The organism is Curtobacterium sp. Leaf261 (genome assembly GCF_001422205.1).
GTDB lineage: Bacteria > Actinomycetota > Actinomycetes > Actinomycetales > Microbacteriaceae > Curtobacterium.
In genome coordinates, this window is the sequence record NZ_LMMJ01000007.1 from 170,224 (window position 1) to 605,121 (window position 434,898).

Genomic DNA, 434,898 nt, shown 5'->3' on the forward strand with positions numbered 1-434,898 from the left:
CAGCCCGAGGGGTCCGGGTGGCGTCCGGACGACCATGGCGTCCGGGAAGGCGGGCGGCTCGGTGTCGTCGAGCCAGACCACGACACGCGCGGGCTCCTCGGGCCAACGCGAGAGCAGGCGCTGCTGCTCTCGCACGTGGTCGATCCGTGCGGCGGAGCAGAGGGTGATCACGACGGTGCCCGCTCCGGCAGGCCCGTGGCTGGTCACGATGCGACCTCGAGGATGACGTCCGCCGCACGACGCGCTGCACCCGCCGTGCCCCAGCGGTCCCACGCGGGCTCGAGCGCCCTGGCGCGCGCGAGGAGCTCCGGCCACGCCTCAGTCTCCGGCCACGCGTCGAGGACGACCGCGAGGCCGGCCGCGGCGAGTGCCCGCCCGGTCGCGACCTGCTCGTCGAACGGTCGTGCCTGCGGGATGACGACGGCGTGGGCACCCGCTGCCGCGAGGTCCGCGACACTGTTCTGCCCCGCGGCCGTCACCACGACCTCGGCGGTGCGGATGAGGTCCCACGGGTCCTCGCGCCAGGTGTCCGGGGTGCCGCCGATGGCCGCCCACGAGGTCTCGGGCGTCGCTGCGGCCGCATCGGCCAGGTGGTCCACGACGACCTGCGGTGCCCCGCCGTCCATCGGCGGCGGGACGACGGATCCGAGCACCACGATCCTCCCGGCCGTGTCGCCGAGGGTCGCGTCTGCGCGACCGTCGTGGCGGGAGATCCCGCCGACGTGGCGGACGCGGTCCGCGACCCGCTCGAGTGCGTCCGAGTCGTGCTGACCCGCCGGCCACGGCGCGATGATGCGGTCGGCCGCGTCGTACGCGAGCCGGTGCGGCAGGTCCGAGCGGTCGCCGGGCTGGGTCATCACGACCGTCGGCACGCCGAGCAGTCGGACGAAGAGCGTGACCTCGACCGAGACGTCGACGACGAACGCGGCGAGGTCACGGTCGGTGACGAGTGCGGCGATCGCGGCGAACCGCGCCCGGTGGCCCGGGTGCCCGAGCGGTGCCCAGTGGAGCAGGCCGTTCGCGGTCGGGGACGCGTCCTCGGGCAGGTGCACCGAGCCGTCGGCGTGCTCGACGGGCTCGTCGTCGCGCGGCAGGAGCGTCCAGGTCGTCCCGGGCGGGAGGACGCGCGGGGCCGGCATCGAGCTGACCACGGCGACGTCGGCGTCGAGGTGCTGCCGGATCGCGAGGAAGCGGGTCAGGTGTCCGGCCCCGTGGTGGTGGACGTACCAGCCGATCGTCGTCATGCCGTCGCCCGGGCACGGACGCCGGGGCGGATGCTCCTGGGGCGGTGCCGGTGGCCCGCGACGAGCCCGGCGTAGATCGCCTCGAGCCGCGCGCTCCGCTGGTCCAGGGAGAACCGGTCCACGGCGTCGCCTCGGATGTCCACACGCCGCCACGGTTCGGCCGCGACGGTGTCCGCGAGCGTGACGGCCGCGGTCGCCATCGCGCGGACGTCGCCCACCGGGACGAGCACCGCGCCGGTCGACGCACCGACGACCTCCGGGATGCCGCCGGTGTCGAAGCTCACGACGGGGGTCCCGGTCGCGAGCGCCTCGGCGATGACGAGTCCGAACGGCTCCTCCCACACTGGTGTGACGAGCGCGCAGGCGCTCCGGCCGACGAGCTCCTGCAGGGCGTGCTGCCCGAGGACGCCGACGTACTCCGCGTCGGGTCCGAGTCGGGGTTCCACGTGCTCGGCGAAGTACTCGGCATCGCCGATCCGCCCCGCGAGCACGATCCGCCGACCGGCTGCCGCAGCTGCCTCGAGCGCCAGGTGGGTGCCCTTCTCGGGGACGATCCGCCCGGTCCACACGAGGTCGGGGCCGCCGGACCCGAGCCGCCACGCGTCGGTGTCGATGCCGTTCGGCACGACCGTGGACTCGATCCCCTCGCGGCGCCACTCGGCCGCGGTGTGCTCCCCGACGGACAGGAACGCACTCCGCGGTTCGGCGGTGGCGGCGTGCGCCTCGAGCATGGACGGGAGGGCCGGCGTGTGCAGCGTCGACACCATGGGCACGCCGAGACGGTCGGCCCAGCCGAGTGGGAGCCCGTGGAGGCAGTGGTTGTCGACGATGTCGAACCGGTCCGCATGCTCGCGGACGTAGGCCAGCGCTCGGTCGAGCGCCGCGAACGCCACGTCCAGGTAGCCGGCCGGGTACGTGGTGTCCGTCGCCTCGGAGGGGTCGTCCCAGACGAGACCGGGGATCGTGAACTCGTCAGGGCCGCCGTCGAGGAAGTCGGACCCCTCGGTGGCGCAGAGCAGGACGTCGTGGCCGCGCGACCGGAGCGTCCGGACCTGGTTCCACACCGAGGACTCGAGGCCGCCGGCGTGCGGCTGGGCGATGGGGTAGCGGATGGGTGCGATGACCGCGATGCGGAGCGGGCGGACGGTCATGCGGTCGCCATCGCGGCGGCGTAGACGGCGCGGTGGGCGGCCTGGATCGCGCGGCGCTCGACCCGGCGCTCGGCGCGGCGGGCCGCGATCCGGTCGGCGCGGGCCGGGGAGCCGGGGCGGGTCGAGGAGCCGGCGCGGGCCGGGGAGCCGGGGCGGGCCGCGGTCTGCGCCTGTACCGTCGCCGTGGTCGCGCTCGTCGAGGCTCCCATGGCCGTGGCCTCGGTGATGGCGGCGGCGAGCGACTCGGCGTCTCCGCGGTCGAACGACCGGAAGGACCCCGGGTGCTGATCGGCAGCGTGCCCGACGCGCGGGCCGACGACCGGGACCCCGAGGTCGAAGCACAGCTCGACCCACCCGGAGTGCGTGCCGTGGCCGTAGGGCAGGAGCGCGACGTCGAGGTCGGCGATGGACCGGGCGAGGTCGGCGTCGGAGAGTCGGGGGCCCCGGACCAGCTCGAGGTCGGCGTCCTGGACATCGCTACTCGACCGTCCCACGAGGTCCGCCACGCGTGCCGCCGTCTCCGGGTCCCGGACGCGGTCGTTCAGGTGGATCCGACCCACCACGTCGGCGCCCCGCGCGCGCAGCAGTGCCACGGCGGCGAGCAGCGTCCGGGTGGCGACGACCGCGTCGATGTTCGGACGGAGGTCGCGGAGGTGCATCCCGACGACGATCCGCTCGGAGGGTGCGCCGACCGGGGCCGGACCGTCGAGCGGCAGGACGTTCGGGTGCGGGATCGTGGTCGGACGTCGACCCCAGCGGTCCTCGGTCTCGGCGGCTGCGGCGTCCGTCAGCGTGATGAGGGCATCGGCTGCCACGACGAGTCGTCGAACCTGCGCGAGGTGCGGCTCCTGGTCGGTCAGCTGGGGGTTCGTCAGGTCGTGCACGGTGTACACCAGCGGCTTCCGGAGCGCTGCGAGGGTCTCCACGACCCGCTCGACGTGCTCCGGCGGGAACGACTCGAGGCCGAAGTGCAGGTGCACGAGGTCGAAGTCGTCCGCGTGCGTCCGGAGCCACTCCGGATCGAACACGACCGGCGGCCACCACTGCCCGGGGGCGGCACCGACGGGCGGGACGTCGGCGAGACGCTCGACGGCGGGATCGCCCGCGTCGACCGACAGGTGCTGGACGTACGGGTGGCCGGACGGCACGGAGAGGACGCGGATCGGTGCGTGGATGGCCACGGGGTCGATGACGGGGGCCGGCTCGACCTCGATGCGGACGGTGTCTGCGGTCACTGGATGCACGGGGAGCCTCCTCGGCGGGATCGGGGGTGCCGGGCGACGGCGGGAACGGATGTGCCGGGCGACGGCTGTCCGGCGAGCCGGGCGACGGCGATCGGGTGAGCCGGGTGACTCGGCGGGCTCCGGTGACGGTCGGCGTCCTCGGGGAGCTGATGGCCGCACCGCGGCCACTCCGGACTGTAGACCTGCGGGATGCGGTCTCGCCCGTTCCATCCGCCTGGCGCATCCGGGGACCCCGCCCCGTCGCCGGTCGGGAACGCTCGGCCCCGGGCGTCCATGATGGGAGAGTCCAGGAGAGGAACCATGCACACCAGCGACGACGTCAGTCCCCGCACCCGTCACTACGGTCGGTTCTACGGCATCGACGAGCCCGCGAGCGACCTGGTCCCGGGGCTCGAGAGCGCCCGTGGCACGGAGAGCGCAGATGCCGACGTCGCGCTCGTCGTCGGCAACTGCCAGGCCGAGTCGCTGCGGATCGTCCTCGACGGAGCCGGCGTCCAGGGTGTCCGGATGCCCGCCGTGCACGAGCTCGTCGCCGCCGACCTCCCCCATCTCGACCGGTGGCTGGCGCAGGCGTCGATCCTCGTCACACAGCCGATCCATGACGACTACCACGGTCTGCCCATCGGCTCGCGGCAGCTCGCGGCCCGGACCCGTCCGGGGACCCGGGTGGTCACGGTGCCGGTCATCCGGTTCGCCGGCCTCTACCCGACGCACGCGATCGTCCGCCCACCGAGTGACCTGTCGCTCGTGCCACCGGTCGTCGAGTACCACGACCTCCGCACCCTCGCCGAGGCTGCGGACCGCGCGGCCGGACGTCCGGTGCGTCAGAGGTCGGAACCGAGCCCCGCTGCCGTCCGGGCCGTCGGAGCGCACTCCCTCCGCGAGCTCCGTCGCCGTGAGGAGGCACACGACGCCGTCGTCGTGTCCGACCTCTTCGAGCGCCCGTCGTTCGAGCAGATGCGGACCCTGAACCACCCCGGCAACCCGATCTGGTTCGCACTCGCCCGTCGGGTCCGCGAGCGGATCGGCCTCGATCCCAGCGTGACCGACCCCGGACGCCCCCTGCTCGACGCGGTGCACGCGCCCCGGACGGCCGCGGTGCTCGAGGCGTGGGGCATCGACGGCGAGCCGGACACCGCGTGGAGGGTCGGCGGGCACCCGATCCCCGACGAGGCGGTCCGGGAGGCGCACCTCGGCTGGTACGCGGACCACCCGGACGTGATCGCGGCCGGCCTGGCACGGCACCGGGACACGCTCGACCTGCTCGGGCTCTCGTGAGCGTCCCCGCACTCGTCGTCACGCCCGAGGACCACCACGGCGTGGCCGTCTACGCGCGGCAGGTCGCTGCGGAGGTCTCCCGCATCGCCGGCGTCGACGTCGCGACGCCGGTCGCCGTGCTCGACGGGCCGACCCCGCCGCCCAGGGCACACCTGCACTTCACGGACCGGCTCTGGGCCGCCAGTCCCGAGGAGGCCGCCGTCCGCATCGAGGCCATCGCCCGCCGCACCCGGCTCACCGTCACCCTGCACGACCTGCCGCAGCCCTCGGACGGTGCGCGGAACCTGGGCAGGCGGAGCGCCTGCTACGCCAGGGTCGTGACGGCGTCGCACGGCGTCGTGGTGAACAGCGAGCACGAGGCGGCGCTCCTCGCCGAACACACCCTGACGACGGCCGCGTCCGGGCCAGTGCCCGTCGTCGCGATCCCCCTGCCGGTCACACCGGGGGCGATGGTCGTGGCGCGTCCGGAGCCGGAGCCCGAGGTCGCGGTCCTCGGCTTCTTCTACCCGGGCAAGGGCCACGCCGAGGTCGTCGAGGCCGTCGAGCGGTTCCACCTCGACCCGGCGCGGTCGAGTACCCACGACGTCGGTGTCCTCGTGCTCGGCCGGTCCTCGCCCGGCCACGAGGACGAGCTCGCGGCCCTCGTCGCCGATGCCGGACGCCGCGGCGTCCGGGTCACCGTCACCGGGTGGCTCGACGACGCGGAGATGCTCGACCGGTGCCGACGCGTCGCCGTGCCGGTCGCAGCGCACCGTCACGTGTCCGCCTCCGGCTCGATCGCCACCTGGATCGCGGCCGGACGACGGCCTCTGGTGCCCACCACGCGGTACTCCGCCGAGATGGCGGCGCTCCGCCCGGGCACCGTCACGCTCATGCCCGCCGGCGACGCGCCCGAGGCTGACTCCGCCGGCCTCGCCGCCGCGATCGCCGCCGCCCTCGGGGACCCCGCGTCGACCTGGATCGCGGACGACGCCGTCACGGCACCGGACCTGCACGACACCGCGCTCGCGCACCTCCGCTGGTTCGCGACCCTCGAGGACGGGATCCCGACGCTCGAGGACGGGGGCGCACCGTGACCGCCCCGTTCGGCCGCGCCGTCCCGGGCAACCGCTGGGACCTCCTCGACGGCGAGCAACCCACCACCCTGCCGACGGTGTCGGTCATCGTGCCGTACTTCCGCCAGCAGCGCGAGCTCGACCGCACCCTGGCCGCCCTCGCCCGGCAGTCGTACCCCGCCGATCTGCTCGAGGTCGTGGTGGTCGACGACGGCTCCCCCAAGACGCCGACGGTCCCGGACGGTGTCGTCCTCGTCCGTCAGGAGGACCTCGGCTTCCGCCTCGCCGCGGCACGCAACCTCGGCATCCGGTCCTCGCACGGCGACGTGCTCTGCTTCCTCGACGCCGACACCGCCCCCGAACCGGAGTACGTCGCCCGGCTCACGCGGCTCGTCGCGCTCGTGCCGGAGGCCGTCACGGTCGGGCGCCGACGGCACGCGGACTTCACCGGGGCGTCGGTCACCGAGCCGGTGGAGGTCGCCGGTCCCGCGGGGCAGCTCCCGGAGCCGAGCTGGCTGCAGAACGCCTACGACCGCTCGCACGACCTGCTCGATTCCGACGACCGCTCCTACCGCTACGTCATCGGGGCGGTCATCGCGTGCAGCCGCTGGTTCGTCGAGCAGGTCGGCGGCTTCGACGAGCGCTTCCGCGAGTACGGCGGCGAGGACTGGGAGTGGGCGCACCGGGCATGGGTCGGCGGCGCGGTGTTCGCGCACGTGCCGGATGCCGTCGCGTGGCACGACGGCCCCGAGTGGTCGGGGCGGAGCGACGACGACCCCGGGCGTCGCGTCACCAAGAACGCCGAGACCCTCGCCCTGGCGGACGCGATCCCCGTCCGTGAGTCGCGCGGACGGGCGATCCGGAGCGTCGCGGACGACGTCGTGGTGCGACTGCTGTCCGCGGGCTCGGACGCGCGGGCCTACGTCTGCGTCGACACGGTGCTCCGCGCGCTGCCGACGGCCCGTGTCGTCGTGCCGGACGAGGTCGCCCCGGTGTTCGCCGCGGACCAGCGCGTCATCGGCTCGGCGGACCACGACCGGTCGGTGGAGAACGCCCGGCTCCCGCCACGGGTGACGGTCACGATCGAGCGGCCGGTCCGGATCGACGAACCCGGTGACCTCGTGGAAGCCGTCGACACCGTGGGGCTCGGCACGCTCGGCAGCGTGCACTTCGACGACGTCGAGGGCGCGGCGCTCGTCCGGGTGGTGTCGAACCGGGCCGGACGACGGCGAGCCCGCTGGACGGACGACGAGCTGTTCTCCACCCGTCGACAGCAGAGCGCCTGGCGCCCCCTCGACGAGGAGCCGGGGCTCGCGGCCTACCTCGGCGGCTGGGGCTGACGGGACCCGTCGCGACCATCTACCGGTCTGGAGGGACGGTGCCGGCCCGCACCGCGCCTCCCGTCCGACGTCCCGGTCTGGAGGGACGGTGCCAGCCCGCACCGCGCCTCCCCTCCGAGGTTCAGGACCGGGCGAGCGGCTCGGCCGCGACCGGCACGCCGACGAGCCGCACCGCGACCTCGTCGCCCGCGCTCAGCCGGTGCCCGACGTCGTGCTGCACCGCCACGATCGTGTCGTCGTCGAGGCGCACCGTGGTCCGGCGGACCGACCCCAGGAAGCTCGACGCGACGACGGTCCCCTGCAGGCCGCCGTCATCGCTGAACGCCATGTCCTCCGGACGGACGAACGCCACGACCGGTCCGCCCGCGAGCGTCCGGTCGAGGCACGCGAGCCGGAACCCGTAGGTGAACACGTCGCCGTCACGCAGGTCGCCGTTGAGCCGGTTCGAGTGCCCGACGAACCCGGCCGTGAACGGCGTCGACGGCGTCAGGTACAGCTCCTCGGGCGTCCCGATCTGCTCGATGCCACCCGCGTTCATCACGGCGACCCGGTCGGAGACGGCGAGTGCCTCCTCCTGGTCGTGCGTGACGAACACCGTCGTGATCCCGAGCTCGGTCTGGATGCGGCGGATCTCATCGCGGAGCGTGACGCGCACCTTGGCGTCGAGCGCGGAGAGCGGCTCGTCGAGGAGCAGCACACGGGGGCGGGTGACGAGCGCCCGCGCGAGTGCCACGCGCTGCTGCTGCCCGCCCGAGAGCTGGTGCGGGTAGCGGTCGGCGAACTCCCCGAGGTGCACCATGTCGAGCGCCTCGACGACCCGCGTCTTCCGGTCGGCTGCGGGGACCCGCCGCATCTCGAGGCCGAAGGCGACGTTCTGGCGGACGGTCATGTGCGGGAACAGCGAGTACTGCTGGAACACCATCCCCATGTCACGCTTGTCGACCGCGACGGACGAGACGTCCTCGCCGTCGATGCGGATCGCGCCGCCGTCGATCGGTTCGAGGCCGGCGAGCGCGCGGAGTGCCGTCGTCTTGCCGCACCCGGACGGGCCGAGCAGCGACACGAACTCTCCGGGCTCGATGCGGAGCGACAGGCCGGTGAGCGCGCGGGAGCCACCGTAGGACTTGACGACGCCCTCGAGCTCGACGAGCGCACCGCCGGAGGCGAGCGAGGACGGGGCGTGTGGTGCGGTGATGGTCATGCTGGGTCCTTCCGGGAGGAGCTGGTGGCACCGACGGCGCCGGGGCGTGCGGCGACGACGCGGGCTCGGCGGGAGCCCGGGCGTGCTCCACCCACCCGTCCGATGACGACGAGGAGCACGAACCCGAAGACGAGCGCCGCGACCGAGAAGATCGCCGCCACGTACGGATCGGTCTGCTGCACGAGCACGAGTGCGGTCTGGAACGTCGTCCGCGACAGGAAGGACGCGAGCGTGTACTCGCCGAGCACGACCGTCACGGTGAGGAAGCACGCCGAGAGGATGCCCCGGCGGAGGTTCGGCAGGAGCACCCGCCGGACGACGGAGCCCCACCCGGCGCCGAGCGACCTGGCCGCCTCGGTGAGGAGCACCATGTCGACGGCGGCGATGTTCGCGGCGATCGGACGGAACGCGAACGGCAGCGAGATGATCCCGACGGCGAACGCCAGGGTCCACGCGTCACTGCCGAACAGCCGGGCGACGACCCCGTAGACCGGCACGAAACCGACGACGAGCACGACGGTCGGGATCGTGATCGGCAGGATGCAGACGAACTCGACGACCCGGCGGAGACGCGGGTACCGGAGCGCCGTGAGGATCTGGGCCGGCAGCAGCACGAGCAGCACGATCGCGACGGTGATGGCCGCGATGACCAGCGAGTTCCGGAGACCCTCGAAGAGCGGTTCGTAGGTGGCCCGGTTGACCGGGTCCCCGAGCGCCGCGTAGTGCGTCAGCGAGAGACCGCCGGAGGTGCCGTTCCGGAAGGTGAACTGGACGAGCGCCAGGATCGGGACCGCGAACACGAGGCCGACGACGACGAGGATCACGGTGCTGGTGGTCCTCGAGGGTGCCGCGCCGAACCCGCTCATCGCTGCCACCGCGATGCGCGTCGCTGCAGGGCCGAGTACGCGACCATGACGACCGCCATCACGACGACCATGCCGAGTGCGAGGACCCCGGCGACGTTCTGCACGCCGACGACCGTCTCGCTCGTGAGCTGCTGTCGGATGGTCAGTGGGACGATGCCGCCCTGCGCGATGAGCGCCGCAGCCGTCGCGAAGGACGAGAACGCGTTCGCGAACAGCAGGAGGAGGGATCCCCAGAACGCCGGGGCGAGCACCGGGACGCCGACCCGCCGCCAGTAGGTCGTGCGCGAGGCGCCGAGCGTCGCGGCGGCCTCACCCCACTGCGGCTTCAGCCCCTCGACCGCCGGCATGAACGTCAGGACCATGAGCGGGACCTGGAAGTAGAGGTAGGGGATCACGAGGCCGGGGACCTGGTACAGGATCGGCCCGCCGCCGTTGATGTCCCAGCCGAACGTGTCGCGGAGCCAGACGCTGACGAGCCCCTGGATGCCGATCGTCGCGATGAACGCGAACGCGAGCATCACCCCGCCGAACTGGGCGAGGACGCTCGACGCGGCGTCGATCATCGAACGGACGAGGCCGTCGGGCCGGAGCGCGAGGAGCGCCACGCACACGACGGCACCGATCAGGGCACCGAGCACCGCCGAGACCGCCGACAGCCCGAACGACCCGGCGAACGCGCCGAGGATCTCCGGGTTGCCGAACGCGGCGAGGTTCGCGAGCGTCAGCGTCCCGGAGTCCGTGAAGAACCCGCTCGCGACGGCGAGCACCGCCGGGATCGCCAGGAAGAGGAGGACGTAGACCGCGAAGGGGGTCAGACCGACCCACGCGATGCCGCGGCGCCGGGGACGTGCCCCGGCGCCGCGGCCCGTGGTGGTCTGGCCCTCCGCGGCGCGACGCTGCCGGACCACGCCCTTGCGGGGCGGTGCGACGGTCACGGGTGCGGATGCCATGGTGCGATCAGCCGACCGTCGACGCCCACTTGCCCGACAGGACCGTGGCGGCGTCGGCCGCCTGCTCCGTCGAGAGCTGCACGAAGTCGCTCGGCGCCTTGCCGACCTTGGCGAGGACGCTCTTGTCGACGGTCCCGGCCTTCTCCATCGCCGCGAGGGTCGACGGGTACGCACCGGATGCCAGGTAGAGGTTCTGCACGTCGGGCGTGTAGAGGTACTCCTCCCACAGGCGGGCGGCCGCCGGGTGCGGCGCGTCCACGCTGATCGCCTGGTTGTAGTAGCTGCCGAGCGCGGTGCCCTTCGGGACGACCGTCTTCCAGTTCGCGTTGCCGGCCGAACCGCCCGCGGAGCCCCAGGCGAGGTTGTTGTAGGACCACTGCACGACGACGGGGGTCTCACCGGAGTTGACGGTCGCCTGCGTCGGCAGGACGTTCAGCATGTTGCCCGCGGACTTCAGCTTGCCGAAGTAGTCGACGCCGGGCTCGATGTCCTTCGCCGAACCGCCGTTCTCGAGGGCGGCGAGGTACACGGCACTCGCGGCCTCGTTCGCCTGTGTCGGGTCGCCCTTGATCGCGACCTTGCCCTTGTACTCGGAGCCGAGCAGGTCCTTGAGGCTCTTCGGCGCGGTCTTGATCACCGAGGAGTCGTAGCCGATCGACATGAGGCCGGAGTAGTCGTAGTACCACTTGCCGTCGGCGTCCTTGAAGTCCGTCGGGATGTCGTCCCAGTTCGCGACCTTGTACGGCGCGACGAGGTCGAGGTTGTCGCTCAGCACGGCGGTGCCCATGTCGAAGACGTCGGGAGCGGTGTCCTGCCCCTTCTGCGACTTGGCGGCGGACACCTCGTCCGCGCTCGACCCGTTCGGGTTCGCGGAGTTGATCGTGATGTCCGGGTACTTCTTCTCGAAGCCGGCGATGATCTTGCCGTAGTTGGCCCACGACGGCGGCAGCGTGATGACGTTCAACTGCCCCTCCTTGTTCGCGGCCTTCACGAGCGCGTCCATGCCACCGGCGGACTTCGCGCTGGTCGCGGTCCCCCAGTCGCCGGAGCCGGACGCGGAGTCGCTGGCGGAGGACGTGGCTGCGTTGCTCGTCGACGAGCAGCCGGCGAGGGCGGCGATCGCCGCGGCGGCCAGCGCGATGCCGGCGAGTGAGCGCTTGTGGAGCACGGGGTGGTGCCTTTCGTCAGGGTGGTGTCCGGGTCGGGTCCGGTGTCGTCAGGGCTCTGTCGTTCGGCCCTCGGGACATCGTGCGGTGGGCCGGTGTCCGCGCGGTGCCGCGATCGTGAATGGGAGGAGAACTCCCGGTGCGGCCAGCACTGTGGAGGACGAGGTCGGACCGCGCTACGGTGGCGGTCACTACGGGTGCGCCGCGAGCGGCTCCCGTCGACACGGCCTGGAGGCACGCATGCGGTTCACGACGACGGTCCTGCAGGCGCGGAAGACGGCGACCGGACTCCCGGTGCCGGAGTCCGTGCTCGACGAGCTCGGAGGCGGCCGCCGCCCGGCCGTCGTCGTCACGCTCGACGGCGGCTACACCTACCGCTCGACCGTCGGCGCGATGAACGGGCAGTTCCTCGTCCCGCTCTCCGCCGAGCACCGGGCGGCATCCGGCGTGGCCGCGGGCGATGAGGTGGAGGTCACCCTCGAGGTCGACACACTCCCGCGCGAACTCGCGGTGCCGGACGACCTCGCGACGGCCCTCGACGCCGCCGGGGTCCGGACCGCGTTCGACACGATGTCCCTCTCGCGACGGCGTGCGCTCGTCGACCCGGTCGCCCAGGCGAAGGCACCGGAGACCCGCCAGCGCCGGATCGACAAGGCCGTCGAGACCATGCGGGACGCGACCGCCTGAGGTCGGTCGGCGCGTACCGGACGGCAGCCGTGCCTCCCGTCCGAACCGTCTCAGACCGCGACGGCCGCGTCCAACCCGGCCCAGGTCCGGGCCGCGAGCCCGTGCGAGATGGTCATCCCGACACCGCTCGTCACACTGACGACCGTCAGCCCCGCCTCCGGGTGCGCCACGAGGAACGGCTCGGGCGCCGAGGCGTACACGCCCATCCACCGCTCACGGACCCGGAACCCGTCCGACCGGAGCGACGGCACACCGAGCACCCGGGCGACCGCGGCGAGCAGCACGTCGGACACCGCCTCGTCGAGGAACGGGTCGAGGGTCAGGTCGTACCGATGGCTGTCCCCGACGATGAGCGAGCCGTCCGGACGCTGGGTCAGCATCACGTTCGCGCCGATGTCGACGAGCTCCGGCGCATGCTCGCGGACCTCGATCCCGAGTGCCTCGGCCGCAGTGGTCTCGGCGAACGCCGGGTAGCGCAGCATGCTCGTCCCGGTGAGCACGGCCGGCGCGATCCGCAGCCCGGCCGGCGGCTCCACCAGCGCCATCTGCAGCCCACACCGCTGCACGCCGTGCAGCGCCGCCAGGTCCGGGAACAGCTGGTCGACGTCGTGACCGACACAGACGATGGTCCGCTCCGCCCGGACCGGGCCACGAGACGTCCGGACGATCCCGTCCTCCCACCCGAGGTACGCCGTGCCCCAGGCAAACCGCGCACCACGGTCGGCGAGCAGGGCCGCGAGTCCGGCCACGGCACCGCGGGGGTCCACCCGGACGTCGTCCCGGAGGAACGCGCCACCGACGATGCCGGGGTCGCCCGCTCCACCGATCCGCGCGACCGTCTCCGGTGCGGTCATCAGCGCGACCTGCCCCGGCTCGCGGCTCGCGGAGAGCTCCTCGAGCACGGCGAGCTCGGTGCCGCTCCTCGCCACGGCGACCGCCCCGGAAGCGACCGAGAAGAAGCCGCCGTCGCGGGCGTACCCGAGCCACCGGTCCCGCGCCACGAGTGCGAGGTCGAGCAGCTCGCCGGACTGCGCCGTGACGCACGCGTGTCCGAAGTTCCGGATCGAGGCACCGGTCGCGCGGTGGTCCCGCTCGACCACGAGGACACTGAGGCCTCGGTCGAGTGCCTCGGACGCGTGTGCGAGGCCGATGACACCCGCGCCGACGACGAGCACGTCGACGCCGTCCGGCAGGGTCGCGGTGGGCAGGGACGGGGAGCGCGTGTCGGTCACCGTCCGATCCTGTCGCGTCGCGCGGGCCGGAGGCACCCCGGCGTCCCGGGATTCACCTGCGGTTCACCCGACGGTCGTACCGTGGCGGGGTGATCAACCTCGCGGTGTTCGACATGGCCGGTACGACGATCGACGACGGCGGTGCGGTCTACCGCGCATTGCGGTCCGCAGTGGAGGAACGGGGCGCGTCCGTCGCGGACGCCGACCTGCAGACGTGGATGGGCACCGACAAGGTCGAGGCGATCACGCAGCTCCTGCGGCTCGGTGGCGTGGAGCCGGAGGGATCGGTCGTCTCCGAGGCGTTCACCCGCTTCCGCGAGATCCTCCGCGACACCTACCGCGAGGCTCCGCCGGTCGCGATCGACGGCGTGGTCGATGCGATCCGCATGCTCCGGGAACGCGGTGTCCGGGTCGCGTTGACGACCGGGTTCGACGACGCCGTCGCCCTGCCGCTGCTCGATGCGCTCGGGTGGACGATCGGGCCGGACACCACCGACACCGTCGACGCCGTCGTGACCACGTCGGACGTCCCGGCCGGTCGTCCCGCGCCGTACATGATCCACCGAGCGATGGAGCGGACCGGTGTGGTCGACGTCCGCGAGGTGCTGGCCGCGGGTGACACGCTGGTCGACATCCGGGCAGCGAGGAACGCGGGTGTCGTCGCGGTCGGGGTCTGCACGGGTGCGCTCTCCCGCGAGGACCTCGAGACCGAGCCGCACGACCACGTGCTCGACGGGGTCCGGGACGTACCGGCGCTCCTCGACACGATGGTCCCCGCCTGACCCTGCCGCCCATCCCGCACGGCCTGGCCCCAGGCCCGGTCCGGTCCGGCCGGGCTGGAGGCGCTTTTCGACGCAGGGGCGAGCTCGCGTCGCACCACTCCCCGCGCATCACACCACTGTTGACCGTCGGTGTGATGCGCCGGGAATGGTGCGATCCCGCAGGCATGGGGTCACGCACCGTGAGGGATCTCTCCACAGGACCTCGCAGGCGGGCCCCGTCGCGAGCTCCGAAGCGGCAAGGTTCTCGGATGGTCCACCCTCTGCCGATCCTCTCCGAACACGACGCCCGGTCGAACGACGTCAGCGTGTCGACGATGCATCGAGCGGCCGCGGCCGGGCAGCTGCACCGTGTCGCACCGGCCCGCTTCGTCACCGCGAGCAACTGGACCGCGGCCGGTCCACGCCAGCGTGCGGTCACGAACATCCACGCAGCACTCGACCGAGTCGACGCGGAGCTGGTCGTGTCGCACTGGTCGGCTGCGGCGATGCTCGGACTCCCGGCACTCCGGGGCTGGCCCGAGACCGTCGAGGTCTACGACTCTCGAGCCGCGAGGACCCGGCGCGTCGGCATGACCCTGCGACGACCGGGTGTCCCGCCGCGACGCGACCTACGGAGCATCGACGGCCTGATCGTCACGAGTCTCGCGCGCACGAGCATCGACCTCGCGCTGACTGCCCCGTTCGCGGACGCGGTCGCTGTCCTCGATGCGGCACTCGCGGCGGGCCTCGATGCCGAAGCGCTCGTGCACGTCCTGTCCGAGCGTCCCGCGGCCCGGCGCCGACGCACCGCGCGCGATGCCGTCGACTTCGCAGATCCGTTGGCGGGCTCCGCCGCTGAGTCCTTCACCCGCGTGGGACTCGCGGAGATGGGGGCGCCCCGGCCGACACTGCAGCACGAGTTCACGACACGGAGCGGGACTCGAACAGTGGACTTCTGGTTCCCGGACCAGGGCGTCGCGCTCGAGTTCGACGGACGCGCGAAGTACACGCAGGAGCGGTACCTCCAGGGGCGCTCGCCCGTCGACGTGTTCGTGGCCGAGAAACGCCGACACGAGGACCTCATGGCCTGCTCGGGGCTCCGCGAACTCGTCCGGATCGAGTGGCGCGACGTCGACGCTCCGGCCCGCCTGGTCGAACGGCTCCGAGCTGCCGGTGTCCCATGCTCCGGCGCACCCGTCCTCTGGCACCGCGGATGACGCATCGCACCACGAACGACGCATCGCACCATTGCGGCGCGGCACCGGTTGCGATGCATCGCACCACGAACGACGCACCGCACCACCGGAGACCAGTGGTGCGGTGCGTCAAGAGTGGTGCGGTGCGTCAAGAAGGGTGTGATCCCGGAAGGACCCCAGGCCCCGGGCCCAGGCCAGCCGGGCCAGCCCGGGCCAGCCCAGGCCAGGCCAGCCCGGGCCAGCCCAGGCCAGGCCAGCCCGGGCCAGGCCCCGCCCAGCCCTACGCGCGCACCACCCGGAGCGTGGCGATCTCGAAGGGGCGGAGCGTCAGGGACACCGGCTCCCCCGCGGCCCACGTCCCTGCCCCGGGCTCCCCCGCCGGCAGCGCACGCTCGAGCAGATCGGTCCTGACCACACCGGCGACCTCGAACCCGAAGTCGACCGACACCGCGGACGCCCGACCACCCCGCGCCTCGTACAGCCGCACGACGACGTCGCCCGAGCGGTCCTCGGCGAGCTTCACCGCCTCGACGAACACCGCCGGGTCGGACACCGTCACGATGGGCGCCACGGCCGTCGACCCGGACACGGCCCGTACCGGCAGGTTCGCCCGGTACCCGGAGTCCGCCGCGTCGAGCACGGTCGGCGCGATCCGGAGCACGGTGTGGAACACGTGCCGGCCCTGGTCGGCGTCGGGGTCCGGGAACTGCGGTCCCCGGACGAGCGACTCGCGGACGAGCGTCGTCGTGCCGCCGTCGGCCCTCGTCGACCGGGTGATGTCGTGCCCGTAGGTCGAGTCGTTCGCCACGGCGACCCCGAACCCGGGCTCGGCGACGTGCACCCAGCGATGGGCACTCGTCTCGAACCGGGCGTGGTCCCACGAGGTGTTCTGGTGCGTCGCCCGCTCGATGTGGCCGAACTGGATCTCGGACGACGCGGTGTTCGCGAGGACGTCGATCGGGAACCCGAGCTTCAGCAGCTTGCCGTGCTCGTGCCAGTCGACGTCGGTCTCGATGACGAGCTCCGACGCCCCCGAGACCGCCGAGTAGCGGGTCGTGATCGTCGAGTCGTGGAACGATCGCCGCACCTCGAGCACGCCGTCGTCGGAGGACGAGACCTCGACGGACGACGCAGTGTCGAGCTCGGTCGCGTGCCGTCGGTACGTCTGGTCGATGTCCCACGCGTCCCACTTGTTCGGCTTGTCGCGGAACACGGTGTAGAGCGCACCGCGGGCGTCCGGCGCGATCGCGTCGCGACCACTCGCCGCGTCGACGAAGCTCGCCACGAGGCCGTCCGCGTCGATCGTCGCGCGCACCGCGCCCGTGTCGAAGACCCATCCGTCTCCGGACCGGACGGGAGGCACGGCTGCAGCCGCGTCGACCACCGAACCGCCCAGGGCGGTCACCCCGTCGGAGGTCACCGGCGCGGCGTTGAACCGCACCACGGTGCCGGACCCGGAACCGGACCCGCCGGACCCGGCGAGCGCCGTCGTCGACGCCTGGATGAGCGACTCGAGCGTCTCGGCGACCGCGGCGTAGTTCTCCTCCGCCACCTCGTACACCCACGCGATCGAGGAACCGGGCAGGATGTCGTGGAACTGCTGCAGGAGGACGGTGTGCCAGACGTCCTCGAGCGCGTCGTACGGGTACTCGGTGCCGAGTCGGACGGCCGCGGTCGTCGTCCAGAGCTCGGCCTCACGGAGGAGGTGCTCCGAACGCCGGTTGCCCTGCTTCGTGCGGATCTGCGACGTGTACGTCCCGCGGTGGAACTCGAGGTACATCTCCCCCGACCACACGGACGGCGTCGTGAGCTCCTGCTCCAACGCCTCGAACACCCGCACCGGGCTGCCGAGCGACACCTGGGGAGCACCCTCGAGCGACTCGTTCCGGTGCGCTGCCCCGAGCATCTCCCGCGTGGGTCCACCGCCTCCGTCGCCGAACCCGAAGAGCAGCATCGACGTGTTCGCGACACCCTTCTCCTTGTTGTTCCGCTCACTCAGGGCGAGTTCCGCGGCGGAGACGGACGAGTTGTACGTGTCCGCCGGCGGGAAGTGCGTCAGGACCTGCGAGCCGTCGATGCCCTCCCACATGAACGACGTGTGCGGCATGACGTTCGTCTCGTTCCACGACGGCTTCTGCGTCAGGAACCACTTCGAGCCGGAGGCCTTGACGAGCTGCGGCATCGCTCCGGTGTAGCCGAAGGAGTCCGGGAGCCAGACCTCGGGGGTCTCGTAGCCGAACTCCTCGAGGAAGAACCGCTTGCCCGCGACGAGCTGTCGGGCGAGCGCCTCACCACCCGGCAGGTTCGTGTCGGACTCGACCCACATGCCGCCGACCGGGATCCAGCGTCCCTCGGCGACGCGCTGCCCGATGCGCGCGAACACGTCGGGGTAGAACTCCTTCATCCAGGCGTACTGCTGGGCGCTCGAGCACGCGAAGACGAACTCGGGGTCGTGGTCCATCAGCTCGAGCACGTTCGAGAACGTCCGAGCGCACTTCCGGATGGTCTCGCGGACCGGCCAGAGCCACGCGGAGTCGATGTGCGCGTGCCCGGAGGCGATGATGTGCTGCACGGAGGCGGCGGCCGGAGCGGCGAGGGCCGGGGCGAGCTGCTCGCGGGCGTCCGCTGCGGTCCCGGGGACGTCGTCGGGGTCGAGTGCGTCGGCGGCCCGCTCGAGGGCGCGGCGGATGTCCGCGACGCGGGTGCCGTCCACCGGGAGCTGGAGCGACAGACCGTGGAGAGTCCACATGTCCCGCTGGAGCGCCCAGACGGTGACGTCGCGCTCGGCGACCTCCAGGCGGCGGAGTCGGTAGATCGGGTCCTCGCCGGCAGTCTTCTTCGAGCCGACGTGCGTGGAGTCGTAGTTGTAGTGGCCGCCGACGTTCGGGTTGGACGCGGCCTCGACGTACAGGTCGATCACGCCGCCGGGAGCGACCTCGCCCGAGCCGCTCCCGCCGACGCCGACGCCGTCGCCGTCGCCGGCGCCGACGCCGTCGCCAGCGCCGACTCGGAGCGGGACGTACGAGTTGAACGGCTCGAGGCCCTTGACCGTGGTGCCGTCCGGCCGCCAGACGAGTCCCTCGGCCTGGAACCCCGGGTTCGCGTGCGAGAACCCGAGGTCGACGAGGAGCTCGACGTCGGTGTCGTCCTCGGACCCGAAGTCCGCGGGGACCGTCCCGGTGACGTGGAACCAGGTCGTGCCCCACGGCTTGCCACCCCAGTGCGACCCGATCTCGAACGGCGTGTACTCCTGCCCGACGGCCTCGCTGAAGGCGACCGGTTCGTCCGGCACCTGCCAGGCGGTGATCGTCAGCGGGGCGGTGCGCCGGTGGACGTACGGGTCGATGCGGTCGTGGACGAGTCGTTCGATGCGGTCTTCGAGCAGGCGGTCGTCGTTGTGCATGCGGGAGGTTCCTCCAGGGTGTTCGGACGGTGGTGCGGGGTGATCCGGGGAGATGCGGGGGTGGTGCGGGCATGGCTGCGCCCCGGCCCACCGCGCGAGCGGGCCGGGGACGGGATCAGCCCTTGATGCCTCCGGCGAGTGCGTTCGCGCCGCCGAGACCGCGCGAGACGACCACGTAGAGCACGATCACCGGGACGGAGTACAGCAGCGAGAAGGCGGCGAGCTGCCCGTACGCGACCGACCCGTACTGGCCGAAGAAGTTGAAGATGCTCACCGCGGCGGGGAGCTTGCCCGGCGAGAGCAGCAGGATGAACGGGACGAAGAAGTTCCCCCACGCCTGGATGAACACGAAGATGAACACGACGGCGATCCCCGGGCGCATGAGCGGCACGACGATGCTCCAGAGTGTCCGGAGCATCGAAGCGCCGTCGGTCCAGGCGGCTTCCTCGAGCTGGATCGGCACCGAGTCCATGAAGTTCTTCGCCATCCAGATCGCCATCGGCAGGCTCGTCGCGGCGAGGAAGAAGATCACGCCGGCCGGGTTGTCGATGAGGTTGAGCGACACGAACAGGCTGTAGACCGGCACCATCATCGCGGTGATCGGCAGGCCGGTCCCGAACAGGATCGCGTAGAGGAACGGCTTGTTGACGCGCATCTTGTAGCGGGACAGCGGGTACGCCGCCAGGATCGCCACGACGACCGTGACGATCGCGCAGCCCCCGGACAGCACCAGCGAGTTGAACAGCGGCACGAAGGCCAGGTCCGGCGTCAGCACCTTCTGGAAGTTGTCGAGGGTGAACTGCGACGGGATCTTGACGGACAGGGTCGCACTCGCGTCGAACGCCGCGAGGACGAGCCAGACGAGCGGCACCGCGAAGCAGATCGCGATGACGACGAGCACGACGTTCGAGACCCAGCGCATGGTGCGGTGGCCCGGGCTCGTCATGCCGAGTGCGCCGGCGCCCTCCTTCGCGCGGCCCCGACGAGCGGGGGTGGCGGCGGTGGGCTGGTCGATGGTGATCGCCATGGTCAGTCGACCTCCGGCTTGAGTGCGCGGATGTAGATGATGGAGAAGACGGCACCGACGACGAGCAGGATCGTCGCGATCGCCGTCCCGAAGCCGAGCTGGCTGAACTTGAACGCCTCCTGGTACGCCAGGATCGGCAGCGTCGAGGAGTTCGTGCCCGGCCCACCGCCTGTCATCACGTAGATGAGCGTGAACACCGACAGCGTCTGCAGCGTCGTCAGCATGAGGTTCGTCGAGATCGAGCGTCGGATGACCGGCAGCGTGATGTAGATGAGCCGCTGCCAGCCGGTCGCGCCGTCGACCTCGGCGGACTCGTTGATGTCGTCCGGGACCTCCTGCACGGCGGCCGAGTACACGAGCATCGAGAACGCGGTCCCTCGCCAGATGTTCGCGAGGATGATCGCGACCATCGGGAACGTGTACAGCCAGTTCGCCCCGGTGATGCCGATGCCGGCCAGGAACGTGTTGAGCGTGCCCTTGTCGTTGAAGAACGCGTACGCGGCGAACGCGGCGACGATCTCCGGCAGGACCCAGGCGGCGACCACGAAGGTGCCGACGATGGCCCGGACGACCCGGTTCGCCTGGCGCATGAGGAGCGCGAGCCCGAGGCCGAGCACGTTCTGCCCCACGACGGCGGACCCGAGCAGGAACACGAGGGTCAGGACGACCGACTTCGGGAAGTCCTTGTCCTGGAAGAGGTCGGTGTAGTTCTTCAGCCCGACGAACTGCTGGCTCTGCGCCGCGGCGCCGGTCAGCGCGGAGTTCGTGAACGACCCGTAGAACGAGGTCAGGATCGGGCCGACCAGGAAGATGATCAGCAGGATCATCGCCGGCACGAGCGGGGTCGCACGTGCGGTGGTGCGGAGCGCCTTGCCGCGGTTCCGCTTCAGGGCCGGAGGATCGGTCTTCGGGGGTCGCGCCGCGGGGAGCGGCGCAGCGAGTTGGGTCGTCATCGGGGACTGCCTCTGCGTTGAGGGGTGCGGGTACTGCGGCGGTGTGCCGCCGGTGCTGCTGCGGCTCGCGCCGCGTGCGGCTCGCGCCGCTGTCGGACGGGAGGCACGGTGCCAGCTGACACCGTCCCTCCCGTCCGTCAGGTGGTCGCTACTTGACGCTCACGGTGTGGTCCTTGCCGACCACGCCGATCACCGACTGGTCGTACGTGGCAGCCGCCTGTTTCGGCGTCTGCTGACCGGTCATCACCGACTCCATCGCGACCTGGATCGCGTTGGACACCTGGCTGTAGTCGCTCGTCGCCGGACGGAAGTTCGTGTGTTCCACGAGCCCGGAGAAGAACTTGAACGTCGGGTTGGACGCGTCGTACGTCGGGTCCTCCGCGACGTCGCTGCGCACCGCGATCTGGCTGTTCTGGATGTCGTACTTGAGCGAGCCCTCCTTGTTCAACGCCATCGTGATGAAGTTGAACGCGGCCTGCGGGTTCCCGCTCTTGGCGCCGACCGCGAGGGTCCAGCCACCGGACATGCTGTTGTAGCCGGGTGCCTGGCCGTTCTGGGTCGGCATCGGAGCCTGGCCCATGACGTTCGACCAGTCCGACCACGGTGCGGTGCCGGTCTTCAGCCACGTGCCGGACTGCCACGAGCCGTCGAGGTCGATCGCGAGCTGGCCCTTGGGGAGCCAGGTGTTCGCGACGGTCGTGCCGACGTTCGGGTCGAGCTCCTGCTGCGGTGTCGGGCCGAGGCCGCCCTGGTAGACGTCCTTGATGAACTGGAGCGCGTCGACGAACTGCTGCGAGCCCGTCACCCACTTCTTGTCCCTGTAGAGCGTGTCACCGGAGCCGTCCGCCCCGTACAGGAGCATCTCGAAGCCCTGCATGGTCGAGGCCTCACCCTGCGGCTTGCCCGAGTACATGTGGAACGGGATGATCCCCGGGTCCTTGTCCTTGATGGTCTTCGCCGCGTCGAGGACGTCCTGCCAGGTCTTCGGCTCCCACGGCACGGGGAGTCCGACCTTCTTGAAGATCTCCTTGTTGTACCAGAGGGCACGGGTGTCGGTCCCCATCGGGACGCCGTACGTCTTGCCGTCGACGCCCTGGCCGGCCTTCTTGGCGTTGTCGTAGAACTTGCTCCAGTCGTCCCACTTCGCCGTGTACTTGTCGAGCGGCAGGAGGTACCCGGCCTGCGCGTCCGCCTTGACGAGGAAGGTGTCCTCGTACATGACGTCGGGGGCCGTCGCGGGCGCCTTGTTCATGAGCGCGAGCTTGGTGTAGTAGTCGTTCTCCTGCGCCTGGATGGGCACGAGGTCGACCGTGATGTTCGGGTACTTCTTCTCGTAGGCCTTCTTGACGTCCTTCATGTGGGCGTCGAGCTGCTGGAACGAGCCGAACTTCTGGTAGGCGATCTTGATCGTGTTGCTCGACCCCGAACCAGAGCTGCTGCACCCGGACAGGGCGAGGGCGGCGACGGCTGCTGCGGCGGCGATGGTGATCAGGCGGGTGCGTTTCATGGTGCTCCTTTGCTCCACAGGACGCTCGGGCTCCCTTGCCCGGTGCTGCATTAGTCCACTGTATGGACTTAATCTTTGTCAAGACATCTTCGCGGCGATTCGGTAACGGATGCGGGTGCTGGCCAGCGGGTGCCGTGCGGGGTGCGGCGTGCGGCGTGCGGCGTGCGGCGCTGTCGGTTTCACGCCAAAGCGACGAGTCGGGCCCGAAGCGCGGCCGATCTCGTCGCTGTGCGGGCAAACCGACAGACGCCCGGGCGGCGAGAACCCCCCGGGCGGAGGCCGCTCAGCGGGCGGGCGCGGTGCGCAGCCGACGGAGGTCGAGCACGAAGGCGACGACGGCCACGGGCACGAAGACGATGAGGGCGCCCCACATCCCCCGGAAGTCGCCCGCCGCACCGGGTACGAAGAACGCGATCAGGGCGGCGGCGAGGAACACGACGGACAGCACCGCCGCCATCGTCATCCGCGCGAGGACGTCGAACCGCAGGGGCCGGGCTCCGACCACCGTCGGGGCGACGAAGATGCCCACCGCTCCCCCCAGCGACGCCACGCCCAGACCGCCGGCGATGCCCGCGGTGACGAGCACCGTCGGGATGCCGAACCCGACGACCACGCCGACGACATGCAGCCGCCAGGACGCGCCCACGTCCTGCCTGACGAACGCCCGGCGCGCGCCGACCCCGTACGCGATCGCGCCGAGTATCAGCGCCGAAGACGCCACGGCCCCGGCTGCGTGAGCCTGCGGGGTCGGGTCGTAGCGCAGCGAAAGGACACCGATCCCGACGCCCAGGAGCAGCAGGACGAGCGGGTTGAGCCACCACTCCCATGAGCGGACCGGAGTCCGGAGCACCCACGAGGGTGGCGGCTCCGGGTCTTCGACGGTCATGCCACCATCGTGGCCCGGTGTGCGGGTACGCGCTCGATGTCCGGCGCGCGGAGTGCCCGCGCGGTCGTCAGCGGCGGATGAGCATCGCGGAGGCCTTCGGCGCCAGCGCCGCGTCGAGAACCAGGCACGCCGCCCCCACCGCCGCGACGTCCTCCCCCAGCGCGCTCTCGGTGACCACGACGGGGTGCTTCGCCACGAGGATCGGAGACCCTTCGATCGCGGACGTCGCCGCCGGCAGTGCCCGCGGCGCGATCCGCGACCAGAACGGCCCGCCGAACACCACGCGGTCGACGTCGAGCAGGTTCACGACGACGACGGCTGCTCGCCCCATCGCGGCACCCGCCTCCGCCTGGATGTCCTGCGCGAGCGCATCGCCGTCGGCGGCGAGCGCGGCGAGCTCCGTGAACGCCCCGTCCACCGCGGCGATGTCCGCGACGTCCCCGGCGCCGTCGCCTCCGACACCCGTCGGCAGCGGGAGCCCAGCCGCGACGGCGAACGCGACCAGCCGGTCGGGCGCGACGGTCCTGCCCACCTCGCCACGACCCTCCCGGCTGTCGACGGTCCCGGCGAGCGTCCCCTGCTCGACCACGATGTGCCCGGCATCGCCGGCGTTCGCGCCGACCCCCCGCACCGGTTCGTGGTCGAGCACGAGCCCGATGCCGAAACCGGTGCCGTAGTAGACGAACGCGAAGTTCCGCGGTGACGACTCGCCCGCGAGCCACATCTCGCCGACCGCCGCCGCCGTGACGTCCTTCTCGAGGAGGACGGCGTACCCGGTGGCCTCGGCGAGCGCGTCGACGAGCGGGACGTCGCGCCAGCGCGGCAGGAACGGCGGGTCGACCACGACTCCGGCCACCCGGTCGATCGGACCGGGTGACGCGACGCCGACCCCGAGCACGAGCGCCACGTCGATGCCCGCTCCCGCGACGAGCTCAGCGACCGCGCCCGCCATGACGTCGACGACCTGCTCGGGGTTCGCGGCGGAGGGCGTCGAGGTCGTGGCGTCGGCGACGACCCGGCCCGCGAGGTCGAGCAGCACGTAGGTGACCACCGCGGGGTCGACGTGCACACCGACCGCGTACCGGCTCGTCGGGTCGAGCTGCAGGATGGTCCGGGGCTTGCCACGCCCGGCGACGACGGTCCCGGTCTCGACGATCATGCCGATCTCGAGCAGGTAGCGCGTCACGTTCGACACCGTCTGCGGGCTGAGCCCCGTGCGGTGGGCGAGCTCGACGCGGCTCAGCCCGTCGTCACTCCGACGGACGGCATCGAGCACGACGGTCCGGTTGAACCCCCCGATCGCCGGGAGGTTCGCGCCACGACGGTGTTCTGCCACGGCTCCTCCGATCGGTTCCGACCGACCCTACCGCCCCCGTGGACACCGACGGCAGCGTCATGCGCGCGCATTGTTCATTGGCTCCGGACGCCTGGCACCGATACCCTGACCGGCATGACGGACCTCCGCCTCGAACCACTCTCCGCCACGACGATCGTCGCGGCGAACTCACTGACGCTGAAGCCCGGCCAGGAGCAGTACGCCCAGCCGGTCTCACACTCCATGTGGGAGTCAGCGGTGAGCCAGACGACGACCTGGCCACGGGTCGTCATCGACGGCGACGAGGTGGTCGGGTTCATCGTCGGCAACTTCGACGCCGAGGCCGACCAGGAGGAACTCCGGAGCTGCATCTGGCGTCTCAACGTGTCCGGTGACGTGCAGGGCCGCGGCATCGGTCGGTTCGCCGTGCACGCCCTCGCGGCAGAGGCCCGGGACCGCGGGTTCGAGCGTCTCACGGTGATCTTCGAGCAGGGCGACGACGGACCGGAGCCGTTCTTCACGGCGATCGGGTTCGAGGTCGTCGGCGAGACGCCGTTCGGCGAGAGCTTCGCGTCCATCACCCTCTGACGGACCTCGTGTCCGAGCCGTTCGACTTCGGTGCCGCCGTCGCCGAGCTCGTCCGAGCGATCCCGCCCGGCCGCGTGATGACCTACGGCGGCGTCGCGGCCGCGCTCGGCTCCCGGGCCTCCCGCCAGGTCGGCAGGGTGATGGCGCACGAGGGCGGTGACCTGCCCTGGTGGCGTGTCGTCCGCGCCGGCGGTCTGCCGCCGGCGGACCACGAGACCCGCGCGCTCGAGATGTACCGGGTCGAGGGCACGCCCGTCGTGCAGGGGCCGACGGCCTGGAGGGTCGACATGCGTCGCGCAGGCTGGTCACCCGATGCGGACGGCTGGTCTGGCAACGCGGACGGGGACGCCGACGGCGACGTCGCGGACCCGACCCTCGATCCGGGGTTCCCGCGCGACCCGTTCTGAGCTGCGTGCGTTCGGGTGGTGCCGTGCGAGGCGGGGCCGAGCCGCGCCTCCCGTCCGGTGTTCCGTCACCACCTGCCGGACCGCCGCCGTCCCGCGCTCTCTTACGTCGCGTGACTCCGTCCGGCCGATCCACCGGGACGGCGTCGTACGCTCGCCGGACCGCCATCCGGGCCTCCCACCCGGTCAGGACCGCCACGAGGAGCGCACCATGCCCGAACAGACCATCGCCGCCCAGGTCGCGGACTTCAACACCGGCTTCACCGCCCAGATCGGCCCGACGCTCAGTGCCGTGTTCGCGGGCGAGCAGCAGGATCTCGTCGCGGCCGGGGCCCCCACCGGTGTGATCACCGTCGGCAGCCGGCTCCCCGCGGCCGTGCTCCTGACCCCGAGCGGTGAGCGGGTCGCGCTCGCCGACGTCCTCGCCGGCTCCCTGACCGTCGTGGTGCTGTACCGCGGCGCATGGTGCCCGTACTGCAACCTCTCGCTCAAGCACTACCAGGCGGCGCTCCTCCCCGAGCTCACCGCGGTCGGCGCGCAGCTCGTCGCGATCAGCCCGCAGACACCCGAGGCATCCGAGCAGTCCGTGGCGAACGGCGGCCTGGAGTACGCGGTCCTGTCCGACCCGTCGAACAGCCTGGCCGCGGAGCTCGGGCTCGTCACAGCGCCGAGTTCAGCGGCGCAGGCGGCCCACACCGAGCTCGGGTTCGCGGTCGCCGACAGCAACGCGGACAGCACGGCGGCGATCCCGTTCCCGACGGTGCTCGTCGTGGACGCGGACCGTGTGGTGCGGTTCGTCGACGTCCACGTCGACTACACGACGCGCACCGAGGTGCCGACGATCCTCGACGCCGTGGAGCCGCTGGTCCGCTGAGCCAGGCCTCGGCGCGCCAGCGGCCAGCGGTCAGCGGTCGAAGCGCGTGCCCTTCGGGTTCGCGGGCAGGAGCGCGAGGACGAACACGGCGAGGGACCCGAGCCCCGGCACGAGGTGCAGCAGCTGCCACCACCCGGACAGGTTGGCGTCGTGCAGGCGTCGAGCACCGAGCGACAGGTTGCCGATCAGGGTGACGAGCCCCCAGATGATGATGAGTGACGCCCCGAGCGCCGTCTCGCCGACCGGGGTGTCCCCGCGGAAGGCGTCGCCGATGAGCTCCATCACGATGAACACGGCGAACGAGGTCAGCCACCACCACCAGAACTCCGCGCGGCTCGCCCGCCCGGTGAAGTCGGTGTACTTCCGGACGTAGCGCCGCATCGCCTCGCCGATCGGGGCGCCGTACAACGGGCGGGCGAGGGGGACGCCGCCGGGCTGCGGGAGTTCGGTGTCGGGGGTGTGCTGTGTCACGGTGTGTTCCTCCAGGAGTTGCCCCCAGCCAACCAGGTGCGGCCGAGGGGCGGCCCGGAGGCGGCCGCGGGCGGACGCGGCCGCGGGCGGCCGGCTGGCGACCCGAACACGCACATCCGCCCCGAACACCGTGATGCGGGTGTTCGGGGCGGATGGTGGTGTTCGGAACACCTGGAAGGCCGGTCGGGCTCAGACCAGCGAGTCACGCCACGCCGCGTGCAGCTGCGCGAACCGCCCGGTCCCGGAGATGAGGTCCGCCGGAGTGCCGTCCTCGACGATCCGGCCGTGCTCCATCACGAGCACCCGATGGGCGATCGCGACGGTCGACAGCCGGTGCGCGATGATCACGGCCGTGCGGTCGGCGAGGAGGGTCTCGAGGCCCTCCTGCACCAGCCGCTCGGACGGGATGTCGAGCGACGCCGTCGCCTCGTCGAGGATGAGCACCCGCGGGTCCGCGAGGAACGCCCGCGCGAACGAGAGCAACTGCCGCTGCCCCGCGGAGACCCGGCCACCGCGCTTGTTGACGTCGGTGTCGTACCCGTCGGGCAGCGCCATGATGAACTCGTGCGCGCCGACCGCCTTCGACGCCCGCTCGATCTCCTCGTGCGTCGCACCCGGCTTGCCGAGCGCGATGTTGTCGGACACCGATCCGGAGAACAGGTACGCCTCCTGCGTGACCATGACGATCGCGCGGCGCATGTCCTTCGTGTCGAGGTCCCTGAGGTCGACGCCGTCGAGCTTGACGGAGCCGCGGGTCGGGTCGTAGAAGCGCGCCATGAGCTTGGCGAGCGTCGACTTGCCGGCACCGGTGGAACCGACGAGTGCGATCGTCTGCCCTGCCGGGACGTGCAGGTCGAACTCCGGGAGCACGACCGCGTTCCGGTTGTAGGCGAACTCGACGTCGTCGAAGTCGACCTTGCCTGCCGCCTGCTGGATGTGCACGGGCTTGGCGGGATCCGGCACGCTCGGCACCTCCTCGAGGACGCCGGAGATCTTCTCCATCGCCGCCGAGGCCGACTGGTACCCGTTGTAGAACATCGCGAGCTCCTGCGCGGGGTCGAAGAAGCGCTTGGAGTACAGGGCGACCGCGAGCAGTGCACCGATCTCGAGCGACCCGCCCGCGACACGGAAGCCACCGACGATGACGACCGCCGCGAGGGTCAGGTTGCCGATGAGCACCAGCGCCGGGTCGAAGGTCCCGAACAGGTTGAACACCTTCGTGTTCGCCACCCGGTAGTCCTCGACGTACCCGCCGTACTCGTCGCGATTGCGCTTCTCCTTGCGGAAGGCCTGCACCGCGCGGATGCCGGTCATGGTCTCGACGAAGTGCACGATCACGCGCGCACTCGCGACACGGGTCAGCCGGAACCGCTGCTGCGAGTTCTTCTGGAACCACCGGATCAGCACGTACAGCGGGATGAGCGCCACCGCGAGCACGATCCCGGAGGTCGGGTCGAGCGCGACGAGGGCCACCGCCGTGAACACCATGTACAGCACGCCCTGGATGAGCTGGTTCAACCCGGAGTCCAGCAGCTCGCGGATCGAGTCGAGGTCACTCGTCTGGCGGGAGATGATCCGGCCGGACGTGTAGGTCTCGTGGAACTCGAGGCTGAGGCGCTGCGTGTGCAGGAAGACCCGCTTGCGGAGGTCGAACAGGATCGCCTGGCTGATCCGCGCCGCGAGCACGGTGTACCAGGCGGTGAGCACCGCGCCGGCGATCGCGACGGCGATGTACCCGCCGACGGTCCAGAACGCTGCCGTCCAGTCGTCGTTCTGCATGACGGCCGGCAACGCGTTGTCGATGCCGTACGCGATGAGCGCAGGACCGGCGACCTGGCCGGCCGTGGAGACGACCACGACCACCGCGATGATCCACAGCCGGACCTTGAGCGGGCTCATCAGGGACCCGAGGAGCGCCAGCGAGCGTCGGCGGAGCCGGATGCTCTCCGCCTTCGTGAAGTCGTCGCGCTCCTCGCCGCGGACACCGTGCACCGTGATCGAGGCGGTCGGCGGGTTCGCCCCGTCACCGCCTGTATCGGTACCGAGCGTGGCGGCGTCCGGACGGGCCTCCTCTTCGAACTCGGTCTGGAACTCGTCCACGGGCTCGCCCGGGACGTCCGGCCGTGCCGTCGTCTTGTTGCGGTCGCTCATGCCAGTGCCTCCTCTCGCGCGTTCGCGTCGTCCTCGTCCAGGGACGAGATGACGTAGCGGTAGTGGTCGTTCGTGGCCATCAGGTCGTGGTGCGTCCCGACGGCGGTGATGCGTCCGTTCTCCATGAGCGCCACGCGGTCTGCGAGCGTCACGGTGGACGGACGGTGGGCGACGATGAGCGACGTCGTCTCGGCGAGGACCCGGCGGAGCCCCTCCTCGACACGCGCCTCGGTGTCGACGTCGAGCGCCGACAGGGGGTCGTCGAGCACGAGCACGGACGGCCGCGCCGCGATCGCCCGGGCGAGTGCGAGCCGCTGACGCTGCCCGCCCGAGAGCGACAGGCCCTCTTCCCCGACGCGGGTGTCGACGCCGTCGGGCAGGTCGGCCACGAACTCCGCCTGGGCGATGTCGAGCGCCTCGCGCATGAGGTCGTCGGCCTCCTGTCCGGTGACGTCGGGCCGCCCGAGCAGCACGTTGTCGCGGACGCTCGCGCTGAAGAGGGTCGCGTCCTCGAACGCGACACCCACCACGCGGCGCAGCTCTTCGCGCGTCATGTCGCGGACGTCCACGCCGTCGATGGTGATCGAACCACCGGTGACGTCGTAGAGCCGCGGCACGAGCGACAGGAGTGTCGTCTTGCCGGAGCCGGTGAGTCCGACCAACGCCATCGTCTCGCCCGGCTCGAGCTGCAGGTCGATGCCGTTGACGAGGTCGGGGTACTGCGCCCCCGCGTCCTGGTACCGGAAGTGCGCACCGTTGAACGACAGCGCACCGTGCGGCTCGCCGATGGTCTTCGGGGACGCCGGGTCCTCGATCGTGTTCTCGGAGTCCATCACCTCGAAGTACCGGTCGACCGCGGTCCGCGTGTCGTAGGTCATCGAGAGGAGGAAGCCGATCGACTCGATCGGGAAGCGGAGCACCGTGGCCGCCGCGAAGAACGCGAACAGCGCACCGACGGTGATCTGCCCGTCCGAGGCGAGCCAGATGCCGACGAGCAGACAGAGCGCGAATGCGACGTCCGGCACGAGCAGGAGCCAGAGCCAGAGCCCCGCGATCGCCTTGGCCTTCTGGATCTCGGTGCCGCGGAGCGCCTCCGCCTGCTCCGAGAACTCGTCGAGCTTCGTGCGGCCGCGGCCGAACGCCTTGAGCACGCGGATGCCGTGCACGGACTGCTCGACGCTCGTGGCGAGGTCGCCGACCTGGTCCTGGCTCCGCCTGGCGACGATCGAGTACTTCCGCTCGAACAGGATGGAGCAGATCCAGATCGGGATCGACGCGACGAGGAACAGCAGGCCGAGCTGCCACCCGAACGTGAACAGCACGCCGAAGCCGACGATGATCGTGACGATGTTGACGATGAGCAGCACGACGCCGAACGCCAACCAGCGGCGGATGAGGCTGAGGTCGCTCACCGAACGGGACAGCAGCTGCCCGGACTGCCAGCGGTCGTGGAACGCGACGGGCAGCTCCTGGAGCTTCGCGTAGAGGGCGTTCCGCATGCTCGCCTCGATCTTCGTCGACGGTCGCATGACCATCTGACGACGGGACAGCACGAAGCCGGCCTCGAGGACACCGAGCGCGAGCACGATGAGCCCGGCGGGCCAGATCTGGCTCTCGTCGCCGGACGACAGGGGTCCGTCGACGAGCCGCTGCAGGACGAGCGGGATTGCGAGCGCGACCAGGGAGGCACCCATCGCGACGAGCATGCCGCCGATGAGGCGCCCTCGGAAGGGCTTCACGTAGGGGTAGATCCGTGCGATGGCACGGAAGGTGGACGGGCGCGCCTGGGAAGGCGTCTTCGACATGGGAGCGTCCTCATGATCGAGCCGGACTGGAGGCCCGGTGTGCGGTGTTGAGAGAGCATCCCGCCCGCCTGTGCGGAGCCAGCTCTGGCGTCCGCCCTACGGGCCGGATGACGACGCGGACACAGGGGTCCGTCGTCGGGTGGGACGGTGCGGGGTCTGACGACCTACCGCGTCCGGGTGGGGACGGTTCGGAGTGCCGGGACGGAGCCACGACCTGCCCGCGCGTCCACTGCCGCGTTGTCAGTCGTCGAGTCCATCGTCACTCCAGTCGTCGTCTTCGTCACCGTCGTCCCGCCGCGGGGCCGCGCTGGCCGTACTGGTTGGTACGACGCCTGCGTGTCACCCATGCCTGGCGGAGCCTTACAGGATATTCAGAGGGAGTCCCAGCGCGCAACAAGGTGCGGCGTGTCGTGGTGGCATGGCCGGTCGTCGAGCCTCCCACCGCTGGTCGGGGGCACCGGCGGACCCGTCGGTTTCCGGGCAGAGCGACGAAACTCGGCGACAGAACGGCGAGATCTGTCGGTCAGCGGGGAAACCGACAGCCGCGGGGCCAGGGCAGGGCAGGGCAGGGCAGGGCAGGGCAGGGCCAGGCCGGCCAGCCCAGGCCCCCCGGCTCAGTGGAAGAAGTGCCGCTCGCCCGTCAGGTACATCGTCACGCCGGCGGCCTGCGCGGCCTCGACGACCTCAGCGTCCCGCATGCTCCCGCCGGGCTGCGCGACCGCGCGGACCCCGGCGTCGAGGAGCACCTGCAGGCCGTCGGCGAACGGGAAGAACGCGTCCGAGGCGGCGACCGACCCCGCGGCGCGCTCCCCCGCACGCGTCACGGCGAGGTGGCACGAGTCGACCCGGTTGACCTGCCCCATGCCGACACCGACGCTCGCACCCGCGTTCGCGAGCAGGATCGCGTTCGACTTGACCGCACGGCAGGCCTTCCACGCGAAGGAGAGGTCCGCGAGGGTGGCGTCGTCGGCGGGCTCCCCGGCGACGAGGGTCCAGGTGGTCTGGTCGAACGAGGTGAAGCGGTCGGAGTCCTGGACGAGGAACCCGCCGGAGATCTGCTTGACCTCGCGCGGTGCCAGGGCGAAGTCCGACGGCAGCGTCAGGAGCCGGATGTTCTTCTTGGCGGAGAGGATCTCGAGCGCCTCGGGGTCGAACGCCGGGGCGATGACGACCTCGGTGAAGATGTCCTTGACGGCCTCGGCCATCTCGCGGGTGACCGGACGGTTCGCGGCGATGACGCCCCCGAACGCGGAGAGCGGGTCGCACGCGTGGGCACGCGCGTGCGCGTCGGCGATCGGGTCGGCCGCGTCGGGTCCGGCGACCGCGATCCCGCAGGGGTTCGCGTGCTTGACGACCGCGACGGCCGGCTCGGTGAAGTCGAACGCCGCGCGGAGTGCCGCGTCGGCGTCGACGTAGTTGTTGTACGACATCTCCTTGCCGTGCAGCTGCGTCGCCTGGGCGATGCCGGTGCCGTCCGTGCTCGTGTACAGCGCCGCGGACTGGTGGGCGTTCTCGCCGTAGCGGAGCGTCGCGGCCAGGTCCCCGGACAGCGTGACGGTGGCGTCGAAGTCGCCGGCACCACGGGAGTCACCGGTGTCGTCGGGAGCGGAGGACTCGCCCGCCCCGGCGACGTGCGTCGCGAAGTACGCGGCGACCGCGGTGTCGTACGCGGCGGTGTGCGCGAACGCGGCGGAGGCGAGCCGCTGTCGGAGACCCAGCCCCGTGCCTCCAGACCGGATCGCGTCGACGACCTCGGCGTACGAGGCGGGCGAGACCACGATCGCGACGTTCGCGTGGTTCTTGGCGGACGCGCGCACCATCGCGGGGCCACCGATGTCGACGTTCTCGACGACGGTCGGTGTCGCGGCGCCGGACGCGACGGTCTCGACGAAGGGGTAGAGGTTCACGACGACGAGCTCGAACGGCCGGATGCCGAGGTCGGCGAGCTGTGCTTCGTGCGACTCGAGCCGCAGGTCGGCGAGGAGCCCCGCGTGCACGGCCGGGTGCAGCGTCTTGACCCGGCCGTCGAGGGACTCGGGGAAGCCCGTGATCGACGCGACCTCGGTCACGGGGATGCCGGACGCCGCGATCGTCGACGCGGTCGACCCCGTCGAGACGATCTCCACCCCGGCGGCGTCGAGGGCGCCGGCGAGCTCCAGCAGGCCGGACTTGTCGCTCACCGAGACGAGGGCTCGGCGGACCGGGACGACGTCCCGCTCGCGGTACAGGCTGGGGTCGGCGGCGTGCACGCTCATGCTCGGGAGGCTTCCTTCAGGTCGACGGTTCCGTTGGCGACGTCGAGGACGGTCTGGATGAGCAGCCGTCGTTCGACGTGTTTGATGCGGTCGTGCAGGGTGGACTCGGTGTCCGTCGGGAGCACGGGGATCCGCTCCTGGACCAGGATCGGGCCGCTGTCGACGCCGTCGTCGACGACGATGACACTCGCCCCGGTCTCGGGGACCCCGGCTGCGACGGCGTCCCGGACGGCGTGCGCTCCGGGGAACTCCGGCAGGAACGCGGGATGCGTGTTGATGACGTTCGGCCCGAACTCGGCGACGACGTCGTGCGGGAGCAGCCGCATGAACCCGGACAGCACGAGGAGGTCGGGACGCCACACCCGGATCTGGTCGGCGAGCGCCGCGCCCCAGGCCTGCCGGTCGGGGAAGTTGCCGTAGGACACCTCGAACGTCGGGATGCCGTACTCCTCGCCGAGCGCGAGCCCCTCGGCGTCGCGGTCGGCTCCGATGGCGACGACCCGCGCGGGGTACTCGGCGTCCTCGGCCGCGTCGAGCAGGGCCCGGAGGTTCGATCCGGTGCCGGAGATCAGGACCACCAGTTCGAGCACGCGCCCAAGCCTATCGGTGCGGCGGAGCCGGTCTCCCGGTCGAGCACGCCCCCAGTCGAGCACGCCCCCAGTCGAGCACGCCCCCGGTCGAGCATGCAGGAACGCGGAGTGGTCCGGGCCTCGGACTCCCGGTTCGAGCATCCTCGGCAGCGCGCCGCGATCAGCCGTCGCCCTTGGGCCGCCGCCACCACGGGAGTTCGTGCTCCGGGACGTCGTCGACCGCGCCGGTGTCCCAGTCGTCGGGTTCGTCCTCCGCCGCCGGTGCCGGACGCTGGATGGGCGTCGACGCCGTGAACCCTGCCGGACGGCGCGGCACGACACCGGCGGCGGGTTCGGTCTCGCCGAGCTCCGCGCCCGGCCATGCCGTGGGGACGTCGGCGGTCGCCTCCGGTCGGCTGGACGCGTTCGGGGTGTCGAGACGACCGCTCCGCGGCGGACGGGAGGCACGGCTCGCCTCCGCATCGTGCGTCGCCCCGGCCGGTTGGCCTGGTCCGTCGACCTGGTCGACGCCGGCAGCGCGTCCGGCGCGACGGGCGCGCATCGCGTTCGCGAGCAGTGCGGACACCCGGTTCTTGGCGTCACCCGCGAGTCCCGCGGCACCGGCCCCGGCGGCGGACGCCCGGTCGACGAGGGACGTGCGCTCCGGAACGGCGTCCCGGTCGGGCTGCTCGGTGCCGGGCTGCTGGGTACCGGGTTGCCGGGTACCGGGCTGCTGGGCGTCGGGCTCGATCTCGGGCTGCTCGCCGTCGGCCCGCTCGGGGACGTGTCCGGGGGCGTGCTCGGCAGCAGCAACCGTCGGCTTCGTCCCGGGCTCCTCGGTCCGGAAGCGCCGTCCGTGCGGGCGGGTGTCGGACGCACCCGCGCGTCCGAGCGCCCCGATGAACCCGCCGTCCGCCTCGTGCGTCATGGTGTCGCTGCCGGCGAGCACCACGGGCCGCGGCTCGTCGTCCGGGTGACCGTCGGTCTGCCAGCGCTCGCGGGAGGGCAGCCAGGTGTCCCGGTCGCGCAGCCGTACGAGGTCGCTCCCGACCGCCAGCGCCATCGCCGCGGGCACCCCGATCTCGAGTGCGGCGAACAGCCCGACGAGGAGCGGCTGGGCCCCGACCGTCGCGAGACGCCCGGGCCCGAACGAGCCCGACGACACCCACGCGACGAGCCCGACGAGGACCCCGCCGACGATCCCTGTGCCGGCTCCCGCGAGCGCCCGGTGGCCGGCGGTGTCGTTCGCAGTGCCGAGCGCCCGGACGAGCCTCGGGCGGAGGAACGCGGACACCAGGAAGGACCCGACGACGGGCACCAGGACCCAGAGCAGGCCGAAGCTGTGCCCGCTCGTCGGCAGGGCTCCGAACACCGGGATGCCCGGGATCGGTCCGAGGGTGGTGCCGATCGGCGACACGTTCGACCCGGTGCCGATGGCGAACCCGGGGCCGACGATCCACGACACGGCCCAGCCCAGGAAGTCCGGCAGGAACGCGAGCTGCCCGACGGTGATCGCGAGTCCACCGAGGACGCCGGCGTGGGACTGCTCGTAGAGGGTGATCACCTCGGCGTACGACCCGAGCACGAGGAACCCGACGAGGACCCCGGCGACGGCGACGACGATCGCGACGACCATGGTGCCTCCGCGGAGCGCGACGCCGGCGATCGCCCGCCAGACCGTGGGGATCCGGTCGACCAGGTCGAGGATCCGCGCGGTGACGGGGTCCGGCGAGGCACCGCGCCGTCGACGTGCGATCTCCGCGGCGGCGATGAGCGGAACGCCGTACCAGAGGGCCGGCAGCACGATCGACTGCCAGAGCGAGGGCCGGGTCGCGATGCTGATCGAGGAGGCCGCGATCGCGAACGACAGGGCGACGACCACCGCGATCCCCGTGACGGTGCCGGTCGCCCGGTGCTCCGTCTCCGCGAGGCGTCTGCCGGCCCGGGCCCCGAGCCACGCCGTGACGACCGCGAACCCGAGCGCCGCGATGGTCATCACGATCGGTGCACCGGCGCCCGGGAGTCCGGTCGCCGACGCGGTGGCCGCGTCGAGCACGAACGTGACGTCGACGCCGTGTCCGAGCAGCCAGATGCTGGCCGCCGCGCGCCAGAACACCACCCACGGGATCTGCAGGCCGTACTCGATGCCCCAGAGGAGCGTCAGCGGGACGAGCGCGACGCCGATGCCCACCGCCACCGCGATGACCGCCTCGACGGCGGCGAACAGGGCGGTGGCTGGGCGGTTCATCGTGGCGAGGATACGGGAGCCGGACGTCGTGACCGGTCCGCCCCTCCGTGGAACACCACCTTCGCGGCATGGCGCAGGGACATGTCTCTGCGCGTTGCGGTCAAGGTGGTGTTTTGCGGAACCGACCGCAGACGGACTGGAGGGACGGTGCCAGCTGGCACCGTCCCTCCAGTCCGTCCGTGCGCGCGTCTACAGCGCGGCGTAGGCCTCGCGGAGCAGGGCCGCCGTCTCCGACGGCGTCTTGCCGACGCGGACGCCGGCTGCCTCGAGCGCGGTCTTCTTGCCCTCGGCGGTGCCGGCCGAGCCGGACACGATCGCGCCGGCGTGGCCCATCGTCTTGCCCTCGGGGGCGGTGAAGCCCGCGACGTACCCGACGACCGGCTTCGTGACGTTCGCCTTGATGAAGTCCGCGGCACGCTCCTCGGCGTCGCCGCCGATCTCGCCGATCATCACGATGGCCTTCGTCTCGGGGTCGGCCTCGAAGGCCGCGAGGGCGTCGATGTGCGTCGTGCCGATCACCGGGTCGCCGCCGATGCCGATGGCGGTCGAGAACCCGAGGTCGCGGAGCTCGAACATCATCTGGTAGGTCAGGGTCCCGGACTTCGACACGAGACCGATCGGGCCTTTGCCGGTGATCGTCGCCGGGGTGATGCCGACCAGCGACTCCCCCGGGGTGATGATGCCGGGGCAGTTCGGGCCGATGATGCGCGTGGCCCCACCGAGCTCCTTGGCGTGCGCCCAGAACTCCGCGGCGTCCTGCACCGGGATGCCCTCGGTGATCACGACGACGAGCGGGATCGAGGCGTCGATGGCCTCCATCACGGCGTCCTTCGCGAACGCCGGCGGCACGAAGACGATCGAGACGTCCGCTCCGGTCTCGGTGATCGCCTCGGCGACGGTGCCGAACACCGGGAGCGTGACGTCGCCGTGCGTGACGGTCGTGCCGGCCTTGCGGGCGTTCACCCCGCCGACGACCTGCGTACCCGCCTTGAGCATGAGCGCGGTGTGCTTGGTGCCCTCGCCGCCGGTGATGCCCTGGACGATGACCTTCGAGTCCTTGTTGAGGAAGATCGACATTGGTTCGGTCCCTTTCCTACGCCGCGGCCGCAGCGAGCTCGGCGGCCTTCTCGGCCGCGTCGTCCATGGTCGCCACGACGGTGACGAGCGGGTGGTTCCTCTCGGCGAGGATGCGTCGACCCTCGTCGACGTTGTTGCCGTCGAGCCGGACGACGAGCGGCTTGGAGGCCGCGTCGCCGAGGATCTCGAGTGCGGCGACGATGCCGTTCGCCACGGCGTCGCAGGCGGTGATGCCACCGAAGACGTTGACGAACACGCTCTTGACCTGCTCGTCGCCGAGGATCACGTCGAGGCCGTTCGCCATGACCTCGGCGGACGCTCCACCACCGATGTCGAGGAAGTTCGCGGGCTTGACCCCGCCGTGACGCTCACCGGCGTAGGCGACGACGTCGAGCGTCGACATGACGAGCCCCGCGCCGTTGCCGATGATGCCGACCTGGCCGTCGAGCTTGACGTAGTTGAGGCCGTGCTCCTTGGCCTTCGCCTCGAGCGGGTCCGCGCTGGCCGTGTCCTCGAGCTCGGCGTGGGCGGCGTGGCGGAACTCGGCGTTGTCGTCGAGCGTGACCTTGCCGTCGAGGGCCAGGATCTGGCCGTCCTCGGTCCGGACGAGCGGGTTGACCTCGACGAGGGTGGCGTCCTCGCCCTTGTAGACGTCGTAGAGCTTGACGAACGCGGCCGCGACCTGGTCGACGAGCTCGGGGGCGAACCCGGCCTGCGTGGCGAGCTCGTGCGCCTTCGCGTCGTCGATGCCCACGGTGGGGTCGACCTCGACGCGGGCGAGTGCCTCGGGGCGTTCGACGGCGAGCTCCTCGATCTCCATGCCGCCCTCGACGCTGACGAGCGACAGGTAGGAGCGGTTCGCACGGTCGAGCAGCACGGAGAAGTAGAACTCCTCGGCGATCTGGGCACCCTGCGCGACCATCACGCGGTGCACGACGTGGCCCTTGATGTCAAGCCCGAGGATCGCCTTCGCGGCCTCGAACGCCTCATCCGCGGTCTTGGCGACCTTCACGCCGCCGGCCTTGCCACGACCGCCGACCTTGACCTGGGCCTTCACCACAACGACCCCGCCGATCTTCTCGGCGGCCGCCCTGGCGTCCTCCGGGGTGTCGGCGATGATTCCCTGCAGGACCGGGACGCCGTAGGACTCGAAGAGGTCCCTGGCCTGATACTCGAAAAGATCCACGCTGTTCTTCCTCACCGCGTCGTGTGTCGTGTGACTGTGTCGGCAGCGCCGGGTGCGATCTGTACGGCAGCCGTGCGCTCGGCACGACAGCCGTGCGGGTCGCGCGGCGGCGCTGGTTGCGGTCGGAGTTCTCGGCGTCGAGAGGTCGCTCGATGTCGAGACAACGGCCGTCGAGCAGCCTAGCGCCCGCGGCTGAGGCGTCGTCGCCGCGTCGCTTGTCCCCCGTCCGCTGTGTCCGGGATCGGCGTCCGATCGGGGATCGCACTGCGCGGACTGGGCGGGTGCTGGGGATCGGCGGAGCCACCTCGCCGGACGGGGTAGCCATGACAGTGGCGCCGACCCGCGGCGACCGAAGACTCTTCCCTGGAGGTCAGCATGACCAAGGACATCAACGTGCAGGCGCAGCAGCAGCTCGGCGGCATCATCGAGGCCCGTGACTTCGACCGCTTCGGCGAGGTCTGGGCGGACGACGTCGTGGACCACGACCCGGCTCCCGACCAGGCTCCCGGCATCGAGGGCATCGTGTCGTTCTGGAAGGGCTTCCTCGCGGCCTTCCCGGACCTGGCACTCGAGCCGCAGATCCTGACGGCTGACGACGAGGCGGTGTCCGTCGTGTTCCGCATCACCGGCACCCACTCCGGCGACTCGAGGGCCACCCCGCCACCGGTCGCACCTTCGACGTCCGCGGCATCCAGGTCGCCAAGTTCCGCGACGGCAAGATCGTCGAGCGCTGGGGATCGACGGACCAGAAGGGCATCGCCGAGCAGCTCGGGCTGGGCGGCGACGACGCCCACTTCGTCAGCGCCTGATCCGCACACGCAGCGCCTGATCCGGACACGCAGCGCCCACACGAACCGCAGCGAGCAGAGGAGCGAGCCATGACCGATCCGTACACACCCGAGGACGAGTCCCTCGAGACCGTCACGAACGACGCCGTCGCCGGCGAGACCGTCGACCCGCAGCCGGGTGACGGCACCGACGACGGCCCCACCGGCGGCGCACCCCGTGAGGGCGCGCCCGCCGAGTGGGAGCACGACGACGAGGCCGACGGTGTCGACTTCGGCAACGACCAGGTCAGCCCGCTCTGACGATCGGACCCACGGGGGCGGCAGACCGAGAGCGGTCTGCCGCCCCCTTCCGGACTGGAGGCCCACCCGTGCGCCCGCACCGCGCCTCCAGTCCGTCGCACCGTCCGTCCGGATCCGCGCTGCCGTCTCGGCCCGTCGGGCGCGACGTCCGACGCTTCGGCACGGATGCGTCCCTCGTCATGGCGGGCGGATGCGCGATCCTGCTGCAGATCGCGGACCCGGTGGTCGGCGCAGGTGTCGCCCGGCACAGCGACTTCGTGCACCGGCCCCAGCAGCGGCTCGTCCACACGCTGGCGTACGTCTACGCCGTCGTGTTCGGGACACCGACGGACGCTGCCGTCGCGAGTGCGTTCGTGGAGCGGGCGCACCGGCCGGTCGAGGGCGCGGACGACCCCGGTCGACAGCTCTGGGTCGCGGCGACCCTGTACGACTCGGCGATCCGGATGCACGAGCTGCTCCGCGGACCGATCGACCCCGCCCTCGCCCTCGGCGTGCTCCGCGCGTACGAACCCCTCGGGACCGCCCTGCGGGTCCCCGACGGCGTGTGGCCGACGACCGTCACCGCGTTCGAGGAGTACTGGGGTCGGACACTCCAAGGACTCCTGGTCACCGAGGACGCCCGTGCCGTGGTCCGCGACCTCCTGCATCCGCGGTTCGCACCGGCCTGGATCCGCATCGCGATGCCGCTCGCGCGGATCGTCACGGTCGGCATGCTCCCGACCTCGGTCCGGCAGGCCTACGGGTTCGCCTGGGGTCCCCGCGAGGAGCGCCGGTTCGCGCGGACGATCAGCGTCCTCCGGGTCGTGGTCCGGGCCGTCCCCGGGCCGATCCGCCGCCTGCCGCACCGGGTCCTGATCAGGGGGATGCGCCAGGCCGCAGTCCGGCACGAGCACTGACCTGACCGTCGGGACGAGCACGGACCTGACCGTCGTCCGGGGCGCGGTGGCAGGCTGGCGTGCGTGAGCACTTCCCTCTCCGGCGACGACGGCCTGCACCGACCCGAGTTCGACTCCCCACCGACCGACCCGATGCCGCTCGCGCGGGAGTGGCTCGACGCAGCGGAGCAGCAGGAGGTGTCCGAGCCGCTGTCGATGACCCTCGCGACCGCATCACCCGACGGCATCCCCCACGCACGGACCGTCGACGTCAAGTCGATCGACGACGACGGCCTGGTGTTCGGCACCTCGGAGGACTCGCCGAAGGGTCGCGACCTCACCGAGAACCCGTACGCCGCGCTGCAGGTGTACTGGCGCGAGACGAAGCAGCAGCTCCGGTTCGAGGGGCGCATCGTCCGGCTCGACGACGCGGCGTCCTACGCGCTGTTCGCGAGCCGCTCACCGAAGTCCCGTGCCGCCACCGCTGCCGCCGACCAGTCGGCACCGTTCCCCGTGGACGAGCTCGACAGCACGATCGGGGCCCTCATCGACACCGCGAACGGCATGCTCGGTGAGCACGGCGACGACGTACCCCGGCCGGACTCGTGGCGGGCGTGGCGTCTCGAGCCGACGAGCGTGGAGTTCTGGCAGTCGAGTCGCGACCGCATGCACCGCCGGCTCGAGTACCGCCGGGCGACCGGCGGCTGGACGGTCGTGCACCTGCAGCCGTGAGCTGAGCCCGCTCCGCCAAGGCCGGGCCGGGCCGGGCCCGTCCGCATCGCACCGCTCTCCGGACACCCCACCGCACGTGAGCGCGGTGTCATGTGCGGACGGCGGTGTCGTGCGGCGTCCTAGGCTCGGCGCATGGGGGAGTTCACGATCCGGACCGCAACCACCGACGACGCACCGGAGATCGCGCGGGTGCACGTGCAGGCTTGGCGGGAGACGTACGCCCACCTCGTGTCGGCCGAGTACCTCGCCGCCCTCGACGTCGAGGCGCGGGCTGCTCGCTGGCGGTCGATCATCGACGACGACTGCACCGACGTGTCGGTCGCTGTCGCCCGGGGCAGGTCGGCGGCTGGGCGTCCCTCGGCAGAGGTCGCGACCACGATGCGCCACGGCCGGTCGAGATCGAGGGCATCTACGTGCTCGCCGACCACCACGGGAGCGGCGTCGGTCAAGCGCTGCTGGACGCCGCCATCGGTGATGCGCCGGCGTACCTGTGGCGCGCTGCCGACAACGCCCGGGCGGCCGCCTTCTCTGCACGGAACGGATTCGTCCTCGACGGCACGCGGACGGTCCAGACGTTCGGGACCGAGCGGATCGACGCGGTGCGCATGGTGCGCTGACGCGCGTCTCGCCGGACTGGAGGCACGGTTCCAGACCGACCCGCGCCTCCCGTCCGGAGCGGCGCCGCCCGTCGGCACGCGTGCTGCTTCTGAACACGCGCGTCCAGGGGGAACACTCCGCTGGCGGTGTTCAGTGTGGACGACCGTGTTCAGAACACGGCCGCGAGCCGCGAGCCGCGGCCTGCGGGCCGCGGGTCGCGAGCTACAGCTTCTCGATGGGGGCGATCTTGATCAGGAGCTTCTTGCGGCCGGCGGCGTCGAACGCGATCTCGGCGATGCGCTTCGCACCGAGCCCGGTCACGCTCGTCACGCGGCCCTCGCCGAAGTCGACGTGCTTGATGCGGTCGCCCGCTTCGAGCTCCATGTCGCCGTTGTCGCGCACCTGCCCGGTGACGCGGTTCGCCCACTCGGTCTTCGGGCGGGTCTTGGACGCCGCCGTCGCCCGGTCGTACGACCCGCCCCCGAAGCCGCCACCGCCCCGGTAGCCGCTACCACCGCCACCGCCACCGCCTCCGAACCCGCCCTCGCGACGGGCGTTGAGCGCCCGGGGCTGCGTTCCGCCGCGGCTGTTCGCCATGCCCGGCGACTGCTTCCAGTCGATGAGGCCCTCGGGGATCTCCTGGAGGAAGCGCGACGGCATCGCCACGTTGACGTCGCCGAACTGCGCACGGGTCATCGCGAGCGAGAGGAACAGGTGCTTCCGAGCGCGGGTGATGCCGACGTAGAAGAGTCGGCGCTCCTCAGCGGGCCCGCCCGGTTCGGCGGCAGACATCCGGTGCGGCAGGAGGTCCTCCTCGATGCCGGTCAGGAACACCGCCTCGTACTCCAGGCCCTTCGCGGTGTGCAGCGTCATGAGGGACACGGTGCCGGACGAGTCGTCGAGTTCGTCCGCGGCGGCGACCAGCGAGACCTCGGTCAGGAAGTCCGACAGGGTGCCGTCGGGGTTGTTCTTCTGGAACTCCCGCGTGACCGCCACGAGCTCGTCGACGTTGTCCGCGCGAGCGGCGTCCTGGGCGTCCGGGGACGCCCGGAGCACCTCGAGCAGGTGCGAGCCCTCGAGCAGCTGCGTCAGGGTGTCCACGACGGGCTGCGTCGCCGCGCGGGAGGCGACGTCGTCGAGCAGCGCGGCGAACTCCGTGATCGCGGTGCGGACCTTGGGACCGAAGCCGAGTTCGCCCGCGTGGCGCAGTGCGTCACGGAGGGTCGTGTCGTGCTGGTCGGCGTAGCGCTGCAGGGTGGTCTCGGTCACGGCGCCGATGCCGCGCTTCGGGACGTTGAGCACGCGACGGAGCGAGAGCGGGTCCGCGGGGTTCGCGACGGTGATCAGATAGGACATGGCGTCCTTGATCTCGGCACGCTCGTAGAACTTCGTGCCCCCGAGCACCCGGTACGGGATCGCCGAGCGGATGAAGATCTCCTCGAGCGCACGCGTCTGCGAGTTCGTCCGGTAGAACACCGCCATGTCGCGGTAGTCCATCGACTCCTCATCGTGGAGCCGTTGGACCTCGTCCGCGACGAACTGTGCTTCGTCGTGGCCGGTGTACCCGGTGAACCCGGTGATCTTGCTCCCGGCACCGACGTCCGTGAACAGGTTCTTCGCCTGCCGGTCGAAGTTGTTCGCGATGACGGCGTTCGCGGCGTCGAGGATCGTCTGCGTCGACCGGTAGTTCTGCTCGAGCAGGATCACCTTGCTCCGCGGGTAGTCCCGCTCGAACTCGACGATGTTGCGGATGTCAGCGCCGCGGAACGCGTAGATGGACTGGTCGGAGTCACCGACGACCGTGAGCGACGCCGGCGCGATCGACCCGTCGGCCTCCCGCATCCGGGCGACGTGCTGCCCGCCGTCCTCGAGCCGGTCGACCTGCTCCGGCGCGACGGGGCGGGTGAGCTCGCGGATCAGGGAGTACTGCGCGTGGTTGGTGTCCTGGTACTCGTCGACGAGCACGTAGCGGAAGCGGCGTTGGTAGAGCGCAGCGACCTCGGGGAACGCGCGGAACATGAACACGGTCTGACCGATGAGGTCGTCGAAGTCGAACGCGTTCGCACGACGGAGGTCCTGGGAGTACCGGCGGAACACCTCGAGGAACATGACCTCCTGCGGGTCGCCGGCGTTCATGTCGCGCGCGTAGGACTCGACGTCCTGCAGCTCGTTCTTGGCCTTCGAGATCTTGTTCGCGACGGCGCCGACGGTCAGCCCGAGCGAATCGGCTTCGAGCTCCTTGAGGATCCGTTTGAGGAGCGCCTTGGAGTCGGCCGAGTCGTAGATGGTGAACGACGAGGTGAACCCGAACCGCTCGGACTCGCGGCGGAGGATCCGCACGCACGCCGAGTGGAACGTGGAGATCCACATGCCCTCCGCAGCGCCGCCGACCAGAGCCTCGACGCGCTCGCGCATCTCGGCGGCGGCCTTGTTCGTGAAGGTGATCGCGAGGATCTGGCTCGGCCAGGCCTCCCTGTTGGCCAGGAGCAGTGCGATGCGCCGCGTGAGGACGCTCGTCTTGCCGGATCCGGCTCCAGCCACGATGAGCAGGGACTCGCCGCGGTACTCGACGGCCTCCTGCTGCTGGGGGTTGAGGCCCGCGGTGAACGGGTCTTCGTAGGCAGCACCCGCCGTGCCCTGACCGTCTGGGCGGGAGGGTCCGCCTGCGCGGTCGGGCACCGGGTCGAATCCATCGAGCACGATCGTCATGTCCGAGACAGTGTAGGCGCGACCACCGACGCGCGACCCCGCCGCGGTCCCGGAGATCAGCTCCGCAGCGTGCTCCGCGCCGCGACAGCCAGGTCCGGGTGGTCCGCGAAGACACCGTCGATCCCGGTCCGCATCACCGAGGTGTACCAGCGCTGCCAGTCGCCGTGCGCGGCGACCTCTCCCCCGCGCTTGAGCGGTCCGGGGAGGAACCGGTTCTCGGGCCGCAGGGTCCATGCGTAGGCGACCAACCCGGCGTCGTGCGCCCGGTCCACGATGCTGCTGACGAGCCTCCCGGCCGTGTCCGGCGCGACCGTGTCGACGCCGGCCATGACGGTGCCGACCGCCATGCTGATGCCGTCGAACGAGCGCGCGAGCGCGGCGAGCGACGCGTCGGACCGCTCGGACTCGTACGTCGGGGCGGCGGATCCGTGGCGGTCGACCTCGTCGGCCGCGGCCCCTCTCGCCTCCATCAGGTACACCGAGCGTCCACCGGCCCCCCGCGCGGCGAGGTCCAGCAGCACCTGCTTCTCGAAGGACTCGAACGTCAGCCGGGCGTCGTCCCGCCAGCCGTGCGCGCCGAGGACGCCGTCCACGAGCTCGTCCATCGGGAACCCGGCGCGGTCGAAGAACGCGGCGTGCTTGACCTCGGCGACGAGCCCGATCGGCCGGGGTGCGGCGTCGATGATCGCGAGCAGGTCCTCGAGGCGCAGGATCGGCTCCTCCCCGTCGTGGGCGGCGCTCTCCGGGCGGAGCTCCGGCAGCCGTTCCCGGACCCGGAGGGTCGCGAGCTCGGCCCAGGTGAAGTCCTCGGTGAACCAACCGGTCAGGGTCTGGCCCTCGATGGTCTTCGTGGTCCGGAGGGGCCGGAACTCCGGGTGGGACGCCACGTCGGTCGTGCCGGAGATCTCGTTCTCGTGCCGGAGGACCAGCACGCCGTCCTTCGTGGGCACGATGTCGGGCTCGATGGCGTCGGCGCCGAGCTCGATCGCGAGCTCGTACGCGGCCCTGGAGTGCTCCGGCCGGTGGCCGCTGGCACCGCGGTGCGCGATGACGAGAGGGAGGTCGGTCATGGCTCCGACAGTACGGTCACGGCGCGCTCGGGGTCCGGGACTCGTCCAGCCCCGCCGGGTGTTCAGAACACGCCCATCCACGCCGAACACGAGGATGCGCGTGTTCACACCGGACGGCGGTGTTCAGAACACCCTCAGGCCCGGTCGCGCATCCCGCGTCAGTGGCACCCGCATGAGCGACGCAGCACGAGCTCGCCCCGGAAGAGCTCGTGGTGCGGCCGGCGGAGATCGCTCGACGTCGACCGACTGAGGACCCGCTCCACCGCGCTCTCGGCCATCCGCTCGATCGGCTGGCGGTACGAGGTCAGCCCCGGCCAGGCGTACTCCCCTTCCCAGGTCCCGTCGAACGCCACGATCGCCACGTCGCCCGGGACGTCGATCCCACGCTCATGGAACGCCCGCAGGACACCGACGGCCGTCCGGTCCGACGCGATGAAGAGCGCGGTCGGCCGATCGGGGTCCGCTGCGAGCCCAGTCCCGACCTCGTGGCCGCCGGGACGGGTGATCGCCGCGCCGAGGAACGGGCCGGCGGGCAGCCCTGCCGCGGCCATCGTCTCGCGCCAACCGACGTGCCGCGGTTCGTCGACGTTCGGCTCGCCGATGAACGCGATCCGCTCGTGGCCGTGGTCCAGCAGGTGCTGCGTCGCGACGACGGCACCGTGCCGCAGGTCGGCGCCGAGGCTCGCGACACCGCTCACCGGGTTGACCGCGTTCAGCTCGATCCACGGCAGTCCCACTCCGTCGAGTGCGACACGGTCGAGTGGGGTGTCGCCCGGGAGCACCAGGACTCCGTCGACCTGCCGGGACGCGAACTCGTGGAACCGACCGAGGACGTCGTCCGGGTCGAGTGACGATGCCGTGGTGTAGAGCGCGTAGCCCCGCGCGCGGGCGGCGGCCTCGATGACGCTGGCGTACTCGCTGAAGAACGGGTTCGCGAAGATCGGGTCGGCGCCGTCCGGAACCACGAGGACCAGGGTCCTGGCGGATCCGGACTTGAGCGCCCGCGCCGCCTGGTTCGGGCGGTACCCGAGCTCGGCGACCGCCTCCCGGACCCGTTGCGCCGTCGCTGCGGCCACCGGAGCGCCGCCGTTCAGCGTGTAGCTCACGACGGCATCGCTGACGCCCGCGAGCCGCGCGACGTCGCGCCGGGTCGCCTTGTGCGGCGGGGTGGGCATCGGCTGCGTCACGGGTTGCTCCTCCTCGACTGCGTCCACCCTACGGCGGGGCTGCGCAGCCCTACGGCGGGGCTGCGCAGCCCGGTCCCCACTGGCGCACCCGACCTGCCGGACTCGAGCCGTCCCTCCAGTCCGACCGTCGCCCCGTCGCCCCGCGCACCGGACCTGTCGGGCGCGGGGCGTGCCGTCCGGTCCGTCAGGCCTCGGCGCGCGATGCCTGCAGCGACTCGCCGACCGCCACCGGGGCGTCCCCGAAGTCGGGGATCGTCAGTCGGGCGCCGTCCTGCAGCGCGGACTCGTGCGCGACGAGGCCGGGCAGCGTGTACCGCGCGGCCTGCCAGGCGTTCACGGGCGGCAGCACGTGCCCCTCGACCGCACGGACGAAGTCGTCGACGAGGAACTGGTGGCTGCCCTCGTGGCCGTTCGGCGCGACAGCGAACTCCTCCGGCAGGCGACCGGACTCGGCGTCGTGGACCGGCGCGTGCCCGGAGACGAACGAGCTGCGGAGCGCCGGCGACACGTTCGCGAGCCGCGGGTCGTCCTCGTCCATGGTGTGCCGCGTCGCGATCTGGTTGGAGACGTCCTCGGCACCCTGCTTGTCCTGCCAGATGCTCGTCGTCGCGAGCTGCTCGAAGCTGCCCTGCGTGCCGAACCAGCGGAAGCGGCTCTCGCGGAGGTGCGACGGGTAGCCGACACGGCGGAACTCGTTGATGCGCATGGACCCGCCGCCGGCGAGCTCGAACAGTGCCGACGCGTTCGAGAAGTCGTTGTCGAACATGCTGACCTCGGTGTCGAACACCCCGTCCTGCTCCTGGTCGTGCACGCCGATGCAGCTGACGCTCACCGCGTGACCCGGGATCGCACCGAGCACGCCGCCGATCGCGTGGGTGGGGTACCACATGGGCGGGTAGCTGGCGGTGGACTTCCAGTCGTCGCCGCCGCTGTAGCGGTAGGCGTCGTAGAACCCGAGGTCCATGTCGTGCAGGTAGTCGCCCTCGGCGTAGATGATCCGGCCGAACGCGCCCTGCTCGAGCTTCTGGCGAGCGAACACCGTCGCGGGGTTGTACTGGCTCGTCTCGCCCATCATGTAGGTGAGCCCGGTCTCCTGCACCGCCTCGATGATCGCGCCGATCTGCTCGCGCTCGACCGCCATCGGGACCGCGGAGTAGACGTGCTTGCCGGCGCGGAGGGCCTTGAGCACCAGCGGGCCGTGCGTCCAGCGCTGGGTGAAGATCGCGACGGCGTCGATGCGGTCGTCGGCGAGCATCGCGTCGAGGTCCGGGAACGTGCCGGCGAGGTCGAGGTCCGTGACGAGCTGCTCGGCACGCCCCTCGATCACGTCCGTCGCGTAGACCGCGCTGATGCCGGGGTGGAGCTGGAACAGCGTTGCGAAGTGCGCGGAGAACTGGCCGGCGCCGACCATGCCGAGGGTGAAGCTCATGACGGGGATTCCTTCTGTGCGTCGTTGCGGTGGAGGGATGCGCCGTCGCGGTGAACGAGGCGCGCGCTGATGAGGTCCAGCTTGCCAGGTTTCGTTTACTCGGGTCAACCGCGGTGGCATGTCGTCGGAAGAAGCCATTGCGGGCATGGGTTTACTCGGGTAATGTCCGGCGGCAGCGAGCACAGTGGCTCGCCCCACCACGGAGGTCCGACAATGCCGTCACAGATCCGAACGACGCCGAACACCCGCTCCGCACGGCGCATCGTCGCCATCACCGCGGCGGCCATCGCCGTCGCCGCGACACTCACCTCGTGCAGCGCGTCGGGGTCGGCGTCCGGCACGACGACGCTCGAGTTCCAGACCGCGCAGTCGGCGGACTCCCCGCTGCTCGCGGCGCTCACCACCGCGACGAAGCAGTTCGAGAAGAAGAACCCGTCCATCAAGGTCGACCTGAAGACCGGCGGCAACGACTACGAGTCGCAGATCAAGGTCCGACTCGCGGCGAACAACCCGCCGGACCTCTGGGCGACCCACGGCTGGTCCCTCGACCGGTACAGCTCGTTCCTCGCGCCCCTCCAGGACGAGTCGTGGGCGAAGCACTTCAACAAGGTGCTCGACCCCGCGATGAAGAACGACGAGGGTCAGTTCTTCGCACTGCCCGTCGACACCGCGGTGTCCGGGCTCATCGTGAACGAGACGGTGCTCCAGAAGGCCGGTGTCACGGCGGACTCCATCACCGACTGGGACTCCTTCATGACCGCCTCGGACAAGGTGGCGAAGAGCGGCGCCACCCCGCTGACCCTCGCCGGCTCGAAGGACGGTTCCGCCGGGAACGTCGTGGACTGGCTCGCGCCGGGCGCGTTCTCGGACGCGCAGCTCGCGTCCTTCGGCAAGGGCGACTTCCAGAAGCCCGCCTACCAGAAGATCCTCGACGTGCTCGAGCAGTTCCGGACCAAGGGCTGGATCAACCCGGACTACTCGTCCGCGACCGGTGACGACATGGCCAAGGCCCTGGCCGAGAACCGCGCCGCGTTCGCGCTGAGCAGCAACTCGCTCATCGCGCAGGCGCAGGAGTACGCCCCGGACGCCGACCTCCAGTTCGTCCCTGTCCCGGCGCTGAACGGCTCGAAGCCGTACCTGATCGGCGGCGAGAACACCGCGTTCGGAGCTGCTGCGAAGGGTGCGCACCTCACCGAGGCGAAGAAGTACCTGGCGTTCCTCGCGACCCCGGCGGTCGACGCGAAGCTCGCCGAGTCCACCGGCAGCCTCCCCGGCCTGACGAACGTCACTGCCGACCTCGGGTCGCTCGCGCCGAGCTACGAGCAGTGGGTCACCCCGAACGACGTGCCGCTCCGCCCGTACTTCGACCGGGTGTCGCTGCCGAACGGCATGTGGAACACCGTCGTCACGACCGCGGACAGCGTCGTCGCGGGACAGTCGTCGCCGTCGGCGAGCACGAGCAAGGTCGCGAGCGACTTCTCGACCCTCTACAAGAAGACCAAGTGACGTCGCCGGGTCGGCCTGCGGTGAGCAGGTCGGCCCGGAACGTGGATCGGCCCGCGGTGAGCAGGTCGATCCGGAACACAGCCTGGAGGCCCGCATGAGCTCTGCAACGACCGTCGCGCAAGCAGGATCCAACGCGACCGAACCGCCCGCCGGGCACCCGCCACGGCGCACCGCCCCCCGCCGGTCGAGCCGCTTCCGCGGCGCGAGCGTCAACCTGCTCTACGTCCCGGCACTCGCGCTCTTCGCGGTGTTCACGATCTACCCGCTGATCAGTGGCGTCCGACTGTCCTTCACCGACTGGGACGGGTACACCCCGGTGTTCTCCTGGGTCGGCTGGGCCAACTACACGCGACTGTTCACCGACGACACGTTCCGCTCGGTGCTCGTCACGACGTTCGTCTACGGGATCGGGAGCACCCTGATCCAGCAGGTGCTCGGCCTCGGGCTCGCACTGGCCCTCGACAGCAAGCTCCGCGGACGGAGCGCCGCGAAGGCGATCATCTACCTGCCGGTGCTCGTCTCGCCGATCGTGATGGGTACGTTCTACTACCTGCTGTTCCAGTACGACAACGGGACGCTCAACGACATCGTGGTCGCGTTCGGCGGCCAGCGGCACGCGTGGCTCAGCAGTGCAGCGAGCGGCGTCACGATCATCGTCATCGTGAACTCGATCCAGTTCGTCGGGACCTCGATGATCATCTACCTCGCCGGACTCCAGTCGATCTCGCCGGAGTACACCGAGGCGGCGATGCTCGACGGCGCGAATGCGTGGCAGCGGTTCTGGGCGGTGACGCTCCCGCTCCTGCAGCCGGCCTTCGCGACGAGCATCATCCTCAACCTGATCGGCGGGCTCAAGCTCTTCGACGTCATCCAGGTCCTGACCGGCGGCGGCCCGGGGACTGCGACGAGCTCGGTGTCGACGCTCATCGGCACCACCTACTTCGCGAACCAGGCCGCCGGGTACTCCTCCGCGATGGGCGTGGCGCTCTTCGTGATCATCGCGATCCTCACCGTCGTGGCGAACGCCGCACTCAACCGCCGTCGTCTGGAGCAGTCATGAGCGCCGAAGCCCCCGTCCGCCGTCGTACCACGGCACCCACGCCGACCCGATCATCGCCGACCGGGTCCGCCGGAACCCCGCCCCGCTCCACGGCCTGGCTCCCGAACTCGCTCATCAGCGTGTTCGTGCTCGTCGTCGTGGTCCTGCAGCTCCTGCCGTTCTACGTCGCGCTCACCACGTCCCTCAAGCGCAAGACGGACCTCAGCCCGCAGTTCTCGTTCCCGATCTCGAACCTGACGCTCGACAACTTCCTGCAGGCCGTCTCGCAGGGCGGGATCTTCCGCGCCATGCTCAACAGCGTGCTCGTGGCGGGCGTCTCGACGCTGCTCGTGTGCTTGCTCGGGGCCCTCGCCGCCTACCCGCTGGCCCGACGCCGCACGAGCCTCAACAAGGCGGTGTTGAGCCTCAACGTCGGGCTGATGATGGTGCCGGCGCTGAGCATCCTCGTCCCGCTCTACTCGCTGCTGTCGAAGATGCACGCCCTGAACACGTACTGGGGCATCATCCTCGTGATGGTGACCACCGGGCTGCCGCTGGCGATCTTCCTGTACAGCTCGTTCATGCAGACCCTCCCCGCGTCGGTCGAGGAGGCTGCCCGCATCGACGGCGCGAACCTGTTCCAGTCGCTGTTCTACGTCGTCATCCCGATGCTCAAGCCGGTCACGGCGACGGTCGGGATCATCACCGGCGTCGGGGTCTGGAACGAGTACGCGCTGTCCGGGTACATCCTGACGACACCGGAGACCCGGACGATCGCCCCGGCCATCGCGTCGTTCTTCTCGATCCAGTCGAGCAACCTGCCGACCGCGGCAGCCGCTGCGCTCATCGCGGTGATCCCGATCGTGGTCGCGTACCTCTTCCTGCAGAAGTACTTCGTGAAGGGGCTGGTCGGCGCCGAGAAGGGCTGAGAGCGTCTCGACCCTCAGCACCTCCGCATCCGTCATCGAGAGGACCCCCGGCTCGGCGCAGTACGTTCTGACTACGCGCATCGCAGATGCACCCGTTCGGTCAGGACCCCTGCAGTGTGCTCAACGCGAATCCTCAGCCTGGGGGTCGAATCGGCCCGTAGTCTGAGAGAACGCGGATGTTCGCATCCGTCAGGTCCGCTCGGCAGCTGCCGACGCGGACTCCAAGCAGCAGAGGAATCCTGAGGACCCCATGGCCTTCAAGCCCGGTTTCGACCAGTCGCCCGCCTTCAACGACGCGGGACGCAACGCCTTCAACGGGTCGCTGAACGGCGCCCCGTACGGCCAGCAGCCCGCGGCAGGGCAGCAGTACGGCGGCCAGCAGTACGGCCAGCCCGCTGGTCAGCAGCAGTACGGCCAGCCGTACGGCTCGCAGCCGCTCTCGCCCGAGCAGCTCCAGAACATGTACGACCGTCCGGCAGCGGGTCCGGTCGAGACCGAGCGCATGACGTACGAGGACACGATCGTCAAGACGCTCGTCGCCTTCGGCGTGCTGCTCGTCGGTGCCGTCATCGCGTGGAACATCCCGATGCTCGCCATCGTCGGCGGCGTCGTCGGGTTCATCCTGGCGCTCGTCAACACCTTCAAGAAGAAGCCCTCGCCGGCGCTCGTGCTGCTCTACGCGGGCATGGAGGGGCTGTTCGTCGGTGGCATCTCGGCCATCTTCAACGCGATGCCGAACCTCGACGGCATCGTCGGCCAGGCCGTGTTCGGCACGCTCGGCGTCTTCGGTGTCACGCTCGTGCTGTTCCTGTCCGGCAAGGTCCGTGCCAGTGCTAAGGCGACCAAGATCTTCCTCATCGCGATGGTCGGCTACCTGGCCTTCTCCCTTGTCAACCTCGTCCTTTCGTGGACTGGTGTCACGCAGGGCGCGTACGGCCTTCGCAGCATCGAAATCATCCCGGGTGTTCCCCTCGGCGTGATCATCGGCATCCTCGTCGTGATCATGGCGGCGTACTCGCTGGTCCTCGACTTCGACCAGATCAAGACCGGCGTCCAGCGCGGTGCTCCTCGCATCTACGCCTGGACCGCAGCCTTCGGTCTCATCGTGACGCTCGTGTGGCTGTACCTCGAGATCCTCCGCCTCCTGGCGATCCTCCGCGGCAACGACTGACCAGTCGTCCCGCAGCATGAACCAGGCCCCGCCGACGCGTCCCCGTCGGCGGGGTCTCTTGCTGTGCAGCTATCCTGTGCGGCCAGCTCGCAAGGCACCGCCGTCCGCACAGAACACCGCCCCCGAGGACGGTGTCGCGTCCGCAGAGCGGTGTCCTGCAGTCCGGCCTGGAGGCACGCCCCACGTCCGCCAGTCCGGTCCCCTGCGCAAGACACCAGGAAGGCCGCATCTCGCAGGGGAATGTCCCTGCGAGATGCGGCCTTGTTGGTGTTCAGCGGGGTCAGCTTCCGGCGCCGTGCTCGCAAGCTCGCCCGGAGTGACTCCGCGCAACGCTTCGCGTTGCCCCTAGCGGAGAGTCACTCCCACTCGATCGTTCCCGGCGGCTTGCTCGTGACGTCGAGCACGACCCGGTTGACGTCCTTGACCTCGTTCGTGATCCGGTTCGAGATCTTCGCGAGCACGTCGTACGGCACCCGGGTCCAGTCGGCCGTCATGGCGTCCTCGGAGCTCACCGGGCGCAGCACGATCGGGTGCCCGTAGGTCCGCCCGTCACCCTGCACGCCCACGGAACGCACGTCCGCGAGGAGCACCACCGGGCACTGCCAGATCTCCTGGTCGAGCCCGGCCGCGGTGAGTTCCTGGCGCACGATGGCGTCGGCCGAGCGGAGCAGGTCGAGGCGGTCCTTCGTGACCTCGCCGACGATGCGGATGCCGAGTCCGGGCCCGGGGAACGGCTGGCGTCCGACGATGACCTCGGGCAGCCCGAGCTCACGGCCGACGGCGCGGACCTCGTCCTTGAACAGCGCCCGGAGCGGCTCGACGAGCTCGAACTGCATGTCCTCGGGGAGCCCGCCGACGTTGTGGTGGCTCTTGATGTTCGCGGTGCCGGCCCCGCCGCCGGACTCGACGACGTCCGGGTAGAGGGTGCCCTGCACGAGGAACTTCACAGCACCCTCGTCGGAGGACGCCTGGGCCTCGAGCACGAGCGCCTCGGCGGCGGCCTCGAACGTCCGGATGAACTCGCGCCCGATGATCTTGCGCTTCTGCTCGGGGTCGCTCACCCCGGCGAGGGCGTCGAGGAACTGCTGCTCGGCGTCGATCGTGATGAGGCGGACACCGGTCGAGGCGACGTAGTCTTCTTCCACCTGCTTGCGCTCATCCGCCCGGAGCAGCCCGTGGTCGACGAAGATGCACGTCAGCTGGTCGCCGACGGCCTTCTGCACGATGGCGGCGGCGACGGCGGAGTCGACCCCGCCGGACAGCCCGCAGATGACGCGCGACGAGCCGACCTGGGCCTGGATGCGGGCGACCTGCTCCGCGATGACGCTGTCGGAGTTCCAGTCACCGGGGAGACCCGCGGCCTTGTGCAGGAAGTTCTCGATGACCCGCTGGCCCTCAGCGGAGTGCTTGACCTCGGGGTGCCACTGCACGCCGTACAGCTTGCGCTCGTCGGACGAGAACGCGGCGACCGGTGTGGAGGAGCTCGATGCGAGGACGTCGAAGCCCTCCGGCGCACGGCTCACGGAGTCGCCATGCGACATCCACGTGGTCTGTGACGACGGCTGACCGCCGAGCAGTGTGCTGTCGGTGCCGGACACGGTCACGTCGGTGGCGCCGTACTCGCGGAGGCCGGTGTTCGCGACCTCGCCGCCGAGCGACTTCGCCATCACCTGGAACCCGTAGCAGATGCCGAGCACCGGGACGCCGAGCTCGAGGATGCCGCCGTCGAGCTCCGGCGAGCCGGTCTCGTAGACGCTGGACGGGCCTCCAGACAGGACGATCGCCGCCGGGTCCTTCTCCTGGATCTCGGCCGCGGTGATCGTGTGCGGCACGATCTCGCTGTACACGTTCGCCTCGCGCACGCGGCGCGCGATGAGCTGGGCGTACTGCGCGCCGAAGTCGACGACGAGGACGGGACGCTGGTCGGTCTCGCTCACCGAGCGGCCTCCTTCTCACGCTGCTGGGCAGCGGTCAGTTCACGGTGGGTGTCCAACGCGATCGCCGCCATGCGGTGCTCGACGACGAACGAGAGGAACGGGATGACACCGCCGAGTGCGATCCAGAGGAACCGGAGCGGCTTCCAGCGCATGATGCTCCAGAGGCGGAAGTCCGAGAACAGGTAAAGCACGTAGAGCCATCCGTGAGCGATCAGGATGCCGATCGACAGGTTGAACGTGCCCGGCTCCTTGCCCGCGGTGCCCTCCGGAACGAAGAACCCGCTGCCGCCGAGCTGCATCTCGGTGTGCAGCGGCGTGTACTTCAGGACCATCTCGAGCACCAGCAGCAGCAGCATCACACCGGTGATGTAGGCCGAGACGCGGTACAGACGGACGGCTCCCGGGATCTTCGGGATGTCACGGGTTCGGACGGTCAGGGCCATGGGTCGATCCTACCGTCGACCCGCACCGGCTCCGGCGAGTGGCCGGGGCTCCTGTGCACCTTCGGATGCGCCACCGGTGAGCACGACCTCAGGACCGTTCGACCCGAGGTGCGAACCGTCCACACGCGCTCCGCCGGACCCCGGCCGGTCGTCGTCGCCGTCCCCCGGACCGCCGCCACCGCCACCCCCGTCGCCGCCGGCCTCACCCGCCTCGTCCTGCTCACGCTCCCAGGCGTCACGCACGAAGCGGTACCAGAGGAACACCGCGAACCCGGCGAAGACGACCCACTCGACGGCGTAGAAGAGGTTGAGCCAGTCGAACTGGACATCGCGGGTCGGGGCGCGGTCCGCGATCGCACCGAGATCCGCCTGCGATGCGGTCGCAGCGGTCGCGACGACGTACCCGCCGTAGACCGTGCCGTCGAAGTGCTTCCACTCGTTCACGAGCGATGCGACGGCCACCGACGACTGCCGTCCCTTCGTGAAGTCGTCCTGGTCCGGCGACTCGGCGGGGTAGTAGCGGCCCTCGACCGTCACGGTCCGCCCGGTCACGGCACGCGAGCCGCCCGCGAGCGCGTCAGCCCGGGAGTCCGCGTACCCGATGACGACCGGCAGGCTCGCGCCGGACGCGTCGACGACGAAGTTCCCGACGGTCTGGAACGACCCGCCCCCGCTCCGACCGGTCAGGACGACGGTGTCGTCGGCCGCGAAGTGTCCCCGCACCCGGACCTGCTGGCCGGCGAGGTCCTCCGGCATCGCGGACTGCGGCTTCGCGACCGCGTCGAGTGTCCTGCGGGTCTCGGTCGCCGCCGGACCGGGCTTGCCGTTCTCGATGCTCCGCTGCAACTGCCACTTGCCGAGCCCCGCGAAGGTGCCGGCGAGCGCGAGTGCGAGCAGGAGCAGCGCGATCCACCGCGGTCGTCTGGCAACAGCCCACATGCGTTCAGTACTCCGGATCCCGCTGTCGGTTCGCGCGAGCGTCGGACTGCTGCCCGGCCTGCTCGGCATGGATGTCGATCGGCGATGTCGGTTCCCGCTCCCCGCTCGGCACGGGTTCCGCGATCGGCGTCTCGCGGACACCATTCTCGCGCGCTTCGCTCCCAGCGGCCTCCACGAGGGCGATCTCCTCGGCGAACCGTCGATCGCGCTCGGCCTTCCGCTCGGCAGCAGCAGCGTCGGCGACCCGTGCCCGTGCCGCGGTGCGTCGCCGGAACGGGTTCAGTGCCGGACGGAGCACGAGCCGTCCGATCCGGTCGGAGTTCACCGCCATGATCGGCCCGATGATCGCCATCACGAGCACGTAGAGCCCCGCGAACGCGGTCAGACGGTCCTCGAGCCCCGCCGCGGCCGCCAACGTCGCGAGGATGAGGGCGAACTCGCCCCGGTTGACGAGGATCACGGCGGTGTTGATGCCCGCCTGCGCGCCGAACCCGTTCATCCTGGCGACGATCTGGCCTGCGACGGCGTTCAGCACGATGGTCATCACGATCGCCCCGAGGACCGGCCAGAGGACCTCACCGAAGGTGGCGACGTTCAGGGCGAGCCCGAAGTTCACGAAGAAGAACGCCCCGAAGACGTCGCGCATCGGGAGCGCGAGCTGCTCGATGCGGTCCCGGTAGCGCGTGGCACCGCACAGCAGACCGATCACGAACGCGCCGATGGCATCGGTCACGCCGAGGACGTCGCCGAGCCCGCCGAACAGCACGGCCAGCCCGAAGAACAACACCGTGAAGAGCTCGTCGTCGCGGGTGTTGAACGCGCGTGAGACGACCTTGCCGCCCCATCGCGCGAGCGAGAACATCACGATGAGGAACCCGAACGCGAGCGCGAGCTTGCCGACCACCGCCCAGACGTTCGTGTCGCCGCTCAGCACGACCGACACGATGGCCAGGTAGATCGCGATGAAGACGTCCTCGATCACGGTCACACCGAGGATCATCGGGGTCTCGTCGTTCGCGAGCCGCCGGAGCTCGATGAGGAGCTTGGTGACGATCGCGCTCGACGAGGTCGCCGTCATGCCCGCCACCACGAGTGCCTCGCGCGTGCCCCAGCCGAGCGAGAACCCGAACGCGAACCCGACGCCCATGTTGATCGCGACGTAGGTCCCGCCGGAGACCAGGAGTTTCCCGGCGTTGCCGTAGAACTCCTCCTGGTCGAACTCCAGCCCGAGGTTGAACAGCAGGAGGATGAGCCCGAACGTCGCGATGAGCTCGATCGTGTGGGACTCGATGTTGAGCCCGATCCAGCTCGAGTTCGGACTCGCGATGAGCCCGACGAGCATGTAGATCGGGATCGCCGGGAGCCCGATCAGCTTGCCGAGCCGTCCCAGGACGTAGGCGATGAGGAACAGGCCGCCGATGGTCAGCAGCTCACCACCCAGATGCATCGCCTACCCTCCGGGCGAGGCCTCGACGGACGCCGCCGCCAGATCGCCACTGCGGTAGTAGGTGAACGCCTTCGCGACCTTCTCAGGGGAACCCGCGACGACGAGGGTGTCCCCGGGGAACACGACGAAGTCACCGGAGGGGGCAGGGTTCGCCGAGTCGCCACGGACGACGGCCACGACGGTCAGGCCGATGACACCGGACGCCCGGAGGTCGCCGAGCGGCTTGCCGGCGATGGCGTCGTCGTAGTCGACGGAGAACCAGTCGATGGAGAGTCCGGGGATCTCGTCGAGCTTCGACAGTCCCTCGGTGATGCGGGTGCCGCCGAGGAGCTCGGCGAGGGTGTGGGCCTCGTCCTCGGAGAGGCGGAGCGACACCTTCTCCGACTTGTCGGCACCGTCGGACACGTCGGCGAAGGAGATGAGGTCGGAGTGCCCCGACCGGTGCGTGATGACCCCGCACTTGCCACCGTCGTCGGTGTAGAAGCTGTGCAGTACGCCGACGCCGGGGAGTTTGACGCGATGGACGTCGACCATGAGATGGCTCCCTTTGTTGTCCATCATGCTAACGCTCGAGCGGATCGGCGCATTCCTCGCGCTCGGACCTGTGCGGGCCCGACGGCGTCTGCTGGTTCCCTCCCCGCTCCCCCGACGAATCGGCGCCATGGCAACGATTGCCAATCTTCACAGCGAGTGTTCTGGATGTGACATGTTGTTCGCGACAAAGGAGGCACCATGCCACAGAACAAGCTCGTCATCGCGACGATCGCCGCGCTCGTCGTACCCCTCACCGGAGTAGGAGTGCTCGGCCAGACGACGGATGCGCAGGCTGCGTCGACCACGACCGTCCAGGCGTCGACTCAGTCGATCAACCCGGCCTGCGCCGCCGTCCCGACGACGACGACGGAGTCGGACGGTGTTCCGGGACCGGTCTTCTACAAGCGGCTGCAATGCCTCGGCAGCCTGGCCGGCTACCAGGGGCCGATCGACGGGGTGATGGGACCGAACTCGTGGATCGGCGTCTCCGCGCAACTCGCCAAGGGCGGGTACTACCGGGCACCCGCCCTGTACGGATGGGAGAGCACGGAGGTCGTCCGTGCGCTGCAGCGGTGGGCGGCTGCGAACGGTCGGTACTCCGGACCGATCGACGGTGTGTGGGGTCCGAACAGTTACCGCGGTGCAGCGTGGGCGTTGAACCGGTCATTCTGACCTGAGTCGGACGACAGGCCGGGTCCCGACCTGTCGTCCGACCCCGTCGGATCTGCCGGCTCCGAGACGATGGCCTGCGCACGATGGCCTGCGCACGATGAGCACGCCGGTTCCGGCGCAGAGCACGTCGACGGGGTGGACACGGAGCGGGCCGGTCCCGGCACTGACGGTCAGGAACGACCGGGAGCGGTCAGTGCGCGTGGTACGGCGCCACGACCACTTCGACCCGCTGGAACTCCTTGACGTCGGAGTACCCGGTGGTCGCCATCGACCGTCGGAGCGCCCCGACCAGGTTCGCGCGGCCGTCACTCGTCGGCGTCGGACCGTTCAGCACGCTGTCGAGGGTGCCGATCGTCCCGACCTCCACCCGACGACCACGAGGCAGCTCCGGGTGGTGCGCCTCGGATCCCCAGTGGAACCCACGACCGGGGGCGTCGGTGGCCCGGGCGAGCGCGGTGCCGAGCATGACCGCGTCGGCCCCCGTCGCGATCGCCTTGACGATGTCACCCGAGGTGTTGAGTCCGCCGTCCGCGATGACGTGCACGTAGCGGCCGCCGGACTCGTCCATGTAGTCGCGGCGGGCACCGGCGATGTCCGCGACAGCGGTGGCCATCGGCGCGTGGATGCCGAGGGCTGCGCGCGTGGTGGACGCCGCTCCCCCACCGAACCCGACGAGGACACCGGCGGCACCGGTCCGCATCAGGTGCAGGGCCGCCGTGTAGGTCGACGCGCCACCGACGATCACGGGGACGTCGAGCTCGTAGATGAACTTCTTGAGGTTGAGCGGCTCCTGGTTCTGAGAGACGTGCTCGGCGGACACCGTGGTGCCGCGGATGACGAAGAGGTCGACACCGGCGTCGACGACGGTCGAGGAGAACTCCTGGGTGCGCTGCGGGCTGAGTGCACCGGCGACGGGGACCCCGGCCGCGCGGATCTCGGCGAGGCGCGCGGTGATCAGCTCGGGCTTGATCGGCTCCGAGTAGATCTCCTGCATGCGCGCCGTGACGGTGCCGTCGGTGAGCGCACGGATCTCGGTGAGGTACGGCTCCGGGTCCTCGTAGCGGGTCCACAGCCCCTCGAGGTCGAGGACCCCGAGCATGCCGAGCTCACCCATCCTGATCGCGGTGGCCGGGCTGACGACGGAGTCCATCGGTGCGGCGATGATCGGCGACTCGAACGTGAAGGCGTCGATCGACCACTGCACGGAGACGTCGCGCGGGTCCCTGGTGCGCCGCGAGGGCACCACCGCGATGTCGTCGAAGGCGTACGCCCGTCGTCCGCGCTTGCCGGCCCCGATCTCGACTTCATTGCTCACCCGGCAACCCTACCGGCCCAGGTCCGACGGTGCCCCGGCCGGACGGGCCAGCGACGGCGGGTCAGCGACGACGCGTGCGTCGGACGAGCCGGAGCGTCAGCCCGAGCAGGACCGCGAGGACGACCAGCACGACGACGAGCACCACGAACACCTTGACGAGGAGCGCCGCCCCGACGAACAGCACCCCGAACACGATCCACACCCCCGAGTCGAGGAAGCGTTCCGAGGTGCGCGGGCCGGCCATGCGACGACGCTAGCAGCGCGCGTCACGCGGGTCGCGCCTCCAGTCCGACACGGCCGGGAGGCACGACACGCGCCCGGCGGGCGGGCCCGGCCAAGCACACGGATGGCTCCGCACAGCGCGAGGGGCCGCCCGGCGATGCCGGACGGCCCCTCGGCGGATGCCACCCCCACGGTGACATCCGCGGTCGACGCGCTACTTGGCGGCGTCGACGTCCTTGGCGAGCGTGCCGAGGTAGAGCTCGATGACCTTCGGGTCGTCGGCCAGCTCGCGGCCGGTGCCCGAGTACGCGTTCTTGCCCTGGTCGAGCACGTACCCGCGGTCGCAGATCTGCAGGCACCGACGAGCGTTCTGCTCGACCATGACGATCGTCACGCCGGTCTTGTTGATCCGGCGGGTGCGGATGAACGTCTCGTCCTGGCGCACCGGCGACAGACCGGCGCTCGGCTCGTCGAGGAGCAGCACCTTCGGATCCATCATGAGCGCCCTGGCCATGGCGACCGACTGCCGCTCACCACCCGAGAGCGACCCCGCGCGCTGCCCTCGACGCTCCCCGAGGACCGGGAACAGGTCGTAGATGACCTCGAGCCGCTCGGCGAACTTCTTCGGGCGGAGGTACATGCCCATCTGCAGGTTCTCCTGGATGGAGAGCGACGGGAACACGTTGTTGGTCTGCGGGACGAACCCGACACCGGCCTGGACGAGCTTGTTGGCCTTGAGGTTGGTGATGTCGTCGCCGTCGAGCGTCACCGAGCCGCTCCGGATGTTCACCTGGCCGAACAGCGCCTTGAGGAGCGTCGACTTGCCGGCGCCGTTCGGACCGATGATGCCGATGAGCTCGCCCTTGTAGACGTCGAGGTCGCAGCCGTTCAGGATGTTGACCCCCGGGAGGTACCCGGCGACGACGTTGTCCGCGCGCATCACGAGCTCCCGGTCGTCGGTCGCGGTCGGTGCTCCGCCGGTGCTGACGTCGCTCATCGTGCGTCCCCTTCCTTGTCGGCCGCCGCGTCCTCGGCGGCGACCTCCTGCTCGAGCTGGACCATCGTGTCGTCGGACAGGAGCGCGTCGTCACCGAGGTCGGTGTCGTGGTGCGCCCCGAGGTACGCGTCGATGACCGCCTGGTCGTCCATCACCGTCTGCGCCGGCCCCTCGGCCACCACGCGGCCCTCGGCCATCACGACGACCCAGTCCGAGATGTGCCGGACCATGTGCATGTCGTGCTCGACGAACAGCACCGTCATGCCCTCGTCGCGGAGGGACTGGATGTGGCCGAGCAAGGACTGCGTCAGCGCCGGGTTCACCCCGGCCATCGGCTCGTCGAGCATGATCATCTTCGGGTCGGACATGAGCGCCCTGGCCATCTCGAGGAGCTTCCGCTGCCCGCCGGAGAGCGAGCCCGCGTAGTCGTCCTTCTTCTCGAGGAGCTTGAAGCGCGCGAGGAGCTCCTCGGCCTTCGCGGTGATCTCGGCCTCGCGCTTGCTCCACAGCGGCTTGATCAGCGCCGTGAAGAAGTTCTCGCCGGGCTGGTCCGTCGCCCCGAGGAGCATGTTCTGCATGACCGTCAGGCGGGAGAGCGCCTTGGTGAGCTGGAACGTGCGGACCATGCCGGCGCGGGCGACCTTCGCGGCACCGACGGACCCGAGCAGTCGACCGTCGAACGACCACTTCGCGGCGTCGGCACCGCCCTTGCTGAACATCCCGGGTGCGCTCGAAGGACGGTCGAACCCGGTGATCAGGTTGAAGAACGTCGTCTTGCCGGCACCGTTCGGGCCGATGAGCGCCGTGATGGTGCCGCGCTGGACCTCGAGGTGGTCGACGTCGACCGCCGTCATGCCGCCGAACCTCCTGGTGATGTTGTCCACCGTGAGGATCGAGTCCGGCTTCGGGGACCCGGGGGTGTGGTCGACGGTGGTGAGTGCGGCCGTGGGCGTCGTCGCGGCGCCGGTCGCGGCGCCGGTCGTGTTCGTTGCGTCAGACACTGAACGTCAACTCCTTCTTGTTCCCCAGGAGGCCCTGTGGACGGAACACGATCAGCAGCATGAGCGCGACCCCGACGAGGACGTAGGAGAACTGCTCGGCCTGCTGGCCGTTCATGATCGACGAGGGGATGAAGTCGCCGGCGAGCGTCCGGATGAACAGTCGCACGACGAAGAAGAGGATCGCGCCGAGCACGGGCCCGAACACCGTCGCGGCACCACCGAGGATGAGCGCCGTCCAGATGAAGAAGGTCATCGAGCGGCCCATGGCGTCCGGTTGCACGGATGACGGGAGCACGTAGATGATCCCGCCGATCGCGCCGAGGGCACCACCGAGGACGAGCGCCTGCATCTTGTAGGAGTAGACGTTCTTGCCGAGACTGCGGACGGCGTCCTCGTCCTCGCGGATCGCCTTGAGCACGCGACCCCACGGACTCCGCATGAGCGCCCAGAGCATCAGGGCGAACAGCGCGACGAGGGCCCAGCCGACGATCCGGATCCACCAGCCGCTGACCCCGTTGTTCGAGTACTCGAACCAGAGGACCTTCGTGGTGCCGTCCGGCAGGAAGGACAGCGCGTTGAACGGGTCGCGGTAGCTGTTGCCGACGAGGCCGTTCGAGCCGCCGGTGACGTCGGTCAGGAGGCTCGACCTGCCGACCATCCGGATGATCTCGGCACCCGAGATCGTCACGATCGCCAGGTAGTCCCCCCGGAGCCGGAGGGTCGGGATGCCGAGGATGATCGCGAACAGGATCGCGGTGATGAGCGCCACGATGACCGCGAGTCCGAGCGGCAGGCCGTTCTGGATCGAGATCGCGAACCCGTACGCACCGAGCAGCAGGAACGCCGCCTGGCCCATGTTGACGAGTCCGGTGAGACCGAAGTGCACGTTGAGGCCGATCGCCGCGATGGCGAAGGCCGCGGTCGTCGGCGCGAGCGCCTCGGCCGAGAGCGAGTAGAGCAGGTTGACGAAGTAGTCCATGGTCCGTTCCCTTAGCCGATCCGCTCGGCACGACCGAAGATGCCCTGCGGCCTGACGAGCAGGACGAGGATGAGGATGACGAGCGCGGTCGCGTACTTGAAGTCACCGGGGAGCACGAGGTTCGTGAGCTCGACGATGACACCGATGATGAGCGACCCGACGAGCGCGCCGTACGCCGTGCCGAGACCGCCAAGCGTCACCGCCGCGAACATCAGCAGCAGCAGCTGGAGTCCGGTCTGCCAGTTCACGCCGTTCAGCACGAGCCCGAGCATCACGCCGGACAGTCCCGCGAGTCCGGCGGCGAGGGTCCAGACGAAGCGGATCACCCGGTCGACGTCGATGCCGGAGGCCGCCGCGAGCGCCGGGTTGTCCGACACCGCCCGGGTCGCACGGCCGAGCCGGGTCTTCACGAGGAAGAGCCCGGTCCCGACGAGCACCAGGATCGCGATGCCCATCGCGACGTAGGACTGCACGGTCAGCGTGACACCCGCGAAGTCCACCGTCTTCGGGTTGCCCTGCTGGATGCGGACCGTCGAGGCGCCGAAGAAGTACTGGAACGCGTACTGCAGCGCGATCGAGAGACCGATCGTCACGATCATGAGCTGCGTGAGACTGATCCGCCGTCGCCGCAGGGGCTTCCAGATCGCCGCGTCCTGCAGGTAACCGGTCGCCGCGCAGAGGATCACCACGATCACCCCGGTGACCCAGATGTTCACCCCGAGCACGTTGGCGAACACGTAGGCGAGCAGCCCGCCGAGCGTCACCTGCTCACCGTGCGAGAAGCTCGAGAGGCCGGTCGTGCCGTAGATCAGGGAGAGCCCGACGGAGGCCAGTGCGATGAGCAGGCCGAGTCGGATGCCCGACACGAGCTGCTGCCACGACCGGTCCCACGTGACGCTCGAGGTCGCTCCGGTGTCGCTCGTCGCGCCCTGGACGTTCGACAGCTGGAAGATCGCGCCGGCGTTCGACCCGACGTTCGCCTGCACGGGGCGGGCGTTGTCCTTGGCGTCCGTCAGGTACTGGCCCTTCGGGAGCGAGGACTGCTGCAGGCTCAGCACGTACTTGCCGGACTTCGTGACGCTGACGAACCAGCGGCCGTCGGCGTTCGTGGTCGCGGTCTGCGCGAACGAGCCCGGGCCGGTGACCTTGATGTCCGCGTCGGCCACGGGCTTCTTGTCCGAGCTGAGGATCGTGCCCTGGATGCAGCCGTTGGTGGGACTGACCGTGCAGGACGTCGCGGAGCTCGTCGGGCTGGCCGAGGAGGACGGCGCCGCAGCCGCACTCGTCGACGTCGCGTGCGCCGGGGGCGTCATCGCCCACTCGACGACGAACGTGGCGGCGAGCGCGAGGAGCGCGGCGACGATGAAGATCAGTCGTCCGCGGCCGATCCGGCCGTGGAGGGACCGGCGTGACGCTGCCGGTCCTGTCGACGTCGTGGAACCCACAGAGCCTCCCTCTCGGATCGTCGGACGTCGACGATTCCGTGCGCGGCCCACCATCGGGTTGGTGTGGTCCGCACGTGCGGGCCGACTTTACGGAGGGTATGTGTCACGTGTGTTTCCATCAGGTTCCCTCCGCGCTTCGTGCGCAAACCGTGATGTTCCACAGAATCGGACTGAAACGGACATCGACCACCCAGGGAACGGGTCGAGATGGACACGGACGGGAGGGACGGGGCGGTCTGGCACCGTCCCTCCAGTCCGACGGTGGTCCGGGACCGCGTGCCGCGCACGCGGAATGGGTGCGTGCCGTGCGCGCGTTACCATGGTCTATCCGGTACCCGTCGCTGTGTCCGGACCACCTCACCGCACCTGGAAGGGGCCTCATGGACCAGCCGGATCCGTTCGGATTCATCGGACTCACGTACGACGACGTCATGCTCCTGCCGGGGCACACGGACGTCATCCCGAGTGAGGCGACGACCTCGTCGCGGCTGACGAGGCGCATCTCGGTCAACGTCCCGCTCCTCTCCGCGGCGATGGACACCGTGACCGAGTCGCGGATGGCGATCGCCATGGCGCGACAGGGCGGGATCGGCATCCTGCACCGCAACCTCTCGATCGCCGACCAGGCGGCCTACGTCGACAAGGTGAAGCGGAGCGAATCGGGCATGATCACCAACCCGGTGACCACGACGCCGGACGCCACGGTCGCCGAGGTCGATGCGCTCTGCGGCCAGTTCCGGATCTCGGGCCTCCCGGTCGTCGAGGGCGACGGCACCCTCGTCGGCATCATCACCAACCGCGACATGCGCTTCGTCGCCCCGTTCGAGGCCGCGTCGACCCTGGTGCGCGACGTCATGACGAAGGCCCCGCTCATCACGGCCGCCGAGGGGATCGACCCCGAGGAAGCCGTCGCGATCTTCGCGCAGCACAAGATCGAGAAGCTCCCCCTCGTCGATCCGGACGGCAAGCTCCGCGGGCTCATCACCGTCAAGGACTTCGACAAGAGCGAGCAGTACCCGGACGCCACCAAGGACGACGCCGGTCGACTCCGTGTCGGTGCCGCGATCGGCTTCTTCGGCGACGCCTGGGAGCGGGCGACCGCGCTCCGGGACGCCGGCGTGGACGTCCTCGTCGTCGACACGGCGAACGGTGAGAGCGAGGGCGTGCTCGACATGGTCCGGCGGCTGAAGGCCGACCCGTCGTTCGACGGCGTGGACGTCATCGGCGGCAACGTCGCGACACGCTCCGGGGCGCAGGCCCTCATCGACGCGGGTGTCGACGCGGTCAAGGTCGGGGTCGGCCCCGGCTCGATCTGCACCACACGCGTCGTCGCGGGCGTCGGCGTGCCGCAGGTGACCGCGGTGTACGAGGCCTCGCTCGCCGCGCGCGAAGCCGGTGTCCCCGTGATCGCCGACGGCGGGCTGCAGTACTCGGGCGACATCGCGAAGGCGCTCGTGGCCGGGGCGGACACCGTGATGCTCGGCTCCCTGCTCGCCGGCTGCGACGAGTCCCCGGGCGACCTGGTGTTCGTGAACGGCAAGCAGTTCAAGGCGTACCGCGGGATGGGGTCCCTCGGGGCGCTGCAGACCCGTGGCAAGAAGACCTCATACTCCAAGGACCGGTACTTCCAGGCGGACGTCCCGTCGGACGACAAGCTCATCCCCGAGGGCATCGAGGGCCAGGTGCCGTACCGCGGCTCGCTGTCGAACGTCGTGTACCAGCTCGTCGGAGGGCTCCGGCAGTCGATGTTCTACGTCGGTGGTCGGACGATCCCGGAGCTCAAGTCCCGCGGCAAGTTCGTGCGGATCACGGCGGCCGGGCTCAAGGAGTCCCACCCGCACGACGTCCAGATGGTCGTGGAGGCCCCGAACTACCAGCGGTAGCCCCCGCTCCGCAAAACACCGCCCTCCGAACAGCACACCGTCCCCCGCGGCGGTGCAGTGTTCAGAGGGCGGTGTTTTGCGGCGGGCGGCAGTTCTCCACAGATGTCCTGACCCCGATCCACGACGGCCGAGACTGCGGCAAGGTGTCGGGATGCGTTCGGCCGAGGTACCGCTCCACCGTTTCGATCCTGACCAGCCCAGGCCCGCCCGTTCGGCCGCGCGGCGGGTCCTTGCACGTGGAGTCGCGGTCGATCCCGCGCACTGGGAGTCACTCGACCGGCTCGGCCGCAGGCGGCTCGTCGTCCGGGCACGCCTGGCGACGCTCCGAGCCCCGGGGGTGATCTCGCACGCATCGGCAGCCGCGCTCTGGGGACTCCCCGACTTCGACCCGGACGACGGCCGTCTCCATCTGACCGACCCGTACCGGACCCGGACCCACTCCGGCCCGGGCGTCGTCCGTCATGCCGCTCCGCTCCACGACGACGAGGTCGTCCACGTCGGACCGGCCAGGGTCACGACTGCGGTGCGCACCCTCGTCGACGTCATCCGCTCCGCGTCGTTCACACACGCGGTGATGGTGCTCGATCACTCGCTGGCGACGGGGCTCGTCGACCGCTCCGAGCTCGAGGCTGCGCTCGTCAGGCAGGGCCCGCGGGGAACAGCACGTGCGCTGCGAGCACTTGACTTCGCCGACCCGCGGTCTGAGTCGCCGGGTGAGTCGTTCAGCCGGGTCCGGTTCCGCGAGTTCCGTCTGCCGCCACCGGAGCTCCAGCACGAGTTCCACACCGATGCCGGTCGCTTCCGAGTCGACTTCTGGTGGCCGCTCTCCGGGGTCATCGGTGAGTTCGACGGCCGCGTGATGTACGGGTCCGGGGACGCCGAGACACTCTGGCGGGAGAAGCAGCGCGAGGACGCACTCCGACGCATGCCCGAGGTGAACGGCTTCGTGCGGTGGGTGACGCGCGACCTGTACTCCCCGGGGCGGCTGGAGCGCCTCCTACTCGCCGTGACAGCAAAACACCGCCCTTCCGACAAGACGCCGTCTTGAGGGACGGCGCCTTGTGCGGAGAGCGGTGTTTTGCGGAACGGACGGGCTACTTCGTCGAGCCCTGGATCGCCGACTGGTAGACCGGCTTGTTGTCCTCGTCGTACTTGTAGATGCCGATGTAGGCGCTCGACGGGTCGTTGTCCGAGTTGAACGGACCGATGCCGGACTTGCCGGTGTACTCGATCTTCGTCCCGGCGTCGACGAGCTTCTTGCACGCTGCGAACGTCTCGCACTTCGTGCCGCCGTCCGCACCGGAGACCTTGGCCATGTTGGCCTGGATCGTCGGAGCGTCGGTGCCCTTGCCCGCCTCGGCTGCGAGCGCGGTGAGGACCATCGCGTCGTAGGACTCGGCTGCGTACGAGTAGTCAGCGAGGTCCTTGCCCTCGTTGGTCTTGTACCAGTCGTTGAGCTGCGACTTGAACTCGTCCTTCGGGGACGCACCGGGGATCGTGCCCTGGCCGCCCTTCAGCGTGTTCGGGTCGAAGTCGCTCGAGTAGTCCGCCGTGTTGCCGTCGGACATGTACGTCTTGGACATGTCCCAGCCCTGCGAGACGAGCTCCGGGACGATCGACTTGGTCTCGTCGAAGGCGAGGATGACGATCGCGTCGGGCTTGGAGGCGATGGCCGCGGTCACCTCGGACGAGAACGTCGTCTGCCCGGGCGGGAACTCCTGGCCCTTGCCCTTGCCGCCGTACACGACCGAGCCGCCGGCCGAGTCGACCGCCTTCTCGATGGTGTTGCGGAGACCGGTGCCGTACGCGTCGTTGAAGACGAGGAAGGCGACCTTCGCGTTGCCGTCACCGGTGACGAGCTGGCCGAGCGCGGAGCCCTGCACCGTGTCCGGCGGAGCGGTCCGGTAGTAGTACGACGAGTAGCCCGAGAGGTCGGTCGCCGTGTTGGCCGGCGAGATCTCGATGGTGCAGTTGGCCGTGAGCTGGTCGACGACGTTGAGCGTCACCGAGGACGACTCGGCGCCGAGCACGACGGGGACCTTCGCGTTGATGAGCTTCGACGCCGCGGACGACGAGACGGTCATGTCCGTGCTGTCGCCGGAGTCCGTCGCGGTGGAGATCTTGACGTCCTTGCCGATCACACCGCCGGCGGCGTTGATGTCGCTGACCGCGAGGCCGGCGCCGGCGATGGCGGGCGGGCCGAGGTAGGCGAGGCTCCCGGTGAGCGGCAGCATCGTGCCGTACTCGAGTGCGTCCTGGCTCGGGCTCGACGGAGCCTTGCAGCTCGACGCCGGGTCCTTCTTGCCGGAGGCGGAGGACGCCTTGTCCGAAGCGCCGCCGCTGCCGCTTCCCCCTGTTGAGCAACCGGCGAGCAGGATGGCTGCTGCTCCCGCGATCGCGAGTGCCTTGGCGGCACTGCTGGTACGAATCATCCGTGGAACCCTTTCTCTGAGCAGATCCGCCGTCGCCTCGGGTGTCGAGCGGCCGTGAATCCACTGGGATGCGAGTAAACGTAGGGTTCGAATGTTTCCGGCGCATGCCGAATTCGTGTGACACGTGTTTCGTTGCGGAACCGTGACCGAACCTGAACAGACGTCAAGGCATCCGGAGCACGGTCAGGCTCGGCCCCGGTGGGGCGGCGCGGTATCGGCCTGGAGGCACGGTGCGGGTCCGCCACACCGCCCGCGTCAGAGCACGGGTGCGACGACCCTCCGGCGCGCGGACCGACCGGCGACGAACGAGTCGACGGTGAGCAGCAGGAGCGCGATCCACACGATGCCGAAGCCGATCCAGCGCGACGCGGACATCGCTTCGTGCTGGACCAGGACCCCGACGACCAGCTGCAGGATCGGCGTCAGGTACTGCGTGAGCCCGAGGGTCGACAGGCTGAGGCGCCGGGCCGACGACGCGAAGAGCAGCAGCGGCACGGCGGTGGCCGGACCGGCGCCGATCATGATGAGCGTGTGCACCCAGCCCTCGGACGCGAAGGTGATGCCCCCGCCGACTCCCGTGAGTCCCATCACGACGAGTGCGCCGACCGCGACGGGTGTGAGCCAGAGCGTCTCGATCGTCAGCCCGCTCACGGCGTCGACCACTCCGCCGACGCGCTTCTTGACGAGCCCGTACAGGCCGAAGGAGAACGCCAGGGTCAGGGAGATCCACGGAATCTGCCCGTACCCGACCGCGATCACGACGACGGCCACGACGCTGATCCCCACGGCCACCCACTGCGCGACGCGGAGTCGCTCGTGCAGCAGGAACACGCCGAGCGCGATGGTGACGAGCGGGTTGATGAAGTAGCCGAGCGCTGCCTCGACGGTGTGGCCGGTGGTCGTCGCGAGGACGTACACCGTCCAGTTCACGACGATGAAGGCTGCGGCGAGCGCCATCACGGCCATCACGCGTCGCTGTCGGAGGAGCGCACCCGTCCGTCGCCAGGACCGGAGCACCGAGAGGAGCACGGTGCAGAACCCGAGCGCGAAGACGATCCGCCACGCGACGATCTCGTAGGCGCCGGCCGGAGCCATGGCGATGAACAGCAGCGGGAGGACACCCCACAGCCCGTAGGCACCGATGGCCTGCGCGACGCCGACGCTCGCCTCGCTGCGGGGTGCGCGTGCGTCGCTCGGGGATGCGCTCGCGGGGCGCTCGTCGATCACGTGACGATCCTAGGGACCGCCACCGACCTGCCGGAGCGGAGCCGTGCCTCCAGTCCGGACGCGCCGAAGGCCCGCAGGCTGAGCCTGCGGGCCTTCGGGAGGAAGCGTCCTAGCGGACGACGACCGCGAGAATGTCACGCGCGGAGAGGACCAGGTAGTCCTCGCCGCCGTACTTGACCTCGGTGCCGCCGTACTTGGAGTAGATCACCTTGTCGCCGACGGCGACGTCGAGCGGGACGCGGTTGCCGTTGTCATCGATCCGACCGGGACCGACGGCGACGACCTCGCCCTCCTGGGGCTTCTCCTTCGCGGTGTCCGGGATGACGAGCCCGGAAGCAGTCGTCTGCTCCGCCTCGACCTGCTGGATCACGATGCGATCTTCGAGCGGCTTGATGCTGACAGCCACGGCTGACCTCTTCTTTCTCGGTGCTGATGAAAACCGGGGTTGGCACTGCCCGGGGGCGAGTGCCAAGACCCAACTGTAGGGCGTCGCTGGCACTCGGTCAATCCGAGTGCCAGCGGTTTCACACGGTCGGCGCGGCGTGTTCGCGGACGGCGTCGAGTCCGCCGTCCCCGAGGTCGACGGCGCCGTCGGCGGCGAGCCACGCGAGGGCGTCGGCGATGGCGCCGAGGGAGTCGAACCGCGGTTCGTACCCGAGGTCCTGCCGGGCCCGGTCGATGCTCATCGTGTGGCTCCGACTCGCGTGCTCGACGGTGGCGTCAGCATGCTCGACGGTCGTTCCTGCGCGGAACTCCTCGAGCGACACGTCCTCGAGCACCGCCGACCGCCCGAACCACGACGCGACGCCCTCGGCGAGCCCGCGGAGCGTCATCGAGCGCGCGGCGACGATGTTGTAGACCCGCCCGCGGACCACCGTCGGTCGCTCGACGGCCGCGGCGAACGCCTGCGCGACGTCGTCGGCGTGCACGTGGTTGAGGGTCGGGACGCCGAGGAACGGCACGGCGACCCGTTCCCCGGTCGCGAGCGCGTGCCAGACATCGAGGTCGAGGTTGCCGACGGGGTTGATCATCGGCCAGCCCGGCCCGGTGATGTGCCCCGGGCGGAGGACCGTCGTCGCGAGCCCGTCCGGTCGGGCCGACTCGGCGAGGAGCAGGTCCTCGATGGCGGCCTTCTGCGTGCCGTAGTCCCCGACCGGGTTCCGCGGGTCGTCCTCGGTGGTCGGCACGACCGTCGAGGGCCCGTGCACCCAGATCGTGCCGCAGTGCGCGAGCAGCTCGACGCGACCGCGGAGTGCCTCGACGAGTGGAGCCGCCTGCTCCGGCGTGAAGCACGTCAGGTCCACGACGACGTCCGCCCCGAGGCCCGCGATCGCCGCGGGGAAGCCCTCCGGATCTGCCTCGCGGTCGAGCGACACCGGACGGACCTCCCGCCAGGCGGGGTCGTCGACGTACGGGGCGCGCAGCCCGCGGCTCACCCCGATGACGCTGTGCCCGGCGCGGACGAGCCGGGGCACGAGGAAGCTGCCGATGTGACCGGTCGATCCGATGACGACGATCGTGCTCATGCTGGACCCCTTCGTTGCGGTTCCGGGTCGATCGCCCGGCGGAGGTCACGGTAGACGCACCACGCCTGGGAGGATCGATCCATGGAAGCCGCCGACCTCGCCCAGCTGCTCACGCCGGAGGGCATGGCGCTCCTCGACGACACACCCGCCGTGATGAACGACGGTGACGTCCTCCGCACCGTGACGCGGCTCCGGGTGGCCGGGCACGACCCGCGGCTCGTCGCGACCGTGCTCACCCAGGCGAGGCTCCGGCAGCGTGCAGTGGCCAAGTTCGGCGACTTCGCGAGCCGGATGCTCTTCACCGAGGCCGGGCTCGAGCAGGCGACGCGACTGCAGGTCGCGGCGCAGCACGCCGGGCGCTTCCAACGCGCCGGGATCACCCGGGTCGCCGATCTCGGGTGCGGTATCGGCGGAGACGCGCTGGCGTTCGCGGCGCTCGACCTCGACGTCGTGGCCGTCGACCGCGACGAGGTGACCGCCGCGATCACGACGCACAACCTCGCGCCGTGGCCCAACGCCCTCGTCGAGCTCGGCGACGCCGGGGCGTTCGACCTGTCCCGCGTCGACGGTGTCTGGCTCGACCCCGCCCGTCGCACCGCCGGGCACTCGGACACCCGGCGCATGGCGGACCCGGACGACTGGTCGCCGTCACTCGACACGGTGTTCGCGACGGCGACGACCATGCCGACCGGGGTCAAGCTCGGCCCCGGCGTCGACCGCGACCTCATCCCGGACACCGCCGAGGCGCAGTGGACGAGCGTCGACCGCGAGGTCGTCGAGCTCGCCCTGTGGTTCGGCCCGCTCGCCCGGCCGGGGATCCGCCGGGCCGCGACGGTCATCGGAGCGCACGGGATCGCCGAGATGACCGGCGCGGAGGACGCGGAGGACGTCGAGGTCGGTCCGCTCGGCGACTACCTCCACGAGCCGGACGGTGCGGTGATCCGGGCGCGGCTCATCGGCGACCTCGCCAGGACGCTCGGCGGCCGGATGCTGTCCGACGGCATCGCGTACGTGACCGGCGACCGCGCCGTCTCGACGCCGTTCGCGCAGACGTTCCGGGTGCGGGAGGTCCTCCCGCTCGACCCGAAGCGGATCGGTGCGCGCCTCGCCGAGGACGGCGTCGGCCGGGTGGAGATCAAGAAGCGCGGCGTGGACGTCGACCCCGCGGAGTTCCGGAAGCGGTTGCGGCTGCGCGGCGGCAGCGCGTCCGCGACGCTGGTGCTGACCAGACTGGAGGGACGACACACCGCGATCCTGTGCGATCGCGTGACCGAGACGGTCGGCTGAGCGCAGGCCCCGGCGCTGGGCCGGGATGCGGCGGGCGGTCAGGCCCGGAGGGCACCGATCGACGCGAGGGCGCCGTCGTAGTCGGAGTAGTCGGAGCTCGACCCGAACACGATGACGGCGACGATGATGAACACGACGTAGGCCACCAGGAACGCCGTGAAGATGTACCCGAGGATGAGGCCGGCGAGCGCGAGGCCGTGACCCTGCTCGTGGGTGCGCTTGATCTGGCGGAGCGCGAGGTGGCCCAGCACGATCGCCACGGGTGCGAAGACGAACGCCGCGACGAAACCGATGATCGCCAGGACGTTCCAGCGCGGTGCCTGCTGGAGGTAGCCGTACCCGGGCTGGCCGTACTGCGGCTGGCCGTACTGGGCCTGGCCGTACTGCCCCTGCGGCTGCCCGTACTGACCCGGTGCTGATTGGCCGTACTGGCCCTGCGGCTGGCCGTACTGCCCCTGCGGCTGTCCGTACTGGCCCGGTGCTGACTGGTCGTACTGCCCCTGCGGCTGTCCGTACTGCGGCTGTCCGTACTGCGGCCGCTGGCCGTACTGGCCCTGCGGCTGCCCGTACTGCGGCTGCGCGTCCTGTGCGCGGTCGTCCGATGCCTGTCCGGCGTCGTCGTTGTGATCGGACACGGTGCTCCCTCCAGCGTGCGCCCGGGTCTGGGCACCCCTGAATCCTCCCACAGCGTCCGCGCATCGGGCGGCCCGCGACCAGGGGCCAGGGGCCAGGGGCCAGGGGCCAGGGGCAGTGCCCGATGCCCAGGCCGCAGGCGAGCGGGATCAGACCTGCACGGTCGTCACGGGCAGGGTCGAGTCCGCCGCGATCCCGAGGTCGCTCGGTGCGTGCCCCGCCGCGACGAGCTGCACGCCGATCGCCGCGATCATCGCGCCGTTGTCGGTGCAGAGGTCGAGCGGCGGGATCCGGAGTGCGATCCCCGCCTCCGCGCACCGCGACGTGGCGACCTCACGGAGCCGGGCATTCGCGACGACGCCCCCGCCGAGCAGCAGCCGGTCGACGCCGGTGTCCCGGCACGCGTTGATCGCCTTCGTGACGAGGACGTCGACCACAGCCTCGCGGAAACTCGCTGCGACGTCCGCCGTCGGCACGGGCTCGCCCTCGTCCTGCCGCCGTTCCACCCAGCGGGCGACGGCGGTCTTCAGCCCGGAGAACGAGAAGTCGTACCGGTGCGCAGCCATGTCCTTCGGGAGCGTCAGACCCCGCGGGAACCGGATGGCCTTCGGGTCGCCGGACGCCGCGGCTCGGTCGATCTGCGGCCCGCCCGGGTACGGCAGCCCGAGCAGCCGAGCCACCTTGTCGAAGGCCTCCCCCGCGGCGTCGTCGATGGTCTCCCCGAGGAGCTCGACGTCGTCGACGAGGTCGCGGACGAGCAGCAGCGACGTGTGCCCGCCGGACACGAGCAGCGCGACCGTTGGGAGCTCGATGTCGCTGCCGTCGGCGCGGAGGACATCGGCCCCGACGTGCCCCACGAGGTGGTTCACCCCGTAGAGCGGCTTGCCGGTCGCCACGGCGAGCGCCTTGGCGGCTCCGACGCCGACCATGAGCGCGCCCGCGAGTCCTGGCCCCGCGGTCACCGCGACGGCGTCGAGGTCGTCGAGCGTCACGCCCGCCTGCTCGAGCGCGGCGGTGAGGGTCGGCGTCATGGCCTCGAGGTGCGCACGGGCGGCGACCTCCGGGACCACACCGCCGTACCGGGCGTGCTCGTCCATGCTCGACGCGATGACGTTCGCCAGCAGGGTCCGACCGCGGACGATCCCCACGCCCGTCTCGTCACAGCTCGTCTCGATCCCGAGGACCAGGGGTTCAGCGGCGCTCATGCCAGGTCTCCGTCGGCCGGACCGACGGCCTCGGAACCGACCGCACCCGTCCCTCCCGGCCGATGCGCCGCAGGCGCCGCAGGCGCCACGAACTGGACCCGCATCACCAGCGCGTCCACGTCGTCCGGCTGGTAGTAGCGGGGCCGGGTCGCGATGTGCTCGAAGCCGAACGCGCGGTACATCGCCTGCGCGACCGGGTTGTCCTCGCGGACCTCGAGGAACACGTCCGTGACGCCCCGCCGCCGGGCCTCGTCGAGCAGCTCGGTGAACAGCGCACGCCCGAGACCGGTGCCGCGGGCTGTCTCCGCGACCGCGATCGTCTGGACGTCGCCGTCGGTGCCACCCGTCAGCGACATGAGCCCGGCGTACCCGATGACCCGCCCGCTGTCCTCGGCGACGACGTAGTACCCGTGCCGGGATCGCAGCTCGCCGGCCATCTGCGGCTCGCTCCAGGCGTCGGTCGGGAACGACGCCTGTTCCAGCGTCATGATCGCAGCGAGGTCGTCCAGCGTCGCGCGTCGGATCACCGGGCTCATGCGCGGACCCGTTTCGGCACACCGGGCATCGTGACGTCGGGGTCGCGGAGGTACAGCGGCTCATCGGACGCGAACGCTCCCCCGGTCGCGAGCAGTTCCGCCGCGACCAGTCCGAGCCGCCCGGCCGGGATCGTCGCCGCCGTGACACGGCGGTCGCCGGCCGCGCCGCCGAGCACGGCGTCCAGGTCGGCCGGTCTGGTGAGTCCGGGTCCGGCCGTGCGGACGGGGACGACGGACGGACGGGAGGAACGGCTGGCGTCCGCATCGACGCCCGCGGTCGCGTAGGCGCTCCAGTACACCTCGCGGCGACGGGCGTCCGTCACGACGACGACCGGTCCGGGCCCGTCCGTGGCGAAGGTCTCGGCGGCGACGGCGTCGTGGCTGACGAGGGGCAGGAACGGAACGCCCCGCGCGACGGCGAACGTCCGACCGGCGACGATCCCGACCCGGAGGCCGGTGAACGGACCGGGGCCCATGCCCGCGACCACCCCGGTCACACCCGCTGGGCCGATGCCGGCCTCGGCGAGGACCTCCGCGAGGAACGGGCCGATGACCTCGGCGTGCCGGCGGGAGTCGTCCGTGCTGCGCTCGGCGAGCACCGACCGGGTGTCGGGGTCCACGATCGCGACCGCGGTCCCGGCGGACGTGTCGATGGTCAGGAGCACCGGTCCATCGTAGGCCGCCCGGACACACGTCCCGGAGCGCGACCGCCCGATCCGGATCTCAGTTCTCCTCGAGCGGACCGGCGACGGCGGCCCAGATCTCGTCCGCACGCCAGCGCTCGCGACCACCCCTGCCGGAGCGCCCCAGACTCCGCAGCCACCCATGCCCCTCTGCGCGGCGGAGGAGCCCGGAAGCAGTGGGCTGTGACACACCGAGCTGGCGACGGACGGACGCGACGGTGAGCACCGGACTCCGGAACACCACGTCGACCAACGACGGCAACGCGGAGCGGTCTGCGTACGAATCGACCCGGTAGCGTTCACGGATCTCGACGAGCTTCTGTATCCGGGCGCTGCTGTCGAGCGCGCGCTCCGTGACGGCCTGCGCGAAGAACTGGATCCATTCGTCGATCTCGCCCCGCTCCCGGACCGCCTGGAGACGGGCGTAGTTTCGCTTCATTATAGGAAAAACGGGCTTGGGCTTATAACTAGCGATTGATTTGTCAAAGGTTGCCCATGACCTGTGCAGAGCCATGGCGCACTGCTTCGGCCCGGTCGGCGCAGGATCACAACCGCGGGTCGACCGGCTCCGACTCCATCGCGAGCACCCCGAACACCGCCTGGTGCACCCGCCACAGCGGCGCGCCCTCGACGAACCGCTCGAGCGCCTCGAGCCCGAGCGCGTACTCCCGCAGCGCCATCGACCGCTTGTGCCCGAGGTTCCGGTCCCGCAGTCGCTCGAGGTTGTGCGGCTCCGTGTACTCCGGACCGTAGATGATCCGCAGGTACTCCCGACCGCGCACCTTGATGCCCGGCTGCGACAGCCCCTTCGGACCGCGGTACAGGTTCTCGAACGGCTTCACGACCATGCCCTCGCCGCCCTCCACGGTGAGCGCCTCCCACCACGCCACACCCGCGTCGACGCTGTCCTGGTCGGCGAGGTCGACGACGACCGAGCGCGTCGGTCGGACGAGCTCGGGGTCGGCTGCGGCGAGCCGGTCGGCGATCCCGAGGTGCCAGCCGTGGTGGGTCGTCGCGAAGGTCCGGCCCGCGGCGGCGAGGACCTGGAACGGCGCGAACTGCACGCCGTCGAGACCGTCGGCCGGGGCGGCGTAGCGGCGGTAGGACTCCACGTACGCGGTGGCGTCCGCGGTGCGAGCCCGGGTGCGCCCGAGCAGGTCGCCGACGTCGATGCCGTTGGCCGCCGCGCGTTCGAGGACCTCGACCGCGTGCGGGAGCGCCCCGGTCGCGGCCGCGCCGATCGCTGCGTACTGGTCGCGGATCATCCCCTCGGCCTTGATCGACCACGGGAGGATCTCACCGTCGAGCAGGAGCCAGTCGGTGTCGAGCTCGTCCCACAGCCCGGCACGCTCCACGGCGGCGTGGAGCCGTGCAAGGAAGGCCGTCTGCAGCGGCTCGTCGAAGAACGCCCGGCCGGTGCGGGTGTAGGCAACGCCGCGCCAGCCGTCCGGTGCCCCGAACCGTGCGGGGTCCCGGCTGAGGAGCACGGTTGCCCGGGAGCCCATGTGCTTCTCCTCACCGATGACACGGTCGACGCCGGCGTCCCGGTAGGTGGCGAAGGCTTCGAGCGGGTGTTCGAGCAGTCCGTCGAGCGATGACGAGGCGGTGGGGCTCATCGTCGGCGGCAGGTACACGAGCTGCGCGGGGTCGACCGCGAACCGGCTCATCACCTCGAGCGCGCCCGCCGCGTTCTCCCCGCGGATCCCGATCCGACCGTGCAGACGGGTCTCGACGATCTGCTTGCCGAGGACGTCGCCGATCTCGAGCATGCCCGCGGGACGCGGCGACGCCGCAGTTCGGAGGGGAGGCACGGTGCCGGTCGCGGACGCGCCGTCCGCTCCCGAGATGGTCGCGCCCGACTGCCCGTCCGTCCGCTGGCTCGCCGCGACCCGGTCGGCGCGCAGGGGCTCGAGGGGCTTGGCCGGCTCGTACCAGACGCGCTCCGCGGGGACCTGCACCACCTCGCGCTCCGGGTACCGCAGCGCCGACAGCTTCCCGCCGAACACACACCCGGTGTCGAGGCACATCGTCCCGTTGATCCACTCTGCGTCGACGGTGGGCGTGTGCCCGTACAGGACCGTCGCCTCGCCGCGGTACGAGTCCGCCCACGGCAGACGCACGGGCAGCCCGTACTCGTCGCTCTCGCCCGTGGTCTCCCCGTAGAGCGCGAACGACCGGACCCGCCCGGATGCTCGCCCCTGGTACGCCTCGATCATCCCGGCGTGCGCGACGACCAGCCGGCCGTCGTCGAGGACGAGGTGGCCGACGAGCTCCTGGCAGAACGCCTGCACCTCGTCGCGGAACTCCTGCGGCTCGGCGGCGAGCTGCGCGAGGGTCTCCGCGAGGCCGTGCGAGGTCTGCACCTTCCGACCCTGGAGCGCACGCACCAGCTTGTCCTCGTGGTTCCCGGGGACGGCCAGAGCGTGACCGGCCCGGACCATGCCCATCACGAGCCGCAGCACGCCCGGCGTGTCCGGGCCACGGTCGACGAGGTCGCCGAGGAACACCGCACGCCGCCCGGGGTGCGCGGCGTCCACGGCCCGGCCGTCGGTGTCGCGGGTGATCGTGTACCCGAGCGTCTCGAGCAGCGTCTCGAGCTCGGACCGGCAGCCGTGCACGTCCCCGATGACGTCGAAGGGACCGTGCTCGTGCCGGGCGTCGTTGAGGAGCCGGTCGCGGACGATGCTGGCGGCGGCGACGTCCTCGACCCCGCGGAGCACGTGGACGCGCCGGAAGCCCTCCTTGCCGAGGCCGCGGATCGAGCGGCGGAGCTGGTCGTGCTGCCGCTTGACGACCCTGGCGCCGAAGTCCCGGTCCGCGCGGGCGGCGTTCCGAGCGACACAGACGGGCTCCGGGACGTCGAGCACGATCGCCACCGGCAGGACGTCGTGGTCGCGTGCGAGCTTCACCCAGTTCCGGCGGGCCTCCGGCTGCACGTTCGTGGCGTCGATCACGGTGAGGAGTCCCGCACGGAGCCGATGTGCGACGACGTACCGCAGGGCGTCGAACGCCGCCGGGGTCGCGGCCTGGTCGTTCTCGTCGTTGCTGACGAGCCCCCGGAAGAAGTCGCTCGACAGGGTCTCGAAGTGCCCGAAGTGCGTCGCGGCGAACGTGGACTTGCCGGAGCCGCTCGTGCCCACGAGCAGCACGAGCGCCATGTCCGGGAGGTGCAGCTCGAGCGGCTCGGTGGGGGTCGTGGTGACGTCGCTCACGCGGCGGCCTCCGTTCGGGTCGTCGGGGACGAGCGCCGGAAGAGCGCCATCTGGGTCGGCGGTCCGACCTCCGGGTCCGCGTCGCCGACCGGCCGGTACTCGACCGCGTACCCGTTCGCCGCGGCCACCCGCTCCGCCCAGGCGCGGAACTCGGACCTGGTCCACTCGAACCGGTGGTCGGTGTGCCGGAAGTGCCCGGCGTCGAGCGTCGGGAACCGGACGTTGTGGTCGGCGTTCGGGGTGGTGACGACGACGGCACCCGGCCGGGCGGCACCGAACACCGAGGCCTCGAGCGCGGGGAGCCTCGACTCGTCGACGTGCTCGATGACCTCCATGAGCACGGCGGCGTCGAGCCCGGCGAGGCGGTCGTCCACGTAGGTGACGGAGGACTGCACGAGCCTGATCCTCGCCCGCTCGGTGTCGCTCGCATCGTCGAGGTGCAGGCGTCGCTCGGCACGTGCGAGCTCGCGGGGCGACACGTCCGCGCCGATGATCGTCGTGAAGGTGCGGTCGGCCATGAGCGGCACGAGGAGCGCACCTTCACCGCAGCCGATGTCGGCGACGGTGTGCGCGCCGACGTCACGGAGCGCGGTGAGCACGGCGTCGGCGCGCCGGCGGTACAGCGGGACGGGTGCGTCCGCGACCGGCTCCGGGACCGCGGCCTGGGCTGCGGGGGCGACCCGTGCCTCCAGTCCGGCCGTGTCGGCGGCATCCGCGTCGAGGCCCAGCAGCCGGTCGGTGGCGTCCGCCACCATGCCCCGCTGGTGCGCGAGGTACCGCTCCGTGATGAGGTCACGGAGCGGGTGGTCCGCGAGCCAACCCTCACCGGCACGGAGGAGCTTGCGGACCTCGTCGTCACTCACCCAGTAGTGCTTGGCGTCGTCGAGCACCGGGAGGAGCACGTACAGCTGCCGGAGCGCCTGTCCGAGGCGGACGGACCCGGTCAGGGTGAGCCCGACCGTCGACGCCGGCCCCCACTCCGGACGGGTCGCGTCGAGGGGTGGACGGTCCTCGACCACCGTCCAGCCGAGCGGCGCGAAGAGCCGGGTGGCCAGCCCCTCACCGTCGGCGGACAGCGCACTCGGGACGCTCGTGAGCCGGATCTCGAGGTCCATCGGCGCCGCCGCACGCTCCGGCCGGGACTCGCTCCGACCACCCATCGCCGTCCGGAACACCTGGCCGATCGCGACCGCGAGCATCGACGACGACGCGTACGGGCGGTCGTTGACGTACTGCGACAGCGCCTCGGCGTCACCGCCGAACCGTTGGCTCCGTGCGAGTCCGACCGGGTCGACCTCGAGCAGCAGCGCAGCGGTGCACTCCTCGGAGGTCGCCGACGGGTAGAACACGTGCGCCTCCCCGACGCTCAGCGAGAACTGCTGTGCGCGGGCCGGGTGCTTGTGCAGGAGGTGACTGAGGTCGAGCGCGTCGACGTCGGCAGATGCTCCGACGGCGCCTCGGGTGGTGATGGTGACGAGCACTGCGGTGGTTCCCCTTGTCGGACGTCCCACGATCGTAGGGCAGCGCGTCAGATCGCGATGCCCTCCCAACGGGGGCCGATGCCGGTGACGACGACCCTGCGGGGCTCGTCGGGGACGTCGTCCGGGTCGAGGTCGGGATCGTCGACGTCGGAGTCGGCATCCGCGCCCGTCGCCCGCGAGATCTCCACGTCCAGCACGTTCTCCGACACCCCGTCCACCATCCCGCGCCCCCACTCCACGACCACGATCGCCCCGTCCCAGTCGAGGTCGAGGTCGTCGAGCTCGACGGGGTCGGACAGCCGGTAGGCATCGACGTGCACGAGGTCCGGCCCCGCCGCCGTGGGATGGGTCCGAGCGAGCACGAACGTCGGGCTCGACACCTGCCCGCGAGCACCGAGTGCCGCCCCGAGTCCGCGGGTCATCGTGGTCTTGCCGGCGCCGAGCGGCCCGGTCAGGACGACGAGGTCCCCGGCCCGGAGCACCGCTGCGAGCCGAGCCCCGAGCTCCCCCATCGCGGCGGTGCCGTCCACCCGTTCGTCGAGCAGCAGGGTCATGGTCGGTCGTCCGTGTGCCGTTCGCCGACGTGCACCCGTGGGACGCGACCACCGATACGGCAGACGATCTCCTCGCCGATCGTGTCGAGCGCGACACCCCACTCGAGGACCGTCATCTCGCCGCGGTCGCCGGTCCCGAAGAGCACGACGGTGTCGCCGACCCGCACGTCGTCGTCCCCGACGTCGACGAGGAACTGGTCCATCGCGATCCGACCCGCGACGGGGTACCTGACGCCGTTGATCGCCACCTCGATGCGATCCTGCGCGAGGCGGGGCAGACCGTCCGCGTACCCGAACGGCACGAGCGCGAGCGTCGTCTCCGTGTCGGTGCGGTACGTGTAGTCGTACGAGACCCCGGTCCCGACGGGCACACGCTTCGTCTTGGCCACCGACGCCTCGACCGTCATGACGGGGCGGAGCCCGAGGTCGGCGGCGCTCACCCCGTCCGCCCCGGGGATGCCGAACAGGTTCGCGCCCATCCGGACCATGTCGTACCGGAACTCCGGTCGTTCGAGCCCGGCGAGGCTCGCGGCGACGTGCCGCATCCGGATGTCGAGCCCGGCGTCCTCGGCTGCCTCCACCAGGTCGTCGAACGTCCGGACGGCGGCGCTGTCGTCGTCGTCCGAGGCCTCGGCGAGGTGCGTGTAGGCCGCGACCACCTCGATCGAGCCGTCGCGGACCGCGGCGAGCGCAGCCTGCACGAGCGTCGGCCAGTCCTCGGCGGTCGCACCGTCGCGGTGCAGCCCGGAGTCGACGCCGAGGTGCACGCGGGCCGGACGCTGGTCGACGGCCTCGACGATCCGCGCGAGTTCGTCCACGTTCGAGATCCCGAGGTCGACACCGGAGTCGACGGCGTCACGGAAGTCCAGGCCCGCGTCGTGCTGCCAGGTGAAGAGCCGGACGTCCTCGCCGATGCCGACGGACCGGAGCCGCAGCGCCGCCTCGACCGTGAGCACCCCGATCCAGCGGATGCCGGCGTCGACGGCGGCGCGCGCGACCTCCTCGATCCCGTGTCCGTACGCGTCGGCCTTCATGATCGCCATGACCTCGACGGGGTCCATCCAGTCGCGGACCCGGTCGATGTTCGACCGGTAGGCGTCGAGGTCGACGACGGCCTCGCGGAGCGGCGCGCTCACAGTGTCCTCCGCTCGAGCAGTCGGCCGAGTCGGGCGACCACCTCGTAGTTGATGGTGCCGATCGCGTCGGCCCACTCCTCCACCGCGGGGACACCGGTCGCCGGGTCGCCCCAGAGCACCACCTCGTCGCCCACCCGGACGTCGGCGTCCCCGATGTCAACGTGCATGGCGTTCATCGCGACGCGGCCGACCACCGGGAACCGCTGCCCCCCGATCGACACCGAGACACGGTTGCCGTACGCCCGGTCGAACCCGTCGGCGTACCCGAGTCCGATGATCGCGAGCGTGGTGTCGGTGGACGCGCGGTGCGTGTAACCGTAGCTGACACCCTCGCCCGCGCGCACCCGCACAGTCCGGAGCACCGACGCCGTCACGGTCATCGCGGGTCGGAGTCCGAGGTCGGCCGACGTCCGGCCCGCGAACGGACTGAGGCCGTACAGCGCGATGCCGACGCGTGCCAGGTCGCGACGTGTCTCCGGGACGGCGAGGCTGGCCGCGCTCGCGGCGAGGTGCACGATCTCGGGGACGATGCCGTGTGCGGCCAGACCGTCGAGGGCACGCCGGAGCGTGGCGTCCTGCTCGAGGTCGTCGTCGCGGGACGCGTTCGCGAGGTGCGACATGACCCCCTCGATCCGGGTGCGCTCACCGCGCCGCTGCAGGGACCCGGCGGCGTCGAAGAGCTCCGCCCACTCGGACTCCACGGCGCCGTTGCGGCTGAGGCCGGTGTCGATGACGAGGTGCACCGACGAGACCTCGGCGGCCACCGCGGCGTTCAGCTGGTCGACGCTCGACACGGCGGGAGTGATGTTCTCCGCGGCGGCCCGCTCGAAGTCCTCGTCCGGCGCGTGCAGCCAGGCCAGGATGCGGACGTCGATCCCGCCGTCGCGCAGCGCGAGTGCCTCGTCGATGTCCGCGACACCGAGCCACTCCGCGCCGGCGTCGACGAAGGCCTGTGCAGCATGGAGTGCGCCGTGGCCGTACGCGTCGGCCTTGACGACCGCGATCACGCCGGACGGTGCCACCTGGTCGGCGACCGTCGCGTAGTTGGCGATCAACGCCTCCCGGTCGACGCTGATCCCCGTGAACGCGACGTTCCTGTGGTCGCTCATGCGCGTCGGCCCACGTCGTGCGCGTGGTCGCGCGGATCGGACGGGAGGCACGGATGCAGCCGCGCGCATCGGCGCGGCTCCGGCAAGTGGCTGGTCACGAAACCCCTTCGGTTCCCTCGATCACGACGAACGCCGTCGCGATCGGTCCATCGTGCGACAACGACAGGTGCACCGCACGCACGCCACGCGCGTCGGCCACGGCCTGCGCGCCGGAGTGCAGCGTCAGCGACGGTTTGCGCTGGTCGTCGGCGACGACCTCGAGCTCCTGCCAGCTCAGTCCCGCGCTCGACCCGAAGGCCTTGATGAGCGCCTCCTTGGCGGCGAACCGGGCGGCCAGCGACGCGACCGGCCGGAGCTCGCCGTCGCGGACGAGCTCCGCGGGCGTGAACAGGCGGGTGCGGAGTGCCGGTGTGCGCTCGAGGACGCCGGCGAACCGCGCCAGGTCCACCACGTCGACACCGATGCCGAGGATCACGGGACTGCGCTACTCGACGGTGACCGACTTGGCGAGGTTCCGCGGCTGGTCCACGTCGAGGCCCTTCGCCGCCGCGAGCTCCATGCCGAACATGTGCAGTGGAGCCACCGCGAGGAGCGGCTCGAACAGGGGTGCCGCGACCGGGATCCGCAGGACCTCGTCGGCGTACGGCAGGACCGCTGCGTCGCCCTCCTCCGCGATCGCGATGACCCGGGCACCGCGAGCGCGGATCTCCTGGATGTTCGAGACGACCTTCGGGTGCAGCGACCGGGCGTCCCGCGGACTCGGCACGATCACGAAGACGATCTGCCCCGGTTCGATGAGCGCGATCGGACCGTGCTTCAGCTCACCGGCGGCGAATCCCTCGGCGTGGATGTAGGCGAGCTCCTTGAGCTTCAGCGCGCCCTCGAGGGCGATCGGGTACCCGACGTGCCTGCCGAGGAACAGTACCGAGCGGGTGTCCGCCATCCACTTCGCGAGTTCGCTGACCCGGCCGGCGTCCGCGATGACCTGCGAGAGCTTGTCCGGCAGCGCCTCGAGCTCGGCGACCTGCTCGGCGATCTGCTCGCCGGCCATGGTCCCGCGGATCGTCGCGAGGTGGAGCCCGAGCAGGTAGAGCGCGACGCCCTGCGCGAGGAACGCCTTGGTCGACGCGACCGCGACCTCGGGGCCGGCGTGCGTGTAGATCACGGCGTCGGACTCCCGGGGGATCGTCGCGCCCTGGGTGTTGCAGATCGAGAGCACCTGGGCGCCCTGCTCCCGGGCGTACTTGACGGCCATCAGCGTGTCCATCGTCTCGCCGGACTGGCTGATCGAGACGACGAGCGTGCGGGCGTCGAGCACCGGGTCGCGGTACCGGAACTCGTGCGCGAGCTCGACCTCGACGGGGATCCGGGCCCACTGCTCGATGGCGTACTTGCCGAGGATGCCCGCGTAGGCCGCCGTGCCGCAGGCGATCACGATGACACGGTCGACGGTCGCGAGCCGCTCCTGGATGGGCTCGAGGTCCGTGAGGGTCACCGCACCGTCGTGGACCCGGCCGAGCAGGGTGTTCCGCACGGCATCGGGCTCCTCGCTGATCTCCTTCGCCATGAAGCTCGACCAGCCGCCCTTGTCCGCCGCCGAGGCGTCCCAGGAGACTTCGAACTCGGTGGCCTCCGCGGGCGCGCCGTCGAAGTCGACCACCGTGACGGAGTCCGGGCGGATCGTGACGATCTGGTCCTGGCCGATCGCGAGCGCACGCTGCGTGTACGACACGAACGCGGCGACGTCGGAGCCGAAGAAGTTCTCCCCGTCGCCGAGGCCGACCACCAGCGGGGAGTTCCGGCGAGCGCCGACGACGACACCGGGCTGGTCGGCGTGGATCGCGAGCAACGTGAAGGCGCCGTCGAGCCGCGCGACGGTCCGCCGCATCGCCTCGGTGATGTCGTGCACCTGTCGGAACTCCCGCGCGACGAGGTGTGCGGCGACCTCGCTGTCGGTCTCGCTGAGGAACTCGACGCCCTCGGCGACCAGCTCGTCCCGGAGCGGGGCGAAGTTCTCGATGATGCCGTTGTGGATGAGCGCGAGACGGCCGCCGTCAGCGAGGTGCGGGTGCGCGTTGCCGTCGGTCGGGCCGCCGTGCGTCGCCCAGCGCGTGTGGCCGATCCCGGTGCCGCCGTCGGTCATCGGGTCCTCGGCGAGGTCGTCGGCGAGCACCCGGAGTTTGCCGGCGCGCTTCCGGGACTCCAGGCGTCCGTCGGGGTCGATCACCGCGACACCGGCCGAGTCGTACCCGCGGTACTCGAGTCGGCGGAGTCCACCGAGGAGGACCTCCACGCTGCTGTTCTTGCCGACGTACCCGACGATCCCACACATGCCGACGATCCTATGGTGCCCGTGACCGAGAACCCGCCCAGAGGGGTGCGCCATGGCAGTCCGGCGGGGTTAGCGTGCAGACATGACCCTCGCCGAGATCCCGATCACCACGCTCAAGGGCGGCACCACCACCTTCGGCGAGTACGCCGACAAGGTCGTGCTCGTCGTCAACGTCGCATCCCGCTGCGGGCTCGCGCCCCAGTACGAGCAGCTCGAGGAGCTCCAGAAGACCTACGGGGACCGCGGGTTCACCGTGCTCGGCTTCCCGAGCAACCAGTTCCTGCAGGAGCTCGGGTCGGCCGAGGCGATCGAGGAGTACTGCTCCACCACCTGGGGAGTCACCTTCCCGATGTCCGAGAAGGTCAAGGTGAACGGCCGCGGCGCGCACCCGCTGTACCAGGAGCTCAAGAAGACCCCGGATGCCTCGGGCAAGGCCGGTCGCGTGGCCTGGAACTTCGAGAAGTTCCTCGTGACGCCGTCCGGCGAGGTCAAGCGCTTCCGCCCGCAGACCAAGCCGGACGCACCGGAGATCGTCGAGGCAATCGAGGCGGCACTCCCCGCCTGAGCGGGTGACCGGGCGCGAGCGCGCACCGGACGGGAGGCACGGGTCGGGCCCGCACCGTGCCTCCCGGCCGTTCCCGCACCGACCCGGTTACGCTCGATCCCATGCCCAACGCGCACGCGGACACCGCTCGGCACGCCACCCCGTTCGTCGAGATCGACCGCGGCGAGTGGGCGGGCCTGGCGCCGTCGCAGCACCTCGCGCTCACCGAGACCGAGATCGTGCAGCTCCGCGGGCTCGGCGACCGGCTCGACATGCAGGAGGTCCAGGACGTCTACCTGCCCCTCTCCCGCCTGCTGAACCTCTACGCGGCCGGAGCGCGGGACCTGCACGCGCAGACGAGCCGGTTCCTCGGGGAGCGGGCGCAACCGACCCCGTTCGTGATCGGCGTCGCGGGGTCGGTGGCCGTCGGCAAGTCGACCGTCGCGCGGCTGCTCCGCGAGCTCACGAAGCGGTGGGAGGACACCCCGCGGGTCGAGCTCGTCACCACGGACGGGTTCCTGTACCCGAACGCCGAGCTCGAGCGGCGCGGCATCATGGACCGCAAGGGGTTCCCGGAGTCGTACGACCGCCGCGGTCTGCTGCGGTTCGTCAGCCAGGTGAAGAGCGGCGCCGCGGAGGTGCGCGCCCCGTACTACTCGCACCTGCGCTACGACATCGTCCCCGACGCCGAGATCGTCGTCCGTCAGCCGGACGTGCTGATCGTCGAGGGCCTCAACGTGCTCGCGCCGCCGGTGCACGGCCGTCTGGCGCTGAGCGACCTGTTCGACTTCACGATCTACGTCGACGCGAAGACCCGCGACATCGAGTCCTGGTACGTCGACCGGTTCCTCGCCCTGCAGGAGGAGGCGTTCGCGAACCCGGACTCGTTCTTCCACCGGTTCGCGGCGCTGTCCCGCGAGGACGCCGTGCGCACCGCGACCGACGTCTGGCGTGCGATCAACGAGCCGAACCTGGTCGAGAACGTGCTCCCCACGCGCTCCCGCGCCACCCTCGTGCTGAAGAAGGGCGCGAACCACAAGGTGCACAGCGTCCTGCTCCGCAAGATCTGACCCGTCCCTCGTTCCCCGGGGCTACAGCGCCAGACGGACGCGGACGACCTCGGCCAACTCTGCGGCGACCCGCTCGGCCGTCGCCTGGTCGGCGGCCTCGACCATGACCCGGACGACGGGCTCGGTGCCCGAGGGACGGAGCAGCACCCGGCCGGTGTCACCCAGGGCCTCGCTCGCAGCGGCGACGGCGTCCTGGACACCCTGGTCGGCGAGCCCGTGCCGGTCGACGCCCTTGACGTTGACGAGCACCTGGGGGAACACCGTCATCACGGACGCGAGTTCGCCCAGCGTCTTGCCGGTCCGGGCCATCTCGGCGACCAGGTGCAACCCCGTGAGGATGCCGTCACCCGTCGTGGCGAACTCGTTGAAGATGATGTGGCCGGACTGCTCGCCGCCGAGCGAGTAGTCCCCCTCGACCATCTTCTCGAGCACGTAGCGGTCGCCGACGCCGGCCTCGATCACGGAGATGCCGTTCTCGGCCATCGCACGCTTCAGCCCGAGGTTCGACATCACCGTCGCGACGAGCGTGTCGTCCTTCAGGTGCCCGCGCTCCTTGAGCGACAGCGCGAGGATCGCCATGATCTGGTCACCGTCGACGGCGTTCCCGGCGGCGTCCACCGCGAGACACCGGTCGGCGTCTCCGTCGTGCGCGATGCCGATGTCCGCGCCGGCCTCGAGCACGGCGCGGGCGAGGTTGTCGATGTGCGTGGAGCCGACACCGTCGTTGATGTTCATGCCGTCGGGGTCGGCCCCGATCAGCGTGATCGTGGCACCCGAGTTGACGAACACCTCGGGAGACACCCCCGCGGCAGCACCGTTCGCGCAGTCGAGGACGACGTGGATGCCGTCGAGCCGCGCCGGGAGCGTGCCGAGCAGGTGCACGACGTAGCGGTCCTCGGCATCGGCGAACCGTGTGATGCGGCCGACACCGGCACCGGTCGGGGTCGGGATCTCGGTCGTGCCGATCGCCGCCTCGATGCGGTCCTCGACCTCGTCGGGGAGCTTCCGGCCACCGGCGGCGAAGAACTTGATGCCGTTGTCGGGGGCGGGGTTGTGCGACGCGGACACCATCACGCCGAAGTCGGCGTCGATGTCGGCCACGAGGAACGCGGCGGCGGGCGTCGGGATCACACCGGCGTCGAGGACGTCGACCCCGGCACTCGCCAGACCGGCAGCGACCGCCGCGCCGAGGAACTCCCCGGAGACACGTGGGTCACGCGCCAGGACCGCGCGCGGGCGCGGTCGACCGGACGCGCGTCGCGCGTCCGCATGGTGTCCGTGTGTGAGCACGGCCGCGCTCGCCTGGGCAAGGCCCAGTGCGAGCGCGGCCGTCAACTCGCCGTTGGCGAGACCACGAACACCGTCGGTACCGAACAGACGCGGCACAGCAGCTCCCGCCGACGTCGGATCAGCGCTTCGAGAACTGCGACGCCTTACGGGCCTTCTTGAGACCGGCCTTCTTGCGCTCGATGACGCGGGCGTCACGAGTCAGGAAGCCGGCCTTCTTGAGGGCGGCGCGGTTGTTCTCGCGGTCGATCTCGTTGAGCGTGCGCGCGATGGCGAGGCGGACCGCACCGGCCTGGCCGGAGGGGCCACCACCGGTGACGCGGACCGTGACGTCGTAGGACCCGAGGAGCTCGAGCACCTTGAACGGGTCGTTGATGAGCTGCTGGTGCAGCTTGTTCGGGAAGTAGCCCTCGAGCGTACGGCCGTTCACCACGAAGGTGCCGGAACCCGGGACGAGGCGCACGCGGGCGATTGCCTCCTTGCGGCGCCCGACGGCACCGCCCGAGACGTTGAGGATCTGGCGAGGGGCTGCCTCCGCGGACGCCGGGGCGCTCTCGGTGGTGAAGCTCTCGGGGGTCTGCTCGATGCTGTCAGCGATCTGGGCCATGAGTTCTTATTCCTTCGAAGTCTTCGTGACCGACGCTTACTGCGCGACCTGGTCGAGGGTGTACGTCGTGGGCTGCTGGGCAGCGTGGGGGTGCTCGGAGCCCGCGTAGACCTTGAGCTTCTTCAGCTGAGCGCGACCGAGGGAGTTCTTCGGGAGCATGCCGCGGATGGCCTTCTCGACGGCACGCGTCGGGAACTTCTCGAGCATCTCGGGGTAGGTCGTGGCCGTGATGCCGCCCGGGTAGCCCGAGTGGCGGTAGTAGATCTTCTCGGCGAGCTTGGCGCCGGTGAGGGCCGCCTTCTCCGCGTTGATGATGATGACGAAGTCGCCCATGTCCATGTGGGGGGCGAAGGTCGCCTTGTGCTTGCCGCGCAGGAGCGCTGCGGCGTGCGATGCCAGGCGGCCGAGCACGACGTCGGTGGCGTCGATGATCAGCCATTCATGCTGGACGTCAGCCGGCTTCGGTGAGAACGTGCGAGTCACAGGTGTGCTGCTTTCGTGTCGAGGTGAGTTGTCCGTGAATCCCACTCCGGTGAGGGTTCCGTACCGGACAGACGTCCGGGGAACACTCCGTTGGAGGGCTCATCTTCGGGTCGTGCGCGCTGGTGGCGCAGACCAAGGGGCAACGATACGCGACGCGAGGTCGCGGGTCAAACGCGGTTGCGTGCGCAACAACGGACGGGAGGGACGGTGCGCGTCCGACTCGCACCGTCCCTCCCGTCAGTTCCAGGCTGGCGTCAGCCGTGCCAGAGGTGCGCGATGATCCAAGCGATCAGCGCGGCGATGATCTCGGCGGCGCTCTGGCCGGGGTGTCCGGGCTGACCCGGCTGACCCGGGTGACCCGGCTGCCCAGGGTTGCCACCGTGACCCGGGTTGCCGGGGTTGCCCGGCTGCCCGCCGTTGTCGACCCCCGGCAGGTCGATGCCGACGAGGATCGGGTCGTGGTCGCTCGCGCGGTACTGGTCGGGCGTGTACAGGTTCGACACGTTGTCGTTGTACCGGCTGTACTCCAGCCCGACCGACTCGACTGAGTTGATGTTCCAGATGTCCACGCCCTTGACCGTCGCGAGCGCGGCCTTCGACGCGAACACGTGGTCGAGCGAGCCGCTCAACCCGTCGAACACGTACGAGTGCTCGGACGCGTCGAGCGCCGGGCCGAGGTCCGTGTAGCCCGCCTGGTCGAGCGCGACCACCGGGTCCTCCTGGCTGTAGGCGTTGAAGTCGCCGAGCATGAAGACCTTGTCGGTGCCGTACTGCTGCTGCATCGCGGTGGAGAAGGTCACGAGGGCCTTCGCCTGGTTCACCCGCGACAGGTTCGAGGCACCCTGCCCGTCGCCCTGGTCGGCGTCGGCACCGGTCCCGCTGCCCTTGGACTTGAAGTGGTTCGCGATGACGAGGAACGTCGTGTCCTTGCCGCCGACCTTCGTCTTGCCGGACTTGCCGACCGGCACGAGCGGGCGGAACGCGTCGGCCACGGGCTGCCGTGCGTTCGTGAACGCCGGGGCGTCCGTCAGGATCGTCGACTCGCCCTGGGGCGCGACGCGGTCCTTCTTGTAGATGAGTGCGAGGCGGATGACGTCCTCGCTCGCGGGGACCTTCGCCGGCGACGGAACGTACGCCCAGACGGTCTTCCCCGCGGCGGCGTTCAGCGCGTCGACGAGGGTCGAGAGCGCGGCGTCCCGGTCCTTCCCGAAGCGTGCGGAGTTCTCGATCTCCTCGAGGGAGACGACGTCGGCGCCGAGGCCGTTGATCGCGGTGACGATCTTCTGCTGCTGGCGGGCGAGGTCGTCGGCGTTCGCGGCACCGCGGGCGTCGCAGCCGTCGCGGACGGTGAGCGGGTTGCCCTCGCGGTCGTCGTAGTACGTGCACCCGGTGAGCTGGTCCCCGGTCGTCGGGAAGTAGTTGAGCACGTTGAACCCGGCGAGCCGGATGTCACCGCCCACGTTCGCGGGGGCGGCCGGTCGGACGTTCCCGAAGGTCGCCGGGAGGTCGGCCTTCGCCGTGGCGCCGGTGACGGGTGTCGTCGGCTCGAACTTCCACGCCGAGTTCCGGAAGTCGAGGACGACCGGCTTCGAGAACTGCACCGGAGCGCCGACCGTGACGGGTCCGGCGTTCGTGAGCCACGGCACGGGGATGCTCGACCCGGCCGCCGTGAGGTAGTTCGTGCTGGCGCCGTCGTCGAGGGTGATCGCACGCGCAGCGTTGTCGGCGGCGACCGCTGCCGCGGCGGGGGTTCCCGGGCGGGCGACCTCGGTCGGCTGCAGGAGCGGGGTGGTCCCGCTCGCCAGGGCGACCTCGCCGTACTGGTTCGTCGTGTAGACGTCGGTCACGGTGTAGCTCCCGGCGGGCTGCACGAGCATGCTCTCCAGCGACTCGCGTGCGGCGTCCGTCCGCGGGAAGGCCACCTGCGCGGGTTTCGGGGCGACGACGCCCGCCGCGGGGAGCTGCTCGAGGCCCGACGTGCTCGTGACGTTGAGCTCCGTGAGGCCGTAGAACTCCGACACCGTGCCGGTGAGCCGGACGGCCTGGCCGATCGCCACGCTGCCGACGGTGGTCGGCGAGTAGACGAAGACACCGTCGGACGCGGTGTGGGTCGACGCGTCGATCGCACCGCCGGTCCCTGCGGTCTGGACGAAGTAGCCCTGGTAGCCGCCCGTCGGGTACACCGCGGTGACGACGCCCGTCGTGCGGACGGCCTTGTCGACGTACGGCGAGGTGTCCGTCGTGCCCTGGAGCTCGGCGATCGTGACGTCCGTGGCGGGTGCCGGGGTCGTGCCGCCGTCGCCGGGATCGGTCGGGTCGGTCGGGTCGGTGGGATCGGTCGGCGCGGTGGTGTCGCCCGCCGCGTTCGTCGGGGTGATCGTGCTCGTCAGCGCGAAGTCCGCCGCGTTGACGTCCGTGTCGGTCGTGCCCGTCCGCGTCAGCGCGTCCGGCACGGTGTTCGCGGTGCCGGCCTTCGCGACCGTCGTCTCGAACGTGTTGGACGTGCCGTACCCGACGAGGTCGACGACGCCGGCGGTCCCGGTGGCGATCGCCCCGGTCGGCAGCGTGAGCGCCGTGGCCTGGTCGGAGAGCACGAGCGTGCCCGTCGAGCCGCTCGGGTTCACGGTGGTGACGGCGTCCGGCGTCGGGAGGGCAGCGCCGTTCGACCCGTTCGAGGAGAGCTGGACGAGGAACGTGCCGTGCGCCGGGATCGACCCCGAGAGCGCACCGACCGATGCGGCCCCGGTGCCGGTGGCCGAGCGGTACTGGAGCGACCAGCCACTGAGGTCCACTGCGGCGGCGGTCGGGTTGCCGAGCTCGACGAACTTGTTCGTGAACGGTGCGTTGGCGCTGCCGCCCTTGAGGTAGGCCTCCTCGATGACGACGCCCGTTCCGGACGGGTTCGCGGAGGCGGTCGTGACGGCGACGAGCGGGGCGACGAGGACGGCGGCAGCGGCGGCGATGCCGAGCACGGTCCTGGAGGTGGAGCGAGGCATGGTTTCCTTCGAGAGACGAGAAGATCCCTCGAAGCCTATGGAGCTGGGCGAACCCACAGGTTTCGACAAGGTGAACTCTGCCCCTCGAACAGGGGCAGACCGGTTGTGCTCCGATCATCGGCCTCCGTCAAACCGTCACCATCCGGTAGACGGCGATGATCGCCGCGAGCACGAACCACCCGAGGAGGCTGTCCCGCCGCCGCGCAAGGAAGACAGCGATCGTCGCCGCGACGATCGCGCACGACATCGCTCCGACGCGGATCGAGAAGTCCTGCCCGGACACCCCGGCGACCCAGAACCCGAGCGTCCCGATCACGACGAGCATCCCAACAGCGACCCGACGCCATCGGGCACGACTTGCTCGACTGGGGGTGTGGCCCTGCTCGGCGGCTTGCTCGAGACCCATCAGCTCTCCTCCCGCTTCATCCGGATCACGGCGCCAGTTGCCGGCAGAAGGATCCAGAGGGTGAACGCGCACGTACCGGCACCGACACCGACACCGCCCTCTCCAAGCAGCGCATTCTGCAAGGACGAGAAGCGAAGGATCTGCGTCCACGCGGGCAATGCCAGGGTCGCGGTGTCAAGAACGAACGTGACCAACACCACGACGATGACCCCCGCAGCAACGGAGCGCAGGAGCGCTCCGAGAGCGAGCCCGAAGAGCGCAGAGGTGTACACGAGCACAACTGCCCCCCAGAACGCACCCGGGAGATCACCCGATCGGAACGGGAGACCCGAGATGACAGCTGTGGTTACGACGACGACGCTTGCGACGGTCACGGACCAGATGAGAACGGCCGTGCTCGCGAGCATGGAAGCGCTGAGCCTAGCGAGGAGGATCGATGTTCTGCTGGCACCTGCGAGGATCTGACTTCGATCTCCACGATGCGTTGCGTCTGCGGCGCCGGTGACGACGCTGATCATCGGGATGCTGATCGCTGACGGAAGGATCGAGATCGCGATGATCTCAGACAGCACAAGGCTGCCGCGGCCCGCGCCGATGGAACTCCCGAGAACCGCAGACGCAACGATGAGGGCGGTGAGTGCGGCCGTGCCGGATGCGGCTCCGATCGTGTCGATTCGACGGCGGAGTTCGAACTTCGTGAGCGTGTGGACGCGCATCGACTCAACCAGCCTTTGAGGAGAATTCGGCCACCGTCACGGAATCGAAGATCCGCTCCAACGCCGGTCGACGTCGAGGGCCGACCTCGTTCACGTCGAGCCCGAGCTCCACTGAGACGCGCACGAGGTCCGCGGCACTCAGTACCGTCTGGATCCGGCCTCCCAAGATTGACACCTCGTGCCCGAGTTCCTCGAGTCGGTCGACCAACACCTGGGCTTCGCTCACGACGATCTCCGAACCGGCGCCGAGTTCCTCATCGGATCGGCCGACCGAGGACACCATCCGCCCCTGGCTGAGTATGAAGACCTCATCCGCCACGGCGTCGATCTCCCGGAGGAGATGACTGGACACGACGACGATGCGGCCGCGAGCGCGGAGGTCAGCGGTGATCTGACGGACCCAACTCATCCCATCCGGATCCAATCCATTCATCGGTTCATCGAGGAGGACGACCTCTGGATCACCGAGCATGGCCATGGCGATGCCGAGGCGCGCCCGCATCCCCAGCGATAGCGCGCGCACTCGACGGCGCTGGACGGGCCCGAGACCACACTGCGTGATCAGACCGTCGACCGACGTCCGCTGGACTCCGCGCAGCATCGCTGAGAGGCGCATCGTCTCGATGACGGATCGGGCTGGGTGGAGGTCGTCGGTGCCGAGAGACGCCCCGACCCGCAGTGGGGCATCCACGCTGTGCCGCAGGTCGACGGCGCCCCGATCGGGAAGCGTCAGTCCAGCGAGGATGCTGAGGAGTGTCGATTTCCCTGCTCCGTTCGGACCGACCAAGCCGTAGACACGTCCTGGCATCAGCGTCATGGACACATCGGCGAGCCTCACGCGTCCACGAGTCGACTTCGAAACACCCCGCACATCGACGATGCCGATGTCCATGTTCGTCCCCTCCTTGTTGCAATTGGCAGGCCCGCCCGCTGTCGCGCGGACGGGCCCACCGGGTGATCAACCAAACAGGGTGATCATCCGAAGAAGTAGTGCCAAAGCTGATCGAACAACTCCGTCAGCGACAGCTGTGCGAGCTGGTTGATCGTGGTCCGGATCCAGCCTGCGAGGCCATTCCACCAATTCGTGAACGCCTTGATGCCAGAGCGCAACGCGTCCTTCAGGGCCGGGACGATGGACGGCGCATTCGATTTGATCCAGTTGACGATCGAGCCGATCGGCAGCCCGCGCGTCTCACCACCAGCCGGTGCTTGGCCGGCAGGTGCCTCCGTTCCGCCGATGCTCACGGGCGAGAGAGGACCGCGGAGGGCCCCGCTTGAACTCATGGCGGCCGTCGGCGCGGAGATCGGCTGAGCATTGGCCGCAGTCACACCAGCCCCACCGACGAGCGCACCGGTCACGACGCAGACGATCACGCCGACTTTGTGAATCTTGTTCATGAATACCCCTATCCTCTCCGGCGACAGTGCCGGGTGAGAACACCTTTGCAGACTGATGTATAAAATAACATTGTCATCTTATAAATTTTACACATCAAAAACGAAACATCCCGGCTGAGGTCGTCGTCACCCGGCTCCGAGCCTTCGGTTGTTCCCGTCGAGCGGCCAGCCGATTACGCGGTCCCGCCGGCGACCTCGGCGAGCGCGTCGCCGTCGAGCCGGCACGTCCGCCACTCGTCGAGGAACGACGCCCCCATCGACTCGTAGAACCCCACGGCGCCGCTGTTCGTGTCGAGCACGCTCCACTCGAGCCGCGACCACCCCTGCGCGACGCACTCGGACGCCAGCCGCGCGAGCAGCGCCTTGCCGTACCCGGCGCCCCGGTGCTCGGGCCGGACGTACAGGTCCTCGAGGTGGATGCCGTGGTCGCCCGTCCACGTCGAGTAGGTCAGGAACCAGATGGCGATCCCGGCGAGCCGGTGCGGCCCATCGGGACCACCGGCAGAGTCCGCCTCCACGACGTGGGCGAACGCCTTCGGCGCCTCGCCGAACAGGACGGACTGGAGGCGCGGGCCTGCGTTCCGGACGGCGTCCGGCTCCCCCTGGTGCGCGGCCAGGTCGCGGATGAGCGCCAGGATCTCGGGGACATCGGACGGTTCGGCGGCGCGGATGGTCACCGCACGAGCCTAGGGCGCAGCGGCCCCCCGTCGGCTACTCGGCGTCGCGGCGCGCTCTCGTCGTGAGCGCACGGGCGGCGAGGTCCTCGTCGGCGGGGTACCCGACCTCCACGAGCGTCAGGCCCTTCGCCGGTGCGACCTTGAACGCGCTCGTCCGGGCCTCGGCCACGCGGAGTTCCTCGAGCTGGGTCGGCGTGAGCTTGCCCTCGCCGACGCCGATCGCTCCGCCGACCATGGCCCGGACCATGCTGTGGCAGAACGCGTCGGCCTGGAGCGACGCCACGAGCACGCCGTCCGGCTCCCGGTGCCACCGGAACTCCTGGAGCGTGCGGATCGTCGTCGCACCCTCGCGGGGCTTGCAGAAGGATGCGAAGTCGTGCAGACCGAGGAGCGTCAGCGCACCGAGGGCCATGGCGCCGGCGTCGAGGTGCGCCGGGTACCAGAGCGTGTGTCCGCGGCGCAGGGGGTCCCGCGGTGCGTCGAGGTCGGCGACGCGGTACTCGTAGCGGCGCCACACCGGCGAGAAGCGGGCGTCGAAGCCCGGCGCGGCCTCGGTGATGCGCGTCACGACGACGTCGCTGTCGAGGCCGGCGATGCCGTTCAGCCGCGCGAGCAGCGCATCCGACGGCGTCCGTGCCGGCCGGTGCGACGGACCACGGTGCGGCTTCGCGAGGCCGCCGAACTGCTCACGGGTGAGATCGACGTGCGCGACCTGCCCGGTGGCGTGCACGCCCGCGTCGGTCCGCCCGGCGACCGTCAGTCGAGGTGGAGGTCCGGTGCGTCGGAACACGGTGGCGAGGGCTTCCTCGAGCTCCCCCTGCACGGTGCGGAGCGTCGGCTGCCTCGCCCACCCCGCGAACCCGGCACCGTCGTAGGCGATGTCCAGACGGAGCCGGACGGTGTCGGACCCAACCATCTCGCTCACGCGATCGAGCCTACCGATCTGACACGTGCCTCCCGTCCGTGTCAGTGGCACGTCAGTGCCGCGTGAGCGGCACCGGACACCATCGACATCGACGCCGCCATCCGGACGGTGTCGATGAGAGGACACCCATGAACGACGCACCGCTCGCGGTGGAGGCCACCGGCCTCGTCAAGACGTTCGGCCAGAACCGTGCGGTGGACGGCGTCGACCTCCGGGTCGAGGCCGGCACCGTGTACGGCGTGCTCGGACCGAACGGCGCCGGCAAGACCACCACCATCTCCATGCTCGCCACGCTCCTGAAGCCCGACGCCGGGGAGGCGCGGATCTTCGGGCACGACGTCCGACACGACGCGCAGGCCGTCCGCCGGCTCATCGGCGTGACCGGGCAGTACGCATCCGTCGACGAGACGCTCAGCGCGACCGAGAACCTCGTCATCTTCGCACGGCTCCTCGGACTCGGCCGGAAGGAGTCCAGGGCGAAAGCCACTGAGCTCCTCGAGCAGTTCGGCCTGACCGAGGCGGCGAAGCGCCCGCTCAAGGGCTTCTCGGGCGGCATGCGGCGACGCCTCGACCTCGCCGCGAGCCTCATCGCGCAGCCACCGTTGATCTTCCTCGACGAGCCCACCACGGGCCTCGACCCGCGGACCCGCGCGCAGATGTGGGACACGATCCGCGAGCTCGTGGCGACCGGGTCGACCGTGCTCCTCACGACGCAGTACCTCGACGAGGCGGACCAGCTCGCCGACCGGATCGCCGTCATCGACCGCGGCCGCGTGGTCGCCGAGGGCACCGGCGACGAGCTGAAGTCCTCGGTCGGCGTCTCGAGCCTGCAGCTCCGGATCACCGACCCGGCCGGGATGCCCGATGCCGTCGACGCCGTCCGCCGAGTGCTCGGGGTCGACCCGGTCGTCTCCCCCGAGGGCGGCCGGATCACCGCACCGATGGCCGATCCCGACCGCGTCACGGACCTGCTCGTGTCGTTCCGGCAGGCCGGCATCTCCCTGGCCGAGATGAGCGTGCAGAAGCCGACGCTCGACGAGGTCTTCCTCACCATCACCGGCAAGCCCGCGGCCGCGGACGACGCCTCCGCCGCAGAACGCGTCCTCGAAGGGGCCACCGCATGACCACGCTCATCGCACCCACAGCACCCCGCACCAGCGCCACCCCGCGCGCCGGGGTCGGTCGCACCGGCATCGGGGCGACCGTCCGGCAGTCGCTCACCATGGCGTACCGGGGCCTGATCAAGGTCCGCCGCACACCGGAACAGCTGTTCGACGTGACGCTCATGCCGATCATCTTCACCGTGATGTTCACCTACATCTTCGGTGGTGCGATCGCCGGCGGAGTGGCCGCCTACCTGCCGATCATCATCCCCGGCATCCTCGTCCAGACGAACATCACGTCGTCGATCGTCACGGGTGTACAGCTCCGCGAGGACATGGACAAGGGCGTGTTCGACCGCTTCAAGTCCCTGCCGATCGCGCGGATCGCCCCGCTCGCCGGCGCACTGCTCGCGGACACCGTGCGCTACGCGATCGCGACGACCATCACGTTCATCGTCGGCTTCTGCATGGGCCTCCGACCCGAGGGCGGCATCTGGTCGCTCGTGGCCGCGGGCGCCCTGGTGGTCGTGGTCGCGTGGGCGATCAGCTGGATCTTCGCGTTCTTCGGCGTCGTCGCACGCACGGCGTCGAGTGTCTCCGGCATCTCGAACATGGTGCTGTTCCCGCTGACGTTCCTGTCGAACGCGTTCGTCCCCGCGGACACCCTGCCGTCGTGGCTGCGGTGGTTCTCCGAGATCAACCCGATCTCGCACCTGATCACGGCGGTCCGTGAGCTCGTCAACCACGGTGCCGTCGGCGGTGACCTCGTGGTCTCGCTCATCGGCGCCGCGGTCGTGGTCGCGGTGTTCGCCCCGCTCACGGTGCGTGCGTACATGCGGAAGGCCTGACGGGTCGCGTTCGGCGCGACCACCTGACGGACTGGAGGGACGGTGCCAGCTGGCACCGTCCCTCCAGTCCGTCGCGTGGTCCGCTCAGCGCGGCTCAGCGCGGCTCAGCGCGCCGGTCGTCGCGCCTCATCGCGGGATGCGGACGGCACCGAGCACGGCGGTGGCGGTCCGGAGGACATCGTCACGGGTCCCGCCCGCGCTGACGCGTTCGGCGGTTGCGAGCAGCGCATCGGCTGCCGGTTCGTCACCGTCGACGGCGAGCGACAGCACCAGCCGACGACGGAGCCTCGTGTGCGCCAGCACCGCGAAGTCCTGTCGCGACCCGAAGCGGCTCGCGGTCGCCCAGAGCGTCGCGACCACGTCCGGCTCGAGGTGTCCGGTCCGGGCGCCCCACACCGCGACGCCGAGGAGGCCGGTCGCGATCACCGGCAGGTCGAGGAACCACGGTCGGAGCCGGAGCATCACGATCGCGGAGACCCGGAGGTCCCGCGCGGTCCTCCGCGCCTCGTCCGGGTCGAGCGCGACGTCGCCGGCTGCGTGGACCTCGTCATCAGCGGCGAGGAGTGCGGCGCGGAGGAGCACCAGCCACTGCCACGACTCCCGCCCGCGCTTCGGGATCGCGGCGACCGCCCGCCGGTACTCGGCGAGCCCGGAGACCTCGTCACCGTCCGCACGGAACGCCTCCGCGGTGATCGCGATCGACAGCACGCTGATCTCCGCACGGTCCCCGTCGGGACGTCCGCTGTCCGCGCCGGGCATCGCGAGCTCTGCGGCACTCGCGCGCGCCGCGACCACGTCCCCGGTCGCCGCCTCGGCCAGCCCGACGAGCCAGCGGAGCTCCCGCATGTCGTCCTCGGCGCCGAACTGCTCGAGGCGGTGGCGCGCGACGACCGCCGAACGGAGCGCGTCCGTCGGACGTCCGGTCTGGCCGAGCAGCTGCGTGATCGACACCGAGGCGGTCCCGGCCGTCCACGGGTCCACCAGCGCGTCCGCGAGGTCGTTCCCGCGCCGCGCGTACTCCAGGGCCGTGCCGACGTCGCCGTCGTTCTCAGCGAGGGGCGCGCTGATCGTGAGCGCCAGGCACGCCACCCGGGGGTCGCCGTCGGCGCGGAACCGCGCGAGGAGCACCGGGACGTCGTCCGGCCGCCCGAACGCGAGCATGAGCTGCAGCATCGCCTCGAGCAACGCGTCGTCCGCCGGTCCGTCCCGTCGGATCCGGCGGAGGGCGCTCACCGCGACGACCGTGGTCCTGACGCCGAGGAACGCGCTCGTCGCACCCGCGACGACGAGACCCATGATCGTGGCGGTCCTGGCCTCCGGCGCGGGCCGCCCCGCCGCGACGACCCGGATGATCTCGGGCGCGGCCGCGGTCACCTCGGCGTGCGCGCCGCGCACCGACCAGTACGAGCAGAGCGCAGCGAACACGACGGCGACGGTCGAGCGGTCCGCCGCGCGGATCGCCCAGCGGAGCAGCACCACGAGGGTCTCGGCCTCCCGGCGCACCTCGGCGAACGTCCGTAGCTGCGTCGAGGTCTGGAGCAGCAGGTTCCGGGGCGCCGCGAACGCCACGGCCCATCGGAGCATCGCGGCTCGGACCTCGTCGGTCCGGCCACGCTCGACGAGCTGGGTGGCACCGAACTCCCGGACGGTCTCGAGCAGCCGGTACCGGGGTGGTGCGCCGTCGAGCTCCTCGAGCTGGACGAGTGACTGCTCCACGAGGTCCGCGAGGTCGTCGAAGACGGTGTCGGCTCGTGCCGGGTCGCCGACCGCCTCCGCGGTGTCGATGTCGAACCCGTCCGGGAAGAGCGCGAGCCTCGTCAGCAGGTCCTGCGCACCCGGACCGAGCAGCCGCCAGCTCCACTCGATGACGGCGAGGAGGGAGCGGTGCCGCTCGGGCGCGCTCCGGTCCCCGCCACGGAGCAGGGCGAACCGGTCGTCGAGGCGCCGGGCGATCTCGTCGAGCCCCATCCCGCGGATCCGCGCCGCTGCCAGCTCGATCGCGAGCGGCGAGCCGTCGAGTCGCGCGCAGATGCTCCGGACGGTGTCGACCGGGAGGGCTGCGCCGGGCCGCGCCGCCCGGGCGCGCTCGGTGAAGAGCCGGACGGCCGCGCCGTCCTGGTCGACGGGGAGCGGTGCGAGCGGTGCGACGGCCTCCCCTGCGATCGCGAGCGGGGCACGGGAGGTCGCGAGCACGCGGAGGTCGGGCAGCTCGGCGAGGAAGCCGGCGGTGAACTCCGCGACGTCCGCGACGATGTGCTCACAGTTGTCGAGGACGAGCAGCATCGGCCGCTGCCCGATGATCCCGAGGACGCGTTCGCGGAGGTCCGCGGCCGCGCCCGGCCGGAGGGTGCGCCCGGCACGCGTGTCGATGCCGAGCAGTGCTCCGAGCGCCGGGATGATGTCGGCACCCTCGGAGAGCGGAGCGAGCTCGATGACGACCACGGCCGTCTCGTCCGCCACGTCCGCGGCCACCTGCTGCGCGATCCGCGTCTTGCCGAGCCCGCCGGCACCGAGGACGGTCACGAGACGGTGCTCGGCGAGGAGGTCGTGCAGGTCCGCGAGATCCGCGTCCCGGCCGATGAGCGGGGTCGCCGCGACGCGGATGCCCACCCGCCGTGCGCGCGTGCCGTCGGATCCACCGCGGCGGAGCAGGTCGGCGTTCATCCTGACCAGGTCGGCCGACGGGTCCGCGCCGAGCTCGTCGGCGAGTCGTGCCCGGTGCGCAGCGAACACCGCGAGCGCCTCGGCCGAACGCCCGGCAGCGTCGAGGGAGCGCATCCGCCCCGCGACGACCTCCTCGTCGATGGGGCGGCTGGTGGCCTCGACGGCCCACACCTGCGCGGCACCGTCCGCGTCGTCGCAGCCGAGCAGAGCGTCGGCACGGATGCGTCGGAGCGTCCGCCGTGCATCCTCGGCGCGCACGGACGCCTGCTCGGCGAGTTCGCCCTCGAGGTCGGCCCCCGGGTCGTCACGCCAGAGCCCCAGCGCGTCGTCGGTGAGCCCCATGGCCGTCCGCGGATCGCCGTGGTCGAGTGCGGTCCGGGCTCCGGGAACGGCGGCCTCCGCGCGGAGCAGGTCGATGCCGTCCGGTTCCACGGCGAGACGGTACCCGGTGTCCGTCGACACGACGAGTCCGTCCGCCAGGGTCCGACGGAGGCGCGACACGAGCGTCTGCAGGGCTGCTCTGGCAGCGCGCGGCGGCTCTTCGCCCCACAGCTCGTCGATGAGCGCAGTGGTCGTCATCGACCCGCCGCGCGCCAGCGCCAGCGCCACGAGGAACCCCCGGGACAGCGCTCCGGCGACCGGGACGAGCTCGCCCCGGCGGTCCTCGACGAGCACGGGCCCGAGCAGGGCGAGACGGAGCCCGACCGTCGGGGTCGGGATCCGTGTCGGTGTCGCGGTCCCGTCCGTCACAGCCCGAGTCTACGAGGGGCGGGGACTCCGGAACCGTGATCGCATCGATGCCCCGGGACGCTGAACGGACCCACAGCGACGGCTACGATCCCGCCATGGACATCTCGATGCGGGACCGGCGGGCGCGGACGGTCACGACGGGCGTGGTCGCGGCGATGCTCGTGGTCGGTCTCAGCGGATGCTCGTTGCTCGGCGTCGGTGGTCCGGCACCATCGTCGTCCCCGACGCCGACGTCGAGCCCCTCCACGACGGCAGCGACAGACGGGGTCCGGTTCACGGAGCGACCGGACCAGGCCGGGATGCCCGCATGCACGAGTGTCCTGCCCGCCGGGCTCACCGCGCGGCTCGTCCCGGCGGTCGCGGACGACGACCTCCTCACGGAGCAGGAGCACATGGACCCGTCGGCCATGGCCGCTCCGGCTTCCGGCGGCCTCACGTGCAGCATCGACAACGGTGTCGCGGCGATGGACAGCGTGTACCCGGGCACGCAGGGCGACCCGATGCGGAACGCCGTCACCGCGACCGTGCTGCCGGACGCGTCGGAGGCACTCGACACCTTCCTCGGTCAGGACTCGTCGGGGTCCGGCCCGGTCTGGTGCGCAGCGACCGACGCCGCGCGGCTGCTCTGCCAGGCCGACGTGCACGCGGGGTCCGCCTGGCTGAGCGTCGGCCTCGAACGGGTCCAGGACGCGACCGACGTCACACCCGAGGGCATGCGGGACCGCTTCCAAGCGCTCGTCGCCCACGCCACGACCGCCGTGCAGGACTCACCGCTCGGGTCGGCCGAGGTCCCGCACGAGACCGGTGACCCGGGCCCGAGCACCTGCATCGCGACGCGCGTGGACACGGTCACCTCCACACCCCTCGTCGACACGAACGCCGGGACCGACTGGCACGACGACATCTCGTGGGTCGCACTCGAACGAGCCGGCGCCGACGTGTGCGACTTCCGCCCGGCATCCGAGCAGGGGTACGCCACGGTCGCTGCGCGCTACGGCACGCTCCCGAAGGGGTCGTGGGCCGTCCGTGCCCGGATCGAGGCGGGTCTCGTCGATGCGGCCGACCGGATCCAGCTCGACGGCCTCGGTGCGCACGACGCGGCGTTCCGGACCTGCGACGACACGCTCTGCACCGTCGACGTCGTGCACGGCGGGGACTGGACGCGGTACCTGCTCGCCACGTCGGTGGCGCCGGACACGAGTGCTGCGATCGAGAGCTGGGCGACGTCCTCGTTCGACCGGTGACCGACGGCGTCGTCGTCAGCGCGCCGTCAGGCCGTCGCGCGTCGCTCCGACTCGACGATCCCGCGGAGCGCCACCGTCGCCGCCGAGGTCAGCGTGACCTCCGACGGACGGTTCCGGTCCCCGGCGTCCATCGCCGACTCCACGACGCCGATGGCCTGCACCGCCTCGTGGTCGAGCGCGTCGGCCCCGTCTCCACGGACCACCGCCGCCACCGCGCGCACCGCCGCCGCCAACCGGTCCGCGTACTGCGGCGAGACCTGCCCGAACTGCCCGGACACCGGACCTGACCGCCCGACGATCTCCGTGAGGTCCGTCGTGTACCAGGCGGCACGCTCGAGCGCCCGGAAGCGTGCGGCGTCCGCGACGAGTCGGCGTCGGTTCCGCCCACGGATGGCCCTCGGGTTCGCGCGCTTGCTCTCCTCGGCGGCACCCAGCCGCTCCCGGACGTCGGCCATCTCGCGATCGAGTCGCTGCTGCCGCGCCACCCACCGCTCGGGTTCCGGAGTGTCGGAGCGGAGCGCATCGGCGAGGTCCTCGAGGTGTTCCGCGAGCACGTCGTTCGTCTCGGAGATCCGACGCTCGGCATCCCAGAAGTGCAGCGGCGGGAACACGGCGAAGTTCACGACGAGACCGATCGCGACGCCGACGGCCATCTGGAGCACGTAGCCGAAGGAGAACCCCTCGGCGTGGGATCCACCCACGAGCAGCACGAGGACCGCGGCCGTCGGCGCCCAGCTCCCGCCCTCACCGAGGATGCGGAAGCCACCGATGAGCACGCCGATGCCCACGGCGATGCCGACCGCGACGAACCCCGGGTCTCCGAGCCACATGGTGATCCCGGCGATGACGATGCCGATCGCGATACCCGCGAGGGTCTGCACACCGCTGCGGATGCTCGACAGCAGGGTGGACTGCATCGCCACGACGGCACCGAGCGGCGCGTAGTAGGGGTAGTCCGCCGCGACACCCGGCATGTAGCGCGCTACGAGCCACGCGGCGACTGCAGCGACGGCGGCCTTCCCCGCGAGGAGGACCCGCGGCTGGGTGCCGGACGTCCGGCTCCAGCGCCAGATCTGCCGTCCGGCGGTGGTCACGGGTCCGAGTTGCACTGTGCTCCTGATCTGCGGCACGCCCGTGGTCGGAACGAGCGGCCATGCGGTCGCGCGGTCGCGCGGTCGTCACGCGATTGAACGCATCGCGGTTGAGATGTCTACGTCGGGAATGCCGAAGGCCCCCGCAGCGGACTGCGAGGGCCTTCGGTGGTGGTGCTGCGTGTTACTTGTCGTCGCCCTTGGCGGCGGAGTCGCTCTTCGTGGCGGCGTCGTCCTCGACCTCGGTGGCAGCCTCGGTGGGCTCCTCCGCGGCGACGGGGGCAGACGTCTCCGTCGTGTCGTTCTCGGCCGACTCGGCAGCGGTCTCGTCGGCGTCCGTGGTCGCGTCGACCTCGGCGTCCGACTCGTCCGTCGTCGTGGCGACCGGCGCGGCAGCCGGAGCAGCCGAGCGACGGTTCACCGGGGCGGGCGTGCTCGAGACGGGCTCGAGGACGAGCTCGATCGAGGCGAGCGGTGCGTTGTCACCCTTGCGGAAGCCGAGCTTCGTGATGCGCGTGTAGCCACCCTGACGCTCCTCCATCTGGGGAGCGATCTCGGTGAACAGCGTGTGCACGACCGACTTGTCGCGGAGGATCGCGATCACGCGGCGGCGCGAGTGCAGGTCGCCACGCTTGCCGAAGGTCACGAGACGCTCGGCGTAGGGACGGAGGCGCTTGGCCTTCGTCTCGGTCGTGGTGATGCGGCCGTGCGTGAAGAGCGCGTTCGCGAGGTTGCTCAGGAGCAGGCGCTCGTGGGCGGGCCCGCCTCCGAGGCGGGGGCCCTTGGTGGGCTTGGGCATGTCAGTTCTCCAGTGTTGGGAAGGTGGGTCACGCTACGTGCGCAGCGCAGCGGATGTCAGTTGTTGGACTCGTCCTCGTCGTACCCGCTGTAGAAGTGGGCGCCGTCGAATCCGGGGACGGTGTCCTTGAGGGAGAGGCCGAGCTCGGTGAGCTTGTCCTTCACCTCGTCCACCGACTTCTGACCGAAGTTACGGATGTTCATGAGCTGCGTCTCCGACAGGGCGACGAGCTCGGACACCGTGTTGATGCCCTCGCGCTTGAGGCAGTTGTAGCTGCGCACCGACAGGTCGAGGTCCTCGATCGGGGTCTGCAGCTCGTTCGAGAGCACCGCGTCGACCGGCGCGGGGCCGATCTCGATGCCCTCGGCCGCGGTGTTCAGCTCACGGGCGAGCCCGAAGAGCTCGACGAGCGTCCGACCGGCGGACGCGATGGCATCGCGCGGCGTGATGGCCGGCTTCGCCTCGACGTCCACGACCAGACGGTCGAAGTCCGTGCGCTCACCGGCACGCGTCGCTTCGACGCGGTAGGTGACCTTGAGGACGGGCGAGTAGATCGAGTCGATCGGGATCTGCCCGGCCTCGGAGAACTCCGAGCGGTTCTGCGTCGCTGAGACGTAGCCGCGGCCGCGCTCGATGGTGAGCTCGAGCTCGAACTTGGCGGACTCGTTGAGCGTCGCGATGACGAGTTCCGGGTTGTGGATCTCGACACCGGCCGGAGCCGAGATGTCCGCCGCCGTGACCTGGCCGGCACCCTGCTTGCGCAGGTACGCCGTGATCGGCTCGTCGTGCTCGGACGAGACGACCAGGTTCTTGATGTTGAGGATGATCTCGGTGACGTCCTCCTTGACACCCGGCACGGTGCTGAACTCGTGCAGCACGCCGTCGATGCGGATGCTGGTGACGGCGGCACCGGGGATCGAGGACAGGAGCGTGCGGCGCAGCGAGTTGCCGAGGGTGTAGCCGAAGCCGGGCTCGAGCGGCTCGATGACGAACCGCGAGCGGTGCTCGGAGATCGGCTCCTCAGTCAGAGTGGGGCGCTGTGCAATGAGCACTGTGGATTCCTTTCGGCGAAGTGTCCGCTATATGACACTTGGCGGTACGGCGGGGCGCGAGCCTCGCCGGGTCTGTTGAGTTGTGATCACGCGCACCGACGTGCGCGATCGAACGACCAGGAATGGCCACGACCCGCGGACACCTCGTGACGAGGGGCCGTGGGTCGCGGCCGGGGGCTCCTGCTTAGACGCGACGACGCTTCGGCGGGCGGCACCCGTTGTGCGCCTGCGGGGTGACGTCGTTGATCGAGCCGACCTCGAGGCCAGCGGCCTGGAGCGAACGGATCGCGGTCTCACGACCGGACCCGGGGCCCTTCACGAAGACGTCGACCTTCTTGACACCGTGCTCCTGCGCCTGACGGGCAGCGGACTCGGCGGCGAGCTGCGCCGCGAACGGCGTGGACTTGCGCGAGCCCTTGAAGCCGACGGCCCCGGAGGACGCCCAGCTGAGGACGGCACCCGACGGGTCGGTGATGCTGACGATCGTGTTGTTGAACGTCGACTTGATGTGGGCCTGGCCCACGGCGATGTTCTTCTTTTCCTTGCGCCGCGGCTTGCGCGCAGCAGTCTTGGGGGTAGCCATGATGATGTCCTATCGCGCCTTCTTCTTGCCTGCCACGGTGCGCTTCGGACCCTTGCGGGTACGAGCGTTGGTCTTGGTGCGCTGACCGCGCACCGGGAGACCACGACGATGGCGGATGCCCTCGTAGCTCCCGATCTCGACCTTGCGGCGGATGTCGGCGGCCACCTCGCGGCGGAGGTCACCCTCGACCTTGAAGTTGCCCTCGATGAAGTCGCGGAGGGCGACGAGCTGGTCGTCGGTGAGGTCCTTGACGCGGATGTCACCCGAGATGCCCGTCTCGGCGAGTGCCTGGAGGGATCGGGTACGGCCGACGCCGTAGATGTACGTGAGTGCGATCTCCACGCGCTTCTCGCGCGGGATGTCGACGCCTGCTAGACGTGCCATGTCTGGCTGCTCCTAGTGGTTTGTGGAGGTGTGGTGCAGCACCGGTGCCCGGGCCTCCACCCGGGGTGTCCCCCGTCCGATCGATGTCGGGCGGGATCTGGTGCTGCGTCGATGTTCAGTTGTGGATGTGCAAGCGGGACCGGGGTCCCGGTGGTTCAGCCCTGGCGCTGCTTGTGGCGCGGGTTGCTCTTGCAGATCACCATGACGCGGCCCTTCCGACGGATCACCTTGCAGTGCTCGCAGATGGGCTTGACGCTGGGGTTGACCTTCATGTTGATTCCTTGATCTCGCTGGCTTCGTGCCCGACGGGAGTGTCGGGCCGTTCCTTTCCAGCTCGGATCACTTGTAGCGGTAGACGATCCGGCCGCGTGTCAGGTCGTACGGGCTCAGCTCCACGATCACGCGGTCCTCCGGCAGGATGCGGATGTAGTGCTGGCGCATCTTCCCCGAGATGTGCGCGAGGACCTTGTGCCCGTTGGTCAGCTCAACGCGGAACATCGCGTTGGGCAGCGCTTCGAGCACCGAGCCTTCGATCTCGATGACACCGTCTTTCTTGGCCATGGCCTCACTGTCATTAGTTCTGGCGGCCGCCGTGCATGGCCGTCCTGGGATGGAGTGTCGCTTCAGTGGTCCGAACCAGTCATGCGGGTTCGGTGTCCGCGTCGACGGCGGGAGTGACCCGCCGGCGGACGGCCATCCGCCGGAGCGGACGCCTGCGCCACGCCACGAGGGCATGACACACCAAAGATCGATCGTATGTGATAACACGAAGATTGCCAAGTCGAGGTCGGCGCGCCGTCCCAGCGGTGCCCGATCCGCGTCGTCGGACGGAGGCCGGACGTCTCTTCAGCCCTTTGACGGCGATTTCCCGGAGCGTCGAGGGCAGGACATCGTACCGTTGCCCCGTCGACGTCCACCAGGGAGTCGACTCGAGCAGTCGCCGCGAACCCCGACGCAGGCGGACCGCCACCAGCCCCAGCGCCCAGAGCGCCCGTCGAACGGAGTCCAGCGTGCCCGACGCCCCCCAGCGCCGCGGCGGCCGCCCCGGCATCGCACGCCACGGTCGTCTCCCCCGGCGCCGTGCCTGGACCACGCTGCTCGTCGGGTTCGCGACCGTGATGGCCGTCGTCGCCGTGAGCGGGGTCTCCGTCGGCGCCGTCGCACTCCAGTCGATCACCGGCGGGATCAACACCGTCAAGCTGAGCACCGATGACACCTCGACCGCGAACAAGACCGACATCACGGCGATGAAGGGCGGCGCGAACATCCTGCTCGCGGGCAGCGACACGAGGATCGACCAGTTCGACGCGAACGAGGACGTCGAGGGCGCCCGGAACGACGTCACGATCCTCGTACACATCTCAGCGGACCACACCCAGCTCACCGCGGTCAGCTTCCCCCGCGACCTCATCGTCCCGATGCCCGCGTGCACGAACCCGGAGACCGGCACGTCCTACCCGTCCTCGACCGCCGCGCAGTTCAACACCGCGCTCGGCAACGGCGGACTCTCCTGCGTCGTCGACACCGTGGAGAACCTCACCGGCCTCTCGATCCCCTATGCCGGCATGATCACGTTCGACGGCGTGATCGAGATGTCGAACGCCGTCGGCGGCGTGGACGTCTGCGTCGCGAACCAGATCGACGACGCGTTCACCGGTCTCCACCTGACCGCGGGGAACCACTCCCTGCAGGGCGACGACGCCCTGAAGTTCCTCCGCACGCGGCACGGTGTCGGCGACGGCAGCGACCTCGCCCGGATCAGCTCGCAGCAGGTGTTCCTCTCCGCCCTCCTCCGCAAGGTCACCTCCGACGGCACGCTGTCGAACCCGCTGACCCTCTACAAGCTGGCGCGCGCGGCGATCTCGAACATGACCCTCTCGGACGGCCTCGCCTCGACGACGACCCTGGTCGGCCTCGCGACGACGCTCCGCGGGATGAGCACATCGAACATGCTCTTCGTGCAGTACCCGGTCGTCGACGATCCGGACGACCCCGCGAGGGTGATCGTCGCGCAGTCGGACGCCCACACGCTGAACGTCGCACTGCAGAACGACACGAAGACGTCCCTGAGCGACTCGAGCACCGGCCGCGCGTCCGAGAGTGACGGCACCGCGACCGGGGCGGCCTCGGCACCGACGTCGGACGCCACCACGGCCGCGCCGTCCGCGACACCGTCCGAGGCATCGACACCGCTGCCCTCGTCCATCAGCGGGCAGTCCGCCGCGGAGCAGACCTGCTCCGTCGGCAACTGACGGGTCGCGTCCGCCCCGCAGCACGCTGACACGGCCGGGAGGCACGACCCACCGCCGGTCCGTCGGCGACCGTCCGCCACGCACGGGCCGGGTGCATGTGCGCACGACCCGGCGATCGACCACTCCACCGGTCCGGCGCCCGCCACACCGGTTCGGTGCCCACACCGGTCCGGTGCCCACATCGGTCCGGTGCCTGCCACACCGTTCGAGCGCCGACAGGACGAGTCCGGCGCCTGCGGCACGCGCGGCCTCGGGGGTGCCGGGCCGGGCCAGCGCGACCGAGCGGAACCGTGCCTCCAGTCCGAGACCCGATGGCGGGCCGCTGGTCAGGCGACGGGGACCGGGCGGACGCCGAGCGGGGCGAGCGCGCTCGCGCCGCCGTCCGATGCGGTCAGGACCCAGATGCCGCCCTCGTGCACGGCGACGCTGTGCTCCCAGTGCGCTGCGTCCGAACCGTCCACGGTGCGGACCGTCCACTCGTCGGCGTCGGTGGAACCGTCGATCGAACCGGCGGTCACCATCGGCTCGATCGCGACGACCAGGCCGGGCTTCACCGCGGGACCGTTCCCGCGGACCCGGTAGTTGAACACCGGCGGGTCCTCGTGCATCGACCGGCCGATGCCGTGTCCGGTGAAGTCCTCGACGATGCCCCACTCGCCGTCCGCGTCGACGACGTCCTCGATGGCCGCACCCACCTCGTTGAGGTGCCGAACGCTCGCGAGTGCCGCGATGCCGTGCCACATGGACCGCTCCGTGACGTCGCGCAGTGCCGCACGCACGCGTGCCCGCTCAGGATCCGCATCCCCGGGAACCACCACGGTGATCGCGCTGTCCCCGTTCCAGCCGTCGACCTCGGCGCCCGCGTCGACCGACACGATGTCGCCTGGTTCGACCACCCGGTCACCAGGGATGCCGTGCACGATCTCGTCGTTCACCGAGACGCACAGCGTGTGGCGGTACCCGGGCACGAGCTGGAAGTTCGGGATCCCACCGCCTTCGCGGATGACACGCTCGGCGATCGCGTCGAGCTGCCCGGTGGTGGCCCCGGGCTGCAGTGCGGCTCGGACCGCGACGAGCGCCGCCTCGGTGAGGACGCCCGGCCGGACCATCGCGCGGAGTTCGTCCGGCGACTTGTAGATCGAGGGTCTGCTGAAGCGGATCATCCTCGGACGGTCAGGAGACCGTCGTGCCGTCGGCGACGAGCCCGCGGGAGGACAGCGCCTCCGCGATGCGGTCGCCGACCTCGTCCACGGAACCCAGTCCGTCGACGTCCACCACGAGACCGCGCTCGGCGTACGCCGCGACGATCGGTGCGGTCTCCGCCGTGTAGATCTCCTGGCGACGGCGGACGACGTCCTCGGTGTCATCGCTCCGGCCCTGCTCGGACGCACGCTTGAGCAGACGTCCGACGAGCGCCTCCCGGTCCGCCACGAGCCGGATGACGGCGTCGATGGACTGCGACTGGGCGGCGAGGAGGCGGTCGAGCGAGGACACCTGGGCCGTGGTGCGCGGGTACCCGTCGAGCAGGAAGCCGGCCTCGGCGTCCGGCTGCGCGAGCCGGTCGGCGATGAGCTCGTTCGTCAGCTCGTCCGGCACGTAGTCACCCGCGTCGAGGATCGCCGTGACCTTGACGCCGAGCGGTGTCGCGTCGCGGACGTTCTGTCGGAAGATGTCACCGGTCGAGATCGCGGGGACCCCGAACGTCTCGGCGATGCGTCCGGCCTGCGTGCCCTTGCCCGCTCCGGGGGGCCCGACGATCACGAGACGTGCGCTCAACGGAGGAGCCCTTCGTAGTGGCGCTGCTGCAGCTGGGAGTCGATCTGCTTCACCGTCTCGAGGCCGACACCGACGATGATCAGGATGCTGGCGCCACCGAACGGGAAGTTCTGGTTCGCACCGAACCACGCCAGGGCGGCGAGCGGGATGAGGGCGATGATGCCGAGGTACAGCGACCCTGGCAGCGTGACGCGGGTGAGCACGTAGTCGAGGTACTCCGCTGTCGGGCGACCGGCCCGGATGCCCGGGATGAAGCCGCCGTACTTCTTCATGTTGTCCGCGACCTCCTCCGGGTTGAAGGTGATCGCGACGTAGAAGTACGTGAACCCGACGATGAGCAGGAAGTACAGCACCATGTAGAACCAGTTGTCACCCGAGGTCAGGTTGTTCTGGATCCAGGTCACCCACGCCGCGGGCTCGGTGCCGTCGGCCTTCTGGTTGAACTGTGCGACGAGCGCCGGCAGGTACAGCAGCGACGAGGCGAAGATGACGGGCACGACGCCGGCCATGTTCACCTTGATCGGGATGTAGGTGTTGTTGCCGCCGTAGGTCCGCCTGCCGACCATCCGCTTGGCGTACTGCACGGGGATCCGTCGCTGCGACTGCTCGACGAACACGACGGCCATCATGATCACGAGGCCGACCAGGATGATGAACAGGAACAGCTCGAACGACTGCGACTGCTCGATGCTCCAGAGCGCGGAGGGGAACTGCGCTGCGATGGAGGTGAAGATGAGGAGCGACATGCCGTTGCCGATGCCGCGCTCGGTGACGAGCTCGCCCATCCACATGATGAGGCCGGTGCCGGCGGTCAGCGTGACCACCATGAGGAGGATCGCGTACCAGCTGTCGTTCGAGATGATCGACGAGCACGAGGTCGACGCCGACGAACCGAAGAGCGCGCCGGAGCGGGCCACGGTGATCAGGGTGGTCGACTGCAGGACGCCCAGCGCGATCGTGAGGTAACGCGTGTACTGCGTCAGCTTCGCCTGGCCCGACTGGCCCTCCTTGTAGAGGGCGTCGAAGTGCGGGATGACCACGCGCAACAGCTGCACGATGATCGACGACGTGATGTACGGCATGATGCCGAGCGCGAAGACGGAGAGCTTCAGCAGCGCGCCACCTGAGAACAGGTTGACGAGCTCGTAGAGGCCCTGCGACGACGACGCGCTGGCCAGACAGGCCTGGACGCTCGTGTAGTCGACGAACGGTGCGGGGATGTACGACCCCAGGCGGAACAGCGCGATGATCGCGAGGGTGAAACCGATCTTCTTGCGAAGGTCGGGGGTGCGCATGATGCGCGCAACCGCTCTGAACACGAGATCTCCGTACTTCGATGTGTGCGAGGACGACTGAGCCGTCCCCGTCTACGATCCTGCCCGAACAGGATCGCGTCAAGGAAACCGAACCGGCGGCCCGTGCTCAGCACGGGCCGCCGACGGTGGTTCTACTTGGTGACGGTGCCGCCCGCCGCCACGATCTTCTCCTCGGCCGAAGCCGAGACCTTGTCGACCGCGACCGTGAGCTTCACGCTGATGTCACCCTGACCGAGAACCTTGACCTTCTCGTTCTTCCGCACCGCGCCCTTGGCGACGAGGTCGCTGCTGGTGACCTCACCACCCGTCGGGTAGAGCTCGGCGAGCTTCTCCAGGTTCACGACCTGGTACTCGACGCGGAACGGGTTCTTGAACCCGCGGAGCTTCGGGGTGCGCATGTGCAGCGGCATCTGCCCACCCTCGAAGCCGACCTTGACCTGGTACCGGGCCTTCTGGCCCTTCGTACCGCGGCCGGCCGTCTTTCCCTTGGAACCCTCACCGCGACCGACGCGCATACGGTCCTTCTTGGAACCGGCTGCCGGGCGGAGGTGGTGGACCTTGAGGACCTGCACGCGGGCCTCGGGGGCCTTGGTGTCGGTCGACTTGGTCGACGAGGCCTTGGTGGCCTTGGGTGCGTCGGTCATGAGTCAATCTCCTCGACCTTGACGAGGTGCGCGACCGTTGCGACGTACCCGCGGTTCTGGGAGTTGTCCTCGCGCAGGACCGTACGGCCGATGCGCTTGAGGCCCAGGCTGCGGAGCGTGTCGCGCTGGTACTGCTTCTCGCTGATAACGGACTTGATCTGGGTCACCTTCAGCATGCGAGCCATCAGGCACCTGCCTTCTCGGTCGCTGCCGTACGAGCGGCGGCCTCTGCGCGCAGCAGACGCTCCGGGACGACCCGGTCGACGGGGAGACCACGACGCGCGGCGACCGCACGGGGCTCCTCGAGCTGCTGCAGCGCGGTGACCGTCGCGTGCACGATGTTGATGGTGTTCGACGAGCCGAGCGACTTGCTCAGGACGTCGTGGATGCCAGCGCACTCGAGCACGGCGCGGACCGGACCACCGGCGATGACACCGGTACCGGCAGCTGCCGGACGGAGGAGGACCACACCGGCGGCCGCCTCGCCCTGCACCGGGTGCGGGATCGTGTTGCCGACGCGGGGGACGCGGAAGAAGTTCTTCTTCGCCTCCTCGACGCCCTTGGAGATCGCGGTGGGGACCTCGCGGGCCTTGCCGTAGCCGACGCCCACGAGACCGTTGCCGTCACCGACGACGACAAGCGCGGTGAAGCTGAAGCGACGACCACCCTTGACGACCTTGGAGACGCGGTTGATGGTGACGACGCGCTCGAGGAACTGGCTCTCGCCACCCCGGCTGTTGCGGTCGCCGCCACGGCCACCCTGCTGACGGTCACGACCGCCACCGCCGCCACCACGACGACCGGCGTCGCGGCCGGACTCGCGGTTGGCCGAAGCGGAACCCGCTGCGGTCTCGACGGGCTTCTCGACGACTGCCTCCGCGGCGACGGGTGCCTTGGCGTCCGTGGTCGCAGCAGCGTCGGCCGCCGGAGCGTCCGTCGACGTGGCGTCGGTCGTCGCCGCAGCGTCGGCCGGCGTCGCGTCGGTGTTCGTGGTCTCGGTGTTCGTGGTCTCGGTGGACGTGGTGTCCTCCGTGCCCTTGGTGTCCTCTGCGTTGTTCGCGGTGTCGCTCACAGGTTCAGCCCTCCTTCACGGGCGCCTTCGGCGATCGCGGCGACGCGACCGGCGTACTTGCTGCCGCCACGGTCGAAGACGACCGCCTCGACTCCGGCGGACTTCGCACGCTCGGCGATGAGCTCGCCGACCTTGCGGGCCTTGGCCGTCTTGTCGCCGTCGTTGGTGCGGAGGTCCGCCTCCATCGTCGACGCGCTGGCGAGGGTGTGGCCCTTGGTGTCGTCGATGACCTGGACGAACACGTGACGTGCCGAACGGTTGACGACGAGACGGGGACGTGCCTCGGTTCCGGTGATCTTCTTGCGGAGACGGGTGTGACGGCGCGCCTTGGCGGCCGACTTGCTCGCTCCTCGAGTTCCGATAGCCATGATTACTTACCTGACTTTCCGGCCTTGCGGCGGACGACCTCGCCGGCGTAGCGGACACCCTTGCCCTTGTAGGGCTCCGGCTTCCGCAGCTTGCGGATGTTGGCGGCGACCTCACCGACGGCCTGCTTGTCGATGCCGTTCACCGTGAGCTTGTTGTTGCCCTCGACGGCGAAGCTGATGCCCGCGGGCGGCTCGACCGTGATCGGGTGGGAGTAGCCGAGGGCGAACTCGACGTTCGAGCCCTTCGCCTGGACGCGGTACCCGGTACCGACGACCTCGAGGCCCTTGGAGTAGCCCTGGGTGACGCCGATGATCTGGTTCGCGATGAGGGTGCGGGTCAGGCCGTGGAGCGACCGCGAGGTGCGCTCGTCGTCCGGGCGGGAGACGAGGACCTGGTTGTCCTCGACGGCTGCCTGGATGGGGCTGGCGACGGTGAGCGCGAGCTCGCCCTTCGGGCCCTTGACGGCGACGTTCGCGCCGTCGACGGTCACGGTGACGCCGGCGGGGATGTCAATGGGAAGACGTCCGATACGTGACATGGTCGATCACCACACGTAGGCGATGACTTCTCCGCCTACGCCCTTCTGCTCGGCCTCGCGGTCCGTGAGGAGTCCCGAGGAGGTCGACAGGATCGCCACGCCGAGGCCACCGAGGACCTGGGGGATCTCTGTCGACTTTGCGTACACCCGGAGGCCGGGCTTGGAGACGCGCTTGATGCCGACGATCGAGCGCTCGCGCTCGGGGCCGTACTTCAGGTCGATGGTGAGGGTCTGGCCGACGCGAGCGTCCGCGACCTTCCACTCGGTGATGAAACCCTCGCGCTTGAGGATCTCAGCGATGTGCGTCTTCAGCTTGGAGCTGGGAAGCGAGACGGCGTCGTGGTGCGCCGAGTTCGCGTTCCGCAATCTGGTCAGCATGTCTGCGACCGGATCGGTCATCGTCATGATGGTCATCCGTTCTCATCCGGTTTCGACACCCGTTCCACGAGTGCCGACCTTGATGATCGATTCGGTCCCTGCTGCGGTGCGCGACGCTGACGTCGTACGGTGCGCGGGACCTGGACGACACCGGGAGTGCCCGGTGTCGGGACGGATCAGGGCGTACACCCCGATCCGGAGGTCGGGCGGCAGACCGGGAGTGATCCCGGTCGTGCCGCCCGAACGATCTTAGACCGTCTGCTCGGTGGAGCGGAACGGGAACCCGAGCTGACGGAGCAGCGCGCGGCCCTCGTCGTCCGTCTTCGCGGTGGTGACGACGGTGATGTCGAAGCCGCGGACACGGTCGATGCGGTCCTGGTCGATCTCGTGGAACACGCTCTGCTCCGTGAGACCGAAGGTGTAGTTGCCGTTGCCGTCGAACTGGCGGTCGCTCAGGCCACGGAAGTCGCGGATGCGCGGGAGCGCGAGCGACAGGAGGCGGTCGAGGAACTCCCAGGCACGGTCGCCGCGCAGCGTGACGTGCGCACCGATCGGCTGACCCTCACGGAGCTTGAACTGCGCGATGGACTTGCGGGCCTTGGTGACCTGCGGCTTCTGACCCGTGATCGCGGTGAGGTCCTTGATGGCCCCGTCGATGATCTTGGAGTCGCGAGCTGCCTCGCCGACACCCGTGTTGACGACGACCTTGACCAGGCCGGGGACCTGGTGGACGTTCGTGTACGAGAACTGCTCGGTGAGAGCGGCCGTGATGTCGGTCTTGTACTTCTGCTTCAGGCGCGGTTGAACTTTCTCAACAGTCGCGGCAGACGTGGTGTCGCTCATTACAGGTCCTCACCAGACTTCTTGGCGTAACGGACGCGGACGGTCTTGGTGACGCCGCCCTTCTCGACCGTCTCGGTGCGGAATCCGACGCGGGTCGGCTTCTTGGTCTTCGGGTCGACGATGGCCACGTTCGACACGTGGATCGGCGCCTCGTGCGTCTCGATGCCACCCGTCTTGGAGCCGCGCTGCGTCTGACCGACGCGCACGTGCTTCTTGACGAAGTTGACACCCTCGACGACGACTCGGTTCTCGTCCTTCAGGACCTCGATGACCTTGCCCTGCTTGCCGCGGTCTCCGCCGCGGGCCTGGGTCGGTCCCGAGATGATCTGGACGAGGTCGCCCTTCTTGATGTTCGCCATGACTAAATGACCTCCGGCGCCAGCGAGATGATCTTCATGAACTTCTTGTCGCGGAGCTCACGACCGACCGGCCCGAAGATTCGGGTACCGCGGGGGTCGCCGTCCGCCTTGAGGATCACGGCTGCGTTCTCGTCGAACTTGATGTAGGAGCCGTCCGGACGACGGGTCTCCTTCTTGGTGCGAACGATGACGGCCTTGACGACGTCACCCTTCTTGACGTTGCCGCCGGGGATCGCGTCCTTGACCGTGGCGACGATGACGTCACCGAGTCCGGCGTAGCGACGACCTGAGCCACCGAGCACTCGGATGGCCAGGATCTCCTTGGCACCGGTGTTGTCGGCGACCTTGAGGCGGGATTCCTGCTGGATCACTGCTGTCTCCTTTTCCGCAAGAAGGCCGAGGCCTACTTGGCCTTCTCGAGGATCTCGACCAGGCGCCAGCGCTTGGAGGCGCTGAGGGGACGGGTCTCGCTGATGACGACGAGGTCGCCGATGCCTGCGGTACCGAGCTCGTCGTGCGCCTTGACCTTGGAGGTACGGCGGATGACCTTGCCGTACAGCGGGTGCTTCACGCGGTCCTCGACCTCGACGACGATGGTCTTGTCCATCTTGTCGCTCGTGACGTAGCCACGACGGGTCTTGCGGTAGCCGCGAGTGACGGCCGTGGAGTCGACCTCAGTCTTCTCGGTAGCCATTACTTCTCCTCAGTGCTGGTCGATGCGGGGGTCTCGGTGGCCTCGGCCGACGCGGAGGGCTTGTCAGCCTTCTTCGTCGACTTCTTCGCCGCGGCCTTGGGCGCCTCGACGGGGGCGGGGGTGGCACGGATGCCGAGCTCGCGCTCACGCAGGACCGTGTAGATGCGAGCGATGTCGCGCTTGACGGCACGGAGACGGCCGTGGCTCTCGAGCTGGCCGGTGGCCGACTGGAAGCGCAGGTTGAACAGCTCTTCCTTGGCCTTCTTGAGCTCGTCAGCGAGACGCTCGTCCTCGAAGGTGTCGAGCTCCGTCGGACGGAGCTCCTTGGAACCGATCGCCATTATGCGTCGCCCTCCTCGCGCTTGATGATGCGTGCCTTGAGGGGCAGCTTGTGGATTGCTCGGGTGAGCGCCTCGCGAGCGATCTCGTCGCTCACGCCGGAGAGCTCGAAGAGCACGCGACCCGGCTTGACGTTGGCGACCCACCACTCGGGGGAACCCTTACCGGAACCCATGCGGGTCTCGGCGGGCTTCTTCGTGAGCGGACGGTCGGGGTAGATGTTGATCCACACCTTGCCGCCACGCTTGATGTGACGCGTCATGGCGATACGAGCGGACTCGATCTGACGGTTGGTCACGTACGCAGGCGTGAGGGCCTGGATCCCGTAGTCACCGAACGACACCTTGGTGCCACCGGTGGCCTGACCCGACCGCTTCGGGTGGTGCTGCTTGCGGTGCTTGACTCGACGGGGAATAAGCATGATTACGCCTCAACTCCTGCGCCGGCCGGCGCGTCCTGCGGAGCCTGCTGCTCGCGACGGTCGCCACGGGGGGCGCTGTCGCGTCCACCGTCACGCCCGCCGTCGCGGCCGCCACCGCGGGGCCCACGGCCACCGCCATCGCGACGCTCCGGACGGGACGAACGCTGGTTCGCCTGCTCGCGAGCGAGCTCCTTGTTGGTGATGTCGCCCTTGTAGATCCACACCTTCACACCGATGCGACCGAACGTCGTCCGGGCCTCGTAGAAGCCGTAGTCGATGTTGGCGCGGAGCGTGTGCAGGGGCACGCGGCCCTCGCGGTAGAACTCCGAGCGGCTCATCTCGGCGCCGCCGAGACGACCGGACACCTGGATGCGGACACCCTTGGCGCCGGCGCGCTGAGCACCCTGGAGGCCCTTGCGCATCGCACGACGGAACGCGACGCGAGCACTGAGCTGCTCCGCGATCCCCTGTGCGACGAGCTGCGCCTCGGTCTCGGGGTTCTTCACCTCGAGGATGTTCAGCTGGATCTGCTTGCCGGTGAGCTTCTCGAGGTCGCCACGGATGCGCTCCGCCTCTGCACCACGGCGACCGATGACGATGCCGGGGCGAGCGGTGTGGATGTCCACGCGGACACGGTCACGGGTGCGCTCGAGCTCGATGCGGGCGACGCCCGCGCGGTCGAGGGACTTCGTCAGCATCTGACGGATCTTGATGTCCTCAGCCACGTAGTCGGCGTAGCGCTGACCCTTCTTCGTGCTGTCCGTGAACCAGTGGGAGATGTGGTCCGTGGTGATACCGAGACGGAAGCCGTACGGGTTGACCTTCTGGCCCATTACTTGCTCGCCTTCTTGCTCGTAGCGGCCGCCTCGACCTCATCCGGCGTCGCGAGGACGACCGTGATGTGGCTGGTGCGCTTGTTGATGCGGAAGGCGCGACCCTGTGCACGCGGCTGGAACCGCTTGAGGGTGGTGCCCTCGTCGACGAAGACGCTGCTCACGTAGAGGTCGCGCTCGTCGAGGAAGCTGTTGCTCTGGTCGGCCTTGACCCGTGCGTTCGCGATCGCCGAGGCGACGAGCTTGTACACGGGCTCCGAAGCGCCCTGGGGGGCGAACTTCAGGATGGCGAGTGCCTCATGGGCCTGCTTGCCCTTGATCAGTGCGATGACGCGACGGGCCTTCTGAGGCGTGACGCGGATGTGTCGCACGCGGGCGATCGACTCCACCATTTCTCTCCTCCTCCTGTCGCCTTAGCGGCGACGGCCCTTCTTGTCGTCCTTCACGTGGCCGCGGAAGGTGCGGGTCGGGGCGAACTCGCCCAGCTTGTGACCGACCATCGACTCGGTGACGAACACCGGGATGTGCTTGCGGCCGTCGTGCACGGCGATCGTGTGTCCGAGCATGTTCGGGACGATCATCGAGCGACGCGACCAGGTACGGATCACGTTCTTGGTGTTGGCCTCGTTCTGTGCAACGACCTTGCGGAGCAGGTGGTCGTCGACGAAGGGGCCCTTCTTCAGACTGCGTGGCATCTTCTACAACTCCTACTTGCGCTTCTTGCCGGCGTTGCGGCGACGAACGATGAGCTTGTCGCTGGGCTTGTTCCGCTTGCGGGTACGGCCCTCGGCCTGACCCCACGGGCTGACCGGGTGGCGACCACCGGAGGTCTTGCCCTCACCACCACCGTGCGGGTGGTCGACCGGGTTCATGGCGACACCACGCACGGTCGGGCGGACGCCCTTCCAGCGCATGCGGCCGGCCTTGCCCCAGTTGATGTTCGACTGCTCGGCGTTGCCGACCTCGCCGATCGTGGCGCGGCAGCGGGCGTCGACGTTCCGGACCTCGCCCGACGGCAGACGGAGCTGCGCGTAGGGGCCGTCCTTGGCGACGAGACGCACCGAGGCGCCGGCGGAGCGGGCCATCTTCGCACCGCCACCGGGGCGGAGCTCGATGGCGTGGATGACCGTACCGACCGGGATGTTCCGGAGGGGCAGGTTGTTGCCGGGCTTGATGTCGGCGCCGGCACCCGACTCGACGACGTCGCCCTGCTTCAGGCGGTTCGGCGCGAGGATGTAGCGCTTGGTGCCGTCCACGAAGTGGAGCAGCGCGATGCGCGCGGTGCGGTTGGGGTCGTACTCGATGTGCGCGACCTTGGCGTCGACGCCGTCCTTGTCGTTGCGACGGAAGTCGATGACGCGGTACTGGCGCTTGTGCCCACCACCGATGTGGCGGGTCGTGATGCGACCGGAGCTGTTGCGGCCACCCGTCTTGGGGAGCGGACGCAGGAGCGACTTCTCCGGGGTGGAACGCGTGATCTCAGCGAAGTCCGAGACGGACGAGCCGCGACGACCGGGGGTCGTCGGCTTGTAGTTGCGAATAGCCATGATTTATCCCTCTGGTCCTCAGCCGACAGCCGTGAAGATGTCGATCGAACCGGACTTGAGCGTGACGATGGCGCGCTTGGTGTCCTTGCGCTTGCCAGTGCCGAAACGCGTGCGGCGGGTCTTGCCCGGACGGTTCAGGGTGTTGATCCCGGCGACCTTGACGTCGAAGATCTTCTCGATCGCGAACTTGATCTCGGTCTTGTTCGCACGGGGGTCCACGATGAACGTGTACTTGCCCTGGTCGATCAGCGAGTAGCTCTTCTCCGAGACGACCGGCGAGATGATGATGTCGCGGGGGTCCTTGTTGTTGCCGCTCATGCGGTGATCTCCTTCGCGGTCTTCGATGCGACGAACGCGTCGAGGGCGCTCTTGCTGAAGACGATGTCATCGCTGACGAGGACGTCGTAGGCGTTGAGCTGGCCGTACGTGAGCGCGTGGACGTTCGGCAGGTTGCGGACGCTCTTGAGCGCGACCTCGTCGTTCGCCTCGAGCACCACGAGGACGTGCTTCACCGGGGCGATCTTGGCGAGGAGCGTGAGCACCGTCTTGGTCGAGGGGACCTCGGCCTCGATGAACGACTCCACCGCGTGGATGCGGCCACCGCGTGCGCGGTCGGACAGGGCACCGAGCGTCGCCTTGGCGATCATCTTCTTGGGGGTGCGCTGCGAGTAGTCGCGCGGCGTCGGTCCGTGGACGATGCCACCACCGGTCATCTGGGGCGCACGGATGGAGCCCTGACGGGCGCGACCGGTGCCCTTCTGCTTGAACGGCTTGCGGCCGGCGCCGGACACCTCGCCGCGACGCTTGGTCTTGTGCGTGCCCTGGCGCGCTGCGGCGAGCTGGGCGACGACGACCTGGTGGATCAGGGGGACGTTGGTCTCGACGTCGAAGACCTCGGCGGGGAGCTCGAACGTGCCCGACTTGGCGCCGGACGCGTCGAGGACGTCGATCGTGGTTGCAGTCGTGGTGGCCATGCTCACTTACCCTTCACGGCGGTGCGGACGAAGACGATGCGGCCACGAGCACCGGGGACGGCGCCCTTGACGAGCAGCACACCCTTCTCGGCGTCGACGGCGTGCACCGTGAGGTTGAGGACGGTGACGCGCTCCCCACCCATGCGACCGGCCATGCGCATGCCCTTGAAGACACGCGACGGGGTCGACGAAGCACCGATCGAGCCGGGCTTGCGGTGGTTGCGGTGCGCACCGTGCGAGGCGCCGACACCCTTGAAGTTGTGACGCTTCATGACACCGGCGAAGCCCTTGCCCTTGCTGGTGCCGACGACGTCGACCTTCTGGCCGACCTCGAACGTGTCGACGGTGAGCTCCTGGCCGAGCGCGTACTCCGCGGCGTCGGCGGTGCGGATCTCGGTGAGGTGGCGACGCGGGGTGACCCCGGCGGCCTCGAAGTGGCCGGCGTCCGGCTTGTTGACCTTGCGCGGGTCGATCTGGCCGGCGGCGATCTGGATCGCGACGTAGCCGTCCTTCTCGACGGTGCGGAGCTGGGTCACGACGTTCGGCGAGATCTCGACGACGGTGACGGGGATGAGCTTGTTGTTCTCGTCCCACACCTGGGTCATGCCGAGCTTCTTGCCGAGCAGGCCCTTGACGGTCTTGGTTGCAGTTGCCATCAGTGGTCGCCCCCTACAGCTTGATCTCGATGTTGACGTCGGCCGGGAGGTCGAGACGCATGAGCGAGTCGACGGCCTTGGGCGTCGGGTCGACGATGTCGATGACGCGCTTGTGCGTGCGCTTCTCGAAGTGCTCGCGCGAGTCCTTGTACTTGTGGGGAGAACGGATCACGACGACCACGTTCTTCTCGGTGGGGAGCGGCACCGGGCCGACAACGGTCGCACCGGCACGGGTCACCGTGTCGACGATCTTCCGAGCCGACGTGTCGATGACCTCGTGGTCGTACGACTTGAGCCGGATGCGGATCTTCTGTCCCGCCATGTTCTCTTCTCTCTCTTCTGCGCCGCGCACCACTCGGGCCGCCTGACGCCGCCGAGATGTGCTCGCGCACCCTCGGCTGTTTTCGGTGAATCACCGGCACCACCGCAGTGGCAGACCGCTGTTCTTCTGTGAACTGCTCGGCACGGTCCTGACTGACCCCGCGGCCGAGCGACATGTCGACTCCGCGGCGCGCAGACGAGCGGTGTTCCGCTCGCACTGCATTCCGTGATGGAGTCGAATCGTGTTCTTGCTGTCTGCGGCCCAGACGCTTCCACCCTGCGAACGAACGCACTGGTGGGGTCTGTGCACTGCCAAGACAGTGACCCGGCGGACGCGAACGTCCGAGGAATTTGGAACCGGACAAGTCTCCCATAGCCCGCGGCTCCGTGCAACCCGGGCGTGTCGCGCCGCGATCCGCAGTGTGTCGCGGAAGTGCGGTGCCGCCACGGGGCGGCGGTGAGGCGGTCTGGAGGCCCGGATCCGGCCCTCCAGACCGCCCTGCTCGAGCGCGTGGCCGGCCGCACCGATCGGCGTGTCAGCCGATCGTGACCGCCGCCCGCCCGACGACGCTGCCACCGACGTCCGCGGTCAGCAGGATGCGCGCCCCGCCGAGTCCCGTCGTCGAGATCGTGCGCTGCCACGTGCCGCGGCCGACGATCGCGGTGATCGCCGCGCCGTCACCGTCGCGGAGCGGTGCACCGTTCTCGTGGGTGAACCGCACCGTCGCACCCGGCTCGCCCCCACCGACGAGGACGGCGCGGCCCTCGCCCTGGGACTGGACCCTCGCGGTGAGCGGCTCGGGGATGGTCGCCGAGGTCGTCGTCCGACCGACCTCGGTCCCGCCGACCAGCGTGACGACGTCGATCGCGTGGAAGCGGACTCCAGCACCCGGGAGCGGGAGACTCGCCCGCCACACGCCATCGTCGCCCGGGACGGCGGAGACCGCGGCGCCGTCCGGACCCGTGATCGCCGCGCCGTCATGCAGGAACCCGAGCTCGGTGCCGCTCGGCGCACGGCCGGAGACCTGGATGAGTCCGCGGTCGTGGTCGACGTCGGCACGGACGTCGACGGCGCTCCCGTCGACGAGGAACACGTCATCGACGCCGCCGTTCTGCGCGCCGTCGAAATGCTGCGCAGCGCCGATGTGACGCTGCCCGAACGCGAGCCCGCGAACGGTGGAGGACCAGTCCCCGTTCGCGTCCGCCTTCGCCGTGCCGGCCCGCTCGCCGTCGACGGTGATGACGATGCGCGCATTCGGGTACCCGCTGCCCGAGAGCGCCACGCTGCGGCCGGAGTCGTCCACCACGCCGGTCATCTCCGGCGCGAGGAGACGGAGGATGGTGACGGGGACGTCGACGGGCTTCCACACGCCCGACTCCGCGACCTGGAGGACCCGGTCACCCGGTTGCGCCCTGATCCGGGCCGTCCAGGTGCCGTCCTCGCTCGCGACCCTGGCGGCGGACTCGACGACGTCGCCGCCGACGAACACGGCACGACCCGGTTCCGCGGTGCCGGACAGCGTCACACGCCCGAGCCCGTGCTTGATCGCCGTGACCCGAGCCGACAGGGCGACGGACGGAGCGACCGACGGAGCCGACCCGGCCTGGACCGCCGGAGGCGACGCCACGGCCGCCGCCGGGCCGGCAGGGGCGGCGGCGGTCGCCGCACCCGCGGGGGCGGCGGCCAGTCCGGCGGCGAGAGCGCCCACGAGGGCGGCGCCCGAGAGGGCGGCACGGGTGGTGCCGAGGGGACGAGGGATGTGCATGCTGACTCCGATCCGGACACGCAACGGCGCGTGTCCGAGATCAGCCTGTCATGTCAGTGTGACATCCGTATTTCGTGTCGGGGACGGACTCGCGTCATCCTTCGACCGGAGCCGGCCGGAACCACGGCGGGAAGATCGCGACGCGCGGCACGTGACCGCCGGCGTCCGCGAGGAGCGCCCGGACGTCATCACGCATCCGGTCGTTCGGGACCCCGATCACGGCGACCGACGAGAACGGCACGCTCGGTCCGGCGAGCAGTTCGAGGCCGAGCATCTCGGGGTCCGAGACGTCCGTCCGGCGGAGGAGCGCGGTTGCCGCGTCGGGTCCGACCGCGAACCGCGCGGACTTCTCGTCGGCCTGACGGTCGGCGAGGATCACGGATGCGCCGAAGGCGGTCGTCGGCACGACGAGCACGACGTAGTCCGTGCCCCGGGTGCGTCGGGCAGCGTCGGACCAGCGGTCGCCGTCGGCACCGGATCGGAGTTCGTCCCAGGCGCTGGCGTCCGCGGTCATCGTGAACGGCACGTGCTCGGCGACGGTGGTCCCGTCGGGCGCGGTCACCTCGGCCCGCCGCGCACGGGTCTCCGGGGCGCTGACGTCGATGTCGGGCGTCGCGGTGGTGCTCGCGTTGATCACGCCGTCCGTGACGATGCCGCCGAGGTTGTCGAGGTGCGTGAAGTGGTGCGCACGCAGGGCCGAGAAGACGCGCGGCGGCGCCTCCACCGTGACGCTGGCGCTGCGCTTGGCCGCCGCGGACGGAGCGACGGTGCGGAGCGAGGAGGAGATGCGCGTGCGCCGTGGAGCCGGGGCCTTCGGGGCGTCGTCCGACTCCGGACGCTGCCGTGGGGAGCAGATGTCGCAGAGCTCGGTGGGGAAACCGTGGATGCACTCGTCGGTCACGCGGGGTCCTCGTCCTTCCGTGCCGGGTCCAGGGTCGAACGGCACGGGTACCAACCGTACGTCACGAACGCCCTCGGCCGCGCCAATCCGGTCATGCCGGCTTCCTGTCACGGTAGAGCAACGCCCTGATCTCCGCCTCCGAGGACCCGAGCCGATCGGGATCGATCGTCTCGCCGTGTGCGTAGGCGTCGAGCAGCCTCGGGTCGACGTAGCTCTGCCTGGCGACCGTCGGGGTGTTGCCGAGCACCTCGGACGCGGCCCTGACGGCGTGCGAGACGGCCTTGGCGCGCCTGGCCTGGGAGGACTCCGGCCCGGTGCGTGCGAGGTCCTCAGCGGCCGCCACCGTGCCGTGCAGTGTCCGGAAGTCCTTCGCGGTGAACGCCTCGCCCGCACGCTCCTTGACGTACTCGTTGATGTCGTCCGCGGTCAACGGCACCCAGTCCGCACCCGCGCGCTCGCGGTAGGAGAGCAGCCGGGCGTTCCCCCCGCGCCGCTTCATGCCGACGAGGACCCGCGCGAGGTCGTGGTCGTGGATGCTCGACGACCACGCCTGACCGCTCTTGCCGGGGAACTCCAACTCGATGTCGTCCCCGGAGACGTGCGCATGGGTGCAGAGGAGCGTGGACAGTCCGTGGCTGCCGTGCTCGGCCGCGTACCGCTCGGACCCGACGCGGAGCGACCCCTGGTCGAGCATCCGGAACGCTGCCCCGAGCGCGCGCTGCCGGTCCGGCTCCGGACGACGGAGGTCCATGGTGACGTTCCGTCGTGCGACCGGGAGCGACTCGGCGAGGGCGAGGGCCCTGTCGTACTTGATCCGGTCCATCCGCTCGCGCCACGACGGGTGGTACATGTACTGCCGTCGCCCGGCCGCGTCGGTGCCCGTGGCGAGGATGTGCCCGTTCTCGTAGGGCGCGATCCAGACGTCGTCCCACGCTGGCGGGATCACCAGCTCCTCGAGGCGCCGTCGGGTGTCGGCGTCCGTCACGGTCGCGCCGTCCGGGTCGCGGTAGGTGAAGCCCGTGCCGGAGCGGAGACGGTGGTAGCCCCGTCCGGTGGTCGTGGAGCGGCGGAGGCGGGTCACCCTCCTGAGTCAACACGCGTTCCCGGGCTGCGGTCGCGACCCGGAGACGGACTGGAGGCCCGGTACCAGCTGGTACCGGGCCTCCAGTCCGTCACACCCGCAGGTGGTGCGTCCGGCTACCGCCGGGGTGCGCCGCCGGCCGGTCGGCGTCGGCGGAGGACGACGAGTCCGGTGCCACCGGCCACCGCGAGGAGCGCGAACAGCGCGAGCGCGAGCACGCTGCCCGACCCGGTGAACGCGAGCGCTGCCGGGTCGGCGGCCACCGTGGCGGGGTCGCTCGCACGGAGCGGGTCCGACCCGACGGGGCCGCCGTCGCTGCCGCCGTCTCCGGCACCGTCGCCCGCCTGCCCGACCTGCACGGTCGGCGTCGCGACGACCGCGCGGTTCGTGATCCGGTCCGGAGCGTTCCCGGCCACCTTGACGGTGAGCTGGAGCGCGACGGACGCGTCGACCGCGAGCGGGGCGTCCAGCGTGCACACGACGGTCGTGCCGGTGGTGCAGGTCGCCGCGTCACGCGTGTCGATGCTCACGAACGTGAGGCCGTCCGGGAGGGCGTCCGTCACGGTGACCGGACCCGGGTCCGACGTCGGTCCGGCGTTCGTCACGGTGATGGTGTACCCGACCGTGTGGTTCCGGACGAGCGCCTGCGTGTGCGTCTTCGTGACGCTGAGGCTCGACAGCGCACCGATCGTGATCGCCGTGTCGGAGGTGTTGTCCGCCGTGGTCGTCTCCGGAGTCGCGGTCGCGGTCGTCGCACCGATCGTCGCCGTCGGGTACGACCCCGGCGTCACGACGCTCGTGACCACGATCGGCGGTGCCGTCTGCCCTGGGGCGAGCGGCCCGGCAAGCGAGAACACGATGGTCGTCGTGCCGTCGGCGTTCACCACCGGGGACCCCGCCGTCCACGCGGGATCGGTGCCGTCCGTGTCCCGGAAGGTCAGACCAGCGGGCAGCGTGATCGTCGCCGTGACGTCCGTCGCGGTCGACGGCCCGGTGTTCACGACCGTCGCGGTGGCGGGGATCGGCTGCCCGATCACACCGTCGCCCGAGTGGGTGATCGTGATCGCGACGTTCGCGTCCGGAGCCACCGTGACCGAGCCCTCGGCGCCACCGTCGGTGCCGAACGGCGCCGGGGTGGGCGAGGAGACCGTGGCGGTGTTCGTCGTCGTCCCCGCGGCCTCGGCCGGGTCGATCGACGTCGCGATCACCAGGGGTGCCGCGTCGGTGTCGGCGAGCACACCGTCCTGCGTCGTGCACGTGACGACCTGCGGGTCGGTGGCGTCGACGGTGCACGTCCAGCCCTGGTTCGCCCCGTCGAGCATCGAGTCCGCGAGGCCGACGTAGGTCATCCCGGTCGGCAGGTGGTCCGCCACCGTGACCGGACCGTCCGCGTCGGACGGGCCGGCGTTGTGGATCTGCAGGCGCCAGGCGACCTGGTTGCCGGCCGCGACCGAGGAGACGGGCTTGCCGTCCGCCCCGACCGCGGTCTTCGTCATGGTGAGGGCCGCTCGGTCGATCACGTCGACGTCGGCGGTGTCCTCGGCGGACCTGCTGCGGTCGCTGTCCCCCCAGGTGACCGTCGCGGTGTTCGTCAGGGTCGACGCTCGGACCGAGGCTGCGATCGAGCCGGTCACCGTGAACACCGACGTCCCGGCGTCACCGGACGCGAGCTGGTCGACGGTGCAGGACGCGGCGGCGCAGGTCCAGGCGGGACCCGACGTCTGCGCGACCTTCGTGATCGTCATCCCGGCGGGGGCGAGGTCGGTCAGCGAGACCGTCCTGGCGTCCGACGGGCCGGTGTTCGCCACCGTCACGGTGAAGGTGGCGTCGGTGCCCGCGACCGTCGAGGAACCGGGTGCGAGCACCTTGTCGATCGTCAGGGCGGCCCTGGTGGCGACGTCGACCGAGTCGGTGTCGCTCGCCGAGTGCGCCGCGGCGCTGCTCGTGACGGTCGCCTCGTTGACGATCGGCCCTGCCACCCGGTCCGCGTCGACGACGACCGAGATCGTGATCGCCGGGAAGGCGCCCCCGACGCGGACGCCGCTCGTCGAGGTGAACGTCAGGGAGCGGCCGTCCTGCACGACCGTCCACCCGGTGCCCTCGGCGCTGACGAACGTCTCACCGACGGGCAGCTCGTCCGTCACCACGGTGGTGTCGCCCGTCACGATGTCGGACGGGCCCCGGTTGCCGACCGCGATCGTGTAGTCGAGACCCTGTCCAGCTGCGAGGTCGGCCGGGGCGTCGTCGGTCTTGTCGATCGTGAGCTCGGTGAGCGGCGTGGTGCTCGTCGTCGCGGAGCCGCTCGCGTCCGGGGCGTTGTCCGCCGACGCCGTCGCGGTGTTCACCACGTCGTCACGGATCCCGGCGGGGACGTCCACCGTGAGGGTGAGCGTCGCCGACTCCCCCGCGGTGAGCGTGCCGGCGAGGGTGCAGGAGACGTCGACCGCCGTCGCGTCCGCGGAGCAGGTCCAGCCGTCGTCGGACGCGACGGACGCGTACGTCAGCCCGTTCGGCAGCGGGTCGGCGAGCGTCACCGAGCGGGCGTCGGCCGTGCCGGTGTTCGTCACCGTCACCGCGTAGGTGCCCGTCGTGCCGGGGGTGAAGGACGTCAGCACCTTGTCGACGCTCAGGGTCGTCGCGCTGCCGATCGAGGTCGAGACGGTGCCGGAGGTGTTGTTCCCCGGCGTCGGGTCGGGCGTCGGCGAGGACACCGTCGCGGTGTTGGTGACCGTGCCGGTCGTGGCCGACCGGACGACACCGGTCACCGTGATCGCGGAGACGCTGCCGTTCGCGGCGAGGCCGTCCGGGAGCGTGCAGTGCACCGTGTTCGTCGCCGGGTCGCACGTCCAGTCGGCACCCCCGTCGACACCGGTCACCCGGATCCCCGCAGGCACCTGGTCGTCCACCGCGACCGGTCCGGCGGCCGTCGACGGACCGGCGTTCGTGACCGCGATCGTGTAGGTCACGGTGTCGCCGGTGTTCGCCGTCGTCGGGCCGGTCTTGGCGATCGCGAGGTCCGCGCGTGCCGCCGTCGTCACGTCAGCGTGGCTCGAGTCGTTGCCCGGGTTCGTGTCGGCGGTGTGCTGGTCGACGATCGACGCGGTGTTCCCGACGACGGTGCCGGCCGGGACGCTCTGGTCGAGCGCGACCCGCACGGTGATCGGCGGGAGCGACGCACCCGGCGCGAGGGTGACGCTCGAGGCCGTGTCGCAGGTGACGACGCCGCTCGCGAGGGCACAGGTCCACCCGGTCCCGGTGGCGCCCGTGACCGTCACGCCGGCGGGCAGCGTGTCCGGGGTGTCGCGGACGTGGAACGGTCCGACGGAGGTGTCCGTCGTGCCGGTGTTCTCGACGACGATCGTCCAGCCCGCGGCGGGACCGGCACCGGCGATGGGTGCGGTGGCGGCCGCCCTCTTCGTGATCGCGAGGTCGGCGGCGTCGATGTGCGCGGCGGCCGTGGCGTCCGGACCGGCGTAGTTGCCAGCCGCGGTCCTCGTGCCACCAGCGGCGTCGGTCACGACGGCGTGCACGGTGTTGGTGTGCGACACCGTCGACCCGACCCCGGGTGTCGTGGTCACCCCGGCCCGCGGGGTCGCCGTGTAGGTGAGCGTCATCGTGCCGTTCGCGGGCAGTGCGCCGAGCGTGTTCCAGGCGATGGCCTGGGGGGTGCCCGTCGCCGAGTCCGCCGCGACCGTCGTGGCCGTGCCGCCGTTCACGGAGACCTTGGCGGAGCCGGTGTCGAACGTCCAGTTGGCCGGCAGGGTGTCGGTCGCCGCGACGTTCGTCGCCGCGGCCCCCGTGTTCGTGAACGTGACGGTCCAGGTGTACGGCGCACCGATGTACGCAGGACCCGTCGCACCCGACTTCGCGATGGCGACGATCGGGAACGCCGGGGTCACTGAGCTGCTCGCCGCGACGCTCGGGTACGAGGCGCCGGCACCGGGCATCGACGTGTACGGGCCCGTCGCGACGCGGTTCGTCAGGAGCGCCCTCGGCGTCAGCGAGGCGGACGGTGCGAGCTTCGCCGCGTACGTGTAGGTCAGGGGCGTGCCGGCGTTGACGTCCGCCGTCGGCCAGGTGATCGTGCCGCCGCCGTTCGCCGCGTCGGCACCGGTGAGTGTGCCGCCGCCGGTGATCGTCGCCGGGTCGACGACGACGCCGGTCGGGACGGTGTCCGTCGGCGTGGCGCCGTAGGCCGGGTTCTGGCCGGAGTTCGTCACGGTGACCGTGTAGGTGAAGACGTCACCGGGCTTCGGCGCGGGGTTCGTGACCGTCTTCGTCGCTCCGAGGACCGGCGGTGCCGTGCGTGCCCGGACCGCGTTGGACGCCTGCGTGTGCGTGAAGGCCGCGTCAGGGTTCGTGGGCTGCGTGCCCGTCGCGTCGTTCCACCCGAGCTTCGCGGTGTTGTCGTAGTTCGTCGCGGTGGTCGTGCCCGTCGGGAACCGGACCGGCAGCGTCACCACGACGGTGCGTGCGGCGTCGGCCTTGATGACGTCGCCGAGCCGGAAGAGCACCTTCGTCGCGGGCGAACCCGTCTGGAGCTCGTCACAGGCCTGCGGGGTTCCGTCGATGGTGCACGTCGGGGCCCCTGTGGCGGTCATGCCACCTGGGAGTGTGTCCACGATGCTCGCCGCGTACAGGTTCACGTCGGCGGGGATCGTCGCGGTGATCGTGTAGGACGCGGTGGTCTCGCCGACGCGGACGTTCGACGCCGAGTTCGCGAGCGCGCCGCCGTTCACCGAGATCTGCTTGGTGAGCGATGGACCGGCCACCGTGACGGCGGCGTTCGACGCTGCCGAGGTCTCGACGCCCTCGGTCGCGGTGTTCCGCCCGCCGTCGCTGAGACTCGAGGTCACGAGTCGCGCCGTGTTCGTGTAGCTGCTGCTGCCGGCGGCACCGTTCGAGAGCGTCGCCGTGCGGGTGAACGCGACGGACCCGCCCGGCGCGATGGTGCCGACGGCGTAGGCGTGCGCGGTCGTCCCGGTGGCGCAGGTCGGGGTGGCCGGTGCGGCGACCTCGGTCACGCCGGTCGGGAGCGGCGTCGTCTGCGTCGCACCGAAGCTCAGGGCGTTCGGCAGGCAGTCGACCACGATGGCGTCGTACGCGTTCGCGGTGGTCGAGTCGTTGCGGGCCGTGATGACGAAGTCGACCGTGCGGCCGGCACCGACCGTGGTGCTCGAGGCCGTCTTCGTGACGCGGGGCACCGGGACGACGACCGTGATGTCCTTCGGCGCGGAGATCGTCTTCGTCGAACCGGCGACCGTGCTCGTGAAGGTCGCCGTGTTCCGGATCGTCCCGACGCCGGAGGTCGGCGTGACGATGAGCCCGGACACCGTCACCGAGACCGCCTGGGCCGCGTCCGTGGTGTTGTCGTAGTTCGCCGGGAAGTCGAGCGTGCCGTCGGCGTGCAGGGTGAACCCGCCGACCGCGGTGTCGCCCGTCGGCGCCGTGATCGTCGCGGGCGGGGTGCCGGGGACGGAGACGACGTAGCGGACGCCGGTGGTGGCGGTCACATCGGTGGGGAGTGTGTCGACGAGCGACCCGGCCACGACGCTCGTGTGGGCGGGGACGTTCGCAGTGTACGTGTACGACAGCGCTTCACCCGGCACGGCGGTGTTGCCGGAGACGTTCGTGACGGTGGTCGAGTTGTCCGCGGCGCCGGTCTTCGTCACCGTCGCGTCCGGGAGCGCGATCGTCGTCCGTGCGTTGGCAGCGGGGGCGGTGCCCTGCGACCCCGTCGGTCCGGTCGCGGAGGAGCTCGTGCCGGCGATGACCGCCGGGACGTACGTGGTCGACGCGCCGGTGTTGTTCGGTGTCGCGAACGAGGTCACCGACGCCTGGTTCACGAGCTGCGTCGACACACTCGTGCCGGCCGGCGGGACCACGACGTAGGTCAGGGTCTTCGTGCCGGATGCGGCGATGGTCCCGAGCGGGTCCGTCGTGCCGTCCGCACTCGGCGTCCATCGCACGTAGGAGCGACTGGGGAAGGCGGCGCCGGTCGGAGCCGTCGTGCACACGCCACCGTCGCTGATGTGGGCGGCGGGCACGTCAGCGCAGGTGATCCCCAGCGGGAGGGCGTCCCACACGGTGACGGCGTCCACGTCGCGCGCCGTCCCCGCTGCCGCGGTCCCGGTGTTCCGGACGGTCAGCTGGTACTGGAGCGCCTGACCCTCGGCCGTGTACTGCGGCTGCGGGGACACCGGCGTGAGGGCACCCGGGTTCGGTCCGACGGCCGTGATCGCCTTGTCGAGCGTGACGACCGGGGCCGCGGCGACCTCGTAGCCGACGCTGGTGCGGAGCGAGCTCACCTTGCCGGCGGTGTTCTCCTGCCGGAACTTCATGAGGTTGGCCCCGAGGTCCGGCGTCGTCTGCGACGTGCCCTGCTTCGTGATGTTCGCGAGGACGTAGAAGACGAGCTTCGTCCCACCGTCGACGTAGCGGCCGTTCGTGCCCTGGGTCGTCCCGAGGTTCCAGGTGGCGCGGGTCGTGTCCGAGACGTTGCCCGCACGGACGAAGGTCGACGCGTCGAAGGTGCTGTCAGCGGGCAGTGCAGCGTCCACGAACGTCGTCCCGACGGGAACGTAGTCGGTGACGGACGGGTTGCGGGTGTCGATGCCGGTCGGGAAGTCGACCTCGAGGCGGAAGCAGACGTCGTCCCCGAGCTGGAACGGGTTCGCGGTGTCGGTGCTCGAGGAGTACAGGCCCTGCGGCGCGGTGGTGCAGTCCGCCGCGGAGGAGATCGGTCCTGCCGTCCGCGAGAGCACCTGCTTGCTGATCTGCGTCGGTGCCGTCGAGATGCTCGTGCCCGACCCGTTCGTCACGGAACGCGTGACGGTGTCGGTGTCGTTGACGGGTGTCGAGGTCCCCGCAACGTCGACGGTGTTCGCGAACGAGTCACCGCTCGACGTCGGGCCGCTGTTCCCCGCCCCGGTGTAGGCGCCGCGCATGAGCGCCGTGTAGGTGATGTTCGTCTTCGACGCAGCCGAGTCGTAGCTCCGGCCCATCGTGGCGGAGGCCGAGCCACCGAGCGTCGGGGTCATCGTCAGCGTGAACTTGCCGGTCGAGGCGTCGTAGGCCACCGCGGTGATCGTCGCGTTCACGGCCTGCTCGTCGAGCGCGGATCCGGGGGTGTGCGCGCAGTCGGCGGGGACCGGGTCGCCGCTCACGGTGATCGACGACGGGTACGCGGGGCAGAGGCCGTTGTCGAGCACGTCGGTGATCGTCATCGCGGAGTCGGACTCGTACTCGCTCGCGCGGAGCCGCAGCGAGTAGGTCGCCGTGCCGCCGATCGTGAAGGCGGGGGCGCCGCCGTCGCCGGCCGGGTTCGTCGTGACCGACTTGATGATCGAGAGGTCGGTCGCGAGGACCTCGGTGGAGTCCTCCGCCGTGACCGTGGTGCTGGTGCCCGTGGCCACCGGGCCGGCGTAGTCCCCTGCGGCGACGGCGTGGTTGACGAGGGTCTGTCCGCCGCCGATCTGCCGGGTCGACGCGCCGGTGTTGTTGTCCAGGTTCGCCGCTTCGGTGTCGCCGCCCGGCTCCCCCGTCGGCCATGCGGCGTTCGCGCGCTGCGGGATGCCCGCGACGTACTCGATGGTACGGGTGCCGTTCGCCGCGAGGTCGCCGAGCGCCCAGACGACCTTCGTGTAGACCCCCGCGTCGTAGCCGGGCGGGTTCGTCACGGTGGTGACGGACTGGGGCGTGACGCAGTTGCCGTGCGTGTCCGCCGTCGTCGCGGTCAACGATCCGGATCCGGCGTACTCCGGCGCCTGGCCCGTGGTGTGGTCGATCCCACCGCACTCGAGGAACTCGAGCTGGGCGGGCAGGTAGTCCGTGACCGTGACGGTGTTCGTCGCGGCGATCGCAGTGTTCGTCACGACGAGCTTGTAGACCGTCGGGTGGTCGTGCACACCGCGCATGAGCTCGTGCTCCGGGCTCGGCTCGGACTTCTCGATGGTGAGGGCCGTGACCTTCGTCGGGTCGACGGCCTTCGTGGCACTGTCGTCGAACCCGCCGGTCGCGAGGCCGGTCGTCGGGTCGAAGACCGGGAGCGTCCTGGCGTCCTCGCTCGTGTAGACCGCAGCCGATCCGGTGATGTTCGAGCCCACCGGGAAGACCGCCGGGTCCGCCGTCACGCCGAACGAGATCGCGGAGGTGTCCCCCGCGACGAGGTCGGACACGTTCGCCCAGACGAGGACCTGGTGGGTCCCGTTGCCGTCCGTGATGGTGGAGATCGTCGGCTCACCGGCGCTCGACGGCGTCGTCGGTGCCGTGTAGGTCGCGCCCGCCGGCAGCGTGTACTGGAACCCGGCGTTGTACTCGTTCGTCGTCGAGGGGTTCGTCGCCGTCAGGGTCACCGTCGTCGGCTGCCCGGCGAGGACACTCGCGGTCGCGGTGGCGGCGAGGCTGACCGTGCTTTCCGCCGCCTGCGCTGGAGTCGCTGTGGCGGCGACGGCGGTGGCGACGAGGAGTCCACCGGCGATCGCGGCGACCAGGGTCATCGCGAGTGTCCGGGAACGAGGGATCAGGGAGAAGCGCAGCATGGACCGGTTTCGCTCGGGTGACGACGGTGCCGGCCGAACGGGAACTCACCGGAGGCACCACGACGGAACTGAGAATGTCCCGTGCGCGTGGGTCATCCTATTGACGTGACGAAATCTCGTCAGTCCCCCGGAGGGGGGACACGGGCTGCGACGCACTCCGACCTGCCGCCTGCGCGACGCTCGCCGAGACGCACTGGAGGCACGGTGCGAGCCCGCACCGCGCCTCCAGTCGGTCCCCCGTCAGCAGGCGACTCCTCTGCCGTGGACCTACTCGTCGCCGATCTTGCCGTCGACGTTGTCCCGCGCCGAGTCGATCTGCTCGTCGTACTTGCCGCCGGTGACCTTCTTGGCGGCGTCCGCGAGGCCGTCGAGGATCTTGTCGGAGATCTCCTCGGCCTTCTCGCTCTGCAGCGCGTCCTTCACCTTGTTGTCGTCGAGGAAGGCCTTTGCCTTCGCCGTCACGTCGTTCTTGATCTCGTCGAAGTTCGCCATGGTGCCCTCCCGTGCCGGCGGCCGGACCGTCCGACCGATGGCACTCATGGTCGCGCGCCCGCATCGTCCTGTCCAGAGCGGAGGAGTGAACTCCCGGGAACGACGAACGGGGCCGGACCCGAAGGCCCGACCCCGTTTCGTTGTGAACAGGTACTGCGTGGAGCTGGTGCTACTTGACGATCTTCTCGACCGTACCGGCGCCGACCGTACGACCACCCTCGCGGATGGCGAAGCGGAGGCCCTCCTCCATCGCGATGGGCTGGATCAGCTCAACGGTGATGGAGGTGGTGTCGCCGGGCATGACCATCTCGGTGCCCTCGGGCAGCGTGATGACACCGGTGACGTCCGTGGTACGGAAGTAGAACTGCGGGCGGTAGTTCGCGTAGAACGGGTTGTGACGCCCACCCTCGTCCTTGGAGAGGATGTAGACGTTCGCCGTGAACTCGGTGTGCGGGGTGACCGAACCGGGCTTGACGATGACCTGGCCGCGCTGGACGTCCTCGCGCTTGGTGCCACGGAGGAGCAGACCGGTGTTGTCACCAGCCTGGGCGGAGTCGAGCAGCTTGCGGAACATCTCGATGCCCGTGACCGTGGTCTTGACGGTCGGGACGATACCGACGATCTCGACCTCTTCGTTCACGTTGAGCGAACCGCGCTCGACACGACCGGTGACGACGGTTCCACGACCGGTGATCGTGAAGACGTCCTCGACGGGCATGAGGAACGGCTGGTCGGTCGCACGGACCGGCTCGGGGACGTTCTCGTCGACGGCGGTCATGAGGTCGGCAACCGACTGGCCCCACTTCTCGTCGCCCTCGAGCGCCTTGAGTGCGGAGACCTGCACGACGGGCGCGTTGTCGCCGTCGAACTCCTGGCTCGAGAGGAGCTCGCGGACCTCGAGCTCGACGAGCTCCATGATCTCCTCGTCGTCCACCATGTCGGCCTTGTTCAGGGCGACGACGATGTACGGCACACCGACCTGGCGAGCGAGCAGCACGTGCTCACGCGTCTGGGGCATCGGACCGTCGGTGGCGGCGACCACGAGGATCGCGCCGTCCATCTGGGCCGCGCCGGTGATCATGTTCTTCACGTAGTCGGCGTGGCCAGGAGCGTCGACGTGCGCGTAGTGGCGCTTGTCGGTCTGGTACTCGACGTGCGAGATGTTGATCGTGATGCCACGCGCCTTCTCTTCCGGCGCGTTGTCGATCTGGTCGAACGCCGAGGCGGTGTTGAGGTCCGGGAACTTGTCGTGCAGGACCTTGGTGATCGCCGCGGTGAGCGTGGTCTTGCCGTGGTCGACGTGACCGATCGTTCCGATGTTGACGTGCGGCTTGGTCCGCTCGAACTTGGCCTTGGCCACTGTGGGTCCTCCTCAGGACTCGGATGCGACGCCCCCGGTCGTGCCGGGCGCCTCGCGAGTTGGTGTGTTCTTACTTTACTTGGTGGCGAGGGGGCCGTCGCCGGCCGCCCTCGCCTGTGGAGAAGCGCCTCGCCTGTGGAGAGGTGCCTCGCCCGCAGGGACGCTACTCGCCCTTGGCCTTCTGCACGATCTCCTCGGCCACGGCCCGGGGGACCTCGGCGTAGGAGTCGAACGTCATCGAGTAGACCGCACGACCGGAGGTCTTCGACCGGAGGTCGCCGACGTAGCCGAACATCTCGGAGAGCGGCACGCTCGCACGGACCACCTTGACGCCGGAGGCGTCCTCCATCGACGAGATCTGCCCACGACGGGAGTTCAGGTCGCCGATGACGTCGCCCATGTACTCCTCGGGGGTCCGGACCTCGACCGCCATGAGCGGCTCGAGGAGGACCGGGTCGGCACGACGAGCGGCTTCCTTGTACGCCATCGAACCGGCGATCTTGAACGCCATCTCCGAGGAGTCGACGTCGTGCGACGCACCGTCGAGGAGCGACGCGCGGACGCCCACCGTCGGGAAGCCGGCGAGGATGCCGACCTGCATGGCGTCCTGGATGCCGTGGTCGACCGAGGGGATGTACTCGCGCGGGATCCGGCCACCGGTGACCTTGTTCTCGAACTCGTAGATCTTCTCGGCGGTGACCTCCATGGGGTGGAGGGCGATCTGCACCTTGGCGAACTGGCCGGAGCCACCCGTCTGCTTCTTGTGGGTGTAGTCGTAGCGCTCGACCGGCTTGCGCAGGGTCTCGCGATACGCGACCTGCGGCTTGCCGACGTTCGCCTCGACGTGGAACTCGCGCTTCATGCGGTCGACCAGGATGTCGAGGTGGAGCTCGCCCATCCCCTTGATGACCGTCTGCCCGGTCTCGGCGTTGAGCTCGACGCGGAACGTCGGGTCCTCTTCGGCGAGCTTCTGGATGGCCAGGGACAGCTTCTCCTGGTCCTGCTTGGTCTTCGGCTCGATCGCGACCTCGATGACCGGCTCCGGGAACGTCATGGACTCGAGGACGATCTGGTCCTGCGGGTCGCACAGCGTGTCACCGGTGGTCGTGTCCTTGAGACCGATCACGGCGTAGATGTGCCCGGCGGTGACGTTGTCGACCGGGTTCTCCTTGTTGGAGTGCATCTGGAAGATCTTGCCGATGCGCTCCTTCTTGCCCTTGGTCGAGTTGATGACCTGGGCACCGGACTCGATCGAGCCGGAGTAGACGCGCACGTAGGTGAGACGACCGAAGAACGGGTGCACCGCGACCTTGAACGCCAGGGCCGAGAACGGCTCCGTCGCGTCGGGCTTGCGGATGATGATCTTCTCTTCGTCCTTGACGTCGTGGCCCTCCATGGGCGGCACGTCGAGCGGGGACGGGAGGTAGTCGATCACGGCGTCGAGCATCGGCTGCACGCCACGGTTCTTGAACGCGGAGCCGCACAGGACCGGGTACAGCGTGCTGTTCACGGTCAGGGCACGGATCGCGCTCTTGATCTCGGCGACCGAGAAGTCGGTGTCGCCCTCCATGTAGCGCTCGAGCAGGGCGTCGTCAGCTTCGGCGACGCGCTCGATCAGCTTGAGGCGGTACTCGTCCGCCTTCTCCTTGAGGTCGGCCGGGATCTCTTCGATCTCGTACTTGGCGCCCATCTCGACGTCACCCTTGGCATCGCCGCGCCACGTGAGTGCACGCATCTCGACAAGGTCGACGACGCCCTCGAAGGACGACTCCGCACCGATCGGGAGCTGCAGCACGAGGGGCTCGGCACCGAGGCGGTTCACGATGGTGTCGACCGTGAAGTAGAAGTCCGCGCCGAGCTTGTCCATCTTGTTGACGAAGCAGATGCGGGGGACGTCGTACTTGTCGGCCTGACGCCAGACGGTCTCCGACTGGGGCTCGACGCCCTCTTTCCCGTCGAACACCGCGACGGCGCCGTCGAGGACGCGGAGCGAACGCTCCACCTCGACGGTGAAGTCGACGTGCCCGGGGGTGTCGATGATGTTGATCTGGTTCTTGTTCCAGAAGCAGGTCGTCGCGGCCGACGTGATCGTGATGCCGCGCTCCTGCTCCTGCGCCATCCAGTCCATCGTCGCAGCGCCGTCGTGGACCTCACCGATCTTGTGGGTGATCCCCGTGTAGAACAGGATGCGCTCGGTGGTGGTCGTCTTGCCAGCATCGATGTGGGCCATGATGCCGATGTTGCGGACCTTGTTCAGGTCGGTGAGCACGTCCTGTGCCACAGGGTTCCTCCGAGAGAGTTGTGGGAGTTGAGCGTTCCGTCCGGGACGCCGCGTGTGTTGTCGCCAGCGCCCCGGACGGAGCGGATGCTGCTGCCTGCAGCGCCGATCGACCAGTCGAGCCGGTCGATCAGCGGTGCCGACCTACCAGCGGTAGTGGGCGAAGGCCTTGTTCGACTCGGCCATCTTGTGGGTGTCCTCGCGGCGCTTGACCGCGGCACCGAGACCGTTCGACGCGTCGAGGATCTCGTTCATGAGACGCTCGGTCATCGTCTTCTCGCGACGGGCCTTGGCGTACGAGGTGAGCCAGCGGAGTGCGAGGGTGTTCGCACGGTGCGGCTTGACCTCGACGGGCACCTGGTAGGTCGATCCACCGACGCGGCGCGAACGCACCTCGAGGGTCGGACGGACGTTGTCGAGAGCCTTCTTCAGCGTGACGACGGCATCCTGCTGGTTCTTGGCGGTGACGCCTTCGAGTGCACCGTAGACGATGCGCTCCGCGAGGCCCTTCTTGCCGTCGAGCAGGATCTTGTTGACGAGCTGGCTGACGATCGGTGCGCCGTAGACCGGGTCTGCGACGACGGGGCGCTTGGGGGCTGGTCCCTTACGAGGCATGTTCTCAACCCTTCTTCGCGCCGTACAGGCTGCGGGCCTGCTTGCGGTTCTTGACGGCCTGGGTGTCGAGCGCACCACGGACGATCTTGTAACGGACACCGGGGAGGTCCTTCACACGACCACCGCGGACGAGCACCATCGAGTGCTCCTGGAGGTTGTGGCCCTCACCGGGGATGTAGGCCGTGACCTCGGTGCCGTTGCTCAGCTTGACGCGAGCGACCTTGCGCAGTGCCGAGTTCGGCTTCTTGGGGGTGGTGGTGTACACGCGAGTGCACACGCCACGCTGCTGGGGGTTCGACTTGAGCGCGGGTGCCTTGGTCTTGACGACCTTCGGCGTGCGGCCCTTGCGAACGAGTTGCTGGATTGTAGGCAACTGCTGCTCCTGGTTCCTGCTCGATTCCCTGGTCGACGTGGTTCGCCGACTTCCTCGTCCCACGGCGGACGGAGTTCGACTCGACTGGCGTGTCGATCTCCGGACGACCGTTCGACCGGACCGATGATTCCAATCACCGGGACCCGATCGGTGGGCGCTCTCGCGACACCACCTGGACGGATGAGTCCACCGGCCGTGACGACCGCGTGGATTTCAGGCGCGCCGTAAGGCGCACACCCGAGCAAGACTACCTGGGGCCCGATGCTTAATCAACCGGCGGCCACCCCGTGGGGCGGCGTCCGACGGTCGGACCGCTCGCCGCGGGCGAACGCGTGTCGATGGCGGACGGGAGGCACGGTGCGGCGCCGCCCCGTGCCTCCAGTCCGGTGCCACGCGCGGCGGCCTGCCGAGGCGACCGGGGGGGGTGGCGGAGCCGGGTCCGATGTGGTGGTCAGGAGGCGGCGCCGCCGCCGGCCGCGTTGGTGATCGCCGGCGCGTAGGTCGCCCCCGCCTCCGTGAAGGCCGTGATGTACCCGTCGGCGTAGAACGTGATCGGACCCGCGGTGCCGGTCCCCAGCCCGGACGGACCGGTGAAGCTCGAGGTGAACGTCGCTGCACCCGGCGTCGTCGTCCGCATCGTCCAGCCGCGGGACGTCCAGTCGCCGACCTCGACCACGGGCCGTGTGTCGAGCGTCCACTTCTGGTCGGAGTAGGTGTTGTCCGGGGACTCGCCGTACGCGTAGAAGCTGCAGTTCGCGGGCTGGATGTCCGTCGAGGCGATGCAGCCGTCGACCCAGCCGTTCACCGCGTCCGTGGCAGCCTGCTTGCCCGCATCGGTCAGCGTCGTGGTGATGTCGGCCGTGCCGTCCCCGGAGGCGAACCCCCAGACCGTCGCCGCCTGTGCGTTGCCGGTGTACCACTTGGTGTCGGCGATCGCGGTGTCGTAGGTGCCGGGGAGCGCGCTCAGGATCGTGGAGTCGTCGCTCGTGGGGTCGACCGACTTGCCCGCCACGGTCACCTTCGCCCCGGACGGCCCCTCGACGTGCACCTTCACCGAGCCGAGGGCGACGACGTCGAGCTGCCACTTCGTGAAGAACACGCCGGTCGACCCCTTGTCGACCAGGTGGAAGGTGGTCGGGATCGGCGAGCCGCCCTGGGTGAGGACGACCGCGACGTCGGCGGTGCCGTCGGACGTGCGCGTCGACACGATCCGGTGGGCGGTGATCGTGTCGGTGGCCTTGGCGTAGACGGCGTCCGTGAGGAGGGGCTGGCCGCTCGTCGGCACGTGCGCGATCTTCAGCGCGGCGGTGGCGTGACCGTGCTCCAGGGCGTCGAGGAACGCGTCGACCTGTCGCTCCGGAGCGTTCTGGCTCGACCCGGTCGCGTAGCCGACGGATCCCAGCACGATGACCAGGAGGAGTGCGACGGCGCCGCCGATGATCCCGACGAGGGCCTTGCGTCCGAGGCGTCGGCGCGGCTTCGGCTGGTACGACCACGGGCCGGGTGCCGCCGCGGGGTACTGGCCGTTCTGACCGTAGGCAGGGGCGGGGGCTGCGGCGAACGTCGGAGCGGGCGGCATTGCCGCGGGCGGCATGGGCGCAGGCGCGGTCGCGGTGTCGGGACCCGCGGAGATCGGCTCGGCGCGTGGTGCATGGCTGTCGTCTGGTGAGAAGCCATCGACACGGGTCCCGCCGGTCTCCGAGACCGACGGCACAGACCCCCAGCCGTCGTCATGGTGGGGCCGCTCGTCGCGCAGGCTCGCGGCCGCGTCGTGCTGGCCCTCGGCCGCGTCAGGCAGCCCCGCGGGCGCGTCGTGCTGCCCCTCGGCCGTGCCGAAGCGCTCGTCGTCGTTCATGATCCGCGGTCACTCCCCCATGCGCCGGGCGACGGAGTTCGCCCGGGCGACGATCCTACCGCGGAGGGGGTGACATGCCGGATGCGGGCTCCCCCGGTCCCGACGGCGGACTCGACCGGTCGCGACGCGAGATCGCGACGGCGCCGGCGATCACGAGGAACGCGATCACCACCGTTCCGACGACGAAGGGACCGAGCGCGTACGTCGCCGGGAACACGAACAGCTCGGCGACGTCGCCGTGGATCATCGCGTACCCGAACGCGCCGACCGCGAGCATCACGAGGTACGAGGTCGCGGCGCCGATCAGCCCACTGCTGAGCGGCGATCCCCGCCGGATGCCGGAGGCCGTCGCGAGCACCACGACGATCGCGACCGCGACGACCATCGCCGGACCCAGGTACGGGGTCGCGTCGGGCTGGCTGATCACCTCGAGACCGGTGAGCAGGCTCTCGAAGCCCGTCACACAGATCACGAGCGCGACGAAGAGCACTGTCGTCATCGTCGCCAACAGCCATCGGGACATGCGGTCATGGTACCGCCGGTCGTGCCACCGAGGACGGTTGTTCAGTGCTGGGATCGCTCCAGGACGTCCACGGAGCGTGATGGTCGGTCCACGACCGGCTCGTCGCGTGCTGCCTCGTCGCGTGCCACCTCGTCGCGGGCCACCTCGTCGCGGGCCACCTCGTCGCGTGCCGCCTCGTCGCGGGCCACCTCGTCGCGGGCTGCGGCGATGATCGCCACGGCGATCGCGGCGGTCACGACCGGGACGTCCGCCATGGTGAGCGACCCGGTCTGGAGGGACGGCTGCGGCCCGGCGGCGTCGGTCGCGGCAGCAGGGTGCTCGGCGGACACCGCTGGTCCGTCCGTCACGCGCGCGGTGGTCTCGTCGACGGCCCAGATCTCGGCCATCGTCTCCGGGTCGCGCACCGCGGGACCGATGACCGGCAGGACCATGGTCGTGGTCGGGAGCTCCGAGTGGGCCTCGGTCAGGACGGTCCCGTCGACCGCGAGGGCCGACGTCGCGGCACGCTTCCGGGCGACCGCCATGCGGACGAGCACGACGGCCGCGATGACGGCCCAGATGCTGTTCACGATCGTCGACGGCCAGGCATGGTGCGCGAGCACGTTGACGGTGATCGCGAGTGCTCCGACGAGGTTGATCACCTGGTAGGCGACCCCGTTCCGGAGCCTGCCAGCCGAGAACAGCAGGTAACCACCGAGGATGGTCACCGCCCCGAACCAACCGAGGGACTCGATGATCACGCCCATGCGCCTGTGCCTTCCGAACGACGAACAGCGCCCGGGATCGACCGGGCGCTTCGTGTGGGTGGGAGATGCCGCCCGCGAGCGCGGCGACGGCCAATCGTACGCACCCGACGAGGGCCGACGGAAGAGGACACGGCGTGGCGCGACCACCCCGTTCCGGGGGTGGTCGCGCGGGTGGTGGGTCGTGCCTCCTGGCTGGATCGGCGAGGGTCCGCTCAGCCGTTCGTGGCCGTCGCCGCGCTCGTCGACGGTGCGGCCGTCGCCTTGGTGTTGAGCACGTAGATGTACCCGGACAGGGTCCACGTCGTGGCCCCTGATGCTCCGGTGGATGACGACCCATCTACCCCCGAACCGTCATTCCCTGACCCGTCGCCTCCGGCTGTTGCCGTACTCGTCGACGACACGAGCTTGTCGATGAGGAAGAGCCGCTTGGCGGCCTGCGCGCCCTTCGTGAACGCGAGTGCCTGTTCGTACGAGCCTTGGACGCCGACCGAGACCGGGATGACGGTGAAGTTCGACGACGTGATCGCTGCGTTCGTCGTCGTCTTCGGTCCGGCCGGGGTCGCCACCGCGCTGGGGGTCGCGGACGCGGAGTCACTCGCCGTTGCCGACGGCGATGCGGACGCCGTCGCCGTGCCCGACGGTGCGACCGGAGCCACCGGCGACGTGTACGGCGCGGCATCACTCACGGCGATCGAGCTGATCGAGACTCCGGACTCCCCCGCGATGTCGTTCAACGATGTGATGAACGAGTTCGTGTCGGCCTCGGCGGGGATAGACGCCGAGAGCGCTGACAGGTCACCCTTCATGTCCGCGAGCTTCGTGAACTGGGTCTGCAGACGAGCGAGCTCGCTGCGGTTCGTCGCGTTCGTCGCCTCGATCGTCGCCTGCTGCGCGGAGTTCCTCGCTGCGGTCGCCAGCTGCGGCTGGACACCCAGGAACCACCCGCCCGCGAGCACGACGACGGCGGCGACCAGGGCGATCACGAGGGAGAGCTTGTTCCGGTTCATCTCACTTGCCCTCCGCGTACTTGCCGTCGTACGCCTTCTCGTTGATGTGCAGTGTGATCGATGCCGTGTAGTTGTCTGCGGTCCCCTCGCGGGAGATCGACGTGATGCTCGAGTCGACGTACCCGGTCAGGGTGGACAGGCCGCTCGTCCAGTCCGGCACGGACGGGATCGTGGGCGAGGAGACGGCGATCTGGAGCGTCGCGATCCGCTGACCCTGCAGCGGAGTCGTCGCCTGCACGTAGGTGGTCAGCGGTGTCGCCGAGTCGATGGACAGGCCGGTGATCGAGACCCCGGACGGCAGGGACGCGTTGAGCTCGGTCAGGTACTTCTGCCAGTCGATCTCCGTGGATCCACCGACCGCCTGCCCAGCCGTGATGAGCGTGGACTCGCGTTCGACGTCTCGGACCTCCGAGTACTTCTGCTGCTGCAGCAGGAGCGCCGACGTCTCGTTCTGCGCGCCAGCGAGGTCCGTCTGCGAGCGCAGGCCGTTCACGGTCACGCCGCCGATCGCCAACACGACCACCACGCCGACGACGATGACACCGAGCCATGCCCGACGCGCCGTCGCACGTTCCTTGCGGTCGACGTGGACCTCGGTGGGCAGGAGGTCGACACGCGGCTCGCGGCCCACGAGCACCACCGCCGCGGCGGCCTTGCCCTTCGGTGCAGGGGCGTCGGCCGCGCCCTGCCCGTCGAACGGTGGCCGGAGCGGCGGCATCCCTGAGCCGCCCTTGTCCGCCTTGGACGACTTCGCGTTCCTCGACCTCGGTGCAGCCGAGGTGCGCTGCTTCTGGTCCTTGCGGACGTCCGCCTCTGCCCGGCTCATGCTGCCCTGCTTCCCACCGCGAGCCCGTAGGCCACGGCGATCGAGGTGCCGCGCATCGCGACGTCCTGCTGGCTGATCGACTTCGCGAGCGAGACCCCGGCGAACGCGCTCCCGATGGACACCGGGAGTCTGGTGAACTCCGAGAGCGCGTCGCCGAGTCCGGGGAGGAGCGATCCGCCACCGGAGAGGACGACCTGCGCGACCGGAGCGCTCGGGTGCGTGTTGACGAAGTAGTTGATGGTGTTCCGGAGGCTGGAGAGGAGCTCGTTCACGGATTCGTAGGTGATCGCGATGGCACGGTTGTCGTCGAGCGTCTGGGCGTTCGAACCGATGCCGAGGTGTCGCTTGACCGCCTCGGCCTGTTCGAACGGGATGTCGAGCCGGCCGCCGAGCGTCTTCGTGATGTCGTCGCCCCCGGTCGGGATGATCCGCACGAACTGTGGGATGCCGTCGGTCGCGATGACGACGCAGGTGGTGTCCGCGCCGAGCTCGACGAGCGCGACGGTGCCCGGGATGTTCTGGCGGGTGACCATGACCCGACTCAGCGCGAACGGGATGAGGTCGACGCCTGCGGGGTTGAGGCCCGCGAGCTGCACCGCCTTGACGTTCTGCAGGACGGCGTCCTTGACGGCCGCGATGAGGAGTCCGTTCACGACGGGTCCGTTCTCGCCGATGCCCTCGGAGGTCGGGTAGAAGTCGAGGATCGCGTCGATGACCGGCACCGGGAGCATGTCCTGCACCTGGAACGGGAGGCTCTCGCGGATCTGCTTCATCGGCGCACGGGGCACCGTGAGGTCACGGGACAGCACCCGCTGGTTGCCCATGCCGAGGACGACGTCCTTCGACCGGAACTTGCCGATGGACCAGAGCTGCTTGAGTGCGCCGGCGACGGTGTTGGCCTCGAGGACCTCGCCGCGACTCACCGACCCCTCCGGCGTGGGGACCTCGGCGAAGCGCACGACGGTCGGTCGCCCCTTGTCGGCGTCCGCGACCTCGACGGCCCGGATCGATGTCCCGGCGATGTCGAGGCCGACGATGCTCTTGCCCATGTCAGTCCCTTTGTGATGGCGGTGGTCGGTCCTGGCCGTCAGGCCAGTCCGATGAGGCGGATGTAGGAGTCCATGACCGGAGTCCCGACGAGGACACCGACCCATGCGCCGGCGAGCATCCAGGGGCCGAAGGGGATCCCGGACTTCCTCCCGGCACGTCGCGTCACCATGAGGAACAGCGCGAACATACCTCCGAGGAAGAACGCACCGAAAGCACCCACTGCGAGGGGTCCCCATCCGAGGTACGCGAGCGCGAGACCGAGGATGCCGGCCAGTTTCACGTCCCCGAGGCCCATGCCGCCCGGCACCGCGACCGCGAGGACGAGGTAGACGACGCCGAGGACGGCAGCACCGATCGCGCCGCGGATGAACGGCTCCCAGTCGCCGTCGAGCGCGGACACGCCGGCGAGCAGGACCGCGAGCACGATGTACGACGGGTAGGTGATCGCGTTCGGCAGCGTGTGCGTGTCGAGGTCGATGAGCGCCAGCGCGACGCTGATCGCCATCAGGTACAGGAACGCGACCAGGAGCACGAGGCGAGCGGCGAGACCGGCGTCGGTCGTGCCTCCAGGCAGGGTGGTCGCGCCGGACGCGACCGGCCAGAACCGGAGTGCCACGACGACGAACAGGAGGCCCGTGGCGAGTTCCACGAGCGGGTACCGGACCGAGATGGGCTCGCGACAGTCGCGGCACTTCCCCCCGAGCACGAGCCACGACAGTACGGGCACGTTGTCGAAGCCCCGGATCGCCTTCCCGCACCTCGGGCAGGCGGACGCCGGAGCCACGACGCTCATGCCGGCGGGGACGCGGTACACGACCACGTTCAGGAAGGAGCCGATGAGCAGGCCGAACACGCCGCCGAGGACGGTCGCGATCCCCGCGAACTGGACGATCCCCATCAGACGCACACTCCGGACTTCTGGACGCAGCTGCCGTTGACGTTGTAGGCCGGGGAGACCTCGGCGATCGTGGTGATGCCGTACGTGGTGGTCACCGGGTTGAGGAACTTCGGCGGGGCCGTGTGCTTGAGACGTGAGTCGTAGACGTAGTTCTTGATGTACCCGTTCCCGTTCGTGCTCACGACGCCGCGGAACTTCTGCGCGATGGCACCGTAGAGGGTCAGGGTCCCGCGACCTCCCCCGTAGGCGCTGTTCTGCACCTGGAACGTGTGGGCTGCGGAGATGACTGCCGCATCGATCTCGCGGTCCGTGTCAGCGAGCAGCGAGGAGTAGCAGGTGCTCGTCCCGAAGAACCCGCAGCTGGAGGCCTTCATCGGGTTGTAGACCGAGATCGCGTTCGTCGCCGTCAGGCCGAGGATGTCCGAGCTCTTGTCCTGGTAGTCGATGTCGCCCGTGACGTAGAGGCTGTTCTCGGCGGCGACCGTGAGCTGGCCGCTGAAGTCGCCACGGACGAACGCGTCGCCGTTCCGGGACCCGTAGCTGCACGGGCTCGAGCTGAGGAGCGACGTCGTCTCGCCGGCTCGTGGGTACCCGACACCGTTGCCCTGGTTGCACGTGTCCCGCAGCGCCGTCGTCGAGGTGTAGTTCTTGTCGGTCGGCGACGACGGCACGTTCTGCACGTAGACGAGGTTGTTGGCAGGCACCGTGATCGTGGCGCCGGCCGGGGACTTCAGCTGTGCCGGTGTCCCACACGCGGCTGTGTTCTGACCGGCCGACGAGTCGTCGTTGGCGGTCTGCGTGTACAGCGTGTTCGGCGACTTCACCGTCATGGTGCCGTTGGCGTTGAAGACGATGTCCGTGGGTCCGGTGTAGAGACACCCGGGAGAGCGGTTCGTCGCGAGGTCGTAGCGCGTGGCCGCCTTCTGCTGCGCGTTGGTCGACGGCATCGGGATGGTCGAGGTGAACGCCGGCTGCGAGACACCGGCGGGGAAGACCTGCCCGGAGCACGCCGCGTTCTGCGAGGTGACCTTCGAGTACCGCAGACCGGTCGTCGGATCGGCGTTCGGGTTCGACGTCGTGATCTGGCTCGTGAACTGCGCGTCGCAGATGCGCATGGTGTCGTTCGAGTGCGCAGGCCCGTCGATCTTGTCCCCACCGCCGAAGGCGATCTCACCGCAGGGGTTCGGGTTCGCGGACGTCTGCCGCGTCCGGCCCGTGCCCTCCCACGCGTGTTTGACGCAGTTCGTGACGTTCGCGCCGGTGATCTGCGGATCCTGGATCTCGAAGTCGGTGAAGTAGAGGAAGTCGATGAATCCCTGCTGCCTGATGCTCGCCGTGACCGTCCGGACGGCGTTGTTCACCTTGCCGGTCGCCCGCACCCGGATGATGCCGGTGTCGTAGTACTTCGACGCGTCGACCTCGTACCGGTACTTCGCCGTGCCGTCGGTGTCCGGCACGGAGGCCCACGACCCGGACGCACCGGTGCCGAGCGCGTCGTTCGTCGTCGGCGGGAGCGTCAGGAGCCCGGCGCTGCTCGCGCTGAACGGCGCACTCGGGTTGCCGTACTGGGTGTAGCCGGTGTCGTTGGAGAGCCGGGCCTCGTAGTCCTGGATGCCTGCGTACGCGGCGCTCAGCGACCCGTTCCAGTCGGCGTCGGTGACCGACTTCCGGATGCCCGAGGTCGCGACCGTCACGGCGGTGGCGACCATGAACACGATGACGGTGCCGAAGATGATCGCGATGGCGAGCGCCATGCCCCGCTCGTCCTGCATCGCATCGAGACGCAGGAGGCGCCGGAGACGGATCATGTCGAGCTCCCGGTGGGTTCGAGGAGGTTGGGCAGGCCGATCGTGTTCTTCAGGACGACACCGTTGGTGAGCGTGCTCCTCGTGTTCGCGATGCGGAGCGTGACGGTGACGGACGCGATCTGGTTGCGCTGATCGAGCGTGAGCTGGTTCGTGGTGGTCGACGGGGTCAGGACGTTGCCGCCCCCGTCGCGGTACTGGAAGAGCGGGTCGCCGCCGCTCGGTGTCGCACCGACCGAGGCGGTCACGACGCGCGCCGCGCCCGGGGTACCGAAGGTGAAGTAGGTCCCGTTCGCGGAGGCCGCGGCGCTCGTCTCGGTGAGGTTCCGGGCACCGTCGAGGGCGAAGGTGATCTGCTGCGGCACGGCGTCGCGGCCCGATGACACCAGGGTCGAGAACGTCATCGTCTCGGGCCCGGCGACGGTGAACGCGGGCGTGTCCCCCGCGCCGACGACGGGGTTGTCCGCCGCGGACCGGATCATCTTCGTGAGCTCGTCCATGCCGTTGGTCGCGACGCGGGTGTTCGTGTCGCGTGCCGCGGCGAAGCTCGTTGCCTTCGTGATCGACACGAACGTCCCCACGACGATGGTCAGCAGCACCGCGAAGAGCCCCATGGCGACGAGGAGCTCGATCATCGTCAGACCGCCCTCACGGTTCGCGACGTCGCGCAGCCGGCGCATCACGGTGCGACTCGCGGATCGAGCGTGACCGACCCGGTGTTCAGCAGCACGCCCAGCAGCGTCTTCGGGGTCACGTTGACGGGGTTCGAGGCTGCGTTCTTCTGGCTCGTCACCGACCACGTCCCGTACGGCAGCGCAAGCGTCACGTCGACGGAGCCGCCGGAGCCGTTCGTCGCGGCGCGGGTGAAGTTCATCGTCTGACCGACCACGCACCCGGGGTCGCCGTTGGCCGCGGTGGCGGTGGTCGCCGTGAGGATGGTGTCGGACTTGCTGATGGTGACCGTCACGAGCCCCATCGGGACGTTCGCGGTCGTGTTGCCGATGCCGACCGACGGCGACGGCGTCTTGCCGACCCGCCCGTCGGCGGCGCGGGGCCACATCGTCGGGTCGGTCGACAGGCAGCTGTTCGTGTTGGTCGAGCCGTCGGCGTTCTTGACGTTCGAGTCGAACGACCCCGGGTACACGACGTACCCGGAGGAGATCGGCGTCACCCACTGGTCGGTGGGGGTCCCGGTCAGCTTGACCGCGCCGTAGGAGCTGACGAAGGACGTCGTCAGGTTCGTCGGCAGCATGGTCGTGCTCGTCGCGTTCGTGGCGTAGTTCATCTTGACGTCCACCGCCGGGTCGTAGTTGAACGAGGCGCCGCTCGACTGACCTGCACCGACGACGATCGTCTTGACCGGGCTCGCCACCAGGTTCTCGTCGCGGTACTGGCCACCCGGGGGCGTCAGCGTGACGAAGTACGTACCGGGCGTCACCTTCGTCGCGATCGAGCAGCCGTCGGCGTTCGTCACCGGAGGCTGCGCAGCGAGTGCGACCGCCGTGTTCGAGCTGTACCCGGCACCGGTCGCGGGCGCGATCGTCGCCGTGATGTTCCCGACTCCCCCGCTGCCGGTGATCGACTGCACCGAGACGAGGACCGTCCCGAGCGTCGGGTCGTTGATCTTGCTCGCGGGGGCGAAGATCGTGTTCTGCTTCACGGGTGCCGCGGACCCCATGCCGTTCCACGTCACGGTGATGTGGATGTGGAGGAAGAGGAGCTGCGCAGCCGTCCCGGTGGACGACGCCGAGCACTGGTTCGAGGTGCCGTTCGTGTACTGCCACGCGAGCGTCCGGACGACCTTGTAGGAACGGCCGTCGACCGGCGTGCTCGTGGTCGATCCGGACATCCCCGTGATGTTGCTCGCCGCCTCGACGCGGGCGGAGTCGATCGCGGACGAGGCCAGGTTCACGGCAGCGGAGCGGCCCGTGTTGTCGGAGGTGATGCGCATCACCGTGGCGATGCCCGCGAGGGCGCCGGCGACGATGAGGGCGAAGAGCGTCATCGCGATGATCACCTCGACGAGGGTGAACCCGCGCTCGTCGCGTGCCCGCTCGAGCCTGCGTGCGATCGTGCTGATCATCGTTGCCACCTCCTCCGGGGTGTCGATGTACCCGTCCGTACCTGCGCGGAAGGGGCCGGGGCGAACCCCGACCCCCTCCGGAACCGGCCGCTCCTCAGGAGCGGCCGGCGGCGCTCATCAAGCGCAGGTGCCGGACTTCACACCGGCGGTCTGGTTCGCGAAGAAGGTCTTGCCCGTGCTGCTCTTGCCCTGGACGCAGAACGCGGAACCGGTGCCGGGGACGAACTTGAGCTCGGTCTCGGAGTCGCTCCAGGTGGCGCCGGCGTCCGACCACGTCTGGCCACCGGTGACGGTCGCTGCGTTGATGCCCGTGGCGGCCGATGCGGTCAGGGCGCTCGGGAGGGCGTTGCTGTTCTGCGTCATCGCGCTGACCGCGGCGGTCTTCAGGTTGGAGACGTCGTTCTGCACGCCCGAGTCCTTGGCGTTGTTCTGCACACCCAGGTAGACCGGGATGGCGATCGCGGCGAGGATGCCGATGATGATGACGACGACCAGGAGCTCGATCAGGGTGAAGCCCTTCTCGTTCTGCTCGGTCAGGTTCTGGCGGCGAGCGTTGAGCTTGCCCATGAGACGGAAGTACATGAGGTGTCCATTCCTTCGGGAAATGTGATTGGGATGTTGGGGCTGGTGCTCTGCCGCCGGTGATCAGCGTATTCGGCGTCGATTCTGGGCATAATCCCGAGAACGGGGGCCAAGGGGGTATCGAAATGCCCCCAGTAACGGGGGCATCGCTCGGGCGATCTCCCCCTGTGCGGGGGGCACGCTGCCGGAATGCACATGGCCCGCCGGACCAACGAGGTCGGACGGGCCATGTGCGCGGAGCCTCAGTGGATGAGGCTCGTGATCTTGAAGATCGGCAGGTACAGCGCGACGATCATTCCACCGACCACGACACCGAGGAATGCGATCAGCAAAGGCTCGATCAGGCTCGTCAGCGATTCCGTGGTGGACTCGACTTCTGCATCGTAGAAGATCGCGATCTTCTCGAGCATCACCTCGAGAGATCCGGCATCCTCACCGACGGCGACCATTTGCGAGACCATAGTCGGGAACACTGATTCCCGTGCGAGCGGGCCGGCGATGGATTCGCCTTTCCGGACCGATTCCGCAACTCGCTCCAAAGCTCTCTGCACGACGAAGTTGTTCGACACTTCCCCAACGATCTTCAACGCCTGGAGAATAGGAACTCCTGCACCGATCATGTTCGAGAAGTTCCGAGCAAACCGCGCGATGACGATCTTCTTCGAGAGCGCGCCGAACACGGGCAGCCGCAGCCGGAGCGGGTCGAGGAACCCGCGGACACGGTCGGTGTTCTTGTTCGCCCGGTACCAGAGCCACCCGACGATGATCACGACGGCGAGCAACGGTCCCACCCAGCGCATCGCGTGCGACGCGTAGACGAGGATCAGCGTCGGCAGCGGGAGCTGGCCGCCGAGGCTGGCGAACATGTTCTGGAAGATCGGGACGATGAAGACGAGCATCACCACGACGGCGACGAGCGACATCACGAGCACCACGACGGGATAGGTCATCGCGGACTTGATCGTCGAGCGGAGCTTGTGCTCCTTCTCGAAGTTCGTCGCGATCGAGTCCATGGCCTTGTCGAGGAAGCCGCCGGTCTCGCCGGCCCTCAGCATGTTGATCATGATCGGCGGGAAGTCGACCGGGTACTTGGCCACCGCGTCGGAGAACGACACCCCGCGCTCGACCTCGTCGCGCACCTTGCCGATGATGTCCTTGAGCTTCTTCGACTCCGTCTGGTCGGCGAGGATCGACAGTGCACGCAACAGCGACAGGCCGGACGAGAGCATGGTGGACGCCTGCCGCGCCATGATTGCCAGGTCCTTCAGCCCGACGCCCTTCTCGAACCCCGGGATCTTGATCTCGGACTGGAGCCCGGTGCCGGCCTTCGCCTCGGCGAGGGAGATCGGCGAGACGCCCATGGTTCGGAGTCGGGCGACGGCAGCGCCCTCGGACGCCGCGTCGAGCTTGCCCTTGACGATCTTGCCGGCGGTGTCGCGCCCGCGGTAGTCGAATGCGAGTGACATCAGAAGTCTCCTCCGGAGTACTTGTCGCCGAAGTCGATCCCGCTCGCGGCGATCGCATCGGCCGAGGCGTCCGACGGACTCTCGACGCGCTGCACGAGCCGGTCGAAGCCCTCCTTGTCGTGCACCTTCTCCATGGCGGCCTTGCGGGTGATGGTCCCGACGTTGACCAGGTCGGCGAGGTCCTGGTCCATCGTGTGCATGCCGAGGTCCTTGCCGGCCTGCATCGCGGAGGTGATCTGGTACGTCTTGCCCTCGCGGATGAGGTTCCCGATGGCGGGGGTGGTGCGCATGATCTCGGTGGAGACGACTCGACCGGTGCCGGTCGCCTTCGGCACGAGCGTCTGGCAGACGACACCCTGGAGCGTCGTGGCGAGCTGCGTGCGGATCTGGCCCTGCTGGTGCGGCGGGAACACGTCGATGACACGGTCGATCGTGCCGGGTGCGTCCTGGGTGTGCAGGGTCGCGAACACCAGGTGGCCGGTCTCTGCGGCGGTCAGCGCCACCGAGATCGTCTCGAGGTCGCGGAGCTCGCCGATGAGGATCACGTCGGGGTCCTGCCGGAGCACGTGCTTGAGCGCGTTCGCGAACGAGTGCGTGTCGGCCCCGACCTCGCGCTGGTTGATGATCGCCCGCTTGTGCTCGTGCATGAACTCGATCGGGTCCTCGACCGTCACGATGTGGTCGGCACGGGTCTCGTTGACCAGGTCGATCAGGGCCGCGAGCGTCGTCGACTTGCCGGAACCGGTCGGGCCGGTCACGAGGACCAGTCCGCGCGGCAGCTTCGAGAAGTCCCCGACGTGGTCCGGGATGCCGAGGTCCTTCAGGGTCTTGATCTTGGTGGGGATCAGACGGAAGGCCGCACCCCAGTTGCCGCGCTGCTGGTAGAAGTTCACGCGGAACCGGGACTCCGTGGACAGCGAGTACGCGAAGTCGAGCTCCTGCTTCTCCTCGAACTGCGCGAGCTGGTCGGTGCTCGCCATCGTCGTCAGCGCGGCGATGACCTTGGCGCGCGACCACGGGCCTCCCGGCACTGCGGGGCGGAGCGAGCCGTCGACGCGGACGGTCGGCGCCGCGTTCGCGGTGACGTGGAGGTCGGAGGCGCCCTGGCGCACGACCTCGGAGAGGGCGGTGATGAGGTCGGGGTCGGCGACCTCGCGAGCGTGGTGCGTGTACTCGATCCGGACGTCCGAGCTGATCGCGGTGGACGGGGCGACGAGCGGAGCGGCGTGAGTCGGCGGTGCGGGGACGAACGCCGGCGCCGGGACGGACGCGGTGGGCGCATCGGCGAACGAGTACGCGGCGGTCGTCGGGGAGATGGGGACCGGCGTGGCCCACGTCGGAGTCGGCACGGCGGGAGCAACCGACGCGGACGCGACCGGCGCGGATGCGATCGGCGCCGGCGCCGCAGGCGCGAGATCCCACGTGCTCTCGTCGGACAGGTCGAACACGCGAGCCGCCGGAGCGGGCACGGTCATCGGCGCGACGGAGGTCTGCGGCACGTACGGCACCTCGCCACCAGCCGCGAGTCGGGCGGCACGGCGACCGCCGACCTCCGTGCCCGGCTGTCCCGGATGCCATCCGGCGGCGATCCCGTCGTCCGGCGACGTGATGTCGTACACGGAGTCGCTCATGCGTGTCCCTGTCTGTGAGCAGTGCTGTGCAACGAGCCCGTGATCGGGCTCGTCATCGATGTGGAGGGGGAGGAGTCCTACGCGACGACGCGGAGGATCTCCTCGACGCTGGTGAGGCCGAGCTTGACCTTCTCCCAGCCGTCCTGACGGAGGGTGAGCATGCCCTGGTCCTGCGCGACACGACTGATCTCCGCGCTCGAGGCACGCGAGACGGCGAGCCGCTCGATCTCCTCGGTGACCGTCATGACCTCGTGCAGGGCGATGCGGCCGCGGTAGCCCGTGTTCGAGCAGACGGCGCACCCCACGGGCATGAAGATCTCGGGGACGTCGGGGTTCCAGTCGTTCACGAATCGCAGGTCGCGGAGGTGCTCGAACGTGTGCTCCGCAGGTGCCTTGCAGCGGTCGCAGAGCCGGCGCGCGAGTCGTTGGGCCACCACCGAGTCGAGGGCCGACCCGACGAGGAACGGCTCGATGTCCATCTCGGTCAGACGGACGACGGCCGAGGGGGCGTCGTTCGTGTGGAGGGTGGAGAGGACGAGGTGGCCGGTGAGCGATGCCTCGATCGCGATCTGGGCCGTCTCGTGGTCACGGATCTCGCCGAGCAGGACGACGTCGGGGTCGGAGCGGAGGATGCTGCGGAGCGCCGAGGCGAACGTCAGCCCGGCCTTCGGGTTGACCTGCACCTGGTTGATGCCCGGCATCCGGTACTCGACCGGGTCCTCGACCGTGATGACGTTGATCTCGGGCTTCGCGACCGCGTTCAACGTCGTGTAGAGCGTGGTGGACTTGCCGGAACCCGTCGGGCCCGTGACGAGGATCATGCCGTACGGCTTGGAGTACGACGCCTGGTACGCCTCGAAGTTCCGGTCGAGCAGGTTGAGGTCCTTGAGCGTCATCGACGTGTTCGTGTTGTCGAGGATGCGCATGACGACCTTCTCGCCCCACACCGTCGGCAGGGTCGCGACGCGGAGGTCGATCTGGCGGCCACCGTGCCGGACCGACATACGGCCGTCCTGGGGCTTCCGTCGCTCGGCGATGTCGATGTCGCTCATGATCTTGAGGCGCGAGATGACACCGTTCTGGATGTTCTTCGGCGCCGGGGTCATCTCGTGGAGCACGCCGTCGATGCGGTAGCGGACCCGCACCTCGTGCTCGCCGGGTTCGATGTGGATGTCCGACGCGTGGTCCTGGATCGCCTGGGAGACGAGCAGGTTCACGAACCGGACGATCGGGACGTCGTCGAGTGCACCGTCGGAGAGGTCGGCCTGCGTCTCGGTGACGGAGGCCTCCTGCTCGAGCGAGGACGTCAGGTCGTTCAGCTCGTCGTCGGCGCGGAGGTAGCGGTCGAGCGCCGACGCGAGGTCACGCTCGTCGACCTGCAGCGGCTTGATGACGCGGCCGGACGAAGCCCGGGCGTCGTCGAGCGCGAGCACGTTCGCGGGGTTCACCATGGCGAGCACCAGCGCGTCGCCCTCGAACCCGATGCCGAGCACGCTGTGCCGACGGCAGAGTGCTGCGGGCAGCATCGACACCGCGGTGCCGTCCACCGGGTAGTCGGTGAGCGGGACGGTCTTGGAGTTGTTCGACGCGGCGCGCGCGGTGATGAACTGCGCCTCGCTCACGACGCCGCGGTCGACGAGGGACCGGATGTTCTTCTCGTCCACCATCTCGTCACCGGTCAGGGTGTCGAGGTGCTCGATGGGCAGAGCACCGTTGAGGATGAGGATCTCAGAGAGGGTTGCCATGGTGCTCCCTCACCTCCTTGGTGTCGCACGTCTGGGAGCCGTGTCGCGGTTCGGGTACCGATGACGGTCTGCGGCCGTGGCCCAACGCTAATTCGTCGGCGTGCTCTTCGAGCAGTCCCAGAAAGAGGGGTCCGGCAGACTCTCGACGGGGCGGTCCGGAGGGGCGGCGACTCCGGCAGTGCTCAGAAGTGCAGGGTGTGCGTGACCGCGACCGTCCCGCGCGTGAACCCGAGGCGTTCGTAGAGCCCGAGCGCACCGGTCGGGTTCTCGGCGTCGACGTCGAGCACCGCGGCGGCGAGGCCGTCGGCACGGATCGCGGCGAGCACGCTGCTGAGCACCACGCGCGCGAGACCGCGTCCGCGGTGTGCGCGGACCACGCCGACGTAGTCGACGTACCCGAAGCTCCCGCCCCGGGCTTCGAACGACTCCGGGTCCACGTCGACGAAGGCGAACGCCACGATGGTGCCCTGCGCGTCGGTGACGACCCGCGACAGGTCTCCGCGGAACGCCGGCGCCGATCGAGCACGAGCCCAGTCCTCGGCCGGCGTCGGCTGCGAGCCCCAGTGGTCGCGGAACGAGTCGTTCTTGGCCAGACGCATTCCCTCGAGGTCGTCGGAGACGTACTGCCGGAGCGTGTAGCCGTCGGGTGCCGGTGCGACGTCGACCGGGTCGGTGAGGTCCCTGGTGAGGTCGAACCAGTACCGCGTCGGCTCCATCCCGAAGCGCGCCGCGAGCGCCAGCGCCGGCGAACCCTGTCGATCGGTGAGCTCGAGCTGCGCGGGGAGGTCGACGCGGAGCCCGGCGAGCAACTGGCGTGCGCGACCGAGCTGCCACGCGAGCAGCCGCCGGCCGATTCCCCGCCCCCGGTGCGCGGGGTCGACCTCGCCGGGGAGCCAGACGCGGACGAGGGACTCGTGGGCCGGGTGGAGCATGACGATGACGTAGCCGATGACATGTCCATCAGCATCCAGGGCCACGAGGCTGTCCGTGGCCGGGACCAGTCCGGTTGTGGACAGTTCGTACTCGATGTCGTCCTGTGCAGGACGTTCGTCCGGCGAGTCCACCGCACACGCGGCGAGCAGCACACGGTGCATCGCCGGCACGTCGGACAACGCCCCCGGGCGGAACGTCACGCCGTCGAGCGGTGCGGGGGTCTCCAGGTGGGCGGGCGCGACGACGCGATCGGCGAGGGAGGACATGCCTCCATCCTGGCAGGAGTCCCGACGACCTCGCGGCGACCGGTCGGCACGGATGTCCCGACCGGTCGGCACGGATGTCTCGACGCGCCGGGCACCGGTGGACCAAGATGGACCATGGACATCACGAGCGTGACGGTCGGGCTGCCGGTCAGCGACATCGAGTCCGCGTGCCTCTGGTACGGCGCGGTGTTCGAGCGCGAGGAGCCGGACCTCGAGCCCGCCGAGGGCGTCGCCGAGTACGAGATCGGCGGCATCTGGATCCAGCTCGTCGTCGATGCCCATGCCGACGAGAACGAGGTCGCGGTGCGCTTCGGAGTCGACGACGTCGCCGCGCAGCACGCCCGCATCGCTGCGCTGGGGATCGACGTCGGCCCGGTCGAGCGCGTCCCCGGTGCCGTCGACTGGTTCGACTTCCGCGACCCGGACGGCAACCTGCTCAGCCTCTACTCGCTGATCGACGAGACCGCTGATCGCTGACGCGCCGGCGGACCACCTGTCGGACTGGAGGGACGGTGCCGGCCCGCACCGTCCCTCCAGTCCGACCCACGGTCGCCACCGGGACCCGGTTCCGCCACCGCGACCCGCCGACGCGACCCGCCGACGCAGAAGGGCCCCGCACCAATCGGTGCGGGGCCCTTCTGTGTCACTCAGTCACCATGTCGGCTGACCGATCAGTTGTACGTCCCGGGCGTGAAGTCGTCCGACGAGAAGCTGTCGAAGTCGACGAAGCTCAGGTCGGCGTCCGAGAACGACGAGTCGTCGGCGAAGATGCGGTTGGGGTACCGCTCCGCCTTCGCCTCTTCGGTGGCCTGGACGTCCACGTCGCGGTACCGGCTGAGACCCGTCCCCGCAGGGATGAGCTTCCCGATGATGACGTTCTCCTTGAGGCCGACGAGCGAGTCGCGCTTGCCCTCCATGGCCGCCTGCGTGAGGACGCGGGTGGTCTCCTGGAAGGACGCAGCGGACAGCCACGACTCGGTCGCGAGGGACGCCTTCGTGATGCCCATGACCTCCTGGCGGGCGGAAGCGGTCTTCTTGCCCTCCTGGAGTGCCGCACGGTTGATCTCGTTGTACCGCGAACGGTCGACGAGCTCACCCGGGAGCAGATCGGTGTCGGCGTGGTCGACGACGGTGACCTTGCGGAGCATCTGTCGGACGATGACCTCGATGTGCTTGTCGTGGATCGGCACACCCTGCGAGCGGTAGACGTCCTGGACGCCACCCACGAGGTGCTTCTGCACCTCACGGACACCCTTGACCCGGAGGACCTCCTTGGGGTCCACCGCACCGGCGATGAACTGCCCACCGAGCTCGATGTGCTGGCCGTCCTCGACGAGCAGGGTCGCACGCTTGAGCACCGGGTAGATGAACGGCTCGTCGCCGTTGTCCGGGGTCAGGATGATCCGACGCTGCTTGTCCGTGTCCTCGATGACGACGCGGCCTGCGGCCTCGGCGATCGGGGAAGCGCCCTTCGGGGTGCGGGCCTCGAAGAGCTCCGTCACGCGGGGGAGACCCTGCGTGATGTCGTCCGCCGATGCCGAACCACCCGTGTGGAAGGTACGCATGGTCAGCTGCGTGCCGGGCTCACCGATCGACTGGGCCGCGATGATGCCGACGGCCTCACCGATGTCGACGAGGTTGCCGGTGGCGAGCGAACGGCCGTAGCACCGCGCGCAGACACCCACGCTCGACTCGCAGGTCAGGACCGAGCGCACCTTGATGCTCTCGACGCCCTTCGCCACGAGTGCGTCGATGAGGACGTCACCCACGTCGTCGCCGGCCGTCGCGAGCACCTCGCCCTTGGCGTTCACGACGTCGGTCGCGAGCGTGCGGGAGTAGACGGTGTTCTCGACGGTCTCGTCACGGACCAGCTTGCCGTCCGCACCAGCTGTGGCGATCGGCAGCTCGAGCCCACGGCTCGTCCCACAGTCGTCCTCGCGGATGATGACGTCCTGCGACACGTCGACGAGACGACGGGTGAGGTACCCGGAGTCCGCCGTCCGGAGCGCGGTGTCGGCCAGGCCCTTCCGAGCACCGTGCGTGGCGATGAAGTACTCCGCCACGGTCAGGCCCTCGCGGTACGAGTTGATGATCGGGCGGGCGATGATCTCGCCCTTCGGGTTGTTCACCAGACCACGCATGCCGGCGATGTTCCGGACCTGCAGCCAGTTACCACGAGCACCGGAGGACACCATGCGGTTGATGGTGTTGTCCTTCGGGAAGTTCGCGCGCATCTCGGCGGCGACCTCGTTGGTGGCCTCGGTCCAGATCTTGATCAGGTCGGCGCGACGTTCCGCGTCGGTGATCAGACCCTTGTCGAACTCGCCCTGGACCTTGGCGGCCTGGATCTCGTAGCCCGCGATGATCTCGGCCTTGCGCGGCGGGGTCACGACGTCGGACAGCGCCACAGTGACGCCCGAGCGGGTGCCCCAGTAGAAGCCGGCGTCCTTGATCCGGTCGAGTGCTGCGGCGACCTCGACCTTGGGGTACCGCTCTGCGAGGTCGTTGACGATCGCGGAGAGCGTGCCCTTGTCGGCGACCTTCTGGACGAACGGGTAGTCCGTCGGGAGGGTCTCGTTGAAGAGCGCCTGGCCGAGCGTGGTGTCGAGGATGAACGGCTTGCCCTGCTCGAAGCCCTCGGGTGCGTCGCCCTCGGCGAAGTACAGGTCCGACATGCGGATCTTGACCTTCGCGTTCAGGTGCAGCGAGTTCTGGTCCTTCGCGAGGATCGCCTCGGCCACGGACGAGAACGCACGGCCCTCGCCGATCGCGCCCTCGGTGACCGTCGTCAGGTGGTGCAGACCGATGATCATGTCCTGTGCGGGCAGGGTCACCGGACGGCCGTCGGACGGCTTCAGGATGTTGTTCGAGGCGAGCATCAGGATGCGTGCCTCGGCCTGGGCCTCGACCGAGAGCGGCAGGTGGACGGCCATCTGGTCACCGTCGAAGTCCGCGTTGAACGCGGCGCAGACGAGCGGGTGCAGCTGGATCGCCTTGCCCTCGACGAGCTGGGGCTCGAAGGCCTGGATGCCGAGACGGTGCAGCGTGGGTGCTCGGTTGAGGAGCACCGGACGCTCGCGGATGATCTCCTCGAGCACGTCCCAGACCTGCGGACGCGAACGCTCGACCATGCGCTTGGCGGACTTGATGTTCTGCGCGTGCGACAGGTCGATGAGGCGCTTGATCACGAACGGCTTGAACAGCTCGAGCGCCATCTGCTTGGGCAGACCGCACTGGTGGAGCTTGAGCTGCGGGCCGACGATGATGACCGAACGACCCGAGTAGTCGACGCGCTTGCCGAGCAGGTTCTGGCGGAAACGACCCTGCTTCCCCTTGAGCATGTCGCTCAGGGACTTCAGGGCGCGGTTGCCGGTACCCGTGACGGGGCGACCACGACGACCGTTGTCGAACAGTGCGTCGACGGCCTCCTGGAGCATGCGCTTCTCGTTGTTCACGATGATCTCGGGGGCACCGAGGTCGAGCAGGCGGCGGAGACGGTTGTTGCGGTTGATCACACGACGGTAGAGGTCGTTGAGGTCGGAGGTCGCGAAGCGGCCACCGTCCAGCTGGACCATCGGGCGGAGCTCCGGCGGGATCACCGGGACCACGTCGAGGACCATCGCCGCCGGCGAGTTGCCGGTGATGAGGAAGGAGTTCACGACGCGGAGACGCTTGATCGCGCGGATCTTCTTCTGGCCCTTGCCCTCGGCGATCTGCAGGTGCAGCGCCTCGGCCTCGGCGGTCAGGTCGAACGACTCGAGGCGCAGCTTGATCGCCTCGGCGCCCATGTAGGCGTCGAAGTAGATCCCGAAGCGGTCCTGGAGCTCGTGGAAGACGGCGTCCTCGGGCTTGAGGTCACCGACCTTGAGGTTGCGGAAGTCCTCCCACACACGCTCGAGGCGGGTGATGTCCTCGTCGAAGGACTTGCGGACCTGGGACATCTCCTTCTCGGCGCCGTCCTTGGTCCGACGCTTCTGGTCGGACTTGGCGCCCTCTTCCTCGAGCGCTGCGAGGTCGTCCTCGAGCTTCTTGAGGCGGTCGGCGACGATCGAGTCGCGCTGACCCTCGAGGGTCTTGATCTCGAGGCGCAGCTCGTTCTCGAGCCCGGGCATGTCCGCGTGGCGGCCGTCCTGGTCGATGTCGATGATCATGTACGCCGCGAAGTAGATGACCTTCTCGAGGTCCTTCGGGGCCATGTCGAGCAGGTAGCCGAGTCGCGACGGGACGCCCTTGAAGTACCAGATGTGCGTGACCGGGGCGGCGAGCTCGATGTGGCCCATGCGCTCACGGCGCACCGACGACTTCGTGACCTCGACGCCGCAGCGCTCGCAGACGATGCCCTTGAACCGGACTCGCTTGTACTTGCCGCAGGCGCACTCCCAGTCGCGCGAAGGACCGAAGATCTGCTCACCGAACAGACCGTCCTTCTCGGGCTTCAGGGTGCGGTAGTTGATGGTCTCCGGCTTCTTGACCTCGCCGTACGACCACTTGCGGATGTCCTCGGCAGTTGCAAGGCCGATCCGCAGTTCGTCAAAGGAAGTTGCTTCGAGCAATGTTCTTCTCTCTTGGGTAGACAGACGATTGACGGGCGGGATCAGATGTCGTCGATGGACGACGACTCGAACCGCGAGGAGATGTTGATGCCGAGTTCCTCAGCGGCACGGAAGACCTCGTCGTCCGTGTCGCGCAGGCTCACCGTGGTGCCGTCGGCCGAGAGGACCTCGACGTTCAGGCACAGCGACTGCATCTCCTTCATGAGGACCTTGAAGCTCTCGGGGATACCGGGCTCCTGGATGTTCTCACCCTTGACGATCGCCTCGTAGACCTTCACGCGGCCGAGGATGTCGTCGGACTTGATGGTCAGGAGCTCCTGCAGCGCGTACGCCGCTCCGTAGGCCTCGAGGGCCCACACCTCCATCTCACCGAAGCGCTGACCGCCGAACTGCGCCTTCCCACCCAGCGGCTGCTGCGTGATCATCGAGTACGGGCCGGTCGAGCGTGCGTGGATCTTGTCGTCGACCAGGTGGTGCAGCTTCAGGATGTACATGTAGCCGACCGACACGGGCTCCGGGAACGGCTCGCCGGAGCGGCCGTCGAAGAGCTGCGCCTTACCGGACGAACCGATCAGACGCTCGCCGTCGCGGTTCGGGAGCGTCGAGTCGAGGAGGCCCTCGATCTCGCGCTCGTACGCACCGTCGAACACCGGGGTCGCGACCTTGGTCCCGGGGGCTGCGCTGTGCGCCGCCTCGGGGAGGCTCGATGCCCACTCCTGGATGCCCTCGACGTTCCAGCCCTGCTTCGCGAGCCACCCGAGGTGGATCTCGAGGACCTGGCCGAAGTTCATGCGGCCGGGGACGCCGAGCGGGTTGAGGACGATGTCGACCGGGGTGCCGTCCGCGAGGAACGGCATGTCCTCCACCGGGAGGATCGTCGAGATGACGCCCTTGTTCCCGTGGCGGCCGGCGAGCTTGTCACCCGCGGTGATCTTGCGCTTCTGGGCGATGTAGACGACCACGCGCTGGTTGACGCCCGAGCCGAGCTCGTCGTCGCCGTCCTGCGCGTCGAACACCTTGACGCCGATGATCGTGCCCTCTTCACCGTGGGGCACCTTGAGCGACGTGTCGCGGACCTCGCGGGACTTCTCGTTGAAGATCGCGCGGAGCAGGCGCTCCTCGGCGGAGAGCTCGGTCTCGCCCTTCGGCGTGACCTTGCCGACCAGGATGTCGCCGGGGCGGACCTCGGCACCGATCCGGATGATGCCGCGCTCGTCGAGGTCGGCCAGGAGGTCCGGGCTGACGTTCGGGAGGTCGCGGGTGATCTCTTCCTTGCCGAGCTTGGTGTCGCGGGCGTCGACCTCGTACTCCTCGATGTGGATCGAGGAGAGGACGTCGTCCTTCACGAGGTTCTGCGACAGGATCATCGCGTCCTCGTAGTTGTAGCCCTCCCACGGCATGAACGCGACGAGCAGGTTCTTGCCGAGCGCGAGCTCGCCGTTCTCGGTCGCGGGACCGTCTGCGACGACCTCGCCGACCTCGAGCCGCTCACCGGCGTTCACGACGACGCGGTGGTTGTAGCTCGTGCCCTGGTTCGAGCGGTCGAACTTGCGGAGGTAGTAGGTCTGCGTCCCACCCTCGTCGAGCTGCACGGTGACGGCGTCGGCGGAGACCGCCTGGACGACACCGGCCTTGTCGGCGGTGACGACGTCACCGGCGTCGATGGCGGTGTAGCCCTCCATGCCGGTGCCGACGAGCGGCGACTCGGAACGGAGGAGCGGCACGGCCTGGCGCTGCATGTTCGCACCCATGAGTGCGCGGTTCGCGTCGTCGTGCTCGAGGAACGGGATGAGCGAGGTCGCGACCGACACCATCTGGCGCGGCGAGACGTCCATGTAGTCGACCTCGTTCTTGTCGACGAGCTCCACGTCACCGCCCTTGCGGCGGACGAGCACCTTGTCGTCGACGAACTTGAAGTCGTCGGACAGCGGCGCGTTCGCCTGGGCCACGACGTACTCGTCCTCTTCCGAGGCGGTGAGGTAGTCGATGTCCGTGGTGACCTGGCCCTTCGTGACCCGGCGGTACGGGGTCTCGATGAAGCCGAAGGAGTTGATCCGCGCGAACGACGCGAGCGAACCGATCAGGCCGATGTTCGGGCCTTCCGGGGTCTCGATCGGGCACATGCGGCCGTAGTGCGACGGGTGGACGTCGCGGACCTCGACACCGGCGCGCTCACGGGACAGACCACCCGGGCCCAGCGCGGAGAGGCGACGCTTGTGCGTCAGACCCGCGAGGGGGTTGTTCTGGTCCATGAACTGCGACAGCTGGCTCGTCCCGAAGAACTCCTTGATCGCGGCGACGACGGGGCGCACGTTGATCAGGGTCTGCGGGGTGATCGCCTCGATGTCCTGCGTGGTCATGCGCTCGCGGACGACGCGCTCCATGCGGGACAGACCGGTGCGGACCTGGTTCTGGATGAGCTCGCCGACGGCGCGGATGCGACGGTTGCCGAAGTGGTCGATGTCGTCCACGTCGAGGCGGAGCTGCACGGGCTCGCCGTCGCGGGTGCCGTTGATCGTCTTCTGCTCGGCGTGGAGCGAGACGAGGTACTTGATCGTCGCGACGATGTCGTCGACCGTCAGCACGGAGTCCGACAGCGGTGCGTCGATGCCGAGCTTGCGGTTGATCTTGTAACGACCGACCTTGGCGAGGTCGTAGCGCTTGGAGTTGAAGTAGAAGTTGTCGAGGAGCGCGCGAGCGGCCTCTGCTGCCACCTGCTCGCCCGGACGGAGCTTGCGGTAGATGTCCTTGAGCGCCTCTTCCTTGGTGAGGATGGCGTCCTTCTCGAGGGTCGCCTCGATCGAGGCGAAGCCCTGGAACTGCTCGAGGATGTCCTCGCTCGTCAGGCCGAGGGCCTTGAGGAAGACGGTGACGCTCTGCTTGCGCTTGCGGTCGATGCGGACGCCGACCTGGTCGCGCTTGTCGATCTCGAACTCGAGCCATGCACCACGCGAGGGGATGACGCGCGCCGAGTAGATGTCCTTGTCGGACGTCTTCTCCTGCTGGCGCTCGAAGTACACACCGGGGGAACGGACGAGCTGCGAGACGACGACGCGCTCGGTGCCGTTGATGATGAACGTGCCGCGCTCGGTCATGAGCGGGAAGTCGCCCATGAACACCGTCTGGGTCTTGATCTCACCCGTCATGTGGTTCATGAACTCGGCGTTGACGTACAGCGGGGCGGCGTAGGTCTTGCCGCGCTCCTTGCAGTCGTCGATCGAGTACTTCGGGTCTTCGAGCTCCGGAGCGGTGAACGACAGCTGCATCGTCTCGCCGAGGTCCTCGATCGGGGAGATCTCCTCGAAGATCTCGTCGAGGCCGGAGTGCAGGGCGATGTCGGTGCGACCCTGGGACTGCGCCTCTGCGAGGCGGTCCTTCCAGATGTCGTTGCCGACCAGCCAGTCGAAGCTCTCCGTCTGGAGTGCGAGCAGATCAGGAACCGTGAGGGTGTCCTTGATCTTGGCGAACGAGAGCCGCGATGCGTTGCGGCCGTTCTTGGGTGTGTTGGTGGATGCGTTGGGCGCAGCAGCCAAGGAAGTAACCTCCGGATGGCCCCGTCGGGCCGATACTGACAGGCAGCATGTAGGTGGATGGACTGATCGCTCGCCGATCCCGTTCCCACGCCGATCCGCCCCTGTGCCCTCGAACCGCGTTTCGCAACGCTCGGTCGGGAGGCCCTGTGGGATGATCAGGTGAGAGGTTCCTGCCGGACGTTCCGCTCCCGCCGCAATATTCGGGAGGTGGTGGATGGCCTGCAGGAGACTGGTGATGGCGTGTCGACCGCAATATGACGACACCGATGCCAGGGAGCGCGAACCTCTATCATAGGTCGCCGGATTCGCGGATGTCCAGTCCGATGTTGACCAGAATCGCCGGTCCCGTGTATAAGCCCGTCGGCGACCGCTCCGCTCCCCGCCCGGACCTCAGTCCTCGCGACCTGTCCCACCAGCGCGCCCGGACCGGTGTGTGAGCGCGCGGAACGCCCGTTCCGGATGTGCCGTCCTGACGAACCACGTGCGACCTCGGACGTCCGTGACGGCGATGCCGAGGCCCGGCGTGAGCATCGCCGCACGCCAGCCGCGTCCGACACGGAGCCCGACACCGCCGTAGGTGCCGACGTCGGCGTCGACGAGTCGCACATCGGCGATGCGCTCGCGTGGGATCGTGATCGGCGGGAGCGGGCGGAACCGGAGGACGACCGCATCAGCGGTGATGTCGAAGCCGCTCCGCGCAGACCAGACGAGGGCTCCGATCGCCATCGCGAGCAGCGCGGGGAGGACGAGCGCCACCTCCGGCGCGGAGCCAGGCCATCCGAGCACGATCCCGGTGAAGACCGTCCCGAGCACGATCAGGACCGCTCCGGTGACGCGCATCCACACCGGGGCACGTTCGTGCTCGACGTGGAGCGGCTCCCCTGTCGCACACACCGATGTGGCACACACCGACATCGGCGGTCTCGTGGGCGTCCGGTGCTCCGGAGTCGGCCTGGAGGCGCGGGGCACGTCGATCACGCCGGTCGCGGTCATGCGGTCCTCCGTTCGTCGGCGACCTCCGGTCGCACATCGTGTTCTGCATGCATATTTTACATCGCGGATGCGATGCTGACAATGGGTGATGCACGTCATCCGGCCGCGGTGCCGGTGGGGCGACGAGGATGGTCCGATGTCCGAGATGCACGTGAAGACCTTCGCCGATGCCGCCGAGGCCGCCGGCGAGACCGCTGGCCTCCTGTGGATGGCGGAGGCGATGGCGACGGGTGGGGTGGACGTGGTCAGCGTCCACCCAGACAGCTCGTCCTCCCCGACCCAGGTCGCGATGGACCTCGTCCACGAGGGGAGGCCCACCCGACGAGCCGCCGCACGGTTCGGTCGAGCATTGGCCCACACGCATGCCGCAGGTGGCGGATGGTGGGGCTGTCCTCCTGACGGATGGCCCGCTGGGACCCCGCTCCGGATGGGCCGGTCCCGGACGCCCTTCGTCGCCAGTGCGGATGCACCGAGCACCTGGGGAGCGTTCTATGCCGAGCACCGCATCATGGACTTCGTCCGGCGGATCGTCGATCGTGGCGGCTTCAGCACGGGTCAGGGCGCGCCGTTCGAGCGCGTCGCGGCACGGCTGGTGGCCGGTGAGTTCGAGGAGCGACAGCCCGCACTCGTCGGAGCCGGGCCCGCCAGGCTCCACGGCGACCTGTGGAGCGGGAACGTGCTCTGGCCGGATGACGAACGGGCGCCGACCGGGGCCGTGCTCATCGACCCGATCGCGCACGGGGGACACGCCGAGACCGACCTCGCGCTCCTATCGCTGTTCGGGTTGCCGCACCTCGACACCGTCGTCGATGCGTACGACGCCGAGTCACGCCTCGCCCCGGGATGGCAGGAGCGGGTCGAGCTGCATCAGCTCGCCCCGCTCCTGCTCCACACGCTGCTGTTCGGCGGCTCCTACGCGGAAGCGGCGATCCGCGCCGCCAAGCGGTACGCCTGATCGTCGACCACGTCCGGCCGGCCTCGGGTCAGATGTGGACGCCGGTCATGTCGGGGTAGCGGTCACCGGCCGCGGGCTCGAGGCCGTCGAGCGTCGCGAGCTGGTCGGGGGTGAGCACCAGGTCGTCGGAGCCGAGGTTCTCCTCGAGTCGGCTGACGCGCTTCGTGCCGGGGATCGGTGCGAGGTCATCGCCCTTCGACAGGACCCAGGCGAGTGCGATCTGCGCCGGGGTGGCGTTCGCCTCGCGCGCGATGCGCTCCACCTCGTCGACGATCGCCAGGTTCCGCTCCAGGTTCTCGCCCTGGAAGCGCGGGTTGTTCCGGCGGAAGTCGTCCGCGTCGAGACTCGACAGGTCGCGGAGGGCCCCCGTCAGGAACCCGCGGCCGAGCGGCGAGTACGGGACGAAGCCGATGCCGAGCTCGCGGAGCAACGGGATGACGTCGGCCTCCGGGTCGCGTGTCCAGAGCGAGTACTCCGTCTGCACGGCCGTCACGGGGTGCACGGCGTGCGCGGCGCGGATGCGGTCGGGAGCTGCCTCGGACAGGCCGTAGTGCAGGATCTTCCCCTCGCCGATGAGCTCCGCGAAGGCGCCGGCGGTGTCCTCGATCGGCGTGCCCGGGTCCATCCGGTGCTGGTAGTAGAGGTCGATGTGGTCGGTCCCGAGGCGCTGCAGCGACCCCTCGACGGCGAGTCGGAGGTTGTCGCGGCTGCCGTCGAGCCCCCTGGTCCCGTCACCCGTGTGCTTGATCGTGCCGCCCTTCGTCGCGATCACGACGTCATCGCGGTGCGGTGCGAGCGCCTTCCCGACGAGCTCCTCGTTGATGTAGGGGCCGTACATCTCGGCGGTGTCGAAGAAGGTGACCCCGAGCTCGACCGCGCGGTGGATCGTGGCGGTCGACGCGGCATCGTCGGTGGCGACGCCGGAGTAGAAGGCGCTCATCCCCATGCAGCCGAGGCCGATGCGGGAGACGTCGAGGGTGCCGAGTGTGGCGTGACGCATGTGCTGTGCTCCTTCGCGCGGTCCAGACGGCCGCGACGGTCGGGGAGTCCTGGCCGGGTGGCCGGACGATCACGGACGTTACGCCCGATCCTCCTGCCGGTTCACACGCTGGGATTCCGGAGTGCCGGTGCCGGTCGGCGAACCCGGCCTGCCGAGCCGGAGGAGGGCCGCGTCGAGCGCGTCGACGAGCACCGCGAAGCTCCCGTCCACCGACCGCGGCATCCCGAAGCCGGAGGAGCGCTCGAGGTCGACGAACCCGTGCAGAGCTGCGCGGACGGTGCGGACGACGTCGACCATGTCCGTCCCGACGACGCCGTAGCCCGCGAGCGCCGCCGTGATGACCGCGACCGACTCCGATGCGGCCTCCGCCCTGTCGGGCTCGGCGTCCCCGGGGGCCGTCTGGGTGAGCGGGTAGAGCCCGGGGTGCCGCGTCGCGAACGCCCGGTAGGCATCGGCGACGGATCGGAGCGCCTCCGAGCCCGAACGTCCGAGGGCTGCCGTGGTGATCGCGGCCGTGAACTCGCGTGTGGCGAGGAGTGCGACGCGCTCGAGCAGATCGTCCAGGCCGCCGACGTGTTTGTACAGGCTCGGTGGTGCGACCCCGAGGCCGGCGGCGAGCTCGGCGAGTGTCAGGGCACGCGCGCCTCGCTCGTCGATGAACGCGGCGGCAGCACGGGTCACGCGCGCGGCATCAAGCCCGGCCCGAGGCATCCGGCACCTCCCCCAGGAACTCGATCGTCGCCCGTGCAACCTCGTCCGGACGCTCGAGCATCGGCGCATGCCCGGCCCCGTCGATCCGTACACGTCGGCCGTGGACCCGATCCGCGACCCACGATGCCTCGGCGACCGGGTCCTTCCAGTCCGGGTCCGCCGTGCCGGCCACGACGAGCGCTGGTGTGCCGAAGTCGCGGAGCCAGGGGCCGACGACCCGGTGGTCGGTGTGTGCGGTCCGGACGAACGGCCGCCAGCGCCCCGGACGGGTGATCGACGCGAGGTTCGTCGCGGCCCGTTCGCTCGCCCCGTCGGCACCGAGCCCCGGCCAGAGACGCTTCGAGTACCCGTGCCAGACGGTCCGGCCCCACGGGCGGAGGAGCATCGCGTGGAAGAGGAGGCGCATCATCGCTCCTCCCGAGCCGTTGCGGAGGAACGGGGCCACGAGGACGACGGCACGGACGAGGTCGGGTCGGCGGCCGGCGGCGATCACCGCGGCCGCGGCGCTCATCGACGCACCGATGACCACCGCCGGGACGCCGTCGCCGAGGCGGTCGAGCACCGCGATCAGGTCGTCCGCGGTCGCGTCGTCCCCGTATCGGTCGAAGCCGGTGCTGCTGTCGCCGTGTCCACGGAGGTCGACCTGCGCGGTCCGGTAGCCGGCATCGACCAGCCGAGCCGCGAGAGCGTCGAACGCATCGCACGTGTCGCCCATCGCGGGCGAGCAGAGGACGAGCGGGCCAGCCCCTCGGACCTCGACGGCGAGCGTTCCGCCGTCGGTCTCGATCCAGTTCATTGTCATAGCCGAAAAGCTATTGTAATTAGCCGACGGATGCAAGCTCCTTCCTCGCCCGACGTCAGGGCTCAGCGGAGGACGCGGGTGATGGCCTGTGCCCTCGACGCCACACCGAGCTTGGCGAAGATCTGGTTGACGTACGACTTCACCGTCGGGACCGAGAGGAACAGGTCCGCAGCGATCTCCGGGTTCGAGCCGCCGGCCGCCATGCGTCCGAGGACCTCGGTCTCGCGTGGGGTGAGCTCGGGGAAGCGCGTGCGGAGCGAGTCGACGTCGAGCGGACCGGCAGCGACATCGGCACCCGCGCCCGTGCCTGTGCCGGTGCCCGCGCCCGCGCCCGCGCCCGCAGGCATCGTCGGTCCCCCGGTCAGCCCCGCCACCAGGAGCGCGCCGACCGAGGCGTCGAACGTCGACTGTCCGGACGCCACCGCTCGGATGGCGGCCGCGATCTCGACACGACCGGCGTCCTTGGTGAGGTACCCGCGGGCGCCGGCACGGAGCGCCGAGACGATGGAGCGGTCGTCGGCGAAGGTGGTGAGGACGAGCACGGCCACGGCGGGGTGGTCCCGGAGGATCGCTTCGGTCGCCTCGGCACCGTCCATCCGCGGCATCCGGAGGTCCATGAGCACGACGTCCGGCTCCAGGGCGTCGACGATCGCCACGGCTGCCGCTCCGTCCTCGGCCTCGCCGACGACCTCGATGTCGGGGAGCAGCGAGAGCACCGTGACCAGGCCGTCGCGCACGATCGCCTGGTCGTCGACCACCACGACCCGGATCGCGCTCACGACCGAGACTCGCGGTCGTCGGGGGTGACGGGTACCCGCATGGACACCACGAAGGCATCGGCTGACGACGCGACCTCGACCGAGGACCCGTCGTCGAGTTCGGCGAAGCGCTCCCGGATGCCGAGCAGCCCGTGTCCGGGCAGGGCGACCGGGTTCGAGACCGACACCCCCACAGAGCGGCCGGAACCGTCGACACGGGCGATCACGAGCGTCACCGGCGCACCCGGAGCGTGCTTGCGGGCGTTGCTGAGCGCCTCACGGGTGGCCATGACGAGGGTCTCACGGTGACGCCCGTCGACCTCGGCCAGGCGCACGTCACCCTCCACGGAGACCACACCGCCGAACGACCGGTGCGCGTCGACCAGGTCCTCGAGACCGCCGGAGCCGACCGGCTCGGGACGCGAGCGCGCGATGCGGGCCGGGGGCGCGCCTCCAGTCCGGACGGTCGCGGGCTCCGCCGCTCCCACGGTGACCGGTGTCGCTTGCTCAGCGGGGTCCCGCAGGGTCGCGACGGCGCGACGCGCCTCGGCGAGGCCGTCGGCCGCCAGTGCCCGTGCAGCCCCGGCGCGGCCGGCCGCATCGTCGACCCGGCCGGCCTCGAGGAGCGCCTCGACCGCGTCGAGCTGCAGCACGAGACCTCCGAGACTGTGCGCCAGGACGTCGTGGACGTCCCGCGCCACGCGAGCCCGGTCCGCGAAGAGCGCCGCCCGCTCCTGCTCGCGCTCCGCCTCGCGCTGCCGCTCCGCGAGTTCGGTGCGCTGCAGTTCGGCCGCTCGTGCCTGTCGGCGGGAGTACCCGACCAGGAGCGCGATCCCGATCCCACCCAGTGCACCGAGCAGGTACCCGATGCTCGACGCGGCGAGCGCCGCTCCGACGCTGGCGATGACCGCAGCGGCGAACGCGCTCGCGCCGCCGAGCCACGGCGGCAGGTCGTGGTCCGCCTCGAGCGCGATCACCGCAGCGATCACGGGGGCGATCGTCAGCGCGTCGGTCGGCTCCATCGTGAGTGCTCCGAGCACGACCATGAGGAGCGCGCACACCAGCCGGAGCACCGGGGCCCGCAGGACCTGGCGGACGAGCCACGCCACGAGCGCCACCCCTCCGAGGACCAGCACCGTCGCTGACCGACCGGGCGCCAGCGTGACGAACCAGAAGACGACGACCGCGAGACCGATCAGGTTCAGCGCGAGACCGAGGGACGTCCGCTCCCGCCCGGTGACCGGGTCGAGGGCGGACGTCGCACGCGGGTCGTGGATCACGGCACCATCATGCCCCGGCACGGACGTGCGCCGGGATGCGACGGTCGAGGACGAGTGCCCTGGCGGCCCGGTTCACCGCGATCATGACGAGGATCATGCCCGTGGAGGACAGCAGGTGCACGCCGAGTCCCGCGCCGACGACGTCCATGCCCACACGGACGGCGATGAGCACGATCCAGAGGACCGCCCCGAGCCCGCCCGTCCTGGTCTGCAGCGACCGACCCTTGTCATCCGGCCGGGCTGCCACCCGGAAGTGCGCGATGTTCCCCATCAGGAGGCCGACGGCGACGGACAGCACGACCTCGGCACCGAGGAACGCGACGTCCATGCTCGTGATCGGACCACCGCTCGACTTCGCGATGGTGATCACGCCGATGGCGCCGAGGATGACCGGCATCCGCCAGATGCGCGCCGCGTCGAGGAACTGCCAGGTGGCCTGGCGGTACATCAGGAACCCGACGAGCGCGAGTCCGATGACGATGTCGGCGATGGTCTGGACGGTCATGGCGCTTCCGTTCTGTCAGCCGCTGCCCGGGTGGCGAGCGGTGGTACCAGCCTCGCGATCCGGGGTCGACCGGCCCACCACCCCAGGGTGGGAGTGCGGGTGGGGATCGCGGGTCGACGGCCACGGGGGTGGAGGATGGTGCCATGGACGACGGAATCCGCATCGGTGCCGGCATCGCGACGATCGAACCCGACCGGCACCGACCCGGGTCCTTCACGCTGATCGTGGACGGCACGCCGCAGTCGCACGTCGACCTCGAGGACCCGACCCACCTGGCGTTCGAGTACATCCGGCGGATCGGACACGCGATCGACCTGCTCCCTGACGGCCCGATCACGGCGCTGCACCTCGGCGCGGGGGCGCTGACCCTCCCCCGGTACGTCGCCGCGTCACGCCCGGGCTCGCGGCAGCAGGTCGTCGAGCTCGAGCGCGACCTGATCGACTTCGTCCGCTCCGAGCTCCCGTTCCCGAAGGGCGCCTCGATCCGCGTGCGGTACGGCGACGCCCGCGAGACCCTGGGCAAGCTGCCGGCCGGACTCACCGGAACGGTCGACCTGGCCGTGGTCGACGTGTTCAACGGCTCGCAGATCCCGGCGCACGTCACGAGCGTCGAGTTCTACCGGTCCGTCGCCGAGCTGCTCTCCCCCACCGGGATCGTCGCGGTGAACGTCGCGGACGGCGCCGGTCTCGCGTTCGCCCGCGGACAGGTCTCCACGCTGCAGGCCGTCCTGCCGTCGGTCGCCGCCGTCGCGGACACCGGGATGCTGAAGGGTCGGCGGTTCGGGAACGTCGTGCTGCTCGGATCGCGGGCTGATCTGCCGATCGAGTCGATGCCGCGGCTGTACGCCTCGGACCCGCTGCCGAGCAAGGTCGTGCACGGGGCCGAGCTCACGGCCTTCGCGGCCGGGGCGCCGATCGTGACGGACGCGACCGCGGTGGCGTCGCCCGAGCCGAACCGGTCGGTGTTCACCGGCGGTCGCTGAGTCGCGCCACCGCGTTCCCGGCACGTCCACACCCGACGCTCCGGCGTCCCTGCCAAGATGTCCTTGACACGCAACGACACCGCGACCAGTGGGGACCGCCATGAGCAACGACGATCGTGAACAACCTCGCTGGGGCGAGCGCCTGCCGGAGCCGAGCCAGCGGGCGGAGGCGAGTGGTGCCTCCAGTCCGGATGCGGTGCAGGACGCGCCCCGGTACGGTGAGCGCGTCGAGCAGCCGCCGGCGAGCTCCGCCGGGCCAGAGCAGCAGTACGGCGGGCAGCAGTACGGCGGGCAGCAGCACGGCGAGCAGCAGCACGGCGAGCAGTCGTACGGACAGCAGTCGTACGGACAGCAGTCGTACGGACAGCAGTCGTACGGGCAGCAGCAGCCGGGATCCGACCGGCAGGACTCGCAGCACGGCGGGCACCAGTACGGCCAGTCCGGGCAGTCGTCCGGCGGACAGGACCAGTACGGCCAGCAGACCCAGAACGGCCAGCAGACTCAGAACGGCCAGCACGACCAGCAGAACCGGTACGGCCAGCCCCAGCACGGCCAGCCCCAGCACTTCGGCGCGGCCCCCGGCTACGGCCAGCAGAACACCCAGCACTGGGACCAGCGGAACGGCAACCGCACCAAGCAGCGCGGGACCCTCGGGGTCGTCGCCGGCATCGCGGGCCTCATCGCCCTCGTGCTCGGCATCGTCGGCGGCATCGTCTTCGGCAACGCCCTCGCCGGCATCCCGGGCTTCGCCGACGCTGCGACGAGCGGCTCGCAGGACACCTCGCAGCTCGAGCAGTCCCTGCAGGACAACCCCTCCGCGCTCGGCTCGCTCCTCGTGGCGGTGCTCCTCGGCGGCATCGGCACGGCGTTCGGCATCTGGGCGATCATCCAGGGCATCATCGCCGCGGTGAAGAACAGGGGACGGCTCTGGGGCATCATCGCGATCGTCCTCGCGGTCCTCGGGCCGATCGTCTTCGGCATCATCTACGTGGCCGTCGCCGCGTCGAGTGTCTCCTAGCGAGCCGCGACCCACTCTCGAGCGTGCACGGATACCCTCGACCCTGATGTTCCCTCCACCGTCCGACCCCACCGACGACACCGCACCGCGCCCCGACGGCGGCCAGCCCCGCGCGGACCAGCAGGCGCGCACAGGCGCCCGCGCCGACGAGCAGGCGCGCGCAGGCGCCCGCGCGGACAGCCAGGCGCGCGCAGGCGGCCAGGCCAGACACGATCCGCGCGCCCGGCACGCCCAGCCCGGCACGCAGGTTCCTGCCGCCGGGGCTGCCGGCGCGACGTTCGCACCGATCAGTCTCCGGCCGGCGGTGGACGTGGCCGTCATCCAGGAGCGGCTCCAGCAGCTCGGACAGACCAGGAGCACCACGGCGCTCGCCGAACGCGCCGAGCTGCTCCGTCTGCTCGGACGTCTCGACGAGGCACTGGTGATCGCGGAGGAGACCTTCCGGCTCGCGCTCTTCACGGGTGACCGCGCCGACGGCGTCGCCGCGCGGATCCGCCGCGCACACGTGCTGCACGACCTCGGACGGTTCGAGCGCGCCGCGACCGAGTCGGCGACGGCCAGGGGCACGGCGTCCACCGAGGACTGGCACGAGCTCGAGGGTGCCGCCGCCGAACTCGAGGGCTGGTCGCTCTTCGAGCTCGGCCGCTACGAGGAGGCCAGGGCAGCCCTGAGCTCCGCACACGACGCGTTCCGCGCGGCGGGTGCGCCCGCCGAGCGGACCGCCGCACTGAAGTCCGCGATCGAGGAGTCGATGCGCGCGTTCCTCGGGCGGACCCGGAAGCAGCCCGTCGACCCGCAGGACGCGGTGCGTGCGGCCGCGGCACGGACCGAGCTGGATCGGTGAGCGACCTCGACCGCGTCCGGCTCTGGGCGGAGTCCCTCATCCGGCTCCACCTCGACGAGCGGACGTGGTCGTTCGGGTTCGACAACGCGAAGACGCGCGCCGGTCAGTGTGACTTCTCGCGACGGCGGATCACGGTGAGCCGGCACCTGGCGACCCGGTTCGAGGACGAGGACATCCACCAGGTGCTCCTGCACGAGGTCGCCCACGCGCTCGTCGGTGCGCGGGCGGGGCACGGGGCCGTGTGGCGCCGGACGGCCGGAGAGCTCGGGTACACCGGGTCCCGGTTGCACGACGGTCCGATCGCGAGCGAGCTCGCACCGTGGATCGGCACGTGTCCCGCGGGGCACGAGCACTTCCGGTACCGGACGCCGTCGCGCCCGATGGCATGCGCGCGCTGTGCCCGCAGGTACGACCCGAGCAACACCATCACCTGGCACCGGCGGGAGACGACGCAGGTCGTCGCCTGAACGCACCGGGCACCCCCGCAGCGGGCGTCACCGCACCGGGCACCTCCGCAGCGGGCGTCACCGCACCGGGCACTCCCGGGCCTGGCGCCGTGGCGGTAACCCGTTAGCCTGGTCCGATGCACACCGGCCAGGACATCCGCACCGACAGTGGATCCTCCTGGTTCTTCGACGCCGGGCGGATCGCCCTGGACTTCGCGCACACCGGCGGCTTCGCGGACGATCCGGCCGGTCGTCGGCCCCGGGCGCACCTCGGCGAGCTGCTCATGACACCGGCGGACCTCGACGAGTGGCTGTCCGGACACACCGAGCCGATCCACGTCGGTGCGGCGGACCGCGAACTCGTCGACGCGCGGGCGCTCCGTGCCGCCATCGCCCGTCTCGCGGTCGCAGCGGCACCGGCCCCGGCCCCGGCCCCGGCCCCGGAGACCACGGCAGCAGATCGGAACGCTGCCGCCGCCGGGCTCCGAGCCGGGACCGGGCGGACCCAACCGGCGCGTGACGACATCGACACCGTGAACCTGTTCGCCGCGCTCCCGGACGTCCCACCGACCCTCGACGGTGGGCGGCGGCGCGCGGGGGCGAACCGGGTCCGCCTGGCGCAGGCCCTGTCGAGCGTCGCCAGGGACGCGGTCGCGCTGTTCACCGAGGTCGGCTTCGACGACGTCGCCGCGGACGGCAGCCCGACCCGCCTGAGCCGCTGCTCGGCCCCGGACTGCGGGCTCGTCTTCTACGACTCGTCCCGCGGGGGCACCCGTCGCTGGTGCGCCATGCAGCGCTGCGGGAACCGCGCGAAGGTCCGCGCCCACCGCGCCCGGCAAGCGGCCGTCTGAGTCCGGACCACCTGTCGGACTGGAGGCGCGGCACCAGCCCGCACCGTTCCTCCCGTCCGGACACGACCACCAGGATTCGGTGCGCCGAATCTTTTCGTACGGCATGCCGCAACCTGTGGCACGCTGGGGTCTCGGACATCCAGGACCGACCAGGGGCATGCCGCATGACGAACGTCGCCACCGCACCACCGACCGACCAGCCTCCACGGTCGAGGGCTGCCGGTCTGACGCTCCTCGGCCCGGCGTTCGTGGCTGCCATCGCGTACGTGGACCCCGGCAACGTCGCCGCGAACCTCACCGCCGGCGCCCGGTACGGCTACCTGCTCCTCTGGGTCCTCGTCGCCGCGAACGCCAGCGCGGTCGTCGTCCAGTACCTGTCCGCCAAGCTCGGGATCGTCACCGGCCGGTCCCTCCCGGAGATGCTCGGGCTCCGACTCCGGAAGCCCGCGCGACTCGCGTTCTGGGGCCAGGCCGAGATCGTGGCCGCTGCGACCGACGTCGCCGAGGTGATCGGCGGCGCGCTCGCATTCCACCTGCTGTTCGGCCTGCCGCTGCTCGCCGGCGGGGTGCTCACCGGCGCGATCTCGATGATCGTCCTCGCGGTGCAGTCCCGACGTGGTGCCCGGCCGTTCGAGATCGTCGTGACGGGCATGCTGGCGATCCTGACCGTCGGGTTCTGCGCCGGCCTGTTCTTCACCGATCCGTCGCCGGCCGGCATGCTCGGCGGACTCGTCCCACGCTTCGAGGGGTCGGACTCCGTCGTGCTCGCCGCGTCGATGCTCGGTGCCACCGTGATGCCGCACGCCGTCTACCTGCACTCCGCGCTGAGCCGGGACCGGCACGGGTCGACACCCGCCGGACCGGAGCGCCGCCGGGTGCTGCACTTCACGCGGTGGGACGTGGCGCTCGCGCTCGTCGTGGCCGGCGGTGTGAACGTCGCGATGCTCGTGCTGGCCGCTGCGACGCTCCAGGGCGTGGGCGGCACCGACACCATCGTCGGCGCACAGCACGCGATCGAGTCGCGGCTCGGGGCCGGGGTCGGGGTGCTCTTCGCGGTCGGGCTGCTCGCCTCAGGGCTCGCGTCGACGTCGGTCGGGTGCATGGCGGGCGCGGAGATCATGCGGGGGTTGCTGCACGTGCGCATCCCGCTGCTCGCCCGGCGGCTCATCACCCTCGTCCCGGCGCTGGTCCTGCTCGGGATCGGACTCGACCCGACGATGCTCCTCGTCGGCAGCCAGGTCGTGCTGTCCTTCGGGATCGCGTTCGCGGTGGTCCCGCTCGTCGTGTACACCTCGCGGCGGAGCATCATGGGCGCCGACGCGAACGCGCTCGTGACGAGGATCGTCGCGAGCGCGGTGGCGGTCGTCATCGTGGTGCTGAACGTCGCGCTGGTCTGGTTGACGTTCGCCGGGTGAGCCGTTGCCCGGCCCGGCCCGGCCCGGTCGTTCTCGCGAAACACGAAGTCGGCCGCGTCGCGCACAGGTATTTCCCTGCGAGACGCGGCCGACCTGGTGTTCCGCGGAGGCGGGTCAGTCGGTGACCTGGCGGGTCAGTCGGTGACCTGGACGCCCTTCCAGAACGCGACGTAGCCGCTGAAGTCCTTGCCGACCCGGTCGAACGCGGTCTTGATCGGGTCCGGGTACGAGAACGCCGCGTCGGTGAACGTCTGGTCGCCAGCCTTGACCGTGAAGTACTGCGCGTCGCCCTTCCACGGGCAGTGGTACGGCGTGTCGGTCTTCGTCAGGAGCTCGGTGTTGAGGCTCGCCGGCGGGAAGTACCAGTTGCCCTCGATCTGGATGAGGTCCTCCTGCGGGGCCTCGGCGATGACGGTGTCGTTCGCAACTGCCTTCATGGTGCATCCTTCGCTTCGTCGCGGACCACGGGGTGGTGGCCCTGCCATGGAACGAACGCTACGCGCGCCGGGTCTGTTCCCGCGGTGCGCGACGACCGGCCCCTGCACGGAGGGTCCGCAGACCGGTCGTCGGTGCGAACGCGCGCGCGACGGACTCGCCCCGCCCCACCGACTCGAGCATCGTCGCGCTGACGGACGCCGAGACCAGGTGCCGCACCGCACGACGGAGGCCCGTGTACGCCGCGCATGCCGCCGCGGCCTCCGGTGAGCTCGCGTCGATCCCACGTGCGGCGAGCGCGTCCACCACGGCCCCCGCCGCGAGGAGGTCCTCGACCGCGAAGTCCGGCGACGTCGCCTGGTCGCTGGTCGACTCACCCGCGCCCTCGAGCGACGGGTCGACCGCGCCGCCGCCGACCGGCCCGTCGTCGATCCCCGCGGCGATCACGGCGACGATGCAGCGGTCACCACGGTCGGACTGGAGGCCCAGCACGCGGTCCGCCACGGCGCTCGCGTCACCGAGACCGGCGAGCACCACCTCCGGCCCGTCGGGCAGGAGCCCCGCGGCAGTGCGGGGGTCGACCGTCGGGAGGACGTCGACCCACACGACCAGATGGGCGTCGCGGGCGATCCTCGCGGCTCCGGCGGCACCCCACCCGAAGCGGACCTGATACCTCGTCTGACCTCGCTCGTGCACCCCGACACCATATCCACGGCCGGTACGATTCCGGGATGGACGTTGTTCAGATCCCCACCCTGACCGGCGACCGCGTCACCCTCGAGCCCCTCGGCCGTGAACACGCCGAGGACCTGCGGGCGGCCGTCGCCGACGGGGACCTCTGGCGCACCTGGTACACGAACGTGCCGCGCCCGACCGAGGTCGAGGCGCACGTGGACCGGTTCCTCGCCGAGCACGCGGCCGGGACGATGATGCCCTTCGCGATCCGGGACCGTTCCACCGGGCGCGTGGTGGGCATGACGACCTTCCTGAACATCGAGGTCCCGCACCGTCGGCTCGAGATCGGGGCGACGTTCCTCGGTGGGTCCGCACAGCGCACGGGCATCAACACCGAGGCCAAGCTGCTGCTGCTCTCGCACGCGTTCGACACCTGGGACGCCACCGCGGTGGAGTTCCGGACGCACTGGCACAACCACGGCTCGCGGGCGGCGGTCCTCGCCCTCGGCGCGAAGCAGGACGGGGTGCTCCGGAACCACCGCCTCGGCCCGGACGGCTCGCGGCGGGACACCGTCGTGTTCTCGATCATCGACGCCGAGTGGCCGACGGTCCGCCTCGCGCTGCAGGAGCGGCTCGCCGCGCGCGACCGGGTCGCCGGCAGTCGGGCCGAGGGTCGGCACACGGGCCGCCACGCCTGACCCGCACGTTCGGGAATTCCGGGTGGGTCAACCCGCACGCTCGTGCGGTTGCGGCCGGCGGGCGGACCTGAGTTCGCTGGGACGGGACCTGCGGGGCGGGGCCGGGCCGCGCCTCCAGGCCGACGCGCGTAGCGTCACCGGCATGCACGTCGGCCTCCGCATCGTCCTCAACGCGCCCGTGGACGTCGTCCGCGACGCCCTCCGCAACCCCCAGGTGATGGTGGCGGTGACCGAGCCGATACTCGTGTACCGATCGCTCTCCGCATCCGGGTTCCCCACGCGGTGGACCCCCGGGCAGGCGCATCCGGTCCGGGCCGACGCGTTCGGGGTCATCCCGAGTGGGAACACCCACGTCGACATCGACCTGTACGACATCGACGGCATCCCCGTGCAGCGCGACAACGGTGGCGGGACCTCGGGGCTGTTCGCCCGGATGGACATGCAGCACCGGATGGTCGCGACGGAGCTCCCCGACGGGCGGACGCTGTTCCGCGATCGCCTGAGCTACCGGATGCGCCCGTGGCCGCTCGGCCTCGCGCTGTGGCCGGGACTCTGGGTGGTCTGGCAGTGGCGGGCCGCACGGATGCGCGCCCTCGCCCCCTCGTGGCGCCGGGAGGACGTCACTCGCTGACCGCAGGCTGCGACGGCGCGGGCTGCGACGGCGACAGCGCGGGCTGCGACGGCGACGGCGACCTCCGGGCGGATGCGATGGTGATGACGACGGCGCCGAGCACGACCAACCCGATGACGAGCATCGTCCCGACGGTCCAGACGCCGCCGGGTGCCTGCCACCCGTCGCCGGAGAACATTGCCCCGCGCGAACCCATCGAGCCGACCGAGTAGCGACGGTAGACGGCGACGAAGCTCAGGACCTGGCCCACGGCAGCGGCACCGACGAGGACCGCGGCCGCCCTGCCCCCGGTCCGACCTCGGGACGAGGACCCCGCTGCGAACCCCGCGACGAGGACCATCGCGACCAGGACGGGCAGCCCGTACCGCCCCTGCCAGATGTACCCGAAGGTGTGCGCCGTGGGGGCCTGGAGCGCGACCGGGAACAGCACGACGGCCGCCATGAGGACGAGCGCTCCGAGCATCGCGCGGCGGCGCCCTGCGGCGAGCGCACCGAACACGACGATGCCGAGCCCGATCGTCCAGCCCGCGTACACAGCCTCCGGCGCGAAGGTGTCCTGCCAGCCGAAGATGCCGATCATCCCCTTGCCGAAGGTGCCGGTGTCGAGGAACGTGTGGGTCGCGGCGGCGAGCACCCCCGCGCGTTCCGGGTCGGAGGAGGGGATGAACCCGCCGTCGCGGGCGATGCTCATCGTCCACACCACCGCGGGGAGGATCGCCACCACGGTCGCGGCGATCGCGACGAGGACCGCCCGGGTGCGCAGAACGCTCACGAGCCGCGCGACCGGCACCGTCAGGCAGACGGCGACGAGCACGATGACGAGGATCACGGGCGACGTCGAGCGCATGCTCGCGGCGACGGCGATCGACACCGCGAGGAGCGCCATGCGACCGGCCGACGGCCGCTCGCGGCTGTCGTGCAGCACGAGCAGCCCGAGCGCCGTCGCAGCCGCGGTCGCACAGATCTCGGTGCCGTTCGGGTTGACGAGGCCGCCCAGGTAGAACACCATCGGCGTGCAGGCGACCGCGAACCACCCCGCGAGGGTCCGGAGGCGTGGCAGGGACGCCGCAGCGAACAGGACGAGCGCGAGGAAGAAGCTGTTGACGAGCGCCGAGACGAGCCGCATCCCGAGCATCGACCAGCTCCCGCCGACGATGAGCGACGGCCACCCGACGACCGCGTAGTACAGCGGGTAGTAGGAACCCACGCCGGTCTTGACCGTCTGGACCTCGTGCCCGAGGGACGCCGGCGCCGGCGCGCAGGACGCGGTGGTCATCGGCAGGGCGACGTAACAGGTCATCTCGCCGCCGACCTGGCCGATGTCCGCGGGGAGCCGGAACGTCGTGATGCCGGGGGTGTCGGTCGGGGCGCCGACGAACTGTCCACGAACCGTCGCTGCCGCCTTGGCGACGTGGCCCGACTCGTCCGGGCCGGAGGACAGCGGCGATGCCAGGGACCAGGCGGCCGACACCAGGAAGAGCCCGAGCAACGCGACGACGAAGACCAGCCGGGGCGTGACGACGACACGCGGGGCGCGAACCGCGCGCGGGGTGCGGTCCGGGCGCGGGGTGCGGCGTCCGCGCGCGGTGGTCATGCCGCGCGATGACCCGGACCGCGGCACAGGTGTTTCCCCCATGCGTCGATCCTACGAGCTCCGCCGAGTCGCCCCGGACGGCGTACCCTCCTGTGTGTGAGCGACACCAGCGCGACCGCAGATCCAGCACCCGCCGCCGACCGGGTGTCCTCGACCCTCGCGACGATCGACTGGCGCCGGACGACGTTCGACCTGTACCGCCGCATCCGCGAGACGCACGACCCGGAGACGGCCCACGCGCTCTGGCGAGAGTGCCGGGACGCCCTGTTCGCCGAGCACCCGGCGAGCCCACTGCTCCCCGGCGACCGAGCAGGCTTCGAGATGCTCCCGGTGCCGACCTACGACCCGCGGTGGCGCTTCACGGTGCCGATCGAGGACGCCGAGCCCGCCCACATGGACGTGCCGACGGGCACCGACGGCGTCGTCGCGTTCGACCGCATCGGCCTCGTCCGGATCCCCGCGGTGGGCACCCTCGACGTCTGGGCGCACGGCGGCTACGCGGGCGGCGTCTTCGTGCCGGTCAAGGACGCGAGTGCCGGCAAGGCCCGGGGGACCTACGGCGGTGGCCGCTACCTGCTCGACACGATCAAGGGCGCCGACCTCGGTGGTCAGGACGGCGAGCTCGTGATCGACCTGAACTTCGCCTACAACCCGTCCTGCGCGTACGACCCCGCCTGGGCGTGCCCGCTCGCCCCACCCGGCAACACCGTCGACGTCGCGATCCCCGTCGGCGAGCAGTACGACTTCTAGGTCCTGGAGGACTCCCGTGAGCAGCACCGCTCAGCTCGTCGCGATCGACGCCGGAGGTCGTGTCCCGCCCTTCGAGCAGGTCCGGTCGCAGATCGCCGCGCAGATCACCGCCGGGTACCTCGTCGACGGGGAGCGCCTGCCGAGTGTCCGAGGACTCGCGGCCGACCTCGGGCTCGCCGCGGGCACCGTCGCCCGCGCATACACGCTGCTCGAGGAGGCCGGGCTCGTGTCGACCGCGCGGGGCGGTGGCACGCGGGTGGTCCGGCCGGCGGCGGTGCCGTCGCACGTGGTGGACGCCGCCCGGGCGTTCCACGCCGAGGCGCACGCGGCCGGGCTGTCGCTCGACCAGGCGGTCGCCGCGCTCCGGGAGACCTGGCCCGCCTGAGTCCTGTGAGCGGGGCAGGCCCCGCTCAGCAGTGCTCGAAGCGGTACTGCGACGACGACGGCGTCACCAGGTCCCGGTCGCGGAGGATCGTCATCGCCGGCCGAGCCCCCGACGCGCAGACCGCCGACCACGACGTCCTGAGCGAGTCGGTGTACTCGACGTCGATGACGTGCCGTCCGTACACCTTCGTGTAGGCCCCGCACTCCCGGTACTGCATGCACTCCTCGGCGACCGCGAAGTCGAACCCGATCGCCTTCCCGCGGACCCCGAGCTGCGGCGTGTTCTTCTGCCCCACCGCCATGCCGAGCCGGTGCGCGTCGTCGACGAACACCGAGGCCATCGCGACCGCGTCAGCCCGGTCGAGCAACCCGCGCGAGCGCGTCCACGAGTCGAGGTTGTCGAACTCCACGGCCTCGAACCCGCGCTTCGCGCATCGCTCGAGCGTCGGCTGCAGCACGCGCGCGATCCCGGTCCGCCTCGCAGCGGTCGAGGTGTCGAGGATCGTCTCGTCGGGCCACCCCGGGTCGATGAACCGCGCGCCGGATGCCCGGTGCAGCAGGAGGTCGTCGTGGCCCGTCCACTCCGCAGACCCGGGCTGCGTCTGGAACCCGTTGACGTAACAGATGTCGTAGACGCCGGACGCTGGACGATCGGTGCTGTCGCGCGTCACGACCGTCACCCCGTCCGGCGGGGTGTACGCGCCGCCGAGCTGGTAGTCCGGGATCCCCGTCGTCGGGGGTGCGGCCCACGCCGGGTCGTTGATCGTCGTCGACGTGCACCCTGCGAGCGTCACCGCGAGCAGACAGCCGAGGAGCACGGACGGGAGGCCCGGGGAGACTCGCGTGGAACGGCGCACGCCCGTCATCCTGGCACGTCCGGCAGCCCGGACGAACGTGCCCGCCCGCGGCGCGCGAGGGGCGCGGCCTGGTGCCCACGGGCCTCCAGGCCGTATACTGGAGGCACTCGAGACGTTGACTTGTCTCGTGCGTCGTACGGACGCCCCGAAACTCTCCCGATCTCGGCACCGCGGTTCATCCCGAACTCCGGCTCCAGGGGATCGATGCGTATCAGCATGCTCGTTCCTCGAGGACGAGCACTGCCAGGCTCTCTGCGGCGACATCGCCCGCGCACCCGCGCCGGCGTCCCGCTCTGCGCAGGCCACAGATCTGCGCGCACCCGAAAGGCCACTCGTGACCTCGACCATCTCCGCCGCGCCCTCGCACGGCATCTCCTCCGACTCCGACACGACCGGCATCAGCTTCGCCGACCTCGGCGTCCCCGCAGCCATGGCCCGCGTCCTCGCCGACCAGGGCAAGACCTTCGCGTTCCCGATCCAGGTCGACACGCTCCCCGACACCCTGAACGGCAAGGACGTCCTGGGCCGCGGCCGTACCGGCTCCGGCAAGACCCTCGCCTTCGCGATCCCGCTCGTCGCACGCCTCGCAGCCGACGGTCGGAAGCGTCGCAGCGGACACCCGCGCGCGCTCGTCCTCGCACCGACCCGTGAGCTCGCGACGCAGATCGACGCGGTCCTCGCGCCGCTCGCGGCCGCGATGGGCCTCAACACGACCGTCATCTTCGGTGGTGTGTCGCAGGGCCGCCAGGTCGACGCCGTCTCTCGCGGCGTGGACATCGTCGTCGCGTGCCCCGGCCGCCTCGACGACCTCATGAAGCAGGGTCACGTCAAGCTCGACAGCATCCAGGCCACCGTCCTCGACGAGGCCGACCACATGGCCGACCTCGGCTTCCTGCCCGTCGTCACGCGCATCATGCGTGCGACGCCCGAGCAGGGGCAGCGCCTGCTGTTCTCCGCCACGCTCGACAACGGCGTGGACAAGGTCGTCAAGCAGTTCCTGCACACCCCGGTGATGCACTCGGTCGACGACGCCTCGAGCCACGTCGACCAGATGACGCACCACATCTTCGAGGTGTCCGGCGCGGACGACAAGAAGGACCTCGTCCAGAAGCTGGCGTCCGGCAGCGGCCGCCGCATCATGTTCATGCGCACGAAGCACCACGCCAAGCGCCTCGCGAAGTCCCTCTCCGCCGCGGGCATCCCCGCCGTGGACCTGCAGGGCAACCTCTCGCAGCCGCAGCGCGACCGGAACCTCGCACGCTTCTCCTCCGGTGACGCACTCGTCCTCGTCGCGACCGACGTCGCCGCCCGCGGCGTGCACGTCGACGGCGTCGAGCTCGTCGTGCACGTCGACCCGCCGACCGAGCACAAGGCGTACCTGCACCGCTCGGGCCGCACCGCGCGTGCCGGCTCGGCCGGTGACGTCGTGACGGTCGTGCTCCCCGAGCAGCGCCGTGACGTGGCGCAGATGCTCAAGAAGGCCTCGATCGGCGCACGCCCGCAGCAGGTCACCGCGAACTCCGCGCCGGTGAACTCGCTCGTCGGTGAGATCGCTCCGGTCCGCCACGTCGCCGAGGCGGCACCGCAGCAGCAGAACCAGCCGCGCCAGCGTGCCGAGGGCGAGTCGTCCGGGCGTCGTCGTGGCGGCCGTGGTGGCGCGTCGACCGCCGCTGCCCCGCAGCGCGAGTCGCAGGGTGGTCGCGGCGGTCGCTCCGGTGGAGCGGCTCGCGGTGGCGACACCGCCGGCCGACGGACTGGAGGCGCGGCACAGGGCGGCACCGCCCGTCGCGGTTCCGATGGTGGTCGCCGCGCACAGGCTCCGGCCACGCGGGGCGGCTCGGCACGGATCTACTCGTCGGAGACCGGCGTCGCGGCACAGCCGTGGAAGGAGTCGGACGACCGTCCGGCCCGTCGCACCGGTGGCTCGCGTCGGGCCTCGCGCCCCGCGGGCTCCGGGCGCTGACCCCGACCGGTCACGCTCCACGACGCCGCACGCCCGCGCGAGGGGGCGTGCGGCGTCGTCGTTGCGCGCCGCCGCGCGCCCTCGCGAGGGACCGGTGGGTCGTCGGCTACATCAGGGCGCCGACGGAGGCCAGGCCGGCCCGGAGCAGGGTGCCGCGGCCGCCCTCCATCTCGTCGGCCACGGCCTCGCTCGCTGTCTCGTGCGCGGCAGGGTACGGCAGCAGCGGTGTCCGACCCTCATACAAGAGGGGAACAGGGAAGTCGACGGCCAGTGATACTCTGGAGTATCTCATTCCTGGCGACCGGTCATCGTGGTCGCGACCGATGCCGTCCGTCCTGTCGAATCTCCGTCGGGGAGCCTCATGCAGCGCTACCGTGAGCAGATCCCGGCTCCTGCACCCAACCGCATTCTCGGGATCGGAGTCGGATCGATCGGTGTCGTCCTCCTGATCATCGCGATCGTCCGACAGGTCGGTGGAGGGTCGCGTGAGGACCTCACGTTCGTCGTAGTCGCAGCAATCATCGCGCTCGTGGTAGGAACTTCAGTCGCGGCCGGGTCGATGACGCTCGTGGTCGACGAGCGCGTCTGCACGATCCGAGTCCGGGGCCTCGTGACCCGTCGAATCGCTCTCTCGGACATCCGGCACGCAACAACGACGGTGGTCTCCATTGCTGCCTACGGGGGAAGTGGTGCGCGACGAGCACCTGGGCGGCCGCCCGCTTTCTTCCTCAGCTCGGGTCCGGCGGTGCTCATCGACCTCGAGCCGGGCGGGGCGGTGATCGTCCAGTCCACGACGCCCGAGCGCTTCATCGCCGCACTGGGCACGGCGCCGCCCGACGGTGTCGCGGGCTGACACCGTCGCGCCTGTGCATGAGAGAGGTGCGGGCTGAACCGGGGGATGCCTGTTGCACCACGGCATGCCTCGGTTCGACGGGCATCGGGCGGTTCGAGGCCCGGCCGCGCGGACGGTGTGCGCGAACGGGCTGCGCCAACGGGCTGCGCGGGCGGGCGTCGGCTACATCAGGGCGCCGACGGAGGCCAGGCCGGCCCGGAGCAGGGTGCCGCGGCCGCCCTCCATCTCGTCGGCCACGGCCTCGCTCGCTGCCTCCGACGGGCTCATCCACGTGAGCTCGAGCGCGTCCTGACGCGGCTCACACGTCCCGGTGACGGGGACGACGTAGGCGAGGGAGATCGCGTGCTGCCGCTCGTCCGTGAACACCGAGGCGCCGGGGAGCGGGAAGTACTCCGCCACCGTGAAGGGCGTCGGGCTCGGGGGCAGCTGGGGGAACGCCATCGGGCCGAGGTCCTTCTCGAGGTGCCGGAAGAGTGCACTCCGCAGCGACTCCCCGAACATCACGCGCCCGGACACGAGGGTCCGCGCGATCGACCCGCTCGGCGACACCCGGAGGAGCACCCCGACCTCGGTCACGACGCCAAGGCCGTCGGTGCGGACCGGGATCGCCTCGACGTACGCGATCGGGAGTCGTCGACGGATCGAGGCGAGCTCATCGTCGGACAGCCAGCCGGAATCGGGGTCGGGAGTTCGCGTCGAGGACATGGACCGTTCTTACCAGTCCGCCCCGGCCGCGCGGTGTGCGCCGCACCGCTTCCACCTGGTTGACGCGTCAACTATCGTCGGGGTGTGCTGACGATCGACGACTCCCTGGTCCAGTGGTCCCGCCCCGCCGACGCCCGCGCCGGCAGCCCGCTGCTGGTGCTGCTGCACGGCGTCGGATCGAACGAGCACGACCTCATGGGTCTCGCACCGGGACTTCCCGACACCTGGACACTGGCGTCGCTCCGCGCCCCACTGCAGCACGGGCCGGGATTCGGGTGGTACCCGCTCGGCGAGCCGGGGTCGCCGGATCTCGCCCCGGTCGACGACGCAGTGGAGGCGGTGCTCGCCTGGATCGACCGCGTCGCCGCCGCGCATGGTCGCGTGGCGCTGCTCGGATTCTCGCAGGGCGGCTCGATGGCGCTGCAGCTCCTGCGGGCGCGGCCCGGTGCGTTCGCTGCGGTGGTGAGCCTCTCGGGGTTCGTCGTCCCCGGCGTGACGGACGATCGCGACGAGGCCGTGTCCCGCGCTCGCCCTCGGGTGTTCCTCGGGCACGGCGACCGCGACCCGGTCATCCCGCCGTCCGCCACGGCGCGGACCTCGGTCTGGGCGGCCGCGCACACCGACGTCGTCGAGCGCACATACGCCGGACTCGGGCACGGGGTCGCCGGTGAGGAGCTGTCGGACGTGGCGGCGTTCCTGGGGAGCTGACCCAGCGCGCCCACCGCACCGGTTCGGGACACCCGGCGGCGGTCGCTCGTGGGCCCGATGTCCCGAACCGGGCTCCGGGCACCCGGCGTCCGCGCCCTGCATGCCCGCGCCCCCGCAACGACGGAACGCCGCCCGATCCGAGGATCGAGCGGCGTTCCTGTCGTGCGGCGGGGTCAGTCGGCCAGGATCTGCAGGAGGTCCCTGCGGAGCTGGTCGAGCTTCTCGGTGGCGGCGTTGCGCTGGGCGTCCGTCGCCGTCGTGCGGTACATGTGCAGCACTCCGAAGAGCTTCTGGAGGCTCTCCACGAAGCCCTGCTGGGCGTCCGTGGCACCGGGCGTGGAGTTCCACGCGGCGGCGATGTCGTCGGCTCGGGCCTCGACCTCGGCGCGACCGGCGTCCGTGAGGGCGTAGGTCGAGCGTCCGTCGTCACCCGAGGCGACGATGAGCCCCTCGTCCACGAGCTGCTGCAGCGTCGGGTAGACCGAGCCGGGGCTCGGCCGCCAGGCGCCACCGGTGCGCTCGGCGATGGACTTGATGAGGGCGTACCCGTTCATCGGCTCCGAGCCCTCGGCGGCACTGTCGCCGAGGAGGCTCAGGATCGCCAGGCGGACGTCGCCGCGACGTGCACGGCGACCCTCGCGGCCGAAGCCGAAGCCCGGGGCGAAACCCGGACCGCCGAATCCCGCACCGAACCCGGGACCGCCGAAGCCGCCGCCGAATCCGCCGCGTCCGCGACCGCTGGGGCCGCCGTGTCCACGACCGCGGCCGGGACGCTCGTCGTGCGAGTCGCTCCCCTGGCCGCCGGGGCCGTGATGCTCGCGACCGCCGCCGAAGCGCGGGCCACGAGGGCTGATGCGACCGTTGCGGCCGCGTTCGTTGTCGTCATACATGGGGCGCATGATGATCTCCGTTCGTTGTGAGACGTTGTGGGCTGCGGTGATGCACCACAGTGTCGCGATGCTCGTTGGTGTATCGCGATGTTCTAACGATAGATCTTTGACGACGAGGGTGTCAAGCAAGAAATCGTTGTCGCGTTGTGCGCGTCCTCCGCGACCTGTACACATGACGGAGGAGCTCGGCAACGTTCAGGGACGCCGAGGATCACACATGGGCAAACTCGTGTACGGCACGAACCTCGTCGAGATCGGTTTCGACGACCGGACGCTGGCGCACCTCAGCGTCGTCATCGTCGCCAAGCTGCGCCGGCGGGAGAGCCTGCTCTTCTCGTGGCGGGACGACTCGTCGGTCGGGGACGGGAGGAGCAGCGTCTGGCTCGATCCGTCCATCCCGCTGTACTTCAAGTACTTCGGGTCGAGGCCGCCGAAGATCAACCGCGCCTGGGTCGTCGCGCTGACCGTGACCGCCAACTCCAACCAGGGGCTGCACCTCGTGCCGGAGCCGCTCGACGGTGACGTGCCGCACGAGGACTGACCTCGCTGGCGATGGTGCGCCTTAGCCCGCCAAGCGTTGGGAGTCAAGGGGGTTTTCTTGCGTCGACTGCACGATTACAGTGCAGTACACGGTGACGATGAGAACCCTCGCCATCCGTGACCCGACGCGGGAACGTCGGTGGGGGCGGCGCGGAGTGCAAGGATCAGGGCACTCCGCACCGTCCCCTTTCGCGGACCCGGCGGCACACTGACCGTGCTGGTCGGCACCATCGAGCGCGCCACCTGCCGGTGTCAGGGGTCGCGGGCATAGTGGGACACCCATGCCGGACGTCCTCGATCGATTCGCACCCGCCACCGCGGACTGGTTCCGCGGTGCCTTCGATGCGCCGACACCGGCCCAGACCGGCGCCTGGGACGCGATCTCGACCGGACGGCACGCGCTCGTGATCGCCCCGACCGGCTCCGGCAAGACGCTGGCGTCGTTCCTCTGGTCGATCGACCGTCTCATCCGAGCGACCGAACGCCCGCCCACGAAGCAGCGCACGAGGGTCCTCTACATCTCACCGCTCAAGGCACTCGGCGTCGACGTCGAACGGAACCTCAGGAGTCCGCTCGTCGGGATCACCCAGACCGCCAGGCGGATGGGGCTCGAGCCACCCGACGTCACGGTCGGCGTCCGGAGCGGCGACACCCCCACGGCCGATCGACGGCTGCTCCAGCGCACACCGCCGGACATCCTCATCACGACGCCCGAGTCGCTGTACCTCATGCTCACGTCCTCGGCCCGCGAGACCCTGGCGAACGTCGACACCGTCATCATCGACGAGGTCCATGCGGTCGCCTCGTCGAAGCGGGGTGCGCACCTGGCGCTCTCGCTCGAACGCCTCGACGACCTGCTCGGCACCCCGGTGCAGCGCATCGGGCTCTCCGCGACGGTGCGTCCGGCGGAGGAGGTCGCCCGGTTCCTCGGCGGCCGCGCGCCCGTCGACATCATCGCCCCGCCGGCCCAGAAGACCTTCGATCTGCGGGTGGTCGTGCCCGTCGACGACATGTCCGAGCTCGGGCAGCCCGCGGCGGGCGACGACCCCGGCGCCAAGCCGACGAACGGCTCGATCTGGCCGCACGTCGAAGAAGCCGTTGTCGACCTGGTCGAGGCACACCGTTCCACCATCGTGTTCGCGAACTCCCGACGTCTCGCCGAGCGACTGACCGCGCGGCTCAACGAGATCCACGAGGAGCGCGTCGGCGCCACGGCCGAACAGGCCCTCATCGCGGTCGGCGCGCCCACGTCGGACCTCGACGAGGAGTCCACGGAGTCGGACAACGGCCGCGGCACGAACCGTCGCCCGCCGGCCCAGGTGATCGGGTCGTCCGGGCAGACTGCCGGTGGCGGTGGCCCCGACGTCGCGAACGTCCTCGCCAGGGCACACCACGGCTCGGTGTCCAAGGACCAGCGCGCGATCATCGAGGACGACCTGAAGTCCGGCCGGCTCCGCTGCGTCGTCGCCACGAGCTCCCTCGAACTCGGCATCGACATGGGTGAGGTCGACCTCGTCGTCCAGGTCGAGGCTCCCCCGTCCGTGGCGAGCGGCCTGCAGCGCGTCGGACGAGCGGGCCACCAGGTCGGCGAGATCTCCCGCGGCGTGCTCTTCCCGAAGCACCGCGCCGACCTCATCCACTCCGCCGTCGTCGTCGAGCGCATGGTCGAGGGAGCGATCGAGTCGATCAGCGTCCCCGCGAACCCGCTCGACGTCCTCGCCCAGCAGACGGTCGCCGCGGTGGCCCTCGACGTCATCGACGCCGACCACTGGTTCGAGGTGGTCCGCCGCAGCGCACCGTTCAGCGGCCTGCCCCGCTCGGCGTTCGACGCGACACTCGACCTCGTCGCCGGCCGCTACCCGAGCGACGAGTTCGCCGAGCTCCGCCCGCGCCTGGTCTGGGACCGCGTGCACGGCAGCCTGACCGGACGTCCGGGGGCGCAGCGCCTCGCGGTGACGAGCGGCGGGACGATCCCGGACCGCGGCATGTTCGGGGTCTTCATGGTCGGCGAGAAGGCATCGCGCGTCGGGGAGCTCGACGAGGAGATGGTCTACGAGTCCCGGGTCGGCGACGTCTTCGCGCTCGGGGCGACGAGCTGGCGCATCGAGGACATCACGCACGACCGGGTGCTCGTCAGCCCGGCGTTCGGGCAGCCCGGCCGGGTGCCGTTCTGGAAGGGAGACGGTCTCGGACGCCCGGCTGAACTCGGGCGGGCGATGGGTGCGTACGTGCGCGAGCTCGACACCGCCGCCCCCGCCGACGCCGCGGCACGCGTGTCCGGGAGCGGCCTCGACGAGCGCGCGACGACGAACCTGCTGCAGTTCATCCGCGAGCAGCGCGAGGCCACGGGACACGTCCCGACGGACACCACGCTCGTGGTCGAGCGGTTCCGCGACGAGCTCGGTGACTGGCGGATGATCCTGCACTCGCCGTTCGGCATGCCGGTGCACGCGCCGTGGGCCCTCGCGATCAGTGCCCGCCTCGCGGAGCGGTACGGGATCGACGGCGGCGCGATGGCGAGCGACGACGGGATCGTCGTCCGCATCCCGGAGACCGACGCCGAGCCGCCCGGGTCGGAGCTCTTCGTGTTCGAGCGCGACGACCTCGACGCCCTCGTGACCGAGCAGGTCGGCAACTCGGCGCTGTTCGCGGCGCGGTTCCGGGAGTGTGCCGCGCGGGCGCTGCTGCTCCCCCGTCGCGACCCCGGCCGTCGGTCCCCGCTCTGGCAACAGCGCCAGCGCGCGTCCCAGCTGCTCGACGTGGCCCGCAAGTACCCGACGTTCCCGATCATCCTCGAGACGGTGCGCGAGGTCCTGCAGGACGTGTACGACGTCCCTGCGCTCCTCGGCATCGCGGACGAGATCGCGCGTCGCCAGATCCGGATCGTCGAGGCGCAGACCGACCAGGCGTCACCGTTCGCCAGGTCGCTGCTCTTCGGGTACGTCGCCGCGTTCATGTACGAGGGCGACACCCCGCTCGCGGAACGGCGTGCCGCGGCACTGTCCCTCGACGCCACCCTGCTCGGCGAGCTGCTCGGGCGCGCGGAGCTCCGGGAGCTCCTCGACCCGCAGGTCATCACGGACGTCGAGAACGACCTCCAGCGCCTCTCACCAGACCGTCGAGCGCGCGACGCCGAGGGTCTCGTCGACGTGCTGCGACTCGTCGGTGCGCTCGACCTCGACGAAGCGGTGGCACGGAGCTGGCTCGCACCGGCCACGAGCACCGCACCCGCAGCCGTCGGACGCGACGAGGACGCCGACCCCGCTGACATCGCCGACGCCGACGCCGACGCCGACGCCGACCCCGCGGACGACGCGGGTGCTCCGGTCGCCGCAGCGGCTCCCGTCGAACACGCCGCAGCCCGGAACGCACTGGAGGCGGTGCTCACCGGGCTCGAGCGCGACCGGCGCGTCCTCGGGTTCACCTTCGGCGGCACGAGGCGGTGGGCCGTGATCGAGGACGCGTCGAGACTCCGCGACGCCCTCGGCGTCGCCCTGCCGATCGGCGTCCCGACGGTGTTCGTCGAGCCGGTCGCGGATCCGCTCGGTGACCTGGTCGGTCGGTACGCACGCTCACACGGACCGTTCGCCGCGATCGACGCCGCGAACCGTCTCGGGCTCGGGGTCGCCGTCGTCCAGGACACCCTCCGACGCCTCGTCGCGGACCGTCGGGTCGTCGAGGGCGAGTTCCGACCCGACCGCCAGGGTGCCGAGTGGTGCGACTCCGAGGTCCTGCGGCGGATCCGCACGAAGTCCCTCGCCGCGCTCCGGCACGAGGTCGAACCGGTGTCGTCGGACACCCTCGCACGCTTCCTGCCGTCCTGGCAGCACGTGCAGGCGCCCGGTGCTCGCGGCGGGCTCCGCGGAGTCGACGGCGTCCTCCAGGTGATCGAGCAGCTCGCGGGTGTGGCCGTGCCCGCGACGGCGTGGGAGTCGCTCGTGCTGCCGGCCCGTGTCAGCGACTACTCCCCCGCCATGCTCGACGAGCTCACCGCGACGGGCGAGGTCCTCTGGTCCGGTGGTGGCACCCTGCCCGGCAACGACGGCTGGGTCCGCCTGCACCTCGCCGAGACGGCGGCCACCACGCTCGCCGAACCCGCGGGGACCGAGACCACCGAGCTCCAGCGCGACGTGCTCGGGGCCCTCGCCGGCGGTGGTGCGTACTTCTTCCGACAGCTCGCGCAGTCCGTGGGGAGCACCGACGACGCCGCACTCTCGACGGCGCTCTGGGACCTCGTCTGGGCCGGCCAGATCACGAACGACACCTTCGCCCCGCTCCGGGCGACGATCGGCGGGCGGACGAAGACCGTCACACCACGGACGAGGGCGTACCGCGGCCGTCGACGCCCGACGCTGCCGACGCAGTCCGGTCCGCCCGCGGTCGGTGGCCGCTGGTCGATCCTGCCGCTCGCCGAGCCAGACCAGACCGTCCGGGCCGCGGCGACCGCCGAACAGCTCCTCGAGCGGTACGGCGTCGTCACCCGCGGGGCCGTGCAGGTCGAGGGCGTCCGCGGCGGGTTCGCGGGCGTCTACCGGGTGCTCGCACGCTTCGAGGAGACCGGGCGGGCGCGCCGCGGGTACTTCGTCGACGGGCTCGGGGCGGCGCAGTTCGCCACCGGTCCGACCGTCGACCGACTCCGGACCTTCGCCCGTGACGTCGACGGCGACGGCGCGGAGAGCAACCCGGACCGTCCGCGCTCGGCCATCACCCTCGCGGCGACCGACCCGGCGAACCCGTACGGGGCGTCACTGCCGTGGCCGGGTGCCGGTCCGTCAGCCGCTGACGACGGCCCGGCCGAGGGTCCCGACGCCGCCACGACCACCGCGCGCGGGCACCGGCCGGGGCGGAAGGCGGGTGCGCTCGTGACGATCGTCGACGGCGCGCTGACGGTGTACGTCGAGCGCGGCGGGAAGAGCGTCCTGACCTTCACCGACGACGAGCCGGCGCTCACCGCAGCGACGCTCTCGATCGCCGGGGTCGTCCGCTCGGGGCTCGGACGGCTCGCGATCGAGCGGGTGAACGGCACCTTCGTGCTCGAGACCCCGCTCGGCGACCTGCTCCGTGACGCAGGGTTCACCGCGACACCGCAGGGGTTGCGTCTCCGTGTGTAGGCGTCCGTTCGCGCACCGTCCGGCACGCGTGCAGGTGGAGGCTCCGGCACGCGTGCGGGCAGGGGCTCCGGCACGCGTGCAGGCGGGGGTGACCCGTGCCTGAAGGAGACACGGTCTACCGGGCTGCTGCGCGCCTCCAGTCCGCCCTCGGTGGGAAGGTCCTGACCCGCAGCGACTTCCGCGTCCCGGCGTTCGCGACCCTCGACCTCGTCGGGCGAACGGTCGACGAGGTCGTGCCCCGCGGCAAGCACATCCTGCACCGGATCGGCGACCTGACCGTGCACTCGCACCTCAAGATGGAGGGCCGCTGGGACGTCTACGCACCCGGTGACCGCTGGCGACGACCGGCACACCAGGCACGGTGCATCCTCGACGCCGAGGGGGTGTCGACCGTCGGGTTCGCGCTCGGGGTCCTCGAGGTCGTCCCCCGCGACCAGGAGGACGACATCGTCGGGTATCTCGGGCCGGACCTGCTCGGGCCGGACTGGGACGCGGACCTCGCGTTGGCGAACCTGCTCGCGGTGCCGGAGCGTCCGGTGGGTCTGGCGCTCCTCGACCAGCGGGTGCTCGCCGGCCTCGGGAACGTCTACCGGGCCGAGCTCTGCTACCTCCGCGGGGTCCTGCCGACGCGGCCGGTCGGCGAGGTGTCCGACCCGGTGCGGCTGATCGACCTCGCGAAGCGGCTCATCGTGGCGAACCGCGACCGCAGCGAGCGCATCACCACGGGCAACTCGCGGCCGGGCCAGCGCTTCTGGGTCTACAACCGCGCGGGCAAGCCGTGTCTCCGGTGTCGGACCCGGATCCAGCACGGGCAGCTGGGCGACACCGAGCTGACCCTCCGCGACACGTACTGGTGTCCGAACTGCCAGCACTGACGCCGGCAGTGACCGCCCAGACGTTCGGATGATTCCTCGGGGACCGGGGGCGTTCGTCCGGGCGCATGTGCCAGCCTTCGAGGATGCCGTTCACCGTGAGCCACACGATCGTCGCGCTGCCGTTCCGGCGGACGGCGATCCCCGCGGCTGCACTCGCCGTGGGGTCGATGGCGCCGGACGCGGTCCTGTTCGTGCCGGCGCTCCCGCCGTACGGTGTCACCCACTCGGCCCTCGGCGCGCTGTCGGTGTCGCTGCCGGTGGCCCTCGTCGTGCTCCTCGTGTGGACGTTCGGCCTGCGATGGGCGTGGACCGCGATCCAGCCGCGGCCGGTGCACGAGCGACTCCCGCCGTCGTGGGACGATCCGCTGTCGGCCTGGAGGACGTTCGTCGCGCGGACGCCCGGCCGCCGTGTCGGTGACCTCGCGCTGACGCTCGGGACCGTGATCGCGGGCATCTACAGCCACATCGCCTGGGACTCGTTCACGCACTCCCGGGGGTGGTCCGTCGCGCGGATCCCGGCGCTCCGGACCGACGTCGCCGGGCACCCCCTCTACGACTGGATCCAGAACGCGTGCTCCTTCGGCGGGATGGTCGTCCTCGCGATCGCGTTCGCACTGTGGTTCCGACGGACGGCGCCGACGCCCCGAGGCCGCGAGGTCTCACCACACTCGGCCCGCCGCATCCGTGTCACGCTGCTCGTCGTGCTGGTCGTCGTCACGGCCGTCGGCGCGAGTCCGCTGCTCCTCATCGGCGCCGGACCGACCGGGGTGCTCGGCTGGGCCGCGATCCTCGCGATCCGGGTGGCAGCAGTGCTGCTCGTCGGGACGGCGGTCGCCCTCGGGGTCCGCGAGGTGGTGCGGACCCGGCGCCGGTCCGGCTGAACCACCTGCCGGACTGGAGGGACGGGGCGGGCCGACACCGTGCCTCCAGTCCGGTGGGTGAGGACGCAGAGAACCGCAGTGCGGTCGGGTCTGCACTGTGGTTCTGCGCATCCTCGCGTGGGCCTACCGGCGGGCCTCGGCCATGATGAACGCCAGCGTGTACGACCTGGTGTTCGCGGTGTCGATCGCCACGTCCGGCAGGGTCCTCGCGGTGGTGAGCGCCCGACGGGCATCGGCGGCCGACGCCAGCGACCGGTACATGAGCAGGTAGTCGCCGAACTGCACGCCGTAGCCGTTCGGGGTCGCGGCCTCGACGACCGCTCGGATGTGGCTCGCACCACCGCCCGCCGGGCTCCCGAGGTACGCCGGCGCCGCGGGCGTCATCGGGATGAGCTGGATGCCGGCGATCGCCTCGGGCAGGGCGCTGAACCACGTGCCGTAGTCCCGCTTGCCGCCCCACGTCAGACTGACGATGTCGTGGTCGTACGACGCGACGTCGGCCTCGCCGAACGCGGACGCCGAGATGTCCGGCGCGACGGAGTCGTCGAGCGCCGCGGCCGACTCGTTGCTGAGGAGCCAGGTCGCCTCGCTCCGGAGCCCGTCGTCACCGGCCGCCGAGGCCCATGCCGCGAGTCCGTTCCAGGCGTTCACCGCCTCCGAGGTCGACTCCTGGTTGTTCCCGTCGACGAACGGCGAGTACCCCGATGCCCAGCTGTGCTGCGCGTACGGGTCGTAGACGCGCTGCTCGGGGAACGACGCCGTGGTGGTCGGCGCCGCGATGTCCGCCGCGACGAGGGTCATCGTCGCGTTCCAGCGGTCGACGAGGTCCTGGTGCCCGGCGGCCATCACACCCGCCGCGTACAGGATGTAGCCGTAGTGGAAGTGGTGGTCGTTGAACTCCTCGGACCCGAACGAGGCGGTCTGCCCGACGACGCCCTTGATGGTGTCGTCGTACCCGAAGCACTGCTCGGTCCTCGTGAGGCAGCCCTTGGCGTCCGCCCAGCGGTCGAGCACGGCGACGGTGGTCGTCCGCAGACGAGCGGCCACGCGGTCCATGCCGAGCTGGTCGGCGAGCGTGTACAGGTTCGCCGCCCGGGAGAGGTTCTTGCCCCCGGCGTAGGTGTCGGCCGCGAAGGACGACGCGTCGATCCCCGCAGCGTCGGCTGTGACCTGCTCCCGGAGCTCCGCGCGGTCGCCGTTGGTCAGCGCCGACAGATCGAGCTCGGTCGTCGGGGTGACGGTCGGGGCGGAGAACCGCAGTGCGGTGCCGGTGCAGAGCGGCACGCTGCCGTCGATGGTGTCGTAGCGGAGGCCTGTGCAGTGCAGGCCCGACGTGCCCTGCGAGCGCTGCGGCACGACGAGGGTGTCGCCCCGCGCCGCGGTCCGGTACGCGAGCACGGTGCGCTGCCGGTCGGACGACCCCGACCGGGACAGCTCGACGCCGGTCAGCGGAGACGCGGCCGCGCGCTGGAGTGTCCCGACCTCTGCATCGCGCGCCCCGGCTGGCACCGGGAACATCACGACGCTGCCGGACCGCTCGAGCGTGATCGAGCCGCCGTCGGCGGCGATGGAGCCGCCCTCGACGACGACCGCCCACTCCTGGCCGGCTCCAGTCGCGGTCCCGGTGGTCCTGCTCGAGCGGGTGATCGTCGCCGTCGGAGTGACGGTCTGACCGGTCGCGGCGGTGTAGCCGATGGACGGCGACCCCTCCGCGATCGTGGAGTGCCCGACGACGGACCCGGCTGCCGTGTGGGCGATCGTCACCGCGACCTGGTCGTAGGCGCTCACCCGCATGCCGGTCGCACCGACGTCGAGGCCGAACTGCGCGACGGCCGGGCCGGTGATCCCGTTCGCACTCGCGGTCACGGTCGGCAACCCGCCGGAGAACCCCGCGGCCGTCGGCGTGTACGAGATCGGCGACGGGAACACCGGCAGCAGGTCCGGCCCGAACACGAGCCCGGAGAACCACCGGTTCGTCGGCGGGACGAGCCCGTCGGCCAGGCGCATCTGCGGCGCGGGGACCACCGGGGCGGTGCCGAGCCGCTGCACCCCCGAGGCGAGGGCACTCGCGGAGAACCCCGCGTCGACGGTCGTGGTCGACGTGCGGTCCTCGCCGCCGTCGCTCCTCGTGCAGCCCGCGAGCACCGTGGTCGCGACCGCCGCCATGGCCACGAGCACGACGAGACGTCGTGACCGCGGGTGGCGGGAAGCGATGCTCACAGTCCGATCTGACGCATGAAGCCGTGGAAGCCGTCGCTCACCCCGGCGAGCGGACCGTCGTCGCGGAGGTGGAGCGTGGCGTCGACCGGGGTGCCCGGCATGGTGAGGCCGGAGTACTCGCCGTCCTTGAGGTCGGTGCTCGCCACCTCCACCGTGGTCTTCGCCTGCCCGGTCACGTCGGTCTCGACCGTGATCTGCCGGACCGTGCCCGCGAGGACCGTGGTGTTCGGCAGCTGGAGGTCGACGTTCGCACCCCGCGAGATGCGCTCGTAGTCCCGCGGCGTCAGGATGAAGTTCGACGAGACGAAGAGGCTGTTCGCCCGGTCGATCGTGCCGAGCTCGGTCCCGGACTGCACGTACCCGCCGGCCTTGACGTCGATCTTCGCCATGGTGCCGGCGACCGCGGCGGTGAACGTCATGAGTCCGTCCGGCCCGAGCGTGTAGGCACTCGTCGTGTCGTCGGGGCTGATCACGTCGTTGTCGATGTCCTGCTGCAGCTGGAGGCTCTGCACCTGGAAGAGCTCGTCGCCGACCTCGACGCGGTCGCCCTCCTGCACGAACTCCTTGGTGACGGTCCCGCCGTAGTCGGTGCCGACGGCGTACTCCTGCGCCTGGATCGACGCAGCGACGCTCGTCACCTCGGTCTGGCGCTGGTTGAACACGAGGGTGCAGGCGGCGACGAGCAGCAGGACGCCCACGAAGCCGAGGAAGAGGCGGAGGCGGTTGGTCCAGGTCATCGTCCGAGTTCCGTTCGTCGAGTGGTGCGGTGTTCTCGGCGGGTGACGGCCGATGCGGGGACCGGCGCGGGCACCGCGGCCGGGGCCGGCGCGGGCGCGGGGGTGGACGCGACCGTCTCGGAGCCGCGGGCGGCGCGGTCGGGCTGCACCGTGCCTCCCGTCCGGTTCGGGAACGGCCAGGTGTCCGCTCGCGCGGCGAGTGCCGGAACGGGCTCGCGCTCAGCTGGTGACGGTGCCGCTGCTGACGCGGGGGCCGACGCCGGGGCCGGGGTCGGGCTCGACGCCAGGGCCGGCGTCGGGGCGGACGTGGGGGCCGCAGTCGGCACCGCTCCCGACGCGCGCGCTGCGAGACGGTCCCGCAGCTTCTCCGCGAGACGCGTCGCGGACCCCTCGCGAGCGGCGGCGATGATGAACGCACCGAGGATGATCGTGTTCGTCACGTTCCACGCCGTCGCGAGCGTGAGGTGCCCGATCCCGATGTCCCGCCACGCCGCGACGAAACTCGTCAGCGCCAGGAAGACGAACGTCAGGACCTGCGGGATGATGAAGTTGAACGGCGACGGCGCCCGGCCGCGGTTCGCTCCCGTGACGTGCCAGCTCTGCTCCTTGCCGGTGATCACGTTCCAGAGCGCCTTCGCGTAGATCGGGAACGACACCGCGGCGAGCATGAGCGTCTCCCACCGGAACGACATCAGCGTGTAGAACGCGAGCACGATCTGCATGACGTAGAACCCGGCGTAGTAGAGCAGCCACTGGCCGAACGAGATCGACAGGTTCATCGGTCGCAGGTCGAAGTAGATCTCCAGCGGTGGCACGAGGAGCAGGAGTCCCGGGGCGATGCCGGTCAGGTAGAACGTGCTCGTGACGAGGTACTGCAACCGCTGGTCGATCGTCAGACGGCGGCGCGGACTCAGCGGGTTGTGCGTCAGGAGGATCTCGAACCCGCCGGTCGCCCAGCGGAGCTGCTGCTTGCTGTAGGCCTCGATCGTCTCCGGGGCGTCACCCGTGGCGAGCTCCTTCGGGATGTAGATCGACTTCCAGCCGCGCTCGTGGAGACGCATCGAGGTCCAGACGTCCTCGGACTTGGAGTCGGTGTAGATCCCGCCGATGTCGTCGACCGCGGTCCGTCGGAAGATCACGTTCGTGCCGACGCAGAACGCCGCGTTGAAACGGTTCCGCCCGGGCTGGATGTACCGGTAGAACACGGCCTGCATGTAGCCGGCGCCGCGCGAGACGAGGTTCACGAGGTTGCCGTACGTCTGCGGGGTCTGCACGAAGGAGACGCCCTCGTCGACGAAGAACGGCACCGTCTCGTGCAGGAACTCCGGCTTCGGGACGAAGTCCGCGTCGAACACCGCGAAGAACTCGCCCTTGGCCAGGGTGAGCGCGTGGTTGATGTTGCCCGCCTTCGCGCCGTGCCCGGTGAGCCGGCGGACGTACCGTGCGCCGAGGCGGCTCGCGAGTCGACGGACCTCGTCGTCGCGGCCGTCGTCGAGGACCCACGTGCGGTGTCGGCCCTTAATCGCGATCGCGGCCTCGACGGTCGCGGCGATCTTGTCGATCTCCTCGCCGTAGACGGTGATGAACACGTCGACGTCGATCTCGCGCCCGCGGACCATGAGCGGCCACTGGTTCGGGACCTGGTCGAGGCCGTCGTGCACGATCGCGGCCCGGTCGTAGAGGGCGTCCTGCGCCTGGTGGAAGGCGAAGTCCCGAGGGTCGACCCCGCCGGAGAGGATGGTCCAGGCCGAGATGAGCGCGTGGATCACGAGCACCGACTCGGCCACGATGACCATCGTGTACGGCAGGAAGTCGCCGCGGTGGGCCGGGTTCAGCAGGAACTGCGCGTAGAGCAGGATCCCGGCGGTCGCCACGAGCACCAGCAGCACCATCACCGGGTTGTGCAGGCGGCCCTCCGCGCGCGGCGCGATGAAGACGTTCTCGTGGTGGTCGATGCCCGCGCGACGCTTCCGACGGGCAGGCGCGGGGCCGACCGGGCCGAGGAGCGGGGCCGCGGACGGGCCGGGTGCCATCGGTCGGCGGGCCGGTGCGGTGCGATCGGCACGCTCGAGGGCGCTCCGGTGCGCCGCTGCGCGCTCGGCGGCGGCGCGGTCGACGGACGGGGTCCGGAAGTCGAACCCCGCTGCGTCCTCGCGGACGTGGCCGGGTTCGGGTTCGGGCGCGCGCGTACGGCGCGCATCGTCGATGGCAGACATCATGCTCCTGGTCGGGTCGTGGAGACGCCGCTGCAGCCGGGAAGCTGCGAGATGCGGCGGTGTGTCGACAACGTCGGCGACCAGTCGGATCGGGATCGATCCGATGAACCGACGGGGATCGGGATCCGTCGGGGTCGTGCCGGCGGGGACTGGGGACCCGCCCGATCGAGCTGCGAGAGCTCAGGTCACCCGTTCAGGGGACAACGGTGACTGGGTCCCGAGCGTAGGCGATGAGTGCCCGTCTGTCATTTCGGGCAGGTTAATGATCCGCGAACCGCTCGCGCGCGGTCGTCACGACCGCGTCCGAGATCCGGTCGAGCAGCGGTGAGGCGAGGTTCCACCGCTGCCAGTGCAGCGCCACGTCCGCGCTCCGGCCCGGGACGAGCTCGACGAGGGTCGCCTCCGCCAGGCGCTCCCACGAGGCGGCCGGGAGGATCGTGGCTGCGACCGGCGGATCGGCCACGGCTGGGCGGGGCGATCCGGAGGCGGGCTGCCTCTGCGTCTGGCCTGCGTCGGCCCCAGCCCCTAGCGTCGGAGGGTGCCCCTCTCGACGACCCTGCTCCCCGCGCTGCTCGGCCTCGGGACCGGCCTCGGGCTCATCGTCGCGATCGGCTCGCAGAACGCCTTCCTGCTCCGACTCGGGATCACCGGCCGGCCCCGGGTCGTCGGCGCGGCCGTGCTGGTGTGCGCAGCGTCGGACGCGGTGCTGATCGTGGCCGGCGTGCTCGGTGTCGGGGTGGTCGTCGAGCGGTTCCCGGTGGCGCTCGTGCTGGTGCGGATCGTCGGTGCGGGGTTCCTCGTGACGTACGGGGTGCTGGCCGCCCGGCGCGCGCTCCGGCCGTCCGGGGACGCGCTCGAACCCGGTCCCGGTGCGGGTCCGGCGACGCTCGGCATGCGGCGCGCCCTCGTGACGATGCTCGCCCTGACCTGGCTGAACCCGCACGTGTACCTCGACACGCTCGTGTTCCTCGGCTCCGTCGGGAACCAGCAGGGCGAGGCGGAGCGGTGGTGGTGGGTCGCCGGGGCGGTGCTCGCGAGCTGCGTGTGGTTCGCGGGGCTCGGGTTCGGCGCCCGGCTGCTCCGGCCCGTGTTCGCGAGACCGGTCGCCTGGCGGGTCCTCGACGGGTGCATCGCGGTGGTGATGGTCGCCCTTGGGGTCCGGATCGCGCTCGGGGCCTAGGACCTCCGGTCGAGAAGTGCCCAACTGTCGGGTCGGAGCCGCCACCCGACAGATGGGCACTTCTCAACGAGGATCACGGGCCCGGCGCGGGGTCAGGAGCGGGTCGCGGTCAGGTCCCGGCCGACGCGGCTGTGCCTCCGGCCGTACGACCAGTACACGACCATGCCGACCACGAGCCACACGACGAACCGCACCCACGTCAGGGTCGTCAGGTTGCACATCAGCCAGACGCAGAGCACCGCGGACAGGATCGGCAGCACGGGCGACCACGGCACGCGGAACGCCCGGGGCACGTCGGGCTGGCTGCGCCGGAGCACGACGATGCCGATGCTGACGAGCACGAACGCCGACAGCGTGCCGATGTTGATCATGCCCTCGAGTGCGTCGACCTGCGTGAACCCGGCGATCCCGGCGACGACGACGCCGGCGACGATCTGCACGCGCATCGGCGTCCCGCGCTTGCTCGTGACGCTGAACCACCGCGGGAGGAGGCCGTCGCGGCTCATCGAGAACACGATGCGCGACAGGCCGAGCAGCAGCACCATGACGACGGTGGTCAGCCCGACGAGGCTCCCGACGGCGATCACGCCCGCGGCCCACGGCTGTCCGACGAGGTCGAACGCCGTCGCGAGCGAGGGGGTGTCGGCCTTCGCGAGGTCCTTGTACGACACCATGCCGGTGAGCACGATGCTGACCCCGACGTACAGCAGGGTGACGACGCCGAGCCCCAGGAAGATGCCCTTCGGCAGGGTCTTCTGCGGGTTCTTCGTCTCCTCGGCGCTCGTCGCGACGACGTCGAACCCGATGAACGCGAAGAACACCAGGGACGCCGCGGCCAGCAGCCCGAAGCCGCCGTACTGCGCCGGTGCGCTGCCGGTGGCGAACGCGACGAGCGACTGCTCCCAGACGTCGGCCCCACCGCCCTTCGTCGGCTGCGCGGGCGGGATGAACGGGGCGAAGTTCGCGGCCTTGACGAACAGGGCGCCGACGACGATCACGAACAACACGATGAGGATCTTGATCGCGGTGATGACGGTGCTGACGCGGCTCGACAGCTGCGTGCCGATCGCCAGCAGCGCCGTGAACACCCCGACCACGAGCACCGGGCCCCAGGTGAACGGGATGCCGACATCGATCGTCGCGGGGACGTTGATCCCGAAGACGTCGAGCGCGGTGCTCAGGTAGATGCCCCAGTACTTCGCGATCACGGCCGCGGCGGTGAGGGTCTCGAGGATGAGGTCCCACCCGACGATCCACGCCAGCAGCTCCCCCATGCTCGCGTAGGTGAACGTGTAGGCGCTGCCCGCGACGGGGATGGTCGAGGCGAACTCGGCGTAGCACATGATGGCGAGTCCGCAGGTGACGGCGGCGAGCACGAACGACAGGATGACGCTCGGGCCGGCGAAGTTCGCGGCGGCCTGCGCGCCCACCGAGAAGATGCCCGCCCCGACCGCGACGGCGATGCCCATCGCCGCGATGTCGACCGTGCCGAGCGTCCGCTTCAGCGACCGGCCCTGCTCCTCCGAGTCGCGGAGGCTGGCCTCGATGCTCTTGATCCGGATCCGGTTCGGACGGTCGGTCGTCGTGCGGGACGGTGCGCTCATGGTGCGGTGGATCCAATGGCTCGGCGGCTGCCGCGCAGGCGGCGGTCGGACCCGCCGAGAGTAGTGGGCGCGCACCGGCGCCCGCAAACCGTGTGACGGACACCGTTCCGGACGGGAGGCACGGGTCGGCGCCGCACCGTCCCTCCCGTCCGATGCGGCGTCAGTCCGGCCGTACGCGCCGACCGGTGTCAGCGCTGGCGCGGCGTCAGTCCGCCTGGCCGCGCCACTCGGCGAGGAAGCGGGCACCGGCAGCGTCGTGGATGACGCCGTCGGGGGCCGTGAGCACCGGGTACGGCGTCTCGGGCACACCGTCGTCCGGTCGGACGTCGACGTGGCTGACCTCGTGGCCGTTCGCGTGCAGCCAGTCCGCCATCGCGTAGTCGCTCCGCGAGTCCCCGACCGTCCGCCACGCGCTCGGGAGCTCGCCGTCCTCGCGGAGCATCTCGAGGGCGCGTTCGGCACCCATGTCCTTGCCGGACCGCGTCGCCTCGATGTCGGTCGAGATGATCGTCGGGTCGATCCGCCACGGGACCTCGCCGTCCGCATCGGGACGGACGTCAGCGAGCCGACGGACGCCGAGACCCCGACGGACGAGCGCGTCCATCGCGAGCGCGTCGAACGCGGGCTGGCGCTCCAGGTACGTCGCGTTCGGCACGTCGACACGCTGCTCGATCGACACCATCGCGCGCTTCGTCTCGTCGAAGAACACCAGGTCGGCGAACCGGTCGCGGACGAGCTCGCGCATCTCGTCGGCGAAGTCCGTCGGCAGCGCGAGGTCCTCGGCGACGTGGATCTCACCCACCCCGCCGTCGAACTGCGGGCCGATCGTGAACCAGACCGCACCCTTCTCGCAGATCGCGTGCACCCGTCCCCCGGCGGCGAGCCCGCCGGCGAGGAGCGGCCCGACGACCTGCTCTCGGATGAACGCGTCGCTCCGCCCGGTGTTGAAGACGACGGGCACGCCCTCCGCCGCGAGGGCGACGAGGTCCTCGACGATGCTCGGGATCGCGATGGTGCGGGACACCGGGCTCGCGATCGGACCGTCGACGTCGAGGAGGAGGCCGAGGCGGGGTCTGGTGCTGGTCGTGGTCACCGCATCATCATCGCAGCGGATCGGGCCGAGTGGACGGATCCGCCCCGTCGCGCGGTCAGGCGCGGTGGTCGTCGGCCGCGATCAGGCGCGGTGGTCGTCGGCCGCGATCAGGCGCGGCGATCGTCGGCCGTGGTGAAGAAGCGCGACGCGGCGGCGGCGAGCGCGTCCGGGGCGACCTGGTGGCCCTGGGCGTTCAACACGGTGTGCTCGGAGCCCGGGATGACACCGACCACTTCCTGCGCGGCGATCTTCAGCAGGTCGGGGCTGTCACCGCCCGCGATCACGAGGACGGGACGGTCGATCCCGCGGAACCGCTCGGGGTCCAGGGCGAACCCGTCCATCACACGGGCGTCGTACGGCAGGGTGGCCGCATCGTCGATGAGTCGCCGCCACAGGCGAGGGCGCAGTCGGAGCAGGAGCGGGGACCAGCGCGGCATGCCGAGGACCCGAACGAGGAAGTACGCGACCGCGGCACCGCGGCGTCGCCGGTCGACGAGGTCCTGCAGGGCGGCGATGGCCTCGGCCCCGGCTCCGTCCGGCCGCGTCCCGGGACGGTAGGACGGCTCGTACAGGACGCTGCTGACGATCGGCGCACCGTCGGCGAGCGCGTGCAGGGTCAACCCTGCGCCGGCGCACAGTGCCACCATGCGGACGTCGGCCCCGACGCCGTCGATCACGGCGCGGAGGTCCTCCAGCTCTCGCTCGACGGCGTACGGGGCGGTGTCGCCGCTCGCACCCCGGCCGCGCCGGTCGTACCGCGTGACCGAGAACGATCCGTCGAGGGCCTCGGCGATCGCGGTCATCATCGCGGACGTACGGTTGTCGAAGGGACCGCCGACGAGGACGACCGCGGGGCCGGTACCGGTCGTCGTGAGCGCGATCGCGGTGCCGTCGGTGGAGACGACGGTACGGTCGATGGCGTTCATGGCGGTCCTCGGTCTGGCGTCTCGACCGCCCTGATCCGGCGGTCGTCCTGTCGAGTGTGACAGCGGGATCAGTCCGCGTCATCACCCACAACAAGGGGTGAACACCGGGTGCACGGCGGGTGTGAGCGGAGTAGGAGCGGGCTGCAGCCGCCCCGCCCTGCCCTGCCCGCTCCGGCCGCCCTGCCCGCTCCGCCCGCCCTGCCCGCTCCGCCCGCTCCGCCCGCTCCGCCCGCTCCGCCCGCTCCGCCGGGGCATGATGGGGCCGTGCCTCGCATCGTCCGCCTCGCAGCCGTCCTCGGCGCGGCCCTCGTCGTCGCCTCGACGGTCGTGGCGGCGAGCACCGCCACCCCCGCAGGCCTCCCGGTGGAGGCGTACGTGACCGCCGGGCACGGAGCTCCGGCCCTCATCACGCGGGCCGGCGGTGCCGTCCGGACGATCGGGATAGACGGCGTCACGCTGTCCGAGGACGGCGCCCGCGTCCGCGCGCTCGACCCGTCCGTGGCAGCGGCTGTCGCGAGTGCACACGCCGTCGGCGCGACCGCCGAGCTCCTCGTCAGCAACTACTCCGATGCCGTCGACGACTTCTCCCCCGGGGTCGGGACCGCGCTGCTCGGGGACGCCGGCCACCGGGCAGCAGTCGTGCGGGCGCTCGTCGACGACGTCGGGTCGAGCGGTGCCGACGGGGTCCAGGTCGACCTGGAGTCGCTCCGGGCACGTGACCGCCCCGGGCTCACCGCATTCGTCCGCGAACTCGGATCGGTGCTCCGGTCCCGGATCGGCGACCGGGCGACGGTGTCGATCGCCGTGATGGCATCGACCTCCCGGTCCGGGTACGCCGCGCGCGGGTACGACGTCGCAGCGCTCGCGGACACCGCCGACCGCCTGGTGCTCATGACCTACGACCAGCACGGGCCATCGTGGTCCGGCGCCGGGCCCGTCGGCGGACTGCCGTGGCAGCGCCGTGCCGTCCGGGCGTTCCTGGCGGCAGGGGCCCCGGTGGACCGGACCGATCTCGGCATCGGCGGGTACGGCTACACGTGGCCCGCGCACGGGACCGGGGCGCTGCTGACCGATGCCGCGGCACGCCGGAAGGCAGGAAAGCACGCGGAGTGGTCGGCGAAGCAGGGCGAGTGGCACGCGACGATGCCGTCAGGACTCACGATGTGGTGGTCGGACGCCAGGTCGTTCGACGCTCGGACCGCCCTCGCCCGGGAGCTCGGCCTGCACGGGGTCGCGCTGTGGCAGCTCCGCGGCTCCGACCCGCTGCGCTGACGCACGACGGCCCGAACGGAGAAGACCCTGGTCCCCGATCCACCCGAAGGATCGGAGGCCAGGGCCTCGTCGGTACCCCGTCCCACGGGGTTCCGCATCCGTCACCCCCGACCAAGAGGGTTCCGTTTCCGTCCGGGACGCTGCTCCCACAGGTCCCGTGCCCGTCCGACCCACCCGAGGGTCGTCCGTCTCCGTGAGCATCCCACGTCGTGTGAGTGTTTCGGAACTGCCGACGCGAATCGGCTGCCCGGCCCCGCGCCCCACTTCGGGGGTCGGAGTGGGGCGCCCTGGGTGGGACCGCCGACCCGCGGCGTCACGGAACTGGTCGAGCGACCGCCCACCGTGCCACGCTGGGACGTCCGGAGGGCATCCACCCGCGCCCCGCCACCAGAGGAGCAACCGTGCCGTTCGAGAACACCGACCACGTCCAGGCCACCACCGCCGGGTCACTCCCGCGCACGCCTGAACTCATCGCGGCGAACGGGGCACGACCACTCGCGGAGGACGGCTTCACCCTCGCGACGACCGACGAGGTCCGTGCCCTGACGAGCGCCGCCGTCGACGACGTGGTCGCCCGCCAGACCCGCCTCGGCATCACGCAGCCGGGGGACGGCGAGTTCGGCAAGGCGATGTCGAGCGCGGTCGACTACGGCGCCTGGTGGGGCTACTCGTTCCAGCGGGTCAGCGGTCTCTCGCTGACCGAGGAGAACATCTTCACGCAGGAGCCCGTGCGTTCGGCCCCGGGCGACGTCCGGCTCACGAGCTTCCCGGATCGGCGCGACTGGTCGATCTTCCGCGAGGCGTACACCGACCCGGCGAGCGGCATCTCGACCGGCAAGAACGCCACCGCCTTCCCGACCACGACCGGCCCGATCGTCTACACCGGCCACGACGCGGCCCGCACCGATGCCCGGAACCTGACGCACGCGATCGAGGCCTCCGGTGCCGACAACGGTTTCATCACGGCACTCTCGCCGGGGTCGGCGGCGCGTGTGGCGAACGAGTTCTACGCCACGGACGAGGAGCACATCTGGGCGTGGGCCGATGCCCTCCGCGAGGAGTACCAGATCATCCTCGACGCCGGGCTGGTCCTGCAGATCGACGACCCGTCGATCGCCGAGAACTGGGACCAGATCAACCCGGAGCCGTCGGTCGAGGACTACCAGGCCTTCACCCGCATCCGCGTCGAGGCCCTGAACCACGCGCTCCGGGGTCTCGACCAGACCCGGGTCCGGTTCCACCTGTGCTGGGGCTCCTGGCACGGACCGCACACCACCGACATCGAGCTCCGGAACATCGTCGACCTGATGCTCGAGATCGACGCGGGCGCGTACTCGTTCGAGGCGGCGAACGCCCGGCACGAGCACGAGTGGACCGTGTGGCAGGAGACGGCGCTCCCCGACGGCAAGGTCATCGTGCCCGGTGTCGTCGGTCATGCCACGAACGTCGTCGAGCACCCCGACCTCGTCGCGCAGCGCATCGAGCGGTTTGCATCGGTCGTCGGTCGCGAGCGGGTCATCGCCGGGACGGACTGCGGGCTCGGCGGGCGCATCCACCCGCAGATCGCCGCCGCCAAGCTCGAGGCCCTCGGCGAGGGTGCCCGTCGCGCCTCCGCGAAGCTCTTCTAGGCCCACGTCCGCCGTCAGACGGGCACCGGCTCACTCACCGCCTCGCGCTCCAACAGCGACCGCTTGACGTCGAGCCCCCAGGCGAACCCGCCGAGCGTGCCGTCGGTCCGGAGCACCCGGTGACAGGGCACGAACAGCGCCGGGGCGTTCCTGGCGCACACCGAGGCCGCGGCACGCACGGCGTCCGGTCGCGTCATGGCGGCCGCGAGCTGCGTGTAGGTGAGCACCTGCCCCGCCGCGATGTCCCTGAGCTGCCGCCACCCCTCGGTGAAGAGCTCCGTGCCGAACTGCCGCACCGGGACGGACATGATCGGCAGGACGTCGCCGTCGTAGTACGCCGCGACCGCCTCCGCCGCCGCGATCTCCCCCGGCACGACGACCTTCGGCCGGTACCGCTCCGCCAGGCGCCCGAGGATCCGCGCGGGGTCGTCGGTCCATCCGGAGGACAGCACCCGTCGTTCGTCGTCCTCGAGCACGGTGAACGGACCGTCGGGGGTGTCCAGGGTGCCGATCCTGCTCTCGATCATGGGGTGGTGCTCCGTTCGTTCGTGGATGTGGTCCGACGCGAGGTCTGCAGCGCGCTCGCCGCCCGCCAGAGGTGCATCGTCAGGTAGCTCCGCCAGGGAGCGACTCGGGACGACCATACGGAGAGGGCGCGCGGCTCGGACGGGATCCCGAGTGCCTGTGCACCGTTCCGCACGGCGACGTCGCTGGGGAGGACGAGGTCGGGGTGGTGGCGGATCCGCATCGCCGCGGAGTCGGCCGTCCACGGGCCGATCCCCCGCACCGCCAGGAGCCGCGCGCGCAGGTCGTCCACCGTGTCTGAAGCATCGACCACGAGCGACCCGTCGGCGAGTGCGGCGGCCACGCGCTGGACCGTCTCGATGCGCGACCGCGGGCCGCGCAGGACCCCGGGCGCCCGGTCGGCGAGCACCGCCATCGTCGGGAACACCCGCATCCCGGGTGCGATCGACGGGTCGACGGGCTCGCCGAGCTCCGCGACGATCCGGCCGAGTGCGGTCGTCGCCGCAGCCACCGTGACCTGCTGCCCGACGACGAGCCGGATGAGGAGTTCCTCGGGGTCGACGGTGCCCGGGAGGCGGATCCCCGGGGTCGCCGCCACCGACGCCGCGAGCTCCGGGACGCTGCCGAGCAGTGCGTCGACGGCGATCGGGTCCGCGTCGAGGTCGAAGAGCGACCGCACCCGCGCGACGAGGCTCGGCAGGTCGGCGAGGGTGCTCGCCCTGATCCGGAGGTCGAGCCCGACACCGCGCCCGCCCGTCCGTGGCATCGCCGGTGTGACGCCGAACCAGCCAGGGCCTCCCGGCAGTCGCAGGACACGTTCGTACCGGAGGTGCCCCGGCGTCCCGTCCGCGACCTCCATGCCCGGCACGGCGCGGGCGGCGAGCCAGGCGAACACGCCGGCGGCGTCGAACGGCGCCCTGGCCGGCAGGTGGACGCGGAGCACGCCGTCGTCGGACGCGGGCACACGGCGCCGGGCACGAAGCTCGGTCGGGGTGAGCCCGAACACCTCGCGCACCGTGTCGTTGAACTGTCGGACGCTGTGGAACCCGGCTGCGAACGCGACGTCGGCCACCGGGAGCGATGACGACGTCAGGAGCGTCCGTGCGTGCTGCGCCCGATGTGCACGGCTGAGGGCCTTCGGTCCGGCGCCGAGCTCCTCGACGAGGATCCGCGTGAGGTGCCTCGGTGAGTACCCGAGTCGCGCGGCGAGGCCGGGGACCCCGACCCGCTCGACCACACCGTCGGCGACGAGGCGCATCGCCCGTGCCGCGACGTCCTCGCGGACGTTCCACTCCGGGCTGCCCGGGGTCGCCTCGGGCAGGCAGCGCTTGCAGGCCCGGTACCCGGCGAGGTGCGCAGCGGCGCTCGTCACGAAGAACGTGACGCCGTCCCGCCGCGGCGTCCTGGCCGGGCAGCTCGGTCGGCAGTAGATGCCGGTCGAGTGCACGGCGGTGACGAACTGGCCGTCGAACCGCTGCTCGCGCGACGCGACGATCCCGTACCGCGCATCGTGCAGGGCACGTGCTCGCTGGTCGTCGCGCTCGTGGTCCATGCGTCGAGCATCGCACGGCCCGCGGACTCCGACTGGCGGGAATCGGCCATCGCGGTGGCGGCCCGCGAGCGCGGACGCAGACGCGGACGGGAGGCACGGCGCACGTCGGTCGGACCGGCCCGCCGCCGCGGGCGCGCACGTCCGGCACCGCACTCGGTACCGTGGTCGGCATGACCGACGGCGACCCGACGGACCCGGCCACGGGCCTCCCGGCTGTCCACCGGGTACGGATCGAACTGCTCCTCGTCTCCTCGCGACACCGGTACGAGGGGCGTCCTGCCGACGGCGCGCTCCCCGCGGACGAGGACGAGCGGCGCGACACGATCCGGCTCCGCGAGGGACTCGGGATCGTCGGCGACCGGTACTGCAATGCCCCGGCGCACCGACGGGCCTCGGTGACGGTGATCGGCGCGGATGCCCTCGACGCCGTGGCGGAGGAACTCGGTGTGCCGATCGACCCCGTGGCGACCCGGCGCAACGTCGTGCTCCGCGGGGTCGACGTCGACGCGCTCCGCGGTGTGCGGTTCTCGCTCGACAGCGGCTCGGGCCCGGTGCTGTTCCAGGGCAACCGGCCCGCGAACCCCTGCGCCTGGATGGACCACGAGCTCGCTCCAGGGGCGTTCCGGGCGATGCGGGGTCGTGGTGGGGTGCGCTGCGAGCCGCTCTCGGACGGGTCGCTGTCGCTCGGTGCGGCCGTGCTCCGGACCGCCGTCGCGCTGCTCTAGCTGTACGGACGAACGACATCCGCGCGGTCGGACGACCGCGCGGATGTCGTTCGGGGCGAGCAGCAGCCGCCGGTCAGGCGACGGGGACGAGCGCGCCCGAGACGGCGTCGACGAACGCGGGGAGGTCGTCGGGGTTCCGCGACGTGATGATCGTCGAGCCGGTGGAGTCGTCGACCTCGACCTCGCGGTCCACCCACTCCGCCCCCGCGTTCCGGACGTCCGTCTGCAGCGACGGGAACGACGTGATCGTCCGTCCGGGGAGCACCCCCGACTCGATGAGCAGCCACGGACCGTGGCAGATGGCCGCGATGGGCTTGCCGGCGTCGGCGAAGGCGGCGACCAGGGCGATCGCGCCGGGTTCGCGGCGGATCGAGTCGGCGTTGATGGTGCCGCCGGGGACGACGATCGCGTCGTAGTCGCCCGCATCGGCCTCGTCGAGCAGGATGTCCGGCGTGACCGTCTTGCCCGGGTCCTTGTCGCCGACGAGCGTCTGGATCGGGTCGGTCGTCGTCGCGGCGACCGTGATCGTCGCACCGCGATCGGCGAGGTCGTGCACGGGGACGACGATCTCGTCCTGCTCGACGCCGTAGTTCGTGGCGATGACGAGGATCTTCGAGCCGGTGAGGTCGGAGGTCATGGTGTTCCTTCCGTCGATGTCGCGCCGGATCCGGCGCACCTCCGATCATCGGCGGTGAGCCGGCACCTGTCCGGACGTCTGAGCGGGTGCGGAGGTTGGTGTTCCCCTGCTGCGCTCGACGGACAGATGCTGCGCTCGACGGACAGATGCTGCGCTCGACGGACAGACCGACGGGGTCAGCCCGTGACCCGCACCCGTCCGTCGGAGTCGCGCGTGACCTCGACGCCGACGTAGCCCGGGAGACGGTCGAGTCCCTCGGTGACCGGCGATGACAGGTCGCCGACCACGACGACCTGCGCACCGGACGCCACGGCGGACTCGACACCGGCGGGGGCGTCCTCGAACGCGATGCAGTCCGCGGGGTCGAGGCCGAGGAGCTCAGCGGCCTGCAGGTAGCAGTCCGGGGCGGGCTTGCCACGCGGGACGTCCTCGGCGGTGACCACGACGTCCGGCACGGGGACCCCTGCGGCCTGCATCCGGCTCACGGCGAGGTCCCGGGGGGCGCTCGTGACGAGGGCGACCGGGACGCCGAGGTCCTCGAGCGACCGGACGAACGCCGCAGCCCCGTCGATCTCGACGATCCCGCCGTCGCCGCCGCCGCCGCTGAGGTCGGCCGTCCGCTGTACCTCGTCGGCCACGAGCGCGTGCGCGACCGCGACCCGCTCGTCCCCGGTCAGGTGCGGCAGGAAGTGCGTGACGGTGTCGATCGTCTGGCGCCCGTGCGAGAACGCCAGGATCGTCACGGGGTCGATGTCGTGGTCGGCGCCGAAGCTGCCCCACGCGGCCTCCACGATCGCGGTCGAGTCGACGAGCGTCCCGTCCATGTCGAAGAGGAACCCGCGGGCGGTCCGGTCGATGCGATGCGTCACGCCGGCAACGCTACCCGAGCCCGGTCAACAGCCGAGATCGGGGGGGCGTGCGGGCCAGCCGTCCAGGCGGGGCAGCGGTCCGGGCGGGCCGGCGGTCCGGGCGGGCCGGCGGTCCGGGCGGGCCGGCGGTCCGGGCGGGCCGGGCGGGCAGACCCTCAGCGCGCCCGGACGTACCGCGACAGCAGCACGTCCCCGGACCGCAGCACGTGCGCGAGCCGCATCGTCCTGAGCTCCGGCGACCGGCCGGTCGTGATCCGCGGACCGACGCCACCCTCGAGCGCCGGGCTCGTCGTGAGGCAGAGCTCGTCGACCTGGTCCGCGGCGGTGAGCATGCCGAGGAGGCTGGGACCGCCCTCGCAGTGCACCCGTCCGAAGCCCCGATCGGCGAGCACGTGCCGGAGGACACCGGCATCGACGGTGTCGGGGTCATCGGGCGAACCGCAGTCCACGACGTCCGCCACCGCGGTGAGCGCCGCCCGTCGCGCGGGGTCCGCCCCCGCGGTCGTCAGCACGATCGGCCGCACCGGCGCCTCGGTGAACACGGTGCTCGCGGGGTCGAGTGCCAGGCTCCCGCTGAGGATCGCGAACACCGGGTGGTCGGGCATGTCGCGCGCACGACGCCATGCGACGTCGGCGTCGTTGAGCCGCATCGCCCCGTAGCCCTCGTCGCGGACGGTCCCCGCAGCGACGAGCACCACGTCCGCGAACCGTCGGAGCAGGTCGAACACGCGCAGGTCGGCGTCACCCCCGAGGGAGCCGGAGACCCCGTCCGCCGTGGCGGAGCCGTCGACCGTGGCGACGAAGTTCACCGCGAGCCACCCGTCGCGTCCGGGCTGGTCGTAGAGCGCGATGAGGGCGTCGTCGTCGAGCGGCCCGGGCACGGCCGGCGCCGGGAACAGCTGCTCGATCGCGGACGCGCTCACGATGCGGCCCCGACGTTGTGCACCGGGTCGATCGGCTGCCGCCATCCGAGGACCGCCTCGACCATCCGCATCGCGTCGACCGACGCGGCGACCTCGTGCATCCGGACGATCCGCGCTCCGAGCATCGCGCTGACGGTCGCGGCCGCCAGTGAACCGCTGAGCCGCTCCGCACGCGGACGACCGAGCGACTCCCCGACGAAGTCCTTGTTCGACACCGCGGCGAGCACCGGGTACCCGAGCGCCGCGACCTCACCGAGGCGCCGGGTGATCTCGAGCGTCTGGACCGTCGACTTGTTGAGGTCGTGGCCCGGGTCGACGACGATCCGGGCGTCCGGGATCCCGTGCGCGTGGGCGAGGTCGATGCGGCGTCGCAGGAAGTCGACGACCTCGGCGCCGATGTCGTCGTAGTGCGGCGCCGTGGCGAGCCTGGTCCGCGGCACGGCGAGGCTGTGGGTGATGACGATCGTGGCGGCGCTGTCCGCGACGACGTCGGCCATCCGGGCGTCCGACATCCCGGTGGTGTCGTTGATGACGCTCGCGCCGGCGTCGACCGCTGCCCGCGCGACCTCCGGCCGGAAGGTGTCGACCGAGATCACCACGTCCGAGCGGTCGGCGAGCGCGCGGATCACCGGGACGACGCGATCGATCTCCTCGTCGGCGGGGACCTCCGGCCCCGGCGCGAACTTGACGCCGCCGATGTCGACCCAGTCCGCGCCCTCGTCGGCCGCACGGACGGCGGCGTCCACGGCCCGGTCCAGGGCGAACGTGGCCCCGCGGTCGTAGAAGGAGTCCGGGGTCCGGTTCACGATCGCCATGACGGCGACCCGACGGTCGAAGTCGAACGTGCGGCGCCCGATCGTGCGGACGGGGTCCCGCAGGTCCGGCAGGCGGTACCAGGCATCGGCCGGGAGGCCCGGGGCCGCGTCCGCCACACCGGCCCGGCCCCGGCCCGTGGTCACGGGGGCGCCGGTGGTGGCGGGGGCGCCGGTGGTCGCCTCGGTCCCGGCACTCATGCGAGGTCCGACGGTCGGCCGGGGGCTGCATCGACGACGGCCGTCCGGGGTGCGCCGATGAGCGCGACGACCTCGGCCCGGCGGAGCGGTTCCTCGAGGAGTCCGGTCGCGGCCATCGTCACGGTGGAGCTCGACGACTGCCGCTCGCCGCGGGTCCGGACGCACCCGTGCTCGGCGTCGAGGACCACGAGGACCCCCCGGGCCCCGAGCCCGTCGGCGATGCTCGCGACGAGCTCCTCGCCGAGCCGCTCCTGCAGCTGCGGCCGCGAGGCGATCGCGTCGACGACCTTGCTGAGCGTGCCGAGTCCGATGATGCGCTCCCCCGGGACGTAGGCCAGGTGCGCGACCCCGAGGAACGGGAGCAGGTGGTGCTCGCAGACGGACCGGAAGCGGATGTCCCGCACGACGACGATCTCGCCGAGGTCGTCCGGACCGGCCGGGACCGCTCCGTCGCGGACGATCGCCGTCGCGTCGACCCCGAGCCCCGCGAAGAACTCCGCGTACGCCTCGGCGACCCTGGCCGGCGTGCGCTCGAGCCCCGGTCGCGAGACGTCCTCGCCGATGCCCGCGAGGAGCTCCCGGACGGCGGCTTCGAGGCGTGGACGGTCGATGTCGGGGTGCACCAGTTCATCATCCCCGTTCCGGACACGGATCGCGCGCCCGTATGGTCGATGCATGAGCATCCACATCGTGGGCTGCGGCGACCTCGGGACCGCGACCGGGCTGCGCTTCGCCGCCGACGGTCACCGCGTCGTGGGCTTCCGACGCCACCCGGACCGCATCCCCCTGCCGCTCGAAGGCCGCGGGGTGGACCTCCGCACCACCGTCCCGGTCATCGACCCCGACGTCGAGGTGGTCGTCGTCGCCCTCGCCGCCGGGAGTCGTGAACCGGCCGAGTACCGCGCCACGTACGTCGACGGGCTCCGCAACGTCCTCGACGGCGTCGACGCGTCCGGGGCCTCCCCGCGGATCATCGTGGTGTCGTCGACGGCGGTGTACGGCGTGGACGACGGCAGCACGGTGACCGAGGCGACCCCGGCCACCGGTCCGACCCCGACGGCCGCCGTGCTCGTCGAGGCGGAGACGCTCCTCCGCGACCGGGTCCCCGACGCGACCGTCCTCCGCCTCTCGGGGGTGTACGGCCCGGGCCGCGAGCGGTTGATCGACCAGGTCAGGAGCGGTGCCGCACGGCTCACGGCAGCGCCCGGGCGGTCCCCGGTGACGAACCGCATCCACCGGGACGACGCTGCGGCCGCGATCGTGCACATCACCGGGCTCGTCGACCCGGCGCCGCTGTACCTCGGCACGGACGACGAGCCCGTCCGCCTCGACGACGTCTCCCGGTTCATCGCGACGGAGCTCGGCCTCCCGGAGCCGCCGACGGCCGACAGATCGCCAGCGGCGGACGGGTCGACGTCGGCGACCAGCGACACGAGCGACCAGCGGAGCGACAAGTCCCTCTCGAACGCCCTGCTCCGCTCGACGGGGTTCGCGTTCCGGTACCCGACGTACCGCGAGGGCTACCGGGCCGTCATCGCCGGGACGGGAGTCCGCCACCCCTGACGCTCAGGCGTCGCGCGGCGGCACGTCCTCCCCGACGTCGGCCGGAGTGGCCTCGTGGTGGGCGAGTCCGTGCGTCCGCCGGTCCTCCTTCATGCCGGCCTCGAAGAGGTGGCGACGTCCCGCTGCCAACTGCTCACGGGCCTCCCGTTCGGCTGCGCGCAGCGTGTCGTAGTACCCGTCGTCGTAGTCCTCGACGATCTGGAACGACCACCGCCCGGCGATCGCGTTCCGCCCGACGACGTCGCGCTCGATGCGGTCCGCGACGTCGTCGCGACCGGCCTTCCGGAAGAGCTCGACCGACTCCCCGATCGTCAGGTCGGCCATCCCGGTCAGGCGGTGGAAGCCGTAGAGGAGACCGCGGGCGTGCTCGACCACCTCGAGTCCCTCAGAGAGCTTGCCGAGGGCCTCGACGGTGGCGTCGTCGACCCCCTCGGGAACGCGGTGGGCAGCATCGGGACCGTCGTGTGCGTCTGTCATGCATCCCGTCTACACGGACCGGGCTGCGGGGCCCGGGGTCAGAGCAGTTTGCGCAGTGTGGTGCTGTTCCGCGTCGTCGTGGAGGCCTTGAAGCGGGCCCTGCCGGCGGTCTTCGCGAACGCGGTGTCCGTGCTCGATCCCCTGGGGCAGGCCCAGTACACGACGCCCGCACCGGGGGCGGTCCGCTCGACGTCGCTGGTCGGGGCCGCCAGGAGCTCGTCCCGGGCTCCGGTGTCCGAGCAGAACACGACGTAGGCGTGTGTGTCCTCGTCGGGTGGGAACGGATACCCGTCGACGATGCCCGCGAGGTCGTCGTGCGCCACGAGGACGATCCAGGCGTCGTACCCGAACCGATCGCGGAGCCCCGTCTCGATGCGGGTGCGGAGCGTCCTGACGTCGGCGTCACCCGCCGTGAACACCACGTTCCCCGAGGCGAGCACCGTCCGGACGTCCGCGAACCCGAGTGTGCGGAACAGCTCGCCGAGGTCCGCGCTCCTGATGGTGATCCCGTTGACGTTGACGCCGCGGAGCAGGGCCACCCACCGCGCCGCGGTCGTCGGGACCGCCGTCATCGGGCCTGCTCCAGGTGCGCGTGCAGCTGCGTCCGGTCGAGTCCGGTCGAGGTGAGCCAGCGTTCGAACGACGAGCGGAGGAGCAGTGGCGGACGGCGGACCGTGACCCCCGAGGCAGCGAGGCGACGGACGAGTTCCCGGGCGATCTGGGCGAGCGAGAGCAGCAGGAACGACAGCGCCGACACCACGAGCAGCACGGCGACGATGACCAGAGCGACGGACAGGAACGCCCCGTCGCTGCCGAGCACCACACTCCCGGCGACGAGCACCACGGCGACGAACGTCAGCAGCGCCGACAGTCCCTTCGCCCGGGCCGTGCGGGCGCCGAGCTCCCGACCGAGGAGCGTCGTCCAGGTCTCGAGCATGTCGACACGCTACCCGCTGGCGCGGCGGAGCGGCCTGCCGGGCGCGAGCCGCAGCGGACTGGAGGGACGGTGCGGGCCCGAACCGTCCCTCCAGTCCGGAACGGGACCCGGCCGCTCAGGCCGTCTGTGCGTCCTGGTCGACGTCGCGGTCGAGCGTCACCGTCGGGACCGACGCCGTGATGACCGACCCGTCGGCGCGGAGCGTGCCCTGGATGTCACTCGTCGTCGGCGCGTGACCCTGCATCCGCGGCCCCTGGTGCATGAGCGGCACGACGACCGGCTCGTCCGCCGTGATCGCGAACTCCTCGTTGTGCACCCACACGGTGGCGCCGAACCCGGTCTCCACCGTGAACGTCATGCGCTCCTGCTCGAGGTCGACCCGCACCCGGGATCCCCGGATCGTCAGCCGGTAGGTGAGCTTCTCCCATTCCTTCGGGAGCCGCGGGTTGAACGTGATCCGGCCGCCGTGGTCCCGCATCCCGCCGAACCCGCTGACGAGTGCACTCCAGATGCCGCCGGTCGAGGCGACGTGCACGCCGTCGGCGGTGTTGCCGTGCAGGTCCGCCAGGTCGACGTAGAGCGCGGACATGAAGTACTGGTTCGCGAGGTCGTGGTACCCGACCTCGGCCGCGATGATCGACTGCACGACGGCGGACAGCGTCGAGTCCCCGGTGGTGAGCGCGTCGTAGTACTCGAAGTCACGCCGCTTCTCGGCCGGGGTGAACTCGTGGCCCTGCAGGAACAGCGCGAGCACGACGTCCGCCTGCTTCAGCACCTGGAACCGGTAGATCACGAGCGGGTGGTAGTGCAGAAGGAGCGGACGCTGCGACTCCGGGGTCTTCTCGAGGTCCCACAGCTCCTTGTCGAGGAACTGCGCGTCCTGCGGGTGGATGCCGCGGTGCGGGTCGAACGGGATCTCCATCGCCTCGGCGGCGTCCTGCCACCGGACGACCTCGGACTCCTCGAGGCCGGTGCGGCGGACCGTCCGGGCGTACTCGACCTGGTCGTCGGCCTGCAGCTCGCGGACGGCGTTCACCGCGGACCAGAGGTTCGCCCGCGCCATCACGTTCGTGTACAGGTTGTCGTCGACCACCGTCGTGTACTCGTCCGGTCCGGTCACGCCGTCGATGTGGAAGCGCTGGTCCCCGTTGCTCCGCCAGAACCCGAGGTCCTCCCAGAGCCTGGCCGTCTCGATGAGGACGTCGATCGCGCCGCGCTTCAGGAACTCGGTGTCACCGGAGGCGCGCACGTACTGCATGAGGGCGTGGGCGATGTCGGCGTCGATGTGGTACTGCGCGGTGCCGGCGGCGTAGTACGCGCTCGACTCCTGGCCGTTGATCGTGCGCCACGGGAAGAGCGCGCCCCGCTGGTTCAGCTCACGGGCCCGGTCACGAGCCGCGTCGAGCATGTTGTAGCGGAACCGCATGACGTTCCTGGCGACGAGCGGCGCCGTGTAGCTGAGGAACGGCATCACGTAGATCTCGGTGTCCCAGAAGTAGTGGCCGCCGTACCCGGACCCGCTGACGCCCTTCGCCGCGACACCGTGGCCGTCGGTCCGCGCGGTGGCCTGCGCGAGCTGGAACAGGTTCCACCGCACGGCCTGCTGCAGCTCGGGGGCACCCGCGATCTCGACGTCGCTCCGCTCCCAGAAGTCGTCCATCCACTCGCGCTGGTGCGCGAAGACCTGCTCGATCGGCATCTCGGCAGCGCGGTCGAGTGTCCGGTCGCAGCGGTCGCCGAGCTCGCGCGCCGGCACGCCACGGGAGGTGTGGTACGTCATCGTCTTGACGAGACGGATCGGCTTGCCCACCTTGGCGGCGACCCGGTACACGTGCTTGGCGAGGTCGTCGTCGATCTGGGACGTCACGTCCCAGTCGTTCTCGGTCTCCAGGTGGTGCTCGACGCCGACCGCGATCGTCATGCCGGACTCGGCGGTCTGGTAGCCGAGCAGCGAGCGGGAGCCGACGGTGCGCTTGAGCTTCGGCAGGAGTACCCGGTGCTGGAACGCCTCGGCCTGCCGCGGGTCGAAGCTCGCCGCCGCGGCCCGCATGCCGGCGTGGTACTCGTCCGAGACGTCCTGGCGGTTGAGGACCTGGCTCGAGAGCAGGACCGACGCGGCCTGGTCGAGCATCGTCACCTCGTACTCGATGACCGCGAGGTGCCGGTCCGAGAACGACACGAGCCGTCGTGACCGGATGAGCACGCGCTTGCCGGACGGCGTCGACCACTCGGTCTCGCGCAGCAGGTAGCCGTCGCGGAAGTCGAGGCGGCGGCTGTAGCGGAGCAGGTCCGCCTCGGCGAGCACGAGCGGCTCGTCGTCGACGTACAGCCGGATGACCTTGGCGTCGGGGACGTTGACGATCGTCTGCCCGACCTTGGCGAAGCCGAACGCCTCTTCCGCGTGGCGGATGGGCCAGGTCTCGTGGAAGCCGTTGACGTAGGTGCCGTAGGAGTGACCGCCGCGGCCCTCGTCCAGGTTGCCACGGAGCCCGAGGTAGCCGTTGCCGACGGCGAACACGGTCTCGTCGACACCCTGCGCCTCGGTGGCGAACTCCGCCTCGACGAAGGCCCACTCGTCGACGGGGTACCGGGTGCGGTCGAGCGGGTCGGAGGTGATGGGGTTCATGCGTCGTTCCGTGTGGGGGTTGGCAGGGAGGCGGTGAGGTCGTCGAGGTCGTCGACCACGACGTCCGCGCCGTTGTCGAGCAGGGCGGGGTGGCCGACGCCGCGGTCGACGCCGACCACGAGACCGAAGGCCCCGTTCCGGCCGGCCTGCACGCCGGAGATCGCGTCCTCGACCACGACGCACTCGAGCGGCGTCAGGCCGAGCTTGGCGGCGGCGTCGATGTACGTGTCCGGGGAGGGCTTGCCCGGCAGTCCCTCCGCCGCGGCGACGGCGCCGTCGACGATCACGTCGAAGCGGTCGATGATCCCGGCCGTGGTGAGCACGGCGCGGGCGTTCGCGGAGCTCGACACGACGGCGACCTCGACCCCGGCGGCGATCGCGGCGGTCAGGAAGGCCACCGACCCCGGGTAGGCCTCGACACCGTTCTCGACGAGCTCGGCGGTGAACGCGGCGTTCTTGCGGTTGCCGAGCCCGCACACGGTCTCGTCGTCGGGGGTGTCGCTCGGTGTGCCCTCGGGCAGGGTGATGCCGCGCGACTCCAGCAGCGAGCGGACCCCGTCGTAGCGGGGCTTGCCGTCGATGTACCGGAAGTAGTCGTCGTCCGTGTAGGCCGCGACACCCCTCGATGCCAGGTACGGCGTGAAGAGCCTCGACCAGGCCCGCTCGTGCACCAGGGCCGTCGGGGTCAGCACGCCGTCGAGGTCGAACAGGAGCGCGCGCTGGTCCGCGAGGCGCGCTGGGGACCGCCGATCCGGCGAGGTCATGTGGGGCCTTCCAGGGAGGCGGGTTCTGACAGGTCGGTGGTGCTCCTGGCAAGTGTAGAACCATCGCGTCCGTGGTGCGGCTCCGGCTCCGGCTCCGGCTCCGGCAGCGTCAGTTGATGCAGCTGCCGTCCGTGCCGTAGGCGTTCCCGGCCGGCGTGCTCGAGGGCGAGGACTCCGCGGACGCCTCCTTGGAGGGTGCGGCGGGATCCGGCGCCGCCGCGGAGCTGTCGCCGGCCGCCGGGGTGCCGGACGAGGGGACCTTGCCGTCCGTGCCGAGCAGGAGCGTCACCGAGCTGACCGACGACGTCAGCACCGCGGTCGACCCGGGGACGGCGTCCGCGACGGCCTTGGCCTGCGCCTCCATGCCGGCCGGGTACTCCACGAGCGTGCTCGCGGTCGAGGTGGACGACCCCGGCGTCCCGACGGCGAAGCCGAGCGCGGTGAGCTGGGTCGATGCGGCCGCTGCGGCCCCGGTGACACCGCTGCCGTTCAGGACGGTGACGTCCACCCCGGCCGGGCTCGACGCCGTGGCATCGGTGTAGGCCTCGGGCGGTCCGATGAGGCTCTGGATGTACGCGGGCATCCCGGCGGTGTCGACGACGTCGACGTCGTTCCCCGCGATGGTCGCGAACGTGACCGGGAGGGTGTCCGAGCGGATGTCGCCCGGACGGAGGTTCCGGAGCTGGGTGGCGAGCTGCAGGAAGTTCAGCCCGTCGTCGGTCGTCAGTGACTGCTTCACGGTGTCGAGGACCCGCGTGGTCTTCACCGGGTTGAGCAGGGTCCCCGCGGAGAGGACCTGCTTGGCCTCCTGCGCGAGGAAGTACTGCTGGCGGACGGTCCGGTCGATGTCCCCGCGCGGCAGTCCGTGTCGCTGGCGGACGAACTGGAGCGCCTGGTTCGGTGCGAGCTCCTGCACACCCGCCGGCAGGTTGATGCCGGTGTAGCTGTCCTTGACGGGGTTGTTCAGGCACACCTGGACCGGCCCGAGCACCTGCACGATCCGGTAGAACTTGATGAGCGACACCTGGACGTAGTGGTCCATCGTCAACCCTGTGAGGTTCTGCACCGTCTGGGTGAGGAGCTGCGCGCCGCCGCTCGCACCGCCGCTCGCCATGCCGAGCGGGTAGGCGCTGTTGATCCGGCCCATGCCGTGACCGGGGATGGCGACCCACGAGTCACGCGGCAGCGACAGCATCGTGGCGCTCTTCCCGTCCGCGGCGATGTGCAGGACGATGACGGTGTCGGTGTTGATGCTGCCGGGGTGGGCGTCGGTGCCGAGCTCGTGGAGCTCCTCGGGGGTGGCGTCCGCGGGCCGCTCGTCGTCCCCGACGAGCAGGATGTTCTGGGCCGTGCCGTCGAGGTCGTCCGTGGCGGCGCCCGACGGCTTCGACAGGGCGTCGACGTGGGACACGCCCGTCGAGAACCTGGTGTAGCTGTACGCGGAGTACCCGCCGACGAGCACGATCACTGCGGCGAGGACCCCGGAGACCACGGGGAGGACGATCCGGGTGTGCGCGCGCCGAGCGTGGCGTGGAGCGTACTTCATGCTGACACCGTAAGTGATCCCATCGCAGACATGCTGAATACACCCCCGTTCAGGGGGCGTGCGGCCGGGCGCCGCCGAACGAGAAGTGCCCATCTGTCGGGTGCCGTGGGCGACTCGACAGATGGGCACTTCTCACCGCAGGCCGGACCGGGCCAGGCCGGGCCAGGGCGGGTCAGGCCGGGAGCTGCAGGACCTGGCCCGTGTAGATCAGGTCCGGGTTCGCGATCGTGCTGAGGTTCGCGGCCTGGAGCTTCGTGTAGCCGCCGTCGATCCCGAGCGTCGTCGCGATCTTGTCGAGGGTGTCGCCCGCGACCACGGTGTAGGTCTGCCCGCTCGTCGGGACGGCCGCCGGGGTCGCCCGTGCCGCCGGAGCCGGGGTCGCGAGGTGACGCGGTGCGGCCTTCGTCGCCGGGGCGGCGGCGGGCGCCGGAGCGGCAGCCTGCGCCGGGGCAGCAGCCGGAGCCGCCGCGGTGGGCTGTGCCGCGCCGCTCGCGCCGACCTTCGCCGAGCAGGTGGGCCATGCGCCCCAGCCCTGCGCCGCGAGCACGCGCTCGGCGACGGCGATCTGGGTGGCCTTGCTCGCCGAGGACGCCGAGCCGGTGCCGCCGTAGGCCGCCCACGTCGACGGGGAGAACTGCAGGCCGCCGGAGTAACCGTTGCCGGTGTTGATGGCCCAGTTGCCACCGCTCTCGCACTGGGCGATGGCGTCCCAGGTCGATTCGGGTGCCGCGCTCGCGGGCGCTGCGGTGAGGCCGACACCTGCTGCGGCGATGCCGGCGAAGGCGAGTCCGCCGAGGAGCGTGCGGGTACGAGTCTGCTTCTTCATGGTGATGATCCCTGTTCCTTCGAGGCCGCTGACGTCGTCGATGCGACACGGACTGCCCGCCTCGTACCGGTAGCGGTCGAGGTACGGTCCCCGCCGCGGGGCAGTGTCGCGCGCGAGCGGGGCCGGTGGTGCCGAACCGCCAGAGGGGCGGCGCACCGTCCCCCCGAGCCCGGGAGAGGGGCTGCCGGGAGGAACGGGGATGACCATAGGAAATGCCCGGACCGACCGCAAACGCGACCGTGCGGTCTACCGGGCGGCCGGGGCTCGGTACCGAGCGATCCTGTACGGCCCGATCCCCGCGGCCGAGGCGATGCACCCCCCGTTCGAGGGGCAACATCACAGTCCCCTGTGAACCCGTCCCAGGGTGCCGGAGGACGGACTGGAGGGACGGGGCGGCGCCGCCCCGTCCCTCCAGTCCGTCCGTCGCCGGTCAGGCGAGCGTCACTTCCAGATCGACACCCAGTCGACGTCGACGTGCCCGCTGCTGCTCTGCGGAACGGACCCGAGGATCGCGGTCTCCGCCTGCAGCGCGACCCGCATCGGGCTCTGCGGCACGGCCTTCGTCGTCTGCGAGACGAGCGTGTCGTCCCAGTAGAACCGCACGATGCCGTGGTCCCACTCGGTGGTGGCGACGTGGTAGCTCGTGGTTCCCGTCGACGTGTGCTTCTCGACGGAGTGGTCGAACACGAGCTGGCCGTTCCGGAGGCTGCCCGGGATGCCCGACGCCGGACGGGGGGTCTCGCCGAGGTCGCCCTCCGGCCAGTCGATTTCGCCCTTGTTCCAGTCGTCGCGATCCGGCCAGAGCATGCCGACGAACTTGTAGCCCGCCGTGTCCGTGGTCTTGTACCGGACGGAGACCCGACCGGTCGTCATCGTCGACCAGCCGGCCGGCATCACGGTCGCGGCGAGCGGTTGCCCGTTCTCCGAGTGCACCCAGTAGTCGAGGTTGCCGTCCTTGACGCTGAGCACCCGGTTCGGTGCGTAGACGCCGCGGCCGCTGGTGTCGCGGCCCCCGTTGTACGTCGTGAGCGCCGGGTACTTCTGCAGGACCGAGCCGAGCGGAGCCGGCGTGTTGAAGTCCTCCCGGTAGGCCTGGTGCCAGGTGCGACCGTTCGAGCGGACGTCGCCGGTCGGGAGCGAGGTCGTCGCGGCGGATGCCGAGACGGGTTGTTGGGCGATGCCGAGGGCGAGTGCCCCGGCAGCGACGAGGGCGAGCGGTAGTGCGATGGTCTTGTTGAGGGTCATGCCTGTCGTTCCTCCCTGTTCAGCGTGGTCGCGGAGCAACCACGGACCGAGGAACCATAACCCGTCCGGTGCCCCCCGAACAGGGGCCATGCATGAACACCCGTCGCGCAACGCGAAGACCCCGGGGGACGGACCGATCGGTCCGTCCCCCGGGGTCTCGGAGCCGCTCAGGACGCGGTGTCCACCAGCCCGTCGAGGAACGCCAGGTCCTCGGCGGAGACCGTGAAGTCGACGTCGGCGTTCTCGGCGATCCGCGACGGCGTCGTGGTCTTCGGGAGCGGCAGGACGTCCTTCTCGAGCAGGTAGCGGATGCAGAGCTGCGCGACGGACTTGCCGTACTTGTCCGCGATGCCCTTGACGTCCGCGTTGTCGAGGATCGCGCCGGTGGCCAGCGGCGAGTAGCCCTCGACGAGGATGTCGTGCTCCTGGCAGAAGGCGGTCGTCTCGTCCTGGGTGAACCCGACGAACCAGCGGATCTGGTTGGCGTGCGGGGTCACGGTCGCGGTCTCCATGAGCGACTCGATGTCGGCGACGTCGAAGTTCGAGATGCCGATCGAGCGCGCACGACCGGAGGCGTGGATCTCCTCGAGGGCCTTCCACGCGGCCTGGTTGCCCTCGCGGTGGTCGGTGTGCGGGTCGGACCAGGGCCACGGTGCGTGGATGAGGTAGAGGTCGACGTACTCGAGGTCGAGTGCCGACATCGTCGTCTCGAAGCTCGCGAGCGCTTCGTCGTGGTCCTTGACCTCGGCCGGCAGCTTGGTCGTCAGGAAGATCTCGTCGCGCGGGATGCCGCTGTCACGGATCGCACGACCGACACTCGCCTCGTTGCCGTAGGCGCGTGCGGTGTCGATGTGGCGGTAGCCGACGCGCAGGGCCTCGGCGACGGAGTCGTACGCCTCGTCGCCGTCGGGGATCTGCCAGGTGCCGAAGCCGATCTTCGGGATCTCCACGCCGTTCGCGAGGCGGAAGGTGTCGGTGAGGGCGGGCATGGGTGTTCTCCTTCGAACTACGATGCGATGCGGTGGGTGGCGAGCCGATCGCGGACCGGCGGGCCGTGTGGAACGCTACCCGCGCCTCCCGTCGGGTGTGCCGCGCCTGCGCGGTGTCCGGACGATCGTCGGAGAACACGCCTAGGGTGGGCCCACCTCCACCGGATCAGGTTGGAGGTGCGGGGGGCGGCCGGAGCGCGTTCGGGTCGCAGTTCGGCCGCTTCCCCGTGTTCCCCGGCGCGGCGCGGCGCGGCGCGCTATCGTCGCGCCATGGAGCTCCACTTCAGCGGACCGCTCTGGTACTGGCGCGGCCCCGCGCCGTTCCACTTCGTCACCGTGCCCGCGGACGCCAGCGCGGAACTCGCCGAGATCGCTCCCCTGGTCAGCTACGGGTGGGGCATGGTCCCCGTCCGCGTCCGGATCGGTGCGACCACGACCACGACGGCGCTCTGGCCGAAGGACGGCGGGTACATCGTCCCGGTCAAGAAGGCGCTGCAGACGGCGGAGGGACTCGAGATCGACGACGTCGTCACGGTGACCCTCGAGGTGTGAGTCCTGAACCCCCGCTCCGCGCCGATGGGTACGGTCGGCGGCGACGAACCGGTCCGAGCAGACGGCCGGTCCCTGCAGAGGAGCACCACATGAGCACCATCGCCATCATTGGCGCCGGCAAGGGCCTCGGGCTCACCGTCGCCCGTCGCTTCGGCCGCGAGGGCTTCGCCGTCGCGCTGATCGCCCGGAACCAGGAGCGGGTGGACGCACTGGCCGAGACCCTCCGCGACGAGGGCATCAGCGCCGAGGGCTTCACCGCCGACGTCCGCGACACCGCCTCGCTGCAGCGGGCCCTGGTGCACGCTGCCGAACGCCTCGGCATCATCGAGGTGCTGCAGTACAGCCCGCTGCCCGCCAAGGAGTTCATGCGGCCGACGCTCGAGACGACCGCCGAGGACCTCGTCGGTCCGATCGAGTTCTCGGTCTACGGACCCGTCACCGCTGCGCGCCAGGTCATCCCCGGCATGCGGTCGCTCGGGAAGGGCTCGATCCTGTTCGTGAACGGTGCGAGTGCCGTCCGTGCGCGTGGAGCCGTGACCGGGACCTCGATCGCCTTCGCCGGCGAGAGCGCCTACGCCGAGCTCCTGCACGAGGCGCTCGAACCGGAGAACATCCACGTGGCGCAGCTCATCATCCCGCGGGGCATCGGTGGCGGCGAGGAGTCGCACGAGCCGTCCGTCCTGGCGGACACGCTGTGGCGCCTGCACAGCGAGCGCGGTGACTTCCGAACGTACGCGGCAGATCTCGACGCACCGTCCGACTGACGAACTGGAGGGACGGTGCCAGACCGCACCGTCCCTCCCGTCCGGTGCGGTGCGGTGTTCAGAGCACGTCCGTCCAGGCCGAACACGCGGATCCCGGTGTTCCCGGCGGACGCGCGTGTTCGGAACACCCCGCGGCACCGCCGCCTGCGGAAGCCCCCGACGCGGTCGACGGACATCCCTGGACACCCGACACGCGGCCATGAGGACAGTGGACGCATGAGCCAGTACGACAAGCAGGACCCGAACAGCCTCTACCCCGCACCGCCGTACCCGAAGCAGGAGCAGTCGCTGCCGGGTGCCGCGTACAAGATGGACCCGAAGCCGGACCACGGCGAGGAGAGCTACGTCGGCCTCGGTCGACTCAAGGGCTACCGCGGCATCGTCACCGGGGCCGACTCCGGCATCGGCCGCGCCGCCGCGATCGGCCTCGCCCGCGAGGGTGCCGACCTCGTCCTCTCCTACCTGCCCGACGAGCAGGAGGACGCGGAGCAGGTGCGCGACCTCCTCGTCGCCGAGGGCCGGACCATCGTCCTGTTCCCCGGGGACATCTCCGACGAGCAGTACTGCAAGGACCTCGTCCAGAAGGGTGTCGACGAGCTCGGCGGCCTCGACACGCTCGTCATGGTCGCCGGCCGGATGGACAGCAACGACGACATCCTGACCCTCGACACCTCGATGTTCGACTCGACGTTCAAGACGAACATCTATTCGCTGTTCTGGCTGACGAAGGCGGTCGTCCCGCACCTCGAGCCGGGTTCCACGATCGTCACGACCGGGTCGATCCAGGCGTCCACCCCGTCGGCGGACAAGATCGACTACGCCGTGTCCAAGGGCGCGATCAAGCTCTTCACCGAGGCGGTCGCGCAGCAGCTCGCCCCCAAGGGCATCCGGGTCAACTCGGTCGCCCCCGGCCCCGTGTGGACGCCGCTCCAGCCCGGGTCCGACGACGCCGAGACCGTCTCGACGTTCGGTCAGGACTCGCCGTTCGGTCGCCCCGGACAGCCCGCCGAACTCGCCGCGGCGTACGTCCACCTCGTCAGCCCGGAGTCGAGCTACAGCTCGGGTTCCACGATCACGATCGCGGGCGGCACGCCCGCCTTCTGACGGGCTGACGGGCGGTCGGACTGGAGGGACGGTGCCAGCTGGCACCGCCCCTCCAGTCCGTCATCAGGGCCGTCCACCGGACCGCAACCCGTCGAAGTCCGTGTCGCGCCACTCCTCGGCCTGCCGGGTCGACTCGTCGGTCGCGGCGAGCGCCTCGCGGTCCCGCAGTTCCACGCGGCGGATCTTGCCGGAGATCGTCTTCGGCAGTGCGCCGAACTCGACGCGGCGGACGCGCTCGTACGCGGGGAGTGCCGTGCGGGCGAACGCCAGGACCGCGCGGGCCGTCTCCGCGTCCGGCTCCCACCCGGCGTTGAGCGTCACGTACGCCTTGACGACGTTCAGCCGGGTGTCGTCGGGTGCCGGCACCACCGCCGACTCCGCGACCGCGGGGTGCTGCAGGAGTGCGCTCTCCACCTCGAACGGCGAGACCTTGTAGTCGGAGGACTTGAAGACGTCGTCGGTGCGGCCGATGAACGTGAGGACGCCCTCGTCGTCGACCGACGCCACGTCCCCGGTGTGGAACCATCCGTCGCGGAGGGCGCTCCTCGTCCGGTCCGGGTCGCCGAGGTAGCCCGCCATCAGGTTGACCGGGCGGGTCGTCAGGTCGAGGCAGACCTCGCCCTCGGCCACGGCGGGTTCGCCCGTCACGGGGTCGACGAGCGTGACGGTGACCCCGGGCAGCGGGTGCCCCATCGCGCCGGGTCGCACCGTTCCACCCGGGCTGTTGCCGACGATCGCCGTCGTCTCGGTCTGGCCGTAGCCGTCGCGGATGGTGCGGCCCCATGCGCGCTGGACGCGGCTGATCACCTCGGGGTTCAGGGGTTCGCCGGCGGACACGACCTCGCGGAGTGCACTCGGCCGGGTGCCGAGGTCCGCCTGGATGAGCAGGCGCCACACGGTCGGCGGCGCACAGAACGTGGTGACCCGCGCCCGCTCGAGCTGGTCGAGGAGCGCAGGGGCGTCGAAGCGCTCGTAGTTGTAGACGAACACGGTGGCCTCGGCGATCCACGGGGCGAAGAAGCAGCTCCACGCGTGCTTGCCCCACCCCGGCGAGCTGATCGCGAGGTGCACGTCGCCGGGGCGGAGTCCGAGCCAGTACATCGTGCTGAGGTGTCCGACGGGGTAGGACACCTGCGTGTGCACGACCATCTTCGGCTTCGACGTCGTGCCGGACGTGAAGTACACCAGGCAGGGGTCGTCGGCGCGCGTGACGACGTCGGGACGGGACTCGTCGGCGGGCGCCGGGTCGTCGAGCGTGGTCGGGTAGTCGTGCCAGCCCGCCGCGGCACCGCCGATGACGATGCGCGTGAAGCCACCTGTCACGTCCGTGAACTTCGGCGTCTCGCCCGCGTTCGTGACGACGTGCCGGACGAGTCCCCGGTCGATGCGGTCCTGCAGGTCGGCGGACTCGAGCATCGTCGAGGTCGGCAGGATCACGGCGCCGAGCTTCATCACCGCGAGCATCGTCTCCCACAGCTCGAGCTGGTTGCCGAGCATGAGGAGGACGTGGTCGCCCTTCCGGACACCGAGCCCGTGCAGGTGGACCGCGAGCCGCTCGGACCGGCGCGACATCTCGGCGTAGGTCGTACTCGACCCGGAGCCGTCCACCTCGACGAGCTGGAGGGCGACGCGGTCGTTGTCCCGGGCGACGGCGTCGAACCAGTCGGTCGCCCAGTTGAAGGTGTCGCCGACGTCGGGCCAGCGGAAGTCCGCGCGTGCAGCATCGCCGTCCTCGCGCACGGACAGCAGGTGGTCGCGGGCGGCTCGGTACCTGGCGGTGACCTCTTCGGATCGCATGCAGTGATCATGCCCGACGACCCGTGGAGTCTGCGGGTGCCGGTGCGGACGGCGGCGCGCGGACCGGGGTACCGGTGACCCCTCCCGCAGCACACCGCGCTGGGGTTCGATGGACGCGATGACCACGACACCCGCGGGAGACCACCGCATGACCCGCCGCCTCACCCTGCTCTTCGCGATCGCCGGGGGTGCCGCCGTCGGCAACCTGTACTGGGCGCAGCCGCTCCTCGACGTCATCGCCCGGGACCTCAGGACGGGCACCGCCTCGGCCGGCTGGCTCGTCACGGCCACGCAGATCGGGTACGCGGTCGGCATCCTGCTGTTCGTCCCGCTGGGGGACGTCGTCGACCGGCGTCGGCTCGTACCGCTGGCGCTCCTCGCGTCGGCGGTCGCGCTCGTCGCAGCCGCCCTCGCGCCGACGTTCCCGGTCTTGCTCGGTGCCCTTGCCCTGGTCGGCCTGACCACCGTCGCGGGGCAGGTCCTGGCGCCGCTCGCCGGGGACCTGGCGACCGATGCGGACCGCGGTCGGGTGGTCGGGACGGTCGTGTCCGGGATCCTCGTCGGCATCCTCGTGTCCCGGACGGTCAGCGGTCTCGTCGCCGGGGTCGCCGGGTGGCGCGCGGTGTACGTCCTCGCGGCGGTGTTCGCCGTCGTGCTCGCCGTGCTCCTGTACCGCGCGATCCCGACACTCGAACCGCGGACCCGCCTGCGCTACCCGGCGCTGATCGCGTCGGTGTTCGCCATCGTCCGACGGGAGCGGGCCGTCCGCTGGAGCCTCGTGCTCGGCGGCACCTCGTTCATGGCCTTCACGATGTTCTGGACGGCGCTGACGTTCCTGCTGAGCGCGCCGCCGTTCTCCTACCCGGTGCCGGTGATCGGGCTGTTCGGGCTCGTCGGACTCGCGGGTGCGATCGCGGCCCAGCGCGCGGGTCGGCTCCACGACCGCGGATGGGCGCTCCCCGCGGTCGGCATCGCGTGGGCGCTCGTGCTCGTCGCCTTCGTGATCGCGGGGTTCGGCGCGCGGTCGGTCGTCGTCATCGTCGTCGCGATCCTGGTGCTCGACGTGGCGATCCAGGGGCACAACATCATGGTGCAGTCACGGATGTTCCAGGTCGACCCGTCCGCCAGGAGCCGCATCAACACGGCCTTCGTGACGAACAACTTCATCTGGGGTGCGGTCGGTTCGGCACTCGCGTCGGTGCTCTGGGCCCATGCGGGCTGGTTCGGCGTCAGCCTGGCGGGTGCGGTGCTGAGCGGGTTCGCGCTGACCGTGTGGGCCGTCGGGCGTCGTGGTGGGCTCGTGGTCGCTGCCGCACGCTGAGCTCGGGCACCGGCGCTGGATGGCCCCGAGCCGCGGGGTGGGCCCTCCGGGCTGCATGACACCACTCCCGGCGCATCGCACCATCCGTCGGCAGGGGTGCGATGCGCCGCATGTGGTGCGACGCGCGGGGCGGGGTGCGACGCGCCGCATGTGGTGCGACGCGCGGGGCGGGGTGCGATGCGCCGCATGTGGTGCGACGCGCGGGGCGGGGTGCGATGCGCCGAAGGTGGTGCCACAGAGCCCCGTGGTGCGAGGATCGGCGGCATGAGCCCTGAGCAGCCGGCACCTGAGGTCCTGGTCGTGGCGGATGCGGCCGCGTGGCGTGCGTGGCTGGACGAGCACGAGTCGACCTCCGACGGGGTCTGGCTCGTCCTCGCCAAGAAGGGCACCACGTCGCCGACCTCGCTGACCTATGCGCAGGCCCTCGACGAGTCGCTCTGCAGCGGGTGGATCGACGGGCAGAAGCGGAGCCGCGACGAGAGCACCTTCGTGGAGCGGTTCACCCCGCGGCGGCGCGCGTCGCTCTGGTCGCAGCGGAACATCGGGCTCGTCGCGGCACTCGTCGCCGAGGGTCGGATGCGCCCACGCGGCCAGGCCGAGATCGACCGTGCGAAGGAGGACGGCCGCTGGGACCGCGCCTACGCCGGGCAGTCGTCGGCCGAGCCACCCGAGGACCTGCTCGCCGCCCTCGCGGCGACACCGGGGGCCGCTGCCACGTTCGCGACCCTCGACTCGGCGAACCGGTACGCGGTGATCCACCGGATCGTCACCGCGCCGAGCCCGACGGCCAGGACGAACCGACTGACGAAGCTCGTGGCGATGCTCGACCGTGGCGAGCGCCCGCACCCCTGACGCCGACGGCCGACCGCCGACGGCCGACGAGGCGCAGCACACGGTGCACGGGGCACGCCACACGGGAATGGGTAGCGACCGGGTCCGCTTGACGCCCCCATGACGTCATCGGCACCGACCACCCCCACAGGCTCGGTGCCGACCGCCGAACCGACGACGACGGACCGCCGCGGCTGGCTCAGCGTGCTGTCGGTCGCCCTCGGGTCCTTCGTCCTCGTGCTCTCCGAGTTCCTGCCCATCGGCCTGCTGCCGGCGATCGCGGACGGCCTGCGCGTCGACATCGGCACGGCGGGGCTGATGATCGTCGTCACCGCGCTCTTCGGGGCCGTCGCCGCCCCCGTCGTCACCGTCGCGTCGTCGAGCGTGGACCGGCGAACCGTGCTCGTCGGGCTCACCGTGCTGCTCGTCGTGGCCGACGGCCTCGCGGCGATCGCACCGACGTTCGCCGTGCTACTCGTCGCCCGGATGCTGCTCGGCATCGCGATCGGCGGGTTCTGGGCGATCGGCGCCGGGATCGCGACGCGACTCGTGCACGCGTCCGCGGCGATCCGGGCGACCTCGTTCATCACCGCCGGCATCTCCGTCGCGACCGTGGTGAGCCTGCCCCTCGGTGCGTTCGTGTCCTCGCTCGCGAGCTGGCGACTCGCGTTCGTCATCGGCGGGGCCCTCGCGGTCGTCGCACTGGTCCTGCAGCTCGCCCTGCTGCCGAGCATCCCATCACGACAGCGGGTCCGGTTCGCCACCCTCGGCGCGCTCCTCCGCGTCCCCCGTGCCCGGGTCGGTCTGATCGCGGCGGTGTTCATCTTCATCGCCCAGTTCGCGGCGTACACCTACGTCACGCCGTTCCTCGAACGCACCGTCGGCGTCGGGCCGGACACCGTCACGCTGGCGCTCCTCGTGTTCGGGATCGCCGGCATCGTCGGGAACTTCGTCGCGGGACTCACCCTCGGGCGCACCGTGATCGGGACGATCGGCACCGCGAAGTTCGTCCTCGCCGGCGCGGTGGTCCTGCTGCCGTTCCTCGCCCAGTCGACCGTCGGGGTGTTCGTGGCGCTCGTCGTCTGGGGACTGGTGTGGGGTGCGCTCCCGCTCGCCACCCAGACCTGGATGACGACCGCGACGCCCGGCACGTCCGAGAGCGGCCTCGCCCTGTTCGTCACGACGATCCAGCTGTCGATCTCCGCCGGGTCCGTGCTCGGTGGGCTCGCGGTGACCTCGTTCGGCATCGCGGCGGACTTCTGGTTCGCCGGTGCGGTGGCCGTCGTGGGCGCGGTGGTCCTGCTCACCATGGGCACTCGCCGGGCTGCCCCCGCTCCGGCCCCGGCCCCCGCCCCCGCCTCCGCCTCCTGAGCGACGCATGGCACCACTTCCGGCGCATCGCACCATCCGACATCGGGGGTGTGATGCGCCGACAGTGGTGCCACCCGAGCCGAGCCGTGCCACCCGAGCCGAGCCGAGCCCACCGGACCCGAGCCGAGCACGAGGGGTGCCCCGACAGAACCCCTGTCGCACACCACACCCCGCGTAGCGTGGGTCGTGCACAGCGCCGCCGGCCCTCGGGGCCAGGCCTGGTCGTGCATCCACCCACCCGACGAACCCAGCAGGAGAACCTTGCGCACCGTCAACGCCTACGCCGCCACCTCGGCCACCGAACCCCTCGTCAAGACCACCATCGAGCGCCGTGACGTCGGCCCGAAGGACGTCCAGATCGAGATCACCTACGCCGGCATCTGCCACTCCGACATCCACACCGTCCGCGGCGAGTGGGGCGACATCGCCTACCCGCAGGTCGTCGGCCACGAGATCGTCGGCCACGTCTCCGCCGTCGGCAGCGACGTCAGCAAGCACAGCGTCGGAGACCTCGTCGGCGTCGGCTGCATGGTGAACTCCTGCCGCGAGTGCGAGCAGTGCCTCGCCGGGCAGGAGCAGTACTGCCTCAAGGGCAACATCGGCACCTACACGGGCGTCGACCCGGCCGACGGCACCATCACCCAGGGCGGCTACTCCGAGGCCGTCGTCGTCGACGAGGACTTCGTCCTGAAGGTCCCGGAGTCCCTCGACCAGGCCGCCGTCGCCCCGCTCCTCTGCGCCGGCATCACGACGTACTCACCGCTCCACCACTGGAACGCGGGCCCCGGCACCAAGCTCGCCGTCGTCGGCATGGGCGGTCTCGGCCACATGGCCGTCAAGATCGCGCACGCCATGGGCGCCGAGGTCACCGTCCTGTCGCAGACGCTCTCCAAGCAGGAGGACGGGCTCCGTCTCGGCGCGGACCACTACTACGCCACGAGCGACGAGTCGACGTTCACGGACCTCGCCGGGTCATTCGACCTCATCATCAACACGGTGTCCGCGAAGGTCGACATGAGCGCCTACCTCGGCCTCCTCGCCGTCGACGGCACCATGGTCAACGTCGGCGCACCGTCCGAGCCGCTCGCCGTCCCCGCGTTCGCCCTGATCCCCGCTCGCCGCAGCTGGGCCGGCTCCGCGATCGGTGGCATCCGCGAGACCCAGGAGATGCTCGACTTCTGCGCCGAGCACGGCATCGTCCCGGAGACCGAGCTCATCTCGGCCGACCAGATCAACGAGGCCTACGAGCGCGTCCTCAAGTCGGACGTCCGGTACCGCTTCGTGATCGACGCGGCGACGCTCGCCTGAGCATGACGGACTGACGGACTGGAGGGACGGTGCAAGCTGGCACCGTCCCTCCAGTCCGTTGCATGGCCACGTCGAGGACGCGACCCGCGGTCTCAGGACCGGCCGCGGTCTCAGGACCGGCCGCGGTTCCGGCGGCGGATCTCGCGCGGCGCGCGACCGCCGAGGAACGACCCGGCCGGGTCGACGAGGAAGCCCTGACGGAGGGCCTCGCGGCCGACGAGCATCCGGAAGCCCATCTGGTCACGGTTGCTGAGGGTCGTCTCGGCGAGGACGGTCCGGCCGGCGAGGGCGATGGCGGTCCGGACGACGATCCGTTCCTCGGTGTGCCCGGACGAGCTGCGGACCACGCGGCGGTCGTGGATGTCGCACTCGACGGTCGTGGCGTCAGCGTCCGAGTCCTGCCACGGGTGCACCGAGAACCGCACGCGGTCCCCCGGGAGTTCGACGAGGTCGAACGCGTGCAGGGCGGAACTCCGCGCCCCGGTGTCGAGCTTCACCTTGATCCAGCCGATGCCGAGATCGGGCAGCCCGGCCCACTCGCGCCACCCGGCGACGAACGGATCGCGCCGCGCGGTCTTCGGTCGGTCGGCCATTGCACCATCCTGGCAGCACGACGACGTCCGGGAGTGTCAGGATGTGGTGTCGTCGTCGATCACCCGATCCTGCCGGAGTGCACCCCCATGAAGTTGGCCATCCTGTCGCGTGCGCCGCAGACGTACTCGACCCAGCGCCTCAAGGCCGCAGCACTCGATCGCGGCCACTCCGTCAAGGTGCTCGACACCCTGCGGTTCGCGATCGACCTGTCCGGGTCGGAGCCCGACCTGCAGTACCGCGGACGGCTGCTCTCCGACTACGACGCGATCCTGCCCCGCATCGGCAACTCGATCACGTACTTCGGGACCGCGGTCGTCCGGCAGTTCGAGACGATGGACGTCTACACGCCGAACACCGCGAACGGGATCGCGAACTCCCGCGACAAGCTCCGGGCGAACCAGATCCTCTCGCGGCACGACATCGCGATGCCGGCGACCGCGTTCGTGAACAGCCGTGCGGACGTCCGGATGGCGATCGAACGCGTCGGCGGGGCACCCGTCGTGATCAAGCTCCTCGAGGGGACCCAGGGCATCGGCGTCATCCTCGCGCCGGAGGCCGGGACCGCCGAGTCGATCGTCGAGACGCTGCAGTCGACCAAGCAGAACGTGCTCATCCAGAGCTTCATCGCCGAGAGCCGTGGCCGCGACATCCGGGCGCTCGTCGTCGGCGACCGTGTCGTCGCGGCGATGCGTCGGGTGGCCCGCGGCGACGAGTTCCGGTCGAACGTGCACCGCGGCGGCAGCGTCGAGAAGGTCGAGATCACCCCCGAGTACGAGGAGGCGGCGGTCCGCTCGGCGCAGATCATGGGCCTCCGGGTGGCCGGGGTCGACATGCTCGAGGGCGCCGACGGACCGCTCGTCATGGAGGTGAACTCGTCCCCGGGGCTCGAGGGCATCGAGCGCGCGACCGGGCTCGACGTCGCCGGGGCGGTCATCGACTTCATCGACAACCAGGTCGCGTTCCCGGAGATCGACGTCCGGCAGCGGTTGAGCGTGTCCACGGGGTACGGCGTGGCCGAGCTGCTCGTGCACACGAACGCGGAGCTCGTCGGCCGGACGATCGAGCAGTCCGGGCTCGGCGACCGCGACATCACGGTCCTCACCCTGCACCGCGGGAGCACCGTCATCCCGAACCCCAGGAGCGGTGTCGCGCTCGAGGCCGGCGACCGGCTCCTGTGCTTCGGCAAGCTCGAGGAGATGCGGTCGATGATCCCGGACCGCCGCAAGCGACGAGCGGCACTGCGGAAGCTGCCGAAGTCGCTCCGGGCGTCGGAGGGACCGACGGGCTGACGCCTCGGTGCACATCTGTTCAGGTCCACGAAGTTGGACATGTCCAGTGTTGCCGTCACCGACCCGGAGTGCGTAGCGTTGTCCCTGTTGGTCGTCCCCCCACGACCAGCCCCGCCCCCGGGTGTCTGCCGCTGTCCCCCCACAGTGTTCGGCATCGCGGGGGCACTCTCATGTCGAGGGTGCGCAGCGGCACTCCTGCTCTCGCTCGGATGAGCTCGCTCGGATGAACCCGCTCGGATGGACCCGCTCAGATGAGCTCGAGCCGACTCACGAGCCGCTCGCTCCGGTCGAGTACCGCGCGCTCGGCGTCCGTCGGCGCGAAGTCCGGGTTGAGGAACATCTCGTCGTGCACCTCGACCACCAGTCGGTGCAGCTCGTCGAGTGGCGTCGCAGTCCCGCCCGGTGCGCGGACCCCGACCGGGAGGCGCAGCCGTCGGTCCGGCGACGAGGCCCGGTCCCGCAGCGCCTCGAGCCCGGCGACGAGCCCGGGGAGTTCCCGCGCGATGCTCCGGCGGGTGGCGCCACCGGTCAGCCGCGGGAGTGCCAGCCCGGCGGCCACGAGGACCACCGAGAGCAGCAGCAGGGGTCCGTAACCGCGGTTGACCGTCACCGCGAGCGAGGTCCGCCCCGTGACGGCGATGACGTCCCGCACGACGAGGAGCAGCGCCGTGACGACCGACGACGCGCTCCCGGCGACGAGGAACCCGAGGCTCCACCGCACGATCCCCGGTGCCAGGCGGAAGCCCGAGCGGAGGCACGCGACACCGGCGGCCCCGAGCGTCACCCCGAAGTAGACGAAGTGCGCCATGGAGTAGACCATCGCCGGGACCTGGTCGCCGTAGGAGGTCATGAAGGACGTCGTCGTGCCGGCACCCATCGCGACCTGCGAGAACGCCACCGTCTGCACCACGACGACCACCGCGGGCACGATCCAGGCGATCCCCCGACCGATCGACGGGCCCCCGACGGCCTTCGCGATGCCCCGCGACAGGAAGTACACGGCACCGACGAAGAGCGTCTGCTTCAGCAGGTCGGTGAGGTTGCGGCCCCCGATGAGTGGGTCGAGCGCCAGGTACACCGGGGTCACGGTGACGGTGAACGCGAGGGCCATGAGCGTCGCCGCGACGAGCACCGAGGTGTCGCGGCCCCGGCGGAACGGGACGGCGCACGCCACGACGACCGCCCACATGACGATCGGCAGCACGACGGCGTTCACCCGATGGACCTGCTCACGAGAACACGCTGAGGAACCGGGAGAGCCTCGGGGGTCCCTGGCGGATCGCGCGCGCGAGGGCGTCGGCCAGGAGCTCGGCCGCGATCTCCGTCGCGTCGTGGAACTGCGCACGCGCGTCCGCCGCAGTGTCGGCGGCGCGCTCGGCCTCGGACCGACCTCCGGGTCCGGCGGCCCCGAGCGTCGCCGCGATGTTGTCCGACGCACGGGCGACCCCGGCGTGGTCGAGGACCAGGTGTCCGACCTCGTGCAGCACCAGCGCGTCCCGGTGCCGCTCCGACCGCGGCGGGGCGATGAGGATCTCGTCATCGTCCTCGCGGGCGTTCCACCACCCGCAGATCGACGTGCCCGCGAGGGTCGGCAGCTCGACGATCGTGATCGGACGCCGCCGCACGCCGGCCACGTGGTCGACGATCGACGACACCGTCAGGGTGTCCGGGAGCGACAACCGACCGAACGCGGTGGCCGCCATCTGCTCACCGGCACGCTGCGCCTCGAGCAGAGGATTCCTCGTGGACATGGGTCGATCGTACGCGGGGTGGGGGCGGAGGGTGGTCGGGCTCGGTCGTCCGCGTCAGTCGCGGCGTGACGCCTGCTGCTGCTCGAGGTACTGCGCGATGGCTCGGTACGCCGCGGGGTCGGTGTCCCCGAGGTTCCGGGCCGCGAAGTTCTGCACGCGCGAACGACGGAGCGCACGGACGAGGTGCATCTCGGCGTCCATGGCCGCCGGCAGCTCCTGCTCGCCGCGGAGGTACCCGACGTCGACGCCGAACAGCTCCGCGAGCCCGACGAGCAGGTCGGCGTCACGGACGCGCCAGGCGTCACCGCTCAGCATGTAGCCCCAGCGTGCACGCGAGAGCGGGATGCCCTTCGCCTCGACGAACGCACGGACCTCGGCGAACGTGTACGGCGTCCCGCGGACCACCTCGACGTGGTCGAGCAACAGCGCGAGCCGACGGGCGAGTTCGCGGGGCTCGGGACCCTCGGTCGTGCGCGGTTCTGCGGCAGGTTCGTTCGGACGGTCCATGCTCGACGGCTCCTCCCCAGCGGGTCTGTCCGGCCCTGACGCCGAACGGTTCGATCCGCTGCATGTCTACCATGAGTGGATGCGAACGCGAGCGGCGGCCACCGGACCTTCGCGCCTGGCGGAACCGGGCCTCCCGTCCGTGTCGGAGGCGGACGAGACCCTCTTCGGGTCGTACCGACGTGCGGTCCTGACCGACCTCGGCACGGACTTCCGGCTCGGTTTCAAGCTGGCCTACTTCGCCAACTTCGCGAGTCCGGCGATCGCCGCGCCGCTCGACGCGTCGTCCGAGATCGCCCGGCAGCCGATGCGCCGCGCGAAGGACACGTCGATCGTGGTCTACGAGATCCTGACGAACGGGTTCGACTCGGAGCGTGGCGCACGGATGGTGGACCTCCTCCGGCGCGTGCACCGGGGCGTTCCCGGCTCGGCGGACGACTACCGCTACGTCCTGTTGACACTCCTCGTCATCCCGGTGCGGATGGTCGACCGGAGCGGCCCACGGCGTCTGACCGATCGAGAGCGAGCCGACGCCGCCCGGTTCCACTCACGGCTCGGCGCGGAGATCGGGCTCGACGACGCCGAGGTCACCTACGCCGAGGCGGTCGCGTTCTGTCGTCGGTACGAGCGTGAGCACCTCCGCCGGAGTGCCGCCGGCGACCGCTTGACGGCGAGCACGCTCGGTGCGCTGCTCGCGTCGGTGCCGGCTGCGCTCCGCCCGCTCGCCGACGTGGTGGCGCGGTTCGGCCTGAGCGCGCTCCTCGGCGATCCGCGCATGGCGCGCGCGCTCGGGTTCCCGGTGGTGCCGGTGCCGGTCGCGCGGGTGGTCGCCGCCCTGCGCCGCGCGGGTCGACGACGCGGTCGTGACGGCCTGGAGGCGCGGATCGCCTTCACGAGCGGCGAACCGTCGCGCACGTACCCGGCCGGGTACCGCCTCGACGAGATCGGCCCCGGGGCGGATCGGTAGCGCGTGGCGCGTCGTGCGGCGCGCGTCGTGGGGCGCGCGTCGTGCGGCGCGGAGGCAGGCACCGCTCCGCACGGGAGCGGTGCCTCCCCCCAGGTGACCTCCGGCCGCCGCTGGTTCCCACGGCAACCCACCTGGACACGTCCAGGTGCTCGTTCAGCGTAGCCGTCCGGCCGAGTCTTGACGAGTCCTCATGCCGATTCGGGGTCGATGTGCTCCAGGTCCGCCAGGAGGCTCTCGTGCGTCGGCTCCCACCCGAGCGCCTGCCGGGTGCGCGTGCTCGTCGCCGGCTGGTCCATCGCGAAGATCGGCCCGAACGGCCCGAAGGTGTCGTCGGGCACCTGCTCGACCGGGAGTCCGAGGCGGCGCCCGATGACCTCGGCCATGTCGCGGACGGCGTCCCCCTCGTCGGCGACGGCGTGCCAGGCGGTCCCCGCGGGCGCGGACTCGAGCACCAGGCGGAAGAGCACCGCGGCGTCCCGCGCGTGCACGGCCGGCCAGCGCTGCGTGCCGTCACCCGGGTAGCCGGCCACCCCGGAACGGCGAGCGGCCTCGGTGAGGAGTCCGGCGAACCCGCCCCGGCCGTCGGCGTGCACCGTGCGCGGCAGCCGGACGGCGGCGGCACGGACTCCGCGGTCCGCGAGGGCGAGGGCAGCCATGACCGATCGCGCCCGACCGGCGACGGGACCTTCGAGCGGCAGCGGATCGGCCTCGGTGGCGGCGCGCCCCTCGACCCACGGCGTGCCGGACACCACGGCGAACGGCCGGTCACTGCCGATCAGTTCCTCGCCGAGCGCAGCCATCGCGGCGCCCTCGTCGGCGATGCCCTGGGCGAGGACCTCGGCGGACCCGTAGTCCCGGCCGAAGGCGAGGCTGATGACGCCGTCGGACTGCGCGGCACCCGCGCGGAGGACGTCGAGGTCGGTCAGCGCGCCGCGGATGGTGGTGGCACCCGCGCGCTCCAGGGCCTCGACGGATGCGTCGGACCGGGCGAGTGCGAGGACGGTGTGGCCGGTGGCGAGCAGCTCGGCGACGACGGGGGTGCCGATCGTGCCGGTGCCGCCGGTGACGAAGACGTGCATGGGATCTCCTCAGGTGATGGGACTCTTGTCCCATCACCATACCCCCGCGATGGGACAATTGTCTCATCACGTAGGATGAGGGCATGGCGCGATGGGAACCCGGGGCTCGTGAGCGGCTCGTCCACGCTGCGGTGGACCTGTTCTCCGAGCAGGGCTACGACGCCACGACCGTCACGGAGATCGCCGAGCGTGCGGGCGTCACCAAGAGCACGTTCTTCCGGCACTTCCCGGACAAGCGCGAACTCCTCGTCGCCGGGCAGGAGACCCTGAGCCGGCTGCTCGCCGAGGGGATCGCCGACGCGGACCCCGACGCCGGGCCGATGGACGCCGTCGCGGTCGGACTCGCACGCGCCTCGGACGAGATGGGGCCCGCCAACCGCGAACTCGGTCCACGCCTGGCCGCAGCCGTCGCCGCGAGTGCCGAGCTGCGGGAACGCGACGCCCTGAAGAGCGTCGGTCTCGCGCTCGCGATGACGGAGGCTCTCGTCGCCCGCGGGGTGCCGGACACCACGGCGCACCTGGCGAGCGAGATGGGCGTCCTCGCGTTCAAGCAGGGGTACGCGCGCTGGGCCGAGGGCGACCGCGCGGACGACGACGGCCTCGCCCCGCACGCGCTGGCCGCACTCGCGGACCTCAGGGCAGCGGCGGCCGCGCTCGGCTGACCGCGGTCGGCCGGCCGGCGTCGGCCGACGGTCCGGCCGGGCGGACGGGTCAGACCAGATCGAGGTCCATGAACACGTCGGCCCGGGCGTAGGGCGTCGGTGCGTGGGTCTCCGGGGAGACGTGCCGGAACCCGACCGACTCGTACATCCGCACCGCCGGGACCAGCGAGCTGTTGCTCTCGAGGACGAGCCGCCTCACGCCGGACTCCCGCGCCAGGTCGATCGCCGCCGTGATGAGCCGCCGACCAATCCCCCGCCCTCGGTGTTCCGGAGCCACCGCCATCTTCGCGAGTTCCGCGACACCCTCTCCGACCCGCAGGAGCGCCACGCACCCGATCCGCTCCTCGCCGTCTCGGGCGATGAGCACGGTGCCGCCGGCTGCCACGATCGACCGTTCGGCGTCCACGAGCACCGCGCGGTCGGCGTCTTCGACGACGAAGAGCTCCGAGATCCACGCGACGTTGAGGTCGTGGAACGCCTGCGCGTCGGCGGTGTCGCGAAGCGGGGCGATGGTGATCGTGCCGGTGTCCATGCGGCAAGTCTCACCGCCGCGATGGGTGCACGTCCAATACCGGATCACGTCCATCGATACGCTGCGTGCATGGATCTGGAACTGCGTGCGCTCCGGTCGTTCGTGGCCGTCGCCGATGCGTTGCACTTCGGGCGGGCGGCCACGGCCCTCCGCATCGCTCAGCCGGCACTGTCGCAGCAGATCCGGCGGCTGGAGCGCGACCTCGGCGTGGAGCTCTTCACCAGGACTTCGAGGAGCGTCGTGTTGACCCCCGCCGGTACCGTGCTCCACCGTCGTGCCCGCTCGCTGCTGGCACGCGCCGAGATGGACGTCGACGAGGTCGTCCGGGTCGCCCGCGGGGAGCAGGGCCGGCTCGACGTCGGCTTCGTCAGCTCGGCGCTCCCACTTGGTCCGGTGGAGCGCGTGCAGCAGTTCCGCGAACGGTTCCCGCTCGTGCAGGTCCACCTCACCGAGGGCTACACGGCATGGCTCACGGGGCGGGTCCTCCGCGGCGACCTCGACCTCGCCGTCCTCCGTGACCCCGAGCGCGTCGAGGGGATCCGCCTCTCGCCCTTCCATGAGGAGCGGTTCGTGGCGGTGGTCCCGACCTCACACCCGCTCGCAGGTCGTGAGCAAATCCGCGGTACCGAACTCGCCGCCGACCCGTTCGTGTTCTTCCCGGCGGTGGCCGGCTCGCTCGCGACCGAACGCAACCTCGCCCCGGTCGTCGCCGACGGCCGCGTCCCCGAGATCGTCCAGGAGGCCACGAACTGGACGACGCTCCTCCACCTCGTCGCCGCGGGGATCGGCGTCACGGTCGCGCCGGTGAGCGCGGTCCTCGCGGCGCCGCCGGGTGTCGTCGTGCTCGAGCTCGACGACACTGACGCGCACAGTGTCCTGGCGTGGGCATCGAGGACCGACGATGACCGCCCGGCCCTGCGGGCCTTCGTCGAGGGGGATTGACGCGGACGTCGCGCGCACCAGCCCGGTCCCGCACGACGCAGCCCGACAGACTGGAGGCACGGTGCCAGCCCGCCTCGCCGCCGCCGCCAGTCGACGACCACGATTGGCGGTCACCCGTTCCGTGGTGCATTCAGCCCGTCGCCCGGTCGAGCGCGATCAGGCCCGGCCTCTGTCTCAGGTCTGTACCTCAGGCAGGATCAGATGGCAGAGGCATCTCGTCGATCAGCTCGAGAAGGCGATGACGAGACGGGCCTTGCTCATGTCAGAAGCAAGATCAGCTCACGAAGACCTTCTGGCCCGGCCAGCCCGATTGCCTCCTTACCCATCTTCGCGACATCACGTTCGGGCCATGCTGTCAGGAGGGATGCTCGACACGTCTCGCTCCAAGCGCCGAGGTCCGGGGTGTGACCACCAACTTCAGCGATCACATGCTTCCCGCTTCGGGATATCCGCAAGCGCACCGGGAGGAAGTGACGGTCGAAAGCGGCCACGACCTCCTCTGCGAGGATGGTCTCGAAACGGTCTTCTTCCAGGTCTGATGCCTCGATCAAGTATGGATACAGATTGTCGTCGAAGGCAACGAGCGGCCACCGTATGGTCACAATCGCCTCCGCCACTGAAACCCTCCCTCAGTAATCATTGAAATGTGGTGGACCAAGCTCGGAGAAAATCTCTCGGTACAATGGACGAAGGCACCGGTGACGTTGGACCACGGGGAACTCGGTGCCGTTTTCGAGTTGGAGACAGTGCGCAACGCTGAAAGGTCCGATGAAAACTCTCTTCAAGAGCAACGCGCAAGAATCAAACTGTCTCAAGAACTGTTCTACATGTTCTCCTTGATCGACCTCGAACACATCACTTCCGTCGCCGACGTCCAGCAGTAGTATGCGATCTGAGGACATAGATATTTCCAGGCGAACCCCATACCGCTCACCCACCAGAATCCAGCGTTCACCGTCAAGGTGCTCTCGAACGGTCGCTCTCAGAAAACCGATCATTCTATCTCTTACGATATTGATCATAAACTTCATCTCCCCTCGAAGTAAGGTGAGCTCGACACGTGACTAGAGGGGTGTCGACACGTTCGAGACCGCCCCGTCCGTGGCCGTGTCCTGCAGGACATCACCGGACTGGGACCGCACCACCTGGTCGGTGACGTTCGACTGCCCCGGGAACGACCATCCCAGCCCCACCCCGGCCACCACAATCATGGAACGGGTCTAATAACCGCAGTCCCTTTCCCCCACGGGCGTGAGGAGCTTCGAGAGCACCTGCCTGGAGACGGGGGCTCCTTGATCCATGTCAACGGACACGCAACCAAAGTACTTCAAGGAGTCCTTGACTGCGAAGACAGCGCAGAGCTGATCCTTGCCAACTCCGAAAGTCAGCCTTGCATTGTGACCGGGAGGGGTTGCGGGAGCGTCGTCGGGACTGCACGCGAACTCGACCGTCGAAGAAGAATCGTTCGTGACAACCACGTGAATATAGGGCTGATTAGCATATCGAATGAAAGCCGGAACAGCCCACACCAAAGCAACACCCAAGGCCACAACGAAAACCAGCACTAGGATCGCTCGTCGAGTCATAGTCGACTCACTTCTGCAGAAAATATAAACCACACCCGTCTATAGACCTATCCGAACCGATGAAAGCATGACTGGAGAGCTCACGCGGCGATCAGAACGCACTGGATGCGTCGATACTATGTTCCCGGCCGCCGCCGACATGATCGTTGCGCCGGGGGCATTTAGGCCGTGTGACGGGCGTACACGCTTCATATTTTCACCCAAGAAAAGCTTTGTACTTTCCTGGCCGCATGTGGCCATCGCGTTTTTATGATTCAAGGTAACGACCCGCTTGCTCTGACATAGTAATCGCGGGCACCGAAAGCACGTGTAGGTTTGCCGAGGTATGTATTCAATTTGTTGTCCTCAGGATTACCAGGCTGGAAGTCGTATTTATCCTTAATGGCCCACGTGTTCTTCGAGGTGCGCTTGATCGTGAAGTGCCCCAGGGCGAGAAAGAGGTCTGGTGAACTCGCCTTCCAGACTCTGGAACTCCGGCGTCGAGTGGCCGACGCTCTGAGCGCCCGCCTCGTTTTGCCGTCACAGGTCTTCGAGCGTTTGACCCAGGACAAGATCAACCCCTGACTACCGCAATCTCGGGCGCCGTGACGACGAGATCGCCGTCCTCAAGCGCGGACCAAAGCTCTTCACGTTAGAGCACCGTGACGACAGTCGCATCGGTGTGCGTCTGGCGAGGGTAGTCGGCTGACCTACAGTGTTCGCTGCACACAGCACCGGGTGGGCAATTATTGGGACGCCTGGCCAAGCACCACGCCAGCCCAGCAGAGCGCCGATAATGTATCTTATGTCAGTTCGAGTCGCGAAGAGGCCTGACTGACACCCCTCGCCTCAGCTCCAGCCCCGCTGACGCATCAAGCGCAGCTGACTACTCCCGGTAGCGTTTCACGCCGCTTTGCCGGGCCGTTTGCGGGACAGGCGTAGTGCTGCGACGTACTGCCGCGCACCCATCTCGCTTGTGGAGATCGATCCGAGGTGTTCACTGAGCTTTCGATGCTGTCCGAGCCACACGAGAAGCGAAAAGAGCGCATCTGCGCCACATCACTTTCATGATCAATCGATGTTCGAAAAGTGCCGGAGCTGCACAGCATCCGCATACTGGCCGTCCTCGAATCGTTTGATCCCCCATCCGGAGATGAAGGAGACAGTCTCATCCCAGTCAAGACCCGACGGGGGCAGATCCTGCGGAAAATCAGATAATGAATCAGGATCCGCGACCGCGACCGCGAATTTCTCTGCGCCGGCATCGAGCCGGATGATGAGCGTATAACCGGGCGAGAAATTGCCCGTCGTGTTCACCGCCACAAGATATTCGTCCAGCAGTCGACTTCCAGCGCCGTCCAAGGTCGCAAGCTCAACGGAGCGCTCCCAAGTCACCCGTCGAGATACTGCGAGGAAGTACCGTCGTATGGCTGGCCACCCCACCCAAACGCTAGCCAAGACCAGTGCTAAGGGAAGGACCGCTAGCACTACACTCATAGCCACTCCCTCACTCAATGCTTACGCTTTTTTCTCTTGGGAAGATAGTCAATTCCACTCTTCGCGGTGGAGTAAATACCCCATTGCTTGTCAATTCTGCGAACCGGCCCCCCAATCCACTTGTTTCGCGACGCCGCCGTCGCTTTGACATTTCGACGCATCGCCAAATTCCCATAGCGCCCAAAGCGCGGAGCTGCCTTGAGCCCGGTCCTCAGTCCGCGGGAGATGAGTGTCGTCGCAATCCTCCCGGCGCCGAAGGTACCCGCCGAAACTAGATCAATGATGCCACCCGCCTTATCTCCATGTGTTATCTTCCACAAGCCTCTTCCCGCTGAAATTGCGGCTGAGACAATTGCAAAGCCGGGGATAAACATACCCAGGATTCCAGTCGCAAACGCGATTCCATCGAGTACCTCACCCCACTTGTAGCCAGACGACTTCTCGCCAGTGAGGTCGAAGCCGTTGGTGGGGTCGTTAGGATAGGCGTAGTCGCTGTCAGTTCCACCTTCGACAGGGTCGACCTGCAGGAACCGACCAAGTGCGGCGACGTACTGCCGGGCCCCCATCTCGATGGTGGCGATTGACCCGAGGTGTTCGCTGAGCTTCTGGTGCTGTCCGAGCCACCCGTGGTCAGCTGCACCGGGCTGTGTGTCGGGGCCGGCTTGGTTTGCGGTCACGGTCCCGAGGAGCCCGGTGGTGGGGTCTTCGACTTGCCCGAACGGGTCATAGACCGCGAGCCCTGCGGCGCGTGTTCCGGCGCCGTCGGCAGTGGTGATGATGTCGCCGTGGATGTTCGGGAACGACCACGAGCTCGACGATCCCCGCAGCTCCGCGGTCACACCACCGGGGAGAGATAGGTCCCATTCGGTCAGGGCACTGCTGCCGTCGAAGACGAAGTCCGGAGTGTCACCATCGCCCGTGAATCCGTACCGGGTCACCGTCACCTGACCACCGGGGGTGGTTTCGGTGCGCTGCACGATCCGGTCCGTCGTGTCACGAACGTAGGCGACCTTCGACCCGTCATCCAACACGGTCTTGGTGTGCCGGTCACCGCCGTCGTAGGTGAGCGCCTCATCTGCGAGCTTGACCGTGTTCCCGTGCGCGTCGTAGACGATCTGTGCCGCCGACAGTGACTGGTTCACCGGCGATGCACCCGCCACCGGGTTCGTCACCGTGGTCCCAATTAGCCGGTCCGCCGCGTCGTAGCAGGACGCCACCGTCGTCGCCGGCGAACCCGCTACCGCCGCGCCAGCGGTGTCGGTCAGCTGATCCGACGAACTCGTCCGGTTGCCGTTCTTGCCGGCCGCAGCGACCGCACCGGTCTGGGTGCACGCTGCCGGACCGAACCCGTACGCCAACTGGTGGCGTGGGATCGTCGCAGCCACGAGCCTCCCGGCCGTGTCGTAGGAGTACGTCGACACGTTCGAGACCGTCCCGTCCGTCGTGGTGTCCTGCAGGACATCCCCGGACTGGGACCGCACCACCGTGTCCGACACCGTCGACTGACCCGCCGGGAACGACCAGCCGACACTCGTCACCGCACCGGCAGCGTTCTTCACGATCTGCGACAGGGCGGTTCCGTTGCCGGCGTTCCCAGCACCCGACGGATAGGTCACCCCGGACAGCTCTCCCGCTGTGTACGACGGGTCCGCGATCACGTTCCCGTCAGCGCGGACGATCTCGACCTGCGAGTCCACGTTGTACTCATACGCCGTCGTGTGCGCCGCACCCGACGGCGGTGTGGCCGTGGACGACGTCACCCGACCCGCACCGTCGTAGGACGTGGTCGTCGTGGTCCCCCAGACGTCGACGTACTTCGTGCTCTGGCCGAGGAGGTTCGAGGTGGAGGTGACCTTCCCACCGTTCGCCGATCCGGCGACGGAGCCATCCGCGACGGAGGTCACCAGCGGGTCCCCGCCGACGGCGTAGTTCGTCGTCTCCGTCCGCGCATCCACGCTACCGAACGCGGCGGCGGTGGACGACGTCGCACGACCCCGGATGTCGTAACTGGTGCAGGACCAGTCGGCGTCCCCAGACCGCTTCGACCCGACCGCGCGTCCCCACACGTCGTAGATGAACGACGTCACGATCGCGGTGCCCGACGCCGGTGTGGCGCCGGTGCTGGTCTTCAGCTGCCCGTACTGGGGCGTGTTCACGTCGACACCGCAGAGCTGCCCGTCGGTGAAACCGAACGCGCTCTTGATCGTCTCCGTGTTGTCCAACGCTGCGGTAGGTATACTTCGATCATCGATCAGTGGCAGCCGGAAGGGCTGAAAATGAGCGGTTCAAAGCCCCCGAAGTCGCTCACCTGGTGGGTGGCGGTCATATCGGCAGCATTGGGCTTGGCGGGAGTGTTCCTCTCGTTTCGATTCTTGGTGCGGCAGACGCCAGGCTCGGGGCTGATCTTCGCTGTCTCGATCGCATTGCTCGTCATCGCTGCTGTGTTCGGCGCGATCATGTATTTGAAGCAGCGCCGAAGCCCCGACGGCGCTGCGTAATGAAGTCTTCCTTCAGCATGCACAATGCCGAGTCGATGCTGCGGTCTCTGGTCATTCGGCATGGATGCGCCACCTCCGCCGTGTCGGCGCCGGTCCGCGACGCGGCCGCGCTCCGGACGGGAGGCACGGTGCAAGCCCGCACCGTCCCTCCCGTCCGTCCGTCGCTCCGTCAGCGCGACCGACGCCGGCTCACGGCGTGAGCACGATGCGTCCGAAGACGGCTCCGCCGTCCATCCGACGGTGCGCCTCAGCCGCCTGGTTGAGCCGCCACGACCCGGTTCGGCACCGTCGTCGCGGGCACCCGATCCGTCGCTCAGCCCTGACGGCGCCGCAGGGAGTCCCGGTCACGACGCGGAGATCCACTCTCGTCATCGCTGCGAACTCCTTGCGCATTGGGGCACGCCCCAAAGACCGCGGCTTGCATTCGCCGAGCCGTACGGCGCGAGGAGATGGTTCCCTGATATTCTCGCTCTCTTTCATCGGTCGTCTCAATGACGATCATGCGCAAGAAGATGCGTAAGGGATCGAACCCGTTCTGTGTGAACCCATTGATCATGCCGGAATAACCGTCGATATCAACACGCTTCACCTCAGACGTGGGAATGCGGTACGTCACGTACCAGGACCTGATGATCACCTCGTTCTCGGTGACACTGAGACCCATCGCAGCTGCGCGTAAGAACCACATGACGATGACGAAAAACACTGCTAACTGACCCCACTGCAGGCCGCCCGGGGGAATGCTGATGATGGTTGCAGCGAGCGGCAGGACACTGAACGACGCCACCACCATCATCGGGCCCGTCCGCGTCCCTCGGATTCGTGTCGCCGAGCGTCGCGCTGCAGTCGTCATCTCGCTCGCCGCTCTCCAACAGCCCAGTGCTGCATCCAGCGGCCGAGCCTCGATCGATTCCGGGGGTGTCACGAACTTAGGTGACATTCGATCCGTCCTCCAACACGGTCTTGGTGTGCCCGTCGTCGCAGCCGTCGTAGGTGAGGGCCTTGTACGGGTCTCGACGATGTCCTTGTACCCGTCGTGGATGATTCGGCCCACCGACAACCAATGGTTCGCCGGCGACGCAGCCGCAACCGGCCTGGCGACCTCGTATCCGATCAGCCGGTCCGCGACGCGGCCGCGCTCCGGACGGGAGGCACGGTGCAAGCCCGCACCGTTCCTCCAGTCCGTCCATCGCACCGTCAGCGCGACCGCGGCGGGCTCACGGCGTGAGCACGATGCGTCCGAAGACGGCTCCGCCGTCCATCCGGCGGTGCGCCTCGGCCGCCTGGTCGAGCGGGAGGACGTCATCGACGACCGGGTGCAGGTCGCCGCGCGCGGCGGCTGCGAAATGCTCGGCGCGGACACGGTCCCTCGTCGCCGTGGGCACCGAGTCGAGACTGAAGGTGGCGAACGACCTCGACCGCTGGAAACCCTGCATGAGCCGCATGCCGAAGTCCGCGGGCGGGAACCCGGCGACGGCCCCGACCACCACCATGCGGCCGTTCGACGCGAGGCGGTCGATGAACTCCGGGACGGCTGCACCGCCGATGATGTCGAGCACGACGTCGAACTCGGCGGGAGCATCCGCACCGCTGCCGGAACGGTCGAGCACGTGGGTCGCACCGAGGTCGCGGAGTCGATGCCCGCGCTCGTCGGAGGACGTGGTGACGGCGACCACGGCAGCACCGGCGGCTGCCGCGAGCTCGACCGCAGCGATACCGATGCTCCCTGCAGCGCCGCGGACGAGCACGGACTCCCCCGCTCGCAGATGCGCGTGCGCCAGGGCGAAGTGCGCGACGGGGGCGGCGCTGCCGAGCGTCACCGCGTCGATCGAGGACAGGCCGTCGGGAAGCGCCACGACGTCCCCCGCTGCGGCGACCGCCTGCTCGGTGTAGCCACCGGAGGTGCCGGTGAACGCCCACACGCGACGGCCGAGCCACGACGGGTCGACGTCGGCGCCGACGCTCGTGACGGTGCCGGCGACCTCGCTCCCGGGGACCATGCCGACGGGGAACCCGGAGCCGAGGGTCCCTCGGCGGATGACCGCGTCGACACCTCCGACGCCGACGGCCTCCGTCCGGATGACCACCTGCTCGGGTGCCGGGGTCGGCTCGGGCATCTCGACCACCGCCATCCCGCTCGGGTCCCCGAACCGCTCGATCACCACTGCACGCATCGTCCCGCTCCGTCTGTCGTTCCCGAGCCGTCGTCTGCTCGACGGCCGTATGATCGGACGCTAACGGACGCCCCCGTCCGGTTGGCGGAAGTGATGGACATGACGAGCGAACTGCCTCGGTTGGCACGTGCGGAGCAGGTCGGCGTGGACGAGCTCCGCGCGGATGCGCGGGACAATCGCGACCGGATCCTCGAGGCAGCGCGCGAGCTCCTCGCCCGGCAGGGGCTCGGGGTCGGGATGCGCGAGGTCGCCCGACGTGCGGAGGTCGGGCCGGCGACCGTGTATCGGCGGTTCCCGACCAAGCAGGCGCTCGTCGAGGCCGCGTTCGCGGTGGAGTTGGCCTCGTGCCGGGCGATCGTGGAGGAGGGCTGCGCGGATCAGGACGCGTGGCACGGGTTCGTCGGGGTGGTCGAGCGGCTGACCGCGCTGAACGTCCGGAACCAGGGCTTCGTCGACGCGTTCATGTCGGCGGACCCGGCGGCGATCGTGTTCACCGAGCACCGCCGGGACCTCCTCGGACTGCTCGGCGGCCTGGCGGAGCGCGCGCGACGGCAGGGCGGCCTGCGGAGCGACTTCGTCATCGACGACCTCGTGCTCGTGCTGCTCGCCGGACGTGGTCTGTCGTCGGTGCCGCCCGCGCGACGGGCAGCGGCAGCGGACCGGTTCGCGGCGCTCGCCGTGGATGCCCTCAGGCGGTGAGCCAGGCGGCGATCCGCTCCACCGCGGGGGCTGCCTCCTCGTCGTCCGGTCGGTTCAGGAACCCGTGCCGCGCGGTCTCCACGAGGTCGAGTTCGTGCCCGACGCCCGCCGCCGCGAGCGCACGCACGAAGCCCTCCGCGGACGGCCGGAGTCCGTCGTTCCCCGCGGCCACCACGAGCGTCCGCGGGAGGCCGGTGGGATCGACCTCGCCGGGGGTGGCGAGGGGCGGGACGTCGTCGAGGGAGCCGACGTAGCGGCGGTACATGTCGAGGATCTGCGGGGGCGGGAAGTCGGTCGCGTCGCCGACCTCGCCCGGGGGCTGGTACGCGTGCAGGGTCGGGTAGACGAGCACGACGGACTCCGGCCCGGGCCGGTCGCCGGGTGCTCCGTCACCGTCCCGGAGTCGGAGTGCTGCGGCGAGCGCCAGGTTCGCACCGGCACTCGCGCCACCGATGCTCCACGGCAGCGCGTGATCGGGGCCCTCGGCGCTCGTGGCCCACACCCACGCGCCGACCACGTCGTCGACGGGGATCGGGAAGTGCACCGAGCCGCCCGCCAGTCGGTAGTCCACCGAGACCACTGCGATCCCGAGTCCGGCGAGGGTCCGCGCCACCCAGTCCGCCTCGGGCATGTCGAGGTCGCCGTGGACGAACCCGCCGCCGTGGGCCCAGACGAGTCCCGCGGTCGCGCTCGCACCGGGGACGTAGGTCCGGACGGCCACCCCCGATCCGAGGTCGTGGTCGGTGATGCTCACCGTCGAGGTCGATGTGGTCGGGTCCGCCGTCATGATGCTCCTGCCCGCGTGCTCCGTTGCACGCCTCCCCGCATCGTACGACGCCTCGTCGGGCCCGGGTGACGCTCGGTCAGCGCACGGCGGCCGCGGGCCCAAGGACGCCGAGGAGCGCGAGCGCCTCCGCGTCCCGCGAACCCCGCTGCGCCGTGTAGAGCACGAGGTGCTGGTCCCGGTCGGCGAGCGACATCGCGTCGCAGTCCACCGTGATCGGACCGACCGTCGGGTGCCGGAACGTCTTCGTGAGCATGGTCCCCGCCTGCACGTCGTGCCGCTCCCAGAGCCGGGCGAACTCGAGACTCCCCGCGCGGAGCTCCTCGACCAGCCCGACGACGACCGGGTCGGACGGGTAGCGCGCGAGGGTGACCCGGAGCTCCGCCACGACGTGGTGTCGGAACTCGGAGCCGTTCGTGATGCCGTACGGGGGACGGTCGGGCTCCAGGAAGGCGCGGCGTGCGAGGTTCCGCGCCCCGGGCTCCAGGGCGCCGAAGTCCTCCATCAGCGCGCTGGCGAGGTCGTTCCAGGCGAGCACCTCGAACGCCGCGCTCATCACGATGCCCGCGGTCTCGGGGAGGCGTTCGAGCAACGCGGTGATGCTCGGCCGGACGTCGCGACGATGCAGCCCGGTCCGGAGCTGCGCGGTCCCGGCGAGGACGTGCAGGTGGTCGGACTCCAGGTCGGTGAGGCGTAGCGCTCCCGCGATGCCGGCCAGGACCTCGCCGGACGGACGGGGCGCACGGCCCTGCTCGAGTCGCACGTAGTACTCGGTGGAGATGTGCGCGAGGACGGCCACCTCCTCGCGGCGGAGGCCCGGCGTGCGACGCCGAGGACCCGAGGGCAGCCCGACGTCCTCCGGCAGCAGACGCTCGCGCCGGGTCCGCAGGAAGTCACCGAGTTCCGTTCTGTCCATGTGCCGATCCTCCTCCGTCCGTCGCGGCGGATCCTGGTACGACCTGTGCCTGCCTCGGCGCGGTCGGGTGGCGTGATGCTGGCGGCATGACGAACGAACACAGCAACCACCACCCGATCGGCCTGCTCGACGGCAAGGTCGTCCTCATCACCGGAGCGAGCCGCGGCATCGGTGCCGCGGCCGCACGGCTCTTCGCCGACGAGGGTGCCGCCGTCGTGCTCGCCGCCAGGAGCACCGACGCCCTCGACACCGTCGTCGCGGAGATCCGCGCCGACGGCGGTGTCGCCGACGCGGTCACCATGGACCTCGCGGACCGCGCGAGCATCCGCGCTGCCGTCGACCGGGTCGGCACACTCCACGGACGACTCGACGGCGCCTTCAACAACGGGGCGGCGATACAGCAGCCCGGTCCGCTCGACGGCACGAGCGACGAGGACCTCGAGGAGCAGTTCGCGGTGAACTTCCGGGCGCACTGGACGGCGATGACGGCCGAGGCCGCACTCATGCGCCAGAGCAGGAACGGCAGCGGCAGCGGCAGCGGCGCGATCGTGAACACCTCGAGCATCGGGAGCCGACGCGCCAATCCAGCGCTCCCGGCCTACGGCGCGATGAAGCGCGCGCTCGACAGCATCACCGAGACCGCCGCGGTCACCTGGGCGCCGGAGGGCATCCGCGTGAACGGCATCACCCCCGGCGGGACCGCCACCGACATGATCGATGCGTGGGAGGCCGCCACGCCCGGCGTCGTCGAGCGGACGACGAAGGCGATCCCCCTGGGCCGGATGGCCGAGCCGCGGGAGATCGCCGAGGTCGCGGCGTGGTTGCTCAGCGACCGGGCGTCGTACGTGACGGGGGCGATGATCCCGGCGGACGGCGGTGCGGGCGCCTGACCCGTCGGAGCGGTCACCCCACGTTCGGCCACTCGCTGGTCAGGGAGGCCTCGACCGCACGGTGCCGGAACGTGTACGGCTTGCCGCGCTCGACGATCCCGCGCACCGTGTCGAGACGCTGCGCGGTCGGGCCGGCGTCGGTGACCTTCGCGTACCCCATGGCACCCGCGATGCGCGTCAGGGTGCGGTCTGCGGCCGGCAGTTCGGCCATCGCCTGGATGAACTCCCGCTCACGGGCCGGCAACCGGCCGAGGACGCGCTCGACGTGCGCCGCGGCTTCCGAGCGGGCGTCACGCCAGCCGTCCAGCACCTGCGCGTGCGTGATGGTCGTCCCGCTGCCGGCGTACCAGGCGCGCTCACCGGCGAGCTGGAAGAGGAACGGCTCGCCTCGACAGAGGTCGACGAGGGTCCGTGCCGCGTCCGGCGTCATGCGGATACGACCGGTCCCACCCGCGTCGTCCGGGACCTCCCACCCGTCGATGACGAACGGCTGCAGGGCGGTCACGAGGTCGTCGTCGTCGATGGCACTCAGGGTGGTCGTCCGGAACCGCCGCGCGAACGTCGCGCCCTTCCGCGCTCCCGCCATGTCCTCGAAGTCCGGGAGCCCGGTGAGGTACACGGCGATCGGCAGCGACCGCTGCACCAGGCCACCCCCGGGCACGACGACCGCCTCCTGGTGAGTGATCGAGTCGCCGAGTGCGATGAGCAGCTGAGACAGCGCGTGCTCGTCGGTGATGTTCTGGACCTCGTCGACGTGGATCATCGCGACCGTGCCGGCCCGGATGGCGGCGCGCCCCACCTCGATGAGGACCTCCGTCAGCGACCGGAACGGCTCGGGGCCGTCCGCACCGCGCATGGTCAGTGCGATGCCGGAGACCGCGACCGTCTGCACCCGCCCGAGGAGGTCCGTGATGCGCCGCTCGCGGGACGCGGCGAGACCGGCGTGGTCGGCGAGTTCGAGCACCGCGCCCGCGACGAGCTTCAGCGGGTCGGCTCCGGACGGGATGCGGAGCTGCGGCGTCACCCAGTCACCCGAGCGGTCGGCATCGCGGGCGATCCGGCGCACGAGGGACGACTTGCCGAGGCCGGGCTCGCCGAGGATCGTCCGCCCGCGCTCCGGGAGGCCCGCGAGCAGACGCGGCCGCAGGACGTCCCGCCAGTCACTGAGCTGCGCGGTGCGGCCGGCCCAGACCTCCGGAACGATGTCGGAGCCGGGGCTGAAGGGGTTGTCGACTGATGTGCGCACGACGATAACTTTATCAGGGTGGTGTCGCTTTGATAAGGTTATCGAGCTGGTTGTCGACGTCATGGATGCAGCCGGTGTCTCAGCAGCCGCCGACACCGCTCGCACTCCGGCGCATACTGGACCTGCGCCCGAAGAGCGACACGTGTCGGCCAACGGAGCCACCCACTCCCCGGACGCAGGAAGAGCACCCCATGAAGGCTCTGCGCTACGTCGAGGTCGGCAAGCCCCCGGTGGTCGTCGACATCCCCATCCCCGAGCCGGGCCCCGGCCAGGTGCTCCTGAAGGTCACGGCCGGTGGTGTCTGCCACTCAGACGACTACGTCATGGGCCTGTCCGCCGAGGAGTACGCCGCCGGCCACTACCCGCTGCCGATGACGCTCGGTCACGAGGGCGCCGGCATCGTCCACGAGCTCGGTGACGGCGTCGACACCGGTCTCGCCGTCGGGGACGCTGTCGCGGTCTACGGCCCGTGGGGGTGCGGGTACTGCCACAACTGCTCGATGGGTCACGAGAACTACTGCACGAACGCGGAGTCGCTCGGCATCCGCCCGCCCGGACTCGGCGCACAGGGGTCGATGGCCGAGTACATGATCGTCGACGACGCTCGCCACCTCGTGCCGCTCGGCGACCTCGACCCGGTGAAGAACGTGTCCCTGACGGACGCCGGCCTCACCCCGTACCACGCGATCAAACGGTCCCTCCCGAAGCTCGGCGCCGGCACGTACGCCGTCGTGATCGGTTCCGGTGGCCTCGGCCACGTCGGCATCCAGATCCTCAAGGCACTCTCCGGCGCGACGGTCATCGTCCTCGACGTGAGCGAGGAGAAGCTCGAGCTCGCGAAGCACGTCGGTGCCGACGTCACGCTCATCAGCGACGCCTCTGCAGCGGATCGCATCCGCGAGATCACGGGCGGCCTCGGTGCGGACGCCGTGTTCGACTTCGTCGGCGTGGACCCGACGATCGCCACCGCCGTCGCCGCAGCCGGCATCGAGGCCGATGTCACGATCGTCGGGATCGGCGGCGGGAACGCGACGGTCGGGTTCGGCAGGATCGCCTACGACGTCGCCGTGCGCGTGCCGTACTGGGGGTACCGGAACGAACTCATCGAGGTGCTCGACCTCGCCCGCGCCGGCAAGGTCGACGTCGAGGTGCAGACGTACTCGCTCGACGACGGTCCGAAGGCGTATGCAGATCTCGCCGCGAGCACGATCCGTGGTCGCGCGGTGATCGTCCCGTAGGTCGCCGACGCGACCAGGAGACACGGGAGGCACGGTGCGGCCTGGCACCGCGCCTCCCGACGACCACGACCTCCGATTGCGTGGACACGTCGAATATCACCGTTGACATCCATGATCGGCCTGGATAGGTTCGGACCGGGGGGGTGATCGATGACGGAACACATGCGGGTCCTGATCACGGTCAAGGCTGCTCCGGAACCGTCCAAGACGTACATCGACACGGTCTGCGTGGCGGGGGTCCGTGTCGATCAGCAGCCATTCGAATGGATCCGGTTGTACCCGGTGCCCTTCCGACACCTCGACTCCTCGGCGAAGTTCGCGAAGTTCCAGGTCATCGAGGTCGACGTCAACCGCTCGCCGAAGGATTCTCGCCCGGAGAGCCGCCGTCCCGTGTGGGCAACACTCGACACCGTCGGCGATGCCCTTCCCCTCGCAGCGCGAGCAGCCGTCCTCGAACCACTGCAGGACAAGTCCATGTGTCAGCTGCGGGAAGAGGTGCAGATCGATCCGAACGCACAGTCCCTCGGTCTCGTGGCCGTCCGATCCCTCGAACGTCTCGAGTTCGAACGCCACCCAGGATGGACCGAGCAGCAGCACGCCGCACTCGATGCATCGATGCAGCCGACGCTCTTCGACGAGCCCGGGGCGAAGCATCCACCGCGGCTCGAACCTCCCCGCCTCAGGGTGTTCTACCGCTACCGGTGTGTCGACGAAGCCTGTCGGGGGCATCGACAGAGCATCCTCGACTTCGAGATGTCAGCGCTCCAGTACCGGAACCGACATGCGTCGGACGAGACTTTGCGACGATCGGTCATCCAGAAATTCCAGGTCGAGAAGTTCGGCCCGGACAAGCGGACGTCGCTCTTCGTGGGGAACATCGCGGATCCTACGAAACGACGGAGCTTCTCCGCCCTGGGCGTGTTCGTCGTACCGGCGCATGCCGACTACGGCAGCACCCTCTTCTGAGCTAGGCGTACGACAGCGAACGCCGTCGGAGGGCATCGAGCACGACCGAACGGTGGCAGCGGGACTCGTCTGCCTCGAAGCACAGCAGCGCGACGGTCTTCGTTGCAGACACGTCCACCAGCTCCTGTAGGCAAGCATTCGCGCCGTCGGCTTCCAAGAGACTGGCGTACCGCCGTCGGCTCTCCAGTCCGTCGGCGCCCTCGGCCGCGAAACCGGCGCGGTTCTCCTTCGGGTTCCCGAGCGCGCGCAGGTGCCGGTACTCGATACCCTCGGCCGCGAGCCGCTCCGAGAGCGCCCGCTTCGCGAAGCCCCGCTTCCGAGAGATCGGGGTGAGTCGCACATCAGCGACGATGTCGACCTCGCGGAGTCGGAGCCGCATGACGAACTGGTCGAGGTCGAGTCCCTCGTAGCCGACGCCGATGAGTCGCCCAGAGGTTGTCGTCATGCCCTCAGTCAAGCACGGACCGACTCCTGGGTCGGACGTGACCAGGAGACAGACGGGAGGCACGGTGCGGCCTGGCACCGCGCCTCCCGTCCGTCTCGTGACCACCGATCGACGCGCGCCGACCGGCGTCGCCGGTCAGGCCAGCAACTGCTCGCTGACGCTCCAGAGCCGCCGCGCGTCGTCCGCGTCGAGCATGGCTGAGTTCGCCTCGGACGGGATGCTGTCCGCGGTGAGCGGCCGCACCTCGTCGTCCAGGCGGGCGACGTCGCTGTCCTTCAGGTACACCCCGCCGATCCCGTCGAGCACCGGACTCGCGGCACCGAACACCAGGTTCGCGGCGCCCTGCTCGATCGTCTTCTTGCCGGCCGTGGGGTCGATCACCGTGTCGCCGTGCTCGTCGACGAGTCCCTGCTCGCGGTAGGACGAGATGCGGTCAGGGTCGTGCGGCCCCGGCCCGATGATCACCCCGGGGTGTGCGGCGAACGCGCGGATCCCCTCGTCCGCGAACCGGCGGTCGAGCTCGACCGTGAACAGGACGTTCGCGCGCTTGGACTGCCCGTAGGCCGCGCCGGCGTCGTACCCCCGCGTGAACGCCAGGTCGTCCCAGCGGATCTGGCCGAACCTCGCCGCGCCGGACGTGACGCTCAGCACACGCGCACCGTCCGCGGCGCGGAGGGCCGGCAGGAGCGCCCGGGTGAGCTGGAAGTGCCCGAGGTGCGAGGTGGAGAAGGACAGCTCGTTGCCGCGGGCGTCGAGCTGGAGCTCCGGGGTGAAGAGCATGGCCGCGTTGGCGACCAGTGCGTGCAGCGGGCGGCTCGAGGCGTTCCAGCGCTCGGCGAAGGCGTCCACCGAGTCGGGGTCCGAGAGGTCGAGCTGCTCGACCCGGACGCCGGAGATGCCCTGGACGGCGGCGGTCGCGCGGTCGACGTCCCGCGAGGCGACCGTCACGGCGGCGCCAGCTGCGGCGAGGGCCCTGGTGACCTCGCGACCGAGTCGACCGTGGCCGCCCGTGACGATCATCGACCGGCCGGTCAGGTCGACACCGGCGAGGACGTCGTCCGCGGTGGAGGCTGCGGTGAACCCCGAGCCGATGGGGTGTTGGTGCTCGTACATGGTGGCGAGGCCTCTCAGAACGGACGACCCCGAAACGGATCGCTGTTCCACACCATACGGAACAGCGCTCCGCTTCGCACCCCCGCCCGATTCGGCACCCCGGACGGACCCGTCAGGCGGACGGGCCCGTCAGGCGGACGGACCCGTCAGGCGGACGCGTCCTCGGCCCGGAGCGATGTCACGAGACTCCGGAGCATCCGCCGCGCAGCACCCTGTTCCGACACGGTCAGCCCGGCGAGCATCCGGTCCTCGACGCCGCGCACCGCCCTGGTCGCCGCTGCGAGACGCCGGTGCCCCTGCTCCGTGAGCTCGGTCGGGAGCGCCTTGCCGACGGGTGCCGCCGCCGCACGGACGACGTCCCCGTCCCGCTCGAGCGTCTGGAGGAGCACGTTCATCGACTGCCGCGTGACGAACGCCCCGCGGGCGAGCTCGGAGTTCGACAGGCCCGGGCGCTGGGCGAGCAGTTCCAGGCACGAGTAGTGCGTGACGGTCATCCCGAGCGGACGGAGCACCGACTCCATCGCTCCGCGGAGTGCGCTCGCGGCTTCCTTGAGGAGGTAGCCGAGGGACGTCTCGAGGTCGATTCCCGCGTCGTCTTGACTCATGTCAGTAGTCTGACATAGATTCTCCTATGTCAACCAACTGACACACACGAGAGGATCCACCCATGCCCGTCACCGGCCCCGACTTCATCTCCCTGCAGGCCCGAGACCTCGACGCTTCCCGGGCGTTCTACGAGCGGTACCTCGGTCTCGTCCGCTCCCAGGCCGGACCCCCGCACGCCGTGGTGTTCGAGACGACCCCGATCGCCTTCGCGCTCCGCGACCTGGCACCCGGCACCGACCTCACCGACGTCGCACAGCCGGGCATCGGCGCCGCGATCTGGCTCCACGCCACGGACGTGCAGGCGATCCACGACGCACTCGTCGCCGACGGACACACGATCGTCGCCGCACCGATCGACGGCCCGTTCGGTCGGACGTTCACCTTCGCCGACCCGGACGGCTACCAGGTCACCCTGCACGACCGGGCCTGACCAGGCCTGACTGGGCCCGACCAGGATCCGGGGCGCTGTCATCGTTGGCACTACCATCGGTGCATGAGCCCCGAAGCGCCGAGGAGCAGGAACAGTGCGCCGAGGGGCAGCGACAATGCGCCGACGAGCAGCGCCGACCTCCGGCGCCGACCCCGGCTCCAGGACATCGCCGAGGTCACCGGCGTCAGCATCAAGACGGTGTCGCGGGCCATCCGGGGGGACGGCCCCGTGGCGGACGCCACCAGGACCCGGATCCTCGCGGAGGCCGACCGCCTCGGCTTCCAGCTCAACGACATCGCCGCCGGACTGCGCCGGAAGGACCAGTCGATGTCCACGGTCGGGGTGACCCTCGGCGACCTCACGAACCCGTTCTTCGCCCCGATGCTCCGCGGCATCCACGCCGTCGCCGCGGAGCACCGGCACCTCGTCCTGACCGGCGACGCCCAGAACGACACGGACCTCGAGCACCGGGTGATCCGGCAGTTCTTCGCACACCGGGTCGCGGGGCTCATCGTCACGCCGATCGGCACCGACCTCGGCTACCTCGCCGACGAGGCCTCCTACGGTGCCGCGATCGTGTTCGTCGACTCACCGCCTCCGGGGCTCGACGGGCTGCTCGATGCGGTGACGACCACGAACGAGCAGACGACCCGCGAGGGCATCGCGATGCTCGTCGCCCGGGGACACCGTCGCATCGGGTTCCTCGGGCATCCTCGTGCGGGCAGCGGAGCACTCGAGCGGTGGAACGGGTACCGCGCGGCGCTCGAGGCCGCGGGTCTGCCGCTCGACATGGGGATCGTCCGCGACGGCCTGGTCACCGACGCCGACGCGACCACCGCCGCCGAGTCGGTGCTGTCCGGGCCCGATGCCCCGACCGCGATGTTCACCGACAACAACCGCCTCTGCGTGGGCCTGCTGCTCTCCACCGCGTACTCGACCCGTCCGGTCGACGTGCTGAGCTTCGACGACTTCCCGCTCGCGCCCAAGTTCGGCGTCAGCGTCATCGACAGCGACCCGTACGAGGTCGGCCGGGTCGGTGCGCAGCTGCTGTTCGACCGACTCGCGGACCGTGCACGGCCCGCGCAGCGCGCGGTCGTACCGGCCCGCCTCGTGGTGCGACAGCGCGCCTGAGCGGGAGCGTTCGGATGCGGGACTGACGGACCGACGGACCGACGGACGGGAGGATCGGTGCGGGCTGGCACCGTCCCTCCAGTCCGTCGTGTGGTCGCGCCGGTCAGACCTGTGGTCGCGTCAGTCGACGAGACGCAACCACGCCGCGGCGAGCGCCGCGTGCCCGGCCGGCGTCGGGTGGACCCCGTCCGCCGCCCAGAACTCCGGCCCGGTCGTCGCGGCGAGCTCGGCGAACATGCCGTCGGCGGCGAGCAGGTGCGCACCGTACTTCCGGGCGAGTTCGCGGACGACCTGGATCTTCGGGTCGAGGTCCTCGCGCTGGACGCGCTGCGCGTCGTTCACGGGCAGCAGGAACGGCTCGATGAGGACCAGTTGCACATCGCGGGCGGCGAGTGGCGCGAGCAGACGGTCGATCCCGGCGCCGAAGTCGGCCGCGGGGATCTCGTAGCCGTCCTCGGCGTAGTCCTTCCACCCGACGTCGTTCGCGCCGATGAGCAGCGACACGAGGTCCGGGTCGGTGTCGAGCACGTCGCGCTGCCACCGCGGCTCGAGGTCCATCACCTTGTTGCCGGAGATGCCCGAGTTCCGCCAGGTCACACCCCGGTCCGGGTGCCGGAACCCGAAGTCACCGGCGATGCGGAGCGGGTACCCGAACCCGAGGCCCTGCTCGCTCTCGAGCCGCTGGCAGTCGGTGATCGAGTCGCCCGCGAACATCACGATGCTGTCCGGTCGGATGGTGATGGTCATGCGGTGTCCTCTCGGTCGTCCGGCGTGAAGGTGGCCACGCCGATGGTCGTGTCGCTCTGGCCGTAGTAGGCGAACCAGGTGCCGCGGTGGAACACCAGCCCCTCGACGAACGTGACGTCGTCCACGAGGCCGTGCCGGTCCTCGTCGGTGGTCGGTTCGAGCCACGGCTCGGTGAGCTTCGCGACGACGCGCTCCGGTCGTTGTGGGTCGACGAGCACCTGACCGCAGGCGTAGGACACCCTGCCGTCGTCGCGCACGATCGCGCTGTTGTGCATGAGCAGGACGTGGCCGGTCCGGGTCCGCACCGGCTGGGGGCCGGTCTCGACGAGGTCGCCCATGAACGTCCCCGGTTCCGGTCGGAGCACCGGCCGGGCGACGACGTCCCAGTGCAGCAGGTCGGTCGACGTCGCGAGGTGGATGTTCCCCTCGCCGAACCACATGAGGTACCGGCCGTCGACCGGCTCCGGCAGGATCACCCCACCCTTGCTCCAGTCCGGCCCCGGGGTGTCCCGGATCCCGGCGAACGTGTTGACGCCGGGGACGATCGGGCCGTGCTTGGTCCAGGTCCTGAGGTCGTCCGACGACGCGATGCAGAGCCGTGCGGTGTGCCGGTCCCAGCCCGTGTAGGTGCACCAGTACGTGCCGTCGATCCGGACGACCCGCGGGTCCTCGCAGCCGTGGCGCTCGTAGTCGTGCTCGGCCACCATGACGGGGTCGGGCTCGGTCGTGAACGTGAGGCCGTCGTCGCTCCAGGCGAGGCCGAACGACGACACGATGTCGGCGTCGTGCGCACGGTAGAGGAGCGCGACCCGGTCGTCCACGACGATCGCGGCGGGGTTGTAGACGTTCGTCGCCTCCCACGGGTGCCGGCCCGGTCGGAGCACGGGGTTGTGCTCCGACGGGGCGAACGGCCCGAAGGGGTAGTCGATGGGCGGATGCGGCTCGAGCTGCCCGCTCATCCCATCAACCTCCTGATGCCGTCGGCGGTGTCCTCGACGCCGCCCTTGACCGTCCCGTGCCCGGAGAGCATCGGGTTCCACTCGGTCGTGGTGATGTCGGTCGCGTTCGTGGCCCACGGGTCGAGGAACGCGGTGATGACCTTGTCCTTCGCGGCGAGCTCGTACTTGGCCGTCGCGGCGATGCTCAGCGATGCCGGGTCGCCCGCCGCGGTGAGGCCGGCGTAGTACCCCTTCGTGCCGGGCATGTAGGCGATCGGCGCGACGGGCACGGTGCGCATCGCGTCGTTGAAGCCGGTGGACTCCAGGTACGAGATCGCCTTCCACGTCGCGTCCGGGTCCGTGATCGTCGACGGCGAGCAGATCCCGTTCGTCTCGACCGGCTGCACGTTCGCGTCGGTGCCCGCAGGCCACGGCGCGTACCCCCAGTCGAACTTCGGCTTGTTCGGTGCGATGAACTGCTGCACGAACTGCCCGGCGAACATCAGCGGGACCGCGCCGTTCGAGAACGCGGCGGGCACGTTCGTCGCGTCGTAGTCGGGGTTCGTCATCTCGCCGGAGGTGATCGCGTCGCGGAACAGCTTCGCGCCCTTGGTGAACGTCGCGTCCGTCGACACCGAGGTCGCGTGCACGAAGTCGTCCACGAAGGGCTTGCCACCGTTCGCCACGGAGTACGCGGACACCCCCTGCGGACTGTCGAGGAGCGGCCACTGGTTCACGAGCGGTGTGGTCCCGGGGTCGGCGGCCTTGAGCTTCGCCATCGCGGAGAACAGGTCGTCCCAGGTCCATCCGGGCGCGGGCACGGGGATGCCGTCCTTCCGGAACGTGTCGGCGTTGTAGAAGAAGCCGTACGTGTTCGCGAGCGTCGGGATCCCGGCGATGCGCCCCTTGGGTGTCGTCCACGACGCGAGCGCTCCCGGTGAGAAGGCCGACGGGTCGAGGCCGTCCCCGGCGCGGAGCTTCGACGTCCAGTCGTGGAGCAGGCCCTCGGCGGCGAGGTTCTGCGCCTCGGCCGTCGTGCACCAGAAGAAGTCCGGAGCCTTCCGCGCGATCATCAGGCTCGCGAGCTTCTGGGCGTAGTCGGCGTTCGGCGAGTCGCTCCGCTCGACCCGGATGCCCGACTCCTTCGTGAACTTCGCCATCGCCGCGTCGAAGGCGGTGTTCGTCGGGATCGACTCCCAGGTCATGTAGGTGACCGCCGCCGGCTCGGACGCCGATCCGGCAGCGCTGCACCCGGTGAGCGCGAGCCCGGCCATGCCGACCGCTGCGAGCGCAGCGATCCATCGTGTGCGACGCACGGGGCGTCGTTCGGTTCGTCGTCCGGTCATTTCGAGATCGTCCCCAGCGAGCCGATGCCCTCCATGAAGTACCGCTGCGCCAGGAAGAACAGCGCGAGCGGCGGCAGCATGAACAGCAGGTTGGTCGCCATGTAGTAGTTGTACTGGGAGCCCGCGGTGTCACTGAGGAAGGACGCCATGCCGAGCGACAGGGTGAACTTCGACGACGTCGTCAGGTAGACGAGCGGGTTGAGGTAGTCGTTCCACGCGAGCTGGAAGGACATGATCGCGACCGTGATCCACACCGGCTTCGTGATCGGCAGCATGATCTTCGTGAAGATCGTCCAGTGCCCCGCGCCGTCGATGAGCGCGGACTCGTCGATGTACCGCGGGATCGACTGGTAGTACTGCCGGGCGAGGAACACGAAGATCGGGCTCCCGAAGAACGCCGGGAGCACGAGCGGCACCCACGTGTCGATGAGCCCGAGCGAGATGTACAGGTGCTGCAGCGGGATGAGTCCGACGATCCCGGGCACGAACAGGCTCCCGGAGATGAGCGCGAACCAGAGCTTCCGGCCGGGGAACTCGATCCGGGAGATCCCGTAGCCGACGATCATCGAGCTCGCCACCGCGCCGAACGTCGAGATCACCGTGACGATCACCGTGTTGAGCAGCAGCCGGTAGAAGTGGATCTGCGCCGGCCCCGCGACGAAGTTCCCGAAGTCGAACTCCTTCGGCAGGAACGTCGGCGGCAGCTGGTTGATGTCGCCGTTCGTCTTGAGCGCGATGCTGATCATCCAGACCAGCGGCACGAGCATCGTGACGCCGAGCAGTCCGCAGAGCACGTACCAGGCGATCCTCGACAGCAGCAGGGGCACCCGCTGGTTCAGCGGCACCCGTCGCTTCGCGGGGATGTCGGCCACGGACGACCTGGCGATCGTCGGGCGGTCCGTCACGGCGCTCAAGCCGCACCCCCGGCGGAGAAGCGCCCGCGGGTGACCCGGAGCATGACGAGCGTGACGATCATCACGATCACGAACAGCACCCAGACCTCGGCGGTCGCGTACCCGAGCTGCGGCGACGAGATGAAGTTCGCGAAGCCGTCCGTGTAGATCTTGTACATGAGGAGGTTCGTCGAGACACCCGGTCCGCCCTTGGTGAGGATCGCGACCTGGTTGAACGTCTGGAACGCGGCGTTCAGCTGCAGGACGAGCTGGAGCAGCAGGATCGGGCCGATCATCGGCAGCGTGATCGTGAAGAAGCGACGGATCGCTCCGGCACCGTCGACCTTGGCCGCCTCGATGAGCTCCGTCGGCACGGCCTGGAGCCCCGCGAGGAAGATGATCATCGTCCCGCCGACGCCCCAGACGCCGACGATGAGGATCGACGCGAGCGCGACCTTGGCGTCACCGAGCCACATGCTCGTGGGCAGGTGGAGGAAGCGCAGGACCTCGTTCGCGAGTCCGTACGTCGGGTCGTAGATGTACTTCCACAGCGTCAGGACCGCGACGGCCGGCAGCACCACCGGCAGGTAGAAGAGCGTGCGGAAGAGCCGGACGCCACGGAGCGCACGGTTCACGACGACCGCGAGCCCGAGTCCCGCGGCGATGGTCACCGGCACCGAGATGACGACCCAGAGGAGCGTCACCTCGATGGACGGCCAGAACTTGGTGTCCTGTGTGAACATCCGGACGTAGTTGTCGAGCCCGATCCACCGCGCGGGTGTCAGGCCGTTCCAGTCGGTGAACGAGTGGTAGAGCGATGTCACCATCGGGTAGGCCACGAACAGCACGAGGCCGATGATCGCGGGCAGGATGAACAGGTAGCCGGCGACGACGTCGTTCCGCCGCCTGCCGGTTCGACGTGGCGGCGGGTCGCTCCGCCGTCCGATGGACGTCGCGGCCGCCGCTGGTGGGGCGGCCGCTGTGGTGTCGGTCATCCGATCTCCTCCTCGAGCTCGGCGCCCCGGGAGATCCGGAGCGTGATGATCTGGAACGGGCGGAACTCCAGCGCGGTCGACCGGCCGGCGTCCGCGAGCCGCTCGAGCTCACGCTCGAGCAGGTCGACGACCGACGCGCCCGTGGCGTCGACGTCCCAGTGCACGGTCACCGCGGTCCGGCTGCCGAGCGACTCGTACAGCCGGACGACGAGGTCACCCGAGCGGTCCTCGGCGAGCTTCACGCTCTCGACCACGACGCCGACGCCGTCCACGCGGACGACCGGGTCGACGGGTCCGGCACCCGAGCGCTCGCGGAGCGGCAGGTTCAGCCGGTGCCCGGCCGTGACCGCGTCGCCGATCGTCGCGTCACTGACCAGTCGGTAGGCGAACCGGTGGCGGCCCTGGTCGGCCTCAGGGTCCGGGTAGCGCGGTGCGCGGAGCAGCGAGAGACGGACCTCGGTGCCCGGGAGTCCGCCGTCGTCGCCGTCCCGCCGTCGGACGTCGTGTCCGTAGGTCGAGTCGTTCGCGATCGCCACCCCGAAGCCGGGCTCGCCGACGTGCACCCAGCGGTGTGCGGCAATCTCGAACTTCGCGGCGTCCCACGTGGTGTTCTGGTGGGTGGGCCGCTGGATGTGGCCGAACTGGATCTCGGACGTCGAGACGTCGGTGCGGACGTCGAGCGGGAACGCGACCTTGAGGAACCGCTCGGCCTCGTGCCAGTCCACCTCCGTGACGTAGTCGATCTCCGCGGCCCCCGGCCGGAGCGTCGTCCGCTGCACCGACGAGGACCTGCCGAAGTGGCGCTCGACCACGATCGTCGCCGAGCCGTCCTCGGCCCGCTCGACCCGGAGGTCGTCGACGTCGTCGAGCACACGGCCGGTCGCGAGGTAGTGCTCATCGACGTCCCATGCGTCGAACGCGTTCGGGAGGTCCTGGTGCAGGACGAGGTCACCCACGCGGGCGCCGGGGGCGACCAGCTCGCGACCGCGACGGAGGTCGCGGACGCTGACCGCGCCTCCAGTCCGGTCGACGACCACCCGGAGTACGCCGTTGTCGAGCACGGTCGCGTCGTCCTCCTGGCGCACGTCGACCGAGCGGTCGGACGGGAGGGACGGGTCGGCCCCGGTGGGACCCGCACCGAGCGCGGGCACACCGTCGGTCTCCTGCGAACCCGCGTTGAACGCGAGTGCGGTGCCGCCCGTCCCGGCGAGGACGTCGAGTGCCGCGTCGACGACCGACTCGAGTTCGACACGGACGGCGGCGTACGCCTCGGCCGCCTGCCGGTGCACCCAGCCGATCGAGGACCCCGGCAGGATGTCGTGGAACTGGTGCAGCAGCACGGTCTTCCAGAGCCGGTCGAGCGCGTCGTAGGGGTACGGGGCCCCGTACCGGAGCGTCGCCGTGGTGCTCCAGAGTTCGGCCTCGCGGAGCAGGTGCTCGCTCCGGCGGTTGCCCTGCTTCATCGCGGCCTGCGACGTGTAGGTGCCGCGGTGTCCCTCGAGGTAGAGCTCCCCCACCCAGGTCGGGGCGTTCGGGTACTCGCGCTCGGCTGCCTCGAAGAACGACCTCGGCGTCGCGTGCTCCACGACCGGCGACCCCTCGAGGTCGGCCTGCCGGCGGGCGCGCTCCATCATCACGATCGTCGGGCCGCCACCACCGTCGCCGTGGCCGAAGGGCACGATCGAGGTCGTCGCGTCGCCGTGGTCGCGGAAGTTCGACGACGCGTGCTGCAGCTCCCGCGGGGTGAGCTCTGAGAGGTAGCTGTCCACCGGCGGCATGTGGCTGAAGAGCGTCGTGCCGTCGATGCCCTGCCAGCGGAACGTGTGGTGCGGGAACCGGTCCGTCGGGGTGCCCCAGGAGAGCTTCTGCGTCAGGAACCAGCGGTAGCCGGCGAGGGACGCGATCTGCGGGAGTGCCGCCGTGTACCCGAAGGAGTCCGGCAGCCACACCTCCTCGGGCTCGAACCCGAACCTGTCGGCGAAGTACCGCTTGCCGTGCACCATCTGCCGGACGAGGGCTTCGCCACCCGGCAGGTTCGTGTCCGACTCCACCCACATGCCGCCGGCCGGGATCCACTGCCCGCGCGCCACCGCCGCGGTGATCCGGGCGAAGAGGTCCGGGTGTGTCTGCTCGATCCACGCGTACTGCTGCGGCTGGGAGCAGGCGAACCGGAACTCCGGGTACCGGTCCATCAGGTCGAGCACGTTCGAGAAGGTCCGCGTGGCCTTGCGGACGGTCTCGCGGGTGGGCCAGAGCCAGGCGGAGTCGATGTGCGCGTGGCCGATCGCGGCGAGTCGGTGGGCGCTGGCGTCGGCGCGCTTGGCGAGCTCCGGGGCCAGGACGGCCCGCGCGGCGGTCGCGGTGCCGCGGACGTCGTCGAGGTCGAGTGCGTCGCAGGCCAGGTCGAGGGCGCGGAGCAGCCGGACCCGGCGGGGGCGGTCGGCCGGGAGCTCCTCCGCCCAGCCGAGCAGGACCTCGAGGTCGACCTCGAGCGCCTGGGTCTCCGGGTCGAGCACCGCGAGGTCGGCGCGGACGAGTTCGTAGAGCGGCGGGCCGTCCGGGGCGATCCCGTCCCCCAGGTGCGTCGGGCGGAACTGCGCCGCGGCGACGTCCGGGTTCGCGGCCGCCTCGACCCAGAGCTCCATCCCGGCGTCCTGCCCGACGGTCCCGTCGTCGGTGGACAGGGGCACCCACTGCGAGCGGGGGTGGATGCCCTTGACGATGCTGCCGTCGGCGCGGTGCACGAGGCCCTCGCACTGGAACCCGGGGCCGGAGTCCGGCTCGAAACCGATGTCCACGATGGCGACGAGCGTCGGTCCGACGGCACCGAGGCGGTCGCGGGCGGTGTCGGCGGCAGCGATCGCCCGGCGCCAGTCACCGGGGACGCTCCCGGTCAGGTGGAGCCAGCTCGTGGTCCACGCTGGGCCCCACGGGTCGCCGACGTACGCCGGACGGAACTCCTCGACGGAACCGGTCGCCGCGCCGAAGGGCTCCGGCTCCCCGGGGAGGTCGCGGATGGTGATCGAGAGCGGCGTCGTCACCACCTCGACGGCAGGTCGGATGCGCTCCCGGAGGATGCGTGCGGCGCGGTCGATGACGCGCTGGGGGTCGCTGTGCATCGGTGTCACAACTCCTCGCTGAGTCGGCTGCGGCCGTGAGCACGACCCCGAACAGCAGTGTGACAACGTTGACTACGAATGTCAACGTTGTCATGATGAGGTCATGCATGATGGAGCGATGGAACCGCACCTGTCGTCGACGACACGCCCCTGGCTCGGATCACTGTTCGCGACGGCGGTGCAGACCCTCGACCGGAACATCGTCGCGGACGACCGCGGCACGTACGTCCGTGCCGGCGACGGGTACGTCGATCCCTGGACGCGCGACGCCGCCCTGAACAGCTGGGGCGCGGCGGCGGTCATCCGCCCCGAGGCCGCCAGGGCGACGCTCCTCCGGGTGTGCGAGGAGCTGCCCGACGGCACGACGGTGATCGCCCAGGACGAGCAGTGGTGGGACCAGATCGTCTGGGTGGTCGCGGCTCGGGACCTCGCCGTCACCACGGGCGACCGGGCGTTCCTCCGGACGGCGCTCGAGGTCGGCCTGGCCTCGCACGCGATCCTGCACCGGGACCGGTTCCGGCCGCGGTGGGGGCTCTACGCGGGGCCGGCGCTCATGCAGGACGGGATCTCCGGACTCCCGACACCACCGGCGACCACGGACGAGCCGACGTCGTTCGTGCTCGACTACCCGGACGCGCACGAGGTGATGACCCTGTCGACGAACGTCCTGCACGTCGCGGCACTCCGGAGCCTCGCGACGACCGCGCGCGAGCTCGGGGAGGACCCCGGCGACCTCGACGACGGTGCCGATCGACTCGTCGAGGCCATCCGCGAGCACCTCGGCGACGCTGACACGTCCGGCACCACCTTCGGCTACCTCCTGCACGGCACCGGCGACGCGACCGGCGTGCTCGAGCACCACCGCGAGGCGGCCGGCCTGGCCCTCGCCACCCTGTTCGGCGTCGCGCAGGACGGCACCGCGCCCGAGGTGCTCGCCTCGGTCGGACGCGGTCCAGCCGGTGTCGTGAACGTCGCCCCGCACTTCGCGGACCGGTACTCCGACGAGCACCCGGGTCGGCACAACGCGATCTGCTGGCCGATGGTGATGGGGCTCGTCGGGCTCGCGGCGGCAGCCATCGGCGACATCGCCGGAGTCGACCGGACCATCGACGACCTCCGGGCGCTGGTCGCCAGGAGCGACGGGCGGTTCGACGAGGTGCACGACGCCGTGACGGGCGCGCCGTCCGGCGGATGGCAGTGCGGGTTCCTCTGGGACAGCGAGCCGAACCAGACCTGGTCGGCGACGTCGTTCCTCCGGCTCGTGCACCTCGGGGTCCTCGGTCTGCACGCCGAGCTCGGCGGCCTGCGACTCGAGCCGCTGCGTCCGGCGGACGGCGAGGTCGTCACCGCCACCGGGGTGCCGTTCCGCGGGGCGACGTTCGACCTGACGATCGAGCCGGGCGACCGGCACGCCGTCACCGTCGACGGCGTCGAGGTGCCGGAGGGCACCGTGCACCTGCCGGGCGACGCGACCGGACACCACGTCGTCCACGTCGTCGTCGCACGCTGAGCGCTGCCGGCGGTGACCGGAGGACGGCCTGGAGGCACGGGGCGGGCCCGCACCGTCCCTCCAGTCCGGCTCGGATCACCACCGGACCGTCGGCCGACTACAGCGCGACGGTGCGCGCGAACGTCCTCGTGACGGGCGGCGCGGCCAGGACCGTCCCGAGGACGGCGGCACCCTCGGGGGTGGCGCGCCACGCGACGTAGGCATCGTGGTCCGCCGTGGTCGCCCACGTCTCGCGGACCACCATGCGGGTCGGGTCGGCGTCGTCCACGAGGACCTCGAGCGACTCGTTGCCGGGGAACGCCCCGGTCTGCGCGAGCGTCTCGCGGATGGCCGACTCGGCCTCCTCGGTGGTTGCGTCCGCGCGCAGCTGGATCTCGAGGAACACCGTCGTCGTCATGTCTGACCACTCTCGTCCGGGGTCGCGGGCGCACCGGTCGGTACACCCTCCCCCGGGTGGCAACCCGCGGGCCGTCGCCGTTGTTCCGCCGCGGTCGTCCCCTCGCCGTGTCGTCCCGTGCGGGTTGCGCCGTACGGGTCGCGCCGTGGGCAGTCAGTGCGCGATGGAACCCCGGAACCGGTAGCGGTCGGCGCGGTAGACGGCACGCGTCATCTCGATCGGCTTGCGGTCGGCGTTCAGCGCGACCTGGTCCGCCACGAGCACGGGCGTCGCGTCGAGGATCTCGAGGAGTGACCGCTCCTCGGCGGTGGGGTGCCGGGCCTCGACCTCGTAGTTCGCGACGATCGGGATCTGCGGCGGGGACGCCGTGCGGAGCGTCGTGAAGAGCGACGCCGTCCGGAAGTCGACGTCGACGATCTCCGGGCAGATCGCCAGCGGGATCCGGTTGTGCTCGTGGACGACCACGTTCCCGTCGATCGCGCGCAGCCGCACCAGCGAGAACACCGGTGCGCCCGGTGCGATGCCGAGCCGGTCCGCCTCGTCGACGGTGCTCGCGCGGACCTCCGACTCCATCACCCGGGCGCTCGTCGGCAGTCCCTTCGCGGCGGCGAGCTCCGCGAACCCCTGGACGCCGGTCGTGGGCAGGACGGCGGGTGGGCTGACGAACCACCCGCGCGACGCCGCCGATGCGACGATGCCCCGCTCCGCGAGCTCTGCGAGCGCGGACCGGAGTGTCACGCGGGAGACGCCGTACCGCACGGCGAGGTCACGCTCGGGCGGCAGGCGATCGCCGGGAGCGGCACCGCCGGACTCCAGGTCCGCGGCGATCCGGTCCGCCGTGACCTCGAAGACGCGCTGCCCGGGCACGGTCATGCGCGAGGTCGTGAGTGGGTCGGCCGCCATGTCACCAGGGTACCGTTGTAGACCAAAGGCGTACCAATAAGGTGTGTTGACGGACCACAGCAATACCAATAGGCTCCAAACACAGACCAGGATTCCCCGGTCGGATGGACCGCAGTGCGAAGGAGGACGCGCGGATGACGCCGTTGCAGGAACTCGAGACGGATCGACCCCGGGGTGCGCGGATCGGCGTCACGTCGGTGTGCTCAGCGCACCCGATGGTGCTGATCGCCGCCGTCGAGCAGGCGATCGCGGACGGTGGCGTCCTGCTGGTCGAGGCGACCTCGAACCAGGTCGACCAGTTCGGCGGGTACACCGGGATGCGCCCGGCCGACTTCCGCGACCTCGTGCTCGGGCTCGTCGACGACCGCGGGCTGCCGCGCGACCGCGTCGTCCTCGGCGGTGACCACCTCGGGCCGAACCGCTGGCAGGACGGCCCCTCCGAGACCGCGATGGCGCACGCGGAGACGCTCGTCGAGGCCTACGTCGCCGCCGGGTACACGAAGATCCACCTCGACTGCAGCATGTCGTGCGCCGACGACCCGGTGCCGATGACGAACGACCTCGCGGCCGGTCGCGCCGCGCGGCTGCTCGCCGTCGCCGAGCGGACCGCCGACCGCGTCGGCACGCAGGCCGACATCCGCTACGTGATCGGCACGGAGGTCCCGGTGCCGGGTGGTGCGCACGAGGAACTCGGGGCACTCGTCCCCACCTCGCCCGATGCGGCCCGCGCGACGATCGACGCGCACCGTCGGGCGATCGAGTCCGTCGGGCACGCCGACGCCTGGAGCAGGATCATGGCGCTCGTCGTCCAGCCCGGTGTGGAGTTCGACCACCTCAAGGTCGTCGACTACCGTCCCGAGGCGACGCTCGAGCTCCAGCGGGTCGTCGAGTCCGAGCCGCACATGGTGTTCGAGGCGCACTCGACCGACTACCAGACCCCCGGGGCCCTGGCGACGCTCGTGCAGGACCACTGGGGCGTCCTCAAGGTCGGCCCCGGTCTGACCTTCGCCCTCCGCGAGGCACTGTTCGCCCTCGCCGCCATCGAGGACGAACTCATCCCCGCCGACCGTCGGTCCGACCTCGTCGCGACGATCGACCGCCGGATGCTCGCCGAACCGGCCCAGTGGGAGCGCTACTACCTCGGCGACCCGGACGAGCAGCGCATCGCCCGCCGCTACAGCTACAGCGACCGGATGCGCTACTACTGGCCGGACCCCGAGATCAGCGCCGCGGAGCAGCGGCTCCTCGACAACCTCGCCGCCGTGACGATCCCCGAACCGCTGGTCAGCCAGTGGCTGCCGGCGCAGTACGCCCGGGTTCGGGACGGCGTGCTCCCGGGCGACCCGGAGTCCCTCGTCGTCGACCGGGTCCGGGACGCGCTCCGTCCGTACTCCGCCGCATGCAATCCGCTCGCGGACACCACGTCGACTGCCGCGTCCACTGTCACCGCCACCGCCACCGCCACCACCGGGAGGACCCCCGCGCATGTCTGACACCACCACCATCCCCCGGACGACACTCACGTCGATCACCGGCCAGGCGGGCGGCACCACCGCCGCGGAGATCGAACGACAGCCCGAGGTGTGGCGCACCGTCGTGGCGAACAACACCCTCCGTCGCGACGAGATCGACGCCTTCCTGGCACCGTTCGCCGGCGGCTCGGGCCGGGTCGTCCTCGCCGGGGCCGGTACCTCGGCCTTCGTCGGATCGGTCCTCGCACCCGCGCTCACCCGGCGGCTCGGACGTCGCGTCGAGGCGCTCGCCATCACCGACATCGTCTCGAACCCCCGCGAGTGCTTCGGCGAGGACGTCCCGACGCTGCTCGTGTCCTTCGCCCGGAGCGGCGACAGCCCGGAGAGCCTCGCCGCGACCCGACTCGCCGACCAGGTCCTGACCGACGTGCGACACCTCGTGATCACCTGCTCCGAGCAGGGGGCGCTGTTCGCGGCACACGCGGACCGGGCCGACTCGCTGACCATCGCGATCCCGTCGGCGAACGACCAGGGCTTCGCGATGACCTCGAGCTTCTCCGGCATGCTCGTGGCCGCCTGGTCGGCCTTCGTCCCCGACGCCGTCGTCGCGATCGAGCGCGTCGCGGTGGCCGCGGAACGGATCCTCGCCGAGCGCGTCGACGACATCGTCGCGCTCGCCGCCCGGGGTCGCGACCGCATCGTCTACCTCGGCAGCGGTCCGCTCGCCGGCCTCGCCAGGGAGTCCGCGCTGAAGCTCCTCGAGCTCACGGCAGGCTCGGTCGTGACGTATTTCGACACGGCGCTCGGGTTCCGGCACGGACCGAAGGCGATCCTGGACGACGACACGCTCGCCGTGGTGTTCACCTCGGGCGACGCCTACACGCGCCAGTACGACGACGACATCGTCGCCGAGCTCCGTGGCGCGATCGGCGACGAGGACGTGCTGGTGCTGACGCCCGGCGGGCAGGCCGAGCGCACGACCGATGTCGAGCAGGAGTGGCCCGTCGGCGTCCAGGACGTCGACGATGCACTCCTCGCGCTGCCGTACGTCGTCGTGGCCCAGATCGTGGGCCTCGCCTACTCGCTGCGCCTCGGCCTCACCCCGGACAACCCGTTCCCGGGCAACGAGGTGAACCGCGTCGTCCAGGGCGTCACGGTGCACCCGCTCCCGGACGTCCCCGACACCGCGGACCGGTCGTGAGCCGGTTCCTCGGCGTCGACGGCGGCGGGACCAAGACGGCGTTCATCCTCATCGACGACAGCGGCACGGTGCTCGCCGAGACCCGCCAGCCGAGCTGCTACTACTTCAGCGAGGGGATCGGTCTCGTGCACCGGGTCCTCGAGGCCGGCATCCGCGAGGTCTGTGCGGCCGCCGGGATCGCACCCGGCGACGTCGATCGCTCGTTCTTCGGCATCCCGAGCTACGGCGAGGTGAGCGGCGACGTCGCCGAACTCGATGCGATCCCCGCCCGGGTCCTCGGGCATGACCGGTACTCCGTGGACAACGACATGGTCTGCGGGTTCGCCGGCTCCCTCGCGGGGTCGGACGGCGTCAACGTGATCAGCGGCACGGGCTCGATGACCTACGGCGAGCGCAACGGCCAGGGCATGCGCATCGGCGGATGGGGTGAGCTGTTCGGCGACGAGGGGTCGGCCTACTGGGTCGCGGTCCGCGGCCTGAACGCGTACAGCAGGATGAGCGACGGCCGAGCCCCGCGTGGCGCGCTCTACGACCTCGTGCGCGAACGGCTCGACATCACCACGGACCTCGATGCCGTGGACGTGGTGCTCGGCCGGTGGCAGAGCGACCGCAGCGCCGTGGCGGACCTCGCACGCGTCGTCGTCCGGGCAGCCGACGCCGGTGACCCCGTCGCGACCGGCATCCTGCACGACGCCGTCGACGAGCTCGTCCTCCTGGTGACCACGACCGTCGACACCCTCGGCTTCGCCGCGGACGAGACCGTCCCCGTCTCGTACTCCGGCGGTCTCTTCGCCGCGGACTCGGTGCGCGACGGGTTCCGGACCGCCCTCGGCCGGGCGGTGCCGAACGCGGAACTGCGGACGCCGCGGCTCGACCCGGTCGCCGGGGCCGCGATCTCCGCCGCCAAGCAGAACACCACTCCACTCCGCGACGCCGCCCTCACGCGGCTGGCACAGCAGCGCTGACACCCGTCGGCACACACCGAACCCGAACAACGAACTCAACGAGGAGATCACCCATGCGCACCCGAAGCTGGATCGTCTACGCCGCACTGCTCGTGCTCTTCTGGGGGGTGTGGGGCGCGTTCTCGTCCGCACCCACGACCCTCTACGGGTACCCGGACGACATGGTCTACGTCATCTGGGCGGTGATGATGCTCATCCCCGCGGCCTTCGTGCTCCGCGGCCAGAAGTTCGACCGGCGGCCCCGCGCGGCGGTCTACGGCCTCATCGTCGGGCTCACCGGTGCCGGCGGACAGCTCATCCTGTTCCACGCCCTGACCATCGGACCGGCGTACCTGATCTTCCCGATCGTCTCGATCTCGCCCGCGATCACCGTCCTCATGGCCGTGGCGTTCCTCCGCGAACGGATCACGAAGCTCGCCGTGGTCGGACTCGTGGCCGCCATGGTCGCCATCGTGCTGTTCAGCATCACCGGCTCGGGTGACGCGACGACGAAGGGTCCGTGGCTCATGCTCGCGATCCTCGTCTGCATCGCCTGGGGCGTGCAGGCGTTCTTCATGCGGAAGGCCGCCACCATCGGTGTGAACGACGCCACGACCTTCGGGTGGATGGCGATCAGCGGACTCGTGCTCGTGCCCTTCGCGATCTGGGGCATGGGCGGACTCCCGCTCGATGCTCCGTGGCAGGCGCCGACACTGACCGCGGGCACACAGCTGCTCAACGCCGTCGGTGCACTGTTCCTCGTGATGGCACTCAGCCGCGGCAAGGCGTCGATCGTCTCGCCGACCACGAACGCCCTCGCGCCCGTGCTGACGATCATCGTCTCGCTCATCGCCTACCAGACCCTGCCGACCGTGTGGGGCACGATCGGGATCGTCCTCGCGCTCGTCGGGTCGACGCTCATGGTCTACGCCGACGAACGACGCGGTGAGGCGCCGACGCCGGCGGTCGGCCTCGATGAACCCGATGCGCTCCGCGATCGCGCGAGCGCGACCCCCGCGCGGGGTCAGGACGTCGGCAGCCGCTGACGACACGGTCCGGATGCCGGACGGGAGGCACGGGGCGGGCTCGCACCGTGCCTCCCGTCCGGCAACGCACCGGTCCGCGCCCCGGTCTGTGCGTCTGTCCGTGCGTCTGTCCGCACCTACGCCGAGTCCACTCGGCTCAGGTGCACCATCGCCGAGTAGAGCTGCGCGTCCGTCATCGGCGGCTCCGCGATCGGGTGCGCCCGCTCGGCGCGGTAGGCGTCCAGCATGAGGTGGAGCTGGCGGCGCCAGGCGTCGGGTGCCGTGGTGCTCGTCGCGTCGATCATCCGGCCGTTCGACCAGATCAGGTTGACGATGTCCGCGCGGGCCAGGTCGCTGCGCACCCGTCCGGCGTCCTGCGCGCGGGTGAGCACCTCGTCGATCTGGTCGCACATCCGGTCGTGGACGCGTTCGGTCTCGGCGTTGCCGGGGAACCGCCTGGACAGGAAGTCGTTGAAGCCCCGGTCCCCCGCCTGGACGCGGAAGAGGTTCTCGAGGTAGGTGACGAAGCCCTCCCAGGGGTCCTCCACACGGAGCGCCGCGTCGGCTCCGTCGAGGAAGTCCTGCAGTCGTGGTTCGAACGCGGCGGACAGCAGGTCGAGCCGCGTCGGGAAGTGCCGGTACAGCGTGCCGATCGCGACCCCGGCGTCACGGGCGATGCGCTCGAGCGATGCGTCGACACCGTGGACCGCGAACTCCTGCTGCGCCGCCGCGACGAGCCGTGTTCGGCGTTCCCGGGCGTCGCGTCGGAGCGGCGTCCCGGTCTGCTGCACCACCTCGCTGCTCATCCCGAGAATCTACCGCGATGACCCGGGAATAACGTGAGGCACCCCTCCGGTTGTCGATGAACAACCGGAGGGGTGCCTCACCTTGACGCTCCACGGTCGACAGGAAGAGACCGTTATGACGACCATCAGCATCATCGGATCAGGCTCCATGGCCGAGGCCATCGGGACCCGTGCCGCAGCGCACGGCCACACCGTCGAGATCCTCGGCCGCACCCGCTCCAAGGCCGAGGCCCTCGCCGAACGGATCGGCCACGGCGCGACCGTCGGGGAGTACGGCGCACGGCCCGCCGGCGACATCGTGGTCGTCGCCGTCCTGTTCGCCGACGCCGTGGCCGTGGTCTCGCACTTCGGCGACGCGCTCGCGGGCAAGGTCCTCGTGGACATCACCAACCCGTTCACCGCCGACGCGTCGGGCGTCGTCACCGGGCCGGGCGACTCGGTGTCGCACCGGATCCTCGCCGCGGCACCCGAGGGGACCCACGTCGTCAAGGCCTTCAACACGGTCTTCGGCGGGGTCATCGCGCGCGACGAGCCCCTCGACGCGCTCTTCGCCGGGGACGACGATGCCGCCAAGGCACAGGTCGCGGAGTTCCTGTCGAGCATGGGCATGCGCCCGCGCGACGCCGGCGGGCTCGGGATGGCGTACGCCCTCGAGTGGGCCGGGATCCTGCTCGTCGGTGTGGCCGCGAACGGTGCGGGCTTCGACGCCGCGCTGTCCGTCGACGTCCCGTGACCGGGATGCGGTGACGCGGGTGTGGTGACGCGGGTGCCCTCCGGCACCGTTCCGGACGGGAGGCGCGGTGCGGGCTGGCACCGTGCCTCCCGTCCGGAACCGCACAGTCGGGAGGCACGGTGCGGGCTGGCACCGCGCCTCCCGTCCGGCTGCAGCAGGCTCGTCAGAGCCAGTGCGGTTGCGACAGCAGTCCGTCCGGGTCCGCGCCCTGCGCGATGCTCCGGAGTCGCGACGTGTTGTCGCCGAAGTACGCGGACACGTCGGTGATGCTCGCATCGCAGTAGTTCGCGTATGCCGACGTCCCCCAGACCGGCTGCATCGCCGCACGGAAGCCGCGGACGTACGTGTCGAACGGTGCCGGGTCGGCGCCGTTCGCGAAGGTCGCCGTGTACTGCACCGTCCAGAGCGCAGACCGCCACGGGAAGGCCGTGTCCGTCGTGCCGACCGTGCCGACCACGCCCCCGAGCGCATCGAGGGAGACGCCGCCCTCCACGAGGCCGTGCACCGACGAGGCCTGCTCGACCTGGGTGAGCACCGTCTGGATCTGCGCGGCGCTGAGCTGCTGCGAGCCGATCGCGGACGTGGCGGACTCGGACACCCGCTTGCCCGAGCCGGCCTCGGCGCGCATGGCGTCCGCGTAGCTCGACTCGGTCGCGACGTGCGAGGTCGGCTCGGTGCCGACGTCCGCGATGAACCCGTCGACCGAGGCGTCCGCGCCGCTCTTCGGCCCGGTCCAGGTGCCGGCCACCGTAACGACCGGACCGTCGGCGTGCCGGGAGCCGGCGAGGAGCTTCAGCGACGACCAGAGCCGGTCGTCCGCGGTCGGCGCCCACCGCTGCCACGCCGCGACCACGTCGGCCGCGGCGGACCACGGGAACGTCAGGGCGAACACCAGGACCTCGGGCGCCGCCTGCGTGCGGAACGTCATCGAGGTCACCACGCCCGCGCTGGCACCGCCCCCGCCCTGCGCCGCCCAGAACAGGTCCTGGTCCTGCTGCGCCGATGCCTCGTGCACTCGGCCGTCGGCGGTGACGACCGTGACGGCGGTCAGCTGGTCGCACGTCAGGCCGAACGACCGCACGAGGACCCCGACGCCGCCGCCGAGGGTCAGTCCCCCGATGCCGACGGTGGCGCACGACCCGGCTCCGATGGCCCTGCCCTTCTCGGCGAGGTGCTCGTACACGTCGAGGAGCTGGGCGCCGGGGCCGATGGTCACCGCGGTGCCGTCGTCGCTCAGCTCGACGGTGTCGAGGTCCGCGGTGCTGATCACGAGCGACCTCGGGACGCCGGTGCCCGGGGCGCCGCCCGCTGACCAGCCCGTGTAGGAGTGGCCTCCGGAGCGGAGGGCGACGTGGGTCTTCGTGTTCCGGGCGAACGCGAGGCCGGCCACGACGTCGTCCGCGTTCGCCGCACGGAGGATCGCCCGCGGGTCCGCGTCGTCGAAGCGCGGGTTCCGGAGCACCCTGGCGTCGTCCCAGCCCGTCGCGCCCGGACGGAGGAGCGCGCCCTTGGTCGCGGCGGCGAGCTCGGACCACGAGGTCGGGCCCGTCCCGGTGCTGGTGCCGGGGCTGATACTCGTGCTGGTACCGGTTCCTGTGCTGGTCGCTGTCGGTCGCCCGGCGGACGCATCGTCCGAGCAGGCGGCGAGCGCTCCGGCAACGGTTGCACCGACACCGCCGGCGATGAGGGAGCGGCGGGTCAGGGCGTGGTGGTTCGGCTGCACGGGTTCGTGTCTACTCCCGCTCGTGTGGCCGCTCCCGCGTGTGGCCGCTCCCGCTCGTGTGGCCGCTCCCGCGTGTGGATGTCGAGGTCCGGCGGGACCACCCCATATCGTGGTGGCGTGCAGACACGGCGACGACGATGAGCATGAACGGGCCCGGGCCCGTCGACGAGTCGTGGTCGTTCACCGTCGACGTCACACCGTTCGACTCCGAGGACGCCATGCGGCTCCGTGCGGCGGCACGCGTCGAGACCGACGGCATCGTCGGTCAGCGTTCCGACTTCGGCACGGAGCTCACCGCCCCGATGCTCGCGACGCACTTCGTCGCCCACGACCGGTTCGGCACGCCGCTCGGCTGCGGTGGTCTCGCGTCCGTCGGTGACGGCGTGTACGAGATCCGGCGGCTCTACGTGCGCTCTGACATGCGGACGCACGGGGTCGGCAGCGAGATCCTCCGACGGCTCGAGATCGTCGCGTCCGAGCTCGGTGCGCCGGCCGTCGTCTACGAGACCGCGCCGCAGATGCTCCGCGCGCTCGAGTTCTTCGAGCACCGGGGGTACCACCGCATCGCGCTGTGGGGGCCGTACGTGGCGAGTCCGTTCTCGGTGGCGCTCGCGAAGACATTCTGACCGTTCCGCGCCGATGGGCCTCAGCCCGTGCGTGTGCTGGAGGGTGACGACACCGCCACCGCGCGAGGCGACGGGCGGAGAACGCATGGCTGAACGAAGGCTGCGAACGACGCCCGGACGGTCGGTACCTTCGATTCACGCGCAAGAGGTGTGCGAAGGACGAAAGGAACGATCATGGGCCTCGACGACAAGATCAAGAACGCCGCGCAGGACATCGCCGGCAAGGCGAAGGAAGCCCTCGGCGACCACAAGGGCGACGACAACCTGAAGGCCGAAGGCCAGAAGGACCAGGCCGCTGCGTCGACCAAGAAGGTCGGCGAGGACGTCAAGGACGTCTTCAAGTAAGCACCTCTCATGTCAGATGGCCCGTCTCCGCGAGGAGGCGGGCCATCTGCATTGCCGGGCGTGATGCGCGCCGGATCGCGTCCCTGCATGGCGCACGACGCGTCGCGCGGTCGCCGCCGGATCGGACGGGAGGCGCGGTGCCAGCCCGCCCCGTCCCTCCCGGCCTGCACCGTCCTTCCCCGCTGCCCCGTCCCACCGCGCCGGCTCGATCGGACGCGGACGGCCGGACGCCGTCAGCCCGCCGCGAAGGTTGCCTTCGTGAGCCGCTCGGACAGCTCCCAGCTCCGTGCCGCACCGGCTGTGTCCTCCAGATTCCGGTACAGCTTCTGCTCGTCCGGCGCCCCGCTGAGGTGCATGAAGCCGGACGGCCCGTAGAACCGGCCGCTCTCCGACGCAGGCGAGGCAGCTGCATACACCGCAGGCAGCGCGGCGGTGGTGGGCGTCCCGACGATCAGCCGGTGCGCCGACAACCAGCGGATGAGGCGTACCGCCCCGGTGTCCGTCTGCCGACCGAGCTCGTCGCGTGCGGCGAGGAGGCTCGTCGGTGCGACCCCCGGGTGGGAGAGGGTGCTCGTGATCCCCCATCCGAGGTCACGGCTCCGACGATGCAGCTCGAGCCCGAAGAGGCCCATCGCGATCTTGGACTGGCTGTAGGCGCCCATCCCGTTGTACTTCTCCGCCCACTGGAGGTCGTCCCAGTTGATCGAGCCCGAGTTGGCGGAGACGCTGATCTGCGAGGTGACACGGGCATGCCCCGCTCGGAGCAGCGGCAGCAGGTGGGAGACGAGGGCGAAGTGACCGAGGTGGTTCGTCCCGAACTGGGACTCGAACCCGTCGACGGTGACCTGGCGCTCCGGAGGCGTCATCACACCCGCGTTGTTGACCAGGAGGTGGATCGGCTGCCCCTCTGCTGTCAGGGTGTCACCGAGCCGAGCCACGGACTCGAGGGACGAGAGGTCGAGCTCTTGGAGGGTGACCCGGGCCGTCGAGACCTCCGCGCGGATGGTCTCGATCGCCGTCTCCCCCTTCCGGACGTTCCGGACCGGCAGGACGACCTCGGCCCCCGCCGCCGCGAGCTTCGTGGCGATGCGCAGGCCGATGCCGTCGCTCCCGCCCGTGATGACCGCCCGCTTCCCGGTGAGATCGGAGACGGAGGTGTCGGTGTCGGTGTCGGTGTCGGTGTCGGTCTCGCTGGATGGTCGAGGCATGAGTGCTCCCTGGTCGGATCGTGATCTCGACTCTGGTCCACTCCCACACCGGCATCCAGGACCTGACAAGTCACGGCTGCGCGCTCCGCCGTCGTCGAGCCGGACGGTAGACATGACCCATGGACAGAACTGGCTTCGGAGCGTTCCTGATCCGCCGGCGGGCAGCCCTGCAGCCAGACGACGTCGGGCTGCCTCCCGGTCAGCGGCGGCGGACCAGTGGCCTGCGCCGCGAGGAGGTCGCGGCCCTCAGCCACATGTCACCCGACTACTACGCCCGCCTCGAGCGCGGCACCGGACCGCAGCCCTCGGAGCAGATGGTCGCGTCGATCGCACAGGGCCTCCACCTGTCCGTCGCGGAACGCGACCACCTGTTCCACCTGGCCGGCCACCACCCACCACGGCAGGGACCCTCGGGGGACCACATCAGCCCGGGCCTGCTCCGCATCCTCGATCGGCTGGAGGACACCCCGGCAGAGATCACGACCGAACTGGGCGAGACGCTCCGCCAGACCCGGCTCGGTGTCGCGCTCACGGGTGACACCACGCACTTCACCGGCCCGGACCGGAGCATCGGCTACCGATGGTTCGCCGATCCCGACAGCCGGAGGCTCTACGCCGAGGAGGACCATCCGTTCCTGTCGCGGCTCTGGGTGTCGGGGCTCCGCGAGGTCGCCGGTCGCCGCGGCCCCGACTCGCGAGCGGCACACCTCGCGGAGGACCTCCTCCACCGCAGCGCCGAGTTCGCCCGACTCTGGGACCTGCAGGAGGTCGGACTCCGCCCCGCAACGACCAAGCGCTTCGTCCACCCCGAGCTCGGCAGCCTCGACCTCGCGTGCCAGACACTGATCGATCCCGAGCAGACGCACTACCTCCTCGTCTACACGGCACCGCCGGAGACCGAGAGCTTCGACAAGCTGAAGCTCCTGTCGGTCATCGGGGCACCCGCCGGAGCGTGAGCACGGTCGCAGCCGTGTCTGACGACGGACCTGCTCGGCGGGGAGCCCGGGAATGCAGAAGACCCCCGCGTCAGCGGGGGTCTTCGAGTGCGGTACCGGTGGGATTTGAACCCGAATGCTCCTATACCGTTCATGCCCTCGAGACCCCGGATCGGCGCAGAATCAACCGTCTGTGATAACGAGGAGCGGCACTTGATGACGTCTGAACCGTCCGAATTGTGGGCGATTTGTGGGCGTGGCTCTCGTGGCGTCAGCGACCGGTTGGTGATCTGTGAGGAAGAGGCGTGGGGCCGACTGCCGGCAGGTGGTCTCCGCGAACGAAGGCGCGAACGAGCCACCCGCTCTCTCTCCTCGCGCGTTCCATCACCGGGCCGCGATTGGTGTGATCGGCCTGCTCGCGCGCTCTGTCGAACCGCTCTCCCACATCCACCACGAGCTGGAATCCGCCTAGCTGCAAGTGACTGTGCGAGACGTCCTCAAGTTCTTCGCGCGTGGTTCTGGCGCCGTTAATCGAGGCGGTCGGGCTCTGGACACCCAGGGCGTACATCTCTTCAATCCACACACGTACATCGTGTCCGAACTCGGCGCGCTCGCGCTTCGCGTCGGTCGTGAACTCCCGATCCGCTCTTTGCTGCTCGTTTGCGGCAGCTTGCTGCGCAAGCTTCGTCGCCTCTCCAGACAATGAGTTCGCTCGCGTCGCGACCCACACAGCGGCTCCGCCGACGATGACCCCACCGATTCCGCCGACGAGCGAACCGCCGATGTCCCGCCACCACTCGTAGGACCAGAAGGGATGCCAATCGACGTCAAGCAGCAGCATGCTCCGACCGTATCAACGCTTCTTCTCGCCCACGAGGTACCCGTCGGTGGCCGTCCACGCGAACGACAATGCACCGATGGTCGACATCGAGCACATCATTCGCACCATCGTTCGAGAGGAGCTCGAGCGGGCGCTGAACCCCACCAGCACGGATCCCATCACGCCGCCCTTGAGCCCAGAGCAGTCAGTGGTCGACGACACACGACTCGTTCTGGACGTCTCCGCGGTTGCGGCACTCACGGGCATGTCGAAGCAGTACATCCGCAACGACATCCGTGACGAGCACCTCGCCGCCGGCCGACTCCACGGCAAGAAGTTCGTGATCGAGCGTCTCGAAGCTCTGCGCTACGCCAAGTGGCTTGCAGCCGGTAGACCCTAGACGCCGATCACCTGCGCCTCGCCGCCGACGGTGTCGGACGTACCCGCAACCCTTATCATCGTGAGTGTGAACAGCCGCCGGGCCGACCGGCCACTCCCCGAGGAGCCCTACAGCCTCTCCCTCGAGGCGCACGGCGTCACCAGGGCGACGTACAGCCCGCCGCTGCCCGTCCGGGTGTTCGTGCAGCTCCCGACGCGGCAGGTGCGCCTCGACGCCGTCGCCGTGCAGGCGTCCGACGACGCCGTGCTCGTGCAGTGGGGGCGTGGGCCGACGGAGCGGCAGTGCTGGGTGTGGCGTGCCGCCGTAAAGCACCGCCGATGACCCCCATCCGAGGGGCTATCACCGAGCATGCGCTGTGCGTAGGCTCAGGCAGTCCGACCCGAACGTGAAAGATCATCACCACATGCGCAAGCTCCTCCCCGTCATCGCCGCCGCCGGCCTGATCATCGCCCTCGCCGGATGCTCCTCGAACCCGTCGGGTCCGGTCGCCGGCAAGTCGCCGTCGACCGCCAAGAGCACACCAACGCAGACGCAGACCCCCAAGCCCGAAGCGCAGCAAGGGACACGCGAGAACCCCTTCCCCGCGAACTCCGCCGCGAAGTACAGCACCGACTCGGTGTGGACGTTCACTCTGAAGAGCAGCACGACCGACGGTTCTGCTGCAGTAGCAGCCGCGAACGAGTTCAACGAGGCTCCGGCAGCGGGGATGAACTACGTGCTCGCCACTGTCGGCGTGAACGCCGACAGCACCATGCCCTCGTCCGGAGCAGACCCGGTTGCGAGCTTCGCGGTGGCGTACGTCGGCAGCGACGGCAACACGTACGCGAACGACGGCACCTGCGGCGTCCTGCCAGACAAGCCCCTCTACGAGATCGGCACGATGTATGCCAACGCGTCACAGGACGCGACGGCCTGCGCTGTCGTGCCGAGCTCCGCGGTTGCCGGCGGATCGTGGAGGGTGCAGTCGCTCGTCAAGAACGATTCCTCGGTGTTCTTCGCTGGCTCCTGAGCTCCCGCGCAACCTGTTGAACAACTGATCGACAACGGTCTGACGGCCGTTCGCATGTCACGCTCGGCCGCATGAGATATTTCGAGGAAGACAAGCACGGCGGGTGGTTCACCCTATCCTCCGACGGCGCACGGATCGGGCGAGTGTCCGTTCACGGCGATCGGTTCCATGCCACGAGCGGTGTCAGCGGTCCGCTAGGCGAATTCGACAGCCGAGATGATGCTCGGGACGCAATAGAAGACGACCAACGCTAGCGGACACGGAAACGTCGAAAGACCCCCTCGGGGCCACAGCGTGATGCTGTAGCCCCGAGGGGGTCTTGTGGTTCGTCAGACGGTGATCGTGTCGAGTCCCAGCTTCGTGAGGTTCAGCACGTCCCACGCCCCGATGCGGAACTTCGCGTGCTGCCCCGTCGGAAGCGTGCACGTGAAGAACTCGATCAGCGACGTCGTCCCGGAGGGGATCGTCACGAGCAGCGCGATGACACCGGGCGTGAGAGTCGGGAGCGTCGACAGCGCGGCGTTCCGGATCTGCACCGCGTTCTGGTTCAGCAGCAGCAAAGAACACCCCGCGGTGCCCGCTGCTGCCGCGGCGAGGTACCCGCCCGCCACGTCGATGATCTCCACCGTCGCGCAGAGCAGCACCACGTCACCGGCCGTGAGGCCAGTGGACGCAGGTGCCGTCGCGAAGGTGCGCGACCCGCCGGCGGTGGCGTTGAAGTCCATCTCGGACCACTGCCCCGCGGTGAGCTGCCCATCCGCCGGCTGGACGCTGTACGTCGGAGCGGTACCGGTCCCACCCGGCTGCTCGTAGTACCCGCTGGCGCTCGAGGTGCCGTTCATCAGCGGGTTGGTGTTGTACCCGCCGCCGGTGCCACTGATCGCAGAACCGCCGAGGCCGAATGCGGTCTTAGCTCACCATCCATGATCTGCGTCACACCGCAGCGAGCCTCGCGGTGTCCGCCGGCGCGAACGTCAAAGCCGTGCAGCGGATGCTCGGTCACGCATCAGCAGCGATGACCCTCGACGTCTACAGCGACCTGTTCGACGACGACCTCGACACGGTGGCCGTAGCTCTCGACGATGCTCGGTCACGAGCGATTGTGGGCGGTGTGTGGGCGGAACACCTGGTCGAGAACGAAGAAACCCCTCCCGATCCCTGAATTCTCGGGGATGGGAGGGGTTCTATCCTGGCGGTACCGGTGGGATTTGAACCCACGGTGGAGTTGCCCCCACACATGTTTTCGAGACATGATCCTTCGGCCGCTCGGACACGGTACCGCCGACAATCGTACTGCATGCCGGGAGGGACGGCGAACCACCGCCAAGACCCCCTCCTCCACAGGCGGCCCGGTCCGGCGCCCCGTCCACAGCCGAGCACGATGGTGACGGCGCACCGAGCCGCCGCGCGTATCGTGCGGCGAATGAAGGTCCGCACACTCGTCGCCCTGCTCGCCACCGCCGCCGGCGTCACCGCACTCGGCTCCGCCGGGGCGTTCGGCGCGCGAGCGGGCGTCAAGGGCCAGCGCGCGGCAGCCCAGCGCGTCGTCGACATGCTCCCCGTGCACGCCGACTGGTGGCGGGAGCGGATCCACCACGAGGGCCAGCTCACCTACCTGGCGATCGGGGACTCCGCCGCGCAGGGAGTCGGCGCGTCGATGCCGAGCCGCGGGTACGTGGGGCTCCTCGCGCGGCGGATCCGACACCGGTCGCGCAGCACCCTCCGCGTCGTGAACCTCAGCGTCAGCGGCGCGACGACCTGGGGCGCGAAGAAGGACCAGCTCCCGAAGCTCGCCGGGTTCCGACCGGACATCTGCACCGTGTCGATCGGCGCGAACGACATCGCGGACTTCCACCCCGACAAGTTCGAGCGCAACCTCCGGGCGATCTACGGTGCGGTGCCGTCCCACGCGATCGTCGCCGAGCTCCCCTGCATGTTCTTCCGCGAGCGCGAGCGCAAGGTGTCCGTGGCGAACGAGATCGTGCACCGCGTCGCCGACGAACTCGGGCTGACCGTCGCACCGCTGCACACGATCACCAAGCGGGTCGGTCTCCGCCGGACGTTCTTCAACTCCTACGGGGACCTCTTCCACCCGAACGACAACGGGTACCAGATCTGGGCGAGTGCGTTCGAACCGCTCGTCGACGCCCGGGTGGACACCGTCGCCGCGATCCGCGAACACCTCTCCGCGCGCGAGGCCGAGGACCTGGGGCGGGAGGCCGGACCGGAGGCGAACCGTCGCGCGGACCAGGCCGCCGAGGACGCCCCGGAGCAGCACCGTCCGGACAGCCGCCGGCACCCCCAGCACCACACCGGGACCCGACCGGACGACGTCCGTGCGCGGGATGCCGGCACACCGGATGCCGACGTGCACGATGTCGGCGGCGCCGCCTAACCTCGATCCATGGCACGCCCGCAATCCACCTTCCGCTGCACCGAGTGCGGCTGGACGAGCCTCAAGTGGGTCGGCCGCTGCGGTGAGTGCCAGTCCTGGGGAACGGTGGAGGACGCCACCGCCGCCCAGGTGAGCACGCGTGGCACGGCTGCGGTCGCCGTCACCGGATCGCGAGCGGCGAAGCCGATCACCCAGGTCGTCGGCGAGCGAGTCAGCCACTGGCAGACCGGGATCGGCGAGTTCGACCGGGTCCTCGGCGGGGGCATCGTCCCCGGTGCCGCGATCCTGCTGAGCGGTGAGCCCGGTGTCGGCAAGTCGACCCTGCTGCTCGAGGTCGCCTCACAAGCTGCGAGTCGGGGCAAGCGCGTGCTCTACGTCAGCGCCGAGGAGTCTGTCGACCAGGTCCGACTCCGCGCCGAGCGCACGGGCGCCATGCACGACGAGCTGTTCCTGGCGAGCGAGGTCGATCTCTCGGTGATCCTCGGCCAGATCGACCAGGTCAAGCCCGACCTCGTCATCGCCGACTCGGTGCAGACGATCTCGTCGTCGTCGGTGGACGGTATCGCGGGTGGGGTGTCCCAGGTGCGCGAAGTCGCGAGCACCCTCATCCGCGTCGCGAAGGACCGCGCTCTGCCGATCCTCATCGTCGGCCACGTCACCAAGGACGGCACGATCGCCGGTCCGCGGCTCCTTGAGCACCTGGTCGACGTGGTCTGCCACTTCGAGGGCGACCGCCAGACGGCGCTCCGCTTCGTCCGGGCGCTCAAGAACCGCTTCGGCCCGACGGACGAGGTCGGCTGCTTCGACATGGCGGGCGACGGCATCCACGAGGTCCCGGACCCCTCCGGGCTCTTCATGTCCCGCAGCGGCACGCCCGTCAGCGGCACCTGCATCACGATCGCGATGGAGGGACGGCGCGCGTTGCCGGTGGAGGTCCAGGCACTCGTCGTCCCCAGTTCGGCCCCGCAGCCACGTCGTGTGGTGAACGGAGTCGACTCGTCCCGGGTGGCCATGCTGCTGGCCGTGCTCGAGCGCCGTGCCGGCATCAAGCTCTCCGACAGCGACGTCTACGTCTCGACAGTCGGCGGGATGCGACTCGTGGAGCCGGGCGCCGACCTCGCGATCGCACTGGCGCTCGCGAGTGCGGCTCGGGATCGGCCCTATCCGCAGACGCTCGCGGCCATCGGGGAGATCAGCCTCGCCGGTGAGATCCGCCCCGCGACCGGTGCCAAGCAGCGCGCGAACGAGGGCGGCCGGCTCGGGTTCACGACGATCCTCGGAGCCGACGCCGAACACCTGCGCGAGGCCCTTCGTGTCGCCTTCGGGGCGAGCCGGTCCGTGCGTGAGCGCGAGCTCGACGCCGCGTTCTGACCGACGTCCGCTGCGCGGCGGACGTGCACCGTGCCTCCAGTCCGACCGCCCGTCGCACCGCGACCGCGTGCCGGGTGGCCGGGTGGCCGGGTGGCCGGGTGGCCGGGCATGCACCGAACCGCCGAGCCGCCCGCCACCAGCGCGCAGCGCGTCAGCGCCGGAGCGCGGCCAGCAGGTCCTCGGGTGCCGCCGCCATGGTGTGCGGCCCGGCGATGTCGAAGAACACCTGCTCGAGCACGTCGAGATGCTCCTCGATGAACGCCGTGAGCCGGGCGGCGTCGTAGATCATCACCTGGCGGACCTTCTCGTCCGGCACCATCGCGGTGTAGGCATCGGCCGACGAGAACAGGAGCAGGATGCGCTTGTCCGTGTCCTCGCGGCCGAACACCCGGACCTGCTCGTCCTTCTTCCCGGTGACGAGCCGCGGCACGATGACGATGTCGTTGCGCACCGCGAACGCCACCGCGGCGACGTCCTGGGCGGCGAGTGCCTGCTCGAGCTGCTCGCTCCGGAACCGAGCGTCACCGGAGTCCGCACCCCCGGCGCCGCCCCCGGCACCATCCGCGCCCCCGGCACCGCCCGCTCCCCCGGAGCTGCCACGCCCGCGCGTCGCAGGGTTCCCCGACGCCGCCATCAGCTCAGCACGAACTGCGCCGAGGTGGTCGACGCGATGTTCCCGACCGACACGTCCAGGTGGTAACTCGCACCGCCGGCCGTCACCGACGAGCGCGAGGTGTCACACGTGGTGGTCGACGAGCGCGTCCGGTCCCACGAGATCGCCGGGGTGGTCAGCGTCTGCCCGGCCTTGAGCGTCACGTCCTGGTTCGTCCCGCCGGTCTGGCAGTCCTTCGACGTCCAGTAGGTCTCCTCGCCACTCGTGATCGTCAGCACCTGCTGGCTCGATCCGAGGTCCATGTGGCACGCGTTCGAGCCGGTGTTGCTGATCGACATCGAGATCTTCGGCTGCTCCGTGGGCCCGTAGGTGGTCTTGTCGGTGATGGCCGTCAGCTGGATCTGCGACTTGGTGCAGGTCGCCCCGTCCTTCGAGGACTTCGACGCGGAGCCCGAACCCTTGCCCGCGCTCGTACCCGATGATCCGGTGCCGGTCGATGCGGAGTCCGACGGCGAGCCGGTCGCGCCACCCGAGGCGCCCGAACTCGGAGCGTCCGTCGCGGCAGCGGCAGCGGACGACGTGCTCGGCGAGGACTTCGCCCGCGCGGTCGCCGACGGCGAGGTGGTGGGAGCGGCCGAGGAGGCCCCGCCCCCGCGTCCGACGACGATCAGGACGATCACGACGACGACCAGGAGGATCGCTCCCCCGACGATGGCCCGTCGACGCCAGTACACACCGCTCGACTGCGGTCCGACGGGGTTGCGGAACGAGGACATGCGCACAGGGTAGATGCTCGTCGGGGCACCGAGCCGCATCGACACCGCGGGTCGGATGCGTCCCCGGGAGATCAGGAGGATCGGGAGATCAGGAGGATCGGGGACGACCGCTCCCGGACACACCGGAGGGCGGCCGGACCTGGGTCCGACCGCCCTCGCATGTCACCAGGACGCCGTGGCGCCCCGTTCGATCAGAGCTTCAGCTCGGTCGCGGCCGACTCGACGCCGTCCGTGGTCGTGGTGATCGAGACGGTCTTGTTCCCGAGCTTCGGGACGTTGACACCGCCGCTGACCTTGCCGGGGTTGACGCCGCCGCGAGCGATCTCGACACCGGCCGCGTTCCGGACGGTGATCGTGGAGCCCGCCGGACCGTAGACGCGGACGGACGCGTGGAGGGAGGTCCCGCCGAGGTACTCGACCTTCGGTCCCGAGCCCGCCGGCGGTGCTGTCCACTCGGGGACCGCCACCTCGGTGGCCTCGGACGTCTGGCCGTTCGCGACCATCGTCACACGCAGGGTCTCGGCGTTCTTCGACACCGGCACCACGAGGGACACGGTCTGGCCCTTGCCCACGGAGCGTTCGCCGATGACGGAGCCGTCAGTGCGGCTCACCTCGATCCGACCGGCCTCGGTCGCGGTCGCCGAGAGCTCGACGGTCGCGCTGGAACGCTCCCGGACCTGGACGGTCGGCGCGCCGGGCAGTGCCGGGGCCGGCTCGTCGACGGCGTCCAGCGAGACGCTCGTCGGCTCGGACTGCTGGCCGTTCACGGACGCGACGACGGAGAACGTCGCCGCAGCGGCGGTGACGGGGATGGAGATCGACGCCGGTCGGCCCGCCGACGCGGAACCCGTGCCGACGATGCGACCGTCGGCGTTCAGCACGCGGATCGCGGCCTGGACGTTGTACTTGGTCGAGACGGACAGCTGCGCGCGCGACGCGGTGCGGTCGACGACTCGGACCGCGGGGGCTTCCACCGGGGTCGACTCGAGCGCGGCGACGTCGACGCGGACGCGCTCGGACTCGACGCCGCTCCGCTGGAACGAGACCTCGAGGTGCGTGGCGTCCGCGCCGACGGGGACGAACATCTGACGGACCCCCGCCGCGGGAGCCAGGCTCCGGACGACGATGCGACCATCCGCGTCGCGGACGATGATCGTGCCGGACGACGAGGTCCGGACACGGAGGTCGACCGACGCCGGGAGGCGCGTCGACGACGAGATGGTCGGAGCGTCCGGCTTGGTGACGATGGGGTCGACCGGTGCCGGCGGATCGGTCGGGTCGACCGGCTCGCCGACGCTGTCCAACCGCACGAAGAACGGCTCGCCGACGACGCCGGAGATCGTCTGCACGATGCTGACGACGTCGTGGTTGACTTCCGCGTTCTTGACGGTGACGGTACTGGCACCGTCGGCGTCGGCGTCGGCCTGGTCGAGCACACGGTCCGACCCGATGGTGGTCGCGGTGAGGTGCGCACCGGGGAAGCCGGCGAGCGACAGCTTCGTGGTGGTGGGCGTGCTCGAGGCGACGGTGGCGCTGTCGATCGGGCCGACCTGGGTCGGCGCGACGGCATCGAGCGCGATGGTGTCGACCGTGCGGAAGTCCTGCGCGCCGACCTTGATGGTGACCTTCTGCGCGGCGAACCCGGTCCAGCCGAGGTTCGCGACGAGCGTCGACGACTCGCTCAGCGCGGTCGACCCGACTTCCTTGTCACCGACGAACGCCTTGGCGATGTACTCGTCCGGGTTCGACGACGTCACGGTGAAGACCGCGACCTGCGCCTGGCGGACGATCAGGCTGGCGGACGCCGAGGCGTCCCCGGCCTTGGTGGACTTCGCGGACACGGACGCGGTCGTCGCGGCGAGCGCGGGCGCGACGGACACCGCCGAGCACAGGAGGGAGGCACCGAGGACGGTGGTGCCGATGGCGAGGATTCGTTTGTTCACGATGATCTTTCTCGATGAGTTCACATACCACTGTATGTGTATGCAACATATCGACTGATACCGTGATGCTTCGGTGTGCGATGGGAACACCCCATGGCCAGATGATCAGAGGAGCTTGAGCATCCTCGTGTTGCCGAGGGTGTTCGGCTTGACGCGTGCGAGGTCGAGGAACTCCGCGACGCCTTCATCGGAGGAGCGCACGAGCTCGGCGTAGACCTCGGGCGGCACGACGGATTCGCCGATCTCGAGGTAGTGGTGCTTCGTGAAGAAGCTCACCTCGAACGTCAGGCAGAAGATCCGAGCGACCCCGAGTGCCCGCGCGTCGTGCTCGAGTCCCTCGAGGAGCCGGTGTCCGACCCGCTTGTGCAGCCAATCGGGGTCGAGGGCGAGGGTCCGGACCTCGGCGATGTCGTCCCAGAACACCGCGAGCGCGCCACAGCCGATCGGGACGCCGTCAGGCCCCTCGGCGATCCGGAACTGCTGGATCGAACCGTAGAGCGCGACGTTCTCCTTGCCGAGCAGGATCCGTCGGTCGACGTACGGCGCGATGAGTCGCTGGATGTGCGGCACGTCCGACGCGAGCGCCGGTCGAACGACGATGCCGTGCTCGTCGCGTTCGCCGACGTCCCAACCGCTCACCGTGTCCATCCTGACAACCCTACCCAGGCGGGTGGCGGCGCCGTCGGAGGACGCGGACCGTCCCGGATGGCGCGATCCGGTCGTGCGGTCCGGTTCCCGGGGTGCGGGACCGCACCACCACCGGACTGGAGGGACGGTGCAGCGCCGACCCGTCCCTCCCGTCCGCCATCCCGCACCCTGTGACCCGACCGGGCGGCCGTACCCCGGTCGGGCGTAGCGTCCGCGGCATGGACACCATCGACAACGGCGACGAAGCCGTCAACGGACAGCACCTCGCGAACACGGACCACGACCACACCGGTCACGACGACCACGCCGGTCACGAGCACCACGGCGACCACGTGGCAGCCACCACCCCCGACGTCGATGGCGCGGATCACGTCTCGGCCGATCACGGAACCGCGGAGCACGACGGCGCCGGCACCGACTCCCTCGCCGACCTGGACAGCCCCGGACACCTGTTCGACCAGACGAACGGTCTTGCCGACGGCCTGAGTGGCGACTCCGACGGCACGGCCGAGAGCGACGTCACGAGCGACGCCGAGCGCGGCGACACGGATGTCACCCCCGGTGCCGACGGCGCCGACTTCAACCCGAACGACCGCATCTGACCGGAGCGTCTGACACCTCAGGCACCCGATGCGGTACGGGACACCGCCCTTGCGACGAAACACCGCCCCGGAGCGCGGTGTCTTGCGCTCAGGGGCGGTGTTTCGCTGTCGTGAAGCCGGAGATCAGACTGCGGGCACCCGCGGGGTCTCCGGGACGTCGACGACCGTTGGGGCCGACTCGACACCCTTGACGCTGACGGTGACCGACAGGCGGGTCGCAGCGTACGGATCGCGGAGCCCGACGCTCACACGCGCGGACTTCGTCGCCTCGAAGGTGCGACGGATGACGGTGCCGTCTGCGTCACGCACGGTGATGGGACCCGCCTGGGCGTTCACGACCCGCAGCTCCACGGAACCACCGCTGTGGCGGAGGATGCTGACAGTGGGCTTGTCCGGAACGGTGACGCTCGCGGCGAGCGCGGGAACCTCGACCTGGGCCGGCGCGGACTCGACGCCGTCATGCACGACCGTGACGGTGTGGCTTGCGGCGTCGGAACCGATGGAGGCCGCCGCGGAGCCCTTGCCGCCGCGCACCTGGCCGGAACCGATCTGGTTCCCGGACGCGTCGCGGACGACGACGTCGCCGTCAGTGTCCGCGGTGACGGCGAAGAACACGGTGTTCTGAGTGCGGTTGGAGACGGACACGGACGGAGCTGCCGCCTGTGCGGCTGCCGGTGCCGGTGCCGGTGCCGGTGCCGGTGCAACCGTCTCGGGCAGCGACTCGATCGGGTCCGACGAGAGTCCGTAGTCCGTGTCCTCGTCAGTCCGGACGAAGCCTTCTTCGCCGGTCACTCCCTGGTACGTCTGCACGACTCGGACGACGTTGTACTCCACGTCCGCGTTCGCGACCACGACGCGGCTGATCCCCTGCGAGTTCGCGGTCGCCTCACCGAGCGGCTTGTTGCCGATCAGCGAGGTCAGCACCAGCTTCGCTCCCGGGAGGCTCCGCAGACGGAGCGTGGTCTCACTCGCCGTCGAGGCCACGACCGTGGCGCCGTCGATGGTCGGGACCTCGTTCGGGGTGACCGCTGGGAGCGAGAAGGTCTTGACCGTCCGGAAGTGCTGGGCGCCCACCTTCACGGTCACGTCCTGGGCGAGGAAGCCCTTCGAGCCGAGGTCTGCCGCGAGCGTGCTGCCCTCGCTCAACGCGATCGAACCGACTTCCTTGCCGCCCACGAACGCTTTCGCGATGTACTCGTCGGGCGCGGTGGACTTGACCGTGAAGAACGCCTGGTTGGCGTGCCGGAACAGCAGCGTCGCGGACGCGGTCGAGGTGGAGGACTTGGCTGCGGCCGTCACCGTCGAGGGGGTCGCGGCGAGGGCAGGGGCGACCGAGACGGCCGAGCAGAGGAGCGATGCACCGAGGACGGTGGTGCCGATCGCGAGGATGCGCTTGTTCACGAGATCCCTTTCAGAATAAGACATGCAAAATGCATGTGACCCCGAATATACGAGTCCCGTGTGTTAAGCCTTTGAGCGCGATGATGAGCGGCCTGCTGTGCACACCGCGCCTGAACGACAGAACACCGCCCCGCAACGCGGTGTCTCGCGTGCAGGGCGGTGTTCAGTGTGGCAGGAGTGCTCCGGGCTACGCCTCGATGTCCCCGGCGGGTGCCTCGGGCGTGACCGCCTCGATGGCCGGGACGCCGGCGAGCACTTCCTCACGACCCGGCTGACGCCCGGTCTCGAAGGTGAACGCACCGTCCACGAAGTCCACCTTGACGTGGTCCCCGGCGGTGAGCTCACCCTGCAGGATGTGCTCGGACAGCTGGTCCTCGACCTCGTGCTGCATCGCGCGGCGCAGGGGCCGGGCACCGAGGGCGGGATCGAACCCGACCTTGATGAGCTGCTCCTTGGCCGGGAGCGACAGCTCGACGGTCATGTCGCGGTCGAGCAGCCGGTCCGACAGACGCTTGACGAACAGGTCGACGATCTGCAGGAGCTCGGGGTTCGAGAGCTGCGGGAAGACGATCGTGTCGTCCACGCGGTTCAGGAACTCGGGCTTGAAGTGCTTCTTCAGCTCCTCGTTCACCTTGGCGCGCATCCGGTCGTAGCCGATGCCGGAGTCACCCTCGACCTGGAAGCCCACCGGGCCACCGGCGATGCCCTGCGAACCGAGGTTCGTGGTCATGATGATGACGGTGTTCTTGAAGTCGACCACACGGCCCTGGCCGTCGGTGAGACGACCCTCTTCCAGCACCTGCAGCAGCGAGTTGAAGATGTCCGGGTGGGCCTTCTCGATCTCGTCGAAGAGGACCACGGAGAACGGCTTGCGGCGCACCTTCTCGGTGAGCTGGCCGCCCTCCTCGAACCCGACGAACCCGGGAGGGGCACCGAAGAGGCGCGAGACGGTGTGCTTCTCGCCGAACTCCGACATGTCGAGGGAGATCAGCGCGCCCTCGTCGTCGAACAGGAACTCCGCGAGCGCCTTGGCCAGCTCCGTCTTGCCGACACCCGTGGGCCCGGCGAAGATGAACGAGCCGGAGGGACGGTTCGGGTCCTTGAGACCGGCACGGGTGCGGCGGATGGTCTTGGAGAGTGCCGAGATGGCCTCCTCCTGACCGATCACGCGCTGGTGCAGGGCCTTCTCCATGAAGACGAGACGCGAGGTCTCCTCTTCGGTGAGCTTGAACACCGGGATGCCCGTGGCCTGCGCCAGGACCTCCGCGATGATGCCCTCGTCGACCGTGCCTGAGGCTGCGACGTCGCCGGCACGCCACTGCTTCTCGAGGCGGAGCCGCTCACCGAGCAGCTTCTTCTCCTCGTCGCGCAGGGACGCGGCCTTCTCGAAGTCCTGGTCCTCGATCGCGGCTTCCTTCGACCCGCGGACCTCGGAGATCTTGTCGTCGAACTCGCGGAGCTCCGGGGGCGCCGACAGGATCGACAGGCGGAGACGCGCACCGGCCTCGTCGATCAGGTCGATGGCCTTGTCGGGCAGGAAGCGGTCCTGCACGTAGCGGTCCGCCAGGTTCGCCGCGGAGACGATCGCGCCATCCGTGATCGACACCTTGTGGAACGCCTCGTACTTGTCGCGGAGGCCCTTGAGGATGTTGATGGTGTGCGGCAGCGACGGCTCGTTGACCTGGACCGACTGGAAGCGACGCTCGAGTGCGGCGTCCTTCTCGAAGTGCTTGCGGTACTCGTCGAGCGTGGTCGCACCGATCGTCTGCAGCTCACCGCGGGCGAGGAGCGGCTTGAGGATCGAGGCCGCGTCGATCGCACCCTCGGCGGCACCGGCACCCACGAGGGTGTGGATCTCGTCGATGAAGACGATGATGTCGCCGCGGGTGCGGATCTCCTTGGTGACCTTCTTGAGGCGCTCCTCGAAGTCACCGCGGTAGCGGGAGCCGGCGATGAGCGATCCGAGGTCGAGCGAGTAGAGCTGCTTGTCCTTGAGCGTCTCGGGCACGTCGTTCTTGACGATCGCCTGCGCGAGGCCCTCGACGACGGCCGTCTTGCCGACACCGGGCTCACCGATGAGGACGGGGTTGTTCTTCGAGCGACGGGAGAGGATCTGCATGACCCGCTCCATCTCCTTCTCGCGTCCGATGACCGGGTCGAGCTTGCCGTCACGTGCGGCCTGGGTGAGGTTCCGACCGAACTGGTCGAGGACCTGCGAACCCTGCTGCGCACCCTGGGCGTTCTCGCCGCCGACGGCGACCGCTTCCTTGCCCTGGTAGCCGGACAGGAGCTGGATGACCTGCTGGCGGACGCGGTTGAGATCCGCGCCCAGCTTCACGAGGACCTGGGCTGCGACACCCTCGCCCTCGCGGATCAGCCCGAGCAGGATGTGCTCGGTCCCGATGTAGTTGTGGCCGAGCTGCAGCGCCTCGCGCAGGGACAGCTCGAGGACCTTCTTGGCGCGCGGCGTGAACGGGATGTGCCCGGTCGGCTGCTGCTGGCCCTGGCCGATGATGTCCTGGACCTGCTCGCGGACGGCATCGAGCGAGATGCCGAGCGACTCCAGCGCCTTCGCGGCGACACCTTCGCCCTCGTGGATGAGGCCGAGGAGGATGTGCTCGGTGCCGATGTAGTTGTGGTTGAGCATCTTCGCCTCTTCTTGGGCGAGGACGACGACACGACGGGCTCGGTCGGTGAATCTCTCGAACATGTGCTCTCCCTTGGCTCCGGAGGGTGGAGCCGACAGATGTACCGGTCTCCTCACGAGACCGGTGCGTTACGTCGAGACTAAACGGGGATCGGGGGGCGGTCTGCCCCTGTTCGCCGTGGGCGTGAACCCTGTCCGGGCGGCGCTGCCACGGCCGGGAGGCTCGGCTCGGGTCCGCCCCGCCGGTTCCGGACCGTCAGACGATCACGCGCGACGTGTGGCCCGTCGCAGGGCTCGACGGAGTCGCCGGACGTCCGCGCCGACGGACTCGAGGCGGAGGTGCGCGTCGCCGAGCGCGGGGTCGTCGACGCCGTCGAGGAGCGCCAGCAGGACGTGCTGCGGCTGCACGGCGACGACACTCGCCGTTGCCGCGTGCCGCATGGACCGCGCGAGGACGCGCATCGCCGCGGGGGTGCAGACGATCCCCGCATCGGTGTCGTACGTGGCGAACGATGCGCGGTAGGAGTTCGACGGCAGCGATGCCCGGAGCGCCGTGACGCTGACGAGATGCGCGTCGAGGACCGCACGGAAGCGCCGGTGGACGGCGCATTCGGACACCGCGGCCACGAGCAGGTGTCCGACGTCGACGAACGGCTGTCCGCGGTCGTGCGCATCGTGCTCCGCGAGCAGCAGTGTGCTCGGCGCCGAGCGGATCGGCGGCATGGGGGCGGGGAGCAGGAGGCTCTGCATGGTCGTCCGTTCGGGTCGGTCAACGAGATCTTATGCAAGATATCACATGCCGGTCCGGGGACGCAGGTTCGGCGGATACGCTCCCGGCCATGGAGGACCCCCTCGTCGGCATCGTCGTGCACCCGACCAAGAACGTGTCCGAGTCCGTCGCGACCCTGCAGCGCTGGAACCGTGACGGACGAGGACACCTCGTGGCGCGCCGTATCGACGCCGTCCGACTCGGCACCGGCGTGGAGGGATCCGGCATCGAGCTGCTCGAGGACGACGAGTTCCGCGACCGCGTGGACACCGTCGTGGCACTCGGCGGGGACGGCACGATGCTCGGGGCGATGCGTCTCGTCGCGAACCGTCCGGTGCCCGTGCTCGGCGTCAACTACGGCAACGTCGGCTTCCTCGTCGAGATCGAGCCGTTCGAGCTGGAGGTCGCACTCGGCCGCCTGTCCGCCGGGGACTACTCGCTGGAACCGCACCATGCGCTCGAAGCCGCCCTGTCCTGGTCCGGGTCGAACACCCACTACCTCGCCTTCAACGACCTCACCGTGGTCCGGCGTCCGGGCTCCGGGCAGGTGTCCGCTGACCTCACGATCAACGGCCTGACGTACGGGTACTACCGCGCGGACGCCATCGTCGCGTCGACGCCGGCCGGATCGACCGCCTACAACCATGCCGCCGGCGGCCCCGTGCTCTCTCCCGCACTGTCCGGATCGGTCGTGACGCCGGTCGCCCCGATGGCCGGCATCGACCGTTCGGTGGTGCTCGCGGCGAAGGAGCGCTACCGGTTCGCCATCGCCGAGGGCACCAGGAGCGCGGCGCTCGAGGTGGACGGGCTCGTCGTCGGCGAGGTCGCGACCGGTGCCCAGATCGATCTGCACCTCCGGAAGAACGCTGGCTCGGTCATCCGGCTCGACGCCGAGCGGCACGGACGGACCGGCCGGATGAAGCTGAGCCTGCTCGACCTGCCGATGCGGCCGGACCAGCTGCAGGAGCTCATCCCCGCAGAGGTCCGTCAGCGGCTCCGGGCCCAGGAGCGACCGGACCTCGCGCCACCGACGGGCGTCGCGCCGGACCCCGACGAGGAGCACGGGGACGACGACCCCGAGGGCGACGAGCACGAGGACGCCTGACCGTCGGCGACGCCGATCGTCAGTGACGCCGGATCGTCAGTGACGTCGGACCTCCACTCAGGTGGACGACGTACGGCCCGCGGGAGCTGGTGCTCCGGCGGGCCGTTCGTCGTGGTGCGGGACCGAGGTCAGTCGGTCAGGTACAGCTGCATGTCCTGGCTGACGGCCTTGGCGAAGAGGCGCAGCTTGGCGCGGGACTCGACACGGCTCACGGCCTGGCGCGTGGTGTGCACGACCTTCGAGATCTCGTCGAGGGTCATCGGGTGGTCGTCGTCGAGGCCATAGCGCATCCGGATGACGTTCGCCTCGTCGGTCGGGAGCTCGGCGACGATGGAACGGATGTCGCGGTGCAGGAGCGTCGACTCGGTCATCTCGTTCGGGCTCGCGGCGTCCTCGTCCTCGATGAAGTCGCCCAGCTCGCTGTCGTCGGAGTCGCCGACCACGGTGTGGATCGACACCGGCTCGTGCGAACGGCCCTTGAGGTCGGTCAGCTCCTCGACGCCCATGCTGAGCTCCTCGGCGACCTCCTCCGCCGTGGGGGCACGGCCGAGGTCGACGGTGAGGTCACGCTCGGTGCGGGAGATCTTGTTGATCAGCTCCACGGTGTGCACCGGGATGCGGATGGTGCGGGCCTTGTCGGCGAGACCGCGGGAGATCGCTTGGCGGATCCACCAGGTGGCGTACGTGGAGAACTTGTAGCCCTGCGTGAAGTCGAACTTCTCGACCGCACGGACGAGTCCGAGGTTGCCCTCCTGGATGACGTCCATGAACGGCAGACCGCGCTGCGAGTACCGCTTGGCGATGCTCACGACGAGGCGCAGGTTCGAGGTGATCATGCGCTCCTTGGCGCGCTGACCGTCGCGGCCGAGCCACCGGAGTTCACGCTCGAGCTGCTTCGTCAGGCCCTTGCCGTTCGCGAGCTTCTCCTCGGCGAACAGCCCGACCTCGATGCGTCGGGCGATCTCGGCCTCTTCCGCAGCGGTCAGGAGCGAGAGGCGCCCGATGTGGCGGAGGTAGTCGCCGACCTGGTCGACCGATGCCCCGCGGACACCGGCGAGGCGCTCGTCAGCCTCGATCGCGGTGTCGACGGCCTCGAGTTCGCGGGACTTCGGTGCTGCCGGGGCGCTGGTGGCGGCCGTGCGGCGGGACGTGGTCGGAGCTGCGGTTGCGATCGTCATGCGATGACTCTCCTTGCGGTGACGGGCCTTGCGGTGGAGGGGCAGTGCGGGTGCTGGGTGACACTCGGTGCGTATGACGAGTAAAGCGGCCGAGAGGTGTACCCCACAAATCGTTCCGAACGATTCTCAGCCTTCTCCGTGCTTGGTCATCAGATCGGTCGGAGTGGGGTACGTCGTATTGTGCGTACCGCCGCCTGGATGTGGGGCGCCAACCCCTGTATTCCCGGCGATTCCGGGCGATTCCGGGTGAACCCATTGCCTTCGCAGACGATGTACCCCGGCGGGTGTGCTCGTTCGGAGCGGCCGATGGGGTACGTCAACGGGTACACGCGTTCCGGCCAGGCTGTACCCCGACGCCAGAGCCGCCGGGGCTCACCAGGACGGTTCGAGCCACACCGAACGGCGGAGGAGGACCTCGTGGTCCTCGTCGAGGTCGAACTCGTCGTACTCGTTCTCGAAGTCACCGATGAGGGTGCTGCGGACCACGGCGCGGATGCTCGTCATGGCGTCGATGCTCACACCGACGGGCGACGGCACGGTGAACCGGGTGTGACCGTCAGACGTCGATGTCGTGGTCGTCCGGCTCGAGGTCATCGGCAGGGACAACCGTCGACACGGGGCCGGTGGTCGCGTGGTGGCCGAAGGCGTCCTCGGGCTCGAGCTCGTCCGGGACGTCGATGGGATCGTCGGCACGAGCAGCACGCATGGCCGCGAGGATGCCAGCCCGTGGTGAACGGCAGGTGACGGACGTGGCGGACGCGAACCGTGCCTCCAGGCCGACCGTCAGGTGACGGACGGAGGCCGTCAGTCGCCGGGCGTGACCGGCGAGACGGGCGATCCGGTGCTGCGCTCAGCGGCGAACTTCGCGCGCTCCTCCGCCTCGATCTTCGAGTAGGCGGCACGCTCGGTGCGGTCGGACCGGAGGATCGCGCGCATGACGAACCAGAAGATGAGGCCGACGATGATCGTCGGCGCCAACGCGAAGATGATCCCGGTCACGACTCCATGAGGCACGACTGCAGGATACGTCAGCGAACTGGGATCACTTGACGAGCGGGAACAGGATCGTCTCGCGGATCCCGAGGCCCGTGATCGCCATGAGCAACCGGTCGACACCCATCCCCATGCCGCCCGACGGTGGCATGCCGTGCTCGAGCGCGCGGAGGAACTCCTCGTCGACGCGCATCGCCTCGACGTCACCCCCGGCAGCTAGCTTCGCCTGCTCGACGAACCGTTCGCGCTGGACGACCGGGTCGACGAGCTCGGAGTACGCCGTCGCGAGCTCGAAGCCCCGGACGTAGAGGTCCCACTTCTCGACCACGCCGGGGCGCGACCGGTGCTCACGGGTCAGCGGCGAGGTGTCGAGCGGGAAGTTCATCACGAACGTCGGCCGGTCGAGGCCGCCCTTGACGTGGTGCTCCCACAGTTCCTCGACGTACTTGCCGTGCGTCGGGTGCGCGACCTCGACGCCGGCCTCGTCCGCCAGCGCGACGAGCTCGGCGAGCGGGGTCTCGGGGGTGATCTCCCGACTCACGGCCGTGGAGAGCGTGCCGTACATGTCGATGCGGGCCCAGTCGCCGCCGAGGTCGTACTCGGTGCCGTCGGCCAGCGTCACGACGTGTCCGCCGGTGACCGCGGCCGCGGCGTTCTGCACGAGCTCCTGCGTCAGGTCGGCCATCTGCTCGTAGTCGCCGTACGCCTGGTACGCCTCGACCATGGCGAACTCGGGCGAGTGCGTGGAGTCTGCGCCCTCGTTGCGGAAGTTCCGGTTCACCTCGAACACCCGGTCGATGCCGCCGACGACCGCGCGCTTCAGGAAGAGCTCCGGCGCGATCCGGAGGTACAGGTCGGTGTCGAACGCGTTCGAGTGCGTGACGAACGGCCGGGCCGACGCGCCACCGTGCTGCGTCTGGAGCATCGGGGTCTCGACCTCGAGGTACTCATGTCCGTCGAACGTCGCCCGGAGGGACTGCATGACCTTCGCGCGGGCCCGGACGGTCGCCCGCGCCTGATCGCGGACGATGAGGTCGAGGTAGCGGGCGCGGGCGCGGGTCTCCTCGGACAGTTCGGAGTGCAGGTTCGGCAGGGGCTGGATCGCCTTCGCCGCGATCGCCCAGTCGTCGACCATGACGCTCAGCTCGCCGCGGCGGCTCGAGATGACCCGGCCGTGCACGAACACGTGGTCACCGAGGTCGACGAACTCCTTCCAGCGGGCGAGGGACTCGTCGCCGACCTCGGCGAGGGAGACCATCGCCTGGATGCGGGAGCCGTCGCCGGACTGCAGGGTCGCGAAGCAGAGCTTGCCGGTGTTGCGCGAGAACACGATCCGGCCGGCGATCCCGACGACGTCCTGGGTCTCCTCGCCGGTCTCGAGCCGCTCGTACTCGGCGCGGACCGCCGGGATCGTCGTCGTGATGCCGACCCCGACCGGGTAAGCCTGGATGCCGTGCGCGAGGAGCTTCGCGCGCTTGTCGAGCCGGACCGCCTTCTGCTCCGAGGCCTCGCGCTCGGCGTCGTCCTGCTCGGTCGCCTGCTGCTCAGTTGCCTGCTCGGTCGCGGCGAGGTCGGCCGCGACGTCGGCGGCCGTGGTCTCGGGGGTGGTGTCGACGTGCTCGTCGGTCATGCTGGCGCGGCTCCAGAGTTCGTGGGGGACGGGTCGATCGTACCGGGGGTGCGGACGCGGCGCAGATCGGGAGATCGACGGGGGTGTTCAGAACACGCCCGTCCACGCTGAACACGCGGATCCGGGTGTTCCGGCTGGACGGGGGTGTTCAGAACACCGGGGTCCTACAGCCGCTGCTGACCGTCGACCCGCGTCAGGGCGTTGTCCACGGCGGACCGCACCAGGGCACCGAGCACGAGCCCCGGGTGCTCCACACCGATCCCGGACAGCGTGCCCGCGGCCTGGGTGACGATCGCCTCGGAGAACGTCGTCGCCGCCCGCACCGCATCCGCGTAGGCCGGCCGGTCCGCCTCGGCGATGACGACCGGCTCCGCGCCCATCTCGACCACGAGGGCCTGCCCGATCGGGAGCACCGGGGTCGGCGACGTCACCGCGCAGTACGCGTCCCGCAGCCGCGACAGGTCGACGCTCGTCCCGGTGAAGGCCATCGCGGGGTGGATCGCGAGCGGGATCACGCCCTTCGCGAGCGCGGGAGCGAGCACCCCGACGCCGCTGTCCGGCGAGGTGTGCACGACGAGCTGCCCGGGCTGCCACACCCCCGCGTCCGCGAGGCCCCGCACCAGCTCCGCGAGTGCGTCGTCCGGCACCGCGAGGAGTACGAGCTCGCTCCGTTCGACGAGTGACGGGATGTCGAGGATCGGGACGCCGGGGAGCAGCGCCTCGGCACGATCGCGGCTCGCGTCCGACACCGCGGTGATCCCGACGACGGCGTGCCCGGCGTTCGCGAGGGCGGCCCCGAGCACTGGCCCGACCCTTCCGGCGCCGATGATGCCGACGCCGAGGCGTCCGGCGCGGTCGCTCATCGGTCCGCCTCCGGACGCGGGGTCGCATCCCAGCCTGGAGGGACGGGTGCGGGAGATGACGTCGGGAACGGAAGTCGTGCCGCCAGTCCGGCGTCCGTGGTCGCAGGCTCCCCCGGCGCTGGCACCGCGTGCCGCTGGCGCGTCACCTCGAGCGGAGTGCGCGCCAGTCCGGCGTCCGTGGTCGCAGGCTCCCCCGGCGCTGGCACCGCGTGCCGCTGGCGCGTCACCTCGAGCGGAGTGCGCGCCAGTCCGGCGCGCTCCCGCCACCGGTGCGACGTGTCGGTGTCCGCCGCCGCGATCGCGTTCGTCTCGGCCTCGGCGAACAACCGCATCGCGTCGTCGGCCTCGATCGCGCCGATCCGCGCGACGACCGGTCCGTGCACCGTGTGCACGTGCACCTCGGCGAGCCGCAGCGTGCGCTCGATCGGACCCTGTGCGACCCGCACGCTCTGGATCCGCGGCAGCGGGACGAGCACGAGCGAACGCCAGATCGCACCGAGGCGGAAGAGCACGGCACCCGGCACGTGCCGGTACCCGTTCCGCCGCCACGAGAACGGCCGGAGCCAGGCTCCACGCCGCGGTGACCGGACGAACCTGCCGGCGTCGCCCGTCGTCGTGAGGCTCTCCTCGACCACGCCGACCGCGGCCGCCGACCCCTGTTGCAGGTCCTCGAGGCTCGCGGCCGGTCCGACCACCGCGGCGCCGACGAGCTCCGGCAGGATGATCTCGAGCACCTCGCGCACGTCGTGCGCATTGCCGACGGGGAGCACGACGCTCGAGGCCTGCTGGTTCTGGCGGGACCCCTGCGAGTGCGACGCCCGGTTGATCCGCACGTCCCACCAGCCGAACGGACGCCAGAGCAGCGGCTGGTTGACACTCACGGCGTGGATGCGCCCCGGCGGCAGCGTCTCGTTCGTCGTGGACACGAGCCCGTACCCGATGCGGATGCCGTCGGGTGTCGACGCGATCGTGTACTGCAGCGACTTGGCGAACTTCCTGGCGTAGAAGCCGACCGCCGCGATCAGCGCCGGGAACAGGGTCACGAGCAGGAACCAGCGCCCGGTCAGCGAGACGCTCACCACGATCGCCGCCGCGGCCAGCAGGATGAAGACCGTCGTCTCGGACAGCAGGAGCGATCCGATGAGCCGGCCCTGGTGCACCTTCACGACCCGGGTCGCATGCGTCGCCACGGGATCGAACTCCGGCGACAGGAACTCGTTCATCCGCTGCTCGATGACCCTGCCGGTCGCCGGGTCGATCCGCGGACCGGCACCCGGGGAGTCCCTGGCACCGCTCGCGAGCTGGAGGATCCGCTGGCGCAGGTCGTCGGCCGCCCGCGAGCCGAGGTACGCGAGCTGCACGTTCGCGTCGTTGCCGGCCTGCGAGATCTCGAGGCGCGCGGCACCGAACACCCGCGCGAGGAACGGCCTCGCGATGTTGATGCCCTGGATCCGGTCGAGCCTGGCCTTCCGGTGGTTCCGGAACACGACGCCCGAGCGGACCTCGACGACCTCGCCGGTGACCCGGAACGTGTGCATGCGCCAGGCAAGCCAGAACAGACCGACCAGGACGGCGATGAACACCAGGATCCCGAGCAGCACGAACCCGACGTAGTTGTGGCTGACGACGTAGTCGATCGGGTCGCCCTGCTCGCCGTCGTAGCCCGCCTGCGGGATGACCATGTTGACGAGGCGTTCCCGGAACTGCTGGAAGACGAAGAAGAAGATCGCCACGAACACGATGCCGCCCTTGAGGAGCGGTGTCGCGGGGTGCAGGCGGTGCCACTCGCCGTCGGTCAGCTGCGCGGCCGCGGCGGCGTCACCGCGGCGCACGGGCGGCGGTGACGACAGGTCCGGTGTCCGTCCGAGGCTCATGGCGGTCTACAGCCCGACGCGGCGCGACTCGGCCTTCGCGACGAGCTCGTCGCGGAGGCGGTCGGCCTCGCCGACCGGCAGCCCGGGGATGCGGACGTTCGTGGACGCGGCCGCCGTGACGAAGCGCAGGTCGCTCAGGCCGAGCACGCGTCCGAGCGGGCCACGGCTGACGTCGATGAGCTGCATGCGGCCGTACGGCACGGCGATGAACCGCTGCCACATGAGGCCGCGACGCACCACGAGGTCGTCGTCCCGCATGGCGTAGCCGATCGCGCGGATCCGGCGGGGTGTGAAGGCCGCGACGAGGATCGTGGTGATCGCAGCCGCGATGCCGATGCACGTCCACACGATGCCGCTGACGGAACCGGCGAGTGCGAGCAACCCGATCAGCAGGAACCCCGCGGTGATGACCGCACCGACGAGCAGCACCGTCACGAGCTCGGTCCACACCAGTTTCGGCGAGATGCGGGTCCAGTCGATCCCCGGCATGTCGAGTCGTTCCCTCGGCATCTCGCTCCTCTCGGCATCGGTGTCGCGAGTCAGTGGGTGTCGCGGGTCTGGCGGTGTCGCGGGTCTGGCGGTGTCGCGGGGCGCTGGGTCCGGCAGTCCGGACGGCGTCAGAGCACCGTCGTCCCGCCGTGTTCGCCCGGCGCGTCCTGGTCGTCCTGGTCGTCGTCCCGCGGAGGAACCGTGCACATGCGCTCCGCCACGAGCGCGCAGACCAGGAGGACGAGCCCCCCGACGACCGCGATGACGCTCGGCAGGACCGAGCCTAGCGCCGGAACGACGGAGCGGGACAGGAGGTAGACGAGCCCACCGAGCGTGAACCCGCCGAACAGCGCCCCGCAGAGACTCGACGCCTTGGCCAGGACGACCACCCGGGTCGCGTAGAACGCGTCGACCGGGCGGGTGGCGGTGCCCCGCGCATGCCGGCGGATCGGCATCGCCATGAGCACGAGGGCGACACCGATCCCGATGAGCGTCAGCCCGAGAGCCGGGGAGAGCACCACGACGGGGAGCGCCCGCGACGTCAGTGCGGCATCGAGGGCGAAGCCGGCGACGGCCGCGACGAGCGCGACGCTGATGAGCGTCGACGGACGCGTGCGCTTCACGAGGCGGCCCCACCGGTCGCGCCGCCCCGGCTGTCGGCGCCGTCGGCGCTGTCGGCGCTGTCGGCCTGGAGGGACGGCGCGGCCTCCGAGAACAGGCGCGGCTCGTCGACGCGCACGGTGTCGTCCCCGAGCTGGTCGAGGAGCGCACGGACACTCCCCGCTCCCGGGAGCACGGCGTCGGGATCGGCGTCCACCCACGGTGCGAGCACGAACGCGCGCTCACCGGCCCGCGGGTGCGGCAGCTCCAGGTCGGCCGTGTCGATCGACAGGTCGTCGACCGCGACGATGTCGAGGTCGAGCGTCCGGTCGCCCCACCGCTCGATCCGCACGCGCCCGTGGTCGTCCTCGATGCGGTGCAGGGCGTCGAGCAGCGCCGACGGCCCGAGATCCGTGTCGACGATCACGACACCGTTCCGGTAGCGCGGCTTCGTGTCGTCCGGCCCGTCGAGCGTCACGGCGATCGACTCGACCTCGTGCGAGGAGGCGACCGCACGGACGCCCTCGATGCCGAGGATCGCCGTCGCCGCGTCGCGGAGGGTCGTCCCGCGGTCGCCGAGGTTCGCCCCGAGTGCGATGACGGCGCGGCTCACGGAGTGCTCGTCGTGGATCGGGAACGGCGGATCGTGATCGACACGTCCTGGAACGGCACCGTGATCGGCGCCTCGGGCTTGTGCACCGTCACCTCGGTGGCGATCGTCGCGGGGAACCCCAGTGCGACGGCGGCGATCCGCTCCGCGAGCGTCTCGATGAGGTCGACGGGTTCCTGCTCGACCGCCGCGACGACCCGCTCGGCGAGGACGCCGTAGTGCACGGTCCGCTCGAGGTCGTCGGACCGGGCGGCGTCGAACGCGTCGACCTCCACCGCGACGTCGACGACGAACTCCTGTCCGTCGCGACGCTCGTGCTCGAAGACGCCGTGGTTGCCACGTGCGCGGACCCCGGTGAGTCGGATGACGTCGTTCACGATCGTGCTGCCCTCCATGTGTCCCAGACTGCCAACATCGTGCGGGTCGGTGCCGGATCGTGCACCCGCACACCCCACGCACCGCGCTCTGCGGCGAGCAGGCTGATCGCCGCACTCGCGAGGTCCCGGTCCCGTGCGGGTCCGTCGGGGTCGCTGCCGACGCCGCGCAGGAACTTCTTCCGCGAGGCCGCCACGAGGACCGGCAGTCCGAGCGATGCGAACCGCTCGTACCCCGCGAGGATCTCCCAGTTCTGCCGGCCGTCCTTCGCGAACCCGAGGCCGGGGTCGATGACGATCTGGTCCTGGTGCACGCCGAGGACGATGAGCTCGGCGACGCGCTGCTCGACCTCACGCCGGACGTCCTCGACCGCGTGCGCGTAGACGGCGTTCCGCTGCATCCGGTCGCTGTGTCCTCGCCAGTGCATGACGACGAACCCCGCTCCGCTCGCCGCCACGACCCGGGCCATGTCCGGGTCCGCGAGCCCGCCCGAGACGTCGTTGACGATCGCTGCGCCGGCCTCGACCGCGGCCTCGGCGGTGGCGGCGTTCATGGTGTCGACGCTCACGGCGATGCCCTCGGCGACGAGCGTCCTGATGACCGGCAGCACGCGACGCTGCTCGACCTCGACCGGCACCCGCTCCGCACCGGGTCGGGTGGACTCGCCACCGACGTCGACGAGGTCCGCGCCGTCGGCGACGAGCGCCCGGGCATGGCGCACGGCCGCGTCGTACGCGGCGTGCAGCCCGCCGTCGCTGAACGAGTCCGGCGTGACGTTGAGGATGCCCATGATGCGCGTCCGCCCGGCGGGACGGGCCGCGTCGACCGCAGCACGGGCCTCCCGGCGGAGCGCCGCGGTCGCCTGCTGACCCACCCGGTGTCCCACCTCGCGCAGGTCGATGGCGACGGTCGCCGGGGCGGCCGCATCGGCGCGGGTGCGGTCCACCTCGGCGAGCCGACGCGCACGCCGCGTGGGCTGGTCGGTCATCGCGATGGCCTAGGCCGGGGCGATACCCGGGTTGCTGCGCGGAGCCCGGGTGCGCTTGGGCTTCGCCGGCGGCTCGGAGTCGACCCCGCCGTCGACCGCACCCTCGTCGACGCCGGCCTTCTTGCCGAGCGTGATCGCGGGGAGGTCGCTGACCGGACGGTTCTCGCTGGAGAGCCACTGCGGGCGCTCCGGGAGCTTCCTGACGTCCTTGAAGATCTCGGCGAGCTCGTTGTGGTCGAGCGTCTCCTTCTCCATGAGCTCCGCGGCCAGGTGGTCGAGGATCTCGCGGTTGTCGTTGATGACCTGGTACGCCTCGTCGTGGGCCTGCTCGAGCAGCGCACGGGTCTCGGTGTCGACCGTCTCGGCGATGTTCTCCGAGTAGTCGCGGCCGGTGCTCATGTCGCGGCCCATGAACGGCTCGCCCGAGCCGTTGCCGAGCTTGATCGAACCGACCTTGCGGCTCATGCCGTACTCGGTCACCATCTTGCGGGCGGTGCCGGTGGCCTTCTCGATGTCGTTCGACGCCCCGGTGGTCGGGTCGTGGAAGACGATCTCCTCGGCCACGCGACCACCCATCGCGTAGGTGAGCTGGTCGAGCAGTTCGTTCCGCGTGACGGAGTACTTGTCCTCGAGCGGGAGCACCATCGTGTACCCGAGCGCACGGCCACGGGGCAGGATCGTGATCTTGGTCACCGGGTCCGTGTGGCGCATGGCCGACGCGGCGAGGGCGTGTCCACCCTCGTGGTACGCGGTGATCAGCCGCTCCTGCTCGTTCATCACGCGGGTCCGACGCTGCGGGCCGGCCATCACGCGGTCGACGGCCTCGTCGAGGGCACGGTTGTCGATGAGCTGCGCGTTCGAGCGTGCGGTCAGGAGCGCGGCCTCGTTGAGGACGTTCGCGAGGTCGGCACCGGTGAACCCCGGGGTCTTCCGGGCGAGGACGTCGAGGTCGACGCTCGCGGCCAGGGGCTTGCCCTTGCCGTGCACCTCGAGGATCTGCTTGCGACCGTCCATGCCGGGGGCGTCGACACCGATCTGGCGGTCGAAGCGGCCGGGGCGGAGGAGCGCGGGGTCGAGGACGTCCGGACGGTTGGTGGCCGCGATCAGGATGACGTTCGTCTTGACGTCGAACCCGTCCATCTCGACGAGGAGCTGGTTCAGGGTCTGCTCACGCTCGTCGTTGCCGCCGCCGATGCCGGCACCGCGGTGACGACCGACGGCGTCGATCTCGTCGACGAAGATGATCGCCGGGGAGTTCTGCTTGGCCTGTTCGAAGAGGTCGCGGACGCGGCTCGCACCGACACCCACGAACATCTCGACGAAGTCCGATCCGGAGATCGAGAAGAACGGGACGCCCGCCTCACCGGCCACGGCGCGCGCGAGCAGGGTCTTGCCGGTCCCGGGAGGGCCGTACAGCAGCACGCCCTTCGGGATCCGCGCACCGACGGCCTGGAACTTCGCCGGCTCCTTGAGGAACTCCTTGATCTCCTGGAGCTCCTCGATCGCCTCGTCCGCACCGGCGACGTCCGCGAAGGAGACCTGCGGGTTCTCCTTGTTGTTCATCTTGGCGCGGGACTTGCCGAACTGCATGACCTTCGAGCCGCCACCCTGGGCGCTCGAGAGGATGAACCAGAAGATCGCGCCGATGATGAGGAACGGCAGCATGATGCTGAGCAGCGACAGGAACCAGTTGGACTGCTGGACGGTGTCGTTGTAGCCCTTCGACAGGTTCGCCTTGTCGACGGCGTTCACGACGTCTTCACCACGCGGCGTCGAGTAGTAGAACTGCTCGGTCGCGCCGCCGTCCTTGAGGACCAGATCGACGCGCTGCGTGGTCGAGTTGATGGTGGCGGAGGAGACCTTGCCGTCCGAGAGGAGCTCGAGGCCCTTCTGGGTGGTGGTCTCGGACGTCGACGACGAGCTGATGACGCTCCAGCCGATCCAGATGCCGATGATCGCGATCAGCACGTAGAGGTACGGCCCGCGGAGGATGCGCTTGAAGTCCATGTGATCCGGGCGAGAAGCCCGACACCTTTCTCTGCCGACGTTCGGTGTCGATCAGCATACGGCCGCGATTCTGTGGGCCGGTTGCATGTCCTCCGAGAGCGAAACCGGAACGACCCCCGCGTTCACGGGGCAGTGCGGGACCGCGCAGCCGTGCTCCGCCCGACCACGACCGTGCTCCGCCCTCCTAGGAGTAGACGTGCGGGGCGAGGACGCCGACGCCCCGGAGGTTCCGGTAGCGCTCCGCGTAGTCGAGTCCGTACCCGATCACGAACGCGTCCGGGATGTCGTAGCCGACGTACTTGACGTCGACCTCGACCTTGGCGGCCTCGGGCTTCCGGAGCAACGCCACGATCTCGACGCTCGCCGCACCGCGGGAGCGGAGATTCTGCTGCAGCCAGGACAGGGTCAGCCCGGAGTCGATGATGTCCTCGACGATGATGACGTCGCGGCCGTGCAGATCGGTGTCGAGGTCCTTGAGGATGCGCACCACACCGCTCGACTTGGTGCCGGAGCCGTACGACGACACCGCCATCCAGTCCATCGTGACCGGCAGCTTGAGCTCGCGCGAGAAGTCCGCCATCACCATCACGGCGCCCTTCAGCACCCCGACGAGCAACGGGTCGCGCCCGGAGTAGTCGGCCTCGACGGCACGGGCCAGCTCGGCGAGACGCGTCTCGATCTGCTTGGCGGTGAACAGGACCTCGCTGAGGTCGTCCTGGACGTCGGAGAGTTCCACGGGGTGCCCTTCAGCGGTGGGGGGTGGGGGTGGCGGCGAACGCGATGCGACCGCCGACCCGCTCAACCCTAACGCCGGGCAGGTCGAGCGGTCCCTGCCCGGACCAGTCGGTGACGAGGCGGCAGACCTCGAGCGTCTGCACCCGCGAGAGCACGACGCCGAACTCGCTCTCCACCGCGAGCCGGACGAGTCGTTGCCGGAGTGCCGCCGGGTTCGCGGCGAGGCCGCTCACCGAGAGCGAGATGCCCGCCTCCGAGTGCTCGCTGAGCTCCTCGGCGAGCTCCTCGGCGAAGTGGTCGAGGGCCGCGGCGTCCTCCCGCAGTTGGTCGGCGGTGCGGGCGAGCGCCTCCGGCACCCCCGGACCGAGTTCGGCCTGGAGGCTCGGGATGAGTCGTTCCCGCACGCGGACCCGCGCGAAGGCCGGGTCCGCGTTCTGCGGGTCGGTCCACGGCGTCAGGTCGGCGTCCGCGCACGCCTGGTGGGTGACGGCCCGACGGACACCGAGCAGCGGCCGGGCGATCGACGGCCCCACCGTCAGGGCGTGGTGGTCGGTGCGCGGTCGTGCGAGCGGGGCCATGCCCGAGAGGCTGTCGGGACCGCTCCCCCGCGCGAGCCCGAGCAGGACGGTCTCGGCCTGGTCGTCGAGAGTGTGCCCCACGAGGATGAGTGGTGACCCCTCGGTGGTCGCGACGGCCGTGATCGACGCGTACCGGGCCTCCCGTGCGGCTCCCTCCGGACCACCCGCGGTCCCGACGCGCACGTGCTCGACGACCACCGGCGCCAACCCGAGGTGCTGCGCCTGGCGCGCAGCCGTCTCGGCGACCTCGCGACTGCCCGGCTGGAGGCCGTGGTCGACCACCACGGCTCCGGCGCGCAGCTGCTGCTTCGGTGCCTCGAAGGCCGTCGCACTCGCGAGTGCCAGGGAGTCCGGACCACCGCTCAGCGCGACGAGGACGAGGTCGTCGTCGCGGAGCACCCCCACGGCTCTGGCGTTCGCGAGTGCGTTCCGGACGGCGAGACGCACCTCGGCCACCGCCGGGGAGAGCCGAGGCCGGTGCATGTGCATTGTGTAACGTTATCGGCGCTTCGATCCCCCGATCTTTTTCTTACAGGAGAGCACCACATGGGCGCATACGACGTCGTCATCGAGATCCCCAAGGGCAGCCGCAACAAGTACGAGGTCGACCACGAGACCGGTCGCGTGTACCTCGACCGCGTGCTCTTCACCTCGTTCGTCTACCCGACGGACTACGGGTTCTTCGAGAACACCCTCGGCCTCGACGGCGACCCGGTGGACGCACTCGTGCTCCTGGAGTACCCGACGTTCCCCGGTGTCGGCGTCAAGGTCCGCCCGGTCGGCGTGTTCAAGATGAGCGACGAGGCCGGCTCCGACGCCAAGGTCCTCGTCGTCCCCGCGAAGGACCCGCGCTGGCAGCACATCCAGGACATCGGCGACGTCGACGAGCAGACGAAGGCCGAGATCGCGCACTTCTTCGAGCGCTACAAGGACCTCGAGCCGAACAAGTGGGTCAAGGCCGAGGGCTGGGGCGATGCCGCCGAGGCCGAGGAGATCGTCGCCGCGGGGTTCGCGGCCTACGAGCCCGCCGGACACTGACGCTCCCGCGCAGCACGCACTGACGCTCCCGCGCAGCACGACGCGATCCACTCCACTCAGCCGCATCGCGCGGCGTGGAGTGGGTCGCGTCGTCTCGTGCTGAGCCGGGCCCGGGCTAGAGCGAGCCGGTCGGGCGTGCGACGTACGGCAGGAGCTGACCCGGGGTCCACACCGCGATGTTCCGGACGAACGCACCGGGCTTCGGCGCCTCGACCATGCGACCGCCACCCGCGTAGAGCGAGTCGTGGTAGCCGCCCGAGACGGAGCCGTTCGAGGAGTAGAACAGGATGTCGCCGGGCTGCGCCTGGGACAGGGGCACGAGGCGGCCGAGCGACTTGAAGTAGTTGTACTGCTGCTGGACGCCGTACCCACCGGTCGCGACGCCCTGTGCCGCGTAGGACGCCCGGACGAGCCCGGAGCAGTCGTACGCGTTCGGTCCCTGCGAGCCGAGCCGGTAGGGCTTGCCGATCTGGGACGACGCGAACGCGAGTGCCGCTGCGCCCTTGGACGGGCTCGGGGCGGGGGCGGGGGCCGGCGCGGGGGCCGGGGCGGGCGCGGGCGCGGGGGCCGGGGCGGGGGCAGGCGCCGGAGCGGGAGCCGGGTTGGTCGTGCCGCTCCCGCCGCCACCGTTCGTCGGCTTCGTGGCAGTCGGCTTCGTGGTCGTCGGCTTCGTGGTCGTCGGCTTCGTGGTGGTGGTCGACGTGGTCGTGGTCGTCTTGGTCGTCGACGTCTTGGTCGAGCTCGCGGCCGGGGCCGCCGCCGTCGCGATCGCCGCCGCCGCCCGCTTGGCCTGCTGGTCCTCGAAGTAGGCCGCCTCCGTCGACGCGGTCGTGCCCTTGAGTGAGGCGAGCTGGTCGTAGAGCGTCGACTGCTGGGACTGTACGTCCGCGAGCTTCTTCGCCGAGGTCGCCGCGGCGTCGTTCGCGTCGGCGAGCGTCGACTTCGAGGCCGCCGTCGCCTCGTCGAGCGCGGTCTTCGCCGTGGCCGCCTGGTCCTGCAGCGCACTCACCTGACGCTGGTCGTTCTCCGCCTGGGCGAGGATCCCGGCGGATCGCTCGGACAGGTGGGACATCGCTCCGACCTTGTACAGCAGGTCCTTGGCGTCGGAACCGTCGGTGAGCATCGTGGTGGAGAGGTCCCCGCCACCCGTCCTGGAGAGTTCGACGACGAGCCCGGCGACCTGCCGCGAGGACGCCTCGGCCCTGGTCGTGGCCGCCGCCTTCTGCCGGCCGAGCGTGTCGACCTTCGTCTGCGCATCCTGCTGCACCGACACGGCCCGGGAGTAAGCCTCTCCCGCCGCCTGCTCCGCGACGGAGGTGCGCTGCACGGTGTCCTGGAGCGACTCGAGCGAGGACGTCAGCGAGTCGACGAGCGCCTGGGTCGCCGCCTGGGAGGCCTTGGCGGCCTGCACGTCGGACCAGCTCGGTGCGGACCCCCCGGTCGTGGACGTCGACGTCGACCCCGCCGGGGTCGCGATCGCCACGGTGGGGGCGAACGAGAGCGTCAGTCCGACGACGGCGACGGTCGCGGCACCTCCGATCAGTGAGCGTGCAGGCTTCATGTGGGGTCAGCGCATCCTGGGCGCGCTCGTGGTCATACCGAGATCCCCCGCGCGGCCATGAAGGGGACCGGGTCCGTGGCGGCGCCACCGACCCGGGTCTCGAAGTGGAGGTGGCAGCCCGTCGACCAGCCGGTGGACCCGACTCGCGCGATCTGCTGCCCTGCCTGGACGGTCTGGCCCGCTCGGACCAGGAACCCGCCGTTGACGATGTGTCCGTACGCGGTGGAGATCCCGCCGCCGTTGTCCAGGATGACCTCGTTGCCGTAGCCCCCGCCGTTCGCGGCGAACAGGACGGTCCCGGCGTGCGCGGCGAAGATCGGCGCGCCGCAGGACGGTGCGAGGTCGACGCCGGCGTGCAGCGCGGTCACGTGGTTGTACGGGTCGACACGGATGCCGAACCCGCTGGTCTGGGAGCCGCCGGACGGGCGGACCCAGCCGGAGGCGTTCGGGGTGGTCGTGGCGGCGGCCGCCGCGGCGCGAGCCCGTGCGGCAGCGGCCTCGGCGGCCTTGCGGGCTTCCTCGACGCCGGTGTTGTAGTTCGCCTCGACGTCGGTCGCGTTCGTGGTCAGCGCGGTCAGCTGCGCGTCGAGCCGCGTCTTGTTCGCACTCTGGTCGGCGAGCGCGTTCGATGCGCTCGCGGACGCGTTGTTCGCCGCCTCGAGCTTGTCCTGCGCGTCGTCGCGGAGTCCGCCGAGGGCCTTCTTCGCCACGTCGGCCTGGTCGGCGAGCGACTGCGCGGTCCCGCGGTCCTGGCTCGCCTGCTCGTAGATGCCGTCGGCCTGTTCGGTCAGCTTCGACATCGCGCCGAGCTGGTAGAGCAGGTCCTTCGCCCCGGTCGGGTGCGACAGCAGGTTCGACGTGACGTCGGAGTTGCTGGAGCGACCGAGCTGCGCGGCGAGCTGCCCCGCCTGGGTCTCGGACGCGGCCGCGGTCTTCTCGGCGCTGCCGGCCTGCTCGGTGAGCGTCTGCTCCCGGAGTGCCGCCTCGTCGAACTTGGTCTGCGCGGACTGGTAGACCTGACCGGCCTTCGCGGCGGCCGCCTGCGTGTCGGCGACCTTCTGCGTGAGCGAGGTGATGAGCCCGTTGATCTCGTCGACCTTCGCCTGCTGCGCGGACGCCGAGGCCTTCGCCGCCTGCACGTCGGCCCAGCTCGGGTAGGTCGTCGCCGAGGCGCTCACAGCAGGACCGGTCGCAGCGAGCACCCCACCCGCGAGCGCGACGATCACCGCGAGGGCGAGTGCTCGACGACGCGAGGGCGCTGCTCGGCGGGTGTTCTGAGGGAAGTGAGTCATGGTCTCGATTTCGTAACAGCGCGGCAAGGCTCACGCACGTAACACTGTTAACAGACGCAACAGTAACAACAGGGGTGCCGGGCATCCACCCCCCGTCACAGGGGGCACGGACGACCGACGACGGCACCCGGGGGTACCGACGGCACGGTTTCTCTTCCGGCGAGTGAACCTGGCGGACCCCCGGCCGACCGGGGCGACACGCCGAGCGATCACCCCACCGGCGGCTCGGTTTGGAATTCCCGCTGGGGTTCCGTATGCTTGTCCCTCGGTAGCGGGAAAGCATTGCCGACGGCCCCATCGTTTAGTGGCCTAGGACACCGCCCTTTCACGGCGGCAGCACGGGTTCGAATCCCGTTGGGGTCACCATGACGGGGACACGTCTGCAAGACGATCCGGCTACCACAACTCAAGATGGCCCTGTAGCGCAGTTGGTTAGCGTGCCGCCCTGTCACGGCGGAGGTCGCGGGTTCAAGTCCCGTCAGGGTCGCCACGGCGGCCGGTCTTCGGATCGGCGCCTCGGGTCCGGTGTGCGCATCGGATCCTCGGCTGGGTAGCTCAGTTGGTAGAGCGTTCGACTGAAAATCGAAAGGTCCGCGGATCGACGCCGCGTCCAGCCACAGTTCCGTGCGACAGCATCACGAAGGCCCCGGGTTCGCCCGGGGCCTTCGTCGTTCCCACGGCGGTGTTGCCGCCGCGCGGGGCGTCGACGTGTTCTGAACACGCCCGTCCAGCGCGAACACCCGGACACGAGTGTTCCGACTGGACCGACGTGTTCTGAACACGCGGGAACGACGCGAGCCGCGCCTCCCGGCCGTGTCGGACTGGAGGGACGGTGCGGGTGACGCGCGCCGGCTGCGGTCCGGCGCCACCCGCATCGCACCGCACGGTGCGTCCGCGACGCGTCAGCTCAGGTCGGCCAGCACGCCCGCCAGGGCGCCCATCGCGAAGTCGAGCTCCTCGTCGGTGACCACGAGTGGCGGCGCGAACCGGATCGTCGAACCGTGGGTGTCCTTGACGAGGACACCGCGCTCCATCATGCGCAGCGAGACCTCGCGGCCGGTGGCCAGCGCGGGGTCGATGTCGATGCCGGCCCAGAGTCCGGCGATCCGCGACCCGACGACGCCGTTCCCGACCATGCCGTCGAGTGCCGCACGCAGCACGGACTCGCCCGCGAGCGCCCGGGCCTGGAACGTCCCCTCGGAGAGCATTGTGACGACCTCGAGCCCGACCGCAGCCGCGAGCGGGTTGCCCCCGAACGTGGAGCCGTGCTCGCCGGGGTTCAGGACACCGAGCACGTCGGCCCGACCGACGACTGCGGAGACCGGGACGATCCCGCCGCCGAGCGCCTTGCCGAGCGTCATGAGGTCGGGCTTGACGCCGACGCGGTCGACCGCGAACGTGCGACCCGTCCGACCGAGGCCGGACTGGATCTCGTCCGCGATGAACAGGGCACCGTGCTCGTCGCAGATCCTCCGGACGGCGGGCAGGTAGTCCGCGGGCGGGATGATGACGCCGCCCTCGCCCTGGATCGGCTCCAGGAGCACGCCGACGACGGTCTCGTCCATGGCCGCCGCGAGTGCGTCCGCGTCGCCGTACGGCACGATCCGGAAGCCGGGCGTGTACGGACCGAAGCCCTCGCGCGCGACGGGGTCGTCGGAGAACGACACGATCGTCGTCGTCCGGCCGTGGAAGTTGCCCGCCGCGACGACGATGGTCGCCTGCCCGTCGGGCACGCCCTTGACGCGGTAGCCCCATGCACGGGCGACCTTGATCGCGGACTCGACGGCCTCGGCTCCGGTGTTCATCGGCAGGACCATGTCGGTGTCCGCGAGCCGTGCGAGGGCCTCGGCGAACGGGCCGAGCCGGTCGCTCGAGAACGCCCGGCTCGTCAGGGTGACGCGGTCGAGCTGCGCCTTGGCGACCCCGACGAGACGCTCGTTGCCGTGGCCGAAGTTCACGGCGGAGTACGCCGCGAGGCCGTCGAGGTAGCGGGTGCCCTCGACGTCCGTGAGCCACGCACCCTCACCGGACGCGATGACGACCGGGAGCGGCTTGTAGTTGTGGGCGAGCGATCGGTCCTCACGGGCGATGGCCTCCTGCGTCAGGGAGACGGTCTCCGTGGCACTCATGCGCCGACCGGGTGCAGGTCGAGCGTGCAGCACTTCACGCCGCCACCGCCGAGCAGGAGCTCGGACAGGTCGACACCGATCGGGTTGTAGCCCCGGTCGCGGAGCTGCTGCTCGAACGTCGTCGCACGCGAGGCGATGACGACGTTGTACCCGTCGCTGTACGAGTTCAGGCCGAGGATCGCCGCGTCCTCCTCGGTCGCGATGATCGCGTCCGGGAAGCGCTCGCGGAGGATCGCCAGGGACGGCTCGTCGAACGCGGACTCCAGGTAGGCGATGTTCTGGGCGCCGTCGGCCGTGGGCTCCGGGTCGAGCACCGCGATCGCCGTGTCGAGGTGGTAGAAGCTCGGGTTGATCAGCTTCAGGGTCACGACCTGTCGGCCGTAGACCTTCGCGATCTCCTCGTGCGAGGTGCTGTCCGACCGGAACCCCGTGCCGGCGAGGATGACGTCGCCGACGAGCAGGAAGTCGCCCTCGCCCTCGTTCGTCTCGACCGGCTCGGCGACCCGGAGCCCGGCGTCGCGGAACCAGTCCATGTACGCGGGACCCTCGGGCTGACGCTCGGGATACTGGAACTTCGCGCCGTACGCGACACCGTCGAGGACGAAGCCGCCGTTCGCCGCGTAGACCATGTCCGGCAGGCCGTCGATCGGCTCGATGAGCTCGATGTCGAAGCCGAGCTGCTCGTAGACGCCGTAGAGCGTCTGCCACTGTGCGACGGCCTTGTCGGTGTCGGTGGGGTCCTCCGGGTGCATCCAGGGGTTGATCCGGTAGCTGACCGTGTAGAAGGTCGGCTTGCACATGAGGATCGACCGCTTGGTGGCGGTCCGGGTGGGCGTCATGGGAGTTGCTGGGGCCGGGTTCGACATTCGATGTCTCCTGGAACCGGGGTCCCGAGCCTGTCAGGGAACCACCATCTCGGAATTCGCAGGCGAGAGACAGGCTCACTCACCCGGTGTCACGAGGCGGACCAGGTCGACGCCGGTGTCAGTCTGGCACGCGGGTGCATGCGAGCCGTAGACCCCAGGACCGGGGGTGTGCGGACGCGCAGGAATGCTGCGTCAGAACCGGCTCACGCGCAAGGACCGCGCGTACCATGGACGCAATGGATTCGCTCGACCATCGCATCCTGGACCAGCTCCGGGAGAACGCCCGTGCCGGCTACGGCGACATCGGGTCCGTCGTCGGGCTCTCGGCGTCCGCCGTGAAGCGCCGAGTCGACCGGCTCGTCGCCGACGGCGTCATCCAGGGGTTCACGATCAAGGTCGACCCGGCCGTCGAGGACCGCGGCACCGAGGCCTGGGTCGAGCTGTACTGCCGCGGCACGGTCTCCCCGGACGAGCTCCGGACGCTCCTCGAGGGTGTCCCCGAGGTCGTCGACGCGGGGACCGTCACCGGGAGCGCCGACGCCGTGGTGCACCTCCGCAGTCGGGACATCGCGTCCCTCGAGGAGGCCCTCGACCGCGTGCGGCTCGCACCCCACGTCGACCACACCCGGAGCGCCATCGTGCTCTCGAAGCTCGTGTCCCGCGAGACGGCATGACGGACCCGGCCCCGATCCTCCCGTCCGCGCCGGCGCTGTCCGGACGCGCCTTCATCCGTCAGGGTTGGGACGACGTGGTGTTCCTGCACTGGCGCGTCGACGTGTCGGCGGTGACGCCGCTGCTCCCGGCGGGTACCCGACCGGACACCATGGCGGAGGACGGCAGCGACGACGGCGCCACCACCTGGGTGGGACTGATCGGCTTCGTGTTCCGGGACACGCAGATCCCACCGCTCGCTCCGATGCGGCGGATCGGCACGTTCGTCGAGGTCAACGTCCGCGTGTACACGGTGGACGACGCCGGGCGGCGCGGCGTCGTGTTCCTGTCGCTCGACGCCGGCAAGTTCGCCCCGGCGGTCGCGGCTCGAGCGGCGCTCGGGCTGCCGTACCACTGGGCGCACGCGGCGACGCGACACCACGGGCAGACGGTGTCGTACGCGATGCGGCGGCACGGGTCGTCGCTCCGGTCGCGGTTCGACGTGACGATCGGCGACGCGATCGCGGAGCCGACACCGCTCGAGCACTTCCTGTCGGCACGGTGGGGCATGCACGTCCGCCGGTTCGGGGTCACGCGGTTCTGGCCGAACGAACACGGGGCGTGGCCGCTGCACCGGGCCGACGCGACGCTCGTCCAGGACGACCTGCTCGGTGCGGTGGGACTCCCGCGGGCACTCGCCGAGGTCCCACCCGACTCCGTGCTCTTCTCACTCGGCGTCGTGACGACCTTCGCCGCAGGGGTCCGCTGAGCGCAGCGCTCGTGCGCGAGCAGTCGGACTGGAGGCGCGGCTCAGGTGAGCGTCCCGCGCCAGGTGCGCAGGGCCTCCAGTTCGACGTCGGTGAGACCGGACCGGTCGACGAAACGCTCCACGTCGAACCCCGCGACCGTGGCGCGGAACGCGTCCGCGTTCGTCGTCCCCCGGGCCCGGCAGAGCTCCTCGATGCGCGGCTCCGGGTCCGGACGCCCCATCGCGGCGAACAGCGCAGCGGACGACGAGACCGTCGCGAGGTAGTCGTCGACGATCGTCTCCGGACGGACCCCGACCACGGACAGCAGCGCGAGGGCGACGATCCCCGTGCGGTCACGGCCACCGGCGCAGTGGAACAGCACCCCGCCCGGACCCGCGTTCGCGATCGCCGCGAGGACCGCCCCGGTGCGCTCGGGCATCGCGTCGAGGTGCGGCAGGTAGTAGAGCGCCGTGCCGACGAGCCCGGTCTCCCAGTAGTCCGCCCAGAACACGGTGTCCTCGAGGCCGTCGTGGTCGATCTCCACCGTCGTCAGCCACGTCGGTCGTGGCCCGCGCCCGGCGGCCTCGATCTCGGAGGGCTGCCGCAGGTCGATGACGGTGCGGATGCCCGCCGCTCGGAGCGAGGCCCATCCGGCGTCCGTGACCCGGTCAAGGTTCTCGGAGCGGAAGACGACCCCGCGCGGGGTTGTGCCGCCTCGGACGAGCGGGAGTCCGCCGAGGTCGCGGGCGTTCACCAGGCCGTCGACGAGGAGTTCGCGAGTCATGTCGGGACCCTAGCGGAGGTCCGGGCGACCGAGCGGGCGGCTCCGTGGGCCCGTCGAGAAGTACCCATCTGTCGGCTCCGTGTCCGCACCCGACAGTTCGGCACGTCTCACGGCACGCACGGCACGCCCTGCGCCCGGCCTCAGACGCGGAGCTCGGCGAAGTCCGGGTCGAGCGTGCCGAACCGGTGCGCCGTGATCGACACCGACTGCTCCCGGAGGAACGGCAGCATCTCCACGATCCCCGAGTCCACGACCGGCCCGTCGTGGATCGCGACGTCCGCCGAGGCGCCGAGGGCCTCCTCGAGGGCGATCGAGCCGCCCCCGACGAGCCGGACCCGGGCGCCGGGGCCGCCGAACGCCGTGTGCGGGATAGCGTCGTAGGTCGGCGTCAGCGCGCGGGTCAGGTCGTCCTGTTCCTCCTCCACCGCGCCGGAGGACCACTGCTCGCGGAAGATCGCTCCGCTCGCGGCCCGTGCGAGCCACTCCGCGTCGGACTCGACGACGTGGTCGACCACGTCGAGCGGCGACCGGGCACTCGCGAGCAGCTGGACGAGCTGCCCGGGGAGCGGCACCGCGGTGCTGAGGAGCACGTGCGCCCTCGCGGCGGTCGCGGCGGCCAGGACCCGGACGAGGTCACCGGTCGGTGCGCCCTCCGATCTCCGGACGATCACCGACTGCGGCCGGTAGCGGAGCACGTTGCGTTCGACGACGAGTCCGGACGGGTCGTGCGACGCTCCGTACTCCGACGCCCTGGCCTCGACGTCGCTCAGCGCCCCGGCCCGGACCTGGTCGAACTCGTCGAACGTGAGCCCCTGGCGCGACGCCTCGATGAGGTTCGCGACACGGGACGGCAGACCCTGCAGGCGGATGCTCCGGTGCGGGACCCGCTCGGTGCGCTCGAAGCGACCGAGCATCACCACGGAGAGCGGACCCCCGGCCTTCGTGCCCGTCCCGACGGCGGAACGCTTCCACCCGCCGAACGGCTGCCGACGGACGATCGCACCGGTGATCCCGCGGTTCACCGAGAGGTTGCCGGCCTCGACCCGGTCGATCCAGAACGCGACCTCGTCGACGTCGAGCGAGTGGATCCCGGCGGTGAGGCCGTAGTCCGTGCCGTTCTGGATCGCGATGGCGTCCCCGAGGGTCTCCGCCTGCATGATGCCGAGGACGGGCCCGAAGTACTCCGTCTGGTGGAACGCGCTGCCGGGGCGGACACCGTCGCGGACACCGGGGGACCACAGCCGGCCGGAGTCGTCGAGCGGCTGCGGCTGGACCAACCACGACTCCCCCGGCGCGAGCTCGGTGAGCCCGGTACGGAGGACGGCGCGGGGCTCCTCGATGAGCGGACCCATCTGCGCGGACGGGTCGTCCGGCCATGCGACCCGGATGGTCCGGACGGCGTCCACCAGCTGGCTGCGGAAGCGCTCACTCTGCCCCGCGGACCCGACGAGTACCACGAGCGACGCGGCCGAGGCCTTCTGCCCCGCGTGTCCGAACGCACTGGCGACGATGTCTTGCACCGCCAGGTCGAGGTCGGCCGACGGCGTCACGACGATCGCGTTCTTGCCGCTCGTCTCGGCGACCAGCGGCAGTCCGGCCCGCCACCACTTGAACGACCGCGCCGTGTCCGCGGACCCGGTGAGGATCACCCGGTCGACGGCCGGGTGCGCGACGAGGTGCCGTCCGAGCTGTTCCTCGTCGACGTCGACGAGCGCGAGCAGCGAGTGCGGGACGCCGGCGTCCCAGAGCACGTCGGCGAGGACCGCCCCCGACCGCCTGGCCTGCGGCGCCGGCTTCAGGACGACGCCGGACCCGGCGGCGAGTGCCGAGAGCACCCCGGCGGCGGGGATCGTGACCGGGAAGTTCCACGGCGGCACGACGACGGTCAGCCTCGGCGGGACGAGGACGGCCCCGGAGACGTCGCCGAGGTGCCTGGCGCGGTCGGCGGCGTCGTGGGCGTGGTCGATCGCCTCACTGACCTCGGTGTCCGCCTCGGCGAAGGTCTTGCCGGTCTCGGCCGCCATCACCTCGATGAGGTCCGCGCGCCGCTCCTCGAGCTCGTGCCCGATCAGGTCGAGGAGCTCCGCCCGGACCTCCGGGTCCTGGCGCCCCCAGTTCACCCCGGCCTGGGCGGTCTGCGCGATGATCCGTTCCAGGCGCCCGCGGTCGACGACCCTGGCGCCTCGGATCGTCTGGCGGCCGAGCGACGACGACGGCACGCGGCGCAGGACGTCGAGCGCCCAGGACCGGTTCGCGGCGACGGACGGGTCGGTGTCGGCGGCGTTCCGGAAGGCGTCGACGTGCGACGGTGCACCGACCGGAGCCGTGCGGTCCTGCGTGCGGTTCGAGGACGGTGCCGGGTCGCCGAGTGCCGCGACGGCAGCGAGGAGCCGGTTCCGCTCGCGCTCGAAGACGCTCGCGTCGACGCCGGCCTCCATCGGGGTCGCGACGAAGAGCTCGTGCCCGGCACTGTCCTGCAGGCGTCGGGCGAGGTACCCCACGGCGGTGTGGAACCCGTCGGACGGGGCGATCGGTGCGCTCAGCAGGATCCGGCCGACGGTCTCGCGGATGGCGGCGGTGGTGGTGGAGGCGGTGCCGAGCAGCATCTCGACGTCGACCGCGTCCGTCACACCCCGGCGTTCGGCGAGGACCCACGCGGTCGCGAGCTGGAAGAGGTCGTGTCCGGGGACCCCGATCCGGACGGCGGCGGTCCGCGCGGGGTCGAGGGCGGTGTCGAGCATCCGGAGGAGGGCCGTGTCCGTCTCGCGCCGGTCGGCCCAGGTCGCGAGGGGCCACTCGCGCAGGACCGACTCGACGCGTTCGGCCGGCGGGTTCGATCCCGTGACGATGCGGACCGTGATCGGCGCACCGCCTCGGGCCCGCCGACCCTGCGCCCACGCGGTCAGGTCGTCGAGGGCCTGCCGCGACTCCGGGAGGGACGCCGGCAGCACGATCCCGCCCTGGAGCCCGAGGAACTCCTGACGGTCGAGCAGCGTCCGGAACACCGAGACCGTCACGTCGAGATCGCGGTGCCGGTCCACGTCGAGGGTGACCAGCTTCGGCACCGGACTCGCCGCGGCCGTCCGGAACAGCGGGACGAGACGGTCCACAGCGCGCCGGACCGTCTCGTCGAACGCCCAGAGCTGCAGCTGCGGGACCACGGCACGCACCGAGATCGTCACGTGGTCGACGTCGTCACGGGCCAGCAGGTCGGCGGTGCCCCGGAGCCGCCGATCGGACTCGGCGGTGCCGAGGACGCCCTCGCCGAGCAGCGTGAGGTCGAGCGAGGTCCCCGGGCCACGGAGCTTCGCGAGCGCCGCGCCGAGCTTCGCCGGGGTCGCGTCGACGACCAGGTGTCCGGTCATCCGACGGAGGATGCGCCTCGCCGTCGGGACCACCGCCCACGGCATCATCTGGGCGAACCCGCCGCCGACGGACACCGCGCCGCGGAGGTACCACGCGAGGGGGTCCGGGACGTCCTGGCTCAGGCGTTCGAGGTTCGCGGCGGCGACCTTCGGGTCGTCCGGACGGATCACCCGGTCGATGAACCCGAGCGTGAAGTCGAGGCCCCGCTCGTCGCGGAGCACCCCGGCGAGCCGAGCCGCACCGGGATCGGGCTTGACGCCGGCGGACGCTGCGAGCCACCGACGGACGAGGGCGACGGCGTCGTCGGTGCAGTCCTCGAGGCGCGCGTCCGACATGCTCCGATCGTATGCCGCGACACCCACGCGACCTGGAGGCCCGCTGCGCGCGCCCCACGGATCGGCCGTGCCCGGAGCGATCTCCTCCCGACGGCGGGGACGGGTGTTCCCGCGCGGGACCGGCGCGCCGCGCGACAGTACGCTGGTGCGCATGCCGACCCGGGGTGACGAGCACGACTGGACGTCGTGGGACGCCTTCCACGACGTGTGGCGGCGGCTCGACCGCGCGCTCGACCACGCGGTGCAGGAGCACGCCGGGATCTCGATCCCGGAGTTCGAGATCCTGATCGGCCTGCACCGCGCCCCGGAGCACCGCCTCCGCGTGCGGGACATCGCAGCCGGGATCGGCTGGGAGAAGTCCCGTGTCAGCCATCAGGTGACGAGGATGGTGTCCCGCGGACTCGTGGACCGCGAGGACTGCCCGACCGACGGCCGCGGCAGCTGGATCACGATGACGACGGCGGGTCGCCGGGCGGTGCTCGGCGGCATCCGCGCGCACACCGCCGCGCTCGAGCGCCTGTTCTGGGAGCCGCTCGGCGACGACACCGACGCGGTCCGCGCCGCGTCGCAGCGCATCCTGACCCGGCTGGGCCCGGACCTCGACGACTGACCCGCACCGTTCCTCCCGTCCGTCCCGCCGGTCCCGTTCGGGTCGGGACCGGCTGTCGGACGGGAGGCGCGGCGCGGGTCACACGGGTCGCCTGCGACCCCGCATGGTCACGCCGGTCAGCGCACGGCGCCGCAGGGTCACGCCGGTCAGCGCGCTGCGCGGAGCCCGTCGTAGAGCGGCGTCGTCGGTCGGCCGGTGAGCGTCGACAGGTCGTGGGTGACCTCGGCCAGGGTGCCCTCGGCGATGTTGCCGTCGAGTGCCGTGACGAAGCCGACCGTGCCGGCGTCGAGACCGGCGGCCTCGAGGCGGCGAGCGTGCTCCGCGGTGTCGACGGACACGAGCGCGACGGGCTCGCCGAGGACGTCCGTGAACGTGGCGGCGAGGTCCTCGAACGTCCAGGCGACGTCGCCGCCGAGCTCGTACACCCGGCCGTCGTGACCGTCCGTGGTCAGCACCACGGCAGCAGCATCGGCGTAGTCGGCCCGGGATGCACTCGCGACCCGGCCGTCCCCGGCGCTTGTCAGGAGCTCGTGGGTCGCGGCGGCCTGCTCGAGCTGCCCGACGTAGTTCTCGGTGTACCAGTTGTTGCGGAGCAGCGCGGTGGGGATGCCCGAGGCGGCGAGGAGCTCCTCGGTGGCCTTGTGCTCGGGCGCGAGGACCAGCGTGGTGTCGTCCGCGCGCGGTGCCGACGTGTACGCGATGAACCCGACGCCCGCGGCCGCGGCTGCGTCGATCACCGAGCGGTGCTGGTCGACGCGCTGGCCGACCTCGCTGCCCGAGACGAGCAGGAGTCGCTCGACGCCCTGGAACGCGGCGGTGAGCGCGGGGACGTCGCCGTATGCCGCCTCGCGGACGGTCACGCCGAGGTCCGCGACCGGCTGGGCCTTCGTGGTGTCCCGGACGACCGCGACGATGTCGGACGGGGTGGTGCCGCGAGCGATGAGTGCGTCGACGACGAGACGGCCGAGGGCGCCCGTGGCGCCGGTGAGTGCGATGGTCATGCAGGCGGGAACCGTTGACGCGTCACCGACATTCCCGGTCGTCCGGCCCCGGTCGTCCGGCCCCGGTCGTCCGGCCCCGGAGGCCGAGCTCAGTGGAAGCGGTGGTCCTGGATGGTCATCCGCGGGCCGAACGACGGCTTCCGGAACCCGCTCCCGCCGATGAGCCGCATCACCCGCTCGCGGTGCCCACGCCACGGATCGAGCAGCTCGAGCATGCCGTCGTCGTCCACCGGCGCCCCGACGAGCGCCCATCCGACGACCGCCGGCAGGTGGTAGTCCCCGACGCTCGGCGAGTCCGGGTCGCCGTGCGATCGCTGCGCGGTCTCGGCGGCCGTCCACACGCCAATGCCGGGGACGGACATGAGGCGGCGCGCGACCTCCTCGCCGCCGCGCCCCAGCGACAGCGTCCGCTCGAGTGCCGGAGCCACCCGCATCGCGCGCATGACCGTCGCCGAGCGGCCCGGCTCGATGCCCGCACGGTGCCACTCCCAGCTCGGGATGCGCGCCCAGTCCTCGGCGTCGGGCGGGACGAACAGCCCCTCCGGCGCAGGGCCAGGAGCCGGGGTGCCGTACGCGCGGACGAGGTACCGCCACGCGCGCCAGGCCTGCCGCGAGGTCACCTTCTGCTCCATGATCGCCGGTACGAGCATCGCCACGACGGTGTTCGTGCGGCAGAGCCGTAACCCCGGTTGGCGATGTCGTGCCGCAGCGAGGAAGGCGTTCGTGGAGACGTCGAGCTCGGACCAGTCGTCCCCGCGGCCGAGCATGTCCGGCACGTGCACGACCGCCCAGTCGGCCCCGTCCCCCCACGCGCTGACGACGACCTCGCCCGAGGCCGCCCGGACGGCGACGGTCACCGGCCCCGTCGGCGTCCGCAGCGCGAGCCACGTGGTGCCGTCGACGTACCGGAACGCCGGGTCGCCGGTGCCGCGCATGAGCGGTCGGAGCGTCGCGACGACGTCCACGTGGTGGCCGGGCCGGTAGACCGTGTCGCGCCGGACCGGCGGTGCCGCTGGTGCCGGACTGGAGGCGCGGTGCCGGTGCGCAGACAGACTCGCGCGAGCCGCGCCTCCCGTCCGGTCCATGCTGTGGATCGTACGACGAGGCGGGGACATCGACCATGATGGGACCTGACGTTCTTCCTGACACGACGGAGTGCTCCATGCGCATCGGCATCCTCACGTCCGGCGGCGACTGCCCCGGACTCAACGCGGTCATCCGCGCCGCCGCCCTCAAGGGCATCGCGATCTACGGCCACGAGTTCGTCGGGTTCCGCGACGGCTGGCGCGGGGTCGTCGACGCGGACATCGTGCCGATCGGTCGCAAGGAGATCCAGGGCATCGCGAAGCAGGGCGGGACGATCCTCGGGACCAGCCGCACGAACCCCTTCGAGGGCGCGAACGGCGGCGTCGAGAACATCCAGCGGAACCTCGAGCGGCACGGCATCGACGCCATGATCGCGATCGGCGGCGAGGGCACGCTGGCCGCCGCCAAGCGGTTGACCGACGCCGGGCTCAAGATCGTCGGCGTCCCGAAGACCGTCGACAACGACCTCGGCGCCACCGACTACACGTTCGGGTTCGACACCGCCGTGCAGATCGCCACCGACGCGATGGACCGCCTCCGCACCACGGGCGAGTCGCACAGCCGATGCATGGTCGCCGAGGTGATGGGCCGGCACGTCGGGTGGATCGCCCTGCACTCGGGCATGGCGGCCGGTGCGCACGCGATCCTGATCCCCGAGCAGAAGACGTCGCTCGAGCAGATCGCCGCGTGGGTGCAGTCGGCGTACGACCGTGGACGTGCACCGCTCGTCGTCGTCGCCGAGGGGTTCGTCCCCGACCACGAGGACAACGCGCACACCGAGCGGGGCCTCGACGCGTTCGGGCGTCCTCGCCTCGGCGGGATCGGGGAGCGCCTCGCTCCGCTCATCGAGGAGATGACGGGCATCGAGACCAGGGCGACCACGCTCGGGCACATCCAGCGCGGCGGGACCCCGACGTCGTACGACCGGGTGCTCTCGACGCGGCTCGGACTCGCGGCGATCGACGCCGTGGTCGAGGAGCGGTGGGGGCGGATGGTGGCGCTGAACGGCACGGAGATCGTGCACGTGTCGTTCGAGGACGCCCTCGGCGCGCTGAAGACCGTGCCGCAGGACCGCTACGACGAGGCCGCGATCCTGTTCGGCTGAGCGCCGCGCGGGGGCATAGCGTGGCGTGATGACCCGCGCCATCGTCGTCTCGTCGTCCGCCGTCCCCGCAGTCCAGGAGATCGACCTCGCTCCTCCGGGCCCCGGCGAAGCACTCGTGGACGTGACGTTCTCGAGCATCAACTACAAGGACGGCATGGCGCTGGCCGGCGACCCGGGCGTCAAACGCATCGACCCGCTCGTCCCGGGGATCGACGTGGTCGGACGGATCGCGGCACTCGGATCGTCCACGGACCCGACTCGGCTGTCCGTCGGCGACCGCGTCGTGCTGAACGGGGCCGGTGCCGGTGAGCGTCGCCACGGCGGACTCGCCGCGCAGGCCGTCGTGCCGCTCGACGCCCTCGTCCGCCTGCCGGACGCGATCCCGGACGCCCGCGCCGCCGCCATCGGCACCGCGGGCTTCACCGCGATGCTCAGCGTCCTCGCCCTCGAGCGGTTCGTCGCACCGGAGGACGGCCCGGTCGTCGTCACCGGCTCGTCCGGCGGCGTCGGGTCCGTGGCCATCGCACTGCTCGCCGCCCGGGGGTACGCCGTGACCGCCGCGACCGGCCGACCCGAGCGCACCGATGCACTCCGAGCCCTCGGCGCCACCGACGTCGTCGACCGCGCCGAGCTCCGCGACACCGAGGGGGCGATGCAGCGCGCCAGGTGGGCCGGTGCGGTGGACTGCGTCGGGGGGCGCACGCTCGCGAACCTCCTGGCGCAGACACGCTGGGGCGGAGCGGTGACCTCGTGCGGCATGGCGGAGAGCACCGCGCTCGACACCACCGTCCTGCCGTTCATCCTGCGGGCCGTCGCGCTGCTCGGGATCAACTCGGTCGACGCCCCGCTGCCACTCCGCGAGCAGGCGTGGGCGCGCCTCGCATCGGACCTCGACCCCGCGCGCATCGACATGATCACGGAGACGATCGGGCTCGAGGACGCCGTGGATGCCGGTCGCCGCATCCTCGACGGTCGGACTTCGGGACGGATCATTGTCGAGATCAATTAATGCGCTATTTCATATCCTGGAATACTCCCCTGCATTCCCGGAGAAGCGAATCATGGTTTAGGATGTTGAATACCTGATTGCACAGTCCGGTGCTCGTCGCGCCGAATGTCATGCCGTCCCGAAAGGCTCCCGATGCCCGTCCCCAAGGCCACCACCGACACGTCACCCCGACGCCTCCTGCGCGACGTCGTGTTCGACAAGCTCCTCGCCGCGATCCAGGACGGCACGCTGCAGCCGGGAGAACGCCTCAACGACGACGACCTCGTGCAGTGGCTCGGTGTGTCACGGACGCCGATCCGCGAGGCGATCGCGCGGCTCGTCGAGTACGGACTCATCGAGATGGAGGCGAACCGCTACACCAGGATCGCCACGCCGACCTTCGACCAGTTCGACGACGCGCGCCAGGTCCTGTTCGGGTTCATGGAGATGTCCACGCGGTGGACCCTCCCGAAGCTCACGGACCAGTCGTTCGCCGCACTCGAGGAGATCCTCGACGCCGCGCAGCACAATGCACGGACCGAGGACCGCGGACTTTCCCGCGACATCACGCAACTCGCGCGGTTCCTCGTGCAGGAGAGCGACAACGAACTCCTCGTCCAGCTCGCCGAGTCCCTGATCCCCCGTGTGGAGTTCCTCTCGCTCATCGCGGCGGACCGCATGTTCTGGGACGTGACGACCCCGCTCGACACCTACCGACGCGCCGCCGAGAAGCGTGACGGCGACGCGGGGGCCGCGGTCGTCCGCGCGATGTCCGCCGCGGTCGACGGCATGGTCGCCGACCTCCGCAGCTCCGAGGCCTCCTGACGACCGTCCGAGCGGCCGAGCGGCCGAGCGGCCGAGCGGCCGATCGTTCAGTGTCCAGTTCTGACGTTTCGTACATCACGTTCCGGATAGGCTGCCTCCTCACCGACGAATGAGGGGCCATGGACATCGATCCGACTCAGCCAGGGAGATCCCGCCGAGGACACGCCGTGCTCGCGGGGTCTGCGTCAGAGATCGGCGCGGCATCGTGACGACGTGGTTCATCACGGGCGCCTCCTCCGGATTCGGTCGAGAACTCACCGAACAGCTCCTGCGACGCGGTGACCGTGTCGCCGCGACGGCTCGGCGGCCGGAGCTGCTCGAGGACCTCCGCGCTGACGCCGACGGGCGCCTGTGGACCTCGGCGCTCGATGTCGCCGTCACCGCGGACGTCGGTACGGTCGTGGACCGCGCGTTCGCGCACTTCGGCAGGATCGACGTCGTCGTCAACAACGCCGGGTACGGCCTGTTCGCCGCGGCGGAGGAGGCGACCGCGGAACAGATCCATCGCTCGATCGCCACGAACCTGATGGGACCGATCGACGTGGTCCGCGCCGCGCTCCCCCACCTCCGGCGGCAGAGCGGCGGCCGCATCGTGCAGGTGTCCTCGGCCGGCGGGCAGGTCGCCTTCCCCGGTCTCGGTTACTACCACGCGACGAAGTGGGGCATCGAGGGGTTCTGCGAGTCCGTTGCCGCAGAGGTCGAACCGTTCGGGATCGGCGTGACGATCGTCGAGCCCGGCATGACACCGACGGGCTTCCTGCGGGCGATGGACGTCGCCGAGCCGATGGAGGACTACGAACGCGGTGCCTTCGGCGCGCACCGACGGGCCATGCTGTCCGGCGACGTGCAGGGCCCCAACGACGCCGGAGCGATCGCGGCCGCGATGATCACGAGCGCCGACGATCCGCAGGCACCGCTGCGGCTGCCCCTCGGGGTCGACACGTTCGACGACCTGCACGCGGCCTACTCGACGAGGCTCAGGCAGCTCGAGGCGATGCGCGACGTCGCACGATCGGTCAGGGCTCGGTGAGCCCCTCGGCGTGACCGTCGACACCCCGCCCGGTCGACCAAGATGGACGCATGAGCGCACTTCTCGACGTCCGCGGTCTCCGGGTCACCCGGGGCGGCCGTGATCTGCTCCATGACATCGACCTGACCGTCCTGGCCGGGGAGCACTGGGCACTCCTCGGCCCGAACGGTGCGGGCAAGTCCACGATGCTCGCGGTCCTCGGTGCGACGTCGCACCCGACCGCCGGCACGGTCGACGTGCTCGGCGCACGACTCGGTCGGGTCGACGTCCGGATGCTCCGCGAGCACATCGGGCACGTCGACCCGCGACACCGGATGCTGTCGCCGCTCACGGTCGTCGAGGCGGTGCTCACCGGGCTCACCGGGACGACCGACCTGATGATGCGGTGGAGCCCGACGGCCGACGAGGTCGCTCGGGCCGAGCAGCACGTCATCGACGTCGGACTCGGCGCACGACGGGACGCGACGTGGCCGGTGCTCTCGCAGGGTGAGCGCGGGCGGACCCTCATCGCGCGGGCGCTGATGTCGTCCCCGAGGCTCCTGCTCCTCGACGAGCCCGCCACCGGGCTCGACGTGGCGGCGCGCGAGCACCTGCTCGACACCGTCGACACGCTGCGCACCGGCCACCCGGAGCTCGGCAGCGTGATGGTGACGCACCACCTGGAGGACCTGCCGGCGTCGACGTCGCACGCGATGCTGCTCCGCGACGGCGCCGCGATCGCGAGCGGGCCGGTGGACGAGGTCATCACGTCGGCGTCGGTCTCGGCGTGCTTCGACTTCCCGCTCGACATCACGAGGGCGGACGGCCGCTGGCAGGCCCGCCGGGCGTCGCAGCGCTGAGCCCACCCGCACACCGATCCGCGCATCACCCCACGATCGGCGCATGGCCACACAGGTCACCGCTGGTGCGATGCGCCGATGGTGGTGTGATCCGCAGAAGGGCCCGGCCAGCCCGGCACCTACTTCGCGCTGATGCCCCCGAGCATCCCCGAGATGAACCGCTTCTGCAGGAAGAAGTAGAGCACCACGATCGGCAGTGCCACGATGATCCCGGCCGCCGAGAGCAGCGAGTAGTCCGTCAGGTGCTCGCCCTTGAAGAACGCGAGCCCGAGCGGTGCCGTCCGCCGTTCCTCGCTGGTGATCAGGACGAGCGGCATCAGGAACTCGTTCCACGTCCACATCGAGATGAGCACGCACATCGTCAGGATCGGCGCGACCGAGGGCGGGACGACGACCTGCCAGAGCACCCGGAGGTCCCGCGCCCCGTCGATCCGGGCCGCCTCGATGATCTCGCCCGGGAACGTCCGGAACTGGTTCCGCATCCAGAAGATCCCGAACGCCAACGACTGCGCGGTCTGCGGCAGGATCAGGCTCGCGTAGGTGTCGGTGAGCCCGACCGTCCGCAGGTTGAAGTACAGCGGGATGATGAACGCCTCGGCGGGCAGCATGAGCCCCGCGAGCATCACGAAGAAGATCGCGTTTGAGCCGACGAACGACAGCCGGGCGAACGCGAACCCGGCGAACACCGCGAGGATCGTCGTGAGCACGACGGTCGCGATCGTCACCACGAAGCTCGACACCATGTAGGTCCCGAAGTGCCCCTGCGTCCACGCCGCCCCGAAGTTGCCGAGGTCGATCCGGCTCGGCAGGTGGAACGACCCCGAGTTCTCCGTCGACGGGGTGACCGCCGAGAACAGCACCCCGATGAGCGGCACGATCGCGAACAGCGCGAACAGCGACAGGACGACGTAGTCGACGCCCTTCTCGGTCCGGGAGATCCTCATTCGGCGTCCTTCGGCTGGAGGCGGTTGATGAGCGCCGTGACGATCATGATGACGACGGTCAGGGCGATCGCGACCGCGGCGGCCGAGCCGACCTGCCCGGTGTTGAACGCCCGGTTGTAGGCCTCGAACGCCGGCACCGTGGTGGAGTTCCCGGGGCCACCGCCCGTGGTGATGTACACGAGGTCGAACGTCTTCAGCGCGGACACGATCGTCAGGGTCAGCGCGACGGCGATCTGTCCGCGGAGCGAGGGCAGCGTGATGGAGGAGAACTCCCGTGCGGGTCCGGCACCGTCGAGTCGTGCGGCCTCGAACAGCGTCGGCTGGATGTTGCCGACGCCGGACAGGAACAGCACGAGACAGAGCCCGACGTTCAGCCAGGTCCCGACGAACCCGATCGCGACGAGTGCGGTCGAGTAGTCCCCGAGCCACACCCGTGCGAGGCTCCCGAGCCCGATCGCGCGCAGCACCTCGTTCACGAGTCCGTCGGTCGAGTACAGCGACACCCAGATCGTCGCGACGACGACCGACGCGATGACCTGCGGCAGGAACAGCACCGTCCGGAAGAACGACATGCCCTTCAGCGCGTTCGCCCGCGAGATCAGCGCCGTCAGGAACAGCGCGATCGCGACGGGGACGACCGAGTAGAAGACCATGAGCACGAGCGCGTGCCCGAACGCCCCGCGGAGCTCCGTGTCGGTGAACACCGATGCGTAGTTCGCGAGGCCCGCCCAGGTCGCCGGGGACAGGCCGTCCCAGTCGTAGAACGAGTACTGGACCGTCTGCAGGAACGGCCAGCCGAGGAACACCGCGAAGACGAGGAACGCCGGCAGCACGTACAGGTACGCGACGAGACTGCGGCGCCGCCTGCGCGGCGCGTTCCGGACCGGACTGGAGGGACGGGGCGGGGCCGACCCGTCCCTCCCGTCCGTCTGCGGTGCGGTCCCGGGACCGCCGGCCGCGCGACCAGAGCGGGCGCCACCCGCCGGGGCGCCCGTTCCGGTCCGTGTCACTGCGTCGGTCACCGTCAGCCGCGGCTCTTCGCGAAGGCGGAGTAGTCCGTCTGGAGCGTCTCGGTGTACTCCGCGGGCGTCGACTTGCCGGCCACGAGGTCCTGCATGGCGGCGGACAGGGTGTCGTAGAACGTCGGCGTCGCGTAGTCGAGGTACGGGGTGATGCCGTTCGACTGCGAGATCGTCTTGTACTCGCTCGTGATGTCGGCCGCGAGCGTGCCCGTGGTCGGGGTGTCGTCCGACGGGACCACGGTCGGCAGGTTGCCCGTCTTGACGAGGACCTCCGACGCGCTCTTGTCCGTCACGAAGTCCACGTAGGCCGCAGCGGCGTCGGCGTGCTTCGTCTTCGACGTCAGCGCCCAGGCGAGCCCTTCGCCGCCCATCGTCACGGCGGTGTCGGAGCCCTTCGGGGTGAGCGCCGTGAAGCGGATGTCCTTGGCTGCCGAGGCGGCCTCGAGCGTCGCCTGGTTCCAGGTGCCGGTGACGAGGAACGCGGACTCGCCCTTGCCGAAGGTCGCCACCGCATCGTCACGCGAGACACCGTTCGACCCGGGCGTGATGTACCCGTCGTCCTGCCAGCCCTGGATGGTCTTCGCGGCCTCGACGCCGTCGGAGTCGGTCCACGCGCCGCTCTTCGACGTGACCAGGTCGTTCACGGTGTCGTGCCCGGCGAGCGCCGACAGCACGAGGCCGTAGAGGTGGATGCCGGGGCTCTTCTCGACGTCGCCGTAGCTGAGCGGCAGGTCGCCCGCGGCCTTGACCTTGGCCATGTCGTCGGTGAGCTCGGCCACCGTGGTCGGCGCTTCGCTGATGCCCGCCTTCTCGAGGACGGCCGAGTTGTAGTACAGGCCGACGAGCTCACCGGTCTGCGAGACGCCGTAGAGCTTGTCGCCCTGCCAGGTCTGGCCGTCGGACGAGAACGAGTTGAGCTTCAGCAGGCTCGACGGGTAGTAGTCGTTCCAGCCGTACAGGTCGGAGTAGTCGTCGACCGGGCGGAGGAGCTTCGCCTTGACGAAGGCACCCATGTCCGGGTAGCCCTGGTTGGCCTGCACGACGTCCGGAGGGTTGTCCCCGGACAGCGCGAGCTTGAGCGTCGTCTTGAGGTCGGCGAACGAGCGAGAGACCCGCTTGACGGTGACGTTCGGGTACTTCTTCTCGAACGCGGCGTTCAGCTGCTGCTGGGCGTCGCTGATGCCGCCGTCGGTGTTCTGGTCCCAGACGGTGAGGGTGATCTTGTCCTTGCCGACGCTCTTCGAGACCGGGCCGAGGCTCTGTTCGCTCGTCGCAGCGGAGCCGCCCGGCGCACAACCGGCGAGGCCGAGCGCGAGGACCGCGGCCACGCCCACGAGGAGCGGTGCCTTCCTGAGGTGCTTCATGGTGTGTTCCGATCTGTCGGGAGTCCGGATGCTGCAGGGGTGGTGAGGAGGAGGTCGTCGAGGAACGACCAGTCGCCGTCGGGGCGGGTGCGCTCGACGAACCGGACGAGGTCGGCGGGGCGCGGTGCACTCGCTGCGCCGCCGAGGCCCGTGACCGACATCGATGCGCAGAGGCCCGCGAACCGGAGCTGGGTGGCGAGGTCCCAGCCGTGGCCGTCGGCAGCCATGAAGGTCGCGACGAAGACGTCGCCGGCACCGGTCGGGTCGAGCACCGGGACGCGGACCGTCGGGACCTCGACGAGCGTGCCGTTCGCGGAGTCGACCGCCACGGCGCCGTCGGGACCGCGGGTGACGACGGCGAGGGGCACACGCTCGGCGAGCGCCTTCGCGGCGGCGACCGCGTCGCCGGTCCGGGTGTACCGCATCGCCTCGACGTCGTTCGGCACGAAGACGTCGACCTCCGAGAGCCGGTCCAGGACCTCGGTCGACCAGGCGCCCGTGTGGTCCCAGCCGACGCCGCCGACGACCCGGGTCCCTGCCGACCGGAGGCGCGCGACCCACGCCGGCAGGTCGTGGGCGATCCCGACGTGCGTCGCACCGATCGGGCCGATGCCGTCGGGGAGGGTCAGGTCGCCGAGGCGCTCCTGGTAGGTGATGAAGCTCCGGTCGTGCGTGCCGGTCTCGGCGTGCGCACCTGTCAGGGACACCGTCACGGGACTCTGGTGGCCGGGGACGTGTTCGAGCAACGACGTGTCGAGGTCGGGCTCGGCGTCGAGCTCGGCGTGGATGTGCGTGCCGAGCGGGTCGTCGCCGAGGCGCGCGAGGAGCATCGTCGAGGCACCGGCCCTGGCCCCGGCGACCGCACGGTTCGCGACGCCGCCCGGGGTGATGCCGAACCCGTCCGCGAACACCTCGGCGCCCACTTCGGGGACGGCGACACCGGAGAAGACGACGTCGCAGAAGACCGTGCCGGCGAACAGGAGATCGGCGCCACGGGCATCCCCGGCAGCGGTGCTGCCGGGTGCTGGCTCGGGTCGGGTCACTTCGGTCTCCTCGTCGTCGCGGATCCGCCGGCGGATGTCGGCTGACCTGCGATGTCATGCAAGCCTGTGCATCCGTTGTTGCGAGCACATTACCGATGTGACGCACTTTTGTTAACTCTGCGCAGGTTGCGATTTGGTCATGCGCGAGTTTGCTCGACTTCGCGCATCTTGTGGGTACAGTGGCCACGTGATCCTCCGCGAGCGGCAGAACCGCATCATCAGCGCGCTGCGCGTCGACGGTGCCGCGTCCGTCCGTGAGCTCGCCGAGGCCCTCGAGGTGAGCGAGTCGACCATCCGCCGGGACCTCGAGATCCTGGACCGGAACGGCGAGCTGACGCGGACCTACGGCGGCGCGGTGTTGAAACCGGGCACGACCGTCGAGGAACACGGCCAGCAGGCGTCCGAGGGGGCGTTCGACAGCTCCACGGACGTGGACCTCAAGGCGCGGATGGCCGATGCCGCCGCGGCCATGGTGCACGACGGGAGCGTGGTCATCCTCGACATCGGGACGACCACCCCGCTCCTCGCCGAACGACTGCACGGCCGGGACATCACCGTCGTGACCTCGAACCTGGCGGTGTTCGACGAGCTGCGCGACGACGAGGCGGTCCGACTCGTCCTGCTCGGCGGTGTCGTCCGCCGGAACTACCGCACCCTCGTCGGTTCCCTCGCCGAGCTCGCCCTGAGCCAGCTCAGCGCCGACATCGTGTTCCTGTCCTGCACCGGCGTGCGGGCGAACGGCCACGTGGTCGACAACATGGCCGTCGAGGCCCCCATCAAGCAGGCCATGATCGCCGCGTCGGACAGGGTCGTCCTGCTCGCCTCGGAGGCCAAGTTCCCGGGGAGCGGGGCACTCCGCCTCTGCTCCCTCGCCGACGTCGACGTCCTCGTGACGACGACCGGCGCCCCTGACGAAACACTCGCACTGTGCCGGAACGCCGGCGGAGAGGTCACTGTCGCATGAAGCTCTGCATCCTCGGAGGCGGCGGATTCCGCACGCCCTACGTCTACCAGGCACTCCTCCGTGACACCGGGTCGCCCCGCGTCGAGGAGGTCGCCCTCTACGACGTGGACGAAGTCCGCCTGCACGCCATGATGGCGATCCTCACGGAGCTCGCCACCGAGTTCCCGGACGCGCCGAAGCTCGTCCCGACGACGAGCCTCGAGACCGCGGTCGAGGGGTCGGACTACGTCTTCGCCGCCCTGCGCGTCGGCGGGCTCGAGGGTCGCCGCTGCGACGAGCACGTCGCGCTCGACCTGAACGTGCTCGGCCAGGAGACGACCGGGCCGGGCGGCCTGGCCTACGCGATCCGCACCGTGCCGGTCATGGTCGAGGCGGCGGAGGTCATCAAGCGCCTCGCCCCGAACGCCTACGTGATGAACTTCACGAACCCGGCCGGGATCATCACCGAGGCGATGCAGACCGTGCTCGGCGACCGCGTCCTCGGCATCTGCGACACCCCGTCCGGCCTCGGGCGTCGGGTCGCCGGGCTCATGGGCCTCGACCACACCCGCGTGCAGATGGACTACGTCGGCCTCAACCACCTCGGGTGGATGCGCCGGGTGATGTACGACGGGCGCGACATCCTGCCCGAGCTGATGGGCTCCGACGACCTGCTCGGCGCGATGGAGGAGGGGCACGTCTTCGGGCTCGACTGGGTCAGGTCCCTCGGCGCGATCCCGAACGAGTACCTGTACTACTACTACTTCAGCCGCGACGCGGTCCGGTCGATCATCGACTCCGGCACCACCCGCGGGGACTTCCTCGCGCAGTCGCAGGGTGCGTTCTACGAGCGGGCGACCGCGGCGGGGAACGGGGTGGCCGAGCTCTGGCGCGAGACCGTCGAGCGTCGGAGCGCGTCGTACATGGCCGAGGCGAAGGGCGGCACCCAGGAGGAGCCGACCCACCAGAAGGAGCGCGAGGCGGACCCGGCGCACCAGGGCTACGCGGGTGTCGCACTCGGCGTGATGGCCGCGATCAGCCGGAACGAACGGCAGACGATGATCCTCAACGTCCGGAACGCCGGCACGATCACGGGTCTGCCGGACGATGCCGTGGTCGAGGTCCCGACGATGGTCGACGCGAACGGGGTGCACCCTCTGAGCACCGCGCAGCCGGACCTGCACCAGATCGGGCTCATGTCGCAGGTCAAGGACGTCGAGCGCCACACGATCGCCGCCGCGATGACCGGGTCGAAGGACGAGGCCCTCAAGGCGTTCGCGCTGCACCCGCTCGTCGACAGCGTCTCCGTCGCACGCCAGCTCGTGTCCGGGTACATCGACCGGATCCCCGAGGTCGCCGCGGTCCTGACGCGCTGACGCAACGCTGCCACGTCAGGACGGCGCGCTGACAGGCTGAGAGACGGACTGGAGGGACGGTGCGGTCCGGCACCGTCCCTCCAGTCCGTCAGCCGGTCGCGCGGGCGCAGGCGTCAGCGACGCGGTCGGTCGTACCGCGCCCCGTCCGGCCGCGACGCCGACGCGTACCAGACGATGAGGACGATGCCCCCGACGATCGGGACGAGCTGGAGCAGCTGCCACCAGCCGCTCCGTCCGGTGTCGTGCAGGCGTCGGGCGGCGAGTGCCCAGCCGGGGACCAGGATGACGAGCCCGAACACGTACGAGATGATGCTCGACGGCGATCGGAACGACTCCGTGACGGCCTGCAGGCTCGCCGGGTCGGTGTCCGCGCCGAACCCCGTGGCGACATCGATCACACTGCCCACGATCGAGAGCGGGACGAAGATGATCACCGCCCAGAGGACCCACCACCAGTACTCGGCGCGGCCGGCCCGACCCGTGAAGTCCGCGTACTTGCGGAAGAACCGCCCGAACGCCGCCGGGAACCCGATGCCGTACCAGGGAGCCCAGAGCGGGGGTCCTGCCGGTGGCGTCGCGGTCGATCTGTCAGTGGCATTCGTCATCCTGGAACACTAGATGTAGCGCATGAAATTCCGCAATGCGATGAGGTCCCCGAACCCGCCCTCAGCATCCCGGTCAGTACGTGGTTGTGCGGTGTGCGCAGTGCGCGGTCACCGGTGATCGGTGCTGGGCTGTGTGTGCACGGCTCTCGCCATGAGCGCTGCCCACCGCGCCTGCGTGGATCAGAGTGCCCGCTGATCCGCCGGGTCCGTACTCGCCCCGCGATGCCTACCGACTCACCGCCGTCATGCCTCAGTCGGCCAGGTCGACCTCCCAGTTCGTGCGCTGGATGACGACGTCGACCTCGCGGATGCTCCTGGCGAGGTCGTCGACGCGCTTCCGGAGGTCCGCCACGGGCAGGGCCGCCATCGTCCTGAGCTCGGAGCGGAGCTGCCGGTAGCCGTTCGAGCCGGCGGCCGCGTCGGCAGCACCGGACACGAGCGAGTGTCGGAGCCGCAGTGCGTCACGACGGGCCAGGAGCGCCGTGACGGTCGAGCCGTCCCGCAGGGTCGTCGCCGCGTTCGTCGTGTTGATCCGGAGCAGCAGCCGCTCGAGCGTCGCGACCATCCGCTCGGCCTCGGCGAGGAGTGCCGTGGCGTCCTCCTCGGGCTCGGCGCCCTCCTGGTACCTGGCGTTCGTCGCGATCCGTGATCGGACCTGCTCGATGCGTTTCTGGAGGTCGGCGCGCTCGATGAGCGCTTCGGCGAGCTTCATGCATCCATCCTGCACCAGGGTGCACCGAGACGGACTGGAGGCGCGGTGCCAGCCGGCACCGCGCCTCCAGTCCGTACCGGGCCGATGTCGAGGGTCAGCCGGCGATCGGGGTCGGGTTCACCGGATCGGCCGGGACCGGGAGCGACCCGTGGATCTGGTTCTGCGCCTGGCACTGGCTCGTGCAGTTCGTGGCGCCCTGCGAGAGCTCGACGGAGTCCTCCCCGAGCACGCCCCCGAGACGACCACCGGGCTGCACGATCCACTTCGTGACCGAGCCGCTCTGGAACGTCTTCGTCGCGACCTGGGGGCTGTCCTTGCCGAGGAGCATCTGGTGCGCGCCCGAGCCGCTCGTGACCGCGGAGGTGCCGTCGCCGAAGTTCACCTTGCCGGTGTTCGGGTTGACGAAGTAGAAGACACCGGCGCCGAGCGTGTGGGTGAACTCCACGGGGCCGGCGAACTCGGTCTCCATCTGGAAGATGCCGCCCTGGGCACCGTCCTTCGCCTGGATCTTGAACTTGCCGCCGTTCGTCGTGAACAGCGCGACGAGGGTGTCGTCCCGGATCTCGAGCTGCTTGATCCTCGCGCCGGCGAGCTGTGCCGCGGTGAGGGTCGGGACCTTCGAGGCGAACACCACGGTCGGCTTCGTCACCATCCGGAGCGGGTCAGGGGCCCCGGTGAGCGTGTAGTCGTAGACGCCGAGGGTGGACGGGTCGATCGTGAAGCGGTTGTTGACGCCACTGACGACGATCCGGCCGGACGACGCCGCGAGGTCCTCGACCTTCGCGGTCTTGCCGGGGGCCGGGTCGTACGTGGTGGACCCGATCGTGACGCGGTAGTCGCCGGTCGTGGTAGCGGTCTTGGCGGACGCCGGGGCTGCGAGGCCGACGGAGAGCGCGACCACGGCGGCCGTGGCCACGGTGACGCCGACGAGGGCGGTCCTGCTCGTACGGAGACTGGTGCGGAGCGTCATGGTGATCCTCCCGGATCGAGATGTCCGGGACCGTCCCGGTGGGGCAACTCTCGCGCGGCGACGGCAGCGGCGTCGATCGGACCTTGGTACTAGTACCCGCCGCGGTGGTCGCGTGCCCAGAGTGCTGCGCTCGTCCGGTCCTGCACGCCGATGCGTCGGAACACCGCCCCGACGTGGGCCTTCACGGTGCGCTCGCGGATCCCGAGCCGCACGCCGATCTGCTTGTTCGGCAGGCCCTCGGCGAGGAGCCCCAGGACCTCGCGCTCCCGCTCGGTCATCGCCGGGACCTCACCCCTGGGCTCGATCGCCGCCGTACGCGTGGGCTCGACGGTCGCCGTGTCCCCGGGCTCGACGGTCGCCGTGCCCGTGGGCTCGACCCGCATCGTGCTGGCGCGCCCACCCGGCTCGGGCAGGAGCGCCCGCGCCGCCCGGGGGTCGAGCGGCACACCCCCTGCCGCGGCCGCCCGGACCCCGTCGAGCACCGTCTGCGGGTCGGCGTCCTTCAGCAGGTACCCGACGGCACCGGCGTCGAGCGCGGCACGCACCCGTTCCGGATCGTGCAGCGAGGTCAGGACGACGACCGCCGACGCCGTGGCGTCCGCATGCACACGCCTGGTCGCCTCGACCCCGCTGATCCCCGGCATCGAGAGGTCCATGAGCACCACGTCCGGACGGAGCTCCCGGGCGAGCGCGACGGCCTCCTCGCCGGAGGACGCCTGCCCGACGACCGACACGTCCGCCGTCGCGCCGAGCAGTCCCGCGAGGCCCGTCCGGACGAGCGGGTGGTCGTCCGCCACGAGGACCGTGATCACCCGCGCGTCTCGATCCCCGTGCACGCCGGTCACGGCGCCCACCGCAGTCGCCACGCCGTGCCGCCGCCCGGCCGGCTCCTGACGTCGAGCACGGCACCGGATGCGCCGACGGTGTCCCGCAGGACGCGGAGACCGAAGTGCCCGGTCGGCGGGCTCGCGAGCATCGTCGGGACGTCGAACCCGACGCCGTCGTCGGACACCTCGGCGATCGCGGCACCGCCGTCGCGGACCACGCGGACGTCCACGCTGGTCGCGCGGGCATGTCGCGCGACGTTCCGGAGCGCCTCCTGGACGACGCGGAAGACGAGCTGCTGCTGGGCCTCGGTCCGGATCGTCGACTCGTCGACCGCGACACGGACGTCGACCCCGTGCGACCGGAGGAGCGCGGTCGCGTCGTCGAGTGCTGCGGTGAGGCCGGCGCGCGCGAGGCTCGACGGGTAGATGTCGACGAGCAGTGTGCGGAGCGCCGCGATCGATGCGCGCACCGTGCCGCCCGCCGCCCCGAGCTCGGTCCGGACCGGCTCGTCGACCCGCGACAGTGCCCCCGTGAGGACGAACGAGGTCCCCGCGAGGTCCTGCACGACGCCGTCGTGGAGCCCGGCGGCGATGCGTCGTCGCTCGGTGTCCGACGCCTCGAGCGCGTGTGTCAACAGCTCCGTCCGCTCGGCACGGCCGCGTCGGAGCAGCACCGCGAGGCGGATCACCAGCGGGGCGAGCAGGAGCGCGAGGAGCAGCACGCTGCCGATCGTGACGGCCCCGAAGCCCCGGCGGAGCGAGGCGGCGCGCTCCCCGACGACGTCGTAGCGGAAGTACTCCTCGAAGAGCACGGTCGTCCCACCGGGCGTGGTCACCGGCCGGTACGCCTCGAGCAGGCGCCCGAACGCCCGCTCGTGCACGTTCTCGGGCTCGTCCACATCGGTGGGTTCGGCCTGGACGACGGTGCCGGCGAGGGCCTCACGCTCGTCCTCGTCGAGCTCGAAGCGCTGCCCGATGAGTCGCTCCTCGTCGGAGAAGACGATCGTGCCGTCCGCGTCCCAGATCTTGACGCGGACCGCGCCGTTCCGGAGCACGGACTTCCGCACGACCTCCTCGAGCTCTGTCCGGGCGGCGGGGTCGCCGTCGAGGAGGGCGTCCGTCACGAGCGGCGCGACGACCCCGACCCCGGTGATGTCGGCGATGCGCGCGGCGTCCGAGACGGCGTCGCTCTCGGCCAGCCGTTCGGCCGCGGCGTTCCCGAGGAGCACCACGGCGACGATCGCGGCCACCGCCGCCAGTCCGACCCAGACGAACACCCGGCGTCGGACACCCGATCCTGCCGCGCGTCCGCCGACGTTCGTCCCCGTGGCGACGCGCACCCACCCGTCGCGGTCCATGCCCCCATTGTCCCGGGGTCGCGCCCGACGGTCATCCCCCAGTCCGAGATGCGTCGCGCCCCGGTGGGGAGGGAACCGGAACCGGAACCGGACGGGAGGCGCGGGTCGGGAACAGGACCGGACGCGGACGGGAGGCGCGGGTCGGCCTGGGACCGTCCCTCCAGTCCGTCGCCCGCTCCCGTGCGCACCGCGCGCCGCACCACTTCCGGCGCATGGCACCACTCTCGGCGCACCACACCACCGTTCGCGGGCGGTGCCATGCGCGGGAGGTGGTGCCATGCGCGGGAACTGGTGCCATGCGCGACGAGTGTTGGCACCGCTCTTGGCGCACCACACCACCGTTCGCGGGCGGTGCCATGCGCCGGAACTGGTGCGATGCGCCGGAAGTGGTGCGATGCGCGGGAACTGGTGCCATGCGCGTCGGGTGCGGCCACGCGCTCGGGGTACGGCTCCCGCTACGGGGTCGCGGCGGCCGCAGCCCGTGCGGCGGCGGGCAGGGCATCCAGCACCCTGGACACCGCGCGTTCGTCATGCGCCGCCGTGACGAACCACGCCTCGAACACGCTCGGCGGCAGGGTCACACCCGCGTCGAGCATGGCGTGGAAGAACGGCGGGTAGCGCCAGCTGTCCTGCGCACGCACGTCGTCGTAGTTCCGGGGCGCCGACGCGGTGAACGCGAACGAGAACAGGTTCCCGGCGCGCTGCACGGAATGGGCGACACCCTCCGCCGACAGGGCCTCGGAGACCGCGGTCGAGATGGTGTCCGCCGTGCGGTTCAGGTGTGCGTACACACCGGCGTCGGCGGCCCGGAGCGTCGCGATCCCCGCGGCGACGGCGAGCGGGTTCCCGGAGAGCGTGCCCGCCTGGTAGACCGGCCCGAGCGGAGCGAGGTAGTCCATCACCTCACGGCGACCACCGAGCGCGGCGAGCGGCATACCGCCCCCGATGACCTTGCCGTAGGTGATGATGTCGGGCTTCCACCCCCGGCCGTCGGGGACGATCTGCGACGCCTCGAGGCCCCACCAGCCGGCCGGCCCGACGCGGAACCCGGTGAGGACCTCGTCGACGATGAGCAGCGCGCCGTGCGACTGCGTGATCTGCGCGAGCGCCCGGTTGTAGCCGCGCGACGGCGGGACGACACCCATGTTCGCGGCGGCGGCCTCGACGATCACCGCGGCGATGCGCTCGGAGTGCTCGTCGAAGGCCTTCCGCACCGCGTCGAGGTCGTTGTAGGGCAGCACGAGGGTCTGGGCCGCGGTCTCCGCCGTGATCCCCGCGGATCCGGGCAGTGCCAGGGTGGCGACCCCGGACCCGGCCTCGGCGAGGAGCGAGTCGGAGTGGCCGTGGTAGTGCCCGGCGAACTTCACGAGGAGGTCCCGACCGGTGTACCCGCGGGCCAGGCGGATCGCGGTCATCGTCGCCTCGGTGCCGGTGGACACCATGCGGATCTTCTCGATCGGGCCGTCACCGTCGACACTCACCCGGTGTCGGACGAGCTCGGCGAGCTCGGTCTCCCCCGGGGTGGACGCGCCGAAGGAGAGCCCGCGGGCGGCGGCCTCCTGCACGGCCTGCACCGTCCCCGGGTGGGCGTGGCCGAGGATCGCCGGACCCCACGACGCGACGAGGTCGACGTACTCGCGACCCTCGGCGTCGATGACGTGCGGGCCCTTCGCCGACACCAGGAACCGCGGGGTGCCCCCGACGGACCCGTACGCGCGGACCGGGGAGTTCACGCCGCCGGGGATGGAGTTCTTGGACCTGCGGAACAGGTCGTCGTTGGTCGCCGTCACACCGCTCATCGTGCACCCCCGGCCTGACCGCCCGACGCGCCACTGGTGCTCGCCGCGGGCCCGCCGCCGAGCCTGCGGGCGATGTCCACCGCGAAGTAGGTCAGGATCGCGTCGGCGCCGGCACGCTTGATCCCGACGAGGCTCTCCATCGAGGCGGCCTCCAGGTCGATCCACCCGTTCTGGGCGGCCGCGTGGATCATCGAGTACTCGCCGGAGATCTGGTAGGCCCAGACCGGGACCGGGGAGATGTCCTTCGTCCGGGTGAGCACGTCGAGGTAGCTCATCGCGGGCTTCACCATGACGACGTCGGCACCCTCGTCGATGTCGAGCTCCACCTCGCGGAGCCCGTCGCGCCCGTTGCCCGAGTCGATCTGGTAGGTTCGACGATCCCCGACGAGCGAGGACGACACGGCCTCGCGGAAGGGGCCGTAGAACGCCGAGGCGTACTTCGCCGCGTAGGCGAGGAGAGCCGTCCCCGTGAACCCGGCCATGTCGAGCGCGTCACGGGCGGCCCTGATCTGGCCGTCCATCATGCCGCTCATGCAGATCAGCTCCGCACCGGCCTCGGCCTGCGCGACCGCCATGTCGCGGTACCGCACGAGGGTGGCGTCGTTGTCGACCGAGCCGTCGGCCGCGAGCACCCCGCAGTGCCCGTGGTCGGTGAACTCGTCGAGGCACAGGTCGCTCTGCACGACGAGGGCGTCGCCGACCTCCTCGCGGGCGACGCGGATCGCGACGTTGAGGATGCCGTCCGGGTCGGTCGCACCGGAGCCCTGCGCGTCCTTCTGCTCCGGGACGCCGAACAGGTTGACGCCGCCGATGCCGGCCTCGGCACCCTCGACGAGCGCTCGGCGGAACGAGTCGAGCGAGTGCTGGACGACCCCGGGCATCGACGCGATCGGCACGGCCTCGGGCGCGCCCTCGCGGATGAACATCGGGAGCACGAGCTCCGAGGGGTGGAGGCGCGTCTCGGCGACCAGACGGCGCATGGCCGGGGTGGCACGGAGACGGCGGGGACGGACCTGCGGGAAGCGTCCGACGGATGCTGGGGAGACGGGCACGGTCACCTTTCCGGTGTGGGGTGGTTCGGGGATGTCTGGAGGTCGGCGACGACGGCGTCGAGGAGTGCGGGGACGGACCGCGACGGGCTGGTGACGTGGACCGGCAGTCCGAGGGCACCGGCGGCACTCGCGGTGCCCGGGCCGATGCAGGCGACGCGGGTGCGAGGGTCGAGCGGCCGCATCCGGAGCGCGATCGCCGAGGCGACGCTCCCACTCGTGACGAGGATCGCGTCCGGCGGTGGATCGAGCACGATCGGCGCCGTGCCCGTCCCCACGGTACGGTACGCGGCCACGTCCCACAGGGCGATCCCGCGGTCCCGGAGTCCCGTCATCAGGTGCACCGTCGCGATCTCCGAACAGGGGAACAGCACCGTGCCGTCCGTCTCCGGGAACTCGGCGGCGAGACCGCGCGCCGACTCGTCGGTCGGGACGAAGTCCACCGGCCATCCGGCCGCGAGGCACGCTGCTGCCGTCTCGCGTCCGACGGCGGCCACCCTGACACCGGCCGGGAGGCTCGGCACGAGTCCGCCGATGACCCTCGCCGCCGTCGCACTGGTCACCGCGATCCAGGCGAACTCGCCCCGCGCGAGCGCGGCGAGCGCAGCCGTCAACGGCGCCGGGTCCGCGGGCGGTGCGGTGGTGATGAGCGGGATCGTGACCGGCTCGAGACCGCGAGCACGGGCCTCCCGTCCGATCCGTTCCGCCCACTCGCCGCCGCGCGGCAGGACCACGGTGGGGCGTCGGGCGGTGTCCGTCACGGCCCCTGGCGTGCAGAGCTCGCGATGTCGGCGAGGTCCGCCGCACCCTGGTCGAGCAGTTCCCGGGCGACGCGCTCGGCGACCTCGCGGGCCTCGGCGAGACGCGGTGCGGCCGGCCCGGGCTCGAGGTGTGCACCGTGCGACGCGGACCGGTACTCGGTGCCGTCCGGCCGGTAGACCGTCGCGGTGACGAGGAGCAGCTCGGCATCGATCACGGCGGTGGCCCCGATCGGCGCGGAGCACCCGGCCTCGAGTGTCGCGAGCACCTGCCGCTCCGCAGTGACCGTGAGTCGGGACTCGGCGTGCTCGATCCCCCGGAGCCCGCGGTCGAGCGCGGCGTCGCCGTGACCCTCGCGGACCTCGATCGCGAGCGCACCCTGACCCGGTGCCGTCGGCCAGAACCCGAGGCCGATGAGGTCGGTGGCGTCGGCGAGCCGGTCGAGCCGTCCGAGACCCGCCGCGGAGAGCATGACGGCGTCGAGGTCGATCCCGACGCGGCCGAGGCGCGTGTCGATGTTGCCGCGGATGTCCACGATCTCGAGGTCGGGGCGGCGGGCGTGGAGCTGGGCCGCGCGGCGCGGTGAGCCGGTGCCGACCCTGGCACCCTCCGGGAGGGTCTCGAGGGTCAGGCCGTCACGGGCGCAGAGGGCATCGCGGGCGTCCGCCCGCTTCGGGACCGCACCGATCGTGAGGCCCGGGTAGGCCGCCGTCGGCAGGTCCTTGAGCGAGTGCACCAGGACGTCGACCTCGCCGGCCACCAGCGCTTCACGCAGGGCCGACGCGAACACACCGGTACCGCCGATCGTCGCCAGGGACTCCTTCGAGCGATCGCCCTCGGTCTTGACCGTGACGAGCTCGACCGGACGCCCGGCGGCCTTGCCGATCCGCGCCGCCGCCTGCTGGGACTGTGCGAGCGCGAGCGCGCTGCCGCGTGTCCCGACGCGGATCGGGGCCGGACCGGTGCCGGGTGCTGCGCCCTCGGTGGGCTGGGTGCTCGTCGGGGTACCGCCGGTCACGGCTGCAGTCCGGCGACCGCCGGCTTGAAGCCCGCGCGGATGTTCTCGCAGCATCCGGGGCGGCAGACGTCGTACCAGGGTCCGAGGTCGGTGAGGTGCGGTCTCTCCTCGACCGGGGTGGCGTCCCGACGCTCGAGCACCAGGTCGACGAGACCGGTGACGTACGCGGGGTCGACTCCAGGGGTCGGGGTGCGGGTCGACCAGAAGCCGAGCTCGCCGGCGGTCTCGGTCGCCTCTTCGTCGAGGTCCCACATGACCTCCATGTGGTCGCTCACGAAGCCGAGCGGGACGATGACGACGGCGCGGGTCGGGCCGCCCTCGAGCTCGTGCAGGTAGTCGTTGATGTCGGGCTCGAGCCAGGGCTGCGTCGGCGGGCCGGAGCGGGACTGGTACACGAGCTTCCACGGCGGCAGCGCGGAACCGGCGAACGCGGCACCGAGGGGTGTGTCGAGGAACTCCGCCCACGCGGTGTCGAGCACGACCTGCCCGACCGCGGCGTGCTGCGCAGCGTACGCGCCGTGCTCGTCGAACCCACGCGCGGCCGGCCCGGAACGCTCCGCGTCGGTCGACGGGATCGAGTGCGTCGAGAAGAGGATGTGCAGCTCGGTCGCGACGTCGAGGCCCTCGTTCGCCACGACGGCCTCGGCGATGGCGTTGCGGACACCGTCGACGAACGGTCGGACGAAGCCCGGGTGGTCGAAGAACTGCCGCACCTTGTCGATGAAGACCGTGCCCTGGAGCCCGGTCGACTCGAGCACCCGCGCGAAGTCCTCGCGGTACTGCCGGCAACCGGAGAACGAGCTGTAGGCACTCGTGGCGATCGCGAGGAGCTTGGCGTACCCCTTGTCGGCGGCCTCCTGCACGGCTTCTTCGAGGTAGGGGTCCCAGTTCCGGTTGCCCCAGAGCACCGGGAGGTCGATCCCGCGCGAAGCCAGCTCAGCCTCGAGCGCTGCCTTGAGCGCGCGGTTCTGCGCGTTGATCGGGCTGACGCCGCCGAAGTGCCGGTAGTGGTGGGCGACCTCCTCGAGCCGCTCGTCCGGGATGCCGCGACCGCGGGTGACGTTGCGGAGGAACGGGATGACGTCGTCCTGGCCCTCCGGCCCGCCGAAGCCGGCGAGGAGGATCGCGTCGTACGCGGTCGGCTCGGTGACGTGCTCGGGACCGTCGGCCGCGGCGGGGGTGGCGGCCATGACGAGCTGGCCATTCGAGATGTGACTGGTGTCTGCGCTCATCAGGCGAGGACCTCCGGGAGTTCGGCGGTGGTGACACGGCGACCCGTGTAGAACGGCACTTCTTCACGGACGTGGAGCCGTGCTTCGGTGGCGCGGAGATCGCGCATGAGGTCGACCAGGTCGACGAGCTCCGGCGACTCGAGCGGCAGGATCCACTCGTAGTCGCTGAGCGCGAACGTCGCGATCGTGTTGGTGAGCACGCGGCGGTACTTGGCGCCGTTGATGCCGTGGTCGCGGAGCATCGTGCTCCGCTCGTCCTCTGGCAGCAGGTACCACTCGTACGACCGGACGAACGGGTAGACCGTGATCCAGGCCTCCGGGTCCTTGCCGCGGAGGAAGGCCGGCGTGTGCCGCTTGTTGAACTCTGCCTCGCGGTGCATCGCCATCACGTGCCAGACCGGCTCGGCGTCGGCGAACAGGACCGTCCGGCGGATCCGGCGGAGCACCGACTGGATCGTCTGCGCGTCGTCGCCGTGCAGCCAGATCATCACGTCGGCATCGGCACGGAAGCCGGAGACGTCGTAGAAGCCCCGGACCGTGACACCCTGCTCGGCACCGGCGGAGACCGCGGCGTCGAGCTCGGCGACGGCGTCAGGACCGGCCTCGGCGACCGACCCGACCGGCCGACGGAACACGGCCCACAGCGCGAACGCGGTCATCAGGTTCGGGTCGATGCCCGATGCCGGATCGATCGACGACGCGGCATCGGAGCCGTGACCAGCGGTGGTGGAGTGGTGCGTTGGGGTGTGCTCGCTGCTCGAGGGAGCAGGCACGGCGGTACTCATGGATCCATCGTCCTTCTGTCGGGAACTCGAACCGGCACCGTTGCCGTCAGCAGTGCCCGGACGACGCGCCTAGCGGCGCCGGATCACCATCACGACGATACCCCCGATGGCCAGGGCACCCCCTGCGAACGCTGCCAGGTAGGGCACCGGACGCTGTTCGACGCCCCGCTTGACGCGCGATGCGGCGATCCCGATCTGCTTGGGCAGGTTGAGCTTGTCCTCGATCGCGTCGAGGGTGTCGAAGAGCTGGGCCCTGGTGGCGGCGACGCGGTCGGTCAGCCCGTCGAAGTCCGGGGTGCCCTGCGCCGGGTCGTTCGCCATCAGAAGGTCCCACTCACGTCGGGGCGGTGATCAGAGTGCTGTGTCGGGGGCGTCGGCTTCTTGCCCATCCCGCGCACGGCGTTGACGTCGTTCTTGACGCTGGCGATGGTGCGCTCCGGCAGCGGCGGGAAGCCCTTCTTGAACCGCTTCCATCCGAGCAACCCGATGATGCCCGCGATGACGAGCAGCAGCACGGCGACGATGAGGGCAGCGAGCCAGCCGGGGAGGACGGTCGCGAGACCGAGGACCGCTGCGGTCAGGAAGACGCCGATCGCGTAGAACACGATGACGAGCGCGACGATCAGGAACGCGGCAGCGAACGCGAAGATCTTGACCTTGCCGAGCACCTCGGCCTTGAGCAGCGACAGTTCGCCCTTGACGAGGTCCTTGACGAGCCCGGGGACGTCGCCGACGAGGCCGAAGAGCGACCGCTTGCGGTCACCGGTGCGTCCGTCGGTCGTCGGTCGACCAGATGTCGGACGGTCGGTCGCCGGACGAGCGGTCGTCGGACGCTCGGTCGTCATCAGGCGTCCTTCTTGGGGCCTGCCTTGCGGACGACCTTCTTGGTGGTCTCGCCGATGAACTCGGCGACGTCGGGGGTACGGTCCGCGATGAAGTCGGACGCGGTGTGCACCTGCTTCTGGACGCCCTTGCTGTTCCAGACCCGGCTCGACGCCGACTTGATCTGCTCGTAGCGTGCGCGTCCGGCCCTGGCGCCCAGGACGTACCCGACTGCCGCACCGGCGACGAAGATCAGTCTTCCTGCCATGGAGGTCCTCCTGGAGATGTCATGCGCCGGACGGAATGTGTCGGCGATCGGGGAAAAGGTGACTCGGACAACAGTAGCCCTCGCTGCTCCGGCTCGACCGGTCACGCGCCCAGGATCGCCGCCGCGCGCGATCGGGCCGCCGCGACGATGCCGGCGATCCCCCGTCCGCTCGAGGCCTCGCCGACCCCGACGACCCCGTCGGCGAGCGCGGCGGGCTCGGAGTCCGGGCCGTGCCAGCGCACCCGGGCGGCGCCGACCACCTGCGACGCGGTCAGCGGCACCCCGAGCATGGCCGCGGCGTCGGCGGCAGCGGCCACGGCCGAGGGGCTGTCCGGACCGACGACGGCGCTCCGACCGACACCCGACGCGGCCGCACCGTCCTGCGGGCCGATGGCGTAGCTGAGGCGGATGACGTGCCTCCCGTCCGTCCGCTCGGCGAGCCACGGCCACTTGACGGTCGCGTGCGTGAGCGCCTTGGCGCCGACGCCCTGCGCGTCCGGGTGCACGAGCATGCCGGTCCCCCTGGGGGCCGCGTCGAGCTCGGGCTGGTCCACGACGAGCGTGACGAGCTCGATCCCCGTGCGCCTGGCCGGTGCGGTCCTCGTCGGGTCCGCGACCCCCGCGACCATGTGGTCCGCCTCGATGCGCTCCACCTCGCCGCCCCCGTGCCCGTCCTCGGCCCCGCCCCTGTCCCCGACCGGCTGGACGTCGACACCGTGCTGGTCGATCCGGACGGCGCGGGTCCGGAGCCGCACGTCGACACGGTAGGTGTCGAGGTCCGCGACGAGCTCGCGCACGAGCCGGGCGATCCCGCCCCGGATGCCCCCGACCGCCGACCCGGCCGGGACCGCTGCGCGCTGCGCGACGACGGCCGACGCCAGCGACCCGGTGCGGAGCAGGGCAGCACGGAGACCGGGCGCGACGCGGTCGAGCTCGAGGTCGTCCGGGTGCGTGGAGTGGACACCGGCGACGATCGGCAGCACCAGCTGCTCGAGGACCCCGGCCCCCATCCGCTTGCGGACGAGTTCGCCGAGCGTGACGGCGGCGGCTCCGACCGGTGCGGGGATGAGCGAGTCCATCTGTGCTCGGAGACCGGCCGCCGTGCCGATCACCGCGAGCACGTCCGCCGCCATCGGGGTGCTCGGGATGCCGAGGAGTCCGGCCGCCGGGAGCGGTGCCGTCCGACGGTCGCGCGTCATGAGCCACGCACCGCGGGGATCGGGGAGACACAGCTCGTTGCCGAGGCCGAGTTCGATGGCGAGCGCCGCGACGATGTCCCCGCGGGTCGCGAACGAGTCGGCGGCCAGGTCGAGGTCGAGTCCGGCGACGGAGTGCGTCCGGAGCATCCCGCCGAGTTCGTCCTCCGCTTCGACGAGCACGACGTCGGCGCCGCCCTTCGCGAGGTCCCTGGCGACGACGAGCCCGCCGAGCCCGCCCCCCACGACGACGACGCGACTCACTCCGCGGCCTCGGACGCCCCGCTCCCGAGCGAGTGCACGAGCTCCACGACACGGGTCAGCACGGTCGGGTCGGTCTCGGGCGGGACGCCGTGCCCGAGGTTCACCACGTGCGCCCGCGCCGCACCACCGCGGGCCACCACGTCGCGGACGTGCGCCTCGAGCACGGGCCACGGCGCCGAGAGCATGGCGGGGTCGATGTTGCCCTGCAGCGTGTGCTCGGTCCCGACACGGCGCACGGCGTCGTCGAGCGGGATCCGCCAGTCGACACCGACCGCGTCGACGTCGAGTGGGCTGTCCCCGTTGCCGGCCATGTCGGCGAGGACCTCGGCGCTCCCGACCCCGAAGTGGATGCGGGGGACGCCGGTCGCGCGGACGTGGTCGAGCGCCCGTGCCGAGTGCGGAGCCACGCGGGCCAGGTAGTCCGCGCGCGACAGCGACCCCACCCACGAGTCGAACAGCTGGACCGCGGAGGCCCCGGCGAGCACCTGGGCCCGCAGGAAGGCCCCCGAGACGTCGGCCGCCCACGTGAGGAGGCGGTCCCAGACCTCCGGCTCCGCGTGCATCAGCGTCCGTGCCCGGATGTGGTCCTTGCTCGGGCCACCCTCGACCAGGTACGCGGCGAGGGTGAACGGCGCACCGGCGAACCCGATGAGCGGCGTCGTGCCGAGTTCCGCGACGGTGCGTGCGACGGCGTCCTGGATCGGCGAGAGGGCCGACGGGTCGAGCGGCTCCAGACGGTCGACGTCGGCGGCGGAGCGGATCGGGCTGCCGAGCACCGGACCCCTGCCGGGCACGATGTCGACGTCGACGCCCGCGAGCTTGATGGGCACGACGATGTCACTGAAGAAGATGCCGGCGTCCACCCCGTGGCGGCGGACCGGCTGCAGGGTGATCTCGGACGCCATCGCCGGGTCGAGGCAGGCGTCGAGCATCGCCGTCCCGATCCGCAGCTCGCGGTACTCGGGGAGCGATCGACCGGCCTGGCGCATGAACCAGACGGGCAGCTGCTCCGGTCGGTCCCCGCGGAGCGCTCGGACGAGCGGTGAGTTCGCGGTGGCACCCGAGGCGAGCGGGTGCGCCGGGGGCAGGGCGAGGGTGGCGTCGGTCACGGCGTCGATTCTCGCATCCGCGCCCGTGCCGGACCTTGCGGAGTCCTCAGCTCCATCGGTCGGATGCTCGGAGGGGAACGTCGGCGGGCGGGTTTACCATGGATTACGTGCTCATCTGTCTCACGGCGTCGCATCAGAACGCCAGCTTCGATCTCCTGGAGCGACTGAGCATCGGTGCACCCGGCGCGGCCGGCGGCCTCGTCACCGGTTCCGACATCCTCGACGGTGCCGTGGTCCTCGCGACCTGCAACCGGTTCGAGGCGTACCTCGACGTGACCGGCGACACGGACCAGGCAGTCGCGGCGACGATCGACGCCGTGAGCACCGCCAGCGACGTCCCGCCGTCCGAGCTCTCCACCTCCGTGCGCGTCCTCGGTGGCGGGGACGTCGTCGAGCACCTGTTCGCCGTGTCGAGCGGGCTCGAGTCCGTCGTCGTCGGCGAGACCGAGATCTCCGGGCAGGTCCGTCGCGCCCTCGAGGACGCCAGGACCCGCGGCACCACAACCTCCGACCTGGAGCGCCTGTTCCAGGAGGCCGCGCACACCTCTCGCGGCGTCAAGACCCGGACCCAGATCGGGGCGGCCGGACGTTCCCTCGTCCGCCTGTCGCTCGAGCTCGCAGCGTCGCGGGTCACCGACTGGGCAGGCACCAGGGTCCTCCTCGTCGGCACCGGCCGCTACGCCGCGACGACCGTGGCGGCGCTCCGCGACCGAGGCGCCGTGGACATCACCGTCTTCTCCCCCTCCGGCCGGGCGGTCCCGTTCGCCGCCAAGCACGACCTCACTGCGACCACCGACCTCCGCACGACCATCGGCGCCTCGGACATCGTCATCACGTGCACGTCGAGTGAGGTGCCCGTGATCAGCGCCGACGACCTCGCGGACGGCTCGCGGCGTCTGGTGATCGACCTCGGGCTCCCGCGGAACGTGGACCCCGCGGCATCATCGGTCGACGGTGTCGAGCTCCTGGACCTCGAGACGATCAGCCTCCATGCGCCGCTCGCCGAGCTCAACGCCGAGACGGAGGCCCGCGCGATCGTCGACGACGCCGTGAGCCGGTTCCACGCCGCCGGGCTCGAGCAGTCGGTCACGCCGGCGCTCGTCGCCCTCCGTGGCCACGTGTTCGACCTGCTCGACGCCGAGATCGAGCGCGCTCGGGGCCGTGGTGACTCGTCCGAGCGCACCGAGCAGGCGCTCCGACACCTGGCCGGCGTGCTCCTGCACGGTCCGTCGGTCCGCGCCCGCGAGCTCGGCCGGAGCGGTCGGGCCGACGAGTTCGTCGCCGCGATCGACGCCATGTACGGCATCCGTCCGGAGACCGCCCCCGCGGCCGCACCGATCGTCCCGCTCGCCGACCGCGCGGTCCACGGTCGTCGCGACGGTGCCGCGGACGCCTCCTGACGCACGATCGGATGCCGAGCGACATCACGCCGCCGGCCGATGACGCGACGCCGGCCGATGATGCGGCGCTGGCCGATGATGCGGCGCGGACCATCCTGGTCAGCGGCCTCCTGCTCGTCCGGGACCGACGCGTCCTGATGGTCCGGAGCCGTGGCCGCGACGTCCTCTACCTGCCGGGCGGCAAGCGGGAGCGCGGCGAGACCGCGGTCGACGCGGTCGTCCGGGAGGCCCGTGAGGAGACCGCGATCCGACTGACGCCCGCCGACGTGGTCGCGTTCGGCACCGTGACGGAGCTCGCGCACGACCAGGCGCCCGGCACCGTGGTGCGGATGGACCTCTTCCTGGTCCGACCGGATGCGGACAGGGAGGGCGGCACCGTGCACGGTCAGGAGCCGGTCGCGTCCGCCGAGGTGGACTCGACCGCATGGGTCACGTCGGCGGATGCGAGCCGGTGTCCACCGGCCGGTGTGGAGACGCTCCGCCTGCTGGTCGCCGCGGGACTCGTGGACTGAGCAGGCCGGACCGGCGGGGCGGACGGCTGCGTGCCTCCAGTGCGTCGGTGATGCGCCCGCGGCGCGTCCGCGCCCTCTGTGCGTCAGGAAGTGTGGTCGTCAGGACCTTCGGTCGTCAGGACCTTCCGTCGTCCGGGATGTCGGAGTCGGTGAACGTGCCGACCGTCTCGTCCGGCCTCGGCTCGGCCTCGCCCGGGATGTCGGAGTCCTCGTAGGATCCCTCGCCCTCGCGAGGGGCGCTGTCCTCGGCCGTCTCGCCCGGGATGTCGCTGCCGGTGAACTCGCCGACGGGCTCGCGGGACTCCGCGCGCTCCTCGCCGGGGATGTCCGAGTCGACGAACTCGCCGCTCGACGACGTCATGCCGTCCATGCGCGCGCCGTCGCCGCGTGCCTGTTCGTGCTTGCCAGCCATGGGGTCCACCCTCCGGGTCGCGCGGGGTCGTCGTCGACACCGCATCGAGACCAGTGTGCCCCGGTGCGGTCGTCGACGCGCGAGCGGGGTCATCCCTCCGAGTGACTTCGGAGGGGACTCGGCTGCGATTCGGTAAAGATCATCCCCGATGCATCGCAGTCGTGATTGCCTGATGTCATGGCTCACAGCAAGCAACAGGTCCTCGCACTCGTCGTCGCCGGGGTGGCGATCCTCGGCACGCTCACCGCCTGCGCCGGTGGCGGGAGCAGCGACGATCCCACCGCGACGGTCACCGCGACCGCGACGAAGACGACCACCGCGACGGCGAGCCCGAGCACCGGCGGGGACTCGAGCGCCAGTCCGAGCGCCTCGTCGACCGATGCGGCCGGCGGGGACACCGGAGGGGGCACCCAGGCCGGGACGCGATGCGCCGTCGAGCAGCTGCGCGGCGGGACCGCGGCCGGCGGGGGCGGTGCTGCGGGGAGCGTCGAGATCACCCTGACGTTCACGAACACCGGCTCGACCGACTGCACGCTGCAGGGCTGGCCGGGAGTGTCGTTCGTCGGAGGCGGCAACGGGACCCAGATCGGCTCCCCGGCGACCCTCGACCGGTCCGCGGCGCACGACGCCCAGACGCTCGCACCAGGCGGGGTCGTCTCCGTGCCGCTCAAGATCGTCCAGGCCGGGAACTTCTCGAACGCGGAGTGCTCGCCGCGCGACGCGGACGGCTTCCGCGTCTACCCCCCGGGTTCGAAGACGGCGATGTTCATCGCTGCGACGGGGTACGTCGCGTGCAACGACACGTCGGTGTCGCTCCTGAGCGTGGGGGCGGTGACCGCGGGCTGAGGCCCGGCCGTCGTCAGGTGGCGGCGGCGACGAGCGCACTCGCGAGCGGGTGCCACGGACGCCCCGACGGCCCTGTGAGCACGAGGGTCCGCTCGAGATGGGTCGTCACGGGCATCATCACGAGCTGGTCCGACAGCATCACCCTGCCGAGGGTCGGCACGATCGCGACCCCCTCTCCGCGCTCGATCATCCCGAACACCGTGCCCATGTCACGCACCCGATGTGCGTAGGTGAACGGCATCCCGGCGAGCTCGTGCATCCGCTCGATCTGACGCTCGCAACCACCGCCGCCGGCGACGAGTCCGTCGTCGTGGAGGTCCTGGAGCGTGAGCGCCTCGGTCCCGGCGAGCGGATGGTCGGACCGGACCACGGCCGCCATCTCGTCCCGGGCCACCACGACGCCGCCGTCGGGTACCGCAACCGGGTCGACGAGGATCGCGACGTCCACCGTGCCGCTCTCGAGCCACTCGGGCATCTCGTCGTCGTCGCCCTCGTAGACCTGCACGTCGACGTCCGGCAACCGTGTCGCCCAGACCGACCGGAGTCTCGGGAGCAGGCCCTGGCACACCGTCGGTACGGCCGCGAGTCGCACGGTGCCGCGCGCCGAGGCGGGCCGCACCGATGCCTCCAGCGCGTCGACGGAGGCGAGCACGCTGCGGGCGTGACCGAGCAGGACGTCGCCGAGCGGTGTCGCGACCGCGAGGCCGCGACGTTCGATGACCGGGCCGCCAACCTCGCGTTCGAGTCCGGCGACCGCGTGCGACACCGCGGACTGTCCGACGCCGAGGTCCGCTGCGGCCAGCGTGAACGAGCCGCGGTCGACGGTCGCGACGAGGGCGCGGAGCTGGGCGATGGTGATGCTCACGAGACCCCTTCATGGCTGCATGCGTGTCGTTCATGTGGGGATGAGCGTGATGCGTTTGCCTCATGCCCGCGGACGGTCCGACACTAGCGTCATGAACGGCACCCGTCCACGGCCACACGACCTCGTCGCGTTCGTGTTGCTCGCGCTGACCTGGGGCTCGAGCTTCCTGTTCATGAAGGTCGCGCTCGTCGGGCTGTCCTCGCAGCAGGTCGCCACCACCCGCATCGTGCTCGGCGCGGTGACGCTCGTCACGATCCTGCTCGTCACCCGGCGACGGTGGCCGCGGGAACCACGACTCTGGGGGCACATGCTCGTGGTCGCGACGTTCATGAACGCGGTTCCGTTCAGCCTCGTGGCCTGGGCAGAGCAGACCGTGCCGAGTGGCCTCGCGAGCATCTACAACGCCACCACGCCGATCATGACGCTCCTGGCACTGCCGCTCATCGTGCCGTCCGACCGCATCCAGCGCCGACAGCTCGTCGGCATCGGCGTCGGGATCGCCGGCGTGCTCGTGCTCGTGGGACCGTGGGACGTGCTCGGCGACACCGGCGTGCTGACGACGCTGCCCGGGCAGCTCGCGCTCGTCGGGATGACCGCCTGCTACGGCTTCGCGACCGCGTACCTCCGCCGGTTCGTCGCCGGGAGCGGGCACGACGCACCGACCCTGTCGGCGGTGCAGCTGACGCTCGCTGCGGGACTGATGCTCGTGGTCGCCCCGTTCGCCGCCCGCGGTCCGGTGGATCTGGACTGGAGGATCGTGGCTGCGATGCTCGCGCTCGGTTGCGTCGGGACCGGGGTCGCGTTCATCTGGAACACGCGGCTCGTGCAGGCGTGGGGTGCTGCGCGGTCGTCCACCGTGACGTACCTGACGCCCGTCGTCGGGGTCGCGCTCGGCGTGGCGGTGCTCGGGGAGCACGTGCGATGGAACGAACCGGTCGGCGGGGCGGTGGTCCTCGTCGGGATCGCGCTGGCGTCGGGGGTGTTGCGTCGGCGGCGGGCTGTGCGGGCGAGCGCGGGAGTGGACGCGGGAGTGGGAGCGGGCGCGGGCGCGGGCGCGGGCGCGGGGGCGGACGCGGACGCGGACGCGGGCAGCGTCGTCGCGGGCGTGCACGGTGCCGCGTCAGGCGTGGACGGCGTCCAGGATGTCGGCGCCCATCGCGCGAAGCGCATCGATCACCGCGAGCCGCTGGTGCATGGTCGCGTCGTCGAAGGAGACCGACACCGCGTAGCTGACGGACCGTTCCGGCCCACGGAGCACCCCGGTCTCGCTCCGGACGCCGGGACCCGAACCCGTGACCGCGACGGACTGGAGCCCGTGGTCGAGGGCTCGATGCGCCAGCGGATCCAACCCGAAGGCTCCCGCGACGAGTGACATGTCCATGCCGAGCGACAGCCAGCCGAGGACCCGGTTGCTCGTGGCATCGTCGACGACGTCCCCGAGGGCGAGTCCCCGCATCAGCCAGCTGAGCTCCCGGACCGCAGCGACCGCGGAGTCGGGGGCGTCGTCCGGTCCTCGTCGATCGCGCACCCGGTCGATCACGGCGCTGCGGTCGATGCCGAGTCCCTCGGCGCGGACCCGCACGGCGTCGATGCCGACCGTCGAGAGGAGCGCGTTCGTCGCCCAGGCATCGGCCGTCGCACCGACGAGTGTGGCGAGGTCGGAGACCTGCAGCGTCGGCTCCTGCAGGAACTGCCAGAGCCCGGGACCGGTCGCGGTGTCGCGCGCCATGCGCTGGAGGCGGTCACCGTGCAGCGCACCCTCTTCGAGTTGCGCCGCGACCTCGATGAGCAGCAGCAGGCGCCCGACCCCGGCGACCGGCAGCACCACGCGGTCGTCGATCGCGAGCACGGCGTGCCCGGTCGACGTGTCCACCACCGACGCGCTGACCTTCGCCCCGTCGTACGCCAGCGCGCCGAGCGCCTCGACGGTGCCCGAGAAGGCATCGTCGAGACCGCCGCGATGACGACCGGCGGCACGCGAGACCGCTCGCTGTCGTCGTCGCGGAGATGCGTCGGGTTCGGTCATCACCAGATGGTGACTCGCTGCGCCGGGTCCAGCCAGAGGGCGTCCTTCTCGGTGACGTCGAACGTGGCGTAGAACTCGTCGATGTTGCGGACGATCTGGTTGCACCGGAACTCGTTCGGCGAGTGCGGGTCGATCGACAGGAGCCGCGAGGCCTCCTCCGGACGGATCGCCATCTGCCACGCCTGTGCCCAGCTCAGGAAGAACCGCTCGGCGCCGCTCAGCCCGTCGATCACCGGCGGCTCCTGGCCGTCGAGCGAGATCAGGTACGCCTTCCAGGCGATCGCGAGCCCACCGAGGTCACCGATGTTCTCGCCGATGGTGAGTGCACCGTTGACGTGGTCGTCCGGGGTCTCGGTCGGGACCAGCGCGTCGTACTGCGCGATGAGCGCCTTGGTCCGCTCCTCGAACGCCGCGCGGTCCGCCTCGGTCCACCAGTCCTGCAGGCGGCCGTCACCGTCGTACTGCGAGCCCTGGTCGTCGAACCCGTGGCCGATCTCGTGGCCGATGACCGCACCGATCGCGCCGTAGTTCGCGGCCGCGTCGCGCGTGGCGTCGAAGAACGGGGACTGCAGGATCGCCGCGGGGAACACGATCTCGTTGAACCCTGGGTTGTAGTACGCGTTGATCGTCTGCGGGGTCATGAACCATTCGTCGCGGTCGATCGGCGACCCGATCTTGCCGAGCTCGCGATCGACCTCGAACGACGCCACGGCCCGGACGTTCCCGAGGAGGTCGTCGGGTCGCAGCTGCAGCTTCGAGTAGTCACGCCAGACGTCCGGGTAGCCGATCTTCGGCGTGAACTTCGACAGCTTGTCGAGGGCGCGCTCGCGGGTCTCGTCGGTCATCCAGTCGAGCCCGGAGATGCTCTGACGGTAGGCCTCGACGAGGTTCGCGACCAGGTCGTCCATCGCCGCCTTCGATGACTCATCGAAGTGGTCCTGCACGTAGATGCGGCCGATCGCCTCGCCGAGGGCGCCCTGCGCGAGCGAGACACCGCGCTTCCAGCGGTCGCGCTGCTTCGGGGCGCCGGTGAGGGCCGTGCCGTAGAACGAGAAGTTCGTGGCCGAGAACGCGCTCGTCAGGTAGGCGGCCGACGACCGGATGACCTGCCAGCGCAGCCAGTCCTTCCAGGCGTCGAGCGGCTGGCTCGTGAGCTGCTCGGCGAGTCCGGTGAGGAAGTCCGGCTCGCGGACGACCACGGTGTCGAAGGCCCCGGCCGGAGCGTCGATGGCGGCGACCCAGGTCGCGAGGTCGACCCCAGGTGCGAGTGCAGCGGCATCCGCCCACGGCATGCGGTTGTAGGTCTTCTGGCTGTCCCGGGTCGTGACGTTGTCCCAGTGGGCCGCGGCGAGTGCCGTCTCGAGCGTGATCACGTGCTCGGTCCGGACGGCGTTCTCGGTGAACCCGGCGAGCGGGAACATCGCGGCGACGAACTCGCGGTACTTGTCGCGGATGTCCGCGAACCGTTCTTCGCGGTAGTACGACTCGTCGGGGAGCCCGAGCCCGGACTGCTCGAGGAACACGACGTAGGACTCCGGGTCACCCGGGTCGTTGTCGACGAAGAGCTGGATGAAGCCCGAGACGCCGAGCCGCTCGAACCGACCGGCCATCGTCAGCACCTGGCCGAGGTCGGTGATCGAGTCGATCTCGCCGAGGAGGGGGTCGATGGGCCCGCTGCCGACGTTCTCGAGCGTGGTCTCGTCCATGAAGCTCGCGTAGACGTCACCGATCTTCCGGGCCTCGGTGCCCTGGTCGGCCTCCTGCGAGCGCAGGATGATGTCGCGGACAGCCTCTTCCGCAGCCTCGGCCAGGATCGTGAACGACCCGTACCGCGCCTTGTCGTCCGGGATCTCCGTCGAGCGGATCCACGAGCCGTTGACGTGCCGGTACAGGTCGTCCTGCGGGCGCACCGTGGCGTCGAGTTCGTCGGTGTGGATGCCGGAGGTGAGGGTCGTTCCCGGGGTGGGGCCAGCGTCGGTCGTCATGCGGACAACGATAGCCACCGGGTGCGACGGAATGCCGGGAGGGCCGGGTCGCCTGTGCAGAACGCGTCCTGTCCACAGGTGGCCGGTCCGGGACACTGCGGAGCCGCGTCCGTCGATAGGGTTCCGGCATGGCACTCGGGTGGAAACTGCACGGCGACGGCAGGACGGTCTCGGCATCGGCGATCGTGCTGCCCGAGGAACGACTCAGCTGGGGGCGCACCGTCGGCCTCGGCATCCAGCACGTCGTCGCGATGTTCGGCGCGACGTTCCTGGTGCCGCTGATCACGGGCTTCCCGCCCTCGACGACCCTGCTCTTCAGCGGCGTCGGCACGCTGCTCTTCCTGCTCATCACGAAGAACCGCCTGCCGAGCTACCTCGGGTCCTCCTTCGCCTTCCTGGCACCGATCGCGGCGGCGACCAAGATCGGCGGGATCCCGCTCGCGCTCTCCGGGATCATCGTGGTCGGCGGGTTGCTCGCGATCGTCGGTCTGATCGTCGGGCTCGCGGGGTCCCGGTGGATCGACGTCCTCATGCCCCCGGTCGTCAGCGGGGCGATCGTCGCACTGATCGGCTTCAACCTCGCGCCGACCGCCAAGGACAACTTCCTGAAGCAGCCCGTCATCGCGCTCATCACCCTCGCGGCGATCGTGCTCACCACCGTGGTGTTCCGGGGCATGATCGGCCGGCTGTCGATCGTGGTCGGCGTCGTCGTCGGGTACCTCGCGGCGATCATCGGCGGCGGTGTCGACTTCTCCGCCGTCGGCAAGGCGGCCTGGGTCGGACTGCCGACGTTCACCCTCCCGGCCTTCGACGGCGGTCAGCTGGCCGTCTACCTCGGGTTCCTGCCGGTCGTGCTCGCGCTCATCGCGGAGAACGTCGGACACGTCAAGGGCGTCGGGCAGCTCACCGGGCGTGACCTGACACCGCTCACCGGTCGCGCCCTGTTCGCCGACGGCATCTCGACCGTGCTGGCCGGCATCGGTGGCGGATCCGCGACGACGACCTACGGCGAGAACATCGGGGTGATGGCGGCCACGCGCGTGTTCTCGACCGCGGCGTACTGGGTCGCGGGCATCGCGGCGATCCTCCTCGGGCTCTCCCCGAAGATCGGCGCCGTCATCTCGACGATCCCGGCTGGGGTCCTCGGCGGTGCCACGACGGCGCTCTACGGGCTGATCGGCGTGATCGGCATCCGGATCTGGGTCGAGAACCGCGTCGACTTCGCCAAGCCGAAGAACCAGCTCACGGCGGGCATCGCCCTCATCATGGGGATCGCCGACTTCACGTTCGGGTTCGGCGGCGCGACGTTCGGCGGCATCATCATCGGCACCGTGGCGGCCATCGTCGTCTACCACCTCATGGACCTCATCGGACGGGCACGCGGCACCGAGGGCGGCGTCGTGCCGCACGGGGTGCAGCACGGCTCGGACCCGGCCGGGGACGCACCCCGCGACCGCGTCGGGCCGGAGGGCGCCGGGCGCGACCGCGTCGCCGACTGAGGCGATGTCGGCCACCCCACCCGATCCTCCAGTCCGAAGCGGCGGGCGAACGCGCGGCGAGCGCGCACCCGTCGACGGAGCGCCATCACGACCACGGCGCTGGCTCGGCCTGTCGCCCGTCGACCGTGACATCGTGCGACTCGCGCTGCCGGCGCTCGGCGCGCTCGTCGTCGAACCGCTCTTCCTGCTCACCGACACCGCGCTCGTCGGACACCTCGGCGCGACGTCGCTCGCGGCCGTCGGGGTGGCGGCGGCGATCCTCCAGACCGTCACCGGGCTGCTCGTGTTCCTGGCGTACTCGACGACCCCGGCGGTCGCTCGGGCGCTCGGCGGAGGCGATCGACGCGGTGCGGTGCACGCCGGTCTCGACGGCATGTGGCTCGCACTCGGGCTCGGGATCGTCCTCGCGCTCGTCGGATGGCCGCTCACCCGCCCGCTCGTCGAGCTGTTCGGCGCTGCACCGGAGGTGTCCGACGCGGCGAGCGCCTACCTCCTCGTGTCGCTCCTCGGTCTGCCGGGCATCCTCGTCGTGATGGCGTCGACGGGACTCCTCCGCGGACTGCAGGACACCAGGACACCCCTCGTCGTCGCGAGCGTCGGCTTCGTGACGAACGGGCTCCTCAACGCACTGTTCATCTACGGACTCGGGATGGGCATCGAGGGTTCCGCGGCCGGCACCGTCGTCGTGCAGTGGGCCATGGCCGGGGTCTACGTCGTCATCGCCGTCCGCGCGGCACGGGCGACGGGCGCACCGCTCGCGCCGGGGCTCTCCGGGGTCGGACGGGCGCTCCGGAGCGGTGCGTGGCTGTTCCTCCGGACGGCGTCGCTCCGGATCGCGATGCTCGGCACCGTCGGGGTCGCGGCTGGCCTCGGCATCGCTCCGCTCGCGACGACGCAGGTCGCCCTGACGGTGTTCTCGACCCTCGCGTTCGCCCTCGACGCACTGGCGATCGCGGGGCAGGCGCTCATCGGGCACGCGCTCGGGGCACGGGATCCCGACCGTGTGCGGCTGGTGACGACGCGGCTCGTGGTGCTCGGGGTCGCCGGCGGCATCGGGCTCGGTCTGCTGACGCTCGCGGTGAGCGGGGTGCTCGGTCCGGTGTTCTCGAACGACGACCGCGTCCTGGACCTCCTGCCGACGGTGCTCGTGGTCATCGCGGCCGGGCTGCCGATCGCGGGGTACGTGTTCGTGCTCGACGGTGTGCTCATCGGAGCGGGTGACGCCCGGTACCTGGCGATCGCCGGCGGGATCAACCTCGTCGTGTACCTGCCGTTGCTGTGGCTCGTGAGCACCGGCTCGGACCGGACGAGCTCGCTCGTGATGCTGTGGGCCGTGTTCTCGTTCGGGTACATCGGGATCCGGGCGGTGACCCTCGGCCTCCGGGCGCACCGACGAGGGTGGATCGCGGCGGCGGTCGCCCGGGGCTGAGGCGGCGCGCTCCTCCGCAAGACACCACCTTGGCCGGATCGCGCAGGGAAATACCCCTGCGCGATCCGGTCAACCTGGTGTTTCGCGGGTGGACTGCGGCGGGGACTGCGGCGGGCCGGCCGTGTCGCCGATCTGGAGCTCGCTGTGGAAGGACGCGGCCTCGGGCTCGGCGCCCTCGAGCATCGCCAGCGCCGCACGTGCCGCCGCCCGGCCCTTCTGCACGGCGGGCTGCACGAGCGTGGTCAGCGTCCTGATCGGGGCGCGGTGGAGCAGGCTGTCGTCGATGCGGATGCCGTCGAACCCGACGACGCTGACGTCCTCGGGCACCCGGAGTCCCACCTCGAGGGCCGCGGAGATGACCCCGACGGCGAGCAGGTCGCTCTGCGCGACGACCGCGGTCGGCCGACGAGCAGCACCGGCACCGGGACCGGCACCGGCACCGGCACCGGCACCGGCACCGGCCGCATCATCGCGCCCCCCTCCGGCACCGAACAGGGCCGCACCCGCGAGCCGTCCCTCCTCCACCGTGCTGCCGCCCGTGGCGATGATGCCCGCGTCCGGGAACACCGCTCGCACCCCGCGGATCCGCTCGGTCGTCGTGAACGCGGTCGATGCGGCCTCCTGCGCAGGGGTCACCGGGCCGCGCGTCCGGTCGGCGTCGAGCGGGAGCGCCACGATCGTCGCCGTGTCGTGCCCGAGGTCCCGGAGGTACGCCGCCGCACGTCGGGAGGCATCGCAGTTGTCGAGCTGGATCGGCACCGCGCCGTCGATGCCGTCGGCCTCGATCGCCACGACCGGGATCCGTCGCCGCCGGAGGACCGCCACCGCGGCGTCGATCCGGACGTTGCACCCGATGAGGATCACGGCGTCCATGGGAGCGTCGACGAGGGGTCCGAAGCCCTCCGCACCGTCGAGCGGACTCCGCACGAGCAGCAGTGACGCCCCGGCCGCTCCGGCGACCTCGGCGATGCCGTCGAGCGTCGAGATGTTCACCGGGTCCCGGAAGGCGTCACTGAGGCGCTCGTCGAGCACGACCCCGAGGACCCCGGACCGCCCGCGTCGGAGGGACCGTGCCCGGGGATCGGGACCGTCGTAGCCGAGTTCCGCGGCGATGGCGAGGACCCGTTCCTTCGTCTCCTCCGCGACCGGACCCGCACCGCTGAAGGCGAGCGAGGCCGTCGAGGGTGCGACGCCGGCCGCACGCGCCACGGAGGCGAGGGTCGGTCGCCGGTCCCTCGTGTCGCTTGCCGCATCGTCCATGGGTCGTTAGCGTAGTCATCGCGCCCGATCGAATCGATTCGACAGTGCACACCAGCACCACCGCAGGCACCAGCACCGAGACCAGCACCAGACACCGACGTCCCAGGAGGCGCACCCCATGAGCACCGCACGGACCGCCCCCGCCGCGACCGCACCCACCACGAAGGCCTGGCGCAACGCCGTCTTCGTCGTCTTCACGCTCTCCGGGCTCGACATCGCGACCTGGCTCGGACGGGTGCCGAGCGTCCGGGACTCCCTGCACGCCTCCACACTCGAGATGGGCCTGCTCGTCGTCGGCATGTCCATCGGCTCGATCGCGGGACTCACGGTCGCCGGACACATCGTGGCCAGGCTCGGCGCGAAGCGCGGTGTCGAGATCGCCGCCGTGTGCCTGGTGGTCGGCATGATCACCGCGTCCCTCGCGGTCACGCTCGGCTGGGGCTTCTGGGTGATCTGGGTGTGCCTCATCGCCTTCGGGTTCGGCAACGGACTGTGCGACGTCTCGATGAACGTCTCCGGTGCCGCTGCCGAACGTGCCGGCGGCCGGGCGATCATGCCGCTGTTCCACGCCGCGTTCAGCCTCGGCACCCTCGGCGGCGCGGCACTCGGCTCCCTTGCCGAGCGCCTCGACATCCCGGTCGCCCTGCACCTCGGTGTGATCGGCGTGCTCGTGAGCATCGCGATGGTCGTCGCGATCCGTGCCTTCGGCGAGGAACGGATGACGGACCCCGTGGGGACCGACACGTCGCCCGTGCCCGTCGCGGTGTCGCGCTGGGCGGTGTGGACGTCTCCCGGGACGATCCTCATCGGGCTCATCGTCCTCGGCATGGCCCTCGCGGAGGGTTCCGCGAACGACTGGCTCGCCCTCGCGATGGTCGACGGGCACGGCCTCACGAACGCGGGCGGCAGCCTGACGCTGACGGTCTTCGTCGCGGCGATGACCATCGGACGCGTCGGCGGGGTGTTCGTCATCGACCGGTTCGGGCGGGTGCCGGTCCTCCGCGGCAGTGCGTTGCTCGCCGTGCTCGGCATGGGCCTGCTCATCTTCACCCCGTCGGTGCCGTGGGCGATCGTCGGGGTGGTCCTCTGGGGCGTCGGCGCGTCCCTCGGGTTCCCGGTCGGGATGTCCGCCGCGGCCGACGACCCGAGGACCGCCGCCGCGAGGGTCAGCGCGGTCGCGACGATCGGGTACGTGGCGTTCCTGGCGGGTCCCCCGCTCATCGGGTTCCTCGGCGAGGGGTTCGGCCTGCTGCGCGCGCTCCTCCTGGTCTTCGTGTTCATCATCGTCGCGGGGATCGTGTCCGGGGCGGCCCGCGAACCGGACCGGCGGGGCGGACGCCAGCCGGGCCTCCAGTCCGGATCCGGGACCGGCGCCGCGCCGGACGGAACGGACACGACCGCCGACCCGGCGACCGTGTCCCCGCAGACCGATGCGACAGCGGCCGCCGAGGCCCGGGCGTCGGCCGACCGCCGGTAGGCTCCAGGGCGTGCGTCTCGTCATCGCCCGCTGCTCCGTGGACTACGCGGGGCGTCTGTCGGCCCACCTCCCCCTCGCCACCAGGCTCCTCATGCTGAAGGCGGACGGCAGCCTGCTGGTGCACTCGGACGGCGGCAGCTACAAGCCGCTCAACTGGATGAGTCCGCCCTGCACGATCAGCATCGGCGAGCCGGACGACGACCAGACCGCGGCGGGGATCACCGAGGTCTGGACGGTCACGCAGAAGAAGACCCAGGACCGGCTCATCGTCTCCGTGCACGAGGTCTTCTCGGACACCTCGCACGACCTGGGCGTCGATCCCGGGCTCGTCAAGGACGGGGTCGAGGCGCACCTGCAGCAGCTCCTCGCCGAGCAGATCGCGCTCCTCGGGGACGGGCACACCCTCGTCCGGCGCGAGTACATGACGGCGATCGGTCCGGTCGACATCCTCGCGCGGGACGGCGGCGGCGCGAGCGTGGCAGTGGAGATGAAGCGGAACGCGAACATCGACGCGGTCGAGCAGCTGACGCGCTACCTCGAGCTGATGAACCGCGATCCGTTGCTCCGGCCCGTGCAGGGCGTCCTCGCCGCACAGACGTTCGCCCCGCAGGCGAGGACCCTCGCCGAGGACCGCGGCATCCGCGTCCTGGTGCTCGACTACGACGCGATGCGGGGCATCGAGGGCGGGCACACCCGCCTGTTCTGAGCGCTCGGCGCGTCCGCGCGCGCGAACGAGTTCGTCGCTCTCCCCCCAAAGCGACGGATCCGCCCGTGGTTCCCGCCCGATCGGTCGCTTTCCCGTGAAAGCGACAGTCGCACGTACGGCCTGGAGGCACGGCTGCGGCCCGCCCCGCCGGCGTGCGCCCGCCACCGCACCACCCCGGCACGCGCCCGCCGCCGCACCACCACCCCGGAACTGCGCCCACCGGACGAAGGATCAGCGCACCCAGCACCCCCCGAGCATGGTGAGCCGCGGCGGCATCCGCTGCCTGCAGCCCAGGAGGCTCACATGTACTTCCACGCACAGACCTGGATCAACGACATCGCCACCGGCGAGCCGGACCCCGCAGCCGCGAACGCGCTGCAGGAGGGACTCGGCGGTCAGTTCGGCGAGATGCGCACGATGATGCAGTACCTCTTCCAGTCGATGAACTTCCGCGGACCGGCCGCGAAGCCCTACCGTGACCTCATCCAGGGCGTCGGGACCGAGGAGATCAGCCACGTCGAGCTCATCGGCACGACCATCTCGCACCTCCTCGACGGTGCCCCGGAGTACTCCGGCAAGCTCACCGACCCGCTCGACACCCCGGGGGCGGGTGGGGCGACACCCCTGCACATCGCCCTCGACACCGGCAACATCCACCACTACCTCGTCGGGGCCCAGGGCGCCCTGCCCGTCGACTCGGCGGGCAACCCCTGGAGCGGTTCGTACGTCTACAACTCCGGGAACCTGCCCCTCGACCTGCTGTACGACCTGATGCTCGAGTCGACGGGCCGCCTGCAGAAGTGCCGGATCTACCAGATGACGGACAACCCGACGGCACGGGCGACACTCGCGTACCTGATCGTCCGCGACCAGGCCCACGAGAACGCCTACGCGAAGGCGCTCGAGACGCTCGGCGTCGACTGGAAGACACTCCTGCCGATCCCCAAGACGAACGCGGAGCAGTTCCCGGAGGTCAAGGCGCTCGTCGACCTGGGTCTGCAGAGCAAGCAGTACAGCTTCGACCTCGACGGCAAGTCCGAGGCGGGCAAGATCTTCCGCGGGGCCTCCCCGTCGAAGGACGGCACGGACCTGACCGCGACCGAGCAGGCACCGGCCGGCGTGCCGTCGTACATCTCCGACGAACGGCTCGAGGAGTTCGCGCCCGGACTCGACAAGGACCTGCTGGCACTCATCCAGCAGACGGCAGAGATGGAGCTCGACGAGGTCTCGTCGTTCTACGGACCGACGAAGGCCTGACACCTCCCGCCCGGTTCCGCAGGCGGACGGGAGGGACGGTGCGGGGCCGACCCGTCCCTCCCGTCCGGCGGGGCGCCGCCCGGTAGGCTGGCCCCGATGTCAACGAGCCCCTTCAGCGTGATCCTCTTCGACCTCGACGGCACGATCAGCGACTCCGCCCCGGGCATCACCGAGAGCCTGACGTACACGTTCCGCGAGCTCGGGGTCCCGGTCCCCCCGCCCGCGACGCTGCTCTCCTTCGTCGGACCCCCCATCCTCGACACGTTCCGGCAGGCGATGGGCATGGACGAGGCCCTCGCCGAACGGACCCTCACCGTCTACCGGGAGCACTACCTGGCGCACGGTGCGCTGGACTCCCGGCCCTTCCCGGGCATGGGCGAGGTCCTCCGCACCCTGCACGACGCCGGGGTCCCGCTGTCCACCGCGACGAGCAAGCCCGAGACGCCGGCGACCTACATCCTCGAGCACTACCGGTTCACGCAGTACCTCGACTTCATCACCGGCGCGAGCGACGACGAGGTCCGGAGCGCCAAGGCCGACGTCGTCGCGGAGGCACTCCGACGCCTCGCCGACGCCGGCCACGACGTGTCGCGACCGGTCCTCGTCGGTGATCGGCTGCACGACGTCGAGGGCGCGGCGGTGCACGGTGTCCCGACCGTGTTCGCCGAGTGGGGCTACGGCGCCCCGTCCGAGTCCGCCGGCACGATCGCCAGCGCCGCGACCCCGCTCGACCTGCTGCCGATCCTGCTGCCGATCCGGCTGCCGTGAGCGCGGTCCGCACGGTCGCGAGGAACGCCGGCTGGCTGCTGCCCGCCGCGATCGTCCTCATCGCGCTCAACTACCGCGGGCCCATCGTCGCGACGGCCCCGGTGATCGGCGACGTCCGAGCCGACCTCGGCATCTCGTCGACGGTCGCCGGGCTGCTGACCACCATCCCGGTCCTCTGCTTCGCGCTCGCCACCCCGTTCGCGTCGTGGCTCATCGGCCGGCTCGACCCGGAACGCGCGGTCACGGCGTCGCTCGTCGGGGTGCTCATCGGGACGGTCGTCCGGTCGACCGGCACCGCGACCGCACTCGTCGTCGGCACGATCGTCATCGGTGTCGCCATCACGATCGGGAACGTGGTGATCCCGGTCGTCATCCGGCGGGACTCACCACCCGAGCGGGTCGGCATCGTCACCGGCGTCTACACGTCGGCGCTCAACATCGGGTCGATGACCACGTCGCTCGCGACCGCTCCGATCGCCGCCGTCTGGGGGTGGCCGCTCGCGATCGCGATCTGGGGCGGGTTCGTGGTCATCGCCGCCGTGGCCTGGTCGCGCGCCGTCGGCCTGCGGGCAGCGTTCCTCGGACCGCTCGGCCACGCCGACAGCGGTGTGACCAGGGAACCGCTGCCGGTGACGGGACCGATCGACCAGGTGCTCGACCCCGCCGAGGTCCGCCGTCGGACGGACACCGGGCGACCGGCACCCAGGCCCGCGCGACGACTCGTCGCGTGGGGGCTGACGCTCGCGTTCGCCGGCCAGGCGTTCTCGTACTACGGGCTGACCGCGTGGATCCCGACCCTCCTGCACGACGAGATCGGCTTCGACACCGCGTCGGCCGGTGCGAGCTCGGCGGTGTTCCAGATCCTCGCGGTCGTCGGGGCACTCGGGGTGCCGATCCTCGCCGGGCGGTGGCGGCCGCGCCGGATCATCATGCTCATCAGCGTCTTCTGGCTCGCGATGCCCGTCGGACTGCTCGTCGCGCCGCACCTGTGGCTCCTCTGGTCGATCTTCGGAGGGGCGGCGCAGGGTGGCGGGATCACCATCGTGTTCATCGTGATCGTCCGACTCGTGACGAACGACGGCGACGCCCGGCGGATGTCGGCGTTCGTGCAGGGCGGCGGGTACCTGCTCGGGTCCGCCGGCCCGCTCGTCGTCGGCACCCTGCACGAGGCGACGGGGTCCTGGACGCTGCCGCTCGTGGCGGTCGTGGTGTCGGTGCTGGTGCTCGGGGTCGTCGGGTCGATCTCCGCACGCGACGTCGACTGACCCCGAGCTCGACGCGAGCGCCCGAGCCCGACGCAAGGGCCCGACGCTCACCCCGCGGCGAGCACCTCGCGCAGCGACATCGGTGGCCGGCCGATGACCCGCTCGACATCGCCGGACACCTCGGCGAGCGCCCCTTCCGCGATCGCGGTGTAGGTGCTCACCCACGCGTCCGCCTGCCACGGCTCGGGGTTCCACCGAGCCCGTGACGCGTACGCCTCGTCGAGGGTCTCGGGGCGGTAGGTGACCTGCCGACCCCGGACCTCGGACACGACCGCTGCCGCCTCCGTGAGGGTGATCGCCGCCGGGCCCGTCAGGTCGTACGTCACGTCGAGGTGCGCCGCGTGGTCCCGGAGCACCGTCGCCGCGACTGCCGCCACATCGGCGCGTGCGACCGCCGCCATGGCACCGTCCCCGGCCGGCCCGCGGATCACGCCGTCCTCGCCGACGAGGTCCTCGACGAAGTCCAGGTAGAACGAGTCGCGGAGGAAGGTGTGGTGCATCCCGGAGTCCCGGATCGCCTGCTCGGTCGCGAAGTGGTCGCGCCCGAGGGTGAACGTCGCGTCGGGGGCGGCCCCGGCGAACGACGTGTAGACCACGTGCGAGACCCCGGCCTCCGCGGCCGCGGACACGAACGTCCGGTGCTGGTCGAGCCGGTCCTCCGCCTCGGCCCCGGACACCATGAGGAGCAGGTCGACACCGCCGAGGGCCCGGCTCGCAGCCTCCCGATCGGCGAACGTCGCCTCGACGACCTCGGTGTCCGGCAGCACCGGAGCGCGGCTGGCGTCACGGACGATCATGCGGAACGGCAGACCCGACGCGGCGAGCGCCCGGGCGACGGCGCCGCCGATGTTGCCGGTCGCGCCGGTGATGGCGATGGTCATGGGAAACCTCCAGGTCGGGTTACAGGAATCGCGGGTTCAGGTCAGGACCACGACGGTGGCGCGGTCTGCGGTCGGCTCGACCCGGTCCGCGTTGCTGCCGTCGACGTCGACGGCCCACGCGCGCGCGGCCGCGAAGTCGCGGCCGTGCCGCATGTGCCGCCCCACGAGTCGGTCGACGCGGACGTCGGGTGCGGCCCGGCAGAACCAGGACTCGGCCAGGAGGCCCGGGAGCGCGTCCCACGGGTCCGTCGCGTCGAGCAGGTAGTTGCCCTCCGTCACCACGAGCCGGGTCCGCCGCGGAACGGCGATGCTGCCCGCGACCGGCTCGTCGACGCGGCGGTCGAAGTCCGGCGCCCACGTGACGGGCTCCGAGGCGGCGGCGAGCCTCCGGACGAGCGCGACGTACCCCTCGGCGTCGAAGGTGTCGATGGCTCCCTTGCGTCCTCTGCGGCCGAGCGCCTCGAGCGATCCGTTCGCGAGGTGGAACCCGTCCATCGGGACCTGCACCGCGACGGCGGGGCCGAGCTCCGCCGTGACCGCGGCGACCACGCGGCGCGCGAGTGTGGACTTGCCGGAGCCGGGGCTGCCGGTGATGCCGAGCACGACCCTCCCGGCCGCCCCGCGGGTCAGCGCGAGCGCCCGCTCGACCGCAGCGTCGACGCTGATCGGTGTAGGCACGAGGCCATCGTGCCAGTCCGACCCCGAGAAGTCGCGTTCGGGACCCCTGGCCACTCGAGGCGTCGCAGGTGCGCCCTCTCGGCGGGGGCGGGACGGGGACGGGGCTGGCGGCGGCGCCAGCCGAGGAGGACACTGTGGCGCATGGTCGATGCGACGAAGGCGTTCAGCGGGTTCTCGGTGCGGGACGTGCCGGAGGCGAAGGCGTTCTACACGGACGTGCTCGGACTCCCCGTGCGGGAGGACCACGGCATGCTGACGATCGACCTCGGCGGCGGGCACGGGGTGCTCGTCTACCCGAAGGGGCCGACGCACGAACCTGCGGGCTTCACCGTGCTGAACTTCCCCGTGCCGGACGTCGACGCCGCCGTGGACGAGCTCGCGGCGAAGGGCGTCACGTTCCTGCACTACGAGGGCATGACCGACGACAAGGGCGTGAACCGCAGGGGCGGGCCGCTCATCGCGTGGTTCACCGATCCGTCGGGGAACGTGCTGAGCGTCATCGCGGGGGACTGACCGCGGGTCCCGGACTCGCGCCGCCCCGGGCAGCAGCGGTGGCACCGGCGAGTTCGAGCACCTGTTCGACGTTCTGCGCGTGCCGGACGGAGGCGAGCTCCGCGACCGGGAACCACGCGGCGGCGTCGGTGCTCCCGCCGACCTCGTCCCGGAGCGTCCCCCCGAGGATCCGCGCCGTGTAGAACACCTGCACGGTGCGCATCGGCCGATCGGTGGCGACGAACCGCTGATCCGCCGTGATGGTGTTCGTCCGCACGGCCAGGAGTGCGCCGCACTCGACGTCGTAGCCGGTCTCCTCCTCGAACTCCCGGATCAGTCCCGCCTCGGGGCTCTCGCCGAACTCGACACCGCCGCCCGGCAGGATCCACATGTCACCGGAGGGTGCGTTCCAGCGGGCCAGGAGCACGCGGTCCTGCTCGTCGACGACCACGCCGTAGGCGCCGAGGCGGGTGTCGTAGTCGGTGAACTCCAACGGGGTGCTGTCGCTCGGGTTCGTCGTCATCCCCCGAGCCTGGCACGGGACGCCGTCGGCCGTGAGGCACGCTCAGCGGCGGTCGAGCACCCGCGGCACGACCGCGTTCCACACCCCGATGACGAGCAGCGCACCCGCGACCCCGGCGAGGAGCGCCCCGAGCACGTCCGTCGGCCAGTGCGCACCGACGTAGAGCCGGGCCCAGGCGACCACGAGCACGAAGACCGCCCCGACGACTCCGACCACCCAGCGCTGCCCGGCGCTCGTGGTCAGCGCGAGGACCGCGACGACGAGCGTCACCGCGAACACGGTGTGCCCGCTGGGGTAGCTCAGGGTGGCACGCCCGGCGTCGACGTGGTGCGCGAGGGTGTCCGCGGCGGGCCGGGTCTCGTGCACGAGTTGCTTCGGCACCAGGCAGAACAGCCAGCCGGCTCCGGACGCCACCCCCGCACCGATCGCACGGAGCCATCCGCGGAGGAGCCCGCCGACCACGACGAGCACGACGAGGCACGCACCGACGACGGGGATCCTGTCGAGGCTGTCGAGTGCGATCGCGACGGCGTCGGCCACCGGGGTGTGTGCGGCGTTGAGCAGACGGTCGAGGCCGAGCTGCGCGTCGAGGAGCCCCGTGGCGCCACGGACTGCGAACCCGAGCCCGAAGGTCAGCACCCAGAGGACGATGACGGGCACGACCCAGTGCCGCGGTGCTGCGAGCACCCCGCGCGCGCGGTCGGACCCGGCACGGGTCGAGGTGGCGCCCCCGGCGCGGGTCGAGGCGGCGCCCACGGCGCGGTTCGAGGCGCGGGTCCCGGTGCTGTGCGAAGCCATCCCGGCAGTCTGTCGGTCGCGTTCCGAGGATCCTCTGAGGAAGCCCGGCCCGGGCGTCGGCGGCGCCTTCGGGTTCGGACAGGTCGGTTCCCGGTCGTGCGCCGCGCCGCGCTTCCGGCAGCGTCGTGCGGGATCCTTGGCTCCATGCCCGACGCCACCCCGCACCGCCGATCGCGCCGCTACCGACTCCGGCTCGTCCTCACCCTCGTCGTCGGGGTCGTCGTCGCGGTGGCCGCGGTCCTCCTCGGGGAGCCGGTCTGGGCGGCGTCGGCGGGGTGGGCGGCCGCCTGCGCGGTGTACGTCGGGACCATGTGGCCCGTGATCCTCCGCGCGGACCCGGAGCGGACGGCCCGGATCGCCACCCGCGAGGACCCGCACCGCACGGTGAGCGACATCCTCCTGGTGCTCGCCGCGCTCGCCTCGGTCGTCGCCATCGCGGTGGTGCTCGTGCACGCGCAGTCCCTGCACGGGTGGCGGCAGGACGCTGCGGCGGCGTTCGGGGTCGTCAGCGTGGGGCTGTCCTGGTTCCTCGTGCAGACCCTCTTCACGCTGCGGTACGCCGAGCTGTACTACAGCGGGACCCCCGGTGGCATCGACTTCAACCAGGACGAGCGCCCGCGGTACTCGGACTTCGCCTACTTCGCGGTGACGGTCGGCATGACCTACCAGGTGTCGGACACGAACATCTCGACGAGCCGGATCCGGTCGACGACGCTGCGGCACGCACTCCTGTCGTTCCTGTTCGGGACGGGGATCATCGCGACGGTGATCAACCTCGTGGCGGGTCTCGGCTGACCCCGACCTGCCGGACGTGTCGACCCGCCGGCCTGGAGGGACGGTGCCAGTCCGACCCGTGCCTCCCGTCCGCTGCGCACCGCGCCGTGCGCCGTAGGATCGGCGCATGGCAGGAGACCGGGACGGCACGGGTGCGGTCGCGTTCGAGCCCGGCGACTGGCCGACCGGACGGCTCCTCAGCACCGCGGCCCGGATCATCGAGCGCCGGTGGGACGAGCGGCTGCGGGACATCGGGTTGACCCACGCGGCCGTCGTCGTGCTCCACCACCTGGCCACCGACGGACCGGCGAACCCCGACGCCCTCGCGAAGCAGGTGCGCGTCCAGCCGCAGACGATGTCGCGGACGCTCGACCGGATGGAGCGCGACGGGTTCGTCGAGCGACGCCAGGACGCCGACGACCGTCGACGGCGTGTGGTGACGATCACCGGGACCGGGCGCTCCGCCTGGGAGTCGGCGCACCGCCTCGAGCGCACCGTGGTGCCGGAGGACGACGCTCTCCGAGCCGCGCTGATCCGCATCGTCGACGCGCGATGACCCGACGCGCGATGACCTGGCGCGCGATGACCTGGCGCGCGATGACCCGGTACGTGGCGCCACCGGTCGCGCCGACCCCGCTCGTGGCGACGGCACGAGGGATGCTCGGTTCAGGCGGGGTGGAGTAGGCAGGCATGGTGTACGTGCAGCTCCGACGGATCGGCCTCGAGGACGCGGACGACGCGACCCTCGCGGAGCGTGCCGCAGACGGCGACGTCCGCGCGTTCGAGGTGTTGATCCGCCGGTACACCCCGCTGCTCCGTGCCGTCGCCCGACGGACCCTCGGATCCGGCAACGAGGTCGACGACGTCGTCCAGGACACCTTCATCACGGCGTGGGAACGGCTCGACTCGCTCGCGGACGCCACGAAGGTCAAGTCCTGGCTCACCCGGATCGCGAGTCACCGGGGCATCGACCGCATCCGCGCACGGCGCATCCACGACGACGTCGACGACGTCGACCCCGCGGCGGACGACGGGACCACACCGGAGCGGATCGTCGAGGCCAGGTCCCGCGAGCACGCGGCGGACCTCGCGCTCGCCGAACTCCCCGAACCCCAGCGGCGCTGTTGGATGCTCAAGGAGGTCGTCGGCTTGTCCTACGACGAGATCGCCGACGAGCTCGACCTGCCGGTGTCGACGGTGCGTGGGCTGCTCTCACGCGCCCGGAAGAACATGATCAGGCAGATGGAGGATTGGCGATGAACCCGATCTCGCCGAGCGACTCGGACCGCCCAGACGTCCAGCGGCCGGACGCCATGCGCCCGGACGGCCAGCGTGCGGACGGCCAGCGTGCGGACGCCGCCCGCGCGGTCGTCGTCGAGCCGGACGACGGTCTCCTGCTCGAGGACGACCTCGACCCGGCGCTCCTCGACGGGCACACGGTCGACGAGCTCACCGACTACCTGGACGCCGGGATGCTCCCGGCCGACCCGAGCATCGACGACTCCCCCGTCTGCCAGAACGCACTCGCCGCCATCGCACGCGTCCGGGCGGCCTCGCGCGGCTCGCTCGACGCCGCCGCGCTCGACGAGGCGCCGGCGGACGACAGCTGGGTGGGACGGATCCTCTCGAACATCTCGATGGAGGCCCGGGCCGGCCGGGACATCCCGTTCCGGTCGACGGCTCCGACCCAGCACGGCGTCATCACCGAGGGCACCGTCCGGTCGCTCCTGCGCCGGGCGGGCGACACGGTCGACGGTCTGCTCATCGGCAGGTGTGCCCTCGAGGGTGACGTGACCGTGGTCGGCGAACCCATCCGGGTGCGGATCACCGCGAGCGTCCTCTGGGGCAACCCGATCCACGAGGCCGTCGACCGCCTCCGGACCGCCGTGACGCACGAACTGCTCGAGCACACCGAACTCGTCGTCGAGGCGATCGACGTCGAGATCCGCGACGTGCTGCTCGATCGGGCGCCGGTCGCGCCGGAGATCAGCGCGACAGAGCAGGGCGGCACGGTCGAGCAGATCGAACCCCCGGACCAGACCGGACCGACGAACGCGGAGGACGCATGAGCGACCAGTCACTCGCATCGGAGCTCGAGAAGATCATCGCCGGTGTGCCCGGGGTCGGTCGCCTGTACGGCTCGGCCCCGGCGATCGGCGAGGCCGCGTCGATGGCCCGCGAACTTGTGACGACGGGCGGTGTCTCACTGCCGCCGAGGATCCGGGTGGCGGACGACGACGTCGTGTCGGTGTCCATCGCGACGGAACACGGTCGACCCGCGCCCGAGGTGGCCCGCGCCGTGCACGACGCCATCGAGGCGTTCATGACGGATCGAGGACTGCCCCTGACGCGGGTCGACGTCCGGATCGCGCACATCGGCTGAGCCGACAGCAGTGCTGGCTCCGCCGACCGCGGCACTGGCTGCGCCAACACCCACGTCGGCGCAGGACGCGCCGGGAGGTCAGTGTGTGCGCTTGGCGATCGCCTTCTGGGCCTTCTTCTTCAGCTTCGCGCGCTGCTTGCGGGCCTTCGGGTCCTTCCAGAGGCGCTCCGCCTGCTGACGAGCCGACTCCCCCTTGTGGTTCTTGATGACCGGGCGGTTCGAGCGGGTGCCGAGGACGAAGGCGATGAAGCCGACGATGGCGATGAGGACGACGCGGTTGCGCATGGATGCCTGCTTTCGTGTTGGTGTTCCCTCTGGAGACGGTATCCGTCGTTCGATCGTCACGTCCGGACTCTCCACAGGGGAGACTCGGGCGCGGTCCGCCATCATCGATGGCGCACCGACCATCGAGAGGACCCCGATGACCCCGCGCTCCCTGTTCCGCGCCGCCGCCGTGGCCGAGGCCGTCACCTGGACGCTCCTCATCGCCGGGATGATCCTGAAGTACGGACTCGATGCCGGAGACCTCGGCGTGCGGCTCGGCGGGGGTCTGCACGGCTTCGTGTTCCTCGCCTACCTGGTGCTGACGACGGTCGTCGGCGTCAACCAACGCTGGTCCTTCCGACAGGTCCTGCTCGGCTGGGTGAGCGCGATCGTGCCCTACGCGACGATCCCGTTCGAGGTCGTCGTCGCTCGCCGCGGTGACCTCGACGGGCCGTGGCGCCGTTCCGCTGGCGGCACCGGGCGCTCCGGACCCCTCGAGCGCCTGCTGTTCACCGTCGTCGCGCACCCGGTCGTGGCCGTCGTGGTCGGCGTCGTCCTCGTGGTCGTCGTCTTCGGAGCGCTGCTGCTGATCGGGCCGCCCGTCCCGCGGACCTGACGACCAGCGGCGGACGGGCTCAGGCGGTCGGTCCGATGTCCCACAGCGGCGGGATGTACGACTGTCGCCACCCCTCGCGCAGCCGCGACACGGCACGGTCGAACGACGCGACGAGGTCGAGCCCCGGCCGCACCATGTACTGCAGCTGCAACCCCTCGTAGATCGCCACGAGCTGCTCCGCTCCACTCGCCGGCACCATCGTCGACGGCTCGCGGCCGAGTGCGACGTCGTGGGCGAGGTTCGCCTCCACGAGCCGGTAGAAGTCGGTCCAGCGGCTCGTCAGCATCGGGGCGATGGGCTCGTCCGGTGTCGCCGCGATGTTCGACATCGCCATCAGGAACCGGGTGAGCGCCGGGTCCAGGGCGGTCGCCTCGGCGATCCCCCGCAGGAACCGGACGGTCCCGTGCGAGGCGAGCAGCGGGGTGATCGGGATCATCCGTGCGAGGTTCCACCGGTCGAGGGTGGCGAGCACGAGACCGTCCCAGTTCGGGAAGTGCGCGCGGACCTCGGCGACGGGCACCTCGGCGCGGGCGGCGACGTCGACGATCGTCACGCGGTGGAAGGGCATCTCGCGGAACGTCGTGATGGCCGCCGCGATCACGGCACCGCGGTCGATGACGGGAGCGTCGACGGCGATGACCGGAGCGCCGACGGCGATGACGGGAGCGTCGACGGCCGAGGCGGGTCCACGATGGGCGCGGTCGCCGATGGTCGGCACCGGCGAGGACTGCAGATCGGTCACCGCTCCATCCAACCGAGTCGCCCCGGATCCCACGACCGCCAGTCCGAGGGACATGCGCCTATCGGCCAGGCCCTCGCGCCGCCCCCGCGGAGGCCGACTCCTGCCCGCCGGCGAGCCGCTCCAGCAGCGCCGACGTCCGGTGCGGCATCGTCCGCTCGAGCGAGATCGCCGTGTCCGAGCGCACGACACCGGGGATCGCCACGATCGCCCGCGTCAGCCGGTGCAGGTCCTCGGTGTCCTTCGCGACGACCCGGACGAGCAGGTCGGCACGCCCGGTGGTCGAGTGCACCTCCACCACCTCGGGGATGGCGGTGAGGCCGGCGATCGACCCCGAGTCGGAGTCCTGGTCGATCTCGAGCGACACGAACGCCACCAGGTCGTAGCCCATCGCGGCGAGCGCCAGGCGGTCGCTGTGCCCGGACAGTGCTCCCTCGCGGGCGAGCCGCAGCAGCCGCGCGTGCACGGTGTTCCGCGAGACCCCGAGGGTCCTGGCGAGTGCCAGCGTCGTCGCGTCCGGCTCGTCGTCGAGCGCGAGGACGATCCGAGCATCCAGTGCATCGATCCGGTACATAGTTGTCATTCTGCCAAGTCGTGTCGATTCCGACGCCATGCTCTGCACACCCACGACCGACCCAGTTGTCCACATCGCTCGGATCCGCCACGCTGCCGCCATGACCATCGACTCCGGCACGCTCGATCGCGGCGGCGACACCCCGGCCACGGCCGCACCCACGACGGTGGTCCGGACGCACTCGTGGCTCGACGACGTGACCGGCCTCGCGACCGGCGTGTTCGTCGCCTCCTTCGGACTGCACCTCCTCGCGGCGGGCGGGGTCGTCACGGGCGGCACGGCCGGTCTGTCGCTGCTGCTCAGCTACGCGACGCACGTGCCGTTCGGGGTCGTGTTCCTGGTGGTCAACACACCCTTCTTCGTGCTGGCGGCGTTCCGGAAGGGCTGGTCGTTCACGATCCGCACGGCGATCTGCGTCGCCGCGGTCTCCGGCATGTCGACCCTGCAGGGCGTCTGGATGCCGGACCTCGCGCTCTCCCCGGTGTTCGCCGCCGGTGCCGGGAGTCTCCTCGCCGGGATCGGTCTGCTCATCCTCTTCCGTCACCGCGCGAGCCTCGGCGGGTTCAACATCGTGGCACTGCTCGTCCAGGAGCGCACCGGGATCCGGGCGGGTGCGGTGCAGATGGCCCTCGACGTCGTGGTCGTCGCGGCGTCGCTCGCCGTGGTGTCGCCGTTCGCGGTGCTCGTCTCCGCAGGCGGTGCCGTGCTCCTGAACCTCGTCCTGGTGATCAACCACCGCCCGGACCGGTACGTCGGCGCCTGACCGCAGGCGCGGCCGCGACACGGACGGACTGGAGGGACGGTGCCAGCTGGCACCGTCCCTCCAGTCCGTCACGGCGTCACCCGAGGAACGGGTGCCGCGCGCGCTCAGGCGTTGCTGAGCGCTCCTGCGGAGCGGTCCGCGCGGAGGACGTCCGCCGTGCGGCGTCCCTTCGCCGACTCGTAGGCGGCGAGGATGATGCCGAGGACCTCGATGCCGTCCTCGTGCGTGTTGATCGGCCGGGTCCCCGCCGCGATCGAGGTCGCGAAGTGCGCGATCTCCTCGGCGAACTGGTCCACCTCGTCGAACCGCTGCTCGACCGTGTCCTCCCCGCGCAGCCGGTGCCAGAGCGTCGTGCCGTCGCTCCACAGCGATCCGAGCTCGCCGACGACCGAGAACCGCTCGGTGTTCGCACTGGGCTCGTAGGCCCAGCTCGTCACGATGCTCCCGAGGACGCCGTTGTCGAACCGGACGAGCACCTGCGCGGAGTCCTCACCCTCCATGAACGACAGGCGGTGGTTCGCGAGCATCGCGGTGGCCTCGAGGGGTGACGCGCCCGCGAGGTGCATGAGCAGGTACGTCGGGTGGTACCCGGTGTCGATCAGCTCACCGCCGCCGCTCGTCTTGGCGTCCGCGCGCCAGCCCATGTTCTCCGGCGTGAAGTCGTTGTGGAAGCTGTCGGTGGTCCTGACCTCGTAGACGGTGCCGAGCACGCCGTCGTCGATGAGCGCCTTCGCGCGGGCGACGGCCGGCAGGAAGAGCTGGTTGTGTGCGCACATCACGGTGACACCGGTCTCCGCGACCACGGCGGCGATCTCGGCGGCCTCGACGGCGGACAGGCAGAGCGGCTTCTCGCAGAGCACGTGCTTGCCGGCACGCGCCGCGGCGACGATCGCATCCCGGTGCAGGTGGTGCGGGAGGCAGATGTCGACGGCGTCGATGTCCGCCTCGGCGAGCATGGTGCGGTAGTCGGCGTACACGGTCGCTCCGGTGGCCGAGGCGCGTGTCTCGGCGCTCTCGGCGACGGGGTCCGCGACGGCGGCGAGCGTGACGACGTCGGTGTTCGCGAGGTACCCCTCGACGTGGGCGCCCGCGATGCCGCCGGCGCCGATGAGCCCGACGCGGACGGGTCGGGTGGGCCTGGTGGCGCTGGAGCGGGTGGTGCTGGACATGGTGGTGGTCCTGTTCTGGTGCGGGTCGATCGAGGTGTGGGTCGCGCGGCCGGGTCAGCGACGCGCGACGAGGTCGCTCGCGGCGGCCTCGTTCGCGCGGACGACGAACCGGGTGAGGTCGATCGCCCTGCGGGTGTTCTCGTCGTCGCGGGTGCCAGCGCGGACGTGCTCGACCCAGGTGGCGAACGGCGTCGTGGCATCGTCGCCGAGCGGCACCGGCGTCCAGCGGTCCGGGTCGTGGTGCGGGCCCATCGCCATCAGGTCGTCCGTACCGAGGCCCCAGAGCAGTGCGCCCTCGGTGCCCCGGATCTCCCAGGCGGTCGCACCGGGGGTCGTCACGAAGCCGGCCTCCGCGACGCCGATCGCACCGTCCGGCCACGACGCGGTGACGACGGAGTTGTCCTCGACCGCCCGTCCCGTCACGTGCGTGTACGTCGCCGTGACGCGTTCCGGATCCGGGCCGAGGAACAGCTGGCAGAGGTAGGCCGGGTGGCAGCCGAGGTCGGTGAACGCGCCGCCGATCGCCGCCCCGGGGTCCGCGAACCGCTCGGGCAGCCAGTCGGCGAGCCAGCCGTCGTGCGCCATCCGGAACCGGGCGTACGTGATGCGGCCGAGCCGTCCCTCCCGGACCTCGCGGAGTGCTGCCAGGGTGACGGCCTCCGTGAGCCGCGGGAGCGAGACGACCAGTGCGACACCGCGCTCGCGGGCCCGACGGACGAGGTCCTCGCTCTCGTCGACGGTCGGGGCGAGGAGCTTCTCGCTGAAGACGTGCTTGCCCGCGGCGATGGCCCGGCCGATGACGTCGACGTGCTCGTTCGTGGCCGTGGTCACGACGACGGCGTCCAGGTCGTCCCTGGCGAGCAGTTCGTCGAGGTCCGGGGCGAACGGGACCCCGAGGTCGCGCGCGGCGTCCGAACCCCTGGCCTGGTCCGGATCCCACACGGCGGTGAGGGTGGTGTCCGGGTGGTCCTGCGCGTCCGAGGCGTACCCGCCGGCGTGGACGTGCCAGAACCCGAGGACCGCGATCGACAGTGGTCGGTGCATGTGTGGAGCCTTCGTTGCTCGGGTCGCCGGGATCGTCGTTGTCCCGGACGGCGTCAACGGTAGTCAGGTCGCAGGGGTCGTTGAAACGTTTTCATCGGATGCCGGTTGGTGCCCGATCGGGCGCGTTCCAGGCGTAGGATCCGCACAGCGGAGCCGCCGGACGGGAGGCACGGTCCGGCCCCGCCACGACTGCCCGGCCCGGTGGGTGGTCGCGTCTCGCGGTCGCGTGTCGACGCCCCGGGGTGGTGCGCCGACCCGCCGTCGCGTCGGTGTCAGTCCGATCCGGGCGGGATCACGGCCGCACCCCAGCCGTCGTACGCCCCGCCGTGACGGTCCACGACGCCGAACACCTCGGTGACGAACCGCTCCGGCTCGGTGCCGTCGAGTCGCTCCGGACGGGCAGCCTCGAGCGAGGTCCGGAAGAGACCCTTCTTCACGGTCGCCGTGTACCCGAGCGCACGGAGGTCGTCCGCCGCGGCCTCGGCGGCCGCCAGCGAGCGGAACGCCGCCACGTGGTCGACGAACCGCGGCCGGTCGAGCCGGTCACCGAGGGCGCGGCGCTGCGCCAGCTGGTCGGCGTCGAGCGCCAGGTGCTTCGCGAGCGTGGTCTTGGGCACGGGAGGACGGTACCCGAGGGGGATGCACGAAGGGCCCCGGCGAACCGGGGCCCTTCGTCATCTGCTGGTGTGTGCGCGAGGGGGGACTTGAACCCCCACGCCCTTACGGGCACACGGACCTGAACCGTGCGCGTCTACCAATTCCGCCACTCGCGCCAGCCGGAAAACACTACCACGCACAGGAACGACCGCACGCCACCTACTACCATGCATGAGTTGGCGACCGAGGCCACACGACGTTGGCGACCGAGGCCACGCGACCGCGACCACTGGAGACCCATGGGCCTACTGGACAAATTCGAGCGAGGGCTCGAACGCACCGTCAACGGTGCGTTCGCGAAGACCTTCCGTTCGGGCGTGCAGCCGCTCGAGATCACCAGCGCGCTCCGACGCGAACTCGACACCAAGGCCGCGGTGGTCTCGCGCGAGCGCATCCTCGTGCCGAACGAGTTCACGGTCCACCTCGCACCCCCGGACTACACCCGGATGAACGACATCGGCCGACCGCTCATCGACGAGCTGGCGACCCTCGTGCAGCAGCACGCCGTCGCACAGAACTACTCCTTCTCCGGCCCCGTCGCGATCACCCTGCGTCAGGACGGCACGCTCTCGACGGGCATCCTGCAGGTGGACTCCACCACCGTGCGGAAGGACCTCGTCTGGGTGGGTGTGCTCGACATCGGGTCGCAGCGGCACACGCTCAGGGTCGGACGGACGGTGATCGGCCGCGGGACCGACGCGGACATCACGATCGCGGACACCGGGACGAGCCGCAAGCACGTCGAACTCGTGTGGGACGGCAAGCACGCGCAGGTCACCGACCTCGGTTCGACGAACGGCTCGAAGCTCAACGGCCAGAAGGTCGACCGGGCGATCGTGGAGCCGGACTCCACCATCGAGATCGGTCGGACCCGTATGGTGTTCCGCGTGGTGCCCGAAGCGGACGGAGGAGCGCGATGACCAGTGGACTGACCCTGCTCGTGCTGCGCTTCGCGTTCCTGGCGGTGCTGTGGCTCTTCGTCTTCGCGATCGTGTTCGCGCTGCGGAGCGACCTCTTCGGGCAGCGGACCCGCGCGATCCCGACCGACTCCAAGAACCAGCCGTCGACCCCGACGACCCCGCCGGTCCCGGCGGGCGCGCCGTCGGCACCGGCTGCGGCACCCGGTGACTTCACCGAGGCGATCCTGTCTGGAGGCTCGCCAGGCTCCGCCTCGACCCGCACCGAGGTCGCGACCCGCCTGGTGATCACGGACGGATCCCGCGAGGGCATGGAGATGCCCCTCGGCCAGGGTCCGATCACGATCGGCCGTGCGAGCGAGAGCAACGTCGTCATCCGCGACGACTACACCTCCACCAACCACGCGCGCCTCGAACTCGGCCACGACGGCTGGATCATCACCGACCTGGACTCCACGAACGGCACCTTCCTCGACGGAGCGCGTGTGACGGCCTCGATGCGGGTGCCCGAGCGCACACCGATCACCATCGGGACCACGACGTTCGAGCTTCGGCGGTAGCGCGGCATGACGGCCCGCACCATGAGCGCAGCCGTGTCCCATGTGGGCCGGATCCGCGCGAACAACCAGGACTCCGGCTACTCCGGGGCCCACCTGTTCGTGGTGGCCGACGGCATGGGTGGCCACGCCGGCGGTGACGTCGCGTCGGCGATCGCGGTCCGACGCATCCGCGAGGTCGACCGGGACTTCCCGACCGCCCACGACGCTGAGTTCGCCCTGCAGACCGCGCTCATGGCCGCCAACCAGCTCATCACCGAGACGGTGTTCGAGCACCAGGAGCTCACCGGGATGGGCACCACCGTGAGCGCGATGATCCGCGTGGGCGACGAGCTCGCGATCGCCCACATCGGCGACTCCCGCATCTACCGGTTCCGCGACGGTGTGCTCACGCAGGTCACCGCGGACCACACCTTCGTCCAGCGCCTCGTCGACAGCGGCCGGATCACCCCGGAGGAGGCCGCCGTCCACCCGCGGCGCTCGGTCCTCATGCGCGTGCTCGGCGACGTCGACGCGGCACCGGAGGTCGACACCACCGTGGCCGAGATCCGGGCCGGCGACCGCTGGCTGATCTGCTCCGACGGACTCTCGAGCTACCTCGCCGAGGAGCGCATCCGGCACGCGCTCGCCTCGGACATGGACGCCAACCAGGTCACGCAGCGCCTCGTCAAGGAGACACTCGACCACGGGGCCCCCGACAACGTGACCGTCGTCGTGATGGACGTCCCCGACACGGTCCCCGAGGACCTCGACGACGCCGCGACCACCGTCGGGTCCGCCGCCGCACCGCTGACGTTCGAGGCGCCGACCGGCCGGAAGCCGATCCGCCTGCCGACGATCCTGCTGCACCCCCTCAAGGTCACGACGCTCCCCGAGGACTCGCACTTCGAGCCGGAGTCCGACCAGTACTTCGCCGAGCTCATCGCCGAGGACCGCCGTCGCCGGTTCCGCCGTCGGGTGTCCTGGACGATCGCGCTCGTCGCGGCCGTGCTCGTCGTGTTCGGCGGCATCCTCCTCGGCTACCGGTGGACCCAGATGCACTACTACGTCGGGTCCGACACCGGGAACGTCGCCATCTACCGGGGCGTCCAGCAGAGCATCGGGCCGATCCAGCTCTCGAGCGTCTACCAGGACTCCGACACGAAGGTGTCCGACCTGCCGACGTACACGCGGGAGAACGTCCGGCAGACGATCAACGCGGACTCGCTGTCCGACGCCAGGGCCATCCTCCGCCGCCTCGAGGCCGCTGCGATCAGCGGCAAGGAGGCCCACACTGGGTCCGGAACCGCCGGGTCGGGAACCGGGTCGACGGGCTCGCCGTCACCGTCGCCCAGCGCGACGCCGTCCGCCAGCGCGACCGCCGCGGCGGCCGCGACCACGGGCCTCCCGGCCGCCGGAGGCGTCGATGACTGACACCGCGACCCGCCAGTCCCTCACCCAGGCGATCACGATCAAGCTCCGTGAGCCCGCGCGTGCGCGGAACCTCGAGCTCGTGCTCCTGGTGCTCGCGTGCGGCATCTGCGCCGGGGCGATGCTCCTCGTGCAGCTCGGCGCCGAGAAGAAGATCATCGACACCAGCGTGTTCTTCGTGGGCGCGGGCATCCTGCTCCTGGCACTGGTGATGCACGTCGTGCTCCGCGTCATCGCCAAGAACGCGGACCCGTTCATCCTGCCGATCGCACTCGTGCTGAACGGCATCGGCATCGCGGAGATCTACCGGATCGACCTGCACGCGAAGCACACCGGCTGGGACGCGGTCGGTGTGAAGCAGATCGTCTGGACCATGCTCGCGATGGTCCTCGCGATCATCGTGCTGTTCCTCGTCCGGAACCACCGGTTCCTGCAGCGCTACCGCTACATCTTCATGTTCCTGACGATCGTGCTGCTGCTCCTGCCGATGCTCCCCGGCATCGGGCAGAACATCGGTGGCGCCCGCGTGTGGATCAGGTTCGGGCCGTTCTCGTTCCAGCCGGGCGAGCTCGCCAAGATCACCATGGCGCTGTTCTTCGCGGGGTACCTCGTCACGGCGCGCGACAGCCTGTCGATCGTCGGTCCGAAGATCCTCGGCATCCGCTTCCCCCGCCCGCGCGACCTCGGACCGATCCTCATCGTCTGGGGCGTCGCCATGAGCGTGCTCGTGTTCCAGCGCGACCTCGGCACCTCGCTGCTGTACTTCGGGCTGTTCCTCGTGATGCTCTACGTCGCGACCGGACGCCTCAGCTGGGTAGTCATCGGCCTCGTGCTGTTCGTCGGCGGCGCCAGCATCGCGGCGACCACGCTGTCCTACGTGCACGGCCGGTTCGAGCAGTGGCTCAACCCGTTCGACAACGACATCTACAACGCAACCAGCCAGGCCAGTTACCAGCTCGTCAACGGGCTGTTCGGGTTCGCGAACGGCGGGATCACGGGGACCGGACTCGGCCAGGGCCGCCCGTACCTGACCCCCGTCGCGCAGAGCGACTACATCGTCTCGGCGCTCGGCGAGGAGCTCGGGCTCATCGGTGTCTTCGCGATCCTCGGACTCTTCATCCTGCTCGTGTCCCGCGGCATCCGCGTCGGCTTCATGGCCCAGGACGACTTCGGCAAGCTGCTCGGCATCGGGTTCGGGTTCGTCACCGCGCTCCAGGTGTTCATCGTCATCGGTGGCATCACCCGGGTCATCCCGGTCACCGGACTCACGACGCCGTTCATGGCGGCCGGTGGGTCGTCCCTCGTGGCGAACTGGATCATCGCGGCGCTGCTGCTCCGACTCACGGACTCGATCCCCGCCGAACAGCGCATCCAGCAGGGCGCACCGGGGTCGGGGGGTCGCGCACCCCAGGGTGCAGCGACGGGCTCCGCGGCCGGCTCCCGCGCCACGACGAAGACGGGACGGTGACCGCATGAACCGACAGCTCCGATCGATCTCGACGGTGATCATCCTGATGTTCGTGGCGCTCTTCGTGTCCACGACGAGCATCCAGTTCTTCTCCGCGCAGCAGCTCCGCGCGGACCCGAGGAACTCGAGGACGATCCTCGACAGCTACTCGACCAAGCGCGGGGCGATCCTCGTCGACGGCACCCCGATCGCCGAGTCGAAGCCCGTCGACGACCAGTACAACTACCAGCGCTCGTACTCGAACGGCGACCTCTACTCGGCCGTCACGGGGTACTTCACCGTCGGGCAGGGCAACACCGGCGTGGAGAGCGCCGAGAACACCTACCTGTCCGGGAACAGCGACGACAACTTCTTCGGCAACATCAACTCGATCCTCACCGGCCAGGACGTCCAGGGCGACGACGTGAACCTGACGATCGACCCCGACGTCCAGAAGGCCGCGTACGACGCCCTCGGGTCGGACACGGGCGCCGTCGTGGCGATCCAGCCGAAGACCGGCAAGATCCTCGCGATGGTGTCCAAGCAGGGCTACGACCCGAACACGCTCGCGGTGCACGACACCAAGCAGGTCATCAGCACCTACCAGTCGCTCCTGTCCGCCGAGGCCAAGCCACTGCAGAACCGTGCGATCGGCGGCGACCTCTACGCACCGGGGTCGGTCTTCAAGCTCATCGTGGCCTCCGCCGCGTTCGAGTCCGGCGACTACGACCTCGACTCCACGCTCCCGAACCCGTCGACGCTGACGCTCCCGGGCACGAGCACGAAGATCAACAACGCCGAGGGTGGGTCCTGCGGCGACGGCGACACGGTGACGATCGCACTCGCGATCCAGGACTCGTGCAACATCCCGTTCGCGGAGCTCGGCCAGAAGCTCGGCTACGACGCGATCAAGGCCATGGCGGACAAGTACGGGTTCGGCGACAGCATCCACGTCCCGATGGCGTCGACGCCGAGCCAGTACCCGCAGACGGACAGCACGGCGCAGCTCATGCTGAGTGCGTTCGGCCAGGCGAGCGACCGGGTGTCGCCGCTGCAGATCGCCATGGTGTCCGCGGGGATCGCGAACGGCGGCACCGTGATGCAGCCGTCGCTCGTCGAGTCGGTGACCACGAGCGACCTGAAGTCCGTGCAGTCGTTCCAGGCGAAGCAGTACAGCTCGCCGATCAGCAGCTCGGTCGCGGACGACATCACGAAGGCGATGCAGACCGTCGTGTCGAGCGGCACCGGGACCAATGCGAGAATCGACGGGGTCGACGTCGCCGGCAAGACCGGGACCGCTGAGAACGGGACCGGCGACCCCTACACACTCTGGTTCACCGGCTTCGCCCCCGCGAAGAACCCCGAGGTCGCGGTCGCCGTGGTCGTCGGGAACGGCGGCGGGCTCGGACAGCGGGGCGTCGGCAACACGGTCGCGGCCCCGATCGCGAAGAAAGTCATGGAGGCGGTGCTGAACAAATGAGACCCACCAGCGGACTCACTTTCGGTGGGCGGTACCAGCTCTCCTCCCGCGTCGCGATCGGCGGCATGGGCGAGGTCTGGCAGGCGACGGACCTGGTCATCGGTCGTACCGTCGCGCTCAAGATCCTCAAGGACGAGTACCTCGGCGACCCGGGGTTCCTCGAGCGGTTCCGGGCCGAGGCCCGCCACGCGGCACTCGTGAACCACGAGGGCATCGCGAACGTCTTCGACTACGGCGAGGAGGACGGCAGCGCCTACCTCGTCATGGAGCTCGTGCCCGGCGAGGCCCTGTCGACGCTCCTCGAGCGCGAGCACATCCTTCCCGTCGACCGGGTCCTCGACTTCGTCGCGCAGACCGCGAACGCCCTGCAGGCGGCGCACGCCGTGGGGCTGGTGCACCGGGACATCAAGCCCGGGAACCTCCTCATCACGCCGGACGGCCGCGTCAAGATCACCGACTTCGGCATCGCGCGCATCGCGGACCAGGTGCCGCTGACCGCGACCGGTCAGGTCATGGGCACCGTGCAGTACCTCTCGCCGGAGCAGGCGAGCGGACACCCGGCGTCCCCGTCCACCGACATCTACTCGCTCGGCATCGTCGCGTACGAGATGCTCGCCGGTCGTCGGCCGTTCACGGGCGAGTCGCAGGTCGCGATCGCGATGGCGCACATCAACGAGCAGCCCCCCGCGCTGCCGTCGACGATCCCCGAACCCGTCCGCGACCTCGTGATCTCCTCCATCGCGAAGAAGCCCGCCGAGCGTCCCGCGACGGCGGCGAACCTCGCGCGCGCCGCCCAGGCGCTCCGCCGTGGCGACGTCGCGGCAGCCACCGTCGCGGTGCCGGCACTCGGCGCGGGCACCGTGGCCTTCAACGCTCCCGCGGGGAACGACGACGCGACGAGCCTCCTGCGGACCCAGGGCACCCAGGGTCTCGGCGGTGCCGGTGGAATCGGGGCCGGAGCCATCGGGCCGGGCGACCCCGACGACCTCGACCCCGCAGAGGACCGGAAGCGCCCGGGGTGGTTCTGGCCGGTCATCGTCCTCGCGATCCTCGTCGTCGCGGGACTCATCGTCGCGGTTGTGGTCTACGCCACGAACCGCAACGACGAACCGACGGCGCCGGTGAGCGACTCGCAGACCTCGAGCTCGACCCCGAGCGCGGCCCCCTCGAAGACACCGAGTCCGTCACAGACCCCGTCGCACCCGGCGCGGGTGACCGTGAACCAGAGCGACTACCTCGGCAAGAACGCGAACGAGGTGCAGGCGACCCTTCAGGGACAGGGCTTCACGGTGAACCCCGTCGACGGCGACGCCGCCTCGAGCCCGGACCAGGTCGGGACGGTCCAGTCGATCGGGCCGACCGGGAACCTCGCCTACGGGGCGACGATCACGCTGAAGGTCTACCAGGACGTCCCGAAGGTGTCGGCGACCCCGGCCGTCGCGACGGCGTCGAGCATCACGGCCGACGGCAGGTTCACGGCGACGTGGGCCACGTTCACCGGCTGCCCGTCGGGGTACACGCTCACCGGGTACGACTACACGATCTCGAACGGCGTGGACGCCCAGAACTCGGCCACCGGAACGGCCACGTCGACGTCCGTGCAGATCGCCGCGTCGGGAGCCGGGGACGTCTCTTTCACGTACATGGCCGACTGCGGCAGTCTGAAGTCGGCGACCTCCCCCGCGCTGACGGTGCCGTACCAGCCGACTCCGAGCGCCTCGCCGAGCGCCGGCGGTGGCGGCGGGCAGGACGGCTAGTCGAGCACGACGACCGGACGGCCGGGACCATCCGGTCCCGGCCGTTCGTCGTTCCCGCGGAGTGGCCGGGGCACCGGGGATGTCCGTCCGGTAACGGTTCCGACCGTCCCCCGCACCGCCAGCCCTCGGTCAGGATCGGCTGCCGTACACTGACTCGGACGACATTCGGAGGAGTACGTGGCTGAAGGCGTGACCGCGGGGATCACCCTCCTCGCCAACCGGTACGAGATCGGTGAGACGATCGGCCGGGGCGGTATGGCCACGGTGCACGTCGGCAACGACACCCGTCTCGGCCGCCGCGTCGCGGTGAAGCTCCTCAAACCGAGCCTCGCGAACGACCCGGCGTTCCGGACCCGCTTCCGGCAGGAGGCCCAGGCGGCCGCCCGGATGGCGCACCCGACGATCGTCCGTGTCTACGACGCCGGCGAAGAGACCGTCAAGGAGCCCTCCGGCGCCGAGGTGCAGGTCCCCTTCATCGTCATGGAGTACGTCGAGGGCCGGGCACTCAACGAGATCCTCCAGGACGGGCCGATCAGCCCCGACGAGGCGGTCCGCATCACCGAGGGCATCCTCACGGCGCTGGAGTACTCCCACCGCGCCGGAGTCGTGCACCGCGACATCAAGCCCGGCAACGTCATGATCACCCCGACCGGCCAGGTCAAGGTGATGGACTTCGGCATCGCGCGCGCGATCACGGACACCTCCGCGACCGTCGCCCAGACGACGTCGATCCTCGGCACGGCAGCGTACTTCTCGCCGGAGCAGGCGCGCGGGGAGACCGTCGACGCCCGCACCGACCTGTACTCCACCGGCATCGTCCTCTTCGAGCTGCTCACCGGGCGTCCGCCGTTCCGTGGCGACTCTCCGGTCGCGGTCGCCTACCAGCACGTCAGCGAGCAGGCCGTCGCACCGAGCACCGTCGTGCCCGCGGTGTCGCCCGCCCTCGACGCCGTCACCCTCCACGCCCTGGCGAAGGACCGTACGCAGCGGTTCCAGAACGCGGCGGAGTTCCGTCGCGACCTGCAGGAGGCCGCGGCGGGACACGTCCCGAGGACCCGCAAGCTCCCCGGTGCCGGCGACGCGTCCACCGTCCTCTTCGGCGTGAACCCGCGGACGTCCTCGAACGCCGCGGCAGCTTTCAACGAGCTCGACGACACGCAGGAGCACCGGCCGCAGCGCACGCAGTCCCGGCCACCGGTGGCTTGGATCTGGGTCGGAGTCCTCATCACGGCCGTGGTGATCGTCGCCGTCGTCCTGTGGGTGGTGAACCTCCAGCCGGGGCAGGCGCCCGTGGCGTCGTCGGTGTCCGTCCCGAACGTCGCCGGCACCACCTACGACAGCGGCAAGGCACTGCTCGCCAAGAAGGACCTCTCGGCCGTGCAGGTCGGCCAGAACTCCGGCACCGTGCCGAAGGACACCATCATCAAGACCGATCCCAAGGCGGGGACGAGCGTCGCGCGGAAGCAGAGCATCCGTGTCATCGTCTCGCTCGGGCCGGAGCAGGTCACGATCCCGGACGTCTCGAACCAGGCGACGGACGCTGCGACGACGACACTGCAGGACGCCGGGTTCATGATCGGCGGGACCAACACCGACTACTCGCCGAGCGTCCCCGAGGGCACCGTGCTGAGCACCGATCCCGCCCCGGGGACGACGACGAACAAGGGCACCGTGGTGAACCTCGTCGTCTCGAACGGCAAGGTGCAGCTCCCGAGCGTCACGAACCAGCCGTTCTCCACCGCGAACTCCACGCTGGTCGGACTCGGGCTCACCGTCGTGCCGAAACCGGACTACTCCTGCGTGGGCGGCACTGTGACGAGCCAGTCACTGCCCCCGGGAGACACCGCGCAGGCGTCCTCGATCGACATCGGGTACTGCTCGGGAACGCCGCAGACCCAGGCGCCGTCAGCGCCGCCGTCGAGCGGCGCGGGAGATGGCCAGGGCGACGGTCAGGGCGATGTCACCGGCAAGTAGCGGAACCGTTCCGGTCCGCGTCTGACGGACTGGAGGGACGGTGCCACGCCGACCCGTCCCTCCAGTCCGTCACCCGGTCCGGGTCCGACGGGCGGTGCCAGGCCGACCCGTCCCTCCATTCCGTCACCCGGTCCGGGTCCGGGTCCGACGGGCGCTACGGGGCGGTCGTGGTGATGAGCGGTCCGAGGCCGTCGGCACGGGCGGCCGCGCCCGCGAGGCCCGTGACCTCGAGCCAGTTGCCGACCATGCGGTACCCGCCCTCGGTGAGCACCGACTCCGGGTGGAACTGCACGCCGTAGACGGGAGCCGAGCGGTGCTGGACCCCCATGATCACGCCGCCGGAGGTCCGTGCGGTGACCTCGAGGACATCGGGGACGGTGCCGTCGACGACCGCGAGCGAGTGGTACCTGGTGGCCGTGAACGGCTGCGGGACCCCCTCGAAGAGCGCGCTGTCGTCATGGGTGACCTTCGACGTCTTGCCGTGCATGAGCTCCTCGGCGTGCGTCACGGTGGCCCCGAGCGCCTCGGCGATCGCCTGGTGACCGAGGCAGACGCCGAGGAGCGGCACGTCGGCCGCGATGGCGGCCCGCACGGCGGGGATCGACACTCCGGCGGCCGCGGGCGTTCCCGGGCCGGGAGAGAGCAGCACACCGTCGTAGTCGGCGATCCGGGCCGCGACGTCGGCCACGTCGAAGGAGTCGTTCCGCACGACGTCGGTCTCGGCGCCGAGCTGCTGGACGTACCCGTTCAGCGTGTAGACGAAGCTGTCGTAGTTGTCGACCACGAGGATTCTGGTCATTGCCGGTTCACCGTCACGTCGGGGGTCGGGATGAGTTCCTGGACCCAGGGGAAGACCCAGAGTACGAGCACCGCCAGGACGATGACTGCGAGGACGAGCAACTCCACGATCCGGAGCCACACCGGACCGGGGAGGATCCGCCAGAGAAGGCCGTACATGGTTACTTGTTCACCTCGTTCGCGATCGCGGCAGGGGGCCCGGCGGACCGGGGCTGCCAGGAGTCGTACACGCTGAAGGCAACGATGCGCTCCTTGGCGGAGTACAGCGGGTTGCAGCTCGTCATCGTCATCACCCGGTCCTTCGACGTCACGTCCGTCTGATCCGGCGCTGGGTCGAGCACGGACACCTGTGTCGGCGGGACGTACTGCAGGTTGCGGAACGTGTACGTGTACCAGCCGTCAGCGGTGGAGACGTAGATCTTGTCGCCGATCTGCAGGTTCGCGATCTGGTTGAACGGGGCACCGTGCGTCGTCCGGTGCCCGGCGACCGCGAAGTTCCCGACCTCGCCGGGCATCTGCGTGTCGTCGTAGTGTCCGACGCCAATCGTGTCCAGGGTCCCCGCGGTGGTCGTGCCGCCGGCGAGCGGCACGGCGTAGTCCGCTCCGAACCGCGGGACGTACATCGTGCCGAACACCTCGGTGTTCCCAGGCTGCGCGGACACCTTGGGGTCGCCCCACCCGGTGGTCGGCTTCGTGGCCGAGGCGTCCCCCTTGGCGAACGAGTCGTTGATGCGCTGGGCGGCCGACGCGTGCTCGCGGGCGACGACGATGTCGTTGAACCACTGCTGCCACCCGATGAACAGCAGGACGAGCACGCCCGCCGTGATGAGCACGTCGCCGAGCACACCGATGACGCTGAGGCGCTGGGGTGGTCGGCGGGGGCGCTGACGGCGTGATCCGTCTCGTTCGTGCTGGGCCCGCTCGTGCTCGGCCCGCTCGTGCTGGCGGCGTGCTGCGCGGGCGCCGCGGCGTCGTCCTGGCTGGTCGCCCTGCTCGCCGTCCTCGTCGCCGTGGAGCGCGAGTCCGTCCTGTCCTGCCTCCGTGGCGGTCATCGGCCTCCCCCTTCTGCCGCTGTCGGCGGGTCGCATCCATCGAGCTGGCGGTGTTCCCCCACGCGCAGCCGGCGAAGGATGTGTTGACGGTAGGATACCGGCCATGGCCAGAGACAAGGACCGAACCAAGCCCGCGCGGAAGACCCGAGCCGACTCGGTCGACACGGCGGGCGATCAGCCGAACCCCGTGTGGTTCAAGCCGGTCATGTTCGGCTTCATGCTCGTCGGGCTCGCATGGGTGATCGTCTTCTACGTGTCGCAGGGAACGCTCCCGGTTCCGTCGCTGAACTCGTGGAACATCCTGATCGGATTCGGCATCATGTTCATCGGGTTCCTCATGACGACCCGGTGGCGCTGAGTCGTCGCATGTCCGGCTGCTGAACGGCAGCCGACGCCCGGGTGGCCGGGGATCGGCCCCGAGTTACAGTCGTGTGATTATCCCCAGTGTTAATAGACCTGTGGATAACTTTCGTCGGTGCCACCCCGCCTTCGGGGGGCATGCGGGTGACGCGTTGCACATCGGAAGCCCCGAACCGGGTGGTCCGGGGCTTCCGATCTCATCAACGTGCGCCTGTGCGGTGTGCGAGCAGCACGACCACGACTGCGGCCATGAGGAGCGCCGCGGTCACGAGCCACACCGCAGCCACCCAACGTTCCAATCCGGGGAGGAGTCGCCCCACGAGCATCACCAGCGCCGCTGCCAGGCACAGACTGGCCACGGCGACCCGTTCCCTACGACGTCCCTTGCCAGTCGAGCTCATCCTCGATTCGCCGACCCGATGCAGTACCCGATCGTCCCGCCCGCGACCCCGGACGCCGCTGCGGCACACGCCAGGCATCCTGCTCCGAGAGTTACCGCGCATGCAGCTGTGCAGGCAAGACTGATCGCGGTGACGACCCACGACGCAATCCCAGCGTTGGCCAAGCACGTGTTGAACCGTCCCCACCAGGTGGATCGGGCCGAATTTGGCTGGTCCGCGTCCGAAACAGTCCGTGACAGGGTGAGCTGACCATTCGTCCAGACACGAAGTGTGCCTGACTGCGCATCGAGCGTTCGCAGTTCCATTGCACTCGAACCGATCATCCGTCCGCTCTCGTTGAAGATGATCGACACGTTCGATTCCCGGAGAAGTCCGGCAGACGCCGAGAACGGCACCTGGAGCAAGCGCTTCCCTGCACCGATGTCCCACCCGGTCGCTGCAGCAGGGTCCACCGAATCACCCGGCGCACCGGCAAAGTCCGACGCGACCCAAGTCGCGCCGAGCCGCTCTGTCTCCTCGCGACTCAGCGGTTTGCGCTTCGATTGAGCCTCATCAAGCTCGCCCAGTTTGGTTGCGACGGCGTCACCAGGCGCTCGCCCGCCGATTTGCACGAGCCCCGGCTGGCTCGACGCGGACGCTGTCGGCGGGGGTCCTATGAGGCTCAGAGTCGATGCCAGGACGAGGCCGGTCGACAGGGTGATCATCGAGATGCGCATCGGTGCGCTCCTTCCTTCGGAGGCCTCGATGATGGCGTTAAAGATGTGAAGTTTCGAGTGTCGACTCAAAACTTGTCGCGCAACTGCGGGCGACGTCGGACCCGGCCGTCGCAGCCCTTGGCTCAGAAGTAGTACACGTACGCGCCGACCGCGAGTGCGATCCCGAGCACCGCCTCGCCGATGAGCAGCCCGATCTGCAGTCCGCGCTGCCGGATGTTCCTGGTCTTCGTGAAGACGAACCCGGTCAGGAACCCGCCCACGATCCCACCGACGTGTGCCTGCCAGGCGATCCCCGGCACGATGAACCCGATGACCAGGTTCAGACCCATGATCACGAGGAGCTGGACCGCGTTCCCGCCCAGACTCCGCTGCAGGACGAAGAACGCGGCGAAGAGCCCGAAGATCGCACCGGAGGCGCCGATCACCGACGTTCCGGGTGCCAGCACCGCGACCGCGACCGAGCCGAACAGTCCACTCAGGAAGAACAGCGCGAGGAAGCGCCAGGCACCGACCATCTGCTCGAGCATCCGCCCGAAGATGAACAGCGTGTACATGTTGAACAGGATGTGCAGGACGCTGCCGTGCACGAACAACGACGTCAGGAGCCGCCATGGCTGCGTGCCGATGTACGCCGCGTTGAACTGCAGTGCGGCCGTGATCGGATCACCGAACGGTCGCGTGACGAGCTGAAGCACCCAGATGACCACACTGACGGCGATGAGCACCGCGGTGGCCTTCTGGTCCACCATCGAGAACCGTCGGCGGGCGACGGTGAACCCACTCGGGCCCACCGTCCGCCGGGTCTCCCGGAACTGAGCCCGCTGCTCACGGACACACTCGGGGCAGTGCACCCCGACGGCGGCCGGTGTCTGACACTCGGTGCAGATCGTCCGGCCGCAGCGCTGGCAGAGGATGAAGCTCTGCCGGTCCGGGTGCCGGTAGCAGTAGTTCGCCCGGTTCTGGGAGGGATCGCTCACCGAACGCTCTACGCCTGCTCTACGTCGACGGAGTTGATGACGACGTCGTCGAGCGGCTTGTCGCGCCCGTCGGTCGGCACTGCCTCGATCGCGTCGACGACCTTGCGGGACTCGTCGTCGGCGACCTCGCCGAAGATGGTGTGCTTGCCCTGCAGCCACGGCGTCGCGACGGTCGTGATGAAGAACTGCGAACCGTTCGTGCCCTTGCCGCCCTGGAGGCCGGCGTTCGCCATGGCGAGGACGTAGGGCTTCTGGAAGGTGAGCTCGGGGTTGATCTCGTCGTCGAAGCGGTAGCCGGGGCCGCCGATGCCCTGGCCGAGCGGGTCGCCGGCCTGGAGCATGAAGTCCTTGATGATGCGGTGGAAGATCACACCGTCGTAGAGGTTGTCCGTGGAGACCTTGCCCGTACCGGGGTGGGTCCATTCCTGCGTGCCCGTCGCGAGGCCGACGAAGTTCTCGACGGTCTTCGGGGCGTGGTTGCCGAACAGGTTGACGGTGATGTCGCCCTTGTTGGTGTGGATGGTGGCGACAGCGGTGTGCAGTGACATGTACCGATTCTCGCATGCACCGTCAGGTCATTCATGTGACTTCCAGGACAGGCACCGTGACCTGCCACGTGACCTGGTGGCAGGATGGGCTGATCAACGCCCGATCCGATGACGGATGGGCTGACAAGCCCCGATCCGATGGAGGTTGCTCATGGCGACGATCGAACTGTCCCGCAAGCGCAAGAAGCAGATCAAGAAGCTCAAGGGTCAGACCACCTCGCTCCTGGGGGAGCAGCGCAAGGTCCTCGAGCACGCGAACGCCGTCCTCGCCGAGGCTCGCTCGCACGCAGCCGACGCCGCCCGCAAGGACATCGCCCCGCGCGTCAAGGACGCCATCGACAACGGTGTCCGCCCCGCGGTCGCCACCGGGGTGCACGCGGCGAGCAGCGCGGCGAGCACCACGAAGGACAAGCTGACGTCCGAGGTCTTCCCCGCGCTGGTCTCGAGCCTCGGCTCGGCGCTGTCCGTCGTGGACCTGGCGAAGGACCCCCGCGTCAAGAAGATCGTCAAGGAGGCCCAGAAGAAGGCCGCCAAGGCGCAGAAGAAGGGTTCCAAGACCGTCAAGAACGTCTCGAAGAACCTGCCGTCGCACCAGAAGTCGGGCCTCGGCTTCGGCGGTGTCGCGCTCATCATCGTCGGTGTCGTCGCCGTCGCAGGTGCCGCGTACGCCGCGTACCAGACGCTGCGCGCCGATGACGACCTCTGGGTCGCCGACGACACGGACTCGGCGAGCAAGCCCGCCGCGTAGCAGTCACGACGAAGGGCCCGGCACACACGTGCCGGGCCCTTTGTCGTCCGCGCCGCGCCTCCAGGCCGGACGCACACGCGTCGAAACGTGCCCAACTGTCGGGTGCAGCCGCCCACCCGACAGTTACGCACCTCTCACCGAGGGGCGGGGCGGGACCGGGGCAGCTGGGGCGGGACCGGAGAGCGGGCCGAGACCGGGATCAGGGCCAAGGCCGGCCACTGACGACGCCCGCGCCGCAGGGGCGGCGGCGCGAATGGGCAGAGAACGAGCCGCTGCGAGATGCGGACGCAGTCCGCATCGAGCAGGCTCGATGCTCGTGGAGCCTAGGAGAATCGAACTCCTGACCTCCTGCTTGCAAAGCAGGCGCTCTACCAATTGAGCTAAGGCCCCGGGCCGGCGCCGCTCAGAGAACGGCCCACCGGGTGACGCATACTGCCGGGTGATGCATGACGGCGAACCGTCGGAGTGGGGCTACTAGGACTTGAACCTAGGACCTCTTCGTTATCAGCGAAGCGCTCTAACCGCCTGAGCTATAGCCCCGTGACCGGATGAGAGCCTACATGACCAGCGCTGTGCACGCCAATCGAGCAGACACCATCCGGCGCGTCGATGTGACCGGACCAGCGGGCCGTCAGTTGTTGGTGAACCCGACGAGCACGCCGCCGGTGATCCGCACGCTGAGGTTGTACAGCACGCTGACGATCGCACCGAGGACCGTCCCGACGACCACGTTCAGGATCCCGACGACGATCGAGAAGCCCATCACCTGCCCGAGCGAGAACTGGTCCATGATCGAGTAGCTGTTCTGCCCGGTGATGTCCCGGAGCAGGTTGTCGATCTGGGTGAACACCCCCGTCTGGTTCAGGATGATCCAGACGAGCATGGTCGCGACGACGATGACGATGCTGCCCGCGAGTGCGATCAGGAACGACAGCTTGACGCTCGACCAGAAGTCGACGTACACGAGCCGGAGCCGCACCTGCTTGGTGCCGACGGGGCGCTTCGTCTTCCGCTGGAGCTTCTCGGCGACACTACTCATTGGTTGCAGGGTCCTCTCCGGCCTCAGGGGCGGGGTCGGTGGGCTGATCGGCGGCTTCGGCGGGACTCACGGCCTCGACCGGGCCGGCGGCCTCGATCTCGGCGTCGACCTGGTCGACCAGGTTCCGCTCACTGTTGCGGGCCACGGCGATGATCCGGTCGTCGTCCGCGAACCGGGCGAACACGACGCCCATGGTGTCACGGCCCTTGGCGGGTACCTCGGCCACGGCAGACCTTACCACCTTGCCTGTCGCCAGAACCACGAGCACCTCGTCGTCCTCGCCCACGATGAGACCGCCGACGAGGTCACCGCGATCGACCGCGAGCTTGGCCACCTTGATGCCCAGACCGCCGCGGCCCTGCACCCGGTACTGGTCCGCGGAGGTCCGCTTGGCGTACCCGCCCTCGGTGATCACGAACACGTAGCCGTCGTCGCCGACGACCGCCGCGGTGAGCAGCGAGTCGTCGTCGCGGAAGGTCATGCCCTTCACGCCGGACGTCGAGCGGCCCATCGGCCGGAGCGCCTCGTTCGTCGCGGTGAAGCGGATCGACTGCCCGTGGCGGGAGATCAGCAGCAGGTCGTCGTGCTCGTCGACCAGGAGCGCCGAGACCATCGCGTCGCCCTCGCGGAGGTTGATCGCGATGATGCCACCGGTGCGGTTCGTGTCGTACTCGGTGAGCGCGGTCTTCTTGACGAGGCCGTCGCGGGTGGCGAGCACGAGGAACTGCGCCGCTTCGTAGTCGCGGATGTCGAGCACCTGGGAGATCTGTTCGTCCGGCTGCATGGCGAGCAGGTTCGCGACGTGCTGGCCCTTGGCGTCGCGCCCGGCCTCCTGCAGCTCGTACGTCTTCGCGCGGTAGACCCGGCCCTTGTCCGTCAGGAAGAGGAGCCAGTGGTGCGTCGTCGTCACGAAGAAGTGGTCGACGACGTCGTCGGCACGCAGCTGCGCACCCTTGACCCCGCGGCCACCGCGGTGCTGCGAGCGGTAGTTGTCGCTCCGCGTCCGCTTGACGTACCCGCCCCGGGTGATGGTGACGACCATCTCCTCTTCCGGGATCAGGTCCTCCATGCTCATGTCGCCGTCGTAGCCGAGCATGATCTCGGTCCGGCGGTCGTCGCCGAACTTCGCGACGATGTCGTCGAGCTCCTCGCCGATGATGAGGCGCTGGCGCTCCGGCTTGGCGAGGATGTCCTCGAAGTCGGCGATCATCCGCTCGAGCTCCTCGGCCTCGTCGTGGATCTTCTGGCGCTCGAGGGCGGCCAGACGACGGAGCTGCAGGTCGAGGATCGCGCGTGCCTGGACCTCGTCGACCGAGAGCAGCTCCATGAGGCCGTTCCGGGCTTCTTCGACGTCGGGCGACCGACGGATGAGCGCGATGACCTCGTCGAGGGCGTCGAGTGCGGCGAGGTACCCGCGCAGGATGTGTGCGCGCTCCTCGGCCTTGCGGAGGCGGTAGCGGGTGCGGCGCTGGATGACGTCGACCTGGTGGTCGACCCAGTTGCTGATGAACCCGTCGAGCGGCAGCGTGCGGGGCACCTGGTCGACGATCGCGAGCATGTTCGCGCCGAAGTTCTCCTGCAGCTGCGTGTGCTTGTACAGGTTGTTGAGGACGACCTTCGCCACGGCGTCGCGCTTCAGCACGATGACGAGGCGCTGCCCCGTCCGGCCGGAGGTCTCGTCGCGGATGTCCGCGATGCCGGCGAGCTTGCCGTCCTTGACGAGCTCGGCGATCTTGATCGCGAGGTTGTCCGGGTTCACCTGGTACGGCAGCTCCGTGACGACGAGACAGGTCCGACCCTGGATCTCCTCCACCGCGACGACGGCGCGCATGGTGACCGAGCCACGGCCGGTCCGGTACGCGTCCTGGATCCCCTTGGTGCCGAGGATCTGCGCACCCGTCGGGAAGTCCGGGCCCTTGATGCGGAGGAGCAGCGCGTCGAGGAGTTCCTCGCGCGTGGCGTCCGGGTGCTCGAGTGCCCACTTGGCACCCGACGCGACCTCGCGGAGGTTGTGCGGCGGGATGTTGGTGGCCATGCCGACCGCGATGCCCACGGAGCCGTTGACGAGCAGGTTCGGGAACCGCGCCGGCAGGATCGTCGGCTCCTGGGTGCGTCCGTCGTAGTTGTCCTGGAAGTCGACGGTGTCTTCCTCGATGTCCCGCACCATCTCGAGGGCGAGCGGGGCCATCTTCGTCTCCGTGTACCGCGGCGCGGCGGCACCGTCGTTGCCCGGGGACCCGAAGTTGCCCTGGCCGAGCGCGAGCGGGTACCGGAGCGACCACGGCTGCACGAGGCGGACGAGCGCGTCGTAGATGGCGCTGTCACCGTGCGGGTGGAACTGCCCCATGACCTCGCCGACGACGCGCGCGCATTTCGAGTAGGCGCGGTCGGGACGGTAGCCGCCGTCGTACATCGCGTAGATGACGCGACGGTGCACGGGCTTCAAGCCGTCGCGCACCTCGGGCAACGCACGCCCGACGATGACGCTCATCGCGTAGTCGAGGTAGGACCGCTGCATCTCGAGCTGCAGGTCGACCTGGGAGATGCGGTCACCGGAGACGACGATGTCCCCGCTGTCGCCGTGCACGATCTCGGGCTCGTCTGCCCCGGTGTCGTTGTCGTCAGCCATGTGGGTTGCTTCCCTTTCTGGAGACCGGAGGCCGGCCTGGAGGCGGTGGTTCCGTCAGTCGCGCCGGGCGCGACCGCAGGTGGTCGGGACGGGCAGGCACGGCTCGCACCGTGCCTCCCGTCCGATCAGATGTCCAGGAACCGGACGTCCTTCGCGTTCTGCTGGATGAACTGGCGCCGGGACTCGACGTCCTCGCCCATGAGCGTGGAGAACACGCCGTCGACCGCCGCCGCGTCCTCGAGGGTGACCTGGAGGAGCGTCCGGGTGTCCGGGTTCATCGTGGTGTCCCACAGCTCCTTGTAGTCCATCTCGCCGAGACCCTTGTAGCGCTGGATCCCGTTGTCCTTCGGGATGCGCTTGCCAGAGGCGAGACCCGCGGTCATCATCGCGTCGCGCTCACGGTCGCTGAACACGTACTCGTGGGCCGCGTTCGACCACTTGAGCCGGTAGAGCGGCGGCTGCGCGAGGTACACGTAGCCGCGCTCGATGAGCGGACGCATGTAGCGGAAGAGCAGTGTGAGCAGCAGCGTGGTGATGTGCTGGCCGTCGACGTCGGCGTCGGCCATCAGCACGATCTTGTGGTACCTCGCCTTGTCCGGGTCGAAGTCCTCGCCGATGCCCGCGCCGAACGCGGTGATCATCGACTGGATCTCCTGGTTGGCGAGCGCGCGGTCGAGCCGGGCCTTCTCGACGTTCAGGATCTTGCCGCGGAGCGGGAGGATCGCCTGGGTCATCGGGTTGCGGCCCTGGACGGCGGAACCACCGGCGGAGTCACCCTCCACCATGAAGATCTCGCTGAGCTGCGGGTCCTTCGACTGGCAGTCCTTGAGCTTGCCGGGCATGCCGCCGGACTCGAGGAGCCCCTTGCGGCGGGTGCTCTCGCGCGCCTTGCGGGCGGCCATGCGCGCCTGCGACGCCTGGATCGCCTTGCGGACGACGTCGCGCGCCTGCGTGGGGTTCCGCTCGAGCCAGTCGCCGAGCTCGGTGCCGACGACGCGCTGCACGAACGACTTCGCCTCGGTGTTGCCGAGCTTGGTCTTCGTCTGGCCCTCGAACTGCGGCTCGCCGAGCTTGATGGAGATGACCGCGGTCAGGCCTTCGCGGATGTCGTCGCCCGTGAGGTTGTCGTCCTTCTCCTTGAGGATCGACTTCTCGCGTGCGTACCGGTTGATCAGCGTGGTGAGCGCGGCGCGGAAGCCTTCTTCGTGGGTGCCGCCCTCGTGCGTGTTGATGGTGTTCGCGAAGGTGTGCACGCTCTCCTGGTACGACGTGTTCCACTGCATCGCGAGTTCGAGCGAGATCTTGCGCTCGGTGTCCTCGGACTCGAGCGAGATGACGTCGGGGTGGATGACGTCGACCTTCTTCGTCGCGACGAGGTACTCGACGTAGTCCACGAGTCCGCGCTCGTAGAGGAAGGTGTCCTTCCGGGCTTCCTCGCCCTCGGACGGCACGCGCTCGTCGTGCAGCGAGATCCGGAGCCCCTTGTTGAGGAAGGCCATCTGCTGGAACCGGCCGCGGAGCGTCTCGTAGTCGAAGTCGACGGTCTCGAAGATCTCGGCGTTCGGCCAGAAGGTGATCGTCGTGCCGGTCTCGTCGGTCGCCTCGTCCTCGGAGAGGGGGGACACCGGGACGCCGTCGGTGTAGCTCTGCCGCCAGACGCTGCCCTGCCGGCGGACCTCGACGTCGAGCTCCGAGCTGAGGGCGTTCACGACGGAGGAGCCGACGCCGTGCAGGCCGCCGGAGACCGCGTAGCCGCCGCCCCCGAACTTGCCACCGGCGTGCAGGACGGTCAGCACGAGCTGGACCGTCGAGATGCCCTCTTTCTCGTGGATGTCGACCGGGATGCCACGGCCGTTGTCCACGACGCGGACCCCGCCGTCCTCGCGGATCGTGATGTCGATCGTGTCGCAGAAGCCGGCGAGGGCCTCGTCGACCGAGTTGTCGACGATCTCCTGGACCAGGTGGTGAAGACCGCGCGGCCCGGTGGACCCGATGTACATGCCCGGGCGCTTGCGCACCGCCTCGAGGCCTTCGAGCACCTGGATCTGATCTGCGCCGTACGCGGAGTTGTCGTCGGCCTCGTTCGATCCGGATGTCATGGTGATGGTGGCTCCTGCCCGCATGCGATTCAGTGCTGCACGGCACCGCCACGAACCGCGCCCGGGGGTTCCCGGGCGCGCGCGGAGGGCCGCGTACAACCCTGCAATCCTATCGCAGGAGGGTCATCCTTGAGGGTGAATTCTGCGATCTGCGGGCCGTTTTCGCCACCAGAGGATGATTTTGTCCGCTCAACCGTAAGTATCGCGAGGACCACGCCCCTGGACCGATCTGAGCCCACGTTTCCAGGTCGGGGCATCCGGGGCGAGAACGCGCACGGACTCGACACCCGCTTCCGGGTAGCGGCTCGCGATGGTCGTGGTGATCTGTCCGCGCATCAGCCGGAGCTGCGTCGCCCACGCGGTGGAGTCGCAGCGGATGACGAGCGCGTGGTCCTCGATCTGCAGCGGTGTGGAGTGTGCGGCGAGCTCCTCGCCGACGACCTCGGGCCACGCGGTGATCACCTCGGACTGCGCGAGCGGCTCCGTCCATCCGAGTTCGTTCGTCAGTCCCCCGACGACGTCCCCGAGTCCCGCGGGTTCGCGGCCGCGACCGTACGGCACCGAGTCGGTGTTGCGTCCGCGGGTCTGGCGGCGCCTGGCGTCGACCCCGCGCTTCGCCGGGTCGCCGAAGACGGCCTTGAGGTGCAGGTAGAACCGGGTCGGTTCGGACGGGCGGACGGGCTTCGGTGCCATGGTCACGCCCCCGGACTGGAGGGACGGTGCACGCCCGTCTCGCCGGCCGCGGCCGGTCCGTGGGTCGCGTCCACGATCCTCCCGGCCTCGATGTGCACCGTGTGGGCCGCGAGCACCGCGGGGACGTCGCCCCCGACGGCGGCCGTGATGAGCACCTGCTCGTACTCCGCGACCGCTCCGGCCAATCGTCCGCGCCGCGACTCGTCGAGCTCGGCGAAGACGTCGTCGAGGATGATGATCGGATCACCGAGCGTCGACTCCGCCCGGAGGATGGACGCCGATGCGAGCTTGATCGCCAGCGCGAACGACCAGGATTCGCCGTGACTGGCATATCCACGAGCCGGTAACCCGTTCAGGCGGAAGAGCACGTCGTCGCGGTGGGGCCCGACGAGTGTGAGTCCTCGGTCGAGTTCGTCGCGGCGACGTCGCTCGAGCGCGGTCCGGAACGCCTCGGCGGCCGCGGCGACGCCGATCGGCTCGGACTCCGCGCCCGAGGTCGCCGCGTCCTCGTCGGTCTCCGGATCCGACCCCCTGATGCTGAGGACACCGGCGAGCGACGCGTCGTGGGTCTCGCCGGCGACGGTCGCGTACGCCTCCGTCACGAACGGCGCGAGCCGCCGGACGAGGTGGTCGCGCGCCGCCACGAGCTCGGCGCCGAGACCGATGAGCCGGTCGTCCCAGACGTCGAGCGTCGACATGGCGTTCGCACCGATGCCGGAGCCGCGCGCCGATTTGAGCAGGGTGTTCCGCTGTCGGAGCGTGCGGTCGTAGTCGGCGAGCACCCCCTGCATGCGCGGAGCGATGAGGACGAGCAGTTCGTCGATCATCCGCCGACGTCCCGCCGGCTCACCGCGCACGAGGGCGAGGTCCTCCGGTGCGAACAGCACGCTCGTGCAGTACCGGGGCAGCTCACGCGGCTTGATCGACGCGCGGTTCACCTGGGCACGGTTCGAGCCGGTGCGGTTGATCTGCACCTCGGCGAGGATGCTGCGGTCCTCGAAGGCGAGGCGTGCCCGGACGATCGCGGCGTCACACCCCTGGCGGACGAGCGCACCGTCGGTCGGCACCCGGTGCGACCCGAGCGTGGAGAGGTACCCGATCGCCTCGACCAGGTTGGTCTTGCCCTGTCCGTTCCGCCCGACGAACAGGTTCGGCCCGCGTGCGAAGTCGACCTCCGCCTCCCGGTAGTTCCGGAAGTCGGTGAGTTGCAGGTGGTCGACGTGCACGCGGGCCGAGGGAGTCGGACGGACCGACTACGCCTTCTTGACGGCGTGGCCGCCGAACTGGTTGCGGAGCGCCGCGACGGCCTTCATCGTCGGGGAGTCGTCACCCTGACGCGACACGAACCGCGCGAAGATCGATGCGCTGAGCGCGGGCATCGGCACCGCGTACTCGATGCCCTCCTCGAGGGTCCAACGACCCTCGCCGGAGTCCTCGACGTAGCCCTCGAGTGCGTCGAGCTTCGGGTCCTCTTTCAGGGCGAGGACCATGAGCTCGAGGAGCCAGGAGCGGATGACCGTGCCGCGCTGCCACGCGGTGAAGGCCCCGGGGACGTCCTTGACGAGCGGCTTCGCCTCGAGGAGCTCGAAGCCCTCGGCGTAGGCCTGCATGATCGCGTACTCGATGCCGTTGTGGACCATCTTGACGTAGTGGCCGGCGCCGACCTCGCCCGCGTGGACGAAGCCCTCTTCGCGGGGGCCCTCGGGGCGGAGCGCGTCGAACACGGGCATCGCGGTGGCGACGTCCTCGTCCGCACCGCCGACCATGAGGCCGTAGCCGTTGTCGAGGCCCCACACGCCACCGGAGACACCGGCGTCCATGTAGCGGATGCCCCTGGCGTCGAGCTGCTTGGCGTGGATCTCGTCCTCGGTCCACTTGGAGTTGCCGCCGTCGATGACCAGGTCACCGGGCTCGAGCACCTCGGCGAGGTCGGTGATGACGTCGTCGGTGATCTTGCCGTGCGGGACCATGACCCAGACGAGGCGGGGGCCGGTCAGGGCCTTCGCGAGCGCACCGAGGTCGGCGACGTCGGACACCGCGGGGTTGGCGTCGTAGCCCACCACGTCGATGCCGGCGTTGCGCAGGCGCGTGCGCATGTTGTTGCCCATCTTGCCGAGGCCGACGAGTCCGATCTGCATGATTTCCCTTTTCCGTGGAAGTGTCGCGGCGCGTGGTGACGCGTCGCTCGTGTGCTGCGGGTCAGCGCAGCTGGAGGCGCTGCATCACCGCAGCAGGCACTGCTTCACCGGAGCAGCAGGTTCGGCTGGAGCAGGTAGCGGTACCCGTCCGTGGCCGGTTCCTCGCGGGACGACTGGCCCGTGATGAGCACCGGGCCGGGCTTGTTCGGGTTCTCGGTCTTGGTGAAGGAGATCCGGACGAACTCGGAGTGCACGGCGTTCAGGCCGTCGAGGAGGAACTGGGGCTTCAGGGACACGACGGTGTCGTCGCCGCTCAGGATGGCGTCGATCGCCTCGGACGCCTGCGCCTGCTCGGACCCGATGGCCTCGAGCGTCAGACCGTCCGCGGTGAACGAGAACCGGAGCGCGGCTTCGCGCTCCAGGACGAGCGAAACGCGCCGGACCGCCTCGACGAGGTCGGCGGTGCTCATCACGGCGTGGTCCTGCACGGTGTCGGGGAAGAGTCGGCGGACCGGCGGGTAGTTGCCCTTGATGAGCAGCGAGGTGACGGTCTTGTCGTCCGCGCGGAACGCGATGAGCTCGCGGTCTTGGTTGCCGGTGAGCGACACCGAGACGGTGCTCGCCGACCCGAACGTCCGCCCGACCTCCTGCAGGGTGCGCGCCGGGACGAGTGCGTGCATCGGCGCAGCGGCGGTGTCGCCTCCGGTCCGGCCGGAGTCCCAGGCGATCGTGCGGACCGCGACGCGGTAGCGGTCGGTCGCGACGAGCGAGATGTCGGTCTCGCCGACCTCGAGCTGGACGCCCGTGATCACCGGGGTGACGTCGTCGCGGCTCGCGGCGACGGCGACCTGGGACACGGCCTCGGAGAACGCGTCCCCGGGGATGACGCCGGTCTGGGGTCCGACCTCGGGCAGGGTCGGGTACTCCTCGACCGGCATGCTCAGGAGGGTGAAGTGCGCCGACCCGCAGGTGACGGTGATCCGGGACTCGTCGGTGCTGAAGACCACCGGTGCCGAGGGGAGCCTGCTGGCGATGTCGGCGAGCAGACGTCCGGAGACCAGGACCGTTCCCGGCTCGTCGATCTGCGCCGCGATGCTCGTCTGGGCGCTGACCTCGTAGTCGAACGACGACAGCGTCAGATGATCGTCCTCGGCGTGGATCAGCACCCCGGACAGGATCGGGAGCGTCGTCCGCTGGGGCAGGAGCTTCACTGCAAAGGAGACGGCTTCGCTGAAGACGTCCCGGTTGACCTGAAACTTCACAGCTGGGACCCCTGTCGATCGGTGTTCTTGTCCGGCCGCCCCATTGTGGCACAGCGCGCCGTCGGCGGATTCTTGTCGTTCGCTCGGGCCGGACGCCGTCCACAGGGTTGGCCACGAGAGAGAGATTGGTTAAAGACAGTAATGGTGTTAACGCCTGTGCACACTGTGGACAACTCTGTGGATGCCGCTCAGCGAGCGGGAACTACACCGGTGTGAGTTGTGAGTGATCTGTGGCATCGCCCGGGACGAGAAAATCTCATCTCGGAACTACATCCCTGTAATTCCACAGGTCCGTCGATCGTCGCCAACAGGGTGGCGGCGTGTCCTCCACAGTTATCCACAGACTTTCCACACTGTGAGAACTCCGTCGGGCGACACCGGCTGGGACGGTCACGGCCGACGCACCGCGGCCGGTCTGGAGGCGCGGATCGCGTACTACGCAACGCGCTCGGTCCGACGCCGAACAGGGCCCACACCGGTGCGGGGACACGTGGTACGCGTCCCGTGGCGGACTCGCGGCGGCGTGGCGGACGCGAGCCGGGCCTCCAGGCAGATGCGGCGGAGCCCGCTACTTGTAGCGGTGGTCCTGCTTGATCCGGCTCGTGAGCTCGGTCACCTGGTTGTAGATCGACCGACGCTCCTTCATGAGCTCGGTGATCTTCTTGTTCGCGTACATCACGGTGGTGTGGTCGCGGTTGCCGAAGAGCTGACCGATCTTCGGCAGGGAGAGGCTCGTCATCTCGCGGCACAGGTACATCGCGATCTGCCTGGCCGTCGCGATCGCCTGCGACCTGGACGAGCCGTAGAGGTCGTCCACCGAGAGCTTGAAGTACTCCGCGGTGTGGTTGATGATGTCGACCGGCGCGATGACGTTGTCTTCGTCGAGGGTGATCAGGTCCTTGAGCACCGTCTGCACGAGCGCGAGGTCGACCGCACTCCGGTTGAGGCTCGCGAACGCCGTCACCCGGATGAGCGTGCCCTCGAGCTCGCGGATGTTGCTCGACACCTTCGACGCCATGTACTCGAGGATCTCGTCGCGCACCTGCAGGTGGTCGCTCTGCGCCTTCTTCCGGAGGATCGCGATGCGCGTCTCGAGGTCGGGCGCCTGCACGTCGGTGATGAGGCCCCACTCGAACCGGCTGCGCATCCGGTCCTCGAAGCCGGTGAGGTGCTTCGGCGGCAGGTCGGACGTGATCACGAGCTGCTTGTTGTGGTCGTGCAGGGTGTTGAAGGTGTGGAAGAACGCCTCTTGCGTCGAGTCCTTGCCCTGGAGGAACTGGATGTCGTCGATCAGCAGGATGTCGATGTCGCGGTAGCGCTGCTGGAACTGGTTCGACCGGTTGTTCGCGATCGAGTTGATGAAGTCGTTCGTGAACTCCTCGCTCGACACGTACCGGACGCGGATGCCCGGGTAGAGGCTCTCGGCGTAGTGGCCGATCGCGTGCAGGAGGTGGGTCTTGCCGAGCCCCGAGTCCCCGTAGATGAAGAGCGGGTTGTAGGCCTTGGCGGGAGCCTCCGCGACGGCGACGGCCGCGGCGTGTGCGAAGCGGTTCGATCCGCCGATGACGAAGTTGTCGAAGTTGTACTTGGGGTTGAGGCGTGAGTCGGGACGGCCGTTCGACCCCTGGTCCACGGAGCTCGGCACGAAGGGTGCCTCGATGTACTGCCGCGGGGCCGCACCCTGCTCGATCGGACCGCCGTACGACGGTGCTCCGCGCGACGGGTCGTCGTACGCGGGTGCGTCGCGGTCCCTGCCGGTGCTCGTGCCGGCGGCGGTGCTCGTCGTGTTCACGCTCGTGCTCACTGCTGCGGCGCTCGCATCGGGCCGTGGCTCCGGGGTCATGTCCGGGTTGACCGTGATCGCGAAGTTCGCCACCGTGTCGTCGCCGATGCGGCTCACGGCCTCGGTGATCGGGATGCGGATGCGCTGTTCGAGCATGCCGCGGGTCAGGTCGTTCGGGACCTCGAGGTAGAGCGTGCCGGCGAGGACGCCCTTGGGGACGACGAGGTTGAGGAACCCGTGCAGCTGCGGGGTGATGCGGTCGTCGTCCTGGAGGATCCCCAGCACGGAGGCCCAGAGCTCCTCGACGGGGTCGGCCGGCATCGTCATCGCGCGCTCGTCTCCTGAGGTCTCGGTGTGGTGTGCCCACGGGGAATCGGCGGGCGACCGCTCACAGGGTTCTCCACAACCTTGTCCACCGGCTGCTGCGGTGGTCGTCCGGGGGTTCTCCGAGACGATCACTGGCCACCAGCCGGTGGATGCACCCACTGTAAACGGTGTCGGCGCGTCGTACGCAACCAGAGTTTTCAACAGTGTGGACAATTGCGGTACGCCACCGAACGGCAGATCCGAGGAGGCGCGGCTTCCGCAGGGAGTTTGACCAGGAGGCCGTCCTCACGTACCGTTGAACGGTTGACTGCGGCCTCCTACGGCCGCGTGACCACGGCCCTCGTCGATGTCTTGTGGCATCGGGACGAGCTGACGTGGTGCAACTGTCCATCGGACACAGTCCAGACCGCGACCGGATCGCCACGTGCATCCGTGTGGAGACGAGATCATGAGCAAGCGTACTTTCCAGCCGAACAACCGCCGCCGCGCCAAGAAGCACGGCTTCCGCCTGCGGATGCGGACCCGTGCCGGCCGCAGCATCCTGGCCGCGCGTCGCGCCAAGGGCCGCACCGAGCTCTCGGCGTAGGTCGACCACTTGCCTTCGCGGCGGGGCCCGGCCCCGCTCCGGACACGGAACCGGACCACGTGCGGTCGGGGCTGAAGCATGTTGCCCAAGACCAACCGCATCGTTCGCGGTGACGACTACCGAACGGCCGTGCGCCGTGGCCGCAGGAGCGCCACGGCGCACGTCGTCGTCTCGGTGGTGCATCGAACCACGTCCGACCCGACGAGGTTCGGGTTCATCGTGTCGAAGGCGGTCGGGAACGCGGTGACCCGGAACCTCCTGCGTCGACGCTTCAAGGGGATCGCGCACGACATCGTGCTCGAGCATCCGACCGGATACGACGTCGCGATCCGAGCACTGCCAGCCGCTGCGCAGGCCGATTGGCTTACCCTCGTGGCAGATGTGAACCGTTCGTTCGACCGCAGTGTTGCCGCAGCGGGACCCGCCCGCGGCGTCGCTGCGGCGGTGTCCGACCGCAGTGTGAGACCCATCGACGGGGTGAGGGAGGCATGAAGAGGCTGCTCGCCACGATCGCGTTGCTCCCGCGCAACGCATGTGTCGTCGTGCTGCGCGCCTACCGTGCCGTCATCTCGCCGCTCTACGGCAACGTCTGCCGGTACCACCCGTCGTGTTCCCGGTACGCGCTCGAGGCGATCCAGCAGTACGGCGTCGTCCGCGGTTCTGCGCTGGGCGCCTGGCGCATCGCCCGCTGCAACCCGTGGGCTGCCGGCGGGATCGACGACGTCCCCGATCGCCGCCGCCCATACCGCGTGAACCGCTTCGGCTTCGTGCTCGCGCACCAGACGACGTCGTCTGGTGCTGCGCTGTCACCCGACCCGGTGGTGCCTGCACCCCCTGTGAGTGTCCTGGCGTCGGCCTCCTCCCCCCGTACTCCCGCGTTCGTCCCCGACGCGCAGCTTCCACGGCTGATCAACCAGCCCGCTCGAAAGGCGTGACCGTACCCATGGACCTTCTCGGAACCGTTCTCTGGCCGCTCAAGTGGGTGGTGTCAGCGATCCTCGTCGGCTTCCACTCGCTGTTCCAGGCGCTCGGCATGGACCCCGCGGCCGGCATCACGTGGGTGCTGTCGATCATCGGGCTGACGCTCGTGGTCCGCGCCGCCCTCATCCCGATCTTCGTCCGTCAGATCAAGAGCCAACGTCGGATGCTCGAGGTCGCGCCACAGCTCAAGAAGATCCAGGACAAGTACAAGGGCAAGAAGGACCAGTTCTCCCGCGAGGCGATGTCCCGCGAGACCATGGCGCTGTACAAGGAGACCGGGACGAACCCGCTGAGCTCCTGCCTGCCGCTCGTCCTGCAGATGCCGATCTTCTTCAGCCTGTACTCGGTGCTCCACACGGCGCAGATCGACAAGACGGGCATCGGCCTGCTCACCGAGCCGCTCGCCCGCAACTTCGGGAACGCCTCGCTCTTCGGGGCGCCCCTCCACGAGACGTTCACGAACGCCAGTGGCTGGGAGGTCCGGGTCATCGCGGGCATCATGATCGTCGTCATGACTGCGTCGCAGTTCATCACGCAGCTGCAGATCACCGCGAAGAACATGTCGCCGGAGACCAAGGCGAGCCCGATGTACCGCCAGCAGCGGATGATGCTCTACGTGCTCCCGCTCGTGTTCGTGTTCTCGGGCCTGAGCTTCCCCCTCGGCGTCATGTTCTACTGGCTCGCGTCCAACGTCTGGACCATGGGCCAGCAGTACGTCGTCATCCGCCGTTCGCCGACCCCTGGCTCCGAGGCCGCGCTCGCGCGTGAGGCACGCCTGGCACGCAAGGCACAGCGCCGCGAGTCCGGCGTCAGCACGACGGCTGCCGGTGCTCTGGCTGCGGTGAACGACATCCGGGTGACCGAGATCGAGGCACCCCGCATGAACACGCAGCGTCAGCAGCCGGTCGGCAAGAACCGCGCCAAGAAGAACGGGAAGATCATCAAGTGACCGACGACTCCACCACCGAGGCCGAGCCGCGCCCTGAGGACACCGAGCACGACCAGATCGCGTCGGCTCCCGAGGCGCTGACGGGCGGAGACGATGAGTCCGACGGCGCCGAGGGGTCGGCCATCGATGACGATGACGATGATGCCGGCCACGACGAGGCCGACATCGCTGCGGACTACATCGAGGATCTGCTCGACATCTGCGACCTCGACGGGGACATCGAGATCGAGGAGCGCGCTGGCCGCGTCTACCTGTCGGTGACGGACTCTGGTGACAGCCTCCGCGTGCTCTCGAAGCCCGACACCGTGACGGCGCTCCAGGAACTCACGCGCATCGCCGTGCAGAGCGAGACCGGGGAGTTCAGCCGCCTGATCCTCGACGTCGGTGGCTCGCGGGATGTCAGGGCCTCCGAGCTCAGCAGCCTCGTGGAGACGGCGATCGAGCGCATCGAGGCCGGCTCTCCGACCGCATCGCTTCCGCCGATGTCGTCGTACGAGCGCAAGCTCGTGCACGACCTCGTCTCGGAGCGCGGATTCCACTCCGAGTCCGAGGGTGAAGGGCGCGACCGCCACACGGTCGTCACCCGCTGACGTGACGGACGTCACTCCCCCACTCGAGACGAGCGAGCCGCCCGTCCTGGAGCAGGAACCGGATGCTGCGGCAGTGGTGTTCGGTACCACGATCGATCGGGCTCGCTCGTTCACGAACGAGCTGGCCGCACGGGGCGAGGAGCTCGGGCTGATCGGACCGCTCGAACTCCCTCGTCTCTGGACTCGACACATCCTCAACTCTGCTATCGTCGCTCCGCTTCTGCAGGACGGCGGTCGAGTCGGTGACGTGGGGTCAGGGGCGGGCTTGCCGGGTCTGGTGCTTGCGATCGCGCGGCCTGACGTCCGCATGGTCCTCATCGAGCCGATGGAGCGACGGGTCGACTGGCTGCGATCTGAGGCGTCGCGTCTCGCGCTGACGAACGTCGAGGTGGTCCGTGGTCGTGCCGAGGACGTCTCCGACTCGCTCGTCCTCGATCAGGTGACGGCCCGTGCGGTGAGTGCGCTCTCGAGGCTCATCCCGATCACTGTCCCGTTGGTCCGGGATGGCGGTCAGCTCATCCTCATGAAGGGTGCTCGCGTCGACGCCGAGGTCGAGTCTGCTCGCAAGGTGATCCTGCGTCACCACCTCTCCGACGTCGAGGTCCTCGAGCTCGGAGCGGGTGTGGTCGAGGAAATCACGCGCGTGTTCCGGGCTACAGTTGACTGACGCCACTCGCACTTGATCATCGCGATGTTCCACGTGGAACATCGCTCGTGGGGAGCCGAGTCGGTTCCACGTGGAACATCGAACCCGGGGAAGTGCCATCCGTGAGTCCATCGACTGACTACGACGCGACGACGCCGCTGGCGCGCGAGCTCGCCGACCTGAACCGCCGTCGTCGCGCCCTCGCTGCGCAGCAGTTCCCGCTCCCTCCGAAGACCCGTGTGATCACCGTGTCGAACCAGAAGGGCGGGGTCGGCAAGACGACGACGACGGTCAACCTGGCTGCGGCTCTGGCCCGGGGTGGCGCACGAGTGTTGGTCATCGATCTCGACCCGCAGGGCAACGCATCCACGGCACTCGGTGTCGATCATCGAGCCGAGGTGTCGAGCATCTACGACGTGATCGTCGACGAGGCCAAGATCGCCGACAGTGTGCAGCAGAGTCCCGAGTCTCCAAACCTGTGGTGCATCCCTGCGACCATCCACCTTGCGGGCGCGGAGATCGAGCTGGTGTCGCTGGTGGCTCGGGAACAGCGGCTCCGCACGGCGCTCGACGAGCATCTCGCAGCGATGGACGAGCCGTACCACTACGTGTTCATTGACTGTCCCCCATCCCTGGGCCTGCTCACGATCAACGCGTTCGTTGCTGCGAGGGAGGTGCTCATCCCGATCCAGTGCGAGTACTACGCACTCGAGGGGCTGAGCCAGCTGCTCCGGAACATCGAGCTCATTGAGCGCCATCTGAACCCGAACCTCCGGGTCTCGACGATCCTGCTGACGATGTACGACGGTCGGACCAATCTCGCGAACCAGGTGGCCACGGAGGTCCGTGAGCATTTCGGAGACCAGGTGCTCAAGACGCTGATCCCGCGGTCGGTCCGGATCAGCGAGGCCCCGAGCTACGGCCAGAGCGTCGTCAGCTACGACACCAATTCGACCGGGTCGCTCTCGTATCTCGAGGCGGCGTCCGAGATCGCAGCACGAGGAGCACAGGACTGATGGCACCCAAGCGCACCGGACTGGGCCGAGGAATCGGCGCACTCATCCCCACCAGTGATGCTCACGAACGACCCGTGGATGTGTTCTTCCCCGCCAGTGGTGCAAGTTCGGGCTCTTCCGCTGCGTCCGCGGGTACTGCCGAGGACCTCCTGGCCGTCCCCGGGGCGCGACTCGCGAATCTCAACCCGCTGGACATCGTCCCGAACGCTCAGCAACCGCGACTCGAGTTCCGCGAAGAGGAGCTGCAGGAGCTCGTCCACTCGATCAGGGATGTCGGACTCCTCCAGCCGATCGTCGTCCGGCCGATCGCGGGGGCGACCGGGACCGCACCGCAGTATGAACTCATCATGGGTGAGCGTCGGCTCCGCGCCACGAAGGAACTCGGACTCGCAACGATCCCGGCGATCGTCAAGGACACTCCTGATGATGCGATGCTCCGCGACGCGCTGCTGGAGAACCTGCACCGTGCGCAGCTCAACCCGCTCGAGGAGGCCTCGGCCTACCAGCAGTTGCTCGCTGACTTCGGGATCACGCAAGAGCAGCTGGCCGAGCGCATCGGACGGTCCCGCCCGCAGATCACCAACACCATTCGGCTGCTCCGTCTCCCGTCCCCCGTGCAGCGGCGCGTCGCGGCTGGCGTGTTGAGCGCCGGGCACGCTCGGGCCATCCTCGCGGCACCGGACGCTGAGTCGATGGAGTACCTCGCGGAGAAGATCGTCAACGAGGACCTGTCCGTCCGGGCAGCCGAGGCGGCGGCACAGGCGCTGTCGATGAAGCCAGCGAAGGCGAAGCCGGCCCCCGGGAAGCGTCAGGCCCACCTCGACGACCTCGGCGAGCGGCTTGGAGACCGACTGAACACGCGGGTGCGGATCTCGCTCGGAGCGCGTAAGGGGACTGTCAGCATCGACTTCGCAAACGTCTCCGACCTCAACCGGATCCTGCAGGAGCTCGGTCAGCAGCAGGTCGAGGGCTAGCGCCGACCGCCGTGGAGTCCTCTTGGGTCTACCGCTCCCGGACGAATACGCTTGATACGTCGCAAATCGCAGGGGCGGCGCCGGGCTGTGTCGTGCACATGATGAAGCGGGATCTTGGTCGTCGACGCGGCTCATGGTCCTCTCGGTCTCAACGGCCTCATCGGCTATGGTCTGTCGAGGTACTTGCTTCGATGTTTCACGTGGAACCTGCGCGGCTTTCAGCCGCGACCGGTGTTCCACGTGAAACCAAGCACTCGGGCCGCTCGACTCGCCCGTTTCTCTGATAGTCCGTGGTGTCGGCGCAGGATGCCAGGTACGCGAGGCTTGCGGTGGCTCGACCTCGACCCGTTCCTCACTGGCCCTGAGATTGCTGTCGGTGGGCTTCGCTGCCGCGTCGAGGGTGTTTCAGGAGTGCGCCCGTTTTCGGCGTGTTCGTTGCCACCGCGATCGGGCTGCTGTTCGCTACCGCTACTGCGGTGCTCTTCGCTAGCGTGCTCGTATGGGCAGACGGAACTTCCTCGTGGACGGGATCTCCGGAACCGGCAAGACGTCGGTGTGTCAGGAGCTGCGGCGGCGCGGGATCGCCGCCGTCAACGGTGATCGTGAACTGGCCTACCAGGGCGATCCCGAGACGGGGGAACCCGTGGCTGACATCGCGGGCCTCGAGGTGCACGGTCACCACCTCTGGGACGCTCGTCGAGTCCGCGCGATCGCTGGGAACACCTCGGATCCGGTGACGTTCTTCTGCGGAGGATCCCGCAACACCGGTTCGATCCTGGACGTGTTCGACGGGGTGTTCATCCTGACGGTCGACCTCGACACACTCGAACGACGACTCGATGGTCGGGGTGCGGACGAATGGGCGGGAGCCGGACGGCTCGAGGAGCGTGCGCTCGTGCGCCGTCTTCATGCAAATGGTTCGGACGTGCCGGACGGCGTTCTCGTCGACGGGACTCAGCCCATCGGGGCCGTCGTCGATGAACTGCTTCGCCGATGTGGGGCTCAGCTGGGCTGAGAAGCTGAGTGGACCGGTCAGAGGCGAACGGCAGTGCTCAGCTGGAGTATCCGCGATGGATGGTCAGCACGGTCGCGAAGAGAGCGGTGCAACGTACGCAGCCGTCTTCCATGGCCTGGCGGAGGCGAGGTTCGGCTGTTGCGGGTGGTCGTGCTTCCCGACGACGTCGGGATCAGTCCGCGAGACGCAGAAGGGCAAGGCGGGTCGAGGCGAGGTGGGTCGTTCCAGGGCGAGGCAAGGCGCGTGAGTCGTCATGGGTCGAGGCGAGGTACCGCGATCAGGGGCGGGTCGATGCACGGGCGACGTGGAGCGCGGGAACGGCGTGGAGGGCAGAAACGGAGCGCGCACGGGGATGGGCGGCGTACCGAACAGCCGGCACTGATGCGTATCGGAACGAACCGCAGCGTCGCATCGTCCTCGACGCGTGCCCGGGCTGGTCGAGGACGGTCGCGCAATTGATGCTGTTGTGATGGAGAGGACGCTGCACCCTCCGGGCTCGCTGATGGGGCTGGCAGAGATCCGATGACTGAGGTCTGCGCTCCCGGTCACCTGGGCCCGCGGCCGAGAGGTCGAGGTTTCACGTGGAACATCGGGCTGTACGGACTGGACCCCACCCCGTACTGGGCGGGGCTGCGGGCCTGCAGGGCTGCAGGGCTGCAGGACTTGCCATGGCCGCGGGGCCGGTCGGACCCCGGGAGTGCGCCGGATCAGCTGCGCCACCGAATCGATCGAACTGAGCGACCTGTCCACGTCTGCGGGCCCGGCGTACCAGCCAGGAGCGGGAGGCGGTACGCGGGAGAACTGAACGTCAGCCTCGGTGGTCGCGGATCGCCTGCTCGGCGAGCTCGGCGTAGACCCACCCGAGATCGTGCCCCGAAGCGAGGAGCGCCTGCGGCACGAGCGACGTCTCAGTGAGCCCGGGCAACACGTTCGCCTCGAGGAACCAGGGCGTTCCGGCCCTGTCCACGATCATGTCCACGCGCGAGATGTGCCGGAGCCCCAGCGCCGCATGGGCCGCAACAGCCGCTGAGGCGGCCTCTGCCGCGATTTCCGGGCTGAGACGGGCGGGAGAGTAGAACGTGGTCTCCCCGGCGTTGTAGCGGGCTTCGAAGCCATACACGCCGGAGCGGGGCACGATCTCGACCGCCGGGAGTGCGACCGGCCCGTCGCCGGTGTCGACGATGCCCACGGCGATCTCGGTCCCCCGGATCAACTGCTCGATGATGACGTCGTCGCAGTAGGTGTAGGCCGTGACCATCGCACGCGGCAGGTCGTCGACGTCGGTCACGAGGGTGACCCCCTGCGCACTCCCCCCACGCGCCGGCTTCACGACGAGCGGGACCGGGTGCTCGTCGGCGATGCTCGCCAGCACGCTCACGGCGCCGAGCTCACGGAAGACGTCGTGCGAGAGCGTGACGGACCTCGGCACGCGCATGGACGCCCGACGCACGAGCGCCGATGCGGTGGGCTTGTCCCAGGCGAGTCGCGCCGAGGTCGAGAGCGATCCGACGAACGGTACGTCGAGCGCCTCGAGGACGCCGCGGAGCGCACCGTCCTCACCGCTCGCACCATGGAGCACCGGCCAGACGACGTCCGGCTTCCGCGCGGTGATGGCTGGCAGGAGCGCCGCATCGGCGTCACGGAGGTCGACGTCCCAGCCGTAGCCGCTCAGTGAGTCGGCGACACGACGACCCGAGCGGAGCGAGACGTCACGCTCGTGCGAGATCCCTCCGGCGACGACGATGACATGCCGGCGTGCGAAGTCCGCCATGGTGATGCACACCCTTTCGAGGAGCGTCTCCGCCGGATCGCTCCGACGAACGGTGAAAATACCTGATCAGGAGATGTTCGGCGGCGGTGCGGAGACCGCGCCGTCCCGCTGGGAGACCGAGAGGGGCCTGGTCGACGTCCCGAAGGTCTCCAGGAGCTCGATCTCGTCGTTCACGACGGTCGCCAGGCGTTTGACCCCGACCCGGATCTGCTCGGGTGTCGGGTAGCAGAACGACAGCCGGATGTTGGCACCGCCCCGACCGTCGGCGAAGAACGCGGTGCCGGGCGTGTACGCCACGAGCTCCTTCACCGCGCGCGGGAGCATCGCCTTCGAGTCGAGGCTCTCCGGCAGGGTGACCCAGACGAAGAACCCACCGTTCGGCTCTGTCCAGGTGAGGTCCGGCAGGAACTCCCCCAGCGCCCCGAGCATCGCGTCCCGGCGCTCGGCGTAGATGCCGCGGAAGGTGTCGACCTGCCCCTGCCAGTCCGCCGCGTCGAGGTAGGCGTTGACGACGTACTGCCCGAACGAGTTCGGGGCGAGCACCGCCGACTCGTTGAGCAGCACGAGCTTCTCGCGGATGGCGTGCGGGGCGAGGGCCCAACCGACCCGAAACCCTGGCGCGAGCGTCTTCGAGAAGGACCCGAGGTACACGACCCCGTCCTCGTCGATCGACCTGATGGCCTGCGGAGCGGGCTCGTCGAACCAGAGCAATCCGTACGGGTTGTCCTCGAGCACGAGGATGTCGTTCGAGCGGCAGATGTCGAGGACCTCGATGCGGCGCTCGCGGCTCATCGTCACGCCGGCCGGGTTGTGGAAGTTCGGGATCGTGTAGAGGAACTTCATCCGCTTGCCGGCGGCCTTGAGGGACGCGATGGTCTCCCGCAGCGCCTCGGGGACGAGTCCGAGGGAGTCCGTCGCCACGTGCACCGTCTCGGCCTGGTACGACCGGAACACGCCGATCGCGCCGACGTACGAGGGCGACTCCGCCAGGACGACGTCTCCGGGATCGATGAAGAGCCGGGTGACGAGGTCGAGTGCGTGCTGCGAGCCGGTGGTCACGACGACGTCCTCGGCACTCGCACGGATGCCCTCGAGCGCCATGATCTCGACGATGTGCTCACGCAGGGAGCGGAGTCCCTGTCCCCCGCCGTACTGCAGGGCCATCGCGGAGTCCTCGGCCATGACCCGGTCGATCGACCCCGTGACGAGCTCGCGCGGCAGGGCCGACACGAACGGCATGCCACCGGCGAGGGACACCACCTCGGGCCGGGAGGCGACGGCGAACAGGGCACGGACCTCCGAGGCACTCAGCCCCGCGGTCCGTTCGGCGTAGGAGTCGTACCACGGGTCGAGACTCGTTCCCCGGTTCGTCATTCGCGTCCCTCTTCCGGTCGATGGCGTTCCGGCCACGATACGGCATGCACCCCGGAGGACCGGGGCAGTCGACCGGGAACGACGAACCCCCGCCGTCCAGCGGACGACGGGGGTTCGGGAGTGTGTGACCTACGCGAGGAACTCCGCGAGGTCGGCCTCGAGGGCCGGCTTCGGCTTGGCGCCGATGACGGTCTTGACGACCTCGCCACCGCGGAAGACCTTCATCGCCGGGATCGACGTGATCTGGTAGTTCATGGCCGACTGCGGGTTGTCGTCGACGTTGAGCTTGACGATCTCGATCTTGTCGGCGTGCTCGGACGCGATCTGGTCGAGGATCGGGGAGACGGCGCGACACGGGCCACACCACTCGGCCCAGAAGTCGACGAGGATCGTCTTGTCGGACTTCAGGACGTCGTCGGAGAAGCTGGCGTCGGTGACGGACTTGGCGTTGGACATCATTCCTGCCTTTCGTGGCACTGTGATCGAGACTGCTGTGCGGATCGCGCTGCGGTCGCGATCGTCGTCTGGAGGTGTAACGGGCCGGGGACACGCGGCATTCCGCGGCCCGGTGGTCCGTGGGGAGGACCTAGGCGCTGACCCGCTCGGAGGCGGTGACGGGCTCGGACGGGGTGTTGCCGTCGGCACGGGCGAGGAGCTCCGGGTCGAGGTCGGCCAGGTACTTCTCGGCGTCGAGCGCGGCGACCGTTCCGGAGCCGGCCGCGGTGATCGCCTGGCGGTAGGTCGGGTCGAGCACGTCGCCGGCCGCGAAGACGCCGGGGAGGTTGGTGCGCGAGGAGCGCCCCTCCACCGCGATCGTGCCCTCGGGGGCGATGTCGATCTGGCCGTGCACCAGGTGCGTCCGCGGGTCGTTGCCGATCGCGATGAACAGGCCGTCGAGTGCGAGCTCGGACTCGGTGCCGTCGACGGTGTCGCGGAGGGTCACACCGGTCACGGCGGACTCGCCCTGGATGCCGATGACCTCCTTGTTCCACGCGAACTCGATCTTGGGGTCCGCGTTCGCGCGGTCCTGCATGATCTTCGAGGCACGGAGGGTGTCCTTGCGGTGGATGACGGTGACCTTGTCCGCGAAGCGGGTGAGGAACGTCGCCTCCTCCATTGCGGAGTCGCCACCGCCGACCACGGCGATGTTCTTCTGGCGGAAGAAGAAGCCGTCGCACGTCGCGCACCAGCTGACGCCGTGCCCGGACAGCGTCTGCTCCTCCGGGAGGCCCAGGTGGCGGTACGCACTGCCCGTGGCGTAGATGACCGTCAGGGCCTCGTACGTCGTGCCGTTGCCGACCGTGACGCGCTTGACCTCGCCGGTCAGGTCGACCTCGACCGCGTCGTCGTACAGGACCTCGGCGCCGAACTTCTCGGCCTGGTCCTGCATCTTGATCATCAGGTCAGGGCCCTGGATGCCGTCGGGGAAGCCCGGGAAGTTCTCGACCTCGGTCGTCTTGGTGAGCTCACCGCCGGTCTCCACGCTCGAGGCGATGATGAGGGGCTTGAGCTCGGCACGCGCGGCGTAGATGCCCGCGGTGAACCCGGCGGGGCCGGAACCGATGATGATGAGCTGGCGCATGCCTGGCCTTCCAGTAGGACGTCGACGTCGATCGGACGTCGTGCGGTGTCGCTGATCGGGTCAACACATGCTACCCAGCCGACATTCCACGCGGGCTGGTAGCCGCGGGAGTGCGCCGAGCGGACCGGGCGGCGAGCGGACTAGCGACCGAGCTTGCCCCGCAGCAGCGCCACGGCACTGCCGATCTCGGCGTTCTTCGCGACGACGAGTGCCCCGAAGTACACGACCGCCATCACGCCGGCACCGAGCACCAGGGTGATCCCCGCGCTCGTGACGTCGGTCATCGCGAACCCGCCGCGTTCGAACGCTCCGAAGAAGTTCACGACGAGGAGCCCGGCGACACCGGCGATCACGGCGGCGAACACGAACTGCACGTGCGAGCGGGTGACGAGAGCGCCGTCGATGCCCCCGAGCCGACGGCGGACGATCACGAGCGCCACGATCGTCTGCGCGGTGCCGGCGAAGGTGGTCACCGCGGCGACACCGACACCGATGAGGGACCCGGGGAGGGCGGCGATCGACAGCGCGCCGATCACGAACAGCGCCGACTGCACGCACTGCATGAGGAACGGCGTCCGGTGGTCGTGCAGGGCCCAGAACGCCCGCTGGATGATGAACAGCATGCTGAAGAGCACGAGGCCCGGCAGGTAGGCCAGCAGCACCTCGGCCATCGCCCGGACGTCGCCGAACGAGTGCTCGTAGAGGCGGGCGAACGGGAACGCGACCACCATGAGCGCGATGCTGGCGAACACCGTGAACAGGCCGACGATCCGGAGCGACAGGGAGAGGTTCCGTCGGACCGCGGCCAGGTCCCCGCGCTCGGCGTCGTGGCTCATCCGCGTGAAGTACGCGGTCGCGATCGACACCGTGATGATCGAGTGCGGGAGCATGAACAGCAGCCACGAGTTCTGCAGCGTCGCGTTCCCGGCGCCCGTGCCGAGGGAGCTGACGCGCGACTGCACGATCCCGGCGAGCTGGGTCACCAGGATCATCGCGAACAGCCAGAGCGCCGCGGTGCCCGTGTTGCGGAGGCCGACCCCGCGCCACTTGAAGTCCGGGCGGTAGGTCAGGCCGGCACGGCGCCAGAAGAACAGCAGGAACGCCGCCTGGGCCGCGACGCCGAGGGTGGCGGTCCCCGCGAGCACCATGATCTTGGTGGGGGTCCAGTCCCCAGGGTCGGAGTTCCCGTCGCGCCCACCGAACAGCGCGATGAACACGACGAGCCCGGTGATCGCGATGACGTTGTTGAGGAGCGGCGCCCACGTGAACGGTCCGAACACCTGGCGGGCGTTGAGGACCTCGCCGAGGAGCGAGTACAGCGCGTAGAAGAGGATCTGCGGCAGGCACCAGAACGCGAACGCGACCGCGAGTGCCGTGGTCTCGCTCGAGAAGCCCTTGCCGCCCTCGCCCGCGGACTGGCTGTACAGGCCGACGAGGATCGGTGCGGCGATCGTGGCGACGACGGTGACGACGAGGAACACCGACGCACCGATCGTGACGATCTTGTCGATGTACTTCTGGCCGCCGTCCGGGTGCTTGGTGGCGCGGACGATCTGCGGGATGAGGGCCGCGCTGAGGAGTCCTCCGGCGATCAGTGTGTAGACGCTGTTCGGGAGCTGGTTCGACACCGCGAAGGCGTTCGCGGCGGCGCTCCCGGACTGGCCGATGGCGGCGGCGAGCACGAACGTCTTGACGAACCCGAGGATGCGCGAGACGAGTGTGCCCGCGGCGAGCAGCGCACTGGCGCGACCGAGTCCGCGTTCCGCGGCCGGTGCGGCGTCGATCGCGGGCTGTGGCCCGGCGGCGCTCATCGGCATGACCGCATCGGCTGCGGTCGCGGCGGTCGAGCCGCCTGCGGAACCGAGCGCTGACGCCGGCGCGTCGGACGGGAGGGACGGGTCGCCTCCCGTCGACGCACTCGCGGCTCCGAGCGTGGTCACCGATGCGCCGGTGGCGAGTGCGGCGTCGGACCCGGCCGTGTCGAGGACGCGGGCCGACCCGGGTGCGGCGGCCGGGCCTCCAGGCTGGTGCCGGTCCGTCCCGGTGTCGCGCGCGTCCTGCTCCGCCCGGTCGTCGTCGAGCTCGTCGAGCGGTCGGTTCGGGTCGTCGTCGTCGTCCATGTCGTCGTCCTCGTCGCCGTTCTTCCGGCGGAGACGCCGACGGATGTTGCGGAGGATCCCCAGTCCGAAGATCAGGACCACCGCCGCTGCCGCGAGCGCGGTGATGATGGTCTCCCACTGCGCCTGCACGTTGATCTCGACGGTGCTCGGGTTCGCGATCCGGACGCCGGTCGCACTCGTCAGGGCGAGGTCGAGCTGCACCTTGCCGTTCGCGACGGACTGCACGGGGAACGTGATCCTCGTCTGCGAGTCCGGCTGCACCGTCACGGCGACGCGGTTCTTCTCGACCCGCAGGAAGGAGTTCGACGGCGTCACCGTCAGGTACACCGTGACGGGGTACGACGACTTGTTCCGGACCGAGATCGGCAGCGACGAGCGGTCCGCGAACAGGTTCAGGTTGCTCGAGTCGACGATGCCGACACTCGCCACGACACCGGCGGCGCGCTTGGTCGCGCTCGCGATGGCCGTGTCGAACACCGGGTCGTCGCGGAGAGCGTTCGACGCGGCTGCCAGCACCCGGAGCCGGTAGGGAGCGGTCAGGTCGGCGGGCGTCGTGAGCGCGGTCGAGAAGTCCGCGACGTCCTGCTCGGACGACACCAGGTTCCGCAGCTGGGCGAGGCGCTCCTCGCTCTCGGGCTTGCTGGCCAGTGAGACCCCGCCCGGGGTGGACGCGACCACCGTGGTGAGGTCGGTCGGCGACACCCACGGCATGGTCTCGAGGGCGTCCAGGGTGTCCGCGAGTCGCGTGGAGTCCGTCGGCCACGCGCGTCCGAGGGTCAGGAGGACCGGCCCGGTGCCCCCGACGTGCGCGGTCGTCGCGAGCTCCGCAGTGAGCCGGGACATCGCCGCCTGCCAGGCGTCCTGTCCGTCGGCGGTGACGGCGGCACGGAGCAGTCCGGAGATCGTCGAGTCCGCCACGAGGACGTCGTCGTCGCCGATCTTCTCGGACGCGCCGATGGTCGTGGTCGCGTCGGCCGTGGTGTTGGCACTCGAGACGATCGTCTGCCGGTACCCGCCCGCGGTGAGCGCCGGGAGGTCGTCGGTCGCGACGGAGTCCTCGACGGGCCAGGCCACGGCGGGCAGTGTGTAGGGGAACTCGAGGAGCGACTGCGTGGTCGGGATCGTCGGTGCGGGGGTCTGGGTGTCGCCGGGGGTGCCGCCCTGGTTCGGGTTCTGGTTGTCGTTCTGGCCCTGGCCCGTGCCCGTGCCCGTGCCGTGCGTCGCCGCGGAGGCAGCGGCAGACGCAGACGCAGATGCCGACGCGTCGCCCGCGGCAGCCGTCCGGGTGTCGGACGGGGTCGCGGTGTCCGATGGGGTCGCGGTACCGGACGGGTCCGCGGTGGCCGTGTCGGTCGGGCTGGGGGTCGCCCCCGGGAAGTCGGTCGTGTCGACGTCCTGGTCGAGCGAGATGGGTGCGAGGACCCCGGACGCACCCGCCTGCCGGAGCCCGGTGAGGTCGGAGTCGGCGTAGCTCAGGGCGAAGGTCTCGTTCGTCGCGGTCGACAGGCGTTCCAGCCAGGCGACCGCGGAGTCCGGGGCGTTCACGCCGAGGATCCGGATCGAGGCGATGATCCGCGGGTCGACCCCGATCGCGACGTTGTGCCCGAGCGCCGCGGCGAGCTGTGCCGTGAGGGTGCCGTCGACCGCCGTGTACGCCGACAGGTCCGACGCCGAGATGAGTCCGGACGCCGACGTCGACGGCACCGTGATCGGCATCGCGACACTCACCCCGACCGGGGACTCGGTGAGCGACGGGTACCAGGTGATCGCGGTGCGCTCGACGACCGACGCGGCCCCGGAGTCGTAGCTGAACGCGATCCGGCGAGCACCGAAGGAGTACCCCGTGAGTGCGACCGACGCCGACGGCACCGTGACGTCGTCGATGGTGACCGCGTGGTGTGCCGGGATGTCCGGAACCTCCACCTTCGCCATCCTGGTGCCGACGTAACCATCGCTGCTGGTGTCGCCGACCCAGTCGTCGAGGTCGTCTCGTGTGCTCGTCAGGCTCCGGATGATCGAGAGGTCCGCGGTCGCCGCGGGCAGGTCGGCGTCCGTGCCGTTCGTCACCGTGACGCTCAGCGTCAGGTCCTGGTCCGGCTGCAGCACACCGCGGTTCGCCGGGGCGATCGTGACGGTCGTGTCCGCGGCCGCCGACGTCGCGACGGTGTGGACGGCGGTGGCCGCCGTCGCGGGCACCGCCTCGGCCATCGCGGGCGCGCCGAGGACACCGATGGCGACCAGCGCGGTCACGACGGTGCGGAACGGAGTGCGGAGAAGGTGCATGCGGAGGGGGCCCGCGAACGGACTCGGGCCTCGGAGAAGTGTAGGAGGCAAGACCATGGACGGACCCGAGCACGCGCGGGATGCCCGACGTCTGGGATGATCGTCCTGTCATGCAGTCCGTCGAACCCGCCCTCGCACGACTCGCCGCGCTCGCCGAGTCCGAGCCCGTCGCGACCCTCGCCAGGGTGTTCGCCGACGCCGGCCACGAACTCGCGCTCGTCGGCGGTCCGGTCCGCGATGCCTTCCTCGGCCGCCCGGTGACCGACCTCGACTTCACCACCGACGCCACCCCGGACCGGATCCTCGCGCTCGTGGAGCCGGTGGCGAGCGCCACCTGGGACGTCGGCCGTCAGTTCGGCACGATCGCGGCCAGGGTGCACGGCGAGCAGGTCGAGATCACGACCTACCGGAGCGACGTCTACGACGGCGAGACCCGGAAGCCCGAGGTCGCCTTCGGGTCGTCGCTCGCCGACGACCTCGTCCGCCGCGACTTCACCGTGAACGCGATGGCGTTCCGACTCCCCTCCCGCGAGCTCGTGGACGACGGCGGCGGCGTCGAGGACCTGCTCGCCGAGCGGCTGGCCACCCCGCAGGCGGCCACCACGTCGTTCCGCGACGACCCGCTCCGGATGATGCGGGGCGCCCGGTTCTCCGCGCAGCTCGGCTTCACGGTGTCCGACGAGGTCCGCGAGGCGATGACCGCGCTCGCCGGGTCGATCGAGAACATCTCCGCCGAGCGCGTCCGCGAGGAGCTCGTCAAGACGCTGTCCACCGACGACCCGGTCCCGGGGATCCGGCTGCTCGTGGACACCGGGATCGCCGAGCTGGTCCTGCCCGAGCTGCCCGCGATGCGACTCGAGATCGACGAGCACCACCACCACAAGGACGTCTACGAGCACTCCCTGACGGTGCTGACGCAGGCGATCCAGTACGAGCACGAGCGACACCCCGGCGACTCCCCCGACGTCGTGCTGCGCATCGCGGCGCTCCTGCACGACATCGGCAAGCCGGCCACCCGGAAGCTCGAACCGGGCGGGGTCGTGAGCTTCCACCACCACGACCTCGTCGGGGCGAAGCTCGCCAAGAAGCGGTTGCGGGCCCTGCGGTTCGACAACGACACGATCGCCGCGGTGACCAAGCTGATCGAACTGCACCTCCGCTTCTTCGGGTACACCGACGGCGCATGGACCGACTCCGCGGTGCGCCGGTACGTCCGTGACGCCGGTGACCAGCTCGAGCGGCTGCACGAGCTCACCCGGTCGGACGTCACCACCAGGAACCGACGGAAGGCCGACCGCCTGGCGTTCGCGTACGACGACCTCGAGGACCGGGTCGCGGCGCTCTCGGAGCAGGAGCAGCTCGACGCGATCCGTCCGGACCTGACCGGGGACGACATCATGCGGATCCTCGACATCCGCCCGGGGCGCGAGGTCGGCGAGGCATACCGATTCCTCCTCGAAGCCCGGATGGACGAGGGCCCGCTCGACCCCGACGACGCCGAGGCGCGGCTCCGCGCCTGGTGGGCGGCGCGCTAGACACGTCCGTCCCGCTGGTCCTGCGGGACCGCCACCGGTCGGGAGGGCCGGTGCCGTTCCTCCCGTCCGGTCACGACCCAGCCCGGTTGCCGTCCGGTACGGGCGTCGGCTAGTCTTGTCAGGTTGTGCCTGCCGCATCTGCGGCGTGGCGCACACGCATCAGCCCTCCTGCTCCGGACAGTCCGGAGCCACAAGACCAAAGGAGGTGGGTTCCGCATGCACCAGTACGAACTGATGGTCATCCTCGATCCCGAGATCGACGAGCGCACGGTCGCTCCGTCCCTCGATCGATTCCTCGCAGTCATCCGCAACGACGGTGGAACCGTCGACAACGTGGACGTCTGGGGTCGTCGTCGTCTCGCCTACGAGATCAAGAAGAAGACCGAGGGCATCTACGCCGTCGTCAACCTGACGGCCAACCCGGACGCCACCAAGGAGCTCGACCGCCAGCTCGGTCTCTCCGAGGCCGTCCTCCGCACCAAGGTCCTCCGCGCCGAAGAGGGCATCGCCCAGGTCGCCGCCGCCAAGAAGCTCGCTGATGAGAAGGCTGCCCGCAAGGCCGCCAACGCATCCGCTGCCGCTGCGGCTGCACCGAAGGCCGCAGAGTAACGATGGCTGGCGAAACCGTCATCACGGTGGTGGGCAACCTCACCAGCGACCCGGAGCTGCGGTACACGCAGAACGGTCTCGCGGTGGCCAACTTCACCATCGCGTCCACCCCGCGCACGTTCGACCGTCAGGCGAACGAGTGGAAGGACGGCGACGCGCTGTTCCTCCGTGCGTCGGTGTGGCGTGAGTTCGCCGAGCATGTCGCCGGATCGCTGACCAAGGGCTCGCGCGTCATCGTGCAGGGTCGTCTGCGTCAGCGCTCCTACCAGGACCGCGAGGGCCAGCAGCGCACGAGCATCGAGCTCGAGGTCGACGAGATCGGCCCCTCGCTCCGGTACGCGACCGCGCAGGTCACCCGAGCAGCAGGCGGCAGTGGTGGCGGCGGAGGCCGTGGCCAGGTCGGCGGCGGCAACGGTAGTGGCGCAGGCGCCGGAGCTGGCTACAACGGCAATGGCGGCGGCAACGGCAACGGCGGCAACGCCGGTGGCCAGTCCGACGAGCCGTGGTCCCCGCAGGGCGGTCAGGGTGGCAACAACACGTCCTCCTCGGACGTGTGGAACTCCCCCGGCGGCAACACGTCCTACGACGACGAAACCCCTTTCTGATCTCCACGGCCCCACCGCGTGTGATCAACGAAGACAACTAAGGAATCCCCAATGGCTGGAAAGAGCAGCGGCGACCGCCGCAAGCCTCGCGGCAAGGGCGGCAAGAACGCCGCCCCCGCGAAGGCGATCAAGGTCGGTGTCATCGACTACAAGGACGTTGCGACCCTTCGCAAGTTCATCTCCGAGCGTGGAAAGATCCGCGCCCGCCGCATCACCGGCGTCTCCGTCCAGGAGCAGCGCCTCATCGCCACCGCCGTGAAGAACGCCCGCGAGATGGCGCTCCTCCCCTACGCCGGCTCCGGCCGCTGATCAGGAGGATCACCATGTCGAAGCTCATCCTCACGCACGAGGTCTCCGGCCTCGGTTCCGCCGGTGACGTCGTCGACGTCAAGAACGGCTACGCCCGCAACTACCTGATCCCTCAGGGCTTCGCGGTCACGTGGTCCAAGGGCGGCGAGAAGCAGGTCGAGTCCATCCGCGCGGCCCGTACGGCACGCGAACTGGCCACGATCGAAGAGGCCCAGGACATCAAGCTGAAGCTCGAGAACGCCGTCGTCACGCTGACCGTCAAGGCCGGCAAGGACGGTCGTCTCTTCGGCTCCGTGCGTCCGACCGACGTCGCGGCAGCTGTCCAGACGCAGGGCATCGCCACGCTCGACAAGCGCAAGGTGGAGGTCCCGGCGTCCATCAAGACGACCGGTGACCACGAGGCCACCGTGCGTCTCCGCGAGGACATCGTCGCGACGATCTCGCTGAACGTCGTCGCTGCCAAGTAGCACCACCGCACCACCGTCGAACGGCGGGTCTCCCTTGTGGGAGGCCCGCCGTTCGTCGTTCCGCGAAGGTTCGTCGACGGTTCCGCAACGGCCCGTGGACAGGTTCGTGAACAACGCTCGAACTCCCCCGTTCCGGGGGTGCCCGGTCGCTAGCGTCCTTCTCGGCTCGTCATCACGGCGGGCCCGCCCGTCCGGACGGCGGGCACCGAGCACGAACGACAGGAGCACGACATGCCCAACTTGAACGTCACCTATGGCGACATGCAGGACGCGGCCTCGCGGCTGGTCAACGGTGAGCAGGACATCGAGTCGAAGCTGCGGGAGTTGAAGTCGCTGGTGGACAGCCTGATCTCGGGTGGGTACGTGACGGATCAGTCGTCGGTGGCGTTCGGGACGTCGTCAGGAGCACGACATGCCCAACTTGAACGTCACCTATGGCGACATGCAGGACGCGGCCTCGCGGCTGGTCAACGGTGAGCAGGACATCGAGTCGAAGCTGCGGGAGTTGAAGTCGCTGGTGGACAGCCTGATCTCGGGTGGGTACGTGACGGATCAGTCGTCGGTGGCGTTCGGGACGTCGTACCAGGAGTTCAACGACGGTGCGACGAAGACCATCGAGGGTCTGAACGGGATGAGCGATTACCTGAACAAGGCGTCCGAGGCGCTGCAGCAGACGGACTCCGAGCTGGCCAAGGCCCTCAAGTAACACCCCCCGNGAGGGTCTGAACGGGATGAGCGATTACCTGAACAAGGCGTCCGAGGCGCTGCAGCAGACGGACTCCGAGCTGGCCAAGGCCCTCAAGTAACACCCCCCGGCCCCGATGCCGACGACGGCATCGGGGCCGGCGTGTGCCCGCTTTATCGACCCCGACGCCCATCGCGACCTCCGGAGCAGCAGACATGGCAGACCTCATCATCACCAAGGCGGTCCTCGAGGACTCGGCCGCCGCGTTGCAGCACATCCACGACGAACTCGACCACCAGAAGTCCGACGACGGGTCCCTCGCCGAGATCTACGGCGAGCACGACCTGCAGAAGGCGATGCACGACTTCTCCGGGGACTGGAAGATCCACCGCGGCAAGATCCGCGACGCGGTCGGCAAGCTGAACGAGTCGATGCAGAAGTCCCTGGAGTCCTGGACCGGGCTCGAGAAGGGCCTGACCGATGCGCTCACGACCGAGAACACCCCGACGGGCCCGAACGGCGGGCAGGCCTGATGGCGGCCCGCGCCGGAGACTGGACGCTCGTCGGCGAGGCGTCGGACCCGATCGTCGCCGACGTGCCGGCCCTCGAGGAGCTGGTCCGGTACTACCAGACGCTCGCCGACCAGATCACGACCGAGGCCGACACCCTCGGCAGGATCGGTGACGGCGACGAGTCGCAGTTCAAGGGTGAGGCCGCCGACAAGGTGCGGTCCAAGAGCAAGGAGGTCGCCGCGAGCCTCCGCACGATGTCCGGTCGGTACGACGCCGTCCGCGACGCGCTCACCACCTACCGCCCGGAGCTCGAGCACGCACTCGACGAGTCCGCCGCCGCACTCCGCGACGCCGGCGATGCATCCGCCGCCGGGAGTCGTGGGTCCGCGATGCCGGACCCGAGTGTCAACCGGGCCAGCGACGCACCACCGCTCACCGCCGACGAGACCGGCCAGGTGGACGCCAGGAACCGGGCCATCGCGAACGCGCACTCCGCGTCCGATGCGGCCACCGCACGACTCCGGAGCGCGGTCGACGGGCTCACGGCCGCCGGACGCCAGGCGTCCTCGACGATCAGGGAGGCGTGGCACGACGGGCTGCACGACACCCTCGGCGACAAGATCAAGGCGTTCTTCGCCAAGCTCCTGAAGATCATCGTCAAGATCTTCACCTACATCGGGATCGCCCTGGCGGCACTCGCGATCCTGATCCCCGGCCTCGGGTTCATCGCCCTGGCCGCCGCGGTCGCGACGACGATCACCTTCGTGGCGAACATCGCACTCGCGGCGATGGGTGAGGGTTCGTGGCTCGACGTGATCATGTCCGCCGTGAGCGTCGCGTTCGTCGGGGCAGGTGCGCTCGTCACGAAGGCCGCGTCGATCGCGAAGGCCGGCATGCTCACGAAGGGCATGCCGGGCGTCGAGAAGCTCGCCGGGACGAAGATCGTGACGCTGCAGGCCGAGCGGATGGCAGCGATCCGGTCCGCGCTCTCGCCGTCGACGAAGATCGGAGACTCGGTCCGTCAGGTGCAGCGGATCTCGCAGGAGGTCGCGACGGTGCAGAAGGAGCTCTCGATCGCGAAGTCCACGAACGTGATCGGGAAGTTCAGGGAGAAGGCGGACTGGTTCGACCCTCGCTCGTTCCGACAGCTGGCGTCCGAGGACCGCGCGAAGATCGCCGAGGGCTACTCCAAGGGGTACCGCTGGGATCGCCTCTTCGGCGTGGACCGGCAGCAGGAACTCGCCGAGATGCGCACGTTCCTCAAGTCGGAGTACGGCGTGGCGGTGTCGACGGTCCCGAAGTGGCACGCGGCGTTCCAGGCGACCCGGGTGACCTACGGCTGGGGGAACATCGTGTTCGGCCAGTCGATCAAGCCGACCGGGTGGGGGAGCGACCAGGGTCGCGTCCCGGCGTACGACGACGCGTCGGCCGCCCTGCGGACCTGACCCGCTGTCGGTGGTCGGATGTCGGTCCGGTGTTCGGGGGACACCGGGCCGACGGCGTGTCCACGACACGCCGACAGGGCCGAACTTTTTTTGCAGCGGGGTGATGCACAAACCCCCGTTTCTGTGGGGTTCGTGTCCGAGTCGATCCGTCGGGTGGAGCGGTCCACGCCGTCAATGTTGCACTGACGTGTGCAGACGGGATGTCCGTTTCGGTCCGGAAACGTACCCCACCAGATCGTTCCGGACTGAAATAACCTCGGCATCGGCCCTCGAACGAGGGGCGCCGAGGAACCCGTCGGACCGGGGCCTCGGAACGAATGACACCGCATCCACTGATCGAAGGAGCACGACATGCCCAACTTGAACGTCACCTATGGCGACATGCAGGACGCGGCCTCGCGGCTGGTCAACGGTGAGCAGGACATCGAGTCGAAGCTGC

At 70.4% G+C, this 434,898-nt stretch carries 418 protein-coding genes, 7 tRNA genes and 2 pseudogenes (1 of these 427 only partly in view); 148 read left to right on the plus strand and 279 right to left on the minus strand.

Features of this window, described 5'->3' with window-relative positions; all coding sequences use genetic code 11:
* The 4 genes in view from ASF23_RS06135 to ASF23_RS06150 are tightly spaced (each overlapping or abutting the next) and all read right to left on the minus strand, a layout consistent with a single transcriptional unit that may run on beyond the window.
* On the minus strand, positions 1-207 hold the beginning of the coding sequence (locus ASF23_RS06135; protein WP_055950657.1) for a glycosyltransferase family 2 protein. It extends 651 nt beyond the left edge of the window; only the first 207 of its 858 coding nucleotides appear in the window; it begins with the start codon at positions 205-207; its stop codon lies off the left edge, out of view.
* Positions 204-1,244 (minus strand): glycosyltransferase, encoded by a 1,041-nt coding sequence (locus ASF23_RS06140; RefSeq protein WP_055950660.1) that lies wholly within the window; start codon positions 1,242-1,244, stop codon positions 204-206. The genes ASF23_RS06135 and ASF23_RS06140 overlap by 4 nt, the downstream gene beginning before the upstream one ends.
* Positions 1,241-2,395: a glycosyltransferase gene (locus tag ASF23_RS06145; protein WP_082473876.1), complete on the minus strand. Its 1,155-nt coding sequence runs from the start codon at positions 2,393-2,395 to the stop codon at positions 1,241-1,243. The genes ASF23_RS06140 and ASF23_RS06145 overlap by 4 nt, the downstream gene beginning before the upstream one ends.
* Positions 2,392-3,639, minus strand: coding sequence for a glycosyltransferase (locus ASF23_RS06150; RefSeq protein WP_156364285.1), 1,248 nt, complete (start codon positions 3,637-3,639; stop codon positions 2,392-2,394). Before ASF23_RS06150 ends, ASF23_RS06145 begins: the two co-directional genes overlap by 4 nt.
* Positions 3,640-3,939: 300 nt before the next feature.
* Between ASF23_RS06150 and ASF23_RS06155 the strand changes: the two genes are divergently transcribed.
* The 3 genes from ASF23_RS06155 to ASF23_RS06165 are packed head-to-tail and all read left to right on the plus strand — an operon-like array spanning position 3,940 to position 7,312.
* Complete coding sequence (locus tag ASF23_RS06155) at positions 3,940-4,917, plus strand: WcbI family polysaccharide biosynthesis putative acetyltransferase (protein WP_055950666.1); 978 nt, start codon at positions 3,940-3,942, stop codon at positions 4,915-4,917.
* A complete protein-coding gene (locus ASF23_RS06160; RefSeq protein WP_055950669.1) occupies positions 4,914-5,993 on the plus strand; it encodes a hypothetical protein in 1,080 nt (359 codons plus the stop codon). The genes ASF23_RS06155 and ASF23_RS06160 overlap by 4 nt, the downstream gene beginning before the upstream one ends.
* Positions 5,990-7,312, plus strand: a complete 1,323-nt coding sequence (locus ASF23_RS06165) for a glycosyltransferase family 2 protein (protein WP_055950672.1) — start codon at positions 5,990-5,992, stop codon at positions 7,310-7,312. The genes ASF23_RS06160 and ASF23_RS06165 overlap by 4 nt, the downstream gene beginning before the upstream one ends.
* 121 nt (positions 7,313-7,433) lie before the next feature.
* Here the strand turns inward: ASF23_RS06165 and ASF23_RS06170 are convergent, their stop codons facing one another.
* The 4 genes from ASF23_RS06170 to ASF23_RS06185 are packed head-to-tail and all read right to left on the minus strand — an operon-like array spanning position 7,434 to position 11,497.
* The gene (locus ASF23_RS06170) at positions 7,434-8,513 is read right to left on the minus strand and encodes an ABC transporter ATP-binding protein (RefSeq protein WP_055950675.1); all 1,080 of its coding nucleotides are present in this window, start codon (positions 8,511-8,513) and stop codon (positions 7,434-7,436) included.
* The gene (locus ASF23_RS06175) at positions 8,510-9,379 is read right to left on the minus strand and encodes an ABC transporter permease (RefSeq protein WP_082473936.1); all 870 of its coding nucleotides are present in this window, start codon (positions 9,377-9,379) and stop codon (positions 8,510-8,512) included. The genes ASF23_RS06170 and ASF23_RS06175 overlap by 4 nt, the downstream gene beginning before the upstream one ends.
* A complete protein-coding gene (locus tag ASF23_RS06180) occupies positions 9,376-10,329 on the minus strand; it encodes an ABC transporter permease (protein WP_235510798.1) in 954 nt (317 codons plus the stop codon). Before ASF23_RS06180 ends, ASF23_RS06175 begins: the two co-directional genes overlap by 4 nt.
* Positions 10,330-10,336: 7 nt before the next feature.
* Positions 10,337-11,497: an ABC transporter substrate-binding protein gene (locus tag ASF23_RS06185; RefSeq protein ID WP_055950678.1), complete on the minus strand. Its 1,161-nt coding sequence runs from the start codon at positions 11,495-11,497 to the stop codon at positions 10,337-10,339.
* 238 nt (positions 11,498-11,735) lie between these two features.
* Between ASF23_RS06185 and ASF23_RS06190 the strand changes: the two genes are divergently transcribed.
* A complete protein-coding gene (locus tag ASF23_RS06190; protein ID WP_055951551.1) occupies positions 11,736-12,182 on the plus strand; it encodes a YdeI/OmpD-associated family protein in 447 nt (148 codons plus the stop codon).
* A 50-nt stretch (positions 12,183-12,232) separates the two neighbouring features.
* On the opposite strand, the gene ASF23_RS06195 is transcribed toward ASF23_RS06190, so the two are convergent.
* Positions 12,233-13,414, minus strand: a complete 1,182-nt coding sequence (locus tag ASF23_RS06195) for a TIGR03364 family FAD-dependent oxidoreductase (protein ID WP_235510799.1) — start codon at positions 13,412-13,414, stop codon at positions 12,233-12,235.
* Positions 13,415-13,503: 89 nt separating this feature from the next.
* Between ASF23_RS06195 and ASF23_RS06200 the strand changes: the two genes are divergently transcribed.
* Positions 13,504-14,196, plus strand: a complete 693-nt coding sequence (locus ASF23_RS06200; protein WP_055950682.1) for a phosphonatase-like hydrolase — start codon at positions 13,504-13,506, stop codon at positions 14,194-14,196.
* A gap of 248 nt (positions 14,197-14,444) precedes the next feature.
* Positions 14,445-15,392 carry a hypothetical protein gene (locus ASF23_RS06205; RefSeq protein WP_055950685.1) on the plus strand — a complete coding sequence of 316 codons (948 nt, stop codon included), beginning with the start codon at positions 14,445-14,447 and terminating at the stop codon, positions 15,390-15,392.
* Between the two features lie 259 nt (positions 15,393-15,651).
* Here ASF23_RS06205 and ASF23_RS06210 read toward each other — a convergent pair whose 3' ends face one another.
* The 6 genes from ASF23_RS06210 to ASF23_RS06235 form a co-directional block, all read right to left on the minus strand.
* On the minus strand, positions 15,652-18,774 hold the full coding sequence (locus ASF23_RS06210; RefSeq protein ID WP_055950688.1) for an alpha-mannosidase: 3,123 nt from the start codon (positions 18,772-18,774) through the stop codon (positions 15,652-15,654).
* 115 nt (positions 18,775-18,889) lie between these two features.
* Positions 18,890-19,801, minus strand: coding sequence for a carbohydrate ABC transporter permease (locus tag ASF23_RS06215; RefSeq protein ID WP_055950690.1), 912 nt, complete (start codon positions 19,799-19,801; stop codon positions 18,890-18,892).
* 2 nt (positions 19,802-19,803) lie between these two features.
* Positions 19,804-20,754, minus strand: coding sequence for a carbohydrate ABC transporter permease (locus ASF23_RS06220; protein WP_055950693.1), 951 nt, complete (start codon positions 20,752-20,754; stop codon positions 19,804-19,806).
* Between the two features lie 148 nt (positions 20,755-20,902).
* Entirely contained in the window at positions 20,903-22,261 is a 1,359-nt protein-coding gene (locus ASF23_RS06225) for an extracellular solute-binding protein (protein WP_055950696.1), read from the minus strand.
* A 283-nt stretch (positions 22,262-22,544) separates the two neighbouring features.
* Complete coding sequence (locus ASF23_RS06230) at positions 22,545-23,147, minus strand: hypothetical protein (RefSeq protein ID WP_055950699.1); 603 nt, start codon at positions 23,145-23,147, stop codon at positions 22,545-22,547.
* Positions 23,148-23,214: 67 nt separating this feature from the next.
* Positions 23,215-24,483, minus strand: a complete 1,269-nt coding sequence (locus tag ASF23_RS06235) for an ROK family transcriptional regulator (RefSeq protein ID WP_055950702.1) — start codon at positions 24,481-24,483, stop codon at positions 23,215-23,217.
* A gap of 114 nt (positions 24,484-24,597) precedes the next feature.
* Between ASF23_RS06235 and ASF23_RS06240 the strand changes: the two genes are divergently transcribed.
* The 3 genes from ASF23_RS06240 to ASF23_RS06250 all read left to right on the plus strand — a co-directional run bounded on the left by ASF23_RS06240 (position 24,598) and on the right by ASF23_RS06250 (position 26,328).
* A complete protein-coding gene (locus ASF23_RS06240; RefSeq protein ID WP_055950705.1) occupies positions 24,598-25,050 on the plus strand; it encodes a GNAT family N-acetyltransferase in 453 nt (150 codons plus the stop codon).
* A gap of 8 nt (positions 25,051-25,058) precedes the next feature.
* Positions 25,059-25,457 carry an MGMT family protein gene (locus ASF23_RS06245; protein WP_200919316.1) on the plus strand — a complete coding sequence of 133 codons (399 nt, stop codon included), beginning with the start codon at positions 25,059-25,061 and terminating at the stop codon, positions 25,455-25,457.
* 208 nt (positions 25,458-25,665) lie between these two features.
* A complete protein-coding gene (locus tag ASF23_RS06250) occupies positions 25,666-26,328 on the plus strand; it encodes a peroxiredoxin-like family protein (protein ID WP_055950708.1) in 663 nt (220 codons plus the stop codon).
* 30 nt (positions 26,329-26,358) lie between these two features.
* Here the strand turns inward: ASF23_RS06250 and ASF23_RS06255 are convergent, their stop codons facing one another.
* From ASF23_RS06255 to sucC, 8 genes are all read right to left on the minus strand, one after another.
* The gene (locus ASF23_RS06255; RefSeq protein WP_055950711.1) at positions 26,359-26,799 is read right to left on the minus strand and encodes a DUF805 domain-containing protein; all 441 of its coding nucleotides are present in this window, start codon (positions 26,797-26,799) and stop codon (positions 26,359-26,361) included.
* Between the two features lie 189 nt (positions 26,800-26,988).
* Positions 26,989-28,797, minus strand: coding sequence for an ABC transporter ATP-binding protein (locus ASF23_RS06260; RefSeq protein WP_055951556.1), 1,809 nt, complete (start codon positions 28,795-28,797; stop codon positions 26,989-26,991).
* 149 nt (positions 28,798-28,946) lie between these two features.
* Entirely contained in the window at positions 28,947-30,755 is a 1,809-nt protein-coding gene (locus tag ASF23_RS06265) for an ABC transporter ATP-binding protein (protein WP_055950714.1), read from the minus strand.
* A gap of 614 nt (positions 30,756-31,369) precedes the next feature.
* Positions 31,370-33,010, minus strand: coding sequence for a bifunctional phosphoribosylaminoimidazolecarboxamide formyltransferase/IMP cyclohydrolase (gene purH, locus ASF23_RS06270; RefSeq protein ID WP_055950717.1), 1,641 nt, complete (start codon positions 33,008-33,010; stop codon positions 31,370-31,372).
* Complete coding sequence (gene purN / locus ASF23_RS06275) at positions 33,007-33,600, minus strand: phosphoribosylglycinamide formyltransferase (RefSeq protein WP_055950720.1); 594 nt, start codon at positions 33,598-33,600, stop codon at positions 33,007-33,009. The genes purH and purN overlap by 4 nt, the downstream gene beginning before the upstream one ends.
* Positions 33,601-33,760: 160 nt before the next feature.
* Positions 33,761-35,827, minus strand: coding sequence for a cell division protein PerM (locus tag ASF23_RS06280; protein WP_055950723.1), 2,067 nt, complete (start codon positions 35,825-35,827; stop codon positions 33,761-33,763).
* Positions 35,828-36,016: 189 nt separating this feature from the next.
* A complete protein-coding gene (sucD, locus tag ASF23_RS06285) occupies positions 36,017-36,904 on the minus strand; it encodes a succinate--CoA ligase subunit alpha (protein WP_055950724.1) in 888 nt (295 codons plus the stop codon).
* Between the two features lie 16 nt (positions 36,905-36,920).
* Positions 36,921-38,105 (minus strand): ADP-forming succinate--CoA ligase subunit beta, encoded by a 1,185-nt coding sequence (gene sucC, locus ASF23_RS06290; protein ID WP_268750843.1) that lies wholly within the window; start codon positions 38,103-38,105, stop codon positions 36,921-36,923.
* 360 nt (positions 38,106-38,465) lie between these two features.
* On the opposite strand from sucC, the gene ASF23_RS06295 reads away from it, so the two are divergent.
* The 5 genes from ASF23_RS06295 (at position 38,466) to ASF23_RS06315 (ending at position 41,402) form a co-directional block, all read left to right on the plus strand.
* Positions 38,466-38,972, plus strand: a complete 507-nt coding sequence (locus ASF23_RS06295; RefSeq protein WP_055950729.1) for an ester cyclase — start codon at positions 38,466-38,468, stop codon at positions 38,970-38,972.
* Positions 38,969-39,178 carry a hypothetical protein gene (locus ASF23_RS06300; RefSeq protein WP_055950732.1) on the plus strand — a complete coding sequence of 70 codons (210 nt, stop codon included), beginning with the start codon at positions 38,969-38,971 and terminating at the stop codon, positions 39,176-39,178. Before ASF23_RS06295 ends, ASF23_RS06300 begins: the two co-directional genes overlap by 4 nt.
* A 68-nt stretch (positions 39,179-39,246) precedes the next feature.
* Positions 39,247-40,074, plus strand: a complete 828-nt coding sequence (locus ASF23_RS06305) for an oxygenase MpaB family protein (RefSeq protein ID WP_055950735.1) — start codon at positions 39,247-39,249, stop codon at positions 40,072-40,074.
* A gap of 63 nt (positions 40,075-40,137) precedes the next feature.
* On the plus strand, positions 40,138-40,785 hold the full coding sequence (locus ASF23_RS06310) for a pyridoxal 5'-phosphate synthase (RefSeq protein ID WP_055950737.1): 648 nt from the start codon (positions 40,138-40,140) through the stop codon (positions 40,783-40,785).
* Between the two features lie 104 nt (positions 40,786-40,889).
* Positions 40,890-41,402 carry a GNAT family N-acetyltransferase gene (locus ASF23_RS06315; protein WP_235510800.1) on the plus strand — a complete coding sequence of 171 codons (513 nt, stop codon included), beginning with the start codon at positions 40,890-40,892 and terminating at the stop codon, positions 41,400-41,402.
* 202 nt (positions 41,403-41,604) lie between these two features.
* Here ASF23_RS06315 and ASF23_RS06320 read toward each other — a convergent pair whose 3' ends face one another.
* The 4 genes from ASF23_RS06320 to ASF23_RS06335 all read right to left on the minus strand — a co-directional run bounded on the left by ASF23_RS06320 (position 41,605) and on the right by ASF23_RS06335 (position 47,777).
* The gene (locus ASF23_RS06320) at positions 41,605-44,091 is read right to left on the minus strand and encodes an ATP-dependent helicase (RefSeq protein WP_082473878.1); all 2,487 of its coding nucleotides are present in this window, start codon (positions 44,089-44,091) and stop codon (positions 41,605-41,607) included.
* 56 nt (positions 44,092-44,147) lie between these two features.
* A complete protein-coding gene (locus ASF23_RS06325; RefSeq protein ID WP_055950740.1) occupies positions 44,148-45,161 on the minus strand; it encodes a glycerophosphodiester phosphodiesterase family protein in 1,014 nt (337 codons plus the stop codon).
* 158 nt (positions 45,162-45,319) lie between these two features.
* Positions 45,320-46,348 carry a LacI family DNA-binding transcriptional regulator gene (locus ASF23_RS06330; protein WP_156364287.1) on the minus strand — a complete coding sequence of 343 codons (1,029 nt, stop codon included), beginning with the start codon at positions 46,346-46,348 and terminating at the stop codon, positions 45,320-45,322.
* Between the two features lie 184 nt (positions 46,349-46,532).
* Positions 46,533-47,777: a Gfo/Idh/MocA family protein gene (locus tag ASF23_RS06335; RefSeq protein WP_055950745.1), complete on the minus strand. Its 1,245-nt coding sequence runs from the start codon at positions 47,775-47,777 to the stop codon at positions 46,533-46,535.
* A 213-nt stretch (positions 47,778-47,990) separates the two neighbouring features.
* On the opposite strand from ASF23_RS06335, the gene ASF23_RS06340 reads away from it, so the two are divergent.
* From ASF23_RS06340 to ASF23_RS06355, 4 genes are all read left to right on the plus strand, one after another.
* Positions 47,991-49,283, plus strand: coding sequence for an ABC transporter substrate-binding protein (locus tag ASF23_RS06340; protein WP_055950748.1), 1,293 nt, complete (start codon positions 47,991-47,993; stop codon positions 49,281-49,283).
* Between the two features lie 94 nt (positions 49,284-49,377).
* Positions 49,378-50,343 carry a carbohydrate ABC transporter permease gene (locus ASF23_RS06345; RefSeq protein WP_082473880.1) on the plus strand — a complete coding sequence of 322 codons (966 nt, stop codon included), beginning with the start codon at positions 49,378-49,380 and terminating at the stop codon, positions 50,341-50,343.
* The gene (locus tag ASF23_RS06350; protein WP_082473881.1) at positions 50,340-51,251 is read left to right on the plus strand and encodes a carbohydrate ABC transporter permease; all 912 of its coding nucleotides are present in this window, start codon (positions 50,340-50,342) and stop codon (positions 51,249-51,251) included. The genes ASF23_RS06345 and ASF23_RS06350 overlap by 4 nt, the downstream gene beginning before the upstream one ends.
* A gap of 250 nt (positions 51,252-51,501) precedes the next feature.
* Positions 51,502-52,422, plus strand: a complete 921-nt coding sequence (locus ASF23_RS06355; protein WP_055950750.1) for a Bax inhibitor-1/YccA family protein — start codon at positions 51,502-51,504, stop codon at positions 52,420-52,422.
* Positions 52,423-52,778: 356 nt separating this feature from the next.
* On the opposite strand, the gene guaA is transcribed toward ASF23_RS06355, so the two are convergent.
* The 5 genes from guaA to ASF23_RS06380 are packed head-to-tail and all read right to left on the minus strand — an operon-like array spanning position 52,779 to position 57,746.
* Positions 52,779-54,359 carry a glutamine-hydrolyzing GMP synthase gene (gene guaA, locus ASF23_RS06360; protein WP_055950753.1) on the minus strand — a complete coding sequence of 527 codons (1,581 nt, stop codon included), beginning with the start codon at positions 54,357-54,359 and terminating at the stop codon, positions 52,779-52,781.
* Entirely contained in the window at positions 54,356-54,802 is a 447-nt protein-coding gene (locus ASF23_RS06365) for a DUF3817 domain-containing protein (RefSeq protein ID WP_055950755.1), read from the minus strand. The genes guaA and ASF23_RS06365 overlap by 4 nt, the downstream gene beginning before the upstream one ends.
* Before the next feature lie 9 nt (positions 54,803-54,811).
* The gene (locus ASF23_RS06370; protein WP_055950757.1) at positions 54,812-55,741 is read right to left on the minus strand and encodes an SURF1 family protein; all 930 of its coding nucleotides are present in this window, start codon (positions 55,739-55,741) and stop codon (positions 54,812-54,814) included.
* Between the two features lie 4 nt (positions 55,742-55,745).
* Positions 55,746-57,188, minus strand: coding sequence for a cation:proton antiporter (locus ASF23_RS06375; RefSeq protein ID WP_055950760.1), 1,443 nt, complete (start codon positions 57,186-57,188; stop codon positions 55,746-55,748).
* A gap of 3 nt (positions 57,189-57,191) precedes the next feature.
* Complete coding sequence (locus ASF23_RS06380) at positions 57,192-57,746, minus strand: cation:proton antiporter regulatory subunit (RefSeq protein WP_235510801.1); 555 nt, start codon at positions 57,744-57,746, stop codon at positions 57,192-57,194.
* Positions 57,747-57,920: 174 nt separating this feature from the next.
* Between ASF23_RS06380 and ASF23_RS06385 the strand changes: the two genes are divergently transcribed.
* The gene (locus tag ASF23_RS06385; protein WP_055950766.1) at positions 57,921-58,394 is read left to right on the plus strand and encodes a hypothetical protein; all 474 of its coding nucleotides are present in this window, start codon (positions 57,921-57,923) and stop codon (positions 58,392-58,394) included.
* Between the two features lie 190 nt (positions 58,395-58,584).
* On the opposite strand, the gene ASF23_RS06390 is transcribed toward ASF23_RS06385, so the two are convergent.
* From ASF23_RS06390 to ASF23_RS06415, 6 genes are all read right to left on the minus strand, one after another.
* Positions 58,585-59,709 carry a GuaB3 family IMP dehydrogenase-related protein gene (locus ASF23_RS06390; protein WP_055950768.1) on the minus strand — a complete coding sequence of 375 codons (1,125 nt, stop codon included), beginning with the start codon at positions 59,707-59,709 and terminating at the stop codon, positions 58,585-58,587.
* Positions 59,710-59,770: 61 nt separating this feature from the next.
* The gene (locus tag ASF23_RS06395) at positions 59,771-59,953 is read right to left on the minus strand and encodes a hypothetical protein (RefSeq protein ID WP_055950771.1); all 183 of its coding nucleotides are present in this window, start codon (positions 59,951-59,953) and stop codon (positions 59,771-59,773) included.
* Between the two features lie 192 nt (positions 59,954-60,145).
* Entirely contained in the window at positions 60,146-60,928 is a 783-nt protein-coding gene (locus ASF23_RS06400) for an ABC transporter ATP-binding protein (RefSeq protein ID WP_055950774.1), read from the minus strand.
* Positions 60,925-61,929: an ABC transporter ATP-binding protein gene (locus tag ASF23_RS06405; RefSeq protein WP_055950777.1), complete on the minus strand. Its 1,005-nt coding sequence runs from the start codon at positions 61,927-61,929 to the stop codon at positions 60,925-60,927. The genes ASF23_RS06400 and ASF23_RS06405 overlap by 4 nt, the downstream gene beginning before the upstream one ends.
* Positions 61,922-62,908, minus strand: a complete 987-nt coding sequence (locus tag ASF23_RS06410; protein ID WP_055950780.1) for a branched-chain amino acid ABC transporter permease — start codon at positions 62,906-62,908, stop codon at positions 61,922-61,924. The genes ASF23_RS06405 and ASF23_RS06410 overlap by 8 nt, the downstream gene beginning before the upstream one ends.
* 11 nt (positions 62,909-62,919) lie before the next feature.
* Positions 62,920-64,353, minus strand: a complete 1,434-nt coding sequence (locus ASF23_RS06415) for a branched-chain amino acid ABC transporter permease (protein WP_235510802.1) — start codon at positions 64,351-64,353, stop codon at positions 62,920-62,922.
* A 380-nt stretch (positions 64,354-64,733) separates the two neighbouring features.
* Here ASF23_RS06415 and guaB point away from each other — a divergent pair, with 380 nt between their 5' ends.
* Positions 64,734-66,236 (plus strand): IMP dehydrogenase, encoded by a 1,503-nt coding sequence (guaB, locus tag ASF23_RS06420; RefSeq protein WP_055950783.1) that lies wholly within the window; start codon positions 64,734-64,736, stop codon positions 66,234-66,236.
* A 151-nt stretch (positions 66,237-66,387) separates the two neighbouring features.
* Positions 66,388-67,284: a hypothetical protein gene (locus ASF23_RS06425; RefSeq protein WP_156364289.1), complete on the plus strand. Its 897-nt coding sequence runs from the start codon at positions 66,388-66,390 to the stop codon at positions 67,282-67,284.
* A 46-nt stretch (positions 67,285-67,330) separates the two neighbouring features.
* On the opposite strand, the gene ASF23_RS06430 is transcribed toward ASF23_RS06425, so the two are convergent.
* From ASF23_RS06430 to ASF23_RS06445, 4 genes are all read right to left on the minus strand, one after another.
* Positions 67,331-68,668: an ABC transporter substrate-binding protein gene (locus ASF23_RS06430; protein ID WP_055950789.1), complete on the minus strand. Its 1,338-nt coding sequence runs from the start codon at positions 68,666-68,668 to the stop codon at positions 67,331-67,333.
* Positions 68,669-68,923: 255 nt separating this feature from the next.
* The gene (rarD, locus tag ASF23_RS06435) at positions 68,924-69,895 is read right to left on the minus strand and encodes an EamA family transporter RarD (protein WP_235510803.1); all 972 of its coding nucleotides are present in this window, start codon (positions 69,893-69,895) and stop codon (positions 68,924-68,926) included.
* Between the two features lie 109 nt (positions 69,896-70,004).
* Positions 70,005-70,301, minus strand: coding sequence for a co-chaperone GroES (gene groES / locus ASF23_RS06440; RefSeq protein ID WP_055950793.1), 297 nt, complete (start codon positions 70,299-70,301; stop codon positions 70,005-70,007).
* A 118-nt stretch (positions 70,302-70,419) separates the two neighbouring features.
* Positions 70,420-71,421, minus strand: coding sequence for an NAD-dependent epimerase/dehydratase family protein (locus ASF23_RS06445; RefSeq protein ID WP_055950796.1), 1,002 nt, complete (start codon positions 71,419-71,421; stop codon positions 70,420-70,422).
* 81 nt (positions 71,422-71,502) lie between these two features.
* On the opposite strand from ASF23_RS06445, the gene ASF23_RS06450 reads away from it, so the two are divergent.
* Entirely contained in the window at positions 71,503-72,708 is a 1,206-nt protein-coding gene (locus ASF23_RS06450) for a class I SAM-dependent methyltransferase (protein WP_055950799.1), read from the plus strand.
* 38 nt (positions 72,709-72,746) lie between these two features.
* Here ASF23_RS06450 and ASF23_RS17785 read toward each other — a convergent pair whose 3' ends face one another.
* The 12 genes from ASF23_RS17785 to glmS all read right to left on the minus strand — a co-directional run bounded on the left by ASF23_RS17785 (position 72,747) and on the right by glmS (position 85,589).
* On the minus strand, positions 72,747-73,343 hold the full coding sequence (locus ASF23_RS17785; protein ID WP_200919318.1) for a DUF4190 domain-containing protein: 597 nt from the start codon (positions 73,341-73,343) through the stop codon (positions 72,747-72,749).
* Between the two features lie 147 nt (positions 73,344-73,490).
* Positions 73,491-74,546, minus strand: a complete 1,056-nt coding sequence (tsaD, locus tag ASF23_RS06460; RefSeq protein ID WP_055950802.1) for a tRNA (adenosine(37)-N6)-threonylcarbamoyltransferase complex transferase subunit TsaD — start codon at positions 74,544-74,546, stop codon at positions 73,491-73,493.
* Positions 74,543-75,082 carry a ribosomal protein S18-alanine N-acetyltransferase gene (rimI, locus tag ASF23_RS06465; RefSeq protein WP_055950804.1) on the minus strand — a complete coding sequence of 180 codons (540 nt, stop codon included), beginning with the start codon at positions 75,080-75,082 and terminating at the stop codon, positions 74,543-74,545. The genes tsaD and rimI overlap by 4 nt, the downstream gene beginning before the upstream one ends.
* A complete protein-coding gene (gene tsaB, locus ASF23_RS06470; RefSeq protein ID WP_055950807.1) occupies positions 75,079-75,747 on the minus strand; it encodes a tRNA (adenosine(37)-N6)-threonylcarbamoyltransferase complex dimerization subunit type 1 TsaB in 669 nt (222 codons plus the stop codon). Before tsaB ends, rimI begins: the two co-directional genes overlap by 4 nt.
* A 58-nt stretch (positions 75,748-75,805) precedes the next feature.
* Positions 75,806-76,204 (minus strand): hypothetical protein, encoded by a 399-nt coding sequence (locus ASF23_RS06475; protein ID WP_055950809.1) that lies wholly within the window; start codon positions 76,202-76,204, stop codon positions 75,806-75,808.
* 106 nt (positions 76,205-76,310) lie between these two features.
* Positions 76,311-78,923 carry a polynucleotide kinase-phosphatase gene (locus tag ASF23_RS06480; RefSeq protein WP_055951570.1) on the minus strand — a complete coding sequence of 871 codons (2,613 nt, stop codon included), beginning with the start codon at positions 78,921-78,923 and terminating at the stop codon, positions 76,311-76,313.
* A gap of 50 nt (positions 78,924-78,973) precedes the next feature.
* Positions 78,974-80,458: a 3' terminal RNA ribose 2'-O-methyltransferase Hen1 gene (locus ASF23_RS06485; protein ID WP_055950812.1), complete on the minus strand. Its 1,485-nt coding sequence runs from the start codon at positions 80,456-80,458 to the stop codon at positions 78,974-78,976.
* Positions 80,459-80,505: 47 nt separating this feature from the next.
* Positions 80,506-81,012 carry a tRNA (adenosine(37)-N6)-threonylcarbamoyltransferase complex ATPase subunit type 1 TsaE gene (gene tsaE / locus ASF23_RS06490; RefSeq protein ID WP_055950815.1) on the minus strand — a complete coding sequence of 169 codons (507 nt, stop codon included), beginning with the start codon at positions 81,010-81,012 and terminating at the stop codon, positions 80,506-80,508.
* Positions 81,009-82,148 carry an alanine racemase gene (gene alr, locus ASF23_RS06495; RefSeq protein ID WP_055950816.1) on the minus strand — a complete coding sequence of 380 codons (1,140 nt, stop codon included), beginning with the start codon at positions 82,146-82,148 and terminating at the stop codon, positions 81,009-81,011. The genes tsaE and alr (ASF23_RS06495) overlap by 4 nt, the downstream gene beginning before the upstream one ends.
* Complete coding sequence (gene alr, locus ASF23_RS06500; RefSeq protein WP_055950819.1) at positions 82,145-83,257, minus strand: alanine racemase; 1,113 nt, start codon at positions 83,255-83,257, stop codon at positions 82,145-82,147. Before alr (ASF23_RS06500) ends, alr (ASF23_RS06495) begins: the two co-directional genes overlap by 4 nt.
* Before the next feature lie 94 nt (positions 83,258-83,351).
* Positions 83,352-83,732, minus strand: a complete 381-nt coding sequence (locus ASF23_RS06505) for a holo-ACP synthase (protein ID WP_055950820.1) — start codon at positions 83,730-83,732, stop codon at positions 83,352-83,354.
* Between the two features lie 9 nt (positions 83,733-83,741).
* Positions 83,742-85,589 (minus strand): glutamine--fructose-6-phosphate transaminase (isomerizing), encoded by a 1,848-nt coding sequence (gene glmS / locus ASF23_RS06510; RefSeq protein ID WP_055950823.1) that lies wholly within the window; start codon positions 85,587-85,589, stop codon positions 83,742-83,744.
* Positions 85,590-85,671: 82 nt separating this feature from the next.
* Here glmS and ASF23_RS06515 point away from each other — a divergent pair, with 82 nt between their 5' ends.
* Both ASF23_RS06515 and coaA read left to right on the plus strand, forming a co-directional pair.
* A complete protein-coding gene (locus ASF23_RS06515) occupies positions 85,672-86,154 on the plus strand; it encodes a glutathione peroxidase (protein ID WP_055950826.1) in 483 nt (160 codons plus the stop codon).
* Between the two features lie 101 nt (positions 86,155-86,255).
* A complete protein-coding gene (gene coaA, locus ASF23_RS06520) occupies positions 86,256-87,203 on the plus strand; it encodes a type I pantothenate kinase (protein WP_055950829.1) in 948 nt (315 codons plus the stop codon).
* A gap of 21 nt (positions 87,204-87,224) precedes the next feature.
* On the opposite strand, the gene glmM is transcribed toward coaA, so the two are convergent.
* The 10 genes from glmM to truA all read right to left on the minus strand — a co-directional run bounded on the left by glmM (position 87,225) and on the right by truA (position 96,689).
* Entirely contained in the window at positions 87,225-88,589 is a 1,365-nt protein-coding gene (glmM, locus tag ASF23_RS06525) for a phosphoglucosamine mutase (protein ID WP_055950832.1), read from the minus strand.
* Positions 88,590-88,611: 22 nt separating this feature from the next.
* Positions 88,612-89,097, minus strand: coding sequence for a 30S ribosomal protein S9 (gene rpsI / locus ASF23_RS06530; protein WP_055950835.1), 486 nt, complete (start codon positions 89,095-89,097; stop codon positions 88,612-88,614).
* A gap of 36 nt (positions 89,098-89,133) precedes the next feature.
* The gene (gene rplM, locus ASF23_RS06535) at positions 89,134-89,580 is read right to left on the minus strand and encodes a 50S ribosomal protein L13 (protein WP_055950838.1); all 447 of its coding nucleotides are present in this window, start codon (positions 89,578-89,580) and stop codon (positions 89,134-89,136) included.
* A 254-nt stretch (positions 89,581-89,834) separates the two neighbouring features.
* The gene (locus ASF23_RS06540; RefSeq protein ID WP_082473885.1) at positions 89,835-92,576 is read right to left on the minus strand and encodes an ExeM/NucH family extracellular endonuclease; all 2,742 of its coding nucleotides are present in this window, start codon (positions 92,574-92,576) and stop codon (positions 89,835-89,837) included.
* A gap of 127 nt (positions 92,577-92,703) precedes the next feature.
* Positions 92,704-92,982, minus strand: a complete 279-nt coding sequence (locus tag ASF23_RS06545; RefSeq protein WP_156364295.1) for a hypothetical protein — start codon at positions 92,980-92,982, stop codon at positions 92,704-92,706.
* Entirely contained in the window at positions 92,982-93,698 is a 717-nt protein-coding gene (locus tag ASF23_RS06550; protein ID WP_055950845.1) for a hypothetical protein, read from the minus strand. Before ASF23_RS06550 ends, ASF23_RS06545 begins: the two co-directional genes overlap by 1 nt.
* 4 nt (positions 93,699-93,702) lie before the next feature.
* Positions 93,703-94,590, minus strand: coding sequence for an ABC transporter ATP-binding protein (locus ASF23_RS06555; protein WP_055950848.1), 888 nt, complete (start codon positions 94,588-94,590; stop codon positions 93,703-93,705).
* Between the two features lie 83 nt (positions 94,591-94,673).
* Positions 94,674-95,096 (minus strand): hypothetical protein, encoded by a 423-nt coding sequence (locus ASF23_RS06560; RefSeq protein WP_156364297.1) that lies wholly within the window; start codon positions 95,094-95,096, stop codon positions 94,674-94,676.
* A 173-nt stretch (positions 95,097-95,269) separates the two neighbouring features.
* Positions 95,270-95,773: a GNAT family N-acetyltransferase gene (locus ASF23_RS06565; RefSeq protein ID WP_200919319.1), complete on the minus strand. Its 504-nt coding sequence runs from the start codon at positions 95,771-95,773 to the stop codon at positions 95,270-95,272.
* A 34-nt stretch (positions 95,774-95,807) separates the two neighbouring features.
* Positions 95,808-96,689 (minus strand): tRNA pseudouridine(38-40) synthase TruA, encoded by an 882-nt coding sequence (gene truA / locus ASF23_RS06570; protein ID WP_055950853.1) that lies wholly within the window; start codon positions 96,687-96,689, stop codon positions 95,808-95,810.
* Positions 96,690-96,826: 137 nt separating this feature from the next.
* On the opposite strand from truA, the gene ASF23_RS06575 reads away from it, so the two are divergent.
* A complete protein-coding gene (locus ASF23_RS06575) occupies positions 96,827-97,822 on the plus strand; it encodes an ATP-binding cassette domain-containing protein (RefSeq protein ID WP_055950855.1) in 996 nt (331 codons plus the stop codon).
* Positions 97,819-98,649 (plus strand): ABC transporter permease, encoded by an 831-nt coding sequence (locus ASF23_RS06580; RefSeq protein ID WP_082473886.1) that lies wholly within the window; start codon positions 97,819-97,821, stop codon positions 98,647-98,649. Before ASF23_RS06575 ends, ASF23_RS06580 begins: the two co-directional genes overlap by 4 nt.
* A 126-nt stretch (positions 98,650-98,775) precedes the next feature.
* Here ASF23_RS06580 and ASF23_RS06585 read toward each other — a convergent pair whose 3' ends face one another.
* Positions 98,776-102,063 (minus strand): BTAD domain-containing putative transcriptional regulator, encoded by a 3,288-nt coding sequence (locus ASF23_RS06585; protein WP_055950857.1) that lies wholly within the window; start codon positions 102,061-102,063, stop codon positions 98,776-98,778.
* 95 nt (positions 102,064-102,158) lie between these two features.
* Here ASF23_RS06585 and ASF23_RS06590 point away from each other — a divergent pair, with 95 nt between their 5' ends.
* Positions 102,159-103,307, plus strand: coding sequence for a hypothetical protein (locus ASF23_RS06590; RefSeq protein ID WP_055950859.1), 1,149 nt, complete (start codon positions 102,159-102,161; stop codon positions 103,305-103,307).
* Between the two features lie 26 nt (positions 103,308-103,333).
* Here the strand turns inward: ASF23_RS06590 and ASF23_RS06595 are convergent, their stop codons facing one another.
* The 7 genes from ASF23_RS06595 to infA all read right to left on the minus strand — a co-directional run bounded on the left by ASF23_RS06595 (position 103,334) and on the right by infA (position 107,777).
* Positions 103,334-104,401 (minus strand): FUSC family protein, encoded by a 1,068-nt coding sequence (locus ASF23_RS06595; RefSeq protein ID WP_156364299.1) that lies wholly within the window; start codon positions 104,399-104,401, stop codon positions 103,334-103,336.
* A 181-nt stretch (positions 104,402-104,582) separates the two neighbouring features.
* Positions 104,583-105,197 carry a 50S ribosomal protein L17 gene (gene rplQ / locus ASF23_RS06600; protein ID WP_055950863.1) on the minus strand — a complete coding sequence of 205 codons (615 nt, stop codon included), beginning with the start codon at positions 105,195-105,197 and terminating at the stop codon, positions 104,583-104,585.
* Positions 105,198-105,253: 56 nt separating this feature from the next.
* A complete protein-coding gene (locus ASF23_RS06605) occupies positions 105,254-106,249 on the minus strand; it encodes a DNA-directed RNA polymerase subunit alpha (RefSeq protein ID WP_055950865.1) in 996 nt (331 codons plus the stop codon).
* Between the two features lie 184 nt (positions 106,250-106,433).
* Complete coding sequence (gene rpsK / locus ASF23_RS06610) at positions 106,434-106,832, minus strand: 30S ribosomal protein S11 (protein WP_055950867.1); 399 nt, start codon at positions 106,830-106,832, stop codon at positions 106,434-106,436.
* 9 nt (positions 106,833-106,841) lie between these two features.
* Positions 106,842-107,216, minus strand: coding sequence for a 30S ribosomal protein S13 (rpsM, locus tag ASF23_RS06615; RefSeq protein WP_055950869.1), 375 nt, complete (start codon positions 107,214-107,216; stop codon positions 106,842-106,844).
* A 155-nt stretch (positions 107,217-107,371) separates the two neighbouring features.
* The gene (gene rpmJ / locus ASF23_RS17790; protein WP_066517823.1) at positions 107,372-107,488 is read right to left on the minus strand and encodes a 50S ribosomal protein L36; all 117 of its coding nucleotides are present in this window, start codon (positions 107,486-107,488) and stop codon (positions 107,372-107,374) included.
* Positions 107,489-107,555: 67 nt separating this feature from the next.
* Entirely contained in the window at positions 107,556-107,777 is a 222-nt protein-coding gene (gene infA, locus ASF23_RS06620; protein ID WP_017885509.1) for a translation initiation factor IF-1, read from the minus strand.
* A 449-nt stretch (positions 107,778-108,226) separates the two neighbouring features.
* On the opposite strand from infA, the gene ASF23_RS06625 reads away from it, so the two are divergent.
* Positions 108,227-109,468 carry an LCP family protein gene (locus ASF23_RS06625; protein ID WP_055950871.1) on the plus strand — a complete coding sequence of 414 codons (1,242 nt, stop codon included), beginning with the start codon at positions 108,227-108,229 and terminating at the stop codon, positions 109,466-109,468.
* A gap of 326 nt (positions 109,469-109,794) precedes the next feature.
* Here the strand turns inward: ASF23_RS06625 and map are convergent, their stop codons facing one another.
* From map to ASF23_RS06860, 47 genes are all read right to left on the minus strand, one after another.
* A complete protein-coding gene (gene map, locus ASF23_RS06630; RefSeq protein WP_055950873.1) occupies positions 109,795-110,631 on the minus strand; it encodes a type I methionyl aminopeptidase in 837 nt (278 codons plus the stop codon).
* A gap of 10 nt (positions 110,632-110,641) precedes the next feature.
* A complete protein-coding gene (locus ASF23_RS06635) occupies positions 110,642-111,244 on the minus strand; it encodes an adenylate kinase (protein ID WP_055950875.1) in 603 nt (200 codons plus the stop codon).
* Entirely contained in the window at positions 111,241-112,563 is a 1,323-nt protein-coding gene (secY, locus tag ASF23_RS06640; RefSeq protein WP_055950878.1) for a preprotein translocase subunit SecY, read from the minus strand. Before secY ends, ASF23_RS06635 begins: the two co-directional genes overlap by 4 nt.
* Before the next feature lie 128 nt (positions 112,564-112,691).
* Positions 112,692-113,204 carry a 50S ribosomal protein L15 gene (gene rplO, locus ASF23_RS06645; protein ID WP_082473887.1) on the minus strand — a complete coding sequence of 171 codons (513 nt, stop codon included), beginning with the start codon at positions 113,202-113,204 and terminating at the stop codon, positions 112,692-112,694.
* Positions 113,201-113,389, minus strand: coding sequence for a 50S ribosomal protein L30 (gene rpmD, locus ASF23_RS06650; protein ID WP_055950880.1), 189 nt, complete (start codon positions 113,387-113,389; stop codon positions 113,201-113,203). The genes rplO and rpmD overlap by 4 nt, the downstream gene beginning before the upstream one ends.
* Entirely contained in the window at positions 113,389-114,276 is an 888-nt protein-coding gene (gene rpsE / locus ASF23_RS06655) for a 30S ribosomal protein S5 (protein WP_055950882.1), read from the minus strand. The genes rpmD and rpsE overlap by 1 nt, the downstream gene beginning before the upstream one ends.
* On the minus strand, positions 114,273-114,644 hold the full coding sequence (gene rplR, locus ASF23_RS06660) for a 50S ribosomal protein L18 (protein WP_055950884.1): 372 nt from the start codon (positions 114,642-114,644) through the stop codon (positions 114,273-114,275). The genes rpsE and rplR overlap by 4 nt, the downstream gene beginning before the upstream one ends.
* Before the next feature lie 2 nt (positions 114,645-114,646).
* Positions 114,647-115,183, minus strand: coding sequence for a 50S ribosomal protein L6 (gene rplF / locus ASF23_RS06665; RefSeq protein ID WP_055950886.1), 537 nt, complete (start codon positions 115,181-115,183; stop codon positions 114,647-114,649).
* Positions 115,184-115,189: 6 nt separating this feature from the next.
* Positions 115,190-115,588: a 30S ribosomal protein S8 gene (gene rpsH / locus ASF23_RS06670; RefSeq protein WP_055951581.1), complete on the minus strand. Its 399-nt coding sequence runs from the start codon at positions 115,586-115,588 to the stop codon at positions 115,190-115,192.
* Between the two features lie 222 nt (positions 115,589-115,810).
* Positions 115,811-116,404, minus strand: a complete 594-nt coding sequence (gene rplE / locus ASF23_RS06675; protein WP_055950888.1) for a 50S ribosomal protein L5 — start codon at positions 116,402-116,404, stop codon at positions 115,811-115,813.
* The gene (gene rplX, locus ASF23_RS06680; protein ID WP_055950890.1) at positions 116,404-116,763 is read right to left on the minus strand and encodes a 50S ribosomal protein L24; all 360 of its coding nucleotides are present in this window, start codon (positions 116,761-116,763) and stop codon (positions 116,404-116,406) included. Before rplX ends, rplE begins: the two co-directional genes overlap by 1 nt.
* A gap of 2 nt (positions 116,764-116,765) precedes the next feature.
* On the minus strand, positions 116,766-117,134 hold the full coding sequence (gene rplN, locus ASF23_RS06685; RefSeq protein ID WP_055950891.1) for a 50S ribosomal protein L14: 369 nt from the start codon (positions 117,132-117,134) through the stop codon (positions 116,766-116,768).
* A gap of 32 nt (positions 117,135-117,166) precedes the next feature.
* On the minus strand, positions 117,167-117,457 hold the full coding sequence (rpsQ, locus tag ASF23_RS06690) for a 30S ribosomal protein S17 (protein WP_055950893.1): 291 nt from the start codon (positions 117,455-117,457) through the stop codon (positions 117,167-117,169).
* The gene (rpmC, locus tag ASF23_RS06695) at positions 117,457-117,798 is read right to left on the minus strand and encodes a 50S ribosomal protein L29 (protein WP_055950895.1); all 342 of its coding nucleotides are present in this window, start codon (positions 117,796-117,798) and stop codon (positions 117,457-117,459) included. Before rpmC ends, rpsQ begins: the two co-directional genes overlap by 1 nt.
* Positions 117,798-118,217 carry a 50S ribosomal protein L16 gene (gene rplP, locus ASF23_RS06700; RefSeq protein ID WP_055950897.1) on the minus strand — a complete coding sequence of 140 codons (420 nt, stop codon included), beginning with the start codon at positions 118,215-118,217 and terminating at the stop codon, positions 117,798-117,800. Before rplP ends, rpmC begins: the two co-directional genes overlap by 1 nt.
* 2 nt (positions 118,218-118,219) lie before the next feature.
* Positions 118,220-119,050, minus strand: a complete 831-nt coding sequence (gene rpsC, locus ASF23_RS06705; RefSeq protein WP_055950899.1) for a 30S ribosomal protein S3 — start codon at positions 119,048-119,050, stop codon at positions 118,220-118,222.
* The gene (gene rplV / locus ASF23_RS06710) at positions 119,050-119,442 is read right to left on the minus strand and encodes a 50S ribosomal protein L22 (RefSeq protein ID WP_055950901.1); all 393 of its coding nucleotides are present in this window, start codon (positions 119,440-119,442) and stop codon (positions 119,050-119,052) included. The genes rpsC and rplV overlap by 1 nt, the downstream gene beginning before the upstream one ends.
* A gap of 21 nt (positions 119,443-119,463) precedes the next feature.
* Positions 119,464-119,745 (minus strand): 30S ribosomal protein S19, encoded by a 282-nt coding sequence (gene rpsS, locus ASF23_RS06715; RefSeq protein ID WP_055950903.1) that lies wholly within the window; start codon positions 119,743-119,745, stop codon positions 119,464-119,466.
* Between the two features lie 12 nt (positions 119,746-119,757).
* Positions 119,758-120,597: a 50S ribosomal protein L2 gene (rplB, locus tag ASF23_RS06720; RefSeq protein ID WP_055950904.1), complete on the minus strand. Its 840-nt coding sequence runs from the start codon at positions 120,595-120,597 to the stop codon at positions 119,758-119,760.
* 18 nt (positions 120,598-120,615) lie between these two features.
* On the minus strand, positions 120,616-120,915 hold the full coding sequence (rplW, locus tag ASF23_RS06725; RefSeq protein WP_055950906.1) for a 50S ribosomal protein L23: 300 nt from the start codon (positions 120,913-120,915) through the stop codon (positions 120,616-120,618).
* Positions 120,912-121,571, minus strand: coding sequence for a 50S ribosomal protein L4 (rplD, locus tag ASF23_RS06730; protein WP_055950909.1), 660 nt, complete (start codon positions 121,569-121,571; stop codon positions 120,912-120,914). Before rplD ends, rplW begins: the two co-directional genes overlap by 4 nt.
* Before the next feature lie 2 nt (positions 121,572-121,573).
* Positions 121,574-122,227 (minus strand): 50S ribosomal protein L3, encoded by a 654-nt coding sequence (gene rplC / locus ASF23_RS06735; RefSeq protein WP_055950910.1) that lies wholly within the window; start codon positions 122,225-122,227, stop codon positions 121,574-121,576.
* 13 nt (positions 122,228-122,240) lie between these two features.
* Entirely contained in the window at positions 122,241-122,549 is a 309-nt protein-coding gene (gene rpsJ, locus ASF23_RS06740; protein ID WP_055950912.1) for a 30S ribosomal protein S10, read from the minus strand.
* A gap of 535 nt (positions 122,550-123,084) precedes the next feature.
* Positions 123,085-124,314: a hypothetical protein gene (locus ASF23_RS06745; protein ID WP_055950914.1), complete on the minus strand. Its 1,230-nt coding sequence runs from the start codon at positions 124,312-124,314 to the stop codon at positions 123,085-123,087.
* A gap of 94 nt (positions 124,315-124,408) precedes the next feature.
* Positions 124,409-125,215 (minus strand): DarT ssDNA thymidine ADP-ribosyltransferase family protein, encoded by an 807-nt coding sequence (locus tag ASF23_RS06750; RefSeq protein WP_055950918.1) that lies wholly within the window; start codon positions 125,213-125,215, stop codon positions 124,409-124,411.
* A 91-nt stretch (positions 125,216-125,306) separates the two neighbouring features.
* Positions 125,307-126,296 (minus strand): DNA topoisomerase IB, encoded by a 990-nt coding sequence (locus tag ASF23_RS06755; RefSeq protein ID WP_055950920.1) that lies wholly within the window; start codon positions 126,294-126,296, stop codon positions 125,307-125,309.
* Positions 126,297-126,412: 116 nt separating this feature from the next.
* On the minus strand, positions 126,413-134,794 hold the full coding sequence (locus ASF23_RS06760; protein ID WP_156364301.1) for an isopeptide-forming domain-containing fimbrial protein: 8,382 nt from the start codon (positions 134,792-134,794) through the stop codon (positions 126,413-126,415).
* Positions 134,795-135,103: 309 nt separating this feature from the next.
* Positions 135,104-135,376 carry an antitoxin gene (locus tag ASF23_RS06765; RefSeq protein WP_235510804.1) on the minus strand — a complete coding sequence of 91 codons (273 nt, stop codon included), beginning with the start codon at positions 135,374-135,376 and terminating at the stop codon, positions 135,104-135,106.
* 121 nt (positions 135,377-135,497) lie between these two features.
* Positions 135,498-136,688 carry an elongation factor Tu gene (gene tuf / locus ASF23_RS06770; RefSeq protein ID WP_055950924.1) on the minus strand — a complete coding sequence of 397 codons (1,191 nt, stop codon included), beginning with the start codon at positions 136,686-136,688 and terminating at the stop codon, positions 135,498-135,500.
* 163 nt (positions 136,689-136,851) lie between these two features.
* Positions 136,852-138,969 (minus strand): elongation factor G, encoded by a 2,118-nt coding sequence (fusA, locus tag ASF23_RS06775; protein WP_055950926.1) that lies wholly within the window; start codon positions 138,967-138,969, stop codon positions 136,852-136,854.
* A 141-nt stretch (positions 138,970-139,110) separates the two neighbouring features.
* Positions 139,111-139,581: a 30S ribosomal protein S7 gene (rpsG, locus tag ASF23_RS06780; protein ID WP_055950927.1), complete on the minus strand. Its 471-nt coding sequence runs from the start codon at positions 139,579-139,581 to the stop codon at positions 139,111-139,113.
* A 4-nt stretch (positions 139,582-139,585) separates the two neighbouring features.
* On the minus strand, positions 139,586-139,954 hold the full coding sequence (gene rpsL, locus ASF23_RS06785; protein ID WP_055950929.1) for a 30S ribosomal protein S12: 369 nt from the start codon (positions 139,952-139,954) through the stop codon (positions 139,586-139,588).
* A gap of 451 nt (positions 139,955-140,405) precedes the next feature.
* Entirely contained in the window at positions 140,406-141,809 is a 1,404-nt protein-coding gene (locus ASF23_RS06790; RefSeq protein WP_055950932.1) for a hypothetical protein, read from the minus strand.
* Positions 141,810-141,864: 55 nt separating this feature from the next.
* Positions 141,865-142,332, minus strand: a complete 468-nt coding sequence (locus ASF23_RS06795; protein WP_055950934.1) for a DUF6121 family protein — start codon at positions 142,330-142,332, stop codon at positions 141,865-141,867.
* 41 nt (positions 142,333-142,373) lie between these two features.
* Positions 142,374-143,078 (minus strand): CBU_0592 family membrane protein, encoded by a 705-nt coding sequence (locus ASF23_RS06800; RefSeq protein ID WP_055950936.1) that lies wholly within the window; start codon positions 143,076-143,078, stop codon positions 142,374-142,376.
* Between the two features lie 212 nt (positions 143,079-143,290).
* The gene (locus ASF23_RS06805) at positions 143,291-144,085 is read right to left on the minus strand and encodes a type 4a pilus biogenesis protein PilO (protein ID WP_055950938.1); all 795 of its coding nucleotides are present in this window, start codon (positions 144,083-144,085) and stop codon (positions 143,291-143,293) included.
* Between the two features lies 1 nt (position 144,086).
* On the minus strand, positions 144,087-144,911 hold the full coding sequence (locus tag ASF23_RS06810; RefSeq protein WP_055950940.1) for a hypothetical protein: 825 nt from the start codon (positions 144,909-144,911) through the stop codon (positions 144,087-144,089).
* Positions 144,908-145,960: a type IV pilus assembly protein PilM gene (gene pilM / locus ASF23_RS06815; RefSeq protein ID WP_055950942.1), complete on the minus strand. Its 1,053-nt coding sequence runs from the start codon at positions 145,958-145,960 to the stop codon at positions 144,908-144,910. Before pilM ends, ASF23_RS06810 begins: the two co-directional genes overlap by 4 nt.
* A 38-nt stretch (positions 145,961-145,998) precedes the next feature.
* Positions 145,999-146,859, minus strand: a complete 861-nt coding sequence (locus tag ASF23_RS06820; protein WP_055950945.1) for a prepilin peptidase — start codon at positions 146,857-146,859, stop codon at positions 145,999-146,001.
* Positions 146,859-148,667, minus strand: a complete 1,809-nt coding sequence (locus ASF23_RS06825; protein WP_055950947.1) for a hypothetical protein — start codon at positions 148,665-148,667, stop codon at positions 146,859-146,861. The genes ASF23_RS06820 and ASF23_RS06825 overlap by 1 nt, the downstream gene beginning before the upstream one ends.
* Entirely contained in the window at positions 148,664-149,344 is a 681-nt protein-coding gene (locus ASF23_RS06830) for a PulJ/GspJ family protein (protein WP_055950949.1), read from the minus strand. The genes ASF23_RS06825 and ASF23_RS06830 overlap by 4 nt, the downstream gene beginning before the upstream one ends.
* A complete protein-coding gene (locus tag ASF23_RS06835) occupies positions 149,344-150,747 on the minus strand; it encodes a type IV pilus modification PilV family protein (protein WP_055950951.1) in 1,404 nt (467 codons plus the stop codon). Before ASF23_RS06835 ends, ASF23_RS06830 begins: the two co-directional genes overlap by 1 nt.
* A gap of 117 nt (positions 150,748-150,864) precedes the next feature.
* A complete protein-coding gene (locus ASF23_RS19005; RefSeq protein ID WP_055950953.1) occupies positions 150,865-151,329 on the minus strand; it encodes a type II secretion system protein in 465 nt (154 codons plus the stop codon).
* A 242-nt stretch (positions 151,330-151,571) separates the two neighbouring features.
* Complete coding sequence (locus tag ASF23_RS06845) at positions 151,572-152,795, minus strand: type II secretion system F family protein (protein WP_082473889.1); 1,224 nt, start codon at positions 152,793-152,795, stop codon at positions 151,572-151,574.
* Positions 152,795-154,426, minus strand: coding sequence for a type IV pilus twitching motility protein PilT (locus tag ASF23_RS06850; RefSeq protein WP_326998996.1), 1,632 nt, complete (start codon positions 154,424-154,426; stop codon positions 152,795-152,797). The genes ASF23_RS06845 and ASF23_RS06850 overlap by 1 nt, the downstream gene beginning before the upstream one ends.
* Before the next feature lie 77 nt (positions 154,427-154,503).
* The gene (locus ASF23_RS06855) at positions 154,504-156,171 is read right to left on the minus strand and encodes a GspE/PulE family protein (protein ID WP_055950955.1); all 1,668 of its coding nucleotides are present in this window, start codon (positions 156,169-156,171) and stop codon (positions 154,504-154,506) included.
* A gap of 182 nt (positions 156,172-156,353) precedes the next feature.
* Positions 156,354-157,370, minus strand: coding sequence for a GNAT family N-acetyltransferase (locus ASF23_RS06860; protein WP_055950957.1), 1,017 nt, complete (start codon positions 157,368-157,370; stop codon positions 156,354-156,356).
* Between the two features lie 114 nt (positions 157,371-157,484).
* Here ASF23_RS06860 and ASF23_RS18555 point away from each other — a divergent pair, with 114 nt between their 5' ends.
* Positions 157,485-157,847, plus strand: coding sequence for a VOC family protein (locus ASF23_RS18555; RefSeq protein WP_055950959.1), 363 nt, complete (start codon positions 157,485-157,487; stop codon positions 157,845-157,847).
* A gap of 194 nt (positions 157,848-158,041) precedes the next feature.
* Here ASF23_RS18555 and rpoC read toward each other — a convergent pair whose 3' ends face one another.
* The 3 genes from rpoC to ASF23_RS06880 form a co-directional block, all read right to left on the minus strand.
* Complete coding sequence (gene rpoC / locus ASF23_RS06870; RefSeq protein WP_055950960.1) at positions 158,042-161,923, minus strand: DNA-directed RNA polymerase subunit beta'; 3,882 nt, start codon at positions 161,921-161,923, stop codon at positions 158,042-158,044.
* 41 nt (positions 161,924-161,964) lie between these two features.
* On the minus strand, positions 161,965-165,456 hold the full coding sequence (gene rpoB, locus ASF23_RS06875) for a DNA-directed RNA polymerase subunit beta (RefSeq protein WP_055950962.1): 3,492 nt from the start codon (positions 165,454-165,456) through the stop codon (positions 161,965-161,967).
* A 390-nt stretch (positions 165,457-165,846) separates the two neighbouring features.
* Positions 165,847-166,296 (minus strand): hypothetical protein, encoded by a 450-nt coding sequence (locus tag ASF23_RS06880; protein WP_156364307.1) that lies wholly within the window; start codon positions 166,294-166,296, stop codon positions 165,847-165,849.
* A 289-nt stretch (positions 166,297-166,585) separates the two neighbouring features.
* Between ASF23_RS06880 and ASF23_RS06885 the strand changes: the two genes are divergently transcribed.
* The gene (locus ASF23_RS06885; protein ID WP_055951594.1) at positions 166,586-167,404 is read left to right on the plus strand and encodes a fructosamine kinase family protein; all 819 of its coding nucleotides are present in this window, start codon (positions 166,586-166,588) and stop codon (positions 167,402-167,404) included.
* Between the two features lie 28 nt (positions 167,405-167,432).
* Here ASF23_RS06885 and ASF23_RS06890 read toward each other — a convergent pair whose 3' ends face one another.
* From ASF23_RS06890 to ASF23_RS06915, 6 genes are all read right to left on the minus strand, one after another.
* On the minus strand, positions 167,433-168,404 hold the full coding sequence (locus ASF23_RS06890) for an aldo/keto reductase (RefSeq protein WP_055950966.1): 972 nt from the start codon (positions 168,402-168,404) through the stop codon (positions 167,433-167,435).
* A 78-nt stretch (positions 168,405-168,482) separates the two neighbouring features.
* The gene (locus ASF23_RS06895) at positions 168,483-169,085 is read right to left on the minus strand and encodes a TetR/AcrR family transcriptional regulator (protein ID WP_235510805.1); all 603 of its coding nucleotides are present in this window, start codon (positions 169,083-169,085) and stop codon (positions 168,483-168,485) included.
* 10 nt (positions 169,086-169,095) lie between these two features.
* Positions 169,096-169,917, minus strand: coding sequence for an alpha/beta fold hydrolase (locus tag ASF23_RS06900; RefSeq protein ID WP_055950968.1), 822 nt, complete (start codon positions 169,915-169,917; stop codon positions 169,096-169,098).
* A gap of 62 nt (positions 169,918-169,979) precedes the next feature.
* Positions 169,980-170,696 (minus strand): response regulator transcription factor, encoded by a 717-nt coding sequence (locus ASF23_RS06905; RefSeq protein ID WP_055950970.1) that lies wholly within the window; start codon positions 170,694-170,696, stop codon positions 169,980-169,982.
* A complete protein-coding gene (locus ASF23_RS06910) occupies positions 170,693-171,955 on the minus strand; it encodes a sensor histidine kinase (RefSeq protein ID WP_055950972.1) in 1,263 nt (420 codons plus the stop codon). Before ASF23_RS06910 ends, ASF23_RS06905 begins: the two co-directional genes overlap by 4 nt.
* 7 nt (positions 171,956-171,962) lie before the next feature.
* Complete coding sequence (locus tag ASF23_RS06915) at positions 171,963-172,460, minus strand: hypothetical protein (RefSeq protein WP_055950974.1); 498 nt, start codon at positions 172,458-172,460, stop codon at positions 171,963-171,965.
* A 143-nt stretch (positions 172,461-172,603) separates the two neighbouring features.
* Between ASF23_RS06915 and ASF23_RS06920 the strand changes: the two genes are divergently transcribed.
* From ASF23_RS06920 to ASF23_RS06945, 6 genes are all read left to right on the plus strand, one after another.
* On the plus strand, positions 172,604-173,443 hold the full coding sequence (locus ASF23_RS06920) for a spermidine synthase (RefSeq protein WP_055950975.1): 840 nt from the start codon (positions 172,604-172,606) through the stop codon (positions 173,441-173,443).
* 100 nt (positions 173,444-173,543) lie between these two features.
* Complete coding sequence (locus ASF23_RS06925) at positions 173,544-174,461, plus strand: DUF4064 domain-containing protein (RefSeq protein ID WP_055950977.1); 918 nt, start codon at positions 173,544-173,546, stop codon at positions 174,459-174,461.
* 46 nt (positions 174,462-174,507) lie between these two features.
* Entirely contained in the window at positions 174,508-175,305 is a 798-nt protein-coding gene (locus ASF23_RS06930; protein WP_055950979.1) for a hypothetical protein, read from the plus strand.
* A complete protein-coding gene (locus ASF23_RS06935) occupies positions 175,302-175,772 on the plus strand; it encodes a SprT-like domain-containing protein (protein ID WP_055950981.1) in 471 nt (156 codons plus the stop codon). The genes ASF23_RS06930 and ASF23_RS06935 overlap by 4 nt, the downstream gene beginning before the upstream one ends.
* A 116-nt stretch (positions 175,773-175,888) precedes the next feature.
* Positions 175,889-176,602: a CGNR zinc finger domain-containing protein gene (locus tag ASF23_RS06940; protein WP_055950983.1), complete on the plus strand. Its 714-nt coding sequence runs from the start codon at positions 175,889-175,891 to the stop codon at positions 176,600-176,602.
* A 164-nt stretch (positions 176,603-176,766) separates the two neighbouring features.
* The gene (locus ASF23_RS06945; RefSeq protein ID WP_055950985.1) at positions 176,767-178,017 is read left to right on the plus strand and encodes an Nramp family divalent metal transporter; all 1,251 of its coding nucleotides are present in this window, start codon (positions 176,767-176,769) and stop codon (positions 178,015-178,017) included.
* A gap of 134 nt (positions 178,018-178,151) precedes the next feature.
* Here ASF23_RS06945 and ASF23_RS06950 read toward each other — a convergent pair whose 3' ends face one another.
* Together ASF23_RS06950 and ASF23_RS06955 are read right to left on the minus strand one after the other, a co-directional pair.
* The gene (locus ASF23_RS06950; protein ID WP_055950987.1) at positions 178,152-178,454 is read right to left on the minus strand and encodes a DUF427 domain-containing protein; all 303 of its coding nucleotides are present in this window, start codon (positions 178,452-178,454) and stop codon (positions 178,152-178,154) included.
* A gap of 58 nt (positions 178,455-178,512) precedes the next feature.
* Complete coding sequence (locus ASF23_RS06955; RefSeq protein ID WP_156364309.1) at positions 178,513-179,148, minus strand: hypothetical protein; 636 nt, start codon at positions 179,146-179,148, stop codon at positions 178,513-178,515.
* A gap of 35 nt (positions 179,149-179,183) precedes the next feature.
* Here ASF23_RS06955 and ASF23_RS06960 point away from each other — a divergent pair, with 35 nt between their 5' ends.
* A complete protein-coding gene (locus tag ASF23_RS06960) occupies positions 179,184-179,825 on the plus strand; it encodes a GNAT family N-acetyltransferase (protein WP_055950989.1) in 642 nt (213 codons plus the stop codon).
* 142 nt (positions 179,826-179,967) lie between these two features.
* Positions 179,968-180,456 carry a hypothetical protein gene (locus ASF23_RS06965; protein WP_055950991.1) on the plus strand — a complete coding sequence of 163 codons (489 nt, stop codon included), beginning with the start codon at positions 179,968-179,970 and terminating at the stop codon, positions 180,454-180,456.
* Here the strand turns inward: ASF23_RS06965 and ASF23_RS06970 are convergent.
* The gene (locus ASF23_RS06970) at positions 180,446-182,092 is read right to left on the minus strand and encodes a DUF2142 domain-containing protein (RefSeq protein ID WP_082473892.1); all 1,647 of its coding nucleotides are present in this window, start codon (positions 182,090-182,092) and stop codon (positions 180,446-180,448) included. The genes ASF23_RS06965 and ASF23_RS06970 overlap by 11 nt on opposite strands.
* A gap of 54 nt (positions 182,093-182,146) precedes the next feature.
* On the opposite strand from ASF23_RS06970, the gene ASF23_RS06975 reads away from it, so the two are divergent.
* On the plus strand, positions 182,147-182,800 hold the full coding sequence (locus tag ASF23_RS06975) for a DUF1684 domain-containing protein (protein WP_055950994.1): 654 nt from the start codon (positions 182,147-182,149) through the stop codon (positions 182,798-182,800).
* A 16-nt stretch (positions 182,801-182,816) separates the two neighbouring features.
* Entirely contained in the window at positions 182,817-183,185 is a 369-nt protein-coding gene (locus ASF23_RS06980) for a GntR family transcriptional regulator (RefSeq protein ID WP_055950996.1), read from the plus strand.
* Positions 183,186-183,210: 25 nt separating this feature from the next.
* Here ASF23_RS06980 and ASF23_RS06985 read toward each other — a convergent pair whose 3' ends face one another.
* Positions 183,211-184,050 (minus strand): endo alpha-1,4 polygalactosaminidase, encoded by an 840-nt coding sequence (locus ASF23_RS06985; RefSeq protein WP_082473893.1) that lies wholly within the window; start codon positions 184,048-184,050, stop codon positions 183,211-183,213.
* 421 nt (positions 184,051-184,471) lie between these two features.
* Here ASF23_RS06985 and ASF23_RS06990 point away from each other — a divergent pair, with 421 nt between their 5' ends.
* Both ASF23_RS06990 and ASF23_RS07000 read left to right on the plus strand, forming a co-directional pair.
* Positions 184,472-186,004, plus strand: coding sequence for a DEAD/DEAH box helicase (locus ASF23_RS06990; RefSeq protein WP_082473942.1), 1,533 nt, complete (start codon positions 184,472-184,474; stop codon positions 186,002-186,004).
* A gap of 361 nt (positions 186,005-186,365) precedes the next feature.
* Positions 186,366-186,857, plus strand: a complete 492-nt coding sequence (locus ASF23_RS07000; protein WP_055951002.1) for a hypothetical protein — start codon at positions 186,366-186,368, stop codon at positions 186,855-186,857.
* A gap of 162 nt (positions 186,858-187,019) precedes the next feature.
* Here the strand turns inward: ASF23_RS07000 and ASF23_RS07005 are convergent, their stop codons facing one another.
* On the minus strand, positions 187,020-187,562 hold the full coding sequence (locus tag ASF23_RS07005; RefSeq protein WP_055951005.1) for an NUDIX hydrolase family protein: 543 nt from the start codon (positions 187,560-187,562) through the stop codon (positions 187,020-187,022).
* Between the two features lie 84 nt (positions 187,563-187,646).
* Between ASF23_RS07005 and ASF23_RS07010 the strand changes: the two genes are divergently transcribed.
* Positions 187,647-188,270, plus strand: coding sequence for an alpha/beta hydrolase (locus ASF23_RS07010; protein WP_055951007.1), 624 nt, complete (start codon positions 187,647-187,649; stop codon positions 188,268-188,270).
* Positions 188,271-188,443: 173 nt separating this feature from the next.
* Here the strand turns inward: ASF23_RS07010 and ASF23_RS07015 are convergent, their stop codons facing one another.
* Entirely contained in the window at positions 188,444-189,169 is a 726-nt protein-coding gene (locus ASF23_RS07015; protein WP_442855014.1) for a PadR family transcriptional regulator, read from the minus strand.
* Between the two features lie 208 nt (positions 189,170-189,377).
* On the opposite strand from ASF23_RS07015, the gene ASF23_RS07020 reads away from it, so the two are divergent.
* From ASF23_RS07020 to ASF23_RS07035, 4 genes are all read left to right on the plus strand, one after another.
* Entirely contained in the window at positions 189,378-189,701 is a 324-nt protein-coding gene (locus ASF23_RS07020) for a DUF7882 family protein (protein WP_055951009.1), read from the plus strand.
* Positions 189,702-189,981: 280 nt separating this feature from the next.
* Entirely contained in the window at positions 189,982-194,811 is a 4,830-nt protein-coding gene (locus tag ASF23_RS07025; RefSeq protein WP_055951011.1) for an Lhr family ATP-dependent helicase, read from the plus strand.
* Between the two features lie 95 nt (positions 194,812-194,906).
* Positions 194,907-195,686 carry a DNA-formamidopyrimidine glycosylase family protein gene (locus ASF23_RS07030; protein ID WP_055951012.1) on the plus strand — a complete coding sequence of 260 codons (780 nt, stop codon included), beginning with the start codon at positions 194,907-194,909 and terminating at the stop codon, positions 195,684-195,686.
* 95 nt (positions 195,687-195,781) lie between these two features.
* Positions 195,782-196,567 (plus strand): DUF4184 family protein, encoded by a 786-nt coding sequence (locus tag ASF23_RS07035; protein ID WP_162236728.1) that lies wholly within the window; start codon positions 195,782-195,784, stop codon positions 196,565-196,567.
* 123 nt (positions 196,568-196,690) lie between these two features.
* Here the strand turns inward: ASF23_RS07035 and ASF23_RS07040 are convergent, their stop codons facing one another.
* The 4 genes from ASF23_RS07040 to ASF23_RS07055 form a co-directional block, all read right to left on the minus strand.
* Positions 196,691-198,787 carry a glycosyl hydrolase gene (locus ASF23_RS07040; RefSeq protein ID WP_156364311.1) on the minus strand — a complete coding sequence of 699 codons (2,097 nt, stop codon included), beginning with the start codon at positions 198,785-198,787 and terminating at the stop codon, positions 196,691-196,693.
* Complete coding sequence (locus tag ASF23_RS07045; RefSeq protein ID WP_055951018.1) at positions 198,784-199,524, minus strand: HlyD family efflux transporter periplasmic adaptor subunit; 741 nt, start codon at positions 199,522-199,524, stop codon at positions 198,784-198,786. Before ASF23_RS07045 ends, ASF23_RS07040 begins: the two co-directional genes overlap by 4 nt.
* Entirely contained in the window at positions 199,521-201,740 is a 2,220-nt protein-coding gene (locus ASF23_RS07050) for a glycosyltransferase family 2 protein (protein ID WP_235510807.1), read from the minus strand. Before ASF23_RS07050 ends, ASF23_RS07045 begins: the two co-directional genes overlap by 4 nt.
* 259 nt (positions 201,741-201,999) lie before the next feature.
* On the minus strand, positions 202,000-202,203 hold the full coding sequence (locus ASF23_RS07055) for a hypothetical protein (RefSeq protein WP_055951021.1): 204 nt from the start codon (positions 202,201-202,203) through the stop codon (positions 202,000-202,002).
* Between the two features lie 75 nt (positions 202,204-202,278).
* Here ASF23_RS07055 and ASF23_RS07060 point away from each other — a divergent pair, with 75 nt between their 5' ends.
* Positions 202,279-202,920 (plus strand): LysE/ArgO family amino acid transporter, encoded by a 642-nt coding sequence (locus ASF23_RS07060; protein ID WP_235510808.1) that lies wholly within the window; start codon positions 202,279-202,281, stop codon positions 202,918-202,920.
* A gap of 92 nt (positions 202,921-203,012) precedes the next feature.
* Here the strand turns inward: ASF23_RS07060 and ASF23_RS07065 are convergent, their stop codons facing one another.
* The 3 genes from ASF23_RS07065 to ASF23_RS07075 form a co-directional block, all read right to left on the minus strand.
* Complete coding sequence (locus tag ASF23_RS07065; RefSeq protein WP_055951023.1) at positions 203,013-204,524, minus strand: APC family permease; 1,512 nt, start codon at positions 204,522-204,524, stop codon at positions 203,013-203,015.
* A 205-nt stretch (positions 204,525-204,729) separates the two neighbouring features.
* Positions 204,730-205,617 (minus strand): hypothetical protein, encoded by an 888-nt coding sequence (locus ASF23_RS07070; RefSeq protein ID WP_235510809.1) that lies wholly within the window; start codon positions 205,615-205,617, stop codon positions 204,730-204,732.
* Between the two features lie 107 nt (positions 205,618-205,724).
* Positions 205,725-206,543, minus strand: a complete 819-nt coding sequence (locus ASF23_RS07075; RefSeq protein ID WP_055951027.1) for an alpha/beta fold hydrolase — start codon at positions 206,541-206,543, stop codon at positions 205,725-205,727.
* A 264-nt stretch (positions 206,544-206,807) separates the two neighbouring features.
* Between ASF23_RS07075 and ASF23_RS07080 the strand changes: the two genes are divergently transcribed.
* Positions 206,808-207,815 (plus strand): glycosyl hydrolase family 18 protein, encoded by a 1,008-nt coding sequence (locus ASF23_RS07080; protein WP_055951029.1) that lies wholly within the window; start codon positions 206,808-206,810, stop codon positions 207,813-207,815.
* Positions 207,816-208,216: 401 nt separating this feature from the next.
* Positions 208,217-209,443, plus strand: coding sequence for a cobalamin-independent methionine synthase II family protein (locus ASF23_RS07085; protein ID WP_055951031.1), 1,227 nt, complete (start codon positions 208,217-208,219; stop codon positions 209,441-209,443).
* A 14-nt stretch (positions 209,444-209,457) separates the two neighbouring features.
* On the opposite strand, the gene ASF23_RS07090 is transcribed toward ASF23_RS07085, so the two are convergent.
* Together ASF23_RS07090 and ASF23_RS07095 are read right to left on the minus strand one after the other, a co-directional pair.
* Complete coding sequence (locus ASF23_RS07090) at positions 209,458-209,970, minus strand: methylated-DNA--[protein]-cysteine S-methyltransferase (RefSeq protein WP_200919320.1); 513 nt, start codon at positions 209,968-209,970, stop codon at positions 209,458-209,460.
* The gene (locus tag ASF23_RS07095; protein WP_055951033.1) at positions 209,967-211,520 is read right to left on the minus strand and encodes a DNA-3-methyladenine glycosylase 2 family protein; all 1,554 of its coding nucleotides are present in this window, start codon (positions 211,518-211,520) and stop codon (positions 209,967-209,969) included. The genes ASF23_RS07090 and ASF23_RS07095 overlap by 4 nt, the downstream gene beginning before the upstream one ends.
* Before the next feature lie 170 nt (positions 211,521-211,690).
* Between ASF23_RS07095 and ASF23_RS07100 the strand changes: the two genes are divergently transcribed.
* A complete protein-coding gene (locus ASF23_RS07100) occupies positions 211,691-212,245 on the plus strand; it encodes an MOSC domain-containing protein (RefSeq protein WP_055951605.1) in 555 nt (184 codons plus the stop codon).
* Between the two features lie 73 nt (positions 212,246-212,318).
* On the opposite strand, the gene ASF23_RS07105 is transcribed toward ASF23_RS07100, so the two are convergent.
* From ASF23_RS07105 to folE, 5 genes are all read right to left on the minus strand, one after another.
* Positions 212,319-212,882, minus strand: coding sequence for a type 1 glutamine amidotransferase domain-containing protein (locus tag ASF23_RS07105; protein ID WP_055951608.1), 564 nt, complete (start codon positions 212,880-212,882; stop codon positions 212,319-212,321).
* 176 nt (positions 212,883-213,058) lie between these two features.
* Positions 213,059-213,751 carry an HAD-IA family hydrolase gene (locus ASF23_RS07110; RefSeq protein WP_235510810.1) on the minus strand — a complete coding sequence of 231 codons (693 nt, stop codon included), beginning with the start codon at positions 213,749-213,751 and terminating at the stop codon, positions 213,059-213,061.
* Positions 213,752-213,906: 155 nt separating this feature from the next.
* On the minus strand, positions 213,907-214,674 hold the full coding sequence (locus ASF23_RS07115; RefSeq protein WP_055951035.1) for a pyrimidine reductase family protein: 768 nt from the start codon (positions 214,672-214,674) through the stop codon (positions 213,907-213,909).
* Positions 214,671-215,687 carry a dihydropteroate synthase gene (gene folP, locus ASF23_RS07120; protein ID WP_082473897.1) on the minus strand — a complete coding sequence of 339 codons (1,017 nt, stop codon included), beginning with the start codon at positions 215,685-215,687 and terminating at the stop codon, positions 214,671-214,673. The genes ASF23_RS07115 and folP (ASF23_RS07120) overlap by 4 nt, the downstream gene beginning before the upstream one ends.
* Positions 215,684-216,310: a GTP cyclohydrolase I gene (gene folE, locus ASF23_RS07125; RefSeq protein ID WP_235510811.1), complete on the minus strand. Its 627-nt coding sequence runs from the start codon at positions 216,308-216,310 to the stop codon at positions 215,684-215,686. The genes folP (ASF23_RS07120) and folE overlap by 4 nt, the downstream gene beginning before the upstream one ends.
* A gap of 52 nt (positions 216,311-216,362) precedes the next feature.
* Here folE and ASF23_RS07130 point away from each other — a divergent pair, with 52 nt between their 5' ends.
* A complete protein-coding gene (locus tag ASF23_RS07130) occupies positions 216,363-217,250 on the plus strand; it encodes an NAD-dependent epimerase/dehydratase family protein (protein ID WP_055951037.1) in 888 nt (295 codons plus the stop codon).
* 3 nt (positions 217,251-217,253) lie between these two features.
* Here the strand turns inward: ASF23_RS07130 and ASF23_RS07135 are convergent, their stop codons facing one another.
* The 9 genes from ASF23_RS07135 to ASF23_RS07175 all read right to left on the minus strand — a co-directional run bounded on the left by ASF23_RS07135 (position 217,254) and on the right by ASF23_RS07175 (position 226,660).
* Positions 217,254-217,727 carry a hypothetical protein gene (locus tag ASF23_RS07135; RefSeq protein WP_055951039.1) on the minus strand — a complete coding sequence of 158 codons (474 nt, stop codon included), beginning with the start codon at positions 217,725-217,727 and terminating at the stop codon, positions 217,254-217,256.
* A gap of 38 nt (positions 217,728-217,765) precedes the next feature.
* A complete protein-coding gene (locus ASF23_RS07140; RefSeq protein WP_082473899.1) occupies positions 217,766-218,299 on the minus strand; it encodes a DUF1697 domain-containing protein in 534 nt (177 codons plus the stop codon).
* Positions 218,296-218,664, minus strand: a complete 369-nt coding sequence (locus ASF23_RS07145) for a hypothetical protein (RefSeq protein WP_055951042.1) — start codon at positions 218,662-218,664, stop codon at positions 218,296-218,298. The genes ASF23_RS07140 and ASF23_RS07145 overlap by 4 nt, the downstream gene beginning before the upstream one ends.
* 115 nt (positions 218,665-218,779) lie before the next feature.
* Positions 218,780-221,290 (minus strand): glycoside hydrolase family 65 protein, encoded by a 2,511-nt coding sequence (locus tag ASF23_RS07150; protein ID WP_055951044.1) that lies wholly within the window; start codon positions 221,288-221,290, stop codon positions 218,780-218,782.
* A complete protein-coding gene (locus ASF23_RS07155; RefSeq protein ID WP_055951046.1) occupies positions 221,287-222,054 on the minus strand; it encodes an HAD family hydrolase in 768 nt (255 codons plus the stop codon). The genes ASF23_RS07150 and ASF23_RS07155 overlap by 4 nt, the downstream gene beginning before the upstream one ends.
* Before the next feature lie 109 nt (positions 222,055-222,163).
* Positions 222,164-223,600, minus strand: coding sequence for an LCP family protein (locus tag ASF23_RS07160; protein ID WP_055951048.1), 1,437 nt, complete (start codon positions 223,598-223,600; stop codon positions 222,164-222,166).
* A 172-nt stretch (positions 223,601-223,772) separates the two neighbouring features.
* Positions 223,773-224,426 carry a LysM peptidoglycan-binding domain-containing protein gene (locus tag ASF23_RS07165; protein WP_055951050.1) on the minus strand — a complete coding sequence of 218 codons (654 nt, stop codon included), beginning with the start codon at positions 224,424-224,426 and terminating at the stop codon, positions 223,773-223,775.
* Between the two features lie 441 nt (positions 224,427-224,867).
* The gene (locus ASF23_RS07170; protein ID WP_055951052.1) at positions 224,868-225,671 is read right to left on the minus strand and encodes a glycoside hydrolase family 16 protein; all 804 of its coding nucleotides are present in this window, start codon (positions 225,669-225,671) and stop codon (positions 224,868-224,870) included.
* A gap of 167 nt (positions 225,672-225,838) precedes the next feature.
* Complete coding sequence (locus ASF23_RS07175) at positions 225,839-226,660, minus strand: aldo/keto reductase (protein ID WP_055951054.1); 822 nt, start codon at positions 226,658-226,660, stop codon at positions 225,839-225,841.
* Between the two features lie 270 nt (positions 226,661-226,930).
* Between ASF23_RS07175 and ASF23_RS07180 the strand changes: the two genes are divergently transcribed.
* From ASF23_RS07180 to ASF23_RS07190, 3 genes are all read left to right on the plus strand, one after another.
* Positions 226,931-227,212: a DUF1905 domain-containing protein gene (locus ASF23_RS07180; RefSeq protein WP_055951056.1), complete on the plus strand. Its 282-nt coding sequence runs from the start codon at positions 226,931-226,933 to the stop codon at positions 227,210-227,212.
* Between the two features lie 89 nt (positions 227,213-227,301).
* Complete coding sequence (locus tag ASF23_RS07185; protein WP_055951058.1) at positions 227,302-227,976, plus strand: SDR family NAD(P)-dependent oxidoreductase; 675 nt, start codon at positions 227,302-227,304, stop codon at positions 227,974-227,976.
* 216 nt (positions 227,977-228,192) lie between these two features.
* Entirely contained in the window at positions 228,193-229,080 is an 888-nt protein-coding gene (locus ASF23_RS07190; RefSeq protein WP_055951060.1) for an SDR family oxidoreductase, read from the plus strand.
* A gap of 63 nt (positions 229,081-229,143) precedes the next feature.
* Here ASF23_RS07190 and ASF23_RS07195 read toward each other — a convergent pair whose 3' ends face one another.
* Complete coding sequence (locus ASF23_RS07195) at positions 229,144-230,877, minus strand: AMP-binding protein (RefSeq protein WP_055951062.1); 1,734 nt, start codon at positions 230,875-230,877, stop codon at positions 229,144-229,146.
* A gap of 118 nt (positions 230,878-230,995) precedes the next feature.
* Here ASF23_RS07195 and ASF23_RS07200 point away from each other — a divergent pair, with 118 nt between their 5' ends.
* The 4 genes from ASF23_RS07200 (at position 230,996) to ASF23_RS07215 (ending at position 235,708) form a co-directional block, all read left to right on the plus strand.
* Positions 230,996-232,198: an MFS transporter gene (locus tag ASF23_RS07200; RefSeq protein WP_055951064.1), complete on the plus strand. Its 1,203-nt coding sequence runs from the start codon at positions 230,996-230,998 to the stop codon at positions 232,196-232,198.
* A 264-nt stretch (positions 232,199-232,462) separates the two neighbouring features.
* Positions 232,463-233,050, plus strand: a complete 588-nt coding sequence (locus tag ASF23_RS07205; protein ID WP_055951066.1) for a YdeI/OmpD-associated family protein — start codon at positions 232,463-232,465, stop codon at positions 233,048-233,050.
* 99 nt (positions 233,051-233,149) lie between these two features.
* A complete protein-coding gene (locus ASF23_RS07210; protein ID WP_055951068.1) occupies positions 233,150-234,400 on the plus strand; it encodes an MFS transporter in 1,251 nt (416 codons plus the stop codon).
* A gap of 261 nt (positions 234,401-234,661) precedes the next feature.
* Positions 234,662-235,708 carry an NAD(P)-dependent alcohol dehydrogenase gene (locus ASF23_RS07215; protein ID WP_055951070.1) on the plus strand — a complete coding sequence of 349 codons (1,047 nt, stop codon included), beginning with the start codon at positions 234,662-234,664 and terminating at the stop codon, positions 235,706-235,708.
* A 110-nt stretch (positions 235,709-235,818) separates the two neighbouring features.
* On the opposite strand, the gene ASF23_RS07220 is transcribed toward ASF23_RS07215, so the two are convergent.
* Positions 235,819-236,301, minus strand: a complete 483-nt coding sequence (locus tag ASF23_RS07220) for an ATP-dependent zinc protease family protein (RefSeq protein ID WP_055951072.1) — start codon at positions 236,299-236,301, stop codon at positions 235,819-235,821.
* Between the two features lie 87 nt (positions 236,302-236,388).
* Here ASF23_RS07220 and rimK point away from each other — a divergent pair, with 87 nt between their 5' ends.
* Positions 236,389-237,591 (plus strand): 30S ribosomal protein S6--L-glutamate ligase, encoded by a 1,203-nt coding sequence (rimK, locus tag ASF23_RS07225; RefSeq protein WP_055951075.1) that lies wholly within the window; start codon positions 236,389-236,391, stop codon positions 237,589-237,591.
* A gap of 247 nt (positions 237,592-237,838) precedes the next feature.
* On the opposite strand, the gene ASF23_RS07230 is transcribed toward rimK, so the two are convergent.
* From ASF23_RS07230 to ASF23_RS07240, 3 genes are read right to left on the minus strand one after another with little or no spacing between them, the layout of a single operon-like run.
* Complete coding sequence (locus tag ASF23_RS07230) at positions 237,839-238,807, minus strand: hypothetical protein (protein WP_055951077.1); 969 nt, start codon at positions 238,805-238,807, stop codon at positions 237,839-237,841.
* A 13-nt stretch (positions 238,808-238,820) separates the two neighbouring features.
* Complete coding sequence (locus tag ASF23_RS07235; RefSeq protein WP_055951080.1) at positions 238,821-239,342, minus strand: hypothetical protein; 522 nt, start codon at positions 239,340-239,342, stop codon at positions 238,821-238,823.
* A gap of 54 nt (positions 239,343-239,396) precedes the next feature.
* The gene (locus ASF23_RS07240; RefSeq protein WP_082473901.1) at positions 239,397-239,849 is read right to left on the minus strand and encodes a hypothetical protein; all 453 of its coding nucleotides are present in this window, start codon (positions 239,847-239,849) and stop codon (positions 239,397-239,399) included.
* A 79-nt stretch (positions 239,850-239,928) separates the two neighbouring features.
* On the opposite strand from ASF23_RS07240, the gene ASF23_RS07245 reads away from it, so the two are divergent.
* Positions 239,929-240,813: an oxygenase MpaB family protein gene (locus tag ASF23_RS07245; protein ID WP_156364317.1), complete on the plus strand. Its 885-nt coding sequence runs from the start codon at positions 239,929-239,931 to the stop codon at positions 240,811-240,813.
* Positions 240,814-241,001: 188 nt separating this feature from the next.
* Here ASF23_RS07245 and ASF23_RS07250 read toward each other — a convergent pair whose 3' ends face one another.
* Positions 241,002-241,892: an NAD-dependent epimerase/dehydratase family protein gene (locus tag ASF23_RS07250; protein WP_055951083.1), complete on the minus strand. Its 891-nt coding sequence runs from the start codon at positions 241,890-241,892 to the stop codon at positions 241,002-241,004.
* 83 nt (positions 241,893-241,975) lie between these two features.
* Here ASF23_RS07250 and ASF23_RS07255 point away from each other — a divergent pair, with 83 nt between their 5' ends.
* Complete coding sequence (locus tag ASF23_RS07255) at positions 241,976-242,554, plus strand: TetR/AcrR family transcriptional regulator (protein ID WP_055951084.1); 579 nt, start codon at positions 241,976-241,978, stop codon at positions 242,552-242,554.
* 49 nt (positions 242,555-242,603) lie between these two features.
* Here the strand turns inward: ASF23_RS07255 and ASF23_RS07260 are convergent, their stop codons facing one another.
* The gene (locus tag ASF23_RS07260) at positions 242,604-243,086 is read right to left on the minus strand and encodes a GNAT family N-acetyltransferase (RefSeq protein ID WP_055951086.1); all 483 of its coding nucleotides are present in this window, start codon (positions 243,084-243,086) and stop codon (positions 242,604-242,606) included.
* 69 nt (positions 243,087-243,155) lie between these two features.
* On the opposite strand from ASF23_RS07260, the gene ASF23_RS07265 reads away from it, so the two are divergent.
* On the plus strand, positions 243,156-244,028 hold the full coding sequence (locus tag ASF23_RS07265) for a LysR substrate-binding domain-containing protein (RefSeq protein ID WP_055951088.1): 873 nt from the start codon (positions 243,156-243,158) through the stop codon (positions 244,026-244,028).
* Between the two features lie 257 nt (positions 244,029-244,285).
* Here the strand turns inward: ASF23_RS07265 and ASF23_RS18240 are convergent, their stop codons facing one another.
* Together ASF23_RS18240 and ASF23_RS18245 are read right to left on the minus strand one after the other, a co-directional pair.
* A complete protein-coding gene (locus tag ASF23_RS18240) occupies positions 244,286-244,645 on the minus strand; it encodes a hypothetical protein (RefSeq protein ID WP_156364319.1) in 360 nt (119 codons plus the stop codon).
* A gap of 447 nt (positions 244,646-245,092) precedes the next feature.
* The gene (locus ASF23_RS18245) at positions 245,093-245,239 is read right to left on the minus strand and encodes a hypothetical protein (RefSeq protein ID WP_156364321.1); all 147 of its coding nucleotides are present in this window, start codon (positions 245,237-245,239) and stop codon (positions 245,093-245,095) included.
* Between the two features lie 756 nt (positions 245,240-245,995).
* Here ASF23_RS18245 and ASF23_RS07275 point away from each other — a divergent pair.
* The gene (locus tag ASF23_RS07275) at positions 245,996-246,178 is read left to right on the plus strand and encodes a hypothetical protein (protein ID WP_055951091.1); all 183 of its coding nucleotides are present in this window, start codon (positions 245,996-245,998) and stop codon (positions 246,176-246,178) included.
* A 486-nt stretch (positions 246,179-246,664) separates the two neighbouring features.
* On the opposite strand, the gene ASF23_RS07280 is transcribed toward ASF23_RS07275, so the two are convergent.
* The 5 genes from ASF23_RS07280 to ASF23_RS07300 form a co-directional block, all read right to left on the minus strand.
* Positions 246,665-246,988 carry a hypothetical protein gene (locus ASF23_RS07280; protein ID WP_162236730.1) on the minus strand — a complete coding sequence of 108 codons (324 nt, stop codon included), beginning with the start codon at positions 246,986-246,988 and terminating at the stop codon, positions 246,665-246,667.
* A gap of 116 nt (positions 246,989-247,104) precedes the next feature.
* Complete coding sequence (locus ASF23_RS07285; RefSeq protein ID WP_055951095.1) at positions 247,105-249,312, minus strand: RHS repeat protein; 2,208 nt, start codon at positions 249,310-249,312, stop codon at positions 247,105-247,107.
* Between the two features lie 29 nt (positions 249,313-249,341).
* Complete coding sequence (locus tag ASF23_RS18250) at positions 249,342-249,650, minus strand: hypothetical protein (RefSeq protein WP_156364324.1); 309 nt, start codon at positions 249,648-249,650, stop codon at positions 249,342-249,344.
* Positions 249,651-249,901: 251 nt separating this feature from the next.
* Positions 249,902-250,528 (minus strand): hypothetical protein, encoded by a 627-nt coding sequence (locus ASF23_RS07295; protein ID WP_156364326.1) that lies wholly within the window; start codon positions 250,526-250,528, stop codon positions 249,902-249,904.
* A gap of 277 nt (positions 250,529-250,805) precedes the next feature.
* Positions 250,806-251,762, minus strand: a complete 957-nt coding sequence (locus ASF23_RS07300; RefSeq protein WP_055951102.1) for a zinc-binding dehydrogenase — start codon at positions 251,760-251,762, stop codon at positions 250,806-250,808.
* A 99-nt stretch (positions 251,763-251,861) separates the two neighbouring features.
* On the opposite strand from ASF23_RS07300, the gene ASF23_RS07305 reads away from it, so the two are divergent.
* A complete protein-coding gene (locus tag ASF23_RS07305; protein ID WP_055951623.1) occupies positions 251,862-252,461 on the plus strand; it encodes a TetR/AcrR family transcriptional regulator in 600 nt (199 codons plus the stop codon).
* Here the strand turns inward: ASF23_RS07305 and ASF23_RS07310 are convergent.
* Positions 252,451-253,248, minus strand: coding sequence for an alpha/beta hydrolase (locus tag ASF23_RS07310; RefSeq protein WP_055951104.1), 798 nt, complete (start codon positions 253,246-253,248; stop codon positions 252,451-252,453). The two genes, ASF23_RS07305 and ASF23_RS07310, sit on opposite strands and share 11 nt — an antisense overlap.
* A 76-nt stretch (positions 253,249-253,324) precedes the next feature.
* Entirely contained in the window at positions 253,325-254,161 is an 837-nt protein-coding gene (locus ASF23_RS07315; RefSeq protein ID WP_055951106.1) for a helix-turn-helix transcriptional regulator, read from the minus strand.
* An 86-nt stretch (positions 254,162-254,247) separates the two neighbouring features.
* On the opposite strand from ASF23_RS07315, the gene ASF23_RS07320 reads away from it, so the two are divergent.
* On the plus strand, positions 254,248-255,051 hold the full coding sequence (locus ASF23_RS07320; protein WP_055951108.1) for an SDR family NAD(P)-dependent oxidoreductase: 804 nt from the start codon (positions 254,248-254,250) through the stop codon (positions 255,049-255,051).
* 13 nt (positions 255,052-255,064) lie between these two features.
* Here the strand turns inward: ASF23_RS07320 and ASF23_RS07325 are convergent, their stop codons facing one another.
* Entirely contained in the window at positions 255,065-256,297 is a 1,233-nt protein-coding gene (locus ASF23_RS07325; RefSeq protein WP_055951110.1) for an ATP-binding protein, read from the minus strand.
* 191 nt (positions 256,298-256,488) lie between these two features.
* Between ASF23_RS07325 and ASF23_RS07330 the strand changes: the two genes are divergently transcribed.
* Together ASF23_RS07330 and ASF23_RS07335 are read left to right on the plus strand one after the other, a co-directional pair.
* Positions 256,489-257,535: an NAD(P)-dependent alcohol dehydrogenase gene (locus ASF23_RS07330; RefSeq protein WP_055951112.1), complete on the plus strand. Its 1,047-nt coding sequence runs from the start codon at positions 256,489-256,491 to the stop codon at positions 257,533-257,535.
* Between the two features lie 150 nt (positions 257,536-257,685).
* Entirely contained in the window at positions 257,686-258,501 is an 816-nt protein-coding gene (locus tag ASF23_RS07335) for a hypothetical protein (protein ID WP_156364328.1), read from the plus strand.
* A 1-nt stretch (position 258,502) separates the two neighbouring features.
* Here ASF23_RS07335 and ASF23_RS07340 read toward each other — a convergent pair whose 3' ends face one another.
* From ASF23_RS07340 to ASF23_RS07350, 3 genes are all read right to left on the minus strand, one after another.
* A complete protein-coding gene (locus tag ASF23_RS07340) occupies positions 258,503-258,946 on the minus strand; it encodes a DUF488 domain-containing protein (protein WP_055951114.1) in 444 nt (147 codons plus the stop codon).
* Between the two features lie 135 nt (positions 258,947-259,081).
* Positions 259,082-260,059 (minus strand): SDR family NAD(P)-dependent oxidoreductase, encoded by a 978-nt coding sequence (locus tag ASF23_RS07345; protein ID WP_055951115.1) that lies wholly within the window; start codon positions 260,057-260,059, stop codon positions 259,082-259,084.
* A 146-nt stretch (positions 260,060-260,205) separates the two neighbouring features.
* Complete coding sequence (locus ASF23_RS07350) at positions 260,206-260,664, minus strand: MarR family winged helix-turn-helix transcriptional regulator (RefSeq protein ID WP_055951116.1); 459 nt, start codon at positions 260,662-260,664, stop codon at positions 260,206-260,208.
* A 62-nt stretch (positions 260,665-260,726) separates the two neighbouring features.
* Here ASF23_RS07350 and ASF23_RS07355 point away from each other — a divergent pair, with 62 nt between their 5' ends.
* A complete protein-coding gene (locus tag ASF23_RS07355; RefSeq protein WP_055951117.1) occupies positions 260,727-261,095 on the plus strand; it encodes a VOC family protein in 369 nt (122 codons plus the stop codon).
* A gap of 63 nt (positions 261,096-261,158) precedes the next feature.
* Complete coding sequence (locus tag ASF23_RS07360; RefSeq protein WP_055951119.1) at positions 261,159-262,226, plus strand: LacI family DNA-binding transcriptional regulator; 1,068 nt, start codon at positions 261,159-261,161, stop codon at positions 262,224-262,226.
* Positions 262,227-262,346: 120 nt separating this feature from the next.
* Here the strand turns inward: ASF23_RS07360 and ASF23_RS07365 are convergent, their stop codons facing one another.
* The 6 genes from ASF23_RS07365 to ASF23_RS07390 are packed head-to-tail and all read right to left on the minus strand — an operon-like array spanning position 262,347 to position 270,264.
* Entirely contained in the window at positions 262,347-262,973 is a 627-nt protein-coding gene (locus ASF23_RS07365; RefSeq protein ID WP_055951121.1) for a GDSL-type esterase/lipase family protein, read from the minus strand.
* Entirely contained in the window at positions 262,970-263,932 is a 963-nt protein-coding gene (locus ASF23_RS07370) for a glycoside hydrolase family 130 protein (RefSeq protein ID WP_055951123.1), read from the minus strand. The genes ASF23_RS07365 and ASF23_RS07370 overlap by 4 nt, the downstream gene beginning before the upstream one ends.
* Positions 263,929-265,227 carry an ABC transporter substrate-binding protein gene (locus ASF23_RS07375; protein ID WP_055951125.1) on the minus strand — a complete coding sequence of 433 codons (1,299 nt, stop codon included), beginning with the start codon at positions 265,225-265,227 and terminating at the stop codon, positions 263,929-263,931. The genes ASF23_RS07370 and ASF23_RS07375 overlap by 4 nt, the downstream gene beginning before the upstream one ends.
* A 26-nt stretch (positions 265,228-265,253) precedes the next feature.
* Positions 265,254-266,162: a carbohydrate ABC transporter permease gene (locus ASF23_RS07380; protein ID WP_235510828.1), complete on the minus strand. Its 909-nt coding sequence runs from the start codon at positions 266,160-266,162 to the stop codon at positions 265,254-265,256.
* A 5-nt stretch (positions 266,163-266,167) separates the two neighbouring features.
* The gene (locus ASF23_RS07385; protein WP_200919322.1) at positions 266,168-267,145 is read right to left on the minus strand and encodes a carbohydrate ABC transporter permease; all 978 of its coding nucleotides are present in this window, start codon (positions 267,143-267,145) and stop codon (positions 266,168-266,170) included.
* Complete coding sequence (locus ASF23_RS07390; RefSeq protein WP_055951127.1) at positions 267,142-270,264, minus strand: glycoside hydrolase family 38 C-terminal domain-containing protein; 3,123 nt, start codon at positions 270,262-270,264, stop codon at positions 267,142-267,144. The genes ASF23_RS07385 and ASF23_RS07390 overlap by 4 nt, the downstream gene beginning before the upstream one ends.
* A 118-nt stretch (positions 270,265-270,382) precedes the next feature.
* Between ASF23_RS07390 and ASF23_RS07395 the strand changes: the two genes are divergently transcribed.
* Positions 270,383-271,774, plus strand: a complete 1,392-nt coding sequence (locus ASF23_RS07395; protein ID WP_055951129.1) for an MGH1-like glycoside hydrolase domain-containing protein — start codon at positions 270,383-270,385, stop codon at positions 271,772-271,774.
* A 97-nt stretch (positions 271,775-271,871) separates the two neighbouring features.
* Here ASF23_RS07395 and ASF23_RS07400 read toward each other — a convergent pair whose 3' ends face one another.
* Positions 271,872-272,171, minus strand: a complete 300-nt coding sequence (locus ASF23_RS07400; RefSeq protein ID WP_055951131.1) for a putative quinol monooxygenase — start codon at positions 272,169-272,171, stop codon at positions 271,872-271,874.
* A gap of 153 nt (positions 272,172-272,324) precedes the next feature.
* Positions 272,325-273,074: a GntR family transcriptional regulator gene (locus tag ASF23_RS07405; protein WP_082473903.1), complete on the minus strand. Its 750-nt coding sequence runs from the start codon at positions 273,072-273,074 to the stop codon at positions 272,325-272,327.
* 104 nt (positions 273,075-273,178) lie between these two features.
* On the opposite strand from ASF23_RS07405, the gene ASF23_RS07410 reads away from it, so the two are divergent.
* Genes ASF23_RS07410 through ASF23_RS07425 form a run of 4 tightly spaced genes read left to right on the plus strand, consistent with a single transcriptional unit; the run spans position 273,179 to position 277,737 of the window.
* Entirely contained in the window at positions 273,179-274,567 is a 1,389-nt protein-coding gene (locus ASF23_RS07410) for a D-tagatose-bisphosphate aldolase, class II, non-catalytic subunit (protein WP_235510812.1), read from the plus strand.
* Positions 274,560-275,747: an SIS domain-containing protein gene (locus ASF23_RS07415; RefSeq protein WP_055951133.1), complete on the plus strand. Its 1,188-nt coding sequence runs from the start codon at positions 274,560-274,562 to the stop codon at positions 275,745-275,747. Before ASF23_RS07410 ends, ASF23_RS07415 begins: the two co-directional genes overlap by 8 nt.
* The gene (locus tag ASF23_RS07420) at positions 275,744-276,712 is read left to right on the plus strand and encodes an N-acetylglucosamine kinase (RefSeq protein WP_055951135.1); all 969 of its coding nucleotides are present in this window, start codon (positions 275,744-275,746) and stop codon (positions 276,710-276,712) included. The genes ASF23_RS07415 and ASF23_RS07420 overlap by 4 nt, the downstream gene beginning before the upstream one ends.
* A 53-nt stretch (positions 276,713-276,765) precedes the next feature.
* On the plus strand, positions 276,766-277,737 hold the full coding sequence (locus tag ASF23_RS07425; protein WP_055951137.1) for a DMT family transporter: 972 nt from the start codon (positions 276,766-276,768) through the stop codon (positions 277,735-277,737).
* Between the two features lie 116 nt (positions 277,738-277,853).
* Here ASF23_RS07425 and ASF23_RS07430 read toward each other — a convergent pair whose 3' ends face one another.
* Positions 277,854-278,522, minus strand: coding sequence for a TetR/AcrR family transcriptional regulator (locus tag ASF23_RS07430; RefSeq protein ID WP_055951139.1), 669 nt, complete (start codon positions 278,520-278,522; stop codon positions 277,854-277,856).
* Positions 278,523-278,637: 115 nt separating this feature from the next.
* On the opposite strand from ASF23_RS07430, the gene ASF23_RS07435 reads away from it, so the two are divergent.
* Positions 278,638-279,255: an NADPH-dependent F420 reductase gene (locus tag ASF23_RS07435; protein ID WP_055951141.1), complete on the plus strand. Its 618-nt coding sequence runs from the start codon at positions 278,638-278,640 to the stop codon at positions 279,253-279,255.
* A gap of 163 nt (positions 279,256-279,418) precedes the next feature.
* Here the strand turns inward: ASF23_RS07435 and ASF23_RS07440 are convergent, their stop codons facing one another.
* Positions 279,419-280,978 (minus strand): FAD-binding oxidoreductase, encoded by a 1,560-nt coding sequence (locus tag ASF23_RS07440; protein WP_055951143.1) that lies wholly within the window; start codon positions 280,976-280,978, stop codon positions 279,419-279,421.
* A gap of 137 nt (positions 280,979-281,115) precedes the next feature.
* On the opposite strand from ASF23_RS07440, the gene ASF23_RS07445 reads away from it, so the two are divergent.
* Positions 281,116-281,604 carry a GNAT family N-acetyltransferase gene (locus ASF23_RS07445; protein ID WP_156364330.1) on the plus strand — a complete coding sequence of 163 codons (489 nt, stop codon included), beginning with the start codon at positions 281,116-281,118 and terminating at the stop codon, positions 281,602-281,604.
* A 174-nt stretch (positions 281,605-281,778) separates the two neighbouring features.
* Entirely contained in the window at positions 281,779-281,949 is a 171-nt protein-coding gene (locus ASF23_RS07450) for a CsbD family protein (protein ID WP_055951147.1), read from the plus strand.
* Between the two features lie 233 nt (positions 281,950-282,182).
* Here ASF23_RS07450 and ASF23_RS07455 read toward each other — a convergent pair whose 3' ends face one another.
* The gene (locus ASF23_RS07455) at positions 282,183-283,157 is read right to left on the minus strand and encodes an SDR family oxidoreductase (RefSeq protein ID WP_055951150.1); all 975 of its coding nucleotides are present in this window, start codon (positions 283,155-283,157) and stop codon (positions 282,183-282,185) included.
* Between the two features lie 119 nt (positions 283,158-283,276).
* Here ASF23_RS07455 and ASF23_RS07460 point away from each other — a divergent pair, with 119 nt between their 5' ends.
* On the plus strand, positions 283,277-284,113 hold the full coding sequence (locus tag ASF23_RS07460) for a helix-turn-helix transcriptional regulator (protein WP_055951151.1): 837 nt from the start codon (positions 283,277-283,279) through the stop codon (positions 284,111-284,113).
* 250 nt (positions 284,114-284,363) lie between these two features.
* Here ASF23_RS07460 and ASF23_RS07465 read toward each other — a convergent pair whose 3' ends face one another.
* Entirely contained in the window at positions 284,364-284,933 is a 570-nt protein-coding gene (locus ASF23_RS07465) for a hypothetical protein (RefSeq protein ID WP_055951154.1), read from the minus strand.
* 76 nt (positions 284,934-285,009) lie between these two features.
* Between ASF23_RS07465 and ASF23_RS18255 the strand changes: the two genes are divergently transcribed.
* The 3 genes from ASF23_RS18255 to ASF23_RS07480 all read left to right on the plus strand — a co-directional run bounded on the left by ASF23_RS18255 (position 285,010) and on the right by ASF23_RS07480 (position 286,321).
* Positions 285,010-285,312 carry a hypothetical protein gene (locus ASF23_RS18255; protein ID WP_156364335.1) on the plus strand — a complete coding sequence of 101 codons (303 nt, stop codon included), beginning with the start codon at positions 285,010-285,012 and terminating at the stop codon, positions 285,310-285,312.
* A gap of 60 nt (positions 285,313-285,372) precedes the next feature.
* Complete coding sequence (locus ASF23_RS07475) at positions 285,373-285,633, plus strand: hypothetical protein (protein WP_156364337.1); 261 nt, start codon at positions 285,373-285,375, stop codon at positions 285,631-285,633.
* Positions 285,634-285,715: 82 nt separating this feature from the next.
* On the plus strand, positions 285,716-286,321 hold the full coding sequence (locus ASF23_RS07480; RefSeq protein WP_055951160.1) for a hypothetical protein: 606 nt from the start codon (positions 285,716-285,718) through the stop codon (positions 286,319-286,321).
* 329 nt (positions 286,322-286,650) lie between these two features.
* Here the strand turns inward: ASF23_RS07480 and ASF23_RS07485 are convergent, their stop codons facing one another.
* Positions 286,651-287,163, minus strand: coding sequence for a hypothetical protein (locus ASF23_RS07485; protein WP_055951162.1), 513 nt, complete (start codon positions 287,161-287,163; stop codon positions 286,651-286,653).
* A 71-nt stretch (positions 287,164-287,234) separates the two neighbouring features.
* On the opposite strand from ASF23_RS07485, the pseudogene ASF23_RS07490 reads away from it, so the two are divergent.
* Positions 287,235-287,483, plus strand: a pseudogene (locus tag ASF23_RS07490) (tyrosine-type recombinase/integrase); the annotation flags it as partial.
* A 28-nt stretch (positions 287,484-287,511) separates the two neighbouring features.
* Here the strand turns inward: ASF23_RS07490 and ASF23_RS07495 are convergent.
* A tRNA-Ser gene (locus ASF23_RS07495) sits at positions 287,512-287,601 on the minus strand.
* 143 nt (positions 287,602-287,744) lie between these two features.
* On the opposite strand from ASF23_RS07495, the gene ASF23_RS07500 reads away from it, so the two are divergent.
* On the plus strand, positions 287,745-288,716 hold the full coding sequence (locus tag ASF23_RS07500) for an SGNH/GDSL hydrolase family protein (protein ID WP_082473905.1): 972 nt from the start codon (positions 287,745-287,747) through the stop codon (positions 288,714-288,716).
* A gap of 9 nt (positions 288,717-288,725) precedes the next feature.
* The gene (radA, locus tag ASF23_RS07505) at positions 288,726-290,087 is read left to right on the plus strand and encodes a DNA repair protein RadA (protein ID WP_055951166.1); all 1,362 of its coding nucleotides are present in this window, start codon (positions 288,726-288,728) and stop codon (positions 290,085-290,087) included.
* A 151-nt stretch (positions 290,088-290,238) separates the two neighbouring features.
* On the opposite strand, the gene ASF23_RS07510 is transcribed toward radA, so the two are convergent.
* The 4 genes from ASF23_RS07510 to ASF23_RS07525 form a co-directional block, all read right to left on the minus strand.
* Positions 290,239-290,721 (minus strand): SseB family protein, encoded by a 483-nt coding sequence (locus ASF23_RS07510; protein ID WP_156364339.1) that lies wholly within the window; start codon positions 290,719-290,721, stop codon positions 290,239-290,241.
* Complete coding sequence (locus tag ASF23_RS07515; RefSeq protein WP_082473945.1) at positions 290,721-291,476, minus strand: hypothetical protein; 756 nt, start codon at positions 291,474-291,476, stop codon at positions 290,721-290,723. The genes ASF23_RS07510 and ASF23_RS07515 overlap by 1 nt, the downstream gene beginning before the upstream one ends.
* 191 nt (positions 291,477-291,667) lie before the next feature.
* Positions 291,668-293,419: a hypothetical protein gene (locus tag ASF23_RS07520; RefSeq protein ID WP_156364341.1), complete on the minus strand. Its 1,752-nt coding sequence runs from the start codon at positions 293,417-293,419 to the stop codon at positions 291,668-291,670.
* 105 nt (positions 293,420-293,524) lie between these two features.
* The gene (locus tag ASF23_RS07525) at positions 293,525-294,067 is read right to left on the minus strand and encodes an amino-acid N-acetyltransferase (RefSeq protein ID WP_055951174.1); all 543 of its coding nucleotides are present in this window, start codon (positions 294,065-294,067) and stop codon (positions 293,525-293,527) included.
* A gap of 218 nt (positions 294,068-294,285) precedes the next feature.
* Between ASF23_RS07525 and ASF23_RS07530 the strand changes: the two genes are divergently transcribed.
* Positions 294,286-294,669, plus strand: coding sequence for a hypothetical protein (locus ASF23_RS07530; RefSeq protein WP_055951177.1), 384 nt, complete (start codon positions 294,286-294,288; stop codon positions 294,667-294,669).
* 123 nt (positions 294,670-294,792) lie between these two features.
* On the opposite strand, the gene ASF23_RS07535 is transcribed toward ASF23_RS07530, so the two are convergent.
* From ASF23_RS07535 to ASF23_RS07545, 3 genes are all read right to left on the minus strand, one after another.
* Positions 294,793-296,070 carry a hypothetical protein gene (locus ASF23_RS07535; protein WP_055951180.1) on the minus strand — a complete coding sequence of 426 codons (1,278 nt, stop codon included), beginning with the start codon at positions 296,068-296,070 and terminating at the stop codon, positions 294,793-294,795.
* Between the two features lie 187 nt (positions 296,071-296,257).
* On the minus strand, positions 296,258-298,780 hold the full coding sequence (locus ASF23_RS07540; protein WP_055951183.1) for an ATP-dependent Clp protease ATP-binding subunit: 2,523 nt from the start codon (positions 298,778-298,780) through the stop codon (positions 296,258-296,260).
* A 201-nt stretch (positions 298,781-298,981) separates the two neighbouring features.
* Positions 298,982-299,467: a hypothetical protein gene (locus tag ASF23_RS07545; protein ID WP_055951186.1), complete on the minus strand. Its 486-nt coding sequence runs from the start codon at positions 299,465-299,467 to the stop codon at positions 298,982-298,984.
* 89 nt (positions 299,468-299,556) lie between these two features.
* On the opposite strand from ASF23_RS07545, the gene ASF23_RS07550 reads away from it, so the two are divergent.
* Complete coding sequence (locus ASF23_RS07550; RefSeq protein ID WP_082473906.1) at positions 299,557-300,591, plus strand: NAD(+)/NADH kinase; 1,035 nt, start codon at positions 299,557-299,559, stop codon at positions 300,589-300,591.
* 128 nt (positions 300,592-300,719) lie between these two features.
* On the opposite strand, the gene ASF23_RS07555 is transcribed toward ASF23_RS07550, so the two are convergent.
* From ASF23_RS07555 to tilS, 15 genes are all read right to left on the minus strand, one after another.
* Positions 300,720-301,769, minus strand: a complete 1,050-nt coding sequence (locus tag ASF23_RS07555) for a sigma-70 family RNA polymerase sigma factor (RefSeq protein ID WP_055951189.1) — start codon at positions 301,767-301,769, stop codon at positions 300,720-300,722.
* 372 nt (positions 301,770-302,141) lie between these two features.
* Positions 302,142-302,273 carry a hypothetical protein gene (locus tag ASF23_RS18945; RefSeq protein ID WP_268750846.1) on the minus strand — a complete coding sequence of 44 codons (132 nt, stop codon included), beginning with the start codon at positions 302,271-302,273 and terminating at the stop codon, positions 302,142-302,144.
* Positions 302,274-302,325: 52 nt separating this feature from the next.
* The gene (locus ASF23_RS18260; protein WP_156364343.1) at positions 302,326-302,475 is read right to left on the minus strand and encodes a hypothetical protein; all 150 of its coding nucleotides are present in this window, start codon (positions 302,473-302,475) and stop codon (positions 302,326-302,328) included.
* A 98-nt stretch (positions 302,476-302,573) separates the two neighbouring features.
* Positions 302,574-302,783 (minus strand): hypothetical protein, encoded by a 210-nt coding sequence (locus tag ASF23_RS07560; protein ID WP_055951192.1) that lies wholly within the window; start codon positions 302,781-302,783, stop codon positions 302,574-302,576.
* 28 nt (positions 302,784-302,811) lie between these two features.
* The gene (lysS, locus tag ASF23_RS07565; protein ID WP_055951195.1) at positions 302,812-304,392 is read right to left on the minus strand and encodes a lysine--tRNA ligase; all 1,581 of its coding nucleotides are present in this window, start codon (positions 304,390-304,392) and stop codon (positions 302,812-302,814) included.
* 164 nt (positions 304,393-304,556) lie between these two features.
* The gene (locus tag ASF23_RS07570; RefSeq protein WP_055951198.1) at positions 304,557-305,255 is read right to left on the minus strand and encodes a Rossmann-like and DUF2520 domain-containing protein; all 699 of its coding nucleotides are present in this window, start codon (positions 305,253-305,255) and stop codon (positions 304,557-304,559) included.
* Positions 305,252-307,129, minus strand: coding sequence for a PH domain-containing protein (locus tag ASF23_RS07575; RefSeq protein ID WP_055951200.1), 1,878 nt, complete (start codon positions 307,127-307,129; stop codon positions 305,252-305,254). The genes ASF23_RS07570 and ASF23_RS07575 overlap by 4 nt, the downstream gene beginning before the upstream one ends.
* Before the next feature lie 6 nt (positions 307,130-307,135).
* Entirely contained in the window at positions 307,136-307,639 is a 504-nt protein-coding gene (locus ASF23_RS07580; RefSeq protein WP_055951203.1) for a PH domain-containing protein, read from the minus strand.
* Positions 307,640-307,746: 107 nt separating this feature from the next.
* On the minus strand, positions 307,747-308,241 hold the full coding sequence (locus tag ASF23_RS07585; RefSeq protein WP_055951206.1) for a DUF3180 domain-containing protein: 495 nt from the start codon (positions 308,239-308,241) through the stop codon (positions 307,747-307,749).
* On the minus strand, positions 308,238-308,831 hold the full coding sequence (gene folK / locus ASF23_RS07590; RefSeq protein WP_235510813.1) for a 2-amino-4-hydroxy-6-hydroxymethyldihydropteridine diphosphokinase: 594 nt from the start codon (positions 308,829-308,831) through the stop codon (positions 308,238-308,240). The genes ASF23_RS07585 and folK overlap by 4 nt, the downstream gene beginning before the upstream one ends.
* Positions 308,828-309,223, minus strand: a complete 396-nt coding sequence (folB, locus tag ASF23_RS07595) for a dihydroneopterin aldolase (protein WP_055951209.1) — start codon at positions 309,221-309,223, stop codon at positions 308,828-308,830. The genes folK and folB overlap by 4 nt, the downstream gene beginning before the upstream one ends.
* Entirely contained in the window at positions 309,202-309,993 is a 792-nt protein-coding gene (gene folP, locus ASF23_RS07600; protein WP_055951640.1) for a dihydropteroate synthase, read from the minus strand. Before folP (ASF23_RS07600) ends, folB begins: the two co-directional genes overlap by 22 nt.
* Before the next feature lie 207 nt (positions 309,994-310,200).
* Positions 310,201-312,198, minus strand: a complete 1,998-nt coding sequence (gene ftsH / locus ASF23_RS07605) for an ATP-dependent zinc metalloprotease FtsH (RefSeq protein WP_055951212.1) — start codon at positions 312,196-312,198, stop codon at positions 310,201-310,203.
* Between the two features lie 184 nt (positions 312,199-312,382).
* Positions 312,383-312,934 (minus strand): hypoxanthine phosphoribosyltransferase, encoded by a 552-nt coding sequence (hpt, locus tag ASF23_RS07610; RefSeq protein ID WP_055951214.1) that lies wholly within the window; start codon positions 312,932-312,934, stop codon positions 312,383-312,385.
* Positions 312,935-312,944: 10 nt separating this feature from the next.
* Positions 312,945-314,000 carry a tRNA lysidine(34) synthetase TilS gene (gene tilS / locus ASF23_RS07615; protein ID WP_055951217.1) on the minus strand — a complete coding sequence of 352 codons (1,056 nt, stop codon included), beginning with the start codon at positions 313,998-314,000 and terminating at the stop codon, positions 312,945-312,947.
* Between the two features lie 57 nt (positions 314,001-314,057).
* Here tilS and ASF23_RS07620 point away from each other — a divergent pair, with 57 nt between their 5' ends.
* Positions 314,058-314,549: an inorganic diphosphatase gene (locus tag ASF23_RS07620; protein ID WP_055951221.1), complete on the plus strand. Its 492-nt coding sequence runs from the start codon at positions 314,058-314,060 to the stop codon at positions 314,547-314,549.
* Between the two features lie 115 nt (positions 314,550-314,664).
* Here ASF23_RS07620 and ASF23_RS07625 read toward each other — a convergent pair whose 3' ends face one another.
* On the minus strand, positions 314,665-316,110 hold the full coding sequence (locus tag ASF23_RS07625) for a C40 family peptidase (RefSeq protein WP_055951224.1): 1,446 nt from the start codon (positions 316,108-316,110) through the stop codon (positions 314,665-314,667).
* 32 nt (positions 316,111-316,142) lie between these two features.
* A complete protein-coding gene (locus ASF23_RS07630; protein WP_156364345.1) occupies positions 316,143-317,402 on the minus strand; it encodes a M23 family metallopeptidase in 1,260 nt (419 codons plus the stop codon).
* Positions 317,403-317,692: 290 nt separating this feature from the next.
* Here ASF23_RS07630 and ASF23_RS07635 point away from each other — a divergent pair.
* The 3 genes from ASF23_RS07635 (at position 317,693) to ASF23_RS07645 (ending at position 318,019) form a co-directional block, all read left to right on the plus strand.
* Positions 317,693-317,768 (plus strand) — tRNA-Glu (locus tag ASF23_RS07635).
* A gap of 47 nt (positions 317,769-317,815) precedes the next feature.
* A tRNA-Asp gene (locus ASF23_RS07640) sits at positions 317,816-317,892 on the plus strand.
* Between the two features lie 54 nt (positions 317,893-317,946).
* Positions 317,947-318,019, plus strand: a tRNA-Phe gene (locus ASF23_RS07645).
* A 285-nt stretch (positions 318,020-318,304) separates the two neighbouring features.
* Here ASF23_RS07645 and rocD read toward each other — a convergent pair.
* Positions 318,305-319,531, minus strand: coding sequence for an ornithine--oxo-acid transaminase (gene rocD / locus ASF23_RS07650; RefSeq protein ID WP_055951231.1), 1,227 nt, complete (start codon positions 319,529-319,531; stop codon positions 318,305-318,307).
* On the minus strand, positions 319,528-320,397 hold the full coding sequence (gene ddaH / locus ASF23_RS07655) for a dimethylargininase (protein ID WP_055951234.1): 870 nt from the start codon (positions 320,395-320,397) through the stop codon (positions 319,528-319,530). The genes rocD and ddaH overlap by 4 nt, the downstream gene beginning before the upstream one ends.
* Before the next feature lie 236 nt (positions 320,398-320,633).
* On the opposite strand from ddaH, the gene ASF23_RS07660 reads away from it, so the two are divergent.
* Both ASF23_RS07660 and ASF23_RS07665 read left to right on the plus strand, forming a co-directional pair.
* Complete coding sequence (locus ASF23_RS07660; protein WP_055951238.1) at positions 320,634-321,071, plus strand: Lrp/AsnC family transcriptional regulator; 438 nt, start codon at positions 320,634-320,636, stop codon at positions 321,069-321,071.
* Entirely contained in the window at positions 321,068-321,817 is a 750-nt protein-coding gene (locus ASF23_RS07665; RefSeq protein WP_055951241.1) for a YqjF family protein, read from the plus strand. Before ASF23_RS07660 ends, ASF23_RS07665 begins: the two co-directional genes overlap by 4 nt.
* Before the next feature lie 41 nt (positions 321,818-321,858).
* Here the strand turns inward: ASF23_RS07665 and ASF23_RS07670 are convergent, their stop codons facing one another.
* Complete coding sequence (locus ASF23_RS07670; RefSeq protein ID WP_055951244.1) at positions 321,859-322,581, minus strand: tyrosine-protein phosphatase; 723 nt, start codon at positions 322,579-322,581, stop codon at positions 321,859-321,861.
* Positions 322,582-322,721: 140 nt separating this feature from the next.
* On the minus strand, positions 322,722-326,282 hold the full coding sequence (locus ASF23_RS07675; RefSeq protein ID WP_055951247.1) for a proline dehydrogenase family protein: 3,561 nt from the start codon (positions 326,280-326,282) through the stop codon (positions 322,722-322,724).
* Positions 326,283-326,433: 151 nt separating this feature from the next.
* Here ASF23_RS07675 and ASF23_RS07680 point away from each other — a divergent pair, with 151 nt between their 5' ends.
* The gene (locus tag ASF23_RS07680; protein ID WP_162236734.1) at positions 326,434-326,892 is read left to right on the plus strand and encodes a MarR family winged helix-turn-helix transcriptional regulator; all 459 of its coding nucleotides are present in this window, start codon (positions 326,434-326,436) and stop codon (positions 326,890-326,892) included.
* 146 nt (positions 326,893-327,038) lie between these two features.
* Here ASF23_RS07680 and ASF23_RS07685 read toward each other — a convergent pair whose 3' ends face one another.
* Both ASF23_RS07685 and ASF23_RS07690 read right to left on the minus strand, forming a co-directional pair.
* Positions 327,039-327,893, minus strand: coding sequence for an SDR family oxidoreductase (locus ASF23_RS07685; protein WP_055951253.1), 855 nt, complete (start codon positions 327,891-327,893; stop codon positions 327,039-327,041).
* 89 nt (positions 327,894-327,982) lie between these two features.
* The gene (locus ASF23_RS07690) at positions 327,983-328,978 is read right to left on the minus strand and encodes a DNA-3-methyladenine glycosylase family protein (RefSeq protein WP_235510815.1); all 996 of its coding nucleotides are present in this window, start codon (positions 328,976-328,978) and stop codon (positions 327,983-327,985) included.
* Positions 328,979-329,055: 77 nt separating this feature from the next.
* On the opposite strand from ASF23_RS07690, the gene ASF23_RS07695 reads away from it, so the two are divergent.
* From ASF23_RS07695 to ASF23_RS07715, 5 genes are all read left to right on the plus strand, one after another.
* Positions 329,056-330,084: a 6-phosphofructokinase gene (locus tag ASF23_RS07695; protein WP_055951255.1), complete on the plus strand. Its 1,029-nt coding sequence runs from the start codon at positions 329,056-329,058 to the stop codon at positions 330,082-330,084.
* 28 nt (positions 330,085-330,112) lie between these two features.
* Entirely contained in the window at positions 330,113-331,093 is a 981-nt protein-coding gene (locus tag ASF23_RS07700) for an MDR family oxidoreductase (protein ID WP_055951258.1), read from the plus strand.
* Between the two features lie 132 nt (positions 331,094-331,225).
* Positions 331,226-331,897, plus strand: coding sequence for a GntR family transcriptional regulator (locus ASF23_RS07705; RefSeq protein WP_055951261.1), 672 nt, complete (start codon positions 331,226-331,228; stop codon positions 331,895-331,897).
* A gap of 205 nt (positions 331,898-332,102) precedes the next feature.
* On the plus strand, positions 332,103-332,927 hold the full coding sequence (locus tag ASF23_RS07710) for an SDR family oxidoreductase (protein WP_200919323.1): 825 nt from the start codon (positions 332,103-332,105) through the stop codon (positions 332,925-332,927).
* Between the two features lie 50 nt (positions 332,928-332,977).
* Entirely contained in the window at positions 332,978-333,766 is a 789-nt protein-coding gene (locus ASF23_RS07715; protein ID WP_055951264.1) for an ABC transporter ATP-binding protein, read from the plus strand.
* A gap of 119 nt (positions 333,767-333,885) precedes the next feature.
* Here the strand turns inward: ASF23_RS07715 and ASF23_RS07720 are convergent, their stop codons facing one another.
* The 4 genes from ASF23_RS07720 to ASF23_RS07735 are packed head-to-tail and all read right to left on the minus strand — an operon-like array spanning position 333,886 to position 338,139.
* Positions 333,886-334,710, minus strand: a complete 825-nt coding sequence (locus ASF23_RS07720; protein WP_055951267.1) for a carbohydrate ABC transporter permease — start codon at positions 334,708-334,710, stop codon at positions 333,886-333,888.
* Positions 334,707-335,732 carry a carbohydrate ABC transporter permease gene (locus tag ASF23_RS07725; protein ID WP_235510816.1) on the minus strand — a complete coding sequence of 342 codons (1,026 nt, stop codon included), beginning with the start codon at positions 335,730-335,732 and terminating at the stop codon, positions 334,707-334,709. The genes ASF23_RS07720 and ASF23_RS07725 overlap by 4 nt, the downstream gene beginning before the upstream one ends.
* 2 nt (positions 335,733-335,734) lie before the next feature.
* Positions 335,735-337,096, minus strand: coding sequence for an ABC transporter substrate-binding protein (locus ASF23_RS07730; protein WP_055951270.1), 1,362 nt, complete (start codon positions 337,094-337,096; stop codon positions 335,735-335,737).
* Positions 337,093-338,139, minus strand: coding sequence for a carbohydrate kinase family protein (locus ASF23_RS07735; protein WP_055951273.1), 1,047 nt, complete (start codon positions 338,137-338,139; stop codon positions 337,093-337,095). Before ASF23_RS07735 ends, ASF23_RS07730 begins: the two co-directional genes overlap by 4 nt.
* Before the next feature lie 187 nt (positions 338,140-338,326).
* Between ASF23_RS07735 and ASF23_RS07740 the strand changes: the two genes are divergently transcribed.
* A complete protein-coding gene (locus ASF23_RS07740) occupies positions 338,327-339,103 on the plus strand; it encodes a DeoR/GlpR family DNA-binding transcription regulator (RefSeq protein WP_055951276.1) in 777 nt (258 codons plus the stop codon).
* A complete protein-coding gene (locus ASF23_RS07745; protein WP_055951279.1) occupies positions 339,100-340,458 on the plus strand; it encodes a 6-phospho-beta-glucosidase in 1,359 nt (452 codons plus the stop codon). The genes ASF23_RS07740 and ASF23_RS07745 overlap by 4 nt, the downstream gene beginning before the upstream one ends.
* A 113-nt stretch (positions 340,459-340,571) precedes the next feature.
* Here ASF23_RS07745 and ASF23_RS07750 read toward each other — a convergent pair whose 3' ends face one another.
* The 16 genes from ASF23_RS07750 to hemE form a co-directional block, all read right to left on the minus strand.
* Positions 340,572-341,063, minus strand: a complete 492-nt coding sequence (locus ASF23_RS07750) for a DUF805 domain-containing protein (protein WP_055951283.1) — start codon at positions 341,061-341,063, stop codon at positions 340,572-340,574.
* 250 nt (positions 341,064-341,313) lie between these two features.
* Positions 341,314-341,775 carry a DIP1984 family protein gene (locus ASF23_RS07755; RefSeq protein ID WP_055951286.1) on the minus strand — a complete coding sequence of 154 codons (462 nt, stop codon included), beginning with the start codon at positions 341,773-341,775 and terminating at the stop codon, positions 341,314-341,316.
* A 94-nt stretch (positions 341,776-341,869) separates the two neighbouring features.
* Positions 341,870-342,745: a hypothetical protein gene (locus ASF23_RS07760; RefSeq protein ID WP_055951289.1), complete on the minus strand. Its 876-nt coding sequence runs from the start codon at positions 342,743-342,745 to the stop codon at positions 341,870-341,872.
* 89 nt (positions 342,746-342,834) lie between these two features.
* The gene (locus tag ASF23_RS07765) at positions 342,835-343,590 is read right to left on the minus strand and encodes a response regulator (protein ID WP_235510817.1); all 756 of its coding nucleotides are present in this window, start codon (positions 343,588-343,590) and stop codon (positions 342,835-342,837) included.
* Positions 343,587-344,930, minus strand: a complete 1,344-nt coding sequence (locus tag ASF23_RS07770) for a sensor histidine kinase (protein ID WP_055951292.1) — start codon at positions 344,928-344,930, stop codon at positions 343,587-343,589. Before ASF23_RS07770 ends, ASF23_RS07765 begins: the two co-directional genes overlap by 4 nt.
* Positions 344,931-345,385: 455 nt before the next feature.
* Positions 345,386-346,729 (minus strand): glutamate-1-semialdehyde 2,1-aminomutase, encoded by a 1,344-nt coding sequence (gene hemL, locus ASF23_RS07775; protein WP_055951295.1) that lies wholly within the window; start codon positions 346,727-346,729, stop codon positions 345,386-345,388.
* Positions 346,726-347,781, minus strand: a complete 1,056-nt coding sequence (hemB, locus tag ASF23_RS07780) for a porphobilinogen synthase (RefSeq protein ID WP_156364349.1) — start codon at positions 347,779-347,781, stop codon at positions 346,726-346,728. The genes hemL and hemB overlap by 4 nt, the downstream gene beginning before the upstream one ends.
* Positions 347,782-347,783: 2 nt before the next feature.
* Complete coding sequence (locus ASF23_RS07785) at positions 347,784-348,539, minus strand: uroporphyrinogen-III synthase (RefSeq protein ID WP_055951299.1); 756 nt, start codon at positions 348,537-348,539, stop codon at positions 347,784-347,786.
* The gene (gene hemC, locus ASF23_RS07790) at positions 348,536-349,555 is read right to left on the minus strand and encodes a hydroxymethylbilane synthase (protein ID WP_442855015.1); all 1,020 of its coding nucleotides are present in this window, start codon (positions 349,553-349,555) and stop codon (positions 348,536-348,538) included. The genes ASF23_RS07785 and hemC overlap by 4 nt, the downstream gene beginning before the upstream one ends.
* Positions 349,552-350,787 carry a ferrochelatase gene (locus ASF23_RS07795; protein WP_055951303.1) on the minus strand — a complete coding sequence of 412 codons (1,236 nt, stop codon included), beginning with the start codon at positions 350,785-350,787 and terminating at the stop codon, positions 349,552-349,554. Before ASF23_RS07795 ends, hemC begins: the two co-directional genes overlap by 4 nt.
* Positions 350,787-351,572 (minus strand): hydrogen peroxide-dependent heme synthase, encoded by a 786-nt coding sequence (hemQ, locus tag ASF23_RS07800; RefSeq protein ID WP_055951306.1) that lies wholly within the window; start codon positions 351,570-351,572, stop codon positions 350,787-350,789. The genes ASF23_RS07795 and hemQ overlap by 1 nt, the downstream gene beginning before the upstream one ends.
* Positions 351,573-351,641: 69 nt before the next feature.
* On the minus strand, positions 351,642-351,893 hold the full coding sequence (locus ASF23_RS07805) for a hypothetical protein (protein WP_055951309.1): 252 nt from the start codon (positions 351,891-351,893) through the stop codon (positions 351,642-351,644).
* The gene (locus tag ASF23_RS07810) at positions 351,893-352,417 is read right to left on the minus strand and encodes a phage holin family protein (protein ID WP_082473912.1); all 525 of its coding nucleotides are present in this window, start codon (positions 352,415-352,417) and stop codon (positions 351,893-351,895) included. Before ASF23_RS07810 ends, ASF23_RS07805 begins: the two co-directional genes overlap by 1 nt.
* Complete coding sequence (locus ASF23_RS07815; RefSeq protein WP_055951312.1) at positions 352,417-352,662, minus strand: hypothetical protein; 246 nt, start codon at positions 352,660-352,662, stop codon at positions 352,417-352,419. The genes ASF23_RS07810 and ASF23_RS07815 overlap by 1 nt, the downstream gene beginning before the upstream one ends.
* Positions 352,663-352,763: 101 nt before the next feature.
* Positions 352,764-354,122, minus strand: coding sequence for a protoporphyrinogen/coproporphyrinogen oxidase (locus ASF23_RS07820; RefSeq protein WP_055951315.1), 1,359 nt, complete (start codon positions 354,120-354,122; stop codon positions 352,764-352,766).
* A complete protein-coding gene (gene hemE / locus ASF23_RS07825; protein ID WP_055951318.1) occupies positions 354,119-355,240 on the minus strand; it encodes a uroporphyrinogen decarboxylase in 1,122 nt (373 codons plus the stop codon). The genes ASF23_RS07820 and hemE overlap by 4 nt, the downstream gene beginning before the upstream one ends.
* A gap of 98 nt (positions 355,241-355,338) precedes the next feature.
* Between hemE and ASF23_RS07830 the strand changes: the two genes are divergently transcribed.
* Both ASF23_RS07830 and ASF23_RS07835 read left to right on the plus strand, forming a co-directional pair.
* Entirely contained in the window at positions 355,339-356,631 is a 1,293-nt protein-coding gene (locus ASF23_RS07830; RefSeq protein ID WP_055951321.1) for a glutamyl-tRNA reductase, read from the plus strand.
* A gap of 11 nt (positions 356,632-356,642) precedes the next feature.
* Positions 356,643-357,143, plus strand: a complete 501-nt coding sequence (locus ASF23_RS07835; RefSeq protein ID WP_082473913.1) for an NUDIX hydrolase — start codon at positions 356,643-356,645, stop codon at positions 357,141-357,143.
* 115 nt (positions 357,144-357,258) lie between these two features.
* Here ASF23_RS07835 and ASF23_RS07840 read toward each other — a convergent pair whose 3' ends face one another.
* Positions 357,259-357,555: a hypothetical protein gene (locus tag ASF23_RS07840; RefSeq protein WP_055951324.1), complete on the minus strand. Its 297-nt coding sequence runs from the start codon at positions 357,553-357,555 to the stop codon at positions 357,259-357,261.
* 177 nt (positions 357,556-357,732) lie between these two features.
* Between ASF23_RS07840 and ASF23_RS07845 the strand changes: the two genes are divergently transcribed.
* The gene (locus ASF23_RS07845) at positions 357,733-358,401 is read left to right on the plus strand and encodes a DUF4232 domain-containing protein (protein WP_055951327.1); all 669 of its coding nucleotides are present in this window, start codon (positions 357,733-357,735) and stop codon (positions 358,399-358,401) included.
* Positions 358,402-358,414: 13 nt separating this feature from the next.
* Here the strand turns inward: ASF23_RS07845 and ASF23_RS07850 are convergent, their stop codons facing one another.
* Complete coding sequence (locus ASF23_RS07850; RefSeq protein WP_055951330.1) at positions 358,415-359,266, minus strand: LysR family transcriptional regulator; 852 nt, start codon at positions 359,264-359,266, stop codon at positions 358,415-358,417.
* 91 nt (positions 359,267-359,357) lie between these two features.
* Between ASF23_RS07850 and ASF23_RS07855 the strand changes: the two are divergent.
* Positions 359,358-360,230: pseudogene (locus tag ASF23_RS07855) on the plus strand (DMT family transporter); the annotation flags it as partial.
* Positions 360,231-360,386: 156 nt separating this feature from the next.
* On the opposite strand, the gene ASF23_RS17800 reads toward ASF23_RS07855, so the two are convergent.
* Together ASF23_RS17800 and ASF23_RS07865 are read right to left on the minus strand one after the other, a co-directional pair.
* A complete protein-coding gene (locus ASF23_RS17800) occupies positions 360,387-361,292 on the minus strand; it encodes a serine hydrolase (protein WP_082473914.1) in 906 nt (301 codons plus the stop codon).
* A complete protein-coding gene (locus ASF23_RS07865) occupies positions 361,292-363,277 on the minus strand; it encodes a M13 family metallopeptidase (protein WP_055951335.1) in 1,986 nt (661 codons plus the stop codon). Before ASF23_RS07865 ends, ASF23_RS17800 begins: the two co-directional genes overlap by 1 nt.
* A 128-nt stretch (positions 363,278-363,405) precedes the next feature.
* Here ASF23_RS07865 and ASF23_RS07870 point away from each other — a divergent pair, with 128 nt between their 5' ends.
* Together ASF23_RS07870 and ASF23_RS07875 are read left to right on the plus strand one after the other, a co-directional pair.
* Entirely contained in the window at positions 363,406-364,776 is a 1,371-nt protein-coding gene (locus ASF23_RS07870) for a uracil-xanthine permease family protein (protein ID WP_082473915.1), read from the plus strand.
* 4 nt (positions 364,777-364,780) lie between these two features.
* On the plus strand, positions 364,781-366,205 hold the full coding sequence (locus ASF23_RS07875) for an MATE family efflux transporter (RefSeq protein WP_082473916.1): 1,425 nt from the start codon (positions 364,781-364,783) through the stop codon (positions 366,203-366,205).
* A gap of 69 nt (positions 366,206-366,274) precedes the next feature.
* On the opposite strand, the gene ASF23_RS07880 is transcribed toward ASF23_RS07875, so the two are convergent.
* Positions 366,275-367,465: a substrate-binding domain-containing protein gene (locus ASF23_RS07880; RefSeq protein ID WP_055951338.1), complete on the minus strand. Its 1,191-nt coding sequence runs from the start codon at positions 367,463-367,465 to the stop codon at positions 366,275-366,277.
* A 118-nt stretch (positions 367,466-367,583) separates the two neighbouring features.
* Here ASF23_RS07880 and ASF23_RS07885 point away from each other — a divergent pair, with 118 nt between their 5' ends.
* The 5 genes from ASF23_RS07885 to ASF23_RS07905 all read left to right on the plus strand — a co-directional run bounded on the left by ASF23_RS07885 (position 367,584) and on the right by ASF23_RS07905 (position 372,938).
* Positions 367,584-368,942, plus strand: coding sequence for an MFS transporter (locus ASF23_RS07885; RefSeq protein WP_055951340.1), 1,359 nt, complete (start codon positions 367,584-367,586; stop codon positions 368,940-368,942).
* A 10-nt stretch (positions 368,943-368,952) separates the two neighbouring features.
* Positions 368,953-369,648 (plus strand): endonuclease NucS, encoded by a 696-nt coding sequence (gene nucS, locus ASF23_RS07890; RefSeq protein WP_055951670.1) that lies wholly within the window; start codon positions 368,953-368,955, stop codon positions 369,646-369,648.
* A 303-nt stretch (positions 369,649-369,951) separates the two neighbouring features.
* Positions 369,952-370,905 carry a manganese catalase family protein gene (locus ASF23_RS07895; RefSeq protein WP_055951343.1) on the plus strand — a complete coding sequence of 318 codons (954 nt, stop codon included), beginning with the start codon at positions 369,952-369,954 and terminating at the stop codon, positions 370,903-370,905.
* A 96-nt stretch (positions 370,906-371,001) separates the two neighbouring features.
* Positions 371,002-371,673, plus strand: coding sequence for an HAD hydrolase-like protein (locus ASF23_RS07900; protein ID WP_055951346.1), 672 nt, complete (start codon positions 371,002-371,004; stop codon positions 371,671-371,673).
* Complete coding sequence (locus tag ASF23_RS07905) at positions 371,670-372,938, plus strand: MFS transporter (RefSeq protein ID WP_055951349.1); 1,269 nt, start codon at positions 371,670-371,672, stop codon at positions 372,936-372,938. Before ASF23_RS07900 ends, ASF23_RS07905 begins: the two co-directional genes overlap by 4 nt.
* A 47-nt stretch (positions 372,939-372,985) precedes the next feature.
* Here the strand turns inward: ASF23_RS07905 and ASF23_RS07910 are convergent, their stop codons facing one another.
* Both ASF23_RS07910 and ASF23_RS07915 read right to left on the minus strand, forming a co-directional pair.
* Positions 372,986-373,819: an SDR family oxidoreductase gene (locus tag ASF23_RS07910; protein ID WP_055951351.1), complete on the minus strand. Its 834-nt coding sequence runs from the start codon at positions 373,817-373,819 to the stop codon at positions 372,986-372,988.
* 36 nt (positions 373,820-373,855) lie between these two features.
* Positions 373,856-374,497, minus strand: coding sequence for a nucleoside/nucleotide kinase family protein (locus ASF23_RS07915; RefSeq protein WP_055951354.1), 642 nt, complete (start codon positions 374,495-374,497; stop codon positions 373,856-373,858).
* A 141-nt stretch (positions 374,498-374,638) separates the two neighbouring features.
* Between ASF23_RS07915 and ASF23_RS07920 the strand changes: the two genes are divergently transcribed.
* Positions 374,639-375,010, plus strand: a complete 372-nt coding sequence (locus tag ASF23_RS07920) for a VOC family protein (protein WP_055951357.1) — start codon at positions 374,639-374,641, stop codon at positions 375,008-375,010.
* Here ASF23_RS07920 and ASF23_RS07925 read toward each other — a convergent pair.
* Positions 374,994-375,512, minus strand: a complete 519-nt coding sequence (locus ASF23_RS07925; RefSeq protein ID WP_156364351.1) for an NUDIX hydrolase — start codon at positions 375,510-375,512, stop codon at positions 374,994-374,996. The genes ASF23_RS07920 and ASF23_RS07925 overlap by 17 nt on opposite strands.
* A 42-nt stretch (positions 375,513-375,554) precedes the next feature.
* Entirely contained in the window at positions 375,555-376,310 is a 756-nt protein-coding gene (locus ASF23_RS07930; RefSeq protein WP_082473917.1) for a phosphatase PAP2 family protein, read from the minus strand.
* A 144-nt stretch (positions 376,311-376,454) separates the two neighbouring features.
* Between ASF23_RS07930 and ASF23_RS07935 the strand changes: the two genes are divergently transcribed.
* The 6 genes from ASF23_RS07935 to ASF23_RS07955 all read left to right on the plus strand — a co-directional run bounded on the left by ASF23_RS07935 (position 376,455) and on the right by ASF23_RS07955 (position 379,467).
* On the plus strand, positions 376,455-377,105 hold the full coding sequence (locus tag ASF23_RS07935; RefSeq protein ID WP_055951360.1) for a DUF1345 domain-containing protein: 651 nt from the start codon (positions 376,455-376,457) through the stop codon (positions 377,103-377,105).
* 106 nt (positions 377,106-377,211) lie between these two features.
* The gene (locus ASF23_RS07940) at positions 377,212-377,640 is read left to right on the plus strand and encodes a MarR family winged helix-turn-helix transcriptional regulator (protein WP_055951363.1); all 429 of its coding nucleotides are present in this window, start codon (positions 377,212-377,214) and stop codon (positions 377,638-377,640) included.
* Positions 377,637-377,768 (plus strand): hypothetical protein, encoded by a 132-nt coding sequence (locus ASF23_RS18950; protein ID WP_268750847.1) that lies wholly within the window; start codon positions 377,637-377,639, stop codon positions 377,766-377,768. Before ASF23_RS07940 ends, ASF23_RS18950 begins: the two co-directional genes overlap by 4 nt.
* Before the next feature lie 6 nt (positions 377,769-377,774).
* Positions 377,775-378,344 carry an RNA polymerase sigma factor gene (locus tag ASF23_RS07945; protein WP_055951366.1) on the plus strand — a complete coding sequence of 190 codons (570 nt, stop codon included), beginning with the start codon at positions 377,775-377,777 and terminating at the stop codon, positions 378,342-378,344.
* A complete protein-coding gene (locus tag ASF23_RS07950) occupies positions 378,341-379,153 on the plus strand; it encodes an Asp23/Gls24 family envelope stress response protein (RefSeq protein WP_200919324.1) in 813 nt (270 codons plus the stop codon). Before ASF23_RS07945 ends, ASF23_RS07950 begins: the two co-directional genes overlap by 4 nt.
* Positions 379,150-379,467, plus strand: a complete 318-nt coding sequence (locus ASF23_RS07955) for a hypothetical protein (protein WP_055951369.1) — start codon at positions 379,150-379,152, stop codon at positions 379,465-379,467. Before ASF23_RS07950 ends, ASF23_RS07955 begins: the two co-directional genes overlap by 4 nt.
* Positions 379,468-379,545: 78 nt before the next feature.
* On the opposite strand, the gene ASF23_RS07960 is transcribed toward ASF23_RS07955, so the two are convergent.
* Positions 379,546-379,752: a hypothetical protein gene (locus ASF23_RS07960; RefSeq protein ID WP_055951372.1), complete on the minus strand. Its 207-nt coding sequence runs from the start codon at positions 379,750-379,752 to the stop codon at positions 379,546-379,548.
* 136 nt (positions 379,753-379,888) lie between these two features.
* On the opposite strand from ASF23_RS07960, the gene ASF23_RS07965 reads away from it, so the two are divergent.
* Positions 379,889-380,347 carry a DUF3817 domain-containing protein gene (locus ASF23_RS07965; protein ID WP_055951375.1) on the plus strand — a complete coding sequence of 153 codons (459 nt, stop codon included), beginning with the start codon at positions 379,889-379,891 and terminating at the stop codon, positions 380,345-380,347.
* A gap of 19 nt (positions 380,348-380,366) precedes the next feature.
* On the opposite strand, the gene ASF23_RS07970 is transcribed toward ASF23_RS07965, so the two are convergent.
* Entirely contained in the window at positions 380,367-381,089 is a 723-nt protein-coding gene (locus ASF23_RS07970) for a TetR/AcrR family transcriptional regulator (protein WP_055951378.1), read from the minus strand.
* 58 nt (positions 381,090-381,147) lie between these two features.
* Complete coding sequence (locus ASF23_RS07975; RefSeq protein ID WP_156364355.1) at positions 381,148-381,660, minus strand: Lrp/AsnC family transcriptional regulator; 513 nt, start codon at positions 381,658-381,660, stop codon at positions 381,148-381,150.
* Positions 381,661-381,760: 100 nt separating this feature from the next.
* Here ASF23_RS07975 and ASF23_RS07980 point away from each other — a divergent pair, with 100 nt between their 5' ends.
* A complete protein-coding gene (locus ASF23_RS07980; RefSeq protein WP_055951678.1) occupies positions 381,761-382,423 on the plus strand; it encodes a YitT family protein in 663 nt (220 codons plus the stop codon).
* 104 nt (positions 382,424-382,527) lie between these two features.
* Here the strand turns inward: ASF23_RS07980 and ASF23_RS07985 are convergent, their stop codons facing one another.
* The 4 genes from ASF23_RS07985 to ASF23_RS08000 form a co-directional block, all read right to left on the minus strand.
* Positions 382,528-383,592, minus strand: a complete 1,065-nt coding sequence (locus ASF23_RS07985) for a Gfo/Idh/MocA family protein (RefSeq protein WP_055951384.1) — start codon at positions 383,590-383,592, stop codon at positions 382,528-382,530.
* A gap of 54 nt (positions 383,593-383,646) precedes the next feature.
* Positions 383,647-384,636, minus strand: coding sequence for a Gfo/Idh/MocA family protein (locus tag ASF23_RS07990; RefSeq protein ID WP_055951387.1), 990 nt, complete (start codon positions 384,634-384,636; stop codon positions 383,647-383,649).
* Between the two features lie 272 nt (positions 384,637-384,908).
* Positions 384,909-385,253, minus strand: coding sequence for a ribonuclease E inhibitor RraB (locus tag ASF23_RS07995; protein WP_055951390.1), 345 nt, complete (start codon positions 385,251-385,253; stop codon positions 384,909-384,911).
* 72 nt (positions 385,254-385,325) lie between these two features.
* Positions 385,326-385,409: transfer RNA gene (locus ASF23_RS08000), tRNA-Leu, on the minus strand.
* A gap of 123 nt (positions 385,410-385,532) precedes the next feature.
* Here ASF23_RS08000 and ASF23_RS08005 point away from each other — a divergent pair.
* From ASF23_RS08005 to pknB, 7 genes are all read left to right on the plus strand, one after another.
* Entirely contained in the window at positions 385,533-386,213 is a 681-nt protein-coding gene (locus ASF23_RS08005) for an FhaA domain-containing protein (RefSeq protein ID WP_055951393.1), read from the plus strand.
* Positions 386,210-386,770: an FHA domain-containing protein FhaB/FipA gene (locus ASF23_RS08010; RefSeq protein WP_055951396.1), complete on the plus strand. Its 561-nt coding sequence runs from the start codon at positions 386,210-386,212 to the stop codon at positions 386,768-386,770. Before ASF23_RS08005 ends, ASF23_RS08010 begins: the two co-directional genes overlap by 4 nt.
* A gap of 6 nt (positions 386,771-386,776) precedes the next feature.
* Positions 386,777-388,180 (plus strand): PP2C family protein-serine/threonine phosphatase, encoded by a 1,404-nt coding sequence (locus tag ASF23_RS08015; RefSeq protein ID WP_055951399.1) that lies wholly within the window; start codon positions 386,777-386,779, stop codon positions 388,178-388,180.
* The gene (locus tag ASF23_RS08020) at positions 388,173-389,645 is read left to right on the plus strand and encodes an FtsW/RodA/SpoVE family cell cycle protein (RefSeq protein ID WP_082473919.1); all 1,473 of its coding nucleotides are present in this window, start codon (positions 388,173-388,175) and stop codon (positions 389,643-389,645) included. Before ASF23_RS08015 ends, ASF23_RS08020 begins: the two co-directional genes overlap by 8 nt.
* Positions 389,646-389,649: 4 nt before the next feature.
* Entirely contained in the window at positions 389,650-391,104 is a 1,455-nt protein-coding gene (locus ASF23_RS08025) for a peptidoglycan D,D-transpeptidase FtsI family protein (protein WP_055951401.1), read from the plus strand.
* Positions 391,101-392,861 carry a protein kinase domain-containing protein gene (locus tag ASF23_RS08030; protein ID WP_055951405.1) on the plus strand — a complete coding sequence of 587 codons (1,761 nt, stop codon included), beginning with the start codon at positions 391,101-391,103 and terminating at the stop codon, positions 392,859-392,861. Before ASF23_RS08025 ends, ASF23_RS08030 begins: the two co-directional genes overlap by 4 nt.
* Positions 392,862-393,038: 177 nt before the next feature.
* Positions 393,039-394,835 carry a Stk1 family PASTA domain-containing Ser/Thr kinase gene (gene pknB, locus ASF23_RS08035; protein WP_268750848.1) on the plus strand — a complete coding sequence of 599 codons (1,797 nt, stop codon included), beginning with the start codon at positions 393,039-393,041 and terminating at the stop codon, positions 394,833-394,835.
* Positions 394,836-394,989: 154 nt separating this feature from the next.
* On the opposite strand, the gene ASF23_RS08040 is transcribed toward pknB, so the two are convergent.
* The 3 genes from ASF23_RS08040 to ASF23_RS08045 are packed head-to-tail and all read right to left on the minus strand — an operon-like array spanning position 394,990 to position 396,685.
* The gene (locus ASF23_RS08040; protein ID WP_055951407.1) at positions 394,990-395,634 is read right to left on the minus strand and encodes an aminodeoxychorismate/anthranilate synthase component II; all 645 of its coding nucleotides are present in this window, start codon (positions 395,632-395,634) and stop codon (positions 394,990-394,992) included.
* Complete coding sequence (locus ASF23_RS18650; protein WP_200919325.1) at positions 395,631-395,792, minus strand: hypothetical protein; 162 nt, start codon at positions 395,790-395,792, stop codon at positions 395,631-395,633. The genes ASF23_RS08040 and ASF23_RS18650 overlap by 4 nt, the downstream gene beginning before the upstream one ends.
* 2 nt (positions 395,793-395,794) lie before the next feature.
* Complete coding sequence (locus tag ASF23_RS08045) at positions 395,795-396,685, minus strand: class E sortase (RefSeq protein ID WP_082473920.1); 891 nt, start codon at positions 396,683-396,685, stop codon at positions 395,795-395,797.
* Between the two features lie 103 nt (positions 396,686-396,788).
* On the opposite strand from ASF23_RS08045, the gene ASF23_RS08050 reads away from it, so the two are divergent.
* Positions 396,789-397,043: a cell division protein CrgA gene (locus ASF23_RS08050; RefSeq protein ID WP_055951410.1), complete on the plus strand. Its 255-nt coding sequence runs from the start codon at positions 396,789-396,791 to the stop codon at positions 397,041-397,043.
* A gap of 202 nt (positions 397,044-397,245) precedes the next feature.
* Here the strand turns inward: ASF23_RS08050 and ASF23_RS18265 are convergent, their stop codons facing one another.
* The 4 genes from ASF23_RS18265 to ASF23_RS08060 form a co-directional block, all read right to left on the minus strand.
* The gene (locus ASF23_RS18265; protein WP_156364357.1) at positions 397,246-397,404 is read right to left on the minus strand and encodes a hypothetical protein; all 159 of its coding nucleotides are present in this window, start codon (positions 397,402-397,404) and stop codon (positions 397,246-397,248) included.
* A gap of 38 nt (positions 397,405-397,442) precedes the next feature.
* A complete protein-coding gene (locus tag ASF23_RS18270) occupies positions 397,443-398,162 on the minus strand; it encodes a hypothetical protein (RefSeq protein ID WP_156364359.1) in 720 nt (239 codons plus the stop codon).
* Positions 398,163-398,284: 122 nt separating this feature from the next.
* Positions 398,285-399,139, minus strand: coding sequence for a rhomboid family intramembrane serine protease (locus tag ASF23_RS08055; RefSeq protein WP_055951413.1), 855 nt, complete (start codon positions 399,137-399,139; stop codon positions 398,285-398,287).
* A gap of 8 nt (positions 399,140-399,147) precedes the next feature.
* On the minus strand, positions 399,148-399,687 hold the full coding sequence (locus ASF23_RS08060) for a peptidylprolyl isomerase (protein ID WP_055951415.1): 540 nt from the start codon (positions 399,685-399,687) through the stop codon (positions 399,148-399,150).
* Between the two features lie 151 nt (positions 399,688-399,838).
* Here ASF23_RS08060 and ASF23_RS08065 point away from each other — a divergent pair, with 151 nt between their 5' ends.
* Entirely contained in the window at positions 399,839-400,435 is a 597-nt protein-coding gene (locus ASF23_RS08065) for a hypothetical protein (protein WP_082473921.1), read from the plus strand.
* 317 nt (positions 400,436-400,752) lie between these two features.
* On the opposite strand, the gene ASF23_RS08070 is transcribed toward ASF23_RS08065, so the two are convergent.
* The 10 genes from ASF23_RS08070 to dnaA form a co-directional block, all read right to left on the minus strand.
* A tRNA-Ala gene (locus tag ASF23_RS08070) sits at positions 400,753-400,825 on the minus strand.
* A 76-nt stretch (positions 400,826-400,901) separates the two neighbouring features.
* Positions 400,902-400,975, minus strand: a tRNA-Ile gene (locus tag ASF23_RS08075).
* A 91-nt stretch (positions 400,976-401,066) separates the two neighbouring features.
* Positions 401,067-401,474 carry a DUF3566 domain-containing protein gene (locus ASF23_RS08080; RefSeq protein ID WP_055951418.1) on the minus strand — a complete coding sequence of 136 codons (408 nt, stop codon included), beginning with the start codon at positions 401,472-401,474 and terminating at the stop codon, positions 401,067-401,069.
* Complete coding sequence (gyrA, locus tag ASF23_RS08085) at positions 401,467-404,103, minus strand: DNA gyrase subunit A (RefSeq protein ID WP_055951421.1); 2,637 nt, start codon at positions 404,101-404,103, stop codon at positions 401,467-401,469. The genes ASF23_RS08080 and gyrA overlap by 8 nt, the downstream gene beginning before the upstream one ends.
* Before the next feature lie 125 nt (positions 404,104-404,228).
* Positions 404,229-406,202: a DNA topoisomerase (ATP-hydrolyzing) subunit B gene (gyrB, locus tag ASF23_RS08090; RefSeq protein ID WP_055951424.1), complete on the minus strand. Its 1,974-nt coding sequence runs from the start codon at positions 406,200-406,202 to the stop codon at positions 404,229-404,231.
* Between the two features lie 189 nt (positions 406,203-406,391).
* Positions 406,392-406,895, minus strand: a complete 504-nt coding sequence (locus ASF23_RS08095) for a DUF721 domain-containing protein (RefSeq protein ID WP_055951425.1) — start codon at positions 406,893-406,895, stop codon at positions 406,392-406,394.
* 2 nt (positions 406,896-406,897) lie between these two features.
* On the minus strand, positions 406,898-408,121 hold the full coding sequence (gene recF, locus ASF23_RS08100; protein ID WP_055951428.1) for a DNA replication/repair protein RecF: 1,224 nt from the start codon (positions 408,119-408,121) through the stop codon (positions 406,898-406,900).
* A 27-nt stretch (positions 408,122-408,148) separates the two neighbouring features.
* Positions 408,149-409,033 carry a phosphogluconate dehydrogenase (NAD(+)-dependent, decarboxylating) gene (gene gnd, locus ASF23_RS08105; RefSeq protein WP_055951431.1) on the minus strand — a complete coding sequence of 295 codons (885 nt, stop codon included), beginning with the start codon at positions 409,031-409,033 and terminating at the stop codon, positions 408,149-408,151.
* Between the two features lie 104 nt (positions 409,034-409,137).
* On the minus strand, positions 409,138-410,295 hold the full coding sequence (dnaN, locus tag ASF23_RS08110) for a DNA polymerase III subunit beta (protein ID WP_055951434.1): 1,158 nt from the start codon (positions 410,293-410,295) through the stop codon (positions 409,138-409,140).
* Between the two features lie 568 nt (positions 410,296-410,863).
* Complete coding sequence (gene dnaA / locus ASF23_RS08115; protein WP_055951437.1) at positions 410,864-412,405, minus strand: chromosomal replication initiator protein DnaA; 1,542 nt, start codon at positions 412,403-412,405, stop codon at positions 410,864-410,866.
* 448 nt (positions 412,406-412,853) lie between these two features.
* Here dnaA and rpmH point away from each other — a divergent pair, with 448 nt between their 5' ends.
* The 9 genes from rpmH to ASF23_RS08160 all read left to right on the plus strand — a co-directional run bounded on the left by rpmH (position 412,854) and on the right by ASF23_RS08160 (position 419,162).
* The gene (rpmH, locus tag ASF23_RS08120; protein WP_055951440.1) at positions 412,854-412,991 is read left to right on the plus strand and encodes a 50S ribosomal protein L34; all 138 of its coding nucleotides are present in this window, start codon (positions 412,854-412,856) and stop codon (positions 412,989-412,991) included.
* A gap of 78 nt (positions 412,992-413,069) precedes the next feature.
* Positions 413,070-413,483 (plus strand): ribonuclease P protein component, encoded by a 414-nt coding sequence (gene rnpA, locus ASF23_RS08125; protein WP_082473922.1) that lies wholly within the window; start codon positions 413,070-413,072, stop codon positions 413,481-413,483.
* A complete protein-coding gene (yidD, locus tag ASF23_RS19010; protein ID WP_082473923.1) occupies positions 413,480-413,926 on the plus strand; it encodes a membrane protein insertion efficiency factor YidD in 447 nt (148 codons plus the stop codon). Before rnpA ends, yidD begins: the two co-directional genes overlap by 4 nt.
* 8 nt (positions 413,927-413,934) lie before the next feature.
* The gene (gene yidC, locus ASF23_RS08135) at positions 413,935-414,921 is read left to right on the plus strand and encodes a membrane protein insertase YidC (protein WP_055951442.1); all 987 of its coding nucleotides are present in this window, start codon (positions 413,935-413,937) and stop codon (positions 414,919-414,921) included.
* Between the two features lie 122 nt (positions 414,922-415,043).
* Positions 415,044-415,511 carry a Jag family protein gene (locus tag ASF23_RS08140; RefSeq protein WP_235510831.1) on the plus strand — a complete coding sequence of 156 codons (468 nt, stop codon included), beginning with the start codon at positions 415,044-415,046 and terminating at the stop codon, positions 415,509-415,511.
* 1 nt (position 415,512) lies between these two features.
* Positions 415,513-416,178: a 16S rRNA (guanine(527)-N(7))-methyltransferase RsmG gene (rsmG, locus tag ASF23_RS08145; protein ID WP_235510821.1), complete on the plus strand. Its 666-nt coding sequence runs from the start codon at positions 415,513-415,515 to the stop codon at positions 416,176-416,178.
* A 101-nt stretch (positions 416,179-416,279) separates the two neighbouring features.
* On the plus strand, positions 416,280-417,173 hold the full coding sequence (locus ASF23_RS08150; RefSeq protein WP_082473924.1) for a ParA family protein: 894 nt from the start codon (positions 416,280-416,282) through the stop codon (positions 417,171-417,173).
* Positions 417,173-418,147 carry a ParB/RepB/Spo0J family partition protein gene (locus ASF23_RS08155; protein WP_055951445.1) on the plus strand — a complete coding sequence of 325 codons (975 nt, stop codon included), beginning with the start codon at positions 417,173-417,175 and terminating at the stop codon, positions 418,145-418,147. The genes ASF23_RS08150 and ASF23_RS08155 overlap by 1 nt, the downstream gene beginning before the upstream one ends.
* Positions 418,148-418,646: 499 nt before the next feature.
* Positions 418,647-419,162: a nucleoside kinase gene (locus tag ASF23_RS08160; RefSeq protein WP_055951448.1), complete on the plus strand. Its 516-nt coding sequence runs from the start codon at positions 418,647-418,649 to the stop codon at positions 419,160-419,162.
* Positions 419,163-419,970: 808 nt separating this feature from the next.
* Here ASF23_RS08160 and ASF23_RS08165 read toward each other — a convergent pair.
* From ASF23_RS08165 to ASF23_RS18815, 5 genes are all read right to left on the minus strand, one after another.
* Positions 419,971-420,933 carry a D-alanine--D-alanine ligase family protein gene (locus ASF23_RS08165; protein WP_055951451.1) on the minus strand — a complete coding sequence of 321 codons (963 nt, stop codon included), beginning with the start codon at positions 420,931-420,933 and terminating at the stop codon, positions 419,971-419,973.
* 66 nt (positions 420,934-420,999) lie between these two features.
* Positions 421,000-422,307 (minus strand): aminotransferase-like domain-containing protein, encoded by a 1,308-nt coding sequence (locus ASF23_RS08170; protein WP_055951453.1) that lies wholly within the window; start codon positions 422,305-422,307, stop codon positions 421,000-421,002.
* Positions 422,308-422,436: 129 nt separating this feature from the next.
* A complete protein-coding gene (gene trxA, locus ASF23_RS08175) occupies positions 422,437-422,763 on the minus strand; it encodes a thioredoxin (protein WP_055951700.1) in 327 nt (108 codons plus the stop codon).
* Positions 422,764-422,893: 130 nt separating this feature from the next.
* Positions 422,894-423,889 (minus strand): thioredoxin-disulfide reductase, encoded by a 996-nt coding sequence (gene trxB, locus ASF23_RS08180; protein WP_055951456.1) that lies wholly within the window; start codon positions 423,887-423,889, stop codon positions 422,894-422,896.
* Positions 423,890-424,029: 140 nt separating this feature from the next.
* Complete coding sequence (locus ASF23_RS18815) at positions 424,030-428,292, minus strand: DUF6049 family protein (protein ID WP_235510822.1); 4,263 nt, start codon at positions 428,290-428,292, stop codon at positions 424,030-424,032.
* Between the two features lie 110 nt (positions 428,293-428,402).
* Between ASF23_RS18815 and ASF23_RS08190 the strand changes: the two genes are divergently transcribed.
* From ASF23_RS08190 to ASF23_RS08225, 9 genes are all read left to right on the plus strand, one after another.
* Positions 428,403-429,827 carry a CCA tRNA nucleotidyltransferase gene (locus ASF23_RS08190; protein ID WP_055951706.1) on the plus strand — a complete coding sequence of 475 codons (1,425 nt, stop codon included), beginning with the start codon at positions 428,403-428,405 and terminating at the stop codon, positions 429,825-429,827.
* Positions 429,828-430,043: 216 nt separating this feature from the next.
* Positions 430,044-430,436 (plus strand): 30S ribosomal protein S6, encoded by a 393-nt coding sequence (gene rpsF, locus ASF23_RS08195; protein ID WP_055951459.1) that lies wholly within the window; start codon positions 430,044-430,046, stop codon positions 430,434-430,436.
* Positions 430,437-430,438: 2 nt separating this feature from the next.
* Positions 430,439-431,041 carry a single-stranded DNA-binding protein gene (locus ASF23_RS08200; protein ID WP_055951462.1) on the plus strand — a complete coding sequence of 201 codons (603 nt, stop codon included), beginning with the start codon at positions 430,439-430,441 and terminating at the stop codon, positions 431,039-431,041.
* A gap of 51 nt (positions 431,042-431,092) precedes the next feature.
* Entirely contained in the window at positions 431,093-431,350 is a 258-nt protein-coding gene (rpsR, locus tag ASF23_RS08205; protein WP_055951465.1) for a 30S ribosomal protein S18, read from the plus strand.
* A 14-nt stretch (positions 431,351-431,364) separates the two neighbouring features.
* Positions 431,365-431,817: a 50S ribosomal protein L9 gene (gene rplI / locus ASF23_RS08210; protein WP_055951468.1), complete on the plus strand. Its 453-nt coding sequence runs from the start codon at positions 431,365-431,367 to the stop codon at positions 431,815-431,817.
* A 231-nt stretch (positions 431,818-432,048) separates the two neighbouring features.
* Complete coding sequence (locus ASF23_RS18275; RefSeq protein ID WP_156364361.1) at positions 432,049-432,294, plus strand: WXG100 family type VII secretion target; 246 nt, start codon at positions 432,049-432,051, stop codon at positions 432,292-432,294.
* Complete coding sequence (locus ASF23_RS08215) at positions 432,230-432,523, plus strand: WXG100 family type VII secretion target (RefSeq protein WP_055951471.1); 294 nt, start codon at positions 432,230-432,232, stop codon at positions 432,521-432,523. The genes ASF23_RS18275 and ASF23_RS08215 overlap by 65 nt, the downstream gene beginning before the upstream one ends.
* A gap of 194 nt (positions 432,524-432,717) precedes the next feature.
* Positions 432,718-433,035 carry a hypothetical protein gene (locus ASF23_RS08220; protein WP_055951474.1) on the plus strand — a complete coding sequence of 106 codons (318 nt, stop codon included), beginning with the start codon at positions 432,718-432,720 and terminating at the stop codon, positions 433,033-433,035.
* Complete coding sequence (locus ASF23_RS08225) at positions 433,035-434,459, plus strand: hypothetical protein (protein WP_055951477.1); 1,425 nt, start codon at positions 433,035-433,037, stop codon at positions 434,457-434,459. The genes ASF23_RS08220 and ASF23_RS08225 overlap by 1 nt, the downstream gene beginning before the upstream one ends.
* Positions 434,460-434,898: the final 439 nt, after the last annotated feature.

What these genes read in the sequence shown, in the direction of transcription:
- ASF23_RS06140 (WP_055950660.1), bottom strand. Translation starts at nt 1,244, where the DNA reads ATGACGACGATCGGCTGGTACGTCCACCACCACGGGGCCGGACACCTG.
- ASF23_RS06145 (WP_082473876.1), bottom strand. Translation starts at nt 2,395, where the DNA reads ATGACCGTCCGCCCGCTCCGCATCGCGGTCATCGCACCCATCCGCTAC.
- ASF23_RS06155 (WP_055950666.1), top strand. Translation starts at nt 3,940, where the DNA reads ATGCACACCAGCGACGACGTCAGTCCCCGCACCCGTCACTACGGTCGG.
- ASF23_RS06170 (WP_055950675.1), bottom strand. Translation starts at nt 8,513, where the DNA reads ATGACCATCACCGCACCACACGCCCCGTCCTCGCTCGCCTCCGGCGGT.
- ASF23_RS06175 (WP_082473936.1), bottom strand. Translation starts at nt 9,379, where the DNA reads ATGAGCGGGTTCGGCGCGGCACCCTCGAGGACCACCAGCACCGTGATC.
- ASF23_RS06180 (WP_235510798.1), bottom strand. Translation starts at nt 10,329, where the DNA reads ATGGCATCCGCACCCGTGACCGTCGCACCGCCCCGCAAGGGCGTGGTC.
- ASF23_RS06190 (WP_055951551.1), top strand. Translation starts at nt 11,736, where the DNA reads ATGCGGTTCACGACGACGGTCCTGCAGGCGCGGAAGACGGCGACCGGA.
- ASF23_RS06205 (WP_055950685.1), top strand. Translation starts at nt 14,445, where the DNA reads ATGGTCCACCCTCTGCCGATCCTCTCCGAACACGACGCCCGGTCGAAC.
- ASF23_RS06210 (WP_055950688.1), bottom strand. Translation starts at nt 18,774, where the DNA reads ATGCACAACGACGACCGCCTGCTCGAAGACCGCATCGAACGACTCGTC.
- ASF23_RS06215 (WP_055950690.1), bottom strand. Translation starts at nt 19,801, where the DNA reads ATGGCGATCACCATCGACCAGCCCACCGCCGCCACCCCCGCTCGTCGG.
- ASF23_RS06220 (WP_055950693.1), bottom strand. Translation starts at nt 20,754, where the DNA reads ATGACGACCCAACTCGCTGCGCCGCTCCCCGCGGCGCGACCCCCGAAG.
- ASF23_RS06225 (WP_055950696.1), bottom strand. Translation starts at nt 22,261, where the DNA reads ATGAAACGCACCCGCCTGATCACCATCGCCGCCGCAGCAGCCGTCGCC.
- ASF23_RS06230 (WP_055950699.1), bottom strand. Translation starts at nt 23,147, where the DNA reads ATGACCGTCGAAGACCCGGAGCCGCCACCCTCGTGGGTGCTCCGGACT.
- ASF23_RS06240 (WP_055950705.1), top strand. Translation starts at nt 24,598, where the DNA reads ATGACGGACCTCCGCCTCGAACCACTCTCCGCCACGACGATCGTCGCG.
- ASF23_RS06250 (WP_055950708.1), top strand. Translation starts at nt 25,666, where the DNA reads ATGCCCGAACAGACCATCGCCGCCCAGGTCGCGGACTTCAACACCGGC.
- ASF23_RS06265 (WP_055950714.1), bottom strand. Translation starts at nt 30,755, where the DNA reads ATGTCGAAGACGCCTTCCCAGGCGCGCCCGTCCACCTTCCGTGCCATC.
- purH (WP_055950717.1), bottom strand. Translation starts at nt 33,010, where the DNA reads ATGAGCGTGCACGCCGCCGACCCCAGCCTGTACCGCGAGCGGGACGTC.
- ASF23_RS06280 (WP_055950723.1), bottom strand. Translation starts at nt 35,827, where the DNA reads ATGAACCGCCCAGCCACCGCCCTGTTCGCCGCCGTCGAGGCGGTCATC.
- sucD (WP_055950724.1), bottom strand. Translation starts at nt 36,904, where the DNA reads ATGTCGATCTTCCTCAACAAGGACTCGAAGGTCATCGTCCAGGGCATC.
- ASF23_RS06295 (WP_055950729.1), top strand. Translation starts at nt 38,466, where the DNA reads ATGACCAAGGACATCAACGTGCAGGCGCAGCAGCAGCTCGGCGGCATC.
- ASF23_RS06300 (WP_055950732.1), top strand. Translation starts at nt 38,969, where the DNA reads ATGACCGATCCGTACACACCCGAGGACGAGTCCCTCGAGACCGTCACG.
- ASF23_RS06320 (WP_082473878.1), bottom strand. Translation starts at nt 44,091, where the DNA reads ATGACGATCGTGCTCGATGGATTCGACCCGGTGCCCGACCGCGCAGGC.
- ASF23_RS06325 (WP_055950740.1), bottom strand. Translation starts at nt 45,161, where the DNA reads ATGACCGACCTCCCTCTCGTCATCGCGCACCGCGGTGCCAGCGGCCAC.
- ASF23_RS06335 (WP_055950745.1), bottom strand. Translation starts at nt 47,777, where the DNA reads ATGAGCTTCACCCTCGGCATGGTCGGCGCCGGCCAGTTCTCCGCGCAC.
- ASF23_RS06340 (WP_055950748.1), top strand. Translation starts at nt 47,991, where the DNA reads ATGCCGTCACAGATCCGAACGACGCCGAACACCCGCTCCGCACGGCGC.
- ASF23_RS06345 (WP_082473880.1), top strand. Translation starts at nt 49,378, where the DNA reads ATGAGCTCTGCAACGACCGTCGCGCAAGCAGGATCCAACGCGACCGAA.
- ASF23_RS06350 (WP_082473881.1), top strand. Translation starts at nt 50,340, where the DNA reads ATGAGCGCCGAAGCCCCCGTCCGCCGTCGTACCACGGCACCCACGCCG.
- ASF23_RS06355 (WP_055950750.1), top strand. Translation starts at nt 51,502, where the DNA reads ATGGCCTTCAAGCCCGGTTTCGACCAGTCGCCCGCCTTCAACGACGCG.
- ASF23_RS06365 (WP_055950755.1), bottom strand. Translation starts at nt 54,802, where the DNA reads ATGGCCCTGACCGTCCGAACCCGTGACATCCCGAAGATCCCGGGAGCC.
- ASF23_RS06370 (WP_055950757.1), bottom strand. Translation starts at nt 55,741, where the DNA reads ATGTGGGCTGTTGCCAGACGACCGCGGTGGATCGCGCTGCTCCTGCTC.
- ASF23_RS06375 (WP_055950760.1), bottom strand. Translation starts at nt 57,188, where the DNA reads ATGCATCTGGGTGGTGAGCTGCTGACCATCGGCGGCCTGTTCCTCATC.
- ASF23_RS06380 (WP_235510801.1), bottom strand. Translation starts at nt 57,746, where the DNA reads ATGGACAACAAAGGGAGCCATCTCATGGTCGACGTCCATCGCGTCAAA.
- ASF23_RS06385 (WP_055950766.1), top strand. Translation starts at nt 57,921, where the DNA reads ATGCCACAGAACAAGCTCGTCATCGCGACGATCGCCGCGCTCGTCGTA.
- ASF23_RS06395 (WP_055950771.1), bottom strand. Translation starts at nt 59,953, where the DNA reads ATGGCCGGCCCGCGCACCTCGGAACGCTTCCTCGACTCGGGGGTGTGG.
- ASF23_RS06400 (WP_055950774.1), bottom strand. Translation starts at nt 60,928, where the DNA reads ATGAGCGACGTCAGCACCGGCGGAGCACCGACCGCGACCGACGACCGG.
- ASF23_RS06410 (WP_055950780.1), bottom strand. Translation starts at nt 62,908, where the DNA reads ATGGACTACTTCGTCAACCTGCTCTACTCGCTCTCGGCCGAGGCGCTC.
- guaB (WP_055950783.1), top strand. Translation starts at nt 64,734, where the DNA reads ATGGACCAGCCGGATCCGTTCGGATTCATCGGACTCACGTACGACGAC.
- ASF23_RS06425 (WP_156364289.1), top strand. Translation starts at nt 66,388, where the DNA reads ATGCGTTCGGCCGAGGTACCGCTCCACCGTTTCGATCCTGACCAGCCC.
- ASF23_RS06430 (WP_055950789.1), bottom strand. Translation starts at nt 68,668, where the DNA reads ATGATTCGTACCAGCAGTGCCGCCAAGGCACTCGCGATCGCGGGAGCA.
- ASF23_RS06445 (WP_055950796.1), bottom strand. Translation starts at nt 71,421, where the DNA reads ATGAGCACGATCGTCGTCATCGGATCGACCGGTCACATCGGCAGCTTC.
- ASF23_RS06450 (WP_055950799.1), top strand. Translation starts at nt 71,503, where the DNA reads ATGGAAGCCGCCGACCTCGCCCAGCTGCTCACGCCGGAGGGCATGGCG.
- tsaD (WP_055950802.1), bottom strand. Translation starts at nt 74,546, where the DNA reads ATGAGCGCCGCTGAACCCCTGGTCCTCGGGATCGAGACGAGCTGTGAC.
- rimI (WP_055950804.1), bottom strand. Translation starts at nt 75,082, where the DNA reads ATGAGCCCGGTGATCCGACGCGCGACGCTGGACGACCTCGCTGCGATC.
- ASF23_RS06475 (WP_055950809.1), bottom strand. Translation starts at nt 76,204, where the DNA reads ATGAAGCGAAACTACGCCCGTCTCCAGGCGGTCCGGGAGCGGGGCGAG.
- ASF23_RS06480 (WP_055951570.1), bottom strand. Translation starts at nt 78,923, where the DNA reads ATGGCGCTCGTGCTGCTCGTGGGCACGAGCGGCTCCGGCAAGTCCACG.
- tsaE (WP_055950815.1), bottom strand. Translation starts at nt 81,012, where the DNA reads ATGACCCTGCTGCTCGACGAACGGGTGGACGGCACCGCCGCGATGGGG.
- alr (WP_055950819.1), bottom strand. Translation starts at nt 83,257, where the DNA reads ATGAGCGACCACAGGAACGTCGCGTTCACGGGGATCAGCGTCGACCGG.
- glmS (WP_055950823.1), bottom strand. Translation starts at nt 85,589, where the DNA reads ATGTGTGGGATCGTCGGGTACGTCGGCAAGAACAGCAGCGTGGAGGTC.
- ASF23_RS06515 (WP_055950826.1), top strand. Translation starts at nt 85,672, where the DNA reads ATGACCCTCGCCGAGATCCCGATCACCACGCTCAAGGGCGGCACCACC.
- coaA (WP_055950829.1), top strand. Translation starts at nt 86,256, where the DNA reads ATGCCCAACGCGCACGCGGACACCGCTCGGCACGCCACCCCGTTCGTC.
- rpsI (WP_055950835.1), bottom strand. Translation starts at nt 89,097, where the DNA reads ATGGCCCAGATCGCTGACAGCATCGAGCAGACCCCCGAGAGCTTCACC.
- ASF23_RS06540 (WP_082473885.1), bottom strand. Translation starts at nt 92,576, where the DNA reads ATGCCTCGCTCCACCTCCAGGACCGTGCTCGGCATCGCCGCCGCTGCC.
- ASF23_RS06545 (WP_156364295.1), bottom strand. Translation starts at nt 92,982, where the DNA reads ATGGGTCTCGAGCAAGCCGCCGAGCAGGGCCACACCCCCAGTCGAGCA.
- ASF23_RS06550 (WP_055950845.1), bottom strand. Translation starts at nt 93,698, where the DNA reads ATGCGCGTCCACACGCTCACGAAGTTCGAACTCCGCCGTCGAATCGAC.
- ASF23_RS06555 (WP_055950848.1), bottom strand. Translation starts at nt 94,590, where the DNA reads ATGGACATCGGCATCGTCGATGTGCGGGGTGTTTCGAAGTCGACTCGT.
- ASF23_RS06560 (WP_156364297.1), bottom strand. Translation starts at nt 95,096, where the DNA reads ATGAACAAGATTCACAAAGTCGGCGTGATCGTCTGCGTCGTGACCGGT.
- truA (WP_055950853.1), bottom strand. Translation starts at nt 96,689, where the DNA reads ATGGTTGGGTCCGACACCGTCCGGCTCCGTCTGGACATCGCCTACGAC.
- ASF23_RS06575 (WP_055950855.1), top strand. Translation starts at nt 96,827, where the DNA reads ATGAACGACGCACCGCTCGCGGTGGAGGCCACCGGCCTCGTCAAGACG.
- ASF23_RS06580 (WP_082473886.1), top strand. Translation starts at nt 97,819, where the DNA reads ATGACCACGCTCATCGCACCCACAGCACCCCGCACCAGCGCCACCCCG.
- ASF23_RS06590 (WP_055950859.1), top strand. Translation starts at nt 102,159, where the DNA reads ATGGACATCTCGATGCGGGACCGGCGGGCGCGGACGGTCACGACGGGC.
- rplQ (WP_055950863.1), bottom strand. Translation starts at nt 105,197, where the DNA reads ATGCCCAAGCCCACCAAGGGCCCCCGCCTCGGAGGCGGGCCCGCCCAC.
- rpsK (WP_055950867.1), bottom strand. Translation starts at nt 106,832, where the DNA reads ATGGCTACCCCCAAGACTGCTGCGCGCAAGCCGCGGCGCAAGGAAAAG.
- rpsM (WP_055950869.1), bottom strand. Translation starts at nt 107,216, where the DNA reads ATGGCACGTCTAGCAGGCGTCGACATCCCGCGCGAGAAGCGCGTGGAG.
- rpmJ (WP_066517823.1), bottom strand. Translation starts at nt 107,488, where the DNA reads ATGAAGGTCAACCCCAGCGTCAAGCCCATCTGCGAGCACTGCAAGGTG.
- infA (WP_017885509.1), bottom strand. Translation starts at nt 107,777, where the DNA reads ATGGCCAAGAAAGACGGTGTCATCGAGATCGAAGGCTCGGTGCTCGAA.
- map (WP_055950873.1), bottom strand. Translation starts at nt 110,631, where the DNA reads ATGATCCGCTTCAGCAGACCCTCGATCTACAAGTCGCCGGACGAACTC.
- rplO (WP_082473887.1), bottom strand. Translation starts at nt 113,204, where the DNA reads ATGACCGACGCACCCAAGGCCACCAAGGCCTCGTCGACCAAGTCGACC.
- rpmD (WP_055950880.1), bottom strand. Translation starts at nt 113,389, where the DNA reads ATGGCTCGCATGCTGAAGGTGACCCAGATCAAGTCCGTTATCAGCGAG.
- rplR (WP_055950884.1), bottom strand. Translation starts at nt 114,644, where the DNA reads ATGGCTATCGGAACTCGAGGAGCGAGCAAGTCGGCCGCCAAGGCGCGC.
- rplF (WP_055950886.1), bottom strand. Translation starts at nt 115,183, where the DNA reads ATGTCACGTATCGGACGTCTTCCCATTGACATCCCCGCCGGCGTCACC.
- rpsH (WP_055951581.1), bottom strand. Translation starts at nt 115,588, where the DNA reads ATGACGATGACCGATCCGGTCGCAGACATGCTGACCAGATTGCGGAAC.
- rplE (WP_055950888.1), bottom strand. Translation starts at nt 116,404, where the DNA reads ATGAGCGACACCACGTCTGCCGCGACTGTTGAGAAAGTTCAACCGCGC.
- rplX (WP_055950890.1), bottom strand. Translation starts at nt 116,763, where the DNA reads ATGGCGAACATCAAGAAGGGCGACCTCGTCCAGATCATCTCGGGACCG.
- rpsQ (WP_055950893.1), bottom strand. Translation starts at nt 117,457, where the DNA reads ATGGCTACCGAGAAGACTGAGGTCGACTCCACGGCCGTCACTCGCGGC.
- rpmC (WP_055950895.1), bottom strand. Translation starts at nt 117,798, where the DNA reads ATGGCGATCGGTTCCAAGGAGCTCCGTCCGACGGAGCTCGACACCTTC.
- rplP (WP_055950897.1), bottom strand. Translation starts at nt 118,217, where the DNA reads ATGCTTATTCCCCGTCGAGTCAAGCACCGCAAGCAGCACCACCCGAAG.
- rpsC (WP_055950899.1), bottom strand. Translation starts at nt 119,050, where the DNA reads ATGGGCCAGAAGGTCAACCCGTACGGCTTCCGTCTCGGTATCACCACG.
- rplV (WP_055950901.1), bottom strand. Translation starts at nt 119,442, where the DNA reads ATGGTGGAGTCGATCGCCCGCGTGCGACACATCCGCGTCACGCCTCAG.
- rpsS (WP_055950903.1), bottom strand. Translation starts at nt 119,745, where the DNA reads ATGCCACGCAGTCTGAAGAAGGGCCCCTTCGTCGACGACCACCTGCTC.
- rplB (WP_055950904.1), bottom strand. Translation starts at nt 120,597, where the DNA reads ATGGCTATTCGCAACTACAAGCCGACGACCCCCGGTCGTCGCGGCTCG.
- rplW (WP_055950906.1), bottom strand. Translation starts at nt 120,915, where the DNA reads ATGAGCGGCAACAACAAGGACCCCCGCGACATCATCATCTCGCCGGTC.
- rplD (WP_055950909.1), bottom strand. Translation starts at nt 121,571, where the DNA reads ATGGCCACCACGACTGCAACCACGATCGACGTCCTCGACGCGTCCGGC.
- rplC (WP_055950910.1), bottom strand. Translation starts at nt 122,227, where the DNA reads ATGGCAACTGCAACCAAGACCGTCAAGGGCCTGCTCGGCAAGAAGCTC.
- rpsJ (WP_055950912.1), bottom strand. Translation starts at nt 122,549, where the DNA reads ATGGCGGGACAGAAGATCCGCATCCGGCTCAAGTCGTACGACCACGAG.
- ASF23_RS06745 (WP_055950914.1), bottom strand. Translation starts at nt 124,314, where the DNA reads ATGCACATCCCTCGTCCCCTCGGCACCACCCGTGCCGCCCTCTCGGGC.
- ASF23_RS06760 (WP_156364301.1), bottom strand. Translation starts at nt 134,794, where the DNA reads ATGACCCTGGTCGCCGCGATCGCCGGTGGACTCCTCGTCGCCACCGCC.
- ASF23_RS06765 (WP_235510804.1), bottom strand. Translation starts at nt 135,376, where the DNA reads ATGAGTGCCATCGGTCGGACGGTCCGGCCGCCGGCACGGGAGGGCACC.
- rpsG (WP_055950927.1), bottom strand. Translation starts at nt 139,581, where the DNA reads ATGCCTCGTAAGGGACCAGCCCCCAAGCGCCCCGTCGTCGCAGACCCG.
- ASF23_RS06790 (WP_055950932.1), bottom strand. Translation starts at nt 141,809, where the DNA reads ATGAACGACGACGAGCGCTTCGGCACGGCCGAGGGGCAGCACGACGCG.
- ASF23_RS06795 (WP_055950934.1), bottom strand. Translation starts at nt 142,332, where the DNA reads ATGTCCCGATGGCTGTTGGCGACGATGACGACAGTGCTCTTCGTCGCG.
- ASF23_RS06800 (WP_055950936.1), bottom strand. Translation starts at nt 143,078, where the DNA reads ATGGGCGTGATCATCGAGTCCCTCGGTTGGTTCGGGGCGGTGACCATC.
- ASF23_RS06805 (WP_055950938.1), bottom strand. Translation starts at nt 144,085, where the DNA reads ATGAACCGGAACAAGCTCTCCCTCGTGATCGCCCTGGTCGCCGCCGTC.
- ASF23_RS06810 (WP_055950940.1), bottom strand. Translation starts at nt 144,911, where the DNA reads ATGAGCCGGGCAGAGGCGGACGTCCGCAAGGACCAGAAGCAGCGCACC.
- pilM (WP_055950942.1), bottom strand. Translation starts at nt 145,960, where the DNA reads ATGGGCAAGAGCATCGTCGGCCTCGACATCGCCGGGACATCGATCCGG.
- ASF23_RS06820 (WP_055950945.1), bottom strand. Translation starts at nt 146,859, where the DNA reads ATGGGGATCGTCCAGTTCGCGGGGATCGCGACCGTCCTCGGCGGCGTG.
- ASF23_RS06825 (WP_055950947.1), bottom strand. Translation starts at nt 148,667, where the DNA reads ATGATCCGTCTCCGGCGCCTCCTGCGTCTCGATGCGATGCAGGACGAG.
- ASF23_RS06830 (WP_055950949.1), bottom strand. Translation starts at nt 149,344, where the DNA reads ATGCGCCGGCTGCGCGACGTCGCGAACCGTGAGGGCGGTCTGACGATG.
- ASF23_RS06835 (WP_055950951.1), bottom strand. Translation starts at nt 150,747, where the DNA reads ATGATCAGCACGATCGCACGCAGGCTCGAGCGGGCACGCGACGAGCGC.
- ASF23_RS19005 (WP_055950953.1), bottom strand. Translation starts at nt 151,329, where the DNA reads ATGTACTTCCGTCTCATGGGCAAGCTCAACGCTCGCCGCCAGAACCTG.
- ASF23_RS06845 (WP_082473889.1), bottom strand. Translation starts at nt 152,795, where the DNA reads ATGTCACTCGCATTCGACTACCGCGGGCGCGACACCGCCGGCAAGATC.
- ASF23_RS06850 (WP_326998996.1), bottom strand. Translation starts at nt 154,426, where the DNA reads ATGAGCGACTCCGTGTACGACATCACGTCGCCGGACGACGGGATCGCC.
- ASF23_RS06855 (WP_055950955.1), bottom strand. Translation starts at nt 156,171, where the DNA reads ATGGCAACCCTCTCTGAGATCCTCATCCTCAACGGTGCTCTGCCCATC.
- ASF23_RS06860 (WP_055950957.1), bottom strand. Translation starts at nt 157,370, where the DNA reads ATGTCCTCCCTCGCCGATCGCGTCGTCGCGCCCGCCCACCTGGAGACC.
- ASF23_RS18555 (WP_055950959.1), top strand. Translation starts at nt 157,485, where the DNA reads ATGGACATCACGAGCGTGACGGTCGGGCTGCCGGTCAGCGACATCGAG.
- ASF23_RS06880 (WP_156364307.1), bottom strand. Translation starts at nt 166,296, where the DNA reads ATGCGCGTCACCGGAGCGGTCCTGATCGTGCTCGGGACGGTCTTCACC.
- ASF23_RS06885 (WP_055951594.1), top strand. Translation starts at nt 166,586, where the DNA reads ATGTCCGAGATGCACGTGAAGACCTTCGCCGATGCCGCCGAGGCCGCC.
- ASF23_RS06890 (WP_055950966.1), bottom strand. Translation starts at nt 168,404, where the DNA reads ATGCGTCACGCCACACTCGGCACCCTCGACGTCTCCCGCATCGGCCTC.
- ASF23_RS06900 (WP_055950968.1), bottom strand. Translation starts at nt 169,917, where the DNA reads ATGACAATGAACTGGATCGAGACCGACGGCGGAACGCTCGCCGTCGAG.
- ASF23_RS06915 (WP_055950974.1), bottom strand. Translation starts at nt 172,460, where the DNA reads ATGACCGTCCAGACCATCGCCGACATCGTCATCGGACTCGCGCTCGTC.
- ASF23_RS06920 (WP_055950975.1), top strand. Translation starts at nt 172,604, where the DNA reads ATGGACGACGGAATCCGCATCGGTGCCGGCATCGCGACGATCGAACCC.
- ASF23_RS06925 (WP_055950977.1), top strand. Translation starts at nt 173,544, where the DNA reads ATGAGCAACGACGATCGTGAACAACCTCGCTGGGGCGAGCGCCTGCCG.
- ASF23_RS06930 (WP_055950979.1), top strand. Translation starts at nt 174,508, where the DNA reads ATGTTCCCTCCACCGTCCGACCCCACCGACGACACCGCACCGCGCCCC.
- ASF23_RS06940 (WP_055950983.1), top strand. Translation starts at nt 175,889, where the DNA reads ATGCACACCGGCCAGGACATCCGCACCGACAGTGGATCCTCCTGGTTC.
- ASF23_RS06945 (WP_055950985.1), top strand. Translation starts at nt 176,767, where the DNA reads ATGACGAACGTCGCCACCGCACCACCGACCGACCAGCCTCCACGGTCG.
- ASF23_RS06950 (WP_055950987.1), bottom strand. Translation starts at nt 178,454, where the DNA reads ATGAAGGCAGTTGCGAACGACACCGTCATCGCCGAGGCCCCGCAGGAG.
- ASF23_RS06960 (WP_055950989.1), top strand. Translation starts at nt 179,184, where the DNA reads ATGGACGTTGTTCAGATCCCCACCCTGACCGGCGACCGCGTCACCCTC.
- ASF23_RS06965 (WP_055950991.1), top strand. Translation starts at nt 179,968, where the DNA reads ATGCACGTCGGCCTCCGCATCGTCCTCAACGCGCCCGTGGACGTCGTC.
- ASF23_RS06970 (WP_082473892.1), bottom strand. Translation starts at nt 182,092, where the DNA reads ATGGGGGAAACACCTGTGCCGCGGTCCGGGTCATCGCGCGGCATGACC.
- ASF23_RS06985 (WP_082473893.1), bottom strand. Translation starts at nt 184,050, where the DNA reads ATGACGGGCGTGCGCCGTTCCACGCGAGTCTCCCCGGGCCTCCCGTCC.
- ASF23_RS06990 (WP_082473942.1), top strand. Translation starts at nt 184,472, where the DNA reads ATGGCCCGCGTCCTCGCCGACCAGGGCAAGACCTTCGCGTTCCCGATC.
- ASF23_RS07000 (WP_055951002.1), top strand. Translation starts at nt 186,366, where the DNA reads ATGCAGCGCTACCGTGAGCAGATCCCGGCTCCTGCACCCAACCGCATT.
- ASF23_RS07005 (WP_055951005.1), bottom strand. Translation starts at nt 187,562, where the DNA reads ATGTCCTCGACGCGAACTCCCGACCCCGATTCCGGCTGGCTGTCCGAC.
- ASF23_RS07015 (WP_442855014.1), bottom strand. Translation starts at nt 189,169, where the DNA reads ATGCGCCCCATGTATGACGACAACGAACGCGGCCGCAACGGTCGCATC.
- ASF23_RS07020 (WP_055951009.1), top strand. Translation starts at nt 189,378, where the DNA reads ATGGGCAAACTCGTGTACGGCACGAACCTCGTCGAGATCGGTTTCGAC.
- ASF23_RS07025 (WP_055951011.1), top strand. Translation starts at nt 189,982, where the DNA reads ATGCCGGACGTCCTCGATCGATTCGCACCCGCCACCGCGGACTGGTTC.
- ASF23_RS07045 (WP_055951018.1), bottom strand. Translation starts at nt 199,524, where the DNA reads ATGACCTGGACCAACCGCCTCCGCCTCTTCCTCGGCTTCGTGGGCGTC.
- ASF23_RS07050 (WP_235510807.1), bottom strand. Translation starts at nt 201,740, where the DNA reads ATGTCTGCCATCGACGATGCGCGCCGTACGCGCGCGCCCGAACCCGAA.
- ASF23_RS07065 (WP_055951023.1), bottom strand. Translation starts at nt 204,524, where the DNA reads ATGAGCGCACCGTCCCGCACGACGACCGACCGTCCGAACCGGATCCGG.
- ASF23_RS07075 (WP_055951027.1), bottom strand. Translation starts at nt 206,543, where the DNA reads ATGAACGCCATCGACCGTACCGTCGTCTCCACCGACGGCACCGCGATC.
- ASF23_RS07090 (WP_200919320.1), bottom strand. Translation starts at nt 209,970, where the DNA reads ATGATCGAGAGCAGGATCGGCACCCTGGACACCCCCGACGGTCCGTTC.
- ASF23_RS07095 (WP_055951033.1), bottom strand. Translation starts at nt 211,520, where the DNA reads ATGGACCACGAGCGCGACGACCAGCGAGCACGTGCCCTGCACGATGCG.
- ASF23_RS07100 (WP_055951605.1), top strand. Translation starts at nt 211,691, where the DNA reads ATGACCGACGGCGACCCGACGGACCCGGCCACGGGCCTCCCGGCTGTC.
- ASF23_RS07105 (WP_055951608.1), bottom strand. Translation starts at nt 212,882, where the DNA reads ATGACCTCCGACCTCACCGGCTCGAAGATCCTCGTCATCGCCACGAAC.
- folP (WP_082473897.1), bottom strand. Translation starts at nt 215,687, where the DNA reads ATGAGTGCCGGGACCGAGGCGACCACCGGCGCCCCCGCCACCACCGGC.
- ASF23_RS07130 (WP_055951037.1), top strand. Translation starts at nt 216,363, where the DNA reads ATGAGCATCCACATCGTGGGCTGCGGCGACCTCGGGACCGCGACCGGG.
- ASF23_RS07135 (WP_055951039.1), bottom strand. Translation starts at nt 217,727, where the DNA reads ATGACAGACGCACACGACGGTCCCGATGCTGCCCACCGCGTTCCCGAG.
- ASF23_RS07140 (WP_082473899.1), bottom strand. Translation starts at nt 218,299, where the DNA reads ATGACGGCGGTCCCGACGACCGCGGCGCGGTGGGTGGCCCTGCTCCGC.
- ASF23_RS07145 (WP_055951042.1), bottom strand. Translation starts at nt 218,664, where the DNA reads ATGCTCGAGACCTGGACGACGCTCCTCGGTCGGGAGCTCGGCGCCCGC.
- ASF23_RS07150 (WP_055951044.1), bottom strand. Translation starts at nt 221,290, where the DNA reads ATGAACCCCATCACCTCCGACCCGCTCGACCGCACCCGGTACCCCGTC.
- ASF23_RS07155 (WP_055951046.1), bottom strand. Translation starts at nt 222,054, where the DNA reads ATGACCTCGCCGGATCGGCGGTCCCCAGCGCGCCTCGCGGACCAGCGC.
- ASF23_RS07160 (WP_055951048.1), bottom strand. Translation starts at nt 223,600, where the DNA reads ATGAAGTACGCTCCACGCCACGCTCGGCGCGCGCACACCCGGATCGTC.
- ASF23_RS07165 (WP_055951050.1), bottom strand. Translation starts at nt 224,426, where the DNA reads ATGAAGAAGCAGACTCGTACCCGCACGCTCCTCGGCGGACTCGCCTTC.
- ASF23_RS07170 (WP_055951052.1), bottom strand. Translation starts at nt 225,671, where the DNA reads ATGACCCTCAACAAGACCATCGCACTACCGCTCGCCCTCGTCGCTGCC.
- ASF23_RS07175 (WP_055951054.1), bottom strand. Translation starts at nt 226,660, where the DNA reads ATGCCCGCCCTCACCGACACCTTCCGCCTCGCGAACGGCGTGGAGATC.
- ASF23_RS07180 (WP_055951056.1), top strand. Translation starts at nt 226,931, where the DNA reads ATGGAGCTCCACTTCAGCGGACCGCTCTGGTACTGGCGCGGCCCCGCG.
- ASF23_RS07185 (WP_055951058.1), top strand. Translation starts at nt 227,302, where the DNA reads ATGAGCACCATCGCCATCATTGGCGCCGGCAAGGGCCTCGGGCTCACC.
- ASF23_RS07190 (WP_055951060.1), top strand. Translation starts at nt 228,193, where the DNA reads ATGAGCCAGTACGACAAGCAGGACCCGAACAGCCTCTACCCCGCACCG.
- ASF23_RS07195 (WP_055951062.1), bottom strand. Translation starts at nt 230,877, where the DNA reads ATGCGATCCGAAGAGGTCACCGCCAGGTACCGAGCCGCCCGCGACCAC.
- ASF23_RS07200 (WP_055951064.1), top strand. Translation starts at nt 230,996, where the DNA reads ATGACCACGACACCCGCGGGAGACCACCGCATGACCCGCCGCCTCACC.
- ASF23_RS07205 (WP_055951066.1), top strand. Translation starts at nt 232,463, where the DNA reads ATGAGCCCTGAGCAGCCGGCACCTGAGGTCCTGGTCGTGGCGGATGCG.
- ASF23_RS07210 (WP_055951068.1), top strand. Translation starts at nt 233,150, where the DNA reads ATGACGTCATCGGCACCGACCACCCCCACAGGCTCGGTGCCGACCGCC.
- ASF23_RS07220 (WP_055951072.1), bottom strand. Translation starts at nt 236,301, where the DNA reads ATGGCCGACCGACCGAAGACCGCGCGGCGCGATCCGTTCGTCGCCGGG.
- rimK (WP_055951075.1), top strand. Translation starts at nt 236,389, where the DNA reads ATGAAGTTGGCCATCCTGTCGCGTGCGCCGCAGACGTACTCGACCCAG.
- ASF23_RS07235 (WP_055951080.1), bottom strand. Translation starts at nt 239,342, where the DNA reads ATGTCCACGAGGAATCCTCTGCTCGAGGCGCAGCGTGCCGGTGAGCAG.
- ASF23_RS07240 (WP_082473901.1), bottom strand. Translation starts at nt 239,849, where the DNA reads ATGGACCGTCCGAACGAACCTGCCGCAGAACCGCGCACGACCGAGGGT.
- ASF23_RS07245 (WP_156364317.1), top strand. Translation starts at nt 239,929, where the DNA reads ATGCGAACGCGAGCGGCGGCCACCGGACCTTCGCGCCTGGCGGAACCG.
- ASF23_RS07250 (WP_055951083.1), bottom strand. Translation starts at nt 241,892, where the DNA reads ATGCACGTCTTCGTCACCGGCGGCACCGGCACGATCGGCACCCCCGTC.
- ASF23_RS07255 (WP_055951084.1), top strand. Translation starts at nt 241,976, where the DNA reads ATGGCGCGATGGGAACCCGGGGCTCGTGAGCGGCTCGTCCACGCTGCG.
- ASF23_RS07260 (WP_055951086.1), bottom strand. Translation starts at nt 243,086, where the DNA reads ATGGACACCGGCACGATCACCATCGCCCCGCTTCGCGACACCGCCGAC.
- ASF23_RS07265 (WP_055951088.1), top strand. Translation starts at nt 243,156, where the DNA reads ATGGATCTGGAACTGCGTGCGCTCCGGTCGTTCGTGGCCGTCGCCGAT.
- ASF23_RS18245 (WP_156364321.1), bottom strand. Translation starts at nt 245,239, where the DNA reads ATGATTGTGGTGGCCGGGGTGGGGCTGGGATGGTCGTTCCCGGGGCAG.
- ASF23_RS07275 (WP_055951091.1), top strand. Translation starts at nt 245,996, where the DNA reads ATGGCCCACGTGTTCTTCGAGGTGCGCTTGATCGTGAAGTGCCCCAGG.
- ASF23_RS18250 (WP_156364324.1), bottom strand. Translation starts at nt 249,650, where the DNA reads ATGCCGAATGACCAGAGACCGCAGCATCGACTCGGCATTGTGCATGCT.
- ASF23_RS07295 (WP_156364326.1), bottom strand. Translation starts at nt 250,528, where the DNA reads ATGTCACCTAAGTTCGTGACACCCCCGGAATCGATCGAGGCTCGGCCG.
- ASF23_RS07300 (WP_055951102.1), bottom strand. Translation starts at nt 251,762, where the DNA reads ATGCGTGCAGTGGTGATCGAGCGGTTCGGGGACCCGAGCGGGATGGCG.
- ASF23_RS07305 (WP_055951623.1), top strand. Translation starts at nt 251,862, where the DNA reads ATGACGAGCGAACTGCCTCGGTTGGCACGTGCGGAGCAGGTCGGCGTG.
- ASF23_RS07310 (WP_055951104.1), bottom strand. Translation starts at nt 253,248, where the DNA reads ATGACGGCGGACCCGACCACATCGACCTCGACGGTGAGCATCACCGAC.
- ASF23_RS07315 (WP_055951106.1), bottom strand. Translation starts at nt 254,161, where the DNA reads ATGGACAGAACGGAACTCGGTGACTTCCTGCGGACCCGGCGCGAGCGT.
- ASF23_RS07320 (WP_055951108.1), top strand. Translation starts at nt 254,248, where the DNA reads ATGACGAACGAACACAGCAACCACCACCCGATCGGCCTGCTCGACGGC.
- ASF23_RS07330 (WP_055951112.1), top strand. Translation starts at nt 256,489, where the DNA reads ATGAAGGCTCTGCGCTACGTCGAGGTCGGCAAGCCCCCGGTGGTCGTC.
- ASF23_RS07335 (WP_156364328.1), top strand. Translation starts at nt 257,686, where the DNA reads ATGACGGAACACATGCGGGTCCTGATCACGGTCAAGGCTGCTCCGGAA.
- ASF23_RS07340 (WP_055951114.1), bottom strand. Translation starts at nt 258,946, where the DNA reads ATGACGACAACCTCTGGGCGACTCATCGGCGTCGGCTACGAGGGACTC.
- ASF23_RS07345 (WP_055951115.1), bottom strand. Translation starts at nt 260,059, where the DNA reads ATGTACGAGCACCAACACCCCATCGGCTCGGGGTTCACCGCAGCCTCC.
- ASF23_RS07350 (WP_055951116.1), bottom strand. Translation starts at nt 260,664, where the DNA reads ATGAGTCAAGACGACGCGGGAATCGACCTCGAGACGTCCCTCGGCTAC.
- ASF23_RS07355 (WP_055951117.1), top strand. Translation starts at nt 260,727, where the DNA reads ATGCCCGTCACCGGCCCCGACTTCATCTCCCTGCAGGCCCGAGACCTC.
- ASF23_RS07360 (WP_055951119.1), top strand. Translation starts at nt 261,159, where the DNA reads ATGAGCCCCGAAGCGCCGAGGAGCAGGAACAGTGCGCCGAGGGGCAGC.
- ASF23_RS07365 (WP_055951121.1), bottom strand. Translation starts at nt 262,973, where the DNA reads ATGACCATCACCATCCGACCGGACAGCATCGTGATGTTCGCGGGCGAC.
- ASF23_RS07370 (WP_055951123.1), bottom strand. Translation starts at nt 263,932, where the DNA reads ATGAGCGGGCAGCTCGAGCCGCATCCGCCCATCGACTACCCCTTCGGG.
- ASF23_RS07385 (WP_200919322.1), bottom strand. Translation starts at nt 267,145, where the DNA reads ATGACCGACACCACAGCGGCCGCCCCACCAGCGGCGGCCGCGACGTCC.
- ASF23_RS07390 (WP_055951127.1), bottom strand. Translation starts at nt 270,264, where the DNA reads ATGCACAGCGACCCCCAGCGCGTCATCGACCGCGCCGCACGCATCCTC.
- ASF23_RS07395 (WP_055951129.1), top strand. Translation starts at nt 270,383, where the DNA reads ATGGAACCGCACCTGTCGTCGACGACACGCCCCTGGCTCGGATCACTG.
- ASF23_RS07400 (WP_055951131.1), bottom strand. Translation starts at nt 272,171, where the DNA reads ATGACGACGACGGTGTTCCTCGAGATCCAGCTGCGCGCGGACGCAACC.
- ASF23_RS07405 (WP_082473903.1), bottom strand. Translation starts at nt 273,074, where the DNA reads ATGGCGGCCGACCCACTCACGACCTCGCGCATGACCGTGCCCGGGCAG.
- ASF23_RS07410 (WP_235510812.1), top strand. Translation starts at nt 273,179, where the DNA reads ATGGACCGCAGTGCGAAGGAGGACGCGCGGATGACGCCGTTGCAGGAA.
- ASF23_RS07415 (WP_055951133.1), top strand. Translation starts at nt 274,560, where the DNA reads ATGTCTGACACCACCACCATCCCCCGGACGACACTCACGTCGATCACC.
- ASF23_RS07425 (WP_055951137.1), top strand. Translation starts at nt 276,766, where the DNA reads ATGCGCACCCGAAGCTGGATCGTCTACGCCGCACTGCTCGTGCTCTTC.
- ASF23_RS07430 (WP_055951139.1), bottom strand. Translation starts at nt 278,522, where the DNA reads ATGAGCAGCGAGGTGGTGCAGCAGACCGGGACGCCGCTCCGACGCGAC.
- ASF23_RS07435 (WP_055951141.1), top strand. Translation starts at nt 278,638, where the DNA reads ATGACGACCATCAGCATCATCGGATCAGGCTCCATGGCCGAGGCCATC.
- ASF23_RS07445 (WP_156364330.1), top strand. Translation starts at nt 281,116, where the DNA reads ATGAGCATGAACGGGCCCGGGCCCGTCGACGAGTCGTGGTCGTTCACC.
- ASF23_RS07450 (WP_055951147.1), top strand. Translation starts at nt 281,779, where the DNA reads ATGGGCCTCGACGACAAGATCAAGAACGCCGCGCAGGACATCGCCGGC.
- ASF23_RS07455 (WP_055951150.1), bottom strand. Translation starts at nt 283,157, where the DNA reads ATGCCTCGACCATCCAGCGAGACCGACACCGACACCGACACCGACACC.
- ASF23_RS07460 (WP_055951151.1), top strand. Translation starts at nt 283,277, where the DNA reads ATGGACAGAACTGGCTTCGGAGCGTTCCTGATCCGCCGGCGGGCAGCC.
- ASF23_RS07465 (WP_055951154.1), bottom strand. Translation starts at nt 284,933, where the DNA reads ATGCTGCTGCTTGACGTCGATTGGCATCCCTTCTGGTCCTACGAGTGG.
- ASF23_RS18255 (WP_156364335.1), top strand. Translation starts at nt 285,010, where the DNA reads ATGGTCGACATCGAGCACATCATTCGCACCATCGTTCGAGAGGAGCTC.
- ASF23_RS07480 (WP_055951160.1), top strand. Translation starts at nt 285,716, where the DNA reads ATGCGCAAGCTCCTCCCCGTCATCGCCGCCGCCGGCCTGATCATCGCC.
- ASF23_RS07485 (WP_055951162.1), bottom strand. Translation starts at nt 287,163, where the DNA reads ATGAACGGCACCTCGAGCGCCAGCGGGTACTACGAGCAGCCGGGTGGG.
- ASF23_RS07500 (WP_082473905.1), top strand. Translation starts at nt 287,745, where the DNA reads ATGAAGGTCCGCACACTCGTCGCCCTGCTCGCCACCGCCGCCGGCGTC.
- radA (WP_055951166.1), top strand. Translation starts at nt 288,726, where the DNA reads ATGGCACGCCCGCAATCCACCTTCCGCTGCACCGAGTGCGGCTGGACG.
- ASF23_RS07510 (WP_156364339.1), bottom strand. Translation starts at nt 290,721, where the DNA reads ATGGCGGCGTCGGGGAACCCTGCGACGCGCGGGCGTGGCAGCTCCGGG.
- ASF23_RS07515 (WP_082473945.1), bottom strand. Translation starts at nt 291,476, where the DNA reads ATGTCCTCGTTCCGCAACCCCGTCGGACCGCAGTCGAGCGGTGTGTAC.
- ASF23_RS07525 (WP_055951174.1), bottom strand. Translation starts at nt 294,067, where the DNA reads ATGGACACGGTGAGCGGTTGGGACGTCGGCGAACGCGACGAGCACGGC.
- ASF23_RS07530 (WP_055951177.1), top strand. Translation starts at nt 294,286, where the DNA reads ATGGACACCATCGACAACGGCGACGAAGCCGTCAACGGACAGCACCTC.
- ASF23_RS07540 (WP_055951183.1), bottom strand. Translation starts at nt 298,780, where the DNA reads ATGTTCGAGAGATTCACCGACCGAGCCCGTCGTGTCGTCGTCCTCGCC.
- ASF23_RS07545 (WP_055951186.1), bottom strand. Translation starts at nt 299,467, where the DNA reads ATGCAGAGCCTCCTGCTCCCCGCCCCCATGCCGCCGATCCGCTCGGCG.
- ASF23_RS07550 (WP_082473906.1), top strand. Translation starts at nt 299,557, where the DNA reads ATGGAGGACCCCCTCGTCGGCATCGTCGTGCACCCGACCAAGAACGTG.
- ASF23_RS07555 (WP_055951189.1), bottom strand. Translation starts at nt 301,769, where the DNA reads ATGACGATCGCAACCGCAGCTCCGACCACGTCCCGCCGCACGGCCGCC.
- ASF23_RS18945 (WP_268750846.1), bottom strand. Translation starts at nt 302,273, where the DNA reads ATGACGAGCATCCGCGCCGTGGTCCGCAGCACCCTCATCGGTGACTTC.
- ASF23_RS18260 (WP_156364343.1), bottom strand. Translation starts at nt 302,475, where the DNA reads ATGCGTGCTGCTCGTGCCGACGATCCCATCGACGTCCCGGACGAGCTC.
- lysS (WP_055951195.1), bottom strand. Translation starts at nt 304,392, where the DNA reads ATGACCGACGAGCACGTCGACACCACCCCCGAGACCACGGCCGCCGAC.
- ASF23_RS07570 (WP_055951198.1), bottom strand. Translation starts at nt 305,255, where the DNA reads ATGAGCGACCGCGCCGGACGCCTCGGCGTCGGCATCATCGGCGCCGGA.
- ASF23_RS07575 (WP_055951200.1), bottom strand. Translation starts at nt 307,129, where the DNA reads ATGAGCCTCGGACGGACACCGGACCTGTCGTCACCGCCGCCCGTGCGC.
- ASF23_RS07580 (WP_055951203.1), bottom strand. Translation starts at nt 307,639, where the DNA reads ATGCCGAGGGAACGACTCGACATGCCGGGGATCGACTGGACCCGCATC.
- folB (WP_055951209.1), bottom strand. Translation starts at nt 309,223, where the DNA reads ATGGAGGGCAGCACGATCGTGAACGACGTCATCCGACTCACCGGGGTC.
- folP (WP_055951640.1), bottom strand. Translation starts at nt 309,993, where the DNA reads ATGGGCATCCTCAACGTCACGCCGGACTCGTTCAGCGACGGCGGGCTG.
- ftsH (WP_055951212.1), bottom strand. Translation starts at nt 312,198, where the DNA reads ATGGACTTCAAGCGCATCCTCCGCGGGCCGTACCTCTACGTGCTGATC.
- tilS (WP_055951217.1), bottom strand. Translation starts at nt 314,000, where the DNA reads ATGCACATGCACCGGCCTCGGCTCTCCCCGGCGGTGGCCGAGGTGCGT.
- ASF23_RS07620 (WP_055951221.1), top strand. Translation starts at nt 314,058, where the DNA reads ATGGGCGCATACGACGTCGTCATCGAGATCCCCAAGGGCAGCCGCAAC.
- ASF23_RS07625 (WP_055951224.1), bottom strand. Translation starts at nt 316,110, where the DNA reads ATGAAGCCTGCACGCTCACTGATCGGAGGTGCCGCGACCGTCGCCGTC.
- ASF23_RS07630 (WP_156364345.1), bottom strand. Translation starts at nt 317,402, where the DNA reads ATGACTCACTTCCCTCAGAACACCCGCCGAGCAGCGCCCTCGCGTCGT.
- rocD (WP_055951231.1), bottom strand. Translation starts at nt 319,531, where the DNA reads ATGAGTGCCACGGAGACCGTCTCCCTGACGCAGGAGGCCATCGCCCGT.
- ddaH (WP_055951234.1), bottom strand. Translation starts at nt 320,397, where the DNA reads ATGTCGAACCCGGCCCCAGCAACTCCCATGACGCCCACCCGGACCGCC.
- ASF23_RS07660 (WP_055951238.1), top strand. Translation starts at nt 320,634, where the DNA reads ATGGATTCGCTCGACCATCGCATCCTGGACCAGCTCCGGGAGAACGCC.
- ASF23_RS07665 (WP_055951241.1), top strand. Translation starts at nt 321,068, where the DNA reads ATGACGGACCCGGCCCCGATCCTCCCGTCCGCGCCGGCGCTGTCCGGA.
- ASF23_RS07670 (WP_055951244.1), bottom strand. Translation starts at nt 322,581, where the DNA reads ATGACTCGCGAACTCCTCGTCGACGGCCTGGTGAACGCCCGCGACCTC.
- ASF23_RS07675 (WP_055951247.1), bottom strand. Translation starts at nt 326,282, where the DNA reads ATGTCGGACGCGCGCCTCGAGGACTGCACCGACGACGCCGTCGCCCTC.
- ASF23_RS07680 (WP_162236734.1), top strand. Translation starts at nt 326,434, where the DNA reads ATGCCGACCCGGGGTGACGAGCACGACTGGACGTCGTGGGACGCCTTC.
- ASF23_RS07685 (WP_055951253.1), bottom strand. Translation starts at nt 327,893, where the DNA reads ATGACCATCGCACTCACCGGCGCCACGGGCGCCCTCGGCCGTCTCGTC.
- ASF23_RS07690 (WP_235510815.1), bottom strand. Translation starts at nt 328,978, where the DNA reads ATGGACCGGACGGGAGGCGCGGCTCGCGCGAGTCTGTCTGCGCACCGG.
- ASF23_RS07695 (WP_055951255.1), top strand. Translation starts at nt 329,056, where the DNA reads ATGCGCATCGGCATCCTCACGTCCGGCGGCGACTGCCCCGGACTCAAC.
- ASF23_RS07700 (WP_055951258.1), top strand. Translation starts at nt 330,113, where the DNA reads ATGACCCGCGCCATCGTCGTCTCGTCGTCCGCCGTCCCCGCAGTCCAG.
- ASF23_RS07705 (WP_055951261.1), top strand. Translation starts at nt 331,226, where the DNA reads ATGCCCGTCCCCAAGGCCACCACCGACACGTCACCCCGACGCCTCCTG.
- ASF23_RS07715 (WP_055951264.1), top strand. Translation starts at nt 332,978, where the DNA reads ATGAGCGCACTTCTCGACGTCCGCGGTCTCCGGGTCACCCGGGGCGGC.
- ASF23_RS07720 (WP_055951267.1), bottom strand. Translation starts at nt 334,710, where the DNA reads ATGAGGATCTCCCGGACCGAGAAGGGCGTCGACTACGTCGTCCTGTCG.
- ASF23_RS07730 (WP_055951270.1), bottom strand. Translation starts at nt 337,096, where the DNA reads ATGAAGCACCTCAGGAAGGCACCGCTCCTCGTGGGCGTGGCCGCGGTC.
- ASF23_RS07745 (WP_055951279.1), top strand. Translation starts at nt 339,100, where the DNA reads ATGAAGCTCTGCATCCTCGGAGGCGGCGGATTCCGCACGCCCTACGTC.
- ASF23_RS07750 (WP_055951283.1), bottom strand. Translation starts at nt 341,063, where the DNA reads ATGACGAATGCCACTGACAGATCGACCGCGACGCCACCGGCAGGACCC.
- ASF23_RS07755 (WP_055951286.1), bottom strand. Translation starts at nt 341,775, where the DNA reads ATGAAGCTCGCCGAAGCGCTCATCGAGCGCGCCGACCTCCAGAAACGC.
- ASF23_RS07760 (WP_055951289.1), bottom strand. Translation starts at nt 342,745, where the DNA reads ATGACGCTCCGCACCAGTCTCCGTACGAGCAGGACCGCCCTCGTCGGC.
- ASF23_RS07770 (WP_055951292.1), bottom strand. Translation starts at nt 344,930, where the DNA reads ATGGACCGCGACGGGTGGGTGCGCGTCGCCACGGGGACGAACGTCGGC.
- hemL (WP_055951295.1), bottom strand. Translation starts at nt 346,729, where the DNA reads ATGAGCGGTGTGACGGCGACCAACGACGACCTGTTCCGCAGGTCCAAG.
- ASF23_RS07795 (WP_055951303.1), bottom strand. Translation starts at nt 350,787, where the DNA reads ATGAGCGCAGACACCAGTCACATCTCGAATGGCCAGCTCGTCATGGCC.
- hemQ (WP_055951306.1), bottom strand. Translation starts at nt 351,572, where the DNA reads ATGAGTACCGCCGTGCCTGCTCCCTCGAGCAGCGAGCACACCCCAACG.
- ASF23_RS07805 (WP_055951309.1), bottom strand. Translation starts at nt 351,893, where the DNA reads ATGGCGAACGACCCGGCGCAGGGCACCCCGGACTTCGACGGGCTGACC.
- ASF23_RS07810 (WP_082473912.1), bottom strand. Translation starts at nt 352,417, where the DNA reads ATGACGACCGAGCGTCCGACGACCGCTCGTCCGGCGACCGACCGTCCG.
- ASF23_RS07815 (WP_055951312.1), bottom strand. Translation starts at nt 352,662, where the DNA reads ATGGCAGGAAGACTGATCTTCGTCGCCGGTGCGGCAGTCGGGTACGTC.
- ASF23_RS07835 (WP_082473913.1), top strand. Translation starts at nt 356,643, where the DNA reads ATGCCGAGCGACATCACGCCGCCGGCCGATGACGCGACGCCGGCCGAT.
- ASF23_RS07840 (WP_055951324.1), bottom strand. Translation starts at nt 357,555, where the DNA reads ATGGCTGGCAAGCACGAACAGGCACGCGGCGACGGCGCGCGCATGGAC.
- ASF23_RS07845 (WP_055951327.1), top strand. Translation starts at nt 357,733, where the DNA reads ATGGCTCACAGCAAGCAACAGGTCCTCGCACTCGTCGTCGCCGGGGTG.
- ASF23_RS17800 (WP_082473914.1), bottom strand. Translation starts at nt 361,292, where the DNA reads ATGACCGAACCCGACGCATCTCCGCGACGACGACAGCGAGCGGTCTCG.
- ASF23_RS07865 (WP_055951335.1), bottom strand. Translation starts at nt 363,277, where the DNA reads ATGACGACCGACGCTGGCCCCACCCCGGGAACGACCCTCACCTCCGGC.
- ASF23_RS07870 (WP_082473915.1), top strand. Translation starts at nt 363,406, where the DNA reads ATGGCACTCGGGTGGAAACTGCACGGCGACGGCAGGACGGTCTCGGCA.
- ASF23_RS07875 (WP_082473916.1), top strand. Translation starts at nt 364,781, where the DNA reads ATGTCGGCCACCCCACCCGATCCTCCAGTCCGAAGCGGCGGGCGAACG.
- ASF23_RS07880 (WP_055951338.1), bottom strand. Translation starts at nt 367,465, where the DNA reads ATGGACGATGCGGCAAGCGACACGAGGGACCGGCGACCGACCCTCGCC.
- ASF23_RS07885 (WP_055951340.1), top strand. Translation starts at nt 367,584, where the DNA reads ATGAGCACCGCACGGACCGCCCCCGCCGCGACCGCACCCACCACGAAG.
- ASF23_RS07895 (WP_055951343.1), top strand. Translation starts at nt 369,952, where the DNA reads ATGTACTTCCACGCACAGACCTGGATCAACGACATCGCCACCGGCGAG.
- ASF23_RS07900 (WP_055951346.1), top strand. Translation starts at nt 371,002, where the DNA reads ATGTCAACGAGCCCCTTCAGCGTGATCCTCTTCGACCTCGACGGCACG.
- ASF23_RS07910 (WP_055951351.1), bottom strand. Translation starts at nt 373,819, where the DNA reads ATGACCATCGCCATCACCGGCGCGACCGGCAACATCGGCGGCGCCGTC.
- ASF23_RS07920 (WP_055951357.1), top strand. Translation starts at nt 374,639, where the DNA reads ATGGTCGATGCGACGAAGGCGTTCAGCGGGTTCTCGGTGCGGGACGTG.
- ASF23_RS07925 (WP_156364351.1), bottom strand. Translation starts at nt 375,512, where the DNA reads ATGACGACGAACCCGAGCGACAGCACCCCGTTGGAGTTCACCGACTAC.
- ASF23_RS07930 (WP_082473917.1), bottom strand. Translation starts at nt 376,310, where the DNA reads ATGGCTTCGCACAGCACCGGGACCCGCGCCTCGAACCGCGCCGTGGGC.
- ASF23_RS07935 (WP_055951360.1), top strand. Translation starts at nt 376,455, where the DNA reads ATGCCCGACGCCACCCCGCACCGCCGATCGCGCCGCTACCGACTCCGG.
- ASF23_RS07940 (WP_055951363.1), top strand. Translation starts at nt 377,212, where the DNA reads ATGGCAGGAGACCGGGACGGCACGGGTGCGGTCGCGTTCGAGCCCGGC.
- ASF23_RS18950 (WP_268750847.1), top strand. Translation starts at nt 377,637, where the DNA reads ATGACCCGACGCGCGATGACCTGGCGCGCGATGACCTGGCGCGCGATG.
- ASF23_RS07945 (WP_055951366.1), top strand. Translation starts at nt 377,775, where the DNA reads ATGGTGTACGTGCAGCTCCGACGGATCGGCCTCGAGGACGCGGACGAC.
- ASF23_RS07950 (WP_200919324.1), top strand. Translation starts at nt 378,341, where the DNA reads ATGAACCCGATCTCGCCGAGCGACTCGGACCGCCCAGACGTCCAGCGG.
- ASF23_RS07955 (WP_055951369.1), top strand. Translation starts at nt 379,150, where the DNA reads ATGAGCGACCAGTCACTCGCATCGGAGCTCGAGAAGATCATCGCCGGT.
- ASF23_RS07960 (WP_055951372.1), bottom strand. Translation starts at nt 379,752, where the DNA reads ATGCGCAACCGCGTCGTCCTCATCGCCATCGTCGGCTTCATCGCCTTC.
- ASF23_RS07965 (WP_055951375.1), top strand. Translation starts at nt 379,889, where the DNA reads ATGACCCCGCGCTCCCTGTTCCGCGCCGCCGCCGTGGCCGAGGCCGTC.
- ASF23_RS07975 (WP_156364355.1), bottom strand. Translation starts at nt 381,660, where the DNA reads ATGTACCGGATCGATGCACTGGATGCTCGGATCGTCCTCGCGCTCGAC.
- ASF23_RS07980 (WP_055951678.1), top strand. Translation starts at nt 381,761, where the DNA reads ATGACCATCGACTCCGGCACGCTCGATCGCGGCGGCGACACCCCGGCC.
- ASF23_RS07985 (WP_055951384.1), bottom strand. Translation starts at nt 383,592, where the DNA reads ATGTCCAGCACCACCCGCTCCAGCGCCACCAGGCCCACCCGACCCGTC.
- ASF23_RS07990 (WP_055951387.1), bottom strand. Translation starts at nt 384,636, where the DNA reads ATGCACCGACCACTGTCGATCGCGGTCCTCGGGTTCTGGCACGTCCAC.
- ASF23_RS08005 (WP_055951393.1), top strand. Translation starts at nt 385,533, where the DNA reads ATGGGCCTACTGGACAAATTCGAGCGAGGGCTCGAACGCACCGTCAAC.
- ASF23_RS08010 (WP_055951396.1), top strand. Translation starts at nt 386,210, where the DNA reads ATGACCAGTGGACTGACCCTGCTCGTGCTGCGCTTCGCGTTCCTGGCG.
- ASF23_RS08015 (WP_055951399.1), top strand. Translation starts at nt 386,777, where the DNA reads ATGACGGCCCGCACCATGAGCGCAGCCGTGTCCCATGTGGGCCGGATC.
- ASF23_RS08020 (WP_082473919.1), top strand. Translation starts at nt 388,173, where the DNA reads ATGACTGACACCGCGACCCGCCAGTCCCTCACCCAGGCGATCACGATC.
- ASF23_RS08025 (WP_055951401.1), top strand. Translation starts at nt 389,650, where the DNA reads ATGAACCGACAGCTCCGATCGATCTCGACGGTGATCATCCTGATGTTC.
- ASF23_RS08030 (WP_055951405.1), top strand. Translation starts at nt 391,101, where the DNA reads ATGAGACCCACCAGCGGACTCACTTTCGGTGGGCGGTACCAGCTCTCC.
- ASF23_RS08040 (WP_055951407.1), bottom strand. Translation starts at nt 395,634, where the DNA reads ATGACCAGAATCCTCGTGGTCGACAACTACGACAGCTTCGTCTACACG.
- ASF23_RS18650 (WP_200919325.1), bottom strand. Translation starts at nt 395,792, where the DNA reads ATGTACGGCCTTCTCTGGCGGATCCTCCCCGGTCCGGTGTGGCTCCGG.
- ASF23_RS08045 (WP_082473920.1), bottom strand. Translation starts at nt 396,685, where the DNA reads ATGACCGCCACGGAGGCAGGACAGGACGGACTCGCGCTCCACGGCGAC.
- ASF23_RS08050 (WP_055951410.1), top strand. Translation starts at nt 396,789, where the DNA reads ATGGCCAGAGACAAGGACCGAACCAAGCCCGCGCGGAAGACCCGAGCC.
- ASF23_RS18270 (WP_156364359.1), bottom strand. Translation starts at nt 398,162, where the DNA reads ATGCGCATCTCGATGATCACCCTGTCGACCGGCCTCGTCCTGGCATCG.
- ASF23_RS08060 (WP_055951415.1), bottom strand. Translation starts at nt 399,687, where the DNA reads ATGTCACTGCACACCGCTGTCGCCACCATCCACACCAACAAGGGCGAC.
- ASF23_RS08065 (WP_082473921.1), top strand. Translation starts at nt 399,839, where the DNA reads ATGGCGACGATCGAACTGTCCCGCAAGCGCAAGAAGCAGATCAAGAAG.
- ASF23_RS08080 (WP_055951418.1), bottom strand. Translation starts at nt 401,474, where the DNA reads ATGAGTAGTGTCGCCGAGAAGCTCCAGCGGAAGACGAAGCGCCCCGTC.
- gyrA (WP_055951421.1), bottom strand. Translation starts at nt 404,103, where the DNA reads ATGGCTGACGACAACGACACCGGGGCAGACGAGCCCGAGATCGTGCAC.
- gyrB (WP_055951424.1), bottom strand. Translation starts at nt 406,202, where the DNA reads ATGACATCCGGATCGAACGAGGCCGACGACAACTCCGCGTACGGCGCA.
- ASF23_RS08095 (WP_055951425.1), bottom strand. Translation starts at nt 406,895, where the DNA reads ATGGCACCGAAGCCCGTCCGCCCGTCCGAACCGACCCGGTTCTACCTG.
- gnd (WP_055951431.1), bottom strand. Translation starts at nt 409,033, where the DNA reads ATGCAGATCGGACTCGTCGGCCTCGGCAAGATGGGCAACAACATGCGC.
- dnaA (WP_055951437.1), bottom strand. Translation starts at nt 412,405, where the DNA reads ATGACGATGCCGGCCGACCCCGTCGAGGAGCTCTGGGCCTCCGTGCTG.
- rpmH (WP_055951440.1), top strand. Translation starts at nt 412,854, where the DNA reads ATGAGCAAGCGTACTTTCCAGCCGAACAACCGCCGCCGCGCCAAGAAG.
- rnpA (WP_082473922.1), top strand. Translation starts at nt 413,070, where the DNA reads ATGTTGCCCAAGACCAACCGCATCGTTCGCGGTGACGACTACCGAACG.
- yidD (WP_082473923.1), top strand. Translation starts at nt 413,480, where the DNA reads ATGAAGAGGCTGCTCGCCACGATCGCGTTGCTCCCGCGCAACGCATGT.
- yidC (WP_055951442.1), top strand. Translation starts at nt 413,935, where the DNA reads ATGGACCTTCTCGGAACCGTTCTCTGGCCGCTCAAGTGGGTGGTGTCA.
- ASF23_RS08155 (WP_055951445.1), top strand. Translation starts at nt 417,173, where the DNA reads ATGGCACCCAAGCGCACCGGACTGGGCCGAGGAATCGGCGCACTCATC.
- ASF23_RS08160 (WP_055951448.1), top strand. Translation starts at nt 418,647, where the DNA reads ATGGGCAGACGGAACTTCCTCGTGGACGGGATCTCCGGAACCGGCAAG.
- ASF23_RS08165 (WP_055951451.1), bottom strand. Translation starts at nt 420,933, where the DNA reads ATGGCGGACTTCGCACGCCGGCATGTCATCGTCGTCGCCGGAGGGATC.
- ASF23_RS08170 (WP_055951453.1), bottom strand. Translation starts at nt 422,307, where the DNA reads ATGACGAACCGGGGAACGAGTCTCGACCCGTGGTACGACTCCTACGCC.
- trxA (WP_055951700.1), bottom strand. Translation starts at nt 422,763, where the DNA reads ATGTCCAACGCCAAGTCCGTCACCGACGCCAGCTTCTCCGACGACGTC.
- trxB (WP_055951456.1), bottom strand. Translation starts at nt 423,889, where the DNA reads ATGCGCCAGCTCATCATCATCGGTTCCGGCCCCGCCGGGTTCACCGCG.
- ASF23_RS18815 (WP_235510822.1), bottom strand. Translation starts at nt 428,292, where the DNA reads ATGCACCTTCTCCGCACTCCGTTCCGCACCGTCGTGACCGCGCTGGTC.
- ASF23_RS08190 (WP_055951706.1), top strand. Translation starts at nt 428,403, where the DNA reads ATGCAGTCCGTCGAACCCGCCCTCGCACGACTCGCCGCGCTCGCCGAG.
- rpsF (WP_055951459.1), top strand. Translation starts at nt 430,044, where the DNA reads ATGCACCAGTACGAACTGATGGTCATCCTCGATCCCGAGATCGACGAG.
- ASF23_RS08200 (WP_055951462.1), top strand. Translation starts at nt 430,439, where the DNA reads ATGGCTGGCGAAACCGTCATCACGGTGGTGGGCAACCTCACCAGCGAC.
- rpsR (WP_055951465.1), top strand. Translation starts at nt 431,093, where the DNA reads ATGGCTGGAAAGAGCAGCGGCGACCGCCGCAAGCCTCGCGGCAAGGGC.
- rplI (WP_055951468.1), top strand. Translation starts at nt 431,365, where the DNA reads ATGTCGAAGCTCATCCTCACGCACGAGGTCTCCGGCCTCGGTTCCGCC.
- ASF23_RS18275 (WP_156364361.1), top strand. Translation starts at nt 432,049, where the DNA reads ATGCCCAACTTGAACGTCACCTATGGCGACATGCAGGACGCGGCCTCG.
- ASF23_RS08215 (WP_055951471.1), top strand. Translation starts at nt 432,230, where the DNA reads ATGCCCAACTTGAACGTCACCTATGGCGACATGCAGGACGCGGCCTCG.
- ASF23_RS08220 (WP_055951474.1), top strand. Translation starts at nt 432,718, where the DNA reads ATGGCAGACCTCATCATCACCAAGGCGGTCCTCGAGGACTCGGCCGCC.
- ASF23_RS08225 (WP_055951477.1), top strand. Translation starts at nt 433,035, where the DNA reads ATGGCGGCCCGCGCCGGAGACTGGACGCTCGTCGGCGAGGCGTCGGAC.